Annotated in this window: 424 protein-coding genes, 8 tRNA genes, 3 rRNA genes, 1 other RNA gene and 4 pseudogenes (2 of these 440 cut by a window edge); 141 read left to right on the top strand and 299 right to left on the bottom strand. The window is 72.1% G+C overall.

Annotated features, from left to right (window positions below):
• Positions 1-1,502, top strand: the 3' portion of a protein-coding gene (locus tag KSED_RS07295) for a glutamate-cysteine ligase family protein (protein WP_015779461.1). The gene continues 10 nt to the left of window position 1, outside the view; only the last 1,502 of its 1,512 coding nucleotides appear in the window; its start codon lies off the left edge, out of view; its stop codon occupies positions 1,500-1,502.
• Between the two features lie 48 nt (positions 1,503-1,550).
• On the opposite strand, the gene KSED_RS07290 is transcribed toward KSED_RS07295, so the two are convergent.
• Positions 1,551-2,315: a histidine phosphatase family protein gene (locus KSED_RS07290; protein ID WP_308699656.1), complete on the bottom strand. Its 765-nt coding sequence runs from the start codon at positions 2,313-2,315 to the stop codon at positions 1,551-1,553.
• Between the two features lie 18 nt (positions 2,316-2,333).
• Between KSED_RS07290 and KSED_RS07285 the strand changes: the two genes are divergently transcribed.
• Positions 2,334-2,786: an OsmC family protein gene (locus tag KSED_RS07285; RefSeq protein WP_041290895.1), complete on the top strand. Its 453-nt coding sequence runs from the start codon at positions 2,334-2,336 to the stop codon at positions 2,784-2,786.
• Positions 2,783-4,114, top strand: coding sequence for an APC family permease (locus KSED_RS07280; protein ID WP_015779458.1), 1,332 nt, complete (start codon positions 2,783-2,785; stop codon positions 4,112-4,114). The genes KSED_RS07285 and KSED_RS07280 overlap by 4 nt, the downstream gene beginning before the upstream one ends.
• On the opposite strand, the gene KSED_RS07275 is transcribed toward KSED_RS07280, so the two are convergent.
• Positions 4,056-4,898 (bottom strand): aldo/keto reductase, encoded by an 843-nt coding sequence (locus tag KSED_RS07275; protein WP_015779457.1) that lies wholly within the window; start codon positions 4,896-4,898, stop codon positions 4,056-4,058. The two genes, KSED_RS07280 and KSED_RS07275, sit on opposite strands and share 59 nt — an antisense overlap.
• A 109-nt stretch (positions 4,899-5,007) precedes the next feature.
• Between KSED_RS07275 and KSED_RS15310 the strand changes: the two genes are divergently transcribed.
• The 4 genes from KSED_RS15310 to KSED_RS07260 are packed head-to-tail and all read left to right on the top strand — an operon-like array spanning position 5,008 to position 7,378.
• Positions 5,008-5,223, top strand: coding sequence for a hypothetical protein (locus KSED_RS15310; protein ID WP_237699510.1), 216 nt, complete (start codon positions 5,008-5,010; stop codon positions 5,221-5,223).
• Positions 5,224-5,229: 6 nt separating this feature from the next.
• On the top strand, positions 5,230-6,252 hold the full coding sequence (locus KSED_RS07270; protein WP_308699678.1) for an alanine racemase: 1,023 nt from the start codon (positions 5,230-5,232) through the stop codon (positions 6,250-6,252).
• The gene (locus tag KSED_RS07265; protein ID WP_015779456.1) at positions 6,249-6,566 is read left to right on the top strand and encodes an FAD-binding protein; all 318 of its coding nucleotides are present in this window, start codon (positions 6,249-6,251) and stop codon (positions 6,564-6,566) included. The genes KSED_RS07270 and KSED_RS07265 overlap by 4 nt, the downstream gene beginning before the upstream one ends.
• Positions 6,530-7,378 carry a D-arabinono-1,4-lactone oxidase gene (locus KSED_RS07260; RefSeq protein WP_041290894.1) on the top strand — a complete coding sequence of 283 codons (849 nt, stop codon included), beginning with the start codon at positions 6,530-6,532 and terminating at the stop codon, positions 7,376-7,378. The genes KSED_RS07265 and KSED_RS07260 overlap by 37 nt, the downstream gene beginning before the upstream one ends.
• Here KSED_RS07260 and KSED_RS07255 read toward each other — a convergent pair.
• The 4 genes from KSED_RS07255 to KSED_RS07240 are packed head-to-tail and all read right to left on the bottom strand — an operon-like array spanning position 7,359 to position 12,492.
• Positions 7,359-8,804, bottom strand: a complete 1,446-nt coding sequence (locus tag KSED_RS07255; protein WP_015779454.1) for an aldehyde dehydrogenase family protein — start codon at positions 8,802-8,804, stop codon at positions 7,359-7,361. The genes KSED_RS07260 and KSED_RS07255 overlap by 20 nt on opposite strands.
• 9 nt (positions 8,805-8,813) lie before the next feature.
• Positions 8,814-9,707, bottom strand: coding sequence for a homoserine kinase (gene thrB / locus KSED_RS07250; protein ID WP_015779453.1), 894 nt, complete (start codon positions 9,705-9,707; stop codon positions 8,814-8,816).
• Positions 9,704-11,218: a threonine synthase gene (thrC, locus tag KSED_RS07245; protein WP_015779452.1), complete on the bottom strand. Its 1,515-nt coding sequence runs from the start codon at positions 11,216-11,218 to the stop codon at positions 9,704-9,706. Before thrC ends, thrB begins: the two co-directional genes overlap by 4 nt.
• On the bottom strand, positions 11,215-12,492 hold the full coding sequence (locus KSED_RS07240; protein WP_015779451.1) for a homoserine dehydrogenase: 1,278 nt from the start codon (positions 12,490-12,492) through the stop codon (positions 11,215-11,217). The genes thrC and KSED_RS07240 overlap by 4 nt, the downstream gene beginning before the upstream one ends.
• Positions 12,493-12,668: 176 nt before the next feature.
• Between KSED_RS07240 and KSED_RS07235 the strand changes: the two genes are divergently transcribed.
• Entirely contained in the window at positions 12,669-13,979 is a 1,311-nt protein-coding gene (locus KSED_RS07235; protein WP_015779450.1) for a hypothetical protein, read from the top strand.
• Positions 13,980-14,088: 109 nt separating this feature from the next.
• On the top strand, positions 14,089-15,483 hold the full coding sequence (locus tag KSED_RS07230) for an MFS transporter (protein WP_015779449.1): 1,395 nt from the start codon (positions 14,089-14,091) through the stop codon (positions 15,481-15,483).
• Here the strand turns inward: KSED_RS07230 and KSED_RS07225 are convergent.
• Positions 15,421-16,758 (bottom strand): acyltransferase family protein, encoded by a 1,338-nt coding sequence (locus KSED_RS07225; protein ID WP_015779448.1) that lies wholly within the window; start codon positions 16,756-16,758, stop codon positions 15,421-15,423. The genes KSED_RS07230 and KSED_RS07225 overlap by 63 nt on opposite strands.
• A 38-nt stretch (positions 16,759-16,796) precedes the next feature.
• Here KSED_RS07225 and KSED_RS07220 point away from each other — a divergent pair, with 38 nt between their 5' ends.
• Positions 16,797-17,315 (top strand): hypothetical protein, encoded by a 519-nt coding sequence (locus KSED_RS07220; RefSeq protein WP_015779447.1) that lies wholly within the window; start codon positions 16,797-16,799, stop codon positions 17,313-17,315.
• A 2-nt stretch (positions 17,316-17,317) separates the two neighbouring features.
• Here KSED_RS07220 and KSED_RS07215 read toward each other — a convergent pair whose 3' ends face one another.
• Genes KSED_RS07215 through KSED_RS07205 form a run of 3 tightly spaced genes read right to left on the bottom strand, consistent with a single transcriptional unit; the run spans position 17,318 to position 20,567 of the window.
• On the bottom strand, positions 17,318-18,604 hold the full coding sequence (locus KSED_RS07215; protein WP_015779446.1) for a glucose-1-phosphate adenylyltransferase family protein: 1,287 nt from the start codon (positions 18,602-18,604) through the stop codon (positions 17,318-17,320).
• The gene (gene rlmC / locus KSED_RS07210) at positions 18,601-19,842 is read right to left on the bottom strand and encodes a 23S rRNA (uracil(747)-C(5))-methyltransferase RlmC (protein WP_015779445.1); all 1,242 of its coding nucleotides are present in this window, start codon (positions 19,840-19,842) and stop codon (positions 18,601-18,603) included. The genes KSED_RS07215 and rlmC overlap by 4 nt, the downstream gene beginning before the upstream one ends.
• Positions 19,839-20,567, bottom strand: a complete 729-nt coding sequence (locus KSED_RS07205; protein WP_015779444.1) for a glutamine amidotransferase — start codon at positions 20,565-20,567, stop codon at positions 19,839-19,841. The genes rlmC and KSED_RS07205 overlap by 4 nt, the downstream gene beginning before the upstream one ends.
• 85 nt (positions 20,568-20,652) lie before the next feature.
• Between KSED_RS07205 and KSED_RS07200 the strand changes: the two genes are divergently transcribed.
• Positions 20,653-21,447, top strand: a complete 795-nt coding sequence (locus KSED_RS07200) for an alpha/beta fold hydrolase (RefSeq protein ID WP_015779443.1) — start codon at positions 20,653-20,655, stop codon at positions 21,445-21,447.
• A 48-nt stretch (positions 21,448-21,495) separates the two neighbouring features.
• Here KSED_RS07200 and KSED_RS07195 read toward each other — a convergent pair whose 3' ends face one another.
• The 5 genes from KSED_RS07195 to KSED_RS07175 form a co-directional block, all read right to left on the bottom strand.
• A complete protein-coding gene (locus KSED_RS07195; RefSeq protein WP_015779442.1) occupies positions 21,496-23,070 on the bottom strand; it encodes an MDR family MFS transporter in 1,575 nt (524 codons plus the stop codon).
• A complete protein-coding gene (locus tag KSED_RS13655; RefSeq protein WP_015779441.1) occupies positions 23,067-23,684 on the bottom strand; it encodes a TetR/AcrR family transcriptional regulator in 618 nt (205 codons plus the stop codon). Before KSED_RS13655 ends, KSED_RS07195 begins: the two co-directional genes overlap by 4 nt.
• A 116-nt stretch (positions 23,685-23,800) precedes the next feature.
• Positions 23,801-25,276 carry a DHA2 family efflux MFS transporter permease subunit gene (locus KSED_RS07185; RefSeq protein ID WP_015779440.1) on the bottom strand — a complete coding sequence of 492 codons (1,476 nt, stop codon included), beginning with the start codon at positions 25,274-25,276 and terminating at the stop codon, positions 23,801-23,803.
• 108 nt (positions 25,277-25,384) lie between these two features.
• Positions 25,385-25,912 (bottom strand): GtrA family protein, encoded by a 528-nt coding sequence (locus KSED_RS07180; protein ID WP_015779439.1) that lies wholly within the window; start codon positions 25,910-25,912, stop codon positions 25,385-25,387.
• On the bottom strand, positions 25,902-26,747 hold the full coding sequence (locus KSED_RS07175) for an SOS response-associated peptidase (RefSeq protein WP_015779438.1): 846 nt from the start codon (positions 26,745-26,747) through the stop codon (positions 25,902-25,904). Before KSED_RS07175 ends, KSED_RS07180 begins: the two co-directional genes overlap by 11 nt.
• A 75-nt stretch (positions 26,748-26,822) precedes the next feature.
• Here KSED_RS07175 and KSED_RS07170 point away from each other — a divergent pair, with 75 nt between their 5' ends.
• Positions 26,823-27,221 (top strand): ArsR/SmtB family transcription factor, encoded by a 399-nt coding sequence (locus KSED_RS07170; protein ID WP_015779437.1) that lies wholly within the window; start codon positions 26,823-26,825, stop codon positions 27,219-27,221.
• Positions 27,218-27,865 (top strand): cation diffusion facilitator family transporter, encoded by a 648-nt coding sequence (locus KSED_RS07165; protein ID WP_015779436.1) that lies wholly within the window; start codon positions 27,218-27,220, stop codon positions 27,863-27,865. The genes KSED_RS07170 and KSED_RS07165 overlap by 4 nt, the downstream gene beginning before the upstream one ends.
• Before the next feature lie 32 nt (positions 27,866-27,897).
• Here KSED_RS07165 and gdhA read toward each other — a convergent pair whose 3' ends face one another.
• From gdhA to KSED_RS07110, 11 genes are all read right to left on the bottom strand, one after another.
• Positions 27,898-29,253 carry an NADP-specific glutamate dehydrogenase gene (gene gdhA, locus KSED_RS07160; RefSeq protein WP_015779435.1) on the bottom strand — a complete coding sequence of 452 codons (1,356 nt, stop codon included), beginning with the start codon at positions 29,251-29,253 and terminating at the stop codon, positions 27,898-27,900.
• A 108-nt stretch (positions 29,254-29,361) separates the two neighbouring features.
• Positions 29,362-29,697, bottom strand: a complete 336-nt coding sequence (locus KSED_RS07155; protein ID WP_015779434.1) for a YnfA family protein — start codon at positions 29,695-29,697, stop codon at positions 29,362-29,364.
• A gap of 62 nt (positions 29,698-29,759) precedes the next feature.
• Complete coding sequence (locus KSED_RS07150; RefSeq protein ID WP_015779433.1) at positions 29,760-31,148, bottom strand: MFS transporter; 1,389 nt, start codon at positions 31,146-31,148, stop codon at positions 29,760-29,762.
• A 189-nt stretch (positions 31,149-31,337) separates the two neighbouring features.
• A complete protein-coding gene (brnQ, locus tag KSED_RS07145) occupies positions 31,338-32,723 on the bottom strand; it encodes a branched-chain amino acid transport system II carrier protein (RefSeq protein WP_015779432.1) in 1,386 nt (461 codons plus the stop codon).
• Positions 32,724-32,814: 91 nt separating this feature from the next.
• Positions 32,815-33,975: a MalY/PatB family protein gene (locus KSED_RS07140; RefSeq protein WP_015779431.1), complete on the bottom strand. Its 1,161-nt coding sequence runs from the start codon at positions 33,973-33,975 to the stop codon at positions 32,815-32,817.
• 119 nt (positions 33,976-34,094) lie between these two features.
• Positions 34,095-34,988, bottom strand: a complete 894-nt coding sequence (locus KSED_RS07135; RefSeq protein ID WP_015779430.1) for a cell wall-binding repeat-containing protein — start codon at positions 34,986-34,988, stop codon at positions 34,095-34,097.
• A 13-nt stretch (positions 34,989-35,001) separates the two neighbouring features.
• Positions 35,002-35,886: a PIG-L family deacetylase gene (locus KSED_RS07130; RefSeq protein ID WP_015779429.1), complete on the bottom strand. Its 885-nt coding sequence runs from the start codon at positions 35,884-35,886 to the stop codon at positions 35,002-35,004.
• A 110-nt stretch (positions 35,887-35,996) separates the two neighbouring features.
• Positions 35,997-36,455: an alternative ribosome rescue aminoacyl-tRNA hydrolase ArfB gene (gene arfB / locus KSED_RS07125; RefSeq protein ID WP_041290892.1), complete on the bottom strand. Its 459-nt coding sequence runs from the start codon at positions 36,453-36,455 to the stop codon at positions 35,997-35,999.
• A 107-nt stretch (positions 36,456-36,562) separates the two neighbouring features.
• Complete coding sequence (locus tag KSED_RS07120) at positions 36,563-37,105, bottom strand: NUDIX hydrolase (protein ID WP_015779427.1); 543 nt, start codon at positions 37,103-37,105, stop codon at positions 36,563-36,565.
• Positions 37,102-38,244 carry a hypothetical protein gene (locus KSED_RS07115; protein WP_041290891.1) on the bottom strand — a complete coding sequence of 381 codons (1,143 nt, stop codon included), beginning with the start codon at positions 38,242-38,244 and terminating at the stop codon, positions 37,102-37,104. Before KSED_RS07115 ends, KSED_RS07120 begins: the two co-directional genes overlap by 4 nt.
• Complete coding sequence (locus KSED_RS07110; RefSeq protein WP_015779425.1) at positions 38,196-38,594, bottom strand: hypothetical protein; 399 nt, start codon at positions 38,592-38,594, stop codon at positions 38,196-38,198. Before KSED_RS07110 ends, KSED_RS07115 begins: the two co-directional genes overlap by 49 nt.
• A 386-nt stretch (positions 38,595-38,980) precedes the next feature.
• Here KSED_RS07110 and KSED_RS07105 point away from each other — a divergent pair, with 386 nt between their 5' ends.
• Positions 38,981-39,466 carry a GNAT family N-acetyltransferase gene (locus tag KSED_RS07105; protein WP_015779424.1) on the top strand — a complete coding sequence of 162 codons (486 nt, stop codon included), beginning with the start codon at positions 38,981-38,983 and terminating at the stop codon, positions 39,464-39,466.
• 65 nt (positions 39,467-39,531) lie between these two features.
• Here KSED_RS07105 and KSED_RS07100 read toward each other — a convergent pair whose 3' ends face one another.
• The 7 genes from KSED_RS07100 to KSED_RS07070 all read right to left on the bottom strand — a co-directional run bounded on the left by KSED_RS07100 (position 39,532) and on the right by KSED_RS07070 (position 44,307).
• Entirely contained in the window at positions 39,532-40,200 is a 669-nt protein-coding gene (locus tag KSED_RS07100) for a B3/B4 domain-containing protein (protein ID WP_015779423.1), read from the bottom strand.
• Positions 40,201-40,340: 140 nt separating this feature from the next.
• Positions 40,341-40,703, bottom strand: a complete 363-nt coding sequence (locus KSED_RS13650) for a GNAT family N-acetyltransferase (protein WP_049758443.1) — start codon at positions 40,701-40,703, stop codon at positions 40,341-40,343.
• Positions 40,700-41,146: a hypothetical protein gene (locus KSED_RS13645; protein ID WP_049758441.1), complete on the bottom strand. Its 447-nt coding sequence runs from the start codon at positions 41,144-41,146 to the stop codon at positions 40,700-40,702. The genes KSED_RS13650 and KSED_RS13645 overlap by 4 nt, the downstream gene beginning before the upstream one ends.
• A gap of 68 nt (positions 41,147-41,214) precedes the next feature.
• Positions 41,215-41,850 carry a LysE family translocator gene (locus KSED_RS07090; protein WP_015779422.1) on the bottom strand — a complete coding sequence of 212 codons (636 nt, stop codon included), beginning with the start codon at positions 41,848-41,850 and terminating at the stop codon, positions 41,215-41,217.
• The gene (locus tag KSED_RS15090) at positions 41,850-42,416 is read right to left on the bottom strand and encodes a CGNR zinc finger domain-containing protein (RefSeq protein ID WP_015779421.1); all 567 of its coding nucleotides are present in this window, start codon (positions 42,414-42,416) and stop codon (positions 41,850-41,852) included. Before KSED_RS15090 ends, KSED_RS07090 begins: the two co-directional genes overlap by 1 nt.
• A 385-nt stretch (positions 42,417-42,801) precedes the next feature.
• Positions 42,802-43,590: an inositol monophosphatase family protein gene (locus tag KSED_RS07075; RefSeq protein ID WP_015779419.1), complete on the bottom strand. Its 789-nt coding sequence runs from the start codon at positions 43,588-43,590 to the stop codon at positions 42,802-42,804.
• Between the two features lie 12 nt (positions 43,591-43,602).
• Positions 43,603-44,307, bottom strand: a complete 705-nt coding sequence (locus tag KSED_RS07070; RefSeq protein WP_015779418.1) for a 4a-hydroxytetrahydrobiopterin dehydratase — start codon at positions 44,305-44,307, stop codon at positions 43,603-43,605.
• A 180-nt stretch (positions 44,308-44,487) separates the two neighbouring features.
• On the opposite strand from KSED_RS07070, the gene KSED_RS07065 reads away from it, so the two are divergent.
• Entirely contained in the window at positions 44,488-45,399 is a 912-nt protein-coding gene (locus KSED_RS07065; protein WP_015779417.1) for an aminoglycoside phosphotransferase family protein, read from the top strand.
• The gene (locus tag KSED_RS07060) at positions 45,386-45,949 is read left to right on the top strand and encodes a GNAT family N-acetyltransferase (protein ID WP_049758436.1); all 564 of its coding nucleotides are present in this window, start codon (positions 45,386-45,388) and stop codon (positions 45,947-45,949) included. The genes KSED_RS07065 and KSED_RS07060 overlap by 14 nt, the downstream gene beginning before the upstream one ends.
• Positions 45,950-45,959: 10 nt before the next feature.
• Here KSED_RS07060 and KSED_RS07055 read toward each other — a convergent pair whose 3' ends face one another.
• Positions 45,960-47,309: an IS256 family transposase gene (locus tag KSED_RS07055; protein ID WP_015779415.1), complete on the bottom strand. Its 1,350-nt coding sequence runs from the start codon at positions 47,307-47,309 to the stop codon at positions 45,960-45,962.
• A gap of 137 nt (positions 47,310-47,446) precedes the next feature.
• Between KSED_RS07055 and KSED_RS07050 the strand changes: the two genes are divergently transcribed.
• Positions 47,447-47,824 carry an NIPSNAP family protein gene (locus KSED_RS07050; RefSeq protein WP_081439784.1) on the top strand — a complete coding sequence of 126 codons (378 nt, stop codon included), beginning with the start codon at positions 47,447-47,449 and terminating at the stop codon, positions 47,822-47,824.
• Positions 47,824-48,288 (top strand): hypothetical protein, encoded by a 465-nt coding sequence (locus KSED_RS07045; protein WP_015779413.1) that lies wholly within the window; start codon positions 47,824-47,826, stop codon positions 48,286-48,288. Before KSED_RS07050 ends, KSED_RS07045 begins: the two co-directional genes overlap by 1 nt.
• Here KSED_RS07045 and KSED_RS07040 read toward each other — a convergent pair.
• From KSED_RS07040 to KSED_RS07030, 4 genes are read right to left on the bottom strand one after another with little or no spacing between them, the layout of a single operon-like run.
• Positions 48,272-48,592 carry a hypothetical protein gene (locus KSED_RS07040; protein WP_015779412.1) on the bottom strand — a complete coding sequence of 107 codons (321 nt, stop codon included), beginning with the start codon at positions 48,590-48,592 and terminating at the stop codon, positions 48,272-48,274. The two genes, KSED_RS07045 and KSED_RS07040, sit on opposite strands and share 17 nt — an antisense overlap.
• Positions 48,589-49,059 carry an N-acetyltransferase gene (locus tag KSED_RS07035; protein ID WP_015779411.1) on the bottom strand — a complete coding sequence of 157 codons (471 nt, stop codon included), beginning with the start codon at positions 49,057-49,059 and terminating at the stop codon, positions 48,589-48,591. Before KSED_RS07035 ends, KSED_RS07040 begins: the two co-directional genes overlap by 4 nt.
• Complete coding sequence (locus tag KSED_RS14900) at positions 49,056-49,196, bottom strand: hypothetical protein (protein ID WP_015779410.1); 141 nt, start codon at positions 49,194-49,196, stop codon at positions 49,056-49,058. The genes KSED_RS07035 and KSED_RS14900 overlap by 4 nt, the downstream gene beginning before the upstream one ends.
• Positions 49,189-49,542, bottom strand: coding sequence for a phosphotransferase family protein (locus KSED_RS07030; protein WP_015779409.1), 354 nt, complete (start codon positions 49,540-49,542; stop codon positions 49,189-49,191). Before KSED_RS07030 ends, KSED_RS14900 begins: the two co-directional genes overlap by 8 nt.
• A gap of 76 nt (positions 49,543-49,618) precedes the next feature.
• On the opposite strand from KSED_RS07030, the gene KSED_RS07025 reads away from it, so the two are divergent.
• Complete coding sequence (locus KSED_RS07025; RefSeq protein WP_049758431.1) at positions 49,619-49,984, top strand: DUF7010 family protein; 366 nt, start codon at positions 49,619-49,621, stop codon at positions 49,982-49,984.
• Here the strand turns inward: KSED_RS07025 and KSED_RS13635 are convergent.
• From KSED_RS13635 to KSED_RS07000, 5 genes and pseudogenes are all read right to left on the bottom strand, one after another.
• Positions 49,900-50,580, bottom strand: a complete 681-nt coding sequence (locus KSED_RS13635; RefSeq protein WP_015779407.1) for a hypothetical protein — start codon at positions 50,578-50,580, stop codon at positions 49,900-49,902. The genes KSED_RS07025 and KSED_RS13635 overlap by 85 nt on opposite strands.
• A 43-nt stretch (positions 50,581-50,623) precedes the next feature.
• Positions 50,624-51,313 (bottom strand): O-methyltransferase, encoded by a 690-nt coding sequence (locus KSED_RS07015; RefSeq protein ID WP_015779406.1) that lies wholly within the window; start codon positions 51,311-51,313, stop codon positions 50,624-50,626.
• Entirely contained in the window at positions 51,310-51,669 is a 360-nt protein-coding gene (locus KSED_RS07010) for a YciI family protein (protein WP_015779405.1), read from the bottom strand. The genes KSED_RS07015 and KSED_RS07010 overlap by 4 nt, the downstream gene beginning before the upstream one ends.
• A gap of 65 nt (positions 51,670-51,734) precedes the next feature.
• Positions 51,735-52,346 (bottom strand): annotated as a pseudogene (locus KSED_RS15305) (2-phosphosulfolactate phosphatase); the annotation flags it as partial.
• Positions 52,347-52,429: 83 nt separating this feature from the next.
• Positions 52,430-53,152, bottom strand: coding sequence for a PIG-L deacetylase family protein (locus KSED_RS07000; protein ID WP_015779404.1), 723 nt, complete (start codon positions 53,150-53,152; stop codon positions 52,430-52,432).
• Between the two features lie 74 nt (positions 53,153-53,226).
• Here KSED_RS07000 and KSED_RS06995 point away from each other — a divergent pair, with 74 nt between their 5' ends.
• Positions 53,227-53,838 carry a class I SAM-dependent methyltransferase gene (locus tag KSED_RS06995; RefSeq protein ID WP_015779403.1) on the top strand — a complete coding sequence of 204 codons (612 nt, stop codon included), beginning with the start codon at positions 53,227-53,229 and terminating at the stop codon, positions 53,836-53,838.
• A gap of 27 nt (positions 53,839-53,865) precedes the next feature.
• On the opposite strand, the gene KSED_RS06990 is transcribed toward KSED_RS06995, so the two are convergent.
• Both KSED_RS06990 and KSED_RS13630 read right to left on the bottom strand, forming a co-directional pair.
• Entirely contained in the window at positions 53,866-55,194 is a 1,329-nt protein-coding gene (locus KSED_RS06990; protein ID WP_041290887.1) for an MFS transporter, read from the bottom strand.
• A 77-nt stretch (positions 55,195-55,271) separates the two neighbouring features.
• Positions 55,272-56,807 (bottom strand): HNH endonuclease, encoded by a 1,536-nt coding sequence (locus KSED_RS13630; protein ID WP_081439783.1) that lies wholly within the window; start codon positions 56,805-56,807, stop codon positions 55,272-55,274.
• Positions 56,808-56,946: 139 nt separating this feature from the next.
• On the opposite strand from KSED_RS13630, the gene KSED_RS06980 reads away from it, so the two are divergent.
• Complete coding sequence (locus tag KSED_RS06980; RefSeq protein WP_237699508.1) at positions 56,947-58,221, top strand: glycerate kinase; 1,275 nt, start codon at positions 56,947-56,949, stop codon at positions 58,219-58,221.
• 43 nt (positions 58,222-58,264) lie between these two features.
• Here KSED_RS06980 and KSED_RS06975 read toward each other — a convergent pair whose 3' ends face one another.
• Positions 58,265-59,536 (bottom strand): MFS transporter, encoded by a 1,272-nt coding sequence (locus tag KSED_RS06975; protein ID WP_015779399.1) that lies wholly within the window; start codon positions 59,534-59,536, stop codon positions 58,265-58,267.
• A gap of 226 nt (positions 59,537-59,762) precedes the next feature.
• Here KSED_RS06975 and KSED_RS06970 point away from each other — a divergent pair, with 226 nt between their 5' ends.
• From KSED_RS06970 to KSED_RS06955, 4 genes are read left to right on the top strand one after another with little or no spacing between them, the layout of a single operon-like run.
• Positions 59,763-61,457 carry an ATP-binding cassette domain-containing protein gene (locus tag KSED_RS06970; RefSeq protein ID WP_015779397.1) on the top strand — a complete coding sequence of 565 codons (1,695 nt, stop codon included), beginning with the start codon at positions 59,763-59,765 and terminating at the stop codon, positions 61,455-61,457.
• Positions 61,454-62,512, top strand: coding sequence for a YihY/virulence factor BrkB family protein (locus KSED_RS06965; protein WP_015779396.1), 1,059 nt, complete (start codon positions 61,454-61,456; stop codon positions 62,510-62,512). Before KSED_RS06970 ends, KSED_RS06965 begins: the two co-directional genes overlap by 4 nt.
• A gap of 54 nt (positions 62,513-62,566) precedes the next feature.
• Positions 62,567-63,337: a GTP pyrophosphokinase gene (locus KSED_RS06960; protein WP_015779395.1), complete on the top strand. Its 771-nt coding sequence runs from the start codon at positions 62,567-62,569 to the stop codon at positions 63,335-63,337.
• Positions 63,327-64,196 carry an aminoglycoside phosphotransferase/kinase family protein gene (locus KSED_RS06955; protein WP_015779394.1) on the top strand — a complete coding sequence of 290 codons (870 nt, stop codon included), beginning with the start codon at positions 63,327-63,329 and terminating at the stop codon, positions 64,194-64,196. Before KSED_RS06960 ends, KSED_RS06955 begins: the two co-directional genes overlap by 11 nt.
• 90 nt (positions 64,197-64,286) lie before the next feature.
• Here KSED_RS06955 and KSED_RS06950 read toward each other — a convergent pair whose 3' ends face one another.
• Together KSED_RS06950 and KSED_RS06945 are read right to left on the bottom strand one after the other, a co-directional pair.
• Positions 64,287-65,219, bottom strand: coding sequence for a TIGR01777 family oxidoreductase (locus tag KSED_RS06950; RefSeq protein WP_015779393.1), 933 nt, complete (start codon positions 65,217-65,219; stop codon positions 64,287-64,289).
• Entirely contained in the window at positions 65,216-65,899 is a 684-nt protein-coding gene (locus tag KSED_RS06945) for a TetR/AcrR family transcriptional regulator (protein ID WP_015779392.1), read from the bottom strand. Before KSED_RS06945 ends, KSED_RS06950 begins: the two co-directional genes overlap by 4 nt.
• A gap of 150 nt (positions 65,900-66,049) precedes the next feature.
• Between KSED_RS06945 and KSED_RS06940 the strand changes: the two genes are divergently transcribed.
• From KSED_RS06940 to KSED_RS06925, 4 genes are all read left to right on the top strand, one after another.
• A complete protein-coding gene (locus KSED_RS06940; protein WP_015779391.1) occupies positions 66,050-67,585 on the top strand; it encodes a phytoene desaturase family protein in 1,536 nt (511 codons plus the stop codon).
• A gap of 71 nt (positions 67,586-67,656) precedes the next feature.
• Positions 67,657-68,208 (top strand): hypothetical protein, encoded by a 552-nt coding sequence (locus KSED_RS06935; protein ID WP_015779390.1) that lies wholly within the window; start codon positions 67,657-67,659, stop codon positions 68,206-68,208.
• Positions 68,209-68,232: 24 nt separating this feature from the next.
• Positions 68,233-69,168 carry a hypothetical protein gene (locus KSED_RS06930; RefSeq protein ID WP_015779389.1) on the top strand — a complete coding sequence of 312 codons (936 nt, stop codon included), beginning with the start codon at positions 68,233-68,235 and terminating at the stop codon, positions 69,166-69,168.
• A 44-nt stretch (positions 69,169-69,212) separates the two neighbouring features.
• Positions 69,213-70,019, top strand: a complete 807-nt coding sequence (locus KSED_RS06925) for a GNAT family N-acetyltransferase (protein ID WP_015779388.1) — start codon at positions 69,213-69,215, stop codon at positions 70,017-70,019.
• Between the two features lie 5 nt (positions 70,020-70,024).
• Here KSED_RS06925 and KSED_RS06920 read toward each other — a convergent pair whose 3' ends face one another.
• Positions 70,025-70,246: a hypothetical protein gene (locus KSED_RS06920; RefSeq protein ID WP_015779387.1), complete on the bottom strand. Its 222-nt coding sequence runs from the start codon at positions 70,244-70,246 to the stop codon at positions 70,025-70,027.
• 98 nt (positions 70,247-70,344) lie between these two features.
• Here KSED_RS06920 and KSED_RS13625 point away from each other — a divergent pair, with 98 nt between their 5' ends.
• Positions 70,345-72,177 carry a diacylglycerol kinase family protein gene (locus KSED_RS13625; protein WP_015779386.1) on the top strand — a complete coding sequence of 611 codons (1,833 nt, stop codon included), beginning with the start codon at positions 70,345-70,347 and terminating at the stop codon, positions 72,175-72,177.
• A gap of 13 nt (positions 72,178-72,190) precedes the next feature.
• Here KSED_RS13625 and KSED_RS06905 read toward each other — a convergent pair whose 3' ends face one another.
• On the bottom strand, positions 72,191-73,453 hold the full coding sequence (locus KSED_RS06905; protein WP_015779385.1) for a CapA family protein: 1,263 nt from the start codon (positions 73,451-73,453) through the stop codon (positions 72,191-72,193).
• Positions 73,454-73,515: 62 nt separating this feature from the next.
• Here KSED_RS06905 and KSED_RS06900 point away from each other — a divergent pair, with 62 nt between their 5' ends.
• Positions 73,516-74,946: an AI-2E family transporter gene (locus KSED_RS06900; RefSeq protein WP_015779384.1), complete on the top strand. Its 1,431-nt coding sequence runs from the start codon at positions 73,516-73,518 to the stop codon at positions 74,944-74,946.
• A gap of 166 nt (positions 74,947-75,112) precedes the next feature.
• Here the strand turns inward: KSED_RS06900 and KSED_RS06895 are convergent, their stop codons facing one another.
• The 5 genes from KSED_RS06895 to KSED_RS06875 form a co-directional block, all read right to left on the bottom strand.
• Complete coding sequence (locus KSED_RS06895) at positions 75,113-75,466, bottom strand: RNA polymerase-binding protein RbpA (RefSeq protein WP_015779383.1); 354 nt, start codon at positions 75,464-75,466, stop codon at positions 75,113-75,115.
• Between the two features lie 281 nt (positions 75,467-75,747).
• Complete coding sequence (locus tag KSED_RS06890) at positions 75,748-76,383, bottom strand: FxsA family protein (RefSeq protein ID WP_015779382.1); 636 nt, start codon at positions 76,381-76,383, stop codon at positions 75,748-75,750.
• Positions 76,380-77,174, bottom strand: coding sequence for a polyprenol monophosphomannose synthase (locus KSED_RS06885; RefSeq protein ID WP_015779381.1), 795 nt, complete (start codon positions 77,172-77,174; stop codon positions 76,380-76,382). The genes KSED_RS06890 and KSED_RS06885 overlap by 4 nt, the downstream gene beginning before the upstream one ends.
• A 73-nt stretch (positions 77,175-77,247) precedes the next feature.
• On the bottom strand, positions 77,248-78,849 hold the full coding sequence (gene lnt, locus KSED_RS06880) for an apolipoprotein N-acyltransferase (protein ID WP_015779380.1): 1,602 nt from the start codon (positions 78,847-78,849) through the stop codon (positions 77,248-77,250).
• A 295-nt stretch (positions 78,850-79,144) separates the two neighbouring features.
• Positions 79,145-80,713 carry an amidohydrolase gene (locus KSED_RS06875; protein ID WP_015779379.1) on the bottom strand — a complete coding sequence of 523 codons (1,569 nt, stop codon included), beginning with the start codon at positions 80,711-80,713 and terminating at the stop codon, positions 79,145-79,147.
• A 47-nt stretch (positions 80,714-80,760) separates the two neighbouring features.
• Between KSED_RS06875 and KSED_RS06870 the strand changes: the two genes are divergently transcribed.
• Positions 80,761-81,252 carry an aminoacyl-tRNA deacylase gene (locus KSED_RS06870; RefSeq protein ID WP_015779378.1) on the top strand — a complete coding sequence of 164 codons (492 nt, stop codon included), beginning with the start codon at positions 80,761-80,763 and terminating at the stop codon, positions 81,250-81,252.
• Positions 81,253-81,263: 11 nt separating this feature from the next.
• Here the strand turns inward: KSED_RS06870 and KSED_RS06865 are convergent, their stop codons facing one another.
• Complete coding sequence (locus KSED_RS06865; protein ID WP_015779377.1) at positions 81,264-81,734, bottom strand: Lrp/AsnC family transcriptional regulator; 471 nt, start codon at positions 81,732-81,734, stop codon at positions 81,264-81,266.
• 80 nt (positions 81,735-81,814) lie between these two features.
• Here KSED_RS06865 and KSED_RS06860 point away from each other — a divergent pair, with 80 nt between their 5' ends.
• A complete protein-coding gene (locus KSED_RS06860) occupies positions 81,815-82,747 on the top strand; it encodes a 5'-3' exonuclease (protein ID WP_041291382.1) in 933 nt (310 codons plus the stop codon).
• 3 nt (positions 82,748-82,750) lie between these two features.
• Here KSED_RS06860 and KSED_RS06855 read toward each other — a convergent pair whose 3' ends face one another.
• The 7 genes from KSED_RS06855 to KSED_RS06825 all read right to left on the bottom strand — a co-directional run bounded on the left by KSED_RS06855 (position 82,751) and on the right by KSED_RS06825 (position 90,755).
• The gene (locus KSED_RS06855; RefSeq protein ID WP_015779375.1) at positions 82,751-85,612 is read right to left on the bottom strand and encodes a DEAD/DEAH box helicase; all 2,862 of its coding nucleotides are present in this window, start codon (positions 85,610-85,612) and stop codon (positions 82,751-82,753) included.
• Between the two features lie 18 nt (positions 85,613-85,630).
• Positions 85,631-86,452, bottom strand: a complete 822-nt coding sequence (gene tatC / locus KSED_RS06850; protein ID WP_015779374.1) for a twin-arginine translocase subunit TatC — start codon at positions 86,450-86,452, stop codon at positions 85,631-85,633.
• Between the two features lie 5 nt (positions 86,453-86,457).
• On the bottom strand, positions 86,458-86,835 hold the full coding sequence (gene tatA / locus KSED_RS14100) for a Sec-independent protein translocase subunit TatA (protein WP_015779373.1): 378 nt from the start codon (positions 86,833-86,835) through the stop codon (positions 86,458-86,460).
• Positions 86,836-86,874: 39 nt separating this feature from the next.
• The gene (locus KSED_RS06840; RefSeq protein ID WP_015779372.1) at positions 86,875-87,906 is read right to left on the bottom strand and encodes a helix-turn-helix transcriptional regulator; all 1,032 of its coding nucleotides are present in this window, start codon (positions 87,904-87,906) and stop codon (positions 86,875-86,877) included.
• Positions 87,906-88,952 carry a helix-turn-helix transcriptional regulator gene (locus KSED_RS06835; RefSeq protein ID WP_015779371.1) on the bottom strand — a complete coding sequence of 349 codons (1,047 nt, stop codon included), beginning with the start codon at positions 88,950-88,952 and terminating at the stop codon, positions 87,906-87,908. The genes KSED_RS06840 and KSED_RS06835 overlap by 1 nt, the downstream gene beginning before the upstream one ends.
• A 104-nt stretch (positions 88,953-89,056) precedes the next feature.
• Positions 89,057-89,446, bottom strand: coding sequence for an FKBP-type peptidyl-prolyl cis-trans isomerase (locus KSED_RS06830; RefSeq protein WP_015779370.1), 390 nt, complete (start codon positions 89,444-89,446; stop codon positions 89,057-89,059).
• Between the two features lie 103 nt (positions 89,447-89,549).
• Positions 89,550-90,755, bottom strand: coding sequence for an FKBP-type peptidyl-prolyl cis-trans isomerase (locus KSED_RS06825; protein ID WP_015779369.1), 1,206 nt, complete (start codon positions 90,753-90,755; stop codon positions 89,550-89,552).
• A 120-nt stretch (positions 90,756-90,875) separates the two neighbouring features.
• On the opposite strand from KSED_RS06825, the gene KSED_RS06820 reads away from it, so the two are divergent.
• Entirely contained in the window at positions 90,876-91,268 is a 393-nt protein-coding gene (locus KSED_RS06820) for a DUF3054 domain-containing protein (RefSeq protein ID WP_041290886.1), read from the top strand.
• A 62-nt stretch (positions 91,269-91,330) separates the two neighbouring features.
• On the opposite strand, the gene KSED_RS06815 is transcribed toward KSED_RS06820, so the two are convergent.
• Positions 91,331-92,422, bottom strand: a complete 1,092-nt coding sequence (locus KSED_RS06815) for a tRNA (adenine-N1)-methyltransferase (RefSeq protein WP_015779367.1) — start codon at positions 92,420-92,422, stop codon at positions 91,331-91,333.
• Between the two features lie 11 nt (positions 92,423-92,433).
• Complete coding sequence (locus tag KSED_RS06810) at positions 92,434-93,573, bottom strand: site-2 protease family protein (RefSeq protein WP_015779366.1); 1,140 nt, start codon at positions 93,571-93,573, stop codon at positions 92,434-92,436.
• Positions 93,574-93,676: 103 nt separating this feature from the next.
• Here KSED_RS06810 and KSED_RS06805 point away from each other — a divergent pair, with 103 nt between their 5' ends.
• Both KSED_RS06805 and KSED_RS06800 read left to right on the top strand, forming a co-directional pair.
• Positions 93,677-94,618: a RecB family exonuclease gene (locus tag KSED_RS06805; RefSeq protein ID WP_015779365.1), complete on the top strand. Its 942-nt coding sequence runs from the start codon at positions 93,677-93,679 to the stop codon at positions 94,616-94,618.
• Entirely contained in the window at positions 94,599-95,261 is a 663-nt protein-coding gene (locus KSED_RS06800; protein WP_015779364.1) for an NUDIX hydrolase N-terminal domain-containing protein, read from the top strand. The genes KSED_RS06805 and KSED_RS06800 overlap by 20 nt, the downstream gene beginning before the upstream one ends.
• A 19-nt stretch (positions 95,262-95,280) precedes the next feature.
• On the opposite strand, the gene KSED_RS06795 is transcribed toward KSED_RS06800, so the two are convergent.
• Positions 95,281-95,955: an HAD family hydrolase gene (locus KSED_RS06795; RefSeq protein ID WP_237699507.1), complete on the bottom strand. Its 675-nt coding sequence runs from the start codon at positions 95,953-95,955 to the stop codon at positions 95,281-95,283.
• Between the two features lie 44 nt (positions 95,956-95,999).
• On the opposite strand from KSED_RS06795, the gene KSED_RS06790 reads away from it, so the two are divergent.
• The gene (locus KSED_RS06790) at positions 96,000-96,860 is read left to right on the top strand and encodes a PAC2 family protein (RefSeq protein ID WP_015779362.1); all 861 of its coding nucleotides are present in this window, start codon (positions 96,000-96,002) and stop codon (positions 96,858-96,860) included.
• A 34-nt stretch (positions 96,861-96,894) separates the two neighbouring features.
• Here KSED_RS06790 and mshC read toward each other — a convergent pair whose 3' ends face one another.
• On the bottom strand, positions 96,895-98,211 hold the full coding sequence (gene mshC, locus KSED_RS06785; protein ID WP_015779361.1) for a cysteine--1-D-myo-inosityl 2-amino-2-deoxy-alpha-D-glucopyranoside ligase: 1,317 nt from the start codon (positions 98,209-98,211) through the stop codon (positions 96,895-96,897).
• 98 nt (positions 98,212-98,309) lie between these two features.
• On the opposite strand from mshC, the gene KSED_RS06780 reads away from it, so the two are divergent.
• Positions 98,310-99,302 carry a magnesium and cobalt transport protein CorA gene (locus KSED_RS06780; protein ID WP_015779360.1) on the top strand — a complete coding sequence of 331 codons (993 nt, stop codon included), beginning with the start codon at positions 98,310-98,312 and terminating at the stop codon, positions 99,300-99,302.
• Positions 99,303-99,315: 13 nt separating this feature from the next.
• Here KSED_RS06780 and KSED_RS06775 read toward each other — a convergent pair whose 3' ends face one another.
• Positions 99,316-99,678: a hypothetical protein gene (locus KSED_RS06775; protein ID WP_015779359.1), complete on the bottom strand. Its 363-nt coding sequence runs from the start codon at positions 99,676-99,678 to the stop codon at positions 99,316-99,318.
• 62 nt (positions 99,679-99,740) lie between these two features.
• Between KSED_RS06775 and KSED_RS06770 the strand changes: the two genes are divergently transcribed.
• Positions 99,741-99,974, top strand: a complete 234-nt coding sequence (locus KSED_RS06770) for a DUF5703 family protein (protein WP_049758413.1) — start codon at positions 99,741-99,743, stop codon at positions 99,972-99,974.
• 51 nt (positions 99,975-100,025) lie between these two features.
• Here KSED_RS06770 and KSED_RS06765 read toward each other — a convergent pair whose 3' ends face one another.
• Positions 100,026-101,396, bottom strand: coding sequence for a M20/M25/M40 family metallo-hydrolase (locus KSED_RS06765; RefSeq protein ID WP_049758641.1), 1,371 nt, complete (start codon positions 101,394-101,396; stop codon positions 100,026-100,028).
• Positions 101,397-101,661: 265 nt separating this feature from the next.
• Between KSED_RS06765 and KSED_RS06760 the strand changes: the two genes are divergently transcribed.
• The 6 genes from KSED_RS06760 (at position 101,662) to KSED_RS06735 (ending at position 106,251) form a co-directional block, all read left to right on the top strand.
• Positions 101,662-102,642, top strand: coding sequence for a phytoene/squalene synthase family protein (locus KSED_RS06760; RefSeq protein WP_015779356.1), 981 nt, complete (start codon positions 101,662-101,664; stop codon positions 102,640-102,642).
• Entirely contained in the window at positions 102,639-104,297 is a 1,659-nt protein-coding gene (crtI, locus tag KSED_RS06755) for a phytoene desaturase family protein (protein ID WP_015779355.1), read from the top strand. The genes KSED_RS06760 and crtI overlap by 4 nt, the downstream gene beginning before the upstream one ends.
• A complete protein-coding gene (locus KSED_RS06750; RefSeq protein WP_015779354.1) occupies positions 104,297-104,665 on the top strand; it encodes a lycopene cyclase domain-containing protein in 369 nt (122 codons plus the stop codon). The genes crtI and KSED_RS06750 overlap by 1 nt, the downstream gene beginning before the upstream one ends.
• Entirely contained in the window at positions 104,662-105,018 is a 357-nt protein-coding gene (locus KSED_RS06745) for a lycopene cyclase domain-containing protein (RefSeq protein WP_015779353.1), read from the top strand. The genes KSED_RS06750 and KSED_RS06745 overlap by 4 nt, the downstream gene beginning before the upstream one ends.
• Entirely contained in the window at positions 105,015-105,899 is an 885-nt protein-coding gene (locus KSED_RS06740; RefSeq protein ID WP_015779352.1) for a prenyltransferase, read from the top strand. Before KSED_RS06745 ends, KSED_RS06740 begins: the two co-directional genes overlap by 4 nt.
• Before the next feature lie 100 nt (positions 105,900-105,999).
• A complete protein-coding gene (locus tag KSED_RS06735; RefSeq protein ID WP_041290885.1) occupies positions 106,000-106,251 on the top strand; it encodes a M20/M25/M40 family metallo-hydrolase in 252 nt (83 codons plus the stop codon).
• Between the two features lie 16 nt (positions 106,252-106,267).
• Here the strand turns inward: KSED_RS06735 and idi are convergent, their stop codons facing one another.
• Entirely contained in the window at positions 106,268-106,876 is a 609-nt protein-coding gene (gene idi, locus KSED_RS06730) for an isopentenyl-diphosphate Delta-isomerase (RefSeq protein ID WP_081439779.1), read from the bottom strand.
• 343 nt (positions 106,877-107,219) lie between these two features.
• Between idi and KSED_RS06725 the strand changes: the two genes are divergently transcribed.
• Positions 107,220-107,411 carry a hypothetical protein gene (locus tag KSED_RS06725; RefSeq protein ID WP_015779350.1) on the top strand — a complete coding sequence of 64 codons (192 nt, stop codon included), beginning with the start codon at positions 107,220-107,222 and terminating at the stop codon, positions 107,409-107,411.
• Positions 107,412-107,426: 15 nt separating this feature from the next.
• Here the strand turns inward: KSED_RS06725 and KSED_RS06720 are convergent, their stop codons facing one another.
• The 9 genes from KSED_RS06720 to KSED_RS06680 form a co-directional block, all read right to left on the bottom strand.
• Complete coding sequence (locus KSED_RS06720; protein WP_015779349.1) at positions 107,427-107,897, bottom strand: hypothetical protein; 471 nt, start codon at positions 107,895-107,897, stop codon at positions 107,427-107,429.
• Positions 107,894-108,853, bottom strand: a complete 960-nt coding sequence (locus KSED_RS06715) for a caspase family protein (protein WP_237699504.1) — start codon at positions 108,851-108,853, stop codon at positions 107,894-107,896. The genes KSED_RS06720 and KSED_RS06715 overlap by 4 nt, the downstream gene beginning before the upstream one ends.
• Positions 108,854-108,872: 19 nt before the next feature.
• Entirely contained in the window at positions 108,873-109,250 is a 378-nt protein-coding gene (locus tag KSED_RS06710; RefSeq protein ID WP_015779347.1) for a TIR domain-containing protein, read from the bottom strand.
• A 124-nt stretch (positions 109,251-109,374) separates the two neighbouring features.
• Positions 109,375-109,638, bottom strand: coding sequence for a hypothetical protein (locus tag KSED_RS06705; protein WP_015779346.1), 264 nt, complete (start codon positions 109,636-109,638; stop codon positions 109,375-109,377).
• Between the two features lie 407 nt (positions 109,639-110,045).
• Entirely contained in the window at positions 110,046-110,483 is a 438-nt protein-coding gene (locus KSED_RS06700) for a hypothetical protein (RefSeq protein WP_015779344.1), read from the bottom strand.
• Between the two features lie 79 nt (positions 110,484-110,562).
• Entirely contained in the window at positions 110,563-110,832 is a 270-nt protein-coding gene (locus KSED_RS06695; RefSeq protein ID WP_015779343.1) for a hypothetical protein, read from the bottom strand.
• Positions 110,829-114,050 carry a type I restriction endonuclease subunit R gene (locus tag KSED_RS06690; RefSeq protein ID WP_015779342.1) on the bottom strand — a complete coding sequence of 1,074 codons (3,222 nt, stop codon included), beginning with the start codon at positions 114,048-114,050 and terminating at the stop codon, positions 110,829-110,831. The genes KSED_RS06695 and KSED_RS06690 overlap by 4 nt, the downstream gene beginning before the upstream one ends.
• Positions 114,047-115,267 carry a restriction endonuclease subunit S gene (locus KSED_RS13620; RefSeq protein WP_143827358.1) on the bottom strand — a complete coding sequence of 407 codons (1,221 nt, stop codon included), beginning with the start codon at positions 115,265-115,267 and terminating at the stop codon, positions 114,047-114,049. The genes KSED_RS06690 and KSED_RS13620 overlap by 4 nt, the downstream gene beginning before the upstream one ends.
• A gap of 14 nt (positions 115,268-115,281) precedes the next feature.
• Positions 115,282-117,273 (bottom strand): type I restriction-modification system subunit M, encoded by a 1,992-nt coding sequence (locus KSED_RS06680; protein ID WP_015779340.1) that lies wholly within the window; start codon positions 117,271-117,273, stop codon positions 115,282-115,284.
• Positions 117,274-117,566: 293 nt separating this feature from the next.
• Between KSED_RS06680 and KSED_RS06670 the strand changes: the two genes are divergently transcribed.
• Positions 117,567-118,238 (top strand): hypothetical protein, encoded by a 672-nt coding sequence (locus tag KSED_RS06670; protein ID WP_015779339.1) that lies wholly within the window; start codon positions 117,567-117,569, stop codon positions 118,236-118,238.
• Positions 118,239-118,473: 235 nt separating this feature from the next.
• On the opposite strand, the gene KSED_RS06665 is transcribed toward KSED_RS06670, so the two are convergent.
• Positions 118,474-118,560 (bottom strand) — tRNA-Leu (locus tag KSED_RS06665).
• 158 nt (positions 118,561-118,718) lie between these two features.
• Here KSED_RS06665 and KSED_RS06660 point away from each other — a divergent pair.
• Complete coding sequence (locus KSED_RS06660; RefSeq protein ID WP_015779338.1) at positions 118,719-119,501, top strand: dioxygenase family protein; 783 nt, start codon at positions 118,719-118,721, stop codon at positions 119,499-119,501.
• Between the two features lie 58 nt (positions 119,502-119,559).
• Here KSED_RS06660 and KSED_RS06655 read toward each other — a convergent pair whose 3' ends face one another.
• Positions 119,560-120,936 (bottom strand): DNA polymerase IV, encoded by a 1,377-nt coding sequence (locus KSED_RS06655; protein WP_015779337.1) that lies wholly within the window; start codon positions 120,934-120,936, stop codon positions 119,560-119,562.
• Between the two features lie 162 nt (positions 120,937-121,098).
• Here KSED_RS06655 and KSED_RS06650 point away from each other — a divergent pair, with 162 nt between their 5' ends.
• Positions 121,099-121,884 carry a sigma-70 family RNA polymerase sigma factor gene (locus KSED_RS06650; RefSeq protein ID WP_015779336.1) on the top strand — a complete coding sequence of 262 codons (786 nt, stop codon included), beginning with the start codon at positions 121,099-121,101 and terminating at the stop codon, positions 121,882-121,884.
• Positions 121,885-121,921: 37 nt separating this feature from the next.
• On the opposite strand, the gene KSED_RS06645 is transcribed toward KSED_RS06650, so the two are convergent.
• Positions 121,922-122,716, bottom strand: a complete 795-nt coding sequence (locus tag KSED_RS06645) for a lysophospholipid acyltransferase family protein (RefSeq protein WP_015779335.1) — start codon at positions 122,714-122,716, stop codon at positions 121,922-121,924.
• A 39-nt stretch (positions 122,717-122,755) separates the two neighbouring features.
• Between KSED_RS06645 and KSED_RS06640 the strand changes: the two genes are divergently transcribed.
• Positions 122,756-123,679, top strand: a complete 924-nt coding sequence (locus tag KSED_RS06640) for a HipA family kinase (protein ID WP_015779334.1) — start codon at positions 122,756-122,758, stop codon at positions 123,677-123,679.
• Positions 123,676-124,164, top strand: coding sequence for a DUF3037 domain-containing protein (locus KSED_RS06635; RefSeq protein ID WP_015779333.1), 489 nt, complete (start codon positions 123,676-123,678; stop codon positions 124,162-124,164). Before KSED_RS06640 ends, KSED_RS06635 begins: the two co-directional genes overlap by 4 nt.
• Positions 124,165-124,188: 24 nt before the next feature.
• Here KSED_RS06635 and KSED_RS06630 read toward each other — a convergent pair whose 3' ends face one another.
• The 3 genes from KSED_RS06630 to KSED_RS06620 are packed head-to-tail and all read right to left on the bottom strand — an operon-like array spanning position 124,189 to position 126,677.
• Positions 124,189-124,998, bottom strand: a complete 810-nt coding sequence (locus KSED_RS06630; RefSeq protein ID WP_015779332.1) for a TrmH family RNA methyltransferase — start codon at positions 124,996-124,998, stop codon at positions 124,189-124,191.
• A gap of 60 nt (positions 124,999-125,058) precedes the next feature.
• The gene (locus tag KSED_RS06625) at positions 125,059-125,886 is read right to left on the bottom strand and encodes a sulfite exporter TauE/SafE family protein (RefSeq protein WP_015779331.1); all 828 of its coding nucleotides are present in this window, start codon (positions 125,884-125,886) and stop codon (positions 125,059-125,061) included.
• Entirely contained in the window at positions 125,883-126,677 is a 795-nt protein-coding gene (locus tag KSED_RS06620) for an ABC transporter ATP-binding protein (protein ID WP_015779330.1), read from the bottom strand. The genes KSED_RS06625 and KSED_RS06620 overlap by 4 nt, the downstream gene beginning before the upstream one ends.
• Before the next feature lie 41 nt (positions 126,678-126,718).
• On the opposite strand from KSED_RS06620, the gene KSED_RS06615 reads away from it, so the two are divergent.
• The 3 genes from KSED_RS06615 (at position 126,719) to cphA (ending at position 131,416) form a co-directional block, all read left to right on the top strand.
• A complete protein-coding gene (locus KSED_RS06615) occupies positions 126,719-127,540 on the top strand; it encodes a hypothetical protein (RefSeq protein ID WP_049758400.1) in 822 nt (273 codons plus the stop codon).
• 112 nt (positions 127,541-127,652) lie between these two features.
• Positions 127,653-128,639, top strand: a complete 987-nt coding sequence (locus KSED_RS06610; protein ID WP_015779328.1) for a cyanophycinase — start codon at positions 127,653-127,655, stop codon at positions 128,637-128,639.
• Positions 128,636-131,416, top strand: a complete 2,781-nt coding sequence (cphA, locus tag KSED_RS06605) for a cyanophycin synthetase (RefSeq protein ID WP_049758397.1) — start codon at positions 128,636-128,638, stop codon at positions 131,414-131,416. The genes KSED_RS06610 and cphA overlap by 4 nt, the downstream gene beginning before the upstream one ends.
• A 78-nt stretch (positions 131,417-131,494) precedes the next feature.
• Here cphA and KSED_RS06600 read toward each other — a convergent pair whose 3' ends face one another.
• The 3 genes from KSED_RS06600 to fabG all read right to left on the bottom strand — a co-directional run bounded on the left by KSED_RS06600 (position 131,495) and on the right by fabG (position 135,299).
• Positions 131,495-133,672, bottom strand: a complete 2,178-nt coding sequence (locus tag KSED_RS06600) for a tetratricopeptide repeat protein (RefSeq protein ID WP_015779326.1) — start codon at positions 133,670-133,672, stop codon at positions 131,495-131,497.
• Positions 133,673-133,695: 23 nt separating this feature from the next.
• Entirely contained in the window at positions 133,696-134,478 is a 783-nt protein-coding gene (gene fabI / locus KSED_RS06595) for an enoyl-ACP reductase FabI (RefSeq protein ID WP_015779325.1), read from the bottom strand.
• A 107-nt stretch (positions 134,479-134,585) separates the two neighbouring features.
• Positions 134,586-135,299, bottom strand: coding sequence for a 3-oxoacyl-ACP reductase FabG (gene fabG, locus KSED_RS06590; protein WP_015779324.1), 714 nt, complete (start codon positions 135,297-135,299; stop codon positions 134,586-134,588).
• 153 nt (positions 135,300-135,452) lie between these two features.
• Here fabG and KSED_RS06585 point away from each other — a divergent pair, with 153 nt between their 5' ends.
• The 3 genes from KSED_RS06585 to KSED_RS06575 are packed head-to-tail and all read left to right on the top strand — an operon-like array spanning position 135,453 to position 136,871.
• Complete coding sequence (locus KSED_RS06585) at positions 135,453-135,851, top strand: DUF3099 domain-containing protein (RefSeq protein ID WP_015779323.1); 399 nt, start codon at positions 135,453-135,455, stop codon at positions 135,849-135,851.
• Positions 135,844-136,053: a hypothetical protein gene (locus KSED_RS06580; RefSeq protein WP_015779322.1), complete on the top strand. Its 210-nt coding sequence runs from the start codon at positions 135,844-135,846 to the stop codon at positions 136,051-136,053. Before KSED_RS06585 ends, KSED_RS06580 begins: the two co-directional genes overlap by 8 nt.
• A complete protein-coding gene (locus KSED_RS06575) occupies positions 136,053-136,871 on the top strand; it encodes an SURF1 family cytochrome oxidase biogenesis protein (RefSeq protein WP_015779321.1) in 819 nt (272 codons plus the stop codon). Before KSED_RS06580 ends, KSED_RS06575 begins: the two co-directional genes overlap by 1 nt.
• 28 nt (positions 136,872-136,899) lie before the next feature.
• Here KSED_RS06575 and KSED_RS06570 read toward each other — a convergent pair whose 3' ends face one another.
• Together KSED_RS06570 and KSED_RS14895 are read right to left on the bottom strand one after the other, a co-directional pair.
• Complete coding sequence (locus KSED_RS06570; RefSeq protein WP_015779320.1) at positions 136,900-138,498, bottom strand: ABC-F family ATP-binding cassette domain-containing protein; 1,599 nt, start codon at positions 138,496-138,498, stop codon at positions 136,900-136,902.
• A gap of 101 nt (positions 138,499-138,599) precedes the next feature.
• The gene (locus KSED_RS14895) at positions 138,600-138,755 is read right to left on the bottom strand and encodes a hypothetical protein (RefSeq protein ID WP_015779319.1); all 156 of its coding nucleotides are present in this window, start codon (positions 138,753-138,755) and stop codon (positions 138,600-138,602) included.
• 106 nt (positions 138,756-138,861) lie between these two features.
• On the opposite strand from KSED_RS14895, the gene KSED_RS06565 reads away from it, so the two are divergent.
• A complete protein-coding gene (locus KSED_RS06565; protein ID WP_015779318.1) occupies positions 138,862-139,437 on the top strand; it encodes a hypothetical protein in 576 nt (191 codons plus the stop codon).
• Positions 139,438-139,472: 35 nt separating this feature from the next.
• Here the strand turns inward: KSED_RS06565 and KSED_RS06560 are convergent, their stop codons facing one another.
• Positions 139,473-140,996, bottom strand: a complete 1,524-nt coding sequence (locus KSED_RS06560) for an OFA family MFS transporter (RefSeq protein ID WP_015779317.1) — start codon at positions 140,994-140,996, stop codon at positions 139,473-139,475.
• Positions 140,997-141,166: 170 nt separating this feature from the next.
• On the opposite strand from KSED_RS06560, the gene ypfJ reads away from it, so the two are divergent.
• Both ypfJ and KSED_RS06550 read left to right on the top strand, forming a co-directional pair.
• Entirely contained in the window at positions 141,167-142,126 is a 960-nt protein-coding gene (gene ypfJ / locus KSED_RS06555; RefSeq protein WP_015779316.1) for a KPN_02809 family neutral zinc metallopeptidase, read from the top strand.
• A 321-nt stretch (positions 142,127-142,447) separates the two neighbouring features.
• The gene (locus KSED_RS06550) at positions 142,448-143,887 is read left to right on the top strand and encodes a dicarboxylate/amino acid:cation symporter (protein WP_015779315.1); all 1,440 of its coding nucleotides are present in this window, start codon (positions 142,448-142,450) and stop codon (positions 143,885-143,887) included.
• 91 nt (positions 143,888-143,978) lie between these two features.
• Here the strand turns inward: KSED_RS06550 and KSED_RS06545 are convergent, their stop codons facing one another.
• Genes KSED_RS06545 through KSED_RS06510 form a run of 8 tightly spaced genes read right to left on the bottom strand, consistent with a single transcriptional unit; the run spans position 143,979 to position 150,736 of the window.
• A complete protein-coding gene (locus tag KSED_RS06545) occupies positions 143,979-144,305 on the bottom strand; it encodes a metal-sulfur cluster assembly factor (RefSeq protein ID WP_015779314.1) in 327 nt (108 codons plus the stop codon).
• Complete coding sequence (gene sufU, locus KSED_RS06540) at positions 144,302-144,793, bottom strand: Fe-S cluster assembly sulfur transfer protein SufU (protein ID WP_015779313.1); 492 nt, start codon at positions 144,791-144,793, stop codon at positions 144,302-144,304. The genes KSED_RS06545 and sufU overlap by 4 nt, the downstream gene beginning before the upstream one ends.
• Entirely contained in the window at positions 144,793-146,118 is a 1,326-nt protein-coding gene (locus tag KSED_RS06535; protein ID WP_015779312.1) for an aminotransferase class V-fold PLP-dependent enzyme, read from the bottom strand. Before KSED_RS06535 ends, sufU begins: the two co-directional genes overlap by 1 nt.
• A 2-nt stretch (positions 146,119-146,120) precedes the next feature.
• Positions 146,121-146,882, bottom strand: a complete 762-nt coding sequence (gene sufC / locus KSED_RS06530; RefSeq protein ID WP_015779311.1) for a Fe-S cluster assembly ATPase SufC — start codon at positions 146,880-146,882, stop codon at positions 146,121-146,123.
• 32 nt (positions 146,883-146,914) lie between these two features.
• Positions 146,915-147,283, bottom strand: coding sequence for a non-heme iron oxygenase ferredoxin subunit (locus KSED_RS06525; RefSeq protein ID WP_015779310.1), 369 nt, complete (start codon positions 147,281-147,283; stop codon positions 146,915-146,917).
• The gene (gene sufD / locus KSED_RS06520; protein WP_015779309.1) at positions 147,283-148,572 is read right to left on the bottom strand and encodes a Fe-S cluster assembly protein SufD; all 1,290 of its coding nucleotides are present in this window, start codon (positions 148,570-148,572) and stop codon (positions 147,283-147,285) included. Before sufD ends, KSED_RS06525 begins: the two co-directional genes overlap by 1 nt.
• Complete coding sequence (sufB, locus tag KSED_RS06515) at positions 148,572-150,023, bottom strand: Fe-S cluster assembly protein SufB (RefSeq protein WP_015779308.1); 1,452 nt, start codon at positions 150,021-150,023, stop codon at positions 148,572-148,574. Before sufB ends, sufD begins: the two co-directional genes overlap by 1 nt.
• Entirely contained in the window at positions 150,020-150,736 is a 717-nt protein-coding gene (locus KSED_RS06510; protein ID WP_015779307.1) for a helix-turn-helix transcriptional regulator, read from the bottom strand. The genes sufB and KSED_RS06510 overlap by 4 nt, the downstream gene beginning before the upstream one ends.
• 99 nt (positions 150,737-150,835) lie before the next feature.
• Here KSED_RS06510 and KSED_RS06505 point away from each other — a divergent pair, with 99 nt between their 5' ends.
• The 5 genes from KSED_RS06505 (at position 150,836) to KSED_RS06485 (ending at position 154,684) form a co-directional block, all read left to right on the top strand.
• Positions 150,836-151,561 (top strand): ABC transporter ATP-binding protein, encoded by a 726-nt coding sequence (locus tag KSED_RS06505; RefSeq protein WP_015779306.1) that lies wholly within the window; start codon positions 150,836-150,838, stop codon positions 151,559-151,561.
• Positions 151,558-152,295 carry an ABC transporter permease gene (locus KSED_RS06500; protein ID WP_015779305.1) on the top strand — a complete coding sequence of 246 codons (738 nt, stop codon included), beginning with the start codon at positions 151,558-151,560 and terminating at the stop codon, positions 152,293-152,295. Before KSED_RS06505 ends, KSED_RS06500 begins: the two co-directional genes overlap by 4 nt.
• A gap of 71 nt (positions 152,296-152,366) precedes the next feature.
• Entirely contained in the window at positions 152,367-153,329 is a 963-nt protein-coding gene (locus KSED_RS06495) for a COX15/CtaA family protein (RefSeq protein ID WP_237699574.1), read from the top strand.
• Between the two features lie 136 nt (positions 153,330-153,465).
• Complete coding sequence (locus KSED_RS06490) at positions 153,466-154,254, top strand: hypothetical protein (RefSeq protein ID WP_143827357.1); 789 nt, start codon at positions 153,466-153,468, stop codon at positions 154,252-154,254.
• A 94-nt stretch (positions 154,255-154,348) separates the two neighbouring features.
• On the top strand, positions 154,349-154,684 hold the full coding sequence (locus KSED_RS06485; protein ID WP_143827356.1) for a hypothetical protein: 336 nt from the start codon (positions 154,349-154,351) through the stop codon (positions 154,682-154,684).
• A 108-nt stretch (positions 154,685-154,792) separates the two neighbouring features.
• Here KSED_RS06485 and KSED_RS15030 read toward each other — a convergent pair whose 3' ends face one another.
• Together KSED_RS15030 and KSED_RS15025 are read right to left on the bottom strand one after the other, a co-directional pair.
• Positions 154,793-155,089: a transposase gene (locus tag KSED_RS15030; RefSeq protein ID WP_049758392.1), complete on the bottom strand. Its 297-nt coding sequence runs from the start codon at positions 155,087-155,089 to the stop codon at positions 154,793-154,795.
• Between the two features lie 79 nt (positions 155,090-155,168).
• Positions 155,169-155,333 carry a hypothetical protein gene (locus KSED_RS15025; RefSeq protein WP_174260697.1) on the bottom strand — a complete coding sequence of 55 codons (165 nt, stop codon included), beginning with the start codon at positions 155,331-155,333 and terminating at the stop codon, positions 155,169-155,171.
• A gap of 691 nt (positions 155,334-156,024) precedes the next feature.
• Between KSED_RS15025 and KSED_RS06475 the strand changes: the two genes are divergently transcribed.
• The 4 genes from KSED_RS06475 (at position 156,025) to KSED_RS06460 (ending at position 159,138) form a co-directional block, all read left to right on the top strand.
• Complete coding sequence (locus tag KSED_RS06475; protein ID WP_015779301.1) at positions 156,025-156,213, top strand: hypothetical protein; 189 nt, start codon at positions 156,025-156,027, stop codon at positions 156,211-156,213.
• Between the two features lie 32 nt (positions 156,214-156,245).
• Positions 156,246-156,950, top strand: coding sequence for an ATP-binding cassette domain-containing protein (locus tag KSED_RS06470; protein WP_015779300.1), 705 nt, complete (start codon positions 156,246-156,248; stop codon positions 156,948-156,950).
• Entirely contained in the window at positions 156,947-158,593 is a 1,647-nt protein-coding gene (locus KSED_RS06465) for a hypothetical protein (protein ID WP_015779299.1), read from the top strand. Before KSED_RS06470 ends, KSED_RS06465 begins: the two co-directional genes overlap by 4 nt.
• A gap of 212 nt (positions 158,594-158,805) precedes the next feature.
• A complete protein-coding gene (locus tag KSED_RS06460; protein ID WP_237699573.1) occupies positions 158,806-159,138 on the top strand; it encodes a COX15/CtaA family protein in 333 nt (110 codons plus the stop codon).
• A gap of 410 nt (positions 159,139-159,548) precedes the next feature.
• Here the strand turns inward: KSED_RS06460 and KSED_RS06455 are convergent, their stop codons facing one another.
• The gene (locus tag KSED_RS06455; RefSeq protein ID WP_015779298.1) at positions 159,549-160,487 is read right to left on the bottom strand and encodes a heme o synthase; all 939 of its coding nucleotides are present in this window, start codon (positions 160,485-160,487) and stop codon (positions 159,549-159,551) included.
• A 358-nt stretch (positions 160,488-160,845) separates the two neighbouring features.
• Here KSED_RS06455 and tkt point away from each other — a divergent pair, with 358 nt between their 5' ends.
• From tkt to pgl, 6 genes are read left to right on the top strand one after another with little or no spacing between them, the layout of a single operon-like run.
• A complete protein-coding gene (gene tkt / locus KSED_RS06450) occupies positions 160,846-162,978 on the top strand; it encodes a transketolase (RefSeq protein WP_015779297.1) in 2,133 nt (710 codons plus the stop codon).
• Positions 162,979-162,980: 2 nt separating this feature from the next.
• Positions 162,981-164,144 carry a transaldolase gene (gene tal / locus KSED_RS06445; RefSeq protein ID WP_015779296.1) on the top strand — a complete coding sequence of 388 codons (1,164 nt, stop codon included), beginning with the start codon at positions 162,981-162,983 and terminating at the stop codon, positions 164,142-164,144.
• Between the two features lie 16 nt (positions 164,145-164,160).
• Positions 164,161-165,903, top strand: a complete 1,743-nt coding sequence (locus tag KSED_RS06440) for a phosphoglucose isomerase-related protein (RefSeq protein WP_015779295.1) — start codon at positions 164,161-164,163, stop codon at positions 165,901-165,903.
• Positions 165,900-167,447, top strand: a complete 1,548-nt coding sequence (zwf, locus tag KSED_RS06435) for a glucose-6-phosphate dehydrogenase (protein WP_015779294.1) — start codon at positions 165,900-165,902, stop codon at positions 167,445-167,447. Before KSED_RS06440 ends, zwf begins: the two co-directional genes overlap by 4 nt.
• Positions 167,444-168,460 (top strand): glucose-6-phosphate dehydrogenase assembly protein OpcA, encoded by a 1,017-nt coding sequence (locus KSED_RS06430; RefSeq protein WP_015779293.1) that lies wholly within the window; start codon positions 167,444-167,446, stop codon positions 168,458-168,460. Before zwf ends, KSED_RS06430 begins: the two co-directional genes overlap by 4 nt.
• 2 nt (positions 168,461-168,462) lie before the next feature.
• The gene (pgl, locus tag KSED_RS06425; RefSeq protein WP_015779292.1) at positions 168,463-169,236 is read left to right on the top strand and encodes a 6-phosphogluconolactonase; all 774 of its coding nucleotides are present in this window, start codon (positions 168,463-168,465) and stop codon (positions 169,234-169,236) included.
• A 25-nt stretch (positions 169,237-169,261) separates the two neighbouring features.
• Here pgl and KSED_RS06420 read toward each other — a convergent pair whose 3' ends face one another.
• From KSED_RS06420 to uvrA, 10 genes are all read right to left on the bottom strand, one after another.
• On the bottom strand, positions 169,262-169,615 hold the full coding sequence (locus tag KSED_RS06420; RefSeq protein WP_015779291.1) for an RNA polymerase-binding protein RbpA: 354 nt from the start codon (positions 169,613-169,615) through the stop codon (positions 169,262-169,264).
• A gap of 58 nt (positions 169,616-169,673) precedes the next feature.
• The gene (gene secG / locus KSED_RS06415) at positions 169,674-169,907 is read right to left on the bottom strand and encodes a preprotein translocase subunit SecG (protein WP_015779290.1); all 234 of its coding nucleotides are present in this window, start codon (positions 169,905-169,907) and stop codon (positions 169,674-169,676) included.
• Between the two features lie 29 nt (positions 169,908-169,936).
• Positions 169,937-170,728 (bottom strand): triose-phosphate isomerase, encoded by a 792-nt coding sequence (gene tpiA, locus KSED_RS06410; RefSeq protein ID WP_015779289.1) that lies wholly within the window; start codon positions 170,726-170,728, stop codon positions 169,937-169,939.
• Positions 170,725-171,921, bottom strand: a complete 1,197-nt coding sequence (locus KSED_RS06405; RefSeq protein ID WP_015779288.1) for a phosphoglycerate kinase — start codon at positions 171,919-171,921, stop codon at positions 170,725-170,727. Before KSED_RS06405 ends, tpiA begins: the two co-directional genes overlap by 4 nt.
• Before the next feature lie 104 nt (positions 171,922-172,025).
• Positions 172,026-173,033, bottom strand: a complete 1,008-nt coding sequence (gap, locus tag KSED_RS06400) for a type I glyceraldehyde-3-phosphate dehydrogenase (protein ID WP_015779287.1) — start codon at positions 173,031-173,033, stop codon at positions 172,026-172,028.
• A 141-nt stretch (positions 173,034-173,174) separates the two neighbouring features.
• Positions 173,175-174,212 carry a DNA-binding protein WhiA gene (gene whiA / locus KSED_RS06395; protein WP_015779286.1) on the bottom strand — a complete coding sequence of 346 codons (1,038 nt, stop codon included), beginning with the start codon at positions 174,210-174,212 and terminating at the stop codon, positions 173,175-173,177.
• Positions 174,213-174,255: 43 nt separating this feature from the next.
• The gene (locus KSED_RS06390) at positions 174,256-175,296 is read right to left on the bottom strand and encodes a gluconeogenesis factor YvcK family protein (RefSeq protein WP_015779285.1); all 1,041 of its coding nucleotides are present in this window, start codon (positions 175,294-175,296) and stop codon (positions 174,256-174,258) included.
• Between the two features lie 49 nt (positions 175,297-175,345).
• The gene (gene rapZ, locus KSED_RS06385) at positions 175,346-176,326 is read right to left on the bottom strand and encodes an RNase adapter RapZ (RefSeq protein ID WP_015779284.1); all 981 of its coding nucleotides are present in this window, start codon (positions 176,324-176,326) and stop codon (positions 175,346-175,348) included.
• A gap of 20 nt (positions 176,327-176,346) precedes the next feature.
• Positions 176,347-178,302, bottom strand: coding sequence for an excinuclease ABC subunit UvrC (uvrC, locus tag KSED_RS06380; RefSeq protein ID WP_015779283.1), 1,956 nt, complete (start codon positions 178,300-178,302; stop codon positions 176,347-176,349).
• On the bottom strand, positions 178,302-181,226 hold the full coding sequence (uvrA, locus tag KSED_RS06375; protein WP_049758387.1) for an excinuclease ABC subunit UvrA: 2,925 nt from the start codon (positions 181,224-181,226) through the stop codon (positions 178,302-178,304). The genes uvrC and uvrA overlap by 1 nt, the downstream gene beginning before the upstream one ends.
• 117 nt (positions 181,227-181,343) lie before the next feature.
• Here uvrA and KSED_RS06370 point away from each other — a divergent pair, with 117 nt between their 5' ends.
• Together KSED_RS06370 and KSED_RS06365 are read left to right on the top strand one after the other, a co-directional pair.
• The gene (locus tag KSED_RS06370) at positions 181,344-183,158 is read left to right on the top strand and encodes a glycoside hydrolase family 15 protein (RefSeq protein WP_015779281.1); all 1,815 of its coding nucleotides are present in this window, start codon (positions 181,344-181,346) and stop codon (positions 183,156-183,158) included.
• On the top strand, positions 183,155-184,096 hold the full coding sequence (locus KSED_RS06365) for an EamA family transporter (RefSeq protein ID WP_049758385.1): 942 nt from the start codon (positions 183,155-183,157) through the stop codon (positions 184,094-184,096). Before KSED_RS06370 ends, KSED_RS06365 begins: the two co-directional genes overlap by 4 nt.
• A gap of 133 nt (positions 184,097-184,229) precedes the next feature.
• Here the strand turns inward: KSED_RS06365 and KSED_RS06360 are convergent, their stop codons facing one another.
• Entirely contained in the window at positions 184,230-185,270 is a 1,041-nt protein-coding gene (locus KSED_RS06360; RefSeq protein ID WP_049758383.1) for a TerC family protein, read from the bottom strand.
• Positions 185,271-185,509: 239 nt separating this feature from the next.
• Complete coding sequence (gene uvrB / locus KSED_RS06355) at positions 185,510-187,627, bottom strand: excinuclease ABC subunit UvrB (RefSeq protein ID WP_015779278.1); 2,118 nt, start codon at positions 187,625-187,627, stop codon at positions 185,510-185,512.
• A gap of 189 nt (positions 187,628-187,816) precedes the next feature.
• Here uvrB and KSED_RS06350 point away from each other — a divergent pair, with 189 nt between their 5' ends.
• On the top strand, positions 187,817-189,628 hold the full coding sequence (locus KSED_RS06350) for a BCCT family transporter (protein WP_015779277.1): 1,812 nt from the start codon (positions 187,817-187,819) through the stop codon (positions 189,626-189,628).
• A gap of 143 nt (positions 189,629-189,771) precedes the next feature.
• On the opposite strand, the gene coaE is transcribed toward KSED_RS06350, so the two are convergent.
• Together coaE and rpsA are read right to left on the bottom strand one after the other, a co-directional pair.
• Positions 189,772-190,374, bottom strand: a complete 603-nt coding sequence (coaE, locus tag KSED_RS06345) for a dephospho-CoA kinase (protein ID WP_015779276.1) — start codon at positions 190,372-190,374, stop codon at positions 189,772-189,774.
• A gap of 101 nt (positions 190,375-190,475) precedes the next feature.
• Positions 190,476-191,954, bottom strand: coding sequence for a 30S ribosomal protein S1 (gene rpsA, locus KSED_RS06340; protein ID WP_015779275.1), 1,479 nt, complete (start codon positions 191,952-191,954; stop codon positions 190,476-190,478).
• Positions 191,955-192,235: 281 nt separating this feature from the next.
• Between rpsA and KSED_RS06335 the strand changes: the two genes are divergently transcribed.
• Entirely contained in the window at positions 192,236-193,930 is a 1,695-nt protein-coding gene (locus KSED_RS06335; RefSeq protein WP_015779274.1) for a formate--tetrahydrofolate ligase, read from the top strand.
• A gap of 107 nt (positions 193,931-194,037) precedes the next feature.
• Here KSED_RS06335 and polA read toward each other — a convergent pair whose 3' ends face one another.
• Positions 194,038-196,752 carry a DNA polymerase I gene (gene polA, locus KSED_RS06330; protein ID WP_015779273.1) on the bottom strand — a complete coding sequence of 905 codons (2,715 nt, stop codon included), beginning with the start codon at positions 196,750-196,752 and terminating at the stop codon, positions 194,038-194,040.
• Positions 196,753-196,799: 47 nt separating this feature from the next.
• On the opposite strand from polA, the gene KSED_RS06325 reads away from it, so the two are divergent.
• Positions 196,800-197,264, top strand: coding sequence for a PaaI family thioesterase (locus KSED_RS06325; RefSeq protein ID WP_015779272.1), 465 nt, complete (start codon positions 196,800-196,802; stop codon positions 197,262-197,264).
• 37 nt (positions 197,265-197,301) lie between these two features.
• On the opposite strand, the gene KSED_RS06320 is transcribed toward KSED_RS06325, so the two are convergent.
• The 12 genes from KSED_RS06320 to KSED_RS06265 all read right to left on the bottom strand — a co-directional run bounded on the left by KSED_RS06320 (position 197,302) and on the right by KSED_RS06265 (position 208,734).
• Entirely contained in the window at positions 197,302-197,871 is a 570-nt protein-coding gene (locus KSED_RS06320) for an ANTAR domain-containing response regulator (RefSeq protein WP_015779271.1), read from the bottom strand.
• A gap of 43 nt (positions 197,872-197,914) precedes the next feature.
• Positions 197,915-197,997, bottom strand: a tRNA-Leu gene (locus KSED_RS06315).
• A 51-nt stretch (positions 197,998-198,048) separates the two neighbouring features.
• Positions 198,049-199,461 carry a pyruvate kinase gene (gene pyk / locus KSED_RS06310; protein ID WP_015779270.1) on the bottom strand — a complete coding sequence of 471 codons (1,413 nt, stop codon included), beginning with the start codon at positions 199,459-199,461 and terminating at the stop codon, positions 198,049-198,051.
• A 55-nt stretch (positions 199,462-199,516) separates the two neighbouring features.
• On the bottom strand, positions 199,517-200,389 hold the full coding sequence (gene lgt / locus KSED_RS06305; RefSeq protein WP_015779269.1) for a prolipoprotein diacylglyceryl transferase: 873 nt from the start codon (positions 200,387-200,389) through the stop codon (positions 199,517-199,519).
• Positions 200,386-201,216 carry a DsbA family protein gene (locus tag KSED_RS13605; protein ID WP_015779268.1) on the bottom strand — a complete coding sequence of 277 codons (831 nt, stop codon included), beginning with the start codon at positions 201,214-201,216 and terminating at the stop codon, positions 200,386-200,388. Before KSED_RS13605 ends, lgt begins: the two co-directional genes overlap by 4 nt.
• Before the next feature lie 14 nt (positions 201,217-201,230).
• Positions 201,231-202,109 carry a tryptophan synthase subunit alpha gene (gene trpA, locus KSED_RS06295; protein WP_015779267.1) on the bottom strand — a complete coding sequence of 293 codons (879 nt, stop codon included), beginning with the start codon at positions 202,107-202,109 and terminating at the stop codon, positions 201,231-201,233.
• A complete protein-coding gene (gene trpB, locus KSED_RS06290) occupies positions 202,106-203,362 on the bottom strand; it encodes a tryptophan synthase subunit beta (protein ID WP_015779266.1) in 1,257 nt (418 codons plus the stop codon). The genes trpA and trpB overlap by 4 nt, the downstream gene beginning before the upstream one ends.
• A complete protein-coding gene (trpC, locus tag KSED_RS06285) occupies positions 203,359-204,180 on the bottom strand; it encodes an indole-3-glycerol phosphate synthase TrpC (RefSeq protein WP_015779265.1) in 822 nt (273 codons plus the stop codon). Before trpC ends, trpB begins: the two co-directional genes overlap by 4 nt.
• On the bottom strand, positions 204,177-204,440 hold the full coding sequence (locus KSED_RS06280) for an HGxxPAAW family protein (protein WP_015779264.1): 264 nt from the start codon (positions 204,438-204,440) through the stop codon (positions 204,177-204,179). The genes trpC and KSED_RS06280 overlap by 4 nt, the downstream gene beginning before the upstream one ends.
• A gap of 42 nt (positions 204,441-204,482) precedes the next feature.
• Entirely contained in the window at positions 204,483-205,031 is a 549-nt protein-coding gene (locus KSED_RS06275) for a Trp biosynthesis-associated membrane protein (RefSeq protein WP_081439777.1), read from the bottom strand.
• Positions 205,028-206,884, bottom strand: coding sequence for an ABC transporter ATP-binding protein (locus KSED_RS06270; protein ID WP_015779262.1), 1,857 nt, complete (start codon positions 206,882-206,884; stop codon positions 205,028-205,030). Before KSED_RS06270 ends, KSED_RS06275 begins: the two co-directional genes overlap by 4 nt.
• Positions 206,881-208,734 carry an ABC transporter ATP-binding protein gene (locus KSED_RS06265; RefSeq protein WP_015779261.1) on the bottom strand — a complete coding sequence of 618 codons (1,854 nt, stop codon included), beginning with the start codon at positions 208,732-208,734 and terminating at the stop codon, positions 206,881-206,883. Before KSED_RS06265 ends, KSED_RS06270 begins: the two co-directional genes overlap by 4 nt.
• Positions 208,735-208,862: 128 nt before the next feature.
• Between KSED_RS06265 and KSED_RS06260 the strand changes: the two genes are divergently transcribed.
• From KSED_RS06260 to KSED_RS06250, 3 genes are read left to right on the top strand one after another with little or no spacing between them, the layout of a single operon-like run.
• A complete protein-coding gene (locus KSED_RS06260; protein WP_015779260.1) occupies positions 208,863-209,609 on the top strand; it encodes a TIGR03085 family metal-binding protein in 747 nt (248 codons plus the stop codon).
• 4 nt (positions 209,610-209,613) lie between these two features.
• On the top strand, positions 209,614-210,207 hold the full coding sequence (locus KSED_RS06255) for a nucleoside/nucleotide kinase family protein (RefSeq protein ID WP_015779259.1): 594 nt from the start codon (positions 209,614-209,616) through the stop codon (positions 210,205-210,207).
• Positions 210,204-211,394: an FUSC family protein gene (locus KSED_RS06250; RefSeq protein WP_015779258.1), complete on the top strand. Its 1,191-nt coding sequence runs from the start codon at positions 210,204-210,206 to the stop codon at positions 211,392-211,394. Before KSED_RS06255 ends, KSED_RS06250 begins: the two co-directional genes overlap by 4 nt.
• Before the next feature lie 23 nt (positions 211,395-211,417).
• Here KSED_RS06250 and KSED_RS06245 read toward each other — a convergent pair whose 3' ends face one another.
• The 18 genes from KSED_RS06245 to efp all read right to left on the bottom strand — a co-directional run bounded on the left by KSED_RS06245 (position 211,418) and on the right by efp (position 230,672).
• On the bottom strand, positions 211,418-211,870 hold the full coding sequence (locus KSED_RS06245; RefSeq protein WP_015779257.1) for a PH domain-containing protein: 453 nt from the start codon (positions 211,868-211,870) through the stop codon (positions 211,418-211,420).
• Entirely contained in the window at positions 211,867-212,538 is a 672-nt protein-coding gene (gene rpe / locus KSED_RS06240) for a ribulose-phosphate 3-epimerase (protein WP_015779256.1), read from the bottom strand. Before rpe ends, KSED_RS06245 begins: the two co-directional genes overlap by 4 nt.
• Entirely contained in the window at positions 212,535-214,043 is a 1,509-nt protein-coding gene (locus KSED_RS06235; protein ID WP_015779255.1) for an RsmB/NOP family class I SAM-dependent RNA methyltransferase, read from the bottom strand. Before KSED_RS06235 ends, rpe begins: the two co-directional genes overlap by 4 nt.
• Positions 214,036-215,037: a methionyl-tRNA formyltransferase gene (gene fmt / locus KSED_RS06230; protein WP_041291345.1), complete on the bottom strand. Its 1,002-nt coding sequence runs from the start codon at positions 215,035-215,037 to the stop codon at positions 214,036-214,038. Before fmt ends, KSED_RS06235 begins: the two co-directional genes overlap by 8 nt.
• 11 nt (positions 215,038-215,048) lie before the next feature.
• Positions 215,049-217,103: a primosomal protein N' family DNA-binding protein gene (locus KSED_RS06225; RefSeq protein WP_143827355.1), complete on the bottom strand. Its 2,055-nt coding sequence runs from the start codon at positions 217,101-217,103 to the stop codon at positions 215,049-215,051.
• 44 nt (positions 217,104-217,147) lie between these two features.
• Positions 217,148-218,365: a methionine adenosyltransferase gene (metK, locus tag KSED_RS06220; protein ID WP_015779252.1), complete on the bottom strand. Its 1,218-nt coding sequence runs from the start codon at positions 218,363-218,365 to the stop codon at positions 217,148-217,150.
• A gap of 122 nt (positions 218,366-218,487) precedes the next feature.
• A complete protein-coding gene (gene coaBC, locus KSED_RS06215; protein ID WP_015779251.1) occupies positions 218,488-219,741 on the bottom strand; it encodes a bifunctional phosphopantothenoylcysteine decarboxylase/phosphopantothenate--cysteine ligase CoaBC in 1,254 nt (417 codons plus the stop codon).
• A complete protein-coding gene (gene rpoZ / locus KSED_RS14885) occupies positions 219,741-220,166 on the bottom strand; it encodes a DNA-directed RNA polymerase subunit omega (protein ID WP_015779250.1) in 426 nt (141 codons plus the stop codon). The genes coaBC and rpoZ overlap by 1 nt, the downstream gene beginning before the upstream one ends.
• 75 nt (positions 220,167-220,241) lie before the next feature.
• Positions 220,242-220,847: a guanylate kinase gene (gene gmk / locus KSED_RS06205; protein ID WP_015779249.1), complete on the bottom strand. Its 606-nt coding sequence runs from the start codon at positions 220,845-220,847 to the stop codon at positions 220,242-220,244.
• The gene (mihF, locus tag KSED_RS06200; protein ID WP_015779248.1) at positions 220,844-221,167 is read right to left on the bottom strand and encodes an integration host factor, actinobacterial type; all 324 of its coding nucleotides are present in this window, start codon (positions 221,165-221,167) and stop codon (positions 220,844-220,846) included. The genes gmk and mihF overlap by 4 nt, the downstream gene beginning before the upstream one ends.
• Before the next feature lie 59 nt (positions 221,168-221,226).
• A complete protein-coding gene (gene pyrF, locus KSED_RS06195) occupies positions 221,227-222,087 on the bottom strand; it encodes an orotidine-5'-phosphate decarboxylase (RefSeq protein WP_015779247.1) in 861 nt (286 codons plus the stop codon).
• Positions 222,084-225,440: a carbamoyl-phosphate synthase large subunit gene (gene carB, locus KSED_RS06190; protein ID WP_015779246.1), complete on the bottom strand. Its 3,357-nt coding sequence runs from the start codon at positions 225,438-225,440 to the stop codon at positions 222,084-222,086. Before carB ends, pyrF begins: the two co-directional genes overlap by 4 nt.
• A complete protein-coding gene (gene carA / locus KSED_RS06185; RefSeq protein WP_015779245.1) occupies positions 225,440-226,711 on the bottom strand; it encodes a glutamine-hydrolyzing carbamoyl-phosphate synthase small subunit in 1,272 nt (423 codons plus the stop codon). Before carA ends, carB begins: the two co-directional genes overlap by 1 nt.
• Positions 226,708-228,057: a dihydroorotase gene (locus tag KSED_RS06180; protein WP_041291341.1), complete on the bottom strand. Its 1,350-nt coding sequence runs from the start codon at positions 228,055-228,057 to the stop codon at positions 226,708-226,710. The genes carA and KSED_RS06180 overlap by 4 nt, the downstream gene beginning before the upstream one ends.
• 2 nt (positions 228,058-228,059) lie before the next feature.
• Entirely contained in the window at positions 228,060-229,019 is a 960-nt protein-coding gene (locus KSED_RS06175; RefSeq protein WP_015779243.1) for an aspartate carbamoyltransferase catalytic subunit, read from the bottom strand.
• A complete protein-coding gene (gene pyrR, locus KSED_RS06170) occupies positions 229,016-229,606 on the bottom strand; it encodes a bifunctional pyr operon transcriptional regulator/uracil phosphoribosyltransferase PyrR (protein WP_015779242.1) in 591 nt (196 codons plus the stop codon). The genes KSED_RS06175 and pyrR overlap by 4 nt, the downstream gene beginning before the upstream one ends.
• 92 nt (positions 229,607-229,698) lie before the next feature.
• Positions 229,699-230,112 carry a transcription antitermination factor NusB gene (gene nusB, locus KSED_RS06165; RefSeq protein ID WP_015779241.1) on the bottom strand — a complete coding sequence of 138 codons (414 nt, stop codon included), beginning with the start codon at positions 230,110-230,112 and terminating at the stop codon, positions 229,699-229,701.
• Positions 230,112-230,672, bottom strand: coding sequence for an elongation factor P (gene efp / locus KSED_RS06160; protein ID WP_041291340.1), 561 nt, complete (start codon positions 230,670-230,672; stop codon positions 230,112-230,114). Before efp ends, nusB begins: the two co-directional genes overlap by 1 nt.
• Before the next feature lie 134 nt (positions 230,673-230,806).
• Here efp and KSED_RS06155 point away from each other — a divergent pair, with 134 nt between their 5' ends.
• From KSED_RS06155 to KSED_RS06130, 6 genes are all read left to right on the top strand, one after another.
• The gene (locus KSED_RS06155) at positions 230,807-232,375 is read left to right on the top strand and encodes an FMN-binding glutamate synthase family protein (protein ID WP_015779239.1); all 1,569 of its coding nucleotides are present in this window, start codon (positions 230,807-230,809) and stop codon (positions 232,373-232,375) included.
• 164 nt (positions 232,376-232,539) lie between these two features.
• The gene (locus KSED_RS06150; protein ID WP_015779238.1) at positions 232,540-234,300 is read left to right on the top strand and encodes a peptide ABC transporter substrate-binding protein; all 1,761 of its coding nucleotides are present in this window, start codon (positions 232,540-232,542) and stop codon (positions 234,298-234,300) included.
• A gap of 205 nt (positions 234,301-234,505) precedes the next feature.
• The gene (locus tag KSED_RS06145) at positions 234,506-235,432 is read left to right on the top strand and encodes an ABC transporter permease (protein ID WP_115306657.1); all 927 of its coding nucleotides are present in this window, start codon (positions 234,506-234,508) and stop codon (positions 235,430-235,432) included.
• Positions 235,425-236,468, top strand: a complete 1,044-nt coding sequence (locus tag KSED_RS06140; protein ID WP_015779236.1) for an ABC transporter permease — start codon at positions 235,425-235,427, stop codon at positions 236,466-236,468. Before KSED_RS06145 ends, KSED_RS06140 begins: the two co-directional genes overlap by 8 nt.
• Before the next feature lie 11 nt (positions 236,469-236,479).
• A complete protein-coding gene (locus tag KSED_RS06135) occupies positions 236,480-237,559 on the top strand; it encodes an ABC transporter ATP-binding protein (RefSeq protein WP_015779235.1) in 1,080 nt (359 codons plus the stop codon).
• A complete protein-coding gene (locus tag KSED_RS06130) occupies positions 237,534-238,805 on the top strand; it encodes an ABC transporter ATP-binding protein (protein WP_015779234.1) in 1,272 nt (423 codons plus the stop codon). The genes KSED_RS06135 and KSED_RS06130 overlap by 26 nt, the downstream gene beginning before the upstream one ends.
• Positions 238,806-238,929: 124 nt before the next feature.
• On the opposite strand, the gene aroB is transcribed toward KSED_RS06130, so the two are convergent.
• The 12 genes and pseudogenes from aroB to KSED_RS06070 all read right to left on the bottom strand — a co-directional run bounded on the left by aroB (position 238,930) and on the right by KSED_RS06070 (position 255,194).
• On the bottom strand, positions 238,930-240,711 hold the full coding sequence (gene aroB / locus KSED_RS06125; protein WP_015779233.1) for a 3-dehydroquinate synthase: 1,782 nt from the start codon (positions 240,709-240,711) through the stop codon (positions 238,930-238,932).
• A complete protein-coding gene (gene aroC, locus KSED_RS06120) occupies positions 240,708-241,946 on the bottom strand; it encodes a chorismate synthase (protein WP_015779232.1) in 1,239 nt (412 codons plus the stop codon). Before aroC ends, aroB begins: the two co-directional genes overlap by 4 nt.
• A gap of 2 nt (positions 241,947-241,948) precedes the next feature.
• Positions 241,949-242,953, bottom strand: a complete 1,005-nt coding sequence (locus KSED_RS06115; protein ID WP_015779231.1) for a shikimate dehydrogenase family protein — start codon at positions 242,951-242,953, stop codon at positions 241,949-241,951.
• Complete coding sequence (gene mltG, locus KSED_RS06110; RefSeq protein ID WP_015779230.1) at positions 242,950-244,056, bottom strand: endolytic transglycosylase MltG; 1,107 nt, start codon at positions 244,054-244,056, stop codon at positions 242,950-242,952. The genes KSED_RS06115 and mltG overlap by 4 nt, the downstream gene beginning before the upstream one ends.
• Positions 244,057-244,085: 29 nt before the next feature.
• Positions 244,086-244,631: a Holliday junction resolvase RuvX gene (ruvX, locus tag KSED_RS06105; RefSeq protein WP_237699572.1), complete on the bottom strand. Its 546-nt coding sequence runs from the start codon at positions 244,629-244,631 to the stop codon at positions 244,086-244,088.
• A 5-nt stretch (positions 244,632-244,636) separates the two neighbouring features.
• Positions 244,637-247,318 (bottom strand): alanine--tRNA ligase, encoded by a 2,682-nt coding sequence (gene alaS, locus KSED_RS06100; protein ID WP_015779228.1) that lies wholly within the window; start codon positions 247,316-247,318, stop codon positions 244,637-244,639.
• 90 nt (positions 247,319-247,408) lie between these two features.
• Positions 247,409-248,473, bottom strand: coding sequence for an ABC transporter ATP-binding protein (locus tag KSED_RS06095; protein WP_015779227.1), 1,065 nt, complete (start codon positions 248,471-248,473; stop codon positions 247,409-247,411).
• Entirely contained in the window at positions 248,470-249,564 is a 1,095-nt protein-coding gene (locus tag KSED_RS06090; RefSeq protein ID WP_049758378.1) for an ABC transporter ATP-binding protein, read from the bottom strand. The genes KSED_RS06095 and KSED_RS06090 overlap by 4 nt, the downstream gene beginning before the upstream one ends.
• A 38-nt stretch (positions 249,565-249,602) precedes the next feature.
• The gene (locus tag KSED_RS06085; RefSeq protein ID WP_015779225.1) at positions 249,603-250,598 is read right to left on the bottom strand and encodes an ABC transporter permease; all 996 of its coding nucleotides are present in this window, start codon (positions 250,596-250,598) and stop codon (positions 249,603-249,605) included.
• A gap of 166 nt (positions 250,599-250,764) precedes the next feature.
• Entirely contained in the window at positions 250,765-252,609 is a 1,845-nt protein-coding gene (locus KSED_RS06080; RefSeq protein ID WP_015779224.1) for an ABC transporter substrate-binding protein, read from the bottom strand.
• A gap of 61 nt (positions 252,610-252,670) precedes the next feature.
• On the bottom strand, positions 252,671-253,750 hold the full coding sequence (locus KSED_RS06075; RefSeq protein WP_015779223.1) for an ABC transporter permease: 1,080 nt from the start codon (positions 253,748-253,750) through the stop codon (positions 252,671-252,673).
• A 153-nt stretch (positions 253,751-253,903) separates the two neighbouring features.
• Positions 253,904-255,194, bottom strand: a pseudogene (locus KSED_RS06070) (replication-associated recombination protein A).
• Positions 255,195-255,463: 269 nt separating this feature from the next.
• Here KSED_RS06070 and KSED_RS13600 point away from each other — a divergent pair.
• On the top strand, positions 255,464-256,276 hold the full coding sequence (locus KSED_RS13600) for a GNAT family N-acetyltransferase (protein WP_015779220.1): 813 nt from the start codon (positions 255,464-255,466) through the stop codon (positions 256,274-256,276).
• A 13-nt stretch (positions 256,277-256,289) separates the two neighbouring features.
• Here the strand turns inward: KSED_RS13600 and aspS are convergent, their stop codons facing one another.
• The 12 genes and pseudogenes from aspS to tyrS all read right to left on the bottom strand — a co-directional run bounded on the left by aspS (position 256,290) and on the right by tyrS (position 272,129).
• On the bottom strand, positions 256,290-258,122 hold the full coding sequence (aspS, locus tag KSED_RS06060) for an aspartate--tRNA ligase (protein WP_015779219.1): 1,833 nt from the start codon (positions 258,120-258,122) through the stop codon (positions 256,290-256,292).
• 285 nt (positions 258,123-258,407) lie between these two features.
• Entirely contained in the window at positions 258,408-259,091 is a 684-nt protein-coding gene (locus KSED_RS06055; RefSeq protein WP_015779218.1) for an NUDIX domain-containing protein, read from the bottom strand.
• Positions 259,088-260,788 carry a CTP synthase gene (gene pyrG, locus KSED_RS06050; protein ID WP_049758371.1) on the bottom strand — a complete coding sequence of 567 codons (1,701 nt, stop codon included), beginning with the start codon at positions 260,786-260,788 and terminating at the stop codon, positions 259,088-259,090. The genes KSED_RS06055 and pyrG overlap by 4 nt, the downstream gene beginning before the upstream one ends.
• A 35-nt stretch (positions 260,789-260,823) precedes the next feature.
• Entirely contained in the window at positions 260,824-262,779 is a 1,956-nt protein-coding gene (locus KSED_RS06045; protein ID WP_015779216.1) for a DNA repair protein RecN, read from the bottom strand.
• Positions 262,776-263,723, bottom strand: a complete 948-nt coding sequence (locus KSED_RS06040; protein ID WP_015779215.1) for an NAD kinase — start codon at positions 263,721-263,723, stop codon at positions 262,776-262,778. Before KSED_RS06040 ends, KSED_RS06045 begins: the two co-directional genes overlap by 4 nt.
• Complete coding sequence (locus tag KSED_RS06035; protein ID WP_237699571.1) at positions 263,707-264,450, bottom strand: TlyA family RNA methyltransferase; 744 nt, start codon at positions 264,448-264,450, stop codon at positions 263,707-263,709. The genes KSED_RS06040 and KSED_RS06035 overlap by 17 nt, the downstream gene beginning before the upstream one ends.
• A gap of 27 nt (positions 264,451-264,477) precedes the next feature.
• Positions 264,478-264,552, bottom strand: a pseudogene (locus tag KSED_RS15755) (hypothetical protein); the annotation flags it as partial.
• On the bottom strand, positions 264,549-264,731 hold the full coding sequence (locus KSED_RS06030) for a hypothetical protein (RefSeq protein WP_041290881.1): 183 nt from the start codon (positions 264,729-264,731) through the stop codon (positions 264,549-264,551). The gene KSED_RS06030 and the pseudogene KSED_RS15755, both read right to left, overlap by 4 nt.
• Before the next feature lie 278 nt (positions 264,732-265,009).
• Positions 265,010-265,126 (bottom strand): 5S ribosomal RNA (gene rrf / locus KSED_RS06025).
• A gap of 156 nt (positions 265,127-265,282) precedes the next feature.
• A 23S ribosomal RNA gene (locus KSED_RS06020) occupies positions 265,283-268,367 on the bottom strand.
• A 388-nt stretch (positions 268,368-268,755) separates the two neighbouring features.
• Positions 268,756-270,279 (bottom strand): 16S ribosomal RNA (locus KSED_RS06015).
• Together the 16S, 23S and 5S rRNA genes form the textbook arrangement of a ribosomal RNA operon.
• 521 nt (positions 270,280-270,800) lie before the next feature.
• Complete coding sequence (tyrS, locus tag KSED_RS06010) at positions 270,801-272,129, bottom strand: tyrosine--tRNA ligase (protein ID WP_015779213.1); 1,329 nt, start codon at positions 272,127-272,129, stop codon at positions 270,801-270,803.
• 99 nt (positions 272,130-272,228) lie between these two features.
• Between tyrS and KSED_RS13595 the strand changes: the two genes are divergently transcribed.
• Positions 272,229-273,269 (top strand): DUF418 domain-containing protein, encoded by a 1,041-nt coding sequence (locus KSED_RS13595; protein ID WP_015779212.1) that lies wholly within the window; start codon positions 272,229-272,231, stop codon positions 273,267-273,269.
• 50 nt (positions 273,270-273,319) lie between these two features.
• Here the strand turns inward: KSED_RS13595 and KSED_RS06000 are convergent, their stop codons facing one another.
• The 14 genes from KSED_RS06000 to KSED_RS05935 all read right to left on the bottom strand — a co-directional run bounded on the left by KSED_RS06000 (position 273,320) and on the right by KSED_RS05935 (position 291,890).
• A complete protein-coding gene (locus KSED_RS06000; protein ID WP_015779211.1) occupies positions 273,320-274,132 on the bottom strand; it encodes an SDR family NAD(P)-dependent oxidoreductase in 813 nt (270 codons plus the stop codon).
• Positions 274,125-276,659, bottom strand: a complete 2,535-nt coding sequence (pheT, locus tag KSED_RS05995; protein ID WP_015779210.1) for a phenylalanine--tRNA ligase subunit beta — start codon at positions 276,657-276,659, stop codon at positions 274,125-274,127. The genes KSED_RS06000 and pheT overlap by 8 nt, the downstream gene beginning before the upstream one ends.
• Entirely contained in the window at positions 276,659-277,777 is a 1,119-nt protein-coding gene (gene pheS, locus KSED_RS05990) for a phenylalanine--tRNA ligase subunit alpha (protein WP_015779209.1), read from the bottom strand. The genes pheT and pheS overlap by 1 nt, the downstream gene beginning before the upstream one ends.
• 82 nt (positions 277,778-277,859) lie before the next feature.
• Positions 277,860-278,669: a TrmH family RNA methyltransferase gene (locus KSED_RS05985; RefSeq protein WP_049758367.1), complete on the bottom strand. Its 810-nt coding sequence runs from the start codon at positions 278,667-278,669 to the stop codon at positions 277,860-277,862.
• A 31-nt stretch (positions 278,670-278,700) separates the two neighbouring features.
• Positions 278,701-279,192, bottom strand: a complete 492-nt coding sequence (gene rplT / locus KSED_RS05980; RefSeq protein WP_015779207.1) for a 50S ribosomal protein L20 — start codon at positions 279,190-279,192, stop codon at positions 278,701-278,703.
• Between the two features lie 50 nt (positions 279,193-279,242).
• Complete coding sequence (rpmI, locus tag KSED_RS05975) at positions 279,243-279,437, bottom strand: 50S ribosomal protein L35 (protein ID WP_015779206.1); 195 nt, start codon at positions 279,435-279,437, stop codon at positions 279,243-279,245.
• A 71-nt stretch (positions 279,438-279,508) separates the two neighbouring features.
• Positions 279,509-280,102, bottom strand: a complete 594-nt coding sequence (infC, locus tag KSED_RS05970; protein ID WP_041290880.1) for a translation initiation factor IF-3 — start codon at positions 280,100-280,102, stop codon at positions 279,509-279,511.
• A gap of 308 nt (positions 280,103-280,410) precedes the next feature.
• Positions 280,411-281,823: a HisA/HisF-related TIM barrel protein gene (locus tag KSED_RS05965; protein WP_015779204.1), complete on the bottom strand. Its 1,413-nt coding sequence runs from the start codon at positions 281,821-281,823 to the stop codon at positions 280,411-280,413.
• A gap of 8 nt (positions 281,824-281,831) precedes the next feature.
• Positions 281,832-282,464, bottom strand: coding sequence for a hypothetical protein (locus tag KSED_RS05960; RefSeq protein ID WP_015779203.1), 633 nt, complete (start codon positions 282,462-282,464; stop codon positions 281,832-281,834).
• A gap of 10 nt (positions 282,465-282,474) precedes the next feature.
• Complete coding sequence (locus tag KSED_RS05955) at positions 282,475-285,438, bottom strand: bifunctional [glutamine synthetase] adenylyltransferase/[glutamine synthetase]-adenylyl-L-tyrosine phosphorylase (protein ID WP_115306659.1); 2,964 nt, start codon at positions 285,436-285,438, stop codon at positions 282,475-282,477.
• Positions 285,435-286,775 (bottom strand): glutamine synthetase family protein, encoded by a 1,341-nt coding sequence (locus KSED_RS05950; RefSeq protein WP_015779201.1) that lies wholly within the window; start codon positions 286,773-286,775, stop codon positions 285,435-285,437. The genes KSED_RS05955 and KSED_RS05950 overlap by 4 nt, the downstream gene beginning before the upstream one ends.
• Before the next feature lie 136 nt (positions 286,776-286,911).
• A complete protein-coding gene (locus KSED_RS05945) occupies positions 286,912-290,064 on the bottom strand; it encodes an immune inhibitor A domain-containing protein (RefSeq protein ID WP_143827354.1) in 3,153 nt (1,050 codons plus the stop codon).
• A 206-nt stretch (positions 290,065-290,270) separates the two neighbouring features.
• Positions 290,271-291,662: a M20/M25/M40 family metallo-hydrolase gene (locus KSED_RS05940; protein WP_015779198.1), complete on the bottom strand. Its 1,392-nt coding sequence runs from the start codon at positions 291,660-291,662 to the stop codon at positions 290,271-290,273.
• A gap of 9 nt (positions 291,663-291,671) precedes the next feature.
• A complete protein-coding gene (locus KSED_RS05935; protein WP_015779197.1) occupies positions 291,672-291,890 on the bottom strand; it encodes a hypothetical protein in 219 nt (72 codons plus the stop codon).
• A 579-nt stretch (positions 291,891-292,469) separates the two neighbouring features.
• Between KSED_RS05935 and map the strand changes: the two genes are divergently transcribed.
• Both map and ppgK read left to right on the top strand, forming a co-directional pair.
• Complete coding sequence (gene map / locus KSED_RS05930; protein WP_015779196.1) at positions 292,470-293,330, top strand: type I methionyl aminopeptidase; 861 nt, start codon at positions 292,470-292,472, stop codon at positions 293,328-293,330.
• Positions 293,327-294,094 carry a polyphosphate--glucose phosphotransferase gene (ppgK, locus tag KSED_RS05925; RefSeq protein WP_015779195.1) on the top strand — a complete coding sequence of 256 codons (768 nt, stop codon included), beginning with the start codon at positions 293,327-293,329 and terminating at the stop codon, positions 294,092-294,094. Before map ends, ppgK begins: the two co-directional genes overlap by 4 nt.
• 124 nt (positions 294,095-294,218) lie before the next feature.
• Here the strand turns inward: ppgK and KSED_RS15085 are convergent, their stop codons facing one another.
• The 3 genes from KSED_RS15085 to KSED_RS05915 form a co-directional block, all read right to left on the bottom strand.
• Entirely contained in the window at positions 294,219-294,689 is a 471-nt protein-coding gene (locus KSED_RS15085; protein ID WP_015779194.1) for an excalibur calcium-binding domain-containing protein, read from the bottom strand.
• Positions 294,690-294,937: 248 nt separating this feature from the next.
• An RNA gene (rnpB, locus tag KSED_RS13925) (RNase P RNA component class A) lies at positions 294,938-295,316 on the bottom strand.
• A 44-nt stretch (positions 295,317-295,360) separates the two neighbouring features.
• On the bottom strand, positions 295,361-296,830 hold the full coding sequence (locus tag KSED_RS05915; RefSeq protein WP_015779193.1) for an RNB domain-containing ribonuclease: 1,470 nt from the start codon (positions 296,828-296,830) through the stop codon (positions 295,361-295,363).
• A 30-nt stretch (positions 296,831-296,860) separates the two neighbouring features.
• On the opposite strand from KSED_RS05915, the gene KSED_RS05910 reads away from it, so the two are divergent.
• The gene (locus KSED_RS05910) at positions 296,861-297,607 is read left to right on the top strand and encodes a YaaA family protein (RefSeq protein ID WP_015779192.1); all 747 of its coding nucleotides are present in this window, start codon (positions 296,861-296,863) and stop codon (positions 297,605-297,607) included.
• 14 nt (positions 297,608-297,621) lie between these two features.
• On the opposite strand, the gene KSED_RS13590 is transcribed toward KSED_RS05910, so the two are convergent.
• From KSED_RS13590 to KSED_RS05890, 4 genes are all read right to left on the bottom strand, one after another.
• A complete protein-coding gene (locus tag KSED_RS13590; RefSeq protein ID WP_015779191.1) occupies positions 297,622-298,461 on the bottom strand; it encodes a histidine phosphatase family protein in 840 nt (279 codons plus the stop codon).
• Between the two features lie 2 nt (positions 298,462-298,463).
• Entirely contained in the window at positions 298,464-299,327 is an 864-nt protein-coding gene (locus tag KSED_RS05900) for a Nif3-like dinuclear metal center hexameric protein (RefSeq protein ID WP_015779190.1), read from the bottom strand.
• A 1-nt stretch (position 299,328) separates the two neighbouring features.
• Positions 299,329-299,401, bottom strand: a tRNA-Val gene (locus tag KSED_RS05895).
• Between the two features lie 69 nt (positions 299,402-299,470).
• Positions 299,471-299,896, bottom strand: coding sequence for a DUF3052 domain-containing protein (locus KSED_RS05890; RefSeq protein WP_015779189.1), 426 nt, complete (start codon positions 299,894-299,896; stop codon positions 299,471-299,473).
• Positions 299,897-300,140: 244 nt separating this feature from the next.
• Here KSED_RS05890 and aceE point away from each other — a divergent pair, with 244 nt between their 5' ends.
• On the top strand, positions 300,141-302,888 hold the full coding sequence (gene aceE, locus KSED_RS05885) for a pyruvate dehydrogenase (acetyl-transferring), homodimeric type (protein WP_015779188.1): 2,748 nt from the start codon (positions 300,141-300,143) through the stop codon (positions 302,886-302,888).
• A gap of 66 nt (positions 302,889-302,954) precedes the next feature.
• Here the strand turns inward: aceE and KSED_RS05880 are convergent, their stop codons facing one another.
• Positions 302,955-304,232, bottom strand: coding sequence for a glycerophosphodiester phosphodiesterase (locus KSED_RS05880; protein WP_015779187.1), 1,278 nt, complete (start codon positions 304,230-304,232; stop codon positions 302,955-302,957).
• Positions 304,233-304,389: 157 nt separating this feature from the next.
• Here KSED_RS05880 and KSED_RS05875 point away from each other — a divergent pair, with 157 nt between their 5' ends.
• From KSED_RS05875 to KSED_RS05850, 6 genes are all read left to right on the top strand, one after another.
• Positions 304,390-305,586, top strand: coding sequence for a PucR family transcriptional regulator (locus tag KSED_RS05875; RefSeq protein ID WP_041290879.1), 1,197 nt, complete (start codon positions 304,390-304,392; stop codon positions 305,584-305,586).
• An 89-nt stretch (positions 305,587-305,675) separates the two neighbouring features.
• A complete protein-coding gene (locus KSED_RS05870) occupies positions 305,676-306,866 on the top strand; it encodes an acyltransferase domain-containing protein (RefSeq protein WP_015779185.1) in 1,191 nt (396 codons plus the stop codon).
• Complete coding sequence (locus KSED_RS05865) at positions 306,866-307,828, top strand: beta-ketoacyl-ACP synthase III (RefSeq protein ID WP_015779184.1); 963 nt, start codon at positions 306,866-306,868, stop codon at positions 307,826-307,828. The genes KSED_RS05870 and KSED_RS05865 overlap by 1 nt, the downstream gene beginning before the upstream one ends.
• A gap of 96 nt (positions 307,829-307,924) precedes the next feature.
• Entirely contained in the window at positions 307,925-308,173 is a 249-nt protein-coding gene (locus KSED_RS05860; protein WP_015779183.1) for an acyl carrier protein, read from the top strand.
• A 74-nt stretch (positions 308,174-308,247) separates the two neighbouring features.
• Positions 308,248-309,486, top strand: a complete 1,239-nt coding sequence (gene fabF / locus KSED_RS05855) for a beta-ketoacyl-ACP synthase II (protein WP_015779182.1) — start codon at positions 308,248-308,250, stop codon at positions 309,484-309,486.
• A complete protein-coding gene (locus KSED_RS05850; RefSeq protein ID WP_015779181.1) occupies positions 309,483-310,970 on the top strand; it encodes an acyl-CoA carboxylase subunit beta in 1,488 nt (495 codons plus the stop codon). The genes fabF and KSED_RS05850 overlap by 4 nt, the downstream gene beginning before the upstream one ends.
• Before the next feature lie 123 nt (positions 310,971-311,093).
• Here KSED_RS05850 and KSED_RS05845 read toward each other — a convergent pair whose 3' ends face one another.
• Complete coding sequence (locus tag KSED_RS05845) at positions 311,094-311,624, bottom strand: DUF3145 family protein (RefSeq protein ID WP_015779180.1); 531 nt, start codon at positions 311,622-311,624, stop codon at positions 311,094-311,096.
• A gap of 150 nt (positions 311,625-311,774) precedes the next feature.
• On the opposite strand from KSED_RS05845, the gene KSED_RS14880 reads away from it, so the two are divergent.
• On the top strand, positions 311,775-311,927 hold the full coding sequence (locus tag KSED_RS14880; protein ID WP_015779179.1) for a hypothetical protein: 153 nt from the start codon (positions 311,775-311,777) through the stop codon (positions 311,925-311,927).
• Between the two features lie 74 nt (positions 311,928-312,001).
• Complete coding sequence (locus KSED_RS14875; protein WP_015779178.1) at positions 312,002-312,172, top strand: hypothetical protein; 171 nt, start codon at positions 312,002-312,004, stop codon at positions 312,170-312,172.
• Between the two features lie 57 nt (positions 312,173-312,229).
• Here KSED_RS14875 and KSED_RS05840 read toward each other — a convergent pair.
• Positions 312,230-312,303: transfer RNA gene (locus tag KSED_RS05840), tRNA-Ile, on the bottom strand.
• Between the two features lie 67 nt (positions 312,304-312,370).
• Here KSED_RS05840 and KSED_RS05835 point away from each other — a divergent pair.
• Positions 312,371-313,474: a glycosyltransferase gene (locus tag KSED_RS05835; protein ID WP_015779177.1), complete on the top strand. Its 1,104-nt coding sequence runs from the start codon at positions 312,371-312,373 to the stop codon at positions 313,472-313,474.
• 114 nt (positions 313,475-313,588) lie between these two features.
• On the opposite strand, the gene KSED_RS05830 is transcribed toward KSED_RS05835, so the two are convergent.
• The 3 genes from KSED_RS05830 to KSED_RS05820 all read right to left on the bottom strand — a co-directional run bounded on the left by KSED_RS05830 (position 313,589) and on the right by KSED_RS05820 (position 317,008).
• Positions 313,589-313,661 (bottom strand) — tRNA-Asn (locus KSED_RS05830).
• A gap of 60 nt (positions 313,662-313,721) precedes the next feature.
• Complete coding sequence (gene dnaG, locus KSED_RS05825) at positions 313,722-315,680, bottom strand: DNA primase (protein ID WP_015779176.1); 1,959 nt, start codon at positions 315,678-315,680, stop codon at positions 313,722-313,724.
• Positions 315,680-317,008: a deoxyguanosinetriphosphate triphosphohydrolase gene (locus KSED_RS05820; RefSeq protein WP_015779175.1), complete on the bottom strand. Its 1,329-nt coding sequence runs from the start codon at positions 317,006-317,008 to the stop codon at positions 315,680-315,682. Before KSED_RS05820 ends, dnaG begins: the two co-directional genes overlap by 1 nt.
• Positions 317,009-317,131: 123 nt before the next feature.
• On the opposite strand from KSED_RS05820, the gene KSED_RS05815 reads away from it, so the two are divergent.
• From KSED_RS05815 to KSED_RS15645, 3 genes are all read left to right on the top strand, one after another.
• Positions 317,132-317,566, top strand: a complete 435-nt coding sequence (locus KSED_RS05815) for a DUF4282 domain-containing protein (RefSeq protein ID WP_015779174.1) — start codon at positions 317,132-317,134, stop codon at positions 317,564-317,566.
• Between the two features lie 67 nt (positions 317,567-317,633).
• Positions 317,634-318,662: an aldo/keto reductase family protein gene (locus tag KSED_RS05810; protein WP_015779173.1), complete on the top strand. Its 1,029-nt coding sequence runs from the start codon at positions 317,634-317,636 to the stop codon at positions 318,660-318,662.
• 30 nt (positions 318,663-318,692) lie between these two features.
• On the top strand, positions 318,693-319,616 hold the full coding sequence (locus KSED_RS15645) for a sulfurtransferase (RefSeq protein ID WP_015779172.1): 924 nt from the start codon (positions 318,693-318,695) through the stop codon (positions 319,614-319,616).
• 21 nt (positions 319,617-319,637) lie between these two features.
• Here the strand turns inward: KSED_RS15645 and dusB are convergent, their stop codons facing one another.
• Together dusB and KSED_RS05795 are read right to left on the bottom strand one after the other, a co-directional pair.
• Positions 319,638-320,897: a tRNA dihydrouridine synthase DusB gene (gene dusB, locus KSED_RS05800; protein ID WP_015779171.1), complete on the bottom strand. Its 1,260-nt coding sequence runs from the start codon at positions 320,895-320,897 to the stop codon at positions 319,638-319,640.
• Positions 320,894-321,835, bottom strand: a complete 942-nt coding sequence (locus KSED_RS05795) for an ArgP/LysG family DNA-binding transcriptional regulator (protein WP_015779170.1) — start codon at positions 321,833-321,835, stop codon at positions 320,894-320,896. The genes dusB and KSED_RS05795 overlap by 4 nt, the downstream gene beginning before the upstream one ends.
• A gap of 80 nt (positions 321,836-321,915) precedes the next feature.
• On the opposite strand from KSED_RS05795, the gene KSED_RS05790 reads away from it, so the two are divergent.
• The gene (locus KSED_RS05790; protein WP_015779169.1) at positions 321,916-322,536 is read left to right on the top strand and encodes a LysE/ArgO family amino acid transporter; all 621 of its coding nucleotides are present in this window, start codon (positions 321,916-321,918) and stop codon (positions 322,534-322,536) included.
• A gap of 112 nt (positions 322,537-322,648) precedes the next feature.
• Here the strand turns inward: KSED_RS05790 and KSED_RS05785 are convergent, their stop codons facing one another.
• Positions 322,649-324,055: a glycine--tRNA ligase gene (locus tag KSED_RS05785; protein WP_015779168.1), complete on the bottom strand. Its 1,407-nt coding sequence runs from the start codon at positions 324,053-324,055 to the stop codon at positions 322,649-322,651.
• Between the two features lie 60 nt (positions 324,056-324,115).
• On the opposite strand from KSED_RS05785, the gene KSED_RS05780 reads away from it, so the two are divergent.
• From KSED_RS05780 to KSED_RS05765, 4 genes are read left to right on the top strand one after another with little or no spacing between them, the layout of a single operon-like run.
• Entirely contained in the window at positions 324,116-325,135 is a 1,020-nt protein-coding gene (locus tag KSED_RS05780) for a metal ABC transporter substrate-binding protein (RefSeq protein WP_015779167.1), read from the top strand.
• The gene (locus KSED_RS05775) at positions 325,132-325,818 is read left to right on the top strand and encodes a metal ABC transporter ATP-binding protein (RefSeq protein ID WP_015779166.1); all 687 of its coding nucleotides are present in this window, start codon (positions 325,132-325,134) and stop codon (positions 325,816-325,818) included. Before KSED_RS05780 ends, KSED_RS05775 begins: the two co-directional genes overlap by 4 nt.
• Complete coding sequence (locus KSED_RS05770) at positions 325,811-326,803, top strand: metal ABC transporter permease (protein WP_015779165.1); 993 nt, start codon at positions 325,811-325,813, stop codon at positions 326,801-326,803. The genes KSED_RS05775 and KSED_RS05770 overlap by 8 nt, the downstream gene beginning before the upstream one ends.
• Entirely contained in the window at positions 326,800-327,189 is a 390-nt protein-coding gene (locus KSED_RS05765; RefSeq protein ID WP_015779164.1) for a Fur family transcriptional regulator, read from the top strand. The genes KSED_RS05770 and KSED_RS05765 overlap by 4 nt, the downstream gene beginning before the upstream one ends.
• Here the strand turns inward: KSED_RS05765 and KSED_RS05760 are convergent.
• Positions 327,162-327,956 (bottom strand): isoprenyl transferase, encoded by a 795-nt coding sequence (locus KSED_RS05760; RefSeq protein ID WP_015779163.1) that lies wholly within the window; start codon positions 327,954-327,956, stop codon positions 327,162-327,164. The two genes, KSED_RS05765 and KSED_RS05760, sit on opposite strands and share 28 nt — an antisense overlap.
• Position 327,957: 1 nt before the next feature.
• Complete coding sequence (gene recO / locus KSED_RS05755; RefSeq protein ID WP_015779162.1) at positions 327,958-328,797, bottom strand: DNA repair protein RecO; 840 nt, start codon at positions 328,795-328,797, stop codon at positions 327,958-327,960.
• 63 nt (positions 328,798-328,860) lie between these two features.
• Here recO and KSED_RS05750 point away from each other — a divergent pair, with 63 nt between their 5' ends.
• The gene (locus tag KSED_RS05750; RefSeq protein WP_041290878.1) at positions 328,861-329,511 is read left to right on the top strand and encodes an alpha-ketoglutarate-dependent dioxygenase AlkB; all 651 of its coding nucleotides are present in this window, start codon (positions 328,861-328,863) and stop codon (positions 329,509-329,511) included.
• A gap of 56 nt (positions 329,512-329,567) precedes the next feature.
• Here the strand turns inward: KSED_RS05750 and era are convergent, their stop codons facing one another.
• The 8 genes from era to hrcA all read right to left on the bottom strand — a co-directional run bounded on the left by era (position 329,568) and on the right by hrcA (position 336,963).
• Positions 329,568-330,500: a GTPase Era gene (gene era / locus KSED_RS05745; protein WP_015779160.1), complete on the bottom strand. Its 933-nt coding sequence runs from the start codon at positions 330,498-330,500 to the stop codon at positions 329,568-329,570.
• On the bottom strand, positions 330,497-331,984 hold the full coding sequence (locus KSED_RS05740; protein WP_015779159.1) for a hemolysin family protein: 1,488 nt from the start codon (positions 331,982-331,984) through the stop codon (positions 330,497-330,499). Before KSED_RS05740 ends, era begins: the two co-directional genes overlap by 4 nt.
• Positions 331,984-332,484 carry an rRNA maturation RNase YbeY gene (gene ybeY / locus KSED_RS05735; protein WP_015779158.1) on the bottom strand — a complete coding sequence of 167 codons (501 nt, stop codon included), beginning with the start codon at positions 332,482-332,484 and terminating at the stop codon, positions 331,984-331,986. Before ybeY ends, KSED_RS05740 begins: the two co-directional genes overlap by 1 nt.
• Complete coding sequence (locus KSED_RS05730; protein WP_015779157.1) at positions 332,481-333,521, bottom strand: PhoH family protein; 1,041 nt, start codon at positions 333,519-333,521, stop codon at positions 332,481-332,483. The genes ybeY and KSED_RS05730 overlap by 4 nt, the downstream gene beginning before the upstream one ends.
• A 40-nt stretch (positions 333,522-333,561) precedes the next feature.
• Positions 333,562-333,909, bottom strand: coding sequence for a histidine triad nucleotide-binding protein (locus tag KSED_RS05725; RefSeq protein ID WP_015779156.1), 348 nt, complete (start codon positions 333,907-333,909; stop codon positions 333,562-333,564).
• Positions 333,910-333,956: 47 nt separating this feature from the next.
• Entirely contained in the window at positions 333,957-334,718 is a 762-nt protein-coding gene (locus KSED_RS05720; protein ID WP_015779155.1) for a 16S rRNA (uracil(1498)-N(3))-methyltransferase, read from the bottom strand.
• Positions 334,718-335,848, bottom strand: a complete 1,131-nt coding sequence (dnaJ, locus tag KSED_RS05715) for a molecular chaperone DnaJ (protein WP_015779154.1) — start codon at positions 335,846-335,848, stop codon at positions 334,718-334,720. Before dnaJ ends, KSED_RS05720 begins: the two co-directional genes overlap by 1 nt.
• Before the next feature lie 89 nt (positions 335,849-335,937).
• Complete coding sequence (gene hrcA, locus KSED_RS05710; protein ID WP_041291316.1) at positions 335,938-336,963, bottom strand: heat-inducible transcriptional repressor HrcA; 1,026 nt, start codon at positions 336,961-336,963, stop codon at positions 335,938-335,940.
• A gap of 135 nt (positions 336,964-337,098) precedes the next feature.
• Between hrcA and KSED_RS05705 the strand changes: the two genes are divergently transcribed.
• The 3 genes from KSED_RS05705 (at position 337,099) to KSED_RS05695 (ending at position 339,322) form a co-directional block, all read left to right on the top strand.
• Positions 337,099-337,968 (top strand): DUF3097 domain-containing protein, encoded by an 870-nt coding sequence (locus tag KSED_RS05705; protein WP_041290877.1) that lies wholly within the window; start codon positions 337,099-337,101, stop codon positions 337,966-337,968.
• Between the two features lie 138 nt (positions 337,969-338,106).
• Positions 338,107-338,781: a DUF4870 domain-containing protein gene (locus tag KSED_RS13585; RefSeq protein ID WP_081439772.1), complete on the top strand. Its 675-nt coding sequence runs from the start codon at positions 338,107-338,109 to the stop codon at positions 338,779-338,781.
• Positions 338,782-338,896: 115 nt separating this feature from the next.
• Positions 338,897-339,322, top strand: coding sequence for a hypothetical protein (locus tag KSED_RS05695; RefSeq protein ID WP_015779150.1), 426 nt, complete (start codon positions 338,897-338,899; stop codon positions 339,320-339,322).
• A 97-nt stretch (positions 339,323-339,419) separates the two neighbouring features.
• Here KSED_RS05695 and hemW read toward each other — a convergent pair whose 3' ends face one another.
• Positions 339,420-340,655 carry a radical SAM family heme chaperone HemW gene (gene hemW, locus KSED_RS05690; protein ID WP_015779149.1) on the bottom strand — a complete coding sequence of 412 codons (1,236 nt, stop codon included), beginning with the start codon at positions 340,653-340,655 and terminating at the stop codon, positions 339,420-339,422.
• 100 nt (positions 340,656-340,755) lie between these two features.
• Between hemW and KSED_RS13580 the strand changes: the two genes are divergently transcribed.
• Positions 340,756-341,892 (top strand): GNAT family N-acetyltransferase, encoded by a 1,137-nt coding sequence (locus tag KSED_RS13580; RefSeq protein ID WP_015779148.1) that lies wholly within the window; start codon positions 340,756-340,758, stop codon positions 341,890-341,892.
• A 15-nt stretch (positions 341,893-341,907) separates the two neighbouring features.
• Here KSED_RS13580 and trmB read toward each other — a convergent pair whose 3' ends face one another.
• The 19 genes from trmB to rimP all read right to left on the bottom strand — a co-directional run bounded on the left by trmB (position 341,908) and on the right by rimP (position 361,601).
• Positions 341,908-342,813, bottom strand: a complete 906-nt coding sequence (gene trmB, locus KSED_RS05680; protein WP_015779147.1) for a tRNA (guanosine(46)-N7)-methyltransferase TrmB — start codon at positions 342,811-342,813, stop codon at positions 341,908-341,910.
• A complete protein-coding gene (gene lepA, locus KSED_RS05675) occupies positions 342,810-344,675 on the bottom strand; it encodes a translation elongation factor 4 (protein WP_015779146.1) in 1,866 nt (621 codons plus the stop codon). The genes trmB and lepA overlap by 4 nt, the downstream gene beginning before the upstream one ends.
• A gap of 187 nt (positions 344,676-344,862) precedes the next feature.
• Positions 344,863-345,039, bottom strand: a complete 177-nt coding sequence (locus tag KSED_RS05670; protein ID WP_015779145.1) for a CsbD family protein — start codon at positions 345,037-345,039, stop codon at positions 344,863-344,865.
• Positions 345,040-345,518: 479 nt separating this feature from the next.
• Positions 345,519-345,591: transfer RNA gene (locus KSED_RS05665), tRNA-Ala, on the bottom strand.
• Positions 345,592-345,678: 87 nt separating this feature from the next.
• A complete protein-coding gene (gene rsfS, locus KSED_RS05660) occupies positions 345,679-346,134 on the bottom strand; it encodes a ribosome silencing factor (protein WP_015779144.1) in 456 nt (151 codons plus the stop codon).
• On the bottom strand, positions 346,131-346,808 hold the full coding sequence (gene nadD, locus KSED_RS05655) for a nicotinate-nucleotide adenylyltransferase (protein ID WP_081439771.1): 678 nt from the start codon (positions 346,806-346,808) through the stop codon (positions 346,131-346,133). Before nadD ends, rsfS begins: the two co-directional genes overlap by 4 nt.
• A gap of 2 nt (positions 346,809-346,810) precedes the next feature.
• Entirely contained in the window at positions 346,811-347,044 is a 234-nt protein-coding gene (locus tag KSED_RS05650) for a hypothetical protein (protein WP_015779142.1), read from the bottom strand.
• 27 nt (positions 347,045-347,071) lie between these two features.
• Entirely contained in the window at positions 347,072-348,574 is a 1,503-nt protein-coding gene (obgE, locus tag KSED_RS05645; RefSeq protein ID WP_015779141.1) for a GTPase ObgE, read from the bottom strand.
• 156 nt (positions 348,575-348,730) lie between these two features.
• The gene (gene rpmA, locus KSED_RS05640) at positions 348,731-348,997 is read right to left on the bottom strand and encodes a 50S ribosomal protein L27 (RefSeq protein ID WP_015779140.1); all 267 of its coding nucleotides are present in this window, start codon (positions 348,995-348,997) and stop codon (positions 348,731-348,733) included.
• A gap of 45 nt (positions 348,998-349,042) precedes the next feature.
• The gene (gene rplU, locus KSED_RS05635) at positions 349,043-349,351 is read right to left on the bottom strand and encodes a 50S ribosomal protein L21 (RefSeq protein WP_015779139.1); all 309 of its coding nucleotides are present in this window, start codon (positions 349,349-349,351) and stop codon (positions 349,043-349,045) included.
• A gap of 234 nt (positions 349,352-349,585) precedes the next feature.
• Positions 349,586-352,465 carry a ribonuclease E/G gene (locus KSED_RS05630; RefSeq protein ID WP_015779138.1) on the bottom strand — a complete coding sequence of 960 codons (2,880 nt, stop codon included), beginning with the start codon at positions 352,463-352,465 and terminating at the stop codon, positions 349,586-349,588.
• Positions 352,466-352,739: 274 nt separating this feature from the next.
• Positions 352,740-354,011 (bottom strand): rod shape-determining protein RodA, encoded by a 1,272-nt coding sequence (rodA, locus tag KSED_RS05625; RefSeq protein WP_015779137.1) that lies wholly within the window; start codon positions 354,009-354,011, stop codon positions 352,740-352,742.
• Positions 354,008-354,964, bottom strand: a complete 957-nt coding sequence (locus KSED_RS05620) for a bifunctional riboflavin kinase/FAD synthetase (RefSeq protein WP_041290876.1) — start codon at positions 354,962-354,964, stop codon at positions 354,008-354,010. The genes rodA and KSED_RS05620 overlap by 4 nt, the downstream gene beginning before the upstream one ends.
• Positions 354,952-356,019, bottom strand: coding sequence for a tRNA pseudouridine(55) synthase TruB (gene truB / locus KSED_RS05615; RefSeq protein WP_049758360.1), 1,068 nt, complete (start codon positions 356,017-356,019; stop codon positions 354,952-354,954). The genes KSED_RS05620 and truB overlap by 13 nt, the downstream gene beginning before the upstream one ends.
• On the bottom strand, positions 356,006-356,437 hold the full coding sequence (gene rbfA / locus KSED_RS05610; RefSeq protein ID WP_015779134.1) for a 30S ribosome-binding factor RbfA: 432 nt from the start codon (positions 356,435-356,437) through the stop codon (positions 356,006-356,008). The genes truB and rbfA overlap by 14 nt, the downstream gene beginning before the upstream one ends.
• A gap of 123 nt (positions 356,438-356,560) precedes the next feature.
• Positions 356,561-359,470, bottom strand: coding sequence for a translation initiation factor IF-2 (gene infB, locus KSED_RS05605; RefSeq protein WP_015779133.1), 2,910 nt, complete (start codon positions 359,468-359,470; stop codon positions 356,561-356,563).
• Between the two features lie 80 nt (positions 359,471-359,550).
• Entirely contained in the window at positions 359,551-359,991 is a 441-nt protein-coding gene (locus tag KSED_RS14090) for a YlxR family protein (protein ID WP_081439770.1), read from the bottom strand.
• Position 359,992: 1 nt separating this feature from the next.
• Complete coding sequence (nusA, locus tag KSED_RS05595; protein WP_015779131.1) at positions 359,993-361,066, bottom strand: transcription termination factor NusA; 1,074 nt, start codon at positions 361,064-361,066, stop codon at positions 359,993-359,995.
• Between the two features lie 52 nt (positions 361,067-361,118).
• The gene (gene rimP / locus KSED_RS05590) at positions 361,119-361,601 is read right to left on the bottom strand and encodes a ribosome maturation factor RimP (protein WP_015779130.1); all 483 of its coding nucleotides are present in this window, start codon (positions 361,599-361,601) and stop codon (positions 361,119-361,121) included.
• A 154-nt stretch (positions 361,602-361,755) separates the two neighbouring features.
• Here rimP and KSED_RS05585 point away from each other — a divergent pair, with 154 nt between their 5' ends.
• From KSED_RS05585 to KSED_RS05575, 3 genes are read left to right on the top strand one after another with little or no spacing between them, the layout of a single operon-like run.
• Positions 361,756-362,697, top strand: coding sequence for a hypothetical protein (locus KSED_RS05585; protein ID WP_143827353.1), 942 nt, complete (start codon positions 361,756-361,758; stop codon positions 362,695-362,697).
• 18 nt (positions 362,698-362,715) lie between these two features.
• Positions 362,716-364,104 carry a CapA family protein gene (locus KSED_RS13575; RefSeq protein WP_015779128.1) on the top strand — a complete coding sequence of 463 codons (1,389 nt, stop codon included), beginning with the start codon at positions 362,716-362,718 and terminating at the stop codon, positions 364,102-364,104.
• A 28-nt stretch (positions 364,105-364,132) separates the two neighbouring features.
• The gene (locus KSED_RS05575) at positions 364,133-365,485 is read left to right on the top strand and encodes a CapA family protein (protein ID WP_015779127.1); all 1,353 of its coding nucleotides are present in this window, start codon (positions 364,133-364,135) and stop codon (positions 365,483-365,485) included.
• Between the two features lie 43 nt (positions 365,486-365,528).
• On the opposite strand, the gene KSED_RS05570 is transcribed toward KSED_RS05575, so the two are convergent.
• The 5 genes from KSED_RS05570 to KSED_RS13570 all read right to left on the bottom strand — a co-directional run bounded on the left by KSED_RS05570 (position 365,529) and on the right by KSED_RS13570 (position 371,504).
• Positions 365,529-366,317, bottom strand: coding sequence for a sulfite exporter TauE/SafE family protein (locus KSED_RS05570; protein WP_015779126.1), 789 nt, complete (start codon positions 366,315-366,317; stop codon positions 365,529-365,531).
• Positions 366,318-366,332: 15 nt separating this feature from the next.
• Positions 366,333-368,123 (bottom strand): proline--tRNA ligase, encoded by a 1,791-nt coding sequence (locus KSED_RS05565; protein WP_015779125.1) that lies wholly within the window; start codon positions 368,121-368,123, stop codon positions 366,333-366,335.
• A 67-nt stretch (positions 368,124-368,190) separates the two neighbouring features.
• Complete coding sequence (locus KSED_RS05560; protein ID WP_015779124.1) at positions 368,191-369,732, bottom strand: gluconokinase; 1,542 nt, start codon at positions 369,730-369,732, stop codon at positions 368,191-368,193.
• A 109-nt stretch (positions 369,733-369,841) separates the two neighbouring features.
• A complete protein-coding gene (locus KSED_RS05555; protein ID WP_015779123.1) occupies positions 369,842-370,726 on the bottom strand; it encodes a GNAT family N-acetyltransferase in 885 nt (294 codons plus the stop codon).
• Positions 370,727-370,769: 43 nt separating this feature from the next.
• Entirely contained in the window at positions 370,770-371,504 is a 735-nt protein-coding gene (locus KSED_RS13570; RefSeq protein ID WP_015779122.1) for a DUF6882 domain-containing protein, read from the bottom strand.
• A gap of 131 nt (positions 371,505-371,635) precedes the next feature.
• Between KSED_RS13570 and KSED_RS05545 the strand changes: the two genes are divergently transcribed.
• From KSED_RS05545 to KSED_RS15550, 4 genes are all read left to right on the top strand, one after another.
• Complete coding sequence (locus KSED_RS05545; RefSeq protein ID WP_015779121.1) at positions 371,636-372,508, top strand: ABC transporter substrate-binding protein; 873 nt, start codon at positions 371,636-371,638, stop codon at positions 372,506-372,508.
• Between the two features lie 2 nt (positions 372,509-372,510).
• Complete coding sequence (locus KSED_RS05540; protein WP_041290874.1) at positions 372,511-373,317, top strand: amino acid ABC transporter permease; 807 nt, start codon at positions 372,511-372,513, stop codon at positions 373,315-373,317.
• Positions 373,314-374,090, top strand: coding sequence for an amino acid ABC transporter ATP-binding protein (locus KSED_RS05535; RefSeq protein WP_015779119.1), 777 nt, complete (start codon positions 373,314-373,316; stop codon positions 374,088-374,090). Before KSED_RS05540 ends, KSED_RS05535 begins: the two co-directional genes overlap by 4 nt.
• Before the next feature lie 123 nt (positions 374,091-374,213).
• A complete protein-coding gene (locus KSED_RS15550; protein ID WP_015779118.1) occupies positions 374,214-374,342 on the top strand; it encodes a hypothetical protein in 129 nt (42 codons plus the stop codon).
• 24 nt (positions 374,343-374,366) lie between these two features.
• Here KSED_RS15550 and ispG read toward each other — a convergent pair whose 3' ends face one another.
• The 7 genes from ispG to pta all read right to left on the bottom strand — a co-directional run bounded on the left by ispG (position 374,367) and on the right by pta (position 384,087).
• Positions 374,367-375,524: a flavodoxin-dependent (E)-4-hydroxy-3-methylbut-2-enyl-diphosphate synthase gene (gene ispG / locus KSED_RS05530; protein WP_041290873.1), complete on the bottom strand. Its 1,158-nt coding sequence runs from the start codon at positions 375,522-375,524 to the stop codon at positions 374,367-374,369.
• Positions 375,525-375,591: 67 nt separating this feature from the next.
• Positions 375,592-376,920, bottom strand: a complete 1,329-nt coding sequence (locus tag KSED_RS05525) for a M50 family metallopeptidase (protein WP_015779116.1) — start codon at positions 376,918-376,920, stop codon at positions 375,592-375,594.
• Positions 376,911-378,101: a 1-deoxy-D-xylulose-5-phosphate reductoisomerase gene (gene dxr / locus KSED_RS05520; protein WP_015779115.1), complete on the bottom strand. Its 1,191-nt coding sequence runs from the start codon at positions 378,099-378,101 to the stop codon at positions 376,911-376,913. Before dxr ends, KSED_RS05525 begins: the two co-directional genes overlap by 10 nt.
• Positions 378,102-378,139: 38 nt before the next feature.
• On the bottom strand, positions 378,140-379,099 hold the full coding sequence (locus tag KSED_RS05515; RefSeq protein ID WP_015779114.1) for a GH25 family lysozyme: 960 nt from the start codon (positions 379,097-379,099) through the stop codon (positions 378,140-378,142).
• Positions 379,100-379,290: 191 nt separating this feature from the next.
• Positions 379,291-380,793 (bottom strand): NAD-dependent succinate-semialdehyde dehydrogenase, encoded by a 1,503-nt coding sequence (locus KSED_RS05510; protein WP_015779113.1) that lies wholly within the window; start codon positions 380,791-380,793, stop codon positions 379,291-379,293.
• A gap of 4 nt (positions 380,794-380,797) precedes the next feature.
• Positions 380,798-381,985 (bottom strand): acetate/propionate family kinase, encoded by a 1,188-nt coding sequence (locus KSED_RS05505; RefSeq protein WP_015779112.1) that lies wholly within the window; start codon positions 381,983-381,985, stop codon positions 380,798-380,800.
• Positions 381,982-384,087: a phosphate acetyltransferase gene (gene pta, locus KSED_RS05500; protein ID WP_041290872.1), complete on the bottom strand. Its 2,106-nt coding sequence runs from the start codon at positions 384,085-384,087 to the stop codon at positions 381,982-381,984. The genes KSED_RS05505 and pta overlap by 4 nt, the downstream gene beginning before the upstream one ends.
• 61 nt (positions 384,088-384,148) lie before the next feature.
• Between pta and KSED_RS05495 the strand changes: the two genes are divergently transcribed.
• Positions 384,149-385,321 (top strand): LOG family protein, encoded by a 1,173-nt coding sequence (locus tag KSED_RS05495; protein WP_237699570.1) that lies wholly within the window; start codon positions 384,149-384,151, stop codon positions 385,319-385,321.
• 32 nt (positions 385,322-385,353) lie between these two features.
• On the opposite strand, the gene rlmN is transcribed toward KSED_RS05495, so the two are convergent.
• From rlmN to rpsB, 6 genes are all read right to left on the bottom strand, one after another.
• On the bottom strand, positions 385,354-386,634 hold the full coding sequence (rlmN, locus tag KSED_RS05490; protein ID WP_015779109.1) for a 23S rRNA (adenine(2503)-C(2))-methyltransferase RlmN: 1,281 nt from the start codon (positions 386,632-386,634) through the stop codon (positions 385,354-385,356).
• Between the two features lie 28 nt (positions 386,635-386,662).
• The gene (locus KSED_RS05485) at positions 386,663-387,538 is read right to left on the bottom strand and encodes a phosphatidate cytidylyltransferase (RefSeq protein WP_015779108.1); all 876 of its coding nucleotides are present in this window, start codon (positions 387,536-387,538) and stop codon (positions 386,663-386,665) included.
• 22 nt (positions 387,539-387,560) lie between these two features.
• Entirely contained in the window at positions 387,561-388,121 is a 561-nt protein-coding gene (frr, locus tag KSED_RS05480) for a ribosome recycling factor (RefSeq protein ID WP_015779107.1), read from the bottom strand.
• 63 nt (positions 388,122-388,184) lie between these two features.
• On the bottom strand, positions 388,185-388,922 hold the full coding sequence (pyrH, locus tag KSED_RS05475; RefSeq protein WP_015779106.1) for a UMP kinase: 738 nt from the start codon (positions 388,920-388,922) through the stop codon (positions 388,185-388,187).
• Between the two features lie 132 nt (positions 388,923-389,054).
• Entirely contained in the window at positions 389,055-389,903 is an 849-nt protein-coding gene (tsf, locus tag KSED_RS05470; RefSeq protein WP_015779105.1) for a translation elongation factor Ts, read from the bottom strand.
• Positions 389,904-389,955: 52 nt separating this feature from the next.
• Complete coding sequence (rpsB, locus tag KSED_RS05465) at positions 389,956-390,888, bottom strand: 30S ribosomal protein S2 (protein ID WP_015779104.1); 933 nt, start codon at positions 390,886-390,888, stop codon at positions 389,956-389,958.
• 319 nt (positions 390,889-391,207) lie between these two features.
• On the opposite strand from rpsB, the gene KSED_RS13565 reads away from it, so the two are divergent.
• Positions 391,208-392,005: a M23 family metallopeptidase gene (locus tag KSED_RS13565; RefSeq protein ID WP_143827352.1), complete on the top strand. Its 798-nt coding sequence runs from the start codon at positions 391,208-391,210 to the stop codon at positions 392,003-392,005.
• 33 nt (positions 392,006-392,038) lie between these two features.
• Here KSED_RS13565 and KSED_RS05455 read toward each other — a convergent pair whose 3' ends face one another.
• The 20 genes from KSED_RS05455 to ffh form a co-directional block, all read right to left on the bottom strand.
• Positions 392,039-393,049 carry a tyrosine recombinase XerC gene (locus KSED_RS05455; RefSeq protein WP_015779102.1) on the bottom strand — a complete coding sequence of 337 codons (1,011 nt, stop codon included), beginning with the start codon at positions 393,047-393,049 and terminating at the stop codon, positions 392,039-392,041.
• Between the two features lie 120 nt (positions 393,050-393,169).
• Positions 393,170-394,285 (bottom strand): DNA-processing protein DprA, encoded by a 1,116-nt coding sequence (gene dprA / locus KSED_RS05450; RefSeq protein ID WP_015779101.1) that lies wholly within the window; start codon positions 394,283-394,285, stop codon positions 393,170-393,172.
• Complete coding sequence (locus tag KSED_RS05445; protein ID WP_015779100.1) at positions 394,282-395,817, bottom strand: YifB family Mg chelatase-like AAA ATPase; 1,536 nt, start codon at positions 395,815-395,817, stop codon at positions 394,282-394,284. Before KSED_RS05445 ends, dprA begins: the two co-directional genes overlap by 4 nt.
• A complete protein-coding gene (locus KSED_RS05440) occupies positions 395,814-396,176 on the bottom strand; it encodes a YraN family protein (protein WP_015779099.1) in 363 nt (120 codons plus the stop codon). The genes KSED_RS05445 and KSED_RS05440 overlap by 4 nt, the downstream gene beginning before the upstream one ends.
• Before the next feature lie 97 nt (positions 396,177-396,273).
• A complete protein-coding gene (locus KSED_RS05435) occupies positions 396,274-396,579 on the bottom strand; it encodes a DUF2469 domain-containing protein (RefSeq protein WP_015779098.1) in 306 nt (101 codons plus the stop codon).
• On the bottom strand, positions 396,576-397,334 hold the full coding sequence (gene rnhB / locus KSED_RS05430) for a ribonuclease HII (RefSeq protein ID WP_015779097.1): 759 nt from the start codon (positions 397,332-397,334) through the stop codon (positions 396,576-396,578). The genes KSED_RS05435 and rnhB overlap by 4 nt, the downstream gene beginning before the upstream one ends.
• On the bottom strand, positions 397,331-398,128 hold the full coding sequence (gene lepB / locus KSED_RS05425; protein WP_237699569.1) for a signal peptidase I: 798 nt from the start codon (positions 398,126-398,128) through the stop codon (positions 397,331-397,333). The genes rnhB and lepB (KSED_RS05425) overlap by 4 nt, the downstream gene beginning before the upstream one ends.
• Entirely contained in the window at positions 398,125-398,754 is a 630-nt protein-coding gene (lepB, locus tag KSED_RS05420; RefSeq protein WP_081439768.1) for a signal peptidase I, read from the bottom strand. Before lepB (KSED_RS05420) ends, lepB (KSED_RS05425) begins: the two co-directional genes overlap by 4 nt.
• A 32-nt stretch (positions 398,755-398,786) precedes the next feature.
• Positions 398,787-399,149 carry a 50S ribosomal protein L19 gene (gene rplS / locus KSED_RS05415; protein WP_015779094.1) on the bottom strand — a complete coding sequence of 121 codons (363 nt, stop codon included), beginning with the start codon at positions 399,147-399,149 and terminating at the stop codon, positions 398,787-398,789.
• A gap of 148 nt (positions 399,150-399,297) precedes the next feature.
• Positions 399,298-400,794: an alanine/glycine:cation symporter family protein gene (locus KSED_RS05410; RefSeq protein WP_015779093.1), complete on the bottom strand. Its 1,497-nt coding sequence runs from the start codon at positions 400,792-400,794 to the stop codon at positions 399,298-399,300.
• A 26-nt stretch (positions 400,795-400,820) separates the two neighbouring features.
• Positions 400,821-401,582 carry a tRNA (guanosine(37)-N1)-methyltransferase TrmD gene (trmD, locus tag KSED_RS05405; protein ID WP_015779092.1) on the bottom strand — a complete coding sequence of 254 codons (762 nt, stop codon included), beginning with the start codon at positions 401,580-401,582 and terminating at the stop codon, positions 400,821-400,823.
• Positions 401,582-402,130 (bottom strand): ribosome maturation factor RimM, encoded by a 549-nt coding sequence (gene rimM, locus KSED_RS05400; RefSeq protein WP_015779091.1) that lies wholly within the window; start codon positions 402,128-402,130, stop codon positions 401,582-401,584. The genes trmD and rimM overlap by 1 nt, the downstream gene beginning before the upstream one ends.
• Before the next feature lie 123 nt (positions 402,131-402,253).
• On the bottom strand, positions 402,254-402,496 hold the full coding sequence (locus KSED_RS05395) for an RNA-binding protein (protein WP_015779090.1): 243 nt from the start codon (positions 402,494-402,496) through the stop codon (positions 402,254-402,256).
• Positions 402,497-402,503: 7 nt separating this feature from the next.
• Positions 402,504-403,040 carry a 30S ribosomal protein S16 gene (gene rpsP / locus KSED_RS05390; RefSeq protein ID WP_015779089.1) on the bottom strand — a complete coding sequence of 179 codons (537 nt, stop codon included), beginning with the start codon at positions 403,038-403,040 and terminating at the stop codon, positions 402,504-402,506.
• 169 nt (positions 403,041-403,209) lie between these two features.
• Positions 403,210-403,926 carry a GNAT family N-acetyltransferase gene (locus tag KSED_RS13560; RefSeq protein ID WP_015779088.1) on the bottom strand — a complete coding sequence of 239 codons (717 nt, stop codon included), beginning with the start codon at positions 403,924-403,926 and terminating at the stop codon, positions 403,210-403,212.
• Entirely contained in the window at positions 403,919-405,019 is a 1,101-nt protein-coding gene (locus tag KSED_RS05380) for an amidohydrolase family protein (protein ID WP_015779087.1), read from the bottom strand. Before KSED_RS05380 ends, KSED_RS13560 begins: the two co-directional genes overlap by 8 nt.
• 66 nt (positions 405,020-405,085) lie before the next feature.
• Positions 405,086-406,462: an NAD-dependent succinate-semialdehyde dehydrogenase gene (locus tag KSED_RS05375; RefSeq protein WP_015779086.1), complete on the bottom strand. Its 1,377-nt coding sequence runs from the start codon at positions 406,460-406,462 to the stop codon at positions 405,086-405,088.
• A gap of 55 nt (positions 406,463-406,517) precedes the next feature.
• The gene (gene doeA / locus KSED_RS05370) at positions 406,518-407,684 is read right to left on the bottom strand and encodes an ectoine hydrolase (protein ID WP_237699568.1); all 1,167 of its coding nucleotides are present in this window, start codon (positions 407,682-407,684) and stop codon (positions 406,518-406,520) included.
• On the bottom strand, positions 407,681-408,937 hold the full coding sequence (locus tag KSED_RS05365; RefSeq protein ID WP_015779084.1) for an aspartate aminotransferase family protein: 1,257 nt from the start codon (positions 408,935-408,937) through the stop codon (positions 407,681-407,683). The genes doeA and KSED_RS05365 overlap by 4 nt, the downstream gene beginning before the upstream one ends.
• Positions 408,938-409,151: 214 nt before the next feature.
• Complete coding sequence (ffh, locus tag KSED_RS05360; RefSeq protein ID WP_015779083.1) at positions 409,152-410,966, bottom strand: signal recognition particle protein; 1,815 nt, start codon at positions 410,964-410,966, stop codon at positions 409,152-409,154.
• Between the two features lie 33 nt (positions 410,967-410,999).
• Between ffh and KSED_RS05355 the strand changes: the two genes are divergently transcribed.
• Positions 411,000-411,725, top strand: a complete 726-nt coding sequence (locus KSED_RS05355) for a purine-nucleoside phosphorylase (protein ID WP_015779082.1) — start codon at positions 411,000-411,002, stop codon at positions 411,723-411,725.
• A gap of 18 nt (positions 411,726-411,743) precedes the next feature.
• Here KSED_RS05355 and ftsY read toward each other — a convergent pair whose 3' ends face one another.
• The 16 genes and pseudogenes from ftsY to KSED_RS05275 form a co-directional block, all read right to left on the bottom strand.
• Entirely contained in the window at positions 411,744-413,186 is a 1,443-nt protein-coding gene (gene ftsY, locus KSED_RS05350) for a signal recognition particle-docking protein FtsY (RefSeq protein ID WP_015779081.1), read from the bottom strand.
• A 197-nt stretch (positions 413,187-413,383) separates the two neighbouring features.
• Positions 413,384-417,031 carry a chromosome segregation protein SMC gene (gene smc / locus KSED_RS05345; protein ID WP_308699675.1) on the bottom strand — a complete coding sequence of 1,216 codons (3,648 nt, stop codon included), beginning with the start codon at positions 417,029-417,031 and terminating at the stop codon, positions 413,384-413,386.
• 168 nt (positions 417,032-417,199) lie between these two features.
• Positions 417,200-418,619: pseudogene (locus tag KSED_RS05340) on the bottom strand (GntP family permease).
• A gap of 78 nt (positions 418,620-418,697) precedes the next feature.
• Positions 418,698-419,879, bottom strand: a complete 1,182-nt coding sequence (locus KSED_RS15640; protein ID WP_015779078.1) for an acylphosphatase — start codon at positions 419,877-419,879, stop codon at positions 418,698-418,700.
• Complete coding sequence (locus tag KSED_RS13555; protein WP_143827351.1) at positions 419,876-420,379, bottom strand: hypothetical protein; 504 nt, start codon at positions 420,377-420,379, stop codon at positions 419,876-419,878. The genes KSED_RS15640 and KSED_RS13555 overlap by 4 nt, the downstream gene beginning before the upstream one ends.
• A gap of 18 nt (positions 420,380-420,397) precedes the next feature.
• Complete coding sequence (locus tag KSED_RS13550; protein WP_049758353.1) at positions 420,398-420,904, bottom strand: hypothetical protein; 507 nt, start codon at positions 420,902-420,904, stop codon at positions 420,398-420,400.
• Entirely contained in the window at positions 420,904-421,611 is a 708-nt protein-coding gene (locus KSED_RS13545; RefSeq protein WP_015779077.1) for a hypothetical protein, read from the bottom strand. The genes KSED_RS13550 and KSED_RS13545 overlap by 1 nt, the downstream gene beginning before the upstream one ends.
• The gene (locus tag KSED_RS13540; protein WP_049758350.1) at positions 421,608-422,354 is read right to left on the bottom strand and encodes a PIG-L deacetylase family protein; all 747 of its coding nucleotides are present in this window, start codon (positions 422,352-422,354) and stop codon (positions 421,608-421,610) included. The genes KSED_RS13545 and KSED_RS13540 overlap by 4 nt, the downstream gene beginning before the upstream one ends.
• 43 nt (positions 422,355-422,397) lie before the next feature.
• A complete protein-coding gene (locus tag KSED_RS05310; RefSeq protein WP_015779075.1) occupies positions 422,398-422,748 on the bottom strand; it encodes a hypothetical protein in 351 nt (116 codons plus the stop codon).
• Positions 422,745-423,638 (bottom strand): bifunctional DNA-formamidopyrimidine glycosylase/DNA-(apurinic or apyrimidinic site) lyase, encoded by an 894-nt coding sequence (gene mutM / locus KSED_RS05305; protein ID WP_015779074.1) that lies wholly within the window; start codon positions 423,636-423,638, stop codon positions 422,745-422,747. The genes KSED_RS05310 and mutM overlap by 4 nt, the downstream gene beginning before the upstream one ends.
• Position 423,639: 1 nt before the next feature.
• On the bottom strand, positions 423,640-424,347 hold the full coding sequence (gene rnc / locus KSED_RS05300; protein ID WP_115306661.1) for a ribonuclease III: 708 nt from the start codon (positions 424,345-424,347) through the stop codon (positions 423,640-423,642).
• Positions 424,344-424,907 carry a YceD family protein gene (locus tag KSED_RS05295; RefSeq protein WP_015779072.1) on the bottom strand — a complete coding sequence of 188 codons (564 nt, stop codon included), beginning with the start codon at positions 424,905-424,907 and terminating at the stop codon, positions 424,344-424,346. The genes rnc and KSED_RS05295 overlap by 4 nt, the downstream gene beginning before the upstream one ends.
• 30 nt (positions 424,908-424,937) lie before the next feature.
• Positions 424,938-425,411 (bottom strand): pantetheine-phosphate adenylyltransferase, encoded by a 474-nt coding sequence (coaD, locus tag KSED_RS05290; RefSeq protein WP_015779071.1) that lies wholly within the window; start codon positions 425,409-425,411, stop codon positions 424,938-424,940.
• A gap of 17 nt (positions 425,412-425,428) precedes the next feature.
• Entirely contained in the window at positions 425,429-426,037 is a 609-nt protein-coding gene (rsmD, locus tag KSED_RS05285; RefSeq protein ID WP_015779070.1) for a 16S rRNA (guanine(966)-N(2))-methyltransferase RsmD, read from the bottom strand.
• Entirely contained in the window at positions 426,037-428,262 is a 2,226-nt protein-coding gene (locus KSED_RS05280; protein ID WP_015779069.1) for an ATP-dependent DNA helicase RecG, read from the bottom strand. Before KSED_RS05280 ends, rsmD begins: the two co-directional genes overlap by 1 nt.
• A 16-nt stretch (positions 428,263-428,278) precedes the next feature.
• On the bottom strand, positions 428,279-429,979 hold the full coding sequence (locus KSED_RS05275) for a DAK2 domain-containing protein (RefSeq protein WP_015779068.1): 1,701 nt from the start codon (positions 429,977-429,979) through the stop codon (positions 428,279-428,281).
• Positions 429,980-430,210: 231 nt separating this feature from the next.
• On the opposite strand from KSED_RS05275, the gene rpmB reads away from it, so the two are divergent.
• Complete coding sequence (gene rpmB / locus KSED_RS05270; protein ID WP_015779067.1) at positions 430,211-430,405, top strand: 50S ribosomal protein L28; 195 nt, start codon at positions 430,211-430,213, stop codon at positions 430,403-430,405.
• Positions 430,406-430,497: 92 nt separating this feature from the next.
• On the opposite strand, the gene thiL is transcribed toward rpmB, so the two are convergent.
• Positions 430,498-431,481 carry a thiamine-phosphate kinase gene (gene thiL / locus KSED_RS05265; protein ID WP_015779066.1) on the bottom strand — a complete coding sequence of 328 codons (984 nt, stop codon included), beginning with the start codon at positions 431,479-431,481 and terminating at the stop codon, positions 430,498-430,500.
• A 22-nt stretch (positions 431,482-431,503) separates the two neighbouring features.
• Here thiL and KSED_RS05260 point away from each other — a divergent pair, with 22 nt between their 5' ends.
• Positions 431,504-432,004 (top strand): DUF3515 family protein, encoded by a 501-nt coding sequence (locus tag KSED_RS05260; protein WP_015779065.1) that lies wholly within the window; start codon positions 431,504-431,506, stop codon positions 432,002-432,004.
• On the opposite strand, the gene KSED_RS05255 is transcribed toward KSED_RS05260, so the two are convergent.
• The 8 genes from KSED_RS05255 to clpS form a co-directional block, all read right to left on the bottom strand.
• Positions 432,005-433,135 carry a D-alanine--D-alanine ligase family protein gene (locus KSED_RS05255; protein WP_015779064.1) on the bottom strand — a complete coding sequence of 377 codons (1,131 nt, stop codon included), beginning with the start codon at positions 433,133-433,135 and terminating at the stop codon, positions 432,005-432,007.
• A gap of 33 nt (positions 433,136-433,168) precedes the next feature.
• Complete coding sequence (locus KSED_RS05250) at positions 433,169-434,170, bottom strand: NAD(P)H-dependent glycerol-3-phosphate dehydrogenase (RefSeq protein WP_015779063.1); 1,002 nt, start codon at positions 434,168-434,170, stop codon at positions 433,169-433,171.
• 72 nt (positions 434,171-434,242) lie between these two features.
• Positions 434,243-434,563 carry an HU family DNA-binding protein gene (locus tag KSED_RS05245; protein WP_015779062.1) on the bottom strand — a complete coding sequence of 107 codons (321 nt, stop codon included), beginning with the start codon at positions 434,561-434,563 and terminating at the stop codon, positions 434,243-434,245.
• A gap of 242 nt (positions 434,564-434,805) precedes the next feature.
• Positions 434,806-434,878 (bottom strand) — tRNA-Glu (locus tag KSED_RS05240).
• Between the two features lie 92 nt (positions 434,879-434,970).
• Positions 434,971-435,045 (bottom strand) — tRNA-Gln (locus KSED_RS05235).
• Between the two features lie 154 nt (positions 435,046-435,199).
• Entirely contained in the window at positions 435,200-436,789 is a 1,590-nt protein-coding gene (gltX, locus tag KSED_RS05230; protein WP_081439906.1) for a glutamate--tRNA ligase, read from the bottom strand.
• 62 nt (positions 436,790-436,851) lie between these two features.
• Positions 436,852-437,616, bottom strand: coding sequence for a DUF2017 family protein (locus KSED_RS05225; RefSeq protein ID WP_015779060.1), 765 nt, complete (start codon positions 437,614-437,616; stop codon positions 436,852-436,854).
• Complete coding sequence (gene clpS / locus KSED_RS05220; protein WP_041290869.1) at positions 437,616-437,924, bottom strand: ATP-dependent Clp protease adapter ClpS; 309 nt, start codon at positions 437,922-437,924, stop codon at positions 437,616-437,618. The genes KSED_RS05225 and clpS overlap by 1 nt, the downstream gene beginning before the upstream one ends.
• Positions 437,925-437,990: 66 nt before the next feature.
• Between clpS and KSED_RS05215 the strand changes: the two genes are divergently transcribed.
• Entirely contained in the window at positions 437,991-439,331 is a 1,341-nt protein-coding gene (locus KSED_RS05215) for a nicotinate phosphoribosyltransferase (RefSeq protein WP_015779058.1), read from the top strand.
• Positions 439,328-439,963: an isochorismatase family protein gene (locus tag KSED_RS05210; RefSeq protein WP_015779057.1), complete on the top strand. Its 636-nt coding sequence runs from the start codon at positions 439,328-439,330 to the stop codon at positions 439,961-439,963. Before KSED_RS05215 ends, KSED_RS05210 begins: the two co-directional genes overlap by 4 nt.
• Here KSED_RS05210 and KSED_RS05205 read toward each other — a convergent pair.
• The 3 genes from KSED_RS05205 to KSED_RS05195 all read right to left on the bottom strand — a co-directional run bounded on the left by KSED_RS05205 (position 439,942) and on the right by KSED_RS05195 (position 445,441).
• Positions 439,942-441,741: a choice-of-anchor I family protein gene (locus KSED_RS05205; protein WP_015779056.1), complete on the bottom strand. Its 1,800-nt coding sequence runs from the start codon at positions 441,739-441,741 to the stop codon at positions 439,942-439,944. The genes KSED_RS05210 and KSED_RS05205 overlap by 22 nt on opposite strands.
• Before the next feature lie 108 nt (positions 441,742-441,849).
• Positions 441,850-443,982 (bottom strand): acyltransferase family protein, encoded by a 2,133-nt coding sequence (locus KSED_RS13535; protein WP_015779055.1) that lies wholly within the window; start codon positions 443,980-443,982, stop codon positions 441,850-441,852.
• A 154-nt stretch (positions 443,983-444,136) separates the two neighbouring features.
• Positions 444,137-445,441, bottom strand: a complete 1,305-nt coding sequence (locus KSED_RS05195) for a homogentisate 1,2-dioxygenase (RefSeq protein ID WP_015779054.1) — start codon at positions 445,439-445,441, stop codon at positions 444,137-444,139.
• Positions 445,442-445,523: 82 nt separating this feature from the next.
• Here KSED_RS05195 and KSED_RS05190 point away from each other — a divergent pair, with 82 nt between their 5' ends.
• The 9 genes from KSED_RS05190 (at position 445,524) to KSED_RS05150 (ending at position 453,627) form a co-directional block, all read left to right on the top strand.
• The gene (locus KSED_RS05190) at positions 445,524-446,450 is read left to right on the top strand and encodes a hypothetical protein (RefSeq protein WP_015779053.1); all 927 of its coding nucleotides are present in this window, start codon (positions 445,524-445,526) and stop codon (positions 446,448-446,450) included.
• Positions 446,447-447,685: a fumarylacetoacetase gene (gene fahA / locus KSED_RS05185; RefSeq protein WP_015779052.1), complete on the top strand. Its 1,239-nt coding sequence runs from the start codon at positions 446,447-446,449 to the stop codon at positions 447,683-447,685. The genes KSED_RS05190 and fahA overlap by 4 nt, the downstream gene beginning before the upstream one ends.
• A gap of 159 nt (positions 447,686-447,844) precedes the next feature.
• Positions 447,845-448,480, top strand: a complete 636-nt coding sequence (locus tag KSED_RS05180; protein ID WP_015779051.1) for a hypothetical protein — start codon at positions 447,845-447,847, stop codon at positions 448,478-448,480.
• 213 nt (positions 448,481-448,693) lie between these two features.
• Positions 448,694-448,903, top strand: coding sequence for a heavy-metal-associated domain-containing protein (locus tag KSED_RS05175; protein WP_015779050.1), 210 nt, complete (start codon positions 448,694-448,696; stop codon positions 448,901-448,903).
• A complete protein-coding gene (locus KSED_RS05170) occupies positions 448,903-449,103 on the top strand; it encodes a hypothetical protein (protein WP_015779049.1) in 201 nt (66 codons plus the stop codon). The genes KSED_RS05175 and KSED_RS05170 overlap by 1 nt, the downstream gene beginning before the upstream one ends.
• The gene (locus KSED_RS05165; RefSeq protein WP_015779048.1) at positions 449,100-451,367 is read left to right on the top strand and encodes a heavy metal translocating P-type ATPase; all 2,268 of its coding nucleotides are present in this window, start codon (positions 449,100-449,102) and stop codon (positions 451,365-451,367) included. Before KSED_RS05170 ends, KSED_RS05165 begins: the two co-directional genes overlap by 4 nt.
• A gap of 32 nt (positions 451,368-451,399) precedes the next feature.
• Entirely contained in the window at positions 451,400-451,705 is a 306-nt protein-coding gene (locus tag KSED_RS05160) for a metal-sensitive transcriptional regulator (protein WP_015779047.1), read from the top strand.
• 104 nt (positions 451,706-451,809) lie between these two features.
• Positions 451,810-452,451 carry a hypothetical protein gene (locus KSED_RS05155; RefSeq protein WP_015779046.1) on the top strand — a complete coding sequence of 214 codons (642 nt, stop codon included), beginning with the start codon at positions 451,810-451,812 and terminating at the stop codon, positions 452,449-452,451.
• 267 nt (positions 452,452-452,718) lie between these two features.
• Complete coding sequence (locus KSED_RS05150) at positions 452,719-453,627, top strand: hypothetical protein (RefSeq protein ID WP_015779045.1); 909 nt, start codon at positions 452,719-452,721, stop codon at positions 453,625-453,627.
• 88 nt (positions 453,628-453,715) lie between these two features.
• Here the strand turns inward: KSED_RS05150 and hppD are convergent, their stop codons facing one another.
• Complete coding sequence (hppD, locus tag KSED_RS05145; RefSeq protein WP_015779044.1) at positions 453,716-454,939, bottom strand: 4-hydroxyphenylpyruvate dioxygenase; 1,224 nt, start codon at positions 454,937-454,939, stop codon at positions 453,716-453,718.
• Positions 454,940-455,041: 102 nt separating this feature from the next.
• On the opposite strand from hppD, the gene KSED_RS05140 reads away from it, so the two are divergent.
• Positions 455,042-455,530 carry an Lrp/AsnC family transcriptional regulator gene (locus KSED_RS05140; RefSeq protein WP_041291283.1) on the top strand — a complete coding sequence of 163 codons (489 nt, stop codon included), beginning with the start codon at positions 455,042-455,044 and terminating at the stop codon, positions 455,528-455,530.
• Positions 455,531-455,609: 79 nt separating this feature from the next.
• Here KSED_RS05140 and KSED_RS05135 read toward each other — a convergent pair whose 3' ends face one another.
• Positions 455,610-456,468: the 3' end of a bifunctional 3'-5' exonuclease/DNA polymerase gene (locus KSED_RS05135; protein WP_015779042.1), read on the bottom strand. The gene runs 905 nt beyond the window's last position; the window shows 859 of its 1,764 coding nt (coding positions 906-1,764); the start codon falls outside the window, past its right edge; its stop codon occupies positions 455,610-455,612.

The raw sequence follows: 456,468 nt of genomic DNA, 5'->3' as shown, positions 1-456,468 counted from the left end.
AGGTCGAGAAGACGGAGTACTCCGCGGAGGAGCGCAGGCGCTTCCGCCAGGAGGTGAACCAGGAGCTGGAGACCTTCACCTGGGTGCTCGCCCACGCCGAGTTCGACGCGACCTTCCCGAAGATCGGGTTGGAGCTCGAGCTGAACCTCGTGGACGAGCAGATGCAGCCCTCGATGTCGAACGACGACGTCCTGGAGCACTTGGGCGACCACTTCCAGTCCGAGCTGGCGCGCTTCAACATCGAGGTGAACGTGGCGCCCCGCCCGGCGGCGACCGGCGCCTCGCCCTCGCTCGAGCACGTCGTGCTGCACCACCTGCAGGAGGCCGAGGACGCCGCCCAGCAGGCCGCCTGCCGCATGGTGCCCATCGGCATCCTGCCCACGCTGCGCCCCGAGCACCTGGAGGGGGAGTGGATCTCCGGCGGGGCCCGGTACACCGCCCTGGAGAAGGCGATCCTCCACGAGCGGGGCGGCGAGGGCGCGAGCCTGGACATCGCCGGGCCCGGTGGGGAGCGCGTGCAGATGTACGTGCCCGGCATCGCCCCGGCGGCCGCTTGCACCTCGCTGCAGCTGCACCGCCAGGTCTCCCCGGAGAAGTTCGCGACCTTCTGGAACGCGGCCCAGCTGATCGCGGCCGTGCAGGTGGCCGCGGGCGCCAACTCGCCCTTCCTGTTCGGCAAGCGCCTGTGGGCCGAGACGCGCATCCCGCTGTTCGAGCAGGTGCTGGACACCCGCACCCCCGAGCTCCGCAACCAGGGGGTGGCCTCGCGGGCCATCTTCGGCCGCGACTGGATCAGCTCCCCGGCGGACCTGTTCCGGGAGAACATCGGTTCCTACCCGGCCCTGCTGCCCGAGCTGTTCGAGATGCCCGCCGACGAGGGGGGCCCGAAGAGCGCTACCCCCGGCGACCGCAAGGGCCGAGCCCCCGAGCTGCCCCGGCTACTGCTGCACAACGGCACCATCTGGCGTTGGAACCGGGCCATCTACGACGTGGTCGACGGCGTGCCGCACCTGCGGGTGGAGAACCGGGTCATGCCCGCCGGGCCCACCGCGGCCGACACGCTGGCCAACTGCGCGCTGTACTACGGCCTCCTGCGCACCCTGGTGGACCAGTCCCCGCACCCCTGGGTGGGCGTCTCCCACGACGATGCCGAGCGCAACTTCTACGCCGCGGCCGAGCACGGCCTGGATGCCGAGCTGGTCTGGCCCGGCATCAGCGGGCCGCTGCCGGTCACCGAGCTGCTCACCGAGCACCTGCTGCCGCTGGCGCACGACGGACTCCTGGCCGGGGGCACCTCGCGCCAGGACGCCGACACCTACCTGGGCACCATCCGGCGGCGCTGCGAGACGGGTGTCAACGGCGCGGTGTGGCAGACCCGGGCCGTGGAGCAGCTGGAGGCCCAGGGCATGGACCGTGACGCCGCGCTCACCGAGATGACCCGCCTGTACTGGGAGAACAACGCCACCCACGCCCCGGTGGACCAGTGGCCGCTGCCGGCCTGAGGCGCTGACCCGCTGGGTCGTCACCACGCGGGCCGGCCGGCGCTCACCTCAGGGGGTGAGGTTCCACCGCTGGATGGTGGGCGTGTCCCGGTGGTGCCCGAGCACGCAGAGGCTCCCGGCCTCGAACTCCAGGCTGTCCGCGAGGTAGGGCGTCTGCCGCAGGTACACCGCGGCCAGCACCCGCAGGTGGTGGCCGTGGCCCACCAGCAGCACGTCGCCGCGGCCCAGGTGCTCCCACACCCGGCCCAGCACGCGGCTGGCCCGGGCCGCCACCATCTCGACCGTCTCCCCGGGGGTGTCCCCGGGCGGCACGCCGTCGAACACGGTCCACCCGGGGCGCCCGGACTCCCGGGCCTCGGCGGTCGTGCGGCCCTCCTCGGCGCCGTAGTCCCACTCGGCGAGGTCCGCGTCGTAGGTGTCCGGCTCGCGCCCGGCCAGCTGCAGCGTCTCGGCCGCGCGCTGCAGGGGGGAGCACCGCACGTGCACGATGTCGTGGGGTGCCAGGAGTTCCGGCAGCCCGCCCGCCCGCGCGCGTCCCTCATTGGTCAGGGGGAGGTCGGTCAGCCCCGTGTGGCGGCCGACCCGCGACCACTCGGTCTCCCCGTGGCGGACCAGCAGCAGGCGCCCGGGGCCCGGGTCGACGGGCCGCATCCGCACCGGGTCGTCGCAGGTGAAGCGGCCGAGCTGCTCGGCGGTCCCGGCGGCGTCCAGGGGCCCTCCGGCGGTGCCGGTCAGGGGCGGGGTGAAGCCCGCGGCCGTGCGCTGCGTCACGCTGGCGGCGGTGGGCGAGGCGGAGCGGGGATGCAGTGACATGTACGGCAGGCTATGCCCATGAGCACTTCGCCCACCCCGCCCAGCCCCCGCTCGGTGCGCCTGCAGCGCACCGGCTTCGCCGCGTTCACCGTGACCAACGAGCGGGGAGGGTCGATCACCATCGGTGACGGCTCCTCGGCCGACTTCACCCCCGTGGAGCTGCTGCTGGCGGCCGTCGCGGGCTGCTCGGCGATCGACGTCGACTTCATCACCTCCAAGCGCGCCGAGCCGGAGCGCTTCGCCGTCGAGGCCCGGGGCACCAAGGTGCGCGACGAGCAGGGCAACCACCTCACGGACGTGGCGGCGGACTTCGACGTGGCCTTCGCCGACGACGAGGCCGGCCAGAAGGCCACCGACGTGCTGCCCGACGCCGTCGCGAAGTCACGCGACCGCCTGTGCACCGTCAGCCGCACGGTGGCCCTGGAGACGCCGGTGGAGTTCACCCTGACCGACGGCCGGACGGTGGAGTGAGCGGCGCGACCTCCACCGCGCGGCACCTGACCTTCGGCGACGCCCTCACCATCGGCCTGGCGGCCATGGTGGGCGCCGGCGTCTTCGGGGTCTGGGGTCCGGCGGTCGCCTCCGCCGGCAACTGGCTGCTCCCGGCGCTGGCCGTGGCCGCCCTGGTGGCCTGGTGCAACGCGAGCTCCAGCGCCCAGCTGGCCGCCCGCCACCCCGGCGCCGGCGGCACCTACCTCTACGGCCGGGAGCGGCTCTCCCCGTTCTGGGGGCACCTGGCCGGGTGGTGCTTCGTCGTCGGCAAGACCGCGTCGTGCGCCGCGATGGCCCTGGTGGCCGGTGCCTACCTGTGGCCGGGCTGGGAGAAGCTCGTGGCCGTGCTGGCCGTCCTAGCGCTCACGGCGGTGACCTTCGGCGGTGTGGTGAGGTCTGCTCGGGTGGCCCGGGGGGTGGTGGCCGTGGTGCTGGTCGGCATCGTCGCCACGCTGCTGCTGTCGTGGGTTCTCCCGCCCGACCCCACGCTGTGGACCTCCCGCGCCGATCCCGATGCGGTGAGCCTTCCCTCCGCGGTGGGCCCCGCCTCCGTGCTGCAGGCCGCGGGACTGCTCTTCTTCGCCTTCGCCGGGTACGCCCGCATCGCCACCCTCGGGGACACCGTGGTGCGTCCCGAACGCACCATCCCGCGCGCCATCGGGTGGGGCGTGGCCATCACGCTCACCCTGTACGCGGCCGTCGCGGTCACCCTGCTGGTGCGCCTGCGCCCCGAGGGGATCGTGACCAGCGCGGCCCCGCTGCGCGACCTCGCCGGTGGGGTGTCCTCCTGGTGGGCGCTCACCATCGGGGTGGTCGCGGGCCTGGCGGCCCTCGGTGCCCTGTGGGCCCTGCTGCTCGGGGTGGGGCGCACGCTGATGGCGATGGGGGAGCGCCGTGACCTCCCCGCCGCACTGGGGGTGACCGCGACGGCCGCCACCGGTGAGAAGGTGCCGCGCGTGGCCAGCCTGCTGGTGGCCGCCGTGGTGGTCCTGCTCGTGCTGGTGGTCGACCTGCGCGGCGCCATCGGCTTCTCCAGCTTCGGCGTGCTGCTCTACTACGCCGTGGCCAACGCCGCTGCGTTCACCCTGCGCCACGAGTGGCGCGCCGGCTGGGTGGTGCCGCTCCTGGGGCTGGCCGGCTGCCTCGCGCTGGCCGCCAGCCTGCCGCTGACCAGCGTCATCGGCGGCCTGGTGCTCGTGGCCCTGGGGGTGGGGGTGTGGGTGGCCCGCCGGGACGTCCCGCGACGGGTCAGTCCTCCTCGTGGTGGTCGGGGTCCCCGCCGAACAGCCGACCGTCCGGCCGGCTGAGGTCGGTGATCGCGGCCACCTCGTCGTCGGTCAGGGAGAAGTCGAACAGGTCGATGTTCGCACGCTGGCGCTCGGGGGTGGCCGACTTCGGGATCGGCAGGACGCCCCGCTGCAGGTGCCAGCGCAGGATCACCTGGGCGGGCGTCACCTCGTACCGTGCGGCGGGGCCGGCGACCTCCGGCGCGTCGTAGCGTGCCTCGCGCTTGCCCAGCGGGCTCCACGCCTCGGTGAGGATGCCTCGCTCGGCGTCCTGTGCCAGCAGCTCGGCCTGGGCGAAGGAGGGGTGCAGCTCGACCTGGTTGACCGATGGGGTGACGCCCACCGAGGAGATGATCCGGTCCAGGTGGTGGGGGTGGAAGTTCGAGACGCCGATGCTGCGGGTGAGCCCGCGCTCCCGGGCCGCCACCAGCCCGTCCCAGGCGTACTCGTACTCGCCCTGGGAGGGGTTGGGCCAGTGGATGAGCACCAGGTCCACGTGGTCGGTGCGCAGCCGGCGCAGGGACTCCTCCACGCACTGCTCGGCCGACCGGTGCTGCCGCCCCGGCACCTTGGTGACGATCTGCACCGCGTCGCGGTCCAGCCCGGAGGCGGCCACGGCCTGCCCCACCTCGGCCTCGTTGCGGTAGTTCACCGCCGTGTCGAGCATCCGGTACCCGGCGTCCAGGGCGTGTCGCATCGCCGTGACGCCCTCGGCGCCGGTGAGCTGGTAGGTGCCGAACCCGATCACCGGCAGCGTGGTGCCGTCGTTGAGGGTGTGCTGGGCCGAGGCGCTCAGGGAGGTCATGGCTGCAGCCTAGGAGCAGCAGCCCCGGCCTGTCGCCCGTGGCCCGCGGGCCGGCTCCTCCGGACCAGGGAGAGCCACCGTGGTGGCCCGCCGCAGTACCGTGCCTGCCATGATCCACCGCCCACCCGCTGCAGAGACCTGGGAGCTGCTCGACCGCGCCACGCGCGACCACCCGGCGCCGGTGGCCGCCGTGCGCTGGTCTGCGGTGGAGCACAACCTGGACCCGCTGGTCGCGGCGGCCGGGCCGGTGCCGGTGCGGCTGGCGAGCAAGTCCGTCCGGTGCCGGCCGGTGCTGGAGCGGGCCCTGGCCCACCCGGGGGTGTAGGGGGTTCTGGCCTTCACCCTGCCCGAGGCCCTCTGGCTGGCGCGGCAGGGCACGACCGACGACCTGCTGGTGGCCTACCCGACGGTGGACGCCGCGGGCCTCGACGCGCTGGTGGCCGACGAGGGCTTCGCCCAGGCGATCACCCTCACCGTCGACGACCCCGCCCACCTGGCCGCCGTGCGCGCAGCCCGCGAGCGCACCGGGGGCCGGGCGGTCGTCCGGGTGGTACTGGAGGCCGACGTCTCGCTCCGCCGCGGGCCGTTGTCGATCGGCCCGCAGCGCTCACCCCTGCACGCCCCCGATGCGGTGCGCCGCGCGGCCGAGCGCGTGGTCGCCGCGCCCGGCATCGAGCTGGTGGGGCTGCTGACCTACGAGGGGCACGTCGCCGGGGTGCAGGACCTGCCCGTCCCCGGTGATGCCGGTGACCGCGCCTACCGCTGGGCCGTGCGGCGGATGCAGGAACTCGCCTGGCGGGGCCTGCCCGCGCACCGCGCCGCCGTGGTGGGCGCCGTGGCCGACGTGCTGGGGTATGCCCCGGAGCTGGTGAACGGGGGCGGCACGGGCTCGGTCGCGTGGTCGGCCGCGGACCCCAGCCTCACGGAGGTCACCGTCGGCTCGGGCCTCTTCGTCGGGCACCTCTTCGACCGCTACCGGGCGATCGCGCTGGAGCCGGCCCTGGCCATCGGGCTCGATGTGGTGCGCACTCCCGCCGCCGACGTGGTCACGGCGCTCCGCAGCGGCTGGGTGGCCACCGGGGAGCAGCGACCCGACCGCCTGCCGCTGCCGGTGCACCCACCCGGGTTGTCGCTGACCACGCCCGAGGCCGCCGGGGAGGTGCAGACCCCGCTGACCGGGGTGTGTGCCGCGCGCCGCGCCGGTCACGAGCTGCCGGTGGGCTCCCGCGTGTGGATGCGGCACGCGAAGTCCGGCGAGCCCGCAGAGCGGGTCAACGAGTTCGTGCTGGTGCACGACGACGGGCGGACCGAGCGCGTGCCCACCTACCGGGGCGAGGGGAGGGCCTTCCTGTGAGCGCCCGCATCGGATCGGCCGGGGCGGCGCGGGCCGGCCGACCGGAGCACCGGGAGGCACCGACCGGCTTCCGCACCTGGGCGGGCACGGTGGACGTGCCCGACGCGCCGATTGAGACGCCGTGGGACGTGTCCAAGGTGGTCGATGTGGTGCGCCGCGCCGCCGCGACGGGTCGCCGCGTGCACCCGGCCGGCAGCGGCCACTCGTTCACCGGGGTGGCCGCGCCCCGGCAGCCCGGGCCCGGGACCTCCCTGCGGCTGGGCCACCTGAGGGGGGGGTGGTCGACGACTCGCAGGCCGGTGAGGGCCTGCTGACCCTCGGGGCGGGAACGCCGCTGCACGCGCTGCCCGGACTGCGGGCCCCCTACGGCCTGGCGCTGGAGAACATGGGCGACATCGACCCGCAGACCCTCGCCGGGGCGGGGGTCGCGGTCGGTCTGGGCACCCTCGGGGTGCTGGTGGACCTCACGCTCCAGCTGGTGCCCGCCTTCGCGCTGGACCTGCAGGTGGACAGCGCCCCGGCCGACGAGCTGTTCGCGAGCTGGGTCGAGCGCACGGCGGCCGACGACCACGTGGAGGCCTTCTGGTTCCCGCACCACCCGCGGGCCATCACGAAGACCACCACGCGCCGTCCGGCCGACACGGCCCCGGTGCCGCGCAGCTGGTTCGGGCGCACCGTCACCGACGGCATCGTCTCCAACGCGGGGCTCGCCGCGCTGGCCAGAGCGGCCGACCTGTTCCCCCGGCAGGCCCCCTGGATGAACCGCACCCTCGGGGGCCTGGCCCCGCACCGCGTCGTGGGCCCCTCGCACGAGGTCTTCGTCAGCCACCGCACGGTGCGCTTCCGGGAGATGGAGTACGGCGGGCCGCGGGCCTTCGTCGCCGTCCACACCGTCCACGGCGACGGGCGCGCGCGGGCCTGGTTCGCCGAGCTGGAGCGCATCCTCGTCGCCGCTGGGGGACGACCGCGCTGGGGGAAGATGCACTCCCTCGGGGCGGCAGAGCTGGCTCCGCTCTACCCGCGGATGGGCGGCCTCCTCGCGCTGCGCCGGCAGCTCGACCCGGACCGCCTCTTCGGCAATGCATCCACCGACCGGGTGCTGGGGCTCACTGCACGGCGCGGATGAGGCGCTGCTTCACCGGGCCGTAGGGCGGGTAGACGATCCGCATGGTGTCCGGGGCCAGCGGCTTGGAGAGCACGGAGCGCTCGTGGGTGAAGGTCTCCAGCGAGGCCAGCCCGTGGTAGTTGCCCATGCCGCTGGCGCCGACGCCACCGAAGGGCAGCTCCGGCACGGCCACGTGCACCAGGGGCATGTTGATGCCGACGCCCCCCGAGCGCGTGCTGGCCAGCCACAGGTCCTGCTCGTCCAGGTCGTCGGTGAACAGGTACAGCGCCAGCGGGTGCGGCCGCGCGTTGACGCGGCGGATCGCGTCGTGCACGTCGGCCACCGGGACGATAGGCAGCACCGGTCCGAAGATCTCCTCGGCCATGGCCGGGTGGTCGTCGGTGACGTCGGTGAGCACCGTGGGGGAGAGGTAGCGCCCCGCGACGTCCACCTCACCACCGATCGCCGCGCCGTCCACCAGGCCGGCCAGCCGCTCGGCGTGCTCGGTGTTCACGATGCGGCCGTAGTCCGCGCTGGTGCGCGGGTCGTCCCCGAACATCTCGCGGATCGCACGCTCCAGCTCGGGCACCAGCTCGGCCTGGGTGCTGGCGGTGCACAGCACGTGGTCGGGGGCCACGCAGGTCTGCCCGGCGTTGACGAACTTCGACCACACGATGCGGCGGGCCGCCGTCCGCAGGTCGGTCTCGGTGCCCACCCAGGTGGGGGACTTGCCGCCGAGCTCCAGGGTCACCGGCGTCAGGTGCTCGGCCGCGGCCCGCATCACGATCCGCCCCACGCGCTCGCCCCCGGTGTAGAAGACGTGGTCCCAGGGCAGCTCGAGCAGGGCGGTGCTCTCCGGCACGCCGCCGTTCACCACCTGCACGACCTCCGGGTCCAGGTAGCGCGGCACCAGCCGGGCCAGGGCCTCGGCGGTGGCAGGGGTGAGCTCGCTGGGCTTGAGCACGACCGTGTTGCCCCCGGCCAAGGCGCCCACCAGCGGCATCAGCACGAGGTTCACGGGGTAGTTCCACGGCCCGATGATGAGCACCGACCCCAGCGGCTCCCGGCGGACCCGACCGCTGGCGGGCTGGAAGGCCAGCGGCACCGCCGCCTTGCGCGGCTCCAACCAGCCCTTGAGGTGCTTGAGCACGTACTCGACCTCGGTCACCACCACCGACAGCTCGGTGGTGCGGGCCTCGGTGGGGGACTTCCCGAGGTCCTGCTGCAGCGCGGCCGCGAGCTCGTCGCCGCCCTCGCGCACCAGGCGCTTCAGCCCCTCCAGCTGCTCGCGCCGGGCCTCGAGGCTGCGCAGGCGCCCGGACTCCCAGGTCCGGCGGGCCAGCGTGTGGACGCCGCGCAGGTCCGGGGTGAAGCCGCCGCCCTGCGCGGTCGTGCCCGTGCTGTCGGTGGTCGGCTCGGCCCGGTCGGTCGTCGGCTCGGTGCTCATGCCGCCAGCCTACGCAGGGCGGGGGCCGACCACCCGGGCTCCGGTGGGGTCCAGGGGCAGGTGCAGGAGCTGCCAGCCCCAGGGGTGCCCGGCCAGGTGCTCCGTCAGCCGGGCCGCGGTGTCCGGGCCGGGGGCCACGACCAGCAGGGAGGGCCCGGCGCCGCTCACGCACGCCCCGGCGGAGCCCGAGCTGCGGGCGAGGGCGAGAATCTCGGTGACCCCCGGCACGAGGCCGGCCCGGTAGGGCTGGTGCAGCCGGTCGTCCATGGCCTCACCGAGCAACTCCCACCGCCCGGTGGCCAGGCTGGCCACGAGCAGCGCGCTGCGTGCGGCGTTGTGCACCGCATCGGCGTGCGGCACCTGCGCGGGCAGTGCGGCGCGTGCGGCCTCGGTGGAGACGGGGTGGTCGGGGACGGCCAGCAGCAGGTCCAGCTCCCCGCCGGCGGGCAGACCGACCGGCAGGCTGTGCACCCGCCCGTCGGAGACCGCCGAGACGACGACGCCTCCCAGCAGGGCGGGGGCCACGTTGTCCGGGTGCCCCTCCACGTCCGTGGCCAGGCGCACCAGCTCGTCGGCGCCCAGCCCGAGGCCGTGCAGCGCATCGGCGGCGAGCACCCCGCCGACGATGCAGGTGGCCGACGACCCCAGCCCGCGGGAGCTGGGCACGTCGCCGGTCACCTTGGCGTGCACCGTCAGGGGCTCGATGCCGTGCGCGTGGCACACGTGCTCGTAGGCGGCCACGGGGAGGCTCTCGTCGGCCGTCGCCGCCCGCGCCGGGTCCGCGGCCCCGGCGGGCAGGGGCTTGAGGGTGACCGTGTTGTGGAGGCTCAGCGCCAGGCCGAGGGCGTCGAATCCGGTCCCGAGGTTGGCCGAGGTCGCGGGCACTCGTACCGAGACCGTCATCGGTGCAGGACCTCCTCGATGGTGGCGGGCACCTCGTCGACCTCGACCACCCGGTCGTGGAGCACCTCGGCCTCCCGCAGGCCGGCGAGCCCGGCGGGGGCACCCCGCTCGTCGGCCGCGTGGGTGGCCAGGCGCAGCAGCGTCTCGAACTCGTCCGGGTCTGCCTCGCCCCCCAGCGCGCCCAACACTGCGGGGGCGAACTTGTAGGGGCTGGCCGTCGCGGCCACCAGGGCCGGGCGGGCCGGCGGCACCGTGCCGTCGGTGAGCTGACCGGCGCGGTACTGCTCCAGCACGTGCAGGGCCACGGCGGTGTGCGGGTCCACCAGGGTGCCGTGCTCGGCGTGCACGCGCCGCAGGGCGTCGGCGGCCTCCTTGCGGGTCGCGGTGCCGGCCAGTACCGGGTTCGCCCCGGCGCCCGGGAGCTCCCCCCAGTCGAAGCGGCGGTGACGGGCGAGGGTCTCCAGCGCCGTGCGCACCCGGTCGGTGTCGCCGCCACTGGCCTCGTACAGGTACCGCTCCAGGTTGCTCGAGACGAGGATGTCCATGGACGGGGAGTCGGTGCGCACCAGGCGGCGGCGCGCGTCGTAGGTGCCGGTGGCGAAGAAGTCGGCCAGCACCCGGTTCTCGTTGGTCGCGCAGACCAGCGCTCCCAGGGGCACCCCGGCGGCGCGGGCCCAGGTGGCCGCGAGCAGGTTCCCGAAGTTGCCGGTGGGCACCACGACGTCCACCGGCTCACCAGCGGCCACCACGCCCGCGCTGCGCAGCGCCGCGTAGCCGGTGACGTAGTAGACCATCTGCGGCAGCAGGCGGCCGAGGTTGATCGAGTTGGCCGAGCTGATCGAGTAGCCGCGCGCGTCCAGGCGCTCCCGCGCCCCCGCATCGGCGAAGAGGGCCTTGACGGCGCGCTGGGCGTCGTCGAAGTCCCCGTGGATGCCCAGCACGTGCACGTTGTCCCCGGCCTGGGTGCGCATCTGCTGCTTCTGCATGAAGCTCACGCCCTCGGTGGGGTAGAGCACCACCACCTCGGTCTCGGGCACGTCCTTGAAACCCTCCAGGGCCGCCTTGCCCGTGTCGCCGCTGGTGGCGGTGAGCACCAGCGTGGTGCCGGCCTCGCCCTCGGCCCGGCGCGCGAGCGTCACCAGGTGGGGCAGCAGGGTCAGGGCCACGTCCTTGAACGCGTGGGTGGGACCGCCGAACAGCGCGAGCAGGCCGATGCTGGAGGCACCCTCGCCGAGCAGGTCCACCGGGACCACCTCGTCGGTCTCGAAGCGGGCGGCCGCGGTGGTGACCGCCTGCCGCAGGTCACCCTCACCGAGCCCCCCGTCGCCGGTCAGGTAGGGCTCCATCACCGCCGTGGCCACGTCCACCCAGCCTGCGTCGAGCAGGTCCTCGACCTCGAGAGGGGCGATCCGCTCGGGCACGAACAGGCCGCCGTCCGGGGCCAGGCCGGTGAGGATGGCACGGGCGGCACCTTGCGGGTCCACCCCGCCGCGGGTGCTGGTGAACCTCATCGTGCGGCCTCCTCGGGGTCCAGGTCGTGGGCGGCCGGCTCCCAGCCGATGACGCAGCTCTCGGGATCGTCGAGCCAGGGCGCCAGCTCGTCGCGGGCCACCACCCGGGTGAGCCCACTCAGTGGACCGGTGAGGTGGGTGCGCTCCAGCAGGGGCTCCAGCTGGTCGCTCAGCGCGTCGCTGCTGCGGACGTACCACCGCCCGGTCACCTCGTCGCGGGCGTTGCGCAGGGCGCGGTCACCCAGCGGGCTGGCGGTGGGCACGGTGCCCAGCAGGACGTCCACCAGGTCGGTGAGCACCGCCGAGGCCGTCTCGTAGCGGCCCGCGCCGGGCCCGGAGAAGGTGAGCGCTCCCACGTGGTCGGCCCCCAGGGTGACCGCGTTCGTGGACCCCAGGATCCCGGTGGCCCAGTGGTCCTGCGGCACCGCGACCGGCTCGACCACGGCGGTGTACGCCTGGCCACCGGGCTCCACCAGCTGCGCCCGGCCGAGCAGCCGCACCTCGCGCGGGCCGCCGGGGGCCGCCTTGAGGGCCAGGATGTCGGCGGCGGTGATGCGGTCGATCCCGGTGCAGTCGATGTCCTCCTCCCGCACCGGGCCGCCGAAGGCCATGGAGGCCAGGAGTCGGAGCTTGCGCAGCGAGTCGGCGCCGCTCACGTCGGCGGTGGGGTCTGCCTCCAGGTAGCCCAGCTCCTGGGCGCGGGCGGCCACCGTCTCGTAGTCAGTGCCCTCGGACATCGCCGTCAGGATGTAGTTGCAGGAGCCGTTGAGGATGCCCTCCACCGTGTGCACGTGGTCCACGCGCACCAGGTCGCGCAGCCCGCGAACGATCGGCACGCCGCCGGCGACCGCGGCCTCGAAGAGCAGGTTCACGCCGTGCTCCTGGGCCAGTCCGGTGAGCTCCTCGCCGTGGGCGCTGAGCAGCGCCTTGTTGGCGGTCACGACGTGCTTGCCGGCGCGCAGCGCATCCGCCAGCAGGTGGCGCCCCTCATCGACCATGCCGGCGACCTCGATGACGACCTGCACGGCCGGGTCGGCGACCGCGGCGGCGGCATCGGTGGTCAGGCTGCCGGCCGGCGCCGGCACGTCACGCGGGGCCCCGGCGTCGCGGACCACGACGTGGCGCAGCCGGACGTCGAGGCCCAGCGTCGCGACCCACTGGTCGTGGTGGTCGGCCAGCAGGGCGGCGACCCCCTGACCGACGGTTCCGTAGCCGATGAGGGCCACGCCCACCTCGCGCGGCGTGGCGGATCCTGCGGGGTCGATCTCGGGCATCGGGGGTCTCCTCCACGCGGGTTCCGGACGTCCGTTCGATCCTATCGGGGCCTCCCCGCCTGGTATGAGGCGGCGGGGAGAAGGTCCGTCCGGGGGCGCGCTGGGGGTCGGTGCCGGTGGTGGATACTGGGAACAGGTGTCGACCGTCGGCACTCCAGAACCCGTGAGGGGGCACGATGAAGCGCACGACCCTGACCCTGCTCGCCGCGATGAGCACCACGGTGGTGCTTGCCGCGTGCAGCGACGAGAACACCGGTGGTGGCGACGGTGGCAACGCCAAGGCCGACGAGGACCCCAAGGCCGCCGTGTTGGAGGCCTTCGAGAAGACCAACGGCGCCAAGGACATCAGCACCACCATGTCCCTGGACATCGACCAGGACCTGATCCGCAAGGCCATGTCGTCCTCCGGCACCATGACCGCCCAGGACCAGCAGATGGTGGACAAGGTGGCCGAGCTGCTGCCGAAGTCCAAGATCACCGTGGCGCAGCACTCCCGCGACCAGGCTCTGGCCGAGGAGAAGGACGTCAAGGACCTCGACACCGCCATGACCTTCCACATCGGTGAGGGCACGGTGGAGGTCCGGATGGTCGAGGGCGGCATGTACATGCGCGCCGACGTCGACAAGCTCGGTCAGGAGACCGGTCTGTTCACCGCCGACCAGCTCAAGATGCAGCTGACCGGTGGCCAGAGCGTCTCCGCTGACGACCCGACCGTGCAGTTCATGAACAAGGCCCTGGGTGGTGAGTGGGTCGGCATCACGCCCGAGAAGATGAACGAGCTCGCCGGCGAGGACGGCATGTCGCTGGAGGACCTGACCCAGGGCAGTACCGGGGGCGCGGACATCTCCCCGGAGAAGCAGGCCGAGCTCCAGCAGGACCTCAAGGGCTTCATGGACGAGCACGGCGAGTTCACGAAGGACGGTGACAACGTCCGCGTCTCGGTGCCGATCGAGCAGGGGTGGGACGACTTCGCCGCCATCGTGAACAAGTCGATCACCGACCCGGCGGAGAAGATGCCGAACCTCACCGAGGACGACAAGAAGAAGATCAAGGACGACGCCAAGGGCTACATCGACATCGCGCTGGACGGTGACCAGCTCAAGACCCTGAAGGTCGACTTCAGCCAGGTCGTCGACTGGGTGGACGAGGCCGGCCTGGACGAGACCCAGAAGCAGGACTTCGCCGAGGCCAAGGAGCAGCTGGGTGACGGCCCGCTGGGCATGACCTTCGACTACACCCAGGGTGACGCGCCCACCAAGCCCGACCAGTTCGCGGAGATCCCGCAGGAGCTGCTGGACGCCAGCCAGCAGAGCACCTTCAACCCCGGTGCCCCGCCCCAGCCGGGCACCACGCAGCCCGGGACCGAGCCCTCGGCCGCCAGCCCCTCGCAGGACAGCCCCGACGGTCTCTCCGAGGAGGACATGGCCGAGCTCGACGAGCTGATCGCCGAGATGGAGAAGCAGCAGGCCGAGGCCAGCAACGGCTGACGTACCACCTCGCACGACCCTGATGCCAGGGGCACCCGTCACCAGCGGGTGCCCCTGGCGTCGCCACGCACGTACCCCCTTCGAGCCGCGCACCACCCCAGGAGGCCCCATGACGGCCCAGTCGTCCGCTCCGGCACCCCGCACCGGGCTGCCCCGCTTCCTGGCGCCCTTCGCCACCCCCGACTACCGACTGCTCGCCGCGAGCCTGCTGCTGGTGTCCTTCGCCACCGGTGTCTGGACCGTGGGCCTGGTCTACGCGGTCAAGGGCCTGGGCGGGACGGAGCTGGACCTCTCGGCGGTCACGGCGGTCGGCGCGGTGGGCCTCATCGTGTTCGCCCTGCTCGGGGGAGTGGCGGCCGACCGGTTGCCCCTGCGCGGGCTGCTGGTGGCCTGCTCCAGCGTCCTGGCCCTCGTGGGGGCGGTGGTGGCCGCCCTGGGGGCCACCGGGACCCTGCAGGTGTGGCAGCTCATGGTGGCCGCATTCGTGGCCATGTCCGCGGCCGGTATCTACAACCCCGCCTACTCGGCCCTGCTGCCCCGCGTGCTGCACGACGACCAGCTGCTGGCCGCCAACGGGGTGGAGGCCGCGAGCCGACCCGTGCTGCAGCAGGCGCTGGGCCCGGCCGCGGCCGGCTTCCTGGTGGGTGCGTTGGCACCGCCGGCGGCGATGGCCGTCATGGCCCTCTCCCAGGGGCTGGCGGTGCTGTGCGTGCTGGCCATGCGCACCGGCGGGCTGACCCGCCGCGCGCTGCCCGTGGAGGAGGGGCGTGAGCCGCAGACCCTGTGGCAGGACTTCACCGAGGGGGCCGCCTACACCTGGCGGACCCCGTGGCTCGCGGCCACCCTGGTGTGGTCGGTCGTGGCCGTGTTCCTCTTCATCGGCCCGATGGAGGTGCTGCTGCCCTTCATCGTCACCGAGCACGGTGGCGGCCCGGACACCTTCGGCCTGCTGCTCGCCTGCCTGGGCGTGGGTGCGGCGGTCGGGGCGATCGGCATCAGCTCCCGCCGTCTGCCGCGGCACTACCTCACGGTGATGATCACGGTGTGGTCGGTGGCCGCCATCCCCTTCTTCCTGCTGGCCGTGACCGACGACTTCTGGCTGATGGGTCTGGTGCTCTTCGTGTTCGGCGTCGGCGACGGGGTGGGCATGGTCATCTGGGGCACCCTGCTGCAGCGCCGGGTGCCGCGCTCGATGCTGGGGCGCGTCAGTTCGCTGGACTTCTTCGTGTCGCTGGCGATGATGCCGGTCTCGATGGCCGTGGCGGGCCCGGTGGCCCAGGTGCTGCCGCTGTGGGTCATCTTCGCGCTGCCGTCCATCGGCATCCCGCTGCTGGGCATCATCTGCTACGTGCTGGCCGACCTGCACGGCGACGAGCTGCGCCACCCCCTGGACACGCCGGTGGACCTGGCCGACTCCCACGCCGAGGTGGTCGACGGCATCTCAGGGCTGCACGCCCACCCCGTCGTGCGCACCGACGACCTCCCGGTCCGGAGCACCGACTGACCCGTCGCCGGCGGGCCCGTCCCCGGCCCTGGCCGACCGGGCACCGCTGAGCAGGGCCACCGCCAGGACGAGCCCGGCCTCCCAGGCGAGTTGCTCGGCCGAGAGCCCGAACCCCAGCTGCCAGAGCCGGTAGACGGCCGCCGTGCCGAGCGCGGCCCCCAGCACCCCCTGCGCGGTGGAGGCGGTGGTCCCGAAGCGGCTGAACCAGACCTCCCAGCGCATGGCGCCGTAGACCATCACCGCCAGCATGGCGCCGGAGAGGACGAACCAGACCGGCCGCACCATCGCCCAGCCGGTGATGCTGGGGGGCAGCAGCAGGTCGGGGGCGAGCAGGCCGATGCCGATCATCACCGTCATGGCCGGCACGTGCCACAGGTAGATGAGCATGGCCAGGGCGTTGCCGGTGCCGATGCGCCGCTTCCAGGGCTCGCTGGGCTCCCGCCCGAGCAGGTGGCTGCCCACCCCGGTGAGGACGGCCCACTGCGCGATGCCGAGCACCGCCAGCGCCGCGGTGGTCGGGGCCAGGTTGGAGACCGGGGCGTCCCGCACGCCCAGGTTGGTGGGGAACCACGGCCCCGGCACCACCATCACCACGAGCACCGCCACGCACGCGGCCACCACACCGGCGAGCTGCCCCGGGGAGGCCGTCCAGGCGCGGCGGCGGGCGTAGGCGATGCCCAGCTGGTGGCAGAACAGCCACACCAGCGCCAGGTTGAGCCAGGTGATGTCCACCCCGGCCCAGAAGCGCAGCACGTCCACGCCGAACGCGCCGGCCAGCAGGACCGCGGCCGACCACCAGCCGATGCGGTCGAAGGCCCACACCGCCAGCGGGGCCAGGGCGGTACACAGCAGGTAGACGGCCAGGAACCACAGCGGGTTGGCGATCTGGTCGCCGATGGTGCCGGCCAGCGCGGGGGCGATCAGGCCACCGAGCACCACGACCACCAGCGTGACGGCCAGCAGGGGCAGCACCGGGGAGGTCAGGCGCCGCGCCCGCAGGCCGAGGAAGGACCCCAGCGGCTCGCCCGAGGAGTGCCAGCGGTCGACGAGCAGGGTGTTGGCGAAACCCCCGGCGACGAAGAACACCGGCATGGCCTGCAGCAACCAGGTCAGGGCCCACACGACCGGGCCGGAGAGCGCGAGCTCCATCTGGAGGCCCTCGTCCACCCACAGGTGCAGGTAGCACCAGTGCATGGCCACCACGATGAGCATGGCCGCCAGGCGCACAACGTCCACCACCCAGTCGCGTTGGCGCGTCGCGCCCGTCGTGTGCATGACGGGCATTCTGCCCTGCCCCGGGGGAGGATGGGGCCATGCAGCTGACGACGGACGTGCAGGAACGCCGCGGAACCCGTTGGCTGGTGGTGCGCGCCACCCCCGAGGCGCAGGACGACACGACCGTGGGCAGCGTCGAGATGGCCGGCCGGGTGGCCCACATCGAGCTGCCCGCCCAGGTGGGCCTGCCGCACCCGGACGTGCGCGCCCTCATCGCCCTGCTCTGCGTGGTGCGCGGCGTCTCGCGCGAGTTCACGCTCGATCACCCCGTCTCGCCCGCGTTCGCCACGGGCGTCGAGGCGGCCACCGGGTGGACGGTGGGGCGGGAGGAGGTGCGCGCCCGCATCGAGGAGTTCCTGGAGCCGATGGACGCCGCCGAGCAGCGGCAGGTGCGGCAGTTCGACGCCCGGCCGTGGTGGGGGAGTCCCGAACAGGTCGCCGCGCACGCCCGACTGCAGGAGGTCATCGCGCGGGCCAAGGTGCAGCCCCGCCGCCAGTGGCGGGCCGAGGCCGGGCGGGCGAGGCGCTACCTGGCCCGGCGGCTGCTGCGCCGCTGAGCTCAGCGGGGCTCGCCGGCGCGGCCGCCCGGGTCGAGGCGGGACCCCGCGGGCAGCTCGGCTCCCGGCAGCACCACCGCTTGGCGCCCGATGAGGGTGACGTCCTCGTCGCTGAGCTCGGCCGGCCCCTGCTGACCCACGCTGGCTCCCGCGCCCACCTGCACCTCGGCATCGATGATCGAGCTTGCGATGCGGGCGCCGGCGGCCACGTGCACGTCCTCGAAGACCACGCTGTCCACAACGTGCGCACCCTTCTCCACGACCACCCCAGGGCTCAGGACGCTGCGCTCCACGGTGCCGGCCACTCGGCACCCGGGCGAGAGCATGGAGCCCGAGACCTCGCCGGTGGCGGTGACCACCGCGGGCGGCAGGTCGCGGTGGCTCCCGCGCACCACCAGGTGGCCGGTGCCAAAGACCTGTTCGGGGGAGTGCAACAGGTCGCGGTGGCCCTGCAGGTAGGAGTCGGGACGGCCCATGTCGCGCCAGTAGCCGTCAATCGGGTGGTGGCGGGTCCGGCCGCGCTCGATGAGGCGGGGCAGCACCTCCTCGGGCAGGTCGCCGGGGCCCTCGTCGGAGACCTCCTGCGCGCCGTCCTCGCCCTGGCCGGCGCCCTCGCTGCCGCAGGTGGAGCGCTCGGCGCGCACCGCATCGAGCACCTCGCGCAGAGCCGGCCAGTCGAAGACGGCCACCTCGGCGGAGATGGTGGGCTCGGAGCCCGGGTCCTCGGGCTTCTCAGCGATGCCGGTGACTGTCTGCCCGTCCACCTCGAGCACCGCCTTGTGCTGTGCTGCCTCGGCGGTGGTCGACAGGGACAGGATGGTGCACTCGGCGCCGGCGTCGACGTGGCCGGCGACGACCGCCGCGAGGTCGCACACCAGCACCTGGTCGGCGCTGAGGGTGATCACCAGGTCCGGTGCCTGCTCCTCGATGTCGTCCCGGATGGCCAGCAGGTCCTCGGTGTTGGACTCCGAGAAGGCCGGCACCCCGGTGCGCCCGGTCTCGGGCACCATGCGGCGGTACCCGCCGCGGACCCGGTCCAGGTCCCACGGCCGTCCGTGCTGGAGGTGGTCGTCCAACGTGGAGGCCATGTACTGGACCGTCACCCACACGTCCCCGATGCCGGAGCCGGCCGCCGCGGAGATCGCCAGGTCCACCAGCCGGTAGGAGCCCGCGTAGGGCAGCGCCGGCTTCGCACGCTCCCGGGTCAGCACGTCCATGCGGGAACCCCGGCCCCCGGCCTGGACGATGGCGAGCACGTGCGGGGCGTCGGGGGTGGCGATGCGCGTCATCCCCCCAGTGTGGCGGTGCGCGGCTCCAGCAGCACCACCACCTCGGCGTGGTCGGTGTTCGGGAACATGTCGAACAGCCGGGCCGAGCGCACCTGCCAGTGGGGCAGTCCCGCCAGGTCCGTGGCCAGGGTGGCCGGGTTGCAGGAGGAGTACACCAGGGTGCGCAGCGCCGAGGCCGGGTCGGCGGCGGGGGAGCGGGCGTCCAGCATCGCCGGCAGGTCTGGTCCCAGTCCGCGCCGGGGCGGGTTCACCACCATCGCGTCGCGGTCCGTGCCGGCGGCAGCGAGCACGGCGGCGGGGTCCGAGGCGTCGGCCACCACAAAGCGCGCGGCCCCACCCCCGGGGCGCTGGGTGAGGGCTGCCGCGCCCGCACGGGCGCCGCGCACCGCATCGGCAGCGATCTCCACCCCCACGGCCTCGGTGCCCGCCGCGGCCGCGTGCAGGGCGAAGCCCCCGACGCCGCAGTAGAGGTCGGCCACCCGCCGGGCCCCGGCGTCCACCAGCCAGGCGGTGGCCTGCTGGTAGAGCGCCGCGGCCACCGTGGTGTTGGTCTGCACGAACGCCCCCGGGCCGGCGAACAGGGTGACCCCGGGCAGCTCCAGCGGCAGGAGGGTCTGCTCGGTGAGCGCGATCTCCACCTCCCCGCTGAGCGTGGCCTTGTGCTCGGGGTGCAGGTTCGCGCTCACCACACGCAGCTGCGGCAGGTCGGCCAGCAGCCCGGGGAGGTGCTCGCGGATGCGGGGCAGCGGCCCCTCGGTGCGCAGGACGAACCGCAGCATCAGGTCGCCGGAGGGGGCCGCGGTGAGCACCAGGTGCTTCAGCTCGCCGCGGCGCCGGGCGAGGTCGTAGGGCGGCAGGGCGGCCCGGGTGACGAAGCGCGCCAGCCGGTCGGCCACGGCGGCGAGCTCGGGTACGTGCAGGCCGCAGTCGCGCAGGTCCACGCCCCGGCCGGCCTCGTCGAGGATGCCCAGGGTGGGCGCCGCGGCGCTCCCGCTCACCACGAACTTGGCCTTGGTCCGGAAGCCCTCGGGCACCGAGGCCAGCGGTGCCTCCCACGCCGTGGCCGGAACCTGCGCCGCGAGGAGATCGCGCACGACGGCGTCCTTGCGCTGCAGCTGCACGCGGTAGGGCGTGCCCATGAGGGTGCACGAGCCGCAGCGCCCGGCGCTGAAGTGGTGGCAGTGGACCGGCGGGTGGGAGACCGCACCGGGTGCCGCTGCGGCATCGGCCCCGCTCATCCGTAGAGCTCCGCGAAGGCGGTCAGCACGCGGTGGGAGGCGTCCACGTCGGTGGTGTGGGCCATGCGCACCAGCTCGGCCTCCTGCTCGGGCCGGAAGTAGCCGTGGTGGGTGTAGGCGCGGATGCGGGCGATCAGGCCGGGTGCGTCGAGCTCCGGGTGGAACTGGGTGGCCCGCACGTGCTCGCCCACGCGCAGCATCTGCACCGGGCACGCGTCCGAGGCGGCCAGGACCGTCATGTCGGGTGCGGGGTGGCTGAGCGCCTCCTTGTGGCCGACGATCGCCGTGAACTCGGCCGGCAGGTGGGCGCACAGCGGGTCGTCGGCGGCGGTTTCGGTCAGCCGGATCGTGGGAGCGCCCAGCGTCTCGCCGTAGGTGGTGTCCACGACTCCGCCGCGGTGCAGCCCGAGCGTCCCCACGCCGTAGCAGAGGCCCAGGAAGGGGAAGTCCCGCGCCACCACCTCGTCGAGGACGCCGGCGAGCTCGCGCTCCACCCGGCGCTGCAGGCCGGTCTTGGACCCCGGCGGGTCCGAGGCGGTGAACGGGCTGCCGCCCAGCAGGAGGCCGGCGTAGCGCTCCAGCTGGAGCTCCGGCATCGGGTACTGGTCGAGGCGCCACTGCACCAGCCGCGCCGGGTCGACGCCCAGGTAGCGCGCCACGGCCCGGTGCTCGTCGGCGGCCAGATGGTCGTCGTGACGCGTCGAGAGCAGCAGGAACGGGAGCATCCCCCCAGTGTGCGGCACAATGGTGCGGCCCCGGCCGACCGGGCCCGGCGTGTGCCGGGCCCTGCCCCGACCCACAGGAGACCCCATGGCGCCGACCCTGACCACGCACCTGGTGGAGGGGGGCGACGAGCGCGTCGTCTTCCTGCACGGCCTCATGGGCCAGGGGCGAAACTTCCGGACCGTGGCGAAGGACCTCGACGACTACGCGAGCTCGCTGCTGGTGGACCTGCCCAACCACGGCGGCTCCCCGCACACCGAGACCTTCGACTACGTCGAGATGGCCGAGGCGGTGCGTGACGCCATCCGCGAGGTGTGGCCCGAGGGCACGGTGAACCTGGTCGGCCACTCGATGGGGGGCAAGGTCGCCATGGCCGTCGCCCTGCTGTTCGGCGACCTGGTGGACCGTCTGGTGGTGGTGGACATCTCGCCGGTGAACACCGAGAACTCCAGCGAGTTCACCCACCTGCTTGGATCCCTGAAGGAGCTGGACCTCAGCCGCATCGAGCGCCGCAGCGACGCGGACGAGGCGCTGGAGGACAAGATCGGCTCGTTCACCACGCGCGCCTTCCTGCTGCAGAACCTCACGCACACCGAGAACGGGTGGGCGTGGAAGGCGAACTTGGACCTGCTGCTGGACAGCCTGGACGTGGTCATGGGCTTCCCCGAGAAGCTGCGGGAGCACACCTTCGACGGGCCCGTGCTGTGGATGGCCGGGGGCCGCTCGGACTACGTGCAGGAGCAGTTCCGCCCGGCGATGGAAGCGCTCTTCCCGCGCACCCGCCTGGTCACCATCAAGGGCGCCGGCCACTGGGTGCACTCCGAGGAGCCCGAGGTCTTCCACCAGACCCTGCGCAACTTCCTGCTGGAGAAGCTGACCTGACGAGACCCCGCCGGGGGGGCTCGATGGGGGCGCGGGGCCCGGCGGCACTCAGTCCAGCGTGGTGCGCAGCTCGTCCTCGCGGATGAACAGCAGCAGCACCGTGGCGATGACGCCGCAGGGGACCAGCCACAGGTAGATGGGGGTCAGCGCGTCCGAGTAGGCGCTCACGATCACCTGCCGCACCTGCTCGGGCAGCTGCGCGATCACCTCCGGGGTGAGCGAGGACTCCGCGCCCCCCGAGCCGCCGCCCGCCGCCTCGGGCAGGCGCTCGGCCACCAGGTCGTGCAGGCGCGCGGTGAACAACGAGCCCACCACGGCTGACCCGAGGGTGGCGCCGATCTGGCGGAAGAAGTTGTTGGCCGCGGTGGCGGTGCCGACCTCCCGCAGGGGAAAGGCGTTCTGCACCACCAGCACCAGGATCTGCATGGACAGGCCCAGGCCTACGCCGAGGACCGCCAGGGCGCCGCAGACCTTCCACAGTGCGTCGTCCACCGAGAGCGTCGACATCAGGAACAGGCCGAGGGCGATGATCGCCGAGCCCACGATCGGCAGCGTCTTGTACCGCCCCGACCGGGTGACCTGGGCGCCGGCCAGGATCGAGGTGGTGAGCATGGCGCCCATCATCGGGATCATCAGCAGGCCGGCGACGGTCGCGGACTTGCCGTAGGCCATTTGCAGGTAGGTGGGCATGTAGCCGAGCGCGCCGAACATGGCCACACCGATGAACAGGCCCGAGGCGGTGGACAGGACGAAGTTGCGGTGGGCGAAGAGGTGCAGCGGCAGGATCGGTTCGGTGGCGCGGAGCTCCACGGGGACCAAGGCGGCCCAGGCCGCGACCGTGGCCAGCGCCAGGGCGCCCATCTGCCACGAGACCCAGTCGAGGGTGTGGCCGCCCCAGGTGACCACGAGGATCAGGCCGGTGGTGGCGAGGGTCGCCAGCACCATGCCGGCCCAGTCGACCGAGACCTTGCCGCGGTGTCGCGGCAGGTGGAGGAAGGTCAGGGCGCCGTAGAGGGCGATCGCGCCGAGCGGCACCGCCATCCAGAAGGCCCAGCGCCAGCCGGGGCCCTCGGTGAACCAGCCACCGAGCAGCGGGCCGGCCACCGACGACAGGGCGAACACGCCACCCATGACACCCATGTACTTGCCGCGCTCCCGGGCCGGGACGACGTCGGCGATGATCGCCTGCGAGAGGATCATCAGGCCACCGCCGCCGATCCCCTGGACCACGCGGGAGATGATCAGCCAGGTCATGTCCTGGGCCAGTCCACCGATCACCGAGCCGGCGACGAAGGTCAGGATGGCGCCCACCAGCAGCGGCTTGCGGCCGATGAGGTCACCCAGCTTGCCGTAGACCGGCATCATCACGGTGCTGGCCAGGATGTAGGCGGTGATGACCCACTGCATCTGGCGCACGCCGTCGAGCTCACCGACGATGGTGGGCAGCGCCGTGGAGAGCACCGTCTGGTTCAGCGAGGCCAGCAGCATGGCCAGCATCAGCGCGACGAAGATCCACAGCAGGTGACGCCGGTTCTCGTCGACGCCCTGCTGGGTGGTGGTCGCCGGGCTGGCGGGGGTGGTGGCCACCCCGGGGGCAGGGGCGGCGATGCGGGTGGCGGTCATGCGGTGCTCCCGTGGAGGTCGTGGAACAGCTCGAGGCTGCTCTGGAGGTCGGCGTCGGTGAGGGCGGCCCCGGGGGTGCGGTCGGGTGCCGTGGCGGCGTGGCGCAGCACGGCGCCGGCGATCGTGCACCACATGCGGACCGTGTCCTGGGGCCCGTCGGCGGCCTGTGCGAGCGCCGGGTGGTCGGCGAAGGTCGTGGTCAGGGCCTCGATCACGAGGTCCTCGGCCTCGGCGAGCGCCTGCATGCGGTAGCGGCCCAGCGAGGGGTTCTGCTGCTGCAGCCTCCGGCGCCGTGCGGCGGTGCCGTGCGGGGTCGCGGTGCGCATGGTGGCCAGCAGCAGGCGGGAGGCCTCGGCGACGGGGTCACCGGCGGGGTCGACCGCGGCGAGGGCCTCGTCGGGCAGGTGCGGGGACCGGAAGCCGAAGACGGCCTCGTCCTTGGAGGTGAAGTAGTTGAAGAAGGTGCGGGTGGAGACCCCGGCGGCCGCGGCGATGGCGTCGACGCTGCAATCGGTGGACGCCCCGGCGAGGGCCGCCTCGGCCGCCGCGTCGTGGAGGGCCGCCCAGGTCTCGGCCCGGCGCCGTTCACGGAGCGAGGGAGCAGGCTGTGGCATGACTGCAATTATTGCATGAGTGCAAACTCTGCATCCCTGCAGATGGCGCGAGATGCGTCACGCTCCCGCCTCCTGGGTGGAGGGGGAGCGTGACGGAGGGACGGTGGGGGTGGTGCTCAGTCGGTGGCGATCTCCTCGGGCCGGCGCACGCGCGTGGCCAGGACCAGGGCCACCGCGAAGAGGACGGCCCCCACGGTCATGGCCAGGGCCACGCCCCCCGAGAGGGCCTCGGCCACGGGCTGCCCGTCGCGGACCAGCTGTCCCTGCCGGGTGGCCATCAGCGTGATTGCCAGGGCCGTGCCCGCCGCCGCGGCCACCTGCTGGAAGGTGCCCAGGATGGCCGAGCCGTGCGAGTAGAGGTCCACCGGCAGCGCGCCCAGCCCCGCGGTGAACAGGGGGGTGAACAGCAGTGCCAGACCGAAGCTGATGAGGGGGTGGATGATGGTGAACACCCACCACGGGGCGCTCGTGGCGGCCAGGGCGCCGGCGGAGAGGGCCAGGGTCACGATCAGTGCGCCGGGCACCACCAGCGGGCGCGGCCCGTGCCGGTCGTACCAGCGGCCCACGCGAGGGCCCAGCAGCCCCATCATCAGGCCACCGGGCATCATCACCAGGCCGGCCTGCAGCACGCTCAGCCCGCGTGCGTCCTGCAGCCACAGGGGCAGCAGGATCATCGCGCCCATCATGGCCATCATGGCCACGCCCATGATGGCGATGGACAGTGCGAAGTTGCGGTGGGTCAGGGCCCGCAGGTCCAGCAGCGGCGAGCCGCCACCACGGGCCAGGGCCATCTGCCGCCACACCAGCAGGGCGACGCCCAGCACGCCCACGCCCAGTGCCAGCGGCGGGGACACGAACGGCTCGGTGGCGCCACCCTCGCCGCCATGGCCACCCAGGGAGCTCATGCCGTAGATCAGGCCGCCGAAGCCGAGCGCCGCCAGGGGCACGCTGAGGATGTCGAGCGGCCCGGCCGCGCCCGCGTGGCTCGGGGGCAGCAGCCGGTGGCCCGCCACCAGCATCACCACGGCCAGGGGGAGGACCAGCAGGAACAGCCACCGCCAGGACGCGAACTGCAGGATGATGCCGGAGGTCGTGGGGCCCAGGGCGGGGGCGACGGAGATGGCCAGCGAGACGTTCCCCATCGTGCGGCCGCGGTCCCTGATGGGCACCAGGGACATCACGGTGGTCATGAGCAGCGGCATCATGATGGCGGTGCCCACGGCCTGGATGATGCGGCCGACCAGCAGCACCTCGAAGCCGGGGGCGAGGGCGGCGACCAGGGTGCCGGTCGTGAACGCCCCCATCGCGGTGGCGAACACCGCCCGCCGGTCGAGCCGGTGCAGGAACCAGCCGGTGGTCGGGATGACGATCGCCATGGTGAGCATGAAGCCGGTGGACAGCCACTGCGCAGCCTGGGCGGTGACGTCCAACGAGGCCATCAGCTGCGGGATGGCGTTGACCATGATCGTCTCGTTGAGGATCACCACGAAGGTGGCGACCGTCAGGATGCGCAGGATGGGCACGTAGTCGACCTGCAGGTCGTCGGGCCGGTCGACGGTGGGGACGTGGTCCGTGGTCACGGAGGAGGGCATGCGAGGGGACTCCAGGGGCAGCAGGAGGGGAGGGGAGCCGACCAAGACTAGTCGCAGGCCGGCGGTGCGCCCACCGCGTTCCGGATGAGCCAGCTCACCGGCCCCGGGTCAGCGGGCGGTCGGGGGTGTTGCGGGGTTGCCGTGGCGGAACACGATGAAGCGCATGCACAGGTACATGTAGACCGCCTCGCAAAGGCCGGCGGTCAGCCGCGCGACGACGAAGGGCACGCCGACCGTCGTCAGCCCCGTGTTGAGGCCCAGGATGAACGCGAGGTAGTTGATCGAGACCACCACCACGTAGCGCACGGACTGCTTGCCGGCGTGGCCGTGGCTCTCGAAGTTGAAGGACCGGTTCACCACGAAGGCGGTGGCCAGCGCGATCGTGTAGGCGACGGTGGTCGCCACCGGGTAGGCGACGCCCAGCGGCACGTGGAGCACCCACAGCAGCACCAGGTCCAGGGCGAAGGTGCACAGGTTGAGCATCGCGAAGCCCACGGCGGTGGGCGGGATGCGGCGGCGTAGCCCGCCGGGGATCCACCCCCACACCCGGTTGCGCACGCGCAGGAAGCCCGCGACCCAGCGGGAGCGGCGTTCCTGGTCGGTGGCCCCCCCGCGGGCAGCGGTGTCAACCGCCAAGGATCTCTCCGGTCACCGGGTCGACCACGCCGACGAGCTGCTCCCGGCCGACGGGCTCCACCAGCTCGGGCCCGTTCTGGGCCACCCGGCTGACGGCGGTGCTCACCGGCCACGCCCGGAAGCGCCCCTCGGGGCGGTGGGCGAGCAGCTCGGTGACGTGCGCGTCATCGGTCGCGGTGGGGTCCAGCCAGGCGGCCCAGTCCTCGGGTTCGATGACCACCGGCTGGCGGTCGTGGATGCGGTCCAGCCCCGGCTCGGCGTCCTGGGTGAGGATCGTGAAGCTGATGACCCAGGCGTCGGTGGGTACCGGCCCCTCGGCGGGGGCGAGCTCCTGCACCTTGTGGAACTCGTACAGGCCCGCGAGGGCCAGTGGGCTGTCGTCGGTGCGCGACATGAAGAAGGGCTGCTTGCGGGGCTTGCCCGAGGCGGTGGTCGCCACCGGGGAGGCCTGCCACTCGTACCAACCGTCGGCGGGCACCAGGCAGCGGCGCGTGCGGGCCGGGCCGGCGAAGGTCCGCTTGTCGAACAGGGTCTCGCTGCGGGCGTTGATCATGCGGTTGCCCATGCTGAGCTCCTTGGCCCACGGCGGCACCAGTCCCCAGGAGAGCAGCCGCAGCTGGCGCTGGGGGTCGGCGTCGTCCTCGCCCCGCGGGGTCCGGGTGAGCACCACGGGCACCTGCTTGGAAGGGGCGACGTTCCAGTCCGGCTCCCCGGGCGCGGGGGACTGCGGGTTCCTCATGACCGGCACCCCGGGCTCACCGGTGCCGTCGACCTCCACCTCGAACTCCTCGACCAGGGAGTCCGGGGAGGCACTGGCTGCGTAGCGTCCGCACATCGCCCCAGCCTACGGAGTATCGCTGGATGCTCGGTCCCGCTGTCCGGCAACGTGCCGAGGCGCTATCATCGGTCCATGACGATGATGGAGACGGTGACGCGCGCGAGCTCGGTCCCGGGGCCCGAGGGCCCGGCCGGCGTGGAGCGAGAGGCCGCCGAGGTGGCGGCCGCCCTGTTCCGCTCGATGGGGGACCCCACCCGGGTGGTGATCCTGCAGCACCTCCTGCTGTGGGAGCACAACGTGCGCGAGCTGACCGAGCACCTGGGCCTTGCCCAGTCGACCGTGTCAGCCCACCTGGCCTGCCTGCGGGACTGCGGGATGGTGGACTCGCGCCCGGTGGGGCGGGCCTCGCTGTTCTCGGTGACGCACCCCGAGCAGGTCCTGGCGCTCCTGCGCTCCGCCGAGCAGCTCCTCGCGGTGGCCGGGGACGCCGTCGCCCTGTGCCCGTCGGGCCGGCCGGGGGGTGCCGCATGACGAGCCTGACCCTGACCCCCCGCGAGCGCCTGACCCCCGAGCGCCGGGCCACGCTCGGACGGCGAGCACAGCTGCTGGCCCTGGCCTCGGTGGTCTACAACCTGCTCGAGGCCGTCGTGGCGCTCGCGGCCGGCACCCTCTCGGGGTCGGTGGCCCTGGTCGCCTTCGGGTTGGACTCCCTCATCGAGGTGAGTTCCGGGGTGATCGTGCTCTGGCAGTTCCGCGCCCCGGTGCCCGAGGAGCGCGAGCGCCTGGCCCTGCGGATGATGGCGGTCGGGTTCTTCGCGCTGGCCGCCTACGTCGGGGTGGAGTCGGTGCGCCACCTGCTCGGTGACGGCGAGGCCGGGACGTCCACCGTGGGCATCGTGCTGGCCGCCGTCTCGGTGGTGGTCATGCCCTTCCTGTCCTGGGCGCAGCGTCGCACCGGGCGGGAGCTGCACTCCGGCTCGGTGGTGGCCGACTCCACCCAGACCCTGCTGTGCACCTACCTCTCGGCGGTGCTGCTCGTGGGCCTGCTGATCAACCAGTTCCTCGGGTGGACCTGGGCCGACCCGGTGGCGGGCCTGGTCATCGCCGCCGTCGCCGCCCGGGAGGGTGTGGAGGCCTGGCGGGGCGAGAACTGCGGGTGCGACTCGGCCTGCTGAGCGCCACCCCGCCGTCCGCGCCCCGGCGAGCCTCAGATGACGCCCTGGGCCAGCATCGCCTCGCTGACCGTCACGAAGCCGCCGATGTTGGCGCCGGCCACCAGGTCGCCGGGCACGTCGTACTCCTCGGCGGTCCGGGAGCAGGTGGCGTGGATGTTCGCCATGATCTCGCGCAGCCGCTCATCGGTGTGCTCGAAGGTCCACGAGTCGCGGGTGGCGTTCTGCTGCATCTCCAGGGCGCTGACGGCCACGCCACCGGCGTTGGAGGCCTTGCCGGGGGCGAACTGGACGCCGGCCTCGCGGAGCACCTCCACGGCACCCGGGGTGGCGGGCATGTTCGCGCCCTCGGCCACCACCACGCAGCCGTTGCCGGCCAACGCCCGGGCCGCGTCCGCATCGAGCTCGTTCTGGGTGGCACAGGGCAGGGCAACCTCGCAGGCGACGTCCCAGATGGACCCGTCGGCGACGTAGCTGCCGCCCTTCTCCTCGGCGTAGGTGGACATGCGCTCGCGGCGCTTCTCCTTGAGCTCGATGAGGTGGGGCACGTCCAGGCCGCCCTCGTCCACCACATAGCCCTCGGAGTCGCTCATGGCCACCACGGTGCCGCCGAGCTCGGTGACCTTCTGCGCGGCGTAGAGCGCCACGTTGCCCGAGCCGGAGACCACCCTGCGCAGGCCGTCGAAGCTGCGGCCGGACTCGGCCAGCATCTGCTCGGTGAAGTAGACCGTGCCGTAGCCGGTGGCCTCGGTGCGGGCCCGCGCGCCGCCCCAGCCCAGGCCCTTGCCGGTGAGCACGCCGGCCTCATAGCGGTTGGTGATCCGCTTGTACTGGCCGAACAGGAAGCCGATCTCCCGGCCGCCGACACCGATGTCGCCGGCCGGCACGTCGGTGTACTCGCCCAAGTGGCGGTGCAGCTCGGTCATGAACGACTGGCAGAAGCGCATGACCTCGCCCTCGGAGCGGCCCTTGGGGTCGAAGTCCGAGCCACCCTTGCCCGCGCCGATCGGCAGGCCGGTCAGGGCGTTCTTCAGGATCTGCTCGAAGCCCAGGAACTTCACGGTCCCCAGCAGCACGCTGGGGTGGAAGCGCAGGCCTCCCTTGTACGGGCCCAGGGCCGAGTTGAACTCCACCCGGAAGCCCCGGTTCACCTGCACCTCCCCGGCGTCGTCCACCCACGGCACCCGGAAGATCAGCTGGCGCTCCGGCTCGCACAGCCGCTCGATGATGCTGGCCTCGGCGAGCTCGGGACGCTTCTCCAGCACCAGCCCGAGGCTCGCCAGCACCTCGTCGGTGGCCTGGTGGAACTCGGTCTCCCCGGGGTTGCGGCGGTGGATGGTCTCGCGGATGTCCGCCAACCGGGGGTGCAGGGGGTGCTGGGAGCTGCTCATCGATCCTCCTGGGGCTCGGCGGCGTCGCCGTGACCCCGCTCGTGGGGCCCCACTCGCTCGTGGGGGCCCCACGGTAGCGGCGCTCCCGGTGGTGGCCCGCAGCCGGCCTCAGGCGCCGCGGGGTGCGTACATGATGACGGCGACGCCCACCAGGCACAGGGCCGCACCGGCGAGGTCCCAGCGGTCCGGCCGGAAGCCGTCGAGCGCCATCGCCCAGGCCAGCGAGCCGGCCACGAAGACCCCGCCGTAGGCCGCGAGGATGCGGCCGAAGTTCGCATCCGGCTGCAGGGTGGCCACGAGCCCGTACAGCCCGAGGGCCACCATCCCGGCGCCGACCCACACCATCCCCCGGTGCTCGCGCACCCCCTGCCACACGAGCCAGGCCCCGCCGATCTCCAGCAGGGCAGCGAGCACGAAGAGGGGCACCGAGCGCAGGACGTCCATGGGTGCAGTCTCTCCCGCGGGCGCCCATGAACGCCTGACGGGACGATGGGGGAGCGGACCCGTCAGACGATGGCCGGCTGCGGGTTGCCCGCATCGGCGATGCCGCGGCGCACGTCCAGCCGGGACAGGACCAACCCGCCGAGCACGAAGAACACCAGCAGGGCCAGGATCGCCGGGCGGTAGGAGCCTGTGAGCTGGAAGACCAGCCCGAAGGTGAGGGTGCCGAACCACGACGTGCCGCGCTCGCCGGCCTGGTAGAAGGCGAAGAACTCCGACTCGCGCCCCACCGGCACCAGCTGGCTGTAGAGCGAGCGCGCCAGCGCCTGCGTGCCGCCCAGCACCAGGCCGATGAGGACCGCGCACCCGAGCCAGGTGAGGAACGCCCCGCGCGGGACGAAGTAGGCCAGGCTCACCACCACGACCCACAGGCCCACGCCCAGCAGGACGGCCTTCTTGGCACCGGTGCGAGCCGCGAGGCGCCCGAACAGCAGCGCCCCGCCGACGGCGACGAACTGCACGAGCAGGATGGTCATCATCAGCTGCCCGGTGTCGAACCCGAGAGCCTCGGACCCGTAGATGCTGGCCGAGGCGATGACGGTTTGGATGCCGTCGTTGAACAGCAGGTAGGCCACCAGGAAAGTCAGGGTCTGGGGGTAGTTCCGCAGCGCCTTGAAGGTGGACCACAGCTGCCGCAGCGAACCGGCCACCGGGCCGGCGCTGCGCTCCACGGGGACGGCCGTGGTGCCCACGACGCGGCGCAGCCCGATCACCGGCACGAGGGTGAACACCGCCCACCACAACCCGGCGGAGAACAGCGAGATGCGCACCGCGGTCTCCATGCCGATCCCCAGCGACTCGTGCAGCTGGATGAGCACGAGGTTCGCCGCCAGCAGCAGCCCGCCGCCGGCGTACCCCATCGCCCAGGCCCGCGAGGAGACCCGGTCCCGCTCGTCGGGGCCCGCCACGCGCACCAGCAGCGCGTCGTAGACCACGGTCGAGGCCCCCAGTGCCACGTTGCCGATGATGACCAGCAGCACCCCCAGCTGCCACGAGCTGCCGCTGAGGAAGACCATCGACATGGCCGCCAGCGAGCCCACCCAGGCCAGCAGGCCCAACAGTCGCACCGGCCGCCGCGTGCGGTCGGCGATCGCACCGACCACCAGCACCACCAGGACGGAGACGATCGTGGCCACCGTGATCGTGTAGGAGGCCAGCGAGCCCGCGGCCACGGGCAGGCCCAGCACGTCGAGGGTGGCCGTGCAGGTCTCGTCGGTGGCCAGGTCCGGGCACGCCTCAGCGGTGGCCAGCTGGGTGAGGTACGGCCCGATCAGCACCGTGCCGGTGGTGGTCACGTAGGCCGAGTTGGCCCAGTCGTACCACCCCCACGCGCGCTGGTGGGCGCGGGTACGTTCGCGGCGGGGGTCGGCCGTCGGGGCGGTGGCGGTGGTCACCTCGGCAGCATGGCACGCGCGTCGGCCGGCCGTTTGCAGGACACCGACCCTGTGCCGCAGGCTGCCCCGGCGCCCCAGTTCCCACCGCGCCGCCCGCGATGTCGAGCAGCTGCAGGACGGGGCGCTCGCGGTCGGTCCAGGAGATCCCGCGCACGAGGTGGGTCTCGCCGTCGGCCCAGGAGGTACGCATCACGCGAGCGTAGGTGCGGACCCCGCGGGGGAGTCGTCGGCGCGCCCACCGGACAGCCGGTGGACCAGCAGGCCGACCAGGAAGCCGACCAGGGCCGGAGCCACCCACCCGAAGCCGGCGGAGTACCCGGGCAGCAGCTGCCCGGCCAGCCGCCCGAGCGCGTCGCTGCCCGGCAGGGTCACCGGGAGGGCCACGACGAAGTCGACCACCGCGGCCACGGCGACGAACCCGATGGCGAACCGGTGCACCACCGGCGGCCGGCCCAGCCAGGGCGTGAGCAGACCGAGGACGATGGTCACGATCGCCAGCGGGTACAGCAGCACCAGCACCGGCACCGACCACTCCACGATGGTGGTCAGGCCCAGGTTGGAGAGCCCCCAGGAGACCAGGACGAAACCCACGGTCCACAGCCGGTAGGCCGTGGGGGTGCCGAAGAGCTCGGAGAACATTTCGCCACAGGCGACGACGAGGCCGATGGAGGTCTTCAGGCAGGCCAGCACCACGATGGCGCCGATGAGCCAGATGCCGAAGGACCCGAAGTAGTGCTCGCTGGACTGCGCCAGGACCGCGCCGCCGTTGTCGGCCCGGGGCACGGCGCCCACCGAGGTGGCGCCCAGGAAGGCCAGAGCACCGTAGACGGCGGCCATCGCCAGCCCCGCCAGCACCCCGCCCTGGGCGGTGGCGACCGCCACCCGGGCCCGGTCGCGCACCCCGTACCGGCGCACGGCCTCGATGATGACGATGGCGAAGGCCAGACCCGCCAGGGCGTCCAGGGTGTTGTAACCGTCCAGGAAGCCGTCGCTGAGCGACTGGGTGGCCGAGCTGCCCGGGTCGGCCAGCGGGGAGCTGTTCATCGGCACGGCCACGGCCGCCACGAGCAGGACGGCGAGCAGGGCGAGGAAGGCCGGGGTCAGGTAGCGCCCCACCCAGTCGATGAGCCTCCCGGGCCGCAAGGCCGCCGCCAGCGTGAGGGTGAAGAAGGCCGTGGAGAACAGCACCAGGCCGAGCTGCTGGTGGCCAGCAGGGACCACCGGGGCCAGGCCGATCTCGTAGGAGACGGTCGCGGTCCGGGGGATGGCCAGCATCGGGCCGATCGCCAGGTAGAGCAGGACGGTGAAGCCCGCGGCGTAGAGGACCCCCACGGGGCGGGCCATCTCCTGGACGTTCCGGCTGCCCGACAGGGCGCTGGCGATGATGGCCAGCACCGGCAGCCCGACCGCGGTCACGAGGAAGCCGAGCGTGGCCCAGGGGGTCTGGCTGCCCGCGCCCCGGCCGAGCTCCACCGGGAAGATGAGGTTGCCGGCGCCGAACATGAGCCCGAAGACCATCGAGCCGATGATCACGACCTGGGAGGGACGCAGTGCTGAGCGGGTGTCCGTGCGCATGGCGGGAAAGCGTAAGGGGGGCAACCGAGTTCGGCTCAGGGGGGTGGCCCTGGGGCCGTGCGGTGCGGTCGTTGGACGTGGCGGGCCCCCCTCAGCGGCCGAAGGCAGCCACCAGCCGGTCGATCGCCTCGTCGAGGATCGCCGGCGTGGTGCCGATGTTCATCCGCGCGTGCCCGGTGCCGCCTGCCCCGAAGGCCGGGCCGGCGCTGAGCACGACCCCGGCCCGCTCGGCGATCACACCGGTCGGGTCGTCGCCCAGGTCGTACGCGCGCCAGTCAAGCCACAGCAGGTAGGAGGCGCGCGGGTCGCTGACGCCCAGCTCCGGCAGCTCGGCGGCCAGGCGCTCCCGGGCGTGAGCGGCGTTGCGCGCCACCTGGTGCGTCACCGCATCGAGCCACGCGCCGCCCTCGCGGAAGGCGACCTCGGCGGCGAGCACCCCCAGGTGGCCCACGTTGCGGCCGTGGGGGTCCGGCAGGCCGGTCAGTTCGGGGCCGGCGGCGTCGGTGATGAGCAGGGAGGCCTTGAGGCCGGCGAGGTTGAACGCCTTGGACGCCGACGTGGTGCAGACCCCGGTGCGGCGGGCCGCCTCGGAGACCGACAGGTACGGCGTGAACCGTGCCCCGGGGTGGGTCAACGGGGCGTGGATCTCGTCGGCGATGACCACTGCGCCGTGCCGGTCGGCGATCTCGGCCAAGGCGGTCAGCTCGTCGCGGGTGGGCACGGCACCGGTGGGGTTGTGCGGGTTGCTCAGCAGGACCACCCGGGTGCCCGCCTCGAGGGCGGCCTCGATGCCGGGCAGGTCCAGCCGGGCGGCCTCGGTGGCGGCCCGCAGCGGCACCTCCACGGGCCTCACCTCGGCCGCGGCGCACCACAGGTAGAACGCGTTGTAGACCGGCGTGGTCAGGACCACGGTGTTCGACGGGCCCGCCAGCAGACGCAGCAGTGCGGTGCCCGAGGCACCCAGGTCGCTGAAGGTCTCGGTCCGGGCGATGTCGGGGCGCCACCCCCATCGCGACTCGGCGAAGTCCGCGTAGGCCCGGGCGAACGCGGCGTGGTCACCGGGGTAGCCGGTGTCCCCGGCGTCGATGGCGTCGTGCAGCGCCTGCGCGACGGGCTCGGCGAGGCGGACGTCCATCTCCGCCACCCACATCGGCACCCCGGCGTGGGGTGCGTGGGTCCACTTGGCGCTGCGACGGCGCTGCAGCTGCTCGAGGGTCAGGTCGAAGGGGTCCGGGAGGTGCGAGGTGGCCATGTCCCCGACGGTACGCCCGGCCTGGAGGGCCCTGCGTTCGTGCCTGCGGTCGGGCCGCTGGGTGCGCTCTCGACGGCGGGGGTCGCGGTGCCAGCGGCGGCAGCCCGGTGGGGAACGGGTCAGGCGGGTGCGCGGGCCACGTCTGCACCCCCGACGAGCCCGATCTCGCGTGTGCCGTGGGTGGTCAGGGCCGCCGTGGTCTGCGAGGGCACCCAGCGTGCGCGGGTCAGCAGCACCGGGGCGCCGACCAGCGCGGCGGCGGGTCCGGCGGCCAGGGCGTCGGGGAAGTTCTCGCCCGTCGCCAGCAGCGCCCGGGGGCTGCCGTCGGGCCAGACGTACCGCGCGACCGCTGCTGCGGTCGCGTACCGGTTGGAGCCGGTCACGCGGCGCAGGGTGGTGGGGCGCACCTGGCGCGTGATCGCGTCGGTCACGGCCCGGCCGACGACGTCCGTGCCGCCCACGACGGTGACCGTCGCGGGGTTGCGCCGCACCAGGGCCTCCAGGGACGCGGCGGGCAGGCGGTCGTGGCGGGTCAGCACCATCGAGGCGCCACGGTGTGCGGCGGCAGCCGCTGCCGCGGTGGCGTCGGGGAAGTTCTCCCCGGAGACGACGAACACCTCGTGCTGGGGAGTGGTGAGCAGGTCACCCACCGCCGCGGCCGTTGCGTAGCGGTCCGACCCCCCGATGCGGCGCACGACGGCGCCGGTGCGGTGTGCGACGAGGTCGGCGACCAGCATCGAGACGGCGGTGCCCGAGCCCACGACCACCACCTCGCGCGGGGCGAGGCGCACCAGCTCCGCGGCCACCGGGTCCAGCAGGCGGCGGGCGCGCGTGAGCAGCAGGGGAGCGCCGAGCGCGCCGGCCACCGCGCCGGCCGCCAGCGCGTCGGGGAAGTTCTCGCCGGTGGCCAGGAAGACCGTCGGGCTGGTGGGGAAGCAGGCGCGGGAGACGGCCACTGCGGTCTCGTAGCGGTTCGGGCCGGCGAAGCGGTGCTGGAGGGGTGTGGGGGGCATCGTCAGCTCCGGCTCAGCAGTCGAAGCCGGCGGGGGTACCGGCCGGCAGGTGGGTGGGGCGTCCCGCGGCGGGGCGCGGCATCGCCGAAGAGTCGCGGTGCCAGTACGAGACCGGGTCGGCGCGGTGCGAGTCGAAGTAGCCCCAGGTGGACAGGTACCCCACACCCCATCGGCCGTGGGCGACCTCGGCGGCGCGGAAAGGGGCCTGCTCCACGTCGCCGACGGGACGCCGCACCTGCTGAAGCGGCGGGGTGTCCAGGACGCCCAGGTACCGGCGGGAGAAGAAGAAGCGCACGTCGTTGGCGACGTTCAGCTGGTGGGTGGTCACTAGGTTGTCCACCGCATCACCGATGGAGCGGTGGTCGCGGTGGGCGTCCAGGAACGAGTGGCAGCGCACCAGCGCGGTGGGGAAGCGGGTGACCCACTGATCCACGATGCGGGCGGCCAGCTCACGCGTGCCCGTCCCGTCGGCGTACCGGTCGGGGGAGATGACGCGCCCCTGGATGGGCACACCCAGGCGGGCGCACGACTCGAGGAACTCGTGGTCCCGCACGCGCACGAAGTCCTCGACGGTGGGGACGTATCCGAGCCGCTGCGCCACCCGGCCGGCCCGCGCCCCCGAGGCGCTGCCGTCGGAGCAGTTCACGACCACCACGTGGTGGCCGGCCTCCACGTCGGCGCGGACCTGGCTGCCCATCTGCAGCAGCTCGTCGTCCTGGTGGGCTGCGAAGAACAGCGCCACGTGGCCGGTGCCCCAGGTGGGCAGGGTCGATGAGGGGCCGGGTGTCGACGCGGCCGGGGCCGGGCCGGTGGCGGTGGCGGGACGGGTCAGGGCGGCCAAGGTGGCGACGGACGCGGCACCGGACAGCACGGTGCGACGAGTGGGGGAGGGGGTCACGGGAGGGCCTGCTCTCGGGAGGGGAAAGGTCAGGTTCCCGGCCCCCCCTGTCGTCCCCCTGTCGTCCGGCTACTGCCCGCGGTGGGCACGATGTTGGGCGCGCGGCAACCTTACTCGGGGGACGGCCGACTGCGCTGTGCCTTGGTCTGTGCGCGTTGGCGTTTGGCCTCCAGCCGGCGCCGTTGCGAGCCGCGGGTGGGGCGGGTGGCGCGGCGCGGCACCGGGGGAGTCACCGCATCGCGCAGGAGGGCGGCGAGGCGCTCTCGAGCGGCGGCGCGGTTGCGGCGCTGGGAGCGGTACTCGGCCGCGTCGAGCGTGAGGACCCCGCCAGCCAGCCGCGTGGCGAGGGCCTTCAGGGCGCGGTCGCGCTGGGCGGGGGAGAGGGCGGTCGTCGAGGTGAGGTCGAGGCTCAGCTGCACCCGCGAGTCGGTGGTGTTGACGCCCTGGCCGCCGGAGCCGGAGGCGCGAGAAAAGCGCTCGGTGAGCTCGGCGGCGGGCACGACCAAGCCGCCCGGGGCGCCGGGGCCGGGCGGTACACGTAGGTCGTCAGTGGGGTCCACGGGCTCCATTGTGGTGGGGTGCGCGGGACGCCAACGACGGGTGAGGGAGTGGACGGTGGAGAACGGCGTGCGGCGGAAGGGATCGGGGGAGTGCGACGGGACTCGCCGAAACGCCGTCAGTCCCGGGCGATCCCACCGGTCGCCTCGGCCAGCGCCAGCGCGGCCAGGGTGATCCCGTCGCAGACGTCCCCGCGGGCGACCATCTGCGCGATCCCGTCGAGAGGGAACCAGTCGGCCTCCTCGACCTCGCCATCCGGCTCCGAGGTCGCCCCTTCGCCGACGTGCACGAGCACAATGCCAACTCGTGCGGCGAGCAGGCCGGTGTCGGGGTAGACGTGGCCCAGCAGCTCACCGCCAAGGGTGGTCAGACCGGTCTCCTCGGTGAGCTCGCGGCGGGCCGTGGCCACCAGGTCGACGTCACCGGTGTCCGCGGACCCCCGCGGCAGTTCCCACAGGGTCACCCCGGGGATGATCCGCACCTGCCGGACCAGCAGTACCGAGCCGTCGCGCGACGCCACGGCCACGGCGCCCGCTCCGGCAGCGATGCCCGTGACCACCCGGTGCAGGCGCGTGGGGCGCCCACCGGCCTCGAGGGGGGCGGACTCCACCCTCAGCAGCTGGTCCTCGGCCTGCCACTCGGTCGTCCACTGCGGTCTCATCGGTGAATCCTCTCAGCAGGGGAGGCGTTGAGGGTGGCGGTCAGCGAGGAGCGCCTCAGCCGGAACAGCTCCGCGACGTCCGCCCAGGGGAGGCCCGCGAGGGCGCCCAACCCTGCACTGGCGACGAGGGCCATCACGCGCCAGTGGTCCGGGAGCGCCACCAGGTCCGGCAGCAGGCTGAGGGAGCCGATCACCAGCGCGATGGCCGAGAGCAGCAGCATCCGCAGGAGGGTCCGAGTGGTGCGTCGGCGACGGCTTGGCACCGTGGCCACGGCCTCCCTGGTCGCCAAGGCGAGGTCCAGCATCGCCGAGGGGTCGTGGTGCTGGCGCAGCTGGGTGAGGACTCGTGCGGAGGTGCGGGTGAGCTGGCGGAAGGTGCCCGGGTCGATGTCCCGCATGTCGTCGAGGATCTCGCCGTCGACCCGCATCGAGTCCAGGCCCCGCCGCTGCCAGGGAGCGTGGTTTCGGTCCCGGAACCGTTCCCACCACGTCCGCGTCGGGAGCTCCAGGCCGTAGGCCGCCCGCAGCGGGTCCGGTGTGGCGGACGGGGGCGACTCGGAGAAGACCACGAGCATGGCGCCGTCGCGCTCGGCGATGGCCCGGTAGTAGCCGCGCGACCAGAGCTCGGTGGCGTAGCGGAGCTCCCGTGCCTCGTCCGCATCGAAGACATCCGGTGCCGGCACGTGCCCTTCGCGCTCGATGCGGCGCCTCAGAGCCGCGCCCGTCATCTGGGACAGCGCCTCCTTGCGCACCGGGGTGGTCAGGGCGAGCACCTCGGTGGCCAGGGGAGTGGGGTGGGTGCTGCGCTCAAGGACCGCGCGCTCGTCCTGGAGTCCGGCGGCGATGTCGATGCCCCCGCCCCAGGTGCCCACACCGACTCGGCCGTGCCGGATCGCCACGGCCCAGGCCTCCTGGGCTCGGCACACGAGGCGCAGCGTATCGGCGTCGTCGGCGACGGGGTGCAGTCGGTCGGTGAACCCGGTGCCGGGGAACCAGGCGTCACCGGCGGGTGGCAAGAGCCACTCGTCGCCCTGCTTGGTGCCGTTCACCGCCATCAGGGCCGACGACGAGGCCAGGAAGTTCGTGATCCTCACGTGGGTGAGCTGGGCGGTGACGAAGTCGGCCGCAGCACGGCGCACCACCTCCGCCGGGCGGTCGAGCGGGCGTCCGGCGGAGGCACCACGCGCTGGCCGGGCTCCACCCCATCGGGGGCGATGCCGGTCATGGTGATGGGTAGGGGAGCACCCGGTGGGAGACCGAGCTCGGCAGCGATGCGGTCGGGGCCGAGGGCGAGGAAGAACACCCCGTCGAAGACCTGGTTGCGGTCGAGCTGGAGGTTCTCACCCAGCAGGACGGCGGTGCGGAGCATGACGACCATCTGCTCGATGGCGGCATCCGAGCCCTTCTCGCGCCACACCCGGGCCTGGGCCACCGAGTCGAAGTTGGTGACGATGATGCTGGCCCTCTCCGGGCCCGTGCCGGCGGCCATGCGGGGGAGACTACCGCCGCTCCGGCGCAGGGGGCGGTCGCCCAGAGCAGCGCGGTGGGCCGATCTTGTGGTCCGATGGCCGCAGGATCCGATGATCCCGCCGACTCGGCACGACGACCGCGCCTGGAGCCGTTCCGGAGGAGTTCGGGGACGGCCCTAAGGACGGCTCCGGCTACGCGGTCGGTGAGACCGTCGACCTGGCGCGGGAGGGCTTGCAGCTCTACCTGGAGCACCGTCTGGGGGAAGGGGACCGGTCTCCACAACGAGCTCCGGGGAGTGGGCACCGCTCCTGCTGGTACGGAATGACATAATGTCGATTATCGGCGTAGCGTACGAGCCCAGAATCTGACTAGCACCCGGCGCGGGTTCGACCGAGGATGGTGCGCATGATCAAGATCCGCGAGGCCCGGGACGCCGACCTCGACGACATGGTCGAGGTGCAGAACGCCATCCACCGCGCCGGGCTGCGAGCGAGTCCGGTCGATGCGTCGCTCATCCACGAGCGCTACCTCGACCCCGCACACCGCATCGCGTGCACCGTCGCCGTGCAGGACGGACACGTCATCGGCTTCCAGTCGCTCAAGCGGGCGTGGCCCGGCAACCCATACGACGTGGCGCCCGGGTGGGGAATCATCGGCACCCACATCCGGCCGGATGCCGGACGCACCGGCCTGGGCCGTCACCTGTGGGCGGAGTCTCTGGAGGCCGCACGTACTGCTGGGCTGGAGCACATCGACGCGACCATTGGCGCTGACAACGACCCAGCTCTGGCCTACTACGCCGCGATGGGATTCGTGCCCTATCGCGACAACGGCTCCAGCATCCCCCATCGATTCGACGTGCCGGCGCCAGCAGATCTAGAACAGCTCTGACATAACGTATGTGGAGTTGCGTATCAGGCCGGGGCGAGTTCTCACCGCCGATGAAGCGCAGGCCGTCAGGTTGCGAGCACTCGGGTTGACACCCGCACGTCGGGCCCGAGGCCGCGCAGGTGCTCCACGAGTTCCTCCCCGACAGCTGCCAGCTGGTTGTCCGACATTGGGTTCAGCGCGTCGAGGATGAACAGGGCGGCCGTGCTGCGGGGTGTCAACTGGGTGCGGCGACCCTGGCGCCAGTTCCAACGACGGCAGGTCACTCCCCCGCCATCGGCCCACACCACCTCGCCGGCATCCGGGTGCTCGACCACGTTCTCCCCGTTGGCGGAGGTGTCGAAGTCCTCTCCCCCGGTGGCCCGGATGAGGTGCGGTGAGCCGATGTACGCGTGCAGGTCCTCACCCCCGAGCGGCACCTGGTGGATCACGCTGATGGCGTTGTAGATGTCGGTCAGCCGGTTCACCCGTGGAAGGCCGTCCTCGGCCCGGCGCAGCAGGGCCTCGAGGCTGTTGCGGGTGCGCTGCGGCTTGGCGCCGAAGGAGCGGTACGCCTCGCGCCAGGCGGCCACGTGCGGTGTGTCTTCTGGCTTCGTCTCGGCAAGGAGGTCGGCGGCAGAACGCTCGGCGCGGGTCAGCAGCTCGTCCGTGGCGGGGTCGTCGGTGCCGGCCGCAGCGGCCGGCAGTCCGTCGACCGCGATGAGCAGGGCTCGGTAGTCCGGACGCAGGGCGGTCACTGCCTCATCGATGCTGGCGCCGCGAGGAACGCCTCCAGATCCAGCGGACGGGTGGTCGTGGGGTCAGGCATGGTGAGCCTCCTGGGGTGTTCCGGCGCCGACGTCGGGCTCGAGGACGGTCAACTTGAAGCGGCCGGTGGTCACCCCCGTTGCCAGACGTACGGCGTGGTCGTGGTGATGCGGGACAGCCCGCTGCGCTCCAGGATCGGCTGTGACATCGGCGAGCACTCCACGTAGACGAAGCGCGCCCCCAAGGCCTGGGCGTGCCGAGCGCGCGCTGCGGTCAAGGCTCGGTACAGGCCGCGTCCGCGCCAGGCTTCGTGGGTGGCTCCGCCCCACAGGCCGGCGAAGTCCGTCCCGGGCACCAGCTCGAGTCGCCCCGCGGACAGAACCTCCTCATCGCGCTCGAGCAGCCACATCGAGGCCCCGTCGGCGGCGTGGAGCCGCTCCAGCGCCTCCTCTGCCGACGGGCCCTGGCCTAAGACCTGCTGCTGCAGGTTCACCGCGCGCGACGTCCGACTCCAGGTCGGCGCCCTCGCCAGCCCGCTGCGCCCTCACGCCTGGCGGCAGGTCCATTTCCCCCACCAGGTGGGACACCGCGCCCGACATCACGGTCTCGGGCTCCTCCGCCGCGAAACCGTGGGCCCACGAGCCGGCCCGGAAGGTCGGCCGGCGCATCGTGGCCACGGGTCTTCCACTCGAACTGCGCCACCTCGGTCCGGTCGCGGAAGTGCGCGATCGTCCGCTCGATGAGGGCGTCCACGTCATCGACGCCGTCCAGGGACGAGTAGCTGACGAACCCGCCCCACGGGAACACGCCGCGGAGCAGCGGGCCGTCGGCGGTGACCGACCGGGCTGCCGTCATCTCCGCACCGGCGCGCGGTTGGGTGTCGTGCGCGTGCAGCATCGCGGCCAGGTCGTCGGCTGGCGGGTGGGCGTCCGCCATGACGCAAGTCTGCGCCAGCCACCTGCGCGCGGCAACCGAGTTCCGGCCAGGGCCCGTGGCGCCAGCCCTCACGCCACCCGTTGCACCAGGGAACGGAGGCCGGTGACCGCCAGCCACCCACCGACCAGGGTCAGGAGGCCACCCGTCACCCGGTCCCAGGCCCGGCGGCGGCGGGCGTCGGCCAGCACACCGCTCAGCCGCGACCCCAGGAGGATGACCACCAGCCACGGGAGGAACCCGAACAGGACGTCGGCCACGCCCAGCACCAGCACCTGGGCCACCACCGAGTGGCCCGGGGAGATGAACTGGGGAAGGACGCTCGCGAAGAACAGGATGGCCTTGGGGTTGAGCAGGTTGGTCAGCATGCCCGCGATGAAGGGGCTGCCGGCCCTCCCCGCTGTGGAGTCGTCGTGGCCGTCGGAGCGGATGAGGCCGATCCCTAGGTGGGTGAGGTAGAGGCCGCCCAGGACCCGGATGCCGTTGAGCACCTCCGGGTGGCGGGATAGGATTACCGAGAGCCCGGCCGCCGCCAGCAGCATGTGGACCGCAAGCCCGGTCTGGGCGCCGACCGCCGCCATCACGCCCCGCCGCGCCCCGTGAGCGGCAGAGCGCAGGATCACCAGGAAGTCGGGGCCGGGCACGACGTAGGCCAAGGTCATCACGGCCACGAACGGCACCCACTGGATTGCCAGGAGCGTGTCCATCACTGCCCCTCCCCTGCCGGGCGGGCGCGTCGGTGTCGGTGTCGGTCGACCCGGGCGCGGTTCCCGCACCCGGGGCTGCACCACCGTTGGTTGGGGCGCGCCCGATGGAAGAACTGCCCGCACCCGGGCGCGTGGCACACGGCGAGGTTCGCCAGGTCCTCCCGCGCCAGCAGGTCCACCACGGCAGCCGCAAGGACTCCGCGCAGCGCCTCGGTGCCCTCGTGGTGGCCGGCGACAGCGTCGGCCTTCCGCGCCCGCACCAGCAGCCGGAAGGTCGAGGTGCTCCGCACCGCCTCGTTGACCGCAGCCAGGTCGGGCTCGGGCAGCCCGTGCCCACCCAGAGCGGCGTGCATCAACGCCAGCGCGCTGTCCCGCAGGGAGCGCAGGTCATCCAGCTGTGAGGTGGTGAGCTCACCCACCTCGGGCAGGCGATCCCCCATCGCGGACCGCCACGCGTCGAACTCCGCGAGCGTGGGGATGAGGTCCACCATCGTGCCCCCTTGCTCCTGTGTGGTGTTCGCGAAGTCGAGCGCCAGGTGGTCGCCCAGCCAGGTCCAGGTGGTCATGCCGGCAGCGTGGCACGCGAACGGATTGATGCGCAAAAACCGTTACATGGGCGAAGGCCTCTCGCGCTGCGCCCACGATGGCGCTGGCAGGCCCCGGCCACCACGATGAGTTCCGGCGCCCCCTCGCCCACCGGGGACCGGTCCCAGTCGCCGTAGGAGGTGATGGGTGTGAGGCCGGCCCGGCGCAGGCTGGTCTCGATCTGCTCCAGGGGCCGGAACACCAGTACCTCACGCGTCCGTGTCTCGCGCCCGGTTCGAACCTCCCGGCTGAACGTGTCGTAGGTGACCCACGGGAGGTCGACGGCCACAGTTTCGTGCCAGGACTCCACGGGACCTTCCGGACCCACTGCCCCGCCCACGTGGTGGACGGCCTCAACGCCGAGGATCACTCCCCGAGCAGCAGCTCGAGGACCTCACCCACCGCGGTGGCCGGGCCGGCCACCGACCACGTGTATCCCCTCACCTCCACCTGTCGGGCGACTCCCCCGGCGCCCTCCACCAGCGCGTAGCCGGGCATCCAGTCCCACTCCGGCACGCTGTGGTGCAGCCACAGGTCCATCCGTCCGTCGGCCACCGCCGCCAGGTCCATGGAGCCCGACCCGTTCATCCGCAGCGCCCTGGCCCGCCTGGCCACCGCGGCGAACGGGTCGGCGACGTCGGCCACGCCCCACCACGAGGTGTGCAGGTAGGTCGCCAGGGCGCACTCGGCCAAGGGCTTGTCGGCCAGCGGCGGCAGCTCCACCCCATCGCGCGTGGTCGGCAGGTCTCGCCCGCCGACCCACACGTGGTCCCCGCCCGGGTGGTGCACCGCGCCCAGGGCGACCTCTCCCCCATCGGCGAGGGCGAGCGCCGAGCACCACCAGTCCAGGCCCTGCACGAAGTTGAACGTGCCGTCCACCGGGTCGATCACCCAGGTGCGGCCCGACGTCCCCTCCCGCGCGGCGCCCTCCTCCCCCACGATGCCGTCGGCGGGCCGCTCGCTGCACAGTCGCCCCACGACCAGCTCCTCGGCCGCCAGGTCGGCCGCGGTCACGACGTCGCTCGCCGAGGTCTTGTGCCGGGTCTCGACCCCCTCGGTGCGCATGCGCTGGGCGAGCTGCCCCGCATCGCGCACGAGGGATGCGGCGAGCGCCGCGTCGTCGGTGAGGGAGGGGTTCGCGGGCGCACCGGGCATGGGGTGATGGTCTCAGGCGATTCCCGCGGCGGCCACGTCCGCGCACAGCACCCCGCGGTTGCCGTCGGGATCGGCGATCACCGTCAGCCGCGGCGACTGGCTGTCGTCCACGACCGTGCCCCCGGCGGCGACGGCGGCGTCGATGCGCTGCTGGGCCACCTCGGCGGCCACGTACGCCTCGATGTGGAAGCGCTGGGCGGGTGCGTCCTCGTCGCCCGCGTCGAACCACAGGTTGGGCACCCGCCGGGTCGCGTCGCGGATCTCGTCCCCGGGCGTCCCCCGGCCCTGTGACGCGGCATCACCGGTCAGCAGGGCCGCCCACACCGGTGCCACACGCTCGGGGTTCGCCGTCTCCAGTCCGAGCTCGAAGTCCACCACCGCCGAGGGGTCGGCCACCAGCCCCTGGTCCGCGGCCACCTTCGAGATCCGCCGCGCCAGGTTGACGTCCCGCTGCGTCACCCACTCCACGACGTGCTCGGCGCCGTCCTCGTCGCGGTAGATGGCGTCGCTGGAGGTGAGGCGCAGGTCGATGCAGCCGCGCACCATCGTCACCATCGGGTGGTGGCCGATGGTGTCCCCGGCCTCGCCCACCGCCGCCAGGAAGCGCACCCCGGTGGCGAAGTCGGGCACCTCGTAGCGCGCGTGCAGCCCCTGGGCCAGCTTGCGCCAGTCGGTCAGCTCCGCCTCGGCAATCTGTGCGCCGGTCATCATGTCCATGGTCGAGCCTTTCCGGTGGCGGCCCTCAGGTCGCGTGGGCGAACGGCGAGGTGGGCCCCGCCCTGTGGTCAGTCTGGCGCAGTACCCCAGGGCGTCAACCCCCCCCATGGCGCAGGGGGTCAACCCCCAGAGACCGAAATGCGCTGTCGCTCGCGCGAGCGAGTCCTCCACCATGGCCCCATGACCCTTCACGCCGATGAGGTGCCCCTCTCCCCCGATGACGTGCGCCGCCTCATCCAGGCCCAGGCGCCGCAGTGGGCCGAGCTGCCCCTCTCGCCCGCCGGGCACGGCACCGACAACGTGATGATGCGGCTCGGCGACGAGCTGGTGGTGCGTCTGCCGCGCCGGCCGTCCACCGCGGAGGACGTCGCCAAGGAACGGCGGTGGCTCCCCCACCTGGCCCCGCACCTGCCGGGGGCCGTGCCGGAGCCGGTGTTCGTTGGCCGGCCGGGCGAGGGCTACCCGTTCGAGTGGTCGGTGCTGCGGTGGATCGAGGGCGAGCACCCCGGGGAGGGCACCGTCACCGACTGGGCGCGGTTCGGGGCGGACCTGGCGCGTTTCGTGCGGGCGCTGCACGGCATCGACCTGGCCGGGGCGGCGGCGCAGGGCTCGCTGCAGTGGTACCGCGGGCGGCGCCTCTCGGACTTCCGGGCTGAGGGGCAGGAGGCCATCGACGAGGTGCGCGAGTTCGCCCAACGGGTGGACCTGGGCCTCGACCTCGACGCGCTGGCGCGCCTGTGGGAGCGCGCCACCGGAGCCGCATCCCCCGCCCTCGATGCGGTGTGGCTGCACGGCGACCTGCGGGCCGACAACCTGCTCGTGCGCGACGGGGTGCTGGCCGGCGTCATCGACTTCGGGTGCCTCAGCGTCGGCGACCCCACGGCCGAGCACGCCGCGGTGTGGGAGTACCCCGCCGCGGCGCGGGAGGCCTACCGGCAGGAGCTGGGGCTCGACGAGGAGACCTGGCGCCGGGCCACGGCGTGGAAGCTGATCGTCAACCTCGGCGGCATCGTCTACTACTGGCAGTCCTGGCCTGAGTTCGCCCAGGACTGCCTGTCGTTCACGAGAGAGTTGCTGGATGACTGTGTCTGAACCACGACGCACACCGTTCACCGGGAAGCCCACTCTGGTCGGTGGCCGGGTGACGCTCCGCCCCATCCGCTCCGAGGACGCCGACGTCATCGATGCGATGATCCGCGCCGATGGAGAGGTCGCTCGCCTCACGGGGTCGGTGCACTCCAGCACCGAGCAGCCAGTGCTCATGCCCATCGAGGAACTCCGGGGGATCTACGCGCAGTGGGCCGAGGCGGACGATCGGCTGGTGCTTGCCGTGCTCGACAACTCAAGCGGCGACATGGTCGGCGAGATGGTCCTCAACGACTGGGACGAGGGCAATGCGTCGTGCAACTTCCGGTGCCTCATCGGGGCCGCCGGGCGGGGTCGCGGACTGGGCACCGAGGCGGTGCGGATGGTGGTTGAGCACGGCCTGGGTTCCATGGGGCTGCACCGCATCAGCCTGGAGGTCTACGACTTCAACCCCCGCGCGCGCCGCGTGTACGAGAAGGCCGGCTTCGTCCACGAGGGCACCGGCCGGGAGGCGCTGCGCTTCGACGGCGCGGGGCTTGTCAAGGTTTCTGTGTAAGCGGGGGTGTTCACAGGTAGGGGTTGATTCGGTCGGGGTAGGCCGCTGCGAGTTGGGCCAGTGCCTGTTTCCAGTTGGTGACGACCTGGCCCTGGACGAGGCGGCCCTTGGCCTTGCGTTCGGCCGCCGGCTTGCCCTTCTCACGGGCTCGTTCAGCGGCTCGTCGGTCCTCGATGTTGCAGATCGCCAGCCACAGCAGCTTGACCGCGGCGTCGGTCGAGGGGAAGTGCCCGCGGGACTTGGTGACCTTCCGCAGCTGATAGTTCAACGACTCGATGGAGTTCGTCGTGTAGATCACCCGCCGCAGCATCGGCGGGAAGGCCAGGAACGGGACGAACCGCTCCCACGCTGCCTGCCAGGTCGCGACCGCCGAGGGGTACTTCCGGCCCATCTCGCTGGCCGCGAAGTCCTCCAACGCGGCTCTGGCGGCCTGCTCGGTGGCGGCGGTGTAGATCGGCTTGAGCTCCTTGGCGACCTTCTTGCGGTCGGTGTACGACACGAACCGTGTGGACGCGCGGATCAGGTGGACCACGCAGGTCTGGACCATCGAGTCCGGCCAGGTCGCCTCGATCGCCTCTGGCAGCCCCTTGAGCCCGTCGCAGCACACGATCAGCACGTCGGACACGCCACGGTTGGCCAGGTCGGCGCACACGTGAGCCCAGAACGCCGATCCCTCGGTGTCCTGGACCCAGATCCCCAGGACGTGCTTGACACCCTCCAGATCGACACCGACCGCGAGATAGGCCGCCCGATTGAGCACCTGATGGTCCTGGCGGATCTTGACCCGGATCGCGTCCAGGTAGAGCACCGGGTAGAACTCCTCCAACGGCCGGACCTGCCAGGCCAGCACCTCCTGGGCGACCGCGTCGGTGATCTTGCTGATCGTCTCGTGGGACAGCTCGGTGCCGATCGTGCCAGCCAGGTGGTGCTGGATCTCCCGGATCGTCATGCCCCCGGCGTAGAGGCTGATGATCATGTCGTCCAACCCGCCCAGCCGACGCTGACCCTTGGGGACCAGGCGGGGAGTGAACGACCCGTCCCGGTCCCGGGGGACGTCCAACTCGATCGATCCCACCTCTGAGGCGACCGTCTTCGGGGTGGACCCGTTGCGCGAGTTGCTGTGCGCTGAAGCGTCCACCGAGCCCTTCTCGTAGCCCAGGTGACTGCTGAGCTCGGCCTGCAACCCACGCTCCAGGGCAGCCTTCACCAACGCCGGGACGAAACCACCATCCCCGGTCAGCTCAACCTGCCCGGCATCGATCTGCGCGAACAAGCCGTCCAACTGCCCCGAAGCCTTCAACTCCTCCACCAAGTCCTGCCCCGAGGGCTGGGCACCAGCCCGCTGCTCCTTGTCAGTCATGTTCATGATCCTTCACCGTTCCTCTCAGTACGGCTTACACAGACCATCTGACAGGCCCACGGCGCGTGGGTGGACGTGCAGTACATGGCGGTGCTCGCAAGCGACGGGAGCGGCGTCGGGCGGGGCACACTGGTCCCATGACGGCATCGGACAGCCAAGGACCCGGTGAGGCGCCCGGGTCCTCCGCAAAGGACACCTCCATCACCTGCGTCGTGCACTACGTCATCGACCCCGCGAGGATCGATGCGTTCGAGGAGTTTGCCCGGGCGTGGATGCGGCTCGTTGAGGAGCACGGTGGCACCCACCACGGGTACTTCCTGCCCGCCGAGGGCGCCAGCGACGCCGCCGAGGCGCTCTTCACCTTCTCCAGCCTGGCCGCGTACGAGCAGTATCGCCAGAAGTTCGGTGTTCACCCCGACTTCGTGGCCGCCGACGCCATTCGCGATGAATCGGGGTGTGTGGTCCGCTACGACCGCACCTTCATGCGGCCGCTGCTCCCGCCCGCATCGTCCTGATGGGGAAGAAGGAGGCCGCCTCGAGAGGGCTGCCGGAGCGGTGTGACGGCGTGGCGGTTCGGACCGCAGCGCTCGCCGGCTGGCAAGTGGCCGAGCCGTCGGAGTGGGTCTACGTCTGGTTGGTCGATGGGTGGGTGCAGCACGTCGGTTGCACCTGGATGGAGTTGGACCGGCGCACTGCGGAGCACCTGCACGGGGACACCCGCGACCCCAGGAGCTGGCGGCTCCGTACACTGGTGCAGAGGTCCGACGGTCCTGTCGTCGTGATGGGTGTGGCCGTCCCCATGTACCGGGATCGACGAGCGTGTCGCGATGCTGTGGTGCAGGTGCTGTGTGCCGAGGGCGTGGTGGACGACGGCACGATCCTCCCGGCATCCAGCCAGTGCGTGCGTGACAGCGCCGACGCTCAGTGGGTGCGCCAGGTTGTTCGGGAAGTGCTGCGGGAACTCAGACCGGGTCGGTGAAGGACACCGCTTTCCCGGCAGCGCGGGCATGGGCGATCTCCCGCTGCGTCGACTCCCCCAGGTAGCCACCGGGGTTCACGACCAGCACCCGGTCGGCCAGGTCGATCCGGCGAAGATGCAGCTCACCCAGGGCCTCGCGTTCCTCTGCACTCAAGGCCGGGTGGTCAGCGTTGTCCACGGCCGTCAGGAACGCAGGGCTCAGCACGATCGACCCCTCGAGAGCCAACTGGTCGCTGGCCGCGATCATCTCGACGGCGAACCGCAGTGAACCGCAGAGGCACACCACCTCGGGTCGTTCGGTCACGGCTCACTCCTCACGCGCACCATGCGCCCGTCTCCTGCATCGCCGAAGCCGTAGCGGGCGAAGAACTCCGGCCCGCCGTAGGAGTTCTCCGCCGGGTCGACGACGGGCAGCCGCCCCTGCTCCTCGATGCGGCGGGCGGCGTGCTGCAGCAGGTGCCGGGCGAACCCGTGCGCGTGCGGGCGCGGGGCCACCACCAGACGGGCGATGGCGAGTGCCTCCGCGGGTGCCACATCCGCGCGCGAGAGCTCCCGCATCGGGGCCGATGAGGGGCCCACCGCCTGGATCTGCACCTGCGCCACCACGTTCCGGGTCGGTGTCACGTGAACCGGCGCCATGTCGAAGACCCAGGTCTCCGCATCGGCCTGCCCCTCCAACCAGGCGCGGGTCAGAGGCGGAGCCGGCTCCCCATCGACCGACAGGGCGGCCCACAGGGCGTCGAGGTCCTGCTCCCGGCGCTCGCGGATCACGGCAACTCCCCCGCGATGAGGCCGTGGAGCCAGTCGCCCAGCCGTTCCAGCTCTGCCGCGCTGCCGAACAACGGCACCCGACCGGGCGGTGGGCGGAAGCCCGCCGCATCCATTACCAGCCAGTATCTCTCAGGCATGGCCCCGGTGCGCCTCCACCTGCGATGGGGTGAGCGTCTCAGCCGGCGCGCCCGGCACCCGGGTCATGAGGTGGGCGGCGACCCCGGTGGAGCGACCGTCCGCATCGAGCGCGACGCTGCGCGGGGCAGGCACCCCCGTCCCCTCGAGCACCTGTTGGGCAGCCCGCTCGCGCGCCGTCAGCTCAGCCCCGTGCGTGCGCCACGATTTCCGCGTCATCAGGCGCATCACGTACTCGCCGTTGGTGGTGAGCGCCAGCATCGCGGAGGTCAGCCCACCGGTCAGCGGCCGCACCGTCTGGATGGGCTCGTCGAGGACCGACTGCGCCCGGGCGACCGCGTTCTCCATGCCCCGACCCTACGCGCGGGCGGGGCGCCCCCTCATCGATGAGGAAGCGCCCCGCCCGGGGGAGAACACTTAGCGCGTGCTGACGGTCCCCTTCGAGGCCGGCGTGGGGCCCGCCGCGCTGAGCATCCACCTCGCCTCCGGCCAGCTGGTGATGCTCCCGGTGGCCGGGTTGCTCATCGCCCGCGGCAGGTACCTGTTCTCCACGGTGCTGATGGCGGTGGTCGTGGCCGTGCACTTCGCGCCGTACTCGTGGCTGTACGGAACGCTGCTCTACGCGGTGGTGGCGGTCGTCATCGGGCTGGGCACCGCGGTCCTGCTGGGTCGGCAGGGCGCCACGGAGCACGCCGATGAGGGGGCTCACGCCCGATCGACGGGCGCCCGGGTCTGCGCCCTGGTGGGCACCGCGATTCTGGCCGGTGCCGTCGTGGCCTGGTTCCTCTGAGCCAGCCCCTCCCCGGGCGGCACCAACGTCACCCAGCGCTCGGTCACGATGTAGCCCACGGCCCGGTTCATGGCCAGGCTCCCGGCGTTGACCGCCGCTCCCCCGGTGCCGAAGAGCTCGTGGCCGGCGCGCACCCCTGCGGCGACGGATGCCGCCTTGACCGCCACGGCCACCCCCCGCCGCCGGTGCGAAGGGTGGACGGCGGTGAAGTCGGTCTCGACCAGCGCCCCGGTGGCGTGGGTCGCCGTCATGGCCACCAGCTCGCCCGATGCGGTGCGCACGCCGTGCACGGCCCCGCGTTCGACCAGGTCGCGCGCTCCCTGGAGGTCGACCGCGTCGTGGAAGACCGCGTCACCGGCGGGATAGTCCTCGCGCGTTGCCTCGTCGAGCGCGACGATGTCTGCGACGTCGTCCCTGGTGAGGACGCAGATGTAGTGCCCCTCGGGGATCGACTCGGCCAGTGCGTCGAGTCGTGGCAGGTCCTCCGCCCGGGCGTCGAAGCGTGCACCCCAGGACTCCCCGGCCACCACCCACCGCTCGGCGAGGAGACGGACGGCCTCCGGGTCGTCTCGGCGCAGGATGCGAGCAGCGGTCATGGTGCCGAGACAACCGGACCGGCGGGCCGGCGGCAAGCGGTTTTCAGGCGGCCGGGTCCACCACGCGGCACACGGTCAGGCCGTCCCACCCCTTGATCCCGACGGTCTGCACCGCCGTGGCCTCCAGGCGCGGCTCGGCGGCGACCATCTCCAGCACGCGCCGGGTGCCCACGACGGACGCATCCTGTGACGCGCTATCGGCCACCCGCCCGCCGCGGACCACGTTGTCCACGACGATGACGGCGCCCGGCCGGGTGAGCCGCAGAGCGGCCTCCAGGTAGTCGGGGTTGCTGGGCTTGTCCGCATCGATGAGCACCAGGTCGAAGGGCTCGGCGCCGTCCTCGACGAGGCGCGTCACCGCATCGCGGGCGGGTCCCTCCACCACCTCCACCCGCTCGGCGACCCCGGCGGCTCGCAGGTTCTCCCGGGCCACGGCGGCGTGGGCGGCGTCGATCTCCAGGGTGACCACTCGTCCCTGCTCCCCCACCGCGCGCGCGAGGTGGATGGCGGTGTACCCGGCCAGCGTGCCCACCTCCAGGATGCGGCGGGCTCCCACCATGCGGGCCAGCAGCGCCACGAGGGCAGCCTGGTTGGGGGCCATGGCGATGTCTGGCAGACCGGCGGCGGTCGCCCTCTCCTGGGCTGCCGTGAGCGCCTCGTCCTCGGGGGTGAGTGTCTCGATGAGGTAGCGGTCGACGGCCTCGGCGCCGGGGATGTTGGTCACGTGCGTCACTCCCCCGCGAACTGTCGCACCTCGACCGTGCCGCGGCAGGCGGCCGAGCCCTCACCGGCCAGCCGCAGGGCGGTCTCGCGGTCGGGCACGTCGATGACCCAGAACCCGCCGACGTGCTCGGGCCCGGGGAGGTACGGCCCCTCGGTGGTCACGGGGTCGCCTGCGGTGGCGTCCACCACCGCCGCGGTCGATGCGGGGAGCAGCCCCCCGGCGAAGACCAGCTGGCCGGCCTGCTCCAGGCGGTCGTTGAAGGCGCCGGTGTCGGCGAAGGCCTGCTCCATCTCCTCCTGGGAGCCGTAGGCACCGAACTCGTCGCCCTCCTGCAGTGAGCCGTGGACGGTGAGCATGAACTGCATGGTGACTCCTCGGGACGGGGTGGGTGGCCACACACCATCCTGCCCGGAGCGGGGACGTCGGCCCCGTAGCCCCTGGCGGCCAGCTCTCGCCCACTGGCGCAGTCGCGCAGCAGCCCGGCCACGTGCCCAGCCGATGCCGTGAACAGGCGCGCAGCGGACAACGCTTCCGGGCTCATGACCGGCTCGTGCCCCCGCTCCACGAGGTGCGCGGCGATGGCGCCGACCCCGACGTGGTCCTCCACCGCAGGGCGCAGCGAGTCATCGACCGGCCACCGCTCCCCGGCGGCAACGAGGCCCACCGACTGACCCGCCTCTACCGCGGCCGCGACGTGCTCGCCCACTGCGGTCGCGTTGCGCAGGCAGCCGATCACGACGGTCCTCCCCCCGTCGTCGAGGGCCGCGACGAGGGACGACCCGTTGGGCGAGGGCAGCACGAGACGCTTCACGGCATCACAGGTCAGGAGGGTTGCGGGCGAGAGGGTGGGGAGATTCGTCACCCGGGTTCGGGACGCCTCGAGGCGCCCGACCGCCAACACCGCGTTGCGCTGCGCGGCGAAGGTCCGCGCCCGGTCGTCGCGCCAGCGGAACGGATACACCTGCATCCCCCGGTCCACCGCGATGGTGACAGAGGTGGAGAAGCTGAGGATGTCCACCACCACGGTGACGTCAGCGTCCATTGCCCGCGCACCCAAGAGCCCCCATCCAGAGCGGACCGCGTAGCCCTTCTGGCCCAAGACATCCTGGAGATCGTGCTCCCCCATCAGCCCACCCGATGGGCACGCACCGGCAGCCCGGCGTCCACGCCGCCGGCTGCTCCCCCATCGCGCAGGATCTGGGGGATGAACTCCTCCGGCTTCGGGTGCCAGGGCAGCGCCGCGAGGTAGGCCTCGTGCTGCCGGAGCGAAGCCACAGCGGCCGCCACGTCCGACTCCCCCACCTGGATCACGTGCGTCGGGTCCTCCACGCCGTTCACCACCAGCCAGGTGGTGCTCCACGGCTCGAGGCCCTCGGCCTCGACGAGCTCCGGGAAGATCCAGCGGTTGCCGGCGGCCGCCACGGCATCGGCGGTGGACAGCCCCGCCACCCGGTGGTCGGCCTGGTTGATCCCCCACGGCGCGACGTCGGCCCAGCTGGAGGTCATCACGGCCTGCGGGCGCACCTCCCGGATCACCCGCGCGATGTCGCGCCGCAGGCCCAGCGTCAGCTCCAGCACGCCGTCGGGGTGGTCGAGGATGCGCAGGTCCTCCACGCCCACCTGTGCACACGCCCGGCGCTGCTCCTCTGCGCGGACGGGCGCGACCTCATCGGGGGGCTGGGGCATGCCCGCCTCGCCGTGGGTGAGCAGCAGGTAGGTGACCTCGATGCCGGCGCTCGTCCACCGCGAGACCGCCGCCGAGGCGCCGTACTCCATGTCGTCGGGGTGGGCCACCACGCACAGGACGCGCTGGAAGTCGGAGGAGTCGAGGGCAGGGAGGGAGGTCATGCACTCAGCCTAGGGCGTCGGGAGCCATCGTTGGGGGCATGAGCGGGTCGGCGGTGGTACGTGACACTGGGGCCATGACCCACTCCCCCACCTCCACCTGGCCCGGACTCACCGACGACGGCTCGCACTCGCGCTGGTACACCGAGCACATGCGCTCGCTGGCCACCCGCGGGCAGGATGTGCAGGGCGAGTCGCGCCTGGTGGACGTGCTCGCCCCGCGGGGCGCGCGCCTGCTCGATGCGGGGTGCGGCCCGGGCCGCCACGGGGGCCACCTGGCGACGCTTGGCTTCGACGTGGTCGGCGCGGACGTGGACCCCGCCCTCATCGAGGCCGCGCGGGAGGACCACCCCGCGGGCGCCTGGGTGGTGGCCGACCTGGCGACGCTCGACCTGGCGGAGCACGGCCAGCCCGAGCCGTTCGACGGCGCGATGATGGTGGGCAACGTGCTGGACTTCGTCACCCCGGACCACCGCGGTGCCGTGCTGTCCCGGGTGGCGGCGCACCTGGTGGACGGCGGCTTCCTGGTGGTGGGCTGTCGCACCACGACCGGGTTCTCGGCGGCCGACCTCGACGCCCTGCTGCCCGCGGCCGGGCTGCGGCTCGAGCATCGCTTCGCGACCTGGGACCTACAGCCTTGGCAGGACGACGCGGAGTTCGCGGTCAGCGTCCTGCGCCGCGACGGCTGACGGGCGGGCCCCGGCAGACGGGCGGGCTCAGGCGGCGCGGTCCCGGACCGCGAGCCACAGCAGGGGCACCACCGCGAACGCCACTGCGGCCCCGAGGTAGGACAGCCCCGCGAAGCTCGTCATCGCGACGACGACGCCGGAGAACGCGCCACCGGCCGCCCCCGCCAGGGCGATGAGCACGTCGATGGTGCCCTGGGTCCGTGCGCGGTTGGCCGGCACCGTGCCGTCGACCACCAGGGCCGTGCCGGAGATCAGTCCGAGGTTCCAGCCCAGGCCCAACAGGACCAGGGCGAGGACGATCCACCCCATCGACTCCCCCGGCGCGAGCGCAGCGACCACGCCCGCGAGCAGCAGGGTCACGCCGGCAGCGGCCGCCATCGGCAGGCGCCCGACCTTGTCGATGAGGGCGCCGGTCACCAGCGAGGGCAGGTACATGGCGGCGATGTGGAGGCTGATCACGAGCCCCACGGCGCCCAAGGCGTGGTCGTGGGCGCGCATGTGGACCGGCGTCATGGTCATGATCGCGACCATGACGATCTGCGTCATCACCATCACGCCCGCCCCGACCCAGGCGGTGGTGCGCACCGGGGGGATCCCCTGGGATGCGGCGGGCTCGTCGTGCGTCGTGAGCGGCTCGCCGCGCACCATGGCGGGCTCGCCGTGCGTCGGGTCCGGGTCCGCGGCGGTGCCGGTCAGCGAGCGGGCCAGCAGGAAGGGGTCGGGCCGCAGCAGCACCAGCAACGTGGCACCGGCCGCGAGGTAGGCCACCGAGGCGAGCAGGAAGGGCCCGGCCAGCGGCGGGATGCCCCACGCGTCGGCCAGGTGGCCCAGCGGCTCCACCAGGTTGGGCCCGGCCACGGCGCCGACGGTGGTGGAGACCAGTGCCACGCTGGCAGCCGTCGCGCGACGGTGCGGGGCGGCCAGGTCCGTGCCGGCATACCGGGCCTGCAGGTTGGAGGCGGTACCCGCCCCGTAGACGAACAGTGCGACGAACAGCAGCCATACCTGGCCGAGCACGGCAGCCAGCACCACACCGGCCGCGCCCAGCCCGCCGATCGCGAAGCCGGCGCCGAGTCCCAGCCGCCGACCGCTGCTCTGGGTCACCCGGCCGACCAGGTAGGCCGCGAGCGCCGACCCGAGGGTCACCACCGCGACGGGGATGCCGGCCAGCCCCTGCGACCCGAGCATCTCCTCGGCCAGCAGTGCGCCCACGGTCGCGCCGGCGGCCAGGCCGGCGCCACCGAGCACCTGGCTGAGCACGACCACGCGCAGGGTGCGCGCCTGGATGCGGTCGCGCTCCTGCGGCGTCACCACGGTGGGCACGGCGGGACTCGCCACAGCAGGGGGTGTGCTCATGGTGGGTTCTCTCCTCGGGTGGGCCGCCGGTCATCCTGCCCCACGGGAGGGCTGCGGCTCGTCCCACGTGGCGGCCCTCACGACGTCAGCGACGGCACGGGGCTGCGGTAGCGGTGGCCGGCGGGGGTTGTCGTGACCACCTCCGCCTGCTGGACAGCTCGGCCGGATCGATCCGGGCGGTCGGCCTGATCAGCATCAGCCCGGTCGACGGACTGGTCGGTTGCCCGGTCACCTGCCACCTGCCGCACCTTCTGCAGCCACCCGGCGGTGGCACCCGCACCGTCCGGCCGCGCCATCACCGGCCGGGTGTCCCACCGCGGGTGGTTCTTCACCTGGTTGCAGCGGCTGCACAGGCCCTGCCCGTTCGCGATCGAGGTCGACCCGCCCTCGGCCCAGCCCACCACGTGGTCCGCCTCCCGGATGGGGGCGTCACACCACGGCGTCCGGCAGAACCGGTCGCGCGCGATCAAGAGCTCGCGATCACCTCGTGAGAACGTGCGGGCCCGGGACTCCCGGCCCACGAGGGTGCCGTGCAGCGGGTCGAGCAACAACCGTCGGAGCGTCACCTCGGCGGACTCGCGGATCATCGACCGGGCCAGGGGCGCCGGCAACGGCCCGTACCCGGTGAGGAAGGCCGGTTCGCCGTCCCGCGCGACCGCCTCCGGCACCCGGCGAGTGGTCCCACCGGTCGCGCAGGGGCCGTCGACCGCACCCACTGCGGCGGCACCGCCCTCCAGCACCTCACGCGTGGCGGCCCCGCCGAAGACCGTCCCCGCCGGCACCACGAGCTGCACCTCCAAGGGCACTGCTTGTGCCGTGGCCTGCCCGGTCAACCGTTCCACCAGGATGTCGGCCCGCAGCTGGTCGATGCTGCGCTCGTCCCCCACCGCCCGCCGAGACCGGGCCTCACGGTCCAGGCCGGACCAGACAGCTACCCCCTGTGCCGCGGGCAGGTAGGCCGTCAGCAGCGTCATGGTGTCCGGCTTGGGCTGCAACCCGACCTTCCGGTCACGGTGCGCCAGGGCGGCCCGCCGGGTGGACCCCTCGGGGTCAAGCCGGTAGGCCTCGGCCTGCACCGCACTCGTCACACGCCGCGGTGACAGGTCCTCCAACCGGGGTGCGATCACCTGGTCGACCACCTGCCGTTGCACGGCCGTGAGGTGGCTCGTGTGCCTCTGCACCAGTCGTGCCTGGTACTCCGTGGCGCGCCCCGCCAGCATCCGTTCGAGGGTGCAGGGCAGGTCCTCGGCCAGGGTCTCCGCCAGTGAGAGGGCCTCCGCCCCGCGGTGTGGTGACTCCCTGCGGGCGAGCCCCACCATCGATGCGGTGCACTCCCCCGCCATCTCCTCCGGCACCCCGGCCGCGAGGTCCTCCGCGGTCTGCACCCGCTGGAGCCGCGCGACGGCCTCGAGCTGTACGGCCGCCACGGTGTTGCGCAGCTCCTCCAGCTCGCGGAGGGTGTCGACGAGCTCCTGTGCGGTCTCCCCGAGGTGCTGCCGCCGGCGCACCACGGCGGCCCGCAACCCCTCGTGCCCCGCCGCGGCCTCCCCCGGTGCGTCATGCTGCCCGGCACACCCCTGAGGTGTGGGCCGTCCTTCTGCCTGGTCATCCATGCACTCCCCCTTCCCGTGACCAGACCTTAGCACAACACTTGTACCATCACAACCCGTACGCACACCTGTGGAAGCAGTTCTCACTGCCGTGCGTACCCCGCCCGGCAGACCCGGGCCTCACTCCCCCAACAGGGCCCGCGTGTCCTCGCCCACCAACGCGCCGTTCACGGCGCCGCCGGCCATGGCCCCGGCCGGGTCCGGTGTGGTGGACGATGGCCCCACCATGACCCCACCGGCACCATCCCCCTCAGCCGCCCGGCCCCGCGTCGTCCTGGCGCCCGACGGCTTCAAGGGCTCGGTCTCCTCCGGCGAGGTCGCGGCCGCCCTGTGCGAGGGCATTCTCTCCACCTGCCCGGACGCGGACGTCCGGACCGTCCCCGTGGCCGATGGGGGCGACGGCACCGTCGAGGCCGTCCTCGCCGCCGGTTGGCAGCCGCGCACCGCGCGGGTCACCGGCCCCTGGGGTGGCCCGCACGCCGCCACCTGGGCCTGCTCGACCGACGGCGGCACCGCCCTCCTCGAGCTCGCTGCCGCCTCGGGCATGTCTCTGACCGGCCAGCCCAGCCGCCCCGAGGACGGCCCCACCCGGGCGCTGACCGCCACCAGCACCGGCACGGGAGAGCTGATGGCGGCCGCCCTCGATGCGGGCTGCCGTCAGCTCATCGTGGGCGTGGGTGGGTCCGCCTGCTCCGACGGCGGGGCCGGCCTGCTCACGGCCCTCGGTGCCCGCGTGCTGGACGGGGAGGGTCGCCCCGTCCCTCCCGGCGTCCCGGGACTGGAGCAGGCCGCGAAGCTCGACCTTGACCCGGCCCGCGAGCGCCTGACCGCGACCCGCCTCACGCTGGCCGCGGACGTCACCAACGCCCTGCTGGGTCCCACCGGCGCCGCAGCCGTCTACGGCCCGCAGAAGGGTGCCGATGCGGTGACGGTCGCCCGCATCGACGCGGCCCTGGCGCGGTGGTCGACCCTCCTGACCGATGCAGGGTGCGCGCCCGACCTGGCCGAGCGCGCCGGCTCCGGGGCGGCCGGCGGGGTGGGCCTCGCACTGCTGGCGCTGGGTGCGCAGTACGCCTCCGGCATCGAGCTGCTGCTGGACCTCGCGAGGCTCGATGACGAGCTGGCCGGCGCCGACCTCGTGGTCACCGGGGAGGGCCGCCTCGACGCCCAGACGCTCCACGGCAAGGCCCCCGCGGGGGTGCTGGCCCGCGCCCGGGCGGCCGGGGTGCCGGTGGTGGCGGTGTGTGGGACGAGCGAGCTCACCGCATCGGACGTGGCGGATGCGGGCTTCGCTGGCGTGCGGACGCTGCGGGAGGTCGAGCCGGACCTACAGGGGTGCCTGGACGACCCAGCGCCGCTGCTCGCCCGCATCGGGGCGGACCTGGGGCGGGGTCTACGGGGCCGGCCCACCGACTGAGCGGGGCCGGGAGGCCAGCTGAACGGGGCCGACAGTGCCGGGCTCAGCGCGCCGCGGCCAGCTCGTCGTCCACGAGCACGTCCGCCGCGCCGCGCCACCCGGCCAGCGCCAGCAGTACGCCCGAGCCGGCCATCAGCCACAGCACCACCGAGACGCTGTCGGTCGCCGCGACGATGGCCCCCACCGCCAGCGGGCCGATCGCCGCGAAGATGTACCCGACCGGCTGCACGATGCCCGACAACCGGGCGGTGATCAGCGGGTCCTCGGTGCGGGCCGGCAGCAGTGCGATCACCATCGGGAAGGCGAACCCGCCGACGCCCAGCACCAGCGCCCACAACAGTGCGAGCGAGTGCGGCGAGACCAGCAGACCCAGGTACCCGATGGTGGTGAGCCCCCCGCAGATGACCGCCAGGGTCCGTAGGGAGGGCGCACGCTCGATCACACCGGGCATGATCCACCCGCCCAACACGCCGCAGGCCGCGATCAGGGCGGTGTAGAAGCCCGCCATGCCGGCCGAGACGCCGCCCTCGGTGTAGATCCGGGGCAGCCACCCGAACTGCGTGTAGGCGTTCGTGGACTGCAGCGCGAACATGGCGGTGAGCGCCACGGCCGTGGGTGAGCGCCAGATGCTCACCGGCACGGCCGCGTCATCGAGGCCGTGGCGGGGGAAGTCGTGACCGGTGCGCCGTGCGACCACGGCCCAGACCACCAGCGGGGCCAGGGCGATCAGCGCCCAGGCCAGCACCGAGCCGCGCCAGGCACCGCCGGAGGGGTCCGCGCCGTGCCCCACGGCCGGCAGGGCGTCGGCGCCCGGCAGGTCCGTGAGCGGCACGGCCAGCATCGCCCCGGCCGAGCCGCCGATGGAGAGCACCGCGACGTAGATGCCCATCAGTCGACGTTGCTGCGTCCCGGCGCTGTGGCGCTTCACCCACGCCGGCACCAGCACGTTGCCCAGCGCGCCGCCCACCAGGGCCACCACACTCAGGGCGAGGAAGACCCCCATCGAGCCGACGACGGGGCGCAGCAGCAGGCCGACCACGGAGACAGCCAGGGCGGCCACGATGGCGCCGCTCAGGCCCAACCGGCGTCCGATGGGGACCGCCGCCAGCCCGAGCACCCCGAAGATGAAGGGCGGCAGCGCGGTGAGCACCCCGGCGCCGATGCCTCCCCCGCCCAGGTCACCGGAGATCTCCGGCAGCAGGGGGCCGAGTGAGGTGGCGGCCGGGCGCAGCATGAGGGCGACGGTCGCGACGGCCAGGGCGGCGACCAGCGGTCCCACCGGCAGACGGCGCGCCGGTGACGGTGGGGAGCTCATGGGGCGAACCCTACGAGGCGGCCCTCTCGAGCGATGCCAGCGACTCCTGCAGGTAGTCCTCGCCGAAGGCCGGCAGGGGCACCTCCTCGCGGAACCAGCCCGGGAAAACGCCTTGCCGTCCACGCCCCGGCCCTCCTACCGTGGACGCCATGGACTCCTGAGCAGCCAACCCGACCTCGCGACGCGGCACACGCCCCGCGAGGCCCCCTGCTGCCCCGGAGCGCCCATGACCTTCACCCCCGCCCACGCCCCCGGCCACCCTGCGGCCACCGCCTCGGACCACCTGCGCCTCGAGGGCGTCTCGCGCACCTTTCCCGACCGCCGCGTGCTCACCGACCTCTCGCTGAGCGTCCCCGCCGGGACGGTGGCGGCCCTCATCGGAGAGAACGGGTCGGGCAAGTCCACCCTGCTGCGCATCGCCGCGGGCCTCGACGAGCCCGATGCGGGCACCGTCCACCACACCGGGACCGTCGGCCTGCACCACCAGGAGCCGCCCTTCGATCTGGCCCTGACCGTGGGTGAGGTGCTCCACCGGGCCACCGCGCCGGTGCGGGCCCTGGCCACCGCGGTGGAGGAGGCCGGTGAGGACCTGGCCGCCGGCCGACCCGGTGCCGAGGCCGCCCTCGGAGAGGCCCTGACGGCTGCCACGCACGCTGGGGCCTGGGAGGTCGACCACCGCACCGACCGCGTCGTCGACGGCCTGGGGATCGCCCGCATCGACCGCGCCCGGCCGTCCACCGAGCTCTCCGGCGGCCAGGTCTCTCGGCTGTCGCTCGCGTGGTTCCTGCTGCGCGCGCCGCACACCCTGCTGCTCGACGAGCCCACCAACCACCTCGACGACGCCGCGGCCGAGCTCCTGGCCGAGCTGCTGCGCGGCTGGTCCGGGCCGGTGTTGCTGGCGAGCCACGACCGCACCTTCGTCGACGAGGTGGCCGACGTGCTGTACGACCTCGACCCCGCCCCGCTGCCCCACGCCGAGGTGGCCACCGACCGGGACTCCCCCGGGTCCGGCTTCGGGGTCACCCGCTTCGGGGGCCGATGGGGTGAGTACCTCACCTGGCAACGCCGCACCCGAGCCGACTGGGAGGCACGATTCCGCGCCGAGCAGGACGAGATCCGCCGGTTGGAGCAGCGCGTGCGCGACGACCACACGGTGGGGCGCCCCGAGCGGGGCCCGCGCACCGAGGGTCGCGGTGCGAGGAAGTTCTACGCCGACCGCAACGCGAAGGTGGTGGCCCGCCGGGTGAACGACGCCGAGACCGCCCTGGCGCGGGTCCGGGAGGCCCAGGTGCGCAAGCCCCCGGCCACCGTGACCTTCCGGGCGCTGGAGGGCATCACCCGCACCCGCCAGCGCAGCGGGCCCGTGCTCGTCGCGAACGCCGCCGCCGTGCCGGGGCGCCTGGCGGGCACGACCCTGGCTGTGGGGGCCACCGACCGGTGGCTGGTCACCGGGCCCAACGGATGCGGAAAGTCCACCCTGCTGGCGGTGCTCGCCGGACGCCTGGAGCCCCCGGGCGGCTCGTTCTGGACGGCCCCCGAAGCGCAGGTGCGCCTGCTCACCCAGGAGCCCGCGGCCCACGACGCCCGGGCGACGGCCCGCTCGGCCTACGCGGCCGCCGTCGGGGAGCGCACCGCGCAGGAGGTGCCGCTGGCCCCCCTCGGCCTGCTGGCCGGACGTGACCTCGACCGGCCCGTGGGCTCACTCAGCGTCGGTCAGCGCCGCCGGTTGGACCTGGCCGTCGTGCTGGCCACTCCCCCGGACGTGCTGCTCCTCGACGAGCCGACCAACCACTTCTCGCTGCGCCTGGTCAGCGAGCTCGAGGAGGGACTCGCGGGCTACCCCGGCGCCGTGGTGGTGGCCAGCCACGACCGCTGGCTGCGCCGCCGCTGGGACGGCGAGGTGCTTCACTTGGCGCCGTGAGCCCCTCCACCGCAGCCGACCACGCCGACCTGCCCCCGGCGCCGCGCGGTGGCGGCCGGAGGGTGCTGGGAGCGTTGGGGCGCACGCGGCTGGTCCGCGCCGGGCGTCGCTACCTCCTGGCGCACGGCAACGTCTACGCCGGCGGGGTCACGCTCTCGGCGCTGATCTCCCTGGTGGCGGCGCTCACCCTGGCTGTCACCGCCTTCCGGATGGTGCTCGGACGCCGGCCGGAGCTCTTCGACCGCGTCGTCGATGCGGTGAACGGCACCTTCCCCGGCCTGCTCGGCGACGGCGACGTGCCCGGGGTGCTCACCGCATCGGACCTCGTGATCGACGGCGGGCTCACCCTCGCCACGCTCGTCTCGCTGCCTGTGCTGCTGTGGACCGCGACGAACGCGATGACCTACCTGCGCATGTCCGTCCGCGCGATGTTCGGGCTGGCCGCCGCGCCGCTGCACCCGGTGCGGGCCAAGCTGTGGGACCTGGTCGGCATCCTGCTGCTCGGCAGCTCGGTGGTGGTGACCGCGATGCTCTCCAGCGCCGCGACCTCGGCGGCCCGCTTCGTGTTGGACCACGCCCACATCGACGCGGGCACCGACCTGACGCTGCGCATCGCGGCGCTCGCCGCGGCCTTCGTGGTCGATGCGGTGACGATCGCCCTGCTCTTCCGGGTGGCGGCCAAGGTGCGCACCCCTTGGGCGCAGCGCTGGCGCGGCGCGGTCCTCGGGGCGCTCGGGTGGGGGGCGCTGCGGGTGGCCGGCACGAGCCTCATCGGGGCCTGGGACAACCCGCTGGTCGTCTCCTTCGCGGGACTGGTGACCCTCATCGTGTGGATCAACCTGGCGGTCCGCTGGGTGCTGTTCACCGCGGCGTGGACGGCGGACCCGCCGGCCCCGCAGTTCGCCCAGGCCGAGGACGTGCACTCCCGGGAGATCCCGAACTACGTCACGCTGGCGGCGCCGCACACGCTGCTGTGGCCGCACCACCGGGTGACCGGCGCCATCATCGGCGAGCAGGAGGCGGCCCCCGGCGCGCCCCGCCGGAACCGGGGCTGACCACTCCCACCCGACCTTCATCGGATTCCCAGCCACCGGCCCTACGGTTCGTCCATGGCCAACGACGTGCCCATGACCTCGATCGACCTCGTGATGGCGCTCGCCGGGGACGACGTGGAGGAACGCGACCCCGACGAGGTGGCCCGCGCCATCGGCGCCCGGCTCTCGGAGTTCCGGCTGCGCTACAAGTTCGCGCTGGACGAGGTGCTCACCAAGATCGACATCCTCGCCGAGGAGGCCGAGGCGCGGGGGACGCGCGGCCCCATCGAGCACGTGAAGCACCGGGTGAAGTCCTTCGACTCGATCCTGCACAAGATGAACCGGCTGGGCTGCGGCCCGGACCTCGACGTGGTGGCCACCGAGATCCGCGACATCGCCGGGGTGCGCGTGACCTGCCCGTACATCGAGGACACCTTCCGGCTGGCCGAGATGCTGATGGGCCAGCCCGACCTGACGGTCTTGGAGACCAAGGACTACATCTCCCACCCCAAGCCCAACGGCTACCGCTCGCTGCACCTGATCGTCACCGTGCCGGTATTCCTGGCCGAGGAGACCCTGGAGGTGCCGGTGGAGATCCAGATCCGCACCATCGCCATGGACTTCTGGGCGAGCGTGGAGCACCAGATCCGGTACAAGTACCACGACGAGGTGCCCGATGACGTGGGCGAGACCCTCCGGGAGTCCGCCGTCACCGCGTGGGAGCTCGACCGGCAGATGTCCGGCCTGCGGCAGACCGTGCGCGCCCGCGAGAGCGGTGCGGCCGTGGCCGTCTCGCCACCGGGTGCCCAGCGCGCCGGGGCGGACCCGGCGCCCGATGTCGCCTGACCGGCCCCTGCACCCGGGGCTGGACGCCGCGCAGGACGCCCGTCTGAGGGCCTGGCTGCCCGATGGCGAGCTCGTCGCCGACCACTCGTGGTCCGCCTTGGCGCAACGCACCGTGCTGCGCGTGCGCAGCGGTGGCCAGGACGTGGTGGTGAAGGCCGGCTTCCCCGGTGACCACCACATGGACCGGGAGGTCACCGCCCACGAGCGGTGGCTGGCGCCCCTGGTGGAGCGGGGTCGGGCGCCGCGGCTGGTGCACGCCGACCGGGAGCTGCGGCTGGTGGTCACCGCGTGGCTGCCGGGCGTGCTCGTCGAGGGCCACCCCGCGCAGGACGACCCGGAGACCTACCGCCAGGCCGGGGAGCTCCTGGCCGTGCTGCACGGGCAGCACCGGCAGGTGGACGACGCGTTCGAGGCCCGGCAGAACGCCCGGGCGCTCGAGTGGCTGGCGCGGCCGCACCGCATCGAGCCCGGCCTCGCGCGCCGCCTGGTGGCACGGGTGGAGGGCTGGCCCGCTCCCCCGGTGACGGTCGTGCCCGTCCACGACGACGCCCAGCCGCGCAACTGGCTGGTGCACGACCGGCAGGTGTCCTTCATCGACTTCGGCAAGGTCGAGCTCAAGCCCGCCGCCGTCGACCTCGGGCGGCTCGGGGAGCAGGACTTCCGCCGCGACGGCGCCCTGGAGCGGGCCTTCCTGGACGGCTACGGCCATGACCCCCGCGTCGACGACGCCCCGGACGCCGACTGGTGGTGGCGGGTGCGCGTGCGGGGCGCCATCGCGCAGGCCGTCTGGGCCCACCAGGTGGGCGACGTGGCCTTCGAGGACGCGGGCCTGGAGATCCTGAAGGACCTGATGGGGTGAGCGGCCACCCCGGCCCGCTCAGGGTGTGGTGAAGTTCCCGCTGAGCGGGTGGTCTCCTGGCCCGTGGCCCGTGGCCCGTGGCCCGTGGCCTCAGCCGAGCTGCACCGGGAGCAGGCCACGCGGGGTGGTGGCGGCGATGTCCGCGAGCGCCTCGTCCAGGGTGGGGAACGCCCAGGTGAACCCGGAGTCCAGCAGCACCCCGGGGTGGACCCAGCGGCTCTTGAGCACGAGCTCCGGCTCGGTGCGGATCACCCGACCGCCCAGCCCCAGCGCCCACGCCGGGGTCGGCAGGCCGACGCGCTCCCCCAGACCGCCGAAGTGCGCGCGGACGGTGCGCATCAGCTCGGCGTTGGTCACCGGGTGCGGGGTCGCCAGGTTCACCGGGCCGCTGGTGCCTTCGTCGGCCAGCACGTGCCGCACTGCGCGGTACACGTCCTCCAGGTGGACCCAGCTGAAGACCTGGCCGCCGTCCCCCTGGTGGCCGCCGGCGCCGAGCCGTGCGAGGTTCACGATCGCGTTCAGCGCCCCGCCGTTCCCGAGCACGATGGAGGTGCGCAGCGCCACCCGACGCACCGCGGGCAGCCGGGGCGTGAACAACTCGCGTTCCCAGGCCCGCGCGACCTCCACCGAGAACCCGGTCCCGAGCTCCCCGGTGGCCTCGTCCTGCGGGCGGTCGCGGGCGTCGCGGTAGATGGTGCCTGTGGAGGCGTTCACCCACACCGCCGGTGGCGCGTCGCACGCGGCGAGCGCCTCCCCCAGCGCCCGGGTGGTCTGCGTGCGGCTGGTGAAGATCTCGTCGATGGTGGCCTTCGTGTAGCGGCAGCTGACCGACCGGCCGGCGAGGTTCACCAGCGCATCGGCGTCCTCGAGCACGCCGCTGAGCCCCTGCCCCCAGCGCGCGTCGGCGTCCACGGAGCGGCCGATGGTGCGCACGTGCACCCCATCGGCCACGAGGCGGGCCCGCAGGTGCTGCCCCATGAAGCCGGAGGCCCCGGCGAGCACGACCGTGCGCAGGGTGCTCATGCCCGGCCGTCCGCCTGCTCGGCCACGGTGGTGAGCCGGTCCATCAACCCCAGGGCGTCCTCGGTGAGCCCGCGTCCCACGGGCAGCCGGGAGAGGCGCAGCACCCGGGAGATCAGCGGCGCCGCCCCGTCGACCAGGACGCGCGTGCGCCGTTGCTCCTCGGAGGTGTCCAGCACCCAGAAGAGGGTCACCCCCATGTATGCCAGCCAGAGCAGGTGCGGCAGGCGCTCGCCGAGGGCGCCGCCGGGCACGCCCGAGGAGGCCCGCACGACCTCGGCCATCAACCCGGTCGCGGCCTCGCGGGCCTCGGCCTGGTCGGGGCCGAAGGGGTTCACGGGGGACCCGGGCGCCAACGCGCTGGCCAGCAGGGTGGAGCCGAACGCGTGGTACGGGGCGTTGGTGTCCAGGCCGTGGTGCAGCACGTGGGCGAGATTCACCTCCAGGCGGGCCCCGGGCTCGATGCCAGGCGCGGCCGCCAACCGGTGCTCGGCCTGCAGCTGCCGGTAGAGCTCCTGCACGAGCTCGTCCTTGCCGGAGAAGTAGTAGTACGCGTTCGAGGGCGAGAGCCCGGCCTCGGTGGCGATGCGGCGCATGGTGGTGGCCGCGTAACCCTCCTGCCGGAAGAGGCGCAGTGCGGTGTCGAGCACCACCTGCCGGGTCTGTTCTGACTTCTGGGCCATGCCCGCAGCCTAGCTTTGTTTTGAACAGGTTCAAAGACGCCCTGCGCATGAGCATCCCCTCATGAACGCCTCACCGGGCCATCACGCTGTCTGCCTACCGTGGTGACCACCTCGCAGGACCCCCTCCGCGAGGACCACGCAAGGAGAGCCATGACCCAGCGCCACCCCCTCACGCACCGCCGCACCGCCGGAACCCCCCTCCCCGGTCGCGCGGTGGCAGGGGGCGCTGGGCACACCGCGGCGGTGGTCGGCTCCGGGCCCAACGGGCTCGCGGCCGCCGTCGCGCTGGCCCGGGCCGGCCTGGAGGTGACCGTCCACGAGGCCGCGAGCTCCCCCGGCGGCGCGCTGCGGTCGGCCCCCGCGCTGGGGCCCGGCACCGTGGTGGACCTCGGCGCAGGGGTGCACCCCTTCGGGGTCGCGAGCCCGTTCTTCTCCGCCCTCGGTCTGGAGCGCCACGGGCTTCAGTGGGTGCATCCCGATCTCCCCCTGGCCCACCCGCTGGAGCAGGGCCCCGCTGCGCTCCTGCACCGCGACCTGGCCCGCACCGCCGAGGACCTCGGGGTGGACGGGGCTGCCTGGCGCCGTCTCGTGGGCCCCGCCGTCGCGGACTTCGACCGCATCGTCCCGGCCGCCCTCGGTCCGCTGCTGCGCGTCCCGCGGCACCCCGTGGCCCTGGCCCGCTTCGGTCTGCGCGGGCTCGCCCCGTCCACCGTCCTGGCCCGGGCGCTCTTCCGGCAGCCGGCCACCCGTGCCCTGTTTGCTGGGCTGGCCGCACACTCGGTGATGCCCCTGCACCACCCGCTCACCAGCGTGTTCGGCGTGCTCTTCGGGGCCGCGGGCCACGCCGTGGGGTGGCCGGTGGCCCGCGGCGGCTCGCAGGCGATCGCCGACGCGCTGGTCGCGGAGCTGACGGCCCACGGCGGGCGTGTCGTCACCTCATCGCCCGTGACCGACCTGCGCCAGCTCGCCGACGCCCACGGCCGGGCCCCCGCGGTGACGATGCTGGACACCACGCCCGCCGCCGCCGTCGCCCTGGCCGGGGACCGCCTGGCGCCGGCCGTCCGCAGCGGCCTGAGCGCCTGGCGCCACGGTCCCGGGCTGTACAAGGTGGACTACCTCCTCGACGGCCCGGTGCCGTGGGCCGACCCGCGGGTGAACGGCGCGGGCACCGTGCACGTGGGCGGCACCCTGGAGGAGCTCGCCACCGCCGAGGGCCTGACCCACCGCGGGCAGGACCCCGAGCGCCCCTTCGTCCTGGTGTCCCAGCAGAGCCTGTTCGATGCCGGGCGCGCACCCGGCGGGCAGACGGTGCTGTACGCCTACGCGCACCTCGCGCCGGGCACCCGCCAGGCGGCCGGGCCGCTGGTGGACGCCCAGATCGAGCGCTTCGCGCCGGGCTTCCGCGACCGCATCGTGCGTCGCGTGAACAGCTCCCCGGCCGACCTGCAGGCCCGCAACGCCAACCTGGTGGGGGGTGACGTCGTGGGCGGCTCCATGGCCGGCACCCAGCTGGTGCTGCGACCGCGGCCCACCCTCTCTCCCTACGACCTGGGGCCGGGGCTGTACCTGTGCTCGGCCTCCGCGCCACCCGGTGGGGGTGTTCATGGCATGGCCGGTGCCCACGCCGCGGCCGCCGCGTTGCGCGACCTCGGTCTGCGGCCCGAACCGCTGGCTCCGCCCCGCTGACCCCCGCTCCCCCACCTGCGCCCACACCCCCACCCACACACCCCCGATCCCCCCGATCCCAGGAGTCACCCATGACCCCCGACGACCGCACCAAGCGGGCCACCTACCTGGCCGGCACCGCCCTGGTGGCCCTGGTGGCCTCCCCCGTGGTGCAGAACTGGCGCCCCCGCCCCGAGCGCGTGGACGACTTCCCACTGTCCTACTACCCGATGTTCTCCGCCAAGCGGGGCGCCACCGGCACGGTGCACCACCTCATCGGTCTCGACGCCGAGGGCGGGGAGCACCTGCTGCACTTCCGGCACGCCGGCTCCGGTGGCCTGAACCAGATCCGCCGCCAGATCACGCGCCGCGTGAAGCAGGGGCGGGCCGATGCGGTGGCGCGCACGGTCGCCGAGTCGGTGGCCCTCAGCGGCGGGTCGACCGAGCACCGCATCGAGCGGGTGCAGGTGGTTACCAGCCGCCACCGCTACGACACCTTCTTCGGAGGGGACCGCACGCCCCGCGGGCGCACCGTCCGGGCCGAGGCCGTCGTCCCGCGCGACCCCGACCCGTCCGTGGCCGAGGTGGTGGCCGCCACCGACCCGGCTGCCGAGCACGAGTCCCCCACCAAGCCCGCCCTCTGAGCCCCCGACCCCCAGGAAGTCGCTATGCACACCTCCCTCCCACACGCCTCCGGCCTCCAGCGGGCGCTGCGCGTCGTGCGTCGCCTCGCGGGCCAGCTGGACCGGCGCATCCTGCCGGACACCCCGGCCACCCGCCCGGCGGTGCTGCGCATCGCCACCGGCGCGTACACGGCCTGGTACCTGCGCCCCCGCATCCGGATGTTCGCCAAGGTGCACCGCACCGATCCCGCGCTGTTCGCCCCCGTGGGGCCCTGCAAGGTCCTGCGCCGGCCGCTGCCGCCGCGCGTGGCCGACGCCCTGGTGTGGGCCACGATGGCGACGGACCTCGCGTTCACCGTGGGCATCCGCCACCGCGTCGTCGGCCCCCTGCACGCCGGGCTGCTGCTGTGGACGCTGTCCTACCGCAACTCGTGGTCGATGATCTTCCACAACGACAACAACCTGGCGCTGCACACCGCCGTCCTGGGGTTCACCCGCAGCGCCGACGCCCTGGCCCCGGGCGCCCGGGCCGTCGGGGGCCCGGCCGGCAACTGGCGCTACGCCGCGCCGCACCGCGGCATGCAGGCGGTCACGCTGGTCACCTACTGGCTGGCGGGCGTGGCGAAGGTCCGCGGTGCCTCCGGGTGGGCGTGGGCCCGCGGCGAGGGCATGCGCCGCCAGGTGGCGGCCGACGGGCTGCGCAAGGAGCTCCTGGGCTCCTCGGCCGGTGGCCTGGGGCTGCGCCTGTACCCGTACACCCGGCTGTGGACGGTGCTGGCGACCGGGTCGCTCCTGCTGGAGCTGCTGGCACCGCTGGTGATGCTGGACCGCCGCGCCGGGCGGCTCTGGGCGGTGGGTGCCTGGGGCATGCACTGGGGCATCTACCTGGTCATGAACATCACCTTCCGCCACAACCTCTCCGGGGTGATGTACCTGCCGTGGTTCCCGGTCGAGAAGGCGCTGGGCCGGCTCGGGCGCTGAGGCGGACCGGCGGTTCCCGAGGGTTCGCGCCGTAGGCTCCGGGCATGCTTCCGAGCCTGCCGCCCTCGACGGCCACCGACCTCGCGATCGACCAGCTGGCCGGCACGCAGGTGACCGATGCCGGTGACCACCTGGTGGTCCGCTCCCCCGGACGCCCCGGCTACCACTGGGGCAACTTCCTGCAGGTCACCGGCGGCGACGTGGACGACGCGCACCGGTGGGTGCGGCGCTTCGAGGCCGCCTTCCCCGGGGCGCGGCACCTGGCCGTCGGGCTCCCGCGGGAGCCAGAACCCGCTGCGTGGGAGACGCTCGGCCTGACCGGCGACGTGGTGGAGTCCCTCACCGCGGAGCGGGCGCCACGATCGACCGACCTGCCGGCGGGCTACCACGTGGCCCCGCTGGCCGACGAGGCCGACTGGGGGCAGCGGGTCGCCGCCGAGCGGGCGGAGAACGAGGCCACCGGTGAGTTCCCCCCTGCCGAGTACGCGGAGTTCCTCCGGGGGCAGTGCGCAGCCCGCCGCCGCCTGGTGGATGCGGGGCACGGGCACTGGGTGGGGGCCTGGACCGCGCAGGGCGAGCTCGCGGCATCGATGGGGATCGTGGTGCTGGACGCCCGGGGGGCGACGCGGCGGCTGGCGCGGTACCAGTCGGTCCTCACCCACCCGGACCACCGGCGGCGTGGCCTGGCCCGGCACCTGCTCGCGGTCGCCGCGCAGTGGGCCGCCGACCGGGGCGCCGCCCAGTGGGTGATCGTGGCCGACGACGGCTCGGATGCGGGGCGCCTCTACCGTGCCGCCGGGTTCACCCCCGGCCCCCGGGAGTACGGCTACCACGCTGCCAGCTGGCGCTGAGCCGCTCAGTCCTCCAGGGTGCGGCGGAGAGTCTCGGGGTCGTCGAAGTTGTCGACCCGGGGCGGCCGCAGGATGGCGCGCGAGACGTTGTTGAAGTCGAAGCGAGCCAGGATGCGGGCGGCGTCCTCGTCGCTCAGGTCGTAGGCGTGCGCGAGCATGCGCACGTTCTCGGTGTAGAACGCGTGCAACTGGTCGACGTTCTTGATGAAGTCGAGTTCCTTGGCCATGGAAAGTCCTCCGGCGGTGCGACGTGCACCCCATCCTGCCTCACGCGGGGGCTCACCGACACCGGGGCGGGCGCGTCGTCCCGGCTAGGCTGCGCCGGGTGAACCGCTCCCCCGTGCAGCCCCCCGTCGTCGCCGTCATCGTCAACCCCGTGCACCGGCTGGCGATGCCGGCACTGGTGGCGGCCCTGCGCGCCGTGGAGTCCCTGGGCTGGGACGCGCCCCTGGTGCTCCGGACCAGCGTCGAGAGCCCGGGCGGTGAGCAGGCCCGAGAGGCGCTCGCGGCCGGGGCCGACCGGGTCCTGGTGATCGGCGGCGACGGCACCGTGCGGCTGGTCGCCGAGGTGCTGGCCGGCACCGAGTGCGTGATGGGGATCGTGCCCACCGGGACGGCGAACCTGGCCGCCCGCAACCTGGGGCTCACCGAGCTGGTCAACAAGACCCTCGAGCACGTGGTGACCTCGGCCCTGACCACCGCGGGTGACCGGATCGACCTCGGGCGGGCCACCTGGCGCACCGCCGCGGGGCTGGGGCAGGGCACCTTCCTGGTGACCGCCGGCCTGGGTCACGACGGCGCGATCATCAGCGGCGTGGCCGCCGCCGACAAGGAGCGTCACGGCTGGCGCGCCTACGTCCGCCCCGCGCTGGGCCGCGCGGCCGATGCGGGGTGGCCGCTGGAGGTGGACGGCAGGGAGCTTCGCCCCTGGAGCCTGCTGGTCACCAACTCGGGCTCGATCCCGTTGGGCGTCGGGGTCTCCGGGGCGCGGATGGACGACGGCACCCTGCACGTGGTGACCGTGGACCCCGATCCGTTGCTGGAGTGGGGCACCATCGCGCTGGCCGGGTTGCTGCCCGGCGCCCAGCGCCTCCCCGGCATCGAGCGGCGCGACACCCCGGCGACCACGATCGTGCCGGACTCCCCCACCCCGGCCCACCTCGACGGCGACCCCCTCGGCGAGGTCTGGGAGCTCAGCGCGTCGGTGGACCCCGGCGCACTGCTGGTGGTCCGGCCCCGGCCGGCCGGGAACGCCGCCCCCACCCTTGACGAGACCGTCCTGGCGACCGCCGGCCCTCACGGCATCGTGCAGATCGTCAACGCCCTGCGCCAGGGAGGCATCACCCGCGGCGAGCGCGAGGAGGTGACCTGCGCGCTGACCGCCCTGGAGGGCGAGGAGCTGCAGCAGGTCAAGTACCTGCTCAACGCCGGCGGCGACGGGCACGACCTGGAGCACTTCGTCTACGACGTCCTCGACGGCCGCCAGCGCCGTCGAGTGCTCGACCACATCGCCGAGCAGGCCGTGCCGCACGACGAGCTGCGGGTGCTGTGCGACATCGACGACACGTTCAAGAGCAACCTGCACGACCGCCGGTACGACCGCGGCACCGTGTACCCGGGGATCGTGGAGTTCCTGCGGGCCCTGGACGCCTCGGACGCGGCCGGTGACGACCACCTGCCCGGGGACCTCACCTTCGTCACCGCCCGGCCCGGCGGGGTGCGCGACCTCATCGAGCGCTACACGCGGCGCGGGTTCACCGACGACGACCTGCCCGCGCACACGATCATGACCGGCACCGTCCGGGGCCTGGTCGACCGCCGGCTGATGGCCGGCAGCAAGGTGACCAACATCCGTCGCGACGCGGCGCTGTTCCCCGAGTGCCGGCAGGTGTTCATCGGTGACTCCGGGCAGGCGGACGCGGACGTGGCCCTGACGGCTCGGCGCCGGTGGCCCGAGCACCTGGTGGCCTCGTTCATCCACTGCGTGACGGACGTGGACGAGGCGACCCGGGCCCGGTGGCGCGCAGAGGGCGTACACGCGGTGGACGACTACGCCCAGGCGGCCCGCATCGCCGGCGAGCTCGGCCTCATCGACGCCGAGCGGGTGGCCCGGGTGGAGCGGGCCGTCGAGCAGGGCGTGCCGAGCCTGCCCCGGTGACCCGGCCCACCGGTCACTCGTGGGGCAGGGACTCCAGGCGCTCCAGGATGCGCTGGCCCCGCGCGGACTGCGGGTCCAGGGCGACCGGGTAGCCACCCTGCACCGCCACCGGGGTGAAGGACACGTCGGTGACGCCCTGGTCGTCCAGGGTGAGGTTCAGGATCGCCGAGTCGTTCTGCTCGGCGCCCTCGGGGTAGCCGTCGAAGACGAAGTTGCCCAGCCCCCAGGCCACCAAGGTGCCGCTGTCCTCGCGCACGTCGTACCCCTGCAGCACGTGGGCGTGGTGGCCGATGACGGCCGTGGCGCCCGCATCGAAAGCCGCGTCGGCCATGGCGCGCTGCGCGTCGTTGAGCTGGGTGCGGTTCTCCAGCCCGGCGTGGAGGATCACGACCACGTCGTCGACCTCCGCCCGGACCGCGGCCACGTCCTGCGCGATCTCCTCGGGGTGGCCCCAGGCCACGCCCGCGCGGTCCTCCCGGGCCTCCCAGTCACGGTTCGCGAAGGGGATCACGCGGTTGTCGTCCTCGACGTTGAGGTAGTTCAACACCGCGATGCGGCGACCGTTGGCCTCGAGCACCGCAGGGGTGCGTGCCGCCTGCGGGTCCTCCCCCGCCCCGGAGAAGGGCAGGCCGGCTGCGCGGAGGTGCTTCAGGGTGGTGACGATGCCGTGCTCGCCGAAGTCGTAGACGTGGTTGTTGGCCAGCGACACGTGGTCGAAGCCGACCTCCTGCAGGACCTCCACCGCGGCGGGCGGGGACATGAAGGTGTAGTTCTTGTTCACCTTGCCGGCGCGGTCGGCCCCCGTGCCCAGGGCCGTCTCCAGGTTGCCGAGGGTCAGGTCGGCTGCGGCGAGCTCGTCGGCCACCCCGGCGAAGACGCGGTCACCCCGGCCCGCCTGGATGTCCCCGCCGGCCCGGTGGGCGAGCTTCAGGTCGCCGACCACGGCCAGCGTGACCGGGCCGGCGTCCGGGTCGTCCGGCCGGTCGGCGGGGGTGCCCGCGGCCTGACCGGAGGAGGACCGCGAGGAACTGCTCGAGGCCGAGGTGCTCGGCTCGCTGGGTTCGCTGGACTGGCTGGGTTCGCTCGGCTCGCTGGATTCGCTCGGCTCGCTGGACTCGCTCGGCTCGCTCGTCGTGTCCGCGGCGCTCGTCACACTGGACTGGCCGGACTCGTCGTCCGTGCCCTCCTGGCCGGAACACCCGGCCAGTCCCAGACCCGCCGCCAGTCCGAGGGCGGTGACGCGGAGGGCGAGGGGACGGCGTGCACGGGAGGTCATGGGCCTCACCGTAGCGGCTCGGGATCCCTGCCCCGGTTGTCACCGCATGACACGATGGCCGAGTGAAACCACTGACAGCACTGCGGAATGCGTTCGGCAGCACCGGTCCCTCACGGACGGCCGACGACGTCGCAGCCCCCCTGCCCGAGGACCCCGAGGTCCACGACGACCGCAGCGCGGTGATCGCATCCGGCTTCCGGATCGTGGCGGCCTTCGCCCTGCGCCTGCTGCTCATCTTGGCGGCGCTGGCCGCGGTGCTCTGGCTGGTCGGCAAGCTGTGGGTCGGGGTCCTGCCCCTGTTGCTCGCCCTCATCCTGACCACGGTCCTGCAGCCCGTGGCGCGCTTCCTGCGCCGGTTCATGACCGACGGCCTGGCCGCGATGACCACCGTCATCGGGGCGCTGCTGGTCCTGCTGGGTGTCCTGACCGCCATCGCTCCCTCCCTGGTGGACCAGAGCACCCAGATGGCCGACCGTGCCGTCACGGGCATCGAGGAGGTCCAGACCTGGGCCTCCGGTCCCCCGCTGAACATCCAGGACTCGCAGATCGACAAGGCGATCACCCAGCTCACGCAGCGCATCCAGGAGGCCAGCGGTGACATCGCCGGTGGCGTCTTCACCGGTGTCTCGGCCGTCGCCTCGGCCTTCGTGACCGTCCTGATGACGCTGGTGCTGACCTTCTTCTTCGTCCGTGACGGGGAGAAGTTCCTGCCGTGGATCTCCCGCCTCTCCGGCCGGACCGCTGCCCCCCACTTCCTGGCCCTGGGCACGCGACTGTGGCGCACCCTGGGCGGCTACGTACGCGGCCAGGCGATCATCTCGGCCGTCGATGCGGTGCTGATCGGCATCGCGCTCGTCCTCCTCGGCGTCCCGATGGCCGGGGCCCTGATCATCCTGACCTTCCTCGGCGGGTTCGTCCCGATCGTCGGTGCCGTCGCGGTGGGCATCCTGTCCATCCTGGTCGCGCTGGTCAGCGTCGGGTTCACCAAGGCCCTGATCCTGCTCGCCGTCGTGCTGTTTGTGCAGAACGTGGAGGGCAACATCCTCCAGCCGATCGTGCAGGGCAAGGCTATGCAGATGCACGAGGGCCTAGTGCTGCTCTCGGTGACCGTCGGTGGGTCGCTGTTCGGCATCCCCGGCGCCTTCCTCGCCGTCCCGGTGGCCGCGAGCGTCGTGGTGATCATGCGCTACCTGAACGAGCAGGTGGACGCCCGCTCCGGCGCGGACCCGCAGACGCAGGCCCGGGAGCGTGAGCTGGAGAAGCAGGGCAAGCCCCACGGGCACCACCAGCCGGAGCCGGACGACACCGAGGCCGACGACCCCGACGGCCCCGACCGTCCTGAGGGTGACGGCGACCGCTCCGACCACCCCGGGGACGACACCGAGCGCTCCGGCCGCCCGACGATCGAGGGCACCCGGACCGGGACGACCGGACCGCAGCAGTCCGGCCGCCCCGGGCCCGCGACCGGCGGGGCGCACCCGGCGGGAGCCTGAACCCGATGGGGGTGAGCGGCGCACCCGCCTCGCTCACCCCATCGGCCCCTGCTGTGCAACGCACCCGGGCATGAAGGAGCCCCACGCACCAGAGGGGGAACGGTGTGTGGGGCTCCATCAACCCTGCGCGAGCGGGACGGCCCGCGCAGGAGGTGTGAGGGGTCCTTCAGCTGGCCTTCTTCTTGGCCACGCCGCGACGCTCGCGGAGGAACTGCAGACGCTCCTCCAGGAGGTCCTCCAGCTCCGGGATCGAGCGACGCTCCAGCAGCATGTCCCAGTGGGTGCGGACGGGCTTGGTGGGCTTGCGCTCCGGCTCGGGGCCGTTCTCGAGCTTGGCCTCACCGCCGCAGCGGCACTCCCACAGGGCGGGCAGCTCGGCCTCGACCGAGAAGGGCAGCTCGATGACGTGCCCCTGGGGGCAGTTGTAGCGAACGGTCTGACGCTCGCTGAAGGTGACGTTCTCGTCGCTCTCCATGGAGAGGGCGGAAAGGTTCGTGCCACGCAGGGATCGCTCGGCCATGCTTGAACTCCTGATGCCCCGGTGAAGGGGCGGACGCTGGGTGACTGGTGGTCCGTCGGTGTGGTGCAGCGCGCTTCGCTGGACGTCATGCCGCCTCGGGCCACGTACAGGTGAACGCCCGTTGAACGGACGACATTCCCGTCGGTGGTCACGTGAGGAGGTGGTGGTGCCGCGCCAGCGGCAAACCCTCAGTCTGCCAGAACGTGACGGTTCACCGCCAGTTCACCGTGGTGTGGCGTGGCGCACCCGGTGGGTGCTCCGGCGCCGGTCTCGGGAGCGCCTCAGGGGCGGTCGTCGATGATCTCGCCCTCGAGGACCTCGTCGTCGCCGGGGGTCGGCCCGGGCCTGCCGGAGCGGGGCGGCTCGGGCTGCCGGCCGCGCCCGGAGGGGCCCGGGGCGCCGGGGTCAGCGGGCCCCGGCTCGCCGAAGTCGCCGGGGAAGCCGCCGCCGAAGCCCATCGGGTGCTCGCCGAAGGGGTCTCCCCCCACCATCAGGCCGCCCAACAGCTTCTTCTCCACCACCCGCTGCAGCACCCGGCGGGTGATGGGGCGGGTGAAAGGCAGCACGAGGAAGAGCCCCATCGCATCAGTGATGAAACCCGGCGCCAGCAGCAGCGTGCCACCCACCAGCACCAGGGCCGCGTCGGTGAGCTGGCGGGAGAGCTCGTGGCCGGTGCTCAGCGAGTGCTTGAGGTCCTTCCAGGTGCGGGCACCCTCCCGGGTCACGATCCACGCGCCCAGGGCCGACCAGAAGACCAGCAGCCCGATGGTCCACCAGGCGCCGAGCTGGCGGCCCACCAGCAGGATGGCGGCGACCTCCGCCATCGGCATGATGAGCAGCAGCGCACTGAGCACCACCAGCCAGGTCGGCTTCCTCCGACGACGGCGGGTGCCCGAGTGCACGGCGCGGGGGCTCACCGGGAGGTCACGTCCTGCCCGGGACCGCGGCCCAGGGCGCGCTGCACCTGGCCGAAGCGGTGCTCCAGCGCCCAGCGGGTGACGCGCACCAGGGACTCCTTGACGATGGAGGAGTCCATCTTGGAGTTGCCGCGCTCCCGCTCGACGAACTCGATGGGCACCTCGATCACCCGCAGACCGCCGCGGACGGCGCGCCAGGCCATGTCCACCTGGAAGCAGTAGCCCACGGAGTCGACGGTGGAGAGGTCCAGGGCGCGCAGCGCCGAGGCCCGGTAGACGCGGTAGCCGCCGGTGGCGTCGTTCAGCGGCATGCCGAGAGCGATCTTGATGTAGAGGTTGCCGGCCTGGGAGATGAGCTTGCGGTCCAGCGGCCAGTTCACGACGCTGCCGCCGGGGATCCAGCGGGAGCCCAGCACGACGTCGGCGCCGGCGTCCGCTGCCTCGAGCAGCAGGTGGAGCTGCTCGGGCTGGTGGGAGCCGTCGGCGTCCATCTCGACCGCGGCGTCGTAGCCCTGCGCGAGGGCCCACTCGAAGCCGGCGAGGTAGGCCCGCCCGAGGCCCTCCTTGCCCTTGCGGTGCAGCACGTGCACCTGCGGGTCGGCGGCCGCCAGGCGGTCGGCGATCTCCCCCGTGCCGTCCGGCGAGTTGTCGTCCAGCACGACGACGTCCACCTGCGGGGTCGCCGCACGCACCCGTCCGACGATCCACTCGAGGTTCTCGGCCTCGTTGTACGTGGGGATCAGCACGGCGACGCGCTGCAGGGGCGTCCGCCCGGGGGTCGACTGGCTCACGGGTCCTCGTTCTCCATCACAGGTCGGGGTGCGGTCACCGGTGTCAACACCGGCAGGTGGTCGGGACATCCCATCATGCCCGCTCCTCCGCGGCCCTCCCCCGGCGGGTTGAGGGCGGTAGCAGTCCCGCGACCCCGGCGGGCAGCACGAGGGCGGCCAGCACCCAGGTGGGCCAATTGCCCAACCGGGTGGCCAGGGTGAGCCCGTCGTTCAGCGGCACCGAGGCGGACAACAGGGCCGGCTCGAACAGCTCGGTCCCGCGCGGCTCACCACCGTCCGGGGAGGAGAGGATGCTGCCGTCCGGGCCGAGCAGGGCGCTCACCCCGACGGTGCTGATGTGCACCACCGATCGGGCGTGCTCCATGGCCCGCACCCGGCTGATCGCCAGCTGCTGGGTGGACTGGTCGGTGATGCCGAAGCTCGCGTTGTTCGTGGGGATGAACAGGAGCTCGGAGCCCTGCACCACGGGGATGCGCATGAGGTCGTCGTAGGCCACCTCGAAGCAGATGCCCATGCCCACGCGCAGGTCGCCGGAGTCGGTGGGCACGTCCATCACGCCCATCTGGTCACCGGCCGCGAAGTCCCGGGGCACCAGGTCGACCTTGGGTGTGATGCGGCGGAACAGGTCGCGGTGTGGGATCCACTCGCCGAAGGGCACCGGGTGCTGCTTGTCGTAGCGGGCCACCGGGCCCTGTCCGGGCAGGTACTGCAGCACCGAGTTCGACACCATCGGGCTGGGCTCGCGCAGGATCGCGCCCACCAGCATCGGGGTGTCGATGGCCCAGCTGGCCTCCGCCAGCAGACCGGCGGCCTCCTCGTCGCGGGTGGGGTCCACGTCCGAGGCGTTCTCCGGCAGGAACACCACGTCCGGTGCGGGGCGCTCCCCCGCCTCGACCTCCTCGGCCGCGCGGTGCACCAGCGTGGTGTGGTTGGTGAGCACCTCCCGGGCGTTCTCGTTGAACCGGAAACCGCTCTGCGGGGCGTCCCCCTGGACGGCCAGCACGTCCAGCGAGGCGCCGGTCGGTGGCGACACGGGCAGCACGAGCGGGCCGAAGGTGAGCACCCCGGCGGCGGCCAGTGCGCCGACGGGCACGGCCACCGGCTCGTTCCGGGTGCGCGCACGCCGTGCCACCCAGACCGCGGTGACCGCGAGCAGCCCGCCGATGGCGCCCACCCAGGCGCTGAGGCCGGCGGAGGTCACCCACCGCACGGCGGCCAGCGTGGGGGCCTCGGCCTGCGAAAAGGCCAGCCGGGCCCACGAGAAACCGCCCCACGGGATGGTCGAGCGCACCCACTCCTGCACCACCCAGCTGGCCCCGACCAACGGCGGGAGCAGCGCGGCCTCGACCGGCAACGAGAAGCGGGAGGTCCACCGCTGCACGGCCACCAGCAGGATGCCCATGCCGATGAGGTAGATCGCCTCGAAGCCGGCCAGGGCCAGCCAGGCGTCGGCGCCCACGTAGATGCCCGACCACCGCAGCAGCGGCACGAAGAGGGCCAGGCCCGCGGTGAGCCCGACCAGTCCCCCGGTGGCGAGGCGGGCGCCGCGGGTGGCCAGGGTGACCAGGGCGACGCCGGGGGCCGCGGCCCACCAGAGACCCGCATCGGGGAAGGCGAGCCAGAGAAGGGTTCCCCCCAGCACTGCGGCGAGAAGGCGTTGGAGGAGGGCGACCACGCCGGGAGTCTAGGCCGCGACGCTGGCTGCGCCGTGCTGGGGCTCCCGGCCCGTCGCCGGCTGGACCTCGGCGGGGTGACCGCGAGAACCGCGCCGTTGGGGCCGCGGGCGGTCCGGCTGGGTGCCGAAGCGTCCACGTTTTCTACTGAGCGCGGTTCTCACGACACCGGATGCTCGCTGTGCGAACGCCTCGGTGATGGGCAGAAACTACCCTGTCCACTGGCTCAGTCAATCCCGCTCTGACCTGCGCAAACGTGCGTTTGCGCAGGTCAGGGGCACATGGCCGGCAGCTGAACTACACCGAGGGAATTCCGGCGTCGTGCGCCACGTGCCCGTCCACCACGGTGACCACGGCCGTCGGGGTGTCCCAGTCGGCCACCCAGTCGTCCAGCTCGCGGGGGGCCACGGAGCCCACCGGGGTGTCCCAGAGCACGAGGTCGGCCTCCCCGCCGCGGCGGACGACTCCCCCCTGCCGGCCGAGCGCACCCCATCCGCTCGTGGTGTGCAGGGACAGCGCCCGGGGGGCCGTGAGCAACCCGCCGGGGTTCTGCGGTCGCACGCACGCCCGCAGTGCGCCCCATGGGTCCCAGGGCGTCACCGGCGAGTCCGACCCGAAGCAGACCGGCACCCCGAGCTCGTCGAGCGTGCGCCAGGGGTTGGTGCGCTGCCACCGCTCCCCCAGCCGCAGCCGGTAGAGCTCCAGCGGGCCGCCCCAGAGCCCCTCGAACATGGGCTGCATGGAACAGGTGACACCCAGCCGGGCGAAGATCCGCATCGCGCGGGGCGAGGGGAGCTCCGCGTGCTCGATGCGGTGGTGCGCCGCCCGCACGGCGTCGTCGCCGAGCTCGGCGGCCGCCTGCTCGAGCCCGTCCGCGGCCACCTCGATCGCCGCGTCGCCGATGGCGTGGAATCCCCCCTGCACCCCGGCGAGGGTGCACGCCACCAGGTGGGCGGCGACCTCGCTGACGGTCAGGTAGAGGTCGCCGGTGGTGTCCGGCGCGTCGGTGTAGGGCTCCAGCAGGCCGGCGTTGCGGGCCCCGAAGCTGCCGTCGAGGTAGATGTCGCCGCCGAGCCCCACCACCCCCAGGGCGTCGCGGAGGTTCCCCGCCCGCACCGGGTCCTCGACGAGCTCGCCCCAGTAGGCCGCCGTGCGCGGGAGGCCGTTGCCCCCGGCGAGCACCACGTCCCGCACGTCCTCCTGGTTGGTGAGGTTGGTCGCCCCCATCTCGTGCACGGTCCCCACCCCGGCCCGGGCGGCCGCGGCGAGGGCGAGGTCGATGTTGCGACGCCGCGCCTCGGGGCCGACGGAGGCCGCCCAGGCCTGCACCACCGCGTCCTGCGCGGCGCGGGTTGCCGTGCCGATGCCGTCCCACCCGTCCTTCGTGGACACCCCGGCGACGGCGGCCAGGGTCGAGGAGACGCAGACGGCGTGCAGGTCCACCCGCGGGGCGTAGACCACGCCGTCCCCGGAGGCGCGGTCGAGCTCGGCCGAGGTCAGGGCCCGGTTCTCGGCCCAGTGGGTCTCGTCCCAGGAGTGGGCGAAGATCGGCGCCCCCGGCTGGCGGGCCGCCGCGGCCGCGATGAGGTCCAGCGCCTCGGTGACGCTCCGGGCCCCCGAGAGGTCGGCGCCGCCGAGCACCTCCCCCGTGGCCGAGACGTGCGCGTGGGCGTCGACGAAGGCCGGGGTGACCAGGCATCCCTCCCCCTCGATGGTGCGCGCGTGCACCATCGAGGAGGTGTCGGGCGCCGCCGTGCTCGGTCCGCACCAGGCCACCCGCCCCGCCTCGAGGACGATCGTCTGCCCTGGCTTGGGCAGCGCGTCGGGATTCCAGGTGGTCACGTTCCGCAGGACGATGGGCTGCATCGGGACAGTCTGCGCGATCCGCGCCGCCGGTTTGGGAGACTCGCGGCATGAGGATCCCCACGACCCCGGCCACCCTCGCCCTCGACGCCGCCGGCGTTCCCTGGACCGGTCACGCCTTCGGCCACGAGGACGACGTGGACGGCTACGGCGAGGAGGCCGCCGAGGCCTTGGGCATCGAGCCCGAGCGGATCTTCAAGACCCTGGTGGTCGACGGTGGCGGCAAGGGGGCCACCCAGCTGGCCGTCGGGGTGGTGGCGGTGGCCGACCGGCTGGACACCAAGGCCATCGCCCGCGAGCTGGGCGTGAAGCGGGTCTCGATGGCGGACGTCGCCGCGGCCGAGCGCGCCACCGGGTACGTGGTGGGTGGCATCTCCCCCTTCGGGCAGAAGACCCGCCTGCCGATGCTGGTGGACCGCCGCATCGAGGACCACGACACGGTCTTCGTCTCCGGCGGGCGCCGGGGCTTCGACGTGGAGATCACCCCATCGTCCCTGCTCGAGGCGACCGGCGGGCGACTGGCGGACATCCGTCAGGGGTGAGCGCGCCCGGCTCAGGCCGGCGTGCTGCCCCCGAAGGCGGGGCGGCTCTCCCAGGGCGTGGTGAGCACCATCGTGGTGGTGGTCGAGCAGCGGGCCGTGGACCGGATGGTGGCGATGAGCTCCTCGAGCACGGCCGGGCGGCTCACACGGACCAGCAGCACGTAGCTGGACGAGCCGGCCACGCTCCAGCAGGCCTCGATCTCGGTGAGGTGGCGCAGCCGGTCGGGCACGTCGTCCGGGGCGCCGGGGTCGAAGGGGGTCAGCGAGAGCAGCGCGGTGATGGGCAGACCGGCGGCCTCGGGGTCGACCACGGCCGCGTACCGCTGGATGATGCCGTTCTCCTCGAGGCGCTTCACCCGCTGGTGGGCCGCCGAGGTGGACAGGTGCACCTTCTGCGCGAGGTCCGTGAAGCTCATCCGCCCGTCCCGGGTCAGGTGCTGGATGATCAGGCGGTCGGTCGCGTCGAGGGGCTGGCTGCTCACGGCGGACAGCCTAGGGGGTGCGCGCCGGGCCACCCTGGTGCCGGCTGTCCTAGTCTGGTCGGGTGACCGACGGACCGCTGATGCTGATCGATGCCGCGAGCCTCTACTACCGGGCCTTCCACGGGGTGCCCGACCGGCGGCGTTCGGCCGACGCACCACCGAACAACGCGATCCGCGGCCTGGTGGACATGACGGCCTCCCTCATCGCCCACCGCCGCCCCGCGGCCCTGGTGATGTGCTGGGACGACGACTGGCGCCCCGCCTTCCGGGTGGAGGCCATCCCCAGCTACAAGCAGCACCGCCTGGCCGCCGGCGACACCACGGGGACCACCGAGGACACCCCGGCGGACCTGGTGCCGCAGGTGCCCGTGATCGTGGAGTTGCTGGCCGCCCTCGGCATCGCCCGGGTGGGCGCGGCCGGTTACGAGGCCGATGACGTGATCGGCACCCTCGTCGAGCGCACCGCCGGACGACGCCCGGTGGAGGTGGTCACGGGTGACCGCGACCTCTTCCAGCTCGTGGACGACGCCGCGGGGGTGAGCGTGCTCTACACCGCGCGCGGCGGGGTGCGGGATGCCGACCTGGTGGACGAGTCCTGGCTGGTGCAGAAGTACGGGCTGGCCTCGGGGCGCGCCTACGCGGAGATGGCCGTGCTGCGCGGCGACCCCTCGGACGGTCTGCCGGGCGTGCAGGGCATCGGGGAGAAGACCGCCGTGCAGCTGCTGGACACCTTCGGCTCGCTCGCCGGGGTGCTCGAGGCCCTGGACCGCGGCGACGACCGCCTCAAGGGCGCCCGCCGGACGCGGCTGGAGGAGGGGCGGGAGTACCTCGCGGCCGCCCCGCAGGTGGTGGACGTGGCCCGGGACGCCCCGGTGGAGCTCGACGAGGCCGCCATGGCCCTGCCCACCGCGCTGCTCGACGCCGCGGCCGTGCGCGACCTGGTCGACCGCTACGACCTCGGCAGCCCCGTGGGACGGCTGCTGGACGCGCTGGGACTGCCCGCGCTGGACTGACCCTCAGTCGAGGCGGTCGGCAGCGACCACGCCGCGCAGCACCTGGTTCATCGCCTTGCGGGCCGTGCCCTGCACCGACGCGTGCGGCGCCGCGAGTTCGACCTGACCCAGCAGGTCCACCACCTGCTTGGCGCGGCGCACGAAGTCCCCGGCGGAGAGCTCGGAGTCGCGCAGCACCATCTCCAGCCGGGCGCCGGAGGCCCACTTGTGCATCATCCACGCCATCCCCGCGTCCGGTTGCGCGGTGGGCGGCAGCTGGTGCTCGATCTCCGAGTCCTCGATGCGGGACCACAGGTCGATCACGCCCTCGTAGGCGCGGTCCACCCGCTCGGTGGGCATGGTCGGGTTGATCGTCACCTCCCCGCGCCGGGGCTCGTGGATGATCACCGAGACGATGGCGGCCAGCTCGGCGGCATCCAGCCCCTGCCAGGTGCCGCGCTGCAAGCACTCGGCCACGAGCAGGTCCTTCTCGGTGTACGTGCGTTGCAGGATGCGCCCGGCCTCGGTGACCTCCTGCCCGTCCTCGGTGAGGTAGCCCCACTCGGCCAGCAGGCTGCAGGTGCGGTCGAACGCGCGCGAGACGGTGTGCGTCCGGCGGGCGACCTTGCGCTGCAGGCCGGCGGTCTCACGCTCCAGGGTGTGCAGGCGGGCCGCCCAGCGGGCGTGTTCCTCCCGGTCCGGGCAGGCGTGGCAGGGGTGGCGCTTCAGGGCGGCCCGCAGCTCGTCGATGCGGTCGAGCCCCCTGTGTGCCCGGTCCTCGGCCGGGGCCGCGGTGCCGGCATCGTCGTGTGCGGTGCCCCGCCCCCGCCCGGGGGGCGGGTCGGCGTCGGGCACCTTCGCCCGCATCGTGGCGGCGAGGTCCTTGCGGTCCTTGGGCTTGCGGGGGTTGAAACGGGAGGGCACCTGTACCCGGCCCTGCACCACCGGCGGCTCGTCGAGGTCGGTGGCCACGACGGTGCGCAGGCGCCCCGCATCGGTCACCAGGGCGACGTCCTCGTGCTTGCGGCTGACCCCGTGGGTGCCGGTGATCACCACCGCGCGGCCGGCGCGACGCCCGGTGCCGATGCGGACCACGTCGCCCGGCACGAGCTCGCCGAGCACGAGCTCCACCTGGGCGCGCTGGGCGGCGCCGCGGCGCTTGGCGGCGTCCTTCTCCGCCTGGGCGAGCTGCTGGCGCAGGTCGGCGTACTCGGAGAAGTCACCCAAGTGGCACTCCATGGCCTCCCGGTAGCCCTCGATCGCCTCGGTGTTGCGGTCCACGGCGCGGGAGTGGCCCGCCATCGCGCGGTCGGCCTGGAACTGGGCGAAGGACTCCTCGAGCAGCTCCCGGGCGGACTGTCGCCCCATCCGCTCCACCAGGTTCACCGCCATGTTCGGCGACGGGCGGAAGGACGACTTCAGCGGGAAGGTGCGCGTGGAGGCCAGGCCGGCCACGTGGGTGGGGTCGACGCGCGGCCCGGAGAGCACCACGGCGTGGCCCTCCACGTCGATCCCGCGGCGACCGGCCCGTCCCGTGAGCTGCGTGTACTCGGCCGGCGTGAGGTCGGCGTGGTTCTCGCCGTTGAACTTGACCAGCTTCTCGATGACGGTCGTCCGTGCGGGCATGTTGACCCCCAGCGCCAGGGTCTCGGTGGCGAACACGCACTGGATGCGCCCGGCGGCGAAAAGCTCCTCCACGATCTCGCGGAACAGCGGCAGCATGCCGGCGTGGTGGGCGGCGTACCCGTTCGTGAGCCCCTCGACGAAGTCGTGGTAGCCCAGGACGCCGAGGTCCTCGGGCGCCACCTGCAGCACGCGGGCCTCCACCTCGTCGTGGATCGCCTCGCCCTCCTCGTCGCTGATGAGGCGTGTGCCGGAGGCCAGCAGCTGGCGCACCGCGGAGTCGCAGCCGATGCGGGAGAAGATGAACACGATGGCCGGCAGCAGCCCGTCGGCGTGCAGGGCCTGCACCACCTGCGTCCGCGAGGGCGTGCCGGTGCCACGCGTGGGCGGGCCCCCGCGGGAGGGACCTCCGTGATCGCGGTGGTCGTCGCGAGCCCGGCCGCTGCCGCGCCGCCCCCGTCCGCGCCGGCCGGCCGGTCCCCCGGAGTCCTCCCGGTGCCAGGCGGTGCGCTCGGCCTGGGCGGTGCGCAGCCGGGCCATGAGTTCGGGGTTCACCGCGGAGGCAGAGCCGCGCCGGGCGCCCACACCGCCCTCCGGGAACAGGTCGTACAGGTCGTTGCCCACCATCATGTGCTGCCACAGCGGCACCGGGCGCACCTCGGAGACGACCACCTCGGTGTCCCCACGCACCTGCTTGAGCCAGGCGCCGAACTCCTCGGCGTTGCTCACGGTGGCCGAGAGGCTGATCACCTGCACGTCGTCCGGCAGGTGCAGGATCACCTCCTCCCACACCACGCCGCGCATGCGGTCGGCGAGGTAGTGCACCTCGTCCATGACCACGAAGCCCAGGCCCGCGAGCGTGGAGGAGTCGGAGTAGAGCATGTTGCGCAGCACCTCGGTGGTCATCACCACCACGGGCGCGTTGCCGTTGACGGAGCTGTCGCCGGTCAACAGGCCCACGTTGGCCTCGCCGTACTCCTGTGCCAGGTCGTGGTACTTCTGGTTGCTCAGGGCCTTGATGGGGGTGGTGTAGAAGCACTTGCGCCCGGTGGCCAGGGCCAGGTGGACGGCGAACTCCCCCACCACCGTCTTGCCGGCACCGGTCGGGGCAGCCACCAGGGCGCCCTTGCCGTCCTCCACCGCCTCGCAGGCCGTGACCTGGAAGTCGTCCAGCTGGAACGGCTGCCCCATCAGGAAGTCCTGCAGGTGCGGGTGGCGGGCACGGCGCTTGGCGGCCGCGAAGCGGTCGGAGGGACTGGACATGTCCCCACCCTAAGTGGCTCAGAGCGCCGAGGCAGTGTCCGCGTCGGCGTCCATCCACTCGGGCCGCTTCCGCCGGCGCGCCTTGTCGCGCACCATGGCGATGCCGCAGGCGACGAAGTACATGAGCATCATCGGGATGGTGAGCGTCACCATGGACATGGGGTCCGGGGCGGCCATGGCGGCGAACACCAGCACGCCCACGGTGGCCCAGCGCCACCCCTTGAGCATCACCCGCCCGGACAGCAGGCCCGCGTGGTTGATGGCGACCATCACCACCGGCAGCAGGAAAGCCACCCCGAACCAGAGGATGAAGTTGCCCACGAAGGCGAAGTAGGGCTCGGCGGCGGTGAAGTTCCCGCCCCCCTCGGGGATGAAGGCTGCCAGAAGAGTCTTCACGGCCGTTGGCAGGGCCCAGATGGCCAGCAGGCAGCCGGCCAGGAACATCGGCACGGCCACCAGGAAGTAGCCGAACGCGATGAGTTTCTCGCGCCGGTAGAGCCCAGGCAGGATGAACGCCCAGAACTGCCAGAGCCAGATGGGGCTGGCGAGGATCACGCCCACCACCGCGGCGATCTTGGCCTTGATGGTGAACGGCTGCGTCACGCCACCGGCGCCGAAGTTGATGGAGAGTTCAGTGCCCCGCTCCTCCGCCACGTCCACGACGGGCTGCATGAGGAAATCAGCGATCTCCTCGTAGTAGTACCAGCCCACGCAGAGCCCGACGAACACCGCAGCCGCCGCGAGGAGCAGGCGGTTGCGGAGTTCCTTGAAGTGGTCCAACAGGGCCATGCGGCCCTCGGGGTTGGAGGCCTTCCGGCGGAAGGGGGTGCGGGGCGTCACGTCCGTCAGTTGAGGCGGGTGCCGTCGCTGGGCTTGTTGTGGTCCGACGAGCGGGTCGGGTCCGCCAGGCGGGAGTCGGGGCGCTCGGCGTCGTAGCGCTCGGCGTGGTCGCGCGGGTTCCAGGACTCGTCGCGCAGGTCGTCCTCGCGGGTGCGGTCGTCCGCGGCCACCCGGCGGGTGTCGTCGCGCCGCCCGGTGGCCTCACCGTCGAGGGTGTCGTCCTTGCCGTCCTTCTTCATCTCGCCGACCTCGGACTTCAGCACCCGGGCCGAGCGGCCCAGGCTGCGCGCCATGTCCGGGAGCTTCGCCGAGGCGAAGACGAGGACGATCACGAGGATCAGGATGAGCAGGATCCAGGGGTTGTCGAAGAGGCGTGCACCCATGATGACTCCTTGACTGAGGTTTGGCCCGGGCGGGCCCGATCACTCTACGGTAGCCGCGGAGCGCCGGGACAACCGTGCGACTGCGGTGTGGGCCCCCTGGCGCACCTCTGCCACCAGGGTCCCCGGCGCGGCCACCATCACCGCTCCACCGGTGCTCCACACCAGGCGCTTCACCCACGAGGGGTCCGCCGCCCGGACCACCACGCGGCGGCGGCCCGCAGCTGGCTCGCGCAGGTCCGTGGCCCCGGCCGGCGGGACGGACAGCTCCTCCAGGTCCACCGCGCCGTAGTACTCGGCCACCCAGTCGGCCTCCGGGCTGAGGTCCAGCACCACCTCCACGTCGTCCGGCCCGCCCGCATAGGTGCCGGCGTCCAGGTCCTTCGGCTCGGCCTCCAGCGGCGGGGTGCCGTCGGCGTCCAGCACCTGCGCGGAGGCGATGCGGTCCAGCCGGAACAGGCGCACCCCCTGGGCGGTGTGGCACCACGCCTCGAGGTAGGTCTGCCCGTCCACGGCGACCACCCGCATCGGGGAAACCTCCCGGGTGCTCGCCTCGTCGCGACCGTGGGCGACGTGCACCAGCCGCACCCGGCGCTGCTCCTGCACGGCCCGGCGCAGGTCGGCGGCCAGCGGGTCGTCCTGCGGGGAGGCGGCCTCTTGCACCACGGTGCCCTCCACCAGGGAGCGCAGCGGGCCGGCCGCCCCCACGATCCGCTCGGCCAGCCGGTGGGCGTTCTCGCGGTCCTCGGCGGGCAGGCCGGGGGCGCCGGCGACCGAGCGCAGACCGGCCACCAGCGCGGTGGCCTCGTCCGGGCCGAGCCGCAGCGGGCGGGCGATGGTGTCGGCGTTGCGCAGGTAGACGTGCCCGCCGGCCCACTCGGCCTCGATGAGGTCGTCCGGCATCCGCCCCGGCAGGCCGCACATGAAGATCAGCTGCAGGTCGCGCTCCAGCGAGGCCGGCGTCACCCCGAAGGTGCGGGCCGCCTCCTCGATCTCGACGCCCTGGCGCTGCAGCAGCCACGGCACCATCGAGAGCAGTCGTTCCAGACGGGCGGTGGCGGACTCGGCGGCCATCAGTCCTCCTGCTGGGTGGGGGCGAAGGTGATCAGGGAGTGGACGGGCTGACTCGGCCCCCCGACCACGGGGTGCAACCGGTCGACCACCTGGGTGCGCAGGTCCGCGGGCTCCACCGCGAGCAGGTCGGGGCCCAGCTCCGCCAGCTGGCCGACGATGCGGGAGCGGTCGGCCGCCCGCAGCACGAGCAGGTCCCCGGACGCGCCGGGCGTCACCTCGTCGGCCCACCGGCGCAGCGCCCACCCGCGGCCGGGGGCGACGGTGACGCGGGCCTCCACGGTGTCGGTCGTCCCCTCGGTGGCGGCGGCGATCATGGCCGAGGGGTCGTGGTCGGCGGGCACCTGCACCACGTCGGCGGGGCCGGTGGGGCGCACCCGGCCCACCACCCGGGAGAGCCGGAACACCCGCGGGGCGTCCCGGTCGAGGTCGTACCCGGTGACGTACCACCGGCCGCGGCGCAGCAGCAGTGCCCAGGGGTGCACGCGGCGGCGGGTGATCGGGGCGCCGCTGCGGCGGTAATCGAACTCGACGGCCCGGCGGGCGTCGATCGCGTCGCGCAGGCCGGTGAACGCGGCCTCGGGGGTGCGGATCACCGGTTGCACGCCGAGCGCCGCGGGCAGCGCGTCCCCGGCCCGGTCCTCATCGGGCTCCAGGGCCGTGATCTTGTGCAGCGCGCGCTGGGCGGCCGTCGAGAGCGAGGCCTGGCCCCACACGCGCGCGGCGACCCCCAGCATCGTGAGCTCCTCGGCGGTGAACACGAGCTCGGGCAGGGCGTACTCGTCGGGGTCGACGCGGTAGCCCTCCTCGTCGTCGAAGCCGGGGTCCACCGGCCCGGTGGTGATGGGCACGCCCAAGGCGCGCAGGTCGTTCTTGTCGCGCTCGAAGGTGCGGTCGAAGGCCTCGGCCGAACCCTCCTGGTACTCCGGCATCGCCCGCCGGATCTCCGCCTTGGTGAGCGGGCGCCGGGTGTGCAGGAGCGCCAGGAGCAGGTTCAGCAAACGCTCCGTCTTGAGGTTCGGGTCATGCCCGCGTCCTGCCGCTGCCATGTGCCTCTCGTCCTGCCCTCTCGCCGGTGGGTGTGCGCAGCGGGTGCCGCGCGGGCCGCCGTCGTCGGGGGCGGGTGCCCCCCGACGATCGGTCGGCGGTGCTCTCAGCGGTCGGAGACGTCCACGAGGTCGACCACGAAGATCAACGTCTCCCCCGGGCCGATCACGCCGCCGGCGCCCTGGTCGCCGTAGGCGAGGTGGGCCGGGATGGTGAGCTTGCGGCGCCCGCCGACGCGCATGCCCTGCATGCCCTGGTCCCAGCCGGCGATGACCTGGCCGATGCCGAGCTGGAACTGCAGCGGCGCGCCGCGGTCCCAGCTGGCGTCGAACTGCTCACCGGTGGAGAAGGACACCCCCACGTAGTGGGCGGAGATGACGTCGCCGGCCCCGGCCTGGGAGCCGTCGCCCTCGATGAGGTCCTCGACCACCAGGTCGGTGGGCGCCTCGCCCTCCGGGAAGTCGACCTCGGGCTTGCTGCGCTGTGCGTCGGTCATGTCTCGTCCCTCTCCGGGCACACGAAGGGCCCTCACGAATCTGTGAGGGCCCAGTGTGCCTGATGGTGGCCGGGTCAGGCAGCCCGGAGGGTGGAGCGGCAGGTCACTCGGACGGGGCCTCGCCGGAGCCGTCCTGCTGGCCGCCGTCAGCGGACTGGGCGTCCAGGATGTCCACCACGAAGACGAGCGTGTCGTCGCCCTCGATGCCCGCGTTCGGCATGCCCTCCTCGCCGTAGCCCTTGGCCGGGGGAACGATCAGCTCCACGCGGGAGCCGACCTTCTTGCCCACCAGGGTCTCGTCCCAGCCGGGGATCAGGCGGCCCACGCCGATCGGGAAGGAGGTGGGGGCGCCGCGGTCGTGCGAGGAGTCGAACTTCTCGCCCTCGGCGCCCTTCTTCCACGTCACACCCGTGTAGTGGATGGTGAGCTGGTCGCCCTTCTTCACCTCGTCACCCTCGCCCTCGATGAGGGTGGCCTCCTTGAGCTCCTTCGGCGCCTCGGAGTCGGGCATGGTGATCTGTGCCGGCTTGTCGGTGAAGACCTCGGCCTTCGGGAAGTCCTCGGGGGCCTCCTTCTCGGTGCCGGTGGCCTCCTTCAGCGGCTTGCTGGCCTCGGTCACCTTCATCAGGTACACCACGGTGTCGCCGGCCTCCAGCCCCAGCTGCGGCGCGCCCTGCTCACCGAAGGCGTCCTTCGCCGGGATGGCCACGGCGATCGTGCTGCCGACCTTCTTGCCCTCCATGGCCGAGCGGAGGGCGGCGATGGTCTGCTCGTCGTTCAGGCCGATCGGCACGGCGTTCTGGCCGAAGGCGTTCTGCAGCTCCTTGCCGGAGGTGCCGTTGTACAGGGCGTACTCCACCATCGCGGTGTGGTCGGCGGTGAGCTCCTCGCCGTCGCCCTCCTCCACGATCTTGTCCTGGGTCTCGGAGACGGTGAACGGGCCGTCGCCGAAGGTGATGGAGGGCTTGTCGCCGCCGGAGATCTCCAGGTCGTCGAGCGTGCCGGCCGCCTCGGGGTCCGGCTTCTTGCCGTCGGCGTCCTGCGCCTCGCCGCTGGCGTCGCCGGAGGACGAGGGGTCGGCCGAGCTGCCGGAGGCCCCGTCGGCGCCGGTGCCCTGCGAGGCACCGTCGGAGGGCTCCTGCGAGGACTGCTCGCCGCCCTCGGACGACTCGTCGCCGCCGGCCTCGGACGAGCTGCTCGACGAGGTGGACTCCGAGGAGTTCTCCTCGGACTCCTCACCGCCGCAGGCGCTCAACGTCAGCGCGGCGGTGGACACGAGGGCGATCAGGCGGATGGGGGTGCGCTTCACAGGAGAACTTCCTCACGGGTGGACGTCTGGTCGGCACGCATCGTAGACGCGGGAGTCTGGGCATCGGCTGGGAATCGGTTCAGGAATCGGTCAGGTTCCGCAGGCGGCTACCGTGTGCGCATGGCTGAATCCCCCCGCCCCACGACCTCGCGTCGACGTCTTCCCGCCTGGGCCGCGGCCCTGCTCGATGCGGGGTCGATCGCCCTGTTCGCCGGGATCGGACGCCAGAGCCACTCCACCGGCGACGCGCTGACGGGCATCCCCCAGACCGCGTGGCCCTTCTGGGCCGGGGCGGCACTCGGGTGGGTGGCGACCGCGGCGGTGCGCCGCCGCGTGCCGTCCACCCTGGCCGAGGGAGCCGTGGTGCTCGTGGCCACGATCCTGGTGGGAATGGCGCTGCGCCAGCTCACCGACCAGGGCACCGCCACCCCCTTCGTGGTGGTGGCCACGCTCAGCCTCACCCTGTTGCTCCTGGGCTGGCGGCTGGTGGCGGGCTGGCTGCAGCGCCGCTGAGGGCCGCGGGACGCACCGATGCCGCGGGGCCCGGGGGGGTCGTCAGCCCGCTCGAGGGGGCCTCAGTCGCGCTCGAGGCGGGTGCTGCCCAGACGCTCCTGCCGCTCCTGGTCGCGGCGCACCCGGCGGAGCTTCTTCGGGGAGATCCACCGCTCCCCCAAGTTCTCCGAAGTCCAGTCCTCGGCCGCGAAGCGCTCGGTCCACCCGCCGGCCGAGACGTCCGCATCGGACCCGGCCTTCGCGGGGCGGCGCGCCAGCTCGGGCGCGGCGACCTCGGGGGCGAGCCTCCGCATCGAGATGAGGAAGCCCGTGTGCCCGTGCATGCGGTGCTCGGGGCGCACGGCGAGTCCCTCCAGGTGCCAGCCGCGCACCATCGACTCCCACGCCTTCGGCTCGGTGAACCCGCCGTGGTCGCGCGCGGCCTCGGCCACGCGCGAGAGCTGGGTGGCCGTGGCGACGTAGCAGATGAGCACCCCACCGGGCACCAGAGCCCCCGCGACCGCCTCGAGGCAGTCCCAGGGCGCCAGCATGTCCAGCACCACGCGGTCGACGCTGCCCGCCGGCAGGGTCGCGGGCAGCTGCTCGGCGAGGTCGCCCAGGTGGATCTTCCACGCCGGGTGGTCGCCGCCGAGGAAGGCCCGCGCGTTGGAGCGGGCGATCTCGGCGAACTCCTCCCGCAGCTCGAAGCTGTGCAGGCGCCCGCCCTCCCCGACGGCCCGCAGCAGCGACATGCTCAGTGCGCCGGAGCCGACGCCGGCCTCCACGACCACGGCGCCGGGGAAGATGTCGGCCAGGCCCACGATCTGCGCGGAGTCCTTCGGGTAGACCACGGCGGCGCCACGCGGCATCGACATGACGTGGTCGCTCAGCAGCGGGCGCAGGGCGAGCCACTCGGCGCCGGTGGAGTGGATGACCACCGACCCGTCCGGGGCCCCGATGAGGTCGTCGTGCTGGATGTGGCCGCGCGTGTTGTGGAAGCGCTTGCCGGGCTCGAGCACGATGGTGTGCATGCGCCCCTTGGGGTCGGTCAGCTGCACCCGCTCCCCCACCCGGAAGGGACCCCGGCGGCCGTCCTCCCCGGACCACGGCACGGCGGGACCGGCACCCTCCCCCTCGGTGGCGGCGGCTGGGGACGGCGGGGTCTGCGAGCTCATGGCGGGTGAGTCTACGGACCGGTGTTGGCGCGCATCCCCGCATCGAGCGAGGCGTGGTCGGCCAGCCCGACGATCTGGGGCGGCCCCTGGCGGCCGTCAGGCTGCTGCACCCCCGGCTGGCGGATCGCCGCCAGGGTGAGCTCCCGGCCGAGGACGGCCTCGATGAGACGGGTGATGTCCTCCTGCGGGGCGGCGTCCACGGTCCAGTCCCCCGGGACGGTGCGCGCGACGGCCGACAGCGGCGTGGAGTCACGCACCTCGGCGGGCACCTGCGCCAGCGCCGAGGGGTCCACCAGGCCGACCGCGCGGTGCTCGGCATCGGTGGTGACCACGGTGACCGGCACCGGGAAGCCGCGGACCTGCAGCAGAGTGGCCACGGGCGCGTCCTGCGGGATGCCGACGGCCGGCCGCATCACCGAGGCCGTGGTGTGACGGCCCAGCTCGCGGCGGGCGGTGCCGGCCTGGATGGAGCGGCTGGCCCCGGCCCACAGGATCCAGGCGATGAGCCCGCCCCAGAGCAGGAAGACCAGGGACCCCCCGGTGGCCATCTGCCAGGCGATGAAGGCGATCACGAGGGCGGCGATCAGCCGACCGCTCCAGCCCGCGGCGATGAGCCCGGCAGGACGGCTGTCGGTGGCCTTCCACACCAGCGAGTCCACCACGTGGCCGCCGTCCAGGGGCATGCCCGGCAGCAGGTTGAACACGCCCACCAGGGCGTTCACCCAGACCGCGCTGGCCACCACCATGTGGCCCAGGCCGTCGGGGACGACGAACCACAGGCCGAGGGCGATGGCGGCGAGGACGAGGTTGGCCAGCGGCCCGGCGACGGCCACCAGCGCGTTGCTGCCGGGGCTGGTGTTGTCGGACTGGTGGGCGGTGTGCCCCCCGATGAGGTCGAGCTGCACCTGGGTGACGGTGTAGCCCCGCCACTGGGCCACCAGCACGTGCCCGAGCTCGTGGACGAAGACGCTGAACACCAGCATGACCGCGTAGGCCAATCCGAGCCCGTAGGCCGTGGGCGCCCCGAGGCTGGCGGTGAGCTGGGTGCCGTTGAGCACCACCACCAGGATGACCAGCAGCGGCCAGGTGCGTCCGAGGTAGACCGGGACGCCGCGGACACTGCCGATGCGCCATCCGGAGGACTGCGGCATGGGGGCTCCTAGGTCGGGGACCCTGGCGCGGGGTGGGGGTTGTCGCCAGGGGGACCAGCCTACGGGGAGGTGGGTTGTCGGTGCTGGCGCCTACTCTGCAGGCATGGTCACCGCAGCCCTGTCCCCCAGCCGTGCCGGCGACTTCATGCAGTGCCCGCTGCTCTACCGCTTCCGGGTGGTCGACCGGCTGCCCGAGCCGCCGAGCGCGGCCGCGGTCCGGGGCACGTTCGTGCACTCGGTGCTGGAGAACGTGTTCGACCTACCCGCCCACCGGCGTCGCCCGGACGATGCCGTGGGCCTGATGGAGCAGACCTGGGCCGACCTGGTGGCCGAGCGCCCGGAGGTGCTGGAGGTGCTGCGCGCGGACGGTTCGGGGGCAACGGCGTTGGACGCCGTGGACGGTGACGCGGATCGGGCCAGCACGGGCGCTGCCGTCCAGCCCACCCCCGAGGAGCTGGCGGCGTGGATGGCGGACGCCGAGGCACTGGTGCGCAGGTGGTTCACCCTGGAGGACCCCAGCGTGCTGGAGCCGGCCGAACGGGAGCTGTACGTGGAGGTGCCGGTGGACCGTGGTGGCGAGCGGGGCGAGCTGGTGCTGCGAGGGTACGTCGACCGGCTCGACGTGGCGCCGGCCGACGGCGCGTTGCGGGTGGTGGACTACAAGACCGGCCGCGCCCCCTCGGAGCTCTTCCAGGCCAAGGCGCTGTTCCAGATGAAGTTCTACGCCCTGGCCATCTGGCGGCTGCGGGGTCGGGTGCCTGCGCTGCTGCAGCTGGTCTACCTGAAGGACGGCACCGTCCTGCGCCACGTGCCCACGCAGGAGGAACTGCTGGCCACCGAGCGCAAGGTCGTGGCGCTCTACGACGCCATCGAGCGCGCGGCGGAGCTCGGCGACTGGCGGCCGAACCGCAGCCGGCTGTGCGACTGGTGCAGCTTCCAGTCCATCTGCCCGGCGTGGGGTGGCACGCCCCCGCCGCTGCCCGGGAACGCCAGGGACCGGGCGACCGATGAGGCGGTGACCGGCGATGCCGACACGGCCGACTGACGCGGACGAGGTCGACGCGGTCGCCCTGCGTCGGATCTCCATGGAGCTCGCGGCGCTGTCCGAGTCCGGTCTGGCGTACTGCCGCGACCACTTCGACATCGGCCGCTTCCACCGCATCGGGGAACTGGCCGACGAGCTGCTGCAGCTCGCGGGTGTGGAGGGCCTGCGCCCCTACGACCCGGCCATTGCCTCGGTGGCCGGCTACACCACTCCGAAGCTGGACGTGCGGGGCGGACTCTTCGACGAGGCCGGGCGGGTGCTCCTGGTCCGCGAGGTCGCCGACGACGGACGGTGGACCCTGCCCGGTGGCTGGTGCGACGTGCTGGAGTCACCGCGCCGGGCCATCGAGCGGGAGGTGCTGGAGGAGGCGGGTGTGACGGTGGAGGCCGGCCACCTGGCGGCGGTGGTCGACCGCGAGCTGTGGCCCCACCAGCCGGCCCACGACCGCCACAGCTACAAGCTGTTCTTCGTGTGCACCCCGACCGGCGCGGTGGACACCGGATACACCAGCGACGAGACCAGCGGCCTGGGGTGGTTCGCCGTGGACGACCTGCCGGAGCTGTCCGTGGACCGCGTCGTTCCCGGACAGATCCGCCTGCTGCACGAGCACTGGCGCCGGCCGGGTCCGGCCCACGTCGACTGAACGACGGGTCGGTGGGGGCTCAGCGGCTGAAGCGGCCCCACAGTGAATCGACCGTCTCCCCGTCCAGGGTGTCGACGGTGATCGTGTTGGGCGTCTCGGGCAGGTCCACCATGAGCGGGATGGCCACCAGGTTGGTTCCCGCCGCCGAGGCCGAGCCCACGCCGGAGGGCGAGTCCTCCAGGGCCAGGCACTCCGTGGGGTCGACGCCGAGCCGCTCGGCGGCGGTCAGGTAGGGCTCCGGGTCGGGCTTGCCGGCCGAGACCGCGTCACCGGTGACCACGGTGGTGAAGGTCCCCGCGGGCAGGGTGGCGGTGAAGGTGTCGGCCAGCAGGGTCCAGGACATGGTGACCAGGGCGGTGGGGATGCCCCGCTCGACGCACTCGCCCAACAGCTCGCGCGCCCCGGGCCGCCACGGCACCCCGGCGGCGACCTGGTCGCTGACCTCCCGGAGCAGGCGCTCGATGATCTCGCCCTCGGTGAGGGTCACCGGCGTCCGGTCCAGGATGATGCGGGCCGAGACCTCCAGCGGGTTGCCGACCATCGCCAGCGCGTCGTCGTGGGTCCAGGTGCCGCCGTGCTCCTCGACGAGGGCCGTCTCGGCGGCCATCCACATCGGCTCGGTGTCGATGAGGGTGCCGTCCATGTCGAACAGGACGGCGGCGGGCTGGCTGGGAGTGTGGGGCTGCGATGACACCGCCACAGTGTGGCAGCCCTGCATCGGCCACCTAGGCTGAGGGGATGGTGAACAGCGATCCGATGGAGCTGCGCAACCCGGTGGTCGTGGCCGGTTTCGAGGGGTGGAACGACGCCGGGGAGGCCGCGACGGCGGCGGTGGCCCACCTCATCGAGGTCTGGGACGCCGAGCTGGTGGCCGCCTTCGACCCTGAGGACTACTACGACTTCCAGGTGCACCGCCCCCGGATGGTGCGCCGTGGTGGCCGCCGCCAGGTGGACTGGCCCACGACCACCTTCCACGTCGCCCGCCCGCCGGGCCTCGACCGCGACGTGGTGCTCGTGCAGGGCCTGGAGCCCTCGATGCGGTGGCGCGCCTTCACCGACGAGCTCGTCGGCTGGGTGTTGGAGGCCGGCGCCACGGAGTTCGTGACGCTCGGGGCCATGCTCGCGGACGTGCCCCACACCCGCCCGCTGCCGGTGACCACCACGACGAACTCGATGGCCCTGCAGCGGCGGCTCGACGTCTCCGGCGGGGACTACGAGGGGCCCACCGGCATCGTCGGCGTCCTCAACCAGGAGGCCGAGGACGCCGGGATCGATGCGGTGAGCGTGTGGGTCTCGATCCCGCACTACGCCGGCGGGGTGCCCTCGCCGCGCGCCACCTGGGGGCTGCTGTCGGCCCTGGAGGAGGTGCTCGACACCGTCATCGACACCGCCGACCTGGAGGAGCTGGCCCGGGCGTGGACGCGGGGCGTGGAGGAGCTGACCAGCGAGGACGAGCACGTGGCCGAGTACGTCGAGGCGCTGGAGGAGGCCGTCGACGAGATGAGCTCGCCGCAGGCCTCCGGCGACGCCCTGGCCAAGGAGTTCGAGCAGTACCTGAAGCGCCGCGAGGGCGACGGCGGCACCACGCCGCCCGTCTGAGCCGGGCCGGGCGCCGCCGCGCGAGCCGGCCTGCTCAGCCCAGGTCGATGCCGAGCAGGGCGTCCACGGCCGTGCGCACGCCACGGGCCTCGGCCCGCGCCGCCGCGGCGGCCGCGCCGGTCTGCTCGCCGAGCACCGCATCGGCCCAGCGGTCCACCACGGCCAGGGCGCCGGGGGCGTCCAGGTCGTCGGCGATCCGCTCGGCGAGCTGCCGGGCCACGGCGTCACCGGCCGGGGCGTCCTCCGCATCGGCGGTGGACGGCGAGGCGGTGGCGGTCTGCGCCGCGTGGCGCCAGCGGTCCAGCCGCTGGCGGGCGGCCTCGAGGTGGGCGTCGGTCCACTCCCAGGCCGTGCGGTAGTGCTGCGAGAGCAGGGCCAGCCGGATGGCGGCCGGGTCCTCCCCCGCGGCCCGCAGCCGCGAGACGAGCACCAGGTTGCCCTTGGACTTGCTCATCTTCTCGCCGTCGAGGCCCACCATCGCCTGGTGGACGTAGTGCTCGGCGAAGGCATCGTCGGTGAGGGCACGCGTCTGGGCGGCGCTCATCTCGTGGTGCGGGAAGACCAGGTCGTCCCCACCGCCCTGCACGAGGAAGGGGGTGCCCAGGTGGTCGCGCGCGATGGTGGTGCACTCGATGTGCCAGCCGGGGCGCCCCGCCCCCAGGCTGCCGCCCTCCCAGTGTGGCTCGCCCTCCCGGTGGGCGCGCCACAGCAGGGGGTCGAGCCGGTCGCGCTTGCCGGCGCGGTCGGGGTCACCGCCACGGTCGGCGAAGACCTCCATCATCTGCGTGGGGGTCCAGTGCGAGACCTCACCGAAGGTGGGCACCTGCGCCAGGTCGAGGTACACATCGGCCGGTGACTCCCCCGCATCGGCCGCGGCGTCCTCGGCGGGCACCCGGTAGGCGCGGCCGGACTCGAGCATGGCCCGGATGGCGGCGACGTCGGAGGGGATGCCCTCCACCGCACCGACGTAGGCGTCAGGCGCGATGATGCGCAGCGCCGCCATGTCGTCGCGGAAGAGCTGGATCTCGCGGGAGGCGAGCTCCTCCCAGTGCACCCCGTCGCGCTCGGCGCGCTCGAGCAGGGGCTCGTCCACGTCGGTGACGTTCTGCACGAAGCGCACCGGGTGGCCCGCGGCCCGCAGGGCCCGGTTCACCAGGTCGAAGGTGAGGTAGGTGGCGGCGTGGCCCAGGTGCGTGGCGTCGTAGGGGGTGATCCCGCAGACGTAGAGCCCCGCCTCCTGCCCCGGGCGCGGGGTTAGCGGGGTGATCGCGCCGCGCGCGGTGTCGTGGACCCGGGGGCCCTCGGCGGTGAAGGGCAGGGCGGGCACGTCAGGTGAGGTCCAGGAATCCACGGGCACAGCCTAGGTGAGCCGTCCCCCACGTTGTGTCGCCCGCCGGCCCGGCGGCCCGGCGGCCCGGCGGCCCCGGTTCCCGGTGTCAGACTGCCCCCATGATCGTGGACAAGGCGGTGTACGCCGGTGGGCGACGGCACGAGTGCCCCGACGCGGCCGCGGGGCTCGCCGACGCGCGGCGCCGCAACGAGGCCGGTGGGCCGGAGAGCGAGCGCGCCTTCGTCTGGGTGGGGCTGTTCGAACCCACCGGGGACGAGGTGCGCGAGTTCACCGAGCTGTTCGCCATGCACCCGCTGATGGTGGAGGACATCGTCACCGGCCGGCAGCGCCCCAAGCTGGACGTGGTCGACGACACCGCGATGCTGGTGTTCCGCACCCTGGCCTACTTCGAGGAGAACAGCGACGTCGAGACCGGGGAGGTGCTGCTGGCTTGGGGCCCGGACTGGGTGCTGACGGTGCGCCACGGCGACGTGACCCGGCTGGACGGTGTGCGCTCGCGACTGGAGCACTCACCGGACCTGATGCGGCACGGCCCCGCGGCGGCCGTCTTCGTGGTGGCCGACCACATCGTGGACATCTACACGGCCGTCGACCTGGAGCTGAACGACGACCTGATACGGGTGGAGCAGGCGACCTTCGCCGACGGGGGCCAGGTGGACGTCTCCGACATCTACGCCCTCAAGCGGGAGATCCTGGAGGCGCGGGGTGCGGTGCACCCGCTGGTGAAGCCGGTGCGGCAGCTCATCGCGGCCGACGAGCTCGTGCCGTCCCCGCTGAACCCGTACTTCAGCGACGTCCAGGACCACCTGCTGCGGGCCGACGACAACATCATGGACTACGACCAGTCGCTCACCGACATCCTCCAGGCCCACCTGGCGATGGTGTCGGTCAAGCAGGGTGAGGACGCGCGGCAGATCTCTGCGTGGGCGGCCTTGGCGGTGATCCCCACCATCGTCGGCGCGATCTACGGCATGAACTTCGACCACATGCCCGAGCTGCACACCGCGTGGGGCTACCCGGTGGTGCTGCTGCTGACCGCTGCCGCCGTGGTGCTGCTGTACTGGCGGTTCCGGCGCTCCGGGTGGCTCTGAGGGCCGGCTGCGCTCAGGCGCGGGGCTCGTCGTCGAGCTCGACCTCGGAGTCGTCGTCGTAGGAGTACGAGTCCTGGTCCCCGTCGTAGTCGTCGTCGTAGCGGGAGACCACGTCGTCCTCGTCGTCGGTGTCCTCGTCGTCCGAGTCGTCGAAGTCGTCCTCGTCCTCATCGTCGTCCGAGTAGACCTCGAACGGCGTGACCTCCCCGTGGGTGTCCATCAGGGCGTCGTCGTAGTCCTCGAACGCGTCCGCGAGGTCGTTGTACGCCGCGATCACGCGCGGGTCCTCCTCGCCGGTGCGTGAGGCGCAGGCCTCGAGATGCCGCTCCAGGGCGGTCACGAGGGTGGTCAGGGCGCTCCGCGGGTCAGTGGCCATGGCCCCACGGTAGCCCGCCGCGCCGCCGGGCGGTAGGTGGTTTCGTTGTGCACAATGTGCCGATGCTGGACAGCCGACCCTTCGTGCCTCCCCACCGCAAGGCGCGGGCAGCTGCCGTGTGGGAGTACCGCACGGTGGAGGCCCACCGCGAGATGACCCGAGCCGACCTGTGCCAGGTCCTCACCGAGCTCGCCGAGTACGAGGGCTGGAACCTGCACACGGTGCGGCACTACCAGTCCGGGCGCCGCAGGGTGTCGCTGCGCCGCAAGGTGATTCGCCAGCGGCGAACCGCGTGAGGTGACCGCCCCGGGCACCCCGCCCGGGGCGTGCCGGGGTAGCGGAGGGCCTCAGGCCTCCATCACGAAGCGGTGGAGTACCCGCGCGCCGAACTCCAACGCGCTGACCGGGACCCGCTCGTCGATGCCGTGGAAGAGCGGCGCGAAGTCCAGGTCGGCCGGCAGCTGCAGGGGCACGAAGCCGTAGCCGGTGATCCCCAGGTCACCCAAGTGCTTGTTGTCGGTGCCGCCCGACAGGCAGTAGGGCAGCACACGGCACCCGGGGTCCTCGGCCTCCAGTGCGGCCCGCATCGTGTCCACCAGGGGGGTGTCGAAGTCGGCCTCCAGGGAGGGGCCCAGGTGGTGGATGCCCACCTCCACGTGCTCCCCGGCCAGCTCTTGGATGGTGGCGAGCACCTGCTCCCACTGGCCCGGCAGGTACCGGCAGTCGAGTCCTGCGGTGACCGTCTGCGGCACCACGTTGTGCTTGTACCCGCCGGAGACCATCGTCGGGTTGATCGTGTTGCGCAGCGTGCCCTTGACGAAGGCGTGGGCTCCCCCGGTGGCGCCCACCACCTCGGTCAGCGAGGGGGCGTCGTCGACGGACCAGTCGATGCCGGCCTGCTCCCCCACGCCCTCCAGCAGCACCCGGACGGACTCGATGGTCTCGGCCGGCCACTCGTGCTCGTGGATGGCGGTCAGTGCGCGGGACATGTGCACCACGGCGTTGTCCTGGGTGGGCACCGACCCGTGGCCGGCGCGCCCGCGGGCGGTGAGGGTGAGCCAGGCGATGCCCTTCTCCGCGGTCTGCACGAGGTAGGTGCGCTGCGGCTCGGCGCCCGCGGCGAGCGCCTGGCCGGGGACCGTGATGGAGAAACCCCCCACCTCGGAGACGGCCTCAGTGCACCCGGCGAACAGCTCCGGGTGGTGCTCCACCAGGTGCCCGGCGCCCTTGACGCCGCCGGCCTCCTCGTCGGCGAAGAACGCGACCACCAGGTCACGGTCCGGCTGGGTGCCCGTGCGGGCGAGGTACCGCACGACCGCCAGGATCATGGCGTCCATGTCCTTCATGTCCACGGCACCGCGGCCCCAGACCATGCCGTCCTTGAGCTCGGCGGCGAAGGGGTCCACCGACCAGTCGGCGGCCTCGGCGGGGACCACGTCCAGGTGCCCGTGCAGCACCAGGCCCGGCCGCTCGGGGTTCTTGCCGGGCAGGCGCACGACCACGCTGGTGCGGCCCGGGTCCGACTCGAACACCTGCGGCTCCAGATCCACCTCGGTGAGCCGGTCGACCACGTAGTCGGCCGCCTCGCGCTCCCCCGGCCCGGTGCCGTCCCCGTAGTTCGTGCTGTCGATGCGGATCAGCTCCCGGCAGAGGTCCACCACCTCGTCGGCCGGAGTGGGGACTGCCCCGGGGTCGGTCGTCGTCGTTGCGGGCGTCACGGCATCGGAGGTCACGCGCCCACGGTACGGGGGGCGAGGCGATCGCGGCCCACGGTGGGTGGGGCGCTGTGGCTCAGACGGCCGGCTCGGTGGTGCCGACGGCGCGCTGGCCCAGGTTCTCGTCGATGCGCAGCAGCCCCGGCCCGGGGTGAGGCTCACCTGCCCCGGCGTGGCCACACGGTGTCGGCGTGGCGCGGAGTCGGGCAGGGGCCGGCGCAGGGTCGCGAGAGGCGAGCGCGTGGCCCCCGTGTGTGAGGATGGGGCCATGCATCGTGCCGCGGTTCCGCACCAGCAGGACGGGTGGGAGGAGCCGGCGGGGTGGGACCCTGGGGCGGCCGACGTGGCGCGACGCGCACTGGTGGACCACACCATGGCCTCGCGACGCGCCTCCCGGCAGGTGATCGCTCACTACTCCACCTCGTTCGGGCTGGCCACGCGGCTGCTCGGGGAACCGGTGCGCCACCGGGTGCGCTCGCTCTACGCGCTGGTGCGGGTGGCCGACGAGATCGTCGACGGCGCGGCCGCCGGAGCCGGCCTGGGGCCCGACGCCATCGGCGCCCTGCTGGACGACCACGAGGCCCGCACCGAGGAGGCGCTCGCCACCGGGTACAGCACCGACCCGGTGGTCCACGCCTTCGCCGACGCCGCCCGGGCCTGCGGGATCACCCCGGAGCTCACCCGCCCCTTCTACGCCTCGATGCGGGCGGACCTGCAGGTGGCCGAGCACGACGAGCGGACCTTCGAGGAGTACGTCTACGGCTCCGCGGAGATGGTGGGTCTGATGTGCCTGCGCGCCTTCGCCACGGACGACGCCCCGACGCCCGTGGCCCCCTCGCCCGACCTGGTGGAGGGCGCCCGTCGACTGGGTGCGGCCTTCCAGAAGGTGAACTTCCTGCGCGACCTGGCCGAGGACACCGACGGTCGGGGGCGGGCGTACTTCCCGGGCCTCGACCCCGCCAGCCTGAGCACCGTCCACCGGGACGCGCTGGTGGCCGGCATCCGCGCCGACCTGGCCGTGGCCGATGCGGTGATCCCCCGCCTGCCCGACTCCAGCCGTACCGCGGTGCGGGTCTGCCACGACCTGTACGCGGCGCTCACCGACCGGTTGGCGCGGACCCCAGCCCACGCGCTGCGCACCCGACGGGTGCGGGTCCCCGACGCGCGCAAGGCGGCGATCGTCGGCCGGGCCGTGGTGCGTGAGCGATGCGGGGGGCTCCCCCGCATCGGACGGGAGGAGACACGATGAGGCGCGCGATCGTCATCGGCGGCGGGGTGGCCGGGCTGTCCACCGCCGGGCTGCTGGCCCGGGAGGGGTACGCCGTCACCGTGCTCGAGCGCGGACACACCACGGGCGGTCGGGCCGGGTCCTGGGCCAGCTCGACCGAGGCCGGGGACTTCCGGTTCGACACCGGGCCGAGCTGGTACCTCATGCCCGAGGTGTTCGAGCACTGGTTCGCGATGATGGGCAGCTCGGTGGGCGAGCGACTCGACCTGGTGGACCTCGACCCGGCCTACCGGGTGTTCTCCCCGGCGGCCGGGGCGCTCGAGGTGCGGTCGGGGCGCCACGAGGCGACCGAGCTCTTCGAGTCCGTGGAGCCGGGGGCCGGGCGGGCGCTGGGCGCGTACCTGGACAGTGCCGGCTCCACCTACGTGATGGCGCGGGAGTCCTTCCTCTACACGACCTTCAGCCGCATCCCGCTGCGGACCCTGCGGGCGCTGCTCCCCCGCCTGCCCGAGCTCGTGCGGCTGCTGACCGAGTCGCTGCACGACCGCGTGGCGCGGACGGTGCGCGACACGCGGCTGCGGCAGGTGCTGGGCTACCCGGCGGTGTTCCTCGCGGCGACACCGCGCACCACGCCGAGCATGTACCACCTCATGAGCTCGATGGACCTCGAGGACGGCGTGCGCTACCCGATGGGGGGCTTCGCCCGGCTGGTCGAGGCGATCGAGGAGGTGGTGCGCGAGGCCGGGGTCGAGATCCGGCTGGGCGCCGAGGTGACCGAGATCGTGACCGACCGCCCCTCATCGGGCCGGGTGCTGGACGCGGCACGGGGGCGGCGCGCACGGGCGACCGGGGTGCGCCTGGCCGACGGCGAGCTGGTGCCCGCGGACGTGGTGGTCTCCACCGCCGACCTGCACCACACCGAGACGCGGCTGCTCCCGGAGCACCTGCAGACCTACGGGCAGCGCTACTGGGACCGGCGCACGTCGGGGCCCGGGGCCGTGCTGGCGCTGCTCGGGGTGCGTGGCGAGCTGCCCGAGCTGGTGCACCACAACCTGTTCTTCACGGCCGACTGGGACGCGAACTTCGAGGCGGTCTTCGGCCCGCAGCCGGTCGTGCCGCGGCCGGCGAGCACCTACGTGTGCATGCCCTCGGCGACGGACCCCTCCGTGGCGCCGGCAGGGCACGAGAACCTGTTCGTGCTGGTCCCCGTCTCCCCCGATGCGGTGGACGGCACCTCGGTGGGGGCCGGCGGCATCGACGGGGCGGGTGACCCCGCGGTCGAGCGGGCGGTGGACGACGCCATCGCGCAGATGGCCGACTGGGCCGGCGTGCCGGACCTCGCCGAGCGGGTGGTGGTGCGTCGCACCATCGGGCCGGCGGACTTCGCACGGGACTACCACGCCTGGCGGGGCAACGCCCTGGGCCCGGGGCACACGCTGTGGCAGTCGGCCTTCCTGCGCGGGCAGAACACCAGCCGTCGCGTGGAGAACCTGCTGTACGCCGGCGCCACGACGGCGCCGGGGGTGGGGCTGCCCATGTGCCTGATCAGTGCGGAGAACGTCATCAAGCGGCTGCGCGGCGACCACAGCGACGGGCCGATGGACCCCGTGGCGTTCGGTGCCGCCGCTCGCGGGTGCCAGGGCGGTCCTGCTGGTGCTGCCGGCGGGGCGGCCTGATGCCGGGGCTGTACCTGGCGGCGATCTGCCTCTCGACGGTGTGCATGCTGCTCATCGACCGCCGCTGGCAGCTGTACCTGTTCGCCGACTGGCGGCGGGCGCTGGGCGTGCAGGCCGTCGGTGTGGGGATGTTCCTGGCGTGGGACCTGCTCTGCATCCAGCTGGGCATCTTCATGCGCGGTCCCGGGCCGTGGCAGGTCGGGTGGCAGCTGGCCCCCGAGCTGCCGGTGGAGGAAGTGTTCTTCCTGTGGTTCCTGTGCCACTTCACGATGGTGCTGTTCGCCGGCATCGAGCGGGTGCTGGCATGGCGTGCGGGTGGGCGGGACGCGACCCGCGGGCCCGGCGCACCGCAGGAGGTGACGGCATGACCTACCTGTGGGTGAACCTGGCGGTGCTGGCCGGGTGTGCGGTCGTGGCGGTGGTCTGCCTGCGGCGCCTGGACCCGGCGGTGCGACGGCGCACCGTGGCGGCGGCCGGCATCGCGCTGACGGTCTCGTGCGTGTTCACGGCGGTGTTCGACTCGCTGATCATCGGGGCGGGGATCGTCGGGTACGACGAGTCGCAGCTGGTGGGGTGGTTCGTGGGACTCGCCCCGGTGGAGGACTTCGCGTACACCGTCGCCGCGGCCGTGGTGCTGCCTGCGTTGTGGGTACTGTGGCGCCGGCCGGGGGCGCGGGGTGGCTCGCGGGGCGCGGCGCGCGCCGGTGGGGAGGCGTCGTGAGCGGGCCGGGGCGCACCGCATCGGCCCTGCGGACCCTGCTGGCCACCTCGCGGCCGATCTCCTGGGTGAACACGGCCTACCCCTTCGGTGCGGCGTACCTGCTGGCCGGCGGCTCCTGGCGCGACCTGGCCTTCTGGGTGGGGGTGGTCTTCTTCCTGGTGCCCTACAACCTCGCCATGTACGGCATCAACGACGTGTTCGACCACGAGTCCGACCTGCAGAACCCGCGCAAGGGAGGGGTCGAGGGGGCACTGACGGATGCTGCCCACCATCGGATGATCCTGTGGGCCTGCCTGGTGAGCTGTGTGCCCTTCGTCGCGGTGCTGCTGTGGTGGGGCACGGTGGCCAGCGGGGTGGCGCTCGCGGTGACGATGTTCGCGGTGGTGGCCTACAGCCTGGCCGGGCTGCGGTTCAAGGAGGTGCCCTTCGTCGACTCGGTGACCTCCGCGACGCACTTCGTCGGGCCCGCCGTGGTGGGTGCGCTGTTCACCGGCGCGCAGGTGCCCGCGGCCGGGTGGGCCGTGCTGGCGGCGTTCTTCGCGTGGTCGATGGCGAGCCACGCCTTCGGCGCCGTGCAGGACGTGCAGGCCGACCGGGCTGGCGGCATCGGGTCGATCGGGACGGTGTTGGGCGGCCGGCCGACGGTGTGGGTGTCGTTCGGGCTGTACCTGGCTGCCGCGGGGCTGATGGTGGCCGCTCCCCTGCCGTATGCCTGGCTGGCTGCGGTGCCCGCGCTGTACGCGGCGAGCGTGGCGCCGTTCCTGGGGATCACGGACGCGAGGTGCGAGGAGGCCCATGCCGGGTGGACGCGCTTCCTGTGGCTGAACTACGTGGCCGGGTTCGCGGTGACGATGGTGTTGATCGCCGGGGCATGGGGGTGAGCGCGGGAGCGGGTGCCCCCGAGTAGTGCTTGGCGTCCGGTAACGTCTTGGGCCGCACGGCGATTCGGGGCACCGCCCGGTCGCCGAGAACTCGAGAGGTGTGGCCGCGGGGCGGCACCTCGGCGAGGAGGTGACCTCCCAGGCCGTGGGCGGGGCGAGCGACGGCAACTTCATCGCGGCGCTGGGGCTCCCGGTGATCGACGGTCTCGGCGGGATCGGGGCCGGGCCGCATGCACGGCACGAGCACATCACCGTCAGTGGACTGGCGCGACAGACGGCGTTGATGGCCGGGCTCGTGGAGCAGCTGGGCCAGACCCACACCGCCTCCCGCCACGACGACCGCAACCCCTGACCCCGGCCCCTGCGGGTCAGCGCACCAGCAGCTCGTCGAGGACGGGCGTCTCCACGTGCCGAACCAACCACGGGCTGAAGGCGAACGGGACCGTCGTCAGGGCCTCTCGGAGGTGGGGCCACTCGGCCCAGGCCACGTCCATGACCTCTTCGGGATTGGGTGCCGGGAGGTCGGCGGGCCCCACCAGCAGGTCGGCCACGTAGACCGGGCAGACCTCGTTCTCCACGATCCCGCTGGCATCCACCGCGCGGTAGCGGAACCCCGGGATCGCAGCACGGGGCGCGCCGACCGCATCGGCAGGGATGTTCAGCTCGGTGGCCGTCCGGCGGTGGATCGCCTCCACGTCGGACTCCCCCGGCGCCGGGTGTCCGCAGCAGGCGTTCGTCCAGTCTCCCGGCCAGGTCACCTTGCCCAGTGCGCGACGCGTGAGCATGACGCGTCCGTCGGGCGCCACGAGGTGGACCGAGAAGGCTCGATGCAGGGGCGTGTCGGTCGTGTGAACGGTCGCCTTCGGCTGGTTGCCGATGACCTGCCCGTCCTCCCCCAACAGCTCCACCAACTCGGGTGCGTGGGGTGGAATTGGCTCGGTGACGGCATGTCCTGCGGGGGGATGGGGGTGGGACATGGCACGACCCTACGATCCGCGGTGGTTGCGCGCACGGGGAGTCGTGACGTCACGACTCCCCGTGCGGATCGCCGGACCTCACGCGCCGCGGCGGCCGGCAGGTCCCTGCTGGGGGCGCCTTCCCCGGGCACGACAAAGGCCCCGACCACACTGGTCGGGGCCTTTGATTCCCGTGGGAACTGGTGGGTCGTTTGTACGGCTCCAGATTCCGCCCCTGGCCTGCGGTGCAGCAACGAAACTCGGCTCCCCCTGTGACCTGATCCCGGGCTAACTCTCCGCTGTTCCCAGCGTGGTCCGGGAGACCGGGTTGCCGTGTCGCAGGGCCTGGCTACAGTCCAGGCGCATGAGAGAGCCGTCCAGCCCCGCCAGCATCCCCGTCGACCCGTCTCAACAGGCCGTGATTACGAGAGCGTTCGCAGTCGCGGAGGTGGCCGCCGAGCATCTCGTCCGCGTCTCCCCCACGCTCGACCGGGACAGGGTGGAGTACGTCGTGGCCTCGGTGCTCCTGGAGGAGGCGTGGGTCGGCGGTTCGTAGCCTCACCAACCCCGACTATCGGCGGACCCCTGGAGGCCAGATCACGGTGACCGGCTTGCTGAGCGAATGCGCGTAGGCGACTGCATCAGCCGTCCCGCCCTTCCCTTGTGCGGGGAGGCCGTCCCAGACGGCCACGAGGACGTCGCAGAGGTCGACAACGCGCTTCCCGGCAGCCAGGTAGGCATCTTCAGTCGGCTCCGCGAAGTCCAACGTCTCGACCTCGGAAGCCCTCGACAGGAGCGCTCTGAACTGAAGGAGGTCAGTCTCCTGCTCGAACGATGACTCATAGTTCGAGCAGGGCAGGATGACGTGCAGTCGTCCGCCTAGGCCCAAGACCTCCTCGGCAAACTTCTGATCAGCCCCGGCAGCCAGACTGGATGCCCCTACGAACGGTGGGCCACCAAGGATGGCTGGCAGCCGGGCCGCCAGCAGACTCCAGACCGACTGCGGTGCCTCTTGGTGGCCCGAGACTGCGTAGATCGTCATAGTCGGTCCTCGGAGGCCATGTGGCGATAGTGCCTTCCGAGGGGTGTGAGCCGACAACCCTCGCTCTGCATCGCGGCGAAGAACATGTGGTCAGCCCCCACCGGCTCCATCAACTTCGCGGACGCGCACTTCTGGAGTTGCTTGAACACTGCCTCGTGCTCAGGATGGGGCTCCAAGCCTGAGTCGCGCTTGTCCGGCTCGTATGAGGGATCGAGGGGGAACACGTGGTCCGGCGTCGGGAACCACTTGGGAAGCCTTCGCAGTGTCGAAAGTGGTACGGCAGGGTCGCAACGACGGATATCTTGCAGGTGGTCGACATTCGCCTTGAACATGGGGCGTTGGTCCCAGGTCCCAAACGCCTCGGACAGATAGGAGTAGAGACCCGCCAACGTCAGGTGGCCCAAGACGTCGGCTGCTCCACCTTCGAGCGCACCCTCCAGGTAGGCGGAGAACTGCCCGCGCCCGTCAGGGGTCTCCGCAGACGTCTGATCTGCTCGGCTTGCCGTGAGCATCGAGACCCCTTGCCGCAGGACTGAACCGGCGGTCATGGCGGCAGGGACACCACCCGCCCCACCCGAGAAGCAGCAGTCAAGGATCACCGCGACCTCTTGGTCGCAGGCGTTGATCCTCTCCATGACCTCGCTGAACCTGACGCCAGGTGTTTGCTGAGTGCCGTCAGAGGTCACGAGAGTGACGTCGGCCCCATCCGCGACCTGTGCGCCGTGTCCAGCGAAGTAGAGGAGCGACATGTGGACGCCGGGGGCGAACAGGCGGTCCAACGCCTCCAGCAGATCGTCGCGGCTGACGTGGCCGGTCCCGACTGCGGCGGTGAGGGTCTTCACCTCGAAGTTGGGGGTGTCGTCCTCGTTGCGCGCCAAGACCGGCGTGAGGGCCACGGCATCATTCACACAGCCCCCGAGGTTGCCGAAGGCCGGATAGTGGTCGATGCCGACCACGAGTGCGCGTCGCAGCACGTCAGAGCCCGTCGATGAAGTCCCCGACGTTCTGCCAGGTCCAGGTCTTGCATGGAGCCGTCCCCATCTGCACGGGCTTGGTCCGGTAGCCGTCCTCGATCCAGATGCCGAGGAGCGGCTTGTCCTCCTCACGAGCGCACTTGATCTCCCACAACTGCCCGGCTGCGTTTGGGGTGCTGCTGCTGATGAGGGCGATGACCCCATCGGAGCGGCGGATGCGTGTCCGGACCCGCTCCTTCCACTCCGTGTCGTAGGGGTTCTTGACGCTCATGTCGGTCCAGTCGTAAGGCGTGTTGCCCAACTTTCGCTGTCCGACGAAGAGGTCACGAGTCCTCTCGTCCTCCTTGGCGAAGGCGATGAAGACGGTCTTGTTGGCCATGTCAGGTCCTCTCTGTCGATGTCGAGGTCATGCTTATCACCGAGCACCGACAGCCCTGTCCGTGCCGAGAGCAGTCGGGGCGCACCGGGCGCTTCCCCTCGCCGCCGCGCCCCGACCCGACCTCCTACTTGACCTTCATCTGGATGCGAGTGCCCTCACTGATGAGCGTCGCGTAGTCGGTCAACTCCGGATCGGAGATCGAGCCGCCAATGCGGGACCACTCGCGCCGGAGCACGGGCTTGATCTCGGAGACGGGCCGTCCCTCGTACCTGCGCAGCAGGGAGTCGAACATCTTCTGGTAGTCAGAGGCGATGTCCTTCACGGTGCCTTGAACCATCCGGTTGAGATCGCGCTCGAAGTTGCCAGACAGCTTGAAGCCTGAGCCCATGATCAGACCTGCTGACTGATCGTCGTGCCCGGGTGACGCTGGGCCGTGGACTCCTTGACGAACCGTCCGGTGATCGTGGATCGGTTGACGGTCGTCTTGTTGGACGTGCCCCGACCGATGCGCTCGGTTGAGGTGGTCCGGGGGCTCCGACGTGCCGTCGAAGCGCTCACGAAGCGTCCGGTGCGGGCGCTCCTACTCGCGGTGCGTGCCATCTGGCTCGCCTCCGTTCTGGGCCGAGGCCCATTTGGGAGCACTGCCACGGAAGCGACTAGAGTCGGAGTCCTAGTTCGCCCAACTAGACGCCAAGCCCTGGATGCTCCCACCCCGGAGAGTCCGGGGCTTCGGTGCTCTTGCGGGCAAGTCTAGTTGGTGCCAATGACACGGCTGTAGTTTCGCCCGGTCCGGCCTCAGAGGTCGGTGACTGGGACCATCTCATCGCCCCCGTCCCAGCGCACCTGCATGCTGGCCATGGGCACGACCGACATCCTCATGGTGAGGTAGAACCGGACACCCTCGTGGGGATGCACCGTCGCGTCCACAGGGAGTTTGTGCAGCATGTTCGCCGCGTTGTAGCCCTCGGGGGCGGACGCGCTCACGCCCGTCGCAATGCCATCTCCGGCGTTGACCAACTCATAGACGACGCGGTTCGAAGTTCGGTCCACCTGCCTGATCCTCCACCGGATGGAATTGCGCGCCTGAGCGGACGCGGCCTCGACCTGCGCGGGCGTGGAGGCAGTATCGGCCATAGTCTCCACCGCCCTGGTCATACGGTCCATGCTGTTCGCCATGGCCTGCGAGCGCGCGTCGGACTCCTGCCGCGCTGCACGCTCCTTGTAGATGTCCACCCGTCCCCAGATGAACGCGATCAGAGCAACAACCGCACCCCCAAGACCGGCTCCAGCGGCTATCCAGTCCGGCACGAGTTCAGTTCTTCGGAGGCAGGGGAAGGGCGTACGGGGTGGGGTGCACGTCCCACGACACGAGCACCTCGACCGGCCTTCCGGTCTGCCACGTGGCCAGCACAAGGAACTTCTTCGAGGCTCCGGGACCGAACGTGTCTTCGGATGGAAGGTCCCGCGTCAGACCCTCTGGGTGATCCACAGTCACGGTCACGAGGTCGACCGTCTGGTCGCTGACGTTACGCATCAAGTAGGACTGTCCGGGGCCGGATGTGATCTCGAACGGGACGTTCATGCCCTGGCCCCCTCATTGGCCTTGGCAGTCGATGGAGAGTGTTGAGCCTCGACCTCGACAGCGACGTTCTCATTCGGGAAGTGGTAGTCGACGGTGGCGAGGTACTCCCGGAAGCCGAGCATGGCGAGCAGTTGGGCGAACGTGTCCATATTCTGCCCCTTCAGCAGAGCGTTGACGATCTCCTCGCTCTTCTCGCGGCGGTCGATGAACTTGCTCAGCACCGAGGCCACGACCGTGTTGTCAGCGTTGAAGTCGGCGTCGCTGTTGGCCTTGGCCTTCGCCACGAGGTCCGGGTCTCTTTTCGCGTCCCTGAGGATGCCTTCGATCTCGGGCACCGCGTCGTCGGGGCTCAGGCCGCTGTCCGCGAAGAGGGAGTTGATGGCGTCGATGATGTCCGCCCAATGGGCCTGCTCCCGCTCACGCGCCTCGGCGGTGCCCATCTCAGCCAGCGGGCTCAACGGAGTGGCCTGCCCGGACGTCAGGTCGAGCGTCCGAGCGCCCTTGCTCTCGACCTTGTACTTGGCCAGGGCGACCGGGCCGATCTCCACGACGATGCCGGAGTTCTCATCCCGCAGACGCTTGGCGAGCATGCGGTAGTAGATCGAGCGGCTCTCCATCTCCAGGTCGTAGGGGACGATCTGCGAAAGGAAGTCGTAGGCGTTCACGTAGTTGGACAGGTCCGAACGGAAGCCCTCCAGCCGCGTTCGCTCCTCGTCGTCCTTGTCCTCCCGGGCCTGCCTCAGCAGATCACCGAAGCGCTCCGTTGCCGGGTCGATGGCGGCAGTCAGCGCCTTGTGCGTTCCGTTGGGATCGGTCGCGGCGACAGCGGCAGCCTCGATCTCGGCCATCGTGTAGATGCGGTCCCTGCCCACGTCGTCCAGTTTCACCGCGAGGCGGTTCGGCAGGTCGGGGTCGGTGACGGCCCCCAACTCGGCCCCCTCGTAGTACGGCTGGAATGCCGCGAGGATGTCCTCGCCCTTGTTCACGAAGTCGAGGACGTACACGTGGTCCTTGCCCGCCCAGGTGCGGTTGAGGCGCGAGAGGGTCTGGACGGCCATCACGCCGTCGAGTCGCTTGTCGACGTACATCGCGCACAACAGCGGCTGGTCGAAGCCGACCTGGAACTTGTTGGCCACGATCATCACTTGGTAGGCGGGGCCATTGAAGGCGTCGTCCAGCGCCTTGTTCTTCGTGCCGGTGTTGACGCTCGCCTCGGTGTACTCACCCACGCCGAGCAGGTCGTCGGGCCTGACGTCGGTGTCGTCGTCGGCGACGGTGACCTTGCCGGAGAAGGCGACCAAGGCATGCACGTCGTCGTAGCCGTGCTTGGCCACGTACCGCTCGATGGCGTTGTAGTACCGCAGGGCGTGCTTGCGCGAGGAGGTCACGATCATCGCCTTGGCGGTGCCACCCAGCATCCCGGCGATGTTCTCGCGGAAGTGCCGAATGATGATGTCGACCTTCTGGGAGATGTTGTGCTCGTGCAGCATCACCCAGCGCTGAGCGGCCTTGCGAGCGGCCTCCTTGTCGACGGACTCGACGGCCTCGTCCTTGACCTTCAAGCCCAACTCATAGGCGACGTCGTACTCGGTGTAGTTCTGGAGCACGTCGAGGATGAAGCCCTCCTCGATGGCCTGACGCATCGTGTAGCGGTGGAACGGCTTGGGCCTCGGGTTGCCGTCCTCGCCGGTGTCCTGCGGGTCCGGTGTGCCGAACAGTTCGAGGGTCTTGGACTTCGGGGTCGCCGTGAAGGCGAGATAGGTCAGGTTCGGCGTCTCGGCCCGCTGCGGTAGTTCAGCCGCCAGCAGCGTCTGCGCATCGACCTCCCCGCCGTCCTCAACGTCCGACTGCTCCTGCGGACTCAGGACGGCCTTCAACTTGGCCGCAGCCGTCCCGGTCTGGGACGAGTGGGCCTCGTCCGCGATGACCGCGAAGTGCCCGCCCGATGCGTCGGCCTGCTCACGCAGGTACTTCAACGCGAAGGGCGCAGTCTGGATCGTCACCACGATGATTGGCGTCTTCAGCCGCAGCGCCTCGCCCAGTTCACTGGACTTCGACGCCCCGGACCCGTCGATGCGGACCATCTGCGCGCCGTGCGGGTCCAACTGACGCATGGCTGCGCTCATCTGCTTGTCCAGCACGTTGCGGTCGGTCACCACGATCACCGAGTCGAAGACCTTCTTGTTCGACTGGTCGTGCAGCGCCGCGAGCCGGAACGCCGTCCAGACGATGGTGTCCGTCTTGCCCGAGCCAGCCGAGTGCTCGATGAGGTACCGCTCACCCACCCCCTGCTCCGCCACCCGCGAGATGACCCTCTCCACCGCATCCCACTGGTGGAAGCGCGGGAACCGCAGCGACGTGGACTTCTCCGCCTTACCCGTCACCGGGTCCGGCTTCTCATCCGTGCGGACCACGAGGTACTTGGTCAGGATCGTCAGGAAGGCATCCGGGTCGAGCACGTCCCGCCAGAAGTACTCGGTACGTGCACCGTCCGGGTTGAGCGGGTTGCCCTTGCCTGATCCGTTGCCCTGGTTGAAGGGCAGGAAGGTGGTCTTGCTCCCGGCCAACTTCGTGGTCATCGAGACCTCGTTGTCGGTCACGACGAAGTGCACGAGCGCGCGCTTGCCCCACGCCAGCAGGACGTCCTTGCCGTCCGTGCCCGGGTCGCGGTCGTTCTTGTACTGCACCTGACCGCGCGTCACGGACTGGGTGAACTCGGTCTTCAATTCGATGGTCGTCACCGGGATGCCATTGCAGAACAGCACCAGGTCGATGGACTTCTTCGCGTTGGTGGTCGAGTAGTGCACCTGCCGGACGACGCGCAGGATGTTCGACTCGTAGTCCTTGACCGTCTTCGGGTTCATGGACTCAGTGGGCTTGGCCTGCACCATCTGGAAGCGCGAAGAGATGCGTCGAAATCCCTTTCGCATGACAGTCAGCGTGCCCCCACCGCCACCGACGTTGCTCAGCGTGTCAGCGAGGGCGTCCAGGATGCCGTTGCGAGCCTTCGCCTGAGCGGCAGGGTCCAAGCCCGGCTTCAGGTGCTTGGCCAGTTCGTCCGGCTGGGTGGCCTCCAGCCACGCGAAGACGTCCTCGGGAAAGAGGGCACGCTGCTTGTCGTAGCGAGCCGCAGAGCCCTCCTCGTAGACCCACCCCTGCGTAGCCAACTGGGCGACTGCTTCGTCCTCCATGGCCAGTTCCTTGTGGACGTCCGTCATGCTGCCCCCTCCTCGATGCATTCAGTGCCGGTCTCGGGGTCGATCCTGCCGGTGACTGCGGCGGTGATGAGTGCCTCGCGGCGCTCACGAAGCAGGTCGATGACCTCTTGCGCAGCCGAGATCATCGCATCGGCTCTTACTGTTATCGCGCTCGCCTCATTCACGACGTCTGCTTGTGCCTGAAGGCTGCGAAGGGGAATGGTCGTGGACCGGATATCGCCCTGAGAAACTTTCTGCATCGAGTGACTTGCGCCCTTCGCGGCAATCTCGATCTCATCGCGGGCCTTGCGGGTACTTAGAGCGAGGGCGACGTACTCGCTGGATACCAAGGAGCGGTCGACCGCGACCCGGTAGAGCAGGTCGCTCAACATGAGGGTCGGGTAGTCCCGATCAACGACGGCGGCGCTTCCCACCCACTCTCGGGTATTGCCACGCGACATGAGCAGGTCACCGGCACGCAGGCCGAGTTCTGGACGAGGCTCCAAATCCCCGGGCAGCATCTTGTTCTGCTCAGGACGAAAGACTCCGCCATTGACACAGCCCACCTTCAGCACTGACCACTGGGTCGACGGATCGTCCACGGGAGTGTCTTCGCATTGGGGAGACCAGCCCTGGCTGATACCAGTGATCAAGCGCCGTAGCGGCACTCTTTGCAGCGAAGCGTCTGAGTCAATGGTGTTTGAGATTGCAGCACGCTGCCTTTCGCGCAGTTCTTGCATTAGCACGTTCTGCGCCTCGATCATGGAGTCGATCTGTGCAGTCTCACGGTCGAGGAAGTCAGCGATGGCCCTCTGACCCTCGACTGTCGGGATGTAGCAGTCGATGGTCCTCAGAACGCGGAACGGCACTTCAGTCGTCCGGACACCCTTTGCGCCTCCCGCACCGATCCCCCGCTCACGCTTGATCAACTCGCCGCCAAACCAGGACGACTTCATAAGGTAAACGACGTAGCGTGCCTCGACAGCCGGGCGAGGCCGCATCACCTCGTAGTGGTACGTGACCAGCCCATCCTCCCGGGCAAGCCCCATCGCTCCATCTCGGATAGACATCTTGTTGAACACGATGTCCCCTCGTTTCGCGATCTTGTAGTCATCAAGGCTGTCAGCCCGGTGCGGCCCGTCGCTGATCTCAGAACGACGGATTACTCCTCGGAACTGAGAAACGGACATGAGCGGAAGGTCGATACCTTTCCCACGCACATCGACACGATCAACCAAGACCCCAAACCGTGTCACGACCGGACCTCCGCGAAGAGGCCCTGCACTCGGGCGATAGCAGCCTGGACGTCGGCGTCGATCTCCGCCAGAGGGCGCGGGGGCTCGTAGACGTAGAAGGCTCGCGTGAATGGAATCTCGTAGCCAATCTTGGTCTTGGACTCGTCCACCCAAGCCTCGGGAGCCCAGGGCAGCACCTCACGCTCCACGTAGGCGTCCACGTCCTCGGTCAGTGGCACGTTCTCCGTGTCGCGCAGAGATGCGTCCGGTTCGATGCGGCCCTTCGGCCCCTTGACGATCTCGCCCTGGGGTGAGGACTCCGCGAATGCTCCGATCACAGCGCGGCGGTTCGCTGGGGTCAGGCCAACCCTGTGAGCCCCGAGCGCGGTTCCGAGGTCCTTGTCGAACTCTCCTCGCTCGGTCCAGACCTGCTCGTGGTCGAGGCTGTCGAGCGCCTCGCGCAGCAGGTGTCGGGTCTCCTTGTCCAACTTCTTGATCGGAGTCAGGTTGAGCGCAGCCTCGATCCGGTCCTCGTCCACCGAGTAGACCTGCCGCAGCGGCTGTTCGACCGTGATCGTGCGATAGCCGAAGTCCTCCGTGTTGAAGACTTTGGAGACCTCCGGATCGGCGTCCTCGTACTCACCGTAGAGGTCCACGATGCTCGTGATGTTGGCCTCGGAGAGCATGCGCCGCTTCGCCCCGATGGACTTACGCATCTTGACCCACTGCGCGGTGCCGTCAATCAACTGGACCTTGCCGCGCCGCTCCTGCGGTTTGTTGTTGTCGAGCACCCAGATGTAGGTAGCGATGCCGGTGTTGTAGAAGAGGTCGGTCGGCAAGCCGATGATGGCGTCCACGAGGTCGTTCTCCAGCAGGTGTCGCCTGATCTCTGACGGCCCCTGTCCAGCGCTGCCGGTGAACAGCGCGGAGCCGTTGAGGACGATGGCCCCACGGCCACCACCCTGCGCGGCGGGACGCATCTTGGAGACCAGGTGCTGGAGGAAGAGCATCGCGCCGTCGTTGACGCTGGGCAGGCCAGCAGCGAAGCGCCCCTCGTCTCCGTCGCGCTCGCGCTCGGCCTTGACGGCCTTTTCCTGCACCTTCCAGTCCTGCCCGAACGGCGGGTTAGAGATGCAGTAGGAGAAGGTCTTCCCCTCGTGCCCGTCAACCAAGAGGGTGTCCCCGAAGAAGATGTTCTGGGCGTCCTGCTTCTTGATGATCAGGTCGGCCTTGGCCATGGCGTACGACAGCGCGTTGAACTCCTGACCGAAGAGGTTCAAGGTCGCGTGACCGTTGTGCTCGCGCATCCACTCATGGGCCTCGGAGAGCATGCCGCCCGTGCCGCAGGTCGGGTCGTAGACCTGCCGGATCAGGTGCGGGTCGGACAGGTCCTCCGTGTCCGGTGAGAAGAGCAGAGACACCATCAAGCGCACCACTTCGCGCGGGGTGAAGTAGTCACCCGCTACGTCCTTGGACGCCTCCATGAAGCGCCGGATAAGTTCCTCGAAGACGTCACCCATCTCGGCGTTGCTCACCCGGTCCGGGTGCACGTCCAGTGCGGCGAACTCCTTGACGACGGCAGACAGACGGTCGCGGTCGTCCAGGTCGCGGATGATCTTCGGCATGTCGAAGCGCTCGAAGACCTGCCGCACCTCCTCGTTGTAGCCCTCGATGAGGTTCTGGAGGTTCGCAGCCTGGTTGGCCGGGTCACCAAGCGTGCTCAGCGTGAACTGCGAGATGTTGTAGAACTCCTGACCGGAGGCCCGCTTCAGCATCTCGTGGCGCACGAGGTCGGGAGCGCTCTCGTACTTCTCCGATGCCGCAAGGACTGCATCCTTCGTGGGCTCCAGCACCGACTCGAAGCGGGCCAGCACGGTGAACGGCAGGATGACCGTGCCGTACTCCTTGGGGCGGTACGGGCCACGGAGCATGTCTGCGATGCCCCAGATGAAGTTCGGGTCCGGCTTGGTCACAGTGCTCTTTCGGTCGTCAGATGGGCTCTCGGTCATGCTATTTGTCCTGGTGTCGTCTGGCCTGAAGGCTTGCCGACCAGGGCCCGGGCCGGTCTTCCACTTCGTCACGTTGCGTCCCGGGCGTTGAACTCCCTGATCACAGCAGCCGAGGCCGCGCGTCTCGCCTCCGCCTTCGAGGGACCGCCGTTCGCGCGCTGTGCCTGTCGCCGGGCGAACCTGTCGCGCCCCTCGCTCAGGAGGTCATCGACGACCGCAGCACGACCCAACTCGGCCAGCAGGCGAGCCACGGGGGCTCGATCTTGGTCGAAGGCCGCTGGTACTGCCCGTCGATGCCACAGCCCCTCATCGACGCCTCCATCGACTACTTCCTCCGCGAGGAGGGCGACCCCGAGCGCATCAGCGGCACGACCTACGCGGAGCGGATCGCGCAACGAGACCGCTACGCGCTGAAGCCCAAGGAGCGAGCGGACGCCGAAGGCCACACCCGACTCGCCTGTCCCGCTGTTAGGGCCTCCTCTACCGCCTCCTGCCCTCGTCGCGAGCCCCACCCACGTTCGCTCGACCGCCCCAAGGCCCGGGTCCTGCCCCTGATGCTCCTCAACCCCGCTCCCAAGGTCTGCGAGCAGAAGACGATGACCTTCCCACCCTCGGTCGGGGCGAAGTACGAGCAGACCTACGCCTACCGCTCACCAGAGTGGCAGGAGCACTACACGACGGGCCGTCAGAGCGTCGAGTCGGTGAACAAGTCGGTCAAGGACGGTCGCTTCATTCCGGTGGACGATCCCGAACTGCGTCCCCGCCGTGGCTTCATCGCCCAACTCTTCAGCCTCGCAGTGATGATCGCGGCCACGAACGTGCGCAAGATCATCGCCTGGCTCAGTGATCAGGTGGGCGTGACCACCATCGCGTCCGCCCCCATCAAGCGCGTGCGCCGTCGAGAGGCCACTCGTGGCTGGACGACTATCGAGCCCAACGCACCGCCTGTGGAAGCCGACGCCTGAGTCATCCGCACAACCTCCCTCGCATGAGCCACTCTGGCTTCACCCTGCCCGAAAGGCGGCCCAACGCCTCTGCGCGGACTCCACCGAGCCTTCGCACGCCCGGCTCCGCGCTCGTGGAACCGACCTCAGACCCTCATGGACAACGACAAGGGCCGGACCGCTCGATCCTGAGCAGTCCGGCCCTTCTCTGGGCGTTCCGTACAAACGTGAAACACGCTTCCACGCAAACGACCCCTGGTGTCCGGAGGGGGACTTGAACCCCCACGCCCGTTAAGGGCACTAGCACCTCAAGCTAGCGCGTCTGCCATTCCGCCACCCGGACGAGGGTGATGCCCACCGTGGTGAGCAACGACAGAGAAGATTAGCACGGCACGGCCACGTCGCCGAACACCCCGCCCCGCCGTGCGCACCCCCTGCCCCGCGGTCCCACGCCCACTCGTGAACGTGACACGTCATCCAAAATCACCTAAACTTCTTCCCATGACCACCACGCTGCCCGTCCTCTACCTCTCCCACGGCGCCCCGCCGCTGGCCGACGACCCCACCTGGACCCAGGAGCTCGCCACGTGGTCGGGCCAGATCGAGCGCCCGAAGAACATCCTCATGGTCTCGGCCCACTGGGAGAACGACCCGATCACCGTCTCCTCCACCACCGGGGCACCGCTCACTTACGACTTCTGGGGTTTCCCGCAGAGGTACTACGAGGTCACCTACGACGCCCCGCCCGCCCCGGAGCTCGCCCAATCCGTCGCCCGGTCCCTGAGCGGCCTGGGCCCCGTCCACCAGGACCAGGCCCGCGGCCTCGACCACGGCGCCTACGTGCCCCTGGTGGAGATGTACCCCGACGCCGACATCCCGGTCCTCCAGGTCTCCCTGCCCACCCTCGACCCGCGCGAGCTCTTCATCATGGGCCAGCGCCTCGCCGCCCTGCGCGAGGAGGGCACCCTCCTCGTCGGCTCCGGCTTCACCACCCACAACCTGCGCTGGTTCAACCCCTCCGGCAGTGCCGACGCCCCGGCCCCCGCCGCCTCCCGCGAGTTCGACCAGTGGGCCGCCGAGCGGGTCGCGACCGGCGACGTCGACGCCCTCATCGACTGGGAGACCAAGGCCCCCGCGGCCCTCGAGGCCCACCCCCGCAGCGAGCACTGGGCCCCGCTCTTCGTCGCCCTCGGAGCCGCCTCGGCCACCTCCACCCCGCGCGGCGAGAACGCCGTCGACGGCTTCTGGTACGGCCTCTCCAAGCGCTCCTGGGCCTTCGCCTGAGCGCCCACCTCACCCCATCGGCCCCGATGGGGTGTGCCCACCCGGGTGCCGCGCCCGCTCACCACTGAGGGGGGTCGGCGGGCGCCAGGTCCGGGTCGTCCACGCGGAAGGTGCGCACGGGCCCCGGCCCGGTCCGCGGCCCCTCGAAGCGCACGGTCACCCGCCCCAGACCGCTCCCCCACACCCAGCCGGGCCCGTGCTCGGCGTGCACCACGTCCGCGCCGGTGGGCCACTCCACGCGCCCCAGCCGCGCCGAGTGGGCGTCCGGGTCGTCCAGCAGATCCTCCGGTGCGTCCTCCACCTCGTCCGAGGTGTGGCTCTCGGCCGAGACCCCCGCCGGCTCGAACACCTCGAGCGCCAGCTCCTCCTGGCTGTGCTCGACGAAACCCGACACCCCCACGCCCAGCAGCCGCACCCCGTCCCCCACCCCGATCGAACCGACCAGCCGCACCGCCGCGGCCGCGATCACCGCGACCTCGTCCGTGCCGTGGCGCAGGGTCGTGGACCGCAGGTGGGTGGAGAAGTCGTGGCGCCGCAGCTTCACGGACACCGTCCGCCCGAACAGCCCCGCCTTGCCCAGCCGCCCGGAAACCCGCTCGGCGAGCAGGCGCAGCTCGGCCTCCACCTCGCGCACGTCGGTCAGGTCGGTGGCGAAGGTCTCCTCGGCGGAGACGCTCTTGGCCTCCCGGTGGGTGACGATCGGCCGGTGGTCGACGCCGCGTGCCAGGTCGTGGACCCCGTGCCCCCACGCCTCCCCCAGGATCGAGACCAGGTCGGTGACCGTCACCCGCCGCAGGTCCTGCACCGTCCGCACCCCGAAGGTCCCCAGCCGCTCGGCCGTGGCCGGGCCGACGCCCGGGAGCGCCCGCACCGGCAGGTCGGCCAGGAAGTCCTCCTCCTCGCCGGGCCAGACCACCCGGTACCCGTCGGGCTTGGCCGCCTCGGAGGCCATCTTCGCCATCATCTTCGAGCTGCCGATCCCCACCGATGCGGTGAGCCCCCCGGTTGCCTCGGTGATCGCCGCGCGCAGGCGCGCGGCGACCGCCTCCGCATCGGACCGGGCCCAGGTCTCCACCGGCCAGGGTGATTCCCCCAGGGCGAGGTCCGCGTACGCCTCGTCGATGGAGACCTGCTCCACCACCGGCGCGAGGGCGCGCAGGGTGTCCAGGGCGGCCTGGCTGCTGGCGCGGTAGGCCGCGAACCGGCCGCTGAGGAAGGCGGCACCGCCGGGCAGCTGGGCCCGCGCCTGCCAGCCCGGCATCGCCGAGCGGACCCCGTAGACGCGCGCCTCGTAGCTGGCCGTGGACACCACGCCCCGGCGCCCCGTGCCGCCCACCACCACCGGCTTGCCGCGCAGGGAGGGCTTGTCCCGCTGCTCCACCGCGGCGAAGAACGCGTCGAGGTCCACATGCAGGACCGAGGCGGTGGAGCGCATGGGACAACGGTAGGGGCCCGTGCCGGGGCCCCAGGTCGCCGGGTGCGTGGGGGCGGGGCCGGGCGTGTGCGGCGTGCCGCGACACGCATCTCCACGGTCGTGAAATACTGCTCCTCGTGGTTCAGCAGAGCGCCACGTCGACTCGACGTATCAGGAGGCTCTGTGGACCACGACGATTTCTCGGCACGTACGCACGGGGCATCCCACGCTGTTCCTGACCAGGCGCTGGTCCGGCGCCGGCTCACGGCCGCCCACGGGCTGCCGGAGCAGCACCGGCAACAGGAGTTGGTCGACGTGATCGCCGACCACATCCCCTTCGCACGCCGCCTGGGTCGCCGCTTCGCGCCCACCCCCTCCCTGGTGGACGACTGCGAGCAGGTCGCGTGCATGGCGCTGGTCCTCGCGGTGCAGCGGTGGGACCCCGCCTTCGACGCGAACCTCTCCTCCTACGCCCAGCCGACGATCCTCGGCGAGCTGCGCCGCTTCCTGCGCGACAGCACGTGGTGGGTCCGCCCGCCGCGCCGCATCCAGGAGCTCGCGGCCCTCGTTCGCTCCACCGAGGAGGAGCTGCGGCACAGCACCGGCCGCGAGCCGACCGCGCAGGAGATCGCCCGGGCGATGGGCGCCAGCCCCGATGAGGTGAGCGAGGCCCGCGTGGCCGCCGCCGGTCGCTACGTGGCCTCGGTGGACGACGAGGTCACCGAGACGGCGCGGCTCGTGCACCCGGTCCAGTCCCCCGCGGTCGACGAGTGGGTCTCTCTGCACCCGCACATCCAGGCGCTGGACCCGCGCGATCGCTGCGTCCTGCTGCGCCGCTACCTGGAGGACGAGACCCAGGCCAGCATCGCCCGTGCCCTGGGGATCTCGCAGGCGCAGGTCAGCCGGCGGCTGAAGCGCGCCCTGGACACCCTGCGTGAGCAGGTGCCCGGCGGGCTGAGCAACGCCTGACCGGTCGAACAGACCGGGCCGGCGCCACCCCGAGCCCTCAGCGGCCCCGGCGCGCCTTCTTCGCCGCGGCCTGCTCGGCCCGCTCCACCCGGCGACGGCGACGCTCGGCCACCTCCTGCGCGTCGAGCGCGTCGGCCTCCATCAACGTCGGGGCGGTTCCCCCGGTGCGGGCCGGCTCCCAGCGGCTGAGCTTCTCGGGCATGGGTCCGTACTCGCCCTGGGCGGCGCGCAGCAGCTCGTCCATCTGCACCCGCAGCGCGTCGGTGGCCTCGAGCGGGTCGGTGCCCGCGGCGAACCGCAGGGGCTCCCCGACGCTCATGATGATGGGGGTGCGGGTGCGGCCCATGTTGCGCGGCAGGCCCTTGGTGGCCAGCACGTGCGCACCCCAGTTCACCAGCGGGATCACCGGCACCTCCGCGGCCATCGCCATGCGCACGGCCCCGGTCTTGAAGCCCTTCAGCTCGAAGCTGCGGGAGATGGTCGCCTCGGGGAAGACGCCCACCAGCTCGCCCCGGCGCAGCGCGTCGATGCCGCTCTGCAGGGCGGAACCGCCGGCATCGCGGTCCACCTGGATGTGCTTCATGGAGCGCAGCGCGTGGCCCAGCCCGGGTTTGTCGAAGAGCTCCTTCTTGGCCATGAAGCGCACCTGTCGGCGGCGGCTGCGGACGGCCAGCCCGGCGAACACGTAGTCGAGGTAGCCGATGTGGTTCATGGCGATGACCGCTCCTCCGGTGGCGGGGATGTTCTCCCGGCCCTCGATCCGGATGCGCAGCCCCTGCGCCCAGAACAGCGTGTAGGCCGGCGGCAGCAGGAGGTTGTAGACCGTGCTCATGGGGGTCAGCCTAAGCCTGGCGCGACGTACGGTGACCCCATGAGCACCACCGCCTGGGACCCGGCCGCCCAACTCCCCCGGGGCACGGCCGTTCGCTACGTGACCCCGCTGCGCGAGGGGGGCTCGCTGCCCGGCGTCGTGGAGGCCGACGACCTCGGCACCTACGTCATGAAGTTCCGCTCGGCTGGCCAGGGGGTGAAGGTGCTGGTGGCCGAGGTGGTCGTCGGGGAACTCGCTCGCCAGTTGGGACTGCCCGTCCCGGCGATGGTGGCCCTGGAGCTGCCCGAGTCGCTCGCCCGCTATGAGCCGGACGAGGAGGTGCAGGACCTGCTGCGCGCCTCGGTGGGCCTGAACCTGGGCACCGACTTCCTGCCCGGCGCGATGGGCTACGACGGCAGCACTCCCCCGGACCCCGCCACCGCGGCCCGCGTGCTGTGGCTGGATTCGTTCACCGCGAATATCGACCGCACCTGGAGCAACCCCAACCTGGTGGTGTGGCACGGCGAGCCCTGGCTGATCGACCACGGCGCCGCACTGTACTTCCACCACGCCTGGCCGGGCACGGCCGCCCAGGCCGCGCCCGACCCCGCGCGCTTCGCCCGGCAGCCGTTCGACGCGACCTCGCACGTGCTGGCCGCCGTGGCGCCGGACGCGCCGGGCACCCTGGCCTCCCTCCACACCGAACTCGCCCCCACCATCGGCGATGCGGTGCGCGCAGCGGTCGCCGCCGTGCCCACCGAGTGGCTCGAGACCACTGGGGGCCTGCCCACCACCGATGCGGTCCGCGAGGCCTACGTCGACTTCCTCACCGCCCGCCTCGCGCAGGCCGAGCACTGGCTGCCCACCGACGACGTGCTGGCGGCCGCCCGGGCGAACGCCGTGCACGGGCGCGCCGAGGCCCGCCGGACGGTCGAGCAGCACGCGGCACGCCGCATCGTGCGCCACGGCGAGGAGACGGTGTGAGCGCCGGGCCGGGCGAGGCCGCCGAGGGCCCCACGGTGGGTCTGGCCGGAGGGGGGCGTCGCGCGCTGCGGACGGCTCCCCGCATCGAGGGGGCACCGGTGCTGCACGACTACCAGTACGCGGTCATCCGGTGCGTGCCGCGGGTGGAGCGGGAGGAGTTCGTGAACATCGGGGTCGTGGTGCACTCGCGCTCGGCCGGGGTGCTCGACGTCGCGACGCGTCTGGACGCCGGGCGCCTGCGGGCCTTCGCCCCGGGGCTGGACCTCGCGGCCGTGGAGCGCTTCCTGGTGACCATGGACCGGGTGGCCCGCAGCGAGCCCGTGCCCGGCGGCCCCCCGGTGGAGGACCTGCACACCCTGGCCATGCGCTTCGGCTGGCTGGTGGCGCCGCGCTCGACGGTGGTGCAGACCTCGGGCGTGCACGCGGGGGTCTCGCGCGATCCAGCCCGCGAGGCGGCCCGGTTGCTGGAGCGCTACTGCGGGTGAGGCCGGTGGCCGGGGCGGGGCGTCCTACTCCGGCTGCAGGGCGTACAGCGCCAGGGCGCTGGCGGCAGCCACGTTGAGGGAGTCCACTCCCCCGCTCATCGGGATGCGCACCGCGAGGTCGGCGCCCTCGACGGTCTGCGGGGCCAAGCCGTCGCCCTCGGTGCCCAGCACCAGCGCGAGGCGCTCCGGCGGGTCGGCGGCGAGCTGCTGCATGGTCACCGCGTCGTCGCGCAGTGCGAGGGCCGCGACCGTGAACCCGGCTCCCTGCAGCTCGGCCATGCCCGCGGGCCACGGGTCGATGCGGGTCCACGGCACCTGGAAGACCGTCCCCATCGAGACGCGCACGCTGCGGCGGTAGAGCGGGTCCGCGCAGCGGGGGGTGACGAGCACCGCATCGGCCCCGAGCGCGGCAACGGACCGGAAGATGGCACCCACGTTGGTGTGGTCGACCACGTCCTCGACCACGACCACCCGGCGGGCACCGCCCAGCAGGTCGGCGACCGCCGGCAGCTCGGGGCGTTGCATGGCCGCCAGCGCGCCGCGGTGCAGGTGGAATCCGGTCATGGACTCGACGACCGCCGGCTCGGCCACGTAGACCGGCGCCCCCGTGGCCTCCACCTCGGCCACGAGCTCCGCGAGGTCCTCCACCCACCGGGGCGTGAGCAGCATCGAGCGGGGCACGTGGCCCGCTGCCAGGGCCCGGCGGATCACCTTCTCGGACTCGGCCATGTACAGCCCGCGCTCCGGCTCCAGCCGGCGGCGCAGGGCCACGTCGGTCAGGCCGAAGTAGTCCTGCACGCGGGGGTCGGCCGGGTCGGCCAGCGGGATCGGCATCGGTGCTCCAAGAGGGTGTGGTGTCGGTGGGGGCGGGCCCGTGGGGTGGGGGCAGGTGCCTCAGCGGACGAACGAGATGACGGCGGCCAGGCAGATCAGGGCGACGATCCCGCGCAGGACCGCCGGCGAGAGGGAACGCGCCACCCGGGCGCCCAGCAGGCCACCGACCAGCGAGCCACCGGCGAGCAGCGCGACCACCAACCAGTCCACGTGCTCGCGGGCGACGACCACGAAGACCAGGGCGCTCATGCCGTTGGAGGCCAGCGCCGTGAGGTTCTTCAGCGCGTTCTGCTGCTGCATCGACGCATGGGTGGCCACGCCCAGCACGGCCATGTACATGACGCCCTGCGCCGCGCCGAAGTAGCCGGAGTAGACGCCGACCGCGGCGACCCCGGCCAGCAGGCCCAGCGAGAGCGCCACCGGTGCGACGTCGGTGGCTCCCGGCGTGGCGGTGACCTCCGGGGAGGACGGTGGCTGCTCACCCGCGGCAGCGGTGCGCTGCGCCCGCCGCGCCACCCACCGCTTGATCGCCGGTTGGGCGACCACGAGCACACCGGCCAGGGCGATGAGGACCGGCACCACCGCGTCGAAGGTCTCGCTGGGCAGCACCAGGAGCAACAGGGCCCCCGCGAGGCCACCGACGGCCGAGGTCGCCAGCAGCGGCCCGAACAGATGGCGCAGGTCGCGCAGCTCCCGGCGGTAGCCCCAGGTGCCCGAGACGCCACCGGGCAGGATGCCGAGCTTGCTCGAGATGTTCGCGGCCACCGGGCTGAGCCCCAGGGCCACGAGCAGCGGGAAGGTCACCAGCGAACCCGACCCCACGACGGTGTTGATGCCGCCGGCGACCACCCCGGCGCCCAGCACCAGGGCGAGCTCCGCAGGGCTCACGCGCCGGGCTCGGCCGCGCGGGCGGTCCAGCGCTCGCCGTGGCGCTCCAGGACGACGGGCAACCCGAAGGTCTCGCTGAGGTTCTCGGCGGTGAGCGTCGTGGTGATCGGCCCGGCGGCCACCACGGCGCCGTCACGGATCATCAGCACGTCGCTGAAGCCGGGCGGGATCTCCTCCACGTGGTGGGTCACCAGCACCATCGCCGGGGCCTCGAGGTCCTGCGCGAGCTGCCCGAGGCGCTCCACCAGGTCCTCCCGCCCGCCGAGGTCCAGGCCCGCGGCGGGCTCGTCGAGCAGCATCAGCTCGGGGTCGGTCATGAGCGCCCGGGCGATCTGCACCCGCTTGCGCTCCCCCTCGCTGAGGGTGCCGAAGCGCCGGTCGGCCAGGTGCGCCACGCCCAGGGTGCGCAGCAGCTCGTCCGCGCGGGCGGCATCGACCTCGTCGTACTCCTCGCGCCACCGCCCGACGACGGCCCACGATGCGGTGACCACCACGTCCCGGACCGTCTCCCCCCGGGGCACCCGGTCGGCGAGGGCGGCCGACGACAGCCCGATGCGGGGGCGCAGGTCGAACACGTCCGTGGTGCCCAGCACCTCCCCGAGGATGCCCACCACGCCGCTGGTCGGGTGCATGCGCGCGCTGGCCACCTGCAGCAGGGTGGTCTTGCCGGCGCCGTTGGGGCCGAGCACCACCCAGCGCTCACCCTCCTCGACCTCCCAGTCCACGTGCGACAGCAGCTCGCGGTCGCCGCGGCGCACGGTCACGTCCGCCAGTGCCAGAACGTCGCTCATGATGCGCGAGTCTAGGTGGTGGCTTGGCACACTGGGCGCCGATGTCGACGCCGCCCCTTCCCCCGCCCGCACCCGTCGTCCCGCACCTGGGCCCGCCGGGACTGCCCGTGGCGGTGACCGCGGCCCTGTGGGGCACCGAGCTGCTCGCAGGGAGGGTGCCGGTCAACGGCGTGGTCGACCGCGCCGCCGGGCCCGCGGACTCGGTGACGCCGGAACTCGTGGAGGCGCTGTCGGTGTCGGTACCCGCCTGGGGAGAGGTGGGTGAGCGCCTGGTGGTGCCGTTGCTGCCCCGCCCCGGACGGGCGGGCCTGCTGCCCGTGGGGCCCGAGGCACTGGGTGCCGGCACCGCAACGAGCTCGGTGGGAGTGCTGGTGGCCCCGTCCCTGGGCGAGGGGTTCGTGCTCCACCTGACCCCCTTCGGCCACGTCCTGGACGGTGGGTGGCTGCTCGATGCGGAGCGCGTCGCCTGCCGGCCGGTGCCGCACCACGCCCTCGAGCAGGTGGGGCTGCGCGCGGCCCAGCGGGGTCTCGCCGCGGCCGTGCGCTCCGGCACCGAGCTGCTGGAGACCCTCGGCGCCCCGCCCGTCTGGGCCGGCGAGCGGGCCGGCGGGCACACGGCCGGATCCGCCGCGGAGCTGCCGCGCCGCGTCCCCCCCGAGGTGCTGGACCTGCTCGAGCGGGCCGCTGCCGTGGCGGCCATGACCACCGAGGGACGGGAGACCCACGCGGCGGTGGGTGCGGCCACCGCCGGCCGCCACCGGGCGCTGACTGAGCTCCACCACGCCGCACTCGACGCGCTGGAGGCCGGAAGCCTTTCGGCAGCCCGGGGTCTCGGCGCTAATCGGTCCGGTACCCGCGACTGAGCCACTCCCCCTGCACGGCAATCGCTGATCCCTCACCTAACATTGCGCCATGTCCCCCCACCTCCCGCCCGTGCCAGTCCCAGCGCAGAACGCGGCCGGAACGGTCCGCCGGATGTTGATCATCGGTGGTGCCGAGGACCGCCGGGACATGATGAAGGTGCACCGCCGCTTCGTGGCCCTCGCGGGGCGCGGGGAGGCCCGGGCGGCGGTCGTGCCGACGGCCTCCGCATTCCACCGCGAGGCCGGCGAGACCTACTCGACCCTGTTCGAGCGGCTGGGTGCCCACCACTGTGACGTGGTGTCCCCGGCGAACCGGCTGGACGCCCACGAGGACCACTGGGTGGAGGTCCTGGACAACGCCACCGGCGTGTTCCTCACCGGCGGCAACCAGCTCAAGCTCAGCCAGTTCCTGGTCGGCACCCCGGTGGGCGAGGCGATCATCCGCGCCCACGAGCGGGGCGCCGTCATCGGCGGTACCTCGGCCGGCGCCTCGATCCTGAGCCGCCACATGATCTCCGACGGCGAGGAGGGCCTGACGCCTCGCCAGGGAGTCAGCAAGCTCACGCAGGGGCTCGGCCTGGTGGGCGACATCATCCTCGACCAGCACTTCGCCGAGCGGGGCCGCTACGGCCGCCTGATGTCGATGGTGGCGACCTCCCCGTCGCTGATGGGCATCGGCATCGACGAGGACACCGCCCTGGAGCTCGCCGAGGGCACCACCGCCGACGGCGCCGAGATCCGCGAGTTCAGCGTCCACGGTGCCGGCGGCGTGTTCCTGGTGGACGCCTCGCGGGCCATGTCGGACGGCCACGAGGCCGCCCCCGGTGCGCCCCTGCTGCTGTCCGGGGCCATCGTGCACGCCCTGCCCGCCGGGTCGCTGTTCGACCTGAACGCGCGCCGGTTGGTGCACTTCGTGGAGCAGCACCCGCAGGACGATGCGGTGTACTCAGTGCGCCAGCAGGCCTCGGAGATCTCCCAGCTCGAGCGGGCCGCCGAGGACGCGGACGCCTTCGACGACGAGGAAGTCCTCGAGGCGGCTGCGGACGTGCAGCGTGCCCAACAGACCCAGCTGCACCTGACGCGAGCGGATGACGAATGAGCCAGACGACCACCCCCCAGACGACCGCGCAGAACGGTCCGGAGCCCACGTTGCGGATCGTCTCCGCCAAGGCCTACCGCGGCGCGAACCTGTGGTCCTACAAGCAGGCCATGCAGTTCGTCGTGGACCTCGGCGCCCTCGAGGAGTACCCGTCCAACACCATCGACGGGTTCACCGACCGCCTGCTGGAGATGCTGCCCGGCCTGCACGAGCACGGCTGCTCGCTGGGCCGTCCCGGTGGCTTCGTGGAGCGCCTGCACGAGGGCACGTGGATGGGGCACATCGCCGAGCACGTGGCCCTGCAGCTGCAGAACCGGGCCGGCCACCGCGTGACCCGCGGCAAGACCCGTTCGGTGCCGGGCCACCCCGGCCGCTACAACATGATCTTCGCCTACCTGGAGGAGCGGCTCGGCCGCGCCGCCGGGGAGTTCGCCGTCCGGATCGTCAACCACGCCGTGGACCCGGCGGCGGCGCCGCTGGACTTCGAGCACGAGATGGACGAGTTCCTGCTGCTGGCCCAGCGGGTGGCCTTCGGACCCTCCACGCAGGCCATCCTCGACGAGGCCGAGTCGCGTGACATCCCGTGGATCCGGCTGAACAACGCCAGCTTCGTGCAACTTGGCCAGGGCGTCCACGCCCAGCGCATCCGCGCGACCATGACCTCGCGCACGTCCGCCCTGGCCGTCGACGTTGCCGGGGACAAGTCGATGACCACGACGCTGCTCTCCGGCGCCGGCCTGCCAGTGCCCCGGTCGCAGACCACCCGCGACAAGGAGATGGCCGTCGAGCTGGCCGAGTCCACCGGCTACCCGGTGGTCGTCAAGCCCCTGGACGGCAACCACGGCCGCGGCGTCTGCCTCAACCTGCAGAACGCCGACGAGGTGCGTGAGGGCTTCGACACCGCCGTGGCCCAGAGCCGCCGTGGCGTGGTCGTCGTCGAGTCCTACGTGATCGGCAAGGACTACCGCTTCCTGGTGGTCGGCGGGAAGCTGGCCGCCGTGGCCGAGCGCGTCCCGGCGCAGGTCGTCGGCGACGGCGAGCACACCGTGGCCGAGCTGGTCGACATCGCGAACACCGACCCCCGCCGTGGCGTCGGGCACGAGAAGGTGCTCACCCGCATCACCATCGACCGTGCGGCCGAGCACTACCTGGACGAGCAGGGGCACTCGCCGACCTCCGTCCCCGCCGCCGGTGAGGTCGTGTTCATCGTGCGCACCGGCAACATGTCGACCGGTGGCATCTCCATCGACCGCACGTGGGAGGCGCACCCGGACAACATCGACATCGCCGAGGAGGCCGCCCGCATCGTCGGGTTGGACATCGCCGGCATCGACTTCATGTGCCCGGACATCACGCAGTCGGTCTCCGAGGTCGGTGGCGCGATCGTCGAGGTGAATGCGGCCCCCGGTTTCCGCATGCACACCCACCCCACCGAGGGCGAGCCGCAGTTCATCGCCAAGCCGGTGCTCGACCTGCTCTTCCCCCCGGGCAGCCGGGCCCGGGTGCCGATCGTCGCCGTGACCGGCACCAACGGCAAGACCACCACCTCCCGCATGGTCGGCCACATCATGCGTGGCTCCGGCCACCACGTGGGCATGACCAGCACCGACGGCGTGGTCATCGACGAGCGCCTGGTGATCAAGCGCGACGCCTCCGGCCCCAAGTCGGCGCGGACGGTCCTGCAGCACCCGCGCGTGGACTTCGCGGTGCTCGAGGTCGCGCGCGGCGGCATCATCCGCGAGGGGCTGGGCTTCGACCGCACCGACGTCGCGGTGGTCACGAACGTGACCGCCGACCACCTCGGGCTGGGCGGTGTGGACACCGTCGAACAGCTCGCGGAGATCAAGAGCGTCATCGTCTCGGCCGTCCCCCGGTCGGGCTACGCGGTGCTGAACGCCGACGACCCGCTGGTGCGCGACATGCGCCACCGCTGCCGCGGCCAGGTGGTCTGGTTCTCGCTGGCCGAGCCGGGCAGCAAGGAGCGCAACTTCATCGACCGCCGCCTGCTGCGTGGTGGCCGCGCGGTGCTGCTGGAGCAGACCGAGCGCGGCGAGCGGATCGTGCTGGCCGAGGGCAAGCGGTGGATGCCGCTGACCTGGACCCACACCATCCCCGCCACCTACGGCGGCGCCGCCCGCTTCAACGTGGCCAACGCGATGGCCGCCGCCGGGGCCGCCTGGAGCGCCGGGGCGCCGCTGCACGACATCCGTGCGGGCCTGCGTTCCTTCGCGCCGGACTACTACCTCTCCCCCGGCCGCCTGAACCGGGTGGAGGTCAACGGTGCCGAGGTGTACGTGGACTACGCCCACAACCCGGCCGGCCTGCAGGCCCTCAGCGAGTTCGTCGCGAACCGCGCCATGAGCCTGGCCGAGGGCGGCGAGGAGCCGCAGCGCATCGTGGTGCTGGGCGCCGCCGGGGACCGCCGGGACTCCGACGTCCGGGAGCTCGGCGAGGTCGCCGCGCAGCAGTTCGACACGGTGGTGATCCGCGAGGACGAGAACCTGCGCCGCCGCGAGCCCGGTGAGGCCGCCGGCCTCATCCGCGAGGGTGTCGACGCCGCGGTGGCTGCCGGTGCCCGGGCCACGACCGTCATCGAGGAGTGGGACGAGGTGCAGGCCTGCAAGGTGGCGATGTCCCACGCCAACCCGGGCGACATCGTCGCCATGGCCGTCGACCAGCACGCCGACGTGATGCGGGCGCTGGAGGAGTTCACCCACCGGGCGCAGCCCGCCCCGAAGGACGGCGGTCTGATGGTGGCCGACCCCGACCTCAGCTGAGGGCGGGGCAGGACGAACGACCGCCGGCGGCAGATTCCCACGAGGGGTCCGCCGCCGGCGGCGTCGTGTGCCCGCGACTCAGCCCTGGCGCGTGCCGCCGAGCCGGTCGGTGAACTCCCAGTCACGCGGGGTCACGCTGTGTCCCAGCATCCACTGGGCCGCGCTGCGCGATGCCTCCTGGGTCCGCCCGGCCTCGGCGCCGGTGAGCACGGCGAGGGCAGCGGCCGCGGTGGAGTCGTCGTATCGCTCCGAGAGCTCGGTGGCCCACACGAAGGCCTGCTCGTGACGGCCGGCCGTGTGCGCGGCCAGGGCCCGCTCCATGAGGCTCACGAAGCGCTGCGGCTCGCGCAGTCCCCGGTGCAGGGCCTCCTCGTGCTGGGGGATGGCCTCCTCGCCGCGTCCGGCCGCATCCAGGGCCCGGGCGAGCTCGAAGCGCACGCGCGGGTCGTCCTCGTGCTCGGAGACCAGCTGCTCCATCACCGCGACGCGCTGGTCGGCCGGGGCCTCGGCCGCGGCGGCGAAGTTCGCGTCGAGCTCGTGCTCCCCGCGGGAGCGGCGCACCAGTGAGGCGATCTGGCGGGGCGTCAGGGGCTGCGCACCGTGGTCGTCCAGCCACTGCATCACCGCGTCGCGCATGTCGTGCAGGGTGAAGGCCAGCACGTCGCCGTCGTGCAGCAGCTCGGTCACCCCGGCCATCGCCGAGACCTCGTCGGGCCAGGTGGCGGCGGGCACTGCCCCCACGCTGGCCAGACCGGCGCGCATGTGGCCGAACACGTCGTCGGCGGTGCGCCCGCGCAGGTAGTGGTCCTTGGTCACCAGGTGGGTCTTGTCGGCTCCGCGGCCGGCGATCACCCCCATCGACTCCAGGATCTCGTCCGTGCGGTCACCCAGTCCGCCCAGGGTGATGTGGATGTCCGAGCCCGGCAGGCGCAGGCCGTCGGCGACCTCGAGGACCGCCTCGACGCCGGCCTCGTTGTGCGCGAGGTCGCAGACGATCGTGGCCCACCCGTCAGCCACCCTCCACCGGTAGGTGTTCATCCGCGCCGGGTTCAGGGTGCGGTCGGGCATGAAGGTGCGCAGCCCCTCCACCACGGCCTCGCGCGGGAGGCCGAGGCCCAGGGCGGCAGCCGCTGCGGCCAGCACGTTCGCGACGTTGTGTCGCGACAAGCCGCCCAGCGTCATCGGGACGTCCGCGAGCGGCACCAGGTGCTCGGGGTCACCCACGCCGCTGACCAAGGCCACGCTGTTGTCCAGGACGGTCATGCCGCGGCCGCCGGACTCCACGGCCTCGCGCAGCGCCGGTGAGCTGGGGTCGAGCGAGAAGCACCAGATGCGCCCCGTGGCGCTGTGGCGCATCGCCCAGACGCGGGGGTCGTCCCCGTTCAGCACCGACCAGCCCTCCGGCTTGGTCACGTGCGTGACGATGCCCTTGACCTCCGCCAGCTGGTCCAGGGTGTCGATGCCGTGGGTGCCCAGGTGGTCGGCGGAGACGTTCGTGACCACCGAGACGTCATTCACCGGGACGCCCATCCCCTTCTGGAGCAGGCCACCGCGGGCGGTCTCGAGGATGCCGATCTCCACCCCGCCGGACTCCAGGGCCGTCCGCGCCCCGCTGGGCCCGGAGTAGTCGCCCTTCACGAGCCACGCCCCCTGGCGCAGCACGCCGTCGGTGGAGGACCAGGCGGTGACCTTGCCCGCCGTCATCGCGATGTGGGCGAGGATGCGGGTGGTCGTCGTCTTGCCGTTGGTGCCGGTGATCGACGCGACCGGGACCGTGGGGCGCACCACGTTCGGGCGGCGGCCCGGGTCGGTCCCGCGCACGGTGGCAGCGTGCTCCGCGAACAGCCGGTCCACGTCCTGCGGGGCCTGCCACAGTGCGTTCAGCAGCGGGCCCAGTGCCTCCCCCATCGCCTGCCCGGTCCCCTGCCGCCACCACCGGAAGGCGATGGTGATGTCGCCCCACTCGGCGCCGTCACGGCCCCGGGCGGTGATGCCACCGAGCCCGGCGTGCTGGCCGAGGGTGCGCAGGACCCGGCGCGCGAGGCGCACCAGGAAGCGCTGGCGCTGCTCGCTGTCGGGCTGGCCCGGCGCCGTGCGCTTCATGCCCAGGGCCTGGGCCACCCGCAGGCAGTCCTGACGGCTCGCGGCCGAGATCCCGGGCGCCGAGAGCATCACCTTCACGGCGGCGCGCGGGTAGTACAGGTTGGGACCCTCGAGGAGGCGGACCTCGGTGACCCGGACGGTGGCGTCAGTCATGGCCGAAGCCTACGGGGCGCCGGTCACTGCCCCGTGGCGTGCACGCCTCCGTCGACGTGGACGATCTCGCCGGTCGTGGCCGGGAACCAGTCCGAGAACAGTGCGACGCAGGCGCGGGCGGCCGGCTCCGAGAGCTGGATGGACCACCCGAGCGGGGCACGCCCGTCCCAGCTCTCCTCGAAGGTGGCGAAGCCGGGGATCGACTTGGCCGCGGTGGTGCGGATGGGGCCGGCCGAGACCAGGTTGCAGCGGATGCCGTCCGGGCCCAGGTCGCGGGCGAGGTAGCGGTTGACGGACTCGAAGGCGGCCTTGGCCACGCCCATCCAGTCGTACACCGGCCACGCATAGCGGCCGTCGAAGGTCAGACCGACCACGGCCGAGCCCCGCGACATCAGCGGCTTGGCGGCCAGCGCCAGCGACTTCAGCGAGAAGCTGGAGACGTGCACCGCGGTGGAGACGTCCTCCCAGGTGGCCTCGAGGAAGTTGAAGGCGCCCTCGGGAGCGAAGCCGATGGAGTGCAGCACGCCATCGAGGGAGTCGGTGTGCTCCTTGAGGCGCTCGGCCAGGCTGTCGAGCTGCTCGGGGTCGGTCACGTCGAGCTCCACCACGGTGGCCGGCTGCGGCAGGCGGCGGGACATGGCCTGGGTGAGCTTCAGCCCCCGGCCGAAGCCGGTGAGGATCACGGTGGCGCCCTGCTGCTGGGCGAGGCGGGCCACGTGGAAGGCGATGGAGGACTCCATCAGCACGCCGGTGACCAGCAGGGTCTTGCCCGCCAGCAGACCGGAACCGACCGGCGAGGAGTCCATCGCGCCGGTGGTCTTCTTCGTGGGGGTGGTCTCGCTCATCGGGGCTCCTGTGGTGGGTGTGGGGAGGGGGTGGGGTTCTTCGGGGGCGCGGGGCGGTCTGACGTGGGTCAGTGCCCCATGCCGAGCCCGCCGTCGACGGGCAGGACCGCGCCGGAGACGTAGCCGGCGCCGTCGGAGGCGAGGTAGGCCACGGCGTGCGCCACCTCATCGGCCTGTGCGAAGCGGCCCGCCGGGATGGAGGCGAGGTAGGCCTCCTGCCGCTCGGCGGGCAGGGCGTCGGTCATGTCGGTCTGCACGAAACCGGGGGCGACGACGTTGGTGGTGATGCCACGGCTGCCGAGCTCGCGGGTCAGGGCCCGGGCCAGGCCGACCAGGCCCGCCTTCGAGGCCGCGTAGTTGGCCTGACCGGGCGAGCCGTAGAGGCCGACCACCGACCCGACGAGCACGATGCGGCCGAACTTGCCCCGGATCATGCCCTTCTGGGCGGCCCGCACACAGCGGAAGGCGCCGTGCAGGTTGGTGTCCAGGACGGAGGCGAAGTCGTCGTCCTTCATGCGCATGGAGAGCCCGTCGGCGGTGATGCCGGCGTTGGCCACCAGGACCTCGACGGTGCCGCCCAGGACCTCCTCGGCGTCCTTCAGGGCCTGGTCCACCGAGGCGGTGTCGGTGACGTCGCAGGCCACGGCGCGCAGGTCCTCGGGGGCGTCGCCGCTGCGGGAGGTGACCACCACCTCGTGTCCCTCCTCGGTGAGGTGGCGGGCGATGGCCTCGCCGATGCCTCGGTTGCCGCCAGTGACCAGGACGCGTCGTGTGGTGCTCATCGGAAGCACCCTAGACCGCGCGCCCGGTGGTGTCCCCTTGGGCGGTGCACTGCGTCACACGTTCTGCGGGCCCGGGGCAACCACCCGGCGGGCCCGGACGCAGCTACGACGGGCTGTCGTGAGTCGGTGGGCCGCGCGTAGACTGGGGGCCTCATGGTCAGCACCACCCAGCGATCCCGCCCCGGCCCCGCCGACCGCGCGCCCGTTGCCTCCGTCACCAGTGCCGCGCACTCCGCGGCGCGGGAGCGCGAGCACCGCATGAAGGTGTACCTGGTGCAGATGGGGCTGCGCATCATCGCCTTCCCCGTGGGTGCGTGGCTCATCATCGCCGACATCAGCGTGGTCGTGGGCGTGGCGCTGCTGGCGTTCGCCGCGGTGATTCCCTACGTCGCGGTGGTGCTGGCGAACGCGCGCCGGGCCGATCCGGAGGCGGACGGGCCGCAGGCGGTGACGCCGCGTCGTGAGGGTCTGACCGCGCCCACCGGGGAGCCGACCGGGCCGCGGGTCGACCAACCCGGCGAGGTGATCGTGGGGGACGTCGTCGATGACTGAGGTGATCTGCAGCGCCACGGCCTGCAGGGCTCGGGCGCAGCACGCCGTGGTGTGGAACAACCCCGCCCTCCACTCCCCCGAGCGCCGCAAGGTGTGGACGGCCTGCGACGAGCACGTGCAGTACCTGACCGACTTCGTGGCCCTGCGGGGCTTCCACCGCGAGACCATCCCGGTGGCCGACCTGACCAAGGGGGACGGCTGATGGGCCGCTGGTTCCGGACCGCGTTGCAGCCGAAGTGGCTGGCGGCGCTCCTGCTCGCACTGCTGGTGGCCGGTGTGTTCTGGCGCATGGGCCTGTGGCAGTGGCACCGGCACGAGGCCAAGGTGCACGCCGTCGAGCGGCTCGAGTCCCATCGTGACGCCCCGGCGGTGCCCTACACCGACCTGGTGCGCCCGGACGGCTCCTACGAGTTCACCGACGAGTGGACCGTGACCGAGGTGCAGGGCCGGTACCTGCCCGAGCACCAGACGTTGGTGCGCAACCGCCCGTGGTTCGGCACGGCCAGCAAGTCCACCTACGGCTACGAGGTGCTCGTGCCCTTCGAGCCGGTCGAGGGCCCCACCATCCTGGTGAACCGGGGCTGGGTGCCGAACGGGCCGGACGCGCAGACGCTGCCGGAGATCCCGCCCGCACCCAGCGGCGAGATCACCCTGAGCGCCTGGCTGCGCCCCAGCGAGCCCTCGCGGGACCGCGACCTGCCCGAGGGGCAGGTCGACATGGTCAACCCCGGTGACGTCGAGCAGCAGTCCGGTCTGGAGCTCGCCGAACCCTTCCTGCTGATGCGGGACGACGGCGCAGACCCGCGGCCCAATCCGCTGGACCCCCCGTCCACCGACCTGGGCCCCCACCAGGCCTACGCCTGGCAGTGGTGGCTGGCCGTGCTCTTCCCGTTGGGCATGTGGGTGTTCGCCGTGCGCAACGAGGCGATGCTGACCCTGCCCGCCGAGGAGCGGGAGCGCCGTCGTGCGGCGAAGGCAGCCCGCAAGAAGACCCGCATCTGGGACGAGGAGGACGCCTGAGGCGTCGTCGAGCGAACCCGGCGGGTGATCAGGCCAAGGTCACCAGGTCCAGGTAGCTCACGTTCCAGAGGTCCTCGACGCCGTCGGGCAGCAGCAGCACCCGCTCGGGGTCCAGCGCCTCGACGGCACCCTCGTCGTGGCTCACCAGCACCACGGCGCCCTCATAGTGCGCCAAGGCATCGAGGATCTCCGCCCGACTGGCGGGGTCGAGGTTGTTCGTGGGCTCGTCGAGCAGCAGCAGGTTCGCGCCGCTGACCACCAGCATCGCCAGGGAGAGGCGGGTCTTCTCGCCACCGGAGAGGACGCCGGCCTTCTTGTCCACGTCGTCCCCGCTGAACAGGAACGAACCCAGCACCTTGCGCACGCCGGTCTCGTCGAGATCCGGGGCGCTGGACTTCATGTTCTCCAGCACGGTGCGCCCGACGTCGAGGTTCTCGTGCTCCTGGGCGTAGTAGCCGATGCGCAGGCCGTGGCCCGCAGCGACCTCACCGGTGTCCGGGGCATCCACCCCGGCCAGGATGCGCAGCAACGTGGTCTTGCCCGCGCCGTTGAGGCCCAGCACCACCACCTTGGAGCCGCGGTCGATCGCCAGGTCCACGTCGGTGAAGATCTCCAGTGAGCCGTAGCTGCGCGAGAGCCCGTGTCCCCGCAGCGGCGTCTTGCCGCAGGGGGCGGGGGTCGGGAAGCGCAGGGCAGCCACCCGGTCGGCCTGCCGCTCCCCCTCCACGCCGGAGAGCAGGCGCTCGGCACGACGGGCCATGTTCTGGGCGGCCGTGGCCTTGGTGGCCTTCGCCTTCATCTTGTCGGCCTGGGCGAGCAGGGCCTCGGCCTTCTTGGTGGCGTTGGTCAGCTCGCGCTTGCGGCGGTGTTCGTCGACCTCTCGCTGCTTGAGGTAGGCCTTCCATCCCAGCGAGTACTGGTCCAGGGCACTGCGGTTGGCGTCCAGGTGGAACACCTTGTTCACCACCGCATCGAGCAGGTCGACGTCGTGGCTGATGACGATGAGGCCGCCGGTGTAGTTCTTCAGGTGGTCGCGCAGCCAGGCGATGGAGTCCGCATCGAGGTGGTTGGTCGGCTCGTCCAGCAGCAGCGTCTGGGCGTCGGAGAACAGGATGCGGGCGAGCTCGATGCGGCGTCGCTGTCCACCGGAGAGGGTCGCGAGCTCCTGGTCCAGGATGCGGGTGGGCAGGCCCAGCGCTCCGGAGATGCGGGCGGCCTCGGCCTCGGCGGCGTAGCCGCCGGCGGCCTCGAACTCGGTGTTGGCCCGGTCGTAGCGCCGCATCGCCTTCTCGCGCACCGCAGTCTCGTCGCTGGCCATCTCCTGCTCGGCCCTCTCCCGGCGGCGCACGATGTCCTCCAACCCGCGGGCCGAGAGGATGCGGGCACGGCCCGTGACGTGCAGGTCCCCCGTACGCGGGTCCTGCGGCAGGTAACCCACCGGCGCCGAGCTACTCACTGAGCCCGCCGCAGGCAGCGACTCGCCCGCCAGCACCTTGGTCATGGTCGTCTTGCCGGCCCCGTTGCGCCCCACCAGGCCGATGCGGTCACCGGCCCCGACGCGGAAGGACGTGGGTTCGAGCAGCAGGCGGGGACCGGCGCGCAGCTCGAGGCCGGACACGGTGATCACAGGGACACTCCAAGGCAACAGGGGATGCGGGCGACGGCACAGTCTACGGACCCGCCGCGCAGGCTCAGGTTCGTGCTATCGAGGCCCGGTGCCGTGGAGTGTCAGCGGTTGGTGGGGTCGTCCATCCACTCCGGGAGATGCCCGACGAGTCGGACCCAGTCGCTGGGCTGGCGCAGACTGACCGAGTCGGACATCTCCTCCATGGCACAGTCGAACGAGTCCATCATCTCCTCCATCTCGAAGTTGAAGTAGTGCACGGCGTTCTCGACCGGCGCGGCCGAGGACCCTGGTTGGTCGCGCGGGAACGGGCGGGGTGCGTGCGCGACGTTCGATTCAGCCCGTGCACGACCTACGCTGGGCACCATGCTCGAGCTCACCGCCTCGGATGCCCGGACCGTCTGCCTGCTGGAGGGGGTGAGCGACGTCGCCGCCGTGCGAGCACTGATGGAGGGGGCCGGCATCGACCCCTCCCCCATCGAGCTGATCAGCCTGGGCGGGGCCACCAACCTGGGGCGCACCCTCAAGGAGGTGCGGCTGCTCCGCGGTGACGTGGACGTGGTGGGGCTGGTCGACGAGGCCGAGGCGCACGTCGCGGTGCGGGCCCTGGGTGAGGACGGGCTGCCGGTGCAGGACGCCAGCGACCTGCCGGTCTATGGCTTCTTCGTGTGCTCGGTGGACCTGGAGGACGAGCTCATCCGCGCCCTGGGCGCCGAGCGAGCCCGCGAGGTGCTCACCGAGGCGGGGCTGGGCGGAAAGCTCGAGGCGATGCAGCGGCAGGACGCCTGGGTGGGCCGTCCGCTGGACGAGCAGCTGCACCGCTTCTGCGGAGCGGCCTCCGGGCGCAAGGAGCGCGCGGCCGGGATCCTCGCCGGCGCGTTGGCCGCCGATGAGCTCCCAGAGCCGTTGGCCATGCTGCTGGACCGGCTGCGCTGGGCCTGAGCGCCGCGCAGCCGGTCCAGGTCAGCTGGTCCGGGTCAGCCGAGCACGAGCTTGCTGGCCCGCTCGACCGTGAACCACAGGCCGTAGGCCAACGGCAGACCCACCGCGAGCCAGGCCAGGGTGAGGAGGACCGGGGAGGTGGTGGCGGCCCCGGTCTGGGCACCGGTGGTGGAGGCCCTTGCGCGGTCGTCGGCGTGTGCCTGCGCGGTGCGGGCGGCCTCGACGTCAGTGTGGCGGGAGTCCACCGGGCGGATCAGCAGGTTCGCCACCAGGCCAACGGTGAGGATTCCCACCATCGTGAACAGGGCCGGCCGGTAGTCACCGGCGGTCATGGTGCCGGGCTCCCCCGCCGCATCGAGCACCGTGTTGATGATCAGCGGGCCGGCCACACCGGCGGCGGCCCAGGCGGTGAGCAGGCGGCCGTGGATGGCGCCCACCTCGAGGGTGCCGAAGAGGTCCTTGAGGTAAGCCGGGACGGTGGCGAAGCCGCCGCCGTAGAAGCTGATGATGACCACGGCCAAGAGAATGAAGACCACTGTGGAGCTGCTGCCCACCAGCGCCAGGGCCGCGTAGGCCACCAGACCGATGCCGAGGTAGCCGGTGTAGGTCCACTTGCGGCCGATCGCGTCCGAGAGTGACGACCAGGCGAAACGACCGGCCATGTTGGCCAGGGAGAGCACGCCCACGAAGCCGCCGGCAGCCGCGGCGGTCACGGCGCTGGTGCCGTTGTCACGGAAGAAGTCCTGGATCATCGGGGCGGCCTGCTCGAGGATGCCGATGCCGGCGGTCACGTTGCAGAACAGGACCACCCACAGCAGCCAGAACTGGGGGGTGCGGATGGCCGTGCCGGCCCGGACCAGCGAGCCGCCCTGACCGGGGCGGTGCGCAGCGGTGCTGTCGTCACCGAAACCCTGCGGAAGCCGCATCAGGGCCACGCCGATGAGCATGAGCACGAGGTAGCCCGCGCCGAGCGTGAGGAAGGTCAGGGAGAGCGACCGGCCGTCGGCGAAGGAGCCCGCGGTGGTGGGGCTGTAGCTGGGGTCGTAGAAGGACAGCAACCGGTTCGAGAGCGGTGAGGCCAGCAGGGCGCCACCGCCGAAGCCCATGATGGCCATGCCGGTGGCCAGCCCCGGCCGCTCCGGGAACCACTTCATGAGGGTGGAGACCGGGGAGATGTACCCGATGCCCAGACCGATGCCGCCGATCACGCCGTAGCCCAAGTACAGCAGCCAGAGCTGCCCGGTGGCGATGCCGGCGGACCCGACGACGAAGCCGGTGGCCCAGCACAGGGCCGCGACGAACATGGCCCGGCGCGGACCGTTGCGCTCCACCCACGTGCCGAAGATGGCGGCCGAGAGCCCCAGCACCACGATGGCGATGCTGAACACCCACGCCACGGCGGTCTGGCTGGACTCGAAGTGGTCCACCAGCGAGGACTTGAAGACCGAGAAGGCGTAGACCTGGCCGATCGAGAGGTGGACCGCAAGGGCGGCGGGGGGAATGAGCCATCGGCTGTAACCGGGCCCGGCCACCGATCCTGACTTGCTGAGGAATGCCATGTGAACTCCTTGCGCTGGGCCCGGGCGCTCCGGGGCGTTGAGGCATGGTTGCACCCACCAGCGCAATCTGCCCGCCGACACGGCCGCTGCGGGCTACGCTGGCGCCGACACGGCCGCTGCGGGCTACGCTGGCGCCGACACGGCCGCACGAGCAGTCAGGAACGCACCACATGACCTTCAACGACAACGCACGACTGGACACCTCGCAGGTCTCCGGCGGGGGCGGTGGCGGCCTCGGCCGCGGCGCTGCGGTGGGCGGCGGAGGTGGTGGCCTGCTGCTGATCGTGGCCTACCTGCTCTTCCAGATGCTGGGAGGCGGCGGTGACGAGGGTGGCCAGCAGGGCGGTGGGCAGCAGCAGGACAGCCCGTGGGGCTTCGGCGGCGGCAGCACGCAGGCCGAGGGCGACACCGGATCGTTCGGTGGCGGCAACGGCGACTTCTCGCACTGCAAGACCGGTGCGGACGCCAACGAGCACACCGACTGCCGCGTGATCGGCACGGTCAACTCGGTGCAGCAGTACTGGGAGCAGGCCCTACCGGAGGTGACCAACCCCTCCCAGGAGTACCGCAAGTCGACCACCGTCATCTACAGCGGCCAGACGCAGAGCGCCTGCGGCACGGCCTCCAACCAGGTGGGCCCCTTCTACTGCCCCGCGGACGAGCAGATCTTCATCGACCCGGCGTTCTTCGACCAGCTGGACCAGTTCGGCGCGGACAACACCAACCTGGCCCAGATGTACATCGTGGCCCACGAGTACGGACACCACGTGCAGAACATCCTGGGCTACCTCGGCGAGTCCCAGAAGGACCCGAAGGGCCCCGAGTCCGGCGCGGTGAAGGTCGAGCTCATGGCTGACTGCCTGGCCGGTGTGTGGGTGGCGAACGCCGACGGCACCACCGACTCCCAGGGCACGCCGCTGATCCAGAAGGTCACCGAGGAGCAGATCAACGACGCCCTCGAGGCCGCGGCGGCCGTGGGTGACGACAACATCCAGGAGCGCAGCGGGCGCGGCGTGAACCCGGACGCGTTCACGCACGGCACCTCCGAGCAGCGCCAGAAGTGGTTCATGGAGGGTTACAACGGCGGGTCCGCCACAGCCTGTGACACCTTCCGCGCCGAGAACCTCTGACGCGGCTGGCTCACCACCGCCCCCATCGGCCCCGCCGGTGGGGGCGGTGGCGCGTCCGGAGATGGTCCCGTCGCCCGGTCGCCCGGCCAGTGTGGTCGATGGCACACGACCCAGAGGCGCACGCGAGGTTTGGACAGGCATAAGATTAAGTCATGTCCCAAGTCCTGACGCGCCGTCTGCACGTGGACCTGGGGCGCGTGTGCGCCACGCGATGTTGAGCGCCTGACCGGCCGCTCCCCCGCGCCCTGCCGCGCTCCCCCCATCAGACCCTGACTCCCCTGCCGCCCTGCGTGGCGGGGCCTGTCGCGTGAAAGGAAACCCATGTCCGCCTCCTCCTCGACCACCACGGTCGAGAGCCGCTCGGCCCAGACCCCCAGCAAGCGCCGCTGGCTGCCGTCCTTCGGGATGCAGATCCTGCTCGGCCTCGTGGTGGGTGTCGCCCTCGGCGCCGTCGCCCGGACCCTCGGTGGCGACGCCGAGAACCCGAACTGGCTCACCGAGACCCTCACCATCGTCGGCACCACCTTCATCACGATGCTGAAGGCGCTGGTCCCGCCGCTGATCTTCCTGGCCGTCGTGGCCTCCATCGCCAACCTGCGCGACCTCGGCAACGCGGCGCGCCTCGCGGGCCAGACCCTCATCTGGTTCGGGATCACCGCGCTGGTCTCGGTGACCATCGGCATCGTTCTCTCCGTGGTCACCCGTCCGGGGGCGAACACGTCCGTCTCGCCCGATGCGGCGGCCGCCCCCGACGGTGGCGGCTCCTGGCTGGACTTCCTCACCGGGCTGGTGCCCACCAACATCCTGGGCCTCTCCGCCAAGGCGGGTGAGGGCGGCGCGGTGTCGCTGAGCTTCAACGCCCTTCAGATCGTCGTCATCGCCATCGCGTTCGGTATTGCCGCCATCAAGGTGGGCAAGGAGGCCGAGCCCTTCCTGGGCTTCAGCCAGTCGGCCCTGGCGATCGTGCAGAAGATCCTCTGGTGGGTCATCCTGCTGGCCCCCATCGGCACCGCCGGCCTGATCGGCCGCGCCGTGGCCACCTACGGCTGGACCACCATGGGCAGCCTGGGCATCTTCGTGCTCACCGTCTACGCAGGTCTGGCGCTGGTGCTGTTCGGCCTCTACCCCGCTGTGCTGAAGGCCCACGGGCTCTCGGTGCGGCAGTGGTTCTCCGGGGCGTGGCCCGCCATCCAGCTGGCCTTCGTCTCCCGCTCCTCCCTGGGAACGATGCCGCTGACGCAGCGCGTCACCGAGCGAAACCTCGGCGTGCCGTCCGGCTACGCGTCGTTCGCCATCCCCTTCGGCGCGACCACCAAGATGGACGGCTGCGCGGCGATCTACCCGGCCGTCTCGGCGATCTTCGTGGCGCAGTTCTTCGGGCTGGAGCTCGGGATCACCGACTACCTGCTGATCGTGGTGGTCTCGGTGCTGGGCTCGGCCGCCACCGCCGGACTCACCGGTGCGCTGGTGATGCTGACGCTCACCCTGTCGACCCTGGGCCTGCCGCTGGAGGGTGTCGGTCTGCTGCTGGCCGTCGACCCCATCCTGGACATGGGGCGCACTGCGGTGAACGTGGCCGGGCAGACGCTGGTGCCCACCATCGTGGCCAAGCGCGAGGGCATCCTGGACCGCGCCCTCTACGAGGCGCCGCGGGGTGAGCTGCCCTACGTGGACGAGAGCGTGACCGAGCAGGCCGAGCAGGCCCCCGGCGACGCCGCCGGCATCGAGGAGCCCTCGACCCGGCAGCCCGTCACGACCTGACGATCCCCTCCCCCGCACACGGCGAGGGCCCGGACTCCCCTGGTGGGAGTCCGGGCCCTCGCTCGTTGGTGCGCGCCGGGCGGGGCGGGGCTCAGATGTTGAAGCCCAGCGCCCGCAGCTGGTCGCGGCCGTCGTCGGTGATCTTGTCCGGACCCCACGGCGGCATCCAGACCCAGTTGATGACGTGCTGGGTCACCATGCCCTCGAGCACGCCGGCGATCTGGTCCTCGATGACGTCCGTCAGCGGGCACGCCGGGGAGGTCAGGGTCATGTCGATGACGGCGCTGCCGTCCTCCTCGACGGTGGTGCCGTAGACCAGACCCAGGTCGACGACGTTGATCCCGAGCTCGGGGTCGACGACGTCACGCAGGGCCTCGGTGACGTCCTCCGTGCTGGCTGCAGCTGTCTGCGTGGTCATGCCTGTGCTCCGTTCGTCGGTACTTCACTGTCCTGCTTCGAGCCGGTGATGTCCACCCCGGCGCGGGCGAGGGCGTCGGTCAGGGCGGTCCAGCCCAGCAGCGCGCACTTCACGCGCGCCGGGTACTGGGACACCCCGGCGAAGGCGACGCCGTCGCCGATGAGCTCCTCGTCGCCGCCGTACTGGCCGCGCGAGGTGAGCATCTTCCTCATCTCCGCCAGGCTCCCGGCCACCTCGGTGGCGTCGTGCCCGATGGTCTCCTCGGTCATCACCGAGGTCGACGCGGTGGAGATGCTGCACCCCATCGCGTCGTAGGAGACGTCGACGATGCGGGGCGGCTCGGTGCTGGTGTCCACGTGCACCCGGACCGTCACCTCATCGCCACAGGAGGTGTTCACGTGGTGCACCTCGGCCTCGTACGGCTCCCGGAGCCCGGCGTTCTGCGGGTTCTTGGAGTGGTCGAGGATGATCTCGGCGTACAGGTCCATCAGGCGGTCACCTCCATCATGCTGCCGAAGACCTCCGGCACGCGGTCCAGGGCGGTCAGGAAGGCATCGACGTCCTCGCGGGTCGAGTAGACCGAGAAGCTGGCCCGGGTGGTCGCCGGCACACGCAGCGCACGGTGCAGGGGCCACGCGCAGTGGTGCCCGGTCCGCACGGCGATGCCGGAGTCGTCCAGCACCTGGCCGACGTCGTGCGGGTGCACGCCCTCGACCGTGAACGACACGCACCCGACGCGCTCGGCCACCGGGCCGTCGCCGGTACTGGTGGGGCCGACGACGGTGACCCACGGGCGCTCTGCCAGGCCGTCCAGCGCGTACTGGACCAGCTCGCGGTCGTGGGCCGCGACGCGGTCCATGCCGATCTGCTCGAGGAACTCGATGGCCGCGCCGAGGCCGACGGCCTGCGAGGTCATGGGGACCCCGGCCTCGAAGCGGGCCGGCGGCGGGGCGTAGGTGGAGCCCTCCATCCGCACGATCTCGATCATGGACCCACCGGTGATGAAGGGGGGCATCGCCTCGAGCAGCTCGTAGCGGCCCCACAGCGCGCCGATGCCGGACGGGCCCAGCAGCTTGTGGCCGGTGAACGCCAGGAAGTCCACGTCCAGCGCGGCGACGTCCACCGCCAGGTGGGGCACCGACTGCGCGGCGTCCACCACGGTCAGCGCACCCACCTGCTTGGCCCGGGCCACGAGGGCCGGGACGTCGGCGACCGCGCCGGTCACGTTGGAGACGTGGCTGAAGGCCAGCAGCTTGGTGGTCTCGTCGACCACCTCGTCCAGCCGGTCGAGGTCCATCCGGCCCTCGGCCGTCAGGGGCAGCCACCGCAGGGTGGCGCCGGTACGGCGCGCGAGCTCCTGCCAGGGCACGAGGTTGGCGTGGTGCTCCGCCTCGGTGGTGACGATGCTGTCACCCGGCCCCAGGCGGAAGCGCTCGGCCACGGCCGGGTCGGCGCCCTCCATGGCCCCGGCGGCCGCGGCGTTCGAGAACGCGTAGGCCACCAGGTTCAGGGCCTCGGTGGCGTTCTTGGTGAACACCACCTCGCGCGACTGGCTGCCGATGAAGCGCGCCACCGCCTCCCGGGCACCCTCGAACGCGTCCGTGGCCTCCTCGGCCAGCTGGTGCGCGCCACGGTGCACCGCGGAACGGTGCTGGGTGACGTACTCCCGCTCGGCCTCCACCACGGCCAGCGGCTGCTGACTGGTGGCCCCGGAGTCCAGGTACACCAGCGGCCGCCCGCCGCGGACGGTGCGCGAGAGCACCGGGAACTGCGCGCGCAGTTCCGCCAGCTCCTCGGTGGTCAGGGCCGTCACGGTCAGACCGCCGCCTGCGTGTAGCGGTCGTAGCCCTCGGCCTCGAGGCGGTCGGCCAGCTCCGGGCCGCCCTCCTCGGCCACGGCGCCGTCCACGAAGACGTGCACGAAGTCGGGCTTGATGTAGTTCAGGATGCGCGTGTAGTGCGTGATGAGCAGCACGCCCATGTCCGAGGCCTCCTTGGAGCGGTTCACGCCCTCGGAGACGATGCGCAGCGCGTCGACGTCCAGACCGGAGTCGGTCTCGTCCAGCACGGCGATCTTCGGCTGCAGCAGCTCCATCTGCAGGATCTCGTGGCGCTTCTTCTCACCACCGGAGAACCCGGCGTTGACGTCGCGCTCGGCGAACTCCGGCTTCATGCGCAGGTCGGACATCGTGTTCTTGACGTCCTTGACCCAGGTGCGCAGCTTGGGGGCCTCGCCGTCCACGGCGGTCTTCGCGGTGCGCAGGAAGTTGCTGACCGTCACGCCCGGCACCTCCACCGGGTACTGCATGGCCAGGAACAGGCCCGCCCGGGCGCGCTCGTCCACGCTCATGGCCAGCACGTCCTCGCCGTCCAGGGTGATGGTGCCGGAGGTCACCTGGTACTTCGGGTGGCCGGCGATCGAGTAGGCCAGGGTCGACTTGCCGGAGCCGTTGGGGCCCATGATGGCGTGCGTCTCACCGGAGTTGATCGTCAGCGTGACGCCCTTGAGGATCTCTTTGTCCTCGCCGTCGTCCGTGCTGACCGAGACGTGCAGGTCCTTGATCTCCAGGGTGCTCATGTGTGTCCTTCTCTCAGATGTGGGTCGCGGAGTCAGTCCGCGAGGGTGACGTAGATCGAGGGGCCGTCGAGGCGCACCGTGTGCACCGCGACCGGCTGGGTGGCCGGGAGGCTCAGCGGGTACCCGTCGTTCAGGTCGAACTCCGAGCCGTGCAACCAGCACTCGATGGTGTCGCCGGTCACCTCCCCCTCGGCCAACGACACGTTGGCGTGGGTGCAGGTGTCGTCGATGGCGTGGATGCGGCCCGAGGAGTCGCGCACCACGGCCACCCGGCGGCCGCCGAGCTCGACGACCGCTCCCCCGACGGCGGGGAGCTCGTCGACGGTGCCGACGAGGAACTCCTCCGCCTGCCCCTGGGGGATGGAGCCGGTGGCGGGCGTCCCGGCGGGGGTCGACGCCATCAGACGATCGCCTCGTGCTCGGACCCGGCCTCCAGCGCCTGGAGCTCCTCGGCGTCGGCCGGCTCGAAGCCCAGCTCCACCTCGATCGCCCGCATGATGCGGTCGGTGACCTCGGGCACGCCGATGCGGCCCACGATGTCGGCGAAGAAGCCGCGCACGACCAGGCGGCGGGCCTCGGACTCGGGGATGCCCCGCGCCATCAGGTAGAACAGCTGCTCGTCGTCGAAGCGGCCGGTGGCGCTGGCGTGGCCCGCGCCCTCGATCTCGCCGGTCTCGATCTCGAGGTTCGGCACCGAGTCGGCCCGCGCCCCGTCGGTCAGGACGAGGTTGCGGTTCATCTCGTAGGTGTCGGTGCCCTCGGCCTCGGCGCGGATGAGCACGTCACCCACCCACACGGTCCGGGCCGTCTCGCCCTGGAGAGCGCCCTTGTACAGGACGTCCGAGTGGCACTTCGGCGCGTTGTGGTCGACGAACACGCGGTGCTCCTGGTGCTGCCCCGCATCGGCGAAGTACACGCCGAAGAGGTTGGCCGAGCCGCCGGGGCCGTCGTAGGAGACGTTGGTGTTCAGGCGCACCAGGTCACCACCGAGGGTGACCACGATGTGGCGGAAGGTCGCGTCTCGGCCGATGCGGGCCTCGTGCTGGCCGGTGTGCACCGCATCGTCCTGCCACTCCTGCAGCGAGACGACGGTGAGCTGCGAGCCGTCGCCGGCCAGGATCTCGACGTTCTCGCCGTGCTCGGCGGACCCGGTGTGCTGCAGGATCACCAGGGCGCGGCTGTGGGTCCCGGCCTCGATCACCACGTGGGCGTTCGAGCGGCGACCAGCGCCGTGGCCGGTCACGCGGACCACCAGCGGCTCGTCGAGCTCGGTGTCCGCCGGGATCTGCACGTGGAGCGCCTCCTCGCACCCGGCCGAGGCCACCACTGCCGCGCGGTCCTCGGGCACCAGCACGGTGCCGCGGGGCGCCTGGCCGGGAGCCAGCGGGGTCACCACGTACTGGGTGTCCGTGATGTCCCAGGTCGTGGCCGGGTGGTCACCGGCGGTGTCCGTGGCGCGCTCGGTCAACAGGGAGCCGAGGCGGTCCAGCGGCGTGAAGCGCCACTCCTCCTCGCGCCCGGTGGGCACGGGGAAGTCCGCCGGGTCCTCGGACCGGAGGCGCTTGGCCCGGGACTCGTCCTTCGCCGGGGTGCCCAGCTGCGCGGCCGGGTCGGTGTGCGTGGCGGCTGGGGCCAGGCGGCCGGCGGGAGCGCCCTGCGTGTTCTCGTCGGTCTTGCTGAGCAGCGACATCAGCCGACGGCTCCTTCCATCTGCAGCTCGATCAGGCGGTTCAGTTCCAGGGCGTACTCCATCGGCAGCTCACGGGCGATGGGCTCGACGAACCCGCGCACGATCATGGCCATGGCCTCGGTCTCGGAGACACCGCGGGACATCAGGTAGAACATCTGGTCCTCGGACACCTTGGAGACCGTGGCCTCGTGCCCCATCTGCACGTCGTCCTCGCGGATGTCGACGTAGGGGTAGGTGTCGCTGCGGGAGATCTGGTCCACCAACAGGGCGTCGCAGACCACCGACGACCTCGAGCCGTACGCGCCCTCGGCGACCTGCACCAGGCCGCGGTAGGAGGTGCGGCCGCCACCACGGGCCACCGACTTGCTCACGATGGAGCTGGTGGTGTGCGGGGCGTTGTGCACCATCTTGGCGCCGGCGTCCTGGTGCTGGCCCTCCCCGGCGAAGGCGACCGAGAGGGTCTCGCCGTTGGCGTGCTCCCCCATCAGGAAGACGGCCGGGTACTTCATCGTCACCTTGGAGCCGATGTTGCCGTCGATCCACTCCATGGTGGCGCCCTCGGCGCAGGTCGCGCGCTTGGTGACCAGGTTGTACACGTTGTTCGACCAGTTCTGGATGGTCGTGTAGCGCACCTTGGCGTTCTTCTTGACGATGATCTCCACGACGGCGCTGTGCAGCGAGTCCGACTGGTAGATCGGCGCGGTGCAGCCCTCGACGTAGTGCACCGAGGAGCCCTCGTCGGCGATGATGAGGGTGCGCTCGAACTGGCCCATGTTCTCGGTGTTGATGCGGAAGTAGGCCTGCAGCGGGATGTCCACGTGGACGCCCGGCGGCACGTAGATGAAGGAGCCACCGGACCACACCGCGGTGTTCAGTGCGGAGAACTTGTTGTCACCGGAGGGGATGACGCTGCCGAAGTGCTCGCGGAACAGGTCCTCGTGCTCGCGCAGGGCGGTGTCGGTGTCGACGAAGATGACGCCCTTCTCCTCCAGGTCCTCACGGATCTGGTGGTAGACCACCTCGGACTCGTACTGGGCCGCGACCCCGGCGATGAGGCGCTGCTTCTCGGCCTCGGGGATACCCAGCTTGTCGTAGGTGTCCTTGATGTCCTGGGGCAGCTCGTCCCAGCTGGTGGCCTGCTTCTCGGTGGACTTCACGAAGTACTTGATGTTCTGGAAGTCGATGTCCGAGAGGTCCGAGCCCCAGTGGGGCATCGGCTTGCGGTCGAACAGCTTGAGGGCCTTGAGGCGCATGGTGCGCATCCACTCCGGCTCGCCCTTGCGGGTGGTGATGTCCTCCACCACGGCCTCGGACAGGCCGCGCTGGGCGGTCGCTCCGGCGTCGTCGCTGTCGTGCCATCCGTACTCGTAGCGGCCCAGGTCCTTGAGGCCCGGGTTCAGCTCCTCGATGTGGGAGGCGCCGCTGGGGGTGCCATTGGCCGTCGTGGTCATCGTGACCTCTCCTCGGTGGTGGGGTGGGTGGTCGTGTCGGACACCTGCGGGCGGTCGGTGACCGTGGCCGCAGGGACGAAGGTGGTGCAGACGTGCCCGCCGGCCGGCAGGGTCTGCAGGCGCTGGACGTGCACGCCCAGCAGCTCGGAGAAGGCGTCGGCCTCCGCCTCGCACAGCGTGGGGAATGCCTCGGCCACGTTTTGCACGGGGCAGTGCCCCTGGCAGAGCTGCAGGCCTCGCACCTGCGGCACCTCGCGCACGGACGAGGCGAACCCGTCTTGGCGCAGCGCCGACGAGAGGGCGGCCGCACGGTCCAGGGGGTCGTCTCCGGCGCGCTCCACCTGCTCGGCGTACTGGCTGACCAGGCGGCGGGCCCGGTCCCGGGCGTACTGCTCCACCGCCTGCGGCCCCTGGGTCTGCTCCAGGAAGGTGAGGACCTCCAGCGCGACCGCATCGTAGGCGGTCGGCAGGGTGGCCTGTCCCTCGTCGGACAGGACCCAGGCCCGGGCGGGGCGGCCCCGCCCGCGGTGGCCCGCGGTGACGGTGGGCTCGTGCTCGGTGATCGTGCCCTCGGCGGCCAGGGCGTCCAGGTGACGGCGCACCGCTGCCGGGGTCAGGTCCAGCTGCTCCGAGAGCTCCCGGGCGGTGATGGGACCGTCCTGCGAGACGGCAGAGCGGACCCGGTCCCGGGTGGTCCTCGCCTGCTCGCTCATAAACACCACAACAGTGTGCGCTAATTGATGATTCCCGTCCAAGGTAGGCCTGCCTCACCCGGATTCGGGCGACGCGTCACCCGAAGTAGGGTGCTCCCCGTGTCCACCCCCTCCTCCCCCGCGGTCCGCTTCGACGACGTGCGCCTGCTGCGCGGCGACGTCCGGGCACTGGACGGGCTGACCTTCCACGCGCCCGCCGGCGCGGTCACCTGCGTGCTCGGGCGCAACGGCGCGGGCAAGTCCACGATGGTGGAGGCGTCGATGGGGCTGCTGCCGGCCGCCTCCGGGAGCGTCCGGGTGCTCGGTGCCGAGCCGTGGCGGTCGACCGCCGCCCACCGGGCACGGGTCTCGGTGGCCCTGCAGGACGGAGGACTGCCCACCGGCGTGCGCCCCTCGGTCCTGCTGGCCCACCTCTCGCGGCTCTACCCGAACCCGCGGCCGTGGCGGGACCTGTGGAAGCGCCTCGGGATCCAGGCCTACGACCGCCGCATCATCCGCCGCCTCTCCGGCGGCCAGAGGCAGCGCGTCGCGCTGGCCGCCGCACTGGTGGCCCGTCCCGAGGTCACGTTCCTGGACGAGCCGACGGCCGGCCTCGACCCCCACAGCCGCTTGGACGTCTGGGAAGTCGTGCGCCGCATCGCGCAGGAGGGCACGGCCGTGGTGGTGACCACCCACAACTTCGAGGAGGCCGAGCGCCTGGCCGACCACGTCGTCGTCATCGACGACGGCCGCTGCCTGGCCCAGGGAACCCCCGCCGAGGTCGCCGCGGGAACCACTCTGGAGGAGCGCTTCTTCTCCCTCACCGGCCGGGAGGGGGTCCGGTGAGCACCTCCCCCACCCAGCGCGTGCTGGCCCAGGGCCGCTACGAGACCGGAGTGCTGCTCCGCAACGGCGAGCAGCTGCTCGTCTCGCTCGCCCTGCCCCTGCTCGCCCTGCTGGCCCTGGCCTTCACGACCTACCCGTCGCTCGGCGAGGGCGAGCGGATCGACCTGGCCGTTCCGGGCGTCCTCGCCCTGGCCATCATGTCCACGGCCTTCACCGGTCAGGCGATCTCATTGGCCTTCGACCGCCGCTACGGGGTGCTGCGTCTCTTCGGCACGACCCCTTTGGGCACCAGTGGCCTCGTCGCCGGCCGGGTGCTGGCCGTGCTGGCCGTGATCACCCTGCAGGTGGTGGTGCTCGGCGCGGTGGGCCTGCTGCTGGGCTGGCGGCCGGAGCTCGTCGGCATGGCGCCGGCGCTGGCGGTGGGGGTCCTGGGCGCCGCTGCGTTCGTGGTGCTGGCCGTCCTCGTGGGCGGTCGGCTGCGGGCCGAGGCGGTGCTGGCGGTGGCCAACCTGCTGTGGGTGGTCTTCCTCGCCCTGGGCAGCCTGTTGCCCAGCGAGCGGTTCGGTGAGCCCTGGGCGCAGCTGGTGCGGCTCACCCCATCGGGCGCCCTGGGTGACGGCCTGCGGGCGGCGCTGGCCCACGGGCAGTGGGACCTCGGCGCCCTGGCGGTGCTGGCCGCGTGGGCGGTACTCGGCGGCCTTCTGGCCACGCGCGTCTTCCGCTGGTCGGACTGAGGTGAGCGGCGGGTCGGATCGTGGGGCGGGCCCCACCGACCGGTCCACGACGGCGCGTAGGATTTGCCCCCGTGAGCACCCCCTCCACCACTTCCTCCCGTCCCGCCCCGGCCTCTCCCCCGTCCTCCGGCGGAGGTCTCCCCAGCCGGCTCTGGAGCTGGCTCGGCACGATGGTGCGGCCCCTGCTCTGGCTGAACCTCGCCGTGGAGATCGGCATCGTCCTGACCGGCGGCCTGGTGCGCCTGACCGCCAGCGGCCTGGGCTGCCCGCGGTGGCCCGAGTGCCACGAGGGCTCGATCACGCCCGTGGTGACGCCGGCCGACGGGTGGCACCCCTACATCGAGTTCGGCAACCGCACCCTGACCGGGCTGGTGGGGATCGTCGCTCTGCTCACGGTCCTGGCGGTCATCGGCCGGGGCGGGCGCCGCCAGTCGCGCATCCTGCCGTGGACATGGATCGTACTGGCCGGTGTCGTCGTGCAGGCGGTCCTCGGCGGGATCACGGTGCTCACCAGCCTCCACCCGGTCACCGTGAGCGCCCACCTGCTGGTGTCGATGGTGCTCATCTCGGCGGCCGCGGCGGCCCTGTGGTTCGACCGCGATGTCGACGAGGTCACCCCCGAGCCGCTCCCCCGCCCGGTGAACGTCGTGGCCTTCCTGACCGCCGGGCTGGGGTTCGTCGTGATGCTGCTGGGCACCTTCGTGACCGGCTCCGGCCCCCACTCCGGCGACGCCGACGAACCGGCCCGCTATGGCTTCGACGTGAAGACCATGTCCTGGCTGCACGCCGACTCGGTGATGCTCTTCTGCGGCCTGCTGGCCGCGATGCTCCTGGCCCTGCACCTGCTGCCGCAGGTCAGCCAGCGCACCCGTCGGGTGTGGTGGGCGCTGCTGGGGGTGACCGTGCTGCAGGGCCTCATCGGCTACGTCCAGTACGCCCTGGCCGTCCCGGCGACCCTGGTCTGGCTGCACATGCTCGGCGCCAGCCTCATGGCGTGGATCCTCACCTGGGCGGTGCTCTCCGTCCGCCGGTGAGGAAACCGTCCGGGAAACTTCAAGATCGCCGGGAGGCGCACAAGTGTTCACCTGGCGTTCATGATGTGTTCACGCAGCATGTTGCTACACTCGAACATCCGGATCTGTTCCGGGCCACATCGAGAATGGAATAGCCATGCTCTCCATGCTCTCCTCCGGCTTTCTTGCGGCCGGACTGCTGGCCGGCCCCATGACCTCCCCCCCATCAGCTTCCTCAGTCTCAGTAGAGCAATCAGCCCCCTTGGCGGCCGCAACTCAGAGCGATGGGTCTGCGCCGACCTCCGCGACTGACTCAGCGGCAGCCGATGCAGCGGATGCTGCCACCATTGCTGAGCAGGAAGGCCGCAGTGTGGCTTCCGTCAAGGCGGACCTCGAGTGGCAGAAGTCCGTGCAAGCTGAGATTGACAAGCTGGCAGCTAGGGACCCTCAAGCTTTCACGGGTTCCACCCTTTCAGTTCCTGACCGTTCAGTCTGGGTGGGATTCACCGGTGCGGCGCCGACGGGCCCTGCCCAGTTCCCCACCGGCACCACCGCGAAGCTCCAAGGAGGCCTCCCGCTCAACCATGAGGCACGCGTCCAGGCGGCGCGTGACGGCGCCGAAGTGGTCGAGCAGCAATTCGGAGCGGAGACGGTGGCACGCGTCGACGCCATCAGCGGACGGACCGAAGTATTCGTGGCTGCGGCTGCACCGTCCGACGCTTCAGCCAAGACGCGGCGGGTCAAGAGCCAGGTGGACGGTCAGATCACAGTCCACTTCGACCCTGACGCAAAGGGTGGCGAGGAATCCATCAATGGGGGAGGCCGGCTCGAGTGGTCAGGGAGCAATACCCTGAAGTGCACGTCTGCATTCACTCAGGAGCGGTCCCTGTTCACTTTTCTCAACCGGGTCACCAAGAACTGGAACGCATATGTCTTGGTCGGCTAAGACGAGTTGGGTCCTCATGGGGACAGCCATCGGGCTCGCCGGGTGCAGCAGCTCCCCCCCTGGAACCGTTACCGAGAGCGGCACCACGCTCTGGGTGGCCGATGACGATTCGAGGACCGGCGAAGCCCATCTCGCGGGGACGCTCCGCTACCTGCCGGAGGACGGCTGCTGGGTGGTTGAGCCATCCCTCGAATCACTTGACCCCGGGGTCGAGCCGGAGGACCTGCGGACGGCCATCATCTGGCCGCAGGGGACAGAGGTGAGCGATGGCTCGGTCCCCGGCGTCTCAGTGGAGGGCAAGACCGTGCAGGACGGGGAGGGCATCGAGGCTGGGGCCGGCCTGGTCTCCACGGCCTCGGAGTTCGACATCCCTCAGTCCTGTCGCACAGGCGGCATCGCCTTCGTGCGCGACGTGCGCCTCACGAATTGAGCGCCTCCTGGCTGGCCCCCTGAGCGGGACCAGCACGCCCTCAGCAGGGGAGCGCCCCCACCGCGCTAGTCGGTGGGGGCGCTCCCCTGCTCCCGCCGTTCCGGTCGATCAGCCCAGGCCGGGCAGCGACCAGTGGAAGATTGGGTCGATCGCCACGGCCATGAACAGCACCGACACGTGGCTGATCGAGTAGTGGAAGAGCCGCATCGGCTTGATCTCGGCCTCGCTGAGACCGTCCCGCGCACCGCCCAGCAGGGTCCTGATCCCGTACAACGGGTCGTCCTTGTGGCCGCGGCGGCCGGTGGTGTCCAGCTGGACCCGGCGACGGACATCGTCCACGCACGCGGTAGCGAGCTTCCCCACGTGGAAGGCATCCACGACCACGGCCGCATCTGCGAGGTTCATCGATCACGTTCTTGTACCCGTGGAAGGGGTCCAGGGTGGCGACCTGCACCCGTCGCCGAACCCTGTCCCGATCACTCAGTCACGCCCCGTAAACGGCCCCGGAACGGCCCGGGACGAGGTCCAGCAGCCGGGCACGGGTCCGGTGGCCCTGGTCCCGGGACAGGTCGACCATCCCGGTCAGCATCCGCGGGCCTCGCGTGCAGGGGTCAACGTCGCGCCAGACGTGCTGATCGACCCCGAGCATCGTCACCCCCTCGAACCTGGCTGGGTCGGCCTCCAGGTCCTCCAAGCGGGCGCACACCGCTTTGCACAGGGTGTGCCAGTCCACCCCCAGCCGGCGGGCCAGACCCCGGTCGACGCATGCCTGCCGCGCAACTCGCCCACGGCCCAGACCACTGCCCGAGCCGTCAACCCGCCCATGGACGGGGCCACAGCCGGGTCCTGCTCGGTGAGGCTCCCACCCGGGCACAGGTCCTCGCGGCACACGTGTCGCCACTTGGACCACACCGGCTGCACCGGCCGACCGAAGGAGGGCGCGTACCAACACCACCTGGACAAGGCCGTGAGCGGTCACCATCACCCCCACAGTGCGGGCACCCGGCAGGCTCCCGCACGGACTCAATGTTCACCACCAGCCCTGCTGTGCCCGAGTCAGCGACCTTCGTGACCTTCATACCGGGCAGCCCCAGCCAGGTCTGACAGTCGACACACGAGGAAGCAGGGCACGGGGAAGTAGGCTCAGGCATAGTCGAGGCCCTTGGCGATCCGAGGGAGCAAAAGTCCTCAGATCATGCCCGGGACCTCGACCCCTGCACCCACCACCCTGACCGAACCCGCCCCAGCCCTCCGCATGCCAAACTCCGAAGAGCCCTATTGGCTGCTACCCTCCTCCGCGAGCTTCCAACTGGGGGGGCTCATCCCATGAGGAGAAGACAATGACATTCACCTTCTTCAAGAAGCTGCTTGCGCCTGCAGCAGCCGTTGCGGTGATCGGAGCGCCGCTGATGGTGGCCACGCCTGCCACTCATGCCGCACCGTCGAATTGCAGCTACTCGATCGACCGCCGCGATGTGACCGGTACCTGCAAGAGCGGCAGTGGTCAGTTCCGCATCCACCTCGACTGATTCTTCGCATGTGACACACGGGAGTGATGTGAGTGACTGAGCTCGAGGTGGAACGGGCCACGATTCACTATGGCAAGCGGACCGCCGTCGAGGAGGTCTCGTGGCGGCGAGGCTACGGCCTGCATGGGCTGCTCGGGGCAAACGGCGCCGGCAAGACGTCCCTGATGCGTGCCGTCGTGACCTTGCAGCCCCTCGATGGGGGCAGCATCATGCTGGGTGGTGCACCGGTTCGTCAGGTTCGGGAGCGCGTGGGCTTCCTGCCGCAGGACAACCTTCGCCGATCGCGGTTCACGGTGCGAGAGCACTTGGCCTACATGTGTTGGCTCAAGCGTTTGGACGATCAGGCCACCACCTCGGAGGTCGACCGTCTGTTGAGACTCGTGGACCTCGAGACGCGTGCCGACGATCGCATCAGGGCACTGTCAGGGGGGATGCGTCGAAGAGTCGGGGTCGCCTCGGCGCTGGTCGCCAGTCCCGAGCTCATCGTGCTCGACGAGCCAACAGCCGGCCTCGACATGGCGCAGCGGGACTCTCTCAACGAGCTGCTGCACCAGGTCTCGCAAAATGCGATCGTCGTCATCTCGACACACATCGTCGAGGACGTCCTCGACCACGCGGACACCATCACAGTCATGAACCAGGGCTCGTTCGTCTTCGACGGGACATTCGACAGGTTCAGCCCCACCCGGGAGCTCTCGACTGTGCGCGCCGCCTACCTCGAACTGGTTGCGCAGTGAAAGGCTGGCTGCTCTGGGCCAGGCACCAGGAGCTGCCTCGCTGTGCCGTCGCCGCTGTCATCGCCACCGGTGTCATGGCGGCGCTGGTCGCCGCGGCCAGCCTTGGCGGATCGATCGATGTGGGACCCCTGTGGATCTCCGTGGCCATGTCTCTGCCCCTGCTCTTCGCCTTCGTCAACGAGCACGATCTCGACCGAATCGCACCGCGATCGCTCCTTGCCCGTCGAGGCGCCCTGGTGGCGATCACGCTGGCTCTGACCGGCGCGTTGTCGGTGCTCACCTTCCCTGGTGACCCTCAGGCGCTCGCCGCGTGGCGCAACACTGCGGCCCTCATGGGTTGGGGACTGTTGAGCCTGACCGTGGTGCCGCGACCTGCCATCTGGGTGCTCCCCACTGTTGTGGCCCTCGCGTCGATGTTCTTCGGCTGGCCGCTAGAGCCCACCCTGAGCGACGGGATTCTCGGTGCCCTTCGAGCTCCGGGCACGCTGCATCTCGAGTCCACCGGTGAGCCCAACCTGAGCCTGCTTACCTGCGGGCTCGTGTGGGCCTTGGGGGCTGGCTCCTACCTGACCGGTGTGACTCTTCGGCGCCCAAGGGCGGAGCGGGCGTCTCGCGGCTCACGGGCAGAATCCGCAGACTCCGGCCCCCGGTCAGGGTTGGGCGGAGTGGCGCTGACCACTCCACTGATGGCAGTTGTTTCTCTTTCTGTCATCTGGACCGAGATGGCAAGTCTGCCGTTCTGGGGAGGGAGCCCTCGGCTTCTGCTTGCCAAAGACATCCCCTCGGCGCACTTCATCTTCATGGGGACCGCTGCCGTGGCAGGACTAGTCACTGGCCAGGCTCGGTGGCGCGCGGGAGTGACGCAGTGGGAGGAACTCTCCACCCGCAGCCCCGCCGAGCTTGTCGGCCGCACTGTCGGCCGGGCCGCACGCGTTGCCGCTGTCGGTCTGCTCGTCCCGATCACCGTGCTGGCGCTCGTGGCGGCCGCTGACCTCGCTCGGCACGTGCCCATGAACGTGGTGCTGCGGGAGTTCGCTGCGGGCTGGCCTGTGGTCTGTGTGGTCGTGCTCGAGGGGGTGGCCTTCGCCGCGGTGGGGGCTGTCATCGGGTGGTTTTCAGGGCGGGCGTGGCTGGCCCCGCTCTGGCTTGTCGCGGTTCTTGCTCTCGTGATCGCCACTCCAAAGCCTCCATCTCAAGACGTGGACGCTCGCTGGGCGCAGGCCTATGGTTTCGAGAGTTGCTCACGCAGTGTCAGGGTCGACGTTCAGGTGTGCGCTCCGGCCCCCGATGCGGGCTACGTGCCGGCAGCCCTTCGAACGGTGGAGGAAATCTACGCGTCGTCCGCTCATCCCGAGGCGCTACCGCGCACCGTTCACCTCGTGACAGCCGGTGTCATCCCGAGCAACGTGGGTGCCGACGGTGCGGACGTTCGCCCCAGTGTCGGGCAGTCTCGCACCCGTGGCCTGACTCCACCGGACGCCCTCGAAGGACCGTCAGCAGAGTCGCTGGCCTACACGACTGCGGCCTGGTGCCAGGGCACCGACGTATGGGACCTGCAGCAACTGTTCGGAGTGGGGGACGGTCCGAGCAACACGATGCCGACGACCCTCGCCTCGCTCCGCGACTGTCGGGCACAAGCCTGATTGGGTGCGCCCACGGCCTCGGTGGTCAGCCTGTAACCGCTGGTGCCGTGGTTCCAGGTGACTGTCCGGTCATCGATCTCGGGCTCGCTGTGCGGCCGCCACTGAGTTGATTCCGGAACGGGGGTGCTAGGAGGACGAGTTGGCAGGCTCCAGCCCTCCTCTGGTCGACAACACGCGTTGCAGATGGGGATGGCACCTCACCAGGCACCTTCGTGACCGGCTCCGGCCCCCACTCCGGCGACGCCGACGAACCGGCCCGCTATGGCTTCGACGTGAAGACCATGTCCTGGCTGCACGCCGACTCGGTGATGCTCTTCTGCGGCCTGCTGGCCGCGATGCTCCTGGCCCTGCACCTGCTGCCGCAGGTCAGCCAGCGCACCCGTCGGGTGTGGTGGGCGCTGCTGGGGGTGACCGTGCTGCAGGGCCTCATCGGCTACGTCCAGTACGCCCTGGCCGTCCCGGCGACCCTGGTCTGGCTGCACATGCTCGGCGCCAGCCTCATGGCGTGGATCCTCACCTGGGCGGTGCTCTCCGTCCGCCGGTGAGCCGCGCCGGCCAGTCGTGCCGGTGCTGACCACCGATTCCCATCACCCGGGTGCCGCACACGTCCCCGGTCGAACCCTCCACAGCACACGCCGGCCCGCCTGCATGGCCCGCCCCCTCTGAAGCCCCGCGCCCTCATCCATGCGTCACAGATGGTTCCCCCGAGCCCGCCCAAGCAGCATTCTGCGCCGCATAGATTGGCCAGAGTCGCGGAGACGCCGATAGAGAGCGGCACCAACCTTCCCGTGCGGCGTGATGTTTGCTGGAGCGGCGGCCGTGCGGCGCCCAGGCCGTCCAGCCGACCGGGACGCCGCACGGCAGCAACAGCAAGCGACCGGTTCGCCACACGCCGGCAACACAGAGCGCCCCCACCGCTGAGCGGTGGGGGCGCTCTGGTGATCCGCCGGACAGATCAGCCCAGGCCGGGGAGCGCCCAGTACAGCAGCGGGTCGATCGCCACGGCCATGAAGAGCACCGAGACGTAGCTGATCGAGTAGTGGAAGAGCCGCATCGGCTTGATCTCGGCCTCGGACAGCCCCGCCCGGGCGCCGCGCAGCAGGGTGTGCGACTCCATGACGAACAGCCCACCGGAGAGAACCGCCACCACCGTGTAGATCCACCCCATCGGGCCCACCGGGATGAGCACCAGGGAGGTCAGGAAGGTCGCCCAGGCGTAGAGGACGATCTTGCGCCCCACGGCGATGTTGTTCTCCAGCACCGGGAGCATCGGCACCCCGGCGTTGGCGTAGTCCTCCCGGAACTTCATGGACAGCGGCCAGTAGTGCGGCGGCGTCCAGAAGAAGACGAAGACGAAGAGCACCAGCGCCGGCCAGTCCAGCGAGTTCGTGACCGCCGACCAGCCGATGAGCACCGGGATGCAGCCCGCGAGCCCGCCCCAGACGATGTTCTGGCTGGTGCGCCGCTTCAGCACGATCGTGTAGAACCACGCGTAGAGCACGATCGCCCCGAAGGACAGCGCGGCCGAGAGCCAGTTGACCAGCAGGCCCAGCCAGAGCACCGAGGCCACACCCAGCACGGTGCCGAAGACCAGCGCCGCCCGCGGCGAGACCTGCCCGGTGACCAGCGGCCGGTTGCTGGTGCGGTGCATCTTCGCGTCGATGTCGCGGTCCAGGTAGCAGTTCAGGACGTTCGCGCTCGAGGCCGAGAGGGTCCCGCCGACGAGCGTGGCGATCACCAGCCACCAGCTGGGCACACCGCGCTCGGCCAGGAACATCACCGGGAAGGTGGTGATGAGCAACAGCTCGATGATGCGCGGCTTGCACAGGGAGATGTACGCCCGCACGGTGGACCACCGGTCGGTGTCCGCGGGGGTGACGCGACTGGCCGTCACCTGATCAGCCCCTGAAGTCACGGCGTCCTCTCGGGAAGGGGTAAGTGGTTCTGGGCAGCATCAGGCCCTCGGCCGGCTGCTGCAGTGCCCCATCGTATCTGCCCCTTGCCCATCTGCGACGCGGCGTCGTTGTTCGTGCTGCCATGCCGCGCCCATGGCCGATGGGGCCGCGGCGGCTCGTGCGGCCCGACCACCTCGCGCGGCCCGGCCGATCCCGCTGCCGGAATGCGCGGCTTCGGCATAGGGTTGGGGCAAGAGGCCGCTCGACGACGTGCGGGCCTGTGTACGCCCCGTGCGTCGTGGGCCGCCAGCTGCGGTTGGCGATCCACACGCGCGGTTCCACCTGAAGGAGTGCAGCGTGACCGAGTCCACCCAGCCCTCCCGCGACAGCCAGCTCGCGGACCCCATCATCGAGAAGGTCGGTTGGAGCGCCACCGACGTTCGCGCGGTCGACACCGCCCGCGTCCTCGCGGCCGACGCGGTGGAGAAGTGCGGCAGCGGGCACCCCGGTACCGCCATGTCGCTCGCCCCGGTGGCCTACCTGCTCTACCAGCAGGTGATGCGCCACGACCCGAGTGACCCGGACTGGCTGGGCCGCGACCGCTTCGTGCTCTCGGCGGGCCACTCGTGCCTCACGCAGTACATCCAGCTGTACTTCTCCGGCTACGGCCTGGAGATGGGCGACCTCAAGGCCCTGCGCACCTTCGAGTCCAAGACCCCCGGCCACCCCGAGGTGCACCACACCACCGGCGTCGAGGCCACCACCGGCCCGCTCGGCTCCGGTCTGGCCACCGCGGTGGGCATGGCGATGGCGCAGCGCCGCCAGCGCGGGATGCTCGACCCCGACGCGGCCCCCCTGACCTCTCCCTTCGACCACCACGTGTGGGTCATCGCCTCCGACGGCGACATCATGGAGGGCGTGACCTCCGAGGCCTCCTCGCTGGCCGGTCACCAGGAGCTCGAGAACCTCACGGTGATCTACGACGACAACGAGATCTCCATCGAGGACGACACCGACATCTCGTTCTCGGAGGACGTGGCCAAGCGCTACGAGGCCTACGGCTGGAACACCGTGACGGTCGACTGGCGGGTCAGCGAGCCCTACACCGAGAACGTCGACGCCCTGTACGCGGCCCTGGAGGCCTCGAAGCAGGCCGACGGCAAGCCGACCCTCATCAAGCTGCGGACGATCATCGGCTGGCCGGCGCCGAACAAGCGCGACACCGGTGCGGCCCACGGCTCGGCGCTGGGCGCCGACGAGGTGGCGGCCACCAAGGAGCTGCTCGGCTTCGACCCCGAGGTGCACTTCCCTGAGGAGGACGAGGTCCTGAACCACGTCCGCAAGGTCGTCGACCGCGGCGCGGCGGCCCACGCCGAGTGGGACAAGGGCTACCAGGCCTGGCGCGAGGCCAACCCCGAGAACGCCACGCTGCTGGACCGCCTGGTGGCCCAGGAGCTCCCCGAGGGCTTCGCGGAGGCCTTCCCCACCTGGTCCGCCGACGACAAGCCGATGGCCACCCGCAAGGCCTCCGGCCAGGTGCTCAACGCGCTGGCGGAGATCATGCCCGAGCTCTGGGGCGGCTCGGCCGACCTCGCCGGCTCGAACAACACCACGATGGACAACGTCCCGAGCTTCGTGCCCGAGGGCAAGTCCACGAACATGTTCTCCGGCAACAAGTACGGCCGCACCCTGCACTTCGGCATCCGCGAGAACGCCATGGGCATGGCACTGACCGGCATGGCGCTGGAGGGCTTGACCCGCCCCTACGGCGGCACCTTCCTGACCTTCAGCGACTACATGCGGCCGGCCGTGCGCCTTGCGGCCATCCAGGAGGCCCCGGTCACCTACGTGTGGACGCACGACTCCATCGGCCTGGGTGAGGACGGCCCCACCCACCAGCCGATCGAGCACCTCGCCGCGCTGCGCGCCATCCCCGACCTCGATGTGGTGCGGCCGGCCGACGCGAACGAGACCGCCGTGGCCTGGCGCACCATCCTGGGCCACGTGGACCACCCGGCGGCGCTGGCGCTGACGCGCCAGGAGCTCCCCCACATCGACCGGGAGCAGTTCGCCTCCGCCGAGGGGGTCGCGCAGGGCGGCTACACGCTCGCCGACGCCGAGGGCGAGCTGAAGGTCCTCATCGTCGCGACCGGCTCCGAGGTGCAGATCGCCCTGGAGGCCCGCGAGCAGCTGCAGTCCGAGGGCATCGGCACCCGAGTGGTCTCCATGCCCTGCCGTGAGTGGTTCGCGAAGCAGGACCAGGCCTACCGCGACGAGGTCATCCCCCCGAGCGTCCGCGCCCGCGTCTCGGTCGAGGCGGCCATCGCGATGTCCTGGTGGGACATCCTCGGCGACGCCGGTCAGGCCGTCTCGCTGGAGCACTTCGGTGCTTCCGCGCCGTACGAGGTGCTCTACGAGAAGTTCGGCATCACCCCCGAGGCCACGGTGGCCGCGGCCAAGAAGTCCCTGAAGATCGTGGAAGGACAGTGAGCATGACGCACACCACCCCCGAGGCCAGCAAGGTCACGACGCTCGACTTCCCGGACGCCCCGCAGCCGGTGCGGGACCTCTCCGCCCAGGGTGTCTCCATCTGGCTCGACGACCTGTCCCGCCCGATGGTCCGCGAGGGCGAGCTGCAGAAGCTGCTCGACACCCGCGCGGTGGTCGGCGTGACCACCAACCCGTCCATCTTCTCCAAGGCCCTCTCCGAGGCCGCCGACTACGACGAGCAGGTGCGCGAGCTCGCCGCCGAGGGCGTGGACGTCGACGAGGCGGTCTACCGCATCACCACCACCGACGTGGCCGAGGCCTGCGACCTGCTGCGCCCGGTGTACGACCGGACCGGCGGTCAGGACGGCCGCGTCTCCATCGAGGTGGACCCGCGCATGGCCGCCGACACCGCCGCGACCGTCGAGATGGCCGAGCGGCTGTGGGCCACCATCGACCGACCCAACCTGCTCATCAAGATCCCGGCCACCGTCGAGGGTCTGCCCGCCATCACCCAGGTGATCGCCCAGGGCATCAGCGTGAACGTGACGTTGATCTTCTCCCTGGACCGCTACCGCGGGGTCATGAACGCCTACCTGACCGGTCTCGAGCAGGCCCGTGAGGCGGGGCGCGACCTCTCCAGCATCCACTCGGTGGCGAGCTTCTTCGTCTCCCGCGTGGACGCCGAGGTGGACAAGCGCCTGACGGAGCTCGACGACCCCCGGGCCGCCGAGCTCAAGGGCCGGGCCGCGCTGGCGAACGCCCGCCTGGCCTACCAGGCCTACGACGAGGTGTTCTCCACCCCGCGCTGGGCCAACCTGTCCGATGCGGGGGCGAACGTCCAGCGTCCGCTCTGGGCCTCCACCTCGGTGAAGGACGAGTCGCTGCCGGACACGCTGTACGTGACCGAGCTGGTGGCCCCGAACACCGTCAACACGATGCCGGGCGCGACGTTGGAGGCCGTCGCCGACCACGCGGAGGTCACCGGCGACACCGTCCAGGGCACCTACGAGGAGTCCGCCGAGGTGCTCAACGCCCTCGAGGCGCTGGGCATCCGCTACCAGGAGGTCGTCGAGGTCCTGGAGCGCGAGGGCGTCGAGAAGTTCACCGACGCGTGGGCGGACCTGCTGGAGTCCGTCACCGAGCAGCTCGACGCCGCCACGGCCTGAGAGGGAGGAACCACCCATGTTGGAACGCTCCAGCGAGATCATCGTCGACGCCACCGGGCCGGCCGCCGACGCCATCGGTGAGCACGTGCAGCGCCTGGTCGCCGACGAGGTGGCCAGCCGCATCGCGGCCAAGGACGCCACCCTGTGGGGTCCTCGGGCCCAGGAGGAGGCCGCGAAGCGCCTCGGCTGGGTGGACCTGCACCGCACCAGCCGGGCGCTGATCGGCGAGGTGGAGACCCTCGCCGACCGCTACGCCCGACGCGGGTGCGACCGCGTGGTGCTGTGCGGCATGGGTGGGTCGTCCTTGGCCCCGGAGGTGATCGCCGGCACCGCCCGCAAGGAGCTGGTGGTCTGCGACTCCTCCGACCCGTCGATGGTGGCCGCCGCCATCGGCAGCCCGCAGGACCTGGCCCGCACCGTGGTGGTCGTCTCCTCCAAGAGCGGCTCCACGGCCGAGACCGACTCGCAGCGGCGCGTCTTCGTGGACGCGTTCACCGAGGCCGGCCTGGAGCCGACCGAGCACATGGTGGTGGTCACCGACCCCGGGTCGCCGCTGGACGAGATGTCCCGCGCCGACGGGTACGACGTGGTCAACGCCGACCCGGAGGTGGGCGGGCGCTACTCGGCCCTCACCGCCTTCGGGCTGGTGCCCAGCGCCCTGGCGGGCGTGGACGTGGCCGCCCTGCTCGACGAGGCCGAGGCCGTGGCCGACGTGCTGGCCCTGGACGACGACGGCAACCCGGCCCTGCGCCTCGGCGCCGTCCTCGCCGGACAGGCGGGGCCGGCGGGGCAGGCGGGCGAGTCGGCCGCCCCGCGCCGCGACGTGCTGGTCATCACCGAGGCCGGCACCTGGATCCGCGGTCTGGGTGACTGGGCCGAGCAGCTCATCGCCGAGTCCACGGGCAAGGAGGGCACCGGTGTGCTGCCGGTGGTGGACGTCCCGGCCACCCTCGGCGAGGAGCCGCTGGCGCACCGCTGGGCCGACTCCCCCGACGTGACGATCGCCCGCATCATCGGCGACGAGGTGGACGAGCGCGACGACGACCTGGAGGGTGAGGACGCCCAGCCGGTCGACACCGACCACCCTGCCGCGGTGGTGAACGTGGGCGGCTCGCTCGGCGCCCACTTCCTGTTGTGGGAGACCGCCACGGCGGTGGCCGGCTACCTGCTGGGCATCAACCCCTTCGACCAGCCGGACGTGGAGAGCGCCAAGGAGGCCGCCCGCGAGCAGATGTCCGGCGAGGGCACCGCCGCCGACGCTCCGGTGTTCACCGCCAGCGAGGTGGAGGTCCGCTCCCCCGGCGCCGACTTCTTGGGCGATGCGGCCAGCGTGCGGCAGGCGGTGCAGGCGCTCCTGGCGCAGGTCGGTCCCAGCGGCTACCTGGCGGTCATGTCCTACGTGGACCGCTGGGCCCACGCCGACGAGGCCGCGCCGGCACAGGAGGCCCTCGCCCGCGCGACGGGCCGGCCCGTCACCATCGGGTGGGGCCCCCGCTTCCTCCACTCGACCGGGCAGTTCCACAAGGGTGGACCGGCCGATGGGGTGTACCTGCAGGTCACGCGCGCCGTCCCCGAGGACCGGGACCTGGGTGTTCCCGGCAAGGACTTCACCCTCGGCGAGCTGCTGGCCGCGCAGGCCACCGGCGACGCCCAGGTGCTGGCCGGGCTCGACCGCCCGGTGCTCCGCCTGGACGCCCTGACCGATGCGGGCTACGCCGCCGTCGTCGAGGCGCTCCAGCACCCCGAGAACGACGCATGAGCCCGGCACGCGTCACGGCCGACCACAACCCGCTGCGGGCGGACGACGACAAGCGGCTCCCCCGCATCGCCGGGCCCAGCGCGCTGGTGCTCTTCGGGGTGACCGGCGACCTGGCCCGCAAGAAGCTGCTGCCGGCCATCTACGACCTTGCCAACCGGGGGCTGCTGCCCTCGGGCTTCTCCCTGGTGGGCTTCGCACGCCGCGACTGGGACGGGCAGGACTTCGACGCCGAGGTGAGGAAGGCGGTCATGGAGCACTGCCGCACGCCCTTCGACGAGGACGTGTGGAAGCAGCTCCAGCAAGGCACGCGCTTCGTCGCCGGCACCTTCGACGACGAGGGCGCCTACGACGAGCTGCGCGGGGTGCTGGAGGAGCTCGACGAGCTGCGCGGCACCGGGGGCAACCGTGCCTTCTACCTCTCCATCCCGCCCCGCTTCTTCGCCGAGGTGTGCCAGCAGCTCCAGGCCGCAGGGCTCTCCACCCCCGAGGAGGGCTCTTGGCGCCGCGTGGTGATCGAGAAGCCCTTCGGGCACGACGAGAAGTCCGCGCGGGAGCTCAACGCCATCGTGGAGGAGGTCTTCCCGCCGGACTCGATCTTCCGCATCGACCACTACCTGGGCAAGGAGACGGTCCAGAACATTCTGGCGCTGCGCTTTGCCAACCAGATGTTCGAGCCGATCTGGAACGCCAACTACGTGGACCACGTGCAGATCACGATGGCCGAGGACATCGGCATCGGGGGACGCGCCGGGTACTACGACGGCGTCGGCGCGGCCCGCGACGTCATTCAGAACCACCTGCTGCAGCTCATGGCGCTGACCGCGATGGAGGAGCCCACCAGCTTCGACGCGCGCCACCTGCGCATGGAGAAGGAGAAGGTGCTGGCCTCCACCAGCCTGGCCGGGAGCGTCGACGACGCCGCCGTGCGGGGGCAGTACGCCGCGGGCTGGCAGGGCAACGAGAAGGTCGGGGGCTACCTCCAGGAGGAGGGTGTGGCCGACGGCTCGGTCACGGAGACCTACGCCGCGCTGAAGCTCGCGGTGGACACCCGTCGCTGGGCCGGTGTGCCCTTCTACCTGCGGGCCGGCAAGCGGCTGGGCAAGCGGGTCAGCGAGATCGCCGTGGTCTTCAAGCGCGCCCCGCACCTGCCGTTCAGCCACACCGCCACCGAGGAGCTGGGGCAGAACGCCATCGTGATCCGGGTGCAGCCCGACGAGGGCGTGACCATGCGCTTCGGCTCGAAGGTGCCCGGACCGCAGATGGAGGTGCGCGACGTGACGATGGACTTCGGGTACGGCAACGCCTTCACCGAGTCCTCCCCCGAGGCCTACGAGCGGTTGATCCTGGACGTCCTGCTGGGCGAGCCGCCGCTGTTCCCCCGGCACGAGGAGGTCGAGCTGTCCTGGCGCATCCTGGACCCGGTGACCGCCCGCTGGGCCTCCCCGCAGGCCGAGCGACCGGAGCAGTACGCCGCCGGCACCTGGGGACCGGCCGCGAGTGACGCGATGATGGCCGCCGACGGACGCTCCTGGAGGCTCCCGTGATCCTCGACTACCCCGACGTCTCCGCACGGACGCTCGCCCGCGAGCTCGTCCGCATCCGCACTGACCAGGGCGCGATGGCGCTGGGCCGGGTGCTCAGCCTGGCCGTGGTCACCGACGAGGACCGGGTGAACCAGGTGCTCGAGGTGGCCACCGCGGCCACGCGCCAGCACCCCAGCCGCATCATCGTGCTGGTGAAGGGCAACGCCCGCGGCAAGGCCCGCCTGGACGCCCAGATCCGCCTCGGCGGCGATGCGGGCGCCAGCGAGATCGTGGTGCTGCGGCTCTACGGCGAGCTGGTGCGCCACGAGCACGCCGTCCTGCTGCCCCTGCTGTTGCCGGACTCCCCCATCGTGGCCTGGTGGCCCGGTGCCCCGCCGAAGAAGTTCCACGAGTCCCCGGTGGCCCAGGTCGCCAGCCGCCGCATCACGACCATGGCCGAGGCGGGCAACCCCTCCACCACGCTCTCGCGCATGGCCTCCAGCTACGAGCCGGGCGACACCGACATCGCGTGGACGCGCGTGACGCGCTGGCGGGCCCTGCTGGCCGCCGCCCTGGACGAGCCGCCCTTCGAGCAGGTCACCTCGGTGACGGTCACCGGCGGCTCCGACAGCCCGCGGGTGGACCTCCTGGGCCTGTGGCTCGGGATGGCCCTGAAGTGCCCCGTCACGCGCGCACGGTCGCGTCCTGGGGAGGGCGTGATGTCGGTGCGCATGGACCGCGCCTCCGGGCCGATCGACCTGGTGCGCGTGGACGACGACAGCGCCCTGCTGCTGGCACCGGGCAAGCTGCCCCGACGGGTGACCCTGCCGCACAGCACCATGGCGCAGAGCCTCTCGGCCGAACTGCACCGGCTCGACATCGACGACGTCTACGAGCGCGTGCTCTCGAGCGTCAAGAAGGTCGACGTCACTCAGACCACCGCCAGCGAGGCCTACCGCTCCGGCAAGGCCCTGGACACCGCCGGGGCCCTCGAGGCCGAGCGGACGGGCCTCACCCAGCCCAAGGACTCCTGACCATGGACCTGCACATCGCTGCCTCGCAGGAGGCGAACGCTGCCGCCGTCGTCGACGCCCTCGTCGAGCTGGCAGGCACGCGCGACCCCGTCCACGTGGGCCTCACCGGGGGCTCGATGGGGGTGGCCGTCGCCGCTGAGATCGGTCGCCGGTGGGGTGCTGGCCAGGCCGACTTCTCCGGCGTCCACTGGTGGTTCAGCGACGAGCGCCACCTGCCCGCGGGCGACGCCGAGCGCAACGCCGTGCAGGTGCGTGACGCGATGGGGGCCGTGCCGCTGGCGGACGCTCGCTTCCACGTGGTCGCGGCGCCGGTGCTCGACGTGGAGCCGGACCGGCTGGGCGCGGAGGACGCTGCGGCGGACTACGCCGAGCAGATGCAGGTCATCGCCCAGCGCGACGGGCTGCCGGTGCTGGACGTCGTGATGCTCGGGGTCGGTCCCGACGCCCACGTCGCCTCGCTGTTCCCGGGGCACCCGGACTCCGCGGCCACCGGGGTGTGGACCACGGCCGTGGACGACTCCCCCAAGCCGCCCCCGCTGCGGGTGTCGTTCACGATGGAGGTGATCCGCTCCGCCGACCAGGTGTGGCTGGTGGCCAGTGGCGAGGGCAAGGCCGAGGCCCTGGCCGCAGCCGTGGAGGTGTACCCGGAGCACGTGGACGCCGCGGTGGAGGACCTCGAGGGTGAGCCCTTGGACGTGCCCGCCGGCTGGGCCACCGGTCGCTCCGCGACGCGCTGGTTCCTCGACGAGGCCGCGGCCTCCCGACTGGGTGGCTGAGCCGGGCTGAGCGGGGCCGTCGGGCTCAGGCGGTGCCGCGCTGCTCGCGCAGCTTGCCGAGCGCCTCGTCGAGCAGGGCAGCGCCCGCGGCGTCGTCCCGGCGCTCCTGCACGTAGGCCAGGTGTGTCTTGTAGGGCGTGATGCTGGGGGGGTCCGGTGGGTTCGCCGGGTCGGTCCCCGCAGGCAGGCCGCACCGGATGCAGTCCCACTGCTCGGGGAGCTCGGCGTCGGTCTCCGCCGAGAAGCGCACCGTGGTGGTGTGGCCCTTGGAGCAGTGGAAGGTCACGTCGGTGCCCGGAGCGTCCTCCCCGCGTTCCATCTCCCCCATCGGCCCGGAGCCGACCCTCGTGCCACGGATGGCTTGTCCACCGGTCACCATGCGGAACTCCTGTCGTCGTACCCATCCGGCGCGACGCGCCGGGCGGTGCGCTCGTGCCTTACTTGATGATGCCCAGGGCCACCACGGTGGCGAACCACGCGACCGCCATGCCGACGGTGATGCGGTTGAGGTTGCGCTCGGCCACCGTGGAGGACCCGCCGGTGGCGGAGATGCCACCACCGAACATGTCCGACAGACCACCGCCCCGCCCCTTGTGCATGAGGATGAGCAGCACGAGGAAGAGGCTCGTGATCACGAGCGCTCCGTCGAGGAGGAGGCGGATGATGTCCATGGGCGAAGGGTAACAACCGGTCCGGTGTGTCAGCGGCCGTGGTGGGACCGGAAGCGGACGATCGAGGCGAACTCCTCGGCGGTGAGCGAGGCGCCGCCGACCAGGGCGCCGTCCACGTCGGCCTCGTCCATGATCTCGGCGATGTTCGTCGGCTTGACCGACCCGCCGTAGAGCACGCGCATCCCCGCGGCCAGCTCCGCCCCGTGGGTGTGCGCGACCTGCTCGCGGATCGCTGCACAGACCTCCTGCGCGTCGGCGCTGGAGGCCACCTCGCCGGTGCCGATCGCCCAGACGGGCTCGTAGGCGATGACGGCGTGGGCGAGCTCCTCGGCGGACAGGCCCTCCAGGGCCGCGGCGACCTGCCGGGTGACGAAGGCCAGGTGCTCGCCGGCCGCACGCGTCTCGGAGGACTCCCCCACGCAGACGATGGGGGCCAGCCCGGCCGCCAGGGCGGCCTTGACCTTCAGGTGCACCACCGCATCGGTCTCCGCGTGGTGCTCGCGGCGCTCGGAGTGGCCCACGATGACGAACTCGCAGCCGAGCTTGGCCAGCATGCCGCCGGAGATGTCTCCGGTGTGCGCGCCGGAGGCGTGCTCCGAGAGGTCCTGGGCCCCGAGCTTGATGTCGAGCTTGTCGGCCATGATCAGCGTCTCGACGCTGCGCAGGTGCGTGAACGGCGGGAAGACTGCCACCTCCACCGCATCGAAGCTGTGCGAGGCGTCCCGCAGCACCCAGTCGAGCTTCTGCACCAGGTGGGTGGCTTGCAGGTGGTCGAGGTTCATCTTCCAGTTGCCCGCGATCAGCGGGAGGCGCTCGGTCATGCCAGCACCGCCAGGCCCGGGAGCTCCTTGCCCTCGAGGTACTCCAGCGAGGCCCCGCCGCCGGTGGAGATGTGGCCGAAGTCCTCGTCGGCGAACCCGAGCTGGCGGACGGCGGCCGCGGAGTCGCCGCCGCCGACCACGGTCAGGGCGCCGTCGCGGGTGATGTCCACCAGGGCCTGCGCCACGGCCTGCGTGCCGGCGGCGTAGGGCTCCATCTCGAAGGCGCCCATGGGGCCGTTCCAGAACACGGTGCGGCAGTCGGACAGCTTCTCGGCGAACAGGCGCGCGGACGCGGGGCCGATGTCCAGCCCCATCCGGTCGGCGGCGATGGCGTCGACGCCCACGACCTCGTGGTCGGCCTCGGCGGAGAACTCGGTGGCGGCCACCACGTCGGTGGGCAGGACGATCTCGACGCCCTGGGCCTCGGCCTGCTCCAGGTAGCCCTTGCAGGCCTCGACCTGGTCGGCCTCCAGCAGGCTCTTGCCGACCTCGTGGCCCTGGGCCGCCAGGAAGGTGAAGACCATGCCCCCGCCGATCAGCAGGCGGTCGGCGGTGCCGATGAGGTTGTCGATGACGCCGAGCTTGTCGCTGACCTTGGCACCGCCCAGGACCACGGCGTAGGGACGCTCGGGCGACTCGGTGAGCTGCTGCATCACCTCGACCTCGGTCTGCACCAGGCCGCCGGCTGCCGCCGGGAGCAACTGGGCGATCTCGTGGACGCTGGCCTGCGCGCGATGGACCACGCCGAACCCGTCGGAGACGTAGCGGTCGGCGAGCTCGGCGAGCTGGCGGGCGAACTCGGTGCGCTCGGTGGCGTCCTTGCTGGTCTCACCGGCGTTGAAGCGCAGGTTCTCCAGCAGGACGATGTCGCCCTCCCCCAGCGCCTCGACGGCCGCGCGGGCCTTCTCGCCCACCGTGTCGCCGGCGAAGGCGACCTCGCGGCCCACCAGCTCCGAGAGGCGGCCCACCAGCGACTCCAACGAATACTGCGGGTCCGGCTCGCCCTTCGGGCGGCCCAGGTGCGCCACGACGACGACCTTCGCGCCCGCATCGGACAGCTTCTTCAGCGTCGGGGCCGAGGCGACCAGCCGTCCGTCATCGGTGATGGTGGTGCCGTCCAGCGGCACGTTCAGGTCGGAGCGGACGAGGACGCGCTGTCCGCGCAGGTCCCCCAGATCGTCGATGGTGCGCACGGTGTGGCCTTTCGGGATCGTCGTTGATCACTCAGCGGGCAGGTGTGGGGCACAGCGCCCGGCGGGGCTATCCTGCCGGACGGCCCCGCCGGGTGTGAAACGGGTCAGTCGAGGGTGCGGCCGAGCAGCTCGCAGAGGTCCACCAGACGGTTGGAGTAGCCCCACTCGTTGTCGTACCAGCCGGCGATCTTGACCTGGTCGCCCTGCACGCGGGTGAGCCCGGCGTCGTAGATGCAGCTCGCCGGGTTGGTGACGATGTCGGAGGAGACCAGGTCCTCCTCGGAGTACTCGAGGTAGCCCTTGAGCTCGGCCTCGGCGGCCTTCTTGAAGGCGGCGTTGAGCTCCTCCACGGTGGCCTGCTTCTCGAGGCGGACCGTGAGGTCGGTGATCGAGCCGGTGGGGACCGGCACGCGGAAGGCGAAGCCGTCGAGCTTGCCCTCCAGGTGCGGCAGCACGGTGGAGATGGCCTTGGCCGCACCGGTCTTGGTGGGCACCACGTTCAGGGCGGCGGCGCGGGCGCGACGGAGGTCCTTGTGAGGGCCGTCCTGCAGGTTCTGGTCGGCCGTGTAGGCGTGGACCGTGGTCATCAGGCCGCTGACGATCCCGAACTCGGAGTCCAGCACCTTGACCATCGGCGCCAGGCAGTTCGTGGTGCAGGAGGCCATGGACAGCACGTGGTGCTTCTCGGGGTCGTAGTCGCCCTCGTTGACGCCCAACACGAGCGTGGCGTCCACGCCCTTGCCCGGGGCGCTGATGACGACCTTCTTGGCGCCGGCGTCGATGTGCTCGTGCGCTCCTTGGGCATCGGTGAAGCGCCCGGTGGCCTCGATGACGACGTCCGCGCCGATCTCACCCCACGGCAGCAGCTCGGGGTCGTCGATGGAGGTGGCGGCGATGCGGTGTCCGTCGACCGTGATCGACTCCTCGTCGCAGGTGACCTCCTCGCGCATGGGGCCGAGCACCGAGTCGTACTTCAACAGGTGGGCCAGGGTCTGGTTGTCGGTCAGGTCGTTCACGCCGACGATCTGGATGTCGGCCTCGGAGGCCAGGGCAGCGCGGGCGAAGTTGCGTCCGATGCGGCCGAAGCCGTTGATTCCCACACGAACGGTCATGGTGCGTCCTTCCGATGACTTCTGGAGACGGGGCGGGCGCGCATCCCGGACGCTCGCGGCACCCGTACGCACTCGTCCCCGGAGGGTCCGATGCGGCACTGCAATCGGCGTTCGCCCGCCAATCTACGCCACGCGGCGGGATCAGTCCTGCGGGGTGTCGGTGGCCTGCGCCACGTCCGGGGCGGCCTCGTCGGAGAGCAGGGCGTCGACCTCCGCCTCACTGATCGTGACCCGGGTGTCGTCCACGCCCAGCTCGGCCGCACGGCGGTCGGCCATGGCCAGCAGACGGCGGATCCGCCCGGCCACGGCGTCCTTGGTCAGCGGCGGTGTCGCCAGCTGTCCGAGCTCCTCCAGGGAGGCCTGCTTGTGCTCCATGCGGAGCGTCCCGGCCACGCGCAGGTGCTCTGGCACCTCGTCGCCGAGGAGCTCCATGGCGCGGGCCACCCGGGCACTGGCGGCCACGGCGGCGCGCGCCGAGCGGCGCAGGTTCGCGTCGTCGAAGTTGGCCAACCGGTTGGCGGTCCCGCGGACCTCTCGCCGCATCCGGCGCTCCTCCCAGGCCAGCACCGCATCGTGGGCCCCCATGCGGGTGAGCAGGGCGCTGATCCCGTCGCCGTCGCGCACCACCACGCGGTCCACGCCGCGCACCTCGCGGGACTTCGCCGCGATGTCGAGCCGGCGGGCGGCCCCGACCAGGGCGAGGGCGGCCTCCGGCCCGGGGCAGGTCACCTCGAGGCTCGAGGACCGGCCGGGCTCGGTGAGGGAACCGCGCGCCAGGAAGGCTCCGCGCCACGCAGCCTCGGCGGCGGCGACGGGGCCGCGCACCACCCGCGCGGGCAGGCCCCGGACCGGCCGCCCCTGGGTGTCGAGGAGGCCCGTCTGGCGGGCGAGCGACTGCCCACCCTCGACCACGCGGACCACGTAGCGGGTCGTGCGACGCAACCCACCGGCGCTGAGCACCAGCAGCTCGCTGTCGTGGCCGTAGAGCTCGCTGATGGCCGCCCGGGTGCGGCGGGCGGCGCTGGCCGTGTCCACCTCGGCCTCGATGACGACCCGGCCACCGACCAGGTGGAGGGCACCGGCGAAGCGCAGCAGGGAGGACACCTCCGCCTTGCGGGCCTCGGCGGTGGGCACGACGACGCGTGACAGCTCGTCCTTGAGGGATGCGGTCATGGCCATGTGTTCCATGTTCCCACGGCCGGCGAGTGGGTCCCGGTCGCCGTCATCCCAGGTGCAAGAGGTCCTGGTAGGCCGTCGCCAGGCGCAACACGTCGTGCACGCCCGGGCGGGTGCGGCTCACGAGGTCGGTCACGTGCACCTCCCCGTCGGACTCACGCACCAGCGCCTCCAGCGCGTGCCGGTCCTCGGGGTCCGCCACCTGCTGTTGGTGCACCAGCACCACGTTGGGCACGAAGCCCGGTGCGTTCTCCAGCACGGCCGCCACCTGCTCAGCGGGCGAGCGGCCCTGGTTCTCCCCCGTGCTGTCGATGTTCATCGTCAGCACCCGGCGGGCGGAGGTCTGGACGATGGCGTCCCGGAGCTCCGGGAGCAGCAGGTGCGGCATCACCGAGGTGTACCAAGACCCCGGGCCCAGGACCACGAAGTCCGCGGCCAGCACCTCCTGGACCGCCTGGGGCTCCGCAGCGGCGGTTTCGGGCGTGAGGCGCACCTTCTCCACGTACCCCTGGCTGCGGGCGACCTCCTTCTGGCCGACGACCACCTCGCGGGCCAGCGGGTCCTGCGGGTCGTTGCCGCGGACGGTCGCCTCGATGCCCAGGGGGTGCTCGGACATGGGGAGGACGCGGCCCCGGGCGCCGATGAGCTTGCCGAGGGCACTCAGCCCCTCGACCGGGCCGCCCAGCCGGTTCCAGGCGGTCAGGATGAGCAGGTTCCCCAGCGCGTGGCCCTCGAGCTCGCCCGCCAGCTGGGCGAGATCGGGCTCCTGCTCGCCATGGCGGCGCGACCGCGCAAAGCGGTGCTGCAGCAGCTCGCGCCAGGCCTGTCCCTTCTCCGAGTCGTCGCAGAGGGCCGCCAGTGCCATCCGGAGGTCACCGGGTGGGATGGTGCCGTAGTCATCACGCAGTCGACCGCTGGACCCGCCGTTGTCGGCGACGGTGACCACCGCGGTGAGGTCGCGGGTCAGGTGGCGCAGGGCGGTCAGGGTGGCGTACAGACCGTGCCCTCCGCCCAGGGCCACGACGCGGGGTGGCATCTGGAGCGACCCGGTCAGGGCCGTCCGGGTGCCGGACATCAGCTCGGCCATCGGCTCACTCCTCCTCGGGGGACGGGTTCGGTGCGAGGGGCATGGCGCATCACTCCCGCCCCAGGTCGCGGTGCAGGCTCACTGCAGAGACCTCGGTGGCCTGCAGGCGGCGGGCGATCTCGTCGGTAATGGCCACCGAACGGTGCTTCCCCCCGGTGCACCCGATGGCCAGGGTGACGAACCGGCGGTGCTCCCGGCGGTAGCCCTCCACCATCGGCTCGAACATCGCCAGGGCTCGCTCGACGAAGTCCGCAGCGCCGGGCTGGCTCAGCACGAAGTCGCGGACCGGGGCGTCGGTGCCGTTGTGGGCGCGCAGCTCGGGCACCCAGTAGGGATTGGGCAGGAAGCGCAGGTCGAGCACGATGTCGGCGTCCAGGGGCAGCCCGTACTTGAAGCCGAAGCTCATGACCGAGACGTGGGGCACGTCCTCCCAGGGCTTGACCAAGCGGCTGATGCGGGCGCTGAGCTGGTGGACGTTCAGGGCACTGGTGTCGATGACGACGTCGGCCGCGGCGCGCAGCGCGCCCAGCATGCGGCGCTCGGTGCGGATGCCGTCGAGGAGGCGACCGGTCCCCTGCACCGGGTGCGGGCGGCGCACGGACTCGAAGCGCCGGACCAGCTCGGCGTCGGTGGCCTCCAGGAACATCAGCCACGGCTTCCAGTCCGCTTCGCGCAACTGCGCCATCGCCGCGGCGAGGTCCCCCATCAGGGCCTCGCTGCGCACGTCGCATGCCACGGCCAGGGGCGGGATGTCGCGCCCTTGGCTGCGCAGCCGGGCGGCGAGGTCGGCCAGAGCCGGAACGAGCTGGGGCGGCAGGTTGTCCACCACGTACCAGCCCATGTCCTCCAGGACGTTCGTGGTGGTGGTGCGGCCGGCCCCGGACATGCCGGAGACGATCATGATGTCCCGCGGGTCGCCGTCCGGGGGCTGGGAAGGCCCCCGTTCGGCGCGCTGGATGAGCTCGGTGAGCAACTGGGTGCGGGGCGCCTGCCAGACCCGGGCCCCGGTCCGGGTGGAGGGAGTCGTCATGGGGGCCATTCTGGCAGCCGTCAGTCCAGCACCTCGCCCGTGGTGACGTTCACCGCGGGCGCGGCCGTCGAACCGGACAGGTGCTCCTGCACGGTCCGGGCCAGACCCGGCCCGATGCCCGGCACCGCCGCGAGCTCCTCGGGGGTGGCCGCGCGGATGGCGCGGACCGTGCCGAAGGCCTCCAGCAGGGCCCGGCGGCGGGCCGGGCCCAGGCCGGGGACGGTGTCGAGCTCGCTGGCGGTCATGGCCTTGGACCGCCGTTGCCGGTGGAAGGTGATGGCGAACCGGTGGGCCTCGTCGCGCAGGCGCTGCAGCAGGAACAGGGCGTCGCTGCTGCGGGGCAGCACCAACGGGAAGTCGTCCCCGGGGACCCACACCTCCTCCAGCCGCTTGGCCAGACCCACCACGGCGATGTCCTCGGCGCCCGCGGCATCGAGGGCCGCCCGCGCGGAGTTCACCTGCGGCAGGCCACCGTCCACCACGATCAGCTGCGGCGGGTAGGCGAAGCGCTTGGCGGGCCGCGGTGAGGTCGAGTCGCCGGCCTCGTCGGACGCACCCTGCCGCGGCCCGTCGGACAGGTCGTCCCCCTCCGGCGAGCTGGTGCCGTGGCGGAAGCGGCGGGTGAGGACCTCCGCCATCGCGCGGGTGTCGTCGGCGGGCTCGCGCACGATGAAACGCCGGTACTCGGACTTGCGAGGCAGTCCGTCCTCGAAGACCACCATCGAGCCGACGGAGTTCTCCCCCTGCGTGTGGGAGATGTCGTAGCACTCGATCCGCAGGGGCGCCTCGGCGAGGCCGAGCGCCTCCTCGAGCTCTGCCAGCGCGGCCGATCGCGCCGTCAGGTCCCCGGCGCGGCTCATCTTGTGCCGGGCCAGGGACTCCTCGGCGTTGCGGATGACGGTGCGCAGCAGGGTGGCCTTGTCGCCGCGCTCCGGCGTGCGGATGGTGACCTGTGAGCCCCGCATCGAGGTGAGCCACTCGGTGAGGACCTCGTGGTCGGTGGGGTCGGTCGACACCAGGACCTCGCGGGGGATCTCCTCGTCGCCGGTGCCGTAGAACTGGCGCAGGAGGTGCTCGATGGCCTCGGCGGTGGGGTGGTCCTCCTTGTCGACCACCCAACCGCGCTGGCCACGGATGCGCCCACCCCGCACGTGGAAGACCTGCACCGCGGCCTCCAGCTCGTCGTCCGCGATGCCGAAGAGATCGGCGTCCACCGTCTCGTTGAACACCACGGCGGACTTCTCCAGCACCTTCTCCAACGCGCCCAGGTCGTCGCGCAGGCGGGCGGCGTTCTCGAAGTCCAGGTCCGCCGCGGCCTGCTCCATACGGCCCCGCAGGTCGCGCAGCAGACCCGCCGTGTCGCCGGACATGAAGCGGCAGAAGTCGTTCACGATCTCCCGGTGCTGCTCGGGGGTGACCGCGCCGACGCAGGGCGCCGAGCACTTGTCGATGTACCCCAGCAGGCACGGCCGCCCGGCCGCCGCAGCACGGTTGTAGACCCCCTTGCTGCAGGTGCGGATGGGGAACACGCGCGTGGCCAGGTCGAGCGTCTCGCGGATGGCCCAGGCCTGGGCGAAGGGTCCGTAGTACCGGTTGCCCTTGCGCTTGGCCCCCCGCATCACCATCGCCCGCGGGACCTCCTCGGCCCAGGTGACGGCGAGGTAGGGGTAGGACTTGTCGTCCCGGTACTTGACGTTGAACCGGGGGTCGAACTCCTTGATCCAGGCGTACTCGAGCTGCAGCGCCTCGACCTCGGTGTTGACGACGGTCCACTCGACCGACGCCCCGGTGTTCACCATCTGCCGGGTGCGGGGGTGCAGCTGGGCGGGGTTCTGGAAGTACGAGCTCAGCCGGGAGCGCAGCGACTTGGCCTTGCCCACGTAGATGACGCGGCCGTGGGTGTCGCGGAAGCGGTACACCCCCGGAGAGGTCGGGATCTCCCCGGGGCGGGGGCGGTAGCTGGCGGGATCGGCCATCAGGACGCGGCGGACACCGAGAGCACCTGGGAGAGGTAGCGGCCGGTGTGGCTCTCGGGCACCGCGGCGACCTCCTCCGGGGTGCCGGTGGCCACGACGGTGCCGCCCTTGTCACCGCCCTCGGGGCCCATGTCGATGATGTGGTCCGCGCTGCGGATGACGTCGAGGTTGTGCTCGATCACCAGCACGGTGTTGCCCTTGTCCGCCAGCGACTGCAGCACGTCCAGCAGGCGCCGGACGTCCTCGAAGTGCAGCCCGGTGGTCGGCTCGTCGAGGACGTAGACCGTCCGGCCGCTGGAGCGCTTCTGCAGCTCGGCCGCCAGCTTCACCCGCTGCGCCTCACCACCGCTGAGCGTGGTGGCGGGCTGCCCCAGCCGGACGTAGCCCAGGCCCACGTCCACCAGGGTCTGCAGGTGCCGGGAGATGGACCCGATGGCCCCGAAGAACTCCAGCGCCTCCTCGATGGACATGGCCAGCACGTCGGCGATGGTCCGGCCCTTGAAGTGGACCTCGAGGGTGTCGCGGTTGTAGCGCGCGCCGTGGCACTCCTCGCAGGGCACGTACACGTCGGGCAGGAAGTTCATCTCGATGCGCAGGGTGCCGTCACCCGAGCACGCCTCGCAGCGCCCGCCCTTGACGTTGAAGCTGAAGCGGCCGGGCCCGTACCCGCGGACCTTGGCCTCCTCGGTGTCGGCGAAGAGCGAGCGCACCTTGTCGAAGACCCCGGTGTAGGTGGCCGGGTTCGACCGCGGGGTGCGCCCGATGGGGCTCTGGTCGACGTGCACCACCTTGTCCAGGTGCTCCAGCCCCTTGATGGTGCGGTGGCGCCCGGGGATGCGGCGCGCACCGTTCAGCCGGTTGGCCAGCGTCGTGTAGAGGATGTCGTTGACCAGGGTGGACTTGCCCGAGCCGGACACCCCGGTGATGCAGGTGAACGTACCCAGCGGGAAGCGCACGTCCACGTCGTGCAGGTTGTTCTCCGAGGCGCCGCGCACCTCCACGTGGTGGCCGTTGCCCGGTCGGCGGACACTCGGGGTCTCCAGCGCGCGCCGGCCGGCGAGGTAGTCACCGGTGATGGAGTCGCTCTCCAGCAGGCCCTCGACCTCGCCGGAGTAGACGACCTCTCCCCCGTGCTCCCCGGCGCCCGGCCCGATGTCGATGACCCAGTCGGACGTGCGGATCGTGTCCTCGTCGTGCTCGACGACCACCAGGGTGTTCCCGAGGTCACGCAGGCGCGTGAGGGTGTCGATGAGGCGCTGGTTGTCGCGCTGGTGCAGGCCGATGGAGGGCTCGTCCAGCACGTACAGGACGCCCACCAGGCCCGCGCCGATCTGCGTCGCGAGGCGGATGCGCTGGGCCTCCCCGCCGGAGAGTGAGCCCGCGGCGCGGTCCAGCGTGAGGTAGTCCAGCCCGACGTCGAGCAGGAACCCGAGCCGGGCCTGGATCTCCTTGAGCACCTGCGCCGCGATGCGCGCCTGCTGCTCGGAGAGCTCCATCTGGTCCAGGAAGCGGGCGGCCTCGGCGATGGAGAGGCGAGACAGCTCGGCGATGTTGATGCCGTCGATGCGGACCGCGAGCACCTCGGGACGCAGGCGCGCGCCCTGGCAGTCCGGGCAGGGGATCTGCCGCATCAGCTGCTGGTAGCGCTCCCGCATCTGGTCGGACTCGGTGTCCGCGTGCAGGCGCTTGACCTGGGTGACCGCGCCCTCGAAGCCGGTGGAGTAGTTGCGTTCGCGACCGAACCGGTTGCGGTAGCGCACGTGCACCTTGTGCTCGTGGCCGAAGAGGATCGCCTGGCGGGCGCGCTGGGGCAGCGCGCGCCAGGGGGTGTCCATGTCGAACGCGAGCTCCTGCGAGAGCGCCTCGACCACACGACGGTGGTAGTCGGCCATCTTCTTGCCCTGGGCCCACAGCGTGACCGCGCCCTCGTTGAGGCTCAGCTCCTCGTCCGGGACCAGCAGGTCGGGGTCGACCTCGAGCTCGGTGCCGATGCCGTGGCAGGTGGGGCAGGCGCCGAAGGGCGCGTTGAAGGAGAACGTGCGCGGCTCGATCTCCTCGATGCCGATGGGGTGCTCGTTCGGGCACGCGAGGTGCTCGGACAGCACGCGCTCCGGTGGCAGGCCGCTCTCGTCGCCCTCGGCGTCGACGTCGACGTAGTCGACGACCAGCCGGCCCTCGGCAAGCTTCAGGGCGGTCTCCACCGAATCGGTCAGGCGGGTGATGAAGCGGCGGTCCGGCTCACCGTCGACCTGCTTGGCCTTGAGACGGTCGACCACCACCTCGATGGTGTGCTTGTAGGTCTTCGCGAGCTTCGGCGGGTCGGAGAGCTGCACCGTCTCGCCGTCGACGCGGGCCCGGGCGAAGCCGCTGGTCTGCAGCTCGGAGAAGAGCTCCACGTGCTCGCCCTTGCGCCCCCGCACCACCGGGGCGAGGACCTGGAAGCGGGTGCCCTCCGGCACCGCGGCCAGCTGGTCCACGATCTGCTGGGTGGTCTGCCGCGCCACGACCTCACCGCAGACCGGGCAGTGCAGCACGCCGGCGCGGGCGAACAGCAGGCGCAGGTAGTCGTGCACCTCGGTGATCGTGCCCACCGTCGAGCGGGGGTTGCGGCTGGTCGACTTCTGGTCGATCGCCACCGCCGGCGAGAGGCCCTCGATGAACTCGACCTGCGGCTTGTCCATCTGTCCGAGGAACTGGCGGGCGTAGGACGACAGCGACTCCATGTACCGACGCTGGCCCTCGGCGAAGATGGTGTCGAACGCGAGCGAGGACTTGCCCGACCCGGACAGCCCGGTGAACGCCACCAGCGCGTTGCGGGGGAAGTCCACCGAGACGTTCTTCAGGTTGTTCTCGCGGGCTCCACGCACCACGATGCGGTCGCGGCTGGGTGCCTTCTGCGTGCTCACCAGGGGGGTCCTCACCATCTGCTGCCGGGGGTCGCGTCCAGTCTAGGGACGCCCGGTGACAACCTCCCCGGGATGCGGTCCATTCCCTGCCGCGCCGAGCCCCCAGCGCCCCGGGCATGCACCTAGGGTGGCTCCATGAGCCAGCCCTCCCCCAGCACCCAGGCCCCCATCGCCGACCACGCGCTGCTCTCCGACGCGCGGACCGCTGCGCTGGTGACCAGCGACGGCCGGGTCGACTGGCTGTGCCTCCCCCGCTTCGACTCCGAGGCGGTGCTGACCTCCCTGCTGGGGACGCCCGACCACGGCGAGTGGATGCTGCGGCCCAGGGGGATCACCCGCAGCCAGCGGCAGTACCTCCCGGACTCGCTGGTGCTACGCACCGAGCACGCCGTGGAGCACGCGGGCGCCACCGGCACGCTCGAGCTGACCGAGTTCATGCCCCTCCACGGGGAACGGGCGGACCTCATCCGCACGGTGAGGTGCACGGCCGGGAGGGTCACCCTCGACCACACGTGGACGGTCCGGATGGCCTACGGCGCGGTCCGGCCGTGGGTGCGTCGTGACCACGACCCGCGTGGGCGCGAGGTGCTGGTGGCCGTGGCCGGCCCGGACAAGGTGGTGCTGCACGGGGACCGCCTGCCCACCGCCGAGGGCTCCCACCATCGCGAGGTCATCGAGCTGGCGGAGGGCGACGAGCTCTGCTTCAGTCTCACCTGGGTACCGGCGTGGCGGGATGTCCCGCCCGCCCTCGACGCCTCCCGCGCGTTGCGCGAGACCGTCGAGGAGTCCCGGCGCTGGATGGGCTGCCTCGGCCCGCTCGCCGAGGAGGGGGCCTGGGCCCCGGCCGTCCGCCGGTCGGTCCAGGTGCTGCGCGGCCTCACACACGACGAGACCGGCGGCATCGTGGCAGCCCCCACCACCAGCCTCCCGGAGACGATCGGCGGCGAGCGCAACTGGGACTACCGGTATACGTGGCTGCGGGACGCCGCCTTCACCGTCGAGGCGCTGCTGGCGTGCGGTGCCCTGGACGAGGTGGAGGCCTGGCGCACCTGGCTGCTGCGCGCCGTGGCCGGGGACCCCGAGGACCTGCAGATCATGTACGGCATCGACGGGCGGCGGCGGCTGACGGAGCACGAGCTGGACCACCTCCCCGGGCACGCGGGGTCCACCCCGGTGCGGATCGGCAACGGCGCCTTCGACCAGGTGCAGACCGACGTCCTCGGGGAGGTCATGTACTGCCTCGAGCAGGCCCGCAGGGCGGGGCTCGAGGAGAGTGGCGCCAGCTGGGCCCTCCAGGTCGCCCTCGTGAACCACCTCGCCGCCCACTGGCAGGAGCCGGACAACGGGCTGTGGGAGATCCGTGGACCGCGGCAGCACTTCACGCACTCCCGAGTGATGGTGTGGGCGGCCTTCGACGCCGCGGTGAAGGGGGTGGAGGACCACGGCCTGCCCGGCCCCGTGGAGACCTGGCGCCGCCTGCGCGACGAGGTCCGCGACGAAGTGCTGGACCGCGGCTGGAGCCAGGAGCGCCACAGCTTCCGCCAGCACTACGAGACCGACGAGGTGGACGCCGCCCTGCTCATGCTGCCGATGGTCGGGTTCCTCCCGGCCGACGACCCCCGCGTGCTGGCAACCATCCGGGCCGTCCAGGAGGACCTCGGCGTGGACGGGCTGGTGCTGCGCTACCGCACCGAGACCGGGGTCGACGGCCTGCAAGGAGAGGAGCACCCCTTCCTCATCTGCAACTTCTGGCTCGTGATCGCCCTGGCCGCCGCGGGGCAGCGCGGGGAGGCCGACGCGCTGATGGCGCGGTTGGTGGGGGTGGCCAACGACCTCGGGCTGCTCGCCGAGGAGTACGACCCCCTCAGTGACACGATGATGGGCAACTTCCCCCAGGCCTTCAGCCACATCGGCGTCGTCCTGGCAGCCCGGGCCCTGCGCGCGGCATGAGCACGCCCACCCCGATCCTCCCGCTGCGGCCCCGGGGGACCACAGAGTACGGGCCGGTGGCGCTGGTGGTCGTGGCGGTGCTCAGCGTGCAGGTCGGCGGGGCCTTCGCGGCGACGCTGCTGCCCTCGCTGGGGGTGCTGGGCACCACGGCCCTGCGCTTGGTCATAGCCGGTGTGCTGCTGGCCCTGGTCACGCGCCCCCGCCTGAGCGGTCGGACGGCCGGCGACTGGCGGGCGGTGCTCGTCTTCGCCGCGGCGCTGACCCTCATGAACGCCTTCTTCTACGGCTCCCTGACCCGCCTGGACATCGGTGTGGCCGTCACCATCGAGTTCACCGGGCCGCTGCTCATGTCGGCCGTGCTCTCACGCAGCCGGCGTGACCTGCTGGCCGTGCTGGCCGCCGCCGCCGGCGTGGTGCTGGTGAGCGGGGGGTGGCGCCTGCTGGCCGGGGGCGAGGCCGTGGACCCCCTCGGAGCACTCCTGGCGGCCCTCGCCGGCGCGTGCTGGTGCGGATACATCCTGACCAGCGCGCGGGTGGGTCAGCGCTTCGCCGGCCTGGACGGCATCGCGCTGGCCATGCTGCTGGGAGCCGTGGTGATGGCACCGCTGGGTGTCTGGTCCGCCGGCTCGCGGCTGCTGGAGCCGGAGCTGCTGGTCGTGGGCCTCCTGGTGGCGCTCGCCTCCTCCGCCATCCCGTACAGCCTGGAGCTGGTGGCCCTGCGACGACTCACTCCCGGCGTCTTCGGGGTGCTGCTCAGCCTCGAGCCGGCCGCCGCTGCCGGGGCCGGCGTGGTGGTGCTGGGCCAGTGGATGGAGCCGCTGCAGGTGCTCGGCGTCTCGCTGGTGGTGCTGGCCAGCGTGGTGATCATGGCCCGCCCCCGCCCCCGCCGCCGTGCCGAGCCGGGGAACGACACCGCCGCGACCGCGCAGTCCGACTGAACCCCGGGCACGACGAGGCCTTCGCTCCCCACCATGGGGAGCGGCACGATGAGGCCCCCGTTCCCCCTGCTGGGGGAACGGGGGCCTCATCGGCCCGTCCGCTGGGCGGTGCGGGAGCCGCACCGCCCGGGTGTCAGCCGCGCTGGTCGCTGCTCTGGAGGGAGTTGCCACCCCGGTCGTTGGAGCGACGGTTGCGCTCGTCCTTGCGCGTCTTCCAGAGGCTGGCCACGGTGGTGATGCCCAGGATGACCACGATCGCACCCAGGGAGACCGTGATCGGGATCTCCGGCGCCCACCCGATGTGCTCGCCGCCGTTGATGAAGGGCAGCTCGTTCTCGTGCATTGCGTGCAGGATCAGCTTCACACCGATGAAGGCCAGCAGCACCGAGAGGCCCACGCCCAGGTAGACCAGCTTCTTGAGCAGGTCACCGAGCAGGAAGTACAGCTGGCGCAGCCCCATCAGGGCGAACACGTTGGCCATCAGCACCAGGTAGGGCTCCTGGGTGAGGCCGAAGATGGCCGGGATCGAGTCCAGGGCGAAGAGCAGGTCGGTGGAGCCCAGCGCCAGGACGGTCAGCAGCATCGGGGTGATGAACTTGCTGGCGTTGCGCTTCACCACGAACTTGGTGCCGCCCTCCCAGTCGTCGACCGCCGGGAAGTGCTTCTTCACGAACTGGATGAACTTGTTCTCCTGGAACTCCTCGTCGTCGTCCTCGTTGATGGCCTCCAGGAAGAGCTTGATGGCCGTGTAGATGAGGAAGGCACCGAAGATGTAGAACACCCAGGAGAAGGCGTTGATCGCCGTGGCGCCGACCGCGATGAAGATCGCGCGCAGCACCAGGGCGATGATGATGCCCCACAGCAGAGCGTCCTGCTGGTACTTCCTCGGCACGCCGAACTTGGCCATGATGATGAGGAAGATGAACAGGTTGTCGATGCTCAGGGAGTACTCGGTCAACCATCCGGCGAAGAACTCGGTGCCGTACTGGGCCCCGGAGAAGAACCACACGCCGATGCCGAACAGCACCGCCGCGCTGACGTAGACCGTCAGGAAGCCGGTGGTCTCCTTGCGCGAGGGGACGTGGGGGTTGCGCATCGCCCACCACACGTCGAAGGACAGGACGATCACCGTCAGCGCCATGCTGACGATCCAGACCCACATGGGCACTGTCATGGAGGGAGAACCTTCCGTTGCTGCCACCGCAGTGGCTCGTGGTCAGTGTCCGGAGGTCTCTCCCACCTCGGGTGGGCCGAACTCCCGGAAGGGCGACCCTGTCGTCCCCTCGCAGGGGCAGGTCCGCACTTCGTGATGACGAGAGCTCACGCGGGGATACTCCCCTCCGTCGACGACATTCTAGGGGGTCGGTCGCGCCCCGGGGCGGGACCGACCCCGCCGGTGGGGTGTCGCGAGGGTCACCCTCCGGCGCGCTCCATCTGCCGCAGTTCCTTGCGCAGGTCGGCGATCTCGTCCCGCAGGCGCCCGGCGAGCTCGAACTGCAGCTGGCTGGCCGCCGTGTGCATCTGGTCCGAGAGCTGCTGGATGAGCTGGGCGAGCTCCGCCCTGGGCATGTCGGTCGGGCGGTCGCCCGTGGCCACCGCCAGGTCGGCGGCGACGTCGGCGTCCTGGGCCTCGGCCCTCCCCCGGCGTCCCGTCGGGCGTCCGGGGTCCTCGGCGCCCTCCCAGGTCCCGGCCAGGCCCTGCATCTCCACGAGCATCTCGGTGATGTCGCCGATCTTCTTGCGCAGCGGGGTCGGGTCGATGCCGTGCTCGGTGTTGTGCGCGATCTGAACCGCCCGCCGGCGGTTGGTCTCGTCGATGGCGTACTGCATGGACTCGGTGACCTTGTCCGCGTACATGTGCACCTGGCCGGAGACGTTGCGGGCCGCGCGGCCGATGGTCTGGATGAGGGACCGGTTGGAACGCAGGAAGCCCTGCTTGTCCGCGTCCAAGATGCTCACGAGCGACACCTCGGGCAGGTCCAGGCCCTCGCGCAGCAGGTTGATGCCCACCAGAACGTCGTATTCCCCCAGCCGCAGCTCCTTGAGCAGCTCGATGCGGCGCAGGGTGTCGACCTCGCTGTGCAGGTAGCGCACGCGCACCTGCCGCTCCAGCAGGTAGTCGGTGAGGTCCTCGGCCATCTTCTTGGTGAGCGTGGTGACCAGGACCCGCTCGTTGCGCTCGGCCCGCTCGCGGATCTCGGCCAGCAGGTCGTCGATCTGGCCCTGCGTGGGCTTGACGACGATCTCCGGGTCCACCAGGCCGGTGGGCCGGATGATCTGCTCCACGTAGCCGTCCGACTTCGCCAGCTCGTAGTCCCCCGGCGTGGCCGACAGGTACACGGTCTGGCCGATGCGCTCGAGGAACTCCTCCCACTTCAACGGCCGGTTGTCCATGGCGCTGGGCAGGCGGAAGCCGTGGTCCACCAGGGTCCGCTTGCGTGACATGTCGCCCTCGAACATGGCGCCGATCTGCGGGACCGTCACGTGGGACTCGTCGAGCACCAGCAGGAAGTCCTCGGGGAAGTAGTCGAGCAGGCAGTTGGGCGCCGAGCCGGGCTCGCGTCCGTCGATGTGCAGCGAGTAGTTCTCGATGCCGTTGCACGAGCCCATCTCCCGCATCATCTCGACGTCGTAGGTGGTGCGCATGCGCAGCCGCTGGGCCTCCAGCAGCTTGCCCTGCTGCTCGAAGCGCTCGAGCTGCTGCTCGAGCTCGGTCTCGATGCGGGAGATCGCCTTCTCCATGCGCTCCGGCCCGGCGACGTAGTGGGTGGCCGGGAAGATGTACATCTCCTGCTCGTCGCGCACGACCTCCCCGGTGAGCGGGTTCAGGGTGGCGACCGCCTCGATCTCGTCGCCGAAGAACTCGATGCGCACCGCGAGCTCCTCGTACATCGGGATGATCTCGACCGTGTCGCCCCGGACTCTGAAGGTGCCCCGCTGGAAGGCCATGTCGTTGCGGGTGTACTGCATCGTGACGAACTTGCGCAGGAGCTCCTCGCGGTCCATCTCCTGCCCCACGTGCAGGCGCACCATGCGGTCGACGTACTCCTGCGGGGTGCCCAGGCCGTAGATGCAGGACACCGACGCCACCACGACCACGTCCCGTCGGGTGAGCAGCGAGTTCGTGGCACTGTGCCGCAGCCGCTCGACCTCCTCGTTGATGGAGGAGTCCTTCTCGATGTAGGTGTCCGACTGGGGGACGTACGCCTCGGGTTGGTAGTAGTCGTAGTACGAAACGAAGTACTCGACCGCGTTGTTCGGCAGCAGCTCGCGGAACTCGTTGGCCAGCTGGGCGGCCAACGTCTTGTTGGGGGCCATCACGAGGGTGGGCCGCTGCAGCTTCTCGATCATCCATGCCGTGGTCGCCGACTTGCCGGTACCGGTCGCGCCCAGCAGGACGACGTCCTGCTCCCCCGCCTCGATGCGGCGGGTCAGCTCGGCGATCGCGGTCGGCTGGTCCCCGGCGGGGTCGTACTCGGAGACCACCTCGAAGGGAGCGACGCTGCGTTGGAGGTCGGTGACGGGGCGCATGCCCCGCACGCTATCCGGGACCGCCGACAACCTCCCGCCGACGGTGGCCCAGGTCACGCCGGGTTGCGCAACTTGCCCGATCCATCACCGTGTGTTTACCTGCTGTGTTGGGCCAGGGTCCGGCATGGCGCACGTCGCCGCGCGACCCCGGCCGTCGCACCCCTCCCCCGACCCTGAGAGGACGCCCCCGTGAACGCTCCACCCGGTGTCTCCGCCGAGAAGCAACGCCGGCGGGAACACATCAAGACCGCCGACAACATCCCCGAGCCCGACGGCCGCCTGCGCAAGTCCGTCTTCTGGCCCGCCGCCCTCCTGGCGGTGGGCTTTGTCGCGGTGACGGCCCTGTTCCCTCAGTGGTTCAGCGAGCAGATCAGCACCGTGAACAGCTGGGTCGTCAGCTCCTTCGGCTGGTTCTACGTCCTGACCACCTCCGCCCTGGTGATCTTCTGCATCTGGCTGGGCTTCTCCCGGCTCGGCAAGACCACCCTGGGCCGTGACGACGAGGAGCCCGAGTTCGGCCTGGTCTCCTGGTTCGCCATGCTCTTCGGTGCCGGCATGGGCATCGGCCTGATGTTCTACGGCGTGGCCGAGCCGCTCACGCACTTCGCCACCCCGCGCCCCGAGGTCCCCAGCCCGGAGCTCGGCGGCGAGGGCGGAGCCGTGACCCCCGAGACGGCCGAGGCCGCCCGCCAGGCCATGACCACGACCTTCCTCCACTGGGGTCTCCACCCGTGGGCCGTCTACGCGGTGCTCGGTCTGGGCGTGGCCTACGCCATCCACCGCCGCAACCGCCCGGTGTCGGTCCGCTACGCGCTGGAGCCCCTGCTGGGCAACAAGGTCAAGGGTGCTGCCGGTGACCTCATCGACGTCATCGCCATCATCGGCACGCTCTTCGGTGTGGCGACCTCCCTCGGCCTGGGCGTCGCGCAGATCTCCGCGGGCATGGCGCACCTGGGGATCATCGACGACCCGAACAGCAAGGCCCTGCAGGTCGGCATCATCGCCGTCATCACGCTGATCGCGACGATCTCGGTCGTCACCGGTGTGGGCAAGGGCATCCGCTACCTGTCGAACCTCAACCTCGGCCTGGCCGTGGTGCTGCTGTTCACCGTCCTGTTCCTGGGCCCGACGCTCTTCATCATGAAGGACTTCGTGTTCTCGCTGGGCCAGTACCTGCAGGACTTCTTCCACCTGTCCTTCCTGACCATGCCCTTCCAGGGTGATGCCGCCACCGAGTGGCTCGGTGGCTGGACCCTCTTCTACTGGGGCTGGTGGATCAGCTGGTCGCCCTTCGTGGGCATCTTCATCGCCCGCATCTCGCGCGGCCGCACGGTCTCGGAGTTCCTGGCCGGCGTGCTGCTGGTGCCCGCGCTGCTGAGCTTCTTCTGGTTCTCCACCCTGGGTGGCACCGCGCTCTTCCGCGAGATCTTCGGCGGTGGCGGCCTCATCGGCGAGGGTGGAGCCGTGGACACCAACACGGCCCTGTTCCAGATGCTGCAGGACCTGCCCGGAGGCGTGTTCCTCGCGGGTGTCGCGCTGCTGATGGTGGTCGTCTTCTTCGTGACCAGCTCGGACTCGGGCTCGTTCGTCGTGGACATGCTCGCCTCCGGTGGCTCGCAGGAGCCCCCGACCTGGAGCCGCATCTTCTGGGCCGTGGTCGAGGGCAGCATCGCCGCGATCCTCATCCTCGCCACGGCCGACCCGGCCGCGGCCCTGGGGGCGCTGCAGACGATGTCGATCCTCACCGCCCTGCCGGTGCTGCTGCTGCTCGTGGCCATCGCCTGGGCGCTGGTCCGGGCCCTGTCGGCCGAGCACCACCGCGAGCGTCGTCTGGAGCACCAGATGATGCGCGAGGAGATGCTGCGGGATTCCGTGGACGCGACGGTGCAGACCCTCGCCCACGGCGGGGCCCGACCGCGGACCGAGCCCTCCTTCGTGGGGCGTGGCGGACCGCGGCGCACTCCCGCGGCCGAGGACGGTGACGGCGCCACCCGCGCCTGACCCTCCCGGTCGTGACCAGGGGCCGCCTCCCACCCGGGAGGCGGCCCTTCGTCGTGTCGAACCGCCCGCCGGCCGTCCCCGTCGTCCCGCCGGCCGTCCCCGTCGTCCTGCCGGGCGGCCGCCGTCGTGGGGGTGGCGGCGCCTCAGTCGGCGACGGCGGGCTGCACCCGCTCCCGCCAGGCCCGGTCCACCTGGGCGAGCAGCTCCTCGACGGTTCCGGAGTTGTCCAGCAGCACGTCGGCGACCGCCGCCCGCTCGGCGTCGCTGGCCTGGGCGCCGATGCGGGACGTGGCCTCCTCGGGCGTCATCCCCCGGTCGTCGACCATCCGCTGCACCCGCTGCTCCCGGGGCGCCTGCACCACCAGCACGAGGTCGAAGTCGCCCGCCTGTCCGGTCTCGACCAGCAGCGGGATGTCCTGGACCACCGGCGAGCCCTGGGGGGCCGCGGCGGCCAGCTCGGCCGCCCGCTCGCGCACGCGGGGGTGGATGATGCCCTCCAGGTCACGGCGCGCGCCCTCGTCGGAGAACACGAGCTCCCCCAGGGCGGGGCGGTCCAGCGCCCCGTCGGCGCCGATCACACCGGGGCCGAACCGCTCCCGGACGGCGGCCAGACCGTCGGTACCCGGGGCCACCACCTCCCGGCTCAGCAGGTCGGCGTCGATGACGGCGGCCCCCAGTTCCGCCAGGCGGCGGGCCACGGTGGACTTGCCGGCGGCGATCCCACCGGTCAGCGCGATGCGTGTCATGCGCTCCAGCCTAGGACCGCCGGGCACGGCGAAGGCCCCCGCCCCACGAGTGTGGGACGGGGGCCTCCTGGCCTGCCTCGGCGGCGCCGGGGCGCCGGACCTCAGTTGCCGGTGAGCTTCTCGCGCAGGGCGGCCAGGGCCTCGTCGGAGGCCAACGTGCCCTCACCCATGTTCAGACCCGCGCCGGAGTCGGCACCGGTGTCCTCGGTGGACGGGCCACCGGAGGAGTAGGAGGTCGACGCAGCCGGAGCCGAGGCGGCCTCGGCGTCCTCCTGCGCAGCCTTCTCGATCTGGGCGCGGTGGGCCTCCCAGCGGGCGTGCGCCTCGGCGTACTCCTTCTCCCAGGCCTCACGCTGCGCGTCGTAGCCCTCGAGCCACTCGTTGGTCTCCGGGTCGAAGCCCTCGGGGTACTTGTAGTTCCCCTGCTCGTCGTACTCGGCGGCCATGCCGTAGAGGGTCGGGTCGAAGTCCTCGATGTCCGTGCCCACCTGGTTGGCCTGCTTCAGCGAGAGGCTGATGCGGCGACGCTCCAGGTCGATGTCGATGACGCGGACGAAGACCTCCTGGCCCACCTGCACGGCCTGCTCCGGCAGCTCCACGTGGCGCTCGGCCAGCTCGGAGATGTGCACCAGGCCCTCGATGCCGTCCTCGACGCGCACGAACGCACCGAAGGGGACCAGCTTCGTGACCTTGCCGGGCACGATCTGGCCGATGGCGTGGGTCCGGGCGAAGAGTTGCCACGGGTCCTCCTGGGTCGCCTTGAGCGACAGGGAGACGCGCTCGCGGTCCATGTCGACGTCCAGGACCTCGACGGTGACCTCCTGGCCGACCTCGACGACCTCGCCCGGGTGGTCGATGTGCTTCCAGGACAACTCGGAGACGTGCACCAGGCCGTCGACGCCACCCAGGTCCACGAAGGCACCGAAGTTGACGATGGAGGACACGACACCGGGGCGGACCTGACCGCGCTGCAGCTCCTTGAGGAAGGAGGTGCGCACCTCGGACTGGGTCTGCTCCAGCCAGGCGCGGCGGGAGAGCACGACGTTGTTGCGGTTCTTGTCGAGCTCGATGATCTTGGCCTCGATCTCCTGGCCCACGTAGGGCTGGAGGTCGCGGACCCGACGCATCTCCACGAGGGAGGCGGGGAGGAAGCCGCGCAGGCCGATGTCGACGATGAGGCCACCCTTGACGACCTCGATGACCGAACCGGTGACGACGCCGTCGTCCTCCTTGATCTGCTCGATCGTGCCCCAGGCGCGCTCGTACTGGGCGCGCTTCTTGGACAGGATCAGGCGACCCTCCTTGTCCTCCTTCTGGAGGACCAGGGCCTCGACGGTGTCGCCGACGACGACGACCTCGTCGGGGTCGATGTCGTGCTTGATCGACAGCTCACGGGACGGGATGACGCCCTCGGTCTTGTAGCCGATGTCAAGCAGCACCTCGTCGCGGTCGACCTTGACGATGGTGCCCTCGACGATGTCGCCATCGTCGAAGTTCTTCATCGTCTCGTCGATGGCGGCGAGCAGCTCCTCCTGCGAGGCGAAGTCGGCAACAGGAGCAGCGGTGGGGGTGGAAGTCATGTAGTAGGAACTCCGATGGACAGTTGGGATGGGGCCCCCGCGACCAATGACCCGGCCCGTGGGCTCACCACGGGGTCCGGTCCGCCGGTCGTTGCTCGGGGGTCCGAGTGGACAGGTACTGGATACTGCTGTGTGCGTGTCAGGTCGTGCCGGATGACTGCTGGGCACTGCTGAGTGCTTCTCACGGTACTTCTCACGCGGGCCCGCACACGGGACGCGCCCCGCAACCCTACCTGCGCGACCCCTCGCACCCCAAACCGACCGTGGTGCAGGATGACTGCATGACGCCTCTGCCCTCAGACATCGAGATCGCCCGCGACGCCCAGCTCCGCAGCCCCCTCGATGTGGCGCAGGACATGGGGATCGACACCGCCCAGCTCGAGCCCTACGGCCACCACGTCGCGAAGGTGGACCTCTCCACCATCGACCAGCTGGCCGACCGGCCGCAGGCCAAGTACGTCGTGGTGACCGCCGTGACCCCCACGCCCTTCGGCGAGGGCAAGACGACCACCGCGGTCGGGCTGGCCCAGGGCCTGGCGAAGGAGGGCCACTCCCCCGTGCTCGCGCTGCGTCAGCCGTCGTTGGGCCCGGTCTTCGGCATCAAGGGCGGGGCCGCCGGCGGTGGCTACTCGCAGGTGGTGCCCATGGAGGTGCTCAACCTGCACCTGACCGGTGACTTCCACGCCGTGACCGCGGCCCACGACCTGCTGGCGGCCATGGTCTCCAACCACCTCCACCACGGCAACGAGCTCGGCATCCACACGGTCGAGTGGCGCCGCGTCCTGGACATCAACGACCGCGCGCTGCGCGCCATCATCGAGGGCAACGGCGGGCCCATGGACGGCGTGACCCGCCAGTCCGGCTTCGACATCACCGCCGCCAGCGAGGTGATGGTGATCCTCGCCCTGGCCACCTCGCTGGCCGACCTGCGCGAGCGTCTCGGCCGCATCGTCGTCGGCTGGACGAAGGCCGGCGAGCCGGTGACGGCCGAGGACCTCAAGGCGGCCGGCGCGATGGCGGTGCTGCTGCGCGACGCGCTGAAGCCCAACCTGCTGCAGACCCTGGAGGGAACCCCGGCCCTCATCCACACCGGCCCGTTCGGCAACATCGCCACCGGCAACTCCTCGGTGGTGGCCGACCGCATCGGCTCCCGGGCCGGGGACTTCCTGGTGACGGAGGCCGGGTTCGCCGCCGACATGGGTGCCGAGCGCTTCTTCAACGTGAAGTGCCGCGCCGCCGGCCTGACCCCGGACGCCGCGGTCGTCGTGGTCACGGTCCGCGCGCTCAAGGCCCACTCGGACCGCTTCCAGGTGAAGCTCGGCAAGGAGCTGCCCGCGGAGATGCTGGCCGAGGGACCGGCCGACGTGGAGGCCGGCGCCCCCAACCTCCGCAAGCACCTGTCCATCATCCGCTCCTTCGGCGTGCAGCCGGTGGTGGCCATCAACGCCTTCCCCACCGACCACGACAGCGAGCACGAGGTGATCCGCCGCATCGCCACCGAGGAGGGCGCCCGCGTGGCGGTCTCCACGCACGTGGCCGAGGGCGGCCAGGGCGCGCGCGAGCTCGCCCGCGTGGTCGCCGAGGCCTGCGAGGAGGAGACCTCCTTCACGCCCACCTACGAGCTCTCCGACCCGTTGGCCACCAAAATCGAGAAGATCGCCACCGGCGTCTACGGGGCCGATGGGGTGAGCTTCGAGCCCGCGGCGCGCAGGGCCCTGGAGCAGTACACCGAGCGCGGGTACGGCGAGCTGCCGGTGCTCATCGCCAAGACCCAGATGTCGCTGAGTCACGACCCGAACCTCAAGGGGGCCCCAACCGGGTGGACCCTGCCGATCCGCGAGGTCCGCCTCGCCGCGGGCGCCGGCTACGTCTACGCACTGGCCGGGTCGATCATGACCATGCCGGGGCTCTCGAAGCACCCGGGTGCCGAGCGCATCGACCTCGACGAGCAGGGGAACGTCGTCGGCCTGTTCTGAGTCGACCTCGACGTAAGCCGGTTCCGGGCCAGTGAGACGACGGCGGGCCCGCGGGGGAACTCCCTGCGGGCCCGCCGTCGTGTCGACGCCCAGCGGGCGGGATCCGCTCAGTGTGCGGCGTCGTGCCAGGAGCGCCCGGTGCCGATGCTGACGTCCAGCGGCACGTCCAGGTCGAGGGCGCTGCCCATCGCCTCGCGGACCAGCGCCTCGACGGCCGACCCCTCGTCGGGGGCGACCTCCAGCACCAGTTCGTCGTGCACCTGCAGCAGCACCCGGGAGGCCAACCTCTGGGCGTCGAGGGCATCCTCCACCTTGAGCATGGCCAGCTTCATGACGTCGGCCGCCGAGCCCTGAATCGGGGCGTTGAGCGCCATCCGCTCGGCCATCTCCCGGCGCTGCCGATTGGTGCTCGCGAGGTCGGGCAGCGGGCGGCGCCGGCCCAGCATCGTCTCGGTGTACCCGGTGCGGCGGGCCTCGTCGACCACCGCCCGCAGGTAGTCGCGCACCCCCCCGAAGCGGGCGAAGTACTCGTCCATGAGGGCCGAGGCCTCCGCGGGCGTGATGCCCAGCTGCTTGCTCAGGCCGAACGAGGACAACCCGTAGGCCAGGCCGTAGGACATGGCCTTGACCTTGGCGCGCATCTCGGCCGTGACCTCCTCGGGGGCCACCTGGAAGACCTTGGAGCCCACGTAGCGGTGGAGGTCCTCCCCGGCTCGGAAGGCCTCGATGAGGCCCTCGTCGCCCGAGAGGTGCGCCATGATGCGCATCTCGATCTGGCTGTAGTCGGCGCTCATGAGGTGGTCGAACCCGCTGCCCACCACGAACACCTCACGGATCCGACGGCCCGCCTCGGTGCGGATCGGGATGTTCTGCAGGTTCGGGTCCACGCTGCTCAGACGCCCGGTGGCCGCGATGGTCTGCTGGTAGGTGGTGTGGATGCGGCCGTCAGCGTCCACGGCCTTCTGCAGCCCCTGCACCGTCGAGCGCAAGCGCGTGACGTCACGGTGGCGCAGCAGCGCCTCCAGGAAGGTCTCGGCCGTGGAGCCCTCGGAGGCCTGGGCGCGGAGCCACACCAGGGCGTCGGCGTCCGTGGTGTACCCGGTCTTGGTCTTCTTGGTCTTCGGCAGCCCCAGCCGCTCGAAGAGCACCTCCTGCAGCTGCTTCGGCGAGCCCAGGTTGACGCCCGGGTCGTCGATGGCGGCGTGGGCGTCGGCGGTCGCCTGCGCCACCTGGTCGGCGAACTCGCCCTCCAGCGCGTCCAGACGGTCGGTGTCCACGGCGATGCCCGTCGCCTCCATGGCCACGAGGTGGCGCGCCAGCGGGAGCTCGAGGTCCCGTTCCAGACCCGCGGCCCCGATGTCCTCGACCTCCTGCTGCAGCACCGGTGCCAGCTCGCGGACCGCCGCCGCCCGCAGCGCTGCGGTGCGCGCAGCCGTCGTGAGGCCGTCGGTGCTGCCGTCCACCTCGCTCGCGTCGAACAGGGCCTCCCCCGGGCCGGAGTCCTCCGCGGTGGGCAGCTCCCGTTGGAGGTGCCGCAGGCACAGGTCCGCGAGGTCGTAGGAGCGCTGGTCCGGGCGCACCAGGTAGGCCGCGAGCGCGGTGTCGACGGCCACCGTCTCGAGCCGCAGGCCGATCTCGCGCAGCGCGTGCACCACGCGCTTGACGTCGTGCACCACCAGCCGGTCGCCGGCCGCGGCCAGCAGCGCGGCCAGGGCTGCCTCGTCCGCGGGCGTGCGGCCGGCGAGCTCGAACCAGCCGGTCTCCTGCTCCGAGGCCAGGGCCAGTCCCTGCGGCTCCGTGCGGTGACGGCCCGCCACGCTGGCCGGGGCAGGCAGGACCAGCTCGAGGCCCAGCACGCCCTCGGGGTGCGCGGCCAGCCAGTCGGCCAGGGCGTCGGGGGCGATCAGCGAGGTCTGCACCTGCACCGCCTCGGTGACCTCGGCACCCTCCACCCCGAGGTACTCGAACATGCGGTCGCGCAGCACCCGGAACTCCAGGGCGTCGAAGACCTCGTGGACCTTCTCCCGGTCGAAGGTGTCCCAGGCCGCGGCGTCCAGAGTCAGCGGCAGCTCCACGTCCGTGACCAGTTGGTTGAGCCGACGGTTGCGCAGCACCTGGTCGAGGTGGTCGCGGAAGTTCTGGCCGGCCTTGCCCTTGATGGCGTCGGCGTGGTCGACCACGCCCCCGAGATCGCCGTACAGGCCCAGCCACTTGGCCGCGGTCTTGGGGCCCACCCCCGGCACCCCGGGCAGGTTGTCGGCGCTCTCCCCCACCAGGGCCGCAAGGTCCGAGTAGCGCTCGGGAGGCACGCCGTACTTCTCCTCGACCGCAGTGGGCGTCATGCGCGCGAGGTCCGAGACCCCCTTGCGCGGGTACAGCACGGTGACCTTCTCGTCCACCAGCTGCAGGGCATCGCGATCGCCCGAGCAGATCAGCACCTCCATGCCGGCCGAGCGCGCGGCAGTGGTCAGGGTGGCGATCACGTCGTCGGCCTCGAAGCCCTCCTTGCTCACGTGCGCGATCCCCATCGCGTCGAGCACCTCCTGCACCAGCGAGACCTGCCCGGCGAACTCGTCCGGGGTCTTGGCCCGGCCGGCCTTGTACTCGGCGTACTCCTCGCTGCGGAAGGTCTGGCGGGAGAGGTCGAAGGCCACGGCCACGTGTGTGGGTTGCTCGTCGCGCAGCACGTTGATGAGCATGGAGGTGAAGCCGTACACCGCGTTCGTGTGCTGGCCGGTGGCCGTGGAGAAGTTCTCCGCGGGCAGGGCGAAGAAGGCGCGGTAGGCGAGCGAGTGTCCGTCGAGCAGCAGCAGGCGAGTCACGCATGGCAGCCTAAGCCTCGACACCGACAGTCGACGAAGGAGCAACCGTGAGCGAGCCCACCCCCTCCCCCAGCGCCCCCCGTCCTCAGGCTGCGCCCACCGTCGAGCAGGAGATGGCGCGGGTCTTCTCCGCGGGTCCCGGTGCGCTGTCGACCCGGATGGGGATCGAGGTCACCGAGGCGACTCCCGAGCGGGTCGCGGCCTCCATGCCGGTGGAGGGCAACACCCAGCCCTACGGCCTGCTCCACGGCGGGGCGAGCGTGGTGCTGGCCGAGACGGTGGGCTCCATCGCCGCCGCCCTGCACGCCGGGCCGGACCGGGCCGCCGTCGGGGTGGACATCAACGCCACCCACCACCGCGCCGTCCGCAGCGGCTCCGTGCACGCCGTGGCCACCCCGGTGCACCGCGGCCGCTCGTCGGCCACCTACGAGATCGTCATCACCGACGATGCGGGCAAGCGCGTCTGCAGCTCCCGCCTCACCTGCTCGTTGTTGACCGCGCCGCGCGGCTGAGCGGCGCCGGCAGCGCGGCCGCGCACCCGGCCCCGGGTCAGCCCCGACCCATCTGCTCGACGACGGCGCGGGCGACCTCCCGCATCGACAACCGGCGGTCCATCGCCGTCTTCTGGAGCCACCGGAAGGCCTGCGTCTCGTCGATCCCCAGCTGCTTCTGCAGCAGCCCCTTGGCGCGGTCCACGTCCTTGCGGGCCTCGAAGCGCTCGGTGAGGTCGGCCACCTCGGACTCCAGGGCCCGGACCTGCTCGAAGCGGGCCCTCGCCACCGCCAGGGCCGGGGCGAGGTCGCTCGGTCCGAACGGCTTGGTGACATAGGCGAGCACTCCGGCCTCGGCAGCCCGGGACACGAGGTCCGCATCGGAGAAGGCCGTGAGCAGCACCACCGGGCACACGGCCTCGCGTGCGAGCTCCTCGGCGGCAGTGATCCCGTCCAGGACGGGCATCTTCACGTCCATCACCGCGAGATCGGGCCGGTGCTCGCACGCGGCCTGCACAGCGGCACGCCCGTCCCCCACCTGGGCGACCACCTCGTGGCCCAGCTCGGTGAGGATCTCCACCAGGTCCAGGCGGATGACCGCCTCGTCCTCGGCCACGACGATGCGCACAGGCCCAGTCCAATCATTCGGGAGCGTCCGGGTGGACGCTGGGTGCCGGGAGCGGGACTCGAACCCGCACGCCCTCTCGGGCAGAGCATTTTGAGTGCTCCGTGTCTGCCATTCCACCACCCCGGCGAGCGGCGCGCGCCAGTGTAACGGGCGGGCGCCCCTGCCCGTGACCGAGGTTCAGGCCTTGGCCAGCGCGTGCACCCGCATCGTGTTGACGCTCCCGGGCACGCCGATGGGGGTGCCGGCCACCACCACCAGCCGGTCCCCGTCGGTGAAGCGGTCGTCGGCGGCCAGGGCCTCGTCGACCTGCCGGAACATCTCCTCGATGCTGTCCACCTTGGGCAGCAGCACGGTCTGCACGCCCCAGGTGAGGGCCAGCTGCCGGCGGATGGCGGGGTCCGGGGTGAACGCCAACAGCGGCTCCGCGGCCCGCGTGCGGGCGAGCCGGCGGGCGGAGGAGCCGGTCGTGGTGAAGGCGACGTAGGCCACCGCCCCGATCTCGTGGCCCACCTCCACGGCGGCCCGGGTCACGGCACCGGTGACCGTGCGCGGGATGTCGGTGAGCCCCCGCATCCGGTGGAGGGCCATCTCCTCGGTGGAGGCGATGATGCGGGTCATCACCCCCACGCACTCCACGGGGTATTGGCCCACCGAGGTCTCACCGGAGAGCATCACCGCATCAGCACCGTCGAGCACGGCGTTGGCGCAGTCCGAGGCCTCGGCGCGGGTCGGGCGCGGGTTCGAGATCATCGACTCGAGCACCTGGGTGGCCACGATCACCGGCTTGGCGCGGCGCCGGGCGAGCTCCACCATCGTCTTCTGGGCCACGGGCACGTCCTCCAGCGGCATCTCCACGCCGAGGTCACCGCGGGCCACCATGATGCCGTCGAAGGCCTCGACGATCTCCTCGAGGTTCTCCAGGGCCTGCGGCTTCTCGATCTTGGCGATCACCGGGATGCGGCGGCCGAACTCGTCCATCACCGCGTGCACGGCCTCGACGTCCTGCGCGGTGCGCACGAAGGACAGGGCCACGGCGTCGACCTCCTGGCCCATCGCCCAGCGCAAGTCGTCGGCGTCCTTGTCGCTCAGCGCGGGCACACTCACGGCCACGCCGGGCAGGTTGATGCCCTTGTGGTCGCTCAGCTCGCCGCCGACCACCACCGTGGTGACCACGTCGGTGTCCGTCACCTCGGTGGCGCGCAGCTCGATGTTGCCGTCGTTGAGCAGCAGCTGGTCCCCCACCGAGACGTCGGCGGCCAGACCCGCGTAGGTCGTGCCCACCTCGTCGACCGATCCGGGGACCTCGCGAGTGGTGAGGGTGAAGGTGGCCCCCTCGACCAGCTCGACCGGGCCGTCGGCGAAGGTGCCCGTACGGATCTTGGGCCCCTGCAGGTCCACCAGCACCGCGATGGCGTGGTCGCTGTTGGCATCCAGGCTGCGCAGCGTGGAGACCAGCCCCTCCTTGTCGGCCTGCGTGCCGTGCGACATGTTGAGCCGGGCCACGTCCATGCCCGCCTCCACCAACTGCCTCAGGACGCTGTCGTCGGTGGTGGCGGGACCAAGGGTGCAGACGATCTTGGCGCGACGCATGGTGGGTGCCTTTCGTGGGGCGGGCACGGCAGGACAGGTCCCGGGGAGGGATCGCTCAGCGGGGCGTGGACCCCGCCTCTGCCCGTTCCGTGCGGTGGCTCGGCGCGCCCTTGCGCCTCGCCCGCCAGTATAGGAAGGCACCGAGCAGGAAGACCACCAACGAGACCCAGACGTTGATCCGCTGGCCGAGGAAGGTGTTGGCCTCGTCGGTGCGCATCATCTCGATGAAGAAGCGCCCTAGCGTGTAGAGCATGAGGTACAGGGCGGCCACCTGCCCGGCAGCGAGGTCCTTCACCCGGTCCAGGGCCAGGATCAGCACGCCGGCGGCGATGCACCACAGCGCCTCGTAGAGGAAGGTCGGGTGGAAGGTGCCCAGCACGATGGGGTCACCCGCCTCGTCGAGGCGGGCCCGGCCCGCGGACTGGTTCCACGCGTGGATGGTCAGCCCCCACGGGAGGTCCGTCGGACCACCGTAGAGCTCGTTGTTGAACCAGTTGCCCAGGCGGCCGAGGGCCTGGGCGAACAGCACGCCCGGCGCCACCGCGTCGGCGAACGAGGCGAAGGACCACCCGCGGCGTCGACAGGCGACCCAGGCGCCCACGGCGCCCAGGGCGACCGCGCCCCAGATGCCCAGGCCGCCCTCCCAGATGGCGAAGGCCTTCAGCGGCTCCCCGCCCTCGCCGAAGTAGGCCTCCGGTGAGGTGATGACGTGGTAGATGCGGCCTCCGACCAGGCCCAGCGGTAGGGCCCACAGCGCGACGTCCAGGACGTCATCGGCCTCACCACCCCGGTGCTCCCAGCGACGGATGGCCAACCACAGGGCCACGCCCACGCCCGCGAGGATGCACAGGGCGTAGGCGCGGACCGGGAGGGGCCCCAGCCACCACACCGACTGGGTGGGGCTGGGGATCGCGGCAGGGAGGGTCACGAGGCGCTGGGGCTCGCGTCGGACTTCTGGGGGGCCCCGGCCTCGTCAACCTGCTTGCGGAAGTCCTCAGCGTTCGTGAGCTCCATGCGCTGCCCATTGAGGTAGACGGTGGGGGTGCTCATCACGCCCATCTCGCTGCTCCTGGCCTCGGAGGCCTTCGCATATTCGCGGTAGGTGCCATCGGCGACGCACTTCTCGAAGGTCGCCAAGGCGTCACCTTCGAGGCCGGCGTCCTTGCCGAAGCCCTTCAACTGCTCGTCCGTCCAACCGTCACCCTCACGCTCCGGATGGTTGGCGAAGAGCGCATCATGGTACTCCCGGAACTTCCCACCATCGCTCGCGCAGAACGCGGCCGAGGCCGCCCGCTCGGAGTGATCTGTGCCCAAATTCCCGTCAAGGAAAGTCTTTGGGAAGTACGTGACCTGGGCCTTACCGTCGTCAATCATCGTGGCGATGTCGTCACCCAGCAGATCCTCGAAGCTCTTGCAGGCGGGGCACTGGAAGTCCTCGAAGATGATGAGCTCCGGGCCGCCGGCCTCTCCGACGGTCACACCGGCCGGCTTCTCGGGCATGCCCTGGGGCACCGCCATGTCCGCGGGGGTGCCGCTGCTGGGGTCACCCGAGCCGGACTGTGAGTTGGTGGAGCTGCTGGGGGCCGCTGTCGAGTCGTCGTCGTCCCCCTGACCGAGCAGCCAGATGCCCAGCACCACGAGGGCGCCGACGACCAGGGCCGCGATGAGGGCGATGAGCGCCTTGCTCACGCCGCCGCCGGAGCTCCCGGCGGGTCGGTGGGCGCCGCTGGGGCGGGGGCTGTTGTCCACGGGCATGGTGTGTCTCCTGATCAGTCGTCGAGGGCGCCGGCGATCTCCTGCACCAGTGCCGTCATGCGCGGGAAGTTAGCCGCAGAACCTGAGGGTCCGCTGGGAGCAGATGGTGCCACGGACTCGGGCGCGGCCGGGTCGGCGGCCGGTGCGGCGCCGAGGTCCACCCCACAGTCACGGGCGAGCGCGGTGACGAGGGCCGAGCCGACGATCACCCCGTCGGCGAAGGCTGTCACCTGGCGGGCCTGCTCGCCGGAGGACACGCCCAGCCCCAGGGCGACGGGGAGGTCGGTGGTCGCGCGCACCCGGGCCACCACCTCGGCGGCGACGTCCGAGACCGAGGCCCGGGCGCCGGTCACCCCCATCGTGCTGGCGGCGTACACGAACCCGCTGGAGGCCGCGGTGATGCGGGCGACTCGCTCCGGCGTCGTGCTCGGGGCGACCAGGTGCACGGTCGAGAGGTCGTGCGCGTCCGCCGCGCGGTGCCACGCCCCGGCTGCCTCCGGGGGCAGGTCCGGCAGGATCACGCCGGCCGCGCCCGCCTCGGCGAGCTCGGCGGCCAGCGCCTCGACCCCGTGGGCCAGCAGCGGGTTCCAGTAGCTCATCACCACCGGCACGCCACCGGCGGCCGCCACGGCGCGCGCGCACTCCAGCGCGTCGGGGACCCCGGCACCGTGCTCGAGGGCCCGGTCGGCGGCGTTCTGGATGACCGGGCCGTCCATGACCGGGTCGGTGTACGGGATGCCGATCTCGATGACGTCCGCGCCGGCCTCCACGGCGGCCACCATGGCCGCGCAGGAGGTGCGGACGTCCGGGAAGCCGACGGGGAGGTAGACCACCAGGGCGGAGCGCCCCTCATCGGCCACCTGCGCGAAGCGGGACTCCAGTGCGTTGCTCATGACTCGACTCCCTGGGCGGTGCTGTCGTCGGCGTCCTCGTCGGCGGCGGGCTGCGCCTCGCCCTGGTCGTCCACCAGCCCGAACCACCGGGCTGCGGTGTCGACGTCCTTGTCGCCGCGGCCGGACAGGTTCACCAGCACCAGGCCGTCGGGCCCGAGCCGGCGGGCCTCGGTGATCGCCCCGGCGACGGCGTGCGCGGACTCGATGGCGGGGATGATCCCCTCGGTGCGGCAGAGCACCCGGAAGGCGTCCATCGCCTCGTCATCGGTCACGGGCACGTACCGGGCCCGCCCCGTGGCGTGGAGGTGGCTGTGCTCCGGACCCACGCTGGGGTAGTCCAGCCCAGCGCTGACCGAGTGCGTCTCGAGCGTCTGGCCGCCCTCGTCCTGCAGCACGTAGGTCGCGGCGCCGTGCAGCACCCCGGGGCGCCCGGCGGCGAAGCGGGCCGCGTGGCGGCCGGACTCGATGCCCTCTCCCCCGGCCTCGCAGCCGACGAGCTCCACCGAGGGGTCGTCGAGGAAGCCGGAGAACAGGCCGATGGCGTTGGACCCTCCGCCCACACACGCGACGGCCACGTCGGGCAGCCGGCCGGCGACGGCCAGCACCTGCTCGCGGGCCTCGGTGCCGATCACCTCGTGGAAGCGCCGCACCATCGTCGGGAAGGGGTGGGGTCCGGTGACGGTGCCCAGGACGTAGTGGGTGTCCTCGACACTGGCCACCCAGTCGCGCATGGCCTCATTGATCGCGTCCTTGAGGGTGGCCGAGCCGTGCTCGACGGCCACCACCTCCGCACCCAGCAGCTGCATACGCGCGACGTTGAGGGCCTGCCGGCGGGTGTCCACGGCCCCCATGTAGACCGTGCACTCCATGCCCATCAGCGCCGCGGCGGTGGCGGTGGCCACCCCGTGCTGGCCGGCGCCGGTCTCGGCGATCACACGGCGCTTGCCCATCCGCTCGGCGAGCAGCACCTGGCCCAGGACGTTGTTGATCTTGTGCGATCCGGTGTGGTTCAGGTCCTCGCGCTTGAGCAGGATGCGGGCACCCCCGGCGTGCTCCGAGAGCCGGCGGGCGTCGGTCAGCGGGCTGGGACGTCCGGTGTAGGTGGCGTGCAGGCCGTTGAGGCGGTCGGTGAACTCGGGGTCGACCAAGGCCCGGGTGAGCTCGGCGTCGAGCTCCACGAGCGCGGCCGTGAGCGCCTCGGGCACGTAGGCGCCGCCGAACTCGCCGAACTGGGGGGTGAACAGGTCCGTCATGCCGAGGCACCTCCGGTCGTGGGGGCGTGCGATGAGGGGGCGCCGGCCGCGACGAGGGCCGCCGCAGCGGCGCCGGGGTCCTCCGCCGTGACGAGTGCCTCGCCCACCAGGACGGCGCGGGCGCCGGCGCGGACGGCGGTGTCGACGTCCTGGGGGGTGCGGATGCCGGACTCGCTGACCGCGACCACGTCGGCAGGCACCTGCGGCACCAGCCGGGCCGGGGTGCCGGGGTCCACCTCGAGGGTCTTCAGGTTGCGGCTGTTGACACCGATGATGCGGCTGGCCACGGTGACCGCGCGTTCGAGCTCGGCCTCGTCGTGCACCTCGACCAGGGCCTCCATGCCCAGGTCGTGGGTGAGGGCGAGCAGGTCGGAGAGCTGCGCGTCGTCCAGGGCCGCGACGATGAGCAGCACCAGGTCGGCGCCGGCGGCCCGTCCCTCGTGCACCTGGTACTCGCCCACCACGAAGTCCTTGCGCAGCAGGGGCAGGTCCACCGCGGCACGCACGGCCACCAGGTCAGCCAGCGACCCCCCGAACCGGCGGCGCTCGGTGAGCACCGAGACGGCCGTGGCGCCGGCGCGCTCGTAGGTGCGGGCGAGGTCGGCCGGCTCACCGATGGGGGCCAGCACCCCCTTGCTGGGGCTGCTGCGCTTGATCTCCGCGATGAGGGAGGCGCCGGGAGCGCGGAAGGCGCCCAGCACCGGGCGCGGTGCGGCCACCGGGACCTGCGCCAGGGCGGCCCGGGGCACCGCCCGCTCGCGGTCGGCGACGTCCTCGCGGACCCCCTCGAGGATCGCGTCCAGCACCGTGGGGGTCACTGGTGGGACGCGCCGCCGTAGCCCATCTTGACGCCGATCGGCCACGCCAGCGCGCCGATGACCGTGAGCGCGACACCGATCCACATGATGACCTCCTGGGAGATCACGATCCCGAGGGTCCACAGGATGGAGCCGATGATCATGATCGTGACGCCGGTCCACGCGGCCACGCTGTTGCCGTGGTCGTCGTGCACCTCCTCCGGCTCGGGAAGGCGGGCCTGGTGCTGCGTGGCGTGGGGGGCGGTGTTCGCCTGGCTCATGGTGTTCCTCTCGGGCGGTTCAGCGGGAGTGCGGTCAGTATCTCAGGTCGGGTCCTCGCCCCGGCTGAGGCTGTCCCACAACGGTTCGTCGGCGCGTTCTCGCGTGCCCTCGCGGTCGTAGCGCGACCCCAGCCCCTGCCAGCGGGCCAGCAGGACAGCCACCCCGGTGAGGGCCAGCAGCACCCCCACCGCGGCGGTGGCCCACGGTGCCCAGGTGGCGGTGCCATGGGCGTCCACCGAGCCGGCGTCCGCCAGTCCCCAGGCCTCGGCCGCGGCCTGGGCCACCGGCGCCGAGGGGTCCAGGAGGACCAGGACCGACCCGACCACCACCGCCACCCCCGAGAGCACCACGACCACACCGGCCACGCGTCGGGCCACGGGGCCCAGGAAGGCGGCCACGAGCAGTCCGGCCGCCGCGGTCAGCAGGGCCGGCCGCACCACGGCCGTGGACTCGGGGCCGCTGAGGTCCAGGCGGGTGCCCCCGCCCAGGCCACCCTCGGGGGTGCCGGTGGTCCAGGTGAGCGTCAGCAGCACCCCCGCCAGCGCGCACAGGGCGAGCCCGCCCAGCACGGTCATCGGTTTGGACCTCATGCCACATCCTCTCGTTGCGCGACCCACGAGGCGTGGAGCCCCTGATAGACGGGGCTGGTGCGCAGCACCTCGGTGTGGTGGCCCACCGCATCGACCCGCCCGGAGTCCATCACCACCACCACGTCGGCGTTCTCGGCGGTCGACAGCCGGTGAGCGATCGCCACCGACGTGCGGCCCTGGGTCAGCTTCTCCAGGGCGTGCTGCACGCGGACCTCGGTGCCGGGGTCCACCGCGGAGGTCGCCTCGTCGAGGACCAGCAAGTCGGGGTCGGCCAAGCGGGCCCGCAGCAGGGCGACCAGCTGCCGCTCCCCGGCCGAGAGGGACTCACCCCGCTGGCCCACCGGGGTGGCGAGGCCGTGGGGCATGGTGTCGACCCAGCTGCGCAGGTCCAGCTCGTCGATGGCGCGGTCCAGGTCCTCGTCCGTGGCGTCTGCCGCGGCGAAGCGCAGGTTCTCCCCCAACGTCGTGTCGAACAGGAAGCCCTCCTGCGGCACCAGCACGATCCGTTCGCGCAGGGAGGCGAAGGAGAGCTCCCGCAGGTCCACCCCATCGAGGAGCACCGCCCCGGACTTGGGGTCCTGCAGGCGCGTCATCAGCTTGGCGACGGTGGTCTTGCCCGAGCCCGTCTCCCCCACGATGGCGTGACGGCGCCCGGCCTCGAAGGTCAGGTTCACGTCCCGCAGCACCAGCCCGCTGCGCGGGTAGGCGAAGTCCACCTCCCGGAAGGTGACGCTGGCCGGGCCGCGGGGGCTGGTCACGCCGTCCTCGGGGTCGGAGACGTCCGCGGGGGTGTCGATGATGCCGATGACGCGGCGCCAGCAGGCCACCGCGTTCTGCAGCTCGTTGAGGATCTCGGTGGCCTGGTTCACCGGCGCCGTGAACAGCTGCACGAGGAACACGAAGGCCACCATCTCGCCCAGGCTGATCCAGCCCCGGCCGACCAGGACCGTGCCGACGCCGACCACTGCGGCCACCGCGAGCCCGGAGGACATCATGCCGAGGGTGAACACGCTGACCGTGCGCATCTGCGCGCGGACGGCCGCACTGCGGTGCGCCAGGATCGCCTCGGTCATGCGCTGCCGGGTGACCTCCTGGCTGCCGTAGGCGCGGATGGTGGAGGCACCGGCGATGGACTCCGAGACCGCGCTCAGCATGGCCCCGACGCGCTCGCGCACCCGGGCGTAGCCCCGCCCGACGAAGGGCTGCAGCTTGCGGATGCCCAGCAGCATGGGCAGGAAGACCACCCACACGGTGAGGGCCAGCCACGGGCTGTAGACCACCATCAGCGCGGTGACGGCCACGATCTGCCCCACGGACAGGATCAGCATGATGCCGCCGAACTGCACGAACTGGCTGATGGTGTCCACGTCACTCGTCACGCGGGAGACCAGCGCGCCGCGCCGCTCGGTGCTCTGGGTGAGCATCGACAGGTCGTGGATGTGGCGGAAGGCCTTGGTGCGCAGCGTCGCCAGACCGCTCTCGGCGGCGGTGAACAGGCGCACGTTCACGGCGAAGTTGGCCACCGAGAGCACCAGCACGGCCGCCATCGTGACCAGGCCCATCGTCAGCGTGTAGTCGACGTCCGGACCGCCCTCGCTGAGCAGGCCGTGGTCGGTTGCCTGCTGTACGGCGACCGGGACGGCCAGCTTGCCGAGGGTCGCCAGGGCAGCGAGGAAGAGCGTGAGCCCGAAGCCTTGGGTGAGCTCCGGGGAGAGCTTCAGCCCGCGGCGCACCGTGGCCACGGTGCCGGTGTCGGAGATGCCGATGCGGGAACCGTCGCCGAGCTTGGCGGCACCGGACGCCTGGTCGCGGGCGGAGCCGGGCTCCTGCGTGCGTGCCTGCTGCGTGCTCATACGTCCTTCCCCTGCGTCGTGGCGTCCCGTGCCGCCTGGCGTTCGGCGTGGTCGGCCGCGTAGGCACCCACCACCCGGGCGTACCCGGGCACCGAGGCCATCAGCTCCGCGTGGCTCCCGGTGGCCACGATCCGCCCGTCCTCCAGGTAGGCGACGCGGTCGGCCAGCGCGATGGTCGCCATCCGGTAGGCCACGACCAGCACGGTCATGCCGGCCCGCCCGTCGCGCAGGCGGGTGAGGATCGCGCGCTCGACCGAGGGGTCGACCGCGCTGGTCGCGTCGTCGAGCACCAGCAGGCGCGGGCGACGGATGATGGCTCGGGCCAGGGCGATGCGCTGGCGCTGGCCGCCGGAGAGCGAGCCGCCCCGCTCCCCGACCGGCTGGTCCAGTCCCTCGGACAGCTCCCGCACGAAGCCGTCGGCGCGCGCCACCTCGAGGGCGGCCCAGACCTCCTCCTCGCTGAAGGACTCGTCGCCCAGGGTCACGTTGAAGCGCACCGAGTCGTCGAACATGAAGGCGGTCTGCTCCACCAGCGCGGCGGCCTCCACCAGGGACTCCGGGGAGATGTCGGCCAGGTCGGTGCCGTCGTAGCGGATGTGGCCCCCGGTGGGCTCCAACAACCCGAGGGTGAGCGACGCGACGGTGGACTTGCCCGACCCGGTCGACCCGACCACGGCCACGGTCTCGCCCGCGGGCACGTCCAGGTCGATGCCCCGCAGGACGGGCGCGTCGGGCGCATCCGCGTGGGCGTGCGTGAGCCCGCGGATGCGGACGTCCAGGCCTCCCTCCCCAGTCAGCTCGCGCGTCCCGGTACCCGGGCCGCCCGGCGCGGCGAGGACCGCCTGGACCCGGCGCCAGCCCACGGCCGAGGCCGGGGCCTCCGACAGGGTCCAGCCGAGGGCGCGCACCGGCATCGCCATCATGGTGAACAGGTAGGCCACCTCCACCACGTCGCCGGTGGTCACGTCGCCGTGCACGGCCCGCCAGGTGCCCACCACCAGGACGCTGACGGTGCCGATCTGGGGCAGCGCCTCGATGAGGGGGTCGAACAGGCCGCGCACGCGCCCCATCGAGATCGCGGCGTCGCGCAGCTCCCCCGCGCTGCGCCCGAACCGCTGGGTCTCGGCGTCCTCACGGCCCATGGACTTCACGACCAGCCCCGCCTCGAAGCTCTCGTGGGCCACCCGCGAGACCTCGCTGCGCAGCTCCTGGGTGAGCTGGGCACGCGGCGCCATGACCCGCTGGTACCAGAGGTTCAGCACGGCCAGGATCGGGAAGACCACCCCGGCGACAGCGGCCAGGACCGGGTCGACCAGGTAGATGGAGACGCCGGCGAAGAAGAGCAGGAAGAGCACCCCGATGAACATCGGCAGGGGCATGAAGATGCGCCAGGTGGTCTCGACGTCCGCGTTCGCGTTGCTCAGGAGCTGGCCCCCCGGGTGGCGCTTGTGCCAGGACAGCGGGAGCCGGAGGTAGGCGTTGGTGACCAGTCGGCGGTAGGTGGCGCCCAGGCGGAAGGCGACCATGCCCGCGGCCAGACGACGCACCAGCATCGAGGCCGCCTGCAGCATGTAGGCCGCCAGCACCACCGCGAAGCCCCACAGGGCGGTGCGCAGGCCGACGCCACCGGACCGGGCCGCCGGCTCCACGATGGTCTCGACGGCCCACCCGATGGCGCGCGCCACCGCGACGATGGAGGCCGCCCACACCACGGAACCCAGCACCGCGAGGGTGAAGTACCCCGGTTCGCGGCGCACGCCCTGTCGCACGACCCGGAGGGCCTCCAGGGTGGAGACCTGCTCGTCGAGGAGGTCGGCCGAGGCGGAGGCCTTGGGGGCATGGGGCGGCACGGAGCCTCCTGGGCAGTCGTCGACGGGTGGGACGCTCAGGTTCTCACGTCGCGTCCACCGGCGCGCAGGTGGTCCGTCACCGCCACCTCGCGGGGGTGGGTGTCGGCGCCACCTGACAGGATGGGGCCATGTCTCCTGCTTCCGCGTCCCGTCCCCAGCAGCCGACCGACCACCGGGCGGCGAGCGATGCCGGTGCAGCAGCTCCTGGCGGCGGCTCCCCGGCCCCGGACCCGGCCCGACTCCTGCAGGCCGAGCGCGAGGCCCTGGTGGCCTCGTTCCGGGAGGCTGGGCCCGATGCACCCACCCTGTGTGCCGGCTGGACCACGCGTGACCTCGCGGCCCACCTGGTGGTGCGCGAGGCCCGCCCCGACGCCCTGCCCGGCATCGGCCTCACCGGTACCCCCGCCGAGGGCCACACCGAGAAGGTGCAGTCCGAGTACGCCCGCAAGGACTGGGGCACCCTGCTGGCGCAGTTCTCCCGCGGGCCCGCCCCGTGGATGCCCTTCGCCCTGCCGGTCGTGGGCCCCGCCATCAACATCGCGGAGTACGTGGTGCACCACGAGGACGTGCGGCGCGCCGTGCCGGAGTGGACCGTGCGCCGGGACGACGCCCTGCAGCAGGCGGTCTGGCGCACGCTGGTCCGCGCCAGCCGTCTCACGCACCGCAAGTCTCCCGTCGGCGTGGTCCTGGTGGCCCCCGGCATCGGGCGCACCGCGGCCAAGCGACCGCCCGAGGGGCGCGGCACGGTGGTGCTCACCGGGGAGCCGGTGGAGCTGCTCCTGTTCTCCTTCGGGCGCGAGTCCGTGGCCCGGGTGGAGCTCTCCGGCGACCCCGGGGACGTCGAGGCCCTGCGCTCGCACCGGCGGGCGCTGTGAGCCGGTGAACACGACCGGCCTCGAGGGGGTCTGGGACGCCGTCGGCGGGCACGTGGCCGGCGGCGGCCTCACCGTGGTCGCGGTGGACGGCCGCTCGGGCTCGGGCAAGACCCACTTCGCCGGGCTGCTGCGGTCCCACGCGGCCGCGGCGCTGGACGTCGGAGTCGAGGAGGTCGGGTTGGTGGCCGTGGAGGACCTGTACGCCGGGTGGTCCGGGCTGCCTGCTGCGCCGGCCCTGCTCGACTGGTGCATCCTGCGGCCCCTGCGTGCCGGGGCCGCCCGGGTGACCTGGCCCCAGTGGGACTGGGCAGCCGGGCGGTACGGCTCCAGCGGGACCCTCGAGCGGCCGCGCTCCGGGCTGCTGCTGGTGGAGGGCGTCGGGGCGTCGGTCCCCCCGGCCCGCGACGGGGTGGACCACGTCGTGTGGCTGGAGGCCCCCGTCCCCGCGCGGCGGCAGGCAGTGCGCCGCCGGGAGGCCGCGCTCCTCGGCCGGGACGGCACCGACGCCTGGTGGCCGGGGTGGGCCGCCGCCGAGGACCACCTGTTCACCGACCACCCGCCGGAGTGGGACCAGCGCATCGTCCGGGAGGCACCATGAGCTCGCACCGCCCGACCCAGCGCACCACCACCGGCAGCATCCGGGTGCAGAACGACTCCGCGCGGGAGCTGCGCGCCTTCGAGCGGGCCCGTCGCTGGTCGGCCTCGGAGGCCCGGCGGCGCCGCGACCGGCTCCAGCAGCGCATCTTCCCGATGCTCCAGGCCTCGATCGGCGCGGGCGTCAGCTGGTACGTCGCCCGTGAGCTGTTCGGGCACGAGGCACCGATCTTCGCCGGGGTCGTCGCGGTCGTCTGCCTGGGCATGAACTTCGGCAACCGCCTGACCCGCGCCGTGGAGATCACCGTCGGCGCCGCCACGGGCATCCTCACCGGCGAGCTGATCGTCCACTTCCTGGGGACGGGCGCCTGGCAGACCGCCCTCATCGCCCTGTTGGCAATGGTGATCGCCACCTTCGCCGGGGCAGGCAGCCTGCTCACGATCCAGGCGGGGGTCCAGGGGGTGGTGGTCGCGACCGCCACGGTCCTGCCCGGAGGCGCACTCTCCCGGTGGATCGATGCGGTGATCGGCGGGCTGGTGGCGATCGCGATCGCGATGATCACGCCCACCTCCCCCCTGCGCAAGCCCCGCCGCATGGCGCGCCGGCTCACCGAGGAGGTCGCCCGGCTGCTGGACCGGACCGCCCACGGCCTCTCGGACCGCAACGAACACATCGTCGCCGAGGCCCTGCGCGACGCCCGCTTCACCGACCACCTCATCGGGGAGCTGCGCAGCCAGGTGGAGGAGGGCGCCGCCATCGCCCGCACCGTGCCGTGGCAGTGGCGCAAGCGCACCCACCTGCGGGGACTGGACCGGCAGCTGACCGCCTTCGACCGTCTGCTCCGCAACGCCCGCGTCCTGGTGCGCCGGGCGGACGTGGCCATCCTGGAGGGCGAACCGGTTCCCTCGAGCTACGTGGAGCTCGTGGCGGAGGCCGCGGACATCGCCTCCGACCTGGCCAAGGCGCTGGGCGACCAGCAGGCCCTCGGTGCGGTGCGGCGGCAGCTGGGCGAACTGGCGGAGGAGACCAACCACCGGGCCCCGCAGCCGTCGCTCAGCGCCGAGGTGATCCGTGCCCAGGTGCGCTCGGCGATCGTGGACATGTACATGCTCACCGGCCTCTCCTACGGCGAGGCTCGCGTCCGCGTGCCGTCGCAGTACCACGAGCGGCGGTCCGCCGAGGACGACTGAGGCGCAGGACCGGCGCGGACGCCTCAGCGCCGCAGCGCCTCCACGATGCCGGCCAGCCGGCTCGCCTCGGTGCGCGAGCCCTCCCCGTCGGCGGCCTGGATGGCCATGACGGCGAGGTCCTCCTGACCGCGGGTGCGCTGCAGGCGTACCCAGGGGTCTCCGGGGCTGAAGACCACGCCCCGGACCTCGGACCACTCGACCCGCTGGGTGGAGAAGAGGTTCCGGACGGTCATACCCTGCCGGTCGGGCACCGCCGAGATGGCGGCGTAGCGCCACAGGAAGGCCGCCAGACCGACTCCGGCCAGGGCGGTGAAGACCCGGTCGGGCAGGTTCCAGCCCTCCCCCAGCACGGCGATCGCGATGAAGAGCACCAGCAGGAAGACCGCCGAGCCGACGGCCACCCACCGCCCGCGGCGGGGGCGGAACGGCCGCAGCGCGTCGCTCTGCTCCCGGCTGCTCACCTCCGGGGCGCTCATCGGGCGACCGCCCCGGCCGCACGCTCCCGCAGGTCGGTGATCGCGGCGGCGAGGTCCTGCGCCCCGAACACGGCCGAGCCCGCCACGAACACGTCCGCTCCGGCCCGGGCGCTGTCCACGATGGTCTCGGCGTTCACTCCGCCGTCCACCTGGATGGCGACGTCCAGGCCCTGCTCCCCCACGGCCTGCCGGACCTCGCGGACCACTGCGAGCTGGCCGGGCATGAAGGACTGCCCGCCGAAGCCGGGCTCGACAGTCATCACCAGCACCATGTCGAGCTCCGGCAGCAGGTCGGCGTAGTCCGCGAAGGCGGTCCCGGGCTTGAGGGCCATGGCCGCTCGCGCTCCGGTGGAGCGGATGTCTCGTGCCAGCTGCCGCGGGTCGTCGCTGGCCTCCACGTGAAAGGTCACCGAGTGCGCACCCGTCTCGGCGTACCTCGGGCCCCAACGGTCGACCTCGGCGATCATCAGGTGCAGGTCCAGCGGTATGGGCGTGACCTCCTGCAGGGCCTCGACCACCGGCATGCCGATCGTCAGGTTCGGCACGAAGTGGTTGTCCATCACGTCGACGTGGGCCGCATCGGCCGTGGCGATGCGGGTGAGCTCCTCCCCCAGCCGCGTGAAGTCGCTGGCGAGGATGCTGGGGTGCAGGGAGACCGAGCGACTCATGCGTCCTCCTGGGGGGTGCGTCGCAGCAGGGCGATGTACATGGCGTCGGTGCCGTGGACGTGCGGCCACAGCTGCACGGACGTGGCCCGCGCGCCGCGGGCTCCCTCGAGAGGCTCCAGGTCCGCGGCCGAGGTGGCCGGGGCCACCTCGCGCAGGACGGGCGCGACCTCGAGCAGCTCGACGTCGTCGCGGCGGGCGCGCACGTCATCGACCACCACCGAGGTCTCGGCCGGGTGCGGCGAGCAGGTCACGTAGGCCATGACACCCCCGGGGCGCACCGCATCGAGCGCGGCGTGCAGGAGCGAACGCTGGGTGGGCGCCAGCGAGGCCAGGTCGGCGGGCTGCCGGCGCCAGCGGGCCTCCGGGCGGCGCCGTAGGGCCCCCAACCCGGTGCACGGCACGTCGACCAGGACCCGGTCGAAGGCGTCCGGCCGCTCTGCGGCGAGGTCCGCACCGTCGCCCACCGTGACCTCCGCCTGCGGCGCGGCGCCGTCCGGCAGGCCACCAGGGTTGAGGGTGCCGCGCACGAGCTCGGCCCGGTGGGGGTGCAGCTCGTTCGCCACGATGCGGGCACCCCGCTCGTGGGCCGTCGCGGCCAGCAGGGCGGCCTTGCCCCCGGGGCCGGCACACAGGTCCAGCCAGAGCCCGGAGTCCTGCCCGCGCGTGGGCGCTCCGGCCAGCGCGAGGGCGGCCAGCTGGGAGCCCTCGTCCTGGACACCGGCGCGGCCCTGCTCGACGGCCGACACGGCCGCCGGGGCGCCCTCGGACAGGGTGGCCGCCGTCGGCGCCCAGCGCCCCTCCTCGACCGCGGGGTGCTCCAGCAGCTCGGACACCTCCACCCACCCGGGCCGGGCCACCAGGGACACCAACGCCGGGGTGTTGTGCGCGGCCAGCAGCTCGTCGATCTCCTCCACCGGGCGACCACGGTCCACCAGGCCCGCCATCAGGGCGCGCACCACCCAGGTGGGGTGCGAGTGCCGCGCCGCGAGCAGGTCCGGGCCCTGCAGGCCCTCGGTGACCTCGGCCACCCAGGTCTCTCGGTCCTTCTCCGTCATGCGGTGCATGGCCGCGTTCACGAGCTTGGCGGGACCGGCCCCGTTGACCCACCGGGCCAGCGCGACGGTCTGGTCGGCGGCCGCGTGGGGCGGCACCCGCATCGAGAGCGCCTGGTGCGCCCCGAGCCGGAGCGTGCGCATCAGCTCGGGGTCGAGTGTGTCCACCGCGCGCCCAGTGGCCCGCGCGATCACCAGGTCGTACAGGCCCTGCTGCCGGACCGTCCCGAACGCCAGCTCGGTGGCGAAGGCCGCGTCCCGGCCGGCCAAACGGAAGCGACGCAGGACGTGCGGCAGCTCGAGGTTGGCGTACGCGCCCTCGTCGACGGCGGCCAGCAGGTGCCAGGCCGCCGTCCGGGCGGCATCGGCCCGGCGGGCGCGCTGCCGTGGCGCCTGGGCGCTGCGGCCGCGCCGGTCGTTGCGTGCATCCTGCGTGTCCCTGGCCTCAGCCACCGAGCGCCTCCTGGTCGTCGAATCGGGCCCCGCGGGCCCATGCCTCTGCCTCCATGGCCTGCTTGCCCGGTGGCTGCACCCGCTGCAGCCGCACCGGGTGCGTGGCCGTGCCCACCAGCACCTGTCCGTCGTGGAGCAGGAGCCGGCCCGGCGGCAGGTGGGGGGTGGACGGGTCGTCGGGCCCCGCGGTTCCTGCACCGGTGCTGCTGGGCGCGCCGGCCACCTGGGCGGCCTGGAGGACCTTGAGGCGGTCACCGCGGAAGGTCGTCCACGCCCCCGGCGCCGGGGACGCGCCGGCCACGCGCCGTACGACGGCGAAGGCCGGTTGCGTGAAGTCCAAGCGCACCTCGTCCACCGTCAGCTTGGGGGCACGCGAGACCCCGTCGGCCGGCTGCGGGACGGGGGCCAGCGCTCCGGAGACCAGCCCGTGGAGGCTGTCGGTCAGCAGCGGGGCACCTGCCTCGGACAACCGCTCCAGCAGGTCGCCGGCGGTGTCGGTGGGGCGGATCGCCTCGGTCAGGGTGCCCAGCACGGGGCCGGTGTCCATGCCCTCGGTGAGCACGAAGGTGGTGGCCCCGGTCAGGTCGTCACCGGCCATCAGGGCGCGCTGCGCCGGCGCCGCGCCACGCCAGGCGGGCAACAGGCTGAAGTGGAGGTTCACCCAGCCGTGGGTCGGCAGCTCCAGCACGCTGGTGGGCAGGAGCGCCCCGTAGGCGACGATCGCCCCCACGTCCGGGGCCAGCTCCCGCAGGGAGGCCAGCGGCTCGTCCTCCCACGGGCGGTCGCTCTCGATGACGGGCAGCCCGTGCTCGAGCGCGCGCGCCTTGACCGGGCTGGGGCGCAGCTTCCGGCCCCGTCCCACCCGTGCGTCCGGGCGGGTCAGGACGCCCACCACCTCGTGACGATCCCGCCCGTCAGCCGTCCGGGCACTGTCGAGCAGGTGCTCCAGGGAGGGCAGGGCGGCCTCGGGGGTCCCAGCGAAAACGATGCGCACGAGGGGCAAGTCTACGGAGCCAGCCATTCCTCCGGGTCGACGGTCATCAGCAGCTCGCCGGTGGCCTTCCGCGCCGACCGGTGGGCCCGCAGCGCGTGCACGGTCCGGCCCAGCTGCGCGGCGTGCTCCCAGGTGGTCCGGACCCACGCCTGCGCGGCCTGCTCCACCGGCAGTTCCCAGCGACTGGGCAGCGCCGTCGGCCCCACCGGCACCACCCCCACCACCTCGCTCGCGGGCAGGGCGGCCGACAGCTCCTGCATCGCGGCCTCCACGTCGCGGCGGTGCCCCACGAGGTGCACCAGCGCCACCGCCGGGGGGAGCTGTGCCGCGCGGCGCTCACCGAGCACCCGGCGGGCGAACCAGCCGGGGTCGCGGCGCAGGAGGCCCTCGACCGCGTCGATGCCCGCGTGCGCGGGCAGCCCGCACAGCACGATGCCGGGCCCGCCGGGGCGCACGGAGGCCGTCCCCCCGGTCCACCGGCGCAGCGCCTCGGAGGCCGCGTCCGAGAGCGGGAGCTCCAAGGTCACCGCACCGTCAAGCACCAGGGCGGCCGCGTACCCGGCAGCCGCGTACGGCTCCACCCCGGGGGTGGCGATCACCAGCGCCGGCGTCTCGCCCACCTCAGCCACCCGCGAGGCGGCCGTGGAGGTGACCACCGGCACCCCCGGGAAGGCGCGCCCGAGGTCGTGGGCGGTGCGGTCGGTGCCGGGCGCGGACGGGCGCCACCGGCGCCCTCCGCACTGCCCGCAGACCCAGTGCGCGGGCTCCTGGCCACAGGTGCTGCAGCGGGGCCCGGTGTCCGCGGAGGTCTGTGCCAGGCGCCCGGGGCAGGCCGGGCACTCGGCCGCGGTGCCGCAGTCCTGGCAGCGCACCGACCCGGAGTACCCCGTCCGCGGAACCTGCACCAGCACCGGGCCGTGCTCGAGGGCCCGCTTGGCCGCCGCCCACGCGCTGCTGGGGATGCGCGCGAGCCGGGCCCCCGCATCGCGGGCCTCGTCCTGTCCCTCGCCGGCCACGTGCACCCGGGCTGCCGCGGTGCGCACGGCGCCCGGGTCGGCCGCCAGGTCGGCCATGAGCCCCTTCTCGACCCAGTGCTGGATCCGGGCCGTGCGCACGTGCCCGGCCGAGACGAGGGCGGCCCCCTCGGTGCGGGCCCGGGCCGCCGCCACCTCCCGGGTGTGCGGGTGCGGCGTGCGCGGCTCCTGCCAGGAGTCGTCCCCGTCGTCCCACCAGGCCACCACGCCCAGGTCCCGCACCGGAGCGAAGGCCGCCGAGCGGGTCCCGACCACGAGCCGCCGGTGGCCGGTGAGCACCTCGGTCCACCGTCCGTAGCGGGCCCGGGGACCCTGCGATGCGGTGAGCGGCGCCAACTCGCCCAGGGCCGCCTCAGGGCGGGTGGCGGCCACGGCCATCACCCGGTCGACATCCGCCTCGTCGGGCACCAGCAGCAGGGCCCCGCGACCGGACGCCGCCGCCGCCACCGCCAGGTCCAGCAGGCCGTGTGCCCAGTGCGCGGCGGGGTCCCCGCCGTCGGGGGCGGCCACCCAGGAGGCGGCCGGGTGCTCTCCGGCGGCGATGCGGGCCAGCAGCGCCCCCGCCGCAGGCACCCCGCGCCACGCAGGGCTGGGTGCCGGGGCCTCCGGGCGGGCAGGCTCCCCCTCGGGGGCGGGCCGGGCCAGCACGGCCTTCTCCTGCGCGGCGTGACGGGCGGGGATCGCGAGGCGCACCACGTCCGAGACGGTGCCCCCGTAGTGGGTGGCGACGGCCACGCAGGTGGCGTGGAGGGCCGCCGTGAGGACCGGCACCGGTGAGACGACCGACCGCAGGGGGTGGAGCTGCCCCTGGTGCTCGCTCTGCGCGAGGCGCTCGGTGATCCAGCCCTCCTCGGTGCGCCCGGCCAGGGGCACGGTGACCCGCACCCCCGGCACCGCGTCGTCCTCCATGGCCACCGGCACCACGTAGTCGAAGGGCCGGTCGAGGTGGGGAAGCGTGCCGGAGACGAGCACCCGCGCCACGGGGAGGTGCGGTGCCAGCTCCCCGACCCCGGGAGGAGCGGTGCGGGACACGCTCAACCCGGGGACCGGGAGCTGCCCCTCGTCCACCGCGTTCCTCAGGCGCGCGCCAGGCGCTGCAGCGCCTCCACCCGATTGGTGCGCTCCCACGGGAAGCTCCCGGCCACCCCAGAGGAGGTCGCCCGGCCGAAGTGTCCGTAGGCAGCGGCAGGCTGGTAGATGGGCCGCTTGAGGTCCAGGGCATCCACGATCGCCGCCGGCCGCAGGTCGAAGACACCGTCGATGGCGGCCTCGATCTTCTCCACCGGCACCGTGTTCGTGCCGAAGGTCTCCACGTACAGGCCCACCGGGCGCGCCGTCCCGATGGCGTAGGCCACCTGGATCTCACACCGCCTGGCCAGCCCCGCGGCCACCACGTTCTTGGCCACCCAACGCGTGGCGTAGGCCCCGGAGCGGTCCACCTTCGAGGGGTCCTTGCCGGAGAAGGCCCCGCCACCGTGGCGGGCCATGCCTCCGTAGGTGTCGACGATGATCTTGCGTCCGGTCAGCCCCGCATCACCCATCGGCCCACCGATGGTGAAGATGCCGGTGGGGTTGATGTGGGTGCGAGCGTCGTCGGTGGCGAGCTCCACCCCGGACTCGGCGAGGCTCTCCAGCACGGGGTCGATCACGTGCTCCCGCAGGTCGGGCGCCAGCATCGACTCCTTCGGCACGCCGTCCTCGTGCTGGGACGAGATCACCAGCGTGTCGAGGCGGGCCGGGCGGTCGCCGTCGTACTCGATGGTCACCTGGGTCTTGCCGTCGGGCCGCAGGTACTCGATGACCCCCTCGTGCCGCACCTGGCTGAGGCGCTTGCTCAATCGGTGGGCCAGCGAGATCGGCAGCGGCATCAGCTCCGGGGTGTCGTCGCACGCATAGCCGAACATCAGGCCCTGGTCCCCCGCACCCTGGCGGTCGTACTTCTCCCCCGCCCCCTCGCGCGCCTCGTGGGAGTGGTCCACGCCGGCCGCGATGTCGGTGCTCTGGTCGCCGATGCTCACCTCGACGCCGCAGGTGCGTCCGTCGAAGCCCTTGTCGGAGCTGTCGTAGCCGATGGCGATGATCGTGTCGCGCACGATGCGCGGGATCTCGACGTACCCGCTGGTACGGACCTCCCCGGCGACGTGGACCAGCCCCGTGGTGACCATCGTCTCCACGGCCACCCGGGCGTCCGGGTCCTGCCGGAGCATCTCGTCCAGGATCGCATCGCTGATCTGGTCGCAGATCTTGTCGGGGTGGCCTTCGGTGACGGACTCGGACGAGAAGAGACGTGCCATGGGTGCTCCTTGTGCAGCGGCTGCTGTCTGACGGGTGCGCCGGGATGACGCGGGCGACAGCCTAGACCCCGGCACCGACAGCCTCGGTGGGGCGCACGGCCGGGGCCCCGGCGGGTGGTGGTTCAGCCGAACAGGGGGGTCACCGCAGCGCACACGGCGCGGGCGGCCTCGTCCTTGTTCGTCGGGCCCACGGTGGTGGCGCCACCATCCGGCGTGAGCAGGTGGACGGTGGTGTCGTCCTGCCCGAAGGTCTTCTCCACCCCCACCTCGTTCGCGACCAGCAGGTCCACACCCTTGCGCTCCAGCTTCGCCTGCGCGTGGTCCAGCACCGACCCGGCGTCGTCGCCGGTCTCGGCCGCGAAGCCGACGATGACGGGGCGCGGGGCGCGCTCGTCGCCCGCCGGGTGCTCGGCGTCCCGCCGGGCGACGGCGCCCGCGAGGATGTCCGGGGTCCGCTCGAGCTCCAGCACGAGGCCCTCGGAGTCGCCGGACTTCTTGATCTTGCTGTCGCTCACCTGGGCCGGCCGGTAGTCGGCGACCGCGGCAGCCATGACCAGCAGGTCGGCCCCCGCATCGGAGAACTCCCGCGCCACGGCGGCCTCGAGCTCGGCGGCGCTGACGGCCTCGACGACGCGGACCCCCTCCGGGGCCGGCACCTCGACCGCGGCCTGCAGCAGCGTCACCTCGGCGCCCAGGTCACGCGCCGCGCGGGCGACGGCCGTCCCCATCCGCCCCGAGGAGCGGTTGCCCAGGAAGCGCACCGGGTCGAGAGGCTCGCGGGTCCCCCCGCTGGAGATGACCACGCGACGGCCCGCCCAGGGGCCCGCGGCGGTCGGCTCGCCGTGCGCACGTTCCCCCACCCGGGCCAGCGCCTCGGCGTGGATCACCTCGGGATCGGGCAGGCGGCCCGGCCCCGTGTCGGTGCCGGTCAGGCGCCCGGACGCGGGCTCGATGACGTGCACGCCCCGCTCGCGGAGGGTCGCCACGTTCGCCCGCGTGGCCGGGTTCAGCCACATCTCGGTGTGCATGGCCGGAGCCAGCACCACCGGGCAGGTGGCCGTGAGCAGGGTCGTGGTCAGCAGGTCGTCGGCCATCCCCGCGGCCACCCGGGCCATCAGGTCGGCCGTGGCGGGGGCCACCACCACCAGGTCGGCCTCCTGGCCCACCCGGACGTGCTGCACCGAGGGGACGTCACTGAAGACGTCGTGCGCCACCGGGTGGCCGCTGAGGGCCTCCCAGGTGGGGGCGCCCACGAAGCGCAGCGCGGCCTGCGTGGGCAGGACGCGCACCTCATGGCCGGCCTCGGTGAACAGCCGGCAGAGGCTGGCCGCCTTGTAGGCGGCGATGCCTCCGGAGACCCCCAGGACGACGCGCATCAGGACTCGTCGGTGCCGTTCTCGGGCGCGTCGGCAGTGTTCTCCTCGACGTCCTGCATGACGTCCACGTCCTCGGCCGGGGCGACCTCGTCGGCCTCCTCGGTGACGGGGGTGATCGCCTCGGGCTGCTCCGCGGGCATGCCGGGCGTGCCGACCTCGGGGATGTCGTGGCCGACGGTGCGCACGAGCTTGTCGGCGTTGATCTCCTGCAGGGCGATCGACAGCGGCTTGTCGGACGCCTCGGCCTCCACCAGCGGGCCGACGTACTCGAGCAGGCCCTCCTTGAGCTGCGCGTAGTACGCGTTGATCTGGCGGGCCCGCTTGGCGGAGTAGATCACCAGGGCGTACTTGGAGTCGACGTGCTGGAGCAGGTCGTCGATGGGCGGGTTGGTCACGCCGATGGGGGCGGCCTTGGTGCCGGACATGGATCCTCCTTGGATCGGACGGTGCGGGCGACGGCTCTCGTCGCGCAGGCCTCCCGGCGGTGCCGGGGGCGGTGGTCAGGGGGTGACGCGGCGGTCTGCGGGGACCGGCGGCGGGTCGAGCAGCAATTCTACGAGGTTCTCACCGGCGGCGGCGACCGACTCGTTGACGATGGTGGTGTCGAACCAGTCCTGGGCGGCCAGCTCGTCCTGTGCCGTGCGCAGCCGGCGGGCCCGCTCCTCGGCGTCCTCGGTGCCGCGTCCGACCAGCCGGCGCACCAGCTCGTCCCAGCTCGGGGGCGCCAGGAAGACGAACAGGGCCTCGGGCATGGCCTCACGCACCTGCCGGGCACCCTGCAGGTCGATCTCCAGCAGCGCGGGCCGGCCGTCGGCCAGGGCCTGCTCCACCGGGCGGCGCGGCGTGCCGTAGGAGTTCACCCCGTGCACCACCGCGTGCTCCAGCATCTGCCCGGTGGCGACCAGCCGCGAGAACTCGTCGTGGTCCACGAAGTGGTACGTGGACCCGTCGACCTCGCCGGGCCGCGGGGCGCGGGTGGTGGCCGAGACCGACACCCACACCTCGGGGTGGTTGTCCCGCACCCACTGGCACACGGTGCCCTTGCCGACCGCCGTCGGGCCGGCCAGCACCACCAGCCGCCGACCGTCGGCCCCGCCCGTGCTCACCGGACCCCCGCCGCGCAACGCTCGGCCAGGCGCGCGGACTGGTGCACGCCCAGACCCCGCAGGCGCCGCGATGGGGCGATGCCGAGCTCGTTGAGCATCTGGGCCGCCCGGATCGGGCCGATGCCGGGGAGGCACTCCAGCAGGACCGAGACCCTGATCTTGGCCACCGCGTCCTCCCTGCGGGCCACCTCGAGCACCTCGCCGACGGAGAGGGACCCGTCGCTCACGGCTGCCTTCACCTCGGCGCGCCGGTGGCGGGCGGCGACGGCCGCGAGCAGTGCGGCACGACGTTGGTCGGCCGTGAGGTCGGGAACCGTCACGAGTGCTCCTGGTTCATGAGGGGCCGCGCTGCCGGCGGCAGGTGGGGGAAGGTCGCAGGCTACCCGCGTGGGGCGGGGCGGCCCAAAGTGCCGGCCAGTGAGCCCTGCCACGACGCTGTCGCGGCGCGGAGGGCGTCCACGGACCCGCCGTGGCGCAGGATGTCGCGGCTCACGGAGGCCAGCACCCGGGGGGCCTCGGGGCCGAAGACCCGGGCCAGGTCGTCCGCGCCGCCGCCCTGGGCCCCGAACCCGGGCGCGAGCAGGGGCGCGGAGCCACGAGCCAGGGGAAGGGACGCCAGTGCGTCGCTGACGGTCACGCCCACCACGAGCCCCACGTCCCCGTCGAAGCCCTCGGCCCAGCGGGCGATCCCCGCGGCCACGGAGACCCCGTCAGCCCGGACGGCCGTCTGCAGCGCGCCGGCCTCGGGGTTGGACGTCCGGCAGAGCACGAACACCCCGGCACCGTCGTCCCGCGCCGCCTCCGCGATCCCGGTCAGCGAGCCCTCCCCCAGGTAGGGGCTGAGGGTCACCGCATCGCACCGCAGCGGGGCACCCTGGCCGAACCAGGCCCGGGCATAGCCGTCGTTGCTGCTGCCGATGTCACCGCGTTTGGCGTCCAGCACCACCAGTGTCCCGGCGTCGCGCAGCCGGGCGACGGCGTCCTCGAGCACGGCGAAACCGTCCGACCCGAAGGCCTCGAACAAAGAGACCTGGGGCTTGACCACCGCGACCCGCCCGGAGAACGCCTTGACGCATCGATCGGTGAACGCGGCCAACCCCGCGGAGTCGACCCCCAAACCCGCCCCCGCGAGCAGCGCGGGATGGGGGTCGATCCCGACGCAGAGCGGGCCCCACCGCGCGGTCGCGGCGCGCAGGCGGGCGCCGAACCCGCTCGCCCCGTGACCTGCAGCGGCACTCACGCCGGTGCCCCGGCGCCGTCCACCGGCTGCACCCAGCCGCCCCGGCCCACGAGGTCCAGGGCCGCGGCGTGGGCCTGCAGCGGCTTCACCCCGAACTCACCGCCCTGGAGGGACTCGATGGCCTGCACCGCGGCGCCCAGCTGCTGCACGGTCGTGATGACGGGCACACCGGCACTGGCCGTGGCCGCCCGGATCTCGTACCCGTCCTCGCGGGAGTCGCGGCCCGAGGGGGTGTTGACCACCATCGCGATCTCGCCGGAGGTGATCTGGTCCACGATGGTCGGCTCGCCCGCAGGCCCCCGTCCCTCGCTGCGCTTCCGGGCGAGCCCGGCCTGGACCCCGTTGCGCCGCAGCACCTCGACGGTGCCGGCCGTGCCCACCAGCGTGAAGCCCAGGTCGGCCAGGCGCTTCACGGGGAAGATCATGCCGCGCTTGTCGCGGTTGGCCACCGAGACGAAGACCGTCCCGGCAGTTGGCAACGGGGTGGTGCGCCCCATCTCCGCCTTGGCGAACGCGGTCCCGAAGTCCGCGTCGATGCCCATGGCCTCACCGGTGGAGCGCATCTCGGGGCCGAGCAGGCTGTCGACCACCTGGCCCTCCCGGGTGCGGAAGCGCTTGAACGGCAGCACCGCGGCCTTCACCGACACCGGGGCGTCCACGGGCAGCGAGCCACCGTCGATGTGGGCGGGCAGCAGGCCGGCCGTCGTCAGGTTCGCGATCGTCTCGCCCAGCATGATGCGGGCGGCGGCGCGTGCCAGCGGCACCCCGGTCGCCTTCGAGACGAAGGGCACCGTGCGGCTGGCGCGCGGGTTGGCCTCCAGGACGTAGAGCACGCCCTGGGCCAGGGCGAACTGCACATTGAGCAGCCCGCGCACGCCGATGCCCTCGGCCAGCCGCCGCGTGGCGGCGCGCACCCGGTCGAGCTCCTCGGTGCCCAGGGTCACCGGCGGGATCACGCACGCGGAGTCACCGGAGTGGATCCCCGCCTCCTCGATGTGCTCCATGATGCCGCCGAGGTAGAGGTCGGTGCCGTCGTACAGCGCGTCGACGTCGATCTCGATGGCCTCGTCGAGGAACCGGTCCACCAGGATCGGGCGGTCGGGACTCACCAGGGCAGCACGCTCGACGTACCCGCGGAGGGACTCGTCGTCGTAGACGATCTCCATGCCGCGCCCGCCCAGCACGTAGCTCGGGCGCACGAGCACCGGGTAGCCGATGTCCTGGCTGATGGCCACGGCCTCATCGGCGGAGAAGGCGGTCCCGAAGCGCGGGGCCACCAGCCCGGCCTCCGCGAGCACCCGGCCGAAGTGGCCCCGGTCCTCCGCGCGGTCGATGGCCTCCGGCGAGGTCCCCACCACCGGCAGCCCCGCATCGGCCAGTGCCTGGGCCAGACCCAGCGGGGTCTGACCGCCCAGCTGCACGATGACCCCGGCGATGGGGCCCGCGGCGGCCTCGGCGTGGTACACCTCGAGCACGTCCTCCAGGGTCAGCGGCTCGAAGTACAGGCGGCTGGAGGTGTCGTAGTCGGTGGAGACCGTCTCCGGGTTGCAGTTCACCATCACCGTGTCGTACCCGGCCTCGCGCAGGGCGAAGCTGGCGTGCACGCAGGAGTAGTCGAACTCCACGCCCTGGCCGATGCGGTTGGGCCCCGAGCCCAGGATGATCACCGCGGGGTTCTCCCGCGGGGCCACCTCCGACTGCTGGTCGTAGCTCGAGTAGTGGTACGGCGTGCGGGCGTCGAACTCGGCCGCGCAGGTGTCGACCGTCTTGTAGACCGGGCGGATCCCGAGCGCGTGGCGCACCCCGCGCACGACGGCCTCGTCCATCCCCAGCAGACCTGCGAGCTGGGCGTCGCTGAAACCGTGTCGCTTGGCCAGCGCCAGCACCTCGGGGCGCAGTCGCCCGTGCTGCTGCACGTCCGCGGCAATCGCCTCGGCCGTCTGGTTCAGCAGGTCCACCTGGTCGAGGAACCACGGGTCGATGCTGGTGGCCTCGTGCAGCTGCTCGACGGTGGCCCCGCCCCACATCGCGCGCTGCACCTTCTGGAGCCGGCCGTCGGTGGGCGTGACCACCTCGGTGAGCAGACCCGTCACCTCGTCAGCCGTGGGCCGGTCGGTGACGGCCCAGGAGAAGGACGAGCCCTTGGCCTCCACCGAGCGCAGCGCCTTCTGCAGGGCCTCGGTGAAGTTGCGCCCGATCGCCATCCCCTCGCCCACCGACTTCATGGTGGTGGTGAGCTCGGGATCGGCGGCCGGGAACTTCTCGAAGGCGAAGCGCGGCACCTTCACCACCACGTAGTCCAGGGTGGGCTCGAAGGAGGCGGGGGTGGACCCGGTGATGTCGTTGGGCACCTCGTCCAGCGTGTACCCGATCGCCATCTTCGCCGCGATCTTCGCGATGGGGAAGCCGGTCGCCTTGGACGCGAGCGCGCTGGACCGGCTCACGCGCGGGTTCATCTCGATGACGATGACGCGCCCGTCGGCCGGGTTCACGGCGAACTGGATGTTGCACCCACCGGTGTCCACGCCCACCTCGCGGATCACCTTGATCGCCACGTCGCGGAGCTTCTGGTACTCACGGTCAGTCAGGGTGAGCGCGGGCGCGACGGTGATCGAGTCGCCGGTGTGCACCCCCATCGGGTCGAGGTTCTCGATGCTGCAGACCACCACGACGTTGTCGGCGCGGTCGCGCATCACCTCCAGCTCGTACTCCTTCCACCCGAGGATCGACTCCTCCAGGAGCACCTCGGTGGTGGGCGAGTCGCGCAGGCCGGCCTGACCCATCCGGCGTAGCTCGTCCTCGTTGTGGGCGAAGCCCGAGCCGAGCCCGCCCATGGTGAAGGAGGGACGCAGCACCAGGGGGTAGCCGAGCTCCTCGGCGCCGGCCAGGAGCTCGTCCATGGTGTGGCAGATGACGCTGCGGGCCACGTCGGCGCCGCAACGCTCCACGACGCCCTTGAACAGCTGCCGGTCCTCCCCCAGCTGGATGGCCTCGACGTTCGCGCCGATGAGGGGGCAGCCGTACTTCTCCAGCACGCCGGCCTCGTGCAGGTCGATCGCGCAGTTCAGGGCCGTCTGCCCACCCAGGGTGGCCAGCACCGCATCGGGCCGCTCGGCGGCGATGATGCGCTCGACGACCTCGGGGGTGATCGGCTCCACGTAGGTGGCGTCGGCGAACTCCGGGTCGGTCATGATCGTGGCGGGGTTCGAGTTGATGAGGATGACCCGCAGGCCCTCCTCCCGCAGCACGCGGCAGGCCTGGGTCCCGGAGTAGTCGAACTCGCAGGCCTGGCCGATGACGATCGGCCCGGAGCCGATGACCAGGACGGACTGGATGTCGGGGGTACGGGGCATCAGTGGGCCTCTCCTGCGGTCGGGGTGGTCTGGGACGCGGGAGCCTGCGCGCCGGCGCGGGTCAGTTCCTCGCTGCGGTCGGGCGTCCGGCCGGTGGTCATGAGGTCGACGAAGCGGTCGAACAGGTACTCGCTGTCGTGCGGGCCGGCGGCGGCCTCCGGGTGGTACTGCACGGAGAAGGCCGGCAGGTCGAGGCACTCCAGCCCCTCGACGACGTCGTCGTTGAGGCACACGTGGGAGACCCACACCCGGCCCATCGCCTCGTCGTGCGGGGCGGTGACCACGGCGTCCAGCGGTGCGTCCACGGCGAACCCGTGGTTCTGGGCGGTGATCTCCACCTTGCCCGTGGTGCGGTCCATGACCGGCTGGTTGATGCCGCGGTGGCCGAAGTCGAGCTTGTAGGTGCCGAAGCCCAGCGCCCTGCCGAGCAGCTGGTTGCCGAAGCAGATGCCGAAGAAGGGCAGCCCGGCCCCCAGCACTCCCCGCAGCAGCTCCACCGCGGTGTCGGCGGTGGCCGGGTCACCCGGGCCGTTGGAGAAGAAGACGCCGTCGGGGCCCTGGCCGCCCTCGCGGGCCACCCCCTGCACGGCCAGCACGTCCTGGAGCGTGGAGTCGGCCGGCAGTACGTGCACCTCGATGCCGCGGGCGGCGAGCAGGCGGGGGGTGTTGCTCTTCATGCCCAGGTCCACCGCGGCCACGGTGAAGCGGTGCTCCCCCTGTGCCGGGACGACCACGGCCTCGGGCGTGGAGACGCTGGTCGCCAGCTCCCGCCCGGCCATGGCCGGGGCACTGGTCACCCGGTCGACCATCTCCCCGCGGGGCAGGTTGGCCTGCTCCCCGGAGAAGATGCCGGCCCGCATCGCCCCGCGGGTGCGCAGGTGCCGCGTCAGGGCCCGGGTGTCGATGCCGGCGATGCCCACCACGTCCTGCGCCGCGAGCTCGTCCTCGAGGGTGCGCGCGCTGCGCCAGTTGCTGGGCCGCAGGGCCGGGTCCCGCACGACGATGCCCTCGGTGAAGATGCGGCGGGACTCGTCGTCCTCGTCGTTCCACCCGGTGTTGCCCACGTGCGGTGCGGTCAGGGCGACGATCTGCCCGGCGAAGCTGGGGTCGGTCAGGGTCTCCTGGTAACCGGTCATGCCGGTCGTGAAGACCACCTCCCCCAGGGTGACACCCCGGGCACCCCAGGCACCGCCTGCGAACACCACGCCGTCCTCCAGCACGAGGAACGAGGGTTCGGGGGTGAATCGGTCGAGCGGGGCGGGAGTGCTCATGCGGCGTCCTCACGGGTGGGGTCGACGGACGCCGGGAGCGCGTCCAGCAGGGAGTGGGTCACGCGGCCGGCGCGCAGCGTCGCGCGCACCTGGCCGTGGAAGGTCTGGCCGTGCCAGGGGTTGTTCCGGGAGCGCGAGTACGACTCCTCGCGGTCCACCGTCACCGCGGCGGACGGGTCCACGAGGGTCAGGTGCGCCGGTGCGCCGGCCACGAGGCCGGCCCCGTGCCGGGAGGTGCCGGGCAGCTCGTCGAGGCGGGCGATGCGAGCCGGGGCCGAGGACATCACGCGGGCCACGTCCTGCCAGCCGAGCAGGCCGCTGCGGACCATGACCTCGCTGACCACCGGCAGGGCGGTCTCGAGCCCGAGCATCCCGAACGCGGCGTCCACGAAGGCGTGGTCCTTGTCGTGGGCCGCGTGCGGTGCGTGGTCGGTGGCCACGGCATCGATCGTCCCGTCGGCCAGTGCCTCGTGCAGGGCGGTCACGTGCTCGTCGGAGCGCAGCGGCGGGTTCACCTTGAACACGGGGTCGTACCCGGCCAGGGCGTCGGTGGTCAGGGCGAGGTGGTGCGGGGTGACCTCCGCGGTCATGCGGATGCCCCGGGCCTTGGCCCAGCGGACCACCTCCACTCCCCCGGCGGTGGTCACGTGTGCCACGTGCACCCGGCCGCCGGTGTGCTTCGCCAGCATCGCGTCCCGGGCGATGATCGTCTCCTCCGCGGGCTCGGGCCAGCCCGGCAGGCCCAGCCGGCCGGAGAGCTCCCCCTCGTGGCAGCAGGCCGTGCCGTCGGCCAGCCGCGGGTCCTGGCTGTGCTGGGAGACCACCCCGTCGTGGGCCCGCAGGTACTCCAGCGCGCGGCGCATCAGGCGGGCGTCGTGGACGCACTTCCCGTCGTCGCTGAAGACGCGCACGCGCGCCGCCGAGCGGGCCATCAGCCCGAGCTCCGCGAGCTCCTCCCCGGCCAGGCCCTTGCTCACCGCCCCGACGGGGTGGACGTCCACCAGCCCGGCGGCCCGGCCCAGGGCCGCGATGTGGGCGGCCTTCTCGGCGGTGTCCGTCACCGGCGTGGTGTTCGCCATCGCCAGCACGGCGGTGAACCCACCGGCCGCGGCCGCCCGGGAGCCCGTGGCCACGGTCTCGGCGTCCTCCCGGCCGGGCTCGCGCAGGTGCACGTGGAAGTCCACCAGCCCGGGCAGTGCCACCAGCCCGGCGGCGTCCACCCGCTGCGTCCCGGCGGGGGCGTCGGCGGCGGCCCCCGGGCCGACGGCCGCGATGGTGTCGCCCACCACGAGCAGGTCGGCCACCCCGCCGCCGGCGAGGTCGGCCCCCTGGATCAAACGTGCCATCGTCATGCCTGCACTCCGTCCGTGTGGTGGGGGTCGTTCATGAGGGTGTCCAGCACGGCCATGCGCACGGCCACCCCGGCGCTCACCTGGTCGAGCACCCGCGACCGGGCGTCGTCGGCGGCCTCGGGGCTGATCTCCAGGCCGCGGTTCATGGGCCCGGGGTGGCAGATCACGGCGTGTTCCGGCAGGGCGGCCAACCGGTCCCGGGTCAGGCCGTTGACCACCGTGTACTCACGCGGGGTCGGGAAGTACCCGCCGGCCATGCGCTCGGACTGCACGCGCAGCATCATGGCGGCGTCGACCGTGGGGAGCACCGCGTCGAGTTCGTGCGAGAGCGCGAAGCCGTCCCGTGCGGCCCAGGCCGCCGCCCCGCTGGGCATGAGCGTCGCCGGCGCGACCACCGTCACCCGCGCCCCCAGGGTGCGCAGCGCGATGAGGTTGGACCGCGCCACCCGGGAGTGGGTGACGTCCCCGACGATCGCGACGTGCCGCCCCTCCAGCTCCCCCAGGGCCCGGCGCAGGGTGAACGCGTCCAGGAGCGCCTGGGTGGGGTGCTCGTGGGTGCCGTCACCGGCGTTCACCACCGAGGCGCGGCGGCCCTGGGCGTCGAGCCAGCGGGCGATCTGCGCCGGTGCCCCCGATGCGGGGTGACGCACCACGAGCGCGTCCACCCCCATCGCGGCGATGGTGGCCACGGTGTCGCGCAGCGACTCCCCCTTGCTCACCGACGAGCCCTTGGCGGCGATGTTGATCGTGTCGGCCCCGAGCCACTTGCCGGCGATCTCGAAGGACGACCGGGTGCGGGTGGAGTCCTCGAAGAAAAGGTTGATGACGGTGCGGCCGCGCAGGTGGTCCCGCTTCTTCACCCGCTCGTCCTGCAGCGCGAGGTGCCCCTCGGCCGCATCGAGGAGCCGCAGGAGGGACTCCCGGTCCAGGTCGGCGATGCTGAGCAGGTGCTTCATCGGGCCTCCTCGCCCTCGCGGAGGATCTGGACGGCGTCCATCCCGTCGGGTTCGGCGAGCCGCAACTGCACCCGCTCGTCGGCGGCACTGGGCAGGTTCTTGCCGACGTGGTCGGCCCGGATGGGCAGCTCGCGATGGCCGCGGTCCACCAGGACGGCCAGGCGGATGGCCCGCGGGCGCCCGGCGGCGGAGACGGCGTCCATCGCGGCGCGCACCGTGCGGCCGGTGTGCAGCACGTCGTCGACGAGCACGACCACGCGGTCGGAGACCTGGTCGGCGTCGAGGGGCGCGCCGGAGGGCGCGGGGCGGGCGCGGTCCGGCGACCTGCCGGAGCGATCGGCCCCCCGGCCCAGGTCGTCGCGGTGCGGGGCCGGGTCGATCGCGAGACAGGGCACGGCGGCGCCCTCGATGGCGTGGATGGCGGCGGCCAGGCGGTGGGCCAGGGGCAGGCCGCGGGTGGGGATGCCGAGCAGGACGAGGCGCTCGGCTCCGTCGTTCCGCTCGAGCAGCTCGTGGGCCATCCGTCGGATGGCGCGCTGGATGTCCTGGTCGGACAGGACGGTACGCACAGTGGGGTTGTTCCCCATCGTGACCTCCTTGGCTGCCTCACGGGACAGGCCGTTAAAGGATGTCGGACGCCGCACACCCTAGGGCATGGCGTGCGAGGGTGTCACCCGCCTCAGACGATGGTCGCCTTCATCTGGCTGATGCGGGTGAGCAGCCCCGAGACGAAGTTCGGGGACTCGTCGGTGGACAGGTGGGCGGCGAGGTTCACGGCCTCGCTGATGGCCACCGCATCGGGCACGTCCTCGGCCCACACGATCTCGTAGGTGCCCAGGCGCAGGATGGCGCGGTCCACCGCCGGCATGCGCTCGAGCGACCAGCCCTGCGACCAGGAGGACAGGGCATCGTTGATCGAGGCCCAGTGGGACACCACGCCCTCGACGAGGGTGACGGTGAACTCGGGCACCACGACCTGGGCCTCCGGCTCCTCCCGCCGGCGTGCCATGAGCACCTCGACGTTCAGGGACCGCTGCTCGGCCTCGAAGAGCAGGTCGACCGCGCGCTTGCGGGCCTTGGAACGAGCGGCCATCAGGAGACGCGGCTGATGTACGAGCCGTCGCGGGTGTCGACCTTCACCAGGGTGTCGCTCTCCAGGAACAGCGGCACCTGGATCTCGGCGCCGGTCTCCAGCGTGGCGGGCTTGGTGCCACCGGTCGACCGGTCGCCCTGCAGGCCCGGGTCGGTGTGGGTGATGCGCAGCTCGACGCTCGGGGGCAGCTCGATGAACAGCGGCACGCCCTCGTGCGTGGAGACCTGCACCTCCTGGTTCTCCAGCATGAAGCGAGAGGCGTCGCCGACGATCTCGGCGGGGATCGGGAGCTGCTCGTAGTCCTTGGTGTCCATGAAGATGAAGGAGTCACCGTCGTTGTACAGGTACTGCATGTCCCGGCGGTCGACCGTGGCGGTCTCCACCTTCGTGCCGGCATTGAAGGTCTTGTCGACGGTCTTGCCGGACAGGACGTTCTTGATCTTGGTGCGCACGAAGGCCGGCCCCTTGCCGGGCTTGACGTGCTGGAACTCCTGCACCTGCCAGAGCTGGCCCTCCAGCTTGAGCACCATGCCGTTCTTCAGGTCGTTCGTCGTGGCCACGGGGAAGTCCTTCTGCGTCGTCGGGGAGTTCGTGTGCCCTCGGTGCACCGGCACGCGGTGTGGGCAGTCGGCAATCCTACCGACTGGCCGACTGGGCTCTCCGCCGGCGGCGCAGGGGCTGGTAGAACGGGGGCATGCACCCCCTCAAGGCCCTGGCCCTTCCCGCCGTCGGACTCGCCGGGTGGGCGGCGCAGAACGCGTTCCAGAAGAAGCACGCCATCCTGCGCACCTTCCCCGTCCTGGGCAACGCACGGTACGCCTTGGAGACGATCGGTCCGGAGCTCCGGCAGTACATCGTGGCCTCCAACGACCAGGAACGACCGTTCAACCGCGACCAGCGGTCCTGGATCTACGCCGCTGCCAAGCAGCAGAACACCTACGCGGGCTTCGGGACCGACAACAACGTGGAGTTCGACGAGGGGTGGCTGGTGGTGAAGCACCGCACCTTCAGCAGCGAGGCGCCCCCCACCTCCCACGGCCACCCCGGCGACCCCGCACTGCTCCCCTCGGCCAAGGTCCTGGGCGGGCCCCGCGGGCGTCGACACGCCTTCCGGCCCGAGTCGGTCGTGAACGTCTCGGCCATGAGCTACGGGTCGCTGTCCGGCCGGGCCGTGCGCGCCATCAACCAGGGCGTGGCCATGGCCGGCGCCATGCACAACACCGGCGAGGGTGGGCTCTCCGTGCACCACCAGCAGGGGGGCGACCTCATCTTCCAGGTGGGCACCGGGTACTTCGGGTGCCGTGACGAGAAGGGCCGGCTGTCGATCCCGATGCTGGTTGAACTCACCCAGGCCAATCCCGTCAGGGCCATCGAGATCAAGCTCTCGCAGGGTGCCAAGCCCGGCCTGGGCGGGATGCTCCCCGGGGACAAGGTCACGCCCGAGATCGCGGCGATCCGCGGGGTGCCGGTCGGCCAGGACGTCGCCTCCCCCTCGCGCCACTCGGCCTTCAACAGCGTGGACTCGATGCTGGACGTCGTCGAGGAGATCGCCGAGGCCACCGGGCTCCCGGTGGGGATCAAGTCGGCCATCGGGGAGATCAACATGTGGGAGGAGCTCGCCGACCAGATGATCGGCGGCGAGCGAGGCGTCGACTTCATCACGGTCGACGGGGGCGAGGGCGGCACGGGGGCGGCGCCCTCGTTGTTCAGCGACCACGTGGCCCTCCCCTTCCGCCTCGGCTTCAGCCGGGTCTACTCGACCTTCGCCCGTGCCGGGATCACCGACAAGGTGACCTTCATCGGGGCAGGCAAGCTGGGCATCCCCTCCAACGGGATCGTGGCGATGGCACTCGGGGCGGACATGCTCTACGTCGCGCGCGAGGCGATGATGGCCGTGGGCTGCATCCAGGCCCAGAAGTGCCACACCGGTGGCTGCCCCACCGGGGTGGCCACGCAGAACCCCTGGCTGGAACGGGGCATCGACGTGCCGTCGAAGGCGCAGCGGACCCGTAACTACATCCGTGAGCTGCGCGCGCAGCTGCTGCGGCTCGCCGAGGCCGTGGGCGTCGCCCACCCCGGGTTCGTCACCACCGACGACCTCGAGCTGATGTGGGGCACGCGCGAGGGCCGATCCCTGCGCGAGGTCTACAACTACGAGCTGGGCTGGGGCGGCGTGCCCGAGGAGCTGCGGCACGAGGTCGTCGACCTGATGCACGAGCTCACCCAGCCGGACCAGACCGACGACTCCCCCGTGGAGGCGTGAGGACCGCGCGACTCCCCCCGCGACCGACGCCCGGCGGTGCCGGACCCGTTGTGTTGCAGTTGAGTAACGACGGGCCGTTGCGTGCGGTGACTCGGCCCACAGGCGCTTAGGGTGGTGCACGCCACGGTCCCGGCTGTGGCATCCCATCAGCAACAGGAGGATCCATGGCGATCAAGCGCAACAAGTGGCTGGCCAGCGCGGCCGGCGTCGCGGCACTGTCCCTGACGCTCACCGCATGTGGTGGCGACGACGAGTCCGGCGGCGACGAGTCCAGCTCGTCCCAGACCAGCGCCGAGGAGTCGGGCTCGGGCTCGGGTGACGAGTCCAGCGAGTCCGGCAGCGACGAGTCCAGCTCCGGTGGCGACGACGCCGCTGCGGGCGGGGGCAACGACGAGATCATCACGGCGAACGGCTCCGAGCCGCAGAACCCGCTGATCCCGGCCAACACCACCGAGACCGGTGGCGGCAAGATCCTCGACATGGTCTTCGCCAAGCTCATCGACTACGACTCCGAGGGCCAGTCGGTCATGGACGTCGCCGAGTCGATCGAGTCCGAGGACAACAAGGTCTGGACCATCAAGATCAAGGACGACCGCAAGTTCTCCGACGGGACGCCGGTCACCGCCCAGTCGTTCGTCGACGCCTGGAACTGGGGCGCCCACATCGACAACAACAACCAGGCCGCCTACTTCTTCGAGCCGATCCAGGGCTACGCCGAGGTGCACCCTGCCTCCGAGGAGGGCTCCGAGGAGGCTCCCGCGGCCGAGGCCGAGGAGATGTCCGGCCTCAAGGTCGTGGACGACACCACCTTCGAGGTCACCCTCGAGGAGGCCTACGCCGCGTTCCCGCAGCGTCTGGGCTACACCGCCTTCGCCCCGCTGCCCGAGTCCTTCTTCGAGGACCCCGAGGCCTTCGGCGAGAAGCCGGTCGGCAACGGCCCGTACATGGTCGAGGAGTGGAACCACAACGTCGGCGCCAAGCTGGTCAAGAACCCGAACTACGTGGGTGACAGCCAGCCGAAGAACGGCGGCGTGGACGTGCAGTTCTACCAGGAGCAGGACGCGGCCTATGTCGACCTGCAGGCCGGCAAGCTCGACGTCCTGGACGCCGTTCCGGAGACCGCGCTGTCCACCTTCGAGGACGAGCTCGGCGACCGTGCGGTCAACCAGCCCGCCGGCGTGTTCCAGTCCTTCACCTTCCCGCTGTACGCCGACGCCCCGTTCGCCGGTGACTCCGAGGAGGCCAAGAAGATCCGCAAGGCCATCTCGATGTCCATCGACCGCGAGGGCATCACCCAGAAGATCTTCCAGGGCACCCGCACCCCGGCCAAGGACTTCTCGTCGCCCGTCGTCGACGGCTACGAGGAGGGCATCTGTGGTGAGCTCTGTGAGCACGACGACGAGAAGGCCAAGGCCCTCCTCGAGGAGGCCGGCGGCTGGAGCGGTGACCCGCTGACCATCGCGTTCAACTCCGACGGTGGCCACCAGGCCTGGGTCGACGCGGTCTGCGGTGAGATCACGAACGCCCTGGGCATCGAGTGCTCCGGCCAGGCCTACCCGAACTTCAAGGGTCTGCGTGACGACGTCGGCAGCAAGAACATGACCGGCGCCTTCCGCACCGGTTGGCAGATGGACTACCCGGCCCTGGAGAACTTCCTGACCCCGCTGTACAAGACGGGCGCCAGCTCCAACGACGGTGGCTACTCGAGCGAGGAGTTCGACAAGCTGCTGGACGAGGGTGACACCGCGGAGTCCAACGAGGAGTCGGTGGCCAAGTATCAGGAGGCCGAGAAGGTCCTGGTCGAGGACGCCCCGGCGATCCCGCTGTGGTACTCGAACACCACCGGTGGCTACAGCGAGAACGTCCAGGACGTGAACTTCGACGTCTTCGGCGTGCCGGAGTACCACAACATCGTCAAGAACTGACGATGAGCAGCGCTCGGTGACGGCTGCCGAGCACTGACTCCCGGCGACTGTGGGGGACCCCGAACGGGTCCCCCACAGTCGTCTCAGGGCGTGTCCTGTGACCTGGGCCTCACCGGGCCTGTAGTGTTCCGGCGTTGCACATGGGCCCCGCTCCCCCGCGAGGCCCGATCCCTGCCCCGTGCACCAGAAGACTTGAGGAGAAGTTGTGGGTACCTATGTGCTCCGGCGATTGCTCCAGATGATCCCCGTGTTCATCCTGGCGACATTGCTGCTGTACGCCATGGTCTACGGACTTCCAGGCGACGCCGCTGCCGCACTGTGTGGCGACCGTGCCTGTGACCCGGCGTTCGTCCAGAGGTTCAACGAGGAGTACCACCTCGACGAGCCGTTGCTCGTGCAGTACGGCTACTACCTGCAGGGCATCGTGACCCTGGACTTCGGTGAGACCTTCACCGGCCGCCCCGTCATCGAGGTCATGAAGGAGACCTTCCCGGTCACCATCAAGCTGGCGATGATCGCCTGGGCCTTCGAGGTCCTCATCGGCATCCCGATCGGTCTGATCGCCGGTCTGAACCACGGCACCTTCCTGGACACCGCGGCCCTGCTGCTGACCCTGTTGGTCATCTCGATCCCCGTGTTCGTCCTGGGCTTCCTGGCCCAGTTCTTCCTCGGTCTGCGCTGGGAGATCTTCGAGCCCACGGTGGGTGGAGACGCCTCGTGGTCCGCCCTGTTGTTGCCCGGCATCGTCCTCGCAGCGCTCTCGGTTGCGTACATCACGCGACTCATGCGCACCTCGATCGTCGAGAACAAGGGTTCCGACTACGTCAAGACCGCGCTGGCCAAGGGTCTGCCGAAGCACCGCATCATCGGCGTGCACCTGTTGCGCAACTCCCTCATCCCGGTCGTGACCTTCCTGGGCACCGACCTGGGTGCGCTCATGGGTGGCGCCATCGTCACCGAGGGCATCTTCAACGTCCCGGGCGTCGGTAACCAGATCTTCCGCGCTATCAACGCCGGCGAGAACGCCACGGTGGTCTCGTTCGTGACGGTGCTGATCTTCGTGTACCTCATCGCGAACCTGATCGTGGACCTGCTCTACGCCGTGCTCGACCCGAGGATCCGCCTTGACTGAACGAAACCAGCACGAAGCCCAGCTCGAGGCCGAGGAGTTCGACCTCGAGCACGAGCGCGCCAGCCGCGTCGACTCCGACCAGCTCTCGGCGGACCCCGCCCAGAACGAGCGGACCGACGGCGGCGCACCCGCGGATGACCCGAACGCCAACGTGGGCAAGCCGCGCAGCCTGGCGCAGGACGCGGCGGCCGACCTCATCCGCAACCCCATGTTCATCATCAGCCTCGTGCTGATGCTGCTCATGATGGTGATGGCACTGTTCCCGGGGATCTTCACCTCCGTGGACCCCCAGGCGCAGAACATCATGGACAGCCTCGAGCCGGCCCGCGACGGCCACCCGCTGGGCTTCGACCAGCAGGGCCACGACATCTTCGCGCGCGTGGTGCACGGTGCCCGTGCGTCCATCTCCGTCGGCGTGCTCACCACCCTCGGCGTGGTGCTGTTGGGCGGTGCCATCGGCGCCATCGCCGGCTACTTCGGTGGCTGGATCGATGCGGTGCTCTCGCGCATCCTGGACACCTTCCTGGCCATCCCGCTGCTGCTCGCCGGCATCGTGGTCATGTCGATGGTCGAGCACATCGACCTGCCCGGTCTGGGCTGGCTGGGGCGCAACATCCCCACCGTCGCCCTGATGCTGGTGATCTTCGGTTGGACGAGCGTCGCCCGCATCATGCGCGGCGCGGTGCTGCAGGCCAAGCAGGCCGACTACGTGACCGCGGCGCGGTCGATGGGCGCCAGCACCTGGCGCATCATCACCACGCACATCATCCCCAACGCCATCGCGCCGGTGATCGTCATCGCGACGATCTCGCTGGGCATGTTCATCGTCTCCGAGGCCACCCTGAGCTACCTGGGCATCGGTCTGGACACCGAGGCGACCGTCTCCTGGGGTGGTGACATCTCCAACGCCCAGCGTGTGCTGCGCACCCACCCGATGATCATGTTCTGGCCGTCGCTGGCGCTCTCGGTCTGCGTGCTGAGCTTCATGCTCCTCGGTGACGCCGTCCGTGACGCCCTCGACCCGAAGCTGCGATGAGGAGCAACGACATGACAGACAAGAACCCTGCGCAGCGACCCGCCAGCACCCGCACCCAGGGTGTCCCCGTCGCGAACCGTGCCGCCAAGGGCGAGGTGCTCCTCGAGGTCGACGACCTCCACGTGGAGTTCCGCACCAAGGCCGGTGTGGCCCGGGCGGTGAACGGCGTGAACTACACCCTGCGCGCCGGGGAGACCCTGGCCGTCCTGGGTGAGTCCGGGTCGGGCAAGTCCGTGACGGCCCAGGCCGTCATGGGCATCCTCGACTCGCCTCCCGGCAAGATCACCGGCGGTGAGGTCCGCTTCCGTGGCAAGGACCTGCTGGCCATGAAGGAGTCCGAGCGCCGGCTGTACCGCGGCGAGAAGATCTCCATGATCTTCCAGGACTCCCTCTCGGCCCTGAACCCCGTCTTCCCCGTCGGTGCGCAGATCGCGGAGATGTTCCGCGTGCACCGCAAGATGGGCAAGAAGGAGGCGACGGAGCGCGCCATCGAGCTGATGGACCGCGTGCGCATCCCTGCGGCCCGCGAGCGGGTGAACAACTACCCGCACGAGTTCTCCGGTGGTATGCGCCAGCGCATCATGATCGCCATGGCGATCGCGCTGGACCCCGAGGTGCTGATCGCCGACGAGCCCACCACGGCCCTCGACGTGACCGTGCAGGCCCAGGTGATGGAGCTCCTCGGAGAGCTCCAGAGCGAGATGAACATGGGCCTGATCCTCATCACCCACGACCTGGGTGTGGTGGCCGACGTCGCCGATCAGATCGCGGTGATGTACGCCGGGCGCATCGTCGAGCAGGCGCCGGCCCGCGAGCTCTACAAGAACCCGGCCCACCCTTACACCGAGCGCCTCCTGGCCTCCATCCCGCGCGTGGACCAGAAGGGTCAGAAGCTCACCGTCATCGAGGGACTGCCCCCGATGCTCACGAACATCCCCCCGGGATGTGCCTTCAACCCGCGGTGCCCGTATGCGCAGGACATCTGCCGCGCGGACCCGCCGCCGCCGTTGGCGCAGTTCACCCCGGAGCGCGCCTCGGCGTGCCACTTCTGGAAGGAGACGCTCGATGGGAGCCAGCGCGTTGCGTCCTGAGGACGCCCGGGACCCGCAGGAGGTCCGAACCACCGAGACCGCAGGGCAGCCCGCCGGAGCGACGGCCGCCGACCGCCCGGACGCGGCCACCCTGCAAGCGACCACCGGCTCGGCCACCGACGCGGACTGGAACCGTGACCACTCGGCGGAGAACCCGAACAACCCCGGGGTCCCGGCCCGTGCCGTGGAGACCAATGTCGACGAGGTCGTCGCCACGGGTGTCCGCAAGGACCGCCTGGGTGAGACCCCCGTCATCAGTGGGCGTGGGCTGAAGCGGCACTACCCGCTGACCAAGGGTGTCTTCAAGCGCGTGTACGGCCACGTCCGCGCCGTCGACGGTGTGGACTTCGACCTGTACCGCGGCGAGACCCTGGGCGTGGTGGGAGAGTCCGGCTGTGGCAAGTCCACGCTCGGACGCCTCATCATGTCCCTGGAGAAGCCCACCGAGGGTGAGCTCTTCTACAAGGGCCAGGACATCTCGTCCATGAACTCCCGCGAGTTCCGCGAGATGCGGCGCAACGTCCAGATGGTGCTGCAAGACCCGTATACCTCCCTGGACCCGCGCATGACGGTGGGCGACATCATCGCCGAGCCGTTCCGCATCCACACCGACGTGCTCCCCCGCGGCAAGCGGACGGCACGCGTTAAGGAGCTCATCGACCTGGTGGGCCTCAACCCGGAGCACATCAACCGCTACCCGCACCAGTTCTCCGGTGGTCAGCGTCAGCGCATCGGCATCGCCCGCGGCCTGGCCCTGAACCCCGAGGTCATCGTCTGCGACGAGCCGGTCTCCGCGCTCGACGTGTCGGTGCAGGCGCAGGTGGTGAACCTGATGGAGGAGCTGCAGGACGAGCTGGGGCTCTCCTACATCTTCATCGCCCACGACCTCTCGGTGGTGCGCCACATCTCCGACCGCGTAGCCGTGATGTACCTGGGCCGCATGGTGGAGCTCGGCGACGAGGACCAGATCTACGGCCGCCCGGTGCACCCGTACACCCAGGCGCTGCTCTCCGCGGTGCCGGTGCCGGACCCCGAGCTGCGTGGCAAGCGCAACCAGATCCGCCTCGAGGGCGACGTGCCCTCCCCGGCCAACCCGCCGTCGGGCTGCCGCTTCCGCACCCGCTGCTGGAAGGCCGTGGAGCTGTGTGCCACGAGCGACCCGCAGCTGGAGATCCGCGAGGGCACCGACCACCCGAGCCGGTGCATCTTCTCCGAGGAGCGCCACGTGGTCGAGGCGGTCCGCTGAGGCACTGCCGCACCACACTGCCGGAGGGCGGGTCCGCACCAGCGGGCCCGCCCTCCGGCGTGTTGTCCGGCGTCGCTCCCCCGGCCCGGGAACACTCTGCTGCGTCCCCGGCCGGGGGTCCGCCTCAGGCCGGGCTCACGGCCCCCCACGCCCGCTCCAGCGCCTCCTCGTCGGCCACCTCCCGGGTGACCGGCTCACAGGCCTCGGCCAGCAGCACGAAGCGCAGGGTGCCGGCGCGTGCCTTCTTGTCCCCGGCCATCGCGGCCCGCACCTCGGGCCACCTCGCCGCGCCGCGATAGTGCGTGGGCAGGCCCACCGCCGTGAGCAGCTCGCGTACCTCCTGCGTCCCGGGCCACAGGTCCAGCTCCTCCCCCAGCGCTGCGCCATAGACCATGCCGATCGCCACCGCATCGCCGTGGCGCAGGCGGTAGTCCTCCAGCTTCTCCAGCGCGTGGCCCAGGGTGTGCCCGAAGTTCAGGTGCTCCCGCACGCCGGCCTCCCGGGTGTCGGCGGCCACCGCCCGCGCCTTCACCCGCAGCGCGCGGCGCACGAGCTCGGCCAGGAAGGGCCAGTCGCGCGGGTCCTCCCCCCTCCGGGCCCCCTGCCGGACCAGGTCGAGGATCTCCCGCCCGTCCAGGTCCGCCGAGTCGATGTAGCCGCACTTGACGACCTCGGCCAGGCCCGCACGCACGTCGTCGGTCGGCAGGCCGCCCAGCAGGTCCAGGTCGGCCACCACGGCCCGCGGCTGGTGGAAGGCCCCCACCAGGTTCTTGCCCGCGGCAGTGTTGATGCCGGTCTTCCCGCCGACGGAGGCGTCCACCATCGCCAACAGGGTGGTCGGCACGTGCACGACGTCGACACCCCGCATCCAGGTGGCCGCGGCGAAGCCGGTGACGTCCGTGGCAGCCCCTCCCCCGACGGCGACCAGCAGGTCGTGCCGGTCGAGCCCCGCGCCGGCGCAGGCCTCCCAGATGCCGGCGACGCCGGCCAGGCTCTTGCCCGGCTCGGCGGGCTCGATGCGGTGACGGTGCACCTGTGTGCCCAACGCCGTCAGCGTGTCGGCCACCGATTCCACAGCGTCCTGAACGTCCGGCTGGTGCACCACGAGCGCGCGGTGGGGCACGCCGCCGGTCGCAGTCAGGAGGTCGGGCAGCTCCCGGAGCGCCCGGTGGCCGATCGCCACCGGGTAGTCCTGGCCGGTGCTCGTGGACACCGAGACCCGCAGCCCCGCGTGCGCGGCCACCGGCCCGTGGAGTGGCTCGTCGAGCCGTTGCCGGAGGACAGCCGCCACCTCGTGGGCCGGGCGCCCGGTCGTGTCGATCACGTGCGTGGCCAGCTCCGCGTAGGTGTCGCGGCGAGCGGCCTCCAGGGTGCGCCAGCGAATCAGTGCCTCCTCGGGGTCCCCGGCCAGGAGGGGGCGGCCCCCTTCGCCGAGACGCTCTGCCATCGCCTCGGGGTCCACCTGCAGCCAGATGACGGCCCGGCCGGCGGCGGCGTGCTCGCGCAGCACCTCCTGCACGGCATGGGTCATGACCGCCCCGCCGCCCAGGCTCACCACCCCACCAGCCCGCAGGGAACCCCCGTTCGTGGTGACGGCCTCGCGCACCACCTCGGCCTCCAGGGCCCGGAAGTGCTCCTGGCCGTGGCGCTCGAAGATCTCGGGGATGCTGCACCCCGCGCGCTCAGCCACCTGACGATCGGTGTCGATGACGGTGCGGGACGACCCCGCCAGCAGCTTGGCCACGCTGGACTTGCCCACCCCCGGCGGCCCGATGAGCACGACCTCGGCCGGTGTGGGCTCGAGGGACACCCGCTGCCAGGGCAGGCGCCCCGTGCGGTGCCACCCGGCCTGCTGGGGAGCACCGTGGGAGAACCATCCGAACTCCCGGCGGCGCCGTCGCGTCATGGCCGGCCACCCATGCCGGCCAGGCGCCGGCGGTAGTGCTCCACGGCCGCCCGGGTGTCCTCGAGGTGGTCGCCCCCGAACTTCTCCAGCACCGCCCGCAGCAGCACCAGGGCCACCTCGGCCTCGGCCACGACGCCCGCAGCCGGCACCGCGCACACGTCGGAGCGCTGGTGGTGGGCCGTCGCGGCCTCCCCGGTCGCGACGTCCACCGTCCGCAGGGCCCGCGGCACCGTGCTGATCGGCTTCATCGCCGCGCGTACACGCAGTAGCTCGCCGGTGGACATGCCGCCCTCGACCCCACCGGACCGGTCGGTCACCCGGCGGATGGCGCCCTCGTCCCACTCCATCTCGTCGTGGGCGGCACTGCCGGGCTGGTCGGCCACGTCGAAGCCGTCGCCGAGCTCCACCCCCTTGATCGCCTGGATGGACATGAGTGCCCCCGCGAGCTGCGCGTCGAGCCTGCGGTCGCCGTGCACGTGGGAGCCCAGCCCCGACGGCAGCCCGGCCACGACGACCTCCACCACCCCGCCGAGGGTGTCGCCCGCGCGCTTCGCCTCGTCGACGCGCTCCACCATCGTGGCCGCGGTCGCCGGGTCCCCGCAGCGGACCGGGTCGGCGTCGATGCGGGCGCGCCCCCCATCGGTGGTCAGGTCACCCAACGCCGCGCGGTCCAACACACCGTCCGGGACGTGCACCCCGCCGAGCGCCACCACGTGGCTGCCCAGCTCGATGCCGAGTGCTCCCAGCGCCTGCCGGGCGACCTCTCCGAGAGCCACCCGGGCCGCGGTCTCCCGAGCACTCGCGCGCTCCAGGACCGGACGCGCCTCGTCGAGCCCGTACTTCTGCATGCCCGCCAGGTCCGCATGACCGGGGCGCGGCCGCGTCAGCGGACGGTTCCGCGCGACCTCGCGCTCGTCGCCGCGCCCCGCATCGACCTGCAGCGACTCCGGCGGCACCGGGTCGGCAGACATCACCGCCTGCCACTTGGGCCACTCGGTGTTGTCGATGCGCAGGGCGACCGGCGAGCCCATCGTGACCCCGTGGCGCACACCCCCGATGAGGGTGACCCGGTCGGCCTCGAAGGACATGCGGGCCCCCCGGCCGTACCCGAGCCGTCGCCGCCCCAAGGCGCCCGCGAGGTCCTCCGTGGTCACCCCGACCCCGGCGGGCACTCCCTCGAGGACCCCGGTCAGGGCTTCTCCGTGCGACTCTCCGGCCGTCAACCACCTCAGCATGGTCACACCCTATGCAGCGCGCGGAGCTCCGGCGGCAGCAGGGAGGCGGTGGCCTCGGCCGTGGGGCGCAGGCCGGTCATGAGCTCCACCTGGTCCACGGCCTGCTCCACGAGCATGTGCAATCCGCTGAGCACCTGAGCCCCGGCGTCCTCGGCGGCCGCCGCCCACGGGTGCGGCCAGCCTGCGTACTGGGCGTCCACCCACACGACCCCCGCCGCCGGGTGATCCGGCCCGGGGGCGTCCCGCTGGTGCAGCCCCCCGTGCGCCCGCCCACCGGGTGCCCAGGCGGGCGCCGCCAGGGTCTCCCACCAGCCGGCGGGCAGGGTGTTCACCACGAGCAGGCTGCCCGGTGCAGCCGTCGCCTCGCGCAGCGTCGGCGCCAGGGCGTCCAGGCGCACCACCGCCACCCGGATGCCGAGCTCGTCGGCCAGCCGCGAGAAGTCCCGGCGGACCGCGTCGCGCACCGCCACCGTGACCTCCCGCGCGCCGCACCAGTGCAGCGCCAACAGCCCCGAACGGGCCGTGGCACCCGACCCGAGCAGCACTACCTCCCCCGGCACCACTTCGGACTCGTGCGGTGCGGCCGGGTCGGCCCCCGGAGTGGACCGCTGCCCGCAGGCCCGGCCGATCACGCGCGCCAGCGCCGGCACGTCGGTGTTGCTCGCGGCCCACCCGTCACCGCCCAGCACGAGCGTGTTCGCCCCGCCGGCCAGGACGGCCACCTCCGACGCACCCGCGCCCGCGAGCCCCAGGGCGAGGGCCTCCTCCTTGAGCGGCATCGTGACCGACAGCGCTGTCACCTGCTCGCGCGAGTGCAGGCGCTCGACGCTCTGCGCCAGCTCTCCCGCGGGCACCTCGACGCGCTCGTAGCTCCCCGCCCCCAGACCCAGCTCCTGCCAGGCCGCACGGTGCAGCAGCGGCGAGAGCGAGTGCGCCACCGGGGAACCCACGACGACCGCGTGCGGCGCCCGGCCCGCTGCACCACCCGTGCCCGGGGGCTCGCTCAACACATCTCCTCGTTCTGCTGGCACCACCGGTTGAACATCTCCACGTACCGCTGGTGCTCGCCCAAGGTCTGCGAGAACTTCGTCTCCCCGGTCAGCGGGTTCACCGCCACGAAGTAGAGGAAGTCCGTGTCGTCGGGGTCCACCGCGGCGTCCAGGGCGGCCCGTCCGGGGCTGTTGATCGGTCCGGGCGGCAGGCCTGTGCGCTCGTAGGTGTTGTACGGGCTGTCGGCCTTCCGCTGCTCCGTGGAGGTGGCCGCGCGGCCACGCTCCCGGTGGATGAAGTGGATGGTGGAGTCCATCCCCAGCGGCATGTCCTGCTCGAGCCGGTTGAACACCACCGAGGCGACCTTGCCGCGGTCCGCCTGGCCGGAGCTCTCGGCCTCCACGATGGACGCGACGGTCAGCATCCGCTGCCAGTCCTTGCGGGCCACCTCCTCGCGCCGGAGCTCGGTCTGCGTCTGCTCGACCATCTTGCGCACCTGGGTGCGCGCGTCGTCGTCGATGTCGAAGTTGTAGGTGGAGGGGAACAGCCAGCCCTCGAACTCCCCGCCGGCCTCCTCGGGCAGACCCACGTCCGCGGGCTCCAGGGCGTCGTAGTCCTCCCGCGGGACGTCGGTACCCTTCGCCAGGCGGTCAAAGGTCTCGTCCACCCACAGCCCCTCGGGCACCGTCACCTTGTCGACCCGCAGGTTGCCCTCGTCGAGCAGGGCCTCGATCGCCGCGACCGAGCTCATCTCGTTCTTCATCACGTAGGTGCCGGGCTGCAGCCGCTCGATGCGGGGCTCGAGCCGCGCGAGCTCGTTGAAGGCCGGCGCGGAGGCCACGACGTCGTTCTCGGCCAGGATGCGCCCGACCTCGAAGCCACTGGACCCCTCGGGGACCTTGACCATCTTCTCGCCGTGCCCCTCCCCCTCGTAGTCGGGGTGGCTGCCCAGGTCCGGGATGGCCACCGCGGACAGGGCCGGGGCGAGCGTGTCCCAGGTCAGGGCCGAGCCCACACCGGTCAAGGCGAGAGCGCCCACCATCACCGCGGCCACCTGGGCCCGCGGCGGGCGCGGGGGCGCGGAGCGGCGCAGACGGCTGCTGCGGCGGTGCTCTGCCATGCGCGGTGGCTCCTGTCCTCGGGGGGTGCTCACGGAGTCCTGCCGGCCGCTCGACTGCGCGGCTTGCGACCGGGGACCAGCTCGCCGATTCTAGAGCCCCGACGCCATGCATCGAGGGACATCTGCAGGATCTCGACCGCGGCGGCCTGGTCGATGCGGGTGCGCTGCTCTTTCGCACGAACACCAGCCTCCCGCATGCCGCGCGAGGCGGCCACGGTGCTCAGGCGCTCGTCGACCAGCCAGACCCGGACCGTGGGGCCCAGCCGGGACGCCAGAGCCGTGGCCCAGCGGCGCGCCTCGACGGCCGAGGTGCTTTCGTGCCCGTCGAGGTGGCGGGGCAGGCCCACCACGACGCCCGTGGAGCGCTCCTCCTGGCGGACGAGCTGGACCACCCGGTCGAGGGCGGTAAGACCCGGGGCCACCGCGACGGTCTCCACCGGGGTCGCCAGGACACCGTCGGGGTCGCCGCTGGCCACCCCGACGCGGGCCAGGCCCACGTCCACGGCCCAGACCACCCCGGGCAGGGGCGTCGCCTCCTGCCCGGGGTGGTCTGAGGTCGCCGGTCCGGTGGTCACGGTGCTCAGGCGTTCGCGACCGCGGCGCGGATGGCGGCCAGCGCGTCGGCGGCGCGGGAGTTGTCCTGCCCGCCGCCCTGCGCGAGGTCGTCCTTGCCGCCGCCACCGCCGCCGAGGGCGGTGGCCGCGGCCTTCACCAGTGCCCCGGCCTTGACCCCGGCGTCACGGGCGGCCTGGGTGGTGGCCACCACAACTACCGGCTTGGCCCCCGCGGTGGAGACCAGCGCCACTGCGGCCGCTGCGTCGCCGAACCGGCCCCGCACGTCCTGCGCCACCGTGCGCAGGTCGCCACCGTCCACCTCGGGCAGCTCCTTGGTGACCAGCCGGATGCCACCCACCTGCTCGGCCTCGTCGACCAGGCCGGCCGTGGCGCCCTGTGCCTGCTGGCGCTTCATGGCGGTGATCTCCCGCTCGGTCTCCTTCAACCGGGCCACCAGCTGGGAGACCTTGTCCTTCAGCTCGGTCGGCTGCACACCGGCGATGGTGCTCAGCTCGGCGACCAGCGCCCGCTCGGTGGCCAGGTGGCGCAGGGCGTTCAGGCCGACGAAGGCCTCCAACCGGCGCGACCCGGAGCCCACCGAGGACTCACCGGTGAGCGTAAGCGCACCGATCTGCGAGGAGTGCTGCACGTGCGTGCCACCGCAGAGCTCGCGCGACCAGGGGCCACCGATCTCGATGACGCGGACGTCCTCGTCGTAGGTCTCACCGAACAGGGCCAGGGCGCCCCACTCACGGGCGGCCGGCAGGCTCATCCAGTGTGCGGAGACTGGCAGGTCGTCGCGCACCGCGAGGTTCGCGACCTCCTCCAGCTCGCTGCGGGTCGCCGCATCGAGCGCGCCGTTCCACGCGAAGTCGAGCCGCAGGTAACCGGGCTTGTTGTACGAACCGGACTGCAGGGCCGAGGGGCCCAGCACCTGCCGCAGCGCCGCGTGCACCACGTGGGTGCCCGAGTGCGCCTGAGCGGCCTCGATGCGCCACGTGGGGTCCACCTCGGCGCGGGCATCGGCACCCTCGGTGACCTCGCCGGAGGCGACCTTCACGGTGTGCGCGACCAGTCCCTTCACGGGGCGCTGGACGTCGACGACCTCCAGGCGGGCCCCGTCGAGGGTGATGATGCCGGCGTCGGCCACCTGGCCACCGGACTCGGCGTAGAAGCTCGTGGTGTCCAGCACCACCTGGCCGGTCTCACCCTGCGAGAGCCCGCCCACCCGCTCACCGTCACGCACCAGGCCGACGACGCGCCCGTCAGTGGCCAGGTCGGTGTAGGCCCGCCAGTCCGTGGCGCCGAGGGACCGCAGCTCGCGCCACACCTCGGTGTTCGCGTGCCCGGACTTCTTCGCCCGCGCGTCGGCCTTCGCACGCTCCCGCTGCTCGGTCATGAGGCCGCGGAAGCCCGCCTCGTCGACGGCCAGCCCCTGCTCGGCGGCCATCTCGAGGGTCAGGTCGATCGGGAAACCGTAGGTGTCGTGCAGGGCGAAGGCCTTGTCACCGGGGAAGACCTTCTGGCCGGCGTCCTTGGTCTGGCCGGCGGCGACGTCGAAGATGGTGGTGCCGGCCTCCAGCGTGCGGCGGAAGGCGTCCTCCTCGGCGTAGGCGATCTGGCTGATGCGGTCCCAGCCCGAGACCAGCTCGGGGTAGGACTCCCCCATCAGGTCGCGGGAGATGGGCAGCAGCTCCGGCAGCGCGGGGTCGGTGACGCCCAGCAGGCGCATGGAGCGCACCGCGCGGCGCAGCATTCGGCGCAGCACGTAGCCGCGGCCCTCGTTGCCGGGCACCACGCCGTCGCCGATGAGCATCAGGCCCGAGCGCACGTGGTCGGCGACGACGCGCAGGTGTACGTCGTGCGGGTGGCTCTCCGAGGCGATGTGGCCCGAGCTCGCGCCGTACTCCACGCCAGCCATCTCCGCGGCGCGGTCCAGCACCGGGTAGACCTGGTCGATCTCGTAGAGGTTGTCGACCCCCTGCAGCACCGAGGCGATGCGCTCGAGCCCCATGCCGGTGTCGATGTTCTGCTGGGGCAGGTTCCCCGCGATGTCGAAGTCGGACTTCGAACGCACCGCGGAGAGCTCGTGCTGCATGAAGACCAGGTTCCAGATCTCCATGAACCGGTCCTCGTCCACCGCCGGTCCGCCGTCACGGCCGTACTCGGCACCGCGGTCGAGGAAGATCTCCGAGCTGGGGCCACCGGGGCCGGGCACGCCCATGCTCCAGTAGTTGTCCTCCTCGTCCCGGCGCACGATCCGCTCGGCGGGCAGGTCCGTGAGCTCGAGCCAGAGGTCGAAGGCCTCGTCGTCGTCGTTGTAGACCGTCGCCCACAGGTCGTCCTTGCGCAGCCCCAGGCCCCCGCCGGCCTCGGGCGTGGTGAGGAACTCCCAGGCCATGGAGATGGCGCCGGCCTTGAAGTAGTCACCGAAGGAGAAGTTGCCATTCATCTGGAAGAAGGTGCCGTGGCGGGAGGTCTTGCCGACCTCCTCGATGTCCCCGGTGCGCACGCACTTCTGCACGCTGGTGGCACGCTGCCACGGCGGGGTCTGCTGCCCCAGCAGGTAGGGCTTGAAGGGCACCATCCCGGCGTTGACGAACAGAAGGTTCGGGTCGTCGTGGATCAAGGGGGCGCTGGGCACCACGGCGTGGTCCTTGCCCTCGAAGTAGGCAAGCCACCGGCGGCGGATCTCAGCGGTTTCCATCACAGCTCCTGATCATGGGGACGAGTTCGGCACACGGCTGCACCGCCGGCCTCCCGCAGGAGACCGACGGTGCAGGATATCGCGAGGGCCTCAGGCGGTCTCGACGGTGATGGCGCGCGGCTCCGCGAAGTGGCAGGCCGCCCGGTGCAGGGCGTCGTCGCCCTTGGACTCCAGCGCCGGCGGCGTGGTGGCGCACACCTCCTGGGCCTTCCAGCAGCGCGTCCGGAAGCTGCACCCACTGGGCGGGTCGATGGGGCTCGGCACGTCGCCCTCGAGCCGGATGCGCTCCTGCCTGGCCACACCCCGCACGACGTTGATGTCCGGTGCGGCGGACAGCAGGGCCTGGGTGTACGGGTGGAGCGGGTTGCCGTAGATCTGCTCCCGGTCGCCGATCTCCACGATCCGGCCCAGGTACATCACGGCCACGCGGTCGCAGAAGTGGCGCACCACACCGAGGTCGTGGGCCACGAACACGAAGGCGAGGTTGAACTCACGGCGCAGGTTCTCCATCAGGTTCATGACCTGCGCCTGGATCGAGACGTCCAGCGCCGACACGGGCTCGTCGGCCACGATCACACGGGGCTCCACGGCCAGCGCGCGGGCGATGCCAATGCGCTGCCGCTGCCCACCGGAGAACTCGTTCGGGTACCGGTTGATGTGCTCGGGGTTCAGGCCCACCAGCTCCAGCAGCTCCTGCACCCGGCCCTTGATCTTGTTCTTGGGCATGAGCTTGTGCACCCGGATCGGCGTCGCGATGATGTTGCCCACCGTGTACCGGGGATTCAGCGAAGCGTAGGGGTCCTGGAAGATCATCTGGATGTCGCGGCGCAACGGGCGCAGCTTGCCCTCGGAGTACGAGGCGATGTCCTGGCCCTCGAAGACGATGGACCCGGAGGTGGGCTGCTCCAGGCGCGTCACCAGGCGGCCGGTGGTGGTCTTCCCACAGCCGGACTCGCCCACCAGGCCGAGGGTCTCCCCCGCGGCCAGGTCGAAGCTCACCCCATCGACGGCCTTGACGGTCTTCTTGGTGGGCAGGACGCCGCGGTACTCCGTGATCGGGAAGTGCTTGGTGAGGTCGGAGACCTCGAGCAGCACCTCGCGATCGGCGGTGGACCGGCGCGGGTGGACGACGACGTCGTCGATGCGGGTGCTCATCGCAGGGTCTCCTGGGGGGTCGGGTCGACGGTGGAGATGTCGACGCCCATGGCCGACAGGTGGCAGCGCACGAGGCGGTGGTCGGTGCCGGGCGGCACCGTGAGGCCGGGCACGTCGGTGCGGCAGCGGTCCTCCGGCACCATCGAGGCGAACTCGCAGCGCGGGTTGAACGAGCAGCCGCTGGGCAGGTGGGTGAGGCTCGGGGGCGCACCCTTGATGGGGCGCAGCTCGTCGCCCACCGTCTCGCTGATGCTCGGCACCGAGCCCAGCAGGCCGCGCGTGTAGGGATGGCGCGGGTCGGCGAGCACCTCCTTGGTGTCACCGCGCTCCACGCCGCGCCCGGCGTACATCACCAGCGTGTCGTGGGCGACCTCGGCGACCACGGCCAGGTCGTGGGTGATCAGGATGATGGCGGACCCGTACTCGTCCTGCAGCTCCTTGAGCAGGTCCAGGATCGCGGCCTGCACGGTCACGTCCAGGGCCGTGGTGGGCTCGTCGGCGATCAGCAGCTTGGGGTCGTTCACCAGGCCCAGCGCGATCATCGCGCGCTGGCGCATGCCGCCGGAGAACTCGAAGGGGTACTGCCGGGCGCGCTTCTGGGGGTTGGGGATGCCGACGCGGTCCAGCATCTCCACGGCCCGGGCCATGCCCTTGGAACGCGAGACGTTGTGGTGCACGCGGTAGGCCTCGACGATCTGGTCCCCCACCCGCTTGTAGGGGTGCAGCGAGGACTGGGCGTCCTGGAAGATCATGGAGGCCACGTTGCCGCGGATCTTGCGGAACTGGGACTGGCTGGCACCCACCATCTCCCGTCCGTCGAGCAGGATCGAGCCGGACATCCGGGTGCGTTTGGGGTCGTGCAGGCCCATCACGGCCATCGTCGAGACGGACTTGCCGGAACCCGACTCCCCCACCACCGCGAGGGTGCGGCCGGCGTGGACGTCGTAGCTCAGGCTGTTGACGGCGCGGACCAGCCCGTCCTCGGTGGGGAAGGCGACCTGCAGGTCGCGCACCTTCAGGAGCGGCTCCCCCAGCTCGGGGCGGGCGAACACCGCGTGCGGGTCGTCGGGGGTGGAGTTCGTGAGAGTCATGGTGGGGTCCTCGGGTCCGGAGGGGTGGGTCGCGGTGCTCACTGCAGCCGGACGCGCGGGTCGATGACGCTGTAGAGCAGGTCGACGATCAGGTTGCCCAGGGTGACGAGCACGGCGCCGAGCATCACGGTGCCGGCGATCACCGGCAGGTCGTCCTGTCGGAAGGAGTCGATGGCGAGCTTGCCCATGCCGGGCAGGCCGAAGATCGTCTCGGTGAAGATGGCGCCCATGAGCTCGGTGGCCACCGACATGCCCACCAGGGTGACGAAGGGGGCGATCGCCGCGCGCAGGCCGTGCTTGTAGCTGACGGCCGTCTCGCCGAGCCCCTTGGCCCGTGCGGTACGCACGTAGTCGGAGTTCTGCACGTCGATCATGGAGGCACGGACGTAACGGATGTACCCCGCCGAGGCCCAGGTCCCGTAGAACAGCCACACCCCGATGAGGCCGACGAACCAGGCCACGGGGTCCTCCCACGGCTTGTGCCACTCGGCGCGGGGCACGATCCCGGTGAACACCATCGCGTACAGGAAGAAGATCAGCGCGCACACGTAGTAGGGGATTGAGCTGATGAACTGGCTGCCACCCACGATCACGCGGTCCAGGGCGGTCCCGCGGAACTTTGCGGACACCACACCGGCGATCAGGGCGAGGATCACGTAGACGATCATGCCGCCGAAGACCAACGAGGCAGTCACCGGGAAGGCGTCCAGCACGAGCTCGGTCACCGGGGCGTTGCGGTAGTAGCTCCACCCGAGGCAGGGGGCTTCGCACACCTTGACGAAGGCGCCGTTGGAGATCTCACGCCCCATGAAGATGCCGCCGACGAAGTCGGTGAACTGCTGGTGCATGGGCACGTCGAGCCCGAGGGCCGCGGCGATCTGGTCGACGCGCTCGGGCGTGCACGACGGCGAGTCACCACAGATGGCCCCCGCGGGGTCGCTGGGACCCAGGAAGAAGACCACGAAGGTGATGAGGATGACCGAGAAGAGCACGGCGGCCGAGATGGCCAGACGGCGCAGGATGTAGACGAGCACCCAGGACTCCTGAACGATGGTGGTGGGTGGTGCGGAAAAAGGCGTGGTGGGCGCGCTCCGTGGGGAGCCGCCCGGACGGGTGGCGGGACCGTGGTCCCGCCACCCGTGGTGTGGCGCTCAGCCACCGGTCAGGGGTTCTCCCGTGGGATCACCCCCGACCCGGTGATCACTCGCCGTCGACCCAGATGCCGGCCATGTCCGGCATACCCAGGTTCGGGTCGATCTGGACGTTGTGCACCTTGGTACCGAAGATCGCCGTGGCCTTGCCCTCGTCGGTCGGGATGGCCGGGAGGTACTCGTCACGGAGCATCTTGTCGAACTTGGTCCACTCCGGACCCTGCTCCTCGGACGGCAGCGCCTTGATGCGGTCGATCTCCTCGTTGACCTTCTCCTCGTCGAGGAAGCCCACCGAGTGGCCCGAGTCCTGGACCGAGCCCAGGAAGATGGCCGGGTACACGGCGTCACCCTGCGGCCAGTCGTAGCACCAGCCCGCCGGGCCCATCATCATGTTGGTCTCGGCGTCGGACGCCTGGATCAGCTCACGGATCTCGGCGCGCGGCACACCCTGGTCCTTGACCGTGAAGCCCGCGGCCTCCAGCGCCTGCTTGCGGGCGGCGTTGGTCTTCTGGGCCACCGGGTTGTCCACCGAGTAGTACCAGGAGAGCTCGAAGCCCTCCTCCCCGGCGTCGGCCAGCATCTTCTTGGCCGCCTCCGGGTCGCCCTGGCCCTCACCGGGCAGGCCCTCGCTGGGCTCCGGCTCGAAGCCGGGGACCGAGGTGGACATGTAGCTGATGGCCGGGCTGTAGTCCAGATCGGTGGCGCCGGCGGCCTTGCGGATCTGGTCGTACGGCCAAGCAGCGGCGACGGCCTTGCGGACCTCCATGGGGATCTTCCGGGTGTCCATGGACACGTAGGAGACACAGGGGCTGGCCGCGGTGGCCAGACGGTCCTTCAGCTCGCCCTGGAACTGCTGGGCCACACCACCGGGGACACCGGAGTAGCTCATGGCGAACTGGTCGGGGCCGTTGCTGGCCGCGATCTGCTGGCCCTGCGCGTCGTAGTCACCCGAGAAGGTGAACTCGATCTTGTCCGGGAACTGGTGACGGGCCGGGTCGCTGTCCGCGTTCCACTGGTCGTTCTTGGCCAGCACCAGCTTGGCGCCCTGCTGGTACTCCTCGAACTTGTACGGCCCGGTGGCCAGGGGCTTGTTGCCGTACTCCTCCTTGGTGTCCTTGTCCTTCGGGACGGGGCTCATCTGGGTGAAGGACGCGAAGTAGGGCAGCGTCGGCCACTCGTTGCGCAGGTGGATCTCGATGGTCTTCTCGTCCACCGCCTCCACACCGGCGAAGTCCTCACCGTCCTGGTAGGGGCCCTTGTACTTGTCCCCGTCCTTCAGGTAGTCCATCTGGTAGGTGGGGCCACCGGGGAGCTCGTCGACGGCGAAGGAGCGCTTGATGCCGTAGGCGACGTCCTCCGCGGTGATCGGCGAGCCGTCCTCGTACGTGAGGTCGTCCTTCAGGGTGAAGGTCCAGGTGAGACCGTCGTCGGACACCTGGCCGAGGTCGGTCGCGAGGTCCGGCACCAGCTCGGAGGTGCCGTCGGCGTTCGTGCGGTACTGCGTCAGACGACGGGTCGTCAGGTTCAGGATCGCGTTGACGTCCTGGTAGAACTGCGCCGACGGGTCGAAGGTCGTGGGGGCGCCGGGCGACAGGACCTGCAGCGTGCCGCCGGTCTTGGCACCCTCGACCTCGGCCGCGGGGCCCTCGGCGTCGGGCACCATGCCGGCAGAGGCCTCCTGGCCGCCACCATCGGAGGAGGACTCGTCGCCACCACCGGACGGGGACTCGTCACCGGAGGAGGACTCGTCACCGCCGGACTCCTCGGCGGAGGTGGTGGGGCTGTCGCCGCCACCGCTCTCGTTGTTGTTCTCTGCCGGGCTGTCGCCACCGCAGGCCGCGAGGGTGAGGGAGCCGGCGGCCGCGACGGCTGCGAACTTGGTCAGTCGCATCATGGGATTCTCCTTCTGAGCGCCCCGGTGAGTCCGGGGACGTGTGTGGGGTCGTCGACCGGGGTCAGCGACGGGTGTGGGGGTTGAAGGCGTCGTTCACGGCGTCGCCCAAGAGGCTGAGCGCGAGGACGAGCATGGACAGGCCGATCACGGGCATCCACATGTACAGCGGGTGCTGCATGAACGAGTTCTGGGCGAACTGGATGGTCAGGCCCCAGGAGACCGACGGCTCGCGCAGGCCGACCCCCAGCAGGGACAGGCCCGCTTCGGCCGAGATGAAGGCGGGGATGGCCGTCGTGAGCGAGACGATGATCGGGCTGAGGAGGTTGGGCAGGATCTCCTTGGACAGGATCTGGCTGGTGGGCACACCGAGCGCCCGCGCCGCCTGCACGTACTCCCGCTCGCGGATGGAGATGACCTCGCCACGCACCAGACGCGCCAACCCGGTCCAGCCGAAGATGATCAGCACGACGATCAGCACCCCGAACCGGATGTCGGCCACCTGGTCGTCGCTGATGAACCCCCCGTCGCTGCCCGCGAGACGGTTCACGGCAATCGGCACCAGGGCGATGGCGAACAGCAGGAAGGGCAGCGACTGCACCACGTCGATGATGAACGAGACGATGTTGTCGACGATGCCGCCGAGATAGCCGGCGAGCAGGCCGAGCGCCGTGCCGATGATCGTGACCGCGGTCGCGGCGACGACGGCGATGATCAACGAGGGCCGGATGCCGATGAGCCACCGGGCCAGCAGGTCGCGCCCGGTACCGGTCTCGATGCCGAAGGGGTGCTCCGGGCTGGCGGTGAAGGTGGGGTAACCACCCGGGGAGATGAACGTGGTGTCCTGGAGGACCGGGTCGACGCCACGGGCCGAGTTGATGGTCTCCGCGAAGATGCCGAGGATCACGAAGAGCAGCACGACGCCGAGCGACATCATGGCGATCTTGTCGTAGGCCAGGCGGCGCACGGCGATCTGGACCGGCGACTTGCTCGCCAGGTCCTGCACGGCCCGGCTGCTGGACCCTCCGTCACCCTCGCCATCGCGGAACGGGTTGGCGTCGGCAGCACCCTCGCGGGTGTGCTCACCCTGCTCGATCAGGATGTCTGCGTCCCGCGCGGGGTCCAGGCCGGCGTGGCTCGTCACTGGTGGTCTCCTCGGTGATGGTGTCGCCCCGGGTGGAGCACGCTCATCATGGGTACCGAGGGTGGCCCGCGCCACACCATCGGAGCCGATGCAACCAATTCGTTACACAGCCGTGACGCCACGTTGACCATGGCCGCTGCGCGGCGGCTGCGCCTACTTCCTCAGCAGGCCACGCACTCTCGCCCACCGCTGTGCCAAGGTCGCCTCGAAGCCCCGCTCCACCGGCTCGTAGTACCGGGCGCCGGCCAGGTCGTCCGGCAGGTACTCCTGCGCGGCCACCCCGTCCGGCTCGGTGTGGGCGTAGACGTACCCCACCCCGTGACCGAGCTGCGAGGCACCCGCGTAGTGGCCGTCGCGCAGGTGGGCCGGCACGGCACCCCCCGCGCCCCGCGCGGACGTCGGCCAGGGCGGCGTCGATGCCGGCGTACACCGCGTTCGACGGCGGGGCCAGCGCCACGTGCACCACTGCCTGGGCCAGCACGATGCGGGCCTCCGGCATGCCGATCTGCGCGACGGCGTGCATCGCGGCCACCGCGGTCTGCAGGGCCGAGGGGTCGGCCATGCCCACGTCCTCGCTGGCGGCGATCACCACCCGCCGCGCGATGAACCGGGGGTCCTCCCCGGCCTCGATCTGCCGCGCAAGGTAGTGCAGCGCGGCGTCCACGTCCGAACCCCGCATCGACTTGATGAAGGCACTGGTGACGTCGTAGTGCTGGTCGCCGTCGCGGTCGTAGCCCACGACGGCCTGGTCGAGGGCCTGCTCCACGTGCGCGGTCGTCACCACCACCGGCCCGGTTCCCTCGGCACCCGGTGCCACCTCGGACTCCGCGGCGCCGGCCGCGGCCTCCAGGGTCGTCAGGGCCCGGCGCCCGTCGCCGCCCGCGAGCTGCACGATGCCGTCGGCGGCCTCGTCCTCGAGGCGGAAGCGTCCGTCGAGCCCCCGCTCGTCGACGACCGCCCGGTCCAGCAGGTCCCGCACGTCCTGCCGGTCCAGCCCGGCCAGGCGCACCAGCACCGAGCGGCTCAACAAGGGCGTGACGACGGTGAAGCTGGGGTTCTCGGTGGTGGCGGCCACCAGGATCACGGTGCGGTCCTCCACCCCGGGCAACAGCGCGTCCTGCTGGGCCTTGGTGAAGCGGTGGATCTCGTCCAGGAAGAGGACCGTCTGCCGGCCGTACATCGACTTATCGCGCCGGGCGGCCTCCATCACCGCACGCACGTCCTTCACCCCGGCGGTGACGGCCGAGAGCTGCACGAAGGTGCGGTCGGCCCCATCGGCCACCAGGCGGGCGAGGGTGGTCTTGCCCGTGCCGGGCGGACCCCAGAGGATCGCCGAGGACGCGCCGGCCACCCCGCGCCGCCCCTCGATGAGGCGGCGCAGCGGGCTCCCGGGGGCGAGCACCTCGCGCTGCCCCACCACCTCCTCCAGGGAGCGCGGCCGCATCCGGGCAGCCAACGGCTCGTCGGGAACCCACCCGACATCGCCGTCGCCTGCAGCGGGCGTCCCGGCGGCGTCGGCCGCGGCGGAGAACAGGTCGTCGCTCACGCCGTTGCCTCCTGCCAGAGGAGGACCATCAGGATGAACACGGGGTCGACCTCCCGCCGGGAGGCGCTGCCAGTGGGTGCGGTGCGGGGGGCGGTCGAGGGGGTCATCGGGACCAAACTATCCCGGGGGTGGGTGAGAGGTCACCGGCACGGTGCCAGAATGCGCCCGTGCAGATCCTCCCCGACCACGCCGCCGTGGCCTCCGCGCTCCCCGACGACCCCTATGTCCGATGGGGGGTGCCGCCCACCCTGCCAGCGCCAGCCATCGAGCACGAGGGTGCCGTGGCGACGCTGCGGGTGCGCCACCGCCTCGGACAGGTGCGCCGCTCGGCCTTCCTCCTCGGCGACGGGGCCGGAATGCCCGCCCTGGTGGAGCACGTCCTGGGCACGGGCGTCCTGCGCCAGTGGGGTGCCTCGGGGATCAGCGTGCCCGCCGAGCACGGGCACCTGCTGGACGCACACGGCATCGAGCCCGGTGGACGGTGGGACTGGATGTGGGTCACCACGCCGGTGGCCTCCTCCCCCCGCACGACCTCGCCGGAGCGGCTGGGACTGGATGCGGTGATCTCCCTGGACGACACGCGGGACGCGCCCGAGATCGCGGAGCTCTCGCAGCGGTGGAGCCCCACGGCCGAGGGTGAGCCCGGGAGCGGGTACTCCACGTCATGGCGCGGCGTGCGAGCCGGTGCGCTGGAGGGCCGCCCCCACCAGGGCGAGCTCGTGGCCGTCGGGGCCAGCCAGCCATTCACCGACGAGGTGCCCCACCTGGCCGGCATCGTGACCCGCGGCGACCTACGCGGGCAGGGCCTGGGGCGGCTGGTCACGGAGTCCCTCACCCTGACCGAGGTGCAGCGCTCCGGGGTCTGCACGCTGGGCATGTACAGCGACAACGACGCCGCCCGCCGGCTCTACCACTCCATCGGCTACGCCACGGCCTACGCATGGGACAGCCGGCGGTGGGAGGACCCCACCGCCGGCTGAGCGTCGTCCGCGGTCAGCTGGTGACCGGGTTGACCTGCTCGGCCCCCTGCTCGGCGGAGGACTCCTCCTCCTCGGGCTGGTGGTCCACCCCGGCCTCCTCGCGCTGCTGCGCGGAGATGGGCGCCGGGGCATCGGTCAGCGGGTCGTAGCCGCCACCGGACTTCGGGAAGGCGATGACGTTGCGGATCGAGTCCGAGCCCGAGAGCAGGGCGACGATGCGGTCCCACCCGAAGGCGATGCCGCCGTGCGGCGGGGCGCCGTACGAGAAGGCCTCCAGCAGGAAGCCGAACTTCTCCTGGGCCTCCTCCTCGCTCAGGCCCATGACCTTGAAGATCCGCTCCTGCACGTCGCGACGGTGCACACGGATGGAGCCGCCACCGATCTCGTTGCCGTTGCAGACCATGTCGTAGGCGTAGGCCAGGGCCTCGCCGGGCTTCTCCTCGAAGGAGTCCAGCCACTCGTCCCTCGGCGAGGTGAAGGCGTGGTGGACCGCGGTCCACGCGCCCTCCCCCACGGCCACGTCGCCGGAGGCGACGGCGTCGGCCGCGGGCTCGAACAGCGGGGCGTCCACGACCCACAGGAAGGACCAAGCGTCCTGGTCGATGAGGCCGCACCGGTGGCCGATCTCCAGCCGGGCCGCGCCGAGCAGGCCGCGGGCGGCCTTGGCGGGGCCGGCGGCGAAGAAGATGCAGTCACCGGGCTGCGCACCGGTGTGGGCCGCGATGCCGGCCTTCTCCGCATCGGAGATGTTCTTGCTCACCGGGCCGGACAGCTCACCGTCCTCGCCCACCAGGACGTAGGCCAGGCCCTTGGCGCCGCGCTGCTTGGCCCACTCCTGCCAGGCGTCGAGCTGCTTGCGTGGCTGGCTGGCGCCGCCGGGCATGACCACGGCGCCGACGTAGGGCGCCTGGAAGACGCGGAAGGGCGTCTCGGCGAAGAACTCCGTGCAGTCGGTGAGCTCCAGGTCGAAGCGCAGGTCCGGCTTGTCCGAGCCGTACTTCTCCATCGCCTCGGTGTAGGTGATGCGGGGGAAGGGCGCGGGCACGTCCACGCCGATGAGGGCCCACAGCGCGCGGGCGATCTCCTCACCCAGGGCGATCACGTCCTCCTGGGTGACGAAGCTCATCTCGATGTCGAGCTGGGTGAACTCCGGCTGGCGGTCGGCGCGGAAGTCCTCGTCCCGATAGCAGCGGGCGATCTGGTAGTAGCGCTCCAGACCGGCCACCATCAGCAGCTGCTTGAACAACTGGGGGCTCTGCGGCAGGGCGTACCACTTGCCGGGGGCCAGGCGGGCCGGCACCAGGAAGTCGCGGGCGCCCTCGGGCGTGGAGCGCGTCAGGGTGGGCGTCTCCACCTCCACGAACGCGTGCTCCTCCAGCACGCGGCGGGCAGCGGCATTGGCCTTGCTGCGCAACCGCAGCGCCTCGCCGGCCGAGCCCTTGCCGGGGCGGCGCAGGTCCAGGTAGCGGTGCTTGAGGCGGGCCTCCTCTCCCACCTCGACGCGCTCGTCGATCTGGAAGGGCAGCGGGGCGGCGGTGTTGAGCACCTCGAGCTCGGCGGCCACCACCTCGATCTCACCGGTGGGGAGCTCGGAGTTCACGTTGCCCTCGGGGCGCACGCGCACCTCGCCGACGATCTTCACGACGTACTCGTTGCGCAGGTCGTGGGCGCCGCCGGACTCGAGGACCTCGTCGCGGGCCACCACCTGGGCGACGCCGGAGGCGTCCCGCAGGTCGAGGAAGGCAACACCGCCGTGGTCGCGGCGGCGGGCCACCCATCCGGTGAGGGTGACGGTCTGGCCGGCGTGCTCGGCACGCAGGGTGCCGGCTTCGTGGGTACGGAGCATGGTCGTCCTTTCGGGTCGGGTTTCCCGCCACGGACGACGCACCTGCAGAGGGTGCCGTCCGGGACGGGGAACGGCAGCCCGGGAGGTGTGGGCGGGGGCCAGGTCGCGGTGCCACCACACCTTCGCCGGGCAGGACGCCCGGCCTCTCGTCGGTCCGCCGGACGCGCGACCGGCAGGATCTCGCGGGTCGTCACTCCGCCCTGGCCGGCGGGGGCGATTCTGCCACCCGCCGGGACCCGTGTGCCACTCCCCACCAGCGGCTCGGCGAGCGGCGTCCTCGCCGGGTCAGCGGTGGTCGACGGGCCCGAGCTCGAAGGGCGCGTCCGCGGGCCGGGCGGAGGCCCCTCGGTGCAGCACGCGGTCCAGCGCCAGGGCGCCGATGACGGTGCTGGGGTTGTGCACCCGGCCGGCGTGCACCGCATCGAGGAGGTCGGCCAGACGCACCCAGTGGCCGGTCATGTCCGCCTCCTCGCCCTCGCGGCCGAAGTCGTCCTCGGCCACGTCGTGGACGTCGCGCGCCCAGAAGACACGAATCGCCTCGGCGGAGCCACCGGGGGTGGTGTGGTAGTCCGCCAGGGTCGACCAGGTGTCGGCCGTGAGGGCAGCCTCCTCGGCCAGCTCGCGCGCTGCAGCGGTCAGCATCGGCTCGCCGGGGACGTCCAGCAGCCCAGCCGGCACCTCCCAGGCCGTCGCGCGGACCGGGTGGCGGTACTGCCGGACGCAGAAGACCTCGAGGTCCTCCGGCGGCTCCGCGGGGCGCGTGGCCACGATGCCGACGGCCCCCGGGTGGCGGGTCCACTCGCGCCACGCCACGCCGTCGCCGAGCTCGACCTCCGCACCGACCACGGGGTAGCGGGCCCCCTCGTGGAGCACGCGTTCCTCCCCCGACCCGAGGTCGGTCACCTCATCGGCCAGCGGGGTGCGCTCCGGATCCAGCCGGGGCGCATCGAGACCGAGCTCGGCGCTCATGCGGGGTCCTTCTCCAGACCGCGCTGGGCCAGTGCCGCGCCGATGAGGCCGGCGAACAGCGGGTGGGCACGGTGCGGCCGGGACTTCAGCTCGGGGTGGGCCTGCGTACCGACGTAGTAGGGATGCACCTGGCGGGGCAACTCCACGAACTCCACGAGCTGGCCGTCCGGGGACGTTCCGGACATCACCAGGCCGGACTGCTCCAACTGCTCGCGGTAGCCGTTGTTCACCTCGTACCGGTGCCGGTGGCGCTCGCTCACGCTGGTGGTGCCGTAGGTCTCGGCGACGACGGAGCCGTCCAGCAGGGCCGCGTCGTACGCACCCAGGCGCATGGTGCCGCCCAGGTCCCCGCGGCCGTCGACGACGTCGAGCTGCTCGGCCATGGTGGCGATGACGGGGTGCTCGGAGTCGGTGTCGAACTCGGAGCTCGAGGCCTCCTCGAGGCCCTCGATGGTGCGGGCGTGCTGGATGACCATGCACTGCATGCCCAGGCAGATGCCGAGCGTGGGCACCTGGTGCTCGCGGGCCCAGGTCAGCGCGCCGAGCTTGCCCTCGATGCCGCGGATGCCGAAGCCCCCGGGCACCAGGACCGCGTCCACCCCGGAGAGAGCCTCGGCGGCCCCCTCGGGCGTCTGGCACAGGTCGCTGGCCACCCAACGCAGGGAGACCTTGGCGTGGTGGTGGAAGCCACCGGCGCGCAGTGCCTCCGAGATGGAGAGGTAGGCGTCGGGCAGGTCGACGTACTTGCCGACGATGGCGACCTCCACCTGGTGCCTCGGCTCGTGCACCCGCGTCAGCAGGTCGTCCCAGTCCGTCCAGTCGACGTCCTTGAAGGACAGGCCGAGGCGGCGCACGACCACCGCGTCCAGGCCCTCGCGATGCAGCACCTTGGGGATGTCGTAGATGCTCGGCGCGTCGGGACAGGTGGCCACGGCCTCCCGGTCGACGTCGCACGCCATCGAGATCTTGTTCTTGATCGACTCCGGCAGCTGCCGGTCGGCGCGCACGACCACGGCGTCCGGCTGGATGCCGTACTCGCGCAGGCGGGCGACGGAGTGCTGCGTCGGCTTGGTCTTGAGCTCCCCCGAGGGGCCGATGAAGGGCACCAGCGAGACGTGCAGGAAGAAGACGTTGTCGCGCCCCAGCTGGTGGCGCACCTGACGGGCGGCTTCGAGGAAGGGCAGGGACTCGATGTCACCGACGGTGCCCCCGATCTCGGTGATGATGACGTCCGGGCGGGCGCCCTCGTCATCTACCTCGGCGGCCGCGCGCATGCGGGCGACGATCTCGTTGGTGATGTGCGGGATCACCTGCACGGTGTCCCCGAGGTACTCGCCGCGGCGCTCCTTGGCGATGACCGAGTGGTACACCTGCCCGGTCGTCACGTTGGCCCCGGCGGTGAGGTTGTCATCGAGGAAGCGCTCGTAGTGGCCGATGTCGAGGTCGGTCTCGCCCCCGTCCTCAGTGACGAAGACCTCGCCGTGCTGGAACGGGTTCATCGTTCCGGGGTCCACGTTGATGTAGGGGTCCAGCTTCTGCATGGTGACCTTGAGGCCACGCGAACGCAGGAGGAGTCCGAGGGATGATGCGGTCAGTCCCTTCCCGAGGGAGGAGACGACGCCGCCGGTCACGAAGATGTGTCGAGTAGTGGGCACCACGGGCTGCCAGCATACCCACTCGCCCGGGCACGGGGTCATCGGCCCTCGCCCGAGCCGCACGGCGGGCTCGGGCCTCAGCGGCGGCTCCGGGCCGCCTCCACCAGCTCCGCCGCGTGCTCCCGGGCGCTGCGGCTCTCCGAGACCCCGCCGAGCATGCGGGCCAGCTCCGCGAGCCGCTCCTCGTCCTCGACGGCAGCGACGCCCGAGGTGGTGACCGACCCGTCATCGGACTTGGCGATGACCAGGTGCCGGTCCGCGTAGGCCGCCACCTGGGGCAGGTGGGTGACCACCACGACCTGTCGTTCCCGGGCGATGCGGGCCAGCCGCGCCCCGATGGCGTGGGCGGCCTCTCCCCCGACGCCGGCATCGACCTCGTCGAAGACCATGGTGGGCACGCCGCCCTCGGCGTCCCCGACCACGACCTCCAGCGCCAGCATCAAGCGGCTCAGCTCACCGCCCGAAGCCGCCTTGGCGACCGTGCGCGCGGGCACCCCGCGGTTCGGCGCCATGCGGATCTCCACCGCGTCGGCGCCATGGGCACCCGGCCGGGCCTCCTCCACCGCCACGGTCACCACCGCCTTGGGCATGGCCAGGGCCTGCACCTCCTGGGTGACCCGGTCCCCCAACTCCACCGCCGCGGCACGCCGTGCGGCAGTGAGGGCGTCTGCCGCAGCGCGCGCGGCCTGCTTGGCCTGCTCAAGTTCGCCGACCAGCGCCTCGCGGTCCTCGTCCGACGTGCCCAGGCCCTCGAGCTCCTGCGCCGCGATCACCCCCCAGGCCAGGGCGCGGTCCGCCGTGGGCGTGGCGTGGTCCGTCGCCGGTGCGAGCTGGTCCGACGCGGGCTTGGCGTGTTCCGTCATCGTGGCCGCGGCATGCTCATCGGCGTCACCCTCACTCCCCCGCGCGACAGCGCCGCCGGACGAGCCCTCACCCTCTGGTCGACGGTCATACTGGGCGTCTCCCTCGGGCAGCAGCTCCGGGCGCCCGAACTCCTGCGCCAAGGAGCGCAGTGCCGCCCGCCGTTCGTGCAGGGTCTGCAACTCCCCGGGGTCCAGGTCCAGACCGCCCACCCATGACGAGAGGTCTGCCGCGAGGTCGTGGGCGAGCAGGCCCAGCTCCTGCAGACGTCGGTACAGCTCCCCGGTCTCGGCGTCCACGTGGGCCACGCGCTCCAGGGCGGCCCGCGCCTGCCCGATCAGCTCGGTCGCCCCGGGCTCGGGCATCGCACTGGTGGCGTCCCCCGACAGCGCTCCCGCGGCGAGGTGGCCCGCCTCCACCAGGTCTGCCGCGTGGTCCAGCCGCGCCACCCGCTCCCGGAGCTCGTCCTCCTCGCCCGGCGACGGGTCCACGGAGGCCAGGAGATCCAGGCCCTTGCGGAGCCACGCCGCCCGCTGTGCGCGGATCGTGCGCTCGGTGTCGAAATCCCTCACTGTGCGGTCGAGGTCCACCACGACTCGCCGGGCCTCGCGGTACGCAGTCAGACGCTCGGTCACAGGTTCACCCCCGAACGCGTCAAGCACCTCGCGGTGCGCGTCCGCCGAGAGCAACCGCCACTGGTCGGCCTGACCGTGGATGGCCACGAGGAGTTCACTGATGCCGGCCAGGGTGCGCACGGGCATCCGCGTCCCGCCGGCTGCGGCCACGGAACGGCCTGCGGCACTGACCCTCCGGGTGACGATCAGCTCGTCCTCCACCACGCCGCCGGCGTCCTCCACCGCACGCAGGGCAGGGTGGTCCGTCTGACCCGGGGGCACTTCGTACACGCCGGTCACCACCGCCGAGTCCGCCCCGTGGCGCACCCAGCCGGACTCGGCACGACGCCCCAGCAGCAGCGAGAGGCTCTGCACCATCATCGTCTTGCCGGCACCGGTCTCCCCAGTGATCACCGTCAGGCCCCGCGAGAGGTCGACCGTCGCATCGTGGATGACGCCGAGGTTGGAGATCTCGACGGTGGACAGCCAGGGCTCGGACTGCTCGGTGCCCGGCCCGTCCCGGTGCGTGCTGTTCGTCGCGTCCCGTGGCCTCTTCATACCCAGCCCTCCTCGGCCTGCTGCGCTCGAGCGGCACCCCGCCAACCCTCCACGCTCAGCCCGAACTTGCGCACGAGCCGGTCGGTGAACGGCGAGCTCGTCAGCCGCGCCAGGCGGACGGGGTCCTCGCTGCGGGCCACCTCGACCCGGGCGCCGAAGGGCAGGTCCGCCACGGCGCGTCCGTCGCACCACAGGACGCCCGGCCCCGGGGACTCCGGAATGAGCTCCACCGCCAGCCGGGTGGTCGGCCCCACGAGCAGCGGACGGGCGAAGAGCGCGTGAGCGCTGATGGGAATCGTCAGGATCGCCTCCACGTCGGGCCACACGACGGGACCGCCGGTGCTGAACGCGTACGCAGTGCTCCCCGTGGGAGTCGCCAGGATGATGCCGTCACAGCCCCACGTGGCCAGCGGGCGACCGTCGACCTCCAGGGCGAGCTCCACCATCCGCTCGCGTGACCCCTTCTCCACCGTCGCCTCGTTGAGGGCCCAGCCGGTCGCGATCTGCTGCCCCTCGAGGAAGACCTGCACGTCGAGCGCCATGCGGTGCTCCACCGTGTACTCGCGGTCCACGATGTGGTCGACGGTCCGGCCGATGTCCTCGCGCTCTGCCTCCGCCAGGAATCCGACGTGCCCCAGATTGACCCCGAGCAGGGGCACCGAGAAGTGCCGGGCGAGGTCTGCACCGCGCAGGATGGTGCCGTCGCCGCCCAGGACCACCACGAGCTCGGGGCCGTCGCCCTCGCCGACGGACTCGACACGCGCTCCCCCGTGCCGCAGCAGCGCGTCCACCTGGTCCGCCGGGGCAACGACACCGACCCCGCGGCCACAGAGAAGGCCCGCCACCTCACCCGCCACGGCCATGGCCTCGGGGCGCCCGGGGTGGGCGCACACGATGACCTGCCGGGCCGACGTCAGGTCATCACCGTCAGAGGTCGAAGGCATCGCCATCCTCACCGTCCCAGAAGCTGTTGCTGACATCGAGCAGTTCACTGTGCCACGAGCCACCGACAACCTCTTGGTCGCCCGGGCCCGGCACCTCGCACCGCAGCAGGAACTCGACGTTCCCGTGCGTTCCAAGGGTTCCGCTCACCGCCAGGGACCGCGGGCTGAAACCCGATGCGGTGGCTCCGTCCAGAACTCCCACCACGGCCTCCCGCCGAATCTCCCGACTGCGGACGATGCCCCGAAGGGATCCCTGCGGCCCCACCTCGAACTGGGGCTTGCACAGCACGACGGCCTGCCCACCGGCGCCCAGGAGCCACTGGATGGAGGGCAGGATGTAACGCACGGAGATGAAGCTGACGTCACAGACCACAAGGCGCACGCAGCCCTCCGACAGACCCGCCTCCTGGAGGGCCCCGGTGTCACGCGCATTCACCCCCTCGCGCACCACGACCCGGTCGTCCCGACGAAGCGAGTCGACCAGCTGGTCGTGACCGACGTCCACGGCCCACACCCGTGCCACCCCCGCGTTCAGGAGCACGGACGTGAAGCCCCCTGTCGACGCGCCCAGGTCGACCGCCTCGGACACACCGTGTGTGACCTCCGGCCACAGCTCCAGAGCCCGCTCGAGCTTGCGCTGCGCCCGGCTCACCTCGTCGGCCGCCGTCTGCGCACCGTCCTTCAGGCTGATGCTCTCGGGATCCACGTCCACGGAACCCTTGGTCACCGGCTCCCCCTCGACGAGCACCTGCCCTTGGCGGATCAGGCCTTGGGCACGTGTCCGGGAACGCGTGAGGCCCCGTTGGACGACAGCCTTGTCGAGTCTCATCGAGGTGGAGGGCCCGGAGCGGCCGGACCCGGAGCGACGCCTCCGTCGGATCGTCCCTCGAGAGCCTCCTCCAGGGACACCACTTCGCTCTGCAGGACCTCCACCTGGCGTTCGAGCTCCGCCAGGTCCACGTCCTGGGTGCCGGGCAGGAGCCGCTGGCCATTGTCGTGTCGCTCCATCCCAAGGAGTCTACGTGGGAAGCCCCGCGCACCCATCCCGTGACCCACACCCGCACGGAGTACCCAACCTCCTCAGCGAATCCACCCACCCGGCCGCGGCCTGCCATACCCAATTCGCCTCTGCCCCAGGGTCGTCCACGCTCACACCCCCGCACTCCCCTGTATCCAACACTCCACCATCCCGCCCAGGGTTGTTTTCGGGCATGCGAAAGGCCCACCACCCCACAAGGGGGTGATGGGCCTTCAACCATCGAGCACCAGCGTGCTCGGAACGTTGAGTTCGGCGGTGTCCTACTCTCCCACACCGTTCCCAGTGCAGTACCATCGGCGCTGAAGGGCTTAGCTTCCGGGTTCGGAATGTAACCGGGCGTTTCCCCTTCGCTATGACCACCGAAACACTGTCGTACTCACACACAATGAGCATGGACACTGTCACGACACAGTCATGAACACAGCGTTCACATCTTCACTTGTCAACCACCCACACACAGTATGGGCGTGTCTCCCGGGGTGTGTTTTCCGGGAACTGCACAGTGGACGCGTAGCATCTTTGTAGCAAGTTGTCGGCTTATTAGTACCGGTCAGCTCCACACATTTCTGTGCTTCCACATCCGGCCTATCAACCCAGTAGTCTAGCTGGGAGCCTCTCACCCCTAAGGGGCATGGAAACCTCATCTTGAAGCGTGCTTCCCGCTTAGATGCTTTCAGCGGTTATCACTTCCGAACGTAGCTAATCAGCGGTGCTCCTGGCGGAACAACTGACACACCAGAGGTTCGTCCATCCCGGTCCTCTCGTACTAGGGACAGCCCTTCTCAAGTTTCCTGCGCGCGCAGCGGATAGGGACCGAACTGTCTCACGACGTTCTAAACCCAGCTCGCGTACCGCTTTAATGGGCGAACAGCCCAACCCTTGGGACCTACTCCAGCCCCAGGATGCGACGAGCCGACATCGAGGTGCCAAACCATGCCGTCGATATGAGCTCTTGGGCAGGATCAGCCTGTTATCCCCGGGGTACCTTTTATCCGTTGAGCGACGGCGATTCCACAATCCACCGTCGGGTCACTAGTTCCGACTTTCGTCCCTGCTCGACATGTCCGTCTCACAGTCAAGCTCCCTTGTGCACTTGCACTCAACACCTGATTACCAACCAGGCTGAGGGAACCTTTGAGCGCCTCCGTTACCCTTTGGGAGGCAACCGCCCCAGTTAAACTACCCACCAGGCACTGTCCCTGATCCGGATCACGGACCGAAGTTAGATATCCAGAGCGACCAGAGTGGTATTTCAACGATGACTCCACACACGCTGGCGCGTGTGCTTCACAGTCTCCCACCTATCCTACACAAGCCGCACCGAATACCAATACCAAGCTGTAGTAAAGGTCCCGGGGTCTTTCCGTCCTGCTGCGCGTAACGAGCATCTTTACTCGTAGTGCAATTTCGCCGAGTTCGTGGTTGAGACAGTGGAGAAGTCGTTACGCCATTCGTGCAGGTCGGAACTTACCCGACAAGGAATTTCGCTACCTTAGGATGGTTATAGTTACCACCGCCGTTTACTGGGGCTTAAGTTCAGAGCTGCACCCTTACGGGTTGACTCGTCCCCTTAACCTTCCAGCACCGGGCAGGCGTCAGTCCGTATACATCGTCTTGCGACTTCGCACGGACCTGTGTTTTTAGTAAACAGTCGCTTCTCCCTGGTCTCTGCGGCCATCACCGCTGCCACCAGCATGTGGTTTCACGGATCAGGCCCCCCTTCTCCCGAAGTTACGGGGGTATTTTGCCGAATTCCTTAACCACGATTCACTCGATCGCCTTGGTATTCTCTACCTAACCACCTGAGTCGGTTTGGGGTACGGGCGGCTAGAACCTCGCTAGAAGATTTTCTCGGCAACATAGGATCACTGACTTCCCGCATACGCGGTCACTATCAGGTCTCAGGCACATGACGTCCGGATTTGCCTAGACGTCGCCCTACACCCTTGGACGTGGACTACCATCGCCACGCTGCAGCTACCTTCTTGCGTCTCTCCATCGCTTGGCTACTACTGCTTCGGGTCCCGGGCTCACACACTCATCACGACACAAAGTGCCGATCAAAGGCGATCACACGGTTAGCATCCACAGCCTCGCCAGGGGCGGTCCTTCGCCGGTTCCGGAATATCAACCGGATGTCCATCGACTACGCCTGTCGGCCTCGCCTTAGGTCCCGACTTACCCAGGGCAGATTAGCTTGACCCTGGAACCCTTGGTTATTCGGCGGACGGGTTTCTCACCCGTCTTTCGCTACTCATGCCTGCATTCTCACTCGTGCAGCATCCACGACTGGATCACTCCGCCGCTTCACTCGCTGCACGACGCTCCCCTACCCAACACCCAAAAATGGGCATTGCCACAACTTCGGTGGTGTGCTTGAGCCCCGCTACATTGTCGGCGCGGAATCACTTGACCAGTGAGCTGTTACGCACTCTTTAAAGGGTGGCTGCTTCTAAGCCAACCTCCTGGTTGTCACAGCAACTCCACATCCTTTCCCACTTAGCACACGCTTAGGGACCTTAGTTGGTGATCTGGGCTGTTTCCCTCTCGACTACGAAGCTTATCCCCCGCAGTCTCACTGCCACGCTTCACTTACCAGCATTCGGAGTTTGGCTAACGTCAGTAACCCGGTGGGGCCCATCAGCTATCCAGTAGCTCTACCTCTGGCAAGAAACACGTGACGCTGCACCTAAATGCATTTCGGGGAGAACCAGCTATCACGGAGTTTGATTGGCCTTTCACCCCTACCCACAGCTCATCCCCTCAGTTTTCAACCTAAGTGGGTTCGGTCCTCCACGCCGTCTTACCGGCGCTTCAACCTGGCCATGGGTAGATCACTCCGCTTCGGGTCTAGACCCAGCGACTCAAACGCCCTCTTCGGACTCGCTTTCGCTACGGCTTCCCCACACGGGTTAACCTTGCCACTGAGCACTAACTCGCAGGCTCATTCTTCAAAAGGCACGCTGTCACCCTTACAGGCTCCAACGGATTGTAGGCACATGGTTTCAGGAACTATTTCACTCCCCTCCCGGGGTACTTTTCACCTTTCCCTCACGGTACTTGTCCGCTATCGGTCATCAGAGAATATTTAGGCTTACCGGGTGGTCCCGGCAGATTCACACGAGATTTCACGGGCCCCGTGCTACTCGGGAAAAGACACAGACAGTGCCAGCAGTTTCGTCTACGGGGGTCGCACCCTCTATGCCCGGCCCTTCAAGACCGTTCGACTACCACCAACATTTCTTACTGTCCCCAGGGCTGGTAGACCCCAGAAATGTCCATCCCACAACCCCGAACACGCAACCCCTACCAGGTATCACACGTGCACGGTTTAGCCTCATCCGCTTTCGCTCGCCACTACTCACGGAATCACTTTTGTTTTCTCTTCCTGTGGGTACTGAGATGTTTCACTTCCCCACGTTCCCTCCCTCTACCCTATATTTTCAGGTAGCGGTGACTGGACTTGCCTCCAGCCGGGTTGCCCCATTCGGAAATCCTCGGATCAACGTCTAGTTATCGACTACCCGAGGCTTATCGCAGATTCTCACGTCCTTCATCGGTTTCTGATGCCAAGGCATCCACCATGTGCCCTTAAAAACTTGACACAAAGATGCTCGCGTCCACTGTGAAGTTCTCAAAAAACAACCCCGCAGCCCCAGCAACACCACGCAACACACGCAGCACCACCAGAACCAGAGGAACCCAACAACCAACCACAACCCACCAACCGGCAGGCCATGCTTGGTCCCTGGGGACCCAACAGTGTGTCAACACCAGCCACACACAACCCCCAGCTTTCCCAACACCCACACAGGGCGCCGTACTCACAAAGAAGTCACACATGACCAACATGATCAATCGATGTTCCACCCAGAAGCACCCCCCGTACCACATTCGGATACGAAAAGGGCCCCACCAAGACAAAACCTGGCAGGTCTGGCACCCACACGACCACCACACAGGGCGATCACACGAGTGCAATAAGCTCCTTAGAAAGGAGGTGATCCAGCCGCACCTTCCGGTACGGCTACCTTGTTACGACTTAGTCCCAATCACCGGTCCCACCTTAGACGGCTCCTTCCACAAGGGTTAGGCCACCGTCTTCGGGTGTTACCGACTTTCGTGACTTGACGGGCGGTGTGTACAAGGCCCGGGAACGTATTCACCGCAGCGTTGCTGATCTGCGATTACTAGCGACTCCGACTTCATGGGGTCGAGTTGCAGACCCCAATCCGAACTGAGACCGGTTTTTTGGGATTCGCTCCACCTCACGGTTTCGCAACCCTCTGTACCGGCCATTGTAGCATGCTTGAAGCCCAAGACATAAGGGGCATGATGATTTGACGTCATCCCCACCTTCCTCCGAGTTGACCCCGGCAGTCTCCTATGAGTCCCCACCATTACGTGCTGGCAACATAGAACGAGGGTTGCGCTCGTTGCGGGACTTAACCCAACATCTCACGACACGAGCTGACGACAACCATGCACCACCTGTGCACCAGCCCAAAGGGAAACCCCATCTCTGAGGCGATCCAGTGCATGTCAAGCCTTGGTAAGGTTCTTCGCGTTGCATCGAATTAATCAGCATGCTCCGCCGCTTGTGCGGGCCCCCGTCAATTCCTTTGAGTTTTAGCCTTGCGGCCGTACTCCCCAGGCGGGGCGCTTAATGCGTTAGCTGCGACACGGATCTCGTGGAATGAGACCCACGCCTAGCGCCCAACGTTTACGGCATGGACTACCAGGGTATCTAATCCTGTTCGCTCCCCATGCTTTCGCTTCTCAGCGTCAGTAATGGCCCAGAGACCTGCCTTCGCCATCGGTGTTCCTCCTGATATCTGCGCATTCCACCGCTACACCAGGAATTCCAGTCTCCCCTACCATACTCTAGTCTGCCCGTACCCACTGCACGTCCAGGGTTAAGCCCTGAATTTTCACAGCAGACGCGACAAACCGCCTACAAGCTCTTTACGCCCAATAATTCCGGACAACGCTCGCACCCTACGTATTACCGCGGCTGCTGGCACGTAGTTAGCCGGTGCTTCTTCTGCAGGTACCGTCACAAAAGCTTCTTCCCTGCTGAAAGAGGTTTACAACCCGAAGGCCGTCATCCCTCACGCGGCGTCGCTGCATCAGGCTTTCGCCCATTGTGCAATATTCCCCACTGCTGCCTCCCGTAGGAGTCTGGGCCGTGTCTCAGTCCCAGTGTGGCCGGTCGCCCTCTCAGGCCGGCTACCCGTCGTCGCCTTGGTAGGCCATTACCCCACCAACAAGCTGATAGGCCGCGAGTCCATCCACCACCGATAAATCTTTCCACCAACACCCCATGCGAGGGTTGGTCGTATCCAGTATTAGACGCCGTTTCCAGCGCTTATCCCAGAGTGGAGGGCAGGTTACTCACGTGTTACTCACCCGTTCGCCACTGATCCACGAGTGCAAGCACTCGCTTCACCGTTCGACTTGCATGTGTTAAGCACGCCGCCAGCGTTCGTCCTGAGCCAGGATCAAACTCTCCGTAGAAAATATTGATACTGGCAGAGCAGAATGAGTCGCTGGACTCATCTTCTCGCCAAAGAAATCAACCAAACACACCCACAACCACACTCACACCGAAGCGCAAGCAAGCCATGGATGCGAAAGGGATACAACAAAAATAATTTGGCATCGATTCATGACACACTGTTGAGTTCTCAAGGACCAAACACTCCCCAACACCCACCGCACACTCACAACCGTGAGCCACCGTGCGATCTCGTTCAGGGGCGATCCACTACGTTACACCATCCGGCAGTCAGCCGCAAACCCGATCAAAACCAACCAGGCACGACCCACCAACACACGAAGCAACCAGTGGAGCCACCCAGACCAGACAACAACCCACACGCAGCAGCTGGCGAACCAGACTCACAACCACTCTCGCGGGCCACCCGTCCGGGCAACGAGGAGGAACAATACACACACCTGAGCACCAACGCAAAACCCGCACCGTTCCGGGGTTTCCGGACGGTGCGGGTCAGGTCGGGCGCCTCTGCGGGTCGGGCTCACCCCGCGCGACGTGCTGCGGCCAAGGTCCTGCGTCCGCGCTTGACCACCGCGACCTGGCCCCCGACGAAGTCCGCGTCCGTAATGGCCCCCTCGGGGTCGGTCACCTTCTGGCTGTTGACGGAGATGCCGCCCTCCCCCAGCAGTCGCTTGGCGGCCTTGCGCGAGTCCGCGAACCCGACGGCCACCACCACGTCCACCCAGGACGTGCCCACCTCGACCTCGCCACCGGTGAGCTCCGCGGTCGCGTCCAACAGCACGCCGGCGTCCACCTGCTGGAGGTCCCCCTTGCCGAACAGTGCCTCGGCCGCAGCCTCCACCCCATCGGTGATCTCCGCCCCGTGCACCAGGGTGGTCATCTCCCGGGCGAGCGCCCGCTGGGCGGTTCGCTTGAACGGCGCCTCGGCCACCTCCCGCTCGAGCTCGGCGATCTGCTCGCGGTCCAACAGCGTGAACAGCCGCAGGTACTCCACCACCTTCTCGTCCTCGGCGTTGAGCCAGAACTGGTGGAAGGTCCACGGGGAGGTCATGGAGGCGTCGAGCCAGATGGCATTGCCCTCGGACTTGCCGAACTTCCGGCCCGAGGCCTCGGTGACCAAGGGCGTGGTCAGGGCGTGCACGGACTCACCCTCCACCCGGTGCACGTAGTCCACCCCGGCCATCAGGTTCCCCCACTGGTCCTGGCCCCCGACCTGGAGACGTACCCCGAGGCTGGTGAAGAGGTGCCAGAAGTCGTAGCCCTGCAGGATCTGGTAGCTGAACTCGGTGTAGCTGATGCCCTGGCTGGACTCCAGCCGTGCGCTGACCGCGTCCTTCTTCAGCATCTGGTTCACCCGGAAGTGCTTGCCCACGTCCCGCAGGAAGTCGAGCGCCCCGAGCTGCCCGAACCAGTCCAGGTTGTTCACCACCGTGGCGGCGTTCTCCCCCTCGAAGTGGACGAAGGGGCGTACCTGCTGGGCGATGCTGTCGACCCATCGGGCGACCGTCTCCCGGTCGTGGAGGTTCCGTTCCGAGGTGGGGCGCGGGTCGCCGATGAGGCCCGTCGACCCACCGACGAGCACCACCGGGATGTGCCCGGCCTCCTGGAGCCGCCGCATCGTCACCAGCTGGACGAGGCTCCCCACGTGCAGCGAGGGCGCGGTGGGATCGAAACCGATGTAGAAGTGCACCGGCCCGGCGGCCAGCATGCGGTCCAGCTCCAGCAGGTCAGTCGACTGGGCGATCACGCCCCGCCACTGCAGCTCGGCCAGCACGCCGGACAACACCGCGTCCTGGGTGTCGCGGGGGGTCGTGGGCTCCTGGGTGGAGAGCTCGGTCTCGGCGTTCACGGCACACACTGTGCCACAGGGCCCAGTAGGCCCTGAGGCACCCCCGGCGGCGTGTGGTTGGGTGATCCGGCCCTGCCCCGTTCACGCCCCGGAGGAACCGTGCCCCTCGACCGCCGCACCACGCCCTCCACCACGGGTGGCGCCCCCGCCCCGGTCCCTCGGCGCTCCACCGGTCTCGACGCCGCCAGGGGCCTTGCGGTGCTGACCATGTTCGTCGCCCACTTCGCCCCGTCGGGTGGTCCCGGCGGCGTCCTGGTCATGTCGGAGTTCCTGGCCGCGCCCTTGTTCGTGGCCGTCATGGCGATGGGTGCCCATCTCTCGTTCCGCCGCCACGGGTGGCTCCACAGTGCGGTGGGGATGGTCCCCCGCGCAGCCGTGCTCTGGATCGTCGGGCTCGCGCTCGAGACCCTCGGCGCCCAGATCGACGTGGTCCTCACGGCATTGGCCGTCACGGCGCTGTGCCTGCCGTTACTGCTGCCCCTGCACTCGTGGGCCCTCCTGGCCGTCGGCGCCGCCGGCGCGCTGTTCGCCCCGGTGCTCGACGAGCGTCTGCGCCCCGCGATGTACCGGTCCATGCTGGAGGGGCACCACCATCTCGCGGACCTCCTCGGCGTCCTGGGCCCCGGGCCCAATTACCGGCTGGGCCCCTTCCTCGCGTACGCGGCACTGGGAATCCTGGTGGCGCGGCACCTCCGTGGAACCGCTGCCCGCATCAGCGCGGCGGGGGTGGGACTCGCGGTCGCCGGCGGGCTCGTCGTGCTCGCCCTGGTGGGGCGCGTGGACTTCCAGCCCTATGACGGATCGGTGTGGGCCACGCTCACCAGTGGTGGTGTCGCGGTCGCCCTCCTGCTGCTGTGCCTCCTTGCCGGGGAGTGCCTGCCGGCCGTGGCCGGCCCGCTCGCCACCGTGGGGCGATCAGCCCTCACCGTCTACGCGCTGCAGATCGTCGCGGCCGCAGCCTGGGTCCGGGCCCTCGGCGAGCCCACTGACAACTCGTGGCTCCTCCTGGCCTCCAGCGCGGTGGGCGCCTGGCTGGTCGCGGCCCTGTGGCAGCGGCTCCTGCCCGGGCCAGGACCGCTGGAGTTGGCCCTGGAGAAGCTCGTCGGGGCGACTCGCCAGCTGGTGCCCGCACGGCCCTGAGCACCGGCCCGCGGGGGCACGTCCTGGCGCGCCCCCAGCGGCGCGGGAGCTCAGGCCAGGGAGTCCTGGGGACCATAGGGCAGCAGGCCCAGGGTGCGGTCGGCATCCCCCAGCTCGCCGGCAGCCGCCCGCAGCGACTCCGGCGTGTCCGTGCCGGCCCGGACCATCCGCCCCGAGAAGGCGTCGAGCTCCCCGGAGGCCAGGGCGAGGGCCAGCTCCACGACCTCGCCGGGATCGGTCCAGTCGGTCCGCTGGTCGTGCATCGGCATCGACGCGGTCATGTCCGTGCGCACCACCCCGGGGGCCAGGTCGAACGCGTGGACGCCGTGCTCTCCGGCCGCCATCGCCACCGACCCCGTGATGCGGGCGAGCGCCGACTTGCTGGCGTGGTAGGCCGGGTACACCGGGGCGTTCCTGGTGCCGGAACCGGAGTTCAGGTGGACGATCCGACCGCCCCCTGCCTCGATCATGCGGGGCACGAGCTCGTGGGCCACCGCCAGTGGCCCCAGCACGTTCACCGTCATGACCTGCCACAGCTCCTCGAGCGGCACCTCCCACAGCGGCCGCTCGGCCTCGATGATGCCCGCGGAGACGACTGCGGCCTCCAGCCGGCCCGACGCGTTCCAGGCCTCGTCAACGACCGTCCGCACCGCCTCGGTGTCCGTGACGTCCAGGGGGTGGCAGGTGACCGCGGCCCCCGCGGCGCGGCAGTCCTCGGCCACCTCGGCCAGGGCCCGGGCGTCGCGGCCCGTCAGGACCAGGTCGTACCCGTCCCCAGCCAAGCCGCGCGCGATCTCCGCGCCGATGCCCCGGGTGGCCCCGACCACGAGGGCCGTTGGCCGCTGCTGTGCCTGCTCACCCACGGTGCTGCGCTCCTGTCCGCTCCGTGACGAGCGCGATCGCCGCGTCGCGGGCCGCGTTCGTCTCCTCGTTCGTCAACGTGCGGTCGGTGGCCCGGAAGGTCAGGCGCCAGGCGGTGCTGCGCCGCCCCGGGCCGACCTGCTCACCGGTGTACTGGTCGAACATCTCCACCGACTCCAGCAGCTCCCCCGCACCCTCGCGCAGCGCGGCACCGATGTCCGATGCCGGCACCGACAGGTCCGTCAGCAGCGCGACGTCCACCCGGGAGAAGGGCTGGTCGGAGAAGTCGCGGTGCGTCGAGACCTCCGGCGAGGCCTCGATGAGGGCGTCGACGTCGACCTCGAAGCCCACCGTGCGCTCCGGCAGCTCGAGCTCCGCCAAGCGCTGCGGGTGCAGCTCCCCGGCGTGGCCCCAGGTGGTGCCGTCTGCCAGCACCAGCCGGGCGCAGCGGCCCGGGTGGAAGGGGGCGTGCTGCGCCTGCTCGAGGGTGACCTCCACCCCGAACCGCCCGGCCAGCCCCAGCACGAGCTCCACCGCATCGGACCACTCGGCGGCACGAGCAGGACCCCACCACCCCTGGCGCTCCCACTCCCCCGCGATGATGCCGGCGGCGTGGAAGGGCTGGTGCGGCACCGCATCGGCCAGGGCCTGCAGCATCTCGGCAGAGGGCTCCAGGCCGACGTCCTGGACCGGGGCGACGACGTCGCCGGAGGGCAGCACCACGCGACCCAGCTCGTAGACCGCGGCCCCCCGCTGACCCCGCGCCAGGTTGCGCCGGGCCGCCGGGACCAGGGTCTGCAGCAGCGAGGTGCGCAGGAAGGGCTCCTCGGCCGAGAGCGGGTTGTGCAGGCGCAGCGCGTTGCGGCGCGGGTCGTCCTCGGGGTAGCCCAACCGGTCCCACTGCGCGGCGGAGGTCATCGGCAGCGTCACCACCTGGTGCAGCCCGGCGTCAGCCAGCAGGTCCGCGGCGATGCGGCGGCGACGCTGCGAGAGCGTCAGCCCACCCCCACCGGGTGCCTGCGGCAGCACCGACGGGATCTCGTCGTAGCCGCTGAGCCGGGCCACCTCCTCCACGAGGTCGACGGGGATCGTGAGGTCCGGCCGCCACGACGGCGGCGTCACGAGGACCGTGCCGTGGCCGCCGTCCGCGGCACCGTCGGCCTCGACCCGGCAGCCGATCATCGCCAGGCGGTCGATGACGGTCGCGCGGTCGTACTCGACACCCACCAGCGCAGTGGGGTGGGCCGTGTCGAAGCGGATGGGCTCCGGCGAGGTGGTGTGGTCGAGGTCCGTGAACGCGGTCTCGGCCACCCCGCCGCCGTGCTCCACGAGCAGGTCGACGGCCAGCTGGGCAGCGGACGGCGCGAGCTGCGGGTCGACCCGGCGCTCGTAGCGCTTCGAGGCCTCGGACACCAGGCGGTGGCGGCGGGCCGTCCGGGCGATGCTCACTGCATCGAAGTGGGCGGACTCGAGCAGCAGGTCGGTGGTCTCGTCGCCGATCTCGGAGTCGGCCCCGCCCATGACACCGGCCAGGGCCACCGGCCCACCCCCGGAGGTGATGACGAGGTCCTCCGGGTCCAGGGAGCGCTCCTTGCCGTCCAGCGTGGTGAGCTTCTCCCCCGCTGCAGCCCGCCGGACCTCGATGCCGTCGCGCACGGCCCCGAGGTCGAAGGCGTGGAGCGGCTGGCCCAGGGCCAGCATCACGTAGTTGGTGACGTCGACGATGAGACCGAGCGGCCGCATCCCCGCATCGGTCAGGCGCTTGGCCATCCAGCGGGGGGTGGGGCGGGAGCGGTCGATACCGCGCACCACCCGAGCGACGTAGCGGTCGCACCCGGGGACACCCCGGATGGGGCCGGAGTCCGTCACGCTGACGGGCACACCGTCACCGCTGGGGGTGTCGACGGCGAGGGCGGCCGGGTCGGTGAAGCGCGAACCCGTCGCGTGGGAGTACTCGCGGGCCAAGCCCCGCATGCTCATGGCGTAGCCGCGGTCCGGCGTGACGTTGACCTCGATGGTCTGGGAGTCCAGCCCCAGCAGCGGGAGCGCGTCCTGCCCCGGCTGCAGACTGCTGGCGTCCTCACCCAGGTACTCGGTCAGGACGATGATGCCGTCGTGGTCGTCGCCGAGGCCCAGCTCCGCGGCCGAGCAGATCATGCCCGCCGACAGGTGGCCGTAGGTCTTGCGCTCGCTGATCTCGAACCCGCCCGAGAGCACGGCCCCGGGCAGGGAGACCACCACGAGGTCGTCGACGTCGAAGTTGTGGGCGCCGCAGATGATCCCCTGCGGCTCGCCGGTGCCGTTGGCCTGACCGACGTCGACCTGGCACCAGTTGATGACCTTGCCGTTCTTCTGCGGCTCCGGCTCGCGGGAGAGCACCTTGCCCACCACGAGGGGACCGGTGATCATCTGCGCGCCGAGGGACTCCTCCTCGAAGCCCAGGCGCACGAGGTCTGCCGCGACCTGCTCGCCGGTCACGCCCTGCGGAAGCTCGACGTACTCGCCCAGCCAGTTGATCGGGATGTGCATCAGACCTCCACCGTGAAGTTCGTGTTGAAGCGGACGTCCCCCTCGATGAGGTCCCGCAGGTCCCCCACCCCGTTGCGGAAGATGAGGGCGCGCTCGACGCCCATGCCGAAGGCGAAGCCCGAGTACACCTCGGGATCCACACCACAGGCGCGCAGGACGTTGGGGTGGACCATGCCGCAGCCACCCCACTCGATCCAGCCCGTGCCCCCGCAGGTACGGCACGCGTCGTCCTCGCAGCGGCAGACCGGGCAGAGAAAGTCCATCTCCGCGCTGGGCTCGGTGAACGGGAAGAAGTTGGGGCGCAGGCGCGTGGTGATGCCCTCGCCGAACAGCTGCTTGGCGAAGTGGTCGAGGGTGCCGCGCAGGTGGGCCATGGTGAGGCCCTTGTCCACCGCCAGCCCCTCGATCTGGTGGAAGATCGGCAGGTGGGTGGCATCGATCTCGTCGGTGCGACCGACCTTGCCGGGGACCGCCACGTACAGCGGCGCGCCCCGCTCCAGCAGGGACCGGGCCTGGACCGGCGAGGTGTGCGTGCGCACCACCAGGTGGCGCTCCGGCGGGTCGACGTAGAAGGTGTCGGCCTCCGCACGGGCGGGGTGGTCGGCATCGAAGTTCAGGGCGTCGAAGTTGAACCACTCGGCCTCGACCTCGGGCCCCTCGCCGATCTCCCAGCCGAGGCCGGTGAAGATCTCGCCCATGCGCTGCTGGATGAGCTCCACCGGGTGGCGGGAGCCCACACTGCGGCGGGCGGGCACGGCGGTCACGTCGACCGTCTCCTCGACCAGGATCTGCTCGGCGCGCTCGGCCTGCAGCACCTCCTCGCGGGAGGCCAGTGCCTTGCTCAGCCGGCCCTTGGCCATGCCGACGAGCTTGCCCGCCGAGGCCTTCTCCTGCGGGGGCAGACCACCGATGCTCCGGTTGGCCAGGGAGATCGGGGCCTTGTCGCCCAGGTGGGCCAGACGGGCGGTCTTCAGCTCCTCGAGCGTGGACGCGGCCTCGAAGGCAGCCAGACCGGCCGCCACGTGCTCCTCGACCACCTCGGGGGTGATCGCGGGCGCGGCGTCGGGCGCACTCGGGGGGGTGGGGGTGGACTCGTCCGGAGGGGGCGTGCTCGGCATGCCCGGCATCCTACGGGGCGCGGGCCCGGAGCCCGGCCGTGGTGGGCCGGTACCGGCCGGTCAGGGGCCGGCCGTGCGCATGTCAGGAACCGGGGCGCATCGCCGAGGCGTACAGGCAGACGGCGGCAGCGGTGCCCAGGTTGAGGGACTCCGCACGGCCGTGCAGCGGCACGGCCACGGCGGCGTCGCAGGCGGCCACCTGGTCGTCCGGCAACCCGCGGGCCTCGTTGCCGAAGACCCACAGGTGGGGACCGTCCAGGTCTGCCTCGGGCAGCTGGGTGCTCGCGTAGCCGTCGGCGGCCACCAGCCGCACGGTGCCACCGGTCGCGGCGCGCAGGTCGGGGAAGGCAATGCCCGTGACCACGTCGATGTGGTGCAGCGAGCCCGCCGTGGACCGCACGACCTTGGGGTTGGTCACGTCGACGGACGCGTCGGTCACGACCACGAAGGCGGCCCCTGCCGCATCGGCTGCCCGGATGACGGTGCCGAGGTTCCCGGGGTCACGGACCTCTGACAGGACGGCGCCGAAACCCTGGGGCCCCAGCCGGCCGAGGCAGTCGGCCAGGTCCGCCGGCTGCCAGCGGGCCACGGCCACGATGCCCGGCGGGGTGTCAGCATCCGCCACCACCCGGACCACCGCATCAGACACCAGATGGGCGTGCACGGGGGTCTCGGCCACGAGCTCGACGAACTCTGGGGACCGGTCCAGGAAGTCCCGCGTGACGAAGACGTCGTCGGCCAGCTCGGGCTGCCAGCGCAGGAGCTCCCGCACGCACTGCGGCCCCTCGACCAGGTACCGGCCCGTCCGCCGACGCGAGGAACGCCGGCCCAGCTGTACCGCCGCTCGGACCCGGGCCGACGAGGGTGTCAGCTGGGAGTCACGAGGGTGCACAGGTGGACCGGCGTTCTCAGGGGTGTCGCGCTCAGGCCTTGGAGGCCACGTTCTCGGCCTGCTTGCTCGCCTCGACGGAGGCGGCGTCGCCGGCCTGGGCCGCGGCGGTGGCGGCCTCCTGACCACGGGGCGCAGCGCCCGCGGTCGCGCTCTCGTCACCCTTCACGGCGGGGACGTTGGCGCGGGAGATCTCGACCAGGGCGGTGAACGCCTCCGGGTCGTTGACGGCCAGCTCGGCCAGCATGCGACGGTCGACCTCGATCTCAGCGACCTTCAGGCCCTGGATGAAGCGGTTGTAGGTCATGCCGTTGGCGCGGGCCGCAGCGTTGATGCGCTGGATCCACAGGCGACGGAAGTCACCCTTCCGGTCGCGACGGTGGTCGAACGAGTAGACCAGCGAGTGGGTGACCTGCTCCTTGGCCTTGCGGTAGAGACGCGAACGCTGACCGCGGTAACCGCTGGCGCGCTCGAGAACGACTCGACGCTTCTTGTGGGCGTTGACTGCCCGCTTCACGCGTGCCACGTGAGTACTCCTTGACTTCGGGGGTGGTTTCGGGGGAGATCAGGCGCGGGTCAGCGACCCAGCAGCTTCTTGATCTTCTTCTCGTCGGCCTTGGCCACGGGGACGTCGTTCACCAGGCGGCGGGCGTCCGAGGACGAACGCTCCTGGAACTTGTGGACGTGGCGGGCGCGCTGGCGCATGATCTTGCCGCTACCGGTCACGCGGAAGCGCTTCTTGGTACCGGAGTGCGTCTTGTTCTTCGGCATGGTGCCGATCCCTTCGTTCGGGCGGACAGGTGGAAGGGACACGGCGGGTGCCGTGTCACGAGGCCGGGGCCTCAGGCTTCTGCGGGAGCCTCGGTTGCGGTCTCGGCCGCGTCCTGCTCGGGAGCCTCCGACTCGGGGCCCTTGCGCTCCCGCTTCTTCTGCTCCTGCTCCTTGCGGCGGGCCGCCTGGGCCTGCGCCTTGTTGCGGGTCGAACCGAACACCATGGTCATGTTGCGGCCGTCCTGCTTGGGCTTGCTCTCGACGACGCCCAGTTCGGTCACGTCCTCCGCCAGCCGCTGCAGCAGGCGGAAGCCCAGCTCGGGCTTGGACTGCTCACGGCCACGGAACATGATGGTGACCTTGACCTTGTCGCCCGCGGCCAGGAAGCGCTCGACGTGACCCTTCTTGGTCTCGTAGTCGTGCTGGTCAATCTTCGGCCGGAGCTTGATCTCCTTGATGACCGTGTTGACCTGCTTCTTGCGCGACTCACGGTCCTTCATGGCGTTCTCGTACTTGAACTTGCCGTAGTCCATGAGCTTGGCGACCGGGGGCTTGGCCATGGGAGCGACCTCCACGAGATCCAAGTCGGCCTCGGCTGCCAGACGCAGGGCGTCCTTGACGCGCACGATGCCGACCTGTTCGCCGTTGGGGCCGACCAACCGCACTTCCGGTACCCGGATGCGGTCGTTGATACGGGGCTCGCTGATGTGCTTCTCCTTCGTTCGGTCGAGTGGCTGTGCCTGGCCCCCTCCGCCGCATGGGACGGAAAAAGGGCCTCCTGGCACACCCGGAGACCCTTGTCACGCACCGCCACGGAACGTGGCCCCGGCTGACACCCCCATGCAGGGGCGTTGCGGGACGACGCGTGAACTCGTCACTCGCCCTTCCGCGCACCGGGTGGTGCAGGACCCACATGCCTCAGGCGGCGTGCAGGTGGAGACAGGGTCTCACTTCAGACGCATAGTCTAGCGGATCAGGCGCTGGCGTCCAAGCCGAGGGCGCTGACGATGACGCCGTCCACCCGGGAGCGCACCTCGGGGTCCTGCAGCACACCGGCGACCAGCAGACCCGCCTCGCGGTCATCCTGCACACCCCGCAGACCGATGACCAGCTCCCCCGACGGACCCGAGCGCAGCGCGACCCCGGTCACCGCCGGGTGCTCCTTGAGCTGCCGCAGGCCCGCGAGCACCACCGCGTCGTCGACGGGGCGCTCCCACTCCATGCGCCGTGCGAGGGCACTGGTCATGGAGGGGCGCACCACCCGGGGACGGGACGACCCCGCATCGAGGACGAGGGCGGCGGCCCCGTCGCCCACCGCGGCCTGCGCGGCGAGGTGACCCCGCACCGGCACCGGCCGAGCGTCACCTCGCCAGTCGCCGACCGCGTCGACCGTGGTGAACACCGGCAGCGCCGACCAGCCCTCCGGGGTGGTGACCTGCGCGACGGACAGGTCGGCCGACTCCGCCCCCTCCTCGGCCAGCAGCGCGACGAACACCCGCGCCTCGTCGAGGGCGGCCACCAGCTCGGCGTCCGACAGTGGCGGCTCACCGGGCGTCGGGAGGCGGGGGTCCAGTCCCCCGTCGTCGTCGTCGAACTCCCCCGGCTGCAGCTCGCGTCCCTCCCAGGCCACACCCGCGGAGTCCGTTGCCGGCCGCTCCTGCGGCCCAGCGATCTCCCCGAGCAGGCGCTGGGCCCGCCCGAGGTCGACCGCACCGGCGTAGAGCGCGGCCCCGAGGATCACCTCGCCGACGGCGGGCCCGGCGACACCCCGCAGGCTGGAGACCGCCACGAGGTCGCCGGTGGTGCTCACCCCGCCGGACGCGATCAGCGTGCCGGTCAAGTGCTCGGTGGCGGCGCGCAGGCCCGCGAGGTCGGGCCCCGTCATGCGTCCGTCGGCCGCAGCGGAGGCCAGCACCCACCGCCGCTCCCCCAGACCGGCGAGGTCCGGCCACAGGTCCGCGACCGGCCCCAGCGCGAGGTCGGTCCCCCGCGCCACCACCCGGTCCCCCACCAGGTCGATCCCCACCTGCACCTCGGCCCCGCACCCCTGCAGCCACTCCAGGGCCGCTGCGGGGTCCGCCCACAGTGCCGACGAGGTGGTCACGGCCACCGCACCCCAGGAGAGGGCCCGTTCGACGTCCCGGGGCGACAGGATGCCGCCGGAGACCTCCACGGGCACGCTGGCCCGGCGCACCAGCCGCTCGAGCAGGGCGTCGTTCTCCCCGGCGCCGGTGGCGCGGTCCAGGTCCACCAGGTGGAGGCGCTCGGCCCCCTGGGCCACCCAGTGGTCCACCGCGGCCTGCGGGTCGGACAGCGGACTGTCGGGGTCGACCTGGGCCGTCCGCCCACCGCGGACGTCCACGGCGGGCCACAGGCGCAGCGGCACGCGCGCCCTCATCGGTCGCCCTCCGCCTCGGCGCGCTCGACCAGCCGGTCGGACAGCACGGACAGGAAGCGCTGCACCTCGCGGGGGTCGGGCTCGGCCGTGCGGGCGCCGGGCAGCTGCCCGGGCCGGCGGAACAGCGGGGCCCCCGGAAGCCCCAGGGTGAGGGCCAGCCGGGTGCCGAACTCCCGTGGCCCGCTGTTCGCGCCCCGGCCCAGCGAGACCAGGGCCGTCACCTCATCGGCGGCCTCGGGCGCCCCCGCCGCCTGGGCGAGGAAACGAGGCCCGCAGACGGGGAGGTCCACGAGCGGGTGGGGCCCGACCCCGGGCAGGACGGCCACCCAGTGCAGGCGGGGTTCGTGGTGGGTCGCCGCCGCGACGACGAGCAGGCCCTCGCGCTCGGTGAAGCCGATCACCGGCAACAGCTCCGTCGGGACGGGACGGCTCAGGGTCAGCCCCAGCGCGTCACCGTAGGGCCCCAGACCGTCCGGGACGGCCAGCGGGCGCACGACCGTCCACCCCTCGCCTGCGGCCACCTCGGCGGCCACCACACCGTCGGTGAGCCAGTCGGTGACCGTCTCCACGTCGCCCGCGAACCACAGCAGGGCGGAGTGCGCAGGGCTCACGACGTCGACGGGGTTCACGGGCAGCAGTCTACGAATCGTAGAAGAGCCGCTCGACCATGGCGCGCGCCCGCCGCGCCTGGCGCAGGTACTCCTCGGTGAGCTCCGGACCGGCACCTGCCGGGCGCCCCATGGCGCGGGAGACCCCCTCACGGTCCCGGGGGTCGGTCGGCAGGCTGTCGGTGGCACGACCCCGCCACAGCATGCTGGCATCCCGCACGTCGCTGGCCAGCGTCCACGCACCCCGCAGCGCCTCGGCGTCAGCCCCCGTCACGTGGCCGAGCTCCTGCAGCGCCGCCAGCGCCTCGACCGTGCTGGTCGTGCGCAGGGACTCCTCGGCCGCAGCGTGCTGCATCTGCAGCATCTGCACCGTCCACTCCACGTCGGACAGACCACCCCGTCCGAGCTTCAGGTGGAGCTTGGGGTCCCCGCCCCGTGGGATGCGCTCGGCCTCCATGCGCGCCTTGAGCACCCTCATCTCCCGCACCGCGGACTCCACCAGCCCACCCTCCGGCCAGCGGAGCGGGTCGATGAGCTCCATCACCCGACCGGCCAGCGCCGGGTCCCCCGCGACCGGGCGCGCCCGCACCAGCGCCTGGGCCTCCCACGCGGAGCTCCACCGGGCGTAGTACTCCGCCAGCGACGCGATGCCCCGGACCGTCGGGCCGCTCTTGCCCTCCGGACGCAGGTCGATGTCGATCTCCAGCGGCGGCTCCGAGCCGCCCGCCAGGGTGGTGCGCAGGGTTTTCAGCGCCGCTGTCGCCGCCTCGGCCCGGCCCGGTGCGTCGTCGTGGACGACGAAGAGGTCCGCATCGCTGGCGAAGCCCATCTCCGCACCGCCGAGCCGCCCCAGCCCGATGACCGCCACCCCGGTTGCGTCCCCGTCGAGGGCCCGGAGCAGCACCGCCTCGAGCAGGGCCTCGGCCGCAGCGGTCAGGCCCGCGGAGACCTGGGCGCCGTCCAACGTCCCGGTGAGGCTGCCGATGCCCATCCGCAGGATCTCCGTCCGCCGCAGGACCCGAGCCGCCTGGGCGGCGCCCTCCACCGACTCGGCCCGTTTCGCCGCGCTGGACATGCGCGACAGGATCTTTTCGCGCTCCGTGGGCGCGAGGGCCTCGGGCTCCCCGAGCAGGCGGACCGCCTCGGGCCCCCGCTCGAGCAGGCTCGTCAGGTAGCGGCTGGCGGACAGCACGTGTGCATAGCGCTCGGCGGCGTGCCCCTCGTCGCGCAACATGGCCATGTACCAGTGGGTCCCGCCCAGGGACTCGCTGATGCGGCGGAAGGCGAGCAGCCCCGCATCGGGCGCCGGCCAGCTGGCGAACCACCCGAGCATGGCCGGCAGGAGCTGGCGCTGGATGGCCGCGGTGCGCGAGACCCCCTTGGTGAGGGCCTCCAGGTGGCGCACCGAGCCCGCCGGGTCGGCGAAGCCGAGGGCGGCCAACCGCTCGGTGACCGCCTCGGGGGTCATGCGCGCCTGGGAGGCGGTGAGGTCCGACAGGGCGGCCAGCACGGGACGGTAGAAGAGCCGCTCGTGCAGGCGCCGCACCTCCTTGGAGACCTCACCCCATCGGCGCTCCACCTCCTGTGCCGGGTCCTTGGACCACCCCATCGAGCGGCCCAGGCGGCGCAGGTCGTCGGGGTCGGTGGGCACCAAGTGGGAACGTCGCAACCGGTCGAGCTGGATGCGGTGCTCCAGCGAGCGCAGCAGTCGGTAAGCGGGGTCGAGCACGGCGGCGTCCGAGCGCGCGACGTACCCGCCGGCCGCCAGGGCAGCGAGGCCCGGCAGGGTGCTGCCGGTGCGCAGGCCCTCGTCCACCCGCCCGTGCACGAGCTGCAACAGCTGCACCGAGAACTCGATGTCCCGCAGCCCACCCGCGCCGAGCTTGAGCTGCCGCTTGGCCTCCGCGGCGGGGATGTGGGCCTCCACCCGGCGCCGCATGCGCTGGACGCCCTCGACGAACCCGTCGCGGTGGGAGACCTGCCAGACCAAGGGGTCCACGAGGCCCACGAAGGCCTGCCCCAGGTCCGTGTCGCCGGCGACCGGCCGCGCCTTGAGCAGGGCCTGGAACTCCCAGGTGGAGGCCCACCGCTCGTAGTACTGCGAGAAGCTCTCCAGCGTGCGCACCAGCGGGCCGGCCTTGCCCTCCGGGCGCAGGGCGGCGTCGACGGGCCAGAGGGTGCCCTCGGCGGTCGAGGCGCCGCAGGCGGACATGAGACGGGTCGCCAACCGGGCCCCCACCTGCAGCGCGTGGCCCTCCTCGACGCCCTCGGCGGGCTCGGCCACGAAGATGACGTCGACGTCGCTGACGTAGTTCAGCTCCCGCCCTCCGGTCTTGCCCATGGCGATGACGGCCAGCCGCACGTCGTCGGCGTCCTGCACCTCGTGGCGGGCGATCACCAGGGCGGCCTCCAGGGCAGCACCGGCCAGGTCCGCCAGGGCCGCGGCCACCCGGTCGACCACCTCGGTGGGGTCCGGGGCCGTGAGGTCGATGCCCGCGATGCGCAGCACCTGCCCCCGGTAAGCCACCCGCAGTGCGTCGTCACCGGACTCCCCCGCCTCCAGTGCGGACTCGACGGCGTCCCGGAGCACCTCGCGGGACTCCTGCTCGTCCGGGAGCTCCGGGTCCGTGAAGAGGTCGAGCTGCTCGGGGTGACGCACCAGGTGGTCCCCCAGCGCCCGGCTCGCCCCCAGGACCGCCACCAGGCGCGCTGCGGACCCCTCGACGGAGGTCGGGTCGGCCGCGTCGATCCGCTGTGCCCAGGTGCGGCGCTGCCCCGCATCGGCCGCCTCGGCGATGCGGACCGCGGCCAGGGCGGCGCGGTCCGGGTCGGCGGCGCGCCCCAGGGCCCGGGCCAGGCCCAGGTGGTGCGGGAGGTCGTCCCGGTCCAGCAGGGCCGCCAGGTCGGCGATGCACCCCGCGGCCCGGCGCCCCTCGGTGAAGCCCTCGCGCAGGACCCAGGACAACCCGGCAGGCCGGCCGCTCCCGGTGGTCACAGCTGGCGCAGGTAGCGGTCGAGCTCGTAGGGCGTCACCTGCGCCCGGTACGCCAGCCACTCCTCCCGCTTGTTGCGCAGGAAGTAGTCGAAGACGTGCTCGCCGAGGGTCTCGGCGACGAGCTCGGACTCCTCCATCGCCGCGATCGCCTCGCTCAGGGAGGACGGCAGCGGCTGGATGCCCAGTGCCCGGCGCTCCCCGTCGGTCAGGCCCCACACGTCGTCCTCGGCCTCCGCGGGGAGCTCGTACTCCTCCTCGATGCCCTTCAGGCCGGCTGCCAGCACGACCGCGTAGGCCAGGTAGGGGTTGCAGGCCGAGTCCAAGGTGCGCAGCTCGATGCGGCTCGACTGCACCTTGGTGGGCTTGTACATGGGGATGCGGACCATCGCACTGCGGTTGTTGTGGCCCCAGCACACGTGGGCCGGGGCCTCGCCCCCACCCCAGAGGCGCTTGTAGGAGTTCACCCACTGGTTGGTGATGGCGCTGATCTCGCGCGCGTGGTGCAGCAGCCCGGCGACGAAGCGACGGCCCGTGATCGAGAGCTGGTACTCCGCGCCCGGCTCGTGGAAGGCGTTGCGGTCGCCCTCGAACAGGGAGATGTGGGTGTGCATGCCCGAGCCGGGGTGGCCCGCCATCGGCTTGGGCATGAAGGAGGCGAAGGCCTCCTGGCTCAGGGCCACCTCGCGCACGATGGCGCGGAAGGTCATGATGTTGTCCGCGGTCGAGAGCGCATCGGCGTAGCGCAGGTCGATCTCGTTCTGCCCCGGGGCGCCCTCGTGGTGCGAGAACTCCACCGGGATGCCCATGCTCTCGAGCATGTCGATGGCGGCCCGCCGGAAGTCGTGGCCGTCGCCCTGGGCGAGGTGGTCGAAGTAGCCCGCGTTGTCGATGGGGACGGGCCGGCCGTCGGCATCGAGGTCACGCTCGAAGAGGAAGAACTCGATCTCGGGGTGGGTGTAGAAGGTGAAGCCGAGGTCATCGGCCTTCTGCAGGGCGCGCCGCAGGACCTGGCGGGGGTCGGCCGGACTGGGCGTGCCGTCCGGCAGCGTGATGTCACAGAACATGCGCCCGATGCCGGCGCCCTCCCCGCCGCGCCAGGGGACCACCTGGAAGGTGGACGCGTCCGGCATCGCCAGGGTGTCGGCCTCGTAGACGCGGGCAAAGCCCTCGATGGCGCTGCCGTCGAACCCGATGCCCTCGGTGAAGGCGTTCTCCAGCTCGGCCGGCGCCACCCCCACGGACTTCAGGGAGCCCTGCACGTCGGTGAACCACAGCCGCATGAAGCGGATGTCCCGCTCCTCGATGGTGCGGAGGACGAATTCCTGCTGGCGATCCATGGCCCCATCCAACCACCTCCGCCCACCTCGGGCCCGGACGCCGGGAGGCCCGGCGGACACGTGGTCCGCCGGGCCTCCCGAAGTGCGTCCCCCGCGCGGCAGTCGAAGGGGGCGACCGCCGCGCGAGGGATGTGGATCAGTTCATCCACCCACCGACCAGCTCGTTGAGCTGGTCCTCGATCGACTGCGCCACGGCCGCCGTACCGCCCACGATCACCATGTGCTCGGGGGAGGTCTCGTTCAGCTGCGTCTCGGTCACGGCCGGCAGGCGGTCCGGACGGGTCAGCAGCAGCGGGCTGTGCTGGAACCCGGCGTAGGCGCCACCAGTGAGGGCGTCGGGGAAGTCGGTCCCGTCAGCCAGCAGGGCGTAGTTGGGGTCGACACCGAACTCGGCGGCAACCTTGGCGGCCGTCGCGTAGCGGTCGGAGCCCGCCAAGCGCTCGGTGGCGCCCAGTTCGTTGTAGACCGCGTCCGAGATGGCCGCGGGGCCACCCAGCACGACGATCTTCTCGGGGTTGAGCGCGGCCACCGCGTCGGCGGTGGTCTGCTCGACCTCGCCCGGCTTGGTCAGCAGGACGGGGGCGTCCTGCGAACCGGCCAGCGCGGAACCGGTCAGGGCGTCCGCGAAGGCACGCTCCTCACCCGAGGCGATGTACAGCGTGTCAACGTTCGTACCGAACATCTTGGCGACGTTGGCGCTCGTCTCGTAACGGTCCGCACCGCCCACGCGCTCGACCTTCAGGCCCATGCCCTCGAGCTCGGAGGCGACACCCGAGGAGATCGCGGACTCGCCACCGAGGATGACGACGTTCTTGGCCGCCAGGGCCTCGAGCGCGTCCAGGGTCTCGGCCGGGATCCGGTTCTCACGGGTCAGCAGGATGGGGGCGTTCTCGCCGTCCTGCTCCGGGATCGACATCTGCTTCGGCACGTTGCCGTTGGCGGCAGCCGGGCTGGCCGTCATGGCGTCGGCGAACGTGTCACCGGCGGCCAGGTAGACGGTGTCGCTCGGACCGGTCTGCTTGGCCACCTCGGCGGCCGTGCCGTAGCGGTCGTCGCCCCACCAGCGGTCGACGGCGACCTCCGGAGCAGCGGCGTCACAGTTGTCGGCGGCGCCGAAGCAGACCTCCATCGTGTGACCGTCGGTGGAGAGCACCTGCGCACGGACGCCCGAACCCGGCAGCTTCACCGAGTTCTCGGGGTTGGACGGGTCGTAGTAGGCGTTCTCCCCGGTGTCCTCGAAGACCGGCTCGGCGTCGCGGGCCGGGATCTCGGTGGGCTCACCGTTCTTGTGCAGCGTGACCGCGTCCGTGCGCTCGAGGCCGAAGGTGGCGTCGAACGTCTGGGTGCGGTTGCGCATGAGCGTGCCGTCGGCCCAGGCGAGGGCCTCGGGACGCGCGTCGACGGGCAGGGACTGACCGCCACCAGGGTGCGTCGCGGTGTTGTTGTCGGCGTACTCGTCGTTGCTGTACCAGACGAGCATGCCGTTCTGGTAGGGGAAGCGCTCGGCCCAGTCGGGCTGCGCGGCACCGAAACCGAAGTTGTACGGACCCGTGCGCAGCGACTCGTCGTAGGAGCCGTACTGACGGTTCTCCATCAGGTAGAAGTGGCTCTCGTTGCGCGTGACGCTGCCGTCGATCTTCGTGAATCCGTCCAGCGTCCAGGTGGGCTCACCCTCGGCGCCGTCGACGGTGGACTCACCGTCGACCGTGACCGTGAGGTTGTCCAGGAAGGCGCCGTTCTCGTTCACGCCACCGTCGCTCTGGTAGCGGAAGCGGAAGTCGACAGCCTGCCCGGCGTACTCGTCCAGGTCGTAGGACAGGTCCGTCCACCCATCGCTGTCCCCGGAGATCTCAGCGAGCTTGGCCCAGGTGGCCCCACCGTCGGTGGAGACCTCGGCGTACAGGTAGTCGTAGTCCGCCTCGATGAAGTGCTCGGCCTTGGCCGAGACGCTGGCGGAGCTCGCGGCCGTCAGGTCAATCGTGGTGGAGATGGAGCTGTTCAGGTTGTTGGCCGAACCGCTCCAGTACTCGTACTCACCCTCGAACGGGGTGTTGTACTGGTCCACGATCTCCTTGTCCGGGAGCGGGACCGCGATGGCCTGCGGGTTCTTGGTCGCGTGGTAGGCCGGGCCGAGGGTCTTGGTGGTGCTCTCGCCGGGCTGCACCGTCTCGTAGTCCAGCCAGCCGAGCTGCAGCTTCTCCTTGGGGCCCATGAAGCCCGCGGAGGAGCCGATGGACTCCTCACCCTTGTTCAGCCAGGAGCCCGCCGACATCAGCGTCCAGAACGCGGCGCCGTTGTCGCCCCCGTCGGTCGCGTAGTAGTCCGGCAGGCCGAGGTCGTGCGAGAACTCGTGCACGAACACGCCGAGGCCACCGTTCTCCGGCTCGGTGGTGTAGTCACCGATCCACAGGCCGGTGTCACCGATCGGCACACCACCCATCAGGTTGCCCTCCGGACCCGCCTGGCCCTGCAGGGTGGGGAACGCGTACCAGCGGTGGGCCCAGATGGCGTCCTCGCCCTGGGCGCCGCCACCAGCGGACTCGTCCTCGCCAGCGTGCACGACCTGGAAGTGGTCGATGTAGCCGTCGGGCTCGTTGAAGTCACCGTCACCGTCGTAGTCGTACCGGTCCCAGACGTCGTACTGGGCCAGCTCGGCCTGGATCTCGGCCGTGGTCTTGCCCTGCGCGACCTGGTCGTTGTACCAGGCCTCGGCGCTGTCCTTGACGTAGTTCCAGTAGCCGTCCGACTCGGGGATGTTCGGGGAGCCGTAACGCGCCTCGTTGAAGGGCACCTCCACCCAGTCGTACACACCACCCTGGACGTCGAAGCGACCGCTGGACTGCTTCTGGAAGAAGTGCCGGAAGGAGTCCTCCTCGCCGAACATCAACTCGTCGTAGTAGTCGGTGTTGAAGTCGTCCTGCCAGACGGTCGTGTTGTCCTCCGAGCGGTCCGGCTCGGCGATCTGGTTGTGCAGCGGGCCGGGCTCGCCACCGGTGCGCGGGTCGATCTCGTCACCGAACTCGGTGAGGATCGTGAGCACGTTCTCGGTGCGCTCGACGTCGTACTGCACGAACTGCTTCTCGGCGCCCTCACCCAGCTGGATGGAGCGGCTCCCGCTCTTGGTGACAATCTTGGCGTCACCCTTGATGAGCTGCTTGATGGCCTCGTCCTTCATGGCCCGCTGCTTGTCGCCCAGCGGGTGCGGAAGGTCGTCCTTGCGGTGCTCGTGAGAGGTCTGGCCGTCCTGGGACGGGACGGCAGAGACCTGGGCCATGGGAACGGCGGTCATGGCGAATGCCACGAGTGCCGCGCCCGAGAGCCTTGTCGCCTTGCTAGGGGTCACGGTGTCCTCCATCGAGATGGTGTGAGTGGTGAATATCACCACCTGACATCATGTGGCCGGCACCCCCCGGCTGTCACCCGCAGCACGGTCACGATTTGGACACGATTCGAACGTCTTTGCCCCCCAGCGGGTTCCGTCAAGGCCGTCGGCGCTCAACCACAGCGTTCGGCGATGAGGTGCACGTAGGCCCGGGCGCACCGCACCAGGGCCGCCCGGTCGACCCACTCGTCCACCGAGTGTGCCTGCCGGATGTCACCGGGGCCGTACTGCAGCGTCGGGATGCCGGCGGCTGCGTACTGCCGCAGGTCGGACCCGTAGGGCACCCCCATCCGCTCTGGTCGGTCGAAGCCGGCGCGCACCACCGCATCGGCCACCTGGACGGCCAGGGGGTGACCGCTGGGCATCTCGCCGGGGGCGAAGATCCCGCCGGGCCACTCCACCCGCACCGGGTGGTCCCGAAGGAAGTCGTCGGAGGCACAGGCCCGCGCCACGCAGGCTTCGAAGGCGTCACGCGCCTCCTGCGGGTCCTCGTCGGTGCGCACCCCGAAGCGCCCCTCGACGACGAGCTCGTCCAGCACCGTGGAGGCCCAGTCGCCGCCCCGGACGATGCCGATGCTGAGCGGCCACGGGTCGGCCACGGTGTCGAACGGCGGCGGCGGGTCCTGACGGCGCTGCTCCTGCAGCTCCAGGAGCGCCTGACGCACCAGCTCCAGACCCTCCAGGGCGTTGACCCCCTCCCGGGCCATCGCCCCGTGAGCGGCCCGACCCGGGATGATGAGCTGGAAGGTCAGCGAGCCCGCGTTGGCGGTCACCAGGTAGCCGGCGGTGGGCTCGGCGATGACGCACGCCTCGCCCCCGTGTCCCCGGGCGAGGGTGGCGAAGGCGCCCGCCCCGCCGTCCTCCTCCCCACTCACGAGATGGACGGCCAACGGTCGTCGGAAGGTGAAGCCGCTGGCCTGCAGTGCTCGCACCGCGGCGAGGATCGCCGCCACCCCGCCCTTCATGTCGGTGACACCCCGGCCGCGGTACCACAGGCCGTGCTCGTCCTCACCGCGCACGACGGTCCAGGGGTCCTTCTCCGACCAGAGCTCCGCGTCGGTGGCCGGCACCACATCGGTGTGGCCACAGAGGATCAGGGCCGGCTCCCCCTCCGCGGGGCCGAACCGGCCCACGACGCCGCGCAGCGCTGAGCGCTCGACCTCCTGACCCGGCCACCCGTCGCGCCCGGCCAGCTCCCGGACGTCCTCGTCCCACTCGTCGACATCTCCCCCGAGGCGACGCAGCGCCTCCGCCCCCCAGCGCTGGGCGCGGATCTCCTCCGGGGTACCGCCCACGCTGGGTATCGACACCAGGGCCGAGAGGTCCGCGACCAGCCGGCGGTCGTCCAGGACCTCCAGCGCCGCGTCACCCTGGGGACAGGGCTCGATGCGGCCACCCTCGCCCTCGGACTCAGCGGGGTAGGCGTCCGTCCACGGGAACTCCAGCCCACTGGGCAGCGGGCCGGTGTGCTCCTGGGTGCGCGAGCGCTGGGGGGTTGCCTCCATGGGTGCCGGTCAGCCGTTCAGGGGGTTGGCGTCCCAGTTGGCGCCGCCGGGCTGGTCGGCCTCCTCGGCGTTCTGGGCATCCCACTTCTCGGTGTTGGCCCGTGCGCTGGCAAGGGCGTTCTCGGCCTCCTCGCGGGAGTCGTAGGGCCCCATCACGTCGGCGTTGCGGGAACGGCTGTCGCCGGACTCCTCCACCTGGCCGGTGACGATGTTGTAGTAGAAGCTCACGGTTCTCTCCTTGCGCTCGGTGGACCAACTCGACCCACCCTATGCACCGCGGCCACGACGGGCGCGAGACCCGGCTGACCAGATGGACACGCGGGCGGCTCGGTGGCAGTCTTTGAACATGTTCAAACTACCAGGTGAAGCGCCCGCGAGGCGTCGGGCGTGGACCGGCTGGCCCGTGGGTGACCGGCTCCGTGGCGTCGGCCGATGGGTGGTGGGTGTGGCGGCCGCCGCCCTCATCGTCGGTTCGGCCGTGGGGCTCCTGGAGCGAGCACATCGCCGGCCGGTCCCCCTGCCCCCGGAACTGGGCGGTGGCACCGAGTGGATCGAGCCCGCCTGGGCGATGGTCCCGATGGCCATCGCGACCGGGGCGGTGCCGGTGCTCCTGTGGGGACTGGGACGCCCACTCGGACCAGGCGTGGAACCCGCTGCTGGCCCAGGCCGCCTTCCTCGTCTGGGCACCCCTCACCGGGGGTGCGGCGCTCCTCGCCGTGACCGCAGCCGGCATCACGTGGGGCCTGGTCACCCCCTCGGCACCGCCACCGGCCCACGGCCGACGCCCGCTCTCCTAGACTGCGCCGCATGCCTGTCGCTCCCCCGTTGACCCCCGGCCACGTCGGCCCCCGTCGCGAGGTGCCCGCCTCCATCGAGCGCCCCGAGTACGTCGACCGGCCCGCCCCGGCCCCGTTCACGGGCTCGGAGGTGAAGGACGCCGAGACCATCGAGAAGATGCGGATCGCCTGCCGCATCGCCGCCCAGGCCCGGGAGGAGGTCGGGCGGGCAGTCGCCCCGGGCGTCACCACCGACAAGCTCGACCGCATCGGCCACGAGTTCCTGCTGGACCACGGCGCCTACCCCTCGACGCTCGGCTACCGCGGCTACCCGAAGTCGCTGTGCAGCTCGGTGAACGAGGTGATCTGCCACGGCATCCCCGACGACCGGGAGCTCGCCGAGGGCGACATCGTCAACATCGACATCACGGCCTTCATCCACGGCGTGCACGGTGACACCAACGCCACCTTCCTGGCCGGCGACGTCGACGAGGACTCGCGCCTGCTCGTGGAGCGCACCCTCGAGGCCACCCTGCGCGGGATCAAGGCCGCCAAGCCCGGCCGCGAGGTGAACGTCATCGGCCGCGTCATCGAGATGTACGCCAGCCGCTTCGGCTACGGCGTGGTGCGGGACTACACCGGCCACGGCATCGGCACCCACTTCCACAGCGGGCTGATCATCCCCCACTACGACGCCGCGCCGGCCTACTCCGACGTGATCCAGCCGGGCATGACCTTCACCGTCGAGCCGATGCTGAACCTCGGGACCGCCGACTGGACCATGTGGGACGACGACTGGACCGTCGTCACCAAGGACCTCTCCCGGTCCGCGCAGTTCGAGCACACCATCCTCATCACCGACAGCGGACCGGAGATCCTGACCACACCATGAGCAGCTCACAGCACCCCCTGGGCATCGACGTCGGCGGCAGCGGCATCAAGGGCGCCCCCGTGGACCTCGAGAAGGGCGCCTTCGCCACCGAGCGCCTGCGCCTGGAGACGCCGAAGGACTCCACGCCTGCCGCCGTGGCGGAGGTGATCGACGAGATCGCCCAGAAGTTCGCCAAGCAGACCGCCGGGCACCCCATCGGCGTGACCGTCCCGGCCGTGGTCAGCCACGGCGTCGTGCGGACCGCGGCCAACATCGACGACAGCTGGATCGGCACCGACGCCGACGGGCTGTTCTCCGAGCACCTGGGCCGGGAGGTGCACGTGCTCAACGACGCCGATGCCGCCGGGCTGGCCGAGGCCCACTACGGGGCCGCCCGGGGCACCCGGGGGCTGGTGCTCGTCACCACTCTGGGCACCGGCATCGGGACCGCGTTGATCAGCGACGGGCGGCTGCTGCCGAACTCAGAGCTCGGACACATCGAGATCGATGGCGTGGACGCCGAGACCGTGACCGCCAACTCCGCCCGTGAGGGCGAGGACCTGTCGTGGCAGGAGTGGGCCGACCGCCTGCAGACCTACTACTCCACCCTGGAGGACCTACTCTGGCCCGACCTCATCGTCGTGGGCGGGGGCGTGAGCAAGAAGGCCGAGAAGTTCCTGCCCCTGCTGCACCTGCGAGCGCCGATCGTGGCGGCGCAACTCAAGAACGACGCGGGCATCATCGGTGCCGCCCACGCCGCCGTGCACGCGGGTGGGCACGGCTGAGCCACCCGCCGCTGCCGGCTGGCGAACTCAGCGGCTCCCCCGGACAGAGGTCAGGCGAGACCAGGCGCAGCAAGCGATCGCCCCGCCTACCCCGAAAGGGCAGGCGGGGCGACGGCGAGTGCGGTCAGCGACGCGTGCTGCGTGCACCTGCGACGGTCACGGCACCGCCGGCGAGGAGCAGGGCAGCGCCGCCGACCAGGGCCACGCCGGTGTTGTCCGTGGCGGCGTACCCGGTCTCAGCGGTCGGGCCCTCGACGTCCGGCGCGGGGGCCGGGGTCTCCTCGACGGGCTTCGGAGCCGGCTTGGGCGCGGGCTTCGGGGCGGGAGCGGGCTCCGGGGCCGGCTTGGGGGCAGGCGCGGTCTCGGGGTGGATGTAGGTGCCGCGCTTGGTGGGGTCCGGGTGGTCGCAGCCGACGCCGTCACCATCGCGGTCGAACTTCTTCTTGTAGACCGGGCTGCTGGCCGGGATGTTGTAGTAACCCGCCTCGTTCGCCTCGGTGCAGTTGGCGAAGTCCGGGGTGGCGGCCTGGGCAGGGGCGACGAGGCCGGTGGCCAGGAAGGCGCTTCCGGCGACCGTCAGCAGGAGCTTGCGCATGATGGTTCCTCTCGATCGGGCAGGGCTGTGGGGCCGGTGGCCCCACAGCCACCGTAGGGCACCCCATCACGCCGCGCAGCCGGAAGAGGGCACGGCGGGGCGCCCTCTGGGCTGGGCGGGGCCCCCTCCACGGGGCAGGTGCACTCGTGCCTGGAGGGCACGGACGAGGAGGTGCTGTCGGACGTGCGGGACGGTGCAGAACTGGCCTCAGGACGGGGATTCTGCGCCCCCCCCGATGGCGATGAGGTGAGACGAGCCGGCCTGTAAGCCGGGTCCTGTGCCCGGCCCGGATCACTCCGGGCCGGGTGACGGCCATCCATCTCGGGTGGCTGTTGCCAGCCACCTCCAGCGGTCTACCCGCGCGCTCGGGCGGGACGCCCTCGGACACGCGCTGTCTGACCTTGCTCCCGGTGGGGTTTGCCGAGCCACGCCAGTCACCTGGCGCGCTGGTGGTCTCTTACACCACCGTTTCACCCTCACCCGTGCGTGCACGGGCGGTCTGTTCTCTGTGGCACTGTCCCGCGGGTCACCCCGGGTGGCTGTTGGCCACCACCGTTCCCTGTGGAGCCCGGACTTTCCTCGGCGGGTGCCCTCCAGGGGCCCCGACGCGACCGTCCGGCCGACTCGTCTCGGCCGCAGAGTCTACGACCTCGCGGGACCGGCCCTCCCGGTTAGGCGAGCTCGAAGGCGAGGCGGTGCTCGCGGACGTCCGCCTCGGTCAGCCGCACCCGCACCTCGTCGCCGGGCTCGACCTGTCCCTGTGCCCGGGCCACGACCGCGGGCTCGGGGATCTGCACGGTGAAGCCGTCGGAGTCGTCGACGTCCACCACGATGCCGTCGAACTCCTCTCCCACGTGCGGGTGCAGCACGGCAGCCTCCACCGCATCGACACAGGCACGCTCCACGCTCTTGGCACGGGAGCCCGCGGCCTTCATCAGCTCCGGCAGCTCCGGCAGGGCCTCGCGCGCCCAGGCGGGGATGTCCTGCTCGGCACAGATCGCGGCGCAGATCTCCAGCACGAAGCGGTCGACCAGGCGCCGCAGCGGCGCGGTGGCGTGCGCGTAGGGAGCGGCGATCGCTGACTGCGTCCGCACCTCGGGCTCCTGCCCGTCGAAGGCCGTGTACCCGGCGCCCCGGAACAACGAGGTCGCCTCGTGGACCAAGAAGAGGTGCCGCCCGTCAGTGGTGTCCAGCGAGCGCAGGAAGTCGCCGTAGCTCATCTCCTGCGGCCAGTCCACACGCAGCCCCCTCGCCTGGCGGCGCAGCGCGTCGATGTCCTGGGTCTCCGGGTCGGGCATGGTCCGCAGGATGCCGACCTTTGCACCCAGCATCAGGTCCGCGGCGGCCATGCCCGTCATCAGGGAGATCTGGGCGTTCCAGTCCTCCGCCGGCAGCAGGGGGCGGAAACGGGTGACGAAGTGGCCGCCCTCGGCCTCGACCTCCTGCTCGGGCATGGGCAGGGTCGCGCCGCCGCGCGCCTTCTCCTGCTCGATGCGGAGCACACCCACCTCCTTGAGCAGCAGCAGCGTCTCCTCGGCCGAGCCGTCGTCGATCTGCTCCTGCGCCTCGACGTAGGTGTAGCGACGGCGCGACCGGACCGCCGCGCGGCCCACGCTGGCCGAGGTGACGGCGCCCGCCGCATCGAGGTGCAGCTCCCACACGAACGCGGGGCGGTCCTCCTCCGGCAGCAGCGAGGCAGCCCCCTCGGACATCACCGGCGGGTGCAGCGGCGTGCGCTCGTCAGGGCAGTAGATGGTGAGCCCGCGCCGCAGGGACTCCGCGGCGATGGCACCCTCCGGCGCCACGAAGGCCGGGACGTCCGCGATGGCGTAGCGCACGAGGAAGCCGTCGCCCTCGCGCTCGATGTGCATCGCCTGGTCCAGGTCCATCGAGCCCTCGGGGTCGATGGTGATGAACTCCACCGCCCGCTCGTCACGTTCGGGCAGCACGTCGGTGCCGGCCACCTCCTCGGCCTCCGCGAGGACCTCGGGCGGGAACTCGGCAGGGATCTCGTGCTCGGCGCGGATCGCCTCGAAGGCCTCCACCAGCGCCGGGGCAGCGGCGGGGCGCACGGCCTCGGCGTCGGTCGCGGTGGAGGGGTCCGGGTGGCCCGGACGCAGGGTCAGGTGGGGATGTGCCATGGCGGCACCCTAGCCACGTACCGTGCGCGTGTGCTGATCCTGCTGCCTCCCTCGGAGTCCAAGACCGCCCCGGTGCGCGGTCGACCCGCTCGGACCGGTGACCGATCCTTCCCCGCCCTGGAGCCCGTCCGCGAACGCGTGGCGCGTGCCGTGGCCGCCCGCAGCGCCGAGGGCCCGGCCGCGCTCGGCCTGCAGGAGTCCCTCGCCGAGGAGGTGGCGCGCAACACCCGGCTCGACAGCGCCCCCACCGCCCGCGCCGATGCGGTGTACTCCGGGGTGCTCTACGACGCCCTGGACACGGCGTCGCTCTCCCCCGCCGGGCGGCGGCGCGCCAGCCAGTGGTGCGTCGTGGTCTCGGCCCTGCACGGCGCGGTCCGGCTGGGTGACCGCATCGCCCCCTACCGGCTGGCCATGAACACCCCGGTGCCGGAGCTGGGACCGCTGGCCGCCCTGTGGCGCGCCCCGCTGGCCGAGGCGCTGCCCGGTGCGGCAGGAGCCCGCGGGCTGGTGGTCGACGCACGCTCATCCACCTACGTCGCCGCGTGGCGTCCGCAGGGCGACCTGGCGCGGCGCTGGGTGGCCCTCGAGGTCCCCGGGGCCACGCACATGGCCAAGCACACGCGGGGGCTGGTGGCCCGGGCGATCTGCGAGCAAGGCCTCAACCCGGCCCGCCCGGAGGAGCTCGCGGCGCAGCTGCGCGACCACGGCTTCACGACGGACCTGCTCGACCCCGCCTCGTCCTCGGCGCCCTGGCGCCTGCAGGTGAACGTGGCCTGATCCCCAGCGGTCGGTCAGCGGGCGGGGAGACCCTCGAGGTGGCTGCGCACGTTGAGCCCGCTGAGCTCGACGAAACCGCCCGGCACGTCGGGCCCGACGAACTCGAGCGTGTGGAAGGCCGCGGGGTGCTGCCCCAGGGCCCAAGACCGCGGGTAGCCCATGCCCAGCACGGACTCCAGCGCGGTCATGATCGCGATGCGGTGCGCCGCCACCACGACCGTGTGCAGCTCCTCCTCCACGGCCGTCCTCCCGAGCGCCTGCAGTCCCTCCAGCACCCGGAGGGCCACCTCCTGGTGGGTCTCCCCGCCGGGGACCACGCAATCCGGATCCTGGGCGAACGCGCGGGCCAGACCATGGCCCTGCTCGTCGACCTCCCGCCACGAAAGGCCGTCCCACTCGCCGAAGGCCTGCTCGTCGAACCGCGCGTCCTGGCCCGCCCCGAGGCCCAGGGCCGCCGCAACTCCCCCGCCGGTCTGCCGGGCCCGCTCGAGGCTGGAGGTGACCACGCGCACCCGCCCCTGCGTCGCCGGCTCGGCCAACAGCCGCCCCAGCTCCTCGGCCGCGCGCGCCGCCTGTCGCTCCCCCAGCGCCGAGAGGGGCGGGTTGCTGCCGCCCCGCCCGTCGATGCGGTAGGTCTCGGTGTACTCGGTCACCCCGTGGCGCAGCAGCACCAACTGCCAGCGGTGCCCACCTGCCAGCGTTCCCGCCCCGGCCTCGGCCCGGGCGGCGGCGCCCCCAGCGGGCAGGGCACCGGGCGGCTCCGGTGCGTGGGTCTCGTCGCGGACCTGCTTCCCGCCCTGGGCCTCCTCGCCGGCCCCCTCACCCTGGGTCACGACACCGTCCTTGCCGACCATGCTCAACCCTCCTGGGTGCTGACGACGAAGTCCCACGGGTCGGTGCACGTGGCGCTGACCGTCGCGGTGATCTCGGCCCCCGTGACCTGGCGCACTCCCGCGACGAGCCGCTCGCCGGCGTACCGCAGCCAGAGCGACTCGGTGGCCCAGTGACCCGCATCGATGACGAAGGGGCCGTCGGCGCCCCCGCTGCGCGCTGCCAGCAGGCCGTGCTCGCGGAACTCGCTCACGGGGTGGTGGCGCAGGTCGGCCGTGACGTAGACGTCCGCGCCCGCCTCCCGCACGGCATCGAACTCGCGGTCCCCCGAGCCGCCGAGCACGGCCACGCGCTCCACACGCCCGTCGCGCGGACCGGCCACCCGGAGCCCCGCCGGCGCACCGGGCAGGACGCCGGCCAGGTGCTCCGCGAACTGAGCCAGGGTCATCTCCTGGGCGAGCTGCCCCACCCGGCCCAGGGGCTGGCCCTCGGGCAGGGACAGCGGCTCCACGTGCTGCAGGCCCACCGCGGATGCCAGGGCCTCGTTCACGCCACCGCGGGCGACGTCGGCGTTGGTGTGCGCCGAGTACAGGCCCACCCCGCCACCGGCCAGGGCCAGCACCGCGGCGCCCTTGGGCTCACTGGGCAGGACGGCGTGCAGGCCGCTGCGCAGCAGGTGGTGGTGCGTGACCATCAGGTCGTGCCCCCCGGCCACCGCCTCGTCGACCACCGCCAGGGTGGGGTCGACCGCCAGCAGCACCGACCGCACGGGGGCCGACGGGTCGCCGACCGTCAGGCCGACGGTGTCACCACCGAGGGCCGTGTTCGGCGGGAACATCGCATCGAGGACGTCCACCGCATCGGCAAGGGTGCACAGGCTGGTCTCCATGTGGGCCCGGCCGGGATCGAACCGACGACACCTGCGGTGTAAACGCAGTGCTCTGCCAGCTGAGCTACAGGCCCCGTGCGCGGCGGGCGCCGCGCGGGGTCATCCTGTCACCCCGCACCGGGCACCCGCCCGTCAACCGTGCGTCACCCGCGCCGACGCGTCGGGCGACCGAGCTTGGTGGCCAGCCACACGTCATCGATCTGGACCGAGCTCTGGGGCTGCAGGCCGGCGGTCTTGGCCGCGTCGTCGACATCGGCCTGGTCGACGTGCAGCTCGTGCTTGAGGTTCGGCGTGACCAGCAGGACGAACCCGTCGTCCTCGAGCCCGCCCAGGGCATCGACGCAGTCGTCCGTCAGGTCGCCGTCGCCGGCGCGGAACCACAGCAGGCACACGTCCACCGGCCCGGTGTAGGACTCGTCCTCCAACGGTGCCCCGGTGGTCTCCTCGATGGCGAGGCGCAGGTCCTCGGGGACGTCGCTGTCCCACCCGACCTCCTGGACGATTTGGTCGTCGCTGATGCCCAGCCGGTCGGCCAGGGCACGTGCGCCCGCCGTTGCGGTCGCCTCCACGTGGTCCTCCTCGTGATGTCCGTGGGTGCCGGGCGCGGACGGCGCCGGCACACCCCGCGGCCGGCGCCGCAGGTGCCTCCATGATGCACGGCCGCCTGCCCCACACCACAACCTCCCCCTGTCTGGGCCGAGGACGCCCCCGGGTGGAACAATGGACGCAGTACGCCTGCACACTTCGGTGCAGACAGCCCGTCAAGCGGCCGCGGCCGCTCGGCGGGTGGCGCGCGTGAGGAGGAGAAGTTTCGTGTCGACCAAGGATTCCGGACCGATTCTCAACGGTCTGCCCAGCCAGCTCCCGGACATCGACCCCGAGGAGACCGGTGAGTGGTTGGACTCGCTGGACGGGCTCGTCGAGGAGCGGGGGCGCGCCCGCGCGCGCTACGTGATGCTGGAGCTGCTCAACCGCTCGCGGGAGCAGCAGGTTGGCGTCCCCTCGCTGACCACCACCGACTACATCAACACCATCGGCCCCGAGGCGGAGGCCTGGTTCCCCGGTGACGAGGAGGTGGAGCGCCGCTACCGCGCCTGGATCCGGTGGAACGCCGCGATCATGGTGCACCGCGCCCAGCGCCCGGAGATCTCCGTCGGCGGGCACCTCTCGAGCTACGCCTCGGCCGCCACCCTCTACGAGGTGGGCTTCAACCACTTCTTCCGCGGCCGCCAGCACCCCGGCGGCGGCGACCAGGTCTTCTTCCAGGGCCACGCCTCCCCCGGCATCTACGCCCGCTCCTTCCTGGAGGGCCGCCTCACCGAGGACCAGCTCAACGGTTTCCGGCAGGAGAAGTCCCACTACGTGGACGGCAAGCTCATTGCGCTGCCGAGCTACCCGCACCCGCGGAGCATGCCGGACTTCTGGCAGTTCCCGACCGTCTCGATGGGGCTGGGCCCGCTGGGCGCGATCGCGCAGGCCCAGTTCAACAAGTACCTGCACAACCGCGGCCTGAAGGACACCAGCGACCAGCACGTGTGGGCCTTCCTCGGTGACGGCGAGATGGACGAGCCAGAGTCCCGCGGCGCGCTGCAGATCGCGGCGAACGAGGGCCTGGACAACCTGACCTTCGTGGTGAACTGCAACCTGCAGCGTCTGGACGGTCCGGTGCGCGGCAACGGCAAGATCGTGCAGGAGCTCGAGGCCTTCTTCCGTGGCGCAGGGTGGAACGTCATCAAGGTGCTCTGGGGCCGTGGCTGGGACGACCTGCTGGCCGCGGACCGCGACGGCGCGCTGGTCAACCTCATGAACTCCACGCCCGACGGGGACTTCCAGACCTTCCGTGCCAACGACGGCGCCTACGTGCGCGAGCACTTCTTCGAGCGCGACCCGCGGACCGCCAAGATGGTCAAGGACTGGTCCGACGAGGACATCTGGTGGAAGCTCAAGCGCGGCGGTCACGACTACCGCAAGGTCTTCAGCGCCTACCAGGCGGCCATGAACCACTCCGGCCAGCCGACGGTGATCCTCGCCCACACCATCAAGGGCTACTCGCTCGGCTCGCACTTCGCCGGGCGCAATGCCACGCACCAGATGAAGAAGCTGACCGTGGAGGACCTGAAGGGCTTCCGCGACAGCCTGCAGATCCCGGTGCCGGACTCAGCCTTCGAGGACGATCAGTTCGCCGCGCCGTACTACCACCCCGGCGAGGACGACGAGACGATCCAGTACATGCTGGACCGCCGCAAGAAGCTGGGTGGGGACCTGCCGGCCCGCCTCTCCGAGCACGTGCCGCTGACCCTGCCGCCGGAGAAGACCTACGAGATCGGCCGCAAGGGGTCGGGCACGCAGGCCGTGGCCACCACGATGGCCTTCGTCCGCATCCTCAAGGACATGATGCGGGATTCCGAGATCGGCAAGCGGATCGTGCCGATCATCCCCGACGAGGCCCGCACCTTCGGCATGGACGCCTTCTTCCCGACGGCCAAGATCTACAACCCCCACGGGCAGAACTACGAGTCGGTGGATGCCAACCTCATGCTGTCCTACAAGGAGAGCACCGAGGGGCAGATCCTCCACATGGGCATCAACGAGGCCGGGTCGGTGGCTGCCTTCACCGCCGCGGGGTCGTCCTACGACACCCACGACCTGCCGATGATCCCGGTGTACGTCTTCTACTCGATGTTCGGCTTCCAGCGCACCGGCGACAGCATCTGGGCTGCCGCCGACCAGCTGGCGCGCGGCTTCCTCATCGGGGCGACGGCGGGCAAGACGACGCTGGCGGGGGAGGGCCTGCAGCACATGGACGGCCACAGCCCGCTGCTGGCCGCCTCCAACCCGGCCGTCGTCTCCTACGACCCGGCGTTCTCCTACGAGATCTCGCACCTGATGGCCGAGGGCATGCGCCGCATGTACGGCGAGGACGCCGAGAACGTCATCTTCTACCTGACGGTCTACAACGAGCCGATGGTGCAGCCCAAGGAGCCCGAGGACGTCGACGTCGAGGGCATCCTCAAGGGTGGCTACCTGCTGGCCGAGGGCGAGGCCGAGGGACCGAAGGCGCGCCTGCTGGCCTCCGGCGTGGGTGTGCCCTGGGCGCTGGACGCCCAGCAGGAGCTCGCGGAGCGCTGGGGCGTGAACGCCTCGGTGTTCTCCATCACCTCCTGGAGCGAGCTGGCCCGCGAGGCCACCCGCTGCGACGAGAAGGCCTTCCTGCACCCCGACGAGGAGCAGGAGACGCCGTACGTGCAGCAGCTTCTGCCGGCCGGTGAGGGCCCGGTCGTGGCCACGAGCGACTACATGCGCGCCGTGCCCGACCTCATCGCCCCCTGGGTGCAGGACGACTACTACGCCCTGGGCGCCGACGGGTTCGGCTTCTCCGACACCCGCCCGGCCGCCCGGCGGTACCTGCACATCGACTCCGCGTCGATGGTGGTCAAGACCCTCCAGCTCCTGGAGAAGCGAGGCGAGGTGGAGGCCGGCCGCGCCAAGGAGGCCGCCGAGCACTACCGCCTGCTCGACACCACGGCGGGCACCTCGGGTGAGGCCGGCGGCGACGCCTGAGCCCCTCCCCCCGCACGACGAGGCGCCCCCGGCTGATGCCGGGGGCGCCTCGTCGTGTCCCGGCGGTCAGGCCCGACGCGCACCCTGCCGCACCAGGAGGGCGCCCAGCGCAAGTGCCCCGGCGCCGGCGAACAGGCCGGGAAGCGCGCTCGGAAGACCCTGCGCGGGCGCGGCCACACCGGTGTCGATGATGGGGCCCTGCTCCTCACGCCAGGCGTCACGGGTGGTGACCGCCAACCCCGGCTGGTCGGAGAAGACCCCGTCGACACCAGCCTCGAGGTGGGCACGGACCAGGGTGTCCATGTCCCCCAGCTCGGCCGGGTCCTGCGAGCTGCGCAGCGACTCGGGCAGGAAGGCGTTCTCCGCCCGGAAGGTGTAGGGCGTCACGGCGAGGCCCGCGGCGTGCGCGTCGGCGACCAACGAGGTCGGCTCCCCGAGCACCCCGTCCTCCTCGGGGACGACCAGCGTGCGCTCGGGGCCGATGGCGTCGATGTCCCGGGCCAGCTCGTTGAGCCCCTCGGGTTTCATGAGGTCCGCATAGGTGCGGGGGTCGCCGGCGGACTCCAAGTCCCACGGCTGTCCCTCGGACGCGGTCAGGAAGACCAGCGGCACCTCGGCACCCAACGAGCGGTTGAGGTCCACGAGGTTCTGCAGCTCGAAGCTCTGGACGTGCACCGGCGCGTCCGCGTGGTCCAGGTGCGCCGCACGCAGCTGCTCGACCAGACCCTCCTCCATGGACAGTCCGAGGCCGTCGAAGTAGGTGGGGTGCTTGACCTCCGGGATGATGCCGATCTCGCGCCCGGTCTCGGCCGAGAGCCGCTCGCGCAGCTCGAGCACCTCCGCGAAGGTGGCCACCTCGAACTGGCCGTCGTAGCGGGTGTTGCCGGGGCGCTCGGCGGGGATGCGCTCGACCGCGCGGAGCGTCTTGAGTTCGGCCAGCGTGAAGTCCTCGGTGAACCAGCCGGTGAGCTCGACGCCGTCGATGGTCTTGGTGGTCCGACGGTCGGCGAACTCCGGGTGGTCGGCGACGTCCGTGGTCCCGGAGATCTCGTTCTCGTGGCGGCAGACCAGGACGCCGTCCCGGGTGCTGACGAGGTCGGGCTCGAAGAAGTCGGCCCCCATCCGCACGGCCAGCTCGTAGGCCTCGAGCGTGTGTTCGGGCCGGTGCCCGGAGGCCCCGCGGTGGCCGATGACCCACGGCTTCTCGGCCGTGAAGACGGGGTGTGCGGTCTGGGGGTGCGACGTGCCGTCACCGCCGGTGGCGGTGGCGGGGGCGGCGGTCACGAGGGCCAGTCCGGTGGCGGTCAGGAGGAGGGAGGCGGCAGAGCGCGTTGAGTTGTCCACCTCCCCAGCCCACCAGCGCTGCCCCAACGGTCGGTGGCTCCCGGATGAGGGCGGGGTGTGCAGTGACCGAACGCCCGGTGAACAGCTGCCTCTCCCGGCCGAGGGCAGGCCGTCGGGTGCGGACCCCCGCTCGTTGTCGAAGACCTACAGTGACCCCATGACAGCGCCTGCCGTGGACGACCGGACCCTCGCCCAGCTGCGCGCCCAGGTCTCGGAACTCACCCACCAGGCACTGCTGCAGATGGAGCGACACGAGTGGTACCGCGAGCTCTCCGCGGAGCACCGGTCGGGGGTGGCGCTGGTGGCCGAGGCCGGCATCCGTGCCTTCGGCGAGTGGCTCTCCGGACGGGGCGAGCCCGGCCGGGCCACCCTCGTCTTCGCCGACGCCCCCCGCGAGCTCAGCACGGCCCTGAGTCTGGAGCAGACCATCGAGCTGGTCCGGGTGACGGTGCACACCGTCGAGGAGTCCGTGGAGGACCTCGCGCACGACCCCTCCGAGCGGGACCGGTTGCTGGTGGCCTGCCTGCGCTTCAGCCGAGACATCGCCTTCGGTGCCGCCACGGTGTATGCGCGCGCCGCCGAGGCCCGCGGCTCTTGGGACTCCCGGCTGGAGTCGCTCGTGGTCGACGCCGTCCTGCGGGGCGAGGCCACCGAGGACATCCACTCCCGGGCCGCGGCACTCGGCTGGGGGCAGGCGCAGGGGGTCGCCGTCGCGGTGGGCACCAGCAGCGACCTCACCGACGAGGCGGAGCTCGTCCGGCAGGTCCGCAGCGCCTGTCGCCGCCACGGCCGGGAGGCCCTGGTCACCATCAACTCCGGGCGTGTGGTGGTGGTCCTCTCCGGCCTCGACGACGCCGAGGACGCGTTCGCGCCACTGACCGCCGCCCTGGACGAGAGCCCGGTGGTGGTCGGGCCGGTCGTGCCCCACCTCTTCGCCGCCGGCCGCTCAGCCCGGGCCGCCCTGGCCGGGTGGAACGCCTCACGCGCCTGGCCCGACGCCCCGGCCGCAGTGCGCTCGAGCGAGCTGCTCCCCGAGCGGGTCCTGGCCGGTGACGACTCGGCCCGCCGCGAGCTCACCAAGCTGGTGGTCCGCCCCTTGGAGGAGGCCGGCCGCGACCTGCTCGCCACCGCCGAGACGATGCTGACGCAGGGTGGCGCGCTCGAGGCCAGCGCCCGGGCACTGTTCGTCCACGTCAACACGGTGCGCTACCGGCTCGCCCGCATCGAGGAGGTCGTGGGGCTCGACCTCACCGACCCGCGGGACGCCTGGACGCTCCGGGTGGCGCTGGCGGTGCACCGCATCGACGCCCCGCGGGTTCCCCAGTGGAGGCGGTCGGTGCAGGGAGACGCCTGACTTTTGGAGGAAACCTCCAGAGATGTGGGAGGTCCTCGGTGATTCCCCACCCCGGCACGCCCCCGGAATGCCTTGCAAGAGTGGGGCTCGTGCTTGCGATCGTCTGCCCTGGACAGGGCGCTCAGTCCCCCGGCTTCCTCGCCCCCTGGCTCGAGCTGCCCGGTTTCGCCGACCGGATGGCGTGGCTCTCCGCGTGTGCGGGGATCGACCTGGTGGCTCACGGCACCACCTCGGACGCGGACACCATCCGTGACACGGCCGTGGCCCAGCCGCTCATCGTCGGCTCCGGCCTGGTGAGCTTCCTGGCCCTCTTCGACCACCCCGCCGACGCCTACCGGACGGTGCGCGTGGGGGCCGGTCACAGCGTCGGGGAGATCACCGCCGCCGTCGGCACCGGCGTCCTCAGCGCCGAGCAGGCCATGGTCTTCGTGCGGGCCCGGGGCCAGGGCATGGCCGAGGCCTCGGCCCGCACGCCCACCTCCATGCGGGCCGTCGTCGGCGGTGACCGCGACGAGGTCGTGGCCGCCATCGAGGCCGCGGGGCTGACCGCGGCCAACCAGAACGGCGCGAACCAGGTGGTCGCTGCGGGCACGGTCGAGCAGCTCGAGGCCTTCGCGGCCCAGCCGCCGGCCCGCACCCGCGTGATCCCGCTGCAGGTCGCCGGGGCCTTCCACACCGAGCACATGAGCCCGGCCGTCGAGACCCTGGCCGGCTACGCCCGTGCCATGAGTACCCACGACGCCCGCATCGACCTCGTCTCCAACGCCGACGGCTCGGTGCTGCGCTCGGGGCGCGAGGTGCTCACCCGCCTGGTGACCCAGGTCTCGCGCCCGGTGCGTTGGGACCTGTGCATGGACGCCTTCGCCGACATGGGGATCACCGGCGTCATCGAGATCCCGCCGGCCGGCACGCTGACGGGCCTGGTCAAGAAGCACCTCAAGGGCGTCGAGGCCCTCGCGCTCAAGACCCCCGACGACCTCGAGGCGGCCCGGCGCATGATCGCCGAGCACGGTGAGGACCGGTCCGAGGGCACCGACCACCCGACCTGGCGGATGCTCGTCTCCCCCGCCAAGGGGACCGTCGACCTCGCCTGCTGTGACAAGGGCGAGGGCGGGCGTTTCGCGGCGGGCGACCAGCTCGCCACGGTTCGCGCACTGCGCGAGGAGGTGCCCGTCGTGGCCACCCACGGTGGGCAGATCGTCGAGTGGCTCGTCCAGGACGGCGACCCGGTGGCCCCCGGACAGCCGATCGTCCGGATCCACCCCAGCCAGGAGGACTGATGCAGGCACTGCGCACGACCACCTCCCTGCGCCCGGCCGCCATCTCCGGCGTCGGCGCCTTCCGCCCCGAGCGCGTCGTCCCCAACAGCGAGCTCGTCGAACGCATCGACTCCAGCGACGAGTGGATCCGACAGCGCTCCGGCATCGAGGAGCGCCGCTGGGCCTCCGCGGAGGACACCACGCTCTCGATGGCGACCGCGGCCGCGCGGCAGGCACTCGAGCACGCCGGTGTGACGGCCGACCAGCTGGGCGCCATCGTCGTCGCGACCGTCTCGAACCCGATGCGGACCCCCGGCGTGGCCCCGATGCTGGCCGCCGAGCTGGGCAGCACCGCCCCCGCCTTCGACCTGTCCGCCGCGTGCGCGGGCTACTGCCACGGCATCGCCCTGGCCAACGACATGGTCGGGGCCGGCACCGCCGACCACGTGCTGGTGGTCGGCGTCGAGCTCCTCTCCCAGTTCACCGATCCCGACGACCGCGGCACCGCGTTCCTCTTCGGCGACGCCGCCGGCGCCGCCGTGGTCAGCCTCTCGGAGGTCTCCGGCATCGGCCCCACCGTCTGGGGCTCGAAGGGCGACCAGTGGGAGGTCATCCGCACCCGCGAGGACGGCATGCTCACCATGGCCGGCCAGTCGGTCTTCCGGTGGGCCGTCTGGGGCATGGCCCCCATCTGCCAGCAGGCGCTGGACGCCGCCGGCGTGGCCGCCACGGACCTGGATGTGTTCATCCCCCACCAGGCCAACGCGCGCATCACCGCGGAGATGGTGAAGCAGTTGGGCCTCCCGGCCCACGTGCCCGTCGCGGACGACATCCGACGGACCGGAAACACCTCGGCCGCGTCCATCCCCGTGGCCACCGCGAGGATGCTGGCCGACGGATCCGCCCCGTCCGGTGGGCTCGCGCTGCAGATCGGATTCGGAGCCGGGTTGGTATACGCCGCTCAGGTCGTCCGTCTGCCCTGAGGACTCCCGCGGTCCGGCGGGTCAACACCGGACCACACCCGGTCGGCAGCTGCCGACACCATCGAGGGCCCAGGCGGGCCCACCACAGGAGGAACCATGGCTCAGTCCGATCAGGAGATCCTGACCGTGCTCGCTGACGTCGTCAGCGAGGAGACCGGCATCGAGCCGGCAGAGGTCACCCCGGAGAAGTCCTTCGCCGGCGACCTCGACATCGACTCGCTGTCGATGATGACCATCCTCGTGAACGTCGAGGAGAAGACCGGCGTCGCCATCCCCGACGAGGAGATGGGCAATCTGAACACCGTTGCCGACGCCGTGAACTACATCAAGTCCCACCAGGCCTGAGGCCACCTGCGGGGCCGGGCGGCCTCTGCAGAACGCCCGGCCCCCATCAGACTTCTCTCACCACCGGAGGAACCATGACCGACGTCGTCGTCACCGGCCTGGGCGCCATCACCCCGCTGGGTGGCACCGTGGCCGAGACCTGGCAGGCCCTGTTGAACGGCACCTCGGGGGCCGCTGCCCTCCCGCCGGAGTGGAAGGACCAGTACGGGCTGCCCGTGGAGTTCGCCACCCAGGTGACCGCCGACGTCGAGGACGTCCTCTCCCGGGTCCAGGCCAAGCGCATGGACCGCACCACCCAGTTCTCGCTGATCAGCGCCAAGCAGGCCTGGGCCGACGCCCAGTCGCCCGAGGTGGACCCCGCCCGGCTCGCCGTGGTGATGGGCACCGGCATCGGCGGTGTGGTGACGGTGATGAACCAGTGGGACGTGCTGCGCGAGAAGGGCACGCGCCGCGTCTCCCCGCTGACCGTCCCCATGCTGATGCCGAACGCCGGCGCCGCCGCCGTGTCGCTGGAGCTGGGCGCCCGTGGGGCCTCCCGCACCCCGGTGAGCGCCTGCGCCTCGGGCGCCGAGGCCGTCGCCGTGGGCCTGGGGCTGCTGCGTCGCGGTGAGGCCGACGTCGTCGTGGTCGGCGGCGCAGAGAGCTGCATCCACCCGATGCCGATGGCGGGCTTCGCACAGATGCAGGCCCTCTCGACCCGCAACGACTCCCCCACCACGGCCTCGCGCCCGTACGACACCGACCGCGACGGGTTCGTCCTGGGCGAGGGGGGTGGCGCGCTGGTGCTCGAGAGCGCCGAGCACGCCGCGGCCCGCGGGGCGCGGGTGTACGCCCGGGTGCTCGGGGCCGGCATGACCTCCGACGCCCACCACATCGCGGCCCCGGAGCCCGAGGGCGTCGGCGCCGCCAGCGCGATGTCCATGGCCGTGGAGGACGCCGGCGTGAGCGCGGCGGACATCGTCCACGTCAACGCCCACGCCACCAGCACGCCGGTCGGCGACATCGCCGAGAGCAAGGCGATCCGCCGCGCCTTCGGTGACGAGGCCGACCACATGGCCGTCTCGGGGACCAAGTCGCTCACGGGGCACCTGCTGGGTGGCGCCGGAGCCGTCGAGTCGGTCTTCACCGTGATGGCCCTGCACGACCGCACCGCCCCTGCCACCGCCAACATCGAGAGCTTCGACGAGGCGATCCAGCTGGACGTGGTCCGCGACGCGCACCGGGAGCTCCCCGCCGGCCAGGTGGCGGCCCTGAACAACTCCTTCGGGTTCGGCGGCCACAACGTCGCCGTGGTCTTCGGGAGCGCCTCGTGAGCGCCCCCGAGTCCACCCCCAGCAGCACCGCCGCGGCCGCAGCCGGCAAGCCGCCGCGGGACCAGGACCCGCGCAATCCCGTCGCCCGCCTGGAGCGCTTCTTCGACGACGGCACCTGTGAGCTGCTCACCCCCTGGGACGACTCCGGCATGGTGGCCGGCCGCGGCGAGGTGGACGGCACCGCGGTCGTCGCCTTCGCCGCCGACCCCACCATCCAGGGCGGCGCGATGGGGCAGGCCGGCTGCAAGGTCATCCTCACCGCGTACGAGGCCGCCCTGGGTGCGGGCACCCCCATCGTGGGCCTGTGGCACTCCGGTGGCGCCCGCCTCGCCGAGGGGGTCGTCTCCCTGCACGCCGTGGGTGAGGTGTTCGCCGTGATGACCCGCGTCTCCGGCGTGATCCCGCAGATCTCCCTGGTGCTGGGTGCCGCCGCTGGTGGTGCTGCCTACGGGCCGGCCCTGACCGACCTGGTCGTGCTGGGCCCCGAGGGGAGGGTCTTCGTCACCGGCCCCGACGTCGTGCGCTCGGTGACCGGCGAGCAGGTGGACGCACTGCGCTTGGGCGGCCCGGAGCCGCACGGGCGACGCTCCGGCGTGGTCCACGTGGTGACGACCACCGACGACGAGGCCTTCGAGCGGACTCGCGCGCTGTGCTCGCTGTTCGGCAACCAGGGCACGTTCGACCTGGGGAGCGTCACCGACCGGGACCTGGCTGCCACCTTCCCCAGCTCCCCCAAGCGCGCCTACGACGTGCACCCGCTCGTGGCCGACCTGCTGGACGGCGAGGGCGCCGGGGACGACCTGAACCCCATGAGCGTGACCCTCCCGGCCGATGCGGTGGAGCTGCACCCGAAGTGGGCGCCCAACATCGTCACCGTGCTCGGCCGGCTGGGGGGCCGCACCGTCGGTGTGGTGGCGAACAACCCGATGCGCCTGGGGGGCTGTCTGGACTCCTCGTCGGCGGAGAAGGCCGCGCGCTTCGTGCGCCTCTGTGACGCGATGGGGGTGCCGCTGGTCGTCCTGGTGGACGTTCCCGGCTACCTGCCGGGCGTCGGCCAGGAGTGGGACGGTGTCGTGCGTCGCGGGGCCAAGCTCCTGCACGCCTTCGCCGAGGCCGTCGTCCCCCGCGTCACGCTGGTGACCCGCAAGACCTACGGCGGGGCCTACATCGCCATGAACAGCCGCTCGCTGGGCGCCACGAAGGTGTTCGCCTGGCCCGGCGCGGAGATGGCCGTGATGGGGCATGTCGCCGCCGTCCGCATCCTCCACCGACGCAAGCTGGCCGAGGTGGAGGGCGAAGACCGCGCCCGGGTGGAGCAGGAGCTCGCCGACGAGCACGCGAAGCTCTCCGGCGGACTGGCCCGGGGCATGGAGATCGGCGTGATCGACGACGTCGTCGAGCCGACCGTCACCCGCTCGGTCATCGCAACGGCCCTGGCCGAGGCGCCCCAGCGGCGGGGGCAGCACAACAACATCCCGCTGTGAGGGCGAGCCGCCGCTGGCGGTGCAAGCACTGAGGAGGGCCACCCCGTCCTGGGTGGCCCTCCTCGTGTCGTCCGGGGGTCCGACGCCGGACCATGGCGCGGGCGGCAGGCCCGCTGGCGGCGCTCAGCCCGCAGCGTGCAGGTGGCGCACCGGCGCGGCGTCCCCCGCGTGCCGGTACACCTCCAGCTCGGCGTCCCAGGCGGTGCCCAGCAGGCGGTCGATGCCGTCTGCCAGGGCCCGCCCGTCGCCCCGGCTGGCCTCGACCACAGCGCGCAGGCGGTTCTCGTGGACCACGGCGTCGCCGATGGCGTTCGTGGAGGCATGGTGGATGCCCAGGGCGGGCGTGTGGGACCACCGGGACCCGTCGGAGCCCACGGTGGGGTCCTCGGTCACCTCGAAGTGGACACCCTCGAAGGGGCGCAGTGCCGTCGCGAGGGCCGCGCCCAGGCCGGGCCGGCCGTGCCAGGTGAACTCCCCGCGCACCGACCCCGGCTGTGCCGGCTGGTCGGTCCACTGGATGCGGGGGGCGACGCTCACGCCGTGCTGCGTGAGGGCATGCTGGATCGCCCACCCGAGGTGGGGGCACAGGGCCACCGGGGTGGCGTGGATGAACACAACCCCCTGGGCCTGGGGACGCTGGCTGGTGCCGGACATCGGATCCTCCTGTGATCGCTCGACGTCTTCCCCAACGCCTCGATCCCGTGGACGACCTGGTCGGCCCGAACAGTTCTGCGGTTGTGGGAGCAGTCTGCACCATCGGTCAAGGGTTGCGCCAGCCGGGGGGCTGATCAGCCGGGGTGGTTGGTGCCCTGGGAGGAGTTGCCGAGCACCCCGGCCGAGGGCACGCGCTGGAGCGAGGACACCGTGTACGTGGTGGAGCAGGCGGCAGCGCCGTGGCTCTCCCGCTCCCAGGTCGACGTGCGCGGGACGTTCCGGGAGTTCCGCCCAAGCAGCTGAGCCTGTGAAAGCCACGTCGAGAGCATGACTCCGGTCATGGTCACCTGCCGTCGGCGGCGGGCCATCATGGGGCCATGAACCGACAGCTGCTTGCTTTTCTCGCCCTCGCCATCACGCTGATCTACGGCGCTGGCTTCGCCCTCATCGGCGACGCCCGCCAGGTGTGGGCCTCCGTCGGGGGCGTCGTGGTCGCGCTCTCCTGGATCGCCGTGGGGGTCTTCGGCAGGGACCGCGCCGGGGACTGACCGGACCCCGCCGCCCGGCGGCGCCCAGGGTGGCGACGCGGCGATGCGGTTCACAGGTGGGCCAGGTGGGGCTTGAACCCACGACCGACGGATTATGAGTCCGCTGCTCTGACCGGCTGAGCTACTGGCCCGGGCCCCGAGGGGCGTGGCGAGGATAGTCTGTGCGGCGCTGCCCCCGACCCAGAGGACCAACACCCCGTGCGCATCGTCCGCATCGCCAACTTCGTGAGCCCCACCTCCGGGGGCATCCGTACCGCGCTGCGCCACTGGGGTGAGGAGTACCGGGCCGCCGGCCACGAGGTGCACCTGGTGATCCCCGAGCCGGGCGCTCGCCACGAGGTGCAGGCCCAGGGACACGTGCACCACCTGCCCGCCACCGGCACCGGCGCGGGATACTCCCTGATGTGGGCACGGCGCCCGGTCGCGCGTCTGCTGCGCGAGATCGGACCGGACCGCCTCGAGGTGCACGACCGCGCCACCCTGCGCTGGCTCGGGCCGTGGGCGCGCAAGCAGGGCATCCCGACGGTGATGCTCAGCCACGAGAACATGACCGGCATCCTGGTGCGCCGCCTGCACTCCCCCGAGGCGCTCGCCGAGCGCACCGCCGACTTCATCAACCGGAAGTCCGCGAACGACTACGACCGCATCGTCTGCCCCAGTCACTACGCCGCCGCGGAGTGGCGCCGCTTCGGCGCGGACGCCCGGGTGGTGACGCTCGGGGTGGACCTCGAGTCCTTCCAGCCGCCCACCGAGCGCTCCCCTCTCACCCCGGATGGCCGGACCCGCCCGCCGGGCCAGGTGCAGGTCGTCCACTGTGGGCGCCTGTCGCCGGAGAAGAACCCGGGGCTGTCCATCGATGCGGTGCGCGAGCTCGTGCGCCGCGGCGTGGACGTCCACCTCACGGTGCTCGGCCACGGCCCGATGCGCGAGGAGCTCATGGAGTCCTCCGCCGACCTCCCGATCACCTTCCACGAGTACATCTCCGGCCGGCGCGAGCTCGCCGACGTGCTGGGGCGCGCCGACCTGGCCATCTCCCCCGGCCCCGTGGAGACCTTCGGCCTCGCGGCGCTGGAGGCCCTCGCGTGCGGCGTCCCGGTCGTGTGCCCGGACGAGGGCGCCCTGGCCGAGGTCGTCGGCCCGGCCGGCGCCGTGGCCCCCTCGCGCCCGGAGGCCTTCGCGGACGCAGCCCAGGAGGTCCTCGCCCGAGGCGACCTCACCGACGTCGCACGCACGCAGGCCGAGCGCTTCAACTGGCCGGACTCGGCCGCCCAGATGCTGGCCATCCACCACGAGCTCGGCTGAGCGCCCGGGGCGCCGCCCACTCGGCTGAGCGCCCCGGGAGCCGCCGTGCCGGGACGGACCCGCGCCCACGCAGAAGGCCGGTCACCAGGGGGTGACCGGCCTTCTGTGACTGTGCTCCCCCGGTTGGACTCGAACCAACAACCCTCCGGTTAACAGCCGAATGCTCTGCCAATTGAGCTACAGGGGATCGCTTCAACAGCGGCGTGAACGATAACACCACCGGGCCGCCGGGTCCAACCCGGGGCGCTCACCGCGAGGCGCGCAGGTGCTGCAGCTCCCGCTGCCACCCCTGGAGGCGCACACCGATCTCCCGGGAGCGCTCCGCATCACCCTCGCCCAGCCGTTGCAGGGCCCCCAGTGCGTCGGCGATGAGGCGGTTCAGCTCGACGATGCGCAGCCGCGCCACCAGGCCCTCCACGTAGCCGGCCGGCGGTTGACCGTTGCTCATGCGCACCGGGAGTCCGGCCACCGACAGCTCCCCCACCAGGTCGTGCACCCGCGGGTCCGCTGCGTCACGGACCTGCTGCACCCATGCGCCGTGGGAGAGGGTCACCGCCCGCTCGATGCCGCCGGCCTCGGTGATCGCCGCGTGGACCAGGGCCAGGGCGGGCGCGGTGAAGGCGGTGGCCGACAGGCTGGAGTGCTCCGTCCCGGTCACCGAGCCCGGGTACTGCAGCACCACCTGGAGCAGCTGCCGTTCGGCGGCGTGGTCGGGGTTGCGGGGGTCGACCGGCGGCAACGGGGGCGGACCGGCCGGCTCAGCGAGCTCGCCGGGTGCGTCCCCGGCGCCCTCCGCTGCGCGGCCGCTCCCCCCGCCCACGGGCGGCGGGGCCGCGGGGCGGCCGGGCGCGGACGGCTGCCCCGCCCCACTGCGTCGGGCTGCCGCGACCTCTCGGGAGAGGTCGCCGACCTCCACCCCGATCCACCCGGCGACGGTGCGCGTGTACTCCGGCTGCAGGGAGCGGTCGCGGATGCGAGCGATGATCGGTGCCGCGGCCCGCATCGCGCCCACCCGCCCCTCGGGGGTGGCGAGGTCGTAGCGGTCGATGGAGGTGCGCACGGCGAACTCGAACATCGGCACGGCGTCCTCGATGAGGGCGCGCACCGCCTGGGAGCCGCGCTGGGTCCGCAGGTCGTTGGGGTCCAGCCCGTCCGGGGCCACGGCCACGTAGGACTGGCTCGCCCACGCCTGGTCGGTCTCGTAGGCCTTCATGGCGGCCTTCTGGCCGGCGGCGTCCCCGTCGAAGGTGAACACGACCCGGGCCGGCGCCTGGTTGGCCTCGTCGCGCAGGATGCGGCGCAGCACCTTGATGTGTTCGGCACCGAAGGCGGTGCCGCAGGTGGCCACGGCCACCTCCACCCCGGAGAGGTGCGCGGCCATCACGTCGGTGTAGCCCTCCACCACGACGGCGGTGCGCTGCTGGGCCATCGCCTTCTTGGCCAGGTCCAGCCCGTAGAGCACCTGGTTCTTCGTGTAGATCGGCGTCTCGGAGGTGTTGAGGTACTTGGCCGCGATCCGGTCGTCGTCGAAGATGCGGCGGGCGCCGAACCCGACCGTGTCACCGGTGATGTCGCGGATGGGCCACATGACCCGCCCGCGGAAACGGTCGTACATGCCCCGGCTGCTGCGCCCGGCCAGGCCCGCGGTCAGCAGCTCCTCGTCGGTGAACCCGCCCGCCCGCAGGTGCTCGTAGAGGGCCGAGCCGGTGCGCGGGGAGAACCCCACTCCGAAGTGGGCGGCCTCCCCCGACCCGAAACCCTTGGCGCGCAGGAAGTCACGGCCCGGGCGGGCCTCGCGGGCGCCCAGCAGCTGCTGGTGGTAGAACTGCTCGGCCGCGCGGTGGGCCTCCACCAACCGGGCGCGGCGACCCAGCCCGCCCTCGCGCTGCGGGCCCTTGCCCTCCTCGTAGCGCAGCTCCATGCCGAGCTGCCCCGCCAGCCGCTCCACCGCTTCGGCGAAGGACAGGTGGTCGATCTTCTGCACGAACTCGATGACGTCACCGCCCTCGCCGCACCCGAAGCAGTGCCAGTGCCCGACGGCCGGGCGCACCTGGAAGCTGGGCGTCTTCTCGTCGTGGAAGGGGCACAGACCCTTCAGCGAGCCGACGCCGGCCGTCCGGAGCGTCACGTGCTCCCGCACGACGTCCTCCAGCGAGGTGCGCTCCTTGACCGCCTGGATGTCCTCGGAGCGGATGAGCCCCGCCATCAGACTGGTCCCCCGCCGTGCCGGCACCAGCGGTGGTGCTCCAGCCAGGCCCGCCCGTCCGAGAGCGAGGCCACCTGGTCGACCACGGCCCGCCGGGCCGCTGCCTCGTCGCCCCGCTGCTCCGCCTCCCGGTGGTCCTCCAGGTACTGCGCGTCCATGCGGTCAGGGTGCTGCCACCACATGTCCACGAGCTCCTGGAGGGCAGTGCGCTGCCGCTCCATCAGCTCCAGCCGGTGCTCGGTGTTCATCATGTAGGTGTACGCCACTGCCTTGAGCATGGCGATCTCGGCCAGGATCTCGCTGGGGACGACCAGGTCAGCGTCGAAGCGAGTCAGGGTCGCCTGTGGATGCTGCACCCGGGTGGCGTCGGTGACCTCCTGCACGAAGTGCCCGATGAGGGTGCTCGTCATGTCCTTCAGCCGCGCCAGGTCGCGACGGGTGCCGTCGTAGGAGACGGGCACCACACCGCTGGAGGTCAGCCGCTCCATCGCGCCCACCAGGTGGGACGCGGGCAGGCCCACCGCGTACGTGCGAGCGGCGTTGGCGGCCACCGAGGCGACCTCCGCCGGGTCCCGCAGGGCCGCCACGTCCAGGTGGCCGGAGGTAATCGCGTCCTCGACGTCGTGCACGCTGTAGGCCACGTCGTCGGCCAGGTCCATCACCTGGGCCTCCAGGCATCGGCGACCAGCCGCCGGTTCGCCCTGGCGGATCCACGCGAACACCTCGGCGTCGTCGGCGTAGGCGTTGTACTTGGGCGTGCCCGCCGGGCCCTCCCCCCGCAGCCACGGGTACTTGACCACCGCATCGAGGGTGGCCCGTGTGAGGTTGAGCCCCACGCTGCGGCCGTCGGCGCGGAAGCGCTTGGCCTCCAGGCGGGTCAGCAGACGCAGCGACTGCGCGTTCCCCTCGAAGCCGCCGATCTCGTGGGCCACGTCCGCGAGCGCGTCCTCCCCGTTGTGCCCGAAGGGCGGGTGACCGAGGTCGTGGGCGAGGCACGCCGCATCGACGACGTCGGGGTTGCACCCCAGGGAGACAGCCATCTCCCGGCCGATCTGGGCGACCTCCAGGCTGTGCGTCAGGCGGTTGCGCACCACGTCGTCCATGCCCGACTGCATCACCTGCGTCTTCGCGGACAGGCGCCGCAGGCTCGCGGCGTGGATGATGCGGCCGCGGTCCCGGGCGAAGTCGTCGCGGTCGGCGCGCTTGCGGGCGGGGTCCTCGCTCTCCCACCGCTGCCGGTCGTGGGCGGAGTAGGCCTCGACCGGCGCCACCCCGGCCGGGGCGTCCGTGCGGGGCGGAACCCAGCGGGAGGACTGCTCTGAGGACATCACGCTGCGAACGGTAGCCGGTGGCACCCACGGACCCCGTGCGCACCCGGCCCCGGGTCCTGCAACACTGCGGTGACGCACACCGTGGGGCCACCGGTGCCCCGCCCGACGACAGGGGATCCCATGTCCACCCAGCAGCCCGACCCGTACGCGACCGGCAACAGCCAGAACCCGTCCACCTGGAACCCCGGCGGCCAGCCGCCCGCCGGCCCCGGCGCGCCGAACAACCGCTTCGGCAACTCGTTCAACCGGGAGAGCGGCTTCTTCTCGTCGCTCACCGACATCCGCTTCACCAAGTTCGTCACCCCGAAGGTCGCCAGCGTCGTGTACGTGCTGGCCGTGGCCCTCATCCTGGTCGGCCTGCTCTTCTGGGCGATCGCCAGCATCGTGATGATGTTCAGCGGCGAGGACGGGTCGCTCTTCGTCGGGCTGCTGATGCTGGTCGTCAGCCCCTTCGTGGCGCTGCTCTACATCATCCTGGTCCGGGTGAGCCTCGAGGCAACCGTCGCCCTGGTGCGCGTGGCCGAGGACGTCGCGGCGATGCGGCGTCGCGACTGACCGCACCGATCCCGATCCACCCTGCTGCGCCCTCGCCCTCACGGCGGGGGCGCACTAGGTTGGGGCCATGGAATACCCCCGCCTCGGACACAGTGGACTGCGCGTCTCGGAACTCATCTACGGCAACTGGTTGACCCACGCCTCCCAGGTGGAGGCCGAGCAGGCCGAGGCCTGCGTGCGGGCCGCCCTGGATGCCGGGATCACCACCTTCGACACCGCCGACACCTACGCGAACACCGAGGCGGAGAGGGTCCTCGGCAAGGCGCTGGCCGGTGAGCGCCGCGAGGGGCTGGTGATCGCCACCAAGGTGTTCTGGCCGACTCGCCCCGACGGCGCGCCCCAGGACCAGGCCGGCCCGAACGACCACGGTCTGTCACGCAAGCACGTCACCGAGTCCCTCCACGCGTCGCTGCGCCGTCTGGGCACCGACTACGTCGACCTCTACCAGTGCCACCGCTTCGACCACGACACCCCGTTGGAGGAGACGATGGAGGCCCTGGCCGACCTCGTCCACGCGGGCAAGGTGCACTACGTGGGCGTCTCGGAGTGGACCGCCGACCAGATCCGCCGCGGCCATGCCCTGGCGCGGGAGCTGCGCATCCCCTTCGTCTCCAACCAGCCCCAGTACAACCTCCTGTGGCGCGTCATCGAACCGGAGGTCGTCCCCGTCTGTGAGGAGCTCGGCGTCCAGCAGATCGTGTGGTCGCCGCTCGCACAGGGGGTGCTCACCGGCAAGTACCAGCCCGGCGCCCAGGCCCCCGAGGGCAGCCGCGCCGCCTCGGCCGAGGTCTCCGGCTCCATGCAGCACCTGCTGAAGGACTCGCTGCTGGAGAAGGTGCAGCAGGTCGGGGCGCTGGCCGACGAGGCCGGCATGAAGCTCTCCCACCTGGCCCTGGCCTGGGTCCTGCGCAACCCGAACGTCTGCTCGGCCATCGTGGGCGCCTCGCGTCCCGAGCAGGTGACCGACAACGTGCGGGCGCTGCAGGTGACGCTCGAGGACGACCTCGTGGCCCGCGTCGACGAGGTGCTGGGCGATGCCGTCAAGGACGACCCGACGCTGACGGTCTCCCCCCACCGGCTGCGCGACTTCGCCTGACCCACCCGTCCGTCGTCCCCGGGAGCACCCGTGACCACACCCCTGACCAGCCCCGAGGAGCTTTCAGAGCTCCTCACCCGCCAGGACCGCGCCCGCCCCACGGTCCTGGACGTGCGCTGGGACCTCGGGGGTGGCGCGGACAGGCGTGGCTTCGCCGCCGGCCACGTGCCCGGGTCCCTGTTCTGCGATCTCGAGGAGGTCCTCACCGGCCCCCTCGCCGCTGACGGCAGCGGCGGGCGCCACCCCCTGCCGGCGACCGGCGCGGTCCGCGCCTGGCTGGCGGGTCACCGCATCGAGGACGACACCCCGGTGGTGCTGCTGGATGCCGGCCACGGCGCTGGCGCGGCGCGCGCGTGGTGGGTGCTCCGGGATGCAGGGCTGCAGGACGTCCGGGTGCTCGACGGCGGGCTGGCGGCGTGGCAGGAGGCCGGCCTGCCGGTGGAGACCGGTCCCCCGCCGGCGCCGCGGCCCGGCAGGAACCCTGGGGCGGGGCTCCCCGGGGACCCCCCCGGGGAGCCGGCGCCGCACGTCCTGCCGCTGCGCACCGCATCGGATCTGGAGCAGGGCCTGCCGAGGAACGAGGTGCTTCTGGACGCCCGCCCGGCGCGGCGTTACGCCGGCGAGGACCTGGGGCCCGACCCGGTGGGCGGGCACGTCCCGGGGGCGGTGAACCTGCCCGTGGGCAGCCTCTACGCCGACGGCCGGCTGCGGGAGGCCGAGACCGTCCGGGCCCGGTTCGCCGAGGCGGGAGTGGGTGCGGACACCGCGGTGGTGGTCTCCTGCGGCTCGGGCATCACGGCCTGCCAGCTCGCCCTGGCCCACCGGCAGGTGTTCCCCGGGGCGCCGGAGCCCCAGCTGTACGCCGGGTCCTTCAGCGACTGGATCAGCGACCCGCGCCGCCCGCTGGCTCAAGGCGACCAGCCGGGCGCGCTGCCCGGGGGGCCGGGGGGCTGAGCCGCCGGGCTCCCCGGTGGCTCAGCCGCCGTCGACCGAGAGCTCGGCCGCTGCCAACCGGCGGGCCCAGGTCTCGTCCACCTCACGGCTGGCCAACCAGTTCTCGGGGAGCGCGACCTGCCGCTCGGACCCCTTGCGGCCGCGCGGTCCGTCCGCCGCCTCGGCGGGCCACTCCTGGTCCAGGTCGAGGGTCTCGATGAGGGCGTCCAGGTCCGCCAGGGAGTTCACCAGGCCGAGCTGTGAGCGCAGCTCCCCGCCCACGCGGAAGCCCTTGAGGTACCAGGTGATGTGCTTGCGGATGTCCCGGCAGGCGTGGTTCTCGTCCTCGTGGAAGTCCGCCAGGTACTCGGCGTGGCGGCGCAGCGTGGCCGTGACCTCGCGCAGGGTGGGGGTCACCCGGGCGTCGGACCCCGCGAAGGCCGCTGCCAGGTCGGTGAAGAGCCACGGCCGCCCCAGGCAGCCACGGCCCACGACCACCCCGTCGCACCCGGTCTCGGCGACCATCCGCAGCGCGTCCTCGGCCGACCAGATGTCGCCGTTGCCCAGCACCGGGATGGTGGTGACCGTCTGCTTGAGGCGCGCGATCTCTCCCCAGCGGGCCTGCCCGGAGTAGGCCTGGGAGGCCGTCCGCGCGTGGAGCGCCACCGCTGCGGCCCCCATGTCCTCCGCGATGCGGCCGGCCTCCAGGTGCGTGTGGTGGTCCTCGTCGATGCCGATGCGCATCTTCACGGTGACCGGGATGTCGGCCTTGCTGGCCTCCTCGACCGCCGAGCGGACGATGTCGCGGAACAGCGTGGACTTCCACGGGATGGCCGCGCCCCCGCCCTTGCGGGTGACCTTGGGGACGGGGCAGCCGAAGTTCATGTCGATGTGGTCGGCGCGGTCGTTCTCGACGATGTCCCGCGCCGCCGCCCGCACCGTGGCCGGGTCCACGCCGTAGAGCTGCATGGAACGCGGCTGCTCCTCGGCATCGAACTCCACCAGCTTCATGGTGATGGGGGTGCGCTCCACCAGCGCGCGGGTGGTGATCATCTCCGAGACGTACAGGCTGCTCGCCCCGCTGGCGCCGCCCGCCGTGAGGCCCTCGGACCCGTACTCCCGGCACAGGCGGCGGAAGGCCCGGTTGGTGATGCCCGCCATCGGAGCCAGGACCACCGGGGAGTCGATGGTGAGGCGCCCGATCTGCAGCGGCGGCAGCACGGGGTGGCCGGCGGCCGTCGGTGCGGTCGGGTGGGCCGGGGAGCTCAGCGGGGGGTGCGTGGTGGCGGGAGTCGTCGTCATGGCGACTGCCGATTCTCCCAGACCTCGGCGCCGCGGACGACATCGAGGGCCACGGCCGCCAGCCGCTCCCCCAGGGCGTCCAGCACGGCCGAGGTGATGCGGGGGCGGTGCCACACCAGCGGCACGTCCCGGTACCCCGGCCCGATGCGGACCAGCTGCCCGGAGGCCAGGTGCTCGTCCACCCGCCCCTGCGGCACCAGGCCCCAGCCCAGCCCCAGCAGCACCGCCTCCTCGAACTCCCGGTTCGCGGGGACGTAGGTCACCGGTGGCCGGAGGTCCTGCTCCACCAGCCGCCGGAGGTAGGCGTGCTGCAGGTCGTCCTTGCGGTCGAAGCAGACCACCGGCGCGTCGGCCAGCGCCTCGGCGGTGGGGCCCTCGGGCAGGTACCGCTCGACGTACTCGGGCGTGGCCAGCGGCAGGTAGCGCAGGGTCCCCAGGGTCTGCGCGCGGTGGCCGGGCACCGGCACGGTGTCGGAGCTCAGGGCACACACCACCCGGCCCTGGCGCAGCAGGTCCACCGAGTGGGCGTCGTCCTCCCGGAACACCTCGAAGGTGACCGGCACCTCGCGCTCCAGCTGCGCCATGGCCGGCAGGAGCACCAGCGCGAGGGCATCGGCTCCGGTGGCGATCGGCACCGTGATCCGCTGGCGGGCCCCCGCGCCGCCGCCCGGCACCTGCGATGCGGTGAGCTGGCCCACCGCCTCCTGGCGCAGCAGGGACCACTGCAGCGCGAGCGACAGCAGCACCTCACCGTCCGAGGTCGGCCGGATCGGCTTGGTGCGGCTCACCAGCACGGCACCGACGGCCGACTCGAGCGCCCGCATCCGCTGGGAGACGGCCGAGGGGGTCACGTTCAGGTGCTTGGCGGCCCGCTCGAAGGTGCCCTCCCGCACGGCGGCCTGCAGGGTGGTCAGACCGACGGGGTCGAGGACGTCCATGCAGATGATCTTAGGGTCCCGCAGGATCCTTCATGATTCTGATGCCTTGGTCGCCCGTCGTGTTTCCTAGGCTCGCGGGCATGGAGATCCTCACCCTCGTGGGCACCGGGCTGGTCACCGGCATCGGCCTCATCGCGGCCGTCGGCGCGCAGAACGCCTACCTCCTGCGGCGGGGACTGCTGCGTGAGCACGTCGGGGCCCTGGTTGCCCTGTGCGCGCTCTCGGACATCGTCCTCATCGGCGGGGCCGTCCTGGGCGTGGGCGCCGTCCTCACCTGGTGGCCACCGCTGCTGGACATCGTCCGCTGGGGCGGGGCGATCTTCCTCGTGGGCTACGGCCTGAGCTGCTTGTGGCGGGCCGCCCGGTCCACCGAGTCCCTCACCGCCGCCCCGGCCGCGACCGGCGCCCCCACCGTCAGCCTGCGGCGCGCGCTGCTCACGATGGCGGGCTTCACCTGGCTCAACCCGCACCTCTACCTGGACATCACGATCCTCGGCGGTCTGGCCAACGGCTACGGCGAGACCGGGCGCTGGTGGTACTATACGGGGCTGTGCCTGGCGAGCTTCACCTGGTTCAGCGCCCTCGGCTTCGGCTCGGCGCGGCTGGCCCCGGTGTTCGCCCGCCCCCGCGCGTGGCAGGTGTTCGACACCCTCATCGGCGTGGTCATGATCGCCCTGGGCATCGGCCTAGCGCTGCGCTGAGGACCTCGCGGGTGCCGTCGCAGCGGAGCGCGCCGGCGGGGGCGCTCGGAGCGACGGGACGCAGGAGGGCCGCCGGGTGGTGCACCCGGCGGCCCTCCTGCTCAGTCCGTGCTCAGCAGCCGACGAGGCGCTGCGCGAGATAGCCCTGTACCTGGTCCAGGGGCACGCGCTCCTGGCTCATCGTGTCGCGCTCGCGGATCGTCACCGCATCGTCCTCGAGGGTGTCGAAGTCCACCGTGATGCAGAACGGCGTGCCGATCTCGTCCTGGCGGCGGTAGCGCTTGCCGATGGCCTGCGAGTCGTCGAAGTCGACGTCCCAGTACTGGCGCAGCTGGGCCGCCAGCTCGCGCGCCTTCGGCGAGAGCTCCTCGTTGCGGCTCAGCGGAAGCACGGCCACCTTCACCGGGGCCAGGCGCGGGTCGAGCTTGAGCACGACGCGCTTGTCCATGCCGCCCTTGGCGTTCGGGGCCTCGTCCTCGGTGTAGGCGTCGATGAGGAAGGCCATCAGCGCACGCGTGAGACCGAACGCGGGCTCGATGACGTAGGGCACGTAGCGCTCGCCGGTCGCCTGGTTGAAGTAGGACAGGTCCTGCCCGGAGGCCTCGGCGTGCACCGAGAGGTCGAAGTCCGTGCGGTTGGCCACACCCATCAGCTCGCCGAACTCCGAGCCGGAGAAGCCGAAGCGGTACTCGAGGTCGATCGTGCGGTCGGAGTAGTGGGACAGCTTGTCCTCGGGGTGCTCGTAGCGGCGGATGTTCTCCGGGGTGATGCCCAGGTCGAGGAACCACTTCTCGCAGACCTCGAGCCACTCGTCGAAGTACTTCGGCGCCTCGGCCGGGGCCACGAAGTACTCGAGCTCCATCTGCTCGAACTCGCGGGTGCGGAAGATGAAGTTGCCCGGCGTGATCTCGTTGCGGAACGACTTGCCCACCTGGGCGATGCCGAACGGGGGCTTCTTGCGCGAGGTGGTCATGACGTTGGCGAACTGCGTGAAGATGCCCTGGGCGGTCTCCGGACGCAGGTAGTGCTTGCCGCTCTCGTCCTCGGTGACGCCGAGGTAGGTCTTGAGCAGACCGGAGAACTGCTTGGGCTCGGTCCACGCCCCCTTGGTGCCACAGTTCGCGCACGCGATGTCCTCGAAGGAGACGTCATCGGGGTCCACCTCCTGCCCCTTGGCAGCCTTCTTCTCGGCGACGGCCTCCTGGAGGTGGTCGGCGCGGAAGCGCTTGTGGCAGGACTGGCACTCGGTGAGCGGGTCGGTGAAGGTGGCGACGTGCCCCGAGGCCTCCCAGACCGCGGTGGGCAGGATGACGGCGGAGTCGAGCCCCACGACGTCGTCGCGCATCTGCACCATGGTGCGCCACCACTGGCGCTTGATGTTCTCCTTCAGTGCCACGCCCAGCGGACCGTAGTCCCAGGCAGAGCGGGTCCCGCCGTAGATCTCCCCGGTGGGGAACACGAACCCGCGACGCTTGCAGAGGGAGACGACGGTGTCGACGATCGAGGTCTTCTTGGCCATGGCCACAGGGTACGTGGCCGCAGTTTGACAACAGTTCTCGGCTACCTGAGAATCATTGTCATGCCCCGTCACTCACTCCGTCCCACCTCCCCCCTGTCGCGATGGGGGGCCGGCGCCCTCGCGGCGACCCTCGTGCTCGCGGGGTGCGGCGACGAGGCCGACGGCGGGTCCGACGCCGGCCAGGCGATGGCGGTCTCCACCGGCCTCTTCCCGCTGACCCACCTGGTGGAGAAGGTGGGAGGCGACCACGTCGAGGTGACCCAGGTGACTCCCTCGGGCACCGATCCCCACCACCTGGAGATGACCCCGAAGTCCACCGGGCAGCTGCAGGAGGCCGACCTCGTGGTGTACCTGGAGACCATGCAGCCCGCACTGGACTCCGCCGTCGACGCCGTGGCCGGTGACCACTCCTGGGACGTCGCCGAGGCCGTGGACCTCGAGGCCGGCCCTCCGGAGGGTGAAGCCGAGGGCGAGGGCGAGGAGCACGACCACGCCGAGGACGAGGGTGAGGGCCACGACGACCACGCGGACCACGGGCACGAGGGCCACGACCACGGCGGGGTGGACCCGCACTTCTGGCTGGACCCCCTCACCTACGCGAAGGCGGCCCGGGCGACCGGGGAGCGGCTCGCCGAGCAGGACCCGGACCACGCGGACGACTACCGCCGCAACGCCGAGGCCTACGCCGAGGAGCTCGAGGCGCTCGATGACGAGCTCGCGAAGGGTTTTGCCTCCTGCGAGATCACCGACCTGGTGGTGGGGCACGAGGCCTACGCCTGGTTCAGCGGGCGGTACGGCTTCCACCAGATGGGGGTGGCCGGGATCGCCAACGGGGCAGAGGTCTCCCCCGCTCGGCTGGCGGAGCTCACCGGGGTGGTGCGGGAGGCCGGGGTGACCACCATCTACGCCGAGCCCCTGACCCCGCAGGACAACGCCGAGGCACTGGCTGCCGAGACGGGGACGACGGTGGAGGTCCTCGACCCGGTGGCCGGTCTGTCGGACAGCTCGGCCGCCGAGGACTACGTGGGCCTGATGCGCGCGAACGCGGAGACCCTGCGGGCCGGCCAGGACTGCGCATGAGAGAGGCCCTGACACTCGACGGCGCGGTCTACGGGCACGACGGGCACCCTGCTGTCGGCCCGGTGGACCTCCGCATCCCTGCCGGGCAGAGCGTGGCCCTGACTGGCCCCAACGGGTCCGGCAAGAGCACCCTGGCCCGGGGGCTGCTCGGGCTCAACGACCACCTGGCCGGCACGGCGACCCTGCTGGGCACGCCCCTGCGGCAGCTCCAGGACCGCACCCGCATCGGCTACGTCCCGCAGCACCACACGGTCGCCGACCGGATCCACGCCACCGTGGGCGAGGTGATCCTGGCCGGGCGCGTCCCCGCCCTCCCCTGGTGGCGCCGTCCCGGCCGCGCCGACCGGGAGGCAACGGCGCGCGCGGCGGCGGACGTCGGGCTCGACGACCGCCTGCACCACAACCTCGCCGACCTCTCCGGGGGTCAACGTCGGCGGGCCCTGCTGGCCCGGGCCCTGGTGAGCCAGCCGGACCTGGTGATCCTGGACGAGCCGACCGCCGGGGTCGACCTGGCCAACCAGCGCCTGCTGGCCCACCTGCTGCGGCGACTGGGCCAGGGAGGGTTGACGATGCTGGTGGTCACGCACGAGCTGGACCCCCTGGCCGACGCCCTGGACCGTGTACTCACCCTGACCGGGGGGCGCCTGACCGACGACCGCGCGATGGAGGCCCCGCATGGCTGAGATGCTCCAGTTCGAGTTCATGCAGCGCGCCCTCCTGGCCGCGCTGCTCGTCGGCGTCGTCGCCCCCATGGTGGGCATCTTCATCGTGCAGCGCGGGCTGAGCATGATCGGCGACGCGCTGGGCCACGTGGCCCTGGCCGGCGTCGGCATCGGGCTGGTGATGCACACGCAGCCCGTCTGGTCGGCCCTGGTGGTCGCGGTCGCCGCGGCCCTCCTCATCGAGACGCTCCGCGCGCGCGGCGGAACCGGCAGCGACGTGGTGATCGCGCTGATGCTGCACGCGGGCATCGCGCTGGGTGTGGTGCTCCTGAGCACCAGCCCGGCCGCAGGTGGAGCAGGCCTGGAGAACTACCTGTTCGGTGCGATCACCACCACCACACGCGCGGACCTCGTGACCTTCGCCGTCCTCGGGCTGGTGGTGGTGGCGGCCACCACGCTGCTGCGTCCGCGGCTGTTCGCCGTGGCGCAGGACGAGGAGTACAGCCGCTCCCAGGGGCTCCCGGTGACCGCGCTGAACATGCTCCTGTCCGCCCTGGTGGCGGTGACGATCGTGATGTCGATGCGGGTGGTCGGGCTGCTGCTGATCTCGGCCCTGATGGTGGTGCCCAACGCAGCGGCCCAGCGGCTCACCCGCGGATTCGCGGCCGCGTGGTGGTGCGCCATCGCCATCGGTGCCGTCTCGGCCGTGGGCGGCGTGACCCTCAGCTACAGCCACGACCTCCCCTCCGGAGGGACCATCGTGCTGGTCACCGTGGCGATCTACGCCGCGGTGATCGTCGCCACCGAGGTGATGCACCGGGTGCGCATCGGCCGCCACCGGCGCGCCACCACCAACGAGCACCACGAGCACGAGCACCACCCGGACTGTGGCCACACCCCCGTCCCCCACGGCGACCACGTGGACTACCTTCACGGGGACCACCTGCACCACCCCCACGCGGGGCACTACGACGAACGACCGCTCGATGCCGAGGAGGCCCGATGACCACCGCCGTGCGGCGCACCCGCCAGCAGCTCGCCATCCTGGAGGCGCTCACGGCCCGCGAGGACTTCGTGGCCGCCCAGGAACTGCACGCCGCGATGGGGCGCGACGGCCACAAGGTCGGCCTGGCCACCGTCTACCGGGCGTTGCAGACCTTCGACGAGGCCGGCGAGGTGGACTCGATCCTCACCGAGACCGGTGAGTCGCTCTACCGGGCCTGCAGGACCCCGCAGCACCACCACCACCTGCTCTGCCGCGAGTGCGGGACGGCCGTGGAGATCGACGGGCCGGTGGTGGAGCAGTGGACCGAGACCATCGCTCGAGAGCACGGGTTCACCGAGCCCACGCACACCATCGAGATCTACGGACGCTGCTCCGACTGCTCCTGAGGGCGGTCGACCGCTCCCCCGAACCGGCGGTCCCGCCCGGCGTAGCGCTCCAGCGCGGCCCACAGGTGGCGGCGGTCGAAGTCCGGCCAGAGGGTCTCGGGGAAGTCCAGCTCTGCGTAGGCGCTCTGCCACAGCAGGAAGTTGCTGGTGCGGTGCTCGCCCGAACTGCGCAGGAACAGGTCGACGTCCGGCATCCGGGGGTCGTAGAGGTGCTTGGTGATGGTGGCTGCGGTGATGCCGCCAGGGGTCAGCCGACCGGCCGCCACCTCCTGCGCGATCGAACGCACCCCGTCGACGAGCTCGGCCCGCCCACCGTAGTTCACGCAGAAGTACAGGGTGAGCCGGTCGTTGTCACGGGTCATCTGCTCGGCGGCCTCGAGCTCCTTGATGACCCCACGCCACAGCCGCGGGCGGCGGCCGATCCACCGCATCCGCACCCCCCAGGCGTTCAGCTGGTCTCGCCGGCGGCGGATCACCGCACGGTTGAAGCCCATCAGGAAACGCACCTCCTCGGGCGACCGACGCCAGTTCTCGGTGGAGAACGCGTAGGCCGACAGGTTCGGCACGCCGGCCTCGATCGCCCCGGCCACCACGTCCAGCAGCGCGGCCTCCCCCGCCTCGTGGCCCGCGGTCCTCGGCAACCCGCGCTCGTTGGCCCAGCGACCGTTGCCGTCCATCACCACCGCCACGTGCTGCGGCAGCTCCTGCGGGGCCAGCGCGGGCGGGCGGGCCCCCGAGGGGTGGGGGTAGGGGTCGGCGTGGGACATCTCAGGCTCCGGGGGTGGTGTGGGACGGGACGGGCTGGTCGGGGGCTGTCTGGTCGGGGGCGGCCGCGGGTCCGCTGCTGGGCTCGCGGGAGAGCAGGTCCTCCAGGTCCAGGTGCCGCACCGAGCGGACGTTGCGCTCGGTGTGCCACTGCACGTGCCCGGTCACCAGGGAGTGCACCTCGCGCCGGCACGCATCGGACCGGGCGCCACCCAGCAGACCACGGACCGTGCCCCAGTCGGACTCCCCCAGCGCGTGCAGCATCGTGAAGCTGTCCGGGTGCGGGGCCTCGGCGCCGGCCGTCCGGCAGCTGGGGCACACCGCTCCCCCGGCGGCCACGTGGAACGCGCGGTGCGGGCCGGGAGCGCCGCACCGCGCACAGTCGCGCGCCATCATCGGCCACCCGGCGATCGCCATGGCGCGCAGCAGGTACCCGTCCAGCAGGAGGTCGGCGGGCCACTGGCCCACTGCCAGGGCGGACAGGGCCCCGGCCAGGAGGCGGAACTGCTGCGGGGAGGTCTCCCCCTCGTCCACCAGGCTGTCAGCGGTCTCGCACATCACCGTGGAGCAGACCCACCGGGGGTAGTCCCGCGCGATCGCCTCGCCGTAGGCCGCCAGCCCCTCGGCCTGGGTGATCGTGTCGAGGGTGCGGCCCTCGTAGCACTGCACGTCGACCACCATTGCCGGCTCGAGCCGCGCACCGAACCGGGAGCGCGTGCGCCGCACCCCCTTGGCCACGGCCCGCACCTTGCCCCGCTGGTGGCCCAAGAGGGTCACGATGCGGTCGGCCTCACCCAGGGGGTGCGTGCGCAGCACGATGGCGGCGTCGCGGTAGAGGGGCATTCCCCCATTGTGCCGCGCGGGTCGCCCGAGCACGCTCTCGGCCCTGTGTACTAGTCTGCACGCATGCTCGTACGACAGGCGGTGGCGGCCGCAACCCAGGGGTCCTTGTTCGACCAGGAGACGACGCTCGGACTCCGCTCCCTGGCGGGCGCGGTCGTCCGGCAGCACCTGACCGACGGTGCGTGGGTGGACGTGCGGCCGGGGTGGTTGACGGGCTCTGAACAGCTGTGCGCCGAGCTGGTGACCACCGTCCCCTGGCAGGCCGAGCGCCGGCGCATGTACGACCGCGTGGTGGACACGCCGCGCCTGCTGCGCTTCTACGGGCCGGGAGCGGCCCTGCCCCACCCCGTGCTGCGCGAGGCCCGCGAGGCCCTGACGGCCCACTACGCGGCGGAGGCCGGCGCGCCGCCCTTCACCACCGCCGGGCTCTGCCTGTACCGCGACGAGCACGACTCCGTGGCCTGGCACGGCGACCGGGTGGGCCGTGGGGCGACCCACGACACCCTGGTCGCGATCCTGTCCACCGGGGCACCCCGCCGGTTGCTGCTGCGCCCCCGGGGCGGCGGCGCCACCCGCACGCTGCAGGTGGGCCACGGCGACCTCGTGGTCATGGGCGGCTCCTGCCAACGCACCTGGGAGCACGCGGTCCCCAAGGAACACCACCGCACGGGCCCCCGCGTCAGCATCCAGTTCCGGCCCGCCGGGGTGCGCTGAGGCATCCCCTCGCGGCCCCTCTTGGAGAACCGACCCGTCACCGGGTGGCCGGGTGCTCAGAAACCCAGGCGCTGCAGTTGCTTGGGGTCGCGCTGCCAGTCCTTGGCCACCTTGACGTGCAGGTCCAGGTGCACCCGCTGTCCAAGGAGCTCCTCGATGGCCTTGCGGGACGTGGTGCCCACCTCGCGGAGCCTCGAGCCACCCTTGCCGATGATGATGGCCTTCTGGCTGGGGCGCTCCACGAAGACGTTGACCCGCACGTCCATGAGCGGCTTGTCCGCGGGCCGGTCCTCGCGCGGGAGCATCTCCTCGACCACCACCGCCAGGCTGTGCGGCATCTCGTCGCGCACGCCCTCCAGGGCCGCCTCGCGCACGAGCTCGGCGATCATCACGTCGGTCGGCTCGTCGGTGAGCACGTCCTCGGGGTAGAGGGGCGGCGAGAGCGGGAGCTTCTCGGTGATCAGGCGGCGGACCACGTCGAGCTGCTCGCCGTTGACCGCCGAGCAGGGGACGATCTCGTCGAAGTCGCCCAGCTGGTCGATGGCCATGAGGTGCTCAGCCAGCTGGTCGCGGGAGACGAGGTCGGCCTTGGTCGCGATGGCGATGATCGGCGTGCGCCGCCCGCGGCGCAGCTCCTCGAGCTCGGCGGCGATGTACTTGTCACCCGGGCCCGGCTTCTGGTCGGCCGGCATGCAGAAGCCGATGACGTCCACGTCCAGGAGCGTCTCGCGCACCACGTCGTTGAGGCGCTGCCCCAGCAGGGTGCGGGGCTTGTGCAGACCGGGGGTGTCGACCACCACGATCTGGCTGGCCTCGTCACCGATGATGCCGCGCACCGTGTGGCGCGTGGTCTGCGGCTTGTTGGAGGTGATGGCAATCTTCTGCCCCACCAGCGCATTGGTGAGCGTGGACTTGCCCGCGTTGGGGCGGCCGACGAAGCAGACGAAGCCTGCCCGGAAGTCGTCGGGGAATCCTGCGGGGATCGTCATGGGTGCTCCTTGGCAAGGGGGCGGGTCTGGCGGGCGGGTGCGCCCAGCCGGAGCAGGCCGCCCGGGGTGTCGTCGTCCTGCTGGTCCAGCATGTCCGGTGCGGTGGCCTCGTCCAGGACGGGTCCTGCGGCGTGGGCCCCGGAGCCCTCGGGCTGCTCGTCCTCCGCCGGTGCCGCGGACTCGGCGGCGGCCTCGTGCTCCGCGACCTGCCCGCCGTGGCCGATCCACTCGGCGATGACCGTGGCCACGCGGTGGCGACGCCCCGAGAGACGCTCGGCCGTGAGGCGGATGCCGGCCACGTCGCCGGTGCTCCCGACGATCGGCACGCGGTCCACCAGCTTCGCCAGCAGTCCCCCAACCGTCTCCACGTCCTCGGTGACCTCCTCGCTGAAGGACACCTCGAACAGGTCGGCGAGGTGGTCCACGTCCATGGAGGCAGCCACCCGCCACGCGCCGTCCTCGAGCTGCGTCGACTCGGCGGTCTCGCGGTCGTGCTCGTCGGTGATCTCGCCGACGATCTCCTCCAGGATGTCCTCGATGGTGAGCAGTCCGGCCGTCCCGCCGTACTCGTCGATGACGACCACCAGGTGGGTCTGGCTCACCTGCATCTCCCGCAGGAGCTGGTCGACGTTCTTGCTCTCGGGCACGAAGGTGGCCTCGCGCATGACCTCGGCCGCGGTGAGGGACTCGCGCGCCGCGGGGTCGGCGTTCACGCGACGCACCACGTCCTTGAAGTGCACGACGCCCAGGATGTCGTCGGTGCCGCCCTCCCCGACCACGAGGATGCGGGAGAAGCCCGAGCGCAGGGCGAGGCTCATCACCTTGCGCAGCTGCTTGTGGCCCTCGATGACCACCATGTCGGTGCGCGGCACCATCACCCGTCGGGCCGTGGTGTCACCGAGCTCGAAGATGGAGTGGATCATCTCCCGCTCCTCGGCCTCGATCACCGAGCTCTCGCCGGCGAGGTCCACCATGTCGCGGAACTCGGCCTCGTTCTCGAACGGCCCCTCGGCGAAGCCCTTGCCCGGCGTCACGGCGTTGCCGACCACGATGAGGGCCTTGGACAGCGGGCCGAGGACGGTGCGGGCGCGGGCCACCACCGGGGCGGCGCGCAGGGCGATGGCCTCGGCGTTCTGCCGCCCCAGCGTGCGCGGGGAGACGCCCAGCACGACGTAGGACACGACCGTCACCAGCAGGACCGCCACCAGCAGGGCCAGCCACCACTGGTCCAGCCAGCGGTCGACGGCGATCGTCAGCAGCACGGCCACGCTGCACTCGCCCAGCACGCGCAGGAAGGTCACCACCGACATGTGGGTGGCGGTGTCTTCGAGGATGCGGGCCAGGGCATCGCCGCCGGGCCGGCCCTCCTGGGCCAGCGACTCGGCGTGGCGCTTGCTGATGCGCTGCAGCGCCGCCTCGGCCATCGTCATCAGGTGGGTCAACGCGACCAAGACCAGCGCCGCCCCCAGGATCCAACCCAGCATCAGCGCTCTCCTCCTGCACCCGGTCGGGGCGCGGCCGTCGTCGTCCGGCCGGAACCGGCGAGGTACGCGGTCAACAGCTCGGCCTGCAGCGTGAACATCTCTCGTTCGTCGTCCGGGTCCGCGTGGTCGTAGCCCAACAGGTGCAGCACACCGTGCACGGTCAGCATGAGCAGCTCCTCCCCCACCGGGTGGCCCAGGCGGGAGGCCTGCTCGGCTGCCACCGTGGGGCACAGCACGATGTCGCCCAGGACGCCGGGCTCGGAGGGCCGTTCCGGCGTGCCGGGGCGGAGCTCGTCCATCGGGAAGCTCATGACGTCGGTGGGGCCCGCCAGGTCCATCCACTGCTCGTGGAGCACCTCGATGGCGGCGGCGTCGACGAAGCGGATGCACAGCTCCGCCGCCGGGTTCACGTGGAGGGTGTCCATGGCGAACTGCGCCGCGGCCACGACGTCGTCCGGGTCCGTCAGGGGGTCGTCCTCGACGAGGACCTCGATCGTCATGCGCGCCCCGTGCCCCGGGAGCCCTGCTGGCTGGCGTCCCACTCGCCGTAGGCCTCCACGATGCGGGAGACCAGGCGGTGGCGCACGACGTCGACGCTGGTGAGGCGGGAGAAGTGCACGTCCTCGACCCCGGCGAGGATCTCCTGCACGATGGCCAGCCCCGAGCGGGTGCCGCCGGGCAGGTCCACCTGGGTGGTATCGCCGGTGACGACCATCGTGGAGCCGAAGCCCAACCGGGTGAGGAACATCTTCATCTGCTCCGGCGAGGTGTTCTGGGCCTCGTCGAGGATGATGAACGCGTCGTTGAGCGTGCGACCGCGCATGTAGGCCAGGGGGGCGACCTCGATGGTGCCCGAGGCCATCAGCCGCGGGATCGAGTCCGGGTCCACCATGTCGTGCAGGGCGTCGTACAGGGGGCGGAGGTAGGGGTCGATCTTCTCGTTCAGGGAGCCGGGCAGGAAGCCCAGTCGCTCGCCGGCCTCGACCGCCGGACGGGTCAGGATGATGCGGCTGACCTCCTTGGCCTGCAGGGCCGCCACGGCCTTGGCCATGGCCAGGTAGGTCTTGCCCGTGCCCGCCGGGCCGAGGCCGAACACGATGGTGTGCCCGTCGATCGCGTCCACGTACTGCTTCTGCCCGAGCGTCTTGGGGCGGATGGTCCGGCCGCGGCTGCTGATGATGTTCTGCGTGAGGACGTCCGCGGGGCGCTCCGCCGTTCGCGCCCGCAGCATGCCGATCGAGCGCTCCACCGCATCGGCGGTGAGGGGGTGGCCTGCACGCACCATCACGAGCATCTCCTCCACCACCCGCTCCACCAGCGAGACCTCGGCCACGGGGCCGGACAGGTGCAGCTCATCACCGCGGGCCAGCAGCTCGACGTGGGGGAAGGCGCGTTCGATGGTGCGGAGCAACTCGTCCTGCGGACCCCACAGGGTCACGATCGAGATGCCCTCGGGAAGGGTGATGGTGGAACTCGTGGTGGGCTCACCCGAGGCGGCTCGTGCCGGGGCGTGGGTCTGCTGGGGGTCGTTGCTCATCGTGGGGCCAGTCTACGGCCCGCCACCGACAGGACCCGGGTCACACCGCCATGCTGAGCGGGCGTCCACCCAGTACGTGCAGGTGGGTGTGGAAGACCTCCTGGCCGGAGTCGCCACCGCAGTTGAACACGAAGCGGTAGCCGGACTCCGCGACGCCCTCGGAGCGGGCGACGTCGGCGCCCACCCGCATCACCTCCGCGAGCAGCTCCGGCTCGGACCCGGCCATCTCACCGGCGTGGGTGCTGTGCTGCTTGGGCACCACCAGCACGTGGACCGGTGCCTTGGGCGAGATGTCCCGGAAGGCCAGCACGTCCTCGGTCTCGGTGACGGTGTCGTTGGGGATCTCCCCGGCCACGATCTTGCAGAAGAGGCAGTCGGCGTCAGTCATGGGCCGAGCCTAGTGCGAGCCGGCCCCGGACGCGGCGCTGGCCCGGGTCACCAACGCAGCGCGCCGGCGACGAGCGACAGGGCCACCGGGCCGGCTGACGAGGTCCGCAGGACGTGCGGCCCCAGCAGCACCGGGTGACCACCGGCCTCGGTGAACAGCTCGAGCTCCCGGGGGCTGATGCCGCCCTCGGGGCCGATCACGACCCGCACCACCGGCGGCACGGGGCCGTCACCCACCAGGCCCGTGAGCACCGGGAGCAGGCGGTCGGTGGCCACCTCGTGGAGCACGAGCGTCAGCTCGCCCTCCCGCGCGCCCTCCTCGATGCGGCGGGCCAGGCCCGCGCTGGAGACCAGCTCGGCCACCTCGGCCTCGCGGAGGCGTCGCGACTGCTTGGTGGCTGCGCGGACCACGCCGGCCCACTTCGCCCGCCCCTTGGCGGCCTTGGGGCCGGACCACCGGCTGATGCTGCGCTCGGCCTCCCAGGGCAGGACGTGGTCGACCCCGATCTCGACGCTGGTCTCGATCGACTGCTCAGCGCGGCCGCTCTTGGCCAGGGCCTGCACGAGCTCCAGCCGCGGGCGGGGCTCCGGCTCGGCGAGCTCCTCCAGGACGCGCAGCTCGAGCCGGTCCTTCGCGGTGGCGAGGACCTCGCCCCGCACACCGGCCCCCGCACCGTCGGTGACCAGCACCTGCTCGCCCACCGCGATGCGTTGGACGGTGGCGGCGTGCCGTCCCTCTTCACCGGTGAGCACCAGCGACCCGCCCACCGGCGCCAGGGGCCCATCGGCCACGAAGAGGGGAAGCGTCATCAGCGGCCCGAGAAGGCGTCCCGCAGGCGTCCGAAGAAGCCCCCGTGCTGGTCCATGGAGGTGACGGTGCCGGTGGCCTGCTCCTCACCGCGCAGCGACGCGAGCTCGCGCAGCAGGTCCTTCTGGCGGCCGTCCAGGCGGGTCGGCGTGACCACGTTGGCATGCACGTGCAGGTCGCCGCGGCCGTCCCGGCGCAGGTGCCCCACGCCCAGACCCCGGAGGGTGAACACGGCGCCGTGCTGGGTGCCGGCCGGGATGTCCACCTTCTCGGTGCCGTCGAAGGTCTCCACCTGGGCCTCGGTACCCAGGGCAGCGGCCGTCATCGGCAGCTCCACGGAACAGTGCAGGTCGTCGCCCTCACGGGTCCACGTGTCGTCCGCCAGCACGTTGACCTCGACGTAGAGGCTGCCGGCCGGGCCGCCGCCGGGGCCGACCTCGCCCTGGCCCGCCAGCTGGATGCGGGTGCCGGTGTCGACGCCGGCGGGCACCTTGACCTTGAGCGTGCGGCGCTCCCGCACCCGGCCGTCGCCCCGGCAGTCGGTGCAGGGGTTCTCGATGATCTCGCCGGTGGCCTGGCAGGCGCCGCAGGGGCGCGTGGTCATGACCTGGCCCAGGAAGGAGCGCTGCACCTGCTGGACGTGGCCCTGGCCGCGGCAGACGTCGCAGGTGCGCGTACCGGTGCCCGGCGAGGCGCCGGCGCCGTCGCAGGTGGAGCACAGCACCGCGGTCTCCACGGTGAGCTCCTCGGTGTTGCCGAACACGGCCGTGCGCAGCGGGACGTCCAGGCGCACCAGGGCGTCCTGACCGGGCTGCTGCCGGGAACGCGGCCCCGCGGTGGCGCCCTGCCCGCCGAAGAAGGCGTCCATGATGTCGCTGAAGGTGAACGCCCCACCGGCAGCGCCGCCGAAGCCCGCGGTCGGGTCCCCGTACGGGTCGGCCCCGCGGTCGTAGGCCATGCGCTTGTCCGCATCGCCCAGCACGTCGTAGGCCTGCCCGACGAGCTTGAACTCGTCCTCCTTGCCCGGCGCGACGTCCGGGTGCAGGTGGCGGGCCTTCTTGCGGTAGGCACGCTTGATGTCCTCCGCGGTGGCGTCGCGGGAGACTCCGAGGATCTCGTAGTAGTCGTTCATGCGCTCTCCGCGCCGGCTCGGCCGGCGGCTGCGGTTCGGGGGTGGGTGGTCTTCTCAGGGGTGCCCGGGGTGGCCCCGGCGCAGGTCTCTCAGCGGTGCTCGAGCACCTCGGACAGGTAGGCGGCCACGGCCCGCACGGCCCCCATCGTCCCGGAGTAGTCCATGCGGGTGGGGCCCAGCACGCCCAGCGAGCCGATGCCGTCCTGTCCGTAGGTGGTGCTCACCACCGAGGCCGTCTGCAGGCCGCGGTGGTCGTTCTCGGTGCCGATGGAGACCGCGATGCCCGGTTCGGCCGCGGTCGCGCCGTCGGCGCGTTCGGAGGCCTGCAACAACCGCAGGAGCACCACATGTTCCTCCAGGGCCGAGATCACGGTCTCGAGGGAGCCGCCGAAGTCGGTAGTGTGCCGCACGAGGCTCGAGGTGCCGGCCAGGGCGAGGCGTTCCTCACGTTCCTCGGCCAGGGTGCTCGCCACGAGGGTGCAGACGGTCTCCAGCAGCGGGTCGTGCGGGTGGTGGGCTGCCAGCTCGGTCAGCCGTTCCCGGGCGGACAGGAAGGTCTGCCCGGCAGCCGCGCCGTTGATGCGGTCGCGCACCGTGTGCAGCGCGTCGTCGGCGACGTCCCGCGGCAGGTCCAGCAGGCGCTGCTCCACCCGGCCGCTGTCGGTGATGATCACGACCATGGCGCGCTCCCCCATCGGCACCAGCTCGACGTGCTGCAGGGCCGAGCGGGTGAGCGAGGGGTACTGCACGACGGCCACCTGGTGTGTGAGCGCCGCGAGCAGGCGCACGGTGCGCTCGACGACGTCGTCGAGGTCCATCGGGTCGGCCAGGAAGTCGCGGATGGCGCGCTTCTCCGCCGGGGTGAGGCGGCGCACCTGGGCGATGCTGTCGACGAACTGGCGGTAGCCCGCATCGGTCGGGACGCGGCCGGCAGAGGTGTGGGGGGCTTGAATGAGCCCCTCGGCCTCGAGGATCGCCATGTCGTTGCGGATGGTGGCCGCGGAGACGCCGATGCCGTGTCGCTCCAGCACGCTGCGGGAGCCGACGGGCTCGGAGGTGCGAACGTGGTCCTCCACGATGGCGCGGAGCACCTGCAGGCGGCGCTCACCGGACATCAGGGCCTCCTTCGGGCGGTCGATCACGGCGGGGGCGAAAACGGGGCCTCCCGGGTCCTGACCAGCGTGCACACGCTGGCACTCGGGGACGTCAAGTGCCAGTCTACGCGGCCGGCGCACGTAGCCTGTGCGGTCATGGACAGGTACGGACGCGATGTGCTCGCCGGCGACTGGAAGCGCCCGAAGCGGGGCCGCAGCAAGGACGTGGAGGCCACCGACGGACTCGTGGTGGAGGAGGTGTCCACCGGGTGGGTCGGCGCGGTGGTGGCCCTGGAGAAGGCCGGCGGGCAGAACGTGGTGCACCTGGAGGACGCGTGCGGTCGCACGCGGGGCTTCCCGATGGGGCCGGGCTTCTGGGTGGACGGCCAACCGGTGAACCTGGTGGCGCCGCGGCGGGCGCCGTCGGCTCCTGCGACGCCGTCCCGCACCGCCAGCGGGAGCCGTGCCGTGGCCGCCGCACCGGCCCGGGTGGCCGTGGGCTCGCGGATCTTCGTGGAGGGGCGACACGACGCGGAACTGGTGGAGAAGGTCTGGGGCGACGACCTCCGCATCGAGGGGGTGGTGGTGGAGATGCTGGACGGCGTGGACGACCTGCGCGGCGTCATCGAGGACTTCCGGCCCACTGCCGAGCGACGGATGGGGGTGCTGGTGGACCACCTCGTGCCCGGCACCAAGGAGTGGCGGGTGGTGGAGGAGGCTCGGGCGACGCCCCGGTACGCCCGTCACGTGAAGATCGTGGGGCACCCCTACGTGGACGTGTGGCAGTCCGTGCGTCCGCAGCGGCTGGGCTGGGAGCAGTGGCCGGTGATCCCGCGCGGGCAGTCGTGGAAGCACGGAATCCTGGCCGAGCTGGGGTGGCCGCACGACACCCAGGCCGACGTGGCGCGTGGCTGGAAGCGGATCCTGGGCACGGTGCGGGACTACACCGACCTGGAGCCCGAGCTGTTGGGGCGGGTGGAGGAGCTCATCGACTTCGTGACCGTCGGCGAGGTGCCGCTGGGGTGAGCCAGTGGGTCAGCCGGCGCGGGAGGGGTGGCCCGTGCACCCTCCCGACCGGGTGACCCCGCCCGCGGGCGGACGGCCCGTTCACAGGTCCGCCCCGGGGTGGCTGCGCACGGGGGCCGGATTCGACAGACTGGGGTCATGACCACGACACCTCCCCCTCCCCCGAACCGAGACGGCGCGGGTCGCAACGGCTCCTCCGCGTGGTCGCCCCAGGGCGGCCAGGACCCGGTGGGTCCCCGTGGACAGAGCATCCCCTCGCAGGATGACGCCTTCGTGGGCGAGGCCCGGCAGCCGCAGTGGAATGCATCGAGCACGAACCCGGACGGCAGCCCCCACCAGGACGCCTACCCGAACGCCTCGGGTGACCCGTACTCGAACCAGGGCCAGTACGGCGGTGGGCACTACGCACCGCCGCACGGCGGTCACGCCACCTCGGGCGCAAGTGACTCCGATCGCCTCGTCGCTGTCTTCTGTCACCTCTCGGGCATCATCTCCACGGTTCTGTCCGGTGGCTGGCTGCCGTTCGCCGGACCGCTCATCGTGTGGTTCCTCTACAAGGACAAGGACCCGTTCGTCCGTCGCGCGGCCGCCGGCTCCTTCAACTTCCACGTGGTGGCGGCCATCGTCTTCATCGCCCTGTGGATCATCACCGGGATCATGACCATCGTCACGTTTGGTCTGGCGCTGCCGCTGGCCCTGCTGCTCTTCGTCATCGCGGGTGCGCTCTACCTCTGGTGGACGATCAGCGCGTCGATGAAGGCCTCGAAGGGCGAGCCCTACACCTACCCGGTGGAGATCAAGATCCTCGACTGACATGCACGCTCGCGATGGGGCGGTCCGGCCGGCTGGTCGGGCCGCCCTTCGCCGTCGCCGAGCCCGCCTCGCGGCCCGGCTGGTGGGTGGGCTCCATCGAGGGCAGGATGGCGGCATGACCGACATGACGAACGGCCCCACGGGCACCGAGTACACCGACGAGCAGAAGAAGACGATCAAGTCCGCTGCCATGGGGGCGATCGCCCTGGTGTCCGCGGCCGACCCCGGACTGCTCTCGACCCTGAAGGAGGGCTGGGCCGGTTCCAAGGTGCTGGCCAAGGCCCCAGCCTCGATGCAGGAAATCATCCGCGAGGGAGGGTTCCCCACCCCGCCGCAGGCCGCTGATGCGGTGGGCCGTGAGCAGGCCGTCCTGGACGACCTCGCCGAGGCGGTGGGGATCCTGCGGGCCAACCCGGCCGATCTGGAGGCCTTCCGTGGGCTGGTCGCCGAGGCGATGGACGCCACCGCCAACGCCTCGAAGGGTGTGGACCCTCAGGAGGCCGAGACCATGGACCGGGTGCGGGCGGTCCTGAACGGCTGATCCGCCTCCACTCGTTGCCGGCCGCGACGCCCACAGCCCTCGCCCGCCGCGCCGCCGCAGCACCACCAACCGGTGGTCAAACAACCCCACGCCCCCCTCACAACCCGAGCAGCCGCCCCATCACCAGGTCCGCCAGCAGCCGCCCGCGACGCGTGAGCACCAGCCGCCGGTCCCGCACCGCCGGCACGCCCTCCAGCAGCCCGTCGCCGATCAGCGCCGCCACCGCCCCGCGCCCCTCCGCCGGCACGTCGTCGAGCGCCAGCCCCTCCCGGCGCCGGATCCCCAGCATCACCCGCTCCTCGGTCACCTGCTCGGCCGTCAGCACCTCCCGCGCGGCTGCCGGCGTCACCCCGGTCGAGAGCCGCTGCGCCCACGCCCGCGGGTGCTTGACGTTCCAGAAGCGCACGCCGCCGACGTGGCTGTGCGCCCCGGGCCCCACGCCCCACCAGTGCCCGCCGTCCCAGTAGTGCTCGTTGTGCCGGCAGCGCCCTGCTTCGGTCCGTGCCCAGTTCGACACCTCGTACCACCCGTAGCCCGCCGCACCCAGCAGGTCGTCGGCCAGCTCGTACTTGTCCGCCTGGTCGTCCTCGTCCGGTTCCGGGAGCTCCCCGCGCGCCACCCGGCGATGCAGGGCCGTCCCCTCCTCAATCGTCAGCGCGTAGGCCGACACGTGGTCGGGCCGCAGCGCGATCGCCGCCTCCACACTGGCGCGCCAGTCCACCAACGACTCCCCCGGCGTCCCGTGGATGAGGTCCACCGAGACCGCCAGGCCGGCAGCCCGCCCCGCCTCCACCGCTCGCTCCACGTTGGCCGGGTCATGCGTCCGGTCCAGCGTGGCCAGCACGTGGGGCACGGCCGACTGCATCCCCACGCTCATCCGTGTGTACCCCGCCTCCGCCAGCCCCCACGCGAACTCCTCGTCCACCTGGTCGGGGTTGGCCTCCGTGGTCACCTCCAGGTCCTCGGCCACCGCAAACCGCTCCCGCACCACCTCCAGGGCCCGCCCGAGGTCCTCGGCCCCCAGCAAAGACGGCGTCCCCCCGCCCACGAAGACCGTGTCCACGACCGGGAGCGCTCCCCCATCGGCGGTCAGGACGCGCACGGCGAGGTCGAGCTCAGCGGCCACCCCATCGACCCAGGTGTCCAGCGAGGCCCCGGTCTCGTCGCCCAGCTCGGTCAGCGTGTACGTGTTGAAGTCGCAGTACCCGCAGCGCACCGAGCAGAAGGGCACGTGCAGGTACAACGAGAAGGTCTCCTCCCGCATCGATCCCAGGGCCGATGCGGGCAGCGCACCATCGCGCGGGACGGGGTCACCGGGGGGCAGCTGGGGCATCCCCCGATTCTCCCACCACCCGCGTCGTGCGCGGCCGGCCGGGGCCGGGGCCCGGGGCAAACCCGTGGCCGCCGGCGAGGCCTGGCCCTAGCCTTCGTCCATGACCTTCACCGTGCGCCCCGCCCGCGAGGACGACGCCGAGGTTCTGGCCGACCTCTCCCACGAGGCCTTCGGGTACCCGCGCCAGGAGGCGCGCTCGCCCCTCGCCGAGGGACGCAGCACGATCGTCGCGACCGATGGGGTGCGCGTGGTCGGGTCCGCCACCTGCCACCGCTACGACTCGTGGTGGTGGGGCCAGACCCTGCCGACAGCCGGCATCGCCGGGGTGAAGGTGGCGCCCGAGGCGCGCGGGAGGGGCCTGGTGCGTCGCCTCATCGAGCCGCTGCTGGAGGAGGCCCGCGGATGGGGCGCGGTCGTCTCCACGTTGTTCGCCACCGCCCCGGCGATCTACCGGCCGCTCGGCTATGAGGTCGTCGCCACCTACGACGACGAGACGGTGGTGCCCACCGCGGTGTTCCGCGACCTCGCGCCCGGACCGGACGCGCTGCGCCGCGCGGTGCCGGACGACCTGCCGGCCATCGTGGACGCCTACGAGGCATGGGCCCGCCAGCACAACGGCCCCCTGACCCGCCGCGGCCCACTCTTCCCCGCCGACCGGGCCTTCACCGGCGGCGCCTACACCCTGGCCGAGCGGGAGGGACGGGTCACCGGCGTGCTCCGGTGGGACCGCACGTCCCGGTACGGCGAGCCCGGGAGCACCCTGGAGGTGCACGACCTCATCGCGCTCGATGCGGGGGCGGCGGCCTCGCTGCTGGCCTCCCTGGGGTCGCACTCGGCAGTGGCGCCCCGCACCGTGGTCTCGACCTCGGGCCTCGACGCGCTGCACCTGCTGGTGCCGAGCTGGCAGTGGCAGCGCGGCAGCGGCAACCCGTACTCGCTCGCGGTGCTCGACCCCGCCGAGGCGCTGCAGCGCCGGACCTACCCCACCTGGGCGTCGCTGGAGACGAGCTTCGGGGTGGACGACGTGTCCTGGTCCGTGCGCCTCACAGAGGGGACGGCCACGGTCGAGCCCACGGACCGGGCACCGGCCGTGCGCTTCACGCCGCGGGGTCTCGCGGTGGTGTGGAGCGGCAGCCAGTCACTGGCGGCGGCCCGTCAGGCCGGCCTGGCCGAGGGGGACGACGACCTCTGGTCGCTCTTCGGCACGGGGCAGGTGCACATCCGCGACTACTTCTGAGGCTGACGCGCGCCCTCAGCGACGGACGCCGATGACGTCCCGCACCTCGCGGTCGACGCCCAGCCCCTTGCGCTCGAAGCGCGTCACGGGGCGCTCGGCGAAGCGCGGCGCGAACCCGCCGTGGCCGGGCCCGGCCGGGTCCTCAGGGTGGGCCCGCTCCCCCGCATGCGGGCTGTCGAAGTGCTCACTGGCCTCGATGACGTCACGCATCCACCACGCGTAGTCCGCCCAGTCCGTGGCCAGCCGCCACACGCCACCCGGGCGCAGGGCACGGGCGACGTCCTGCGCCAGGGCAGTGCTGACCAGGCGGCGCTTGTGGTGCTTCGCCTTGGGCCAGGGGTCCGGGAAGAAGGTCCAGACCTCGGCCAGCGACCCGGGCTCGAACATCGTCGCGAAGGCCCGCGCCGCATCGACCTCGATGACGCGCACGTTCTCCAGCCCGTGGTGCGCCAGCTGCGAGACGATCTGCGCCGCCCCCGGGTGCCACACCTCGATCGCGAGGTGGTCCACCTCCGGGTGCGCCAGCGCGTGCGCCGCGACGGCATCCCCGGACCCGGCGCCGATCTCCACGACCAGCGGGGCCGTCCGGCCGAACACCGCAGCGGCGTCGAACCGGAAGCCCGGGTCCACCGACAACGGCTCGGTGGTGCGCGGCGGCTCCACCACGAGGCGGTCAGCGTGCTTGTCCCACGCCTGAGCGTGGCGCGGGTCCGGCCGCTCCCCGCGGATGACGTACGAGCGCGTCACGCGCTTCAACCGCCCATCCGGCAGGCGCTCGGCGTCGCCGCGCGAGACACCCGTGTGCTCCACCGCGGCGCCCGTTGCGGCAGCCGCGCCCTTGCGGGGGGCGCCGGCGGGCACCCGGCCGCCGCTCACCGCATCGGTCGTGGCCCTGCGGTCCGGTGACGACCCGGTGCTCACTTGGCGTCCTTGCCCTTCTCGCCGTCCTGGCTCAGCGCAGCGATGAAGGCCTCCTGCGGCACCTCGACCGTGCCCACCATCTTCATGCGCTTCTTGCCCTCCTTCTGCTTCTCCAGCAGCTTGCGCTTACGGCTGATGTCACCGCCGTAGCACTTGGAGAGGACGTCCTTGCGGATCGCTCGGATCGTCTCGCGGGCGATGATGCGGGAGCCCACCGCGGCCTGGATCGGCACCTCGAACTGCTGCCGCGGGATGAGCTCCTTGAGCTTGCCCGCCATCTCCACCCCGTAGGCGTAGGCCTTGTCCTTGTGCACGATCGAGCTGAAGGCATCGACCTGGTCCCCCTGCAGCAGGATGTCGACCTTCACCAGGTCCGCCTCCTGGTAGCCCGCCTCGGAGTACTCGAAGGAGGCGTACCCGCGGGTGCGGGACTTCAGGTTGTCGAAGAAGTCGAACACGATCTCCGCCAGCGGGAGGGTGTAGCGCATCTCCACCCGCTCCTCGGAGAGGTAGTCCATGCCCGCGAGGTCACCGCGGCGCGACTGGCACAGCTCCATCACCGACCCGATGAACTCCGAGGGCGTGAGGATGGTGGCCTTCACGACCGGCTCGGTGATGCTGGAGACCTTGCCGCCGGGGAACTCGCTCGGGTTGGTGACCACCACCTCGGTGCCATCCTCCATGCGCACCGTGTAGATCACGTTGGGCATGGTGGAGATGAGGTCGAGGTTGTTCTCGCGCTCCAGGCGCTCGCGCACGATCTCCAGGTGGAGCATGCCCAGGAAGCCCACGCGGAAGCCGAAGCCCAGCGCCGCGGAGGTCTCCGGCTCGTACACCAGCGCGGCGTCGTTCAGCTTGAGCTTGTCCAGCGCCTCGCGCAGCACCGGGTAGTCCGAGCCGTCGATCGGGTAGAGGCCGGAGTACACCATCGGGGTGGGGTCCTTGTAGCCACCGATCGGCGTCGTCGCGCCGTGGTGGTGGGACGTGACCGTGTCGCCCACCTTGGACTGCCGCACGTCCTTCACCCCGGTGATGAGGTAGCCGGTCTCCCCCACGCCGAGCCCCTTGGTGGCATGGGGCTCCGGCGAGCTGACACCGATCTCCAGCAGCTCGTGGGTGGCGCCGGTGGACATCATGGTGATGCGCTCGCGCGGCCTCAGCTGGCCGTCCACCACCCGGACGTAGGTCACCACGCCGCGGTAGGTGTCGTAGACCGAGTCGAAGATCATCGCTCGGGGCGGCGCGTCCGCATCGCCCACCGGCGCAGGGATCATCGCCACGACGTGGTCCAGCAGGTCCTCGACGCCCGCACCGGTCTTGCCCGAGACCTTCAGCACGTCCTCGGGCTCGCACCCGATGAGGCCCGCGATCTCCTCGGCATACTTCTCCGGCTGCGCGGCCGGCAGGTCGATCTTGTTGAGCACCGGGATGATGGTGAGCTCGTTCTCCATGGCCAGGTACAGGTTGGCCAGGGTCTGCGCCTCGATGCCCTGCGCCGCGTCCACGAGCAGGATCGCACCCTCGCAGGCGGCCAGGGAGCGCGACACCTCATAGGTGAAGTCGACGTGCCCCGGCGTGTCGATCATGTTCAGAACGAAGGTCTCCTGGTCCTTGCCCTCCCCCAGGGCCCAGGGCATGCGCACGGCCTGCGACTTGATGGTGATGCCGCGCTCACGCTCGATGTCCATGCGGTCCAGGTACTGGGCACGCATGTCACGCGGCTGCACCACCTCGGTGATCTGCAGCATCCGGTCGGCCAGCGTGGACTTGCCGTGGTCGATGTGGGCGATGATGCAGAAGTTGCGGATCTGCGACGGAGGGGTCGCGGCCGGCTGCAGGGCGGTACGGGCAACGGGGGACACGGAGCGGGGCACCTCGGGTGTCTCGGGGGCGGGCGGGATCAGGGCAGAACAGGTCGGGGCAGTCTTTCACGCCCCGCACGCGCTCACGGCATCGTCACCCGCGATCTGGCCCCTGACACCCCCCGACGGCACGCGAACGGGCCACCGGGGTGTCCTCCGGTGGCCCGTTCGTCGATGCGGGGAGGCCTCACTTGTCGCGGAAGGCGTCCTTCACGTTCTCACCAGCCTGCTTGATGTCGGCCTGGGACTGCTGGCCCTTGCCCTCGGCCTGCAGGCGCTCGTTGTCGCCGGCGTCGCCCGCGACCTCCTTGGCCTTGCCGGTGACCTTGTCGGCCGTGTTCTCGATCTTGTCCTGGATGCCCATGAAGAGCCTCCTTCCTGCCCCGCAGCGCGGGGCCTCGTCCCTCCACCCTCTCCGCTGTCGCCCCGGCTCGCAAACCGGTGGCCGATGGCGGCCCCGGCAGCGGCCCCTCCCCCAGTGAGCCCCCGCGGCCCCTCGCGCTGCAGCCGCGCGGTGGGTAGCGTGGGGCCATGGCTTGGCAACAGATTGCATCCCGTGTAGGTCGCATCGTCACCCGCCGCTTGGTGAGCCGGGGCGTGCGCGCCGGCATGAACAAAGCGCAGGGCTCTGGGGACCAGCAGCGCCGGCGCCCGCCCCAGGAGGGCTCCGGAGGGCAGCCTCCCCGCCAGGGGTGAGCCGCCTGCCCACGCGCCGGGCCTGGTAGGTCCTGGCCCGGCGCGTGGGCACCCTCACCGGCGGTGGCCCGTCGGCCGGGGCCAGTGGCCGGAGACACGAGAAGGGCCCTCACCACACGGTGAGGGCCCTTCTCATGCGTTCTTCTGTGGAGCTAAGGGGATTCGAACCCCTGACCTCCTCCATGCCATGGAGGCGCGCTACCAACTGCGCCATAGCCCCGTGCGGGTGTGTGCCCCTCTCGGAGCGACCGGTGAATATTACACACACCACCCCCCGAAGCACCAAATCGGCGCTCCCGGGCGGGAATCAGGAGCTGCTGGCGTCGTCCTCGGCGGGGATCCACCACGGACGCTGCTCGGCCTCGTCCTGGGCCGCCGCGGCCTCGGACCGACCCTCGGGGTGCTCCGGCAGCTGCAGGTCGACTGCGGGGCAGTCCTTCCACAGCCGCTCGAGGTCGTAGAACTCGCGGTCCTCGGCGTGCTGCACGTGGAGCACGATGTCGCCGAAGTCCACGAGCACCCAGCGGTTCTCGCGCTCGCCCTCGCGGCGCTTGGGCTTCACACCGGCCGCCAGGCAGGCGTCAGTCACCGCATCGACGACGGCGTGCACCTGGCGCTCGGTCGGGGCGGAGGCGATGAGGAAGATGTCGGTCAGCGCGAGGTGCTGGCTGACGTCCAGCGCCACGATGTCGTCGGCGAACTTGTCGTCGGCGGCACGGGCGGCGGTACGAGCCAGGTCGATGGCCTCGGGGGTGGCAGTCACGCAGTGTCCTCCTGGACGGGGTCTGGGGTGTCTGGCCGCGACGGCGCGGTGGCCGGCGGCAGGATCGCGCTGAAGCCCTCGTCGGACTCCGTGGCCTGCGCGGTGTACAGGCCGTGCTTGTTGATGTACTGCACGACGCCGTCCGGTACGAGGTACCAGACGGGCAGGCCGTCGGCGACCCGCTCACGGCAGTCGGTGGAGCTGATGGCCATGGCCGGGATCTCGGTCAGCGTGACCTTGTCCTGGGGCAGGCCAGTGGCGCTCAGCTCGTGCCCCGGACGGCTGACACCGATGAAGTGGGCGAGTTCCCAGAGCTCCTCCACGCCCTTCCAGGACAGGATCTGCCCCAGGGCGTCCGCACCGGTGATGAAGAAGAGCTCGGCGTCGGGGTACCGCTCGGAGAGGTCGCGCAGGGTGTCCCGCGTGTACGTCGGGCCCGGCCGGTCGATGTCCACCCGGCTCACGGAGAACCGGGGGTTGGAGGCCGTGGCGACGACCGTCATCAGGTAGCGGTCCTCCGCCGGTGAGACCTGCTTGCCCTCCTTCTGCCACGGGTGACCCGTGGGCACGAAGAGCACCTGGTCGAGGCCGAAGGTGGCGGCCACCTCACTGGCGGCCACGAGGTGGCCGTGGTGGATGGGGTCGAAGGTCCCACCCATCACACCCAAACGCATCGTCAGCGACGACCTGCCGAGGTGCGCCGGTTCTGACGGTGACGGACGTGGTCGGCCGCGAACTCCTCGTCGGCCGGGTTCATCGGCACGGCGTGGCGGAACTGCCACAGGATCGCCAGCAGGGCCATGAGGATGCCCAGGGCGATGACCCCGAACCAGATGGGGGCGAAGGGCAGCTCGGGGCCGTGGTGGGCGCCCTCGGCTCCCTGGGCGATGACCGTCAGAACGTTGTGCATGGGCGCCATCCTACCGGTTGGCCCGGCTCAGTCGTCCGCGGTCCAGACGCCCGCGCGGCGCTCGGCCTCCATCTCCCGGCGCACCTCGCTCTCGGCGTCCTTGCGGGCGTGGAAGGCCTCGCGCTTCTCGGTACGAGTGGGGCGGGCCCGCTCCTCCAGGCGCAGGTCCGAGCCGCGCGAACCCAGGTGCTCCGCACCGGCGGTGATGGTGGGCTCCCAGTCGAAGACGACCCCGTCGCCGGCACCGATGACGACCGTGTCACCAGCGACCGCGCCGGCGGCCACGAGCTGCTCCTCGACGCCGGCGCGCTGCAACCGGTCGGCCAGGTAGCCGACGGCCTCGTCGTTGGCGAAGTCGGTCTGGTGGGTCCAACGCTCCACCCGCTCGCCGACCACCCGGAAGTAGGGCCCGTCGTGGCTGTTCTCCCGGGCGACGGTGAAGCCGGCATCGTCCTTGGCCTTCGGGCGCACGACCACGCGCGCCGGCTCGGCCGGCGGCAGGCTGGCACGGTGCTTGGCCACGTGGCGCGCGAGGGAGAACTTCAGCGGCTCCAGCCCCTGGTGCGCCACGGCGGAGACGATGTGGACCTCCACCCCGCGCTCGACCAGCATGGGCTCCACCATCTCGGCCAGCTCGCGCGCCTCGGGGACGTCGGCCTTGTTGAGGACCACCACACGGGTGCGCTCGGAGAGGGGTCGGCCACCGAGGGCCTGGTCGGGGACGTACTGCCGCAGCTCGGCCTCGATGACGTCGAGGTCGGTCAGCGGGTCGCGCCCGGGCTCGAGGGTGGCGCAGTCCACGACGTGCACCAGCACGCCGCACCGCTCCACGTGGCGGAGGAACTCCAGCCCCAGGCCCTTGCCCTGCGCTGCGCCCGGGATCAGCCCCGGCACGTCGGCCACGGTGAACCGGTCGTCACCAGCCGTCACCACGCCGAGGTTCGGCACCAACGTGGTGAAGGGGTACTCGGCGATCTTCGGACGGGCCGAGGAGAGCACGGAGACCAGCGAGGACTTGCCGGCCGACGGGAAGCCGATGAGGGCGACGTCCGCGAGCGTCTTGAGCTCCAGCACGAGCTCACGCTCCTCGCCAGGCTCCCCCAGCAGCGCGAAGCCGGGCGCCTTGCGACGCCGGCTGGCCAGCGCCTTGTTGCCCAGACCACCCCGACCGCCACGTGCGGCGACGAACTGCGTGCCGTGCCCGACGAGGTCCGCGAGCACCTCGCCCGCCCGGTCCTTGACCACGGTGCCGTCGGGGACGCGCAGCACGAGGTGCTCCCCCGCCGCCCCGTTGCGCTCGTCGCCCTCGCCCGGCTGGCCGTTCGGGGCGCTGCGGTGCGGCCCGCGGTGGTACTCCAGCAGGGTCGTGACCTGGTCATCGACCTCGAGCAGGACGTCACCGCCGTGACCGCCGTTGCCGCCGTCGGGGCCGCCGAGCGGCTTGAACTTCTCCCGGTGCACGGAGGCCACGCCGTGACCGCCCTTGCCGGCAGCGAGGTGGAGCACCACGCGGTCCACGAAAGTCGTCATGAGGAGCCTCCAGCTCGGGGGGGGGCGGGTCGGGCGCGGGCGACGGTCGCCCGGGCACGTGACGCCGATGGGGGCGATGCCCTTGAGTGTGGCATCGCCCCCATCGGGGTGGGTCCGGAGGGACCCGGTGCGGCGCGGTGGCCGCGACAGACTGTCTCAGACGGCGGCCGCGTCGGCGCCCACGATGGACACCGTCTTGCGACCACGCTTGCTGCCGAACTCGACGGCACCGGCCTCGAGGGCGAACAGCGTGTCGTCCTTGCCGCGGCCCACGTTCTCACCCGGATGGAAGTGGGTACCGCGCTGGCGCACGATGATCTCGCCGGCCTTCACCACCTGGCCACCGAAACGCTTCACGCCGAGGCGCTGCGCGTTCGAGTCACGGCCGTTGCGGCTCGAGGACACACCCTTCTTGCTTGCCATGTCGCTTCTCCCTGCGTTCTGCTGCGGATGGAGTCCGAGGACTGATCAGGCGTTGATCGCCGTGATCTTGACCTCGGTGAGCGGCTGACGGTGACCCTGGCGCCGCTTGTAACCGGTCTTGTTCTTGTAGTGCTGGATGGTGATCTTGGGGCCCTTGGTGGCGCCCAGGATCTCCGCCGTGACGCTCGCCGCGGCGAGCTTGTCGGAGGCGGCGGTCACGGTGGAGCCGTCGACGAGCAGGAGCGGCTGCAGGTCAATGCTCTCGCCGGCCTCACCGGCCACCTTGTCGACGGTGAGCACGTCACCGACGGAAACCTTCTCCTGGCGGCCACCGGCGCGGACGATCGCGTACACGTTGAGCTCACTCTCTGGTCTGCTGGACAACTGGTTCGGGGTGTTCATGACCACCCGCGTCCTGCCCGAGGGGCGGGGCCGCGGTTCCCGCCACACGGGGTGTGACGCGGAACCAGGGGTGTCTCACGAACGATGGCGCGCTGCGCGGTGCGTGTCGCGACGGGAACTGACCCATCGCGACGCACCACACGTGGGCGCGCCGACGTTCCACTCTACACGCTGCGCCGGCCCGGCTCAAGCCGGCGAGGCACCGTCTCCCTGCGGGGCGACGACCCGGCGACGCGGGGTGCGACGGGTGATCGTGCTCTTCTCGGCGACCCCGGCTCCCCCGGCCACGCTGGTGGTGGGTGCCGGCTGGGGCGCGACGGTCACCGATGGGGCGGCTGCCCCGGTGCTCGCCGCCCGGCGGCGGGAGGACCGCCGCGCCGGAGCCGGCGCGGGCTCCGGGGCATCGGCGACCGGGGCACCCACGTAGGACGAGGACTCCTCGTCGCCAACCTGCGGTGCGGACTCGACGGGGGCCGCGCTGCGACGTCCGATGCGGCCGGTCACGGCCGGGGCGTCCCCGCTCGTCGCCTGCGCGGGGGACGCGGTCTCGGCTGCGGCCTTCGGCGCCGTCGCGGGCTGCTCCGCCCGGGTCTGCTCCCGAGGCGCCTGCTCCGCGACACCCTCGGCAGCATCGTCCGTGGCCCCCTCCGCCGCGGCGGCCGGGGCCTGCGGAGCCGACTCGTCGGTCCCGCCGGCTGCCTGCTCCTCCGGCAGGCCCTCCTCGTCACCCTTCAGCGCGGCGGCGTGCACGGCCCGCGCGATCTGGGCGACGGACGGGCCGGAGCTGCGCGGCGCGGCCTGCGCCTCGCCCTGCTGGCGGCCCTCCTTGCCGGACTGGCGTCCGGAGCGGCGTCCTCCACCGGAGCCGCCGCCACGGACCGCGACCGGCGCGTCCTGCACCACCAGGCCGTGGCCGTCGCAGTGCTCACAGGTCTCGCCGTACACCTCGACCAGGCCGCTGCCGACGCGCTTGCGGGTCATCTGGACCAGGCCGAGTGAGGTCACCTCGGCCACCTGGTGCTTCGTGCGGTCCCGGGCCAGGCACTCCACCAGTCGACGCACCACCAGGTCGCGGTTGCTCTCGAGCACCATGTCGATGAAGTCCACGACGATGATGCCGCCGATGTCGCGCAGGCGGAGCTGGCGGACGATCTCCTCGGCCGCCTCGATGTTGTTCTTGGTGACGGTCTCCTCGAGGTTCCCGCCGGAGCCGACGAACTTGCCGGTGTTGACGTCCACGACCGTCATCGCCTCGGTGCGGTCGAAGATCAGCGACCCTCCCGAGGGGAGCCAGACCTTGCGGTCCATCGCCTTGGCGATCTGCTCCTCGATGCGGTGGTGCTCGAAGACGTCCTGCTCCCCCTCCCAGCGCTCGAGCTTGGGGGTCAGGTCCGGGGCGACGGCATCGATGTAGCTGGTGACCGACTCCCAGGCCGTGGGGCCGGAGACGACCAGCTTGGTGAAGTCCTCGTTGAACACGTCGCGGATCACGCGCACGGTCAGGTCCGGCTCGCCGTGCACCAGCGTCGGTGCCGAGCCCTTGGCCTGGGCAGCCGCGATGCGCTCCCACTGGGTGGTCAGGCGCTCGACGTCGGCCCGCAGCTCGGCCTCGGCAGCCCCCTCGGCGGCGGTGCGGACGATCACACCCGCATCGGCCGGCACGACGTCCTTGAGGATCTTCTTGAGGCGGGCCCGCTCGGTGTCCGGCAGCTTGCGGCTGATGCCGGTGGTGGTGTTCCCCGGCACGTACACCAGGTAGCGGCCTGGCAGCGAGATCTGGCCGGTGAGCCGGGCGCCCTTGTGGCCGATGGGGTCCTTGGTCACCTGCACGAGCACCGGCTGGCCGGGCTGCAGGGCGCTCTCGATGCGCTTCTGCTCACCCTTGGGCAGCCCGGCCGCGTCCCAGTTCACCTCGCCGGCGTACAGCACGCCGTTGCGGCCCTTGCCGATGTCGACGAAGGCAGCCTCCATGGAGGGCAGCACGTTCTGCACGCGGCCGAGGTAGACGTTGCCCACCATCGTGGTCTGCTGCTGGCGGTCGATGTAGTGCTCGACCAGCACGCCGTCCTCGAGCACGCCCACCTGGGTGTACTCGGCGGACTCCCGCACCACCATGGTCCGGTGCACGCTCTCGCGGCGGGCGAGGAACTCGGCCTCGGTGAGCACCGTGCGGCGACGCCCAGCCTCGCGGCCCTCGCGACGGCGCTGCTTCTTGGCGGCCAGCCGGGTGGACCCCTGGACCCCCGTCACCTCGTCGACGGCGTCCGATCCGCCGCCCTGGTCCTCGGAACGGCCGCTCTGTCCGCGCGAGCGGTTGCGCCCCCCGCGGGAGCGCTTGCGCGCGCGGCGCGACCCCCGGCCCTGCTCGGAGTCGTCATCCCCGGAGACCCCGGACCCGTCGCCGGACCCGTCCTCGTCGTCGTCCTGGGAACGCTCCGACGGGCGACCCCCACGACCCTGGCCGCCCTCGGCGCCCTCGTCGGACTGCCCGCGGCCGCGGCCGCCCCGGCGGCGACGCGAGCGGCGCCCACCGCTCTCCTCGGAGTCGTCATCCTCGTGACCGCCCTGCGGCCCACGGTCGTCCTGCTGGTCCTGATCATCCCGGTCGTCGCGGCCGGAGTCCTCACCCCGTGCGGAACCCCCACGCCCCGAACTGGTCGGGTCGTCGTCCCCGCCATCGCGGCCCTCGTCGCCGCGCTGGCCGCGGGAGCTCCCGCGCTCACCGCGGGCCCGGGTGCGGCGCTGGGGGCGCTGGCGCCCACCGGTCGACTCGTCCGAGTCACCCGAGTCACGCCCCGCCTCGGAGTCGTCCCGGTCCTGCTCGACCGCAGCGTCCTGGTCCTCGCCGGACCGTCCGCGACGAGCGTTCCCGCGGCCCTGCTGGCGGCGCCCCTCCGGGCGCCCGGCGTCCTGCGCGTCACGACGTGACCGCCTCGTCGGACGCTCCTGCTCGTCGTCGACCTCCTGCTCGGAGCCGCGCTGGCGCGTGGCCCGCATCGCCTCGGGGTCCGGTGCCTGGAAGAGCAGGGCGAAACTGCCGGGCTGCTGGGTCTGGTCCGCATCCATGTGGAGACCTCCACCGTCCGGTGGTCGTCACCCCCGGACGGGTGCGGAGCACTGCTCCGGGCCCGTCCCGACCATCCTCGCGGTCATTCGTGCCGCTCTGCGCGGCGAAAAGTCAGGGGTACGGCCACGGCTCGCGCGAGGCGCGTCACCGGCCGCCGGCGCGCTTTCGGTGACCGATGGGGTCAGGGAGTTCGCGCCGGGAACGTGACCCGGGGTGTGGGGTCACGCACCGCGCCCAGTGTCGCACACCGGCCCCTGCGGACGGGGACGCCGCTCAGGAGTCCTCGCGCACCGCGATCGCCATCGCGTTCAGCAGACCGATCGCGATCCAGGAGGCGAACATGGACGACCCGCCGTAGCTGACGAAGGGCAGCGGGACGCCCGTCATCGGCATCACCCCCATGGTCATGCCGATGTTCTCGAAGGCCTGGAACCCGAACCAGCAGGCGATGCCGACGGCCACCAGACGCGGGAAGACGTCCGTGGTCTGCTGGGCGATGCGCAGGGCCCGCAGGACGACGAAGGCCAGCAGCAGCACCAGCAGTCCGCCCCCGAGCAGGCCCAGCTCCTCGGCGACCACCGCGAAGATGAAGTCGCTCTCGTCCACCGGAAGGAAGCCCCCCTGCGCCTGGCGGCCCTGCAGGTAGCCCTGCCCGAACAGCCCGCCGGAGCCGACGGCGACCTTGGACTGGATCACCTGGTACCCGTCGCCGCTCGGGTCGGCCTCGGGGTTCAGGAAGGTGGTCAGGCGATCCATCTGGTGCGGCTTCAGCAGACCGGTGGTGATGGCCAGCGTGGCGGCGGAGACCGCCCCGACCACGGCGGCCAGGACCCACCAACGACTCGCGCCCGACAACGCGACCACGCCGAACCCGAGGACGCCGATCACGAGTCCCGACCCCAGGTCGGGTTGCAGCATCACCAGGGCCAGGGTCAGGAAGACCAGTGCCCAGGCCAGGACCACCTGCAGGTGCCCCGGCTGGGCCACCTTGGGGCGCAGCCGGTCGCTCAGCGCCCAGGCCAGCCCCAGGCACAGCGCCACCTTCATGAACTCGGTGGGCTGGATGGTGAAGCCCCCGCCGATGACGATCCACGACTTCGCGCCGTAGATCTCCTTGCCGATGAGGAGCACCAGCACCAACCCGGCCCAGCCCAGGACCACCAGCCAGGGCGTGAGGCTGCGCAGGCGGTACACGTCGAGGCGGGAGATCAGGGCGAAGAACACCAGTCCCAGACCCATGTTCAGCAGGTGTCGCACGGCCGTGGCGGCCCCGGTGTCCATGTGGGTGGTGCTGTACACCGCCAGCGCGCCCAGCAGGCTGAGCGCGAGGGAGACCCCCACCAGCGGCCAGTCGGTGTGCTGCAGGATGCGCTCCACCGCAGGCTTCTCCCGCGGGAGGTCAACCGGCCGCGCGGCACCCAGGGGCGCCGCGTAGCGGTGGGGCACCGAGGCCGGGGTGAGCTCGTCGGAGGGCGCGTCGCGCACCGTGGTGCGCGAGCGCTCCGGGCGGGTGCTCGGCGACAGCTCGGGGAAGGCGCCGCTCACGAGAGCACCTCGCGCGCCGCAGAGACGTCGGCCCGCATCTGCTCGATGAGGGGCTCGATCCCCTCGTAGCGCACCATGCCCCGCAGCCGCTCGACGAACTCGATGGTCACCGGCTCCCCGTACAGGTCGAGGTCCGTCCGGTCCAGCACGTGGGCCTCGACGGTCCGGCGGTGGGCGTCGAAGGTCGGGTTGCTGCCGACGGAGATGGCGGCCGGCTGACGTCGCTCGGGGTCACCCTCCGGCAGGGTGTCGCGCACGAGCCAGCCGGCGTACACCCCATCGGCGGGCACCATCCCCTCGGCGTCGGCGGAGAGGTTCGCGGTGGGGAAACCCAGTTCGCGGCCGCGTCGCTCCCCGTGGACGACGGTCCCCCGCACGCAGTGGGGCCGTCCCAGGTGCTCCGAGGCAGCGTCGATGCGGCCCTGCCCCAGGGCGGTGCGCACCGCCGTCGAGGACCACCGGGTGGTCGCGGGGTCCCCGACGTCCTCGAGGACCACCACGTCGAAGCCGAGCTCCTCGCCCAGCTCCCGCAGCGTGTCCACCGTGCCGGCGTTGTGGCGGCCGAAGCGCGAGTCGCGGCCGACGACGATCCGGCGCATGCCGAAGTTCCGCACGTAGGTCTCGGTGACGAACTCCCGCGGGCTCTGCGCAGCGAGCTCGTGCGTGAAGGCCTGTGCCACCACGACGTCGACGCCGGCGCGCTCCAGGTGCTCGAGCCGCTGCTCGAGGCTGCAGATGGCCTCGGGGGCCCGCTCCGGGTGCAGCACCTCCAGGGGATGCGGGTGGAAGGTAAGCACGATCGACGCGAGGTCGTGGCTGCGTGCCTCGTCCACCAACCGGGCCAGCACGGCCCGGTGGCCCCGGTGCATCCCGTCGAAGGTCCCGATGGTGACCGCGCTCCCGCGCCGTCGGACGTCTTCCGGAACTTGGTCGGGGTGGGTCAGTCTGAGCACGGCGGAAGTCTACGCGCCGGGGGGGTTGCCGGTGGGAACACCGTGACCGGCTTCCACCGCTGGCCAGACGGCTCCACCACGGCCACCAGGTCCCCATCGGGTCCGAGCAGGGCGGCGCGGCCGTCGGCCGAGAGCGGCGGGCGGGGCCCGGACAGCACCCGCCCCGCGGCATCCACCCTCGCCCAGGCGGGCGGCTCGGGGAGCGTGACCTGCTGGCCGTTGCGGACCCGCCCCGTCAGCTCCTCGTCGAGCTGCGCGACGGGCAGCACCCGCCGGGCGACCTCCCCCATCGGCAGGACGGGCATCGATGCCGGCAGCGCCCCGCCCTCGCGGGCCTCCACCAGCTCGTCCACGGGGGTGGCCGAGGCCAATGTGAAGCCGCCCACGGCCTGGCGGCGCAGGGCGGTCAGGTGCGCTGCAGTGCCCAGGGACCCGCCGAGGTCGCGGGCCAGCGCGCGGACGTAGGTGCCCGAGGAGACACGCACCCGGACGTCCAGGTCGAGCACCTCCGTGCCCGAGGCGCCCTGTGCCGGCTGGACGTCCAGCAGCTCGAAGGCGTGCACCGTCACCGGGCGGGCCTCGAGCTCGAACTCCTCCCCGTCACGCACCCGGGCGTGGGCCCGCTTGCCGCCCACCTTCAGTGCGCTCACGGTGCTGGGGACCTGCATCAGCTCCCCGGAGAGGGCGTTGCAGGCGTCGCGCAGGGGCTGCGGGTCGGCCAGCAGCGCGTCGCGATCGGGCACCCCAGTGGTCTGCGTGAACTTTCCCTGGGCGTCCTCGGTGGTGGTCCCCTCCCCCAGCCGGACGGTCGCCCGGTAGGTCTTGTCCGCACCGACCAGGTGCGTCAGGAGCCGGGTGGCCCGCCCGACCCCGACCAGGAGCACGCCGGTCGCTAGCGGGTCGAGCGTGCCGGCGTGCCCCACCTTCCGGGTGGCACACAGCCACCGGCACCGCGAGACGATGTCGTGCGAGGTGGGGCCGGACGGCTTGTCCAGGACCAGCAACCCGTCCGGGGCCGGCGCGGGGCGGCTCACCGGGGCCTCACTGCTCCTCATCCGCCGGCTTCTTGTAGGGGTCCTCGCCGGCGGCGTACTGCGCGCCGGCGTTCTCGGCGGCGCGCCGCTCGTCCTCCTCCTTGGCGCGGCGCAGCACGTCCTCCAGGTGCGCGGCGTCCTCGGGCAGGGCGTCGTGCACGAATTCCAGGGAGGGCGTGAGCCGGATGCCCAACCCCTTGCCGATGAGGGTGCGCAGCTTGCCCCGGTGGCGCTGGAGCAGCTCGGCCGACTTCTCGCGCTGGTCCTCGTCACCCAGGACCGTCCAGAACACGGTGGCCTGCTGCAGGTCGGGCGTCACCCGGGTGTCCGTGATGGTCACCATGCCCAGGTCCGGGTCCTTGACGACCGCCGCGAGGTTCTCCGCGAGCAGGTCACGGATGCGGTCGGCGATCTTGCGGGCGCGTGCGGGGTCTGCCATGGGGCACACCTACTTCCGGGAGTTCTGACAGTGACGTGGGGACCCAGCCTAGGCGAGGGCCCTGACCGGCCGCAGGGCCGCACCCGGTGGGTGCGGCCCTGCGGCGATCAGGCGTGCTGCGCGTCAGTCGCGCGGCTTCTCACGCATCTCGTAGGTGGTGATGAGGTCACCCTCCTGCACGTCGTTGAACGTGCCGAGGTTGATACCGCACTCGAAGCCCTCGCGCACCTCGGTGACGTCGTCCTTGAAACGACGCAGGCCGGTGAGCTCGAGGCCCTCGGTGAGGACCACCCCATCGCGGGTGATGCGCGCCTTGGAGCCACGGGTGATGACGCCCGAGCGCACGATCGAACCGGCGATGTTGCCGAACTTGGAGGAGCGGAAGACCTCGCGGATCTCGGCGGACCCGGTCTCCACCTCCTCGTACTCCGGCTTGAGCATGCCCTTGAGGGCGTTCTCGATGTCCTCGATCGCCTGGTAGATGACCGAGTAGTACCGGATCTCCACGCCCTCGCGCTCGGCGTAGTCCGCGTTCTGGCCCTCAGCCCGCACGTTGAAGCCGAGGATGATCGCGTCGGAGGCGACGGCGAGGTTGATGTTGTTCATCGTGATGGCGCCGACACCGCGGTCGATGATCCGCAGGTCGACCTCCTCGCCGACGTCCAGCTGCAGCAGCGCGTCCTCCAGGGCCTCGACAGAACCCGACACGTCACCCTTGAGGATGAGGTTGAGGGTCTCCACCTTGCCCTTGGCGAGGGCCTCGTTGAGGTCCTCGAGGCTGATGCGCTTGCGGGCCTTGGCCAGCGAGGCCTGACGGTCCGCAGCCTCACGCTTCTCGGCGATCTGGCGGGCGGTCCGGTCGTCCGGCGCCACCACGAAGGTGTCACCGGCGCGGGCCACGGAGTCCATGCCCAGCACCTGCACGGGACGGGAGGGCAGGGCCTCCTCGACGTTGTTCCCGTGCTCGTCGAGCATCGCGCGGACACGGCCGTAGGCCGAACCCGAGACGATGGCGTCCCCGACGCGCAGGGTTCCCGAGGTGACCAGGACGGTCGCCACGGCACCACGGCCACGGTCGAGGTTCGCCTCGATGGCCACACCGCGGGCGTCCTTGTCCGGGTTAGCCCGCAGCTCCAGGGCCGCGTCGGCGGTCAGCAGCACGGCCTCGAGCAGGGAGTCGATGTTCTGCCCCTGCTTGGCCGAGACGTCCACGAACATCACGTCGCCGCCGTACTCCTCGGCGATCAGCTCGTACTCGGTCAGCTGCTGGCGGACCTTGCCCGGGTTGGCCCCCGGCACGTCCACCTTGTTGACCGCGACCACGATCGGCACGTCGGCTGCCTTGGCGTGGTTGAGCGCCTCGATCGTCTGCGGCATCACACCGTCGTCGGCCGCGACCACGAGGATCGCGATGTCGGTGACCTTGGCACCACGGGCACGCATGGCGGTGAACGCCTCGTGACCCGGGGTGTCGATGAAGGTCAGTGCACGGTGCTCGCCCTCGTGCTCGGTGTGCACCTGGTAGGCACCGATGTGCTGCGTGATGCCACCGGCCTCGCTGCCACCGGTGTCCGCGTTGCGGATGGCGTCCAGCAGGCGCGTCTTACCGTGGTCGACGTGACCCATGACGGTCACGACCGGCGGACGCGGCAGCAGGTCCTCCGCGGACTCGGCGGCCTCCTCGGCCTCCAGGTCGATGTTGAAGGCGCTGAACAGCTCGGCCTCCTCCTCCTCGGGGGAGACGACCTGGATGTCGTAGCCCAGCTCCGAACCGAGCACACCGAAGGTGTCCTCGTCGAGGGACTGCGTGGCGGTGGCCATCTCACCGAGGTGGAAGAGCACCGTCACCAGCGAGGCCGGGTTCGCGTTGATCTTGTCCGCGAAGTCCGTGAGGGACGAGCCACGGCGCACCTTGATGACGGTCGAACCGTCACCGCGGGGAACCTGCACACCTCCGATGGAGGGTGCCTGCATCTGCTCGAACTCGGCGCGCTTGGCGCGCTTCGACTTGCGGGCCTTGCGCTTGCCGCCGCCGCGACCGAAGGCACCCTGGGTGCCACCGCGACCGCCACGACCGCCGCGGGGGCCCATGCCGCCCGCGGGACGCGGACCGCCACCGGGACCGCCGCCGGGGCCACCACGGCCCCGCTGCGGACGCTCACCGGGACGCGGCACGGCGGCCTTGCCCGGCATCATGTTCGGATTGGGACGGGGGCCGCCACCGGGACGGGGTCCCGGCGTCGCGCCCTCGGCCGGACGACGCTCGCCGGGCGCACCGGGTGCACCCTGACGGCGGTCGCCACCGGGCTTGCCGACGCCCCGGGCACTGCCCGGCTTGGGCATGCCCTGGCTCGGGGCGAAGGGGTTGTTGCCCGGACGCGGCGCGCCCGGCTTGCCCGCGCCCCGGGCACTGCCCGGCTTGGGCATGCCCTGGCTGGGCGCGAACGGGTTGTTGCCCGGACGTGCGGACTTCGGGCTCGGGGCCGGGCCCGGGGTGGGGGCCGGCTTCTGCGACCGCGCCGGGGCGTCCTGGGAGGCCTGCCGCGCGGCGGCGGAGCCCTCACTGGGGGCCGGCGTCGCCGACGTGGGGCCGGACGAACGGCCCGGGGCCGCCGGGGCACCGGGGGTCGGGGCGTTCCCACGGGGCGAGGGCGCGGCGTCTGCAGAGGGTGCAGGCGCCCGGTCGGCCTTCGCCGGGCCGGGCTTCTGGCCAGGCTTCGGACCGGGAGTCGGTGCCCCGGCCTTCTGGGCCGCGCTCCCCGGCGTCGGCGCACCCGGCTTGGCGCCGGGCTTGGCCGCCGGCTTGGCGGCGGCCTGCTCCGGGGCGCCCTTCTTCTCCGCGCCCTTGGCCGGGGCGGCGTCAGTCGCCTGCGCACCGGCAGGGGGGTTGTCGCGCACCTTGCGCACGACGGGGGCCTCGACGGTCGACGATGCCGACTTGACGAATTCGCCCTGTTCCTTCAGGTGAGCCAGCAGTTCCTTGCTGGTGACTCCGAGCTCCTTTGCGAGCTCGTGAACCCTGAGCTTTGCCACGTTTCTCCTGTCTGGCCCTCGCCAGGCAGGCGGGGCCGGGGTCAGTACTGGGTGCTCATCGCTGAGTACTCATCGGGTGCTCATCGCGTGTGTCCCGCTTCCATGTCCAGTTCCTCTCGTCTGTCCGTCCGAGCCGTGAGCCGGTCGGCCCACTTGATGACCTCGGAGAGATCGACGTTGCCCGGGAGCCGCAGGGCTCTCGGGATCGCGCGCCGCTGCACGGCGCGCTCCACGCAGGCGCCGTCGGGGTGGAGATGGGCTCCACGCCCGGGCAACCTGCGCACCGGGTCCAGGACCACACGGGTCCCGGACCGGCCGGGGGTCCGGTCCTCGTGGTCGCCACGCACTCCGTGGACCTCGGCCTGGGCCGAGGTGGGCGGGAGCGCGACGAGGCGCACGAGGGCGTCCGACGGGGCCTTGCCGCGGCACCCGATGCAGGTTCGCACCGGGCGCTGTGCTCGAGTCCCCACGGCAGGGCCGGGGGGCTCAGGGGCGGCGGGCGGACCCGCAGGGCCACCCATTCTAACCCTGCGAGCCGTCGGGAGCCGACCCCGGGCGCGCCACGGCACCCGACGGATCGGCCGAGACGGCGCCAATGGAACCGGCCTCGTCCGCCGTGTGGTCGGGCTGGATGTCGATGCGCCAGCCGGTCAGGCGAGCAGCCAGACGAGCATTCTGGCCCTCCTTGCCGATGGCCAGGGAGAGCTGGTGGGCCGGCACGGTCACCCGCGCGGAGCGCGTCTTCTCGTCCACCACCGTGACCGAGGTCACCTTGGCGGGCGAGAGGGCGGCGGCCACGAACTTCCGCGGGTCGTCGTCGTAGTCGACGATGTCGATCTTCTCGCCCTGGAGCTCGTTCATCACCGCCCGCACGCGACCCCCCATCGGACCGATGCAGGAGCCCTTGGCGTTCACGCCCGGCTGGGTGGCGCGCACGGCCATCTTCGAACGGTGCCCCGCCTCGCGGGCGATCGACTCGATGCGCACGGTCCCGTCGGCAACCTCTGGCACCTCGAGGGCGAAGAGCTTGCGCACCAGGTTGGGGTGCGTGCGGCTCAGGCCGATCAGGGGGCCCTTCATGCCGCGCTTGGCGTGGATCACGTAGCAGCGGATCCGGTCGCCGTGCTTGTAGTCCTCCAGCGGCACCTGCTCGGAGGTGCCCAGGAGTCCCTCGACCGTGCCGAGGTCCACGTGGATGGCGTGGGGGTCGTTGCTCTGCTGGATGACCCCCGCGACGATGTCGCCCTCCTTGCCCTTGAAGTCCCCGAGCACGGCCTCGTCCTCGAGGTCGCGCAGGCGCTGGCGGATCACCTGGCGCACGGTGAAGGCACCGATGCGGCCGAAGTCCTCCGGGGTGTCGTCGAACTCGGGGCCGGCCTCACCGCGCGTCCCGTCCTCCAGGACCGGGGCGTCCTCGCGGGCCCAGACCACGACCTGTCCGCTGCGCCGGTCGAGCTCGACCCGGGCGTTGCGGCGGCCACCGGCCTCGTGCTGGTACGCCTGCAGCAGCGCGGTCTCGAGCGCCGGGACCAGGACGTCCAGCGGGATCTCGCGCTCGCGCTCCACCTCACGGAGCACTGCCATGTCGATCTTCATGTTCTTCTCCTCGCAGATGCCCCCGCGGGGGCGATGGACTGGGGTGCCGATCTCAGCGGCGGAACTCGACCTGCACCTGACCGGTGCCGGCCTCGGCCAGGGACAGCGCGCGCCCGTCCTCCAGGACGATCTGCTCCTCGGCGACGCGGGTGATGCGCTCGGTGAAGGGCTCGCCCTCCAGCGGGCGGAACTCCACGCGCCGGCCGACGGCGCGGCGGAAGTGCTCGAGGGAGGTCAGGGGGCGGTCGACGCCCGGCGAGCTGACCTCGAGCGTGTAGGGCTGCTCCCCGAAGGGGTCGTCGGCGTCGATGCCGGTGCTCACCAGCTCGGTCGCCTCGGCGACCTGGTCCAGGGTGATGGGTTCCAGGACCGTGTCGCCGGCGTCGTCGACCGGCAGGGCCGGTTCCACCAGCACGCGCACGACCGAGCGCTTGCCCGCCGGGGTGATCACGACGTCGGGCACCTCGAGGCCGAGGGGGGCCACTGCCGCGCTCGACAGTTCCCACACCCGTTCGGTGCGTTCCTGCAGTGTCACGGGGGCCTCCTGGTGGGCCGCCGGTGGGCGGCTGTTCTCGAGTCGGATGCTCGGCGCCGCGCGGGCGCCGAATTGTGGCCAGCATCGTAGCGACCAAGGTGGCCCCCGGGCGAGCCGGCACCCGGCCGAACGCCCCCCGTGTCATCATCGAGGCGTGATGAGCCTGCGCCCGCGTCGAGACCCGCGCCCCCACCACGACTCCCCCACCGATGGTGAGGGGATCAGCCGTCGTGCTTGGGCACGCGCCGCCGTGCTGGGCGTCGCCCTGCCCGCAGGCCTGAGCGGCTGCGGGGTGCACCTCGAGAGCGACGAGCACCCGCCGCGGGAGGACGAGGACCCCCGCACGGCACTGCGCCTGGTCCAGAGCGGCGCCCGCTACGCCATGCGCACCTCCCTGGCCCACGGCTCACGGACCCGGTGGGTCACCGAGGGACTGCAGGAGCAGGTGCTCCACCTGCGCGGGATCACCGGCGCGGTCACGATCGACCCGGAGAAGGTGCTCCAGCCCCGCGTGAACGGCGACGTCGCCCGGGCGCTGCTGGCCTCCGCGGACGCGATGCTGCCCCGGCTGCACGAGGCCGGGGACGACCTCGGCCTGGCCAGCGACATGGTCGCCTGGTGGATCGGCGCCTCCCACGTGATCGACCCCCGCGGCGCGCTGCCCTCGGTGCCGAACGACGCCGCCGCACAGGCCGCGACCACCATCGAGGGCCTCCACGAGGTCACCTGGGCGATGCAGGTGCTCACCACCCGCCTCGCCGCCGACGCCCGCAAGCGCAGCCTGCGCAACATCGGCCACCTGCAGGACATCCGGCGCGTGGTCGACAACCTCGCCGGGACCGCGGGCCCGGAGCAGGAGGTCGCCTACCAGATGCCGCGCGAGGTGATGGACCGCGAGAACCGCGCCGACCGCTTCATGCACTTCCTCGATGCGTGGAGCGCCGAGCTCCGCGGCCAGATCCGCGAGAACGCCGGCGACGCGAAGCACGTGCACCTGCTGACCTCCCTGTTGGGGACGGCCACCGGGCTGCAGATGGACTGGAACGAGCACACGACGCCAGCAGTGCCGGCGACCGACGACTCCGCAGGCGACTGAGGCCCCAAGGGGGGAACCATGCACAGACACACAGCACACCAGCGCACCGGGCGGGCGGCGGCCGCACTGGTCGCGAGCACGCTGGTCCTGACCGCGTGCTCCGGCCAGGAGTCCGCCGAGGACCCGAGCTCGGGGACGTCCGCCGCCGAGTCCCCGGCCAGCAGCAGCGGGGCCGACGAGTCAGGGGCGGCCCCCGAGAGCGCCACGTCCGCGGAGTCGGAGTCCGCTGGGTCCGAGCCCCCCGGGTCCGGGTCCTCTGAGTCCCCCGAGTCGGAGTCGGAAGGGTCCACCTCCGAGTCCCCGGAATCCGAGTCCCCCTCCCCCGACGCCACCTCGGGCCCTGCCTCCGAGGACCCCGGCGGGGCCCCGGCCGAGTCGTTCACGGTGGTGACGACCGGCGACATGCTCACGCACTTCGTGCTCCAGGAACGCGCCGACGCCCTCGAGCCCGGCCCGGGGTTCGCCTTCGGCGGGATGCTCGCCGAGGTGGCCCCCCTCATCGGGGGCGCGGACCTGGCAATCTGCGGTCAGGAGACGCCGCTGTCCGCCGACAACACCGACCTGACGGCCAGCGCCGGCACCTTCGAGTTCAACGCCCCGCGGGAGCTGGCCACGGCGATGGCCGAGGCCGGCTACGACGCGTGCAACACCGCCTCGAACCACACCTGGGACAAGGGCCTGCAGGGGGTCAAGCAGACCCGTGCGGTGCTGCAGGACAACGGCATCGAGCCCGTCGGGCCCGTCCCCCCGGGCGACGGCGGCCCGGGCCACCCGGTGCTGCTCGACGCCGGGGACGCCCAGCTCGGGGTGCTGACTTACTCCTACAACACCCTCAACAGCCTGGGTGTGAAGAGCCACCCCGACCTGCCGTGGATGGACCCGCACCTGTACCGCGGTCGCCAGGCCAGCGGCATCATCGAGGACGCCCGGGCCGCCCGCGAGGCCGGTGCGGACGTCGTGATGGTGGGCATGCACTGGGGCGCGGAGTACCAGCAGCAGCCGACGCCGGAGATGCGCGAGATCGCCCGTGACGTGCTGGCCAGCGGTGCCGTCGACGCCATCGCCGGGGCCCACGCCCACGTCGTCCAGCCCTGCGAGACCATCGACGGCCGCACGGTCGCCTACGGCATGGGCAACTTCCTCTCCGAGCAGGGCCCCAACCGCTACCCCGCGACGCCGGCCGCCACCCAGGACGGCGTCCTGCTGCGGTGGACCTTCACCCCCCAGCACGACGACGGCGAGGCCTCCTGGTCGCAGGAGCTCGAGTACCAGCCGACCTTCGTGACCCGGCCCGACTTCGTGATCCAGCCGACCAGCGCGTCGGTGAACCCCAGGTCGTTCCAGCGGACCGTGCAGGCCATGACCGCTCTCGGCGACGGCGCCTGCGACGCCACGCTGCTCCAGTGACCTCTCCCCCGCACCCCAGGACGGACCCATGCACACCTCAGTCACCACCCGCACCCTGGCCCTCGCGGCGCTGGGCAGCCTCACCCTCGCCGCCTGCAGCGGTGAGAGTGGCTCGGACCCGAGCTCCCCGGACACGCCCGGCTCCCCCAGCGAGAGCTCCCCCGCCGACGAGCCGTCCGGCTCCGGTGAGGCCGAGCCCTCCGAGTCCGACAGCAACTCACCCTCGGGCAGCACCTCGGCCTCCGACGAGGCGTCCCCCTCCGGTGGGGCCGAACCCTCCGGCGATTCCAGCCCCTCCCCCTCCGGCTCGAGCGAGGCGGCGGCGGCCGGCACGTCCTTCACCGTGGTGGCGACCGGGGACGTCCTGGTGCACCGCGACATCATCACGCAGGCACGGGCCAACGGCTCCGGGGGCGGCTACGACTTCTCGCCCATGTTCGCCCCGGTGAAGCCGTGGCTGGCCGGCGGGGACGTCACGATCTGCAACCAGGAGACCCCCCTTTCGCCGGACAACACCGGACTGACGAACAGCAACAAGATCGCGGTGTTCAACACCCCCCACGAGCAGGCCGACGCGCTGGCCGAGGCCGGCATCGACGCCTGCAGCACGGCGAACAACCACACCCTCGACCAGGGCATCGACGGGATCACCGCCACCCGTGCGCTCATGGACGAGGCGGGCGTCGTCCCCATCGGCCCGGCCGAGGCACCCACCGGCGGCCAGCAGGGTGACGGGTCGGACAACCCCGTCCTGCTCGAGGCCGGCGACCAGACCGTGGGCGTGCTGACCTACTCCTACAACGTGGCCAACGCGGGGCTCTCGGAGGAGCTCTCCTCCCACCCGTGGATGGAGAAGCACATGTGGTTCGCCCAGAAGAAGGCCGGCATCGAGGCCCAGGCGAAGCAGGCCCGCGAACAGGGCGCCGACGTGGTGGTCGCGGTCGTCCACTGGGGCGCGGAGTACTCCATCCCGCCGCGGCCCGAGCAGGAGCAGCTGGCCAACCAGCTGCTGAAGGGCGACCAGGTGGACGCCATCTTCGGCCATCACGCCCACCTGCCGCAGCCGTGCGCCACGATCAACGACAAGACGGTCTTCTACGGCTTGGGCAACTTCCTGTCGGCCCAGCGCAAGAAGCCCACCAACAACTTCCCGCCGCAGGTGCAGGACGGCATGATCGCCGGCATCACCTTCACCGCCGACGGCGAGGGCGGGTGGACGCAGCAGGCCAGCTACCAGCCGACGATCGTGACCCAGCCGAAGTTCGTCATCGAGCCGGTGAGCCCGACCGAGCACCCGGAGTCCTTCCAGCGCACCAGCAGCACCGTGGAGAAGCTCGGTGCCGCCTCCTGCAACGCGGAGATCATGCAGCCGCAGGGCTGAGCCGTCCCGTCCGCAGCACCGGCCCCGGCCGCCCAGGAGGACCTCAGGCGACCGGGGTCAGCAGGTCCCAACCCAGGCGCAGCAGGAAGGTGCCGACCACCACGATGAAGACCACCCGCACGAAGCCACCCCCGCGGGCGACGGCCGTACGGGCCCCGAGGTAGCCACCGATGACGTTGCCCAGGGCCATGACCGCACCGACCTCCCAGACGACCGCCCCCATCGGGACGAACACCACCAGCGCCGCGAGGTTGGTGGCGACGTTCGCGATCTTGGCCTTGGCGCTGGCGGCCAGGAAGTCGTAGCCGAGCAGGCCCACCAGGGCGAACACCAGGAAACTGCCCGTGCCGGGCCCCAGCGCCCCGTCGTAGAAGCCGATCGCCGCGCCGGCCAGGCCCGCCACCGCCAGGTGCTCCCGGCCGTCGAAGCGCATGCGTGCCTCCCGGCCGAGGTCCTTCTTCAGCAGCGTGTAGGCCCCCACGAGCACCAGCGCCCCCATGATGATGGGGGTGAAGGCCTCCTGGGGGATGGCCGCGGCCACCCGAGCGCCGAAGAAGGAGCCGGCGAAGGCCAGCACCGCCAGCGGGATGGCGGTGCGCAGGTCCGGCCGGACCCGCCGGTAGTAGGTCACGGCGCTCACCGAGGTGCCGGCAATGGCGGCGATCTTGTTCGTCGCCAGCACCTGGACCGGGGCGGCCTGGGGGAAGCCCAGCATCAGGGCCGGGAGCTGTACCAGGCCGCCGCCGCCGACCACGGCATCGATCCAGCCGGCAAGCAGGCCGGCGGCGAACATCAGGGCCAGGAGGGTGAGCGTGACCTCCAGCTCAGGCACGCGGCACCCGCCGGGTCACTGCCCGCGCACCTCTGCCACGACGGCCTCGACCGCGGCGTCCACCGCGACGGCGCGCGAGCTGCCCGCCGCCCGGTCCTTGATCTCGACCTCGCCCTCGGCCAGGCCCTTGCCCACCACGAGGATGGTCGGGACGCCGATGAGCTCGGCATCCTTGAACTTCACGCCCGGGGACACCTTGGGCCGATCGTCCAGCAGGACGGTCAGGCCCTGCTGCTCGAGGGCGGCCGTCAGCTCCTCGGCCTTCTCCAGCACGGCGGCGTCCTTGCCCGTCGCCACCACGTGCACGTCGGCGGGACTGAGCTCGCGGGGCCACACGAGCCCGATCTCGTCGTGGTGCGTCTCGGCCACGACCCCGACCGCGCGGGTGATGCCGATGCCGTAGGAGCCCATCTGCACCGTCACGAGCTTGCCGTTCTGGTCGAGCACCTTCAGGCCCAGCGCCTCGGCGTACTTGGTGCCGAGCTGGAAGATGTGCCCCATCTCCACACCCCGCGCCAGACGCAGCGGGCCGGCGCCGGTGGGGCTGGGGTCACCCTCGCGGATGCTGGCTGCGTGGATGGTGCCGTCGGCGGTGAAGTCCCGGCCGTGCACGAGGTCGAAGACGTGCTTGCCGGCCTCGTCCGCACCGGTCACCCAGGCCGACCCCGGGGTCACCAGCGGGTCCAGCAGGTACCGGATGCCGGTGGCGCGCTCCGCCCCCAGCACCCCGGGGCCGATGTAGCCCTTGGCGAGGTCGGGGTACTGCTCGAAGTCCGCCGTCTCGAAGGGCTCGACCACGGCCGGGGAGACCTGGGCCTCCAGGCGCTTGGCGTCGACCTCGCGATCCCCGGGCACACCGATGGCCAGCGGCTCGCGGGTGCCGTCGGGGTGCACCAGCACGACGAGGACGTTCTTCAACGTGTCGGCGGCCGTCCACTCCCGGCCGTCGGCGCGGGGGTGGTCGGCGTTCGCCGCGGCCACGAGCGTCTCGATGGTGGGCGTGTCCGGGGTGTCCTCCACGTGCGCAGCAGGCAGGTGCCCCCACAGGGCGGTGCGCTCGGCCTCGTCGGTGGGCACCGGCACCACCGGCATCTGGACCGCCTCGACGTTGGCGGCGTAGCCGGACTCGTCGCGGACGAAGGTGTCCTCCCCGGAGTCCATCACCGCGAGGAACTCCTCGGAGGCCGAACCGCCCATCGCACCGGAGTCCGCGTGCACGGCGACGTACTCGAAGCCGAGCCGGTCGAAGACCCGCGTGTAGGCCTTGCGGTGGCGCTGGTAGGCGGCCTCCAGACCGGCCTCGTCCACGTCGAAGGAGTAGGCGTCCTTCATGGTGAACTCCCGCCCGCGCAGCACGCCGGCGCGCGGCCGGAGCTCGTCGCGGTACTTCGGCAGGATCTGGAAGAGGCCCAACGGCAGGTCCTTGTACGAGGTGTACAGGTCCTTCACGGCGAGGGTGAACATCTCCTCGTGGGTGGGGCCCAGCAGCATGTCCGCGCCCTTGCGGTCGGTCAGGCGGAACAGGTCGTCGCCGTACTCGGTCCACCGGTTGCTCGCCTCGTAGGGCTCCCGGGGCAGCAGCGAGGGGAAGGCGATCTCCTGGTCCCCGATCGCCTCCATCTCCTCGCGGACGATGCCCTTGACCTTCTCCATGACCTTCAGGCCCAGCGGCAGCCAGGTGTAGATGCCCGGGGCGACGCGACGCACGTACCCGGCACGCACGAGCAGGCGGTGACCCGGCAGCTCGGCGTCGGTCGGGTCCTCCCGCAGGGTCCGCAGGAACAGGGTCGACATGCGCATCGCCATCGGCTCAGCCTCTCGTGGTCGGGACACGCCCGGCCGCGCGCCGGGTGCGGCACGAGGTTACCCGGCATCAGCTGCTGCGCAGCACCTCCGCCGCCCGTCCCAGGGTTTCGAGGGTGTCCGCGACGGAGTCCGTGAGCCGGTCGTACTGCGCCACGCGCTCAGGGTCCGGCCGGATGACCTCCTCGTCGCCGGTGAGGGTGTCCTCGTCCGCCAGCAGCTGCAGCGCCCCGGGCAGGTCGTCGGCCAGTCCGGTCGCCCACGCCCCCAGCGCGGCGGCGCCCAGACCCGAGCCCTCCGCCCCGGCCGCCACGACGAGGGGTCGGTTCAGCACCGCCGAGAGCACGTCGCGCCACAGGTCGCTGCGGAACACCCCTCCGGTGGCGCGGATCTCGTGGACGGGGTGGATGGACTCCACCTGCCGCAGCACGGCCTCGACCTGCAGGGCCACGCCCTCCACGGCCGCCCGGACGAAGTGGCCGCGGGTGTGGCTCGCGCGCAGCCCCACGAAGGCGCCCCGGACGGTGGGGTCCCACAGGGGGGCCCGCTCCGCCCCGAGCCACGGCACCATCGCCAGTCCCTCGGAGCCCGGCGGGACCGACCGCGCCAGCGCCAGCAGGTCGGCGTCCACCGTCTCCCCGGGGCTCCCCATGAGGTCCCGCCCGAAGACGTCACCGGCCCAGCGCACCACCGAGCCGCCGGTGGTCAGCGCGCCCCCGACCGCCCAGGCGTCCCGCGTGAGCGCGTAGCAGAACAGCCGTCCCTCGGGATCGATGCGGGGCTCGGGAACGATCTGCCGCAGTGCGGCGCTGGTGCCGGTGGAGAGACCGGCCACGCCCGGCTCCAGCGCGCCGGTCCCGAGGTTTCCCAGGGGGCCGTCGCCGGCCCCCACCACCACCGGGGTCGCGACCGGCAGCCCCAGGCGCTCGGCCACCCGGCGGGTCAGCCCCAGGGCAGCGGTGGTGTCCAGCACCTCCGGCAGCTGGTCCTGGCGCACGCGGACCAGCTCGAGCGTGTCCGGCGACCACTGCCGAGTGCGCAGGTCCAGCAGACCCGTGCCGCTCGCGCTGGAGAGCTCGGTGACGAGGGTGCCGGTGAGGTGGTGCAGCACCACGTCCTTGAGCCCGGCCCAGGCGCGCACCCGGCCGAAGAGCTCGGGCTCCTCCTGTGCGAACCACAACAGCTTCGACAACGGCGCGAAGGGGTGCACCGGCGTACCCGAACGCTCGTGCAGCTCGCGGGCCACTCCCTGGGTGGCCAGCCGCGCCGACTGCTCCGCGGCCCGGCCGTCGGCCCAGGTCGCCAGCGGGGTCAGCGGGCGCAGCTCGTCGTCGAGGCCCACCAGGCCGTGCATGGCCGTGCTCACCGAGAGGCAGGCCACGTGGCTACCGGCCACGCGGTGCACGCACTCCGCCAGCGCCGCCGCGACCGCCGCCAGCACCGTGGGGACCTCCTGGACAGCCCACCCGGGGCGGGGCCGCAGCAGCGGGTACTCCCGCTCCACCGTGGTCCTGAAGGGGGTGCCGACCCCGAAGGCCGTGACCTTGGCGGCCGTGGTCCCGACGTCGATGCCGATGACGACCTGGTGGGGGGGTGCCTGGTGCTGGGCCATGGTGGGCGGAGCTCCTGTGGTCGGTGTCGGGGGTACGTGGAGGTCGTGCGCGCGGGGGCGGTGCTGGGGGCGGGGGCTGGTCTGGCCCGTGCCGGGGTCGGCCCGGGGTCTACAGGATGATCGTCGCGAAGGTGCCCACGCGCCGCATCCCGACCCGTTCGTACACGGCGCGGGCAGCGTGGTTGTAGTCGTTCACGTAGAGGTGGACGGTGCCGATCCGCTCCCGGGGTGACCCGACGGGGCCGGGCGGCACCCGGCCCGGCCTCCACACCGCGGGCAGGCCGTCGGTCAGCAGCTGGTCCACCACCCCCGCCATGGCGCCGGTGGCCAGTCCGCGACCGCGTTGCGAGGGGTGCGTCCAGACCCCCTGCACCTGCGCCACCCCGAAGGCGACCGACCCCACATCGGCCTTGAAGACCACGCGTCCGTCCTCGACGACCACGAAGGTGCGGCCCTGGGAGATGAGCTGCTCGAACCCGGCCCGGTAGCGCGCCGGCGAGCCCTGGTAGGGCGGGTAGCCGATCTCCTCGGTGAACATGGCCGCGCCGGCGGGGTGCACGAGGTCGAGCTCCTCGAGCCGGGCCGGGCGCACCCGGGGATCGGCACGGACCCCCAGCTCCGCGGGCCGGGTGGAGGTGACCATCGACCACTGCTCCCACCGCTCGTCGCGCGCGGGCCCCCACAGCGGCCGCAGCTGCTCCCACAGCAGCCGCACGGCCGCGACCTCTCCGAAGAGCGAGCTGGACAGGGCCCGCCGCGAGCCCACGTGGTCGGCCAGAGCCGCCGCCGATCGCTCGTCGAGACCCACGGGCACCACGTTGGCGCCGCACAGGACCATCGCCTGCAGGCGCCCCCCGGCCACCCAGCCCAGCACCTGGCCGCGCGCGTTCAGGACCCCCTCCTCGATCCGGGAGGCGACGAACACCCGGGCCGCGGGGTCCTGGGCGCACAGCGAGAGGACCTCGTCGGTGTGCTGCGGGCCGAGGGCCGTCACGTGGGCGGCGGGCCGTCCGACCCCGCGCGGCGTCCGGAACACCTCAGGCCAGGTCGCTACGGATCTGGTCGATCCGTCCCTGCGCGTCGAGCTGGACCTCCACCTGGCCCTCGCCGTCGTCGAAGCGCACCCGCTCGCCGTCCGCCGACCAGGTGGCGGGCCAGGGCCCGTCCACGCCCAGGTGGTAGAGCGCGCGACGGTGGTCGGTCAGCAGGCCGGAGTCCGCGGCCTCCTCCAACAGCGCGGGCAGGCTGGACAGCTCGGGGGCCGGCAGGGTGATGCCCGAGATGAGGGTCACCACCCAGGTGCCGTTGCCCGCATCGGAGACGAAGTAGGGCTGGGTGCCGGTGACCTTCGCGGCCACGGTGCCCGCGTCGTGGGCGGCCGAGATGACGGCGGCCTCGACCTCCTGGCCGTCCAGCGACAGGGGCACCTCCTGCGAGGTCAGCTCGGTCACCCCGTGGGCCTCGCCGAACTCCCGCAGCTCGTGCGACAGCCGGGCGGCGGGCGCGTCGGCGAACATCTCGTTGGCCCAGGCCCACAGGAGCGACTGGGGCCCCGGCGCGACCGACCCGATGAGGTGCAGGTCGCCGGTGATCTCGGCGCTGTCCGAGGCGAACTGGATCTGCCCGGCCTCGAGGTCCACCCCCACCTGGGCGTCCGGGCCCACCTCCTGCTCCAGCAGCTGGTCGAACTGCCGCTGGGTGATGCGCGACCAGAGGAGGGCGTCGTTGAGGATCGTCGCGTGGTCGAGGGAGGGTGCCTGGGTCTGCTCCATGCCCGCAAGCCTAAGACCTCCCCCGGTCACGACCCGCCCCAGGTCACCGTTGGGTCGCGAAGAGGTTGCAAAGTGGTCACGAGTGGCTGCGGTGCCCCCCACGGTCCCCGCCGTGGCCCTACTTTCGGTGCATGAGCCACACATCCCCCCACCTGCGCCTGCTCGCGGTCGCCGCTGCCGCCGCCCTCACCCTCGCCGCCTGCGGATCGGAGGAGGACGACTCCACCGGTGGTGGTGGCGACGACGCCTCCGCCGACCTGTCCCTCATCAGCGACGGCAAGCTGACCGTCTGCTCAGACATCCCCTACGCCCCCTTCGAGTTCGAGGACCCCGACGCCGACTCCGGGTACTCGGGCTTCGACATCGACATCACCTCGGAGATCGCCAAGGGCCTGGACCTCGAGCTCGCCGTGAAGGACGCGGACTTCTCCGGCCTGCAGTCCGGGTTGGCGCTGAACTCCGGCCAGTGCGACCTGGTGGCCTCGGCCATGACGATCACCGACGACCGCAAGAAGAACCTCGGCTTCTCCGACGGTTACTACGACTCCCTGCAGTCCCTGCTGGTCCCCGAGGGCAGCGACATCACGGGCATCGGCGACCTGAACGGCAAGAAGGTGGGCGTGCAGCAGGCCACCTCCGGGGAGAAGTACGCCCAGGAGAACGCCGAGGGCGCCCAGCTGGTGGCGCTGCCCTCCAACGCCGAGATGGTGCAGGCCATCAAGGCCGGCCAGGTCGACGCCCTGCTGCAGGACCTGCCGGTCAACGTCGACAACGCCAAGGCCGGCGGCTACGAGGTGGTCGAGGAGTTCGACACCGGCGAGACCTACGGGCTGGCCGCCAAGAAGGACAACCAGGCCCTGTTGGACGCCGTGAACGCCGAGCTCTCCGAGATGCGCGACAACGGCACGTACGACGAGTTCTACGACAAGTACTTCACCGTGGAGGGTGAGGGCGAGGGCGAGGAGTCGCCCGCGGCCTCCGAGTCCTCCTCGTCCGCCAGCTGAGCATGGCACTCACCCGCAGACAACGCGGCCGGGCGCTGCAGGTAGGGCTCTACGTCCTGGCTGCAGCGCTCGTGGTGCTGCTGCTGTTCACGATGAAGTGGGACGCGATCGCGGCCAACTTCTTCCTCACCGAGGGCTTCACCGGCACGTGGGAGACCATGGTCCTCACGGCGGCCAAGAACACGATCCTCTACACGCTGGTCGCGTTCACCGGTGGCTTCGTGCTGGCCGTGGTGCTGGTGCTCATGAAGCTGGCCCCGGTGGCGCCCTTCCGCTGGTTCGCGACCGCCTACATCGAGCTCTTCCGCGGTCTGCCGGCGCTGCTGGTGATCCTGTTCATGGGCTTCGGCATCCCCATCGCCACCGGGTGGACCCCACCGGGTGGCACCGTCGGCGCCGGACTGGTCGGCCTGATGCTCGTGGCCGGGGCCTACATGGCGGAGACGCTGCGGGCCGGCATCCAGGCCGTGCCCAGCGGCCAGGTGGAGGCCGCCCGGTCGCTCGGCATGACGCCCGCGCAGACGATGGCGAGCGTCACCTTCCCGCAGGCGCTGCGGATCGTCGTGCCGCCACTGACGAACGAGCTGGTGATCCTCATCAAGGACACGTCGTTGCTGTTCGTGCTGGGCTTCATGACCCACCAGAAGGAGCTGACGACCGCCGCCCGTGACTTCATGAACGCCGGGCCCTCGGCCGGGACGTCCACCTCCCTGGTGTTCGCCGCGCTGCTGTACCTGGCCATCACGCTGCCGCTGACCCAGGTCGTGGCCTGGCTGGAGCGCCGACAGAACCGCAGGAGCACCCGATGACCTCCCACCGCCAGCTTCACCCCACCCAGGACCTGGACACCAACGCCCCGGCGATCAGCATCCGCGGCCTGCACAAGAGCTTTGGCGAGGTCAAGGTGCTCGAGGGCATCGACCTCGACGTGCACCGCGGTCAGGTGGTCTGCGTCATCGGGCCCTCGGGGTCCGGCAAGTCGACCCTGCTGCGGTGCGTGAACCGCCTCGAGGAGCCCACCGCCGGGCAGATCCTCATCGAGGGCGTGGACATCACCGACCCGGACACCGAGCTCGATGCGGTGCGCTCCCGCATCGGCATGGTGTTCCAGTCGTTCAACCTGTTCAGCCACATGTCGGTGCTGCGCAATCTCACCCTCGCACAGCAGAAGGTGAAGCGCCGCGGGCGCAAGGAAGCCGTGGCGATCGCGATGGAGAACCTCGAGCGCGTGGGCCTGGCCCACCGGGCCGAGGCCCACCCCTCGCAGCTGTCCGGCGGTCAGCAGCAGCGCGTCGCCATCGCCCGCGCGCTGTCGATGAACCCGGACATGATGCTGTTCGACGAGCCCACCAGCGCCCTGGACCCCGAGCTGGTGGGTGACGTGCTGGACTCGATGAAGGACCTCGCGCGCGAGGGCATGACGATGATGGTGGTGACCCACGAGATGGGCTTCGCCCGCGAGGTGGGCGACCACCTGGTCTTCATGGCCGGCGGCGACATCGTGGAGCAGGGAGACCCCCGCCAGGTGCTGGGCAACCCGGGGCACGAACGCACCCAGGACTTCCTGGCCAAAGTGCTCTGAGGCCCGACTCGGCGGCGGCGCGAGCGCGTCGTGGGCAGCGCCTCCGCGAGGTCGACCTCGCGCACAGGGCGGCTGGTGGCCCGAGCAGGTGCGGCACCCGGTCGGCAGGCCTACTGTCGGGGCATGCGCATCGGAAACACGGAAGTCCGCCCGGTCGGCGGCGGCCCCGGCTGCCTCGCGATGATCCTCTTCTCGATCGTCGCCTCGGTGGTGCTCACACTCCTGCTGAACGCCGGTCTCGCCCTGTTCTGACGGTGACGGCGCGGTGGGCCCTGTTCAGCCGACGCTGACGGTGGGCTGCCCCTCCACGCCGTCGACGGGTTCGCCCATGTCCTCGGCGATCCGCATCGCCTCCTCGATGAGGGTCTCGACGATCTGGCTCTCCGGCACGGTCTTGATGACCTCGCCCTTGACGAAGATCTGACCCTTGCCGTTGCCCGAGGCCACGCCCAGGTCGGCCTCGCGGGCCTCGCCCGGACCGTTCACGACGCAGCCCATCACGGCCACCCGCAGCGGCACGGTCATGCCCTCCAGACCGGCGGTCACCTCATCGGCCAGCTTGTAGACGTCCACCTGCGCACGCCCACAGGAGGGGCAGGAGACGATCTCGAGCTTGCGGGGGCGCAGGTTCAGCGCCTGCAGGATCTGGGTGCCGACCTTCACCTCCTCCACCGGCGGGGCCGAGAGGCTCACGCGGATGGTGTCGCCGATGCCCTTGGCGAGCAGCGCCCCGAAGGCGGTGGCCGACTTGATGGTGCCCTGGAAGGCCGGACCGGCCTCGGTCACGCCCAGGTGCAGGGGCCAGTCACCGCGCTCGGCGAGCATCTCGTAGGCCCGGATCATGACCACCGGGTCGTTGTGCTTGACCGAGATCTTGAAGTCATGGAAGTCGTGCTCCTCGAAGAGGCTGGCCTCCCACACGGCCGACTCCACCAGGGCCTCGGCGGTGGGCTTGCCGTACTTGTCGTACAGGCGCTGGTCGAGCGAGCCGGCGTTCACACCGATCCGCAGCGAGACGCCGGCGTCCTTGGCGGCCCGGGAGATCGCGCCCACCTGGTCGTCGAACTTGCGGATGTTGCCCGGGTTCACGCGCACCGCGGCGCACCCCGCATCGATGGCGGCGAACACGTACTTGGGCTGGAAGTGGATGTCGGCGATCACCGGGATCTGCGACTTGCGCGCGATGATCGGCAGCGCGTCCGCATCGTCCTGGGTGGGGCAGGCCACGCGCACGATGTCGCAGCCGGCCGCGGTCAGCTCGGCGATCTGCTGCAGGGTGCCGTTGATGTCGGAGGTCTTGGTGGTGGTCATCGTCTGCACGGTGACCGGCGCGTCGCCACCCACGAAGGTGCTGCCGACCTTGATCTTGCGACTCTTTCGGCGCGGCGCCACGGTCTGCGGGACAGGTGCGGGCATTCCCAGCGAAACAGTCATGCGCCCAGTATCGCAAGGATCTGCCCGCGCGCACCCACGCACCCCGGGTTCCGCTGGGTGGAGTGGGTCACCCCAGCCGCACCGGCGCCACGATGTCGGCGTAGATGAGCAACAGCCCCATGCCGAGCAGCACCACGGCCATGCCGGTGGCCAGCGGCATCATCCGCGCCACGTCCACGTGCCCCGGGTCCGGGAGGCCCCGCAGGCGCGCCCAGGCCCTCCTGGCCCCCTCCCACAGCGCGCCGGCGACGTGCCCCCCGTCGAGCGGCAGCAGCGGCACGAGGTTGAACACGAACAGGGCCAGGTTGAGGCTGGCCACCAGGCTGGTCCAGAACGCGACCCGCTCGCCCCAGTCCAGGCCGATCTCCTGGCTGGAGGTGACCTCGCCGGCCACCCGCCCGACGCCGACGACGGACATGGGCCCGTTGGGGTCCCGCTCCTCCAGGCCGAGCACCGTCTGGCCGACGTCCCACAGCCGCGCCGGAATCGTCAGTACCACCGATGCGGTGCGGTACAGCCCGTCGCCCACCACCGCCGGCACCTCGCTGACGGGCTGGCGAACCTGCTCCGATGCGGGCGACGCCCCCAGGTACCCGACCTCCTTCAGCACGGGGCGACCGTCGCGCTCGAGCACCTGGCCGTCCTGCACCACGGGGCGCTCCCGCAGCACCGGGTGGGCCGTGAGCTCCAGCTGCCGACCGTCGCGCTGCACCACCAGTGGCAGTTCCTGCCCCGCGCTGGCGCGGATGGCGTCGGTGAGCTGGGCCCAGCTGGTGACGGCCACCCCGGAGGCGCTGAGCACCCGGTCCCCGGGCTCCAGGCCGGCGGCGGCCGCGGGGCTGGGCTCGTCCTGCGGGCCGCACTCGGTGGCGGCCGGGTCCGCCGGGGCGCACTGGACGATCGTGGACAGCGTGGTGGTCGGCTGCGCGGTGCCGTGCAGGGTCAGCAGGCCGGTGATCAGCACCACCGCGATGAGCAAGTTCATCAGCGGGCCGCCGAGCATGATCATGACCTTGCGCCACACCGGCAGCTTGTAGAAGACGCGGTCGGCGTCCTGCGGCCCGACCTCCTCCATCGCCGCGTGGCGGGCGTCCTCGGACATCTGGTCCAGGAAGCCGGTCGAGGTCGAGCGCACCGTGCCGGCGGGGTCCTCCCGCCGCGGCGGCAGCATGCCGATCATGCGGATGTAGCCGCCCAGCGGGATCGCCTTGAGGCCGTACTCGGTCTCCCCGCGGCGGGTGGACCAGATGGTCGGCCCGAAGCCCACCATGTACTGGGTGACCTTGACCCTCGAGGCCTTGGCCGGGACGAGGTGGCCGATCTCGTGCAGCGCGATGGAGACGCAGATGCCCAGGAAGACGACCAGCACCCCCAGCAGGTACAGCATCAGCGGCATCCCGCAGCCTCGATGAGGCGGTGTGCGGCCGCCCGTGCCTCGTCCTCGGCGCTCAGCACGTCCTCCAGACGCAGGGAGCCGTCCTCTCCCCCGCTCCCGAGCTGCTCGACCACGGCGGCCACGGTGTCGGTGATGTCGGTGAAGGCGATGCGGCCGTCGTGGAAGGCGTCGACGCACTCCTCGTTGGCCGCGTTGTAGACCGCCGGGGCGGTGCCGCCCAGCCGCCCCACGTGGACCGCGAGGTCGACCGCCGGGAAGGCCACCGCATCGAGGGGCTCGAACTGCCAGGACTGCGCGCGGGTCCAGTCGGTGGGCTCGTCGACCTCGGCCAGGCGCTCGGGCCAGGACAGACCCAGGGCGATGGGCACCAGCATCCGGGGCGGTCCGATCTGGGCGATGGTGGAGCCGTCGCGGAACTCGACCATCGAGTGGATCTGCTGCTGTGGGTGGACCACCACCTGGATGTCGTCGAAGGGCACGTCGAACAACAGGTGGGCCTCGATGACCTCCAGCCCCTTGTTGACCAGGGTGGCCGAGTTCGTGGTGACCACGCGCCCCATCGCGAAGTTCGGGTGGGCCAGGGCCTGCTCGGGCGTCACCGCGGCGAGCTCGGCGCGGCTGCGGCCGCGGAAGGGGCCCCCGGAGGCCGTGATCACCAGCCGGCGGACCTCCTCCCGGCGGCCGCTGGGCAGGCACTGGGCGATGGCGGCGTGCTCGGAGTCCACCGGCACGATCTGGTCGGGACGCTGGAGGGCTGCCTTCACCAGCGGGCCCCCGACGATCAACGACTCCTTGTTGGCCAGCGCCAGGGTGCTGCCCGCCGCCAGGGCGGCCAGCGTGGGCCGCAGGCCGATGGAGCCGGTGATGCCGTTGAGCACCACGTCGACCGGGTCGGCCGCGAGCTCGGCGGCCGCCTCGGGGCCGGTCAGGATGCGGGGGCGTGCGTCCGCGCCGCCGGGCACGGCGTCCAGGGCCGCGCGCAATTCGTCCTGGCTGCCGCGGGCCAGCGCGACCGCCTCGGGCCGCAGGGCGACCACCTGCCGGGCGAACAGCCCCAGGTCACTGCCGCCGGCGGCGAGACCGTGCACGACGAAGCGGTCGGGGTGCTTCTGGATGACCTCCACCGCCTGGGTGCCGATCGAACCGGTGGATCCCAGCAGGGTGACGCGACGTGCAGACATGGGCGTCAGGGTACGTCCGCACCCGCCGCCCCCCGGCATCAGCGGCCGGCGGCGAGCTCCTGCAGCGCGGCGCGGTCGCCGTGGAAGCGGTTCACGTCGTACCCCTTGTCCGTGACCGGGCGGGTCTGCCAGACGGTGTGGCTGGCCCCGTGGTCCGACCACGACCACGGTGCGGTGCCGGGGGTGGCGTCGTAGCGCGCCAGCCAGAGGTGCACGTCGGAGTAGTCGGCCCGGCCCACGCAGGTGTTCCACCAGTCAGCGTTGGTGTAGATGACCGGCTTGACGCCCGTCAGCTGCTGGTAGCGGCCGACGAAGTCGCGCATCCAGGCGTCCATCTGCGCGTGGTCCAGCCCGTAGCAGACCGGGCCGTAGGGGTTGTACTCCATGTCCAGCGCCCCCGGCAGGGTGCGGCCGTCCGCGCTCCAGCCACCCCCGTTCGCCACGAAGAACTCCGCCTGGTGGGCGCCGGAGGACTCCGCCGGGTTGGCGAAGTGGTAGGCGCCACGGACCATCTGCTGCTCCGTGGCGCCGGTGTACTGCGCGCTGAAGACGGGGCTGGTGTAGTAGTCCCCCTCAGTGGCCTTGACCCACGCGAACTCCGCCCCCACGGCGGAGAACCACTGCCAGTCCTGCACGGTGGTGTGGCTGCTGGTGTCGATGCCGTAGGGACCGTGGGCGGCCTCGACGGCAGGGTCGATCGCGGTCCCGGTGCCCAGCGGCCCGAGGTGCTGGCCGGGGGCGCCGGCCGCGGGGCCGGTCCCGTCCTGGAGGCTCCACCCCATCGTGGCCTCACCGGGGCCGTCGATGCCCTGCTCGGACGCGTGGTCGGAAGGGGCCGGCGGCGTGCTGTCGGGCTGGGCCTGTGCCGGCCCGGCGGCGAGGGTGGGCAGGAGCAGGCCCGCTGCCAGCACGGTTGCTCCGCCGAGGCGGCGGTGCGACCGGGCGGTGGCAGGGCGGTGGGTCGGGGCAGTGCGGTGGGTCGGGGAAGCGTGTCGCATGAGCATCTCCGGAGGGAGGGGTCCACCGGCGGGCCGCGACCCCCGGTGCTGTCGGGTCCACGCTAGGGAGTCCGGCCGCGCCGGTGCGGTCCCGTGACCGCTGCCCCGGCGATCCGCACCGAGTCCTCAGGCGGCCTTGACCCGGGCGGACCGGCGCGGGGGAGCCTTCCGGCGCCCGCCCCGGCGCCTGCTCAGTCCGCGAGGCCCAGGTACTGCACCTCGAGGTACTCCTCCACGCCCTCGTGGCCACCCTCCCGGCCGAGCCCGGACTGCTTCACCCCGCCGAAGGGCGCAGCCGGTTGGGAGACCACGCCCATGTTGAGGCCGACCATGCCGGTCTGCATCCGCTCGGCGAAGGCCATGAGCCGCGAGACGTCGCGGGAGTAGACGAAGCCCACCAGCCCGAACTCGGTGTCGTTCGCAGCGGCCAGGGCCTCGGCCTCACCGTCGACGACCTGGATCGGCGCCACCGGCCCGAAGACCTCCTCGGAGAGGATGCGCGCCCCGGCCGGCACGTCCCCCAGGACGGTCGGCGGGTACCAGGAACCGCCCTCGGGGAGGCCCGTCCGCAGCTCCTGGCAGGCTTGCGGGCCACCGGCCAGGACGGTGGCACCTTGGTCGAGCGCGTCCGCCACCAGCTCGGTCACCTTGCCGAGCCCGTCGGCGTCGATGAGGGGGCCCAGGTCCGCGCCCTCGTCACCGCCGCGCCCGACCGACCGCTCGGCGGCCGCCGCGGCGAAGCGGGTGGCGAACTCCTCGGCCACCTCACGCACGACGATGAACCGGTTGGCGGCCGTGCAGGCCTGACCGATGTTCCGGAACTTCGCGGCCATCGCCCCCTCGACCGCCTGCTCCAGGTCAGCGTCGGCCAGCACCACGAAGGGTGCGTTGCCGCCGAGCTCCATGGACGTGCGCAGCAGGGTCTCGGCCGCCTGGCCCTGCAGGGCCCGGCCGACCGGGGTGGAGCCGGTGAAGGTGAGCTTGCGCAGGCGGTCGTCGGAGATGAGGCGCCCCATCACCTCGGAGGTGTTGGTGGTGGTGACGCAGTTGACCACCCCGTCGGGCACCCCGGCCTCGCGCAGCACCTCCATCAGCGCCATCGAGGTCAGCGGCGTGGCCGACGCGGGCTTGAGCACCACGGTGCACCCGGCGGCGAGCGCGGGGCCGACCTTGCGCGTGGCCATGGCCAGCGGGAAGTTCCACGGGGTGATCGCCAGCACGGGACCCACCGGCTTGCGCCGGGTGAGGATGGTGGACCCCCCGGCGGGGGCCGGCACCATGCGGCCCTCGAGGCGCACGGCCTCCTCGGAGAACCAGCGCAGGAACTCCGCGCCGTAGGCGACCTCGCCGCGCGACTCCTCGAGCGACTTGCCCATCTCGAGGGTCATCAGCGCCGCGAGCTCCTCGGTCCGCTCGATGAGCAGGTCGAAGGCGCGGCGCAGGATGTCCGAGCGCTCCCGGGGCGGGGTGGCGGCCCAGTCGGACTGGACGGCCACGGCCGCATCGAGGGCCGCCACGCCGTCCTCCTCCGCGGCGTCGGCGACCTCGCGGAGGGTCTCCCCGTCGCTGGGGTCGGTCACCGCGAAGTACCCGCCCCCGGAGGCATCGCGCCACTGTCCCCCCACGAACAACCCGGTCGCCTCCGCCGGGACGAGGTCGTCGATCTGCTTCCTCAGGTCACTGTGCGTGGTCATGCCCTCAGGGTGTCACCGTCGCTGCCGCGGCGCGAGCGATGTACAGCTCCTCGTTGGTGGGGGTCACCAGGACCGCCACCTGCGAGTCGTCGCCCGAGACCACCGTGGACCCCGGCCGGCCGCGGGGCACCGAGGTGTTGCGCCCCGCATCGAGGCGGATGCCCAGGACGGCCAGCCGCTCGCACACCTCGGCCCGCAGCTCGACGTTGTTCTCGCCCACCCCCGCGGTGAAGACCAAGGCGTCCAGGCCCCCCATCACCGCGTGGAAGGCACCCACGTAGCGCACGATGCGGTGGATGCTCACGTCGAGCGCCAGCCGGGCCCGCTCGTCGCCGGCCGTGGCGGCCGCGCGGACCTCCCGCATGTCGTTGGTGCCCGTGAGCCCCTTGAGCCCGCTGCGCCGGTTGAGCAGGTCGTCCAGCTCGTCGGCGTCCAGGCCGTGGCGCAGCAGGTGGAGCAGGACCCCGGGGTCGATGTCACCGGGGCGGGTGCCCATCACGAGTCCCTCCAGCGGGGTCATCCCCATCGAGCAGTCCACCGGGCGTCCGCCGTCGACGGCGGCGGCCGACGCGCCGTTGCCCAGGTGGAGCACGATCACCTTCAGCTCGGCCGGGTCGCGCCCGAGGTCCTCGGCGGCGCGCTGCGAGACATAGGCGTGGCTGGCGCCGTGGAAGCCGTAGCGCTGCACGGCGTACTCCTGGGCCACCTCGGTGTCGATGGCGTAGGTGCGCACCTCGGGAGGCAGCTCGGCGAAGAAGCCGGTGTCGAACACACTCACGTGCGGGACCTCGGGGAGCTGCTCTCGAGCGGCCTCGATGCCCTCGATGTTGGCCGGGTTGTGCAGGGGCGCCAGCGGCGAGAGCTCCCGCAGGACGGCCAGGGTCTCGTCGTCCAGCACCACCGGGCGGTCGAAGCGGCGGCCACCGTGGACGGTGCGGTGGCCCACCACCTCCACGTCCGCGAGCAACCCCGCCCCGCCCAGCTGGTCCAGCACCCACGCCAGGGCCGCACGGTGATCGGCGAACGGTTGGCTGGTGCTCTGCTCGCCCTGGCCCTCCTGCTCGATGGTGGCCGCGCCCTCGGTCTCGCCGATGCGCTCTGCCAGCCCCTTGGCGCGCACTGCACCCGTGGCCGGGTCGACCACCTGAAACTTCACCGAGGAGGACCCGGCGTTGATGACCAGTGCGCTCACGAGGTGCTCCCTGCGTCGTCGGAGGCCGCCTGCACGGCCGTCATGAGGATGGTGTTCACGATGTCGTCCTCCAGCGCCCCGCGCGAGAGGTCGTTCACCGGCCGGGCCAGGCCCTGCAGCAGCGGCCCCACGGCCAGGGCGCCGGCCATGCGCTGCACGGCCTTGTAGGTGTTGTTGCCGGTGTTCAGGTCCGGGAAGATCAGCACCGTGGCCCGGCCCGCGACCGGCGAGTCGGGCATCTTGGAGGCGGCCACGGAGGGCTCCACGGCCGCGTCGTACTGGATGGGGCCGGCCACCGGCAGGTCCGGTGCGGCCTCGCGCACCAGGTCCGTGGCCTCCCGCACCTTCTCCACCTCACGGCCGGAGCCGGACTCGCCGGTGGAGTAGCTGAGCATGGCCACCCGGGGCTCGATGCCGAAGGCGTGCGCCGTGGCTGCGCTGGCCACGGCGATGCCGGCGAGCTCCTCGCTCGTGGGCTCCGGGATCACCGCGCAGTCGGCGAACACCAGGACGCGGTCGGCCAAGCACATCAGGAAGGCGCTGGAGACCTCGTTGCTGCCCTCGGCGGTGCCGATGACCTGGAATGCCGGGCGAATGGTGTCCGCGGTCGTGTGGGCCGCGCCGCTGACCATGCCGTCGCACTGCCCGTCGCGGACCAGCAGGGTGCCGAAGTGGTTGGCGTCGGTGACCACGGTGCGGGCGGTCTCCAGCGTCATGCCCTTGTGCCGTCGCAGGTCGGTGTACAGCTCCGCGAGCCGCTCGGCATCGGGGTCGTCCGCGGGGTCGCGCAGGGTGGCACCGGAGAGGTCCACCCCCAGCTCCTGGGCGCGCCGCTGCAGGGCCCCCACCTCCCCGAGGATGGTCAGGTCCACCAGGTCCCGCGTCAGCACCCGGCCCGCGGCGCGCAGGATGCGGTCGTCCGACCCCTCGGGCAGCACGATGTGGCGGCGGTGCTGGGCGGCCCGCTCCACCAGCTGGTGCTGGAACATCAGCGGGGTCACCACCGTGGTCGGCCGGACGTCGAGCTGTTCCAGCACGGCCCGGGCATCGAGGCGGGCGCCCACGTGGGCCAGGGCCGCGGTGGTCTTGCGACCGCTCCCCTGCCCCAGCAGACCCCGCACCGAGGCCGCGGCGCGTGCGGTCTCGTAGGTGTGGCCGGCCGTCTCGATGACGGGCAGGCGCAGGTTCAACCCGTCCACCAGCTCACGCACCCGCTCCCCCAGCTCGAAGCCGCCGTTGAGCACCACCCCGCTGAGCGTGGGCAGCCGGTCGGAGGTGTGCGCGGCGATCAGCGTGAGCAGGATCTCGACCCGGTCGCTCGCCGCGATGCACAGCTGCCCGTCGGACAACCGCTCCAGGATGTGTTCGGGGTTCATCCCGCCCACCAGGATGTCCTCTACCTCGCGGTCCAGCGCGGCCTCGTCGCCCCACAGCTGCGTCCCGTCCACCGCGCCCATGACGTCGCGCACCGTGGGGGCCGACAGCAGGGGCAGGTCGGCGATGGTGGCCAGCACCGGCACCGCGGTGCCGTCCTGGGCGACCAGCCCCTCCAGGGCGAGGGTCACCGCATCGGGGTCCACCCCGGTGACGCGGTTGCACACCACGCCGAGCACCGAGGCGTGCTGGGCCTGCGCCTCGTGGACGCACATCTCCACCACCGTGCGGACCTGCTCCCCGGTGCGGCCGTCCCCGTGGACCACCAGCACCAGCCGCGCGGAGAGGTTGGCCGCCACACGGGCGTTGAAGGAGAACTCGGTCGGCCCGGTGACGTCGGTGAAGTCGGACCCGAGCACGATCACCAGGTCGGACTGCTCGGCCACCCGGTGGTAGGCGCTCACGATGCGGGCCATCGCCTCGTCCTCGTCGGCGTGGACGTCCTCGTAGGTGGCGCCCACCGCATCGACGGGGTCGATGCTCGACCCGGCGCGGCTCAGCAGGGCCGACAGGATGGGGTCGCTCTGCCGGTCCTGCTCGCGGGCGACGGGGCGGAACACGCCCACCCGCTCGACGGTGGCGACGGCCGCCTCCACGAGCGACAGGGCGATGGCGGACTTGCCGGTGTTCCCCTCCGGGGAGGCGACCATGACGGTGCGGGCACTCATGGGGGCAACTGTGCCAGCCCGGACGCCGCAGGGTGCGGGCAGCCGGGGATACCGTGTGGGGGTGACGCCCGAACCCCCGCACCAGACGCCCGCGATCCCCCTGGCCGGCCACCGCGTCCACGCCCACACCTGCGGCCAGGAGGTGGCCACCGGCGAGGAGCTCGACGCCCTGCTGGCACAGGTGGAGGACGGGCTCCGCACCCTCTACCGGGTGGCCCTGGAGGACCTGGACCTGCGTCCCTTCGCCGCCCGGCTCCTGGCCCTGCCCCTGCCCGCCCTGCGGGGTCTGGTGCTCTTCGGCGGGCAGGTCCCCGCCCCACTGCGCGACCACCTGCTGGCCGCCGGCGCGACCCTGTTCCCGGCGATCCCCGACGCCCCCGTGGCGCCCTATCGCGGCCACGCCTACACGGCCGGCGAGCTGTTCGCCGGCCTGGACCGCGGGTACGAGCAGACCCCCGACGCGCGGGCGTACGCCTGGTTCCGCAACGAGCGGCTCGAGGGCGACGCCTACGTCTCACTGCTGCGCGCCATCCACGACGACTCGATGGTGGACGCCCTCATCGACCCGCTGGCCGGCCGCAGCGTGGTCGGGGTGATGGGCGGGCACTCCCTGGCCCGCGGCACGGCGAACTTCGCCGCCGCCGCCGGGCTGGGCCACACCCTGGCGCAGGCCGGGCACGTCGTGCTCACCGGCGGTGGGCCCGGCGCGATGGAGGCCGCGAACCTCGGCGCCCTGGCCCCCACCGCCGGGGCCCTCGCGCGGGCGCTCGAGGTGGTGGGCGAGGTGCCCTCGTTCGAGGACGTCGAGGCCTGGGCGCGGGCCGGTTTCGCCGCCCGCGCCGAGTGGGACGAGCCGGCCGACCTGCGCAGCGTGGGCATCCCGACCTGGTTCTACGGCCACGAGCCGCCGAACGTCTTCGGCCAGTTGGTCGCCAAGATGTTCAGCAACGCCCTGCGCGAGGACGTGCTGCTGGCGCAGTCGACCGCGGGCCTGGTGGTGCTGCCCGGCGCCGCGGGCACGGTGCAGGAGATCTTCCAGGTGGCCACCCGGCTGTACTACGCCACCCCCGGCAGCGAGCTCGGGGCCCTGGTGCTCGTGGGCCGCGAGCACTGGACCCACAGGCTGCCGGCGTGGCCGCTGCTGCAGGCCCTGGGCGCCGACCGCGACATGGGGACCGTGCTGCACCTGGTGGACTCCGTCGAGGAGGCCGCAGAGCTCATCGGGCCGGCCTGAGCCCCCAGGGGCCCAGGCCGGCGGGCACGCGCTCAGGCCAGCGTGCCCTCCGGGGCCGCGGCGAGCTGACCGCAGGCGCCGTCGATGTCCGAGCCGCGCGTGTCGCGGACGGTGGTCGGGATGCCGCCCGCCCGCAGCCGCTCGACGAACTGCTGCTCCACCCCCGGGCGGGAGGCGGTCCACTTGGACCCGGGCGTCGGGTTCAGCGGGATGGGGTTGACGTGCACCCACCCGCGGCCGCGGGCGTTGAGCTTCTCGGCCAGCAGGTCCGCCCGCCAGGCCTGGTCGTTCATGTCCCGGATCAGCGCGTACTCGATGCTGACGCGCCGGCCCGTGGTCTCGAAGTAGCGGTAGGCGGCGTCCAGCGCCTCGTCGACCTTCCACCGCTTGTTGATGGGCACCAGCTCGTCGCGGAGCTCGTCGTCGGGGGCGTGGAGGCTCAGCGCGAGCGTGGCGGCCACTCCCTCGGCGGCGAACTTGTCGATGGCGGGGACCAGGCCGACGGTGCTCATGGTGATGCCGCGGGCGCTCATGCCGAGGCCGGCCGGCGCCGGGTCCACCATGCGGCGCACCGCATCGACGGCCTTGCGGTAGTTGGCCAGGGCCTCCCCCATGCCCATGAACACCACGTTGTGCACGCGGTGCGGGCCGCCGGCGGCCAGCGGGGTGTCCAGGGACGCGTCCTCCACCTCGTCGGCGCCGGCGTCGAGGGACGGGTCGGCGTCGTTCTCGCCCAGCTCCACCTGACCCTCGGCCAGCGCCGGCGGCGGTGCCAGCCCGGGGGCCTCGGGATCGTTGAGCATGCGGTTCGCAGCCACCAGCTGACCGACGATCTCGGCGGTCGAGAGGTTGCGCGTCAGGCCCTGCTGCCCGGTGGCGCAGAACGGGCAGTTCATGCCGCACCCCGCCTGGCTGGACAGGCAGAGCGTCACCCGGTTGGGGTAGCGCATCAGCACCGACTCCACCAGCGCCCCGTCGTGGAGGCGCCACAGGGTCTTGACGGTGGCGCCGTCGTCGGCGCGCATCACGCTCACCGGGGTGAGGAGCTGCGGCATCAGACCGCGGACCATCTCCTCGCGGCCGGCCTTGGGCAGGTCGGTCATGGCGGCGGGCTCGTCGGTGTACCGCTCGAAGTAGTGCTTGGAGAGCTGGTTGGCGCGGAAGGCCGGCCACCCCGCATCGGTCACAGCCTGCTTGCGCCCGGCCGGGTCGAGGTCGGCCAGGTGCTGCGGCGGCTTGCCGCGGCGGGGCGCGGCAAAGGTCAGTTCGCCCGGGCGGGGCGCCGTGGTGGTGGGCTGCGGCAGGTCAGTCATCCTGCCCATTGTCCCACTCCCCCGTCACTCAGGGCGCAGGGACGGTCGCGGCCAGGATCGCCCAGGCCACCGGAGCGGCCACCAGCAGCGAGTCGAGCCGGTCCATGATGCCGCCGTGACCGGGCAGCAGGTCACTCATGTCCTTGATGCCCAGGTCCCGCTTGAGGGCCGACTCGGCGAAGTCGCCGACGGTGGAGGCCAGGGCCACCGCGATCCCCAGCGGGACACCCACCCAGAGCGGCCCGTCGACGAGCCAGGCCATGGAGGCCACGCCACCCAGCGCGGCCAGGGCGACCGAGCCGGCGAAACCCTCCCAGGACTTCTTCGGGCTGAGGTTCGGCGCCATCGGCCGGCGCCCCAGGAAGACGCCCGTGGCGTACCCACCGATGTCCGAGCAGGCGACCATGAGCACCAGGGCGATCACCCGCATCACGCCGTCCTCGGGCGCCACCAGGAGCACGGCGCACGCGGCGAGCACGCCCACGTAGCCGGTGATCAGTGCGGCGCCGGTGACGTCCGCCAGCGCCCGCGGCAGGCCGGTGGGCGCTGCGTGGTGGGGGTCCTCCACGTCATCGCGCTGGGGCCGGTAGGCCCGCCACACCACCTGCAGCACGAGCATGCCGACCGCGGCCAGGGCCGCCCCGGAACCGCCGGCGAACCAAGTGGCCCAGACGATCACCATCGGCCCGATGACGGTGGGCACCACGGGCACCCGGATGCCGCCGGGACGGTTCTTGAGGGCGTTCATCAGCTCCCACGCGGCCACGGCCCCCGCGGCGCCCGCGAGCAGCACGAAACCCTCGCGCCGGATCACCAGGGAGAGGATGATCAACGACGCGAGGGCGACGGCGACCGCGATGGCCGCGGGCAGGTTGCGGCCCGCGCGCGGGGCGGGGGTGGTCACGGAGGCGTGGGCGAGCCGGAGGTCAGACCTCGAGCAGCTCGGTCTCCTTGGCCTTCAGGATGGTCTCCACCTGGTCGGTGTGCTTCTTGGTGAGGGCCTCGAGCTCCTTCTCACCACGCGCGCCCTCGTCCTCACCGATCTCGCCGTCCTTGACCAGCTTGTCGATGTGCTCCTTGGCGGCACGGCGGATGTTGCGCAGCGAGACGCGGGCGTCCTCGCCCTTGCCCTTGGCGAGCTTGATGTACTCCTTGCGGCGCTCCTCGGTGAGGGCCGGCAGCACGCAACGGATCTGGTTGCCGTCGTTCGACGGGTTGACCCCGAGGTCGGACTCGCGCAGGGCCTTCTCGATGGCGCTCATGGCCGACTTGTCGAAGGGCTGCACCAGGATCGTGCGGGCCTCGGGCACCTGGAAGGAGGCCAGCTGCTGCAGCGGGGTCGGGGCGCCGTAGTAGTCGACCATGATCTTGGAGAACATGCCGGCGTGGGCACGGCCGGTGCGGATGTCCGCCATGTCCTCGTGGGCGACCTCGATGGCCTTGTCCATCTTCTGCTGGGCCTCGGCCAGCGCGTCCTTGACGGTCATGCGCGTCTCCTGTGTCGTGGTGTCTCTGGTGGTGTCGTGCCGGGTCGTGCCGAGCGGGGTCGCTCAGTCGGCGGTGACGATGGTGCCGATTCTCTCACCGCGCAGTGCCTGCTCGATGGCGCCCTCGCCCTGCATGCCGAAGACCATCATCGGCAGCTTGTTCTCCATGCACAGGGAGAAGGCGGCCGCATCGGCGATGCGGAGCTGCTTGGACAGGGCCTCCGAGAAGGTGAGGCGCTCGTAGCGCTCGGCTGTGGGGTCGGTCTTGGGGTCCGCGCTGTAGACGCCGTCCACGCCCGACTTGCTCATGAGCACCTCGTCGCACTTGATCTCCAGCGCTCGCTGGGCGGCGACGGTGTCGGTGGTGAAGAAGGGCATGCCCGCGCCCGCACCGAAGATGACCACGCGCCCCTTCTCGAGGTGGCGGATGGCGCGGCGCGGGATGTACGGCTCGGCCACCTGCGTCATCTCGATGGCGCTCTGCACCCGGGTGTCGATTCCCTCGGACTCGAGGAAGTTCTGCAGGGCGAGGCAGTTCATGACCGTGCCCAGCATGCCCATGTAGTCCGCCCGCGTGCGCTCCATGCCCTTGGTCTGCAGCTCGGCGCCGCGGAAGAAGTTCCCTCCCCCGACCACGACGGCGACCTGCACACCTCCCCGGACCGCGCCGGCGATCTGCGCGGCGATGCCCTTGACGACGTCCGGGTCCACCCCGACGGAGCCACCGCCGAAGACCTCTCCGGACATCTTCAACAGCACCCGGCGCGGTGTCGCGCTGCTCTGCTCTGTGGTCGTGCTCATCGGCGCCTCCTGGGGACGTTCGTTCGGGGGCCGAGCGGCCCGGACGATCCTTGCACACCGGGGCACGCGAACGGGGCACGGCCCACCCGGTGGGTGGACCGTGCCCCGTGGTGCAGGCTCGAGCGCGGGGACTCAGCCCTGCAGGTCGGAACCGACCTTGAAGCGCGCGAAGCCGGTGACCTCGGCCCCGGCCTCCTCGGCCACCTTCGCCACGGACTTCTTGGGGTCCTTGGCGAACGGCTGGTCGAGCAGCACGTTGTCCTTGAAGTACGCGTTCACGCGGCCCTCGATGATCTTGGGCAGGGCCTGCTCGGGCTTGCCCTCCTCCTTGGCCGTGGCCTCGGCGACGCGACGCTCGTTCTCCACGACCTCGGCGTCGATCTCGTCACGGGTCAGCACGGACGGCGAGAACGCAGCCGCGTGCATGGCCACGTCGCGACCGAACTGCTCGTCGGTGCCGGTGGTGGCCACCAGCACGCCGATCTGCGCCGGCAGGTCCGGGGAGGTCTTGTGCAGGTAGGCCACGACCTGGCCGCCCTCGGGGGCGGTCAGGCGCGCCAGGTTGCGGACCTCGATCTTCTCGCCGATCTCGGCGTTCGAGGAGTCCAGCAGCTCCTGCACGGTCTGGCCGTCCAGGGTGGAGGCGCGCAGCGCGTCGGCGCTGTCGAGCCCCTGCTCGGCGGCGTGGGCCAGCACCTTGTCGGCCAGTGCGATGAACTTGTCGCCCTTGGCGACGAAGTCGGTCTCGCAGTTGATCTCGAGCAGGGTGCCCGCACCGTCGGCGGTCTGCGCGGCGACCAAGCCGTTGGAGGCCGAACGGCCCTCACGCTTGGTCACGCCCTTCAGGCCCTTGATGCGCAGGGCCTCCTTGGCGGCCTCGATGTCGCCGTTCGACTCGTCGAGCGCCTTCTTCACGTCCAGCATGCCGGCGCCGGTCTGCTCGCGCAGGGCCTTGATGTCAGCAGCGGTGTAGTTCGCCATGAACCTCGGTTCTCCTCTGGAGATTGGTGGATCAGCGGTCAGGTGGGGTGGCTCAGGCCTGGGTGGAGTCGGTGGACTCGCCCTCGGTGGCCGCACCCTCGGTGGCCTCGGGGGCGCCGGTGGCACCCTCGGTCGCGGCGGCCGGGGTGTCGGCCTGCTCGGTCGGCTGACCGGCCTCGACGGTGCCCGCGGGGGCGGCAGCGGCCTCGGCGGCGGAGGACTCCTGGGCCTGACCGGCCAGCAGCTCGCGCTCCCACTCGGCCATCGGCTCCTCGGCGGCGGCGTTGCCGCCACCCGAGCGGGCCATCAGGCCCTCGGCAGCGGCGTCGGCGATGATGCGCGTCAGCAGCGACACCGAACGGATGGCGTCGTCGTTGCCCGGGACCGCGTAGTCGACCTCGTCAGGGTCGCAGTTCGTGTCCAGGATGGCGATGACCGGGATGCGCAGCTTGCGTGCCTCGGTGACGGCCAGGTGCTCCTTCTTGGTGTCCACGACCCACACGGCGGAGGGGGTGCGGGACATGTCGCGAATGCCGCCCAGGGTGCGGTCGAGCTTGTCCAGCTCGCGCTTGAGGACCAGCAGCTCCTTCTTGGTGCGGCCCGAGTTGGCCACGTCCTCGAAGTCGATGGTCTCGAGCTCCTTGAGGCGCTCCAGACGCTTGTGCACGGTCTGGAAGTTCGTGAGCATGCCGCCCAGCCAACGGTGGTTCACGTAGGGCATGCCGACGCGCGTCGCCTGCTCGGCGATGGTCTCCTGAGCCTGCTTCTTGGTACCGACGAACAGCACCGAGCCACCGTGGGCCACGGTCTGCTTGACGAACTCGTGGGCCTCGTTCAGGTAGGTCAGCGACTGCTGGAGGTCGATGATGTAGATGCCATTGCGCTCGGTCATGATGAAGCGCTTCATCTTGGGGTTCCAGCGACGGGTCTGGTGTCCGAAGTGGACGCCGCTCTCGAGGAGCTGGCGCATGGTGACGACGGCCATGCCGTGGTCTCGCTTTCTGATGGGGTGCAGTTGTCTCCTGGCTCGGACGGCGCACCCCACCCCTCCTTGCCCTGCGGGCGGTGTGGGGACCACGGGGCGCACGGTCAGTGGTCCGAGCGCGAATTCATGCGAACCATCGACCGGTCCCACCCACTGGTGGTCGCGACGGACAGTTCACACGTGCGGTCAAGTCTAGCCCACTCTGGCGCCCGCTGACTGCCGGGGCGGGCTGTGGGCACCGCGCACTGACCATCACCCCGTCCACAGCACCCCCGGCAGCCGCGGGCGGTGGGGCACGGCAGTGGGCCACGGTCGGGTCATGGCACCCCTCGAGCACCCCCTCCTGACCCGTTCCCGGGCCCTCCGCCGCCTCGGCGCCGCGATGACGGCCGCGATCCTCCTGGTCACCGGGACCCCTGACCCCGTCCCGGCGAGCGACCCGACCCCGGCGACCGAGCCACGCGTGAGCGGGACCGACCCCCACGTGGACGCCGGGGCCAGCACACAGCTCCCTCCCCCGGCCTGGCTGCCCTGGCAACACCGCGTCCAGCTCGACGTCGTCACCCGGCACGCGGCCCACACGTGGGGCCTCGCAGCCGCCGTGGGTCAGGCCCCCGGCTCCCCGGCGGCGCCGGGGACGGCCGACGGCGCGGCCCCCCGCGGGTCGATGCCGAGCAGCTCCACCGCAGCCCTCAACCCGCTGGACTACAAGTGGCCGATGTGGCCGGTGAAGCTCCGCCGTGCCTTCAACCCGCCCAAGAAGGCATGGGGCCGGGGACACCGCGGGGTGGACCTCGAGGGCGTGCCCGGCCAACCGGTGTTCGCCGCCGGGCCGGGATTCATCTCCTGGAGCGGGACGATCAACTCGGTGGGTTCCCTGTCCGTGACGCACACGCCGCGGCTGCGCACCACCTACCTGCCGCTGACCGGGCGCTTGCCGATGGGCACACCGGTGATCGCCGGCACCCCCGTCGGGCTGCTGGCCCCGGGGCACTGCCTCCCGGCCTGCTTGCACTGGGGGGCGAAGGTGTCCGCGCGGAAGTACGTCGACCCCACCCTCCTCCCCGACTTCGCACCGGAGCTCAAGCCCCGGGACGAACGCCGCCGGCGGCGCTGACGGCCACGCCGCGGGACGAGCGCTGCCGATGCATCAGGCCCGCGGGTGTGACCGGTCGAAGGCCTCGCGGAGCCGCTCGACCGAGACGTGCGTGTACACCTGCGTGGTGGCCAGGCTGGCGTGGCCCAGCAGCTCCTGCACCGAGCGGATGTCGGCCCCGGCGTCGACCATGTGGGTCGCCGCGGAGTGCCGCAGGCCGTGCGGCCCGATGTCGGCTGCTCCCTCCACCCGCTGGGCCGCGCGGTGCACCACCCGCCGCACCTCCCGGGGGTCGATGCGTCCACCCCGCACCCCCAGGAACAGGGCCTCGCCGCTGCGAGCGCCCAGCAGCTCCGGGCGCCCCTGGTGCACCCACTCCTCCAGGGCACGGAGCGCCGGCACGCCGAAGGGCACCACCCGTTCCTTGCTGCCCTTGCCCCAGACGCGCACCGTGTGGTCCTGCAGGGAGACGGCGCCCGTGTCCAGGGACACCAGCTCCCCCACCCGGATGCCGGTGGCGTAGAGCAGCTCGAGCACGGCCCGGTCGCGCAGGTCGGTGGCGAGGGAGACCGGGTCGGCCTCGGTTCCCGGTGCCGCGTCGGTGTCGGTGTCGGTGTCGGTCTGGGTGTCGCCCCCGGGGTCCCCTGCACCACCCGTCGCCCTCGGCTCGGGTCGGGTCCCCCCACCCTCGACCAGCTGGGCCGCCTGTTCCGCCCGCAGTACGGCGGGCAGGCGCTTCTCGACGCGAGGCGACACCAGACGGGCGGAGGGGTCGACCACCAGCCGTTCGGTGGCCACCATCCACCCGAAGAAGGTGCGCTGGGAGGCCGTCCCCCGCGCCAGGGTCGACCGCGCCAGGCCGGCGGCCGCACGACGGGCGGCGAAGGAGCGCAGGTCGCTCAGGGTCACCTGGCGCCACTCGGTGGCCCCGGCTGCCTCCAGGTGCTCGGCGAGAGCGGTCAGGTCCGCGGTGTACGCCCGCACGGTGTGGGGCGACCTCCCACGCTCGAGGAGCAGGTGGTCGGCAAAGCCCTCGACCTCCCGCAACAGACCCGTGGCGCTCATGGTCCCGAGTCCACCACATCAGCTGCCGCACCCGTGGGAACGCACCCGCCCCCGGCGGTTCAGCGGGGCCGCGCCCCCGCGGGGCCCGGTCAGCAGGAGCGCACCCCATCCGGGGGCCGGTCAGCGGGAGCGGACCCACCCGGTGCCGGTGCGCTCGGCCTGCCCGGCGAGCCCCAGCATCCCCAGCGCCAGTTCGGCGTCCCCCAGGGACCGGCCACCGGCCCGGGCCACCGTCGTCGCCGTGCTCGGGCGCGGGCCCAACACGTCCCAGCACCAACGCAGCTGGGGCTCCACCGCATCGCGCGCGGTGCTGTCCCCCGTGCGGGTCGGGGCGAGGTTCAGCCCGACCGGGGACAGCGCCTCGACCGCCTCCTCGGGCGTGGTGACCAGGGTGGCCAGTCCGTCGCGCACGATCTGGTGGGTGCCGATCGAGCGGTCGGAGGTCACCGGCCCGGGCACCGCGGCCACCGGACGCGAGCACAGGTCCGCCCAGCGCGCGGTGGACAGCGAGCCGGAGCGGACCCCTGCCTCCACCACGAGGGTGCCGGCGGAGAAGGCCGCGATGAGGCGGTTACGGGTGAGGAAGCGTCCGCGCTGCGGTGCACAGCCGGGCGCCGACTCGCTGACCACCGCCCCGGTGCGGACCACCTCGGTGAGCAGGTCCGCGTTCCCTGCCGGGTACAGGCGGTCCACACCGCCGGCGAGGAAGGCCACCGTCGTGCCCGCGGCCGCGAGCGCGCCACGGTGCGCTGCAGCATCGATGCCGTAGGCACCCCCGGAGACCACGGTGACGCCGAGGCCGGCCAGCGCGTGGGACCACTCCCCGGCCACCGAGGTGCCATAGGCCGTGGCCGACCGGGCACCGACGACCGCGACCGAGGAGCCCAGCACCTCCTGCAGGCTGGCCGGGCCCCGGACCCACAGGCACACCGGGGGACGCTCCAGCCTCTCGGCACCCTCGGGCCACTCCGGGTCACCGGGCACCACGACCCGGATCCCCAACCGGTGCGCCCGTTCCTCCTCCGCGGCCGGGCACCAGGCGGCCCACCGCGGGGCGAACCGACCACCGCCCACCGACGGGTCCCGCGCCACCCGGTCCAGCGCCCCCTGGGCGCCGAACTCGGCCACGAGGTCCCCGGCCACCTTGTCCGTGGGCTCGGCCAGACGGCTCCAGGCCGCCCGGGCCAGTCGTTCGGCCGACCACCCGGGGGGCGAGACCTGTTCGGACGTGCTCATGCTTCCTCCACTCCCCGCAGGTTCATGGCCCGCATCACGTGTTCGAGCGAGACCCGGTCGCTACCGGCCAGGTCCGCCAGGGTGCGGGCGACGCGCAGGATGCGGTCGACCGCCCGGGTGCTCAGGACCCCCGCCGCGTGCGAGCGGCGCAGCGGGCCCAAGGCCCGCTCGTCCACGGCGTGCGGCCCCCGCCGCAGGACCCCGCCGGGGACGTGGGCGTTGACCGACCAGACACACCCCCGCCATCGCTCGGCCTGCCGTTGCCGGGCGGCGGCCACCCGCTCGGCCACCACTGCCGAGCTCTCCGGCAGCGCGGCACCGGCGGCCCAGGGCGTGCCCGGGTCCATCTCCACCTGCAGGTCGATCCGGTCGCGGACCGGCCCGGAGAGGCGCTTGGCGTAGGTGCGTCGGGCCTGCGGGGTGCACTCGCACACCGGGGCCCCCGGGGCCCCCGGGGCCCGGCGGCCGCCGCGCCCGCACGGGCAGGGGTTGGCGGCCAGCACCAGCTGGAAACGGGCCGGCAGCTCCACCGCCCCCTCCGAGCGCAGGAGCACCACCCGTCCCTCCTCGAGGGGTTGCCGCAGGCCCTCGAGGACGTCACGGCGCACCTCGGGGGCCTCGTCGAGGAAGAGCACCCCGTGGGTGGCGCGGGAGATGGCCCCCGGCCGGGGACGCCCGGCTCCCCCGCCGAGGATGGCGCTGGCCGTGGAGGCGTGGTGGGGAGCCACGAACGGCCGGACCCGGGTGATGCCCACCGCCTCGGCCTCCATCACCGACGCGATGGCTGCGACCTCCAGCGCCTCGTCTTCCTCCAGCGGCGGCAGGATGCCGGGCAACCGGGCCGCGAGCATGGTCTTGCCGGTGCCCGGGGCACCGTGCAGCAGCAGGTGGTGCGATCCGGCAGCCGCCACCTCCAGGGCCCGCCGGGCCTCCTCCTGCCCGTAGACCTCGGAGAGGCAGGGCACCTCGGGCTCCGGGGGCGGTTCGTGCGCGGGCGGCTCGCACCCCATCGGACGACCGTGGGTGACGTAGTCGTCGACCAGGGCGGCCAGGTGCTGCACGGGGACGACCTCGATGCCGGGGACCTGGGAGGCAAGGGTCCAGGACGCCGCCGGGACGACCACCCGCGACAGCCCGGCGGTCCGTGCCGCGATGACAGCCGGGAGCACCCCCGGGACGGACCGCACCTCACCGTCGAGACCGAGCTCGCCGATGTGAGCCACCCGGGCCACCGCCTCGGCCGGCACGCTGCCCGCCGCCGCCAGGATGGCCAGGGTGATGCCGAGGTCGTAGCCCGTGCCCCGCTTGCGCAGGTCGGCCGGGGACAGGTTCACGACCACCTTGCGGCTGGGGAGCTGCAGGCCGGCGTTGGCCGTGGCCGCGCGGATGCGGTCCGGGGCCTGCGCACAGGCCGCATCCGGCAGCCCACCCACGGTGAAGGTCGGCAGCCCGGCCCCCACGTCCGCCTCCACCTGCACCATCCGGCCCGTGATGCCGACCAGGCCCACCGCCCAGGTGCGCCCCAGGGTCACGAGACCGCTCCGGGCACGTGCTGCACGGTGGCCGGTCCGCCCGGCGGCAGGAGGACCCCGATCACGTCGATGCGGACCTCGGCCCAGCGCCCCGGGTGCTCCTGCAGCCACGCGGCCGTCAGCCGCCGCAGGCGTCGGCGCTGGGGCAGGGCGACCATCTCGACCGGCTGCCCGAAGGCGACGGTGGAGCGGGTCTTCACCTCGCACACCACCAGCCGGGGGCCGCTGGTCACCACCAGGTCGATCTCTCCGAGTCGGTGGCGCCAGTTGCGCTCCAGGACGCGGGCCCCGCGCTCCTGCCACCACCGGGCGGCGATGTCCTCCCCGCGCCGCCCCAGGGTCCTCCGTTCACGAGTCATGGGCCCACGGTGGCCGGCCGGGGCGCAGGTGCACCGGCAGCCGCCGGGCACCCTGTGGACGGGCGCCCGTCACACCGCCGACGAGCTCAGCCGGCGGTCACTCCGGGACCTCGAGCTCGGTCTTGGACAGCTCCTCGACGTTCACGTCCTTGTAGGTCATCACCCGCACCCGGGAGACGAACCGCGCCGGACGGTAGATGTCCCACACCCAGGCGTCGGTCAGGTGCACGTCGAACCAGGTGTCGCCCGGCTCCCCCATCACCTGCACGTCCACCTCGTTGGCCAGGTAGAAGCGACGGTCGGTCTCCACGACGTAGCTGAACAGGTTCACCACGTCGCGGTACTCCCTGTACAGCGCGAGCTCCGCCTCGGTCTCGAAGCGGTCCAGGTCCTCCTCGCTCATGACACCTCCCGGTGGCGCTCGTCCCACGGCACGGACGCCGCAGAGGTCCCATCATCCCCCACCCCCAGGCGCCAGGAACGCCGGTGGTGCACGCTCGGCCCGAGGCTCCCCAGGGCCGCCCGGTGGTCGCCGGCGGCGTAGCCCTTGTTGCGTTCCCAGCCGTAGGCAGCGCACCCGGGCGCCCCCGCCAGGTCGGTCATGATGCCGTCGCGCTCCACCTTGGCGAGCACGCTGGCCGCGGCCACCGACGAGCACGTGCGGTCGGCCTTGGTGCGGGTGACCACCGCCGGGCCGGCCACGCCCTGCAGCCCGAACAGCCCGCTGCGCAGGGGGTCGGTCAACCAGTCGTGGTTGCCGTCCAGCAGCACGACGTCCACCTCGACCCCCGCGGCCGCCAGCGCGCGACGCCCCGCCATCCGCAGCGCGGCCATGATGCCGTGGGCATCGATCTCCTCGGGCCCGGCGTGCCCCACGCCCCGGGCCACACCCCATCGGGACAGCTGCGGCACGAGGCCCTCCCGACGGGCGGCCGAGAGGTCCTTGGAGTCCCGCACGCCCACCGGGGCGGTGCCGACCGCCGCGTCGACCACGACGACCCCCACGCTGACGGGGCCGGCCAGCGCACCGCGCCCCACCTCGTCCATGCCGGCCACCCGGCGCGCACCCTGACGCAGCAGCTCCCGCTCGACCCGGAGCGTGGGGGTGGTGGTGGTCGTGCGGTTCCGTGCCGCCCGCGCCGTGGCGCGCCTGCTCACTGCGGGGCGGGAACCGCGTCGAAGGCGTCCGAGCCGGACAGGGTCCCGATGCTGCCCAGCGGCCAGATCACGAGGAACGCGCTGCCGGTCACCCGGTCCATCGGCACGGTGCCGTTGAAGCGCGAGTCACCGGAGTTGGAGCGGTGGTCGCCCATCACCCAGACGTGGTCCTCGGGGACGTCCTCGTCGAACTCGACCAGGCTCGGCGGGTTGCCCGGGTAGACGTAGGGCTCGTCGACGGCCGTACCGTTCACCAAGACCCGCCCCTGCGCGTCGCAGCACTCCACGTGGTCACCGGGCATGCCGATGACGCGCTTGATGAGGTACTCGTCGCCGTCGCCGGGCAGCACCCCCACGAACTGGCCCGCCCGGTACAGGGCGCTCTTCTCCTGGGTGGACTGTCCGAGCCACTGCCCGGGGTCCTGGAAGACGATGATCTCGCCGCGCTCGATGTCGAAGGGCGTCGGCGAGAGCTTGCTCACCAGGAGCCGGTCGCCCTCCTCGAGAGTGTTCTCCATGGACCCCGAGGGGATGAAGAAGGCCTGCACGAGGAAGGTCTTGATGAGGAAGGCGAAGAAGAGCGCCAGCACCGCCACGACGACGGTCTCCTTGAGGGCGCTCCACCACCCGCCCCGCTTCTCCTTCTTCGCGTCCTCCGGGTTCTTCGCGGACGTGCCGTCGGGGGTGTCCTGCGCCGCCAGGGAGGTGGCACCGTCACCGGTCCCCTCCGTCCGGGGGGCTGCGGGGCCGTCCACGTGGGGATCAGGCGACATCGGCTGGTTCTCCTGGGTCACGGGGCCCACCGTACGCGGGCCACCACCTCGTCGGAGCGCACCACGCCCCCGCCGGGAGCGGCGAGGTGGGTGCGCGAGTCGTTCGATTCTGCCGCATTGTCGCCCACGACCCACCACTCGTCCTCCCCCAGTGCCTCCTCGAAGCGCTGGTCGAGCCCCTCACCGCCCGGCCCGTGGGCCGGCACCGGCACCCCGTTGCGGGTCATGGCGCCGTCGGTGCAGCAGTCGATGTGGTCCCCCGGCCCGGCCACCACCCGCTTGACCACGCGGACCGTCTGCCCCTCGGGCCCGGTGTCCCCCCAGGCGGCCGTCGCGTCCACCACCACGACGTCGCCCACCTCCACCGCGCCCTCGGTGGGCCCGGCCAGGCCCCCGACCAGCGTGGCGACGACGAGGTCGCCCTCGGCGTGGGTCGGCTCCATCGAGGGACCGTGGACCCGGTAGGTGCGGACGGTGGCCGCCAGGGCGATGGCCAGGACCGCCGCGCAGGCCACCAGGATCCACCCGATCCGCCGCAGGCTGCGCATGCCGGCGGCGCGCTGGCGCGGCCGGGAGACGGCCCGGACACGCCCGAGCCGCCCTCGTCGCGAGGACGAGGACGGCTCGGGCACGGTGCGTGGACGCATGATGCGACGGCCCCGGGTGGGGCCGGAGGGGGTCAGGCCTTCGCGTCGGTGTTGTCGCGCTTCTCGCGGATGCGGGCGGCCTTGCCCCGCAGGTCGCGCAGGTAGTACAGCTTGGCGCGACGGACGTCACCGCGGGTCAGCAGCTCCACCTTCTCCACCACCGGGGAGTGCACCGGGAAGGTGCGCTCCACGCCGATGCCGAAGCTCACCTTGCGGACCGTGTAGGTCTCACCCACACCGTGGCCGTGGCGACGGATCACGATGCCCTTGAAGACCTGGGTACGGGTGCGGTTGCCCTCGATGACCTTGACGTGGACGTTGATCGTGTCACCGGCACGGAACTCCGGGATGTCGTCGCGGAGGCTGGCTGCGTCGACGAAGTCGAGCTTGTGCATGTTCGTGTCGCTTTCCGTGGCGTGCGCGCAGGTCACGCTCACTGGTCACCACGGCAGGCCGTGGTTCGTCAGAAGGGGTTCGGCCGACCATGCTGCCCGGGGCTCCACCCCCCTGCGGCAGGGGCTTGTCGGGCTGATCGACAGCGCGTCAGTCTGCCACAGAGTCGCGCGCGGGGGCCAATCCATGCTCGCGGCGGTACTCCACCGCATCGGCGTGGTCCATCGCGTCCTCGGGCTCCCAGGCGGTGACGCCCTTCCAGCTGGTCGGCATGCGGTCGACGGTGAAGGTGGGCTCCACCCCCTCCTTGAGCTGCCGACGGTAGTCCTTCAGCAGCCAGCTGGCCTTGGGGACCAGCAACAGCAACGACCCGATGGTGAGCAGCGCCAGCAGGGGGAAGAGCACGTCGGCCAGGGACCACAGCACCTTCGGCTCGATGATGCAGCCGGCGAAGGTGAGGGCCACGAAGATGACCTTGAACACCGTGTGGAGGGTGGTGTTCCGCGTCAGGTAGTGGATGTTGGACTCGCCGTAGTAGAAGTCGGCCAGCACCGAGGTGAACGCCAGCACGAACAGGATCGCGGCCAGCGCGAGTCCGCCCCACTGCCCGATGGCGGTGGTCACGCTCTCGTAGGCGAGCTCCACGCCGGCGGTCTGGCCCCCGAGGGTCGGGTTCGCGGAGAGCACGATGAACGCGGTGATCGAGCAGACGATCAGCGTGTCGAGGTAGACACCGAGGGTCTGCGCGAAACCCTGCTTCACCGGGTGCGAGACCGAGGCCGATGCGGCCGCGTGGCCCGAGAGGCCCATGCCGGCCTCGTTGGAGAACATCGCACGCTTGACGCCCTGCATCACCATGGTGCCGAAGGCGCCGGCCACGATCTCGCGGAAGCCGAAGGCCTGGCCGATGATCTCGGTGAAGACCGCCGGGATCTGCTCGAAGTTCACCACGACGATCGCCAGGCCCAGCAGCACGTAGGCGCCGGCCATGAAGGGCACCAGGGTCTCGGCCACGCGGCCGATGCGGCGCACGCCCCCGAGCACGACGGCCCCGGTCAGCAGCGTGACGACCCCGGCGGTCACCCACTTCACCCAGGTGCCCTCGTCGCCCACGGCCTGCACGACCGCCTGGCTCACGGTGTTGGCCTGGAGCATGTTGAAGGAGATGCCGGCGCAGACGAGCACCATGACCGCGAAGACCATGCCGCCCACGCGGCTGTTCAGCGCCTTCTCGTAGATCACGGCGCCACCACCGCGGTAGGAGTCACCGTCGCGCACCTTGTACAGCTGGGCGATGGTCGACTCCACGAACGCGGTCGCCCCGCCCACCAGGGCGATGAGCCACATCCAGAACACGGCCCCGGCGCCGCCCATCGCGACCGCGGTCGACACACCGGCGATGTTGGCGGTGCCGATGCGGCCGGCCGCGGAGATGGAGAAGGCCGCCAGGGTGGAGACGCTGCGGTCCTCGCCGTCGGCGTCCTTCAGCGGCGGGTCCAGCAGGGTGCGGAACATGGCCGGCAGCATCGTGATCTGCACACCGCGGGTCATCACGGTGAAGACCAGCCCGGCCACCAGCACGATGGGGATCATGGGGACCCAGATGGCCTCCCCGGCGTCCACGAGGAAGGTGTTGACGGCGTCCATGGGGCTCCTCGCCCGGGCAGGACCTGTCAGTCCCCCGCGGGTGCGTCGGGTGCAGGGACCCGCAGCATGTCAGGTCGTCGGGCCACAGTCCGCTCGACGCGCTGTTGGTGGCGCCACTCGGCGATGCGTCCGTGGTGCCCCGAGAGCAGGACCCCCGGGACCTCGTGCCCCCGCCAGCTCGCCGGCTTGGTGTAGACGGGGTACTCCAGCAGCCCGTCCTCGTGGGACTCCTCCACCAGGGACTCCGCGTTGCCGATGACCCCCGGCAGCAACCGGGCCACAGCCTCGGTCATCGCCAGCACCGCCACCTCGCCGCCGTTGAGCACGTAGTCCCCCAGCGAGAGGATGCGCAGGTCGAGGCGCTGGGCGTACTCCAGCACCACCCGCTCGTCGATCCCCTCGTAGCGCCCGCAGGCGAACACCAGCCAGTCCCGGGCAGCGAGCTCCCGTGCCGTGGCCTGGGTGAAGCGGTCCCCGCCCGGCCCGGGCACCACGAGCGTGGGGGTCCGGCCGGGGGCGCTGCCCAGGACCTGGTCCAGGGCCTCCCCCCAGGGCTCGGGTCGCATCACCATGCCGGCGCCACCACCGTAGGGAGTCGCGTCCACCGTGCGGTGGCGGTCGTGGGTGAAGTCACGCAGGTCGTGCGTGTGCACCTCGAGCAGCCCGTCCCGCTGGGCCTTCCCGATGAGGGAGAGCCCCAGGGGAGCCAGGTACTCGGGGAAGATCGAGATGACGTCGATGCGCAGGGCGGCGCGGGGGCGCAGCAGGCCGGAGGAGGTGGCGGGCATCAGTCCAGCGGTTCCAGCAGCCCTGCCGGCGCGGTCACGGTGACCTGCCCGGCCTCGAGGTCCACGTGCGGCACCAGCTCCTCCACGAAGGGCACCAGCACGTCGTGTCCGGCCGTGGTGGTCACCTCCAGCAGGTCCTGAGCGGGGCGCAGGTGCAGGTCCTTGACGGCGCCGAGCGGCTCCCCCTGCCCGTCCACGACCTCCAGGCCGCGGAGGTCCTCGGGGTAGAAGCCCTCCCCATCGAGCTCCTCGTCGGCCGGTGCCACCAGCACCACGCCGCGCAGGGCCTCGGCGCCGTCACGGCCGGTGACCTGCTCGAAGCCCAGCAGCGTCACCCCCTGGTGCACCCGCCGGCTGGCGATGGTCAGCGGGCCCTCCTCGGCCGGGACGGTCTGCACGGCCGTCCCCACCGCTAAGCGGACCTCGGGTTCGTCGGTGTGCAACTGCACCGTGACCTCGCCCTTGAGCGCGTGGGGTTTGCCGATGCGGGCCAGGCGCACCATCCCCTCGGGGATGCTGCCGCGCTCGCGGTTGCTGTGCTGGGCCATGTCGTCCTCGGGGTCTGCAGGGGTCGGGAGCTCGACGCAAGGGGGCGTGACGTGCGCGTGGCCCGGTACCGATGAGGTACCGGGCCACGATCACATCATGCGGGGCCGTGCTGGGGAGGACGCTCAGGAGCGGTCGGTGTCGACGATGTCGACCCGCACCTGACGGTCGTCCCCCACGAGGGCCTGGACCACCGTGCGCAGTGCGCGCGCGGTCCGGCCGCTGCGTCCGATCACTCGCCCCAGGTCAGCGGGGTTCACCCGCACCTGGAGGGTCTCGCTACGCCGACCCTCGACGGCCGTCACGTGGACGTCCTCGTCGTGGTCGACGATCCCGCGGACCAGGTGGTCGAGCGCCTCGGTCAGCACGGCGACCTCAACCCTCCTGGGTGGAGGGGGTGTTCTCGGCGTCGGACTTGGCGTCCTCGGCAGCTGCCTCGGACTCGGCCTCGGCGGCCTTCGGGGCCTCGTCGGCCTTGTCCGCCGTGGTCTTGGTGGTGGGCTCGGCCTGCTCGGCGACCTCGTCCGCCTTGGACTTCTTCTTCTTGGGGGTCGGGGCCTCGGCCGGGGCGTTGTCCGCGTCCTTCAGAGCCTGCTCGAACAGCTCCTGCTTCGACGGCTTGGCCTCGGCCAGCTTCACGGTGGAACCACCGGTCTCGCCCTTGAAGGTCGCCCAGTCACCGGTCACCTTGAGCAGCGCGGCGACCTGCTCGGTCGGCTGCGCGCCGACACCGAGCCAGTACTGCGCACGCTCGGAGTTGATCTCGATGCGCGAGGGCTCCTCGGTCGGGTGGTACAGACCGATCTCCTCGATCGCACGGCCATCGCGCTTCTGGCGCGAGTCCATGACGACGACGCGGTAGAACGGTGCACGGATCTTGCCCATGCGCTTCAGTCGGATCTTGACTGCCACGTGAGTGGAACTCCTGATTCGTATCGGGTGGGGTCCGGGGGCCATCCGGTGGGGTCACGGTGACTCCAGACGCCCGGGACTTGCGATGCGTCGGCGAGAGGGTCCGGCGCACAGCGAGTACCGGCCAATGATGCCAGATGCCGAGCAGGACTCCGAATCGGGGTCCTGCTCACCGGTTGGTGCGCCACTCCTCACGGGTCAGGCCGTGCAGCACGTGGTCGCACCACTGCTCCCGACCGTCAGGGCCGGGCACGAAGAGCATCCGCTCGACATACCCCTCGCGCCGGAAGCCCACCCGCTGCAGCACCCGCAGGCTGGCGACGTTGTGCGGCTGGACGTTCGCCTCCACCCGGTGCAGCCCGAAGCCACCGGTCTCCCCGGAGCCCGCGCGGCCCGCCGGGTCCGCGGACGGTCGCGCCGGCGCCAGGGCCAGGTCCACCACGAGGCGCAGCGCGCGGGTGAACCACCCGGTGCCGGCCCAGGGGTCCAGTGCGTCGTAGCCCAGCGTGGCGCTCTGGAAGCGCCCCCGCACGATGTTGGTGACGTTCACCCGCGCCACCACCCCGTGCAGCGGGGCGCCAGCGGGCGCACAGCCCGGGCGACCCTCACCCCATCGGCCCTGCTGGGCGAGCGCAGCGGCGGCCGACGCCGGGTCCTCCAGACGCACCAGCACCATGCGCTGCGCGCTCGACTGCTGCGCCAGGCGCGCGCGGAAGTCCCCCGGGTCCACCGGGTTGAAGCGCGCGATGCGGGCAGCGGAGTGCCTCACGGCCAGTTCGTACTCGGTCTCGTCACCGGGCACCAGCGTGCTGGCCACCAGCCCGTCACCGGCCCGGACCAGCTGGTGCGGTGGGGTGCCGGAGGGGAACGCGGCGGCCTCAGCCACCGTGGCGCGCGCCGCGCAGGAGCACGTGCTGCGGGTCCGCCAGCACCCGCACGTCCTGGCGCGGGTCGTCGGCGTACACGACCACGTCGGCACTCGCGCCCTCGACCAGGCCCTCGTGGCCCAGCCACTCCCGGGCTTCCCAGGTCGCGGCCCCGATGGCCTCGGTAGCGCTCATGCCCACCGACATCAGGGCCTCGACCTCGCGGGCGATCAGGCCGTGCGGGAGCTGGCCCCCCGCATCGGTCCCGGCGTAGATGCGCACCCCGGCCTCCCGTGCGAGGGCGACGGTCTCGAAGCGGCGCTCGAACATGTCGCGCATGTGGGCGGCGTAGGCGGGGAACTTGGCCTCGCCCGCCGCTGCGAAGGCCGGGAAGTTCTCGATGTTGATGAGCGTCGGGACGATCGCGATGTCCTGCGCGGCGAAGATCTCCACCGACTCCGGCGTCAGGCCGGTCGCGTGCTCGATGCAGTCGGTCCCGGCGGCGGCGAAGTCGAAGAGGGACTGCTCGTCGAAGCAGTGCGCGGTGACCCGCGCCCCCTCCTCGTGGGCCGCCGCGATCGCCTCGGTGAGCACGTCGACGGGCCACAGGGGTCGCAGGTCACCGGCGTCGCGGTCGATCCAGTCCCCCACCAGCTTCACCCAGCCGTCACCGGCGCGGGCCTCGCGACGGACGTACTCGACCAGCTGGTCCGGCTCGATCTCGTGGGCGAAGTTGCGGATGTAGCGCTTCGGGCGGGCGATGTGTCGCCCGGCCCGGATGAGCCGCGGCAGGTCCTCGCGCTCCTGGATCCACGAGGTGTCCACCGGCGAGCCGGCATCGCGCAGGAGCAGCGCACCGGCCTCGCGTTCGGAGACCGCGTGCTCCTCGGCCCGCTCGGCCGGCACTCCCCCATCGGCCTCCAGCCCCACGTGGCAGTGGGCGTCCACGAGGCCGGGCAGCACGTAGCCCTCCAGGCGCTCGGTCGGCATCGCGGCCGGCGGCGCCTCGAAGGTGAGGCGGCCGTCGACCACCCACGCCTCGGAGCGGACCTCCTCGGGGCCGGTGATGACCTGGCCCGTGAGGTGCCAGACGGGCTGCTGTGCGGTGCTCATGGGTCCACCGTAGACGGCCCCCGCCCCGGTGGGGCGGAGGCCGTCGCGGGGCCGGTGGCGCGCTGCTCAGGCGGTGGAGGGCCCCACCCAGACCTGCTGGGCGTTCACGAACTCCTTGATGCCGTGCGGGCCGAGCTCGCGCCCGTAGCCGGAGCGCTTGATGCCGCCGGAGGGCAGCCGGGGGTCGGTCTTCACGATGCCGTTGACGCTCACCTGGCCGGCCTCGATGCGGCGGGCCATCGCCGTGCCGCGCCCGGTCTCCGTCCAGATCGCCGCCCCCAGTCCGAAGGGGGTGTCGTTGGCCAGGGCGATCGCGGCCTCGGCGTCGTCCACGGCGACCACCGCGGCCACCGGACCAAAGGTCTCCTCGGTGCACACCGTCATCGAGTCGTCGACGCCGGTGAGCAGGGTGACCGGGTAGAACCACCCGTCGCCCTCGGGCAGCTCTCCTCCGAGCACGCAGGTGGCCCCGGCCTCGATGCTGGCGGTCACCTGCCGGTGCAGGTTCTCCCGCAGGTCCTCCCGGGCGATGGGGCCCACCTGGGTGGTCTCCTGCGACGGGTCGCCCATCACCAGCCCCGCGAGCTCCTCGGTGAGCAGCTCCACGAACTCGTCGTGCACGGAGCCCTCCACGATGATCCGCTTCGCGGCGATGCAGGACTGGCCGGCGTTGATGATGCGCGACTGCGCCGCGACCTTCGCCGCCCGCGGCAGGTCGGCGTCCGCCAGCACGATGAAGGGGTCCGAGCCGCCGAGCTCCAGCACCGCGGGCTTGATCTCGCTGGCTGCCACGGAGGCCACGATCGCCCCGGCACGGTCGGAGCCGGTGAAGGAGACCGCCCGGGTGCGGGGGTCGCGGATCGCCCGCTCGGTGTTCTCGGTGGTGGTCACCAGGGCCTGGAAGACCCCGGCGGGCGCCCCGGCGGCGGTGAACGCCGCCTCGAGGGCCTGGGCGCACCCGGGCACGTGGGGGTCGTGCTTCATGACGCAGGTGTTGCCGGCCATGAGCGCCGGTGCGGCGAAGCGCAGCGCCAGCCAGAACGGGGCGTTCCACGGCAGGATCCCCAGCACCGGGCCCAGCGGCAGGTACTGCACCCAGGACTCCGTGGCGTCGGAGGCGATGTGCTCGTCGGCCAGGTACTCCGCAGCGTGCTCGGCGTAGTGCTCGGCGCACCACGCGGCCTTGCCGACCTCGCCGCGGGCCTCGGTGATCGGCTTGCCCATCTCCTGGGTCATCAGCGGGGCGTACTCCTCGGTGTGCTCCCGCAGGTGCTCGGCGACGGCGCGCAGCACCTCAGCCCGCTCGGCGACGGTCCGCTCGCGCCAGGACGCGAACGCCTGCTGGGCGCGGTCGAGGGTGGCGGTCACCTCGTCGGGGCCGGCTGCGGGGACCTCGCGGACGACGCGGCCGGTGGTGGGGTCGGTGGCTGTCAGGACGGTCATGGTGCTCCTCTCACAGGCGCAGGCGGCCCGCCGTCGTGCGACGGCGGGCCGGCGGTCAGGCCGCGTGGACGGTGAAGTCCTCGGGCAGCGTGAACAGCGACTCGCAGCCGTCGGCGGTGACGGCGAGGGTGTCGGAGATGCCGACTGTCTGCGTGCCGCCGACGCCCCACATCCACGGGATGATGTGGAAGGTCATCCCCTCCTCGAGGGGGCGCTCCTCGCGCTCCATCACCGAGAGGAAGTAGCCCTCGTCCCAGCTGGGAGGGAAGGCGATGCCGATGGAGTAGCCGGCGCGGGTGACGAACTGGGCCCCGACGTCGTTGGCCTCGATGAGCTCGCGCACCAGGGTGTCGATGCGGCCCACCGGGACCCCGGGCTTGACGAGGGAACGCACCTGGGCCAGAGCGTCCTTCATCGTCTCCTGGGCCGAGTGCAGCGCGTCGGTGAGCTCCCCGGTAACGGCGGTGCGCATCATCGCGGCGTGGTACCGGCGGTAGCAGCCGCCCACCTCCAGGAAGACGTGGTCCCCGGGCTCGATGGTGCGCCCCTCCCAGGTGGAGTGGCCGATCATCGTGCGCGGACCGGAGGCGACGTAGGGCATGACGGCGGGGAACTCCCCACCGGCGCGGAACATCGCGGAGCTGATGGCGGCGGCCACGTCGTTCTCCGTGACGCCGGGCACCGCGGCCTCCAGACCGGCGGCCATGCCGGCCTGACCTGCCACGGCCGCCCGCCGCATCACCTCGACCTCCGCCGGGGACTTGCGCACGCGGCTCTCCTCGACGATGCCGTAGCAGTCCACGAGGTCGTGCTCCCAGGCCTCCTTGAGGCGGTCCTGCTGGTAGGCCGGGAAGTAGTAGCTGTTGCGCTCGAAGCCCACGCGCGCGCCCTTCGGCCCGATCTCCTCCAGCACGTCCACCAGCGTCTTGATGGCGTCACCGGTGTCCGGGTAGGGGCGCGTGCGCTCCACCCAGGTGCGGTGGATGGTGTTGGACTCCTCGAGCTTGCGGGTGATCATCACCGGCTCGGCGTCCAGCGGGACCACCAGCGCCTGGAAGAAGGAGTAGCCGGTGGTCTGGTAGTCGGTGAGGTACATGAGGTTGTCCGGGGCGGAGATGACCGCCACGTCCAGCTCCTGCTGCGCCATGCGCTGGCGCAGCTCGGCGATCCGGCGCTCGTACTCGGCCGGCGCGAAGGTCATGTCGTCACGGCGGCGCATCATCGACCTCCGACTGCCTCGAGGGCCTGCTCGAGGAGGTCCAGCCCCTCGGCGAGCACCTCGTCCTCGATGGTCAACGGCGGGATGAGCTTGATGACGCGCCCCTCGGTGCCGCAGGGACCGATCAGCAGCCCGCGCTCGAAGCACTCGGTCTGGACGGCCTTGGCGAAGGCGCCGTCGCCGGTGTCCAGCGCCTGCATCATGCCCCGGCCACGCACCTCCCAGCCGCGGTCCGGGTGGGCGGCAGCGATCTTCTCCAGACGGTCGGCCATCACCTGGCCCCTGGCCTCCACCTGGTCCATGAGGACGTCGTCGGTGAAGTAGCCCAGCGCCACCCGGCCGGCCGTGAAGGACAGTCCCTGCCCACGGAAGGTCCCGGTGTGCGCACCCGGCGCCCAGTGGTCGTCCACCTCGGGCTTGTTGAGGTTCATGGCGATGGGGGTGCCGAACCCGCCGAGGCCCTTGGCCAACGTGATGATGTCCGGGTCCAGCCCCATCCCGTCGAACGAGAAGTAGCTGCCGGTGCGGCCGATGCCGGCCTGGATGTCGTCGATGATGAACAGCGCCCCGATCTCCTGCGCGAGCTCCTGCACCTGCTGCAGCCACTCAGCGCTGGCGACGTTCACCCCGCCCTCGGCCTGGATCGGCTCCACCAGGAAGGCCGCCGGCGGGGTGAGGCCGCTGGAGGCGTCACCGAGGGCCGCGCGGTAGTCCGCTAGGGCGGTGTCACCACCGGGCGCGGTCTCGAAGGGGAGGCGCACCACATCGGTCAGGGGGACACCCGCCCACTGGCGGAAGGCGTGGTTGGCGGTGGCGGCCAGCGAGCCCAGGGTCATGCCGTGGAAGCCGTGACTGAAGGCCACCACCTCGCGGCGACCGGTCGCCCGGCGGGCCAGCTTCAGGGCCGCCTCGACCGCGTTGGAGCCGGTGGGGCCCATGAACTGCATGCGGTGGTCCATGCCGCGCGGGGCGAGGACCACCTCGTGGAAGCGCTCGATGAAGTCGCGCTTGGTGGTGGTGTACGTGTCCAGCGAGTGCGCGACCCCGTCGGCCTGCAGGAACTCGATCATCGCCTGCTTCATGCGCGGGTTGTTGTGCCCGAAGTTGAGCACGCCGGCGCCACCGAAGAAGTCGATGTAGCGGGTGCCGTCCTCGGCCACCTGGTGGGCGTTGCTCGCCGAGGCGAAGACGGTGGGGTAGGCGCGGCAGTAGCCGCGGATGGTCGACTCGTGCTGCTCGAAGGGTGCGGTGTCCATGGCTGGTGCCTCGCGTTTCTCTCGGCGTCCTCGTGCCCGGAGATCCGCTGGCGGCCGCTGGGCCGCCACCGTGATGTGGCCCCGGGAGTTGACCCTCCCCCGCCGAGGAGCACCCCGTCAACCCCCCTCCTGAAACCACCGGACACCGGCCCGCGCGGCAGAACCCCCGCTCCTGCGCGGTGCAGGAACGGGGGCTCGTCGGTGGTGGGGTGGGTCAGCCCTTGCCGTGGCCGCCGCCGCCGAGGAACTTCTCGAAGCCCTTGGGCAGCTGGAGGTCCCCCAGGCCCTGGTCGTCGGCATCCTTCGCCCCGGCGCCCGATCCCTTCGCGCCCGGGTGGCCGCCGCCGGGCAGCCCGTGTCCGCCGGCGCCCGCGTCGCCGCCGGAGGAGCCCTGTCCCCCGCCGTGGCCGCCGGCCAGCGCGTCGAGGCCGCCGAAGGCGGACTTCTTCTTGGGTGCCTGGGGCTCCTCGCCGCCCCCGAACATCTCGTCCAAGCGGCGCTGCTGTGCCTCCTCGGCCTTCCGTGCCTCCGCGGCCTCCTGCTGGGCGCGCTTGGCCGGGTTGCCCGACTTGGCCTTGGACCGCTGGTTCTTGCCCTTCTTGCCCTTGGCGCCACCGGCCCCGCCGGGGCCGGGCATCCCCGGCATGCCGGCCATCCCCGGGGGCATGCCGGGCATGCCGCCGCCCTTCTTGAACTGCTTCATCATCTTCTGGGCGGCGCCGAAGCGCTCGAGCAGCTGGTTGACCTCGGAGACGGTCGTCCCGGCACCCTTGGCGATGCGGGCGCGGCGGGAACCGTTGATCTGCTTGGGGTGGTTGCGCTCGAAGGGCGTCATGGAGCGCACCATCGCCTCGACGCGGTCGAACTCCTTCTCGTCCAGCGCCTCGATCTGGGCCCGCATCTGGCCCATGCCCGGCATCATCCCCAGCAGCTGCTTGAGGTTGCCCATCTTCTTGATGGCGGACATCTGCTCGAGGAAGTCGTCGAAGGTGAAGTCCTCGTCGGACATGAACTTCCGCGACATCTCCGCGGCCTGCGAGCGGTCGAAGGCCTGCTCAGCCTGCTCGATGAGGGTGAGCACGTCACCCATGTCGAGGATGCGGCTGGCCATGCGGTCGGGGTGGAAGACCTCGAAGTCCTTCACCTGCTCACCGGTAGAGGCGAACATCACCGGCTTGCCGGTGACCGAGGCCACCGACAGCGCGGCACCACCGCGGGCGTCACCGTCGAGCTTCGAGAGCACCACTCCGGTGAAGTTCACGCCCTCGTCGAAGGCCATGGCGGTGTCGATGGCGGCCTGTCCGATCATCGCGTCGATGACGAACAGCACCTCCTCGGGGTTCACCGCGGCGCGGATGTCAGCGGCCTGCTGCATCAGGTTCTCGTCCACGGCCAGGCGGCCGGCGGTGTCGATGATGACCACGTCGTGCTGGCGAGCCTGTCCCTGGGCCACACCGCGACGGGCGACCTCGACCGGGTCGCCGAAGGAACGGGTGCCCTCGCCGGTGTCCAACGCGGCGTCGTGGCCGAAGACGTTGCCCTTCTCCGGGGCGTAGACCGGCACCCCGGCCCGCTCCCCCACCACCTGCAGCTGGTTCACGGCGTTCGGGCGCTGCAGGTCACAGGCCACGAGCAGCGGGGTGTGGCCCTGCTGCTTCAGCCAGTGACCGAGCTTGCCTGCGAGGGTCGTCTTACCCGCACCCTGCAGACCCGCGAGCATGATCACGGTCGGCGGGCGCTTGGCGAAGCGGATGGTGCGGGTCTCGCCACCGAGGATGTCGACGAGCTCCTCGTTGACGATCTTCACGACCTGCTGGGCGGGGTTCAGCGCCTGGGAGACCTCGGCGCCGGTCGCGCGCTCGCGCACGACACTGGTGAACTGCTTCACCACCGGCAGGGCCACGTCGGCATCGAGCAGGGCCAACCGGATGTCGCGGACGGTCGCATTGACGTCGGACTCGGTGAGCTTGCCCTTGCGCTTCAGGTTGCCGAAGGTGAGGGTCAGGCGGTCGGAGAGGCTGTTGAACACCCGGCCGATTCTACGGGCTGACACAATCGGGCCATGCCGACTCCCCACATCGCCGCCGGACCCGACGACTTCGCCCCTGCCGTGCTCATGCCGGGCGACCCCAAGCGCGCCGAGCGCATCGCCCAGCTGCTGATGCCGGACGCCCGCCTGGTGACCGACGTGCGCGGCATGCTCGGCTTCAGCGGGACCGTCGAGGTGGACGGCACGAGTCACCCGCTCAGCGTGATGGGCTCGGGGATGGGCCAGCCCAGCGCCTCGATCTACGCCACCGAGCTGTTCCGCGAGTACGGGGTGCAGCGGATCATCCGCGTGGGCACCTGCGGTGGGATCGCCGAGGGCGTGCAGGTGGGCGACGTCATCATCGGCACCGGGGCGCACACCGACTCGATGATGAACCAGCACCGCGTGCCGGGGATCAACTTCTCCGCCACGGCCAGCTTCGAGCTCGCCGCCGCCGCGTGGGCCGCCCGCGACCAGGTGACCGAGGGCTCGGTGCTGACCGGGCCGATCGTGAGCAAGGACCACTTCTACTGGACCGTGCCGGGGATGATCGAGGGACTGCGCGCCCACGGGACCCTCGGTGTGGAGATGGAGGCCGCGGCGCTCTACGGCGTGGCCAACGAGTTCGGGCGGCAGGCACTGGCGGTGCTCACGGTGAGCGACCACCTCATCGACGGGTCGAAGGACATGAGCGCACAGGACCGGGAGACCCGCTTCGCCGGCGCCCTGGCCCTCGCCGTGGCTGCCGCCACGAGCTGAGGCAGCCCCTTCCACCCCTCAGTCGAGCAGGGCGTCCACGAAGTCGGTGGCCACGAAGGGCGCCAGGTCGTCGGCGCCCTCGCCCAGGCCCACCAGTTTCACCGGCACACCCAGCGCGCGCTGCACCGCGACCACGATCCCGCCGCGCGCGGTGCCGTCCATCTTCGTCAGCACGATGCCGGTGACGTCCACCGCCTGGCTGAACACCTCGGCCTGCTTCATGCCGTTCTGGCCGGTGGTGGCGTCCAGCACCAGCAGCACCTCGTCGATCTGACTGCGCTTCTCCACCACGCGCTTGACCTTGGCCAGCTCGTCCATCAGGCCGGCCTTGTTGTGCAGGCGCCCGGCGGTGTCCAGCAGCACCACGTCGGCCTCGGACTCCAGCCCCTCGCGCACCGCGTCGAAGGCCACCGATGCGGGGTCCGCCCCCTCCTTCTCGCTGCGCACCGTGCGCACGCCCACGCGCTCGCCCCAGGTCTGCAGCTGGTCGGCCGCCGCCGCACGGAAGGTGTCCGCCGCACCGAGCACGACGTCCTTGTCCTCGGCCACCAACACGCGGGCGATCTTGCCGACGGTGGTGGTCTTGCCGGTGCCGTTCACGCCGACGACCAGCACCACCGAGGGTCGGCCGTTCTGACGGGTGGCGGCGATGCCGCGCTCCATCGTCGGGTCCACCAGGCGCACCAGCTCCTCGCGCAACCAGCCGCGGACCAGTTCGGGGTCGGTGGTGTTCTCCACCTGCACCCGCTTGCGGAGGTTGTCCACCAGCTCGGTGGTGGCCTCCACGCCGAGGTCGCTGGCCAGCAGGGTGTCCTCGACCTCCTCCCAGGCGGCCTCGTCGAGGTCACCGGAGGTCAGCAGCTTCAGCAGCGCCTGGCCGACCGCGTTGTTGGAGCGAGAGAGGCGTGCCCGCAGGCGGACCAGTCGGCCGTCCGCGCTCGGGGGCGCCTCGACGGTGGTGGGTGCGTCCGCCGCATCGGCCTCGGCCCGGTCCTCATCGCGAGGGGTGGTGGGTGCGGTCGCCGAGCCCGGCGCCGGCGCATCGACACGATCGGCCGGCTCCGGCCGCTCGGCCACGTCGGGACGCTCGGCGACGTCGGTGTCGCCACCCACCGGCATCGGCGGGATGGTGTGGCGCTCCTTGAGGTGGGTGGGACCCTCCCCCGTGGTGGGCTTGTCGACCCCCGGGCCGGCCGTCGTGGTGTCCGACGGCTCGGTGCGCCGGTTGAAGTCCATGGTGGCGCCCTTGGTGCGCTCGCCATAGGTCGACTTCTTCGCCGGCGTGTGCTCGATGGGGGGCCGCGTCGTGGTGCGCGGCTCCTGCTCGGGCGGGGCCTCGGTGGTGGAGCTGCCGCCGCCGGCCTTCGCCCGCAGCCAAGCCCAGGTGCCGCCGCCCAAGAGGCCCAGCGTCAGGCCGCCGGCGACGAGCTGTTCGGTCAGGGTGTCGAGGAATTCAGGCACGCTGGCAGTGTGTCATGGGGTCACTTCCCGCTGGTGGCGAACTGGTGGCGGCCGACGACCCGCACCATCGCACACCGCGGCAGGTCACCACCGGCGTGAAGGCCCACCAGCCGCACTCGCTCCGGCCCTTCCCCGTCGGCGCCGCGTGTGTCTCCCGCGCTGAACAGTTCGCCGAGGAAAGTGGGTCAGACACTCCCTCAAGCCCGCGGCAGGGGCGAGTCCTTGAGCCGCTGGGAGACCACCTGGCTGATGCCGTCGCCCTTCATCGAGACGCCGTAGAGGGCGTCGGCGACCTCCATCGTGCGCTTCTGGTGGGTGATGACGATCAGCTGGCTGGAGTCGCGCAGCTCCTCGAAGAGCTGGATCAACCGCCCCAGGTTGGTGTCGTCCAGCGCGGCCTCGACCTCGTCCATGATGTAGAAGGGCGAGGGCCGGGCCTTGAAGATGCTCACCAGCAACGCCACCGCGGTCAGCGAACGCTCCCCACCGGAGAGCAGCGAGAGCCGCTTGACCTTCTTGCCCGGTGGGCGGGCCTGCACCTCGATGCCGGTGGTCAGCATGTCCTCGGGGTCCGTGAGCTCCAACCGCCCCTCGCCGCCGGGGAAGAGCCGGGAGAACACGCCCTCGAACTCCCGCGCGGTGTCCTGGTAGGCCTCCACGAATGCGGTGCGCACCCGCTCGTCCACCTCGGCCACCAGCTCCAACAGTGCCTCCTTGGAAGCCACGAGGTCGTCGAGCTGCCCGGCCAGGAACTGGTGGCGCTCCTCCATCGCCGCGTACTCCTCCAGCGCCAGCGGGTTCACCGCGCCCAGGGCCTTGAGGTCCCGTTCGGCGCGGCGCAGCCGCTTGGCCTGCTCGTCGCGGACGAAGGGGACCGTGGCCGGGTTCCCCTCCTCGTCGCGGGTCTGCTCCCCGTCGTCGTCCAGGACCGGCACCTCGTTCTCGGGCCCGTACTCGGCCACCAGCACCTCGGCCTCCATGCCGAGCTCGTCGGTGGCCCGCTGGACGAGCGCCTCCACGCGCAGGCGCATCTCGGCGCGCGCGACCTCGTCGCGGTGCACCGCATCGGTCAGCTCCCGCACGCGCTCGGTCAGCTCGGCGATGCGGGTGCGGCGCGCCGCGAGCTCCTGCCGCAGCTCGGCACGCTGCGCCTCCGCGGTCTGGCGGCCGGCCTCCGCCTGCTCGCGGACGGCCTCCAACCGGCCGACCAACGCCTCGGCCCGCTCGGCGATGCCGCGGGCGTGCTCGGCGGCGCGACGACGCTGCCCGGCCCGGCGGGCGGCGTCCTGCCGGGCCAGGACCTCCCCGCGAGCCTGGGCCGCCAGGGCGTCTCCGCGCCCGGCGATCGCCTTCAGCCGTTCGGCCGCGGTGCGGGCCGCCAGGCGCGCCTCGGTCTCGTGTGCGCGGGCCTGCGCCGCCGCCGTGGCCAGCCGGTCGCGCTCCGCGGTGTCGTCTGCGGCGTCGGGGGCCTGGGCGTCCTGGGTGCGGGCCGCCTCGAGCCGGGCCTCCAGCGCCTCCAGGTCGGCCCGGTCGGCCTCGGCCTCGGTCCGGCGGGCCGCCAGGCGTTCGGTGGCCTTCTCGATGCCGGAGCGCGCCGCCCGCTCGGACTGCGCCGCCTGGGCCAGGTCGTCGGCCACCGCGGCCATGCGCGCGTCGGACTCGTGCAGGGCCGCCAGGGCCGCCTCGGCCGCCGGGCGTGCCGCCGCGAGGCGCTCCTGGGCCGCATCCCGCGCTGACTCGGCCGCGGCGACCTCCTGCTGTGCCTGCTCCAGCTCGGCCACCGCCCGGTCGTGGTCGGCCGCCACCTCCACCGACGAGGGGCCGGTCGACGACCCGCCGGTCACCCGGTGGCGCGTCCACAGCTCACCGGTGGCCGTCGCGACCGCCCGCACACCCGGGGTGGCGTCCAGCACCGCCCGCGCGGCCTCGGCGTCCGCGGCCAGGGCCACGCCGTCGAGGGCCTCGCCCAGCGCCCCCGCCAGGACCGGGGGCACCCGCACCACCCCGGTGGCCCACACGGCCACACCGGGAAGCTCACCACGGCCGGGCTGCCCACCGCCCGGGCCGGCCGCCCCGTCGGGACCCCCCGCGCCGGAGAGCGGCACCGGCTCCCCCGCATCGGAGCCGGCGGAGAGCACCAGCGTCGCCTGCCCGGCCTCCCGGGCCGCCAGGTGCTCCAGCGCGGCGGTCGCCGCCCCGCGGCTCTGCACCACGAGCGCCGTGGCCACCGGGCCCAGCGCCACGGCCAGGGCGGCCTCGTGGCCCGCCTCGACCTGGAGGTGGTCCGTGAGGTCCCCCAGCACGCCGGCGGGAGCACCCTCGGCCACGAGCGTCGCCGACCCGTCACGGCGCTGCAGGGCGACGGATAGGCCCTCCACCCGGGCGGTGAGGCGCTGAGCCTTCTGCCCGGCGTTGTTCAGCCGGTTGCGGGCCTGCTCCAGCTCGGCCGCAGCGGCCTCCACGGCCTCCTGCGCGGCCTCGTGGGCGGCGTCCAACCCGGCCTCCCCGGACTCGGCCTCCTCCATGCCGCCCTCGAGCTCGGCCAGGCGGTCGCGCGCCGCCTGGGCCTGCTGCTCGCCGGCGGCGATGTCGGCCTCCAGGCGCTCGATCTCCGTCTGCGCCGAGGCCACCCGCGAGCGACGCACCTCCACCTGGCCGGCCAGCGTCGCCAGGCCCTCCCTGCGGTCCGCTGCCGCCTTGGCCAACCGCTCCAGGCGCTGCGCCTCGGCGGCGTGCGCGGCCTCGGCCTGCTCGCGGGCGCTGGTCGCCTCGGCGAGCTCGTCCTCGGTGGAATCGATGCGGGCGGCCTCATCGGCCTCCTGCTGCTTCAGCTCGGCGGCCTGGGCCTGGAGCTGCTCGGGGTCACGACCGCTGCGGCTGCGCTGTTCGGACTCGGTGGCGTCGCGGTCGGCCAGGGTCGCGCGCTCGGCGGCCAGCCGTCCGGCGGCGCGGGTGCGCTCGATGAGGGTGCCCAGCTCGAACCACGCGTTCCGGAAGGCCTCGTGGCGCCCGTCGGCGGTGGCGACCGACTGCTCCAGCTCCTCCACGCCCCCGGAGGCGGCGGCCAGCGCCTGCTCGGCCTGCTGCCGGCGGGCCAGGGCAGCCTGCTCGTCGGCGAGGTCGGAGTCCAGCGCCGCCTGCTGCTGCACCAGGTCGTCGGCCAGCAGCCGGGCCCGGGCGTCGCGGACCATGATGTGGATGACCGCCGCCCGCCGCGCGGTGGCCGCCTGCCGCCCCAGCGGACCGAGCTGCCGGCGGATCTCCGCAGTCAGATCGCGCACCCGGGCGAGGTCGCCCTCCATCGCGTCGAGCTTGCGCAGCGCCTTCTCCTTGCGGCGCCGGTGCTTCAGGACGCCCGCGGCCTCCTCGATGAAGCCGCGGCGCTCCTCGGGGGTGGCGCGCAGCACCGCATCGAGCTGGCCCTGCCCGACGATGACGTGCATCTCGCGCCCGATGCCGGAGTCGCTGAGCAGCTCCTGCACGTCCAGCAGGCGGCAGGGGGTGCCGTTGATGGCGTACTCCGAGCCGCCGCTGCGGAACATGGTCCGGCTGATGGTGACCTCGGAGTAGTCGATCGGTAGGGCACCGTCGGTGTTGTCGATGGTCATGGCCACCTCGGCGCGGCCCAGCGGGGCCCGCCCGGAGGTGCCGGCGAAGATGACGTCCTCCATCTTGCCGCCGCGCAGCGACTTGGCGCCCTGCTCCCCCATCACCCAGGCCAGCGCGTCCACGACGTTCGACTTGCCCGAGCCGTTCGGCCCCACGATGCAGGTGATGCCCGGCTCGAGCTCCAGCTTCGTGGACGAGGCGAACGACTTGAACCCCTTGAGGGTCAGGGACGTCACGTACACGGTGGAGGGTTTCCTGTCGGCCGGGGACCTGCGGGTCGCCGGTCATCCTACGAAAGCGCCGGCGTCGCCCGGGCGCGGACAGCGGCACCCGTCCCCCCCCCGCGGAGGGGACGGGTGCCGCTGTCAGTCGTGCGCCGGGTGGCGCGGCCGGGTCAGGGGGCGTCAGGCCAGCACGCCACCGATCGACCACAGGACCAGGGCCACACCGAAGGCCGCCAGGCCCAGCGTGGTCTCCATGACCGTCCAGGTGCGCAGCGTGGTCTTGGTGTCCATCTCGAAGAAGCGACCCACCAGCCAGAAGCCGGAGTCGTTCACGTGGGACAGCACGGTCGCACCGGCCGCGATGGCGATGACCAGGGCCACGAGCTGCACCGACGACAGGTCGGCCGAGCCCACGGCCGCCGCGAGCAGCCCGGCGGTGGTGGTCAGGGCGACCGTCGCCGAACCCTGCGCCACCCGCAGCAGGGTGGAGATGAGGAAGGCCTGCAGGATCAGCGAGAGGCCGAGGCCGCCCAGCGAGGTGGTGAGGGCCTCGCCGATGCCGCTCGCCCGCAGCACGCCACCGAACATGCCACCGGCGCCGGTGATCAGGATGATCGAGCAGATGGGGGCCAGCGAGTCGTCCAGCAGCTTCTGCAGCCCGTCCTTGCCGCCACCGACCCGGATCAGCAGGATGGCGGCCAGCAGCGTGATGAGCAGCGCGATGGGGGTGTCACCCAGGAAGGTCAGCACCCCGACGAGCGGGCTCTCCTCCTCCAGCGTGCCGCCCGAGACCAGGGTGTTGCTCACCGTCTTGCCGGCGATCAGCACCATCGGCAGGAGCAGCAGCCCCAGCACCAGGCCGAACCCGGGGGGTGCGGCCGGTGGAGCCGGACTCGCGCTCGGCCTCGGTGAGGCCGTCACGCCCGCGCTCCTCACCGAGCAGCAGGGAGGGCAGCGGCACGTCGAACCGGCGACCGAGGAACCTGCTGACGAGGTAGACACCCAGGTACCAGGAGATGACCGCGGCCACGGCGCCCAGGAGCAGGGTCAGGCCGATGTCGGCGGAGAACTCGGTGGCCGCGGCCACCGGGCCGGGGTGCGGGGGCACCAGGGCGTGCATGGCCGCGAAGGCACCGGCGGTCGGGATGGCGTAGTAGAGCACAGAGCCGCCGAAGCGACGCGCCACGGCCAGGATGATGGGCAGGAAGACGACCAGCCCCGCATCGAAGAAGATCGGGAAGCCGAAGAGCAGCGCGGCGACACCGAGGGCGAAGGGGGCGCGCTCCTCCCCGAAGCGGGAGATCAGCGAGTCCGCGAGCACCTGGGCGCCACCGGAGACCTCCAGGATGCGGCCGAGCATGACGCCGAAGCCGACCAGCAGCGCCACACTGCCGAGCGTGCTGGAGAAGCCCGAGCTCAGGGCAGCGGGCACCTGGCCCACCGGGATGCCGGCCACCAGCGCCGTGAGGGCGCTGACCAGCACCAGCGCCACGAAGGCGTGGAGTCGGAAGTGGATGATGAGGACGAGCAGGACGGCGATGGCCCCGGCTGCGATGAGCAGCAGTGGCCCTGCGCCGTAGGCGGGAGTGATGGGTTCCATGGGGCGCATGGTGCTCCCACGGTGGCCGCGGGGCACGACGCGACGCTGCGAGGGGCCGCCTCACACCTGCGGAGACTCTCAGCGCTCGACGAATCCCTCGATGCCGGGGCGCGCGTCCCCCTCCTGCCGTACCACGGCGTCGACGCGCCCCGGGCGCCCGGCGGTGCTCGGGTCCTCCCGCAGCAGGCCCTCCAGCTGCCCGATGGCGGCGTGGTCACCCTGGGCGACCACCTCCACCCGTCCATCGCGCATGTTGCGGGCGTGGCCCACGAGGCCGAGCTCGAGGGCGCGGCTGCGGGTCCACCAGCGGAAGCCCACCCCCTGCACCCGGCCGGCCACGAACAGGGTCGCCCGGGAGGCGCCGGTGTGGTTGCCAGCGGCCTGCAGGTCCTCGTCAGGGGTGTTCATGGTGCTCCTCCCGGCCCGCGCTGCGAGCTCCTCCGTGGTCAGTCCCAGTCTCTCGCGCGGGGTGCGGCCCGGCGACGGGGGGTCGTCGGCACCCGCCAGCTCGGCGAGCAGGGAACCCAGGCCCCCGGCCGCCCGGCCGGGAGCGCGCGACGAGGTGGTCACGCGCACCGCCGTGGTCGAGGCCACGGGCACGCCCGCTGCGCGCAGGGCCTGAACCAGCGCGACGTCCTCCCCGACGGCCCGCCGGGGAAAGCCCCCCGCCCGGCGGTAGGCGTCCCAGCGCACGGCGAGGTTCGCGCCGTAGGCGTGCCAGTGCCCGGTGGGGTGGAAGCCCTCGGCGACCCGGCGGTCGTATTCGGCCTTCCCCACGGCGGGCGCGTCCCAGGCCTCCAGGTCCACCAGCCCCGTGACCACCGGCGCGCCCTCGCGGGAGGCAACCTCCAGCAGCCCCTCCACCCAGTCAGCCGGGACGCGGGAGTCCGCGTCGGTGGAGAAGAGCCACGGCGGCGTCTCCCCCTCCTCGCCGGCCACACCGTCCGCACCGTCGCCCGGCACCAGGTGCGCCACGCCGCGACGCAGCGCGCGGTCACGGACCTGCCCCACCGTGGTGCTGGTCAGGTCCACGAGCACCTCGCCGGTGACCCGCTCGTCGCCCTGCGCGCGCTGAAGCAGCCCCCCCGCCCGTTCGGCCGTCGCGTCTCGGCACCGGTGGGCGGCCACCACCACGTGCACCCGGCGCACCGGACCCGGGGACGCGACCGCGCGACCGGCCGCTGCCAGCACCGACTCCAGGCAGGGCCCGATGAGGTCCGCCTCGTCGTGCGCGGGGACGCCGACCACCACCTGTGTCACCCGACCACCCCGAGCCCCCCGGCCGCCCGGTCCACCGGGTGCTGGGCGAGGTAGACCGTGAGGTCCTCCACCGCGTGGGAGACCGGCGCGTCCAGGGCCAGCCCCGCGGCCCCGGCCAGCACCCGGAGGTGCTCCAGCGTCCGTCCCGCAGCCGTGGCGACGACCGCCCGGGTCTCTGCCGAGAGGCCGGCCAACTCGTCCCGCGCCGTCTCACCGAGGGCGTCCCAGTCGTCCCTCCCCTGAACCGGCAGGATCTCCTCCAGCCGACCTCCGGCCACCCGCAGCGCCGCCCCGGCGGCGGTCAGCTCGGTGCGGACGTGGCCCCATCGCACCGCCCGCTCCGGGGCCGCCGGCGCCCCGCGCCCCGCACCCTCGACGGCTCGCGCCACGCGCACGGCAGCGCCCCACCAGACTGCGGCAACGCCCACGCCCCCGGGCAGGAAGGCGGGGCGATCCAGGTACCAGCCCGGGGGCCCGACCTCGGCCGAGGCAGGGGCCACGTGGTCCACCCGGACGGTTCAGGACCGGCTGGGGGCCATGCCCGTCGCCGGCCACGATGCGGGGTCCCCCTCCCAGGCGCGCACGTCCAGGTCCAGCAGCCGGTGCCTCCCCCGGGGGTCGACGCCCGTGACCAGGGCGCGGTCCAGCACACCCACCCCGGAGGCGAAACGCAGGGTCCCCCGCAGCCGCCAGCCCTCTGCCACCGGCTCGAGGGTGGGGCCCGTGCCCTGCGAGCGCGAGGCCCAGACCCCGTACACGCTGTCGGGCGCGGCACGGTGACCGGCCTGCGCGAGGGTGCGCGCCGCATCGACATGGCCCTCAGCCAGACGGGACCAGGGCACGTCGGTGGCCCCGCGCCGGGCCAGGGCGTCCAGGAGCTCCGGCCAGGTCAGGTGCGCCCAGTCCACCGCGTCCACCAGGGGCCGCACGGCGGCGCGCAGGCTGTCGGGGTCGGTGGAGCGCCGTGGGTGGTCGCCCACCTGCACCGGCTCCGGCCAGGGGGTGAGGGTCGAGTCGAGGGTCATTACTGTCCTCCCGGTGTCGTGGTCCAGCTGTGGAGCACGAAGTCGGGCTCCTGGTGCTCCACGGCCTGCTCCCACCCGCGCGCTCGGAGACCGGCGCCGAGCTCCGCGTGGGCGGCTGCGCCGGAGAGGTGGCCGTCGTGCGGGTGGTGCCGCCAGGTCACGGCGAGCACCTCGGGGGCCTCGGCACCGCAGGTCACCTGCTCCAGCAGGTCCGGGAGCGCTGCCCGGGCCGCGTCGTCGAGGTAGTAGAGCACCTCCGAGAGCAGCACGAGGTCGCAGCCGCTGAGCCCCGGGGGCGCGGCCGGCAGCCGGTGCCGGAGGACCTGCACGCCCGGCGCGTCGTGCCCACCCCGGGCACCGCGCGCGTCGTGCCCGCACTGGGCTCCCGGCCTGTCCTGGGGCGGTCGCTCGTGGGGCTCCCGCGCCCCGGACAGGCGGCCTCGGGTCAGCTCCGCCGCGCGCGCGGCCGCGTCGCTGGCGACCAGCCGCTCGCACCGCAGCACCAGGTCCTGCGCCAGGTGTCCGGTGCCACAAGCAGCGTCCCAGCACAACCGGTAGCGCTCCCGCTGCAGGGCGGCCGCCACGACGGCGCGCTTGCGGCGTTCGTACCAGCGGGTGCCCACCCCGAAGGGATCGTCCTGCTCGGCATACCAGGCATCCACGTCGGGCCCCGTCCCCGCCGGCTGGCCGGGCTGCGGGACCGTCATGCCGCCTCCCGCACACAGACGAGCTGCTGGGCGTGGTGGGCCAGGGCGTCCGTGGGGACGACCGCGCCCCACCCCGCAACGAGCTCGTGCAACTGGGAGGGGTAGCACCGCAGCGCGGCGGCCCGCGCTGCCGTCGCCGACGGATCGGTCCACCGGGCCTCCAGGCGCCACCCGCTGGCCCCCACCTGCTCGGGGGTGCACCAGGCCGGGGCCCAGACCGGGTACTCCCAGAGCGTCAGTCCCCGCTCACGGGCCACCCGTGCCGCCGCGCTGCCGGTTGCCGCGTGGTCAGGGTGCGGGTCGAGCTGCCAGGGCGCGACGAGCACGGCCGGGCCCACGGCATCGACCACCTCGGCCACCCAGGCGCGCACCCGGCCGGGGTGTCGAGCCAGGCTGCCGTCGGCCAGACCGGCGCACCTGCCGGTCTCGGCCCCCAGGGCGGTCACCGCCGCGCGCCACTCACTGCGGCGCAGCTCCCCCACGTCCGGCACGCCCGGCGTCTCCCGGCCGGCGAAGCACCCCTCCCCCGCCGTCGCCACGTGGGCGGCCACCCTGCCCCGGGCGGCCAGGTGGGCGACGAGGCGGCCTGCACCCACGGTCTCGTCGTCGGGGTGGGCCCCCAGCACCAGGACCACCCCGTCCACCGCGGGAACCGGGGCCCCGGCCACCGGGGCGACGACCGGCAGGGAGAGCGGGCTCAACCGCCCGGGCGGGCGCTGCAGGTCCGGATGGGGTGAGAGCACCGGGTCACTGTGGCACCCGGCGGCGCGCTCCGCATCCGGTGCCTCAGGGCAGCAACGAGATCTTGCGCCATATGGTCGCCGAGAGGTCGCTGGTGAGGGACTCCACGTCGGACACCGTGTCCAGCACCCCCACGGCCCGCAGGTGCGAGACCACCGAGAGGGCCACCAGGACGGTGGCCACGGCGAGGGCGAGGGCCAGCGCGCCGGAGACCCACCGCATCCACCGGATGCGCAGGCGGCTGGAGTCCGCGGACTCCTCCACCTCGTCGGCCAGGCGCCGCACCCGCAGCGCCACGCGGTGCAGGCTGCGGTCGGGGAAACGGGCCCCGATGCGGCGGGCCAGCTGGTCGATCGAGTCCTGGACGAGGTCCGCCTCGAGGTGGTCCAGCCTCATCGCGCGACCCCCCGCGGCGCCGACCGGGGACGGGTCTGACAGGTGGGGCACCAGTGGGAGCTGCGGCCGTCGAAGGGCGACCGCAGCACCGTGCTGCCGCAGGCCGGGCAGGGCCGGCCCTGCTGGCCGTAGACCGCCAGCCGTCGGTCGAAGTAGCCGCTGGCCCCGTTGACGTTGACGTACAGCGCGTCGAAGCTCGTGCCGCCCTGCTCCAGGGCCTCGCCCATGACCGCCTGCAGGTGCGTCAACAGGGCCCGGGCGCGGGGGCCGGTCAGGGAGTGCCCCGGGCGCTCCCCGTGGACCCCGGTGCGCCACAGCGCCTCGTCGGCGTAGATGTTGCCCACGCCGCTGACCAGGCCCTGGTCGAGGATGGCGCGCTTGACCGGGCCCCGCCGGGTGCGCAGGCGGGCGGCGACCGCGCCGGCATCGAAGCAGGTCTCGAAGGGGTCGGGCGCGATGTGGGTGGCGGTCGCCGGGACGCCCCCGGGGTGGTCGCCTCCGTGGGGGTCGGGCACCAGAGGGTCCACCGACCACCCGCCGAAGGTGCGCTGGTCGGCGAAGCGCAGGGTGGGGCCCTCGTCCTCGAAGTCCAGCCGGGCGTGCTCGTGGCGCACCGGCGGCTCCTCGGCGGGGAGTACCAGCATCTGCCCGCTCATGCCCAGGTGGGTCATGAGGGCGTGGCCGTCGTCGAGCGGCAACCAGAGGAACTTGCCGCGGCGCTCGGCCGAGCACAGACGGCGCCCGGTCAGCGCCCGGGCCAGGGCCGCCGCCCCGCCCTCGTGGCGACGGGCCACCCGGTCACCGCGCACGTCGGCCACCTCGATGGTGCGCCCCACCACGTGGGACTCGAGGCCCGCGCGGACCACCTCCACCTCGGGCAGCTCGGGCACGTCAGCCCTGCGCCGTGAGGTGGTGCCAGGCGGCCTCGGCGGCCATCATCTCGGCGGCCTTCTTGGTGGGCCCGGACCCGGTGCCCGCCTCCTCGCCGCCCAGGACGGCCGTGGCCTCGAAGAGCTTGGCGTGGTCGGGTCCGGAGTCCGTGATCCGGTACTCCGGCAGTCCCAGGCCGCGGGCGGAGCCCAGCTCCTGCAGGCTGGTCTTCCAGTCCAGGGCCGCCCCCATGGTCTGCGACTGCTCCATCAGCTCGTCCAGCAGGTGGTGGACCACCGTGGTGGCCGCGTCCAGCCCGGAGGACAGGTAGACCGCGCCGATCACGGCCTCCACGCCGTCGGCGAGGATCGAGTTCTTCGCACGCCCGCCGGAGTTCTCCTCCCCGCGGCCCAGCCGGAAGTAGTCGCCCAGGTCCAGGCGGCCGGCCTCACCCCCCAGGGCGCGGGCGCTGACCACCGCGCTGCGCAGCTTGGCCAGCTCACCCTCGGGCAGGTCCGGGTTCGCGCGGTACAGGTGGTTGGTGACGACCAGCCCCAGGACGGAGTCACCGAGGAACTCCAGCCGCTCGTTGTGGGGGGCGTCGTCGTTCTCGTAGCTGAACGACCGGTGGGTGACCGCCTGCAGCAGGAGGTCGGCGTCGACCGGGACGCCGACGACCTCCTCCAACCGTGCGGCGAGCTCCACCACGGGACGGGCTGCGCGGCTCACTTCTCGTCGCGCTCGGACAGCTGCTGCAGTGCCGCCCAGCGGGGGTCGATCTCGTCGTGCTCGTGGTCCGGGTCATCAGCCAGGCGCGCGCCGCAGCGGTCGCACAGCCCCGGGCAGTCCGGCGCGCAGACCGGCTGGAAGGGGAAGCCGGGCACCACCGCGTCGCGCACGGCGGGCTCGAGGTCCAGCAGGTCCCCGTCCAGCTCGCGCACGTCCTCCTGCGTCTCGGGGTCGACCTCCTCGGCCTCCGGACCTCGGCCACCGGGCCAGACGTACAGGACCTGGAAGTCCTCGTCGACCTCCTCGACGAGCTCGGTCAGGCAGCGCACGCAGCTCCCGGTGGCGGTGCCGGTGACGGTCCCGGAGGCCAGGACACCGTCGACGAGCGACTCCAGGCGCAGGTCGAGGTGCAGCGGCGAGCCCGCGGCGATCGCCATCACGTCGGTGCCGATGCCCTCGGGAGCAGGTACGTCGAGCTCACCGTTCTCCATGGTGCCCGCGCGTCGCCCGAAGGAGCGCAGGTCAAGGGCCAGAGGGTGTCGACGGTCGAGCTCGATCATGGGCCCCATGGTCCCACAGGCCCGCCGGGATCAGTCGCGCGCGGTCAGCGCCCGCCACACCGGCTCGGGCACCAGGTCACGCACGTCGCCCCCGGCCGCGGCGATCTGCCGGACCAACGTGGAGGAGATGTGTGCGACGGCCCCGTCGGCGGGCAGCAGGAGCGTCTCGATGCCGGACAGGTGCCGGTTCATGGCCGCCATCGGGTGCTCGTAGGCGTAGTCGGTCTCGCTGCGGATGCCCTTGACCACCACGTCGGCCCCCATCTGCCGGGCCACGTCCACCAGCAGGCCGGTGTGCGCAGAGACCTCCACCCCGGGCAGCTCGGTCACGGACTCCCGGATGACGCGGACCCGCTCGTCGACGGGCAGGGTGCCGGTCTTCTCCGGGTTGTGCACGACCGCGACCACCACCCGGCCGTACAGCCGGGCCGCGCGGCGCACCACGTCGAGGTGGCCGTTGGTCAGGGGGTCGTAGGAACCGGGGAGCAGAGCAGTCGTGGTCACTGGACCATTGTGGCAAGTCACGCCCGGGGGTCCACCGGCTCGGCGAACCACAGGGCGGTCTCCCCGTGCTCCTTGTGGCGGAAACGCTCCAGACCCGGTGGCCAGGTGGGCTCGGGGCTGCGCGCCGAGCGCTCCACCACCACGATGGCACCGGGGGCCAGCCAGTCGTCGGCGAGCGCCGCGAGCACCGTGGCCAGGTCCTCCTCCGAGAGCGGGTACGGCGGGTCGAGCAGCGCGAGCACCGCCCGCCCCCCATCGGGCAGGTCACCGCCGTCGCCGACGAGGACCCGACGTCCGGCGCGCAGGAAGGACAGCACGGGCCGCTGGTGTACGCCGGCCGCGGCGTCCTCGGCCACCCCCAGCGCGGTGAGGTTCTCGCGCAGGGTCGCGACGGCCGGCAACGCGCTGTCGACCCAGTCCACGCGCCGCGCCCCCCGGCTGTGAGCCTCGAGCCCCAGGGCCCCGGACCCGGCGAACAGGTCCAGCACCCAGGCGTCCCGCAAGACGCCCTCGTGCTCCAGCATCGAGAACAGGGCCTCCCGCACGCGGTCGCTGGTGGGGCGGGTGTCCGCACCCCGCGGCGCGGCGATGCGACGCCCGCCGAGGCTCCCAGCGATGATCCGCATCAGCTGCGCTCCAGCCAGGCGGCGCTCTCGTCCCGGGCGGCCACGGCCCGGGCCAGGGGCGGCCAGCCACTCAGGTCCGGGTCGGCCCGGACGTACGCGCGGGCGGCCTCCCGGGCGCGGTCGATGAGCTCGGCGTCCTGCAGGACCCGCACGAAGTCCAGCCCCGAGCTCCCGCTCTGCGCCGCCCCCAGGACATCGCCCTCGCGGCGCATCTCCAGGTCGGCCCGCGCCAGCTCGAACCCGTCCGTGGTGGCGGCCACGCGGTCCAGGCGCTCCCGGGTGGGGCCGGCCTCCACGTGGGTGACCAGCAGACAGAGCCCCGGGTGCGCTCCACGCCCGATGCGGCCGCGGAGCTGGTGCAGCTGGGCGATGCCGAACCGGTCGGCGTCGACCACGAGCATCACGCTGGCGTTGGGTACGTCGACCCCCACCTCCACGACCGTGGTGGCGACCAGCACGTCGACCTCGCCGGCCGCGAACGCAGCCATCACCCCGTCCTTGGTCTCGGTCTGCATGCGGCCGTGGACCATCTCCACCCGGATGCCGCGTCCGGCCAGGTGCTCGCGGGCGGTGACCACCAGGTCCTCCACGCCCACGGCCGCGGGGCGGTCCTCCTCGTCGGCGGCCGGGTCCGGGAGGTCCACCAGCAGCCCGTCCGACCCGCTCTGTGAGCCGGCCGCCCCACCGCCGGGGGCGTCCTCCGGGTCGTCGGCGGCATCGATGCGGGAGGCGACCACGAACGCCTGTCGCCCGGCTGCGACCTCCTCGGCGATCCGCTCCCAGGCACGCTCCACCCAGGTGGCGTTGCCCGCCGGGACCACGTGGGTGGTGACCGGCTGCCGCCCCGCCGGGAGCTCGTCCAGCACCGAGACATCCATGTCACCGAAGACGGTCATCGCCACCGTCCGCGGGATGGGGGTCGCGGTCATCACCAGCAGGTGCGGCGGCGGGTCGGCCTTGGCGCGCAGCGCATCCCGCTGCTCCACCCCGAAGCGGTGCTGTTCGTCGATGACCACCAGCGCCAGGTCGGCGAACCCCACCGTGTCCTGCAGCAGGGCGTGCGTGCCGACCAGGATGTCCACCTCGCCGGTGAGCGTGTCCAACAGCACCTTCTGCCGCTGGGCCTGCGTCATCGAGCCGGTGAGCAGTCGGATCTCGACGCCCCCGGCCAGCCGGCCGGCGGTCGCGAGGTCCCCCAGGGTGCGCACCAGCCCCCGGTGGTGCTGCGTGGCCAGGATCTCGGTGGGGGCCAGGAGGGCGGCCTGGCCGCCGGAGTCCACGGCCTGGAGCATGGCGCGCAGCGCGACCATCGTCTTGCCCGAGCCGACGTCGCCCTGCAGCAGGCGGTGCATGGGGTGGGTGCGCTCCAGCTCGGCGGCGATCTCCCGCCCCACCCGCTCCTGGGCCCCCGTCAGGGCGAACGGCAGCGCGGCGTCGAAGCGGCCAGCCACACCGCCCTCGGCCCGCGGGCGCGGGGTCGCGGGGTCGGCCTCGTGGCGGGCACGCAGCCGGGCCAGGACCACCTGCAGCTCGAAGGCCTCCGCGAGGCGCAGCCGGTTGCGCCCCCGCGCGACCTCGGACCAGTCGGCGGGGCGGTGCAGCGCCGACCACGCCTCCAACGCCGTCAGGTCGTGGCCCGTCACGCCATGCACGCTCACGCCCGGCGGCACCACGTCGGGGGCCTCGTCCAGCGCGTGGAGGGCCAGGACCGCCGCGGTGTTGACCTGCAGGGAGGTCATGCCCTTGACCTCGCGGTACAGCCCGATGAGGCCCTCCCCCGGACCCGCCGCCGCTCCGGCGACCTCGCCCCGGCCGGTCAGGACCACGTAGTCCGGGTGGGTCATCTGCAGCGTCCGCTTGAACTCCCCCACGGTGCCGATGAACATCACCCGGGCGCCGGGCACCAGGCGGTCGGCGTGGCCATAGGTGGAGAAGAAGGTCACCTCCAGGCGGCTGCCCGCACCGTCCTGCACCGACGCGACCAGGCGCTTGCGGCGGGGCTGGTTGCGCAGCGGCAGCTGCTGCGCGCTGACGACCTCACCGACCACCACGGCACTCTGGCCGACCACGAGGTCGGCCATCGCCTCCGGACGGTCGGGGTCCAGGTAGCGCGTGGGGACGAACTGCACGAGGTCGCCCACGGTCCGCAGCCCGCGCGCCTTCTCGAGCGCCTTGGCCTCCTTGGAGCCGATGACGGCCGGCAGGGAGGAGTCCCAGGTCACCACGTGTGCCCTCCTGCCCTCACTCGACACCCACCAGCACCGGGAAGGCCGCGGGACCGCCCTCGATCACCTGCACCTCCAACGAGCGGCGTCGCAGCCGCAGGCTGGACTCCACGACCTTGCCCAGCGAGGGGTCCTGCCCCTCCCCGAGGACCACCGTGGCCAGCTCCACCCCGCGGGTGGGCAGGGCGGCGATCACCTCCGCGAGCGCCCCGGGCACGTCCTCGGCGCGGCTCACCTCCCGCCCGCCGACCAGGCCCACCACGCGGCCACCCTCCAGGGCACGGACCGCACCGTCGGTGGTCGAGCTCGCCGCTGCGGCCACGGCGCGCACGGACTTCTCCACGTCCCCCGCCGGATCCCACACGGCGACGGCCGCTACGGCACCCTGCAGGGAGGGGCACTCCACCACCTGCAGCCAGACACCCCGCTGTGCCACCTGGCGGGCAGCCTCCTGGGCCGGGAGCACCAGATGGCTGTCGGCCGGGAGCAGGACCACCCGGGTGGCCCCGCAGGCCTCCGCGGCCTGGACGAGCTCCCCGATGCCGGCCCGCCGCCCCGGCGACGACTGCACGACCTGCGCGCCGGCCGCCCGCAGGACACCCACCAGGCCCTCCCCCGAGGCCGCCACCAGCAGCGCCACCTCGCGCCGGCGCTCGTGGGAGCCGTCCAGCCCCTCCACCCGCACGTCGGCGACGTCCCCCGCCCGGCGGCACAGCGCCGTCACCCTCGATGCGGTGCGTGCGTCGGCCACGTGCACGTGCACCCGCCAGTGTCGGCCCGCCCCGGCCACGACCACGGAGTCGCCGAGGTCGGTCAGGCGCCGTCGCAACCGCTTGACCAACCGGTCGGCGCGGCGGGCGGAGGCCTCGCTGAGGGTCAGGCCCAGGACCACCTCGAGGGTGGAGTCGGAGGCTGGGGCGGAGTCGGTGTCACCGGCGCCCTCCGGGTGACCCTCCCCGTCCTCGGCCGTGGCGTCGTCCGCCGGGGCCGGGAGCTCGGCCCCGGCGTGGCCCGGGAGCGGACCGCCGTGACCGTCCGTGCCGAGCCACTGCAGACCGGGAGCCTCGGGAGCCTCCAGCCCGCAGGTGAGGACGAGGTGCCGGAGCGCGACCACGTACCCCGCCGCCCCCGCATCGACGACGTGGGCAGCTGCCAGGGCGGGCAGTTCGTCGGGCGTGCGTGCCAGCGCGGCCGTGGCCCCGTCGAGCGCGGCGCGGGCGACCTGGCCCACCGTCCTGCCCGCGTCGGCGGCCTCCCGCGCGGCGTCGGCAGCGGCGCGCGACACGCTGAGGATCGTGCCCTGCTCCGGGGTGGCCACGGCTTGCCAGGCCGAGGCGTCGGCACGGGCGAGGGCTCGCGCGAGCCCCGCCCCGTCGAGTCCCCCGTCCTGATCCCCCGCGGCACCCCGGATGAGCTCCTGCGCGGCCCCGGCGACCAGCTGCGCGAGGATCACGCCGCTGTTGCCCCGCGCGGACCACAGGATGGAGCGGGCCAGCCCGTCGATGCTGGCGTGCACGTCCGTGGAGTCCCAGGCCGGGGCGGTGCGCAGCCCCGCGTCCAGGGTGAGGAACATGTTCGTGCCGGTGTCCCCGTCGGCCACCGGGAAGACGTTCACCGCGTCGAGCGCGGGCGCCGCACGGCGCAGACCGCTGCGCACGTTGAGCAACCACCGGCGGGCACCGAGTGCACTCAGCCGCGAGTGCTGCGGGTCGGTCATGCGCGCCTGCCTCCGGGACCTCGGACGTACGGGACGCTCCAAAGCGTCCCCGGGTGGACGCGGCCATGGTCGCACCCACCGGTGACATCCTCACCGATTGGCCCCGGCGCGTCAGGTCGGCTATGCTTCTCCGGTTGCCCGTGACCCCCGTGTGCAGGAACTCCCCCGAGTCCCCCGCCGCGGAACTCCCGGTCGGGGCCCATTCGACCAACGATCACTCAGGAGAGAACCGTGGCTGCCACCTGCGACGTCTGCGGCAAGGGACCGAGCTTCGGTCACAACATCTCGCACTCCAACCGCCGCACCAAGCGCCGTTGGAACCCGAACATCCAGCGCGTGCGTGCCCGCGTCGGCGACAAGCTCGCCACCGTGAAGCGCATCAACGCCTGCACCTCGTGCCTCAAGGCCGGCAAGGTCGTGCGCTGACCCCACGGTGACCGGCCGTCCGGCCGACGCACCGGGCTCGCGAGAGCCGTGACAGGGCGCCCCCTCGGGGCGCCCTTCGGCATGCCCGGGGGTCACCCGCGGCGGAAGTGGTCCCACCCGCCGTCCACCGCTCGGCCGTCGAGGCTGACCGGCGCACCTGCGTCCGTTGCCCGGACGCAGATGCCGATGGCGCGCCATCCCCGGGGCAGGCGTGCCGATGCGGGGAAGCTCGCCAGCAGGCAGTGCTCCTCGCCTCCCGTGAGCACGGCCTCCCAGGCCGCGCCGTCGGCCTGCGGGCCCAAGGCCTCCCAGGCCCGGCGCACGTCCCCGCCCAGGGCCTCCCGGTCCAGGAGCAGGGCCACCCCGCTGGCGGTCGCCAGGCGGGCGCCGTCCCGGCCCAGCCCGTCACTCACGTCGAGCATCGCCGTCGCACCCGCCGCCGCGGCCAGCTGACCGGCTCCAGGGTCCACCCGGGGGGCGCGGTGGTGCTCGAGGCACTCCGCGGCGGCCGTCCCGGGCTCGGCCTGCGTGCGCCCGGCCTGCAGCAGCGCCAGCCCTGCCGCCGAGCGGCCCAGCGGCCCCGAGACCGCCAGCTGGTCGCCCGCCCGCGCTCCCGAGCGCAGCACCGGCGGCCCGTCGAGGGACCCCAGGGCGGTGATGCTCACCATGCGGGTGCCTGCCGGCGCCGAGGAGAGATCGCCCCCCGTGACCGCGACCCCTGCCTCCCGGGCCCGCTCCCCCACCCCGACCGCGAGCTCCTCCACCCAGGCAACGGGCGTGTGGGCATCGGCTACGAGGGTGAGGACCATGGAGGTGCACCGTCCCCCCATCGCCGTCACGTCCGCGAGGTTCTGGGCGACGGCCTTGGCCCCCACCTCCCACCCGGTGGACCACTCGTCGAGCCAGTCCGCCCCGCGGACCATGGTGTCGGTGGTGACGACCACCGCACCCGGGGAGTCCACCACCGCGGCGTCGTCGCCGGGCCCCACCAGCACGTCCGGGCCACGGGTGGGCAGGTGCTCCCACAGCCGCGGGAGCAGGTCGTTCTCGGAGAGGTCAGCCAAGGTCAGAGCCACCCCGCGACGCTACCCTGTGCCGATGCCCTCCAGCCGCCCGGTCGCACCCCTGCAGACCCCCTCCACCCGTCGCCCACTCGTGCGCTGCGGGGCGGCGGCACTCGCGCTGACCGCCGTGCTGGCCGGTTGCTCGCGGGGGGAGGTCGCCATCTCCCCGGCCCCGTTGGCCGGCGAGCCGGTGTGCCAGGAGGTCGCGGAGGCCTTCCCCGAGACCGTCGCGGACCGGGTGGCCCAGCCAGTGCCCGAGGAGGCCGCCGGGAGCGCTGCCGCCTGGGGAAATCCCCCGATCGTGGCGCGCTGCGGTGTCGTGCCCCCCGGCCCCACCACCGACCCCTGCCTCACCGTCAACAAGGTGGACTGGGTGGTGCAGGAGCTCGACGACGGCATCGCGCTGGTCACCTACGGGCGCACCCCGGCACTGGAGATCCTGGTGCCCGCCAGCTACCCGCAGTCCGCGGACCTGGTGGCGGGCTTCGCCGAGGCGGCCGGCACGCTGCCGAGCACCGGCCGGGCCTGCACCTGATCAGCGCAGGCCGAGGGGGCGCTCCAGCGCCAGCGTGAGCAGCTCGTCGATCAGTTCCGGGTAAGAAATGCCTGAGGCCGCCCACAGGGCGGGGTACATCGAGTACGGGGTGAAGCCCGGCATCGTGTTGATCTCGTTGATGAGGATGCGCTCGTCGGGGGTGACGAAGAAGTCGACCCGCGCCAGCCCCTCGCAGTCCGCCGCGTCGAAGGCGTGCACGGCCAGGCGACGGATCTCCTCGATGACCTGCTCCGGCGCCTCCGCGGGGGCCGAGAGCGTGGTGGAGGACTCGTCGAGGTACTTGGCCTCGAAGTCGTAGAAGCCGTGCCCGCCGGAGACGACGATCTCGCCGACCGTGCTGGCCCGCGGCGGCTCGGCCCCGTGTCCGTCCAGCACGGCGCACTCGAGCTCGCGCCCGTCGATGCCCTGCTCGACCACCACCTTGAGGTCGTGCTCGCGGGCGGCCTCGACCGCCTGCTCCAGGTCCGCGAGGTCGTCCACGCGGGTGATCCCCATCGAGGACCCGGCCCGCGCGGGCTTGACGAACACCGGCAGCTCGAGCCCCTCGACGGAGGCCAGGGCCTGCTGGCGGTCGGCACGCCACATGCGGTCGGTGATCACCCGGTAGGGCCCCACCTCGAGGCCAGCGGCCTCGAAGATGACCTTCATGTGGTGCTTGTCCATCATCATCGCCGAGGAGGCCACACCACACCCCACATAGCGCAGGTCGGCCATCTCCAGCAGGCCCTGCAGGGTGCCGTCCTCCCCGAACGGGCCGTGCAGCAGCGGGAAGACGACGTCCACCTCACCGAGGAGCTCGGGCGGGAGGCCCTGGCGCACGACCTGCAGGTCGGTCTGGGCCGAGCCCAGCGGGACGATGACGTGCTCGTCGCCCCCCGCGACCTCGGGGATGTGGCCCGCACTGATGGCCAGCTCCTCGGGCGTCGCGGTGGAGACCACCCACTGCCCCTCCCGGGTGATGCCGATGGGGACGACCTCCCACTTCGTGGAGTCGATGGCCGCCATGACGCTGGCAGCGGTCGCGCAGGACACGGGGTGCTCGCTGGAGCGGCCGCCGAAGACGACGGCGACACGGGGGCGCGAGGACGGGGTCTGGTTCGAGGCACTCATGGTCGCAGGATCGTACTCGCAGCCCGCGGGGCGTCAGTAGTGCTCGGCCTTGCGGACGCGCGACATGAGGCGCCGGGCGGTCTCCTCCACCGAGACCCCCTCGTGCACCACGCCGACGACGGCCGAGGCGATCGGCATCGGGATGTCGTGCTGCTGGGCGACGTGGAGGATCGAACGGCAGGACTTCACGCCCTCGGCCACCTGGTTCTGCGAGTCCAGGATCTGCTGGAGCTCCTCCCCCTGGCCCAGGCGCATACCTACCTGGTGGTTCCGGGAGAGCTCGCTGGAGCAGGTGGCCACGAGGTCACCGGCGCCGGCCAGCCCGAGGAAGGTGGTGGGATCGGCGCCCAGCGCGCTCCCGAGTCGGGTGATCTCGGCCAGGCCCCGGGTGATGAGCATGGCCGAGGTGTTGTCGCCGAAGCCCATGCCTTGGGACATGCCGACGGCCAGCGCCACCACGTTCTTCACCGCACCACCGATCTCGGCGCCGATGACGTCCGAGGAGGTGTAGGGGCGGAAGTAGCGTGCGTCGCAGGCCTCGGCGACTGCGTCCGCCCGTTCGGTGTCGGCGCAGGCCACCACGGAGGCCGAGGGCTGACGCTCCACGATCTCCCGCGCGAGGTTCGGCCCGGAGACCACCGCCACGCGGGCGCTGTCGATGCCGGCCGCCTCGGCGATCACCTCGCTCATTCGCAGACCGGTCCCGAGCTCGATGCCCTTCATGAGCGACACCACCGTCGCGTCCGGGCCGATGACCGGCCCCCAGTCGCGGAGGTTCTCCCGCAGGGTCTGGGAGGGCACGGCCAGCACCACGATCTGCGCCCCGTCGCACGCCTCGGCCACGTCGGTGGTGGCCCGCAGCCCCTCGGGCAGCACGTGCCCGGGCAGGTAGTCACCGTTCTGGTGGTCGCGGTTGATGCCGTCCACCAACTCGGGCCGACGGCCCCACAGGGTCACCTGCGTGCCGGCGTCGGCGAGCACCTGGGCGAAGGCGGTGCCCCAACTGCCGGCTCCGAGCACGGCGGCGTGCGTCATGGTCGTCCTCTGCTGCGCATGGTCAGGTACGCGGACAGACTACGCCGCAGGGGCAGGGTCGTGGTGCAGGCCTCAGCCCCGGCTGCGACCGCCTGCGCAGCCGCTCTCGGGCAAAGTGGAGGGATCGGCCACGAAGCCCCGGAACATCGGGCTGGGACGGAACCGGGGGCCAGCGGTCCCCGGGATGCGGACCACCTCCCCGGTGCGGGGGTTCCGGCCGGTGCGCGGTGCGCGCTCCACCCGTTCGAAGGTGCCGAATCCGGTGAGGGTGACCGTGCCACCGGCGGCCACCTCCCGGATCATTGCGTCGACCAGGACGTCGACGCACTGGGACGCAACGCCCTGACCTCCCACGATCGGTTCCAGGATTCTTGCCAGGTCCGCCTTGTTCATGGGGCCACCTCTCGGTCGTGTGCCGGGCCAGGGAGGGGATGGGGGCTCCTCCGGTGGCGAGAGTAGGCAGAGGGGTGTAGACGAACCAAGGATCTGCGGGGATTGCAACCGGGCCGTGACCTTGGGCACACCCGTCAGCCCTTCTCCGGGCCCCCACACGCCTCTCGCGGGCACACCCACGGCCCTCCGAGGCCTGCGCACAACGAAGGACCCCGGTCGGATGACCGGGGTCCTTCGGCTTGTAGCCCCGACGGGATTTGAACCCGCGCTACCGCCTTGAGAGGGCGGCGTGCTAGGCCGCTACACAACGGGGCCGTATCGCTTTCGCGACTGGAGGACACTACCACAGGTGGTGCGCCTCCGCAGCGCTTCGGGCCGGGCTCGTGCTGAGCTCTCCACCACACTGCTGGCTGGGGTACCAGGACTCGAACCTAGACTAAGTGAACCAGAATCACTCGTGCTGCCAATTACACCATACCCCAAGGGTTTTCACCGGAACTGGGCCATTTCCGAAGGTCATGACCCGGGCCCGTGACCAGCCCGCCCCGTGGGGCGAACCGAGGCGACACCTTACACAGGATCGCCCCGGTTCGCCAATCCGCGCACGGGCCGCCCGTAGGAGGGCGCTCAGGGCGCTCAGGCGCTGAGCTGGTCACGCAGGGACTGCAGGCGGGCGAGCGTGGAGTGCTTGCCGAGGATCTCCATGGACTCGAACAGGGGCGGCGACACCCTCGCGCCGCTGACCGCGACCCGCAGCGGCGTGAAGGCCACCTTCGGCTTGAGGCCCATCCCGTCGAGCAGCGCCTCCCGCAGGGCGGACTCGATGTCCTGGGTGGCCCAGCGCCCGCCGCGCTCGGCCGACGGGTCGCCCAGCACCACGGGCGGGGTGTCCGGCAGGTCCGTCAGTGCCGTGATGGCCGCGTCGAGCACGCCGGGGGCGTCCTCCTTGAGGCCGGCCACGGCGTTCTCGTCGCGCTCCAGGGCGGCGTCCTCCACGAAGAAGGGGCGCACCAGGCCCACGGCCTCGCTCAGGACGGGCACGCGTGTCTGCACGAGCTCGGCGACGCTCTTGAGGCGCGCCATCTCCCCCATCGAGGGACGGTCCGGGAGCACCCCGGCGTCCTGCAGGTGCGGCAGGAGGCGGCCGGTGAACTCGCCCGCATCCAGCATCCGCAGGTGGTCACCGTTGATGGACTCAGCCTTCTTCTGGTCCCACCGCGCCGGGTTGGGGTTCACCGCGTGCACGTCGAAGGCCTCGACGAACTCCTGCGGGGTGAACACGTCCCGGTCCGCACCGATCGACCAGCCGAGCAGGGCCAGGTAGTTGATCATCCCCTCGCGCACGAAGCCGCGGTCGCGGTGCAGGAACAGGTCGGCCTCCGGGTCGCGCTTGGAGAGCTTCTTGGTGCCGTTGCCCAGTACCAGCGGCAGGTGGCCGAAGGTGGGCACCCGCTCGGCCTCCCCGATGGCGATGAGGGCGCGGTACAGCGCGATCTGGCGGGGGGTGGAGCTCAGCAGGTCCTCGCCGCGGATCACGTGGGTGATCCGCATGGCGGCGTCGTCGACCGGGTTCACCAGGGTGTACAGCGGCACACCGTTGCCGCGGACGATCACGAAGTCCGGGATCTGCCCGGCAGGGAAGGTCACCTCACCGCGCACCATGTCGGTGAAGGTGATGTCCTCGTCCGGCATGCGCAGGCGCAGCACCGGCTCGCGGCCCTCGGCGCGGAAGGCGTCCTTCTGCTCGTCGGTGAGCTCGCGGTCGTGGTTGTCGTAGCCCAGCTTCGGGTCCCGCCCGGCGGCCCGGTGGCGCTCCTCGACCTCCTCCGGCGTGGAGAAGGACTCGTAGGCGTACCCGGCCTCCACGAGCTTGCGCGCCACCTCCGCGTGGCGGTCGTGGCGCTCGCTCTGCCGGTAGGGGGCGTGGGGGCCACCCTCGTGCACCCCCTCATCGGGGGTCATGCCCAGCCACTCGAGCATGTCGTAGATGCCCTGTGCGGACTCCTCGGAGTCACGGCTGGCGTCGGTGTCCTCCAGCCGGAAGACGAAGGTCCCGCCGGTGTGACGTGCGTAGGCCCAGTTGAACAGGGCGGTGCGCGCCAGGCCCACGTGCGGGGTGCCCGTGGGGCTGGGACAGAAGCGGACGCGCACGTCCGAGCCGGTCACCTCCCCGTGTTCGGAGGCGTGGGCGGCGGGGGCGAGGGTCTGGTCAGCGGCTGCAGTCATGGTGTCCACAGCCTAGGACAGGGACACCCCCTGGCTGCCCGGACGGGCTGCGGGGCCGGAGGTCACCGGCGCATCAGCGCCTCGACGAGCGTCTCCTGCATCCAGCCCAGGAAGCCGTGGTGCAGGCCCAGCTGCAGGTCGCGCTCCTCCCCCTCGTCGAGGCGCTCGCCCCGCTCGGCCTGCCGGATCAACCACGCCGTGCGGGCATCGGCCTGCTCGGCGTCGCCGTCCTCCTCGATCCCGAGCCGGTCAGCCAGCACGATGCGGATGTCGGTCATCGCGGCCAGCACCTGCCGGGCAGCGTCCAGCTCCAGGGCCATGACGCCGGTCTCCCCCGCCTGATCGCACGCAGCGATGAGGGCGTTCAGGTTCGTCAACTTGGTGCGGCGGATGCCTGCGTGCGCCACGTCGGCGAACTCCAGCGCGATGTCCGCGTGCAGGGGGTGGGCCTCGGGGAACAGGCGGTGCAGCGCAGGGTCGGCCCCGGGCTGGTTGAGCAGGTCCAGCGGCGAGATCCGGCGGAGCCCGCCCGGGGCCGCCGGTTCTCCCGGATCGTCCTGCCCCGGCAACGAGGGGTGCAGACCCACCGTCAGTGCCTCGAAGCGGGCGTCGACCGACGCCTGGTCCTCCGCCTCCCCGGCAGGCGCCTCGTCCGAGCGGTCCCCTCCCCGGAGCCCCCCGGCCGCGGGGTCCACCCGCTCGTCCACGCCCGGGATGCCCCCGAGCAGCAGGACCACCGCGGTGGCGCTCTCACGCAGGACGCCCAGCTCCACGTCGTCGAGGTGGGCCACGGCGGCATCACCCTCCCAGCGGAACGCGCGCGCCATCAGGAGTCCTGCCCCAGCGTCGCCCACAGGCCGTACTCCTGCATGGCCTTGGTGTCGACCTCCATGGCCTCCCGGCTGCCGGTTGAGACCACGCACCGCCCCTTGGTGTGGATGTCCATCATCATCGCCTCCGCCGTGCGCTGCGGGTAGCCGAAGTGGTCCATGAGCACAAAGGTCACGTAGCTCATGAGGTTCACCGGGTCGTTCCACACCAGCGTGTACCAGGGCGCGTCGGTCGCCGCCCGGTCCGCCAGCGCCACCGCGCCCTCCGGGTCGGACAGCGGGATCGGGTCAAGAGGTTCAGCCACGCCCCCACTGTAGGGAAACGCACCGACAGCCGGCACGCCGAGCCCACAGGCGCCTAGGGTGGACGCGTGACCAGCACCGCCCTGATGACCGACCACTACGAGCTGACGATGGTGCAGGCTGCCCTGCGCGCCGGGACCGCCAGCCGCCGCAGCGTCTTCGAGCTGTTCGCCCGCAAGCTCCCCGAGGGTCGCCGGTACGGCGTGGTGGCCGGCACCGGCCGCTTCCTGGAGGCCCTGGCCGACTTCACCTTCGGCGAGCCGGAGCTCGAGCACCTGCGCCGCCACGAGGTGGTCGACGACCCGACTCTGGAGTGGCTCGCGGACTACCGGTTCTCCGGGGACATTCACGGGTACCCGGAGGGTGAGGTGTACTTCGGGCACTCGCCCCTGCTGGTGGTCGAGGCCAGCTTCGCCGAGGGGGTCGTGCTGGAGACGCTGGCCCTCTCCATGCTCAACCACGACTCCGCCGTCGCCTCCGCAGCCAGCCGGATGACCGCCGTTGCGGGCGACCGACCCTGCATCGAGATGGGCTCCCGCCGCACCTCGGAGGGGTCGGCCGTGGCGGCCGCCCGCGCGGCCCACATCGCGGGGTTCGCCTCCACCTCGAACCTCGAGGCCGGGCGCCGCTGGGGTGTGCCCACCGCGGGGACCGCCGCCCATTCCTTCACCCTCCTGCACGACGACGAGCGCACCGCCTTCGCCGCCCAGGTGGACTCCCTGGGGGTCGACACGACGCTGCTCGTGGACACCTACGACGTGACGCGCGGCGTCCAGACGGCCATCGAGGTGGCCGGCACCGGCCTGGGCGGGGTGCGCCTGGACTCCGGTGACCTGCTCGGCCAGGCCCACGCCGTGCGGCAGCAGCTCGACGAGCTGGGGGCCGGGGACACCCGCATCGTCGTGACCAGCGACCTGGACGAGTACGCCATCGCCTCGCTCGCCGCCGGCCCGGTGGACGCCTACGGCGTGGGCACCCGGCTGGTGACCGGCTCGGGGCACCCGACCGCGGGCATGGTCTACAAGCTCGTCTCCCGCGAGGACGACGGCGGCGTGATGGTGGACGTCGCCAAGGCCAGCGCCCGGAAGAAGTCCGTGGGCGGGCGCAAGCACGCGGTGCGCCGCATCGCCGACGGGGTGGCCACGGCCGAGCTCGTGGGGATCGGTGAGCAGCCGGCGGGCGACGACGACGACCGCGAGCTCCTGGTGCCCCTCGTCCTGGCCGGGGAGGTGGTGGTGCCCACCGGTGCGGCGGGGCTGGAGGCAGCCCGGGCGCGCCACGCGACCTCCCGCGCGGAGCTGCCCGCCGGCGCACTGCGCCTCTCGGCCGGTGAACCGGCGATCCCGACCCTGTTCATCGACGAGCTACCGGCGTCCGCACAGGCGCTGGGGAAGGAGCCGCAGGCATGACGCGCGAGACGGCACCGAACACGACCGCCCTGCTGGTGGTGGACGTGCAGAACGACTTCTGCCCCGGCGGCAGCCTGGCCACCACCGGAGGTGATGCGGTGGCCCACGCGGTCGCGCAGCACGTGCGCGACGCCGGCGACCGCTACGCCGCGGTGGTGGCCACCCAGGACTGGCACGAGGACCCGGGAGACCACTGGTCGGACAACCCGGACTTCGTGGACTCATGGCCGGTGCACTGCGAGGTGGGCACCGAGGGCGCCGCGTTCCACCCGGCGGTGGCCGAGGTCGCCGAGACCTTCGACGCCGTCTTCCGCAAGGGCCGCTTCGAGGCCGCCTACAGCGGCTTCGAGGGCCACCTGGCCAGCGACGGCGACACCAGCGAGGGCGACACCGACCCCACGATGCTGGCGACCTGGCTGCGTGACCGGGGCATCGACGCGGTGGAGGTGTGCGGGATCGCCACCGACCACTGCGTGCGCGCCACCGTGATCGACGCCCTCTCGGCCGGCTTCTCCGCCCACGTCCTGCTGGGCCTCACCAGCGGCGTCGACGAGGCGGCCTCCACCTCCGCCGTGCAGGAGATGGAGGCCGCCGGGGCCACGACCGAGGGTCAGCCCCGGCTGACCGCCTGACGGCGCGCGGCGCCCAGCGCCACCCCGCCGGCGGCGACGAGGCCCAGTCCGAGCGTCCCCACCAGCAGGCCGGCCCCCATCGAGCGGTCCGCGTCGCGCCCGGTGTCGATGATGGGCCCACCGGAGCCGGTGACGCTCCACACGGTGGTCGTGCCCGAGACCTCGTTGCCGACCACCAGCAGCGGCGCACCGGTGGGGCTCGCGTCGGCGGGCACGAACTCGAGGCCCTCGGGGCCCAGGTCGCCCTGGCCGGCGGCGGCCTCGCCGTCGTACTCGACCTCCCAGCCGCGGTTGTCGGCCCAGGTGACGAACTGTGGGTCCCGCGGGTCGGTGAGGTCGAAGACCATGATCCCGGAGATGCGCTCGAGGCCCAGGAACAGGTAGGGGGTGCCGTCGACCTCGCCCACGGTGGCCGCCTCCGGCTCGACGCCCTTGTCGTCGCTGCGCGAGTCGAGCGACGGGTTCTCGTCGTGGTTGGCGTTCCAGGCGTGCTCCGGCAGCGTGCCGTCGGCGATGAGGCCGGCCACGAGCTCCTCGAGCAGGCCCCCGGACTCGAACACCGTCCGACCCGAGGCGTCCACCACCGAGAACGAGCGGCCACCGAAGGAATGCAGCGCGCTGTGGGTCCCCGTCTCGGGGTCCTTCCCGTGCTCGGCACTGATCTTCAGGTCGCCGGCGACCTCCTCGGACTGGAACCACGCCGCATCCAGGTCGGGGAACGCCGAGAGCTCCACCTCGCCGATCGTCGTCTCCTCGGTGTAGTCACCCCACTCGCGGACGTCGCCCTCGTTGGCGGTCACGTAGAAGGTCTCTGACCCGCTGGTGAAGGGCTCGATGGCGTCGGGCTGCAGCATCGCCTCGATCGGCAGGCCACCGAAGGTGCGGGCCTGCTCGTCCTCCTTCGAGCTGTCCAGCGCGAACTGCTCCCAGTTCTTGGCGCTCATGGGGCGCACGTCTGTCACCCGTGCCGAGGCGATGTCGACCACGGCCAGCGCGTTCGCCTCCTGCAGGGTGACCAGGGCGGTCGTCCCCGTCGGGTCCACGGCCACGTACTCGGGCTCGAGGTTCCGCTCCACCCGGCTGGGCGCGCCCGAGGGAGCCGGCACGTCGGGCCCGAAGACCCGCACCGCGGGGTCGAGGGAGTCGGCGAAGGAGGCGAAGCCCACGGTGCGGACGTCCTCCTGCTCCACCCCCGCGGCACCGGCGGACAACCCGATGATGCTGACCGTGCCGGCGGGGTCCACGGAGAAGTCGTCGGCGGGCTCCCCCTCATCGGCCGTGAGGACGTGCGTCCCGGTCGGCGAGATCCGGACCATGTCGGGCTGGGAGCCCACGCGGACGGTGGACTCGGCAGCGAACCCGCCCGTGGTCAGGTGACCGAGCACCACCCACCCCGGCGAGACCTTGTCCGGTGCCTCCACGGCCAGGGCCACCAGCCCGTCGGAGGAGATGTCCACCGAGTTCACCTCGGCGCCCTCCCCGATCACCGAGCCGTCGGCTGCCTCGAGGCCGACGGGGCTGAAGGTGCCCGCGGGGGCCAGCTGGCCCGCGCCGTCCAGCGCCAGGACGTCCAGGGTGCCGGCCTCGGCGTTCACCACGGCCACCTGCTGGGTGGTGCGGTCGTGCGCGGTGATCTCCGCAGCGGCCTCGTCGAAGGCGCCGTGGGAGTGGCTGGAGAGGACCTCGAGCTCCACGGCCGCCCCGGCGTGGGCGGTCGGGGCGAGGCACAGCGCCCCCATCGAGAGGGTGAGGGCGAGGGCAGGACGGACGGCGCGCACGGGGACTCCTGGAGGGGACGCGGGATCGGGACCCGCGCACTCCACCAGCCCCGGGCGTCGACGGGGTGAACCCCCGGTGAACGCCGGACGCCCGGCGGGAGAACGGTGTCAGTCCTCCGTGACCGCCCGCTGGATCTCCTGGGCGTAGTGCATCTTGCCGGTGTAGTTCGGGTGGGTGCGGTCCGAGAGGAACCACCCGGACTGGTCGGCCGAGATGCCCTTCCAGTCGGCGATGCGGATCTTGTCGTCGAGCCCCTCGGACTCCAACTCGTCGAACATCTCCTGGTTGCCCTCGTCCCAGCTGCCGTGGGCGTGCGGACGCACCAGCACCACGCGGGTGACGGACTCCTTCTGGGCGAGGTCCGTGGCGACCTGCACGAGGTCGTCCTTGCGGATCAGGCCGTTGTTGCCGGTGTGGATCACCACCACCTCGGAGTCCACGTCGTCGGCGTCCAGCGCCTCCTGGGCGAAGCCGAGCACGTTCTTGGCCTGCAAGCCCACGTCGGCCCGCAGGTCCAGCGCACCGAAGGCCCGCGAGAGGACCGGCCCGGCGGACATGGGCACCGAGTCCCCGAAGACCGTCAGGTCCAGGCACTGGGTGGAGTCGTCCAGACGCAGCCCGTCCGCGGCCGGGGGGAGCGTGTCCACGGCCAGCTGGGACTCACCGAGCCACTTCTCCTCCGCGCCGTGCGAGACCTTGTCACCGGTGATCGTGGTGGGGTCGCAGGTGGCGCCGGGGCCGCCGGAGCCCGAGGGGTCCGATGAGGGGGCGTCGCCCGAGGACGACGGCTCGCCCGGGGCGGGCGGGGAGGTCGGTGCCGGCGACGCGTCGCCGCCCGGCGCCGGGGGAACCTCCGCGTTGGGGTCCTCCCCCGGGCCGGTGTCGGTCGCCCCGGCCGAGGGGTCACCGTCGACGCCGATCTCGGAGTCGCCCAGGACCTCCTCGACCTGCTGCTCCTGCAGCCGCTGCTGGTCGGTGGTCACGGCGACCGCGGTCATGCCGACGGCGAGCGCCGCCACACCGGTGACCAGGGCGCTGGCCGCGGTGACCGGCGCACGGCCGACGCGCCGCAGACGGTCCCAGGTGGCCCGGAAGCCCTGCTTGCGGACGGGGTTCTCCACCAGGCGGTAGCTGAGCTCGGCCGCGGCCAGGGTCAGGCCCCAGCGCACCACCATCACCACCGGCTCGGACCACTGGACGTCGATGCCGGGGCGCGTGAAGGCCGCGATCGGCCAGTGCCACAGGTACAGCGAGTAGCTGCGGGTGCCGAGGTAGCGCAGGGGCGCCAGGCTCAGGAGCGACTCCACCGGGCCGGGACGGGTGGCCGCGACCACGAGCACCGCCACCAGCAGGGCGAGGGCGGCGAAACCCCATCGGTACAGGCCCTCGGACGTCTCGTCCATGGCCACGAAGTACCAGCCCAGCCCGACCAGGCCCGCCAGCCCGACCACGGTCCACAGGAAACCCGCCGGCTTCAGGGCCGGCAGGCGGTCGCTGAACCCGCGCCCGTCGCGCAGGGCGGCCAGGGCCGCACCGGTGAGCAGGCCCATGGCGTGCGAGTCGGTACCGAAGTAGAACCGGCTGGTGTCGCCGGCGGCCGGCAGGTCGGCAGCAGCCGTGCCCAGCCCCATCCACAGCGAGGAGGCCACGGCGCCCACCACCGACAGCACCAGCAGCGCCCAGCGGCGGGCACCGGGACGCACGAAGGCGAAGGTCAGCCCGGCCACCACCAGCGGCCAGACGACGTAGAACTGCTCCTCCACGGCGAGCGACCACAGGTGCTGCAGCACCGGCGGCCGGCCCGCGGCCTCGAAGTAGCTCCGCTCGTTGAACACGTACCACCAGTTGGAGGTGTACGTGCCGGCTGCCAGCACGTCGCCCAGGTAGGAGCGCACACCCCCGCGGTCGAGCACCAGCATCACCACCGAGACCACGAGCAGAAGCAGGGCCACAGCCGGGAACAGGCGGCGGATGCGGGCGGTCCAGAAGTGCTTGAGGTCCACCTGGCCGTCCCGCCAGCGCGTCAGGAGCTGGCTGGTGATGAGGTACCCGGAGAGGACGAAGAAGACATCCACCCCGAGGAAGCCGCCGTCCAGGCCGGTGTCGAAGTGGAAGAGCATCACCGAGACCACGGCGATGGCCCGCAGGCCGTCCAGACCGGTCAGGTAGCGACGCTTCGTCCCCTCACCCGGGACGCGCTGCCGAGCCCCCCTGGCCGGCCCCGACCACCCCGTCGCCACCGGGCGCCTCGAGGCCACGCTCCTGCGCTGACCGCTCTCCCCCACGTTGCTCCTTCCCACCGGTACTCCACGAATCGCCCGTCGTCACGACATGCGACGGCCCCGTGCGGCACGGGTGTGCCGCCGGGACCGTCAGCGTACTCGCGTCGAGGGGTCAGTCAGACGCGGTGGGCGGCTCCTGGCGCGCCCGCTCCCGCTGCTCGGACTGCGAGGCCTGGGCCGTGGAGTGCCAGGACCACGCGTAGCGGCCGTCGTCGCACGCCAGCCCTCCCTCCCCGAGGTCCAGGGGCCGGAAGGTGTCCACCATCACGGCCAGCTCGTCGAAGTACTCGGCCCCGATCGAGTTCTCGTACGCGCCGGGTTGGGGGCCGTGCGCGTGGCCGCCCGGGTGCAGGCTGATCGAGCCCTGTTTGATGCCGCTGCCCTTGCGCGCCTCGTAGTCCCCGTCGACGTAGAACATGACCTCGTCGGAGTCGACGTTCGAGTGGTAGTAGGGCACCGGGATGCTCAACGGGTGGTAGTCCACCTTGCGGGGCACGAAGTTGCACACCACGAAGTTGTGGCCCTCGAAGACCTGGTGGGCGGGCGGCGGCTGGTGCACCCGGCCGGTGATCGGCTCGTAGTCAGAGACGTTGAAGACGTACGGGTAGAGGCAGCCGTCCCAGCCGGCCACGTCGAGCGGGTGGAAGGGGACCGTGTGGATCGTGCCGCCCTGCCCACCGGAGGCGCCCTCCCCGGTGGCGCGGTGCCGGATGTAGACCTCGGTCTCCTCGGCCCGGTCCGCCCCGATGTCCTCGGCCAGCAGCGGCTCGGTCGGCCCGCGCAGGTCCCGCTCGCAGTAGGGCGCGTGCTCCAGGAGCTGGCCGAACCGCGAGAGGAAGCGCTTGGGGGGACCGATGTGGCTGGAGGCCTCGATGGCGTACACACGCAGCGGCTCGCTGTAGCCGACGTCCCCCGCATCGCGCGGGATCCAGCGGTGGGTGGTTGCCCGCGGCATGATCAGATAGTCACCCTGCTCCAGCTCGAAGGCGCCGAAGACGGTCTCCACCCGGGCGTGGCCGCGCTCGACGTACAGGCACTCGTCGCCGATGGCGTTGCGGTACCAGGGGCTGACCGTGTCCGCCACCACGTAGCTCAGCCGCACGTCGGCGTTGCCCATCAGCAGCCGGCGACCGGTCACCACATCGACCCCCTCGGTGGGCTCGTCGCCGCCGAACAGGTCGTGGGGGCGCAGGTGCAGGGGCCGCAGGGGGTGGTTGGGGGTCAGCGAGGCGTCCGGCACCTCCCAGACGCGGGCGTCGGTGATGGTCGAGGGGATGTTGCGGTGGTACAGCAGGGAGGAGTCCGAGGAGAAGCCCTCCTCCCCCATCAGCTCCTCGTAGTACAGGCCCCCCTCGGGGGTGCGGTGCTGGGTGTGCCGCTTGGGGGGGATTGTTCCGACACTGCGGTAGTACGCCATTCCTCGACCTCCGTTGGCTGACCTCTCGGGGCCCACAGTAGGGCGTGAGGTGCGCCACGTCGACGTGCGTTAGCGTTCCGGCATGGCGACCTCACCGGTGATGGACCTGCTCACGCGCGCCCTCGTGGACGATGCGGCGATCTTCCCTCCCGGCCTCTCCCCCGTGCCCAATGCCGTGGCCCAGCACCTGGCGTGGCGCCGTTCCCCGCTCGGCGAGCGCCTCGGCCCGCTGCTGCTCTCCCCCGACGCCATCGCGTCCCTGCCCGGCGTGCTCGACGAGCTCGGCGGCCGGGGCCCCGGGGCGGGCGAGGTCCTGCCGGTGGGCATTGCCGCCCGCCCGGGAACCAGCCTCAACGAGATCGATGAGGCCGTGGCCACCCTCCGCGAGCTCGGGGACGCCGTGCGACTGGAGACCATCGAGCTCGGCGCCCAGCACGGCTGGCAGGCCGCGGCCCGCCACGGCGTGGACGTCGCCCTGGAGCTCCCGCGCGACCCCGCCGACCAGGTGGAGCACCTCGACGCGTTGGAGGCCCGTCACGCCGACACCCGCCACGTGGTGGCCAAGTGGCGCACCCAGGCCAGCCCGGCCGGGCCGATCCCGACGCCCGACGAGCTCGCCGCCTTCATCACCGCGTGCGTGGGACGCTCCCTGCCCTTCAAGCTCACCGGAGGTCTGCACCACGCCGTCGCCCGCACCGCCCCGGCGCAGTCGGGAGAGGGCACCGAGGAGATGCACGGCGCCCTGAACGTCGCCCACGCCACCCACCTGGCGCTCTGCGGCGCCCCGGCCAGCGAGGTCGCCGCCGCCCTGGCTGAGCGCGACGAGCGGACGGTGGCCGCTGCGGTCTCCGGCCTGGAGGAGGGCGAGGCCCGTGCCCTGCGCGCCGCGTGGGTCTCGTTCGGCTGCTGCGGCGTCACCGACCCGCTGGGCGAGGCCGCCGAGCTCGGCCTGCTGGACCCCGCCGACCTGGCACTGCACCCCGCCCCCGACTCCGAGGAGAGCCGATGATCGCCTGGCCCGACCTGCCCGCCGACCACCCCTTCGGCCCGAAGAACCTGCCCTACGGGGCGTTCCTGACCGAGGACGCCCCCAGCGCGCGCCTGGGCGTCCGCATCGGCGACCAGGTGCTCGACCTGGCCGGCGCGGTCCGTGCGCAGGGCCTCGACGACGGCACCGTGTGGGCCGCTGCCCTGCTCGAACCCACCCTCAACCGTCTCCTCGAGCTCGGCCACACGGCGTGGGCCGGCGCCCGCTCCTGGGTCACCGGCCTCTTCGCGGACCCCGCGCAGGCCGATGCGGTGCGCCCCCACCTCATCGACCTGGACCGGGTGGAGCTCGTGCTGCCCTTCCGCCCGGCGGACTACGTGGACTTCTACGCCTCGGAGCACCACGCCACGAACGTCGGCTCGATCTTCCGCCCGGACCAGGCGGCGCTGACGCCGAACTGGAAGCACCTGCCGATCGGCTACCACGGCCGCAGCTCCACCCTCGTGGTCTCGGGCACGGACATCGTGCGCCCGCAGGGGCAGCGCAAGCCCAAGGATGCGGATGCGCCGACCTTCGGCCCCAGCCAGCGGCTCGACATCGAGGCCGAGCTCGGCTTCCTCGTCGGCGGGCCGACGGCGGTGGGCTCGCGCGTGTCCGTGGACGATGCCGCGCAGCACCTCTTCGGCGCGATGCTGTTCAACGACTGGTCGGCCCGGGACATCCAGGCCTGGGAGTACGTGCCCCTGGGCCCCTTCCTGGGCAAGTCCTTCGCCTCCTCGGTCGGTGCTTGGGTCGTGCCGATGGACGCCCTGGCCGCGGCCCGCACCGAGCTGCCGGCCCAGGACCCGCAGCCGCTGGAGTACCTGCGGGGCGACGGGTCCGGGCTGTTCGGGCTGGACATCCAGATGGAGGTCCGGCTCAACGGCACCGTGGTGGCACGCCCGCCGTACGCCGAGATGTACTGGTCGCCGGCGCAGATGCTGGCCCACATGACCGTCAACGGCGCCGCCCTGTCCGCCGCGGACGTGTTCGCCTCCGGCACGGTCTCCGGTGACGACAAGGACAAGCGCGGCTCCTTCCTCGAGCTGTCCTGGAGCGGCCAGGAGCCGATCGTCCTGGAGGACGGCAGCGAGCGGAGCTTCCTGGAGGACGGCGACACGGTCACCATCACCGGCTGGGCACCGGGGCCGGACGGCTCCCGCATCGGCCTCGGTGAGGTGACCGGGACGATCCTCCCGGCCACCCCCCTCGGCTGAGTCCAGGGTCCCGCCCCGGCGAGTCTCACAGGCACCTCACGGGCCCGGCACAGTCACCGCACAACCCCGACGGGGGATGGCGATGGCGGTGCCGGGCCCCCTAGTTTGGAATCACCCGGCACTCCGCCGGGCAGCTCACACACTGGGGAAGGGGCCACCATGGCTCGCAGCACACTGACCGCAACGATCACCGCCGCCGCACTCGCCGTCCCACTGGGGGCTGTCGCCGCACACGCAGACGACTCCGACGAGTTCACCCACACCATCGCGTTCGACGAGCCGGACGAGGACGGCCGGGTTCGCTTCTGGATGGAGGCCTCCGGTTGGATGGGGCCGCACATCGAGGGCCAGATGCCGGAGTACTCCATCTCCGCGAAGAAGCCCGGGGAGAGCCACTTCCACCACCAGGTAGTGGCGCCGCAGGGCGAGGAGCTGGTCTGCGTGGGGGGTGCCGACCCGTCCGAGGTCACGGTCTTCACCGACTACCCCGAGACGCCCCTGTCCGAGGAGCACGACGGGCTGTACATCCTGGCCACCGTCTGCGACGGGTCCGACGACGGCACCGAGGTGCTCGGTGTGCTCGAGCGTCGGGCCGACGGCAGCTGGGTCTCCACCAGCGGTCCCTTCGAGGTCGCGGACTACGCGGACGGTCGCGGCGACGGGTCGGGCCCCATCGTCGACACCGGCGTAACCCCGGCCGACCCGACGCCGTGGGCCGCGCTGCTCACCGGCGGTGCATTGCTGGGCCTGGGCGGTCTGGTGACCGCCCGCGGGGTCTCCGGGCGACGCGGCTGAGGCCGCCCACCCTCGCCGCCGGTCTGGCCGGTCTGGCGCTGCTGGCCGCGGGCGGCGCGACGGTGGTGGGCACCCGGCGACGCTGAGGGACCCGCCGGGCCGTCGGGTCCCGGGGAGGAATACCCTGAGGGGGTATCCGGTTGGATCGGATGCCCCCTTTTCGGGCACCTGCCGTGCACGCGGCAGCTGCCCACCAACCCGAGAGGAACCCTCATGAGCACCACCGAGTACACCGTCACCGGCATGACCTGCGGCCACTGCGAGATGTCCGTGCGCGAGGAGGTCTCCGAGGTCCCCGGCGTCCAGGACGTGCAGGTGAGCCACGAGACCGGGCGCCTGACCGTGGACGGCAGCGACGACGTCAACCAGGACGCCGTCATCGCCGCGGTCGAGGAGGCCGGCTACAGCGCCGTGCGCGCCTGATGGGCGCCGGAGCCCGGGTCGCGGCCTACCTCGGGGCGCTGGCGGTGGTCTTCGCCGGCGCCCTCGGGGCCGGGGCCGCCTTCGTGCCCGACCGCGTCGTGGACGACTGGATGGCCCGCCGCGGCTCCCACCAGCACGAGGCACCCCCCGTGGACCCCGACGAACACCCGCACACCCCCGACAGCGACGGAACCCCATGAGCACCCCCCCGGTCCTGGACAACTCCCCCATCGAGCTCGACCTGCAGGGCATGACCTGCGCGTCGTGCGCGAACCGTATCGAGCGCAAGCTGAACAAACTCGACGGGGTCGAGGCCACCGTCAACTACGCCACCGAGAAGGCCCGGGTGCAGGCCCCCGCGGGGTACGACCCCCAGCTCCTCGTGGACGAGGTGGCGAAGGCGGGGTACACGGCCAGCCTCCCGGCCCCGCCCCGCGACGAGACCGGCACGGCCGGGGAGACGGACGCGGCCGGGAACGCCGACCCGGAGCTGCACTCCCTGCGCCAGCGCGTGATCATCTCGGCCGCCCTCACGGTGCCGGTGATCGCGATGGCGATGGTCCCCGCCCTGCAGTTCACTTACTGGCAGTGGGCCTCCCTGACCCTGGCCGCGCCCGTCATCGTGTGGGGCGCCTGGCCCTTCCACAAGGCGGCGTGGACCAACCTGCGGCACGGGGCAGCCACCATGGACACGCTGGTGTCGATGGGGACGCTGGCCGCCTTCGGCTGGTCGCTCTACGCGCTCTTCCTGGGCACGGCCGGCACCCCCGGCATGACCCACCCCTTCGAGTTCACCGTCGCCCCGTCCGACGGCGCCGCCAACATCTACCTCGAGGCCGCCGCGGGGGTGACGCTGTTCATCCTGCTCGGTCGCTATTTCGAGAAGCGCTCCAAGCGCCAGGCCGGGGCCGCGCTGCGTGCCCTGCTGGAGCTGGGCGCCAAGGAGGTCACCGTCCTGCGCGACGGCCGGGAGGTCACCGTCCCCGCCGGGGAGCTGCAGGTGGGCGACGAGTTCGTCACCCGACCCGGCGAGAAGATCGCCACCGACGGGGAGGTCGTCTCCGGCTCCTCGGCCGTGGACGCCAGCATGCTCACCGGCGAGTCCCTGCCGGTCGAGGTGGGCCCGGGTGACACCGTCACCGGCGCCACCGTGAACGCTGGCGGGCGCCTGGTGGTCCGCGCCACCCGCGTGGGCTCCGACACCCAGCTGGCGCAGATGGCCCGCCTGGTGGAGGACGCCCAGACCGGCAAGGCCGAGGTCCAGCGCCTGGCCGACCGCATCTCCGGGGTGTTCGTGCCGATCGTCATCGGCATCGCCGTGGCCACCCTGGGGGCCTGGCTGGGCGCCGGCTTCCCGGCGACCGCGGCCTTCACCGCCGCGGTGGCGGTGCTCGTCATCGCCTGCCCCTGTGCACTCGGCCTGGCCACCCCCACCGCGCTGCTGGTGGGCACCGGCCGGGGCGCCCAGATGGGGGTGCTCATCAAGGGCCCGGAGGTGCTCGAGTCCACCCGCACCGTCGACACCGTGGTGCTGGACAAGACCGGCACGGTCACCACCGGCGAGATGACCCTGGCCGATGCGGTGAGCGCCGAGGGCAGCGACCGCGAGGACGTGCTGCGCGCGGCGGGGGCCCTGGAGAGCTCCTCGGAGCACCCCATCGCGCGGGCGATCGTTGCCGGCGCCCGGGCCGAGCTGGGCGACCTGCCCACCCCCACCGACTTCTCGAACCTCGAGGGCCGCGGTGTCCGCGGCACGGTGGACGGCCACCGGGTCCTCGTGGGGCGCCCCGCCCTCCTGGCCGACGAGGGCATGCCGCTGGGCGCGCACCTCCAGGAGGCCCTGGAGGCCGCCCAGCAGCAGGGCCGCACCGCCGTGGCGGTCGGCTGGGACGGTGCCGCGCGGGGCGTGCTGGTGGTCTCCGACACCGTCAAGACCACCAGTGCCGAGGCCATCGACCGGCTCCGTGGGCTCGGGCTGACGCCGGTGCTGCTGACCGGCGACAACGAGGCCGCCGCCCGGCACATCGCCGCCGAGGTGGGCATCGAGGAGGTCATCGCGGAGGTCCTGCCGCAGGACAAGGTGGACGTCGTCCGCCGCCTGCAGGAGCAGGGCAAGGTGGTGGCCATGGTCGGCGACGGCGTGAACGACGCCCCCGCGCTGGCCCAGGCGGACCTGGGGCTGGCCATGGGCACCGGGACGGACGTCGCCATCGAGGCCTCGGACATCACCCTGGTGCGGGGCGACCTGCGCAGCGCCGTGGACGCCATCCGCCTCTCCCGGCGGACCCTCTCGACCATCAAGACCAACCTGTTCTGGGCCTTCGCCTACAACGTGGCCGCCATCCCGGTGGCCGCCCTGGGCATGCTCAACCCGATGCTGGCCGGCTTCGCCATGGCCTTCTCCAGCGTCTTCGTGGTGGGCAACAGCCTGCGACTGCGTGGCTTCCGCTCGGTCTCGGCCTGACCCACCCCCCCGACAGCACCCCCGGAGGAGCCATGGAGCACTCAGAGCACGACCACCACCACGGGTACATCACCGACAAGGAGGCCTACCTCAAGCGCATGCGCCGCATCGAGGGGCAGGCCCGCGGCATCGCGCGGATGATCGAGGAGGAGAAGTACTGCATCGACATCCTCACCCAGGTCAGCGCCGTCACCAGCGCCCTGGAGGGTGTGGCGCTCGGGCTGCTGGAGGAGCACCTGCGCACCTGCGTCGTGGACGCAGCCCGCACCGGTGATGCGGAGGCCGATGCCCTGGTCAAGGAGGCGACGGCAGCCATCACCCGGCTGGTCCGTTCCTGAGCTCCCGGCCAGGGCACCTACGCTGGAGGGGCGACCCTCCCCCGAACAAGGAGCATCATGCGGACCACCCCCGACCCACCGCCCGCCTCGCGATCGTCACGGCGGTGGCCGGAGGCGCGCTGCTCGCAGGCTCCTCCACGGCCCACGCGGCACCCGGGGAGCAGGACACCCCCACGCCGCAGGTGACCCTCGAGGTGCAGCCCGCCGAGGACGGCGAGGGCCACAGCTGGCAGGCCACCTTCGAGGGAGCCCACCTGCAGCCGGCCGACGGCAGCCCCCGCATCGAGTGGCTCGTGGACACCTACGCCCCCGAGAGCGGGCCGCGCCCCGTCACCGTCGCCGCCGGCGCCGAGGCGGACCCGCACTGTGAGCCCGGCACGAAGGTCCACCAGCAGGACACCCTCACGGCCGAGCGCACGGACCTGACGGTGAACCCCATCCCCCGTGGCACCGACCGGGTGATGGTCTACGGCTCCTACTGCGCCGCCGACGGGTCCGTGCACCGGTTCGAGGTCGAGAACGACCTCCGCATCGGGCCGGCCGGCCGGGTCGTCGTGGACTCCTACCCCCTGCTGGACGACCGCGTGCGCGAGGAGGACCCCCGCCCGCGGGGTGATGGGCCCATCATCGACACCGGTCTCGCGGCGACCACGGGTGGCGCCGCCGCACCGTGGGCAGCTGGCCTGGCCGGTCTGGGACTCCTGGCAGCGGGCACCGGCCTCGTGGCCCGGGGCCGCACGCACTGAGGCCCTGATAGGACCGCGCGTCCGCCCTTCTGCACGAGGAGCTCCCATGCCCCGTGTTCTGCCCGGGGCGATGACCGCCGCCCTGACCCTCTGTCTCGTCCCCGCGATCGCCACCGCTGCCCCTCACAGTTCCGCCACACCCGGCGCACAAAGGCCTCACAAGCGCGGCGGGCCCCTCCCCCGCGGCTCCCGCACGTGGCTAGCGTCACAGGTGGACAGACAGTCCAACCGGGCCACTGGCCCGAACCCGAGGGGAGAGTTCTCACCATGTCTCGCACCACGATCCGCATCGCCGCCGCCACCGTCGCCCTGCTGGGGCTGCCGCTCGCCGGCGCGGCCCACGCCGACGAGCCCGGCGAGCCGCCGGCCCGCGATCCGCTGCCGACCACCTTCTCGACCGGAGACGCGGGCGATGCCCCTGACCTCCCGTGGGAGGTCACGGTCGGCGGTGAGTTCACCGAGCTGCCGTTCAGCGGGGACGGCCTGGTGTCGCTGACGGTCGAGTCGGGCAAGACGAACGACCTCATCATCACCGGCCCCGACACCCATCGGACGCTCATCGGTGGCCAGCAGGACGACAGCGTCGACTACGCCACCCAGACCTGCCCCGACACCGCGGAGCTCGCCCCGTCGCCGGTGACCTTCACCAGCTCCGACCCGTCCTGGTTGTGGTCGAACGGCGACAAGGAGCCGTACGCGACCCAGGGGCTCGAGAGCGACATGCGGTCGGTGAGCATCCAGTCCCTGGTGTGCCAGCCGAACACGGTGGACAGCCTCTACGGGCCGATGCTCTTCTCCACCGACTACTACGTGCTCGACGCCGAGGGCGACTTCGTCCGCATCGCCTCGCAGACGATGGAGGCCACCGGCCGGGAGGGAAGCACGCCGCACTGGTTCACCGAGGACGGCTGGGAGTTCCTCGCGGACTACGCGGGGCAGGTCCGTCCCGACGACACCTCCAACGAGGAGTGGGCGGACCGGATGGTGGCCGAGGGCATCGTCCCGGAGGACAAGCGCTGGTACGTGGCGAACACCGACCCCGGCACCGGGCCGATCATCGACACGGGGCGCACCGCGCCCGCATCGACAGAGGTCGCACCGTGGGCCGTGGGCCTGGCCGGTGTGGGCCTGCTGGGTGCCGGCGCCACCACCCTGGCCCGCCGCCAGCGCGCCTGACCAGGCACACACAGCGGGGCCCGGGAGTCAGCTCCCGGGCCCCGCTGTGCGTGCGCGCTCACCGCCCGAAGGGGCGGGAGGCCGCGGATCAGAAGTTGCCGCGCAGCTCCTGCTCGCGCTCGATGGCCTCGAACAGCGCCTTGAAGTTGCCGATGCCGAAGCCCAGCGAGCCGTGGCGCTCGATCAACTCGAAGAACACCGTGGGGCGGTCGCCGATCGGCTTGGTGAAGATCTGCAGCAGGTAGCCGTCCTCGTCGCGGTCCACCAGGATGCCGCGCTTCTGCAGCTCCTCGATGGGGACGCGCACGTTGCCGATGCGCTCACGCAGCTCCGGGTCCTCGTAGTAGGAGTCCGGGGTGGCCAGGAACTCGACGCCCTCGGCACGCATGCGGTCGACGGTCGTGATGATGTCGTTCGTGGCCAGGGCCAGGTGCTGGGCACCGGCGCAGCCGTAGAACTCCAGGTACTCATCGATCTGCGACTTCTTCTTGGCGATCGCCGGCTCGTTGAGCGGGAACTTCACGCGGTGGTTGCCGTTGGCCACCACCTTGGACATCAGCGCGGAGTAGTCGGTGGCGATGTCGTCGCCCACGAACTCGGCCATGTCCGTGAAGCCCATGACGCGGTGGTAGAACTCCACCCACTCATCCATCTTGCCGAGCTCGACGTTGCCGACGATGTGGTCCAGGGCCTGGAACAGGCGCTTCGGCGAGCCCTCGCGCTTGACGTAGGTGCCCTCGCGCGCCTCGTAGCCCGGCAGGTAGGGGCCGGCGTAGCGGGTCCCGTCGACCTCCCGCTGGACGAGGGTGTGCCGGGTCTCCCCGTAGGTCGCGATGGCGCCGACGCGCACGGTGCCGTGGTCGTCGCTCAGGTCCGTGGGCTCCTGGAGCACCGTGGCACCCACCGAGCGGGCGTGCTCGATGCACTGGTCGACGTCCGGCACCTCCAGGGAGATGTCCACCACGCCGTCACCGTGCGCGCGGTGGTGGTCCAGCAGCGGGGACTGGGGGTCCACCGCGCCCTTCAGCACGAACTTGATGTTGCCCGACTTCAGGACGAACGCCTTGTGGTCGCGGTTGCCGTTCTCGGGGCCGGAGTAGGCGACCAGCTCCATGCCGAAAGCCGACTGGTAGAAGTGCGCAGCCTGCGTGGCGTTGCCCACCACGAAGACGATGGAGTCCCAGCCGGTCACCGGGAAGGGGTCGTTGGAGCCGTCGTACTCCACCAGGCCGACCAGCTGCTTGAGCTGCTCGACGGACAGGTTCTCGGCCTGCTCCTGGTTCGTCAGGGCGGTCAGGGTGGTGTCAGTCATGTGGGTAATGTGCATCACACCGGCTGGTCCCTGCCAACAAGGCTCACACCACTGGACAATCTGCTCAGTGAGTCCGTCCTGACACGTGGCAACATGTGCGTCATGCACAGTGACGAGGACCAGCCCGCCCGGTCCCGGCTCGACGAGCTCGACCGGCGTATCCTGCGGCTCTTCCTGGACGCGCCCCACATCGGCGTGCTGGGGGCCTCCCGCGAGCTGGGGGTCGCCCGCGGCACCGTCACCGCCCGTCTGGCCCGGCTCGAGCAGCGGGGCGTGATCCGCACCTGGGGCCCGCGTCTGGACCCGGCACGGATGGGCTACCCGGTCACTGCCTTCGTGACCCTGCAGGTGCACCAGACACCGGGCCACGAGTCGGTGTCCGCGCACCTCGCGAGCATCCCCCAGGTCATCGAGGCGCACACCACCACCGGTGACGGGGACCTGCTGGCGCGTGTGGTGGCCGCGAGCAACCGCGACCTCCAGGACGTCGTCGATGCTGTGGTCGCGCACCCCAACGTGGCGCGCGCCTCCACCGTCATCGCGCTGGACGAGCGGGTGCCCGCACGCTCCCGCGAGCTCCTCCGCGACTGACCCGACCACTGCCACGTCCCGCCCCCCCCCACCACCGTCGCTGCCAGCCCGCGGCTGCGCCCCAGACCACCGACCGCCCTCAGTCCGCGGCGTCGTACGACTCCACCACGGCGACGCTCAGCGGGAAGTCCACCGGGCTGCCGGGGAACAGCAGCACACCGGCACGGCGCGCCGCCTCCCGCACGCACTCGGCCACCTCGTCCGCGAACTCCTCGGGGGCGTGGACGATCACCTCGTCGTGCAGGAAGTAGACCAGCTCCGGTCTCGATGCGGTGAGCCCACCGGGTCCGCCGTCCCCCTCCCGCATCCCACCGGGGCCGTGGAGGTCGTCCAGCCCCCGCCGCAGGAAACCCATCCAGCACAGGGCCCACTCGGCAGCGGTCCCCTGTACGACGAAGTTGCGGGTGAAGCGGCCCCACTCGCGGGCCGCCGAGTGCGCTCGCCGCTCCGCAGCCGGGGACGCGTCGGGGTGCTGGGCGGCGGCCTGTGCCTCGCGCCAGAAGGCAGGGGGCGCCGGTGAGGTGCGCCCCAGCCAGGTGGACACCCGCTCCCCCCGCTCCCCGGCGGCCGCGGCGGCGTCCACCCACCCCATCGCCCGGGGGTAGGCCCGGCGCAGCCGCGCCATGAGGGCACCGGCCTCGCCGGAGGTCGCGCCGTACATGGCCCCCAGCATCGCGACCTTCGCGTGGGCACGGGTGTCGACCACGCCCTCGTCCACCAGGCCCTGGTACAGGTCGCCGGCCGCCGCCGCACGGGCCATCGCGCCGTCCTGGGACATCGCGGCCAGCACCCGGGGCTCCAGCTGGGCGGCGTCGGCCACCACCAGGCGCCATCCCGGCTCCGCGCGCACCGCCGAGCGGATCTGCTGGGGCAGCTGGAGCGCCCCGCCCCCGCGGCTGGCCCAGCGGCCGGTCACCACGCCGCCGGCCACCCAGTCC

The organism is Kytococcus sedentarius DSM 20547 (assembly GCF_000023925.1).
GTDB lineage: Bacteria > Actinomycetota > Actinomycetes > Actinomycetales > Dermatophilaceae > Kytococcus > Kytococcus sedentarius.
Note: the sequence above shows the minus strand (reverse complement) of the source record. Positions and strands in the feature narration are given on the sequence as shown.

Coding starts and splice junctions, on each gene's coding strand:
- KSED_RS05165 (WP_015779048.1), top strand. CDS start 449,100: ATGAGCACCCCCCCGGTCCTGGACAACTCCCCCATCGAGCTCGACCTG.
- rsmD (WP_015779070.1), bottom strand. CDS start 426,037: ATGCGGATCATCGCTGGGAGCCTCGGCGGGCGTCGCATCGCCGCGCCG.
- brnQ (WP_015779432.1), bottom strand. CDS start 32,723: ATGCGCACGGACACCCGCTCAGCACTGCGTCCCTCCCAGGTCGTGATC.
- rplS (WP_015779094.1), bottom strand. CDS start 399,149: ATGCACAAGCTCGACTTCGTCGACGCAGCCAGCCTCCGCGACGACATC.
- rimM (WP_015779091.1), bottom strand. CDS start 402,130: ATGGCCCAGCACAGCAACCGCGAGCGCGGCAGCATCCCCGAGGGGATG.
- KSED_RS05140 (WP_041291283.1), top strand. CDS start 455,042: ATGCACAGTGACGAGGACCAGCCCGCCCGGTCCCGGCTCGACGAGCTC.
- KSED_RS07120 (WP_015779427.1), bottom strand. CDS start 37,105: ATGAGACCGCAGTGGACGACCGAGTGGCAGGCCGAGGACCAGCTGCTG.
- KSED_RS07140 (WP_015779431.1), bottom strand. CDS start 33,975: ATGGCCACCTCGCACCTCCCGGACCCCTTCGACCTGACCCTCGAGCAG.
- KSED_RS07135 (WP_015779430.1), bottom strand. CDS start 34,988: ATGCCCCCCACACCCCTCCAGCACCGCTTCGCCGGCCCGAACCGCTAC.
- KSED_RS07290 (WP_308699656.1), bottom strand. CDS start 2,315: ATGTCACTGCATCCCCGCTCCGCCTCGCCCACCGCCGCCAGCGTGACG.
- KSED_RS06820 (WP_041290886.1), top strand. CDS start 90,876: ATGGCTGAATCCCCCCGCCCCACGACCTCGCGTCGACGTCTTCCCGCC.
- KSED_RS06860 (WP_041291382.1), top strand. CDS start 81,815: ATGCTGATCGATGCCGCGAGCCTCTACTACCGGGCCTTCCACGGGGTG.
- KSED_RS06800 (WP_015779364.1), top strand. CDS start 94,599: ATGCCGACACGGCCGACTGACGCGGACGAGGTCGACGCGGTCGCCCTG.
- pyrH (WP_015779106.1), bottom strand. CDS start 388,922: ATGAGCACGACCACAGAGCAGAGCAGCGCGACACCGCGCCGGGTGCTG.
- KSED_RS06045 (WP_015779216.1), bottom strand. CDS start 262,779: ATGAAGAGGCCACGGGACGCGACGAACAGCACGCACCGGGACGGGCCG.
- KSED_RS06335 (WP_015779274.1), top strand. CDS start 192,236: ATGACGCCTCTGCCCTCAGACATCGAGATCGCCCGCGACGCCCAGCTC.
- KSED_RS06135 (WP_015779235.1), top strand. CDS start 236,480: ATGACAGACAAGAACCCTGCGCAGCGACCCGCCAGCACCCGCACCCAG.
- thrC (WP_015779452.1), bottom strand. CDS start 11,218: ATGAGGTTCACCAGCACCCGCGGCGGGGTGGACCCGCAAGGTGCCGCC.
- pgl (WP_015779292.1), top strand. CDS start 168,463: ATGGACCTGCACATCGCTGCCTCGCAGGAGGCGAACGCTGCCGCCGTC.
- KSED_RS06365 (WP_049758385.1), top strand. CDS start 183,155: ATGAGCACGCCCACCCCGATCCTCCCGCTGCGGCCCCGGGGGACCACA.
- idi (WP_081439779.1), bottom strand. CDS start 106,876: ATGTCCCACCCCCATCCCCCCGCAGGACATGCCGTCACCGAGCCAATT.
- KSED_RS06645 (WP_015779335.1), bottom strand. CDS start 122,716: ATGAGCACGGTCTACAACCTCCTGCTGCCGCCGGCCTACACGCTGTTC.
- KSED_RS06690 (WP_015779342.1), bottom strand. CDS start 114,050: ATGACGGACGTCCACAAGGAACTGGCCATGGAGGACGAAGCAGTCGCC.
- rbfA (WP_015779134.1), bottom strand. CDS start 356,437: ATGGCAGACCCCGCACGCGCCCGCAAGATCGCCGACCGCATCCGTGAC.
- KSED_RS07235 (WP_015779450.1), top strand. CDS start 12,669: ATGAAGCGCACGACCCTGACCCTGCTCGCCGCGATGAGCACCACGGTG.
- KSED_RS05820 (WP_015779175.1), bottom strand. CDS start 317,008: ATGTCCTCAGAGCAGTCCTCCCGCTGGGTTCCGCCCCGCACGGACGCC.
- KSED_RS06770 (WP_049758413.1), top strand. CDS start 99,741: ATGCTGGACAGCCGACCCTTCGTGCCTCCCCACCGCAAGGCGCGGGCA.
- dprA (WP_015779101.1), bottom strand. CDS start 394,285: ATGAGCACGTCCGAACAGGTCTCGCCCCCCGGGTGGTCGGCCGAACGA.
- KSED_RS07045 (WP_015779413.1), top strand. CDS start 47,824: ATGGGGAAGAAGGAGGCCGCCTCGAGAGGGCTGCCGGAGCGGTGTGAC.
- KSED_RS06390 (WP_015779285.1), bottom strand. CDS start 175,296: ATGGCCGAGCTGATGTCCGGCACCCGGACGGCCCTGACCGGGTCGCTC.
- KSED_RS13565 (WP_143827352.1), top strand. CDS start 391,208: ATGGCACCCCTCGAGCACCCCCTCCTGACCCGTTCCCGGGCCCTCCGC.
- KSED_RS06830 (WP_015779370.1), bottom strand. CDS start 89,446: ATGACCGACGCACAGCGCAGCAAGCCCGAGGTCGACTTCCCGGAGGGC.
- KSED_RS06725 (WP_015779350.1), top strand. CDS start 107,220: ATGAGAGAGCCGTCCAGCCCCGCCAGCATCCCCGTCGACCCGTCTCAA.
- secG (WP_015779290.1), bottom strand. CDS start 169,907: ATGGACATCATCCGCCTCCTCCTCGACGGAGCGCTCGTGATCACGAGC.
- sufB (WP_015779308.1), bottom strand. CDS start 150,023: ATGACCACGACGGCCAATGGCACCCCCAGCGGCGCCTCCCACATCGAG.
- KSED_RS06560 (WP_015779317.1), bottom strand. CDS start 140,996: ATGGCATTCCTCAGCAAGTCAGGATCGGTGGCCGGGCCCGGTTACAGC.
- KSED_RS05275 (WP_015779068.1), bottom strand. CDS start 429,979: ATGACCGACCCGCAGCACTCGCGGCTGAGTGCACTCGGTGCCCGCCGG.
- aspS (WP_015779219.1), bottom strand. CDS start 258,122: ATGCTCCGTACCCACGAAGCCGGCACCCTGCGTGCCGAGCACGCCGGC.
- KSED_RS06925 (WP_015779388.1), top strand. CDS start 69,213: ATGCTTCCGAGCCTGCCGCCCTCGACGGCCACCGACCTCGCGATCGAC.
- KSED_RS05255 (WP_015779064.1), bottom strand. CDS start 433,135: ATGAGTGCCTCGAACCAGACCCCGTCCTCGCGCCCCCGTGTCGCCGTC.
- KSED_RS15550 (WP_015779118.1), top strand. CDS start 374,214: ATGCGCATCGGAAACACGGAAGTCCGCCCGGTCGGCGGCGGCCCCGGC.
- KSED_RS07285 (WP_041290895.1), top strand. CDS start 2,334: ATGAGCACTTCGCCCACCCCGCCCAGCCCCCGCTCGGTGCGCCTGCAG.
- KSED_RS06760 (WP_015779356.1), top strand. CDS start 101,662: ATGCATCGTGCCGCGGTTCCGCACCAGCAGGACGGGTGGGAGGAGCCG.
- KSED_RS13645 (WP_049758441.1), bottom strand. CDS start 41,146: ATGGCGGACGCCCACCCGCCAGCCGACGACCTGGCCGCGATGCTGCAC.
- KSED_RS05540 (WP_041290874.1), top strand. CDS start 372,511: ATGGCACTCACCCGCAGACAACGCGGCCGGGCGCTGCAGGTAGGGCTC.
- KSED_RS05295 (WP_015779072.1), bottom strand. CDS start 424,907: ATGATCGAGCTCGACCGTCGACACCCTCTGGCCCTTGACCTGCGCTCC.
- KSED_RS07110 (WP_015779425.1), bottom strand. CDS start 38,594: ATGGCCGCCGGCACGGGCCCGGAGAGGGCCAGCATCATCGTCACCAAC.
- KSED_RS06995 (WP_015779403.1), top strand. CDS start 53,227: ATGACCCACTCCCCCACCTCCACCTGGCCCGGACTCACCGACGACGGC.
- KSED_RS07055 (WP_015779415.1), bottom strand. CDS start 47,309: ATGACTGACAAGGAGCAGCGGGCTGGTGCCCAGCCCTCGGGGCAGGAC.
- KSED_RS05670 (WP_015779145.1), bottom strand. CDS start 345,039: ATGGGCATCCAGGACAAGATCGAGAACACGGCCGACAAGGTCACCGGC.
- KSED_RS06175 (WP_015779243.1), bottom strand. CDS start 229,019: ATGAAGCACCTGCTCAGCATCGCCGACCTGGACCGGGAGTCCCTCCTG.
- KSED_RS05260 (WP_015779065.1), top strand. CDS start 431,504: ATGCCCTCCAGCCGCCCGGTCGCACCCCTGCAGACCCCCTCCACCCGT.
- KSED_RS06250 (WP_015779258.1), top strand. CDS start 210,204: ATGAGCTCGCACCGCCCGACCCAGCGCACCACCACCGGCAGCATCCGG.
- KSED_RS05730 (WP_015779157.1), bottom strand. CDS start 333,521: ATGAGCAACGACCCCCAGCAGACCCACGCCCCGGCACGAGCCGCCTCG.
- KSED_RS05250 (WP_015779063.1), bottom strand. CDS start 434,170: ATGACGCACGCCGCCGTGCTCGGAGCCGGCAGTTGGGGCACCGCCTTC.
- KSED_RS06660 (WP_015779338.1), top strand. CDS start 118,719: ATGACCACCACGCTGCCCGTCCTCTACCTCTCCCACGGCGCCCCGCCG.
- KSED_RS06990 (WP_041290887.1), bottom strand. CDS start 55,194: ATGAGCACACCCCCTGCTGTGGCGAGTCCCGCCGTGCCCACCGTGGTG.
- KSED_RS06360 (WP_049758383.1), bottom strand. CDS start 185,270: ATGACAGTGCCCATGTGGGTCTGGATCGTCAGCATGGCGCTGACGGTG.
- KSED_RS05435 (WP_015779098.1), bottom strand. CDS start 396,579: ATGAGCGAGGAGGACCTGGACCGCTTCGAGACCGAGGCGGAGCTCGCG.
- KSED_RS15310 (WP_237699510.1), top strand. CDS start 5,008: ATGATCCACCGCCCACCCGCTGCAGAGACCTGGGAGCTGCTCGACCGC.
- carB (WP_015779246.1), bottom strand. CDS start 225,440: ATGCCCCGTACCCCCGACATCCAGTCCGTCCTGGTCATCGGCTCCGGG.
- tpiA (WP_015779289.1), bottom strand. CDS start 170,728: ATGACCGAGCGCCTCCCGCTGATCGCGGGCAACTGGAAGATGAACCTC.
- KSED_RS05510 (WP_015779113.1), bottom strand. CDS start 380,793: ATGACCACGCACAGTGACCTGAGGAAGCAGATCGACGACCTCGTCCCG.
- KSED_RS05245 (WP_015779062.1), bottom strand. CDS start 434,563: ATGAACAAGGCGGACCTGGCAAGAATCCTGGAACCGATCGTGGGAGGT.
- KSED_RS06955 (WP_015779394.1), top strand. CDS start 63,327: ATGTCGCCTGACCGGCCCCTGCACCCGGGGCTGGACGCCGCGCAGGAC.
- KSED_RS13590 (WP_015779191.1), bottom strand. CDS start 298,461: ATGGTCGGCAAGGACGGTGTCGTGACCCAGGGTGAGGGGGCCGGCGAG.
- KSED_RS06270 (WP_015779262.1), bottom strand. CDS start 206,884: ATGAGCACGCAGCAGGCACGCACGCAGGAGCCCGGCTCCGCCCGCGAC.
- KSED_RS05195 (WP_015779054.1), bottom strand. CDS start 445,441: ATGGCGTACTACCGCAGTGTCGGAACAATCCCCCCCAAGCGGCACACC.
- KSED_RS06030 (WP_041290881.1), bottom strand. CDS start 264,731: ATGGAGCGACACGACAATGGCCAGCGGCTCCTGCCCGGCACCCAGGAC.
- KSED_RS06945 (WP_015779392.1), bottom strand. CDS start 65,899: ATGGCCCAGAAGTCAGAACAGACCCGGCAGGTGGTGCTCGACACCGCA.
- KSED_RS06370 (WP_015779281.1), top strand. CDS start 181,344: ATGAGCCAGCCCTCCCCCAGCACCCAGGCCCCCATCGCCGACCACGCG.
- hppD (WP_015779044.1), bottom strand. CDS start 454,939: ATGACTGACACCACCCTGACCGCCCTGACGAACCAGGAGCAGGCCGAG.
- KSED_RS06895 (WP_015779383.1), bottom strand. CDS start 75,466: ATGGCCGAGCGATCCCTGCGTGGCACGAACCTTTCCGCCCTCTCCATG.
- KSED_RS06780 (WP_015779360.1), top strand. CDS start 98,310: ATGATCGTGGACAAGGCGGTGTACGCCGGTGGGCGACGGCACGAGTGC.
- KSED_RS06490 (WP_143827357.1), top strand. CDS start 153,466: ATGCTCTCCATGCTCTCCTCCGGCTTTCTTGCGGCCGGACTGCTGGCC.
- KSED_RS07075 (WP_015779419.1), bottom strand. CDS start 43,590: ATGCCCGGTGCGCCCGCGAACCCCTCCCTCACCGACGACGCGGCGCTC.
- fahA (WP_015779052.1), top strand. CDS start 446,447: ATGATCGCCTGGCCCGACCTGCCCGCCGACCACCCCTTCGGCCCGAAG.
- KSED_RS07205 (WP_015779444.1), bottom strand. CDS start 20,567: ATGCTCCCGTTCCTGCTGCTCTCGACGCGTCACGACGACCATCTGGCC.
- fabI (WP_015779325.1), bottom strand. CDS start 134,478: ATGGACTCCTCGCCGGTCGGTTCCGGTCTGCTGGCGGGCAAGACCCTG.
- KSED_RS06585 (WP_015779323.1), top strand. CDS start 135,453: ATGGTCAGCACCACCCAGCGATCCCGCCCCGGCCCCGCCGACCGCGCG.
- rpsB (WP_015779104.1), bottom strand. CDS start 390,888: ATGGCCGTCGTCACCATGCGCCAGCTCCTCGAGAGCGGCGTCCACTTC.
- KSED_RS05170 (WP_015779049.1), top strand. CDS start 448,903: ATGGGCGCCGGAGCCCGGGTCGCGGCCTACCTCGGGGCGCTGGCGGTG.
- KSED_RS06055 (WP_015779218.1), bottom strand. CDS start 259,091: ATGAGCGCCGAGCTCGGTCTCGATGCGCCCCGGCTGGATCCGGAGCGC.
- KSED_RS05780 (WP_015779167.1), top strand. CDS start 324,116: ATGCCCCGTCACTCACTCCGTCCCACCTCCCCCCTGTCGCGATGGGGG.
- obgE (WP_015779141.1), bottom strand. CDS start 348,574: ATGACGACTTTCGTGGACCGCGTGGTGCTCCACCTCGCTGCCGGCAAG.
- pyk (WP_015779270.1), bottom strand. CDS start 199,461: ATGCGTCGCGCCAAGATCGTCTGCACCCTTGGTCCCGCCACCACCGAC.
- KSED_RS05765 (WP_015779164.1), top strand. CDS start 326,800: ATGACCACCGCCGTGCGGCGCACCCGCCAGCAGCTCGCCATCCTGGAG.
- KSED_RS07275 (WP_015779457.1), bottom strand. CDS start 4,898: ATGACCTCCCTGAGCGCCTCGGCCCAGCACACCCTCAACGACGGCACC.
- KSED_RS06705 (WP_015779346.1), bottom strand. CDS start 109,638: ATGGGCTCAGGCTTCAAGCTGTCTGGCAACTTCGAGCGCGATCTCAAC.
- mltG (WP_015779230.1), bottom strand. CDS start 244,056: ATGGCAGAGCACCGCCGCAGCAGCCGTCTGCGCCGCTCCGCGCCCCCG.
- pta (WP_041290872.1), bottom strand. CDS start 384,087: ATGAGTGCCCGCACCGTCATGGTCGCCTCCCCGGAGGGGAACACCGGC.
- KSED_RS07170 (WP_015779437.1), top strand. CDS start 26,823: ATGACGATGATGGAGACGGTGACGCGCGCGAGCTCGGTCCCGGGGCCC.
- KSED_RS06130 (WP_015779234.1), top strand. CDS start 237,534: ATGGGAGCCAGCGCGTTGCGTCCTGAGGACGCCCGGGACCCGCAGGAG.
- KSED_RS07175 (WP_015779438.1), bottom strand. CDS start 26,747: ATGTGCGGACGCTACGCAGCCAGTGCCTCCCCGGACTCCCTGGTCGAG.
- trmD (WP_015779092.1), bottom strand. CDS start 401,582: ATGCCCGCCACCTCCTCCGGCCTGCTGCGCCCCCGCGCCGCCCTGCGC.
- KSED_RS13545 (WP_015779077.1), bottom strand. CDS start 421,611: ATGACGGTCCCGCAGCCCGGCCAGCCGGCGGGGACGGGGCCCGACGTG.
- KSED_RS05180 (WP_015779051.1), top strand. CDS start 447,845: ATGGCTCGCAGCACACTGACCGCAACGATCACCGCCGCCGCACTCGCC.
- rpmA (WP_015779140.1), bottom strand. CDS start 348,997: ATGGCAAGCAAGAAGGGTGTGTCCTCGAGCCGCAACGGCCGTGACTCG.
- KSED_RS05790 (WP_015779169.1), top strand. CDS start 321,916: ATGGAGATCCTCACCCTCGTGGGCACCGGGCTGGTCACCGGCATCGGC.
- nusA (WP_015779131.1), bottom strand. CDS start 361,066: ATGAAGATCGACATGGCAGTGCTCCGTGAGGTGGAGCGCGAGCGCGAG.
- KSED_RS05720 (WP_015779155.1), bottom strand. CDS start 334,718: ATGACGCTTCCCCTCTTCGTGGCCGATGGGCCCCTGGCGCCGGTGGGC.
- KSED_RS07230 (WP_015779449.1), top strand. CDS start 14,089: ATGACGGCCCAGTCGTCCGCTCCGGCACCCCGCACCGGGCTGCCCCGC.
- KSED_RS06920 (WP_015779387.1), bottom strand. CDS start 70,246: ATGGCCAAGGAACTCGACTTCATCAAGAACGTCGACCAGTTGCACGCG.
- KSED_RS06745 (WP_015779353.1), top strand. CDS start 104,662: ATGACCTACCTGTGGGTGAACCTGGCGGTGCTGGCCGGGTGTGCGGTC.
- KSED_RS06440 (WP_015779295.1), top strand. CDS start 164,161: ATGTTGGAACGCTCCAGCGAGATCATCGTCGACGCCACCGGGCCGGCC.
- KSED_RS05525 (WP_015779116.1), bottom strand. CDS start 376,920: ATGCCGCTGATGCTGTACCTGCTGGGGGTGCTGGTCGTCTTCCTGGGC.
- KSED_RS06695 (WP_015779343.1), bottom strand. CDS start 110,832: ATGAACGTCCCGTTCGAGATCACATCCGGCCCCGGACAGTCCTACTTG.
- KSED_RS05535 (WP_015779119.1), top strand. CDS start 373,314: ATGACCTCCCACCGCCAGCTTCACCCCACCCAGGACCTGGACACCAAC.
- crtI (WP_015779355.1), top strand. CDS start 102,639: ATGAGGCGCGCGATCGTCATCGGCGGCGGGGTGGCCGGGCTGTCCACC.
- KSED_RS06040 (WP_015779215.1), bottom strand. CDS start 263,723: ATGCCTTCGACCTCTGACGGTGATGACCTGACGTCGGCCCGGCAGGTC.
- KSED_RS05750 (WP_041290878.1), top strand. CDS start 328,861: ATGCTCGTACGACAGGCGGTGGCGGCCGCAACCCAGGGGTCCTTGTTC.
- uvrA (WP_049758387.1), bottom strand. CDS start 181,226: ATGGTGAGGACCCCCCTGGTGAGCACGCAGAAGGCACCCAGCCGCGAC.
- KSED_RS14900 (WP_015779410.1), bottom strand. CDS start 49,196: ATGCCTGAGAGATACTGGCTGGTAATGGATGCGGCGGGCTTCCGCCCA.
- KSED_RS06550 (WP_015779315.1), top strand. CDS start 142,448: ATGTCCGCCTCCTCCTCGACCACCACGGTCGAGAGCCGCTCGGCCCAG.
- pyrR (WP_015779242.1), bottom strand. CDS start 229,606: ATGGGGAACAACCCCACTGTGCGTACCGTCCTGTCCGACCAGGACATC.
- tsf (WP_015779105.1), bottom strand. CDS start 389,903: ATGGCGAACTACACCGCTGCTGACATCAAGGCCCTGCGCGAGCAGACC.
- KSED_RS06805 (WP_015779365.1), top strand. CDS start 93,677: ATGGTCACCGCAGCCCTGTCCCCCAGCCGTGCCGGCGACTTCATGCAG.
- KSED_RS05900 (WP_015779190.1), bottom strand. CDS start 299,327: ATGGAGACCAGCCTGTGCACCCTTGCCGATGCGGTGGACGTCCTCGAT.
- nusB (WP_015779241.1), bottom strand. CDS start 230,112: ATGGCCGCTCGTTCCAAGGCCCGCAAGCGCGCGGTCGACCTGCTCTTC.
- KSED_RS13570 (WP_015779122.1), bottom strand. CDS start 371,504: ATGGAGCAGACCCAGGCACCCTCCCTCGACCACGCGACGATCCTCAAC.
- KSED_RS05150 (WP_015779045.1), top strand. CDS start 452,719: ATGTCTCGCACCACGATCCGCATCGCCGCCGCCACCGTCGCCCTGCTG.
- KSED_RS05545 (WP_015779121.1), top strand. CDS start 371,636: ATGAGCCACACATCCCCCCACCTGCGCCTGCTCGCGGTCGCCGCTGCC.
- dxr (WP_015779115.1), bottom strand. CDS start 378,101: ATGTCTGCACGTCGCGTCACCCTGCTGGGATCCACCGGTTCGATCGGC.
- fabG (WP_015779324.1), bottom strand. CDS start 135,299: ATGAGCACCACACGACGCGTCCTGGTCACTGGCGGCAACCGAGGCATC.
- whiA (WP_015779286.1), bottom strand. CDS start 174,212: ATGGCCATGACCGCATCCCTCAAGGACGAGCTGTCACGCGTCGTCGTG.
- KSED_RS05565 (WP_015779125.1), bottom strand. CDS start 368,123: ATGGCGATGCGCATGTCGACCCTGTTCCTGCGGACCCTGCGGGAGGAC.
- KSED_RS05945 (WP_143827354.1), bottom strand. CDS start 290,064: ATGACCGCCGTTCCCATGGCCCAGGTCTCTGCCGTCCCGTCCCAGGAC.
- KSED_RS05175 (WP_015779050.1), top strand. CDS start 448,694: ATGAGCACCACCGAGTACACCGTCACCGGCATGACCTGCGGCCACTGC.
- KSED_RS05650 (WP_015779142.1), bottom strand. CDS start 347,044: ATGCACAACGTTCTGACGGTCATCGCCCAGGGAGCCGAGGGCGCCCAC.
- KSED_RS05775 (WP_015779166.1), top strand. CDS start 325,132: ATGAGAGAGGCCCTGACACTCGACGGCGCGGTCTACGGGCACGACGGG.
- KSED_RS07010 (WP_015779405.1), bottom strand. CDS start 51,669: ATGCAGTTCATGCTCACCGTCCACGGCTCACTGCAGGAGGGCGACGAG.
- KSED_RS07220 (WP_015779447.1), top strand. CDS start 16,797: ATGCAGCTGACGACGGACGTGCAGGAACGCCGCGGAACCCGTTGGCTG.
- KSED_RS06875 (WP_015779379.1), bottom strand. CDS start 80,713: ATGCAGCCCATCGTCCTGCGGAACGTGACCACCTGGAATCCCGACGCG.
- arfB (WP_041290892.1), bottom strand. CDS start 36,455: ATGGAGCCCGTGGACCCCACTGACGACCTACGTGTACCGCCCGGCCCC.
- KSED_RS05310 (WP_015779075.1), bottom strand. CDS start 422,748: ATGAGGCTGGACCACCTCGAGGCGGACCTCGTCCAGGACTCGATCGAC.
- KSED_RS06525 (WP_015779310.1), bottom strand. CDS start 147,283: ATGGCGTCGACCCCCGCCGGGACGCCCGCCACCGGCTCCATCCCCCAG.
- map (WP_015779196.1), top strand. CDS start 292,470: ATGCCTGTCGCTCCCCCGTTGACCCCCGGCCACGTCGGCCCCCGTCGC.
- KSED_RS05845 (WP_015779180.1), bottom strand. CDS start 311,624: ATGTCCGGCACCAGCCAGCGTCCCCAGGCCCAGGGGGTTGTGTTCATC.
- KSED_RS05380 (WP_015779087.1), bottom strand. CDS start 405,019: ATGAGCACCGCACAGCAGCCCGTCTGGCACCTCACGGGCCAGGTCATC.
- pheS (WP_015779209.1), bottom strand. CDS start 277,777: ATGCCGAGCACGCCCCCTCCGGACGAGTCCACCCCCACCCCCCCGAGT.
- KSED_RS15025 (WP_174260697.1), bottom strand. CDS start 155,333: ATGCTCGGGGTCGATCAGCACGTCTGGCGCGACGTTGACCCCTGCACG.
- rpmI (WP_015779206.1), bottom strand. CDS start 279,437: ATGCCGAAGAACAAGACGCACTCCGGTACCAAGAAGCGCTTCCGCGTG.
- KSED_RS06710 (WP_015779347.1), bottom strand. CDS start 109,250: ATGGCCAACAAGACCGTCTTCATCGCCTTCGCCAAGGAGGACGAGAGG.
- sufU (WP_015779313.1), bottom strand. CDS start 144,793: ATGGACCTGTACGCCGAGATCATCCTCGACCACTCCAAGAACCCGCAG.
- KSED_RS06655 (WP_015779337.1), bottom strand. CDS start 120,936: ATGCGCTCCACCGCCTCGGTCCTGCATGTGGACCTCGACGCGTTCTTC.
- KSED_RS06475 (WP_015779301.1), top strand. CDS start 156,025: ATGACATTCACCTTCTTCAAGAAGCTGCTTGCGCCTGCAGCAGCCGTT.
- KSED_RS05725 (WP_015779156.1), bottom strand. CDS start 333,909: ATGACTGACGCCGACTGCCTCTTCTGCAAGATCGTGGCCGGGGAGATC.
- KSED_RS07225 (WP_015779448.1), bottom strand. CDS start 16,758: ATGCACACGACGGGCGCGACGCGCCAACGCGACTGGGTGGTGGACGTT.
- KSED_RS07105 (WP_015779424.1), top strand. CDS start 38,981: ATGATCAAGATCCGCGAGGCCCGGGACGCCGACCTCGACGACATGGTC.
- KSED_RS06950 (WP_015779393.1), bottom strand. CDS start 65,219: ATGAGCACCCTGCGCACGGTCGTGCTCGCCGGGGCCTCCGGCTTCATG.
- tal (WP_015779296.1), top strand. CDS start 162,981: ATGACGCACACCACCCCCGAGGCCAGCAAGGTCACGACGCTCGACTTC.
- KSED_RS07200 (WP_015779443.1), top strand. CDS start 20,653: ATGGCGCCGACCCTGACCACGCACCTGGTGGAGGGGGGCGACGAGCGC.
- KSED_RS05810 (WP_015779173.1), top strand. CDS start 317,634: ATGGAATACCCCCGCCTCGGACACAGTGGACTGCGCGTCTCGGAACTC.
- doeA (WP_237699568.1), bottom strand. CDS start 407,684: ATGATGCGCCGCCGTGACGACATGACCTTCGCGCCGGCCGAGTACGAG.
- KSED_RS13580 (WP_015779148.1), top strand. CDS start 340,756: ATGACCTTCACCGTGCGCCCCGCCCGCGAGGACGACGCCGAGGTTCTG.
- KSED_RS07070 (WP_015779418.1), bottom strand. CDS start 44,307: ATGGACATGATGACCGGCGCACAGATTGCCGAGGCGGAGCTGACCGAC.
- KSED_RS07165 (WP_015779436.1), top strand. CDS start 27,218: ATGACGAGCCTGACCCTGACCCCCCGCGAGCGCCTGACCCCCGAGCGC.
- KSED_RS06095 (WP_015779227.1), bottom strand. CDS start 248,473: ATGAGCACCCGCATCGACGACGTCGTCGTCCACCCGCGCCGGTCCACC.
- KSED_RS06790 (WP_015779362.1), top strand. CDS start 96,000: ATGGTGAACAGCGATCCGATGGAGCTGCGCAACCCGGTGGTCGTGGCC.
- KSED_RS06245 (WP_015779257.1), bottom strand. CDS start 211,870: ATGAGCGCCCCGGAGGTGAGCAGCCGGGAGCAGAGCGACGCGCTGCGG.
- KSED_RS05795 (WP_015779170.1), bottom strand. CDS start 321,835: ATGGACGTCCTCGACCCCGTCGGTCTGACCACCCTGCAGGCCGCCGTG.
- lepB (WP_081439768.1), bottom strand. CDS start 398,754: ATGCGTCCACGCACCGTGCCCGAGCCGTCCTCGTCCTCGCGACGAGGG.
- KSED_RS06775 (WP_015779359.1), bottom strand. CDS start 99,678: ATGGCCACTGACCCGCGGAGCGCCCTGACCACCCTCGTGACCGCCCTG.
- trpB (WP_015779266.1), bottom strand. CDS start 203,362: ATGACGGACCTGTTCACCCCCCAGTTCGGCGAGTTCGGCGGCGCCTAC.
- truB (WP_049758360.1), bottom strand. CDS start 356,019: ATGAGGAGCAGTGAGGCCCCGGTGAGCCGCCCCGCGCCGGCCCCGGAC.
- KSED_RS06180 (WP_041291341.1), bottom strand. CDS start 228,057: ATGGCACGTTTGATCCAGGGGGCCGACCTCGCCGGCGGCGGGGTGGCC.
- KSED_RS06275 (WP_081439777.1), bottom strand. CDS start 205,031: ATGAGGTCCAAACCGATGACCGTGCTGGGCGGGCTCGCCCTGTGCGCG.
- metK (WP_015779252.1), bottom strand. CDS start 218,365: ATGGCACGTCTCTTCTCGTCCGAGTCCGTCACCGAAGGCCACCCCGAC.
- KSED_RS05760 (WP_015779163.1), bottom strand. CDS start 327,956: ATGTCCCACGCCGACCCCTACCCCCACCCCTCGGGGGCCCGCCCGCCC.
- aroB (WP_015779233.1), bottom strand. CDS start 240,711: ATGACGCGACGGCGCCGCCGGGAGTTCGGATGGTTCTCCCACGGTGCT.
- KSED_RS05740 (WP_015779159.1), bottom strand. CDS start 331,984: ATGCTGGGTTGGATCCTGGGGGCGGCGCTGGTCTTGGTCGCGTTGACC.
- KSED_RS06600 (WP_015779326.1), bottom strand. CDS start 133,672: ATGACTGACGCCACCGTCCGGGTCACCGAGGTCCGCCTCCTCGAGGGT.
- KSED_RS06640 (WP_015779334.1), top strand. CDS start 122,756: ATGAGCACCACCGCCTGGGACCCGGCCGCCCAACTCCCCCGGGGCACG.
- ypfJ (WP_015779316.1), top strand. CDS start 141,167: ATGACCTTCAACGACAACGCACGACTGGACACCTCGCAGGTCTCCGGC.
- sufC (WP_015779311.1), bottom strand. CDS start 146,882: ATGAGCACCCTGGAGATCAAGGACCTGCACGTCTCGGTCAGCACGGAC.
- KSED_RS06630 (WP_015779332.1), bottom strand. CDS start 124,998: ATGCCGATCCCGCTGGCCGACCCGGCCGACCCCCGCGTGCAGGACTAC.
- KSED_RS15030 (WP_049758392.1), bottom strand. CDS start 155,089: ATGAACCTCGCAGATGCGGCCGTGGTCGTGGATGCCTTCCACGTGGGG.
- KSED_RS05705 (WP_041290877.1), top strand. CDS start 337,099: ATGGACAGGTACGGACGCGATGTGCTCGCCGGCGACTGGAAGCGCCCG.
- KSED_RS05940 (WP_015779198.1), bottom strand. CDS start 291,662: ATGGAGGCAACCCCCCAGCGCTCGCGCACCCAGGAGCACACCGGCCCG.
- tatA (WP_015779373.1), bottom strand. CDS start 86,835: ATGGGTGCACGCCTCTTCGACAACCCCTGGATCCTGCTCATCCTGATC.
- KSED_RS06870 (WP_015779378.1), top strand. CDS start 80,761: ATGAGGATCCCCACGACCCCGGCCACCCTCGCCCTCGACGCCGCCGGC.
- KSED_RS07255 (WP_015779454.1), bottom strand. CDS start 8,804: ATGAGCACCGAGCCGACGACCGACCGGGCCGAGCCGACCACCGACAGC.
- cphA (WP_049758397.1), top strand. CDS start 128,636: ATGAGCCAGACGACCACCCCCCAGACGACCGCGCAGAACGGTCCGGAG.
- pheT (WP_015779210.1), bottom strand. CDS start 276,659: ATGCACATCCCGATCAACTGGCTGGGCGAGTACGTCGAGCTTCCGCAG.
- KSED_RS06580 (WP_015779322.1), top strand. CDS start 135,844: ATGACTGAGGTGATCTGCAGCGCCACGGCCTGCAGGGCTCGGGCGCAG.
- ispG (WP_041290873.1), bottom strand. CDS start 375,524: ATGACTGTTTCGCTGGGAATGCCCGCACCTGTCCCGCAGACCGTGGCG.
- uvrB (WP_015779278.1), bottom strand. CDS start 187,627: ATGCGCCCCGTCACCGACCTCCAACGCAGCGTCGCTCCCTTCGAGGTG.
- KSED_RS13635 (WP_015779407.1), bottom strand. CDS start 50,580: ATGACCGCTGCTCGCATCCTGCGCCGAGACGACCCGGAGGCCGTCCGT.
- KSED_RS05860 (WP_015779183.1), top strand. CDS start 307,925: ATGGCTCAGTCCGATCAGGAGATCCTGACCGTGCTCGCTGACGTCGTC.
- KSED_RS06835 (WP_015779371.1), bottom strand. CDS start 88,952: ATGGCAGCGGCAGGACGCGGGCATGACCCGAACCTCAAGACGGAGCGT.
- rpe (WP_015779256.1), bottom strand. CDS start 212,538: ATGAGTCGCTCGGTCTCCCTGCACCCCAGCATCCTCGCCAGCGACTTC.
- KSED_RS07155 (WP_015779434.1), bottom strand. CDS start 29,697: ATGGACGTCCTGCGCTCGGTGCCCCTCTTCGTGCTCGCTGCCCTGCTG.
- KSED_RS13605 (WP_015779268.1), bottom strand. CDS start 201,216: ATGCCCGTGGACAACAGCCCCCGCCCCAGCGGCGCCCACCGACCCGCC.
- thrB (WP_015779453.1), bottom strand. CDS start 9,707: ATGACGGTCTCGGTACGAGTGCCCGCGACCTCGGCCAACCTCGGGACC.
- KSED_RS05355 (WP_015779082.1), top strand. CDS start 411,000: ATGCCGACTCCCCACATCGCCGCCGGACCCGACGACTTCGCCCCTGCC.
- dnaJ (WP_015779154.1), bottom strand. CDS start 335,848: ATGAACGACTACTACGAGATCCTCGGAGTCTCCCGCGACGCCACCGCG.
- alaS (WP_015779228.1), bottom strand. CDS start 247,318: ATGGAAACCGCTGAGATCCGCCGCCGGTGGCTTGCCTACTTCGAGGGC.
- recO (WP_015779162.1), bottom strand. CDS start 328,797: ATGCCCCTCTACCGCGACGCCGCCATCGTGCTGCGCACGCACCCCCTG.
- KSED_RS05160 (WP_015779047.1), top strand. CDS start 451,400: ATGGAGCACTCAGAGCACGACCACCACCACGGGTACATCACCGACAAG.
- dnaG (WP_015779176.1), bottom strand. CDS start 315,680: ATGGCGGGGCTCATCCGCTCCGAGGACATCCAGGCGGTCAAGGAGCGC.
- KSED_RS05575 (WP_015779127.1), top strand. CDS start 364,133: ATGCACACCTCAGTCACCACCCGCACCCTGGCCCTCGCGGCGCTGGGC.
- KSED_RS06815 (WP_015779367.1), bottom strand. CDS start 92,422: ATGAGCTCGCAGACCCCGCCGTCCCCAGCCGCCGCCACCGAGGGGGAG.
- KSED_RS05865 (WP_015779184.1), top strand. CDS start 306,866: ATGCAGGCACTGCGCACGACCACCTCCCTGCGCCCGGCCGCCATCTCC.
- KSED_RS07215 (WP_015779446.1), bottom strand. CDS start 18,604: ATGACGCGCATCGCCACCCCCGACGCCCCGCACGTGCTCGCCATCGTC.
- KSED_RS05210 (WP_015779057.1), top strand. CDS start 439,328: ATGACGCGCGAGACGGCACCGAACACGACCGCCCTGCTGGTGGTGGAC.
- KSED_RS13550 (WP_049758353.1), bottom strand. CDS start 420,904: ATGACCCTCGACTCGACCCTCACCCCCTGGCCGGAGCCGGTGCAGGTG.
- KSED_RS05630 (WP_015779138.1), bottom strand. CDS start 352,465: ATGGATGCGGACCAGACCCAGCAGCCCGGCAGTTTCGCCCTGCTCTTC.
- KSED_RS06280 (WP_015779264.1), bottom strand. CDS start 204,440: ATGAGCCAGGCGAACACCGCCCCCCACGCCACGCAGCACCAGGCCCGC.
- KSED_RS05225 (WP_015779060.1), bottom strand. CDS start 437,616: ATGGCGCGCGCGTTCCGCTGGGAGGGTGATGCCGCCGTGGCCCACCTC.
- KSED_RS06090 (WP_049758378.1), bottom strand. CDS start 249,564: ATGACTCTCACGAACTCCACCCCCGACGACCCGCACGCGGTGTTCGCC.
- KSED_RS06610 (WP_015779328.1), top strand. CDS start 127,653: ATGTTGATCATCGGTGGTGCCGAGGACCGCCGGGACATGATGAAGGTG.
- rpsA (WP_015779275.1), bottom strand. CDS start 191,954: ATGACTTCCACCCCCACCGCTGCTCCTGTTGCCGACTTCGCCTCGCAG.
- KSED_RS06575 (WP_015779321.1), top strand. CDS start 136,053: ATGGGCCGCTGGTTCCGGACCGCGTTGCAGCCGAAGTGGCTGGCGGCG.
- rapZ (WP_015779284.1), bottom strand. CDS start 176,326: ATGACGACTCCCTCCACCCGGACCGGGGCCCGGGTCTGGCAGGCGCCC.
- rlmC (WP_015779445.1), bottom strand. CDS start 19,842: ATGAGCGGGGCCGATGCCGCAGCGGCACCCGGTGCGGTCTCCCACCCG.
- zwf (WP_015779294.1), top strand. CDS start 165,900: ATGAGCCCGGCACGCGTCACGGCCGACCACAACCCGCTGCGGGCGGAC.
- KSED_RS06935 (WP_015779390.1), top strand. CDS start 67,657: ATGACCCCCGACGACCGCACCAAGCGGGCCACCTACCTGGCCGGCACC.
- KSED_RS05915 (WP_015779193.1), bottom strand. CDS start 296,830: ATGGCACATCCCCACCTGACCCTGCGTCCGGGCCACCCGGACCCCTCC.
- KSED_RS07060 (WP_049758436.1), top strand. CDS start 45,386: ATGACTGTGTCTGAACCACGACGCACACCGTTCACCGGGAAGCCCACT.
- KSED_RS06565 (WP_015779318.1), top strand. CDS start 138,862: ATGCTCGAGCTCACCGCCTCGGATGCCCGGACCGTCTGCCTGCTGGAG.
- KSED_RS06960 (WP_015779395.1), top strand. CDS start 62,567: ATGGCCAACGACGTGCCCATGACCTCGATCGACCTCGTGATGGCGCTC.
- gltX (WP_081439906.1), bottom strand. CDS start 436,789: ATGACTGCAGCCGCTGACCAGACCCTCGCCCCCGCCGCCCACGCCTCC.
- fabF (WP_015779182.1), top strand. CDS start 308,248: ATGACCGACGTCGTCGTCACCGGCCTGGGCGCCATCACCCCGCTGGGT.
- KSED_RS05815 (WP_015779174.1), top strand. CDS start 317,132: ATGTCCACCCAGCAGCCCGACCCGTACGCGACCGGCAACAGCCAGAAC.
- KSED_RS06810 (WP_015779366.1), bottom strand. CDS start 93,573: ATGCCGCAGTCCTCCGGATGGCGCATCGGCAGTGTCCGCGGCGTCCCG.
- KSED_RS05560 (WP_015779124.1), bottom strand. CDS start 369,732: ATGGCCCAGCACCAGGCACCCCCCCACCAGGTCGTCATCGGCATCGAC.
- ppgK (WP_015779195.1), top strand. CDS start 293,327: ATGAGCAGCTCACAGCACCCCCTGGGCATCGACGTCGGCGGCAGCGGC.
- KSED_RS14090 (WP_081439770.1), bottom strand. CDS start 359,991: ATGGGTGGCCCTGCGGGTCCGCCCGCCGCCCCTGAGCCCCCCGGCCCT.
- KSED_RS05365 (WP_015779084.1), bottom strand. CDS start 408,937: ATGGACACCGCACCCTTCGAGCAGCACGAGTCGACCATCCGCGGCTAC.
- era (WP_015779160.1), bottom strand. CDS start 330,500: ATGACGATCCCCGCAGGATTCCCCGACGACTTCCGGGCAGGCTTCGTC.
- KSED_RS15085 (WP_015779194.1), bottom strand. CDS start 294,689: ATGCGCAAGCTCCTGCTGACGGTCGCCGGAAGCGCCTTCCTGGCCACC.
- KSED_RS06155 (WP_015779239.1), top strand. CDS start 230,807: ATGCACCCCCTCAAGGCCCTGGCCCTTCCCGCCGTCGGACTCGCCGGG.
- KSED_RS06750 (WP_015779354.1), top strand. CDS start 104,297: ATGCCGGGGCTGTACCTGGCGGCGATCTGCCTCTCGACGGTGTGCATG.
- KSED_RS05190 (WP_015779053.1), top strand. CDS start 445,524: ATGGCGACCTCACCGGTGATGGACCTGCTCACGCGCGCCCTCGTGGAC.
- KSED_RS06620 (WP_015779330.1), bottom strand. CDS start 126,677: ATGAGCGACGTTCTGGCACTGGCGGACGTGACCGTGCGCCGCGGCGAC.
- pyrG (WP_049758371.1), bottom strand. CDS start 260,788: ATGACCCCGTGCCCGGGCGAGTGGGTATGCTGGCAGCCCGTGGTGCCC.
- ybeY (WP_015779158.1), bottom strand. CDS start 332,484: ATGACGATCGAGGTCCTCGTCGAGGACGACCCCCTGACGGACCCGGAC.
- KSED_RS07240 (WP_015779451.1), bottom strand. CDS start 12,492: ATGCCCGAGATCGACCCCGCAGGATCCGCCACGCCGCGCGAGGTGGGC.
- sufD (WP_015779309.1), bottom strand. CDS start 148,572: ATGTCGCTGCTCAGCAAGACCGACGAGAACACGCAGGGCGCTCCCGCC.
- frr (WP_015779107.1), bottom strand. CDS start 388,121: ATGACCGTCAAGGACGCGCTGGCCGAGGCCCAGCAGAAGATGGACAAG.
- KSED_RS06930 (WP_015779389.1), top strand. CDS start 68,233: ATGCACACCTCCCTCCCACACGCCTCCGGCCTCCAGCGGGCGCTGCGC.
- KSED_RS05440 (WP_015779099.1), bottom strand. CDS start 396,176: ATGACTCGTGAACGGAGGACCCTGGGGCGGCGCGGGGAGGACATCGCC.
- rlmN (WP_015779109.1), bottom strand. CDS start 386,634: ATGACTGACCTGCCGCAGCCCACCACCACGGCGCCCCGCCCGGGCGAA.
- KSED_RS06615 (WP_049758400.1), top strand. CDS start 126,719: ATGTCGACGCCGCCCCTTCCCCCGCCCGCACCCGTCGTCCCGCACCTG.
- KSED_RS06080 (WP_015779224.1), bottom strand. CDS start 252,609: ATGATGCGACTGACCAAGTTCGCAGCCGTCGCGGCCGCCGGCTCCCTC.
- KSED_RS07090 (WP_015779422.1), bottom strand. CDS start 41,850: ATGGACACGCTCCTGGCAATCCAGTGGGTGCCGTTCGTGGCCGTGATG.
- KSED_RS07030 (WP_015779409.1), bottom strand. CDS start 49,542: ATGGAGAACGCGGTCGCCCGGGCGCAGTCGGTCCTCGACGAGCCCATC.
- KSED_RS06970 (WP_015779397.1), top strand. CDS start 59,763: ATGACCTTCACCCCCGCCCACGCCCCCGGCCACCCTGCGGCCACCGCC.
- KSED_RS05375 (WP_015779086.1), bottom strand. CDS start 406,462: ATGACCGTCCTGACAGCCACCGACCCCACCACCGGCCGCGTCGTCCGC.
- KSED_RS13585 (WP_081439772.1), top strand. CDS start 338,107: ATGACCACGACACCTCCCCCTCCCCCGAACCGAGACGGCGCGGGTCGC.
- KSED_RS07065 (WP_015779417.1), top strand. CDS start 44,488: ATGACCCTTCACGCCGATGAGGTGCCCCTCTCCCCCGATGACGTGCGC.
- aroC (WP_015779232.1), bottom strand. CDS start 241,946: ATGCTGAGGTGGTTGACGGCCGGAGAGTCGCACGGAGAAGCCCTGACC.
- KSED_RS05770 (WP_015779165.1), top strand. CDS start 325,811: ATGGCTGAGATGCTCCAGTTCGAGTTCATGCAGCGCGCCCTCCTGGCC.
- hrcA (WP_041291316.1), bottom strand. CDS start 336,963: ATGTCCGGTGAGCGCCGCCTGCAGGTGCTCCGCGCCATCGTGGAGGAC.
- KSED_RS07185 (WP_015779440.1), bottom strand. CDS start 25,276: ATGCCCTCCTCCGTGACCACGGACCACGTCCCCACCGTCGACCGGCCC.
- KSED_RS06150 (WP_015779238.1), top strand. CDS start 232,540: ATGGCGATCAAGCGCAACAAGTGGCTGGCCAGCGCGGCCGGCGTCGCG.
- dusB (WP_015779171.1), bottom strand. CDS start 320,897: ATGACGACGACTCCCGCCACCACGCACCCCCCGCTGAGCTCCCCGGCC.
- KSED_RS07050 (WP_081439784.1), top strand. CDS start 47,447: ATGACGGCATCGGACAGCCAAGGACCCGGTGAGGCGCCCGGGTCCTCC.
- KSED_RS13575 (WP_015779128.1), top strand. CDS start 362,716: ATGCACAGACACACAGCACACCAGCGCACCGGGCGGGCGGCGGCCGCA.
- KSED_RS06670 (WP_015779339.1), top strand. CDS start 117,567: ATGCCACAGCCCCTCATCGACGCCTCCATCGACTACTTCCTCCGCGAG.
- KSED_RS14875 (WP_015779178.1), top strand. CDS start 312,002: ATGAACCGACAGCTGCTTGCTTTTCTCGCCCTCGCCATCACGCTGATC.
- coaBC (WP_015779251.1), bottom strand. CDS start 219,741: ATGCGCGTCGTCCTGGGGGTCTCCGGAGGCATCGCCGCCTACAAGGCG.
- KSED_RS05695 (WP_015779150.1), top strand. CDS start 338,897: ATGACCGACATGACGAACGGCCCCACGGGCACCGAGTACACCGACGAG.
- carA (WP_015779245.1), bottom strand. CDS start 226,711: ATGAGCACTCCCGCCCCGCTCGACCGATTCACCCCCGAACCCTCGTTC.
- hemW (WP_015779149.1), bottom strand. CDS start 340,655: ATGCCCCAGCTGCCCCCCGGTGACCCCGTCCCGCGCGATGGTGCGCTG.
- KSED_RS06940 (WP_015779391.1), top strand. CDS start 66,050: ATGACCCAGCGCCACCCCCTCACGCACCGCCGCACCGCCGGAACCCCC.
- KSED_RS05515 (WP_015779114.1), bottom strand. CDS start 379,099: ATGCGACACGCTTCCCCGACCCACCGCACTGCCCCGACCCACCGCCCT.
- gdhA (WP_015779435.1), bottom strand. CDS start 29,253: ATGAGCAGCTCCCAGCACCCCCTGCACCCCCGGTTGGCGGACATCCGC.
- KSED_RS06420 (WP_015779291.1), bottom strand. CDS start 169,615: ATGGTGACCGGTGGACAAGCCATCCGTGGCACGAGGGTCGGCTCCGGG.
- KSED_RS05455 (WP_015779102.1), bottom strand. CDS start 393,049: ATGAGCGCCACGGGTCTGTTGCGGGAGGTCGAGGGCTTTGCCGACCAC.
- KSED_RS06260 (WP_015779260.1), top strand. CDS start 208,863: ATGTCTCCTGCTTCCGCGTCCCGTCCCCAGCAGCCGACCGACCACCGG.
- KSED_RS05875 (WP_041290879.1), top strand. CDS start 304,390: ATGACAGCGCCTGCCGTGGACGACCGGACCCTCGCCCAGCTGCGCGCC.
- KSED_RS07195 (WP_015779442.1), bottom strand. CDS start 23,070: ATGACCGCCACCCGCATCGCCGCCCCTGCCCCCGGGGTGGCCACCACC.
- trpA (WP_015779267.1), bottom strand. CDS start 202,109: ATGAGCAACGCACTGGAGTCCCGCTTCGCGCAGGTGGCCGATGAGGGG.
- KSED_RS06720 (WP_015779349.1), bottom strand. CDS start 107,897: ATGACGATCTACGCAGTCTCGGGCCACCAAGAGGCACCGCAGTCGGTC.
- nadD (WP_081439771.1), bottom strand. CDS start 346,808: ATGCGTTTGGGTGTGATGGGTGGGACCTTCGACCCCATCCACCACGGC.
- KSED_RS06680 (WP_015779340.1), bottom strand. CDS start 117,273: ATGACCGAGAGCCCATCTGACGACCGAAAGAGCACTGTGACCAAGCCG.
- KSED_RS05950 (WP_015779201.1), bottom strand. CDS start 286,775: ATGGATCGCCAGCAGGAATTCGTCCTCCGCACCATCGAGGAGCGGGAC.
- KSED_RS06855 (WP_015779375.1), bottom strand. CDS start 85,612: ATGTCCAGTCCCTCCGACCGCTTCGCGGCCGCCAAGCGCCGTGCCCGC.
- KSED_RS15090 (WP_015779421.1), bottom strand. CDS start 42,416: ATGACCACCTGGACCTGGCTGGGCGACCACCTGGCGCTCGACTTCGCG.
- KSED_RS07000 (WP_015779404.1), bottom strand. CDS start 53,152: ATGACCTCCCTCCCTGCCCTCGACTCCTCCGACTTCCAGCGCGTCCTG.
- KSED_RS06975 (WP_015779399.1), bottom strand. CDS start 59,536: ATGAGCTCCCCACCGTCACCGGCGCGCCGTCTGCCGGTGGGACCGCTG.
- gap (WP_015779287.1), bottom strand. CDS start 173,033: ATGACCGTTCGTGTGGGAATCAACGGCTTCGGCCGCATCGGACGCAAC.
- KSED_RS06905 (WP_015779385.1), bottom strand. CDS start 73,453: ATGACCTCCCGTGCACGCCGTCCCCTCGCCCTCCGCGTCACCGCCCTC.
- coaE (WP_015779276.1), bottom strand. CDS start 190,374: ATGACACGCATCGCGCTGACCGGTGGGATCGCCGCCGGCAAGTCCACC.
- KSED_RS06510 (WP_015779307.1), bottom strand. CDS start 150,736: ATGAGCGAGCAGGCGAGGACCACCCGGGACCGGGTCCGCTCTGCCGTC.
- KSED_RS13655 (WP_015779441.1), bottom strand. CDS start 23,684: ATGCCACAGCCTGCTCCCTCGCTCCGTGAACGGCGCCGGGCCGAGACC.
- uvrC (WP_015779283.1), bottom strand. CDS start 178,302: ATGGCCGATCCCGCCAGCTACCGCCCCCGCCCCGGGGAGATCCCGACC.
- KSED_RS05410 (WP_015779093.1), bottom strand. CDS start 400,794: ATGGACGCCGTCAACACCTTCCTCGTGGACGCCGGGGAGGCCATCTGG.
- KSED_RS06840 (WP_015779372.1), bottom strand. CDS start 87,906: ATGGCCGCCGAGTCCGCCACCGCCCGTCTGGAACGACTGCTCTCGATG.
- KSED_RS13630 (WP_081439783.1), bottom strand. CDS start 56,807: ATGGATGACCAGGCAGAAGGACGGCCCACACCTCAGGGGTGTGCCGGG.
- KSED_RS05785 (WP_015779168.1), bottom strand. CDS start 324,055: ATGGCCAAGAAGACCTCGATCGTCGACACCGTCGTCTCCCTCTGCAAG.
- KSED_RS06545 (WP_015779314.1), bottom strand. CDS start 144,305: ATGACCACGCAGACAGCTGCAGCCAGCACGGAGGACGTCACCGAGGCC.
- rpoZ (WP_015779250.1), bottom strand. CDS start 220,166: ATGTCCGGCACCAAGGCCGCCCCCATCGGCGTGACCAACCCGCCCATC.